393 protein-coding genes, 11 tRNA genes, 3 rRNA genes, 2 other RNA genes, 5 pseudogenes and 1 riboswitch (2 of these 415 only partly in view) are annotated in these 461,373 nt (G+C 43.6%); of the genes and pseudogenes, 137 read left to right on the top strand and 277 right to left on the bottom strand.

Going from position 1 to position 461,373, the window contains the following annotated elements; translation table 11 throughout:
• Positions 1–711: the 5' portion of a phosphoglycerate kinase gene (locus RAH45_RS03855; protein ID WP_306495552.1), read on the bottom strand. 492 nt of this gene lie to the left of the window's left edge; the window shows 711 of its 1,203 coding nt (coding positions 1–711); the start codon lies at positions 709–711; its stop codon lies off the left edge, out of view.
• A 422-nt stretch (positions 712–1,133) separates the two neighbouring features.
• On the opposite strand from RAH45_RS03855, the gene RAH45_RS03850 reads away from it, so the two are divergent.
• Positions 1,134–1,463: a TraR/DksA family transcriptional regulator gene (locus tag RAH45_RS03850; RefSeq protein ID WP_068406677.1), complete on the top strand. Its 330-nt coding sequence runs from the start codon at positions 1,134–1,136 to the stop codon at positions 1,461–1,463.
• Positions 1,464–1,510: 47 nt separating this feature from the next.
• On the opposite strand, the gene RAH45_RS03845 is transcribed toward RAH45_RS03850, so the two are convergent.
• Together RAH45_RS03845 and RAH45_RS03840 are read right to left on the bottom strand one after the other, a co-directional pair.
• Positions 1,511–2,179, bottom strand: a complete 669-nt coding sequence (locus tag RAH45_RS03845; RefSeq protein WP_306495551.1) for a thiamine phosphate synthase — start codon at positions 2,177–2,179, stop codon at positions 1,511–1,513.
• 92 nt (positions 2,180–2,271) lie between these two features.
• The gene (locus tag RAH45_RS03840; protein ID WP_306495550.1) at positions 2,272–3,363 is read right to left on the bottom strand and encodes a serine hydrolase; all 1,092 of its coding nucleotides are present in this window, start codon (positions 3,361–3,363) and stop codon (positions 2,272–2,274) included.
• Positions 3,364–3,812: 449 nt separating this feature from the next.
• On the opposite strand from RAH45_RS03840, the gene RAH45_RS03835 reads away from it, so the two are divergent.
• From RAH45_RS03835 to RAH45_RS03820, 4 genes are all read left to right on the top strand, one after another.
• Positions 3,813–4,448: a response regulator gene (locus RAH45_RS03835; protein ID WP_102076814.1), complete on the top strand. Its 636-nt coding sequence runs from the start codon at positions 3,813–3,815 to the stop codon at positions 4,446–4,448.
• A gap of 76 nt (positions 4,449–4,524) precedes the next feature.
• Positions 4,525–4,758: a hypothetical protein gene (locus RAH45_RS03830; RefSeq protein ID WP_227678193.1), complete on the top strand. Its 234-nt coding sequence runs from the start codon at positions 4,525–4,527 to the stop codon at positions 4,756–4,758.
• Positions 4,759–4,846: 88 nt separating this feature from the next.
• Complete coding sequence (locus tag RAH45_RS03825; RefSeq protein WP_306495549.1) at positions 4,847–5,761, top strand: hypothetical protein; 915 nt, start codon at positions 4,847–4,849, stop codon at positions 5,759–5,761.
• A complete protein-coding gene (locus RAH45_RS03820) occupies positions 5,664–6,959 on the top strand; it encodes a sigma-54 interaction domain-containing protein (RefSeq protein WP_373429182.1) in 1,296 nt (431 codons plus the stop codon). Before RAH45_RS03825 ends, RAH45_RS03820 begins: the two co-directional genes overlap by 98 nt.
• A gap of 69 nt (positions 6,960–7,028) precedes the next feature.
• Here the strand turns inward: RAH45_RS03820 and RAH45_RS03815 are convergent, their stop codons facing one another.
• Complete coding sequence (locus RAH45_RS03815; RefSeq protein ID WP_306495548.1) at positions 7,029–8,504, bottom strand: S41 family peptidase; 1,476 nt, start codon at positions 8,502–8,504, stop codon at positions 7,029–7,031.
• Positions 8,505–8,877: 373 nt separating this feature from the next.
• Between RAH45_RS03815 and RAH45_RS03810 the strand changes: the two genes are divergently transcribed.
• The gene (locus RAH45_RS03810) at positions 8,878–9,714 is read left to right on the top strand and encodes an IS630 family transposase (protein ID WP_306495547.1); all 837 of its coding nucleotides are present in this window, start codon (positions 8,878–8,880) and stop codon (positions 9,712–9,714) included.
• Between the two features lie 163 nt (positions 9,715–9,877).
• Here the strand turns inward: RAH45_RS03810 and gpmI are convergent, their stop codons facing one another.
• The 3 genes from gpmI to RAH45_RS03795 form a co-directional block, all read right to left on the bottom strand.
• Entirely contained in the window at positions 9,878–11,536 is a 1,659-nt protein-coding gene (gene gpmI / locus RAH45_RS03805) for a 2,3-bisphosphoglycerate-independent phosphoglycerate mutase (RefSeq protein ID WP_144297725.1), read from the bottom strand.
• Positions 11,537–11,890: 354 nt separating this feature from the next.
• Complete coding sequence (locus tag RAH45_RS03800; RefSeq protein ID WP_093071385.1) at positions 11,891–13,045, bottom strand: RNA-guided endonuclease InsQ/TnpB family protein; 1,155 nt, start codon at positions 13,043–13,045, stop codon at positions 11,891–11,893.
• Positions 13,042–13,653 (bottom strand): IS607 family transposase, encoded by a 612-nt coding sequence (locus RAH45_RS03795; RefSeq protein ID WP_306495546.1) that lies wholly within the window; start codon positions 13,651–13,653, stop codon positions 13,042–13,044. The genes RAH45_RS03800 and RAH45_RS03795 overlap by 4 nt, the downstream gene beginning before the upstream one ends.
• A 145-nt stretch (positions 13,654–13,798) precedes the next feature.
• Between RAH45_RS03795 and ssrS the strand changes: the two genes are divergently transcribed.
• Positions 13,799–13,994: non-coding RNA, 6S RNA (gene ssrS / locus RAH45_RS03790), on the top strand.
• Positions 13,995–14,128: 134 nt separating this feature from the next.
• Here the strand turns inward: ssrS and RAH45_RS03785 are convergent.
• Positions 14,129–14,746: an FxsA family protein gene (locus RAH45_RS03785; RefSeq protein WP_144297726.1), complete on the bottom strand. Its 618-nt coding sequence runs from the start codon at positions 14,744–14,746 to the stop codon at positions 14,129–14,131.
• Positions 14,747–14,899: 153 nt separating this feature from the next.
• On the opposite strand from RAH45_RS03785, the gene ruvC reads away from it, so the two are divergent.
• Positions 14,900–15,484, top strand: a complete 585-nt coding sequence (gene ruvC / locus RAH45_RS03780) for a crossover junction endodeoxyribonuclease RuvC (RefSeq protein ID WP_102076818.1) — start codon at positions 14,900–14,902, stop codon at positions 15,482–15,484.
• 146 nt (positions 15,485–15,630) lie between these two features.
• On the opposite strand, the gene RAH45_RS03775 is transcribed toward ruvC, so the two are convergent.
• The 4 genes from RAH45_RS03775 to RAH45_RS03760 form a co-directional block, all read right to left on the bottom strand.
• A complete protein-coding gene (locus RAH45_RS03775; RefSeq protein ID WP_306495545.1) occupies positions 15,631–16,599 on the bottom strand; it encodes an META domain-containing protein in 969 nt (322 codons plus the stop codon).
• Between the two features lie 289 nt (positions 16,600–16,888).
• Entirely contained in the window at positions 16,889–17,548 is a 660-nt protein-coding gene (locus RAH45_RS03770; RefSeq protein ID WP_306495544.1) for a glutathione S-transferase family protein, read from the bottom strand.
• Positions 17,549–17,798: 250 nt separating this feature from the next.
• Complete coding sequence (locus RAH45_RS03765) at positions 17,799–18,437, bottom strand: peroxiredoxin (RefSeq protein WP_068406656.1); 639 nt, start codon at positions 18,435–18,437, stop codon at positions 17,799–17,801.
• A gap of 421 nt (positions 18,438–18,858) precedes the next feature.
• Complete coding sequence (locus tag RAH45_RS03760; protein WP_306495543.1) at positions 18,859–20,598, bottom strand: glutamine--tRNA ligase/YqeY domain fusion protein; 1,740 nt, start codon at positions 20,596–20,598, stop codon at positions 18,859–18,861.
• Between the two features lie 275 nt (positions 20,599–20,873).
• On the opposite strand from RAH45_RS03760, the gene RAH45_RS03755 reads away from it, so the two are divergent.
• Positions 20,874–21,389, top strand: coding sequence for a peptidylprolyl isomerase (locus RAH45_RS03755; RefSeq protein WP_068406650.1), 516 nt, complete (start codon positions 20,874–20,876; stop codon positions 21,387–21,389).
• A 78-nt stretch (positions 21,390–21,467) separates the two neighbouring features.
• A complete protein-coding gene (locus RAH45_RS03750; RefSeq protein WP_306495542.1) occupies positions 21,468–22,310 on the top strand; it encodes a UDP-2,3-diacylglucosamine diphosphatase in 843 nt (280 codons plus the stop codon).
• A 144-nt stretch (positions 22,311–22,454) separates the two neighbouring features.
• On the opposite strand, the gene RAH45_RS03745 is transcribed toward RAH45_RS03750, so the two are convergent.
• The 3 genes from RAH45_RS03745 to surE all read right to left on the bottom strand — a co-directional run bounded on the left by RAH45_RS03745 (position 22,455) and on the right by surE (position 25,765).
• A complete protein-coding gene (locus RAH45_RS03745) occupies positions 22,455–23,759 on the bottom strand; it encodes a lytic murein transglycosylase (protein WP_306495541.1) in 1,305 nt (434 codons plus the stop codon).
• A 127-nt stretch (positions 23,760–23,886) separates the two neighbouring features.
• Complete coding sequence (locus tag RAH45_RS03740) at positions 23,887–24,690, bottom strand: peptidoglycan DD-metalloendopeptidase family protein (protein ID WP_193031894.1); 804 nt, start codon at positions 24,688–24,690, stop codon at positions 23,887–23,889.
• A gap of 274 nt (positions 24,691–24,964) precedes the next feature.
• Entirely contained in the window at positions 24,965–25,765 is an 801-nt protein-coding gene (surE, locus tag RAH45_RS03735) for a 5'/3'-nucleotidase SurE (protein WP_227671106.1), read from the bottom strand.
• Between the two features lie 488 nt (positions 25,766–26,253).
• Here surE and RAH45_RS03730 point away from each other — a divergent pair, with 488 nt between their 5' ends.
• Positions 26,254–26,691 (top strand): MCR_0457 family protein, encoded by a 438-nt coding sequence (locus RAH45_RS03730; protein ID WP_068406636.1) that lies wholly within the window; start codon positions 26,254–26,256, stop codon positions 26,689–26,691.
• A 272-nt stretch (positions 26,692–26,963) separates the two neighbouring features.
• Here RAH45_RS03730 and RAH45_RS03725 read toward each other — a convergent pair.
• The 13 genes and pseudogenes from RAH45_RS03725 to RAH45_RS03665 form a co-directional block, all read right to left on the bottom strand.
• Positions 26,964–28,269: pseudogene (locus tag RAH45_RS03725) on the bottom strand (RNA-guided endonuclease InsQ/TnpB family protein).
• A 142-nt stretch (positions 28,270–28,411) separates the two neighbouring features.
• Positions 28,412–29,155 (bottom strand): RNA-guided endonuclease InsQ/TnpB family protein, encoded by a 744-nt coding sequence (locus RAH45_RS03720; RefSeq protein ID WP_306495540.1) that lies wholly within the window; start codon positions 29,153–29,155, stop codon positions 28,412–28,414.
• Between the two features lie 222 nt (positions 29,156–29,377).
• Entirely contained in the window at positions 29,378–30,820 is a 1,443-nt protein-coding gene (gene der, locus RAH45_RS03715) for a ribosome biogenesis GTPase Der (protein WP_306495539.1), read from the bottom strand.
• A 461-nt stretch (positions 30,821–31,281) separates the two neighbouring features.
• A complete protein-coding gene (bamB, locus tag RAH45_RS03710; RefSeq protein ID WP_306495538.1) occupies positions 31,282–32,490 on the bottom strand; it encodes an outer membrane protein assembly factor BamB in 1,209 nt (402 codons plus the stop codon).
• Between the two features lie 243 nt (positions 32,491–32,733).
• Positions 32,734–33,537, bottom strand: a complete 804-nt coding sequence (locus tag RAH45_RS03705; RefSeq protein WP_306495537.1) for a YfgM family protein — start codon at positions 33,535–33,537, stop codon at positions 32,734–32,736.
• A 58-nt stretch (positions 33,538–33,595) separates the two neighbouring features.
• The gene (gene hisS, locus RAH45_RS03700; RefSeq protein ID WP_306495536.1) at positions 33,596–34,894 is read right to left on the bottom strand and encodes a histidine--tRNA ligase; all 1,299 of its coding nucleotides are present in this window, start codon (positions 34,892–34,894) and stop codon (positions 33,596–33,598) included.
• 116 nt (positions 34,895–35,010) lie between these two features.
• Positions 35,011–36,126, bottom strand: a complete 1,116-nt coding sequence (gene ispG / locus RAH45_RS03695) for a flavodoxin-dependent (E)-4-hydroxy-3-methylbut-2-enyl-diphosphate synthase (protein ID WP_068407683.1) — start codon at positions 36,124–36,126, stop codon at positions 35,011–35,013.
• Positions 36,127–36,251: 125 nt separating this feature from the next.
• Positions 36,252–37,067 carry a helix-turn-helix domain-containing protein gene (locus RAH45_RS03690; protein ID WP_306495535.1) on the bottom strand — a complete coding sequence of 272 codons (816 nt, stop codon included), beginning with the start codon at positions 37,065–37,067 and terminating at the stop codon, positions 36,252–36,254.
• The gene (pilW, locus tag RAH45_RS03685; protein ID WP_306495534.1) at positions 37,064–37,999 is read right to left on the bottom strand and encodes a type IV pilus biogenesis/stability protein PilW; all 936 of its coding nucleotides are present in this window, start codon (positions 37,997–37,999) and stop codon (positions 37,064–37,066) included. The genes RAH45_RS03690 and pilW overlap by 4 nt, the downstream gene beginning before the upstream one ends.
• Before the next feature lie 253 nt (positions 38,000–38,252).
• Positions 38,253–39,494 carry a dual-specificity RNA methyltransferase RlmN gene (gene rlmN / locus RAH45_RS03680; RefSeq protein ID WP_306495533.1) on the bottom strand — a complete coding sequence of 414 codons (1,242 nt, stop codon included), beginning with the start codon at positions 39,492–39,494 and terminating at the stop codon, positions 38,253–38,255.
• A 354-nt stretch (positions 39,495–39,848) separates the two neighbouring features.
• Positions 39,849–40,280 carry a nucleoside-diphosphate kinase gene (gene ndk / locus RAH45_RS03675; RefSeq protein ID WP_144297275.1) on the bottom strand — a complete coding sequence of 144 codons (432 nt, stop codon included), beginning with the start codon at positions 40,278–40,280 and terminating at the stop codon, positions 39,849–39,851.
• 294 nt (positions 40,281–40,574) lie between these two features.
• Positions 40,575–41,864 carry an adenylosuccinate synthase gene (locus RAH45_RS03670; RefSeq protein ID WP_102076376.1) on the bottom strand — a complete coding sequence of 430 codons (1,290 nt, stop codon included), beginning with the start codon at positions 41,862–41,864 and terminating at the stop codon, positions 40,575–40,577.
• A gap of 182 nt (positions 41,865–42,046) precedes the next feature.
• Positions 42,047–43,363 (bottom strand): ATP phosphoribosyltransferase regulatory subunit, encoded by a 1,317-nt coding sequence (locus RAH45_RS03665; RefSeq protein WP_306495532.1) that lies wholly within the window; start codon positions 43,361–43,363, stop codon positions 42,047–42,049.
• Between the two features lie 499 nt (positions 43,364–43,862).
• Between RAH45_RS03665 and RAH45_RS03660 the strand changes: the two genes are divergently transcribed.
• Both RAH45_RS03660 and corA read left to right on the top strand, forming a co-directional pair.
• Entirely contained in the window at positions 43,863–44,252 is a 390-nt protein-coding gene (locus RAH45_RS03660; protein WP_306495531.1) for a DUF2237 family protein, read from the top strand.
• Between the two features lie 126 nt (positions 44,253–44,378).
• On the top strand, positions 44,379–45,602 hold the full coding sequence (gene corA, locus RAH45_RS03655; protein WP_306495530.1) for a magnesium/cobalt transporter CorA: 1,224 nt from the start codon (positions 44,379–44,381) through the stop codon (positions 45,600–45,602).
• Positions 45,603–45,734: 132 nt separating this feature from the next.
• Here corA and RAH45_RS03650 read toward each other — a convergent pair whose 3' ends face one another.
• From RAH45_RS03650 to RAH45_RS03560, 19 genes are all read right to left on the bottom strand, one after another.
• Entirely contained in the window at positions 45,735–46,217 is a 483-nt protein-coding gene (locus RAH45_RS03650) for a phosphate-starvation-inducible protein PsiE (RefSeq protein ID WP_102076388.1), read from the bottom strand.
• A gap of 119 nt (positions 46,218–46,336) precedes the next feature.
• Positions 46,337–47,242 (bottom strand): bifunctional methylenetetrahydrofolate dehydrogenase/methenyltetrahydrofolate cyclohydrolase FolD, encoded by a 906-nt coding sequence (gene folD, locus RAH45_RS03645; protein ID WP_306495528.1) that lies wholly within the window; start codon positions 47,240–47,242, stop codon positions 46,337–46,339.
• 273 nt (positions 47,243–47,515) lie between these two features.
• Positions 47,516–48,958, bottom strand: a complete 1,443-nt coding sequence (locus RAH45_RS03640; RefSeq protein ID WP_306495527.1) for a capsule assembly Wzi family protein — start codon at positions 48,956–48,958, stop codon at positions 47,516–47,518.
• A 122-nt stretch (positions 48,959–49,080) separates the two neighbouring features.
• On the bottom strand, positions 49,081–50,283 hold the full coding sequence (locus tag RAH45_RS03635) for a DegT/DnrJ/EryC1/StrS family aminotransferase (RefSeq protein WP_306495526.1): 1,203 nt from the start codon (positions 50,281–50,283) through the stop codon (positions 49,081–49,083).
• A 104-nt stretch (positions 50,284–50,387) separates the two neighbouring features.
• Complete coding sequence (locus RAH45_RS03630; protein ID WP_306495525.1) at positions 50,388–51,047, bottom strand: NeuD/PglB/VioB family sugar acetyltransferase; 660 nt, start codon at positions 51,045–51,047, stop codon at positions 50,388–50,390.
• Complete coding sequence (locus RAH45_RS03625; protein ID WP_306495524.1) at positions 51,040–51,663, bottom strand: sugar transferase; 624 nt, start codon at positions 51,661–51,663, stop codon at positions 51,040–51,042. Before RAH45_RS03625 ends, RAH45_RS03630 begins: the two co-directional genes overlap by 8 nt.
• Positions 51,664–52,800, bottom strand: a complete 1,137-nt coding sequence (locus RAH45_RS03620) for a glycosyltransferase (protein WP_306495523.1) — start codon at positions 52,798–52,800, stop codon at positions 51,664–51,666.
• Between the two features lies 1 nt (position 52,801).
• Positions 52,802–53,719 (bottom strand): glycosyltransferase family 2 protein, encoded by a 918-nt coding sequence (locus RAH45_RS03615; RefSeq protein ID WP_306495522.1) that lies wholly within the window; start codon positions 53,717–53,719, stop codon positions 52,802–52,804.
• Between the two features lie 252 nt (positions 53,720–53,971).
• Positions 53,972–55,030, bottom strand: a complete 1,059-nt coding sequence (locus RAH45_RS03610) for a glycosyltransferase (RefSeq protein ID WP_306495521.1) — start codon at positions 55,028–55,030, stop codon at positions 53,972–53,974.
• A complete protein-coding gene (locus RAH45_RS03605; RefSeq protein ID WP_306495520.1) occupies positions 55,030–56,454 on the bottom strand; it encodes an O-antigen polymerase in 1,425 nt (474 codons plus the stop codon). Before RAH45_RS03605 ends, RAH45_RS03610 begins: the two co-directional genes overlap by 1 nt.
• A gap of 250 nt (positions 56,455–56,704) precedes the next feature.
• Positions 56,705–57,727 carry an ATP-grasp domain-containing protein gene (locus RAH45_RS03600; RefSeq protein WP_306495519.1) on the bottom strand — a complete coding sequence of 341 codons (1,023 nt, stop codon included), beginning with the start codon at positions 57,725–57,727 and terminating at the stop codon, positions 56,705–56,707.
• An 8-nt stretch (positions 57,728–57,735) separates the two neighbouring features.
• The gene (locus RAH45_RS03595; RefSeq protein ID WP_306495518.1) at positions 57,736–58,539 is read right to left on the bottom strand and encodes a glycosyltransferase family 2 protein; all 804 of its coding nucleotides are present in this window, start codon (positions 58,537–58,539) and stop codon (positions 57,736–57,738) included.
• Between the two features lie 46 nt (positions 58,540–58,585).
• Complete coding sequence (locus tag RAH45_RS03590) at positions 58,586–60,022, bottom strand: lipopolysaccharide biosynthesis protein (protein ID WP_306495517.1); 1,437 nt, start codon at positions 60,020–60,022, stop codon at positions 58,586–58,588.
• 42 nt (positions 60,023–60,064) lie between these two features.
• A complete protein-coding gene (locus RAH45_RS03585; RefSeq protein WP_306495516.1) occupies positions 60,065–61,093 on the bottom strand; it encodes an NAD-dependent epimerase/dehydratase family protein in 1,029 nt (342 codons plus the stop codon).
• Between the two features lie 28 nt (positions 61,094–61,121).
• Positions 61,122–62,399: a Vi polysaccharide biosynthesis UDP-N-acetylglucosamine C-6 dehydrogenase TviB gene (gene tviB / locus RAH45_RS03580; RefSeq protein ID WP_306495515.1), complete on the bottom strand. Its 1,278-nt coding sequence runs from the start codon at positions 62,397–62,399 to the stop codon at positions 61,122–61,124.
• A 63-nt stretch (positions 62,400–62,462) separates the two neighbouring features.
• A complete protein-coding gene (locus RAH45_RS03575) occupies positions 62,463–64,424 on the bottom strand; it encodes a polysaccharide biosynthesis protein (protein ID WP_306495514.1) in 1,962 nt (653 codons plus the stop codon).
• A gap of 52 nt (positions 64,425–64,476) precedes the next feature.
• Positions 64,477–66,741, bottom strand: a complete 2,265-nt coding sequence (locus RAH45_RS03570) for a polysaccharide biosynthesis tyrosine autokinase (RefSeq protein ID WP_306495513.1) — start codon at positions 66,739–66,741, stop codon at positions 64,477–64,479.
• Positions 66,742–66,786: 45 nt separating this feature from the next.
• Positions 66,787–67,218: a low molecular weight protein-tyrosine-phosphatase gene (locus tag RAH45_RS03565; protein ID WP_068404123.1), complete on the bottom strand. Its 432-nt coding sequence runs from the start codon at positions 67,216–67,218 to the stop codon at positions 66,787–66,789.
• Positions 67,219–67,252: 34 nt separating this feature from the next.
• Complete coding sequence (locus tag RAH45_RS03560; RefSeq protein ID WP_306495512.1) at positions 67,253–68,359, bottom strand: polysaccharide biosynthesis/export family protein; 1,107 nt, start codon at positions 68,357–68,359, stop codon at positions 67,253–67,255.
• 367 nt (positions 68,360–68,726) lie between these two features.
• Between RAH45_RS03560 and rluB the strand changes: the two genes are divergently transcribed.
• Positions 68,727–69,653: a 23S rRNA pseudouridine(2605) synthase RluB gene (rluB, locus tag RAH45_RS03555; RefSeq protein WP_144297250.1), complete on the top strand. Its 927-nt coding sequence runs from the start codon at positions 68,727–68,729 to the stop codon at positions 69,651–69,653.
• Positions 69,654–69,761: 108 nt separating this feature from the next.
• On the opposite strand, the gene RAH45_RS03550 is transcribed toward rluB, so the two are convergent.
• From RAH45_RS03550 to RAH45_RS03540, 3 genes are all read right to left on the bottom strand, one after another.
• The gene (locus RAH45_RS03550) at positions 69,762–70,319 is read right to left on the bottom strand and encodes a hypothetical protein (protein ID WP_306495511.1); all 558 of its coding nucleotides are present in this window, start codon (positions 70,317–70,319) and stop codon (positions 69,762–69,764) included.
• Positions 70,320–70,390: 71 nt separating this feature from the next.
• Complete coding sequence (locus RAH45_RS03545; protein WP_306495510.1) at positions 70,391–71,044, bottom strand: hypothetical protein; 654 nt, start codon at positions 71,042–71,044, stop codon at positions 70,391–70,393.
• Between the two features lie 349 nt (positions 71,045–71,393).
• Entirely contained in the window at positions 71,394–72,164 is a 771-nt protein-coding gene (locus tag RAH45_RS03540; RefSeq protein WP_306495509.1) for a hypothetical protein, read from the bottom strand.
• A 193-nt stretch (positions 72,165–72,357) separates the two neighbouring features.
• Between RAH45_RS03540 and RAH45_RS03535 the strand changes: the two genes are divergently transcribed.
• Entirely contained in the window at positions 72,358–72,960 is a 603-nt protein-coding gene (locus RAH45_RS03535) for a LysE/ArgO family amino acid transporter (RefSeq protein WP_306495508.1), read from the top strand.
• Between the two features lie 88 nt (positions 72,961–73,048).
• Here the strand turns inward: RAH45_RS03535 and RAH45_RS03530 are convergent, their stop codons facing one another.
• From RAH45_RS03530 to RAH45_RS03505, 6 genes are all read right to left on the bottom strand, one after another.
• Positions 73,049–74,431: a trimethylamine monooxygenase gene (locus tag RAH45_RS03530; protein ID WP_306495507.1), complete on the bottom strand. Its 1,383-nt coding sequence runs from the start codon at positions 74,429–74,431 to the stop codon at positions 73,049–73,051.
• A 335-nt stretch (positions 74,432–74,766) separates the two neighbouring features.
• Positions 74,767–75,372: a MarC family protein gene (locus RAH45_RS03525; RefSeq protein ID WP_068404164.1), complete on the bottom strand. Its 606-nt coding sequence runs from the start codon at positions 75,370–75,372 to the stop codon at positions 74,767–74,769.
• A gap of 388 nt (positions 75,373–75,760) precedes the next feature.
• Positions 75,761–76,915: an RNA-guided endonuclease InsQ/TnpB family protein gene (locus RAH45_RS03520; protein WP_306495489.1), complete on the bottom strand. Its 1,155-nt coding sequence runs from the start codon at positions 76,913–76,915 to the stop codon at positions 75,761–75,763.
• Positions 76,912–77,523, bottom strand: a complete 612-nt coding sequence (locus RAH45_RS03515; protein ID WP_306495506.1) for an IS607 family transposase — start codon at positions 77,521–77,523, stop codon at positions 76,912–76,914. The genes RAH45_RS03520 and RAH45_RS03515 overlap by 4 nt, the downstream gene beginning before the upstream one ends.
• 168 nt (positions 77,524–77,691) lie before the next feature.
• Positions 77,692–78,552, bottom strand: a complete 861-nt coding sequence (nadC, locus tag RAH45_RS03510; protein ID WP_068404140.1) for a carboxylating nicotinate-nucleotide diphosphorylase — start codon at positions 78,550–78,552, stop codon at positions 77,692–77,694.
• Positions 78,553–78,755: 203 nt separating this feature from the next.
• Positions 78,756–79,790: an NUDIX hydrolase gene (locus RAH45_RS03505; protein ID WP_306495505.1), complete on the bottom strand. Its 1,035-nt coding sequence runs from the start codon at positions 79,788–79,790 to the stop codon at positions 78,756–78,758.
• Between the two features lie 340 nt (positions 79,791–80,130).
• On the opposite strand from RAH45_RS03505, the gene nadA reads away from it, so the two are divergent.
• The 3 genes from nadA to RAH45_RS03490 all read left to right on the top strand — a co-directional run bounded on the left by nadA (position 80,131) and on the right by RAH45_RS03490 (position 84,146).
• Positions 80,131–81,270, top strand: coding sequence for a quinolinate synthase NadA (gene nadA, locus RAH45_RS03500; protein ID WP_306495504.1), 1,140 nt, complete (start codon positions 80,131–80,133; stop codon positions 81,268–81,270).
• Between the two features lies 1 nt (position 81,271).
• On the top strand, positions 81,272–83,173 hold the full coding sequence (gene nadB, locus RAH45_RS03495; protein WP_306495503.1) for an L-aspartate oxidase: 1,902 nt from the start codon (positions 81,272–81,274) through the stop codon (positions 83,171–83,173).
• A 121-nt stretch (positions 83,174–83,294) separates the two neighbouring features.
• Entirely contained in the window at positions 83,295–84,146 is an 852-nt protein-coding gene (locus tag RAH45_RS03490) for a phosphatidate cytidylyltransferase (RefSeq protein ID WP_193031825.1), read from the top strand.
• A gap of 7 nt (positions 84,147–84,153) precedes the next feature.
• Here RAH45_RS03490 and RAH45_RS03485 read toward each other — a convergent pair whose 3' ends face one another.
• Genes RAH45_RS03485 through RAH45_RS03475 form a run of 3 tightly spaced genes read right to left on the bottom strand, consistent with a single transcriptional unit; the run spans position 84,154 to position 88,944 of the window.
• Positions 84,154–84,969, bottom strand: a complete 816-nt coding sequence (locus tag RAH45_RS03485; RefSeq protein WP_191692448.1) for an SDR family NAD(P)-dependent oxidoreductase — start codon at positions 84,967–84,969, stop codon at positions 84,154–84,156.
• An 8-nt stretch (positions 84,970–84,977) separates the two neighbouring features.
• The gene (locus RAH45_RS03480; protein ID WP_191692449.1) at positions 84,978–86,180 is read right to left on the bottom strand and encodes a patatin-like phospholipase family protein; all 1,203 of its coding nucleotides are present in this window, start codon (positions 86,178–86,180) and stop codon (positions 84,978–84,980) included.
• Positions 86,173–88,944 carry an alpha/beta fold hydrolase gene (locus RAH45_RS03475; protein ID WP_191692450.1) on the bottom strand — a complete coding sequence of 924 codons (2,772 nt, stop codon included), beginning with the start codon at positions 88,942–88,944 and terminating at the stop codon, positions 86,173–86,175. The genes RAH45_RS03480 and RAH45_RS03475 overlap by 8 nt, the downstream gene beginning before the upstream one ends.
• Positions 88,945–89,167: 223 nt before the next feature.
• Here RAH45_RS03475 and RAH45_RS03470 point away from each other — a divergent pair, with 223 nt between their 5' ends.
• Positions 89,168–90,079 carry a LysO family transporter gene (locus tag RAH45_RS03470; RefSeq protein ID WP_306495903.1) on the top strand — a complete coding sequence of 304 codons (912 nt, stop codon included), beginning with the start codon at positions 89,168–89,170 and terminating at the stop codon, positions 90,077–90,079.
• 123 nt (positions 90,080–90,202) lie between these two features.
• Here RAH45_RS03470 and RAH45_RS03465 read toward each other — a convergent pair whose 3' ends face one another.
• The 3 genes from RAH45_RS03465 to RAH45_RS03455 all read right to left on the bottom strand — a co-directional run bounded on the left by RAH45_RS03465 (position 90,203) and on the right by RAH45_RS03455 (position 93,835).
• Positions 90,203–91,141 (bottom strand): Abi family protein, encoded by a 939-nt coding sequence (locus tag RAH45_RS03465; protein ID WP_191692451.1) that lies wholly within the window; start codon positions 91,139–91,141, stop codon positions 90,203–90,205.
• A gap of 46 nt (positions 91,142–91,187) precedes the next feature.
• Positions 91,188–92,480: an FAD-dependent oxidoreductase gene (locus RAH45_RS03460; RefSeq protein ID WP_191692452.1), complete on the bottom strand. Its 1,293-nt coding sequence runs from the start codon at positions 92,478–92,480 to the stop codon at positions 91,188–91,190.
• Positions 92,481–92,587: 107 nt separating this feature from the next.
• Positions 92,588–93,835 carry a UbiH/UbiF/VisC/COQ6 family ubiquinone biosynthesis hydroxylase gene (locus tag RAH45_RS03455; RefSeq protein WP_191692454.1) on the bottom strand — a complete coding sequence of 416 codons (1,248 nt, stop codon included), beginning with the start codon at positions 93,833–93,835 and terminating at the stop codon, positions 92,588–92,590.
• Positions 93,836–94,343: 508 nt separating this feature from the next.
• On the opposite strand from RAH45_RS03455, the pseudogene RAH45_RS03450 reads away from it, so the two are divergent.
• The 4 genes and pseudogenes from RAH45_RS03450 (at position 94,344) to ybeY (ending at position 98,709) form a co-directional block, all read left to right on the top strand.
• Positions 94,344–95,097 (top strand): annotated as a pseudogene (locus RAH45_RS03450) (IS5 family transposase).
• A 104-nt stretch (positions 95,098–95,201) separates the two neighbouring features.
• On the top strand, positions 95,202–96,509 hold the full coding sequence (locus tag RAH45_RS03445) for an RNA-guided endonuclease InsQ/TnpB family protein (RefSeq protein ID WP_306495502.1): 1,308 nt from the start codon (positions 95,202–95,204) through the stop codon (positions 96,507–96,509).
• A 283-nt stretch (positions 96,510–96,792) separates the two neighbouring features.
• Entirely contained in the window at positions 96,793–97,926 is a 1,134-nt protein-coding gene (locus tag RAH45_RS03440; protein WP_306495501.1) for a PhoH family protein, read from the top strand.
• A 126-nt stretch (positions 97,927–98,052) separates the two neighbouring features.
• The gene (gene ybeY / locus RAH45_RS03435; RefSeq protein WP_191692292.1) at positions 98,053–98,709 is read left to right on the top strand and encodes an rRNA maturation RNase YbeY; all 657 of its coding nucleotides are present in this window, start codon (positions 98,053–98,055) and stop codon (positions 98,707–98,709) included.
• A 15-nt stretch (positions 98,710–98,724) separates the two neighbouring features.
• Here the strand turns inward: ybeY and RAH45_RS03430 are convergent, their stop codons facing one another.
• Both RAH45_RS03430 and RAH45_RS03425 read right to left on the bottom strand, forming a co-directional pair.
• The gene (locus RAH45_RS03430) at positions 98,725–99,600 is read right to left on the bottom strand and encodes a mechanosensitive ion channel family protein (RefSeq protein ID WP_191692293.1); all 876 of its coding nucleotides are present in this window, start codon (positions 99,598–99,600) and stop codon (positions 98,725–98,727) included.
• Positions 99,601–99,723: 123 nt separating this feature from the next.
• The gene (locus tag RAH45_RS03425) at positions 99,724–100,611 is read right to left on the bottom strand and encodes an energy transducer TonB (protein ID WP_306495500.1); all 888 of its coding nucleotides are present in this window, start codon (positions 100,609–100,611) and stop codon (positions 99,724–99,726) included.
• A gap of 568 nt (positions 100,612–101,179) precedes the next feature.
• On the opposite strand from RAH45_RS03425, the gene RAH45_RS03420 reads away from it, so the two are divergent.
• Positions 101,180–101,959 (top strand): hypothetical protein, encoded by a 780-nt coding sequence (locus tag RAH45_RS03420; protein ID WP_156508516.1) that lies wholly within the window; start codon positions 101,180–101,182, stop codon positions 101,957–101,959.
• Positions 101,960–102,094: 135 nt separating this feature from the next.
• On the opposite strand, the gene RAH45_RS03415 is transcribed toward RAH45_RS03420, so the two are convergent.
• The 14 genes from RAH45_RS03415 to ndhC form a co-directional block, all read right to left on the bottom strand.
• Positions 102,095–102,943 (bottom strand): ferredoxin--NADP reductase, encoded by an 849-nt coding sequence (locus tag RAH45_RS03415; RefSeq protein ID WP_306495499.1) that lies wholly within the window; start codon positions 102,941–102,943, stop codon positions 102,095–102,097.
• A gap of 195 nt (positions 102,944–103,138) precedes the next feature.
• On the bottom strand, positions 103,139–104,617 hold the full coding sequence (locus tag RAH45_RS03410; protein WP_102077392.1) for an NADH-quinone oxidoreductase subunit N: 1,479 nt from the start codon (positions 104,615–104,617) through the stop codon (positions 103,139–103,141).
• Between the two features lie 3 nt (positions 104,618–104,620).
• Entirely contained in the window at positions 104,621–106,249 is a 1,629-nt protein-coding gene (nuoM, locus tag RAH45_RS03405; protein ID WP_191692295.1) for an NADH-quinone oxidoreductase subunit M, read from the bottom strand.
• A 1-nt stretch (position 106,250) separates the two neighbouring features.
• Positions 106,251–108,125: an NADH-quinone oxidoreductase subunit L gene (nuoL, locus tag RAH45_RS03400; protein WP_306495498.1), complete on the bottom strand. Its 1,875-nt coding sequence runs from the start codon at positions 108,123–108,125 to the stop codon at positions 106,251–106,253.
• A 4-nt stretch (positions 108,126–108,129) separates the two neighbouring features.
• The gene (gene nuoK / locus RAH45_RS03395) at positions 108,130–108,438 is read right to left on the bottom strand and encodes an NADH-quinone oxidoreductase subunit NuoK (protein ID WP_102077418.1); all 309 of its coding nucleotides are present in this window, start codon (positions 108,436–108,438) and stop codon (positions 108,130–108,132) included.
• 98 nt (positions 108,439–108,536) lie between these two features.
• Positions 108,537–109,304, bottom strand: coding sequence for an NADH-quinone oxidoreductase subunit J (gene nuoJ, locus RAH45_RS03390; RefSeq protein ID WP_306495497.1), 768 nt, complete (start codon positions 109,302–109,304; stop codon positions 108,537–108,539).
• Positions 109,301–109,849 (bottom strand): NADH-quinone oxidoreductase subunit NuoI, encoded by a 549-nt coding sequence (nuoI, locus tag RAH45_RS03385; RefSeq protein ID WP_068406521.1) that lies wholly within the window; start codon positions 109,847–109,849, stop codon positions 109,301–109,303. The genes nuoJ and nuoI overlap by 4 nt, the downstream gene beginning before the upstream one ends.
• Before the next feature lie 68 nt (positions 109,850–109,917).
• Positions 109,918–110,913, bottom strand: a complete 996-nt coding sequence (nuoH, locus tag RAH45_RS03380; protein WP_144297284.1) for an NADH-quinone oxidoreductase subunit NuoH — start codon at positions 110,911–110,913, stop codon at positions 109,918–109,920.
• A gap of 49 nt (positions 110,914–110,962) precedes the next feature.
• Positions 110,963–114,049 carry an NADH-quinone oxidoreductase subunit NuoG gene (nuoG, locus tag RAH45_RS03375; protein ID WP_306495496.1) on the bottom strand — a complete coding sequence of 1,029 codons (3,087 nt, stop codon included), beginning with the start codon at positions 114,047–114,049 and terminating at the stop codon, positions 110,963–110,965.
• Positions 114,050–114,059: 10 nt separating this feature from the next.
• Entirely contained in the window at positions 114,060–115,484 is a 1,425-nt protein-coding gene (gene nuoF, locus RAH45_RS03370) for an NADH-quinone oxidoreductase subunit NuoF (protein WP_191692300.1), read from the bottom strand.
• On the bottom strand, positions 115,481–115,990 hold the full coding sequence (nuoE, locus tag RAH45_RS03365) for an NADH-quinone oxidoreductase subunit NuoE (protein WP_068406529.1): 510 nt from the start codon (positions 115,988–115,990) through the stop codon (positions 115,481–115,483). Before nuoE ends, nuoF begins: the two co-directional genes overlap by 4 nt.
• 174 nt (positions 115,991–116,164) lie before the next feature.
• Complete coding sequence (gene nuoC / locus RAH45_RS03360) at positions 116,165–117,967, bottom strand: NADH-quinone oxidoreductase subunit C/D (RefSeq protein WP_156508515.1); 1,803 nt, start codon at positions 117,965–117,967, stop codon at positions 116,165–116,167.
• 106 nt (positions 117,968–118,073) lie between these two features.
• Positions 118,074–118,742, bottom strand: coding sequence for a NuoB/complex I 20 kDa subunit family protein (locus RAH45_RS03355; RefSeq protein WP_068406534.1), 669 nt, complete (start codon positions 118,740–118,742; stop codon positions 118,074–118,076).
• Between the two features lie 124 nt (positions 118,743–118,866).
• Positions 118,867–119,478 carry an NADH-quinone oxidoreductase subunit A gene (gene ndhC / locus RAH45_RS03350; protein ID WP_102077400.1) on the bottom strand — a complete coding sequence of 204 codons (612 nt, stop codon included), beginning with the start codon at positions 119,476–119,478 and terminating at the stop codon, positions 118,867–118,869.
• A gap of 943 nt (positions 119,479–120,421) precedes the next feature.
• On the opposite strand from ndhC, the gene RAH45_RS03345 reads away from it, so the two are divergent.
• From RAH45_RS03345 to RAH45_RS03330, 4 genes are all read left to right on the top strand, one after another.
• Positions 120,422–122,455, top strand: a complete 2,034-nt coding sequence (locus RAH45_RS03345; protein ID WP_068406542.1) for a UvrD-helicase domain-containing protein — start codon at positions 120,422–120,424, stop codon at positions 122,453–122,455.
• 93 nt (positions 122,456–122,548) lie between these two features.
• Positions 122,549–123,952, top strand: coding sequence for a magnesium transporter (gene mgtE, locus RAH45_RS03340; RefSeq protein WP_191692301.1), 1,404 nt, complete (start codon positions 122,549–122,551; stop codon positions 123,950–123,952).
• 274 nt (positions 123,953–124,226) lie between these two features.
• A complete protein-coding gene (gene dut, locus RAH45_RS03335; protein WP_191692302.1) occupies positions 124,227–124,691 on the top strand; it encodes a dUTP diphosphatase in 465 nt (154 codons plus the stop codon).
• A gap of 129 nt (positions 124,692–124,820) precedes the next feature.
• Positions 124,821–126,557 carry a phosphohexomutase domain-containing protein gene (locus RAH45_RS03330; protein ID WP_306495495.1) on the top strand — a complete coding sequence of 579 codons (1,737 nt, stop codon included), beginning with the start codon at positions 124,821–124,823 and terminating at the stop codon, positions 126,555–126,557.
• 55 nt (positions 126,558–126,612) lie between these two features.
• Here RAH45_RS03330 and RAH45_RS03325 read toward each other — a convergent pair whose 3' ends face one another.
• On the bottom strand, positions 126,613–127,920 hold the full coding sequence (locus tag RAH45_RS03325; protein WP_306495494.1) for an RNA-guided endonuclease InsQ/TnpB family protein: 1,308 nt from the start codon (positions 127,918–127,920) through the stop codon (positions 126,613–126,615).
• 259 nt (positions 127,921–128,179) lie between these two features.
• Here RAH45_RS03325 and argB point away from each other — a divergent pair, with 259 nt between their 5' ends.
• Positions 128,180–129,091 (top strand): acetylglutamate kinase, encoded by a 912-nt coding sequence (gene argB / locus RAH45_RS03320; protein ID WP_191692460.1) that lies wholly within the window; start codon positions 128,180–128,182, stop codon positions 129,089–129,091.
• 81 nt (positions 129,092–129,172) lie between these two features.
• Here the strand turns inward: argB and RAH45_RS03315 are convergent, their stop codons facing one another.
• Positions 129,173–129,550, bottom strand: a complete 378-nt coding sequence (locus tag RAH45_RS03315) for an arsenate reductase (protein WP_191692459.1) — start codon at positions 129,548–129,550, stop codon at positions 129,173–129,175.
• Between the two features lie 227 nt (positions 129,551–129,777).
• Here RAH45_RS03315 and leuS point away from each other — a divergent pair, with 227 nt between their 5' ends.
• The 7 genes from leuS to RAH45_RS03280 all read left to right on the top strand — a co-directional run bounded on the left by leuS (position 129,778) and on the right by RAH45_RS03280 (position 138,968).
• Positions 129,778–132,495: a leucine--tRNA ligase gene (gene leuS / locus RAH45_RS03310; RefSeq protein ID WP_373429174.1), complete on the top strand. Its 2,718-nt coding sequence runs from the start codon at positions 129,778–129,780 to the stop codon at positions 132,493–132,495.
• A gap of 157 nt (positions 132,496–132,652) precedes the next feature.
• On the top strand, positions 132,653–133,312 hold the full coding sequence (locus RAH45_RS03305; protein WP_198329107.1) for an LPS-assembly lipoprotein LptE: 660 nt from the start codon (positions 132,653–132,655) through the stop codon (positions 133,310–133,312).
• Positions 133,313–133,449: 137 nt separating this feature from the next.
• Entirely contained in the window at positions 133,450–134,529 is a 1,080-nt protein-coding gene (locus RAH45_RS03300) for a DNA polymerase III subunit delta (protein WP_198329095.1), read from the top strand.
• 248 nt (positions 134,530–134,777) lie between these two features.
• The gene (locus tag RAH45_RS03295) at positions 134,778–136,175 is read left to right on the top strand and encodes a permuted SH3 domain-containing protein (RefSeq protein WP_306495492.1); all 1,398 of its coding nucleotides are present in this window, start codon (positions 134,778–134,780) and stop codon (positions 136,173–136,175) included.
• A gap of 100 nt (positions 136,176–136,275) precedes the next feature.
• Entirely contained in the window at positions 136,276–138,270 is a 1,995-nt protein-coding gene (locus RAH45_RS03290; protein ID WP_198329097.1) for a MacB family efflux pump subunit, read from the top strand.
• A 390-nt stretch (positions 138,271–138,660) separates the two neighbouring features.
• Positions 138,661–138,736: transfer RNA gene (locus RAH45_RS03285), tRNA-Lys, on the top strand.
• Positions 138,737–138,892: 156 nt separating this feature from the next.
• A tRNA-Lys gene (locus RAH45_RS03280) sits at positions 138,893–138,968 on the top strand.
• Between the two features lie 96 nt (positions 138,969–139,064).
• Here the strand turns inward: RAH45_RS03280 and RAH45_RS03275 are convergent.
• Both RAH45_RS03275 and RAH45_RS03270 read right to left on the bottom strand, forming a co-directional pair.
• Positions 139,065–139,847 (bottom strand): MBL fold metallo-hydrolase, encoded by a 783-nt coding sequence (locus RAH45_RS03275; RefSeq protein ID WP_191692456.1) that lies wholly within the window; start codon positions 139,845–139,847, stop codon positions 139,065–139,067.
• A gap of 264 nt (positions 139,848–140,111) precedes the next feature.
• Complete coding sequence (locus tag RAH45_RS03270) at positions 140,112–142,199, bottom strand: catalase (RefSeq protein ID WP_306495491.1); 2,088 nt, start codon at positions 142,197–142,199, stop codon at positions 140,112–140,114.
• Between the two features lie 441 nt (positions 142,200–142,640).
• Between RAH45_RS03270 and RAH45_RS03265 the strand changes: the two genes are divergently transcribed.
• Positions 142,641–143,252: an IS607 family transposase gene (locus RAH45_RS03265; RefSeq protein WP_306495490.1), complete on the top strand. Its 612-nt coding sequence runs from the start codon at positions 142,641–142,643 to the stop codon at positions 143,250–143,252.
• Positions 143,249–144,403, top strand: coding sequence for an RNA-guided endonuclease InsQ/TnpB family protein (locus RAH45_RS03260; protein WP_306495489.1), 1,155 nt, complete (start codon positions 143,249–143,251; stop codon positions 144,401–144,403). The genes RAH45_RS03265 and RAH45_RS03260 overlap by 4 nt, the downstream gene beginning before the upstream one ends.
• Before the next feature lie 265 nt (positions 144,404–144,668).
• Here the strand turns inward: RAH45_RS03260 and RAH45_RS03255 are convergent, their stop codons facing one another.
• From RAH45_RS03255 to RAH45_RS03240, 4 genes are all read right to left on the bottom strand, one after another.
• Positions 144,669–145,319 (bottom strand): DUF938 domain-containing protein, encoded by a 651-nt coding sequence (locus RAH45_RS03255; protein ID WP_191692568.1) that lies wholly within the window; start codon positions 145,317–145,319, stop codon positions 144,669–144,671.
• Between the two features lie 12 nt (positions 145,320–145,331).
• Positions 145,332–145,796, bottom strand: a complete 465-nt coding sequence (locus tag RAH45_RS03250) for a flavodoxin family protein (protein WP_191692569.1) — start codon at positions 145,794–145,796, stop codon at positions 145,332–145,334.
• A 35-nt stretch (positions 145,797–145,831) separates the two neighbouring features.
• Complete coding sequence (locus tag RAH45_RS03245) at positions 145,832–146,242, bottom strand: OsmC family protein (protein ID WP_191692570.1); 411 nt, start codon at positions 146,240–146,242, stop codon at positions 145,832–145,834.
• Positions 146,243–146,365: 123 nt separating this feature from the next.
• Positions 146,366–146,536 (bottom strand): hypothetical protein, encoded by a 171-nt coding sequence (locus tag RAH45_RS03240; protein WP_306495488.1) that lies wholly within the window; start codon positions 146,534–146,536, stop codon positions 146,366–146,368.
• A gap of 208 nt (positions 146,537–146,744) precedes the next feature.
• Here RAH45_RS03240 and RAH45_RS03235 point away from each other — a divergent pair.
• Positions 146,745–147,401 (top strand): annotated as a pseudogene (locus RAH45_RS03235) (IS1595 family transposase).
• Between the two features lie 96 nt (positions 147,402–147,497).
• Here the strand turns inward: RAH45_RS03235 and rrf are convergent.
• The 8 genes from rrf to RAH45_RS03195 form a co-directional block, all read right to left on the bottom strand.
• Positions 147,498–147,612, bottom strand: a 5S ribosomal RNA gene (gene rrf / locus RAH45_RS03230).
• 119 nt (positions 147,613–147,731) lie between these two features.
• A 23S ribosomal RNA gene (locus RAH45_RS03225) occupies positions 147,732–150,593 on the bottom strand.
• A 354-nt stretch (positions 150,594–150,947) separates the two neighbouring features.
• Positions 150,948–151,023, bottom strand: a tRNA-Ala gene (locus RAH45_RS03220).
• 9 nt (positions 151,024–151,032) lie between these two features.
• A tRNA-Ile gene (locus RAH45_RS03215) sits at positions 151,033–151,109 on the bottom strand.
• Positions 151,110–151,185: 76 nt separating this feature from the next.
• Positions 151,186–152,724, bottom strand: a 16S ribosomal RNA gene (locus RAH45_RS03210).
• The 16S, 23S and 5S rRNA genes sit together here with 2 tRNA genes alongside, the layout of an rRNA operon.
• Before the next feature lie 711 nt (positions 152,725–153,435).
• A complete protein-coding gene (locus tag RAH45_RS03205) occupies positions 153,436–153,777 on the bottom strand; it encodes a hypothetical protein (RefSeq protein WP_225211733.1) in 342 nt (113 codons plus the stop codon).
• A gap of 500 nt (positions 153,778–154,277) precedes the next feature.
• Positions 154,278–155,225 (bottom strand): CDP-diacylglycerol--serine O-phosphatidyltransferase, encoded by a 948-nt coding sequence (gene pssA, locus RAH45_RS03200; RefSeq protein ID WP_191692380.1) that lies wholly within the window; start codon positions 155,223–155,225, stop codon positions 154,278–154,280.
• Between the two features lie 10 nt (positions 155,226–155,235).
• Entirely contained in the window at positions 155,236–156,111 is an 876-nt protein-coding gene (locus RAH45_RS03195; RefSeq protein WP_144297694.1) for a 23S rRNA (adenine(2030)-N(6))-methyltransferase RlmJ, read from the bottom strand.
• Between the two features lie 140 nt (positions 156,112–156,251).
• Between RAH45_RS03195 and RAH45_RS03190 the strand changes: the two genes are divergently transcribed.
• From RAH45_RS03190 to dapE, 3 genes are read left to right on the top strand one after another with little or no spacing between them, the layout of a single operon-like run.
• The gene (locus RAH45_RS03190) at positions 156,252–157,007 is read left to right on the top strand and encodes a 2OG-Fe(II) oxygenase (protein ID WP_191692381.1); all 756 of its coding nucleotides are present in this window, start codon (positions 156,252–156,254) and stop codon (positions 157,005–157,007) included.
• A 51-nt stretch (positions 157,008–157,058) separates the two neighbouring features.
• On the top strand, positions 157,059–157,523 hold the full coding sequence (locus tag RAH45_RS03185) for a hypothetical protein (protein WP_191692382.1): 465 nt from the start codon (positions 157,059–157,061) through the stop codon (positions 157,521–157,523).
• A 52-nt stretch (positions 157,524–157,575) separates the two neighbouring features.
• Positions 157,576–158,775 (top strand): succinyl-diaminopimelate desuccinylase, encoded by a 1,200-nt coding sequence (gene dapE, locus RAH45_RS03180; RefSeq protein ID WP_306495487.1) that lies wholly within the window; start codon positions 157,576–157,578, stop codon positions 158,773–158,775.
• Positions 158,776–158,891: 116 nt separating this feature from the next.
• Here the strand turns inward: dapE and RAH45_RS03175 are convergent, their stop codons facing one another.
• The 6 genes from RAH45_RS03175 to RAH45_RS03150 all read right to left on the bottom strand — a co-directional run bounded on the left by RAH45_RS03175 (position 158,892) and on the right by RAH45_RS03150 (position 163,548).
• The gene (locus RAH45_RS03175; protein ID WP_306495486.1) at positions 158,892–159,392 is read right to left on the bottom strand and encodes a GyrI-like domain-containing protein; all 501 of its coding nucleotides are present in this window, start codon (positions 159,390–159,392) and stop codon (positions 158,892–158,894) included.
• 66 nt (positions 159,393–159,458) lie between these two features.
• Positions 159,459–159,668, bottom strand: coding sequence for a Fe-S cluster assembly protein IscX (gene iscX / locus RAH45_RS03170; protein WP_144297698.1), 210 nt, complete (start codon positions 159,666–159,668; stop codon positions 159,459–159,461).
• Between the two features lie 192 nt (positions 159,669–159,860).
• The gene (locus RAH45_RS03165; protein WP_191692385.1) at positions 159,861–160,397 is read right to left on the bottom strand and encodes an acyl-CoA thioesterase; all 537 of its coding nucleotides are present in this window, start codon (positions 160,395–160,397) and stop codon (positions 159,861–159,863) included.
• Positions 160,398–160,531: 134 nt separating this feature from the next.
• Positions 160,532–161,932, bottom strand: a complete 1,401-nt coding sequence (locus RAH45_RS03160) for an NAD(P)(+) transhydrogenase (Re/Si-specific) subunit beta (protein WP_373429173.1) — start codon at positions 161,930–161,932, stop codon at positions 160,532–160,534.
• A complete protein-coding gene (locus RAH45_RS03155; protein ID WP_144297754.1) occupies positions 161,929–162,276 on the bottom strand; it encodes a proton-translocating transhydrogenase family protein in 348 nt (115 codons plus the stop codon). Before RAH45_RS03155 ends, RAH45_RS03160 begins: the two co-directional genes overlap by 4 nt.
• A gap of 114 nt (positions 162,277–162,390) precedes the next feature.
• Entirely contained in the window at positions 162,391–163,548 is a 1,158-nt protein-coding gene (locus tag RAH45_RS03150) for a Re/Si-specific NAD(P)(+) transhydrogenase subunit alpha (protein WP_201541916.1), read from the bottom strand.
• A 501-nt stretch (positions 163,549–164,049) separates the two neighbouring features.
• Between RAH45_RS03150 and yaaA the strand changes: the two genes are divergently transcribed.
• Positions 164,050–164,850, top strand: a complete 801-nt coding sequence (gene yaaA / locus RAH45_RS03145; RefSeq protein ID WP_306495485.1) for a peroxide stress protein YaaA — start codon at positions 164,050–164,052, stop codon at positions 164,848–164,850.
• A 205-nt stretch (positions 164,851–165,055) separates the two neighbouring features.
• On the opposite strand, the gene groL is transcribed toward yaaA, so the two are convergent.
• Positions 165,056–166,705 carry a chaperonin GroEL gene (gene groL / locus RAH45_RS03140; RefSeq protein ID WP_191692388.1) on the bottom strand — a complete coding sequence of 550 codons (1,650 nt, stop codon included), beginning with the start codon at positions 166,703–166,705 and terminating at the stop codon, positions 165,056–165,058.
• Between the two features lie 141 nt (positions 166,706–166,846).
• Positions 166,847–167,137: a co-chaperone GroES gene (locus RAH45_RS03135; RefSeq protein ID WP_144297704.1), complete on the bottom strand. Its 291-nt coding sequence runs from the start codon at positions 167,135–167,137 to the stop codon at positions 166,847–166,849.
• A 601-nt stretch (positions 167,138–167,738) separates the two neighbouring features.
• On the opposite strand from RAH45_RS03135, the gene RAH45_RS03130 reads away from it, so the two are divergent.
• Entirely contained in the window at positions 167,739–168,509 is a 771-nt protein-coding gene (locus RAH45_RS03130; protein WP_144297705.1) for a DUF3108 domain-containing protein, read from the top strand.
• A 94-nt stretch (positions 168,510–168,603) separates the two neighbouring features.
• Here the strand turns inward: RAH45_RS03130 and RAH45_RS03125 are convergent, their stop codons facing one another.
• Together RAH45_RS03125 and wrbA are read right to left on the bottom strand one after the other, a co-directional pair.
• Positions 168,604–169,092: a hypothetical protein gene (locus RAH45_RS03125; protein ID WP_306495484.1), complete on the bottom strand. Its 489-nt coding sequence runs from the start codon at positions 169,090–169,092 to the stop codon at positions 168,604–168,606.
• A gap of 54 nt (positions 169,093–169,146) precedes the next feature.
• On the bottom strand, positions 169,147–169,764 hold the full coding sequence (gene wrbA, locus RAH45_RS03120) for an NAD(P)H:quinone oxidoreductase (RefSeq protein WP_306495483.1): 618 nt from the start codon (positions 169,762–169,764) through the stop codon (positions 169,147–169,149).
• 273 nt (positions 169,765–170,037) lie between these two features.
• On the opposite strand from wrbA, the gene RAH45_RS03115 reads away from it, so the two are divergent.
• The 3 genes from RAH45_RS03115 to RAH45_RS03105 all read left to right on the top strand — a co-directional run bounded on the left by RAH45_RS03115 (position 170,038) and on the right by RAH45_RS03105 (position 175,004).
• Positions 170,038–171,591 (top strand): YihY family inner membrane protein, encoded by a 1,554-nt coding sequence (locus tag RAH45_RS03115; protein WP_306495482.1) that lies wholly within the window; start codon positions 170,038–170,040, stop codon positions 171,589–171,591.
• A 263-nt stretch (positions 171,592–171,854) separates the two neighbouring features.
• Positions 171,855–173,447, top strand: coding sequence for a DUF2254 domain-containing protein (locus tag RAH45_RS03110; protein ID WP_373429181.1), 1,593 nt, complete (start codon positions 171,855–171,857; stop codon positions 173,445–173,447).
• A 282-nt stretch (positions 173,448–173,729) separates the two neighbouring features.
• Positions 173,730–175,004, top strand: coding sequence for a cation:proton antiporter (locus RAH45_RS03105; protein WP_306495480.1), 1,275 nt, complete (start codon positions 173,730–173,732; stop codon positions 175,002–175,004).
• Between the two features lie 117 nt (positions 175,005–175,121).
• On the opposite strand, the gene RAH45_RS03100 is transcribed toward RAH45_RS03105, so the two are convergent.
• From RAH45_RS03100 to RAH45_RS03085, 4 genes are all read right to left on the bottom strand, one after another.
• A complete protein-coding gene (locus tag RAH45_RS03100; RefSeq protein WP_306495479.1) occupies positions 175,122–175,679 on the bottom strand; it encodes a DUF2127 domain-containing protein in 558 nt (185 codons plus the stop codon).
• Positions 175,672–176,853, bottom strand: a complete 1,182-nt coding sequence (locus RAH45_RS03095) for a dihydroorotase (protein ID WP_306495899.1) — start codon at positions 176,851–176,853, stop codon at positions 175,672–175,674. The genes RAH45_RS03100 and RAH45_RS03095 overlap by 8 nt, the downstream gene beginning before the upstream one ends.
• Before the next feature lie 80 nt (positions 176,854–176,933).
• Positions 176,934–178,028: an RNA-guided endonuclease InsQ/TnpB family protein gene (locus RAH45_RS03090; RefSeq protein ID WP_306495478.1), complete on the bottom strand. Its 1,095-nt coding sequence runs from the start codon at positions 178,026–178,028 to the stop codon at positions 176,934–176,936.
• 140 nt (positions 178,029–178,168) lie between these two features.
• The gene (locus RAH45_RS03085; RefSeq protein WP_102076262.1) at positions 178,169–179,242 is read right to left on the bottom strand and encodes an aspartate carbamoyltransferase catalytic subunit; all 1,074 of its coding nucleotides are present in this window, start codon (positions 179,240–179,242) and stop codon (positions 178,169–178,171) included.
• Positions 179,243–179,663: 421 nt separating this feature from the next.
• Between RAH45_RS03085 and RAH45_RS03080 the strand changes: the two genes are divergently transcribed.
• Together RAH45_RS03080 and RAH45_RS03075 are read left to right on the top strand one after the other, a co-directional pair.
• Positions 179,664–180,647, top strand: a complete 984-nt coding sequence (locus RAH45_RS03080) for a class 1 fructose-bisphosphatase (protein WP_198328483.1) — start codon at positions 179,664–179,666, stop codon at positions 180,645–180,647.
• 98 nt (positions 180,648–180,745) lie between these two features.
• Positions 180,746–181,540: a TrmH family RNA methyltransferase gene (locus RAH45_RS03075; protein ID WP_306495477.1), complete on the top strand. Its 795-nt coding sequence runs from the start codon at positions 180,746–180,748 to the stop codon at positions 181,538–181,540.
• 81 nt (positions 181,541–181,621) lie between these two features.
• On the opposite strand, the gene RAH45_RS03070 is transcribed toward RAH45_RS03075, so the two are convergent.
• The 8 genes from RAH45_RS03070 to RAH45_RS03035 form a co-directional block, all read right to left on the bottom strand.
• Complete coding sequence (locus tag RAH45_RS03070; protein WP_102076260.1) at positions 181,622–182,554, bottom strand: electron transfer flavoprotein subunit alpha/FixB family protein; 933 nt, start codon at positions 182,552–182,554, stop codon at positions 181,622–181,624.
• Between the two features lie 148 nt (positions 182,555–182,702).
• Complete coding sequence (locus RAH45_RS03065) at positions 182,703–183,452, bottom strand: electron transfer flavoprotein subunit beta/FixA family protein (RefSeq protein ID WP_144297715.1); 750 nt, start codon at positions 183,450–183,452, stop codon at positions 182,703–182,705.
• Between the two features lie 523 nt (positions 183,453–183,975).
• Positions 183,976–184,551, bottom strand: a complete 576-nt coding sequence (locus RAH45_RS03060; RefSeq protein ID WP_306495476.1) for a DUF421 domain-containing protein — start codon at positions 184,549–184,551, stop codon at positions 183,976–183,978.
• Positions 184,552–184,844: 293 nt separating this feature from the next.
• On the bottom strand, positions 184,845–185,057 hold the full coding sequence (locus RAH45_RS03055) for a cold-shock protein (protein ID WP_068408416.1): 213 nt from the start codon (positions 185,055–185,057) through the stop codon (positions 184,845–184,847).
• A 367-nt stretch (positions 185,058–185,424) separates the two neighbouring features.
• Positions 185,425–185,850 (bottom strand): hypothetical protein, encoded by a 426-nt coding sequence (locus tag RAH45_RS03050; RefSeq protein ID WP_068408418.1) that lies wholly within the window; start codon positions 185,848–185,850, stop codon positions 185,425–185,427.
• A 297-nt stretch (positions 185,851–186,147) separates the two neighbouring features.
• A complete protein-coding gene (gene ilvC / locus RAH45_RS03045; protein ID WP_068408420.1) occupies positions 186,148–187,164 on the bottom strand; it encodes a ketol-acid reductoisomerase in 1,017 nt (338 codons plus the stop codon).
• A gap of 134 nt (positions 187,165–187,298) precedes the next feature.
• The gene (ilvN, locus tag RAH45_RS03040) at positions 187,299–187,796 is read right to left on the bottom strand and encodes an acetolactate synthase small subunit (RefSeq protein WP_068408422.1); all 498 of its coding nucleotides are present in this window, start codon (positions 187,794–187,796) and stop codon (positions 187,299–187,301) included.
• Positions 187,796–189,628 carry an acetolactate synthase 3 large subunit gene (locus RAH45_RS03035; protein ID WP_306495474.1) on the bottom strand — a complete coding sequence of 611 codons (1,833 nt, stop codon included), beginning with the start codon at positions 189,626–189,628 and terminating at the stop codon, positions 187,796–187,798. Before RAH45_RS03035 ends, ilvN begins: the two co-directional genes overlap by 1 nt.
• An 841-nt stretch (positions 189,629–190,469) precedes the next feature.
• On the opposite strand from RAH45_RS03035, the gene RAH45_RS03030 reads away from it, so the two are divergent.
• Positions 190,470–190,949 (top strand): DUF4124 domain-containing protein, encoded by a 480-nt coding sequence (locus RAH45_RS03030; protein ID WP_306495473.1) that lies wholly within the window; start codon positions 190,470–190,472, stop codon positions 190,947–190,949.
• Positions 190,950–191,057: 108 nt separating this feature from the next.
• Here RAH45_RS03030 and RAH45_RS03025 read toward each other — a convergent pair whose 3' ends face one another.
• Positions 191,058–192,839, bottom strand: a complete 1,782-nt coding sequence (locus tag RAH45_RS03025; RefSeq protein WP_306495472.1) for an NAD(P)H-hydrate dehydratase — start codon at positions 192,837–192,839, stop codon at positions 191,058–191,060.
• A 194-nt stretch (positions 192,840–193,033) separates the two neighbouring features.
• Between RAH45_RS03025 and queG the strand changes: the two genes are divergently transcribed.
• Positions 193,034–194,290 (top strand): tRNA epoxyqueuosine(34) reductase QueG, encoded by a 1,257-nt coding sequence (gene queG / locus RAH45_RS03020; RefSeq protein ID WP_306495471.1) that lies wholly within the window; start codon positions 193,034–193,036, stop codon positions 194,288–194,290.
• 147 nt (positions 194,291–194,437) lie between these two features.
• On the opposite strand, the gene lysM is transcribed toward queG, so the two are convergent.
• From lysM to RAH45_RS02990, 6 genes are all read right to left on the bottom strand, one after another.
• Entirely contained in the window at positions 194,438–194,947 is a 510-nt protein-coding gene (gene lysM / locus RAH45_RS03015; protein ID WP_144297874.1) for a peptidoglycan-binding protein LysM, read from the bottom strand.
• 403 nt (positions 194,948–195,350) lie between these two features.
• Positions 195,351–195,587 (bottom strand): acyl carrier protein, encoded by a 237-nt coding sequence (gene acpP, locus RAH45_RS03010; RefSeq protein WP_068034635.1) that lies wholly within the window; start codon positions 195,585–195,587, stop codon positions 195,351–195,353.
• A 447-nt stretch (positions 195,588–196,034) separates the two neighbouring features.
• Complete coding sequence (gene fabG / locus RAH45_RS03005; protein ID WP_306495897.1) at positions 196,035–196,769, bottom strand: 3-oxoacyl-ACP reductase FabG; 735 nt, start codon at positions 196,767–196,769, stop codon at positions 196,035–196,037.
• Entirely contained in the window at positions 196,760–197,728 is a 969-nt protein-coding gene (fabD, locus tag RAH45_RS03000; protein ID WP_144297875.1) for an ACP S-malonyltransferase, read from the bottom strand. Before fabD ends, fabG begins: the two co-directional genes overlap by 10 nt.
• Before the next feature lie 391 nt (positions 197,729–198,119).
• Positions 198,120–198,302, bottom strand: a complete 183-nt coding sequence (gene rpmF, locus RAH45_RS02995) for a 50S ribosomal protein L32 (RefSeq protein WP_068408434.1) — start codon at positions 198,300–198,302, stop codon at positions 198,120–198,122.
• A gap of 328 nt (positions 198,303–198,630) precedes the next feature.
• Positions 198,631–199,224, bottom strand: coding sequence for a YceD family protein (locus RAH45_RS02990; RefSeq protein WP_306495470.1), 594 nt, complete (start codon positions 199,222–199,224; stop codon positions 198,631–198,633).
• Positions 199,225–199,410: 186 nt separating this feature from the next.
• Here RAH45_RS02990 and RAH45_RS02985 point away from each other — a divergent pair, with 186 nt between their 5' ends.
• Together RAH45_RS02985 and RAH45_RS02980 are read left to right on the top strand one after the other, a co-directional pair.
• Positions 199,411–200,115 carry an elongation factor P hydroxylase gene (locus RAH45_RS02985; RefSeq protein ID WP_288726338.1) on the top strand — a complete coding sequence of 235 codons (705 nt, stop codon included), beginning with the start codon at positions 199,411–199,413 and terminating at the stop codon, positions 200,113–200,115.
• A 242-nt stretch (positions 200,116–200,357) separates the two neighbouring features.
• Entirely contained in the window at positions 200,358–200,978 is a 621-nt protein-coding gene (locus RAH45_RS02980; RefSeq protein ID WP_093069565.1) for an L-threonylcarbamoyladenylate synthase, read from the top strand.
• Between the two features lie 79 nt (positions 200,979–201,057).
• Here RAH45_RS02980 and rplQ read toward each other — a convergent pair whose 3' ends face one another.
• The 33 genes and pseudogenes from rplQ to RAH45_RS02815 form a co-directional block, all read right to left on the bottom strand.
• A complete protein-coding gene (gene rplQ, locus RAH45_RS02975; protein ID WP_068408443.1) occupies positions 201,058–201,417 on the bottom strand; it encodes a 50S ribosomal protein L17 in 360 nt (119 codons plus the stop codon).
• Positions 201,418–201,436: 19 nt separating this feature from the next.
• Positions 201,437–202,444, bottom strand: a complete 1,008-nt coding sequence (locus RAH45_RS02970) for a DNA-directed RNA polymerase subunit alpha (RefSeq protein ID WP_068408445.1) — start codon at positions 202,442–202,444, stop codon at positions 201,437–201,439.
• A gap of 81 nt (positions 202,445–202,525) precedes the next feature.
• On the bottom strand, positions 202,526–203,167 hold the full coding sequence (gene rpsD / locus RAH45_RS02965; RefSeq protein ID WP_068408447.1) for a 30S ribosomal protein S4: 642 nt from the start codon (positions 203,165–203,167) through the stop codon (positions 202,526–202,528).
• A gap of 48 nt (positions 203,168–203,215) precedes the next feature.
• Entirely contained in the window at positions 203,216–203,605 is a 390-nt protein-coding gene (rpsK, locus tag RAH45_RS02960; protein ID WP_058368279.1) for a 30S ribosomal protein S11, read from the bottom strand.
• A 20-nt stretch (positions 203,606–203,625) separates the two neighbouring features.
• Complete coding sequence (gene rpsM, locus RAH45_RS02955) at positions 203,626–203,982, bottom strand: 30S ribosomal protein S13 (RefSeq protein ID WP_058025564.1); 357 nt, start codon at positions 203,980–203,982, stop codon at positions 203,626–203,628.
• A 254-nt stretch (positions 203,983–204,236) separates the two neighbouring features.
• The gene (gene rpmJ / locus RAH45_RS02950; RefSeq protein ID WP_011279805.1) at positions 204,237–204,353 is read right to left on the bottom strand and encodes a 50S ribosomal protein L36; all 117 of its coding nucleotides are present in this window, start codon (positions 204,351–204,353) and stop codon (positions 204,237–204,239) included.
• 32 nt (positions 204,354–204,385) lie between these two features.
• The gene (gene secY / locus RAH45_RS02945; RefSeq protein WP_180952577.1) at positions 204,386–205,717 is read right to left on the bottom strand and encodes a preprotein translocase subunit SecY; all 1,332 of its coding nucleotides are present in this window, start codon (positions 205,715–205,717) and stop codon (positions 204,386–204,388) included.
• A gap of 19 nt (positions 205,718–205,736) precedes the next feature.
• Positions 205,737–206,177: a 50S ribosomal protein L15 gene (gene rplO / locus RAH45_RS02940; protein ID WP_068408451.1), complete on the bottom strand. Its 441-nt coding sequence runs from the start codon at positions 206,175–206,177 to the stop codon at positions 205,737–205,739.
• Positions 206,177–206,356: a 50S ribosomal protein L30 gene (gene rpmD / locus RAH45_RS02935; protein ID WP_068408453.1), complete on the bottom strand. Its 180-nt coding sequence runs from the start codon at positions 206,354–206,356 to the stop codon at positions 206,177–206,179. Before rpmD ends, rplO begins: the two co-directional genes overlap by 1 nt.
• A 22-nt stretch (positions 206,357–206,378) precedes the next feature.
• Positions 206,379–206,894 (bottom strand): 30S ribosomal protein S5, encoded by a 516-nt coding sequence (gene rpsE, locus RAH45_RS02930; RefSeq protein WP_068408455.1) that lies wholly within the window; start codon positions 206,892–206,894, stop codon positions 206,379–206,381.
• A 2-nt stretch (positions 206,895–206,896) separates the two neighbouring features.
• Complete coding sequence (gene rplR / locus RAH45_RS02925; protein WP_068408457.1) at positions 206,897–207,247, bottom strand: 50S ribosomal protein L18; 351 nt, start codon at positions 207,245–207,247, stop codon at positions 206,897–206,899.
• 11 nt (positions 207,248–207,258) lie between these two features.
• Positions 207,259–207,792, bottom strand: a complete 534-nt coding sequence (rplF, locus tag RAH45_RS02920) for a 50S ribosomal protein L6 (protein WP_068408459.1) — start codon at positions 207,790–207,792, stop codon at positions 207,259–207,261.
• 194 nt (positions 207,793–207,986) lie between these two features.
• A complete protein-coding gene (rpsH, locus tag RAH45_RS02915; RefSeq protein WP_068408460.1) occupies positions 207,987–208,385 on the bottom strand; it encodes a 30S ribosomal protein S8 in 399 nt (132 codons plus the stop codon).
• An 11-nt stretch (positions 208,386–208,396) separates the two neighbouring features.
• Entirely contained in the window at positions 208,397–208,702 is a 306-nt protein-coding gene (rpsN, locus tag RAH45_RS02910) for a 30S ribosomal protein S14 (RefSeq protein ID WP_068408462.1), read from the bottom strand.
• Positions 208,703–208,714: 12 nt separating this feature from the next.
• Positions 208,715–209,251, bottom strand: coding sequence for a 50S ribosomal protein L5 (gene rplE, locus RAH45_RS02905; protein WP_068408463.1), 537 nt, complete (start codon positions 209,249–209,251; stop codon positions 208,715–208,717).
• Positions 209,252–209,272: 21 nt separating this feature from the next.
• Complete coding sequence (rplX, locus tag RAH45_RS02900) at positions 209,273–209,590, bottom strand: 50S ribosomal protein L24 (RefSeq protein ID WP_068408465.1); 318 nt, start codon at positions 209,588–209,590, stop codon at positions 209,273–209,275.
• A gap of 8 nt (positions 209,591–209,598) precedes the next feature.
• The gene (gene rplN, locus RAH45_RS02895) at positions 209,599–209,967 is read right to left on the bottom strand and encodes a 50S ribosomal protein L14 (protein ID WP_010196702.1); all 369 of its coding nucleotides are present in this window, start codon (positions 209,965–209,967) and stop codon (positions 209,599–209,601) included.
• A gap of 181 nt (positions 209,968–210,148) precedes the next feature.
• Positions 210,149–210,421, bottom strand: coding sequence for a 30S ribosomal protein S17 (gene rpsQ / locus RAH45_RS02890; protein ID WP_068408467.1), 273 nt, complete (start codon positions 210,419–210,421; stop codon positions 210,149–210,151).
• Complete coding sequence (gene rpmC, locus RAH45_RS02885) at positions 210,418–210,615, bottom strand: 50S ribosomal protein L29 (RefSeq protein ID WP_068408469.1); 198 nt, start codon at positions 210,613–210,615, stop codon at positions 210,418–210,420. The genes rpsQ and rpmC overlap by 4 nt, the downstream gene beginning before the upstream one ends.
• Complete coding sequence (rplP, locus tag RAH45_RS02880) at positions 210,615–211,028, bottom strand: 50S ribosomal protein L16 (RefSeq protein WP_068034608.1); 414 nt, start codon at positions 211,026–211,028, stop codon at positions 210,615–210,617. The genes rpmC and rplP overlap by 1 nt, the downstream gene beginning before the upstream one ends.
• Positions 210,926–211,760 (bottom strand): annotated as a pseudogene (gene rpsC / locus RAH45_RS02875) (30S ribosomal protein S3). The gene rplP and the pseudogene rpsC overlap by 103 nt, the downstream one beginning before the upstream one ends.
• 3 nt (positions 211,761–211,763) lie before the next feature.
• Positions 211,764–212,093: a 50S ribosomal protein L22 gene (rplV, locus tag RAH45_RS02870; RefSeq protein WP_068408473.1), complete on the bottom strand. Its 330-nt coding sequence runs from the start codon at positions 212,091–212,093 to the stop codon at positions 211,764–211,766.
• Positions 212,094–212,103: 10 nt separating this feature from the next.
• On the bottom strand, positions 212,104–212,379 hold the full coding sequence (rpsS, locus tag RAH45_RS02865; protein ID WP_010196682.1) for a 30S ribosomal protein S19: 276 nt from the start codon (positions 212,377–212,379) through the stop codon (positions 212,104–212,106).
• 12 nt (positions 212,380–212,391) lie between these two features.
• Complete coding sequence (gene rplB, locus RAH45_RS02860) at positions 212,392–213,219, bottom strand: 50S ribosomal protein L2 (protein ID WP_068408475.1); 828 nt, start codon at positions 213,217–213,219, stop codon at positions 212,392–212,394.
• Positions 213,220–213,230: 11 nt separating this feature from the next.
• Positions 213,231–213,581, bottom strand: coding sequence for a 50S ribosomal protein L23 (rplW, locus tag RAH45_RS02855; RefSeq protein ID WP_068408477.1), 351 nt, complete (start codon positions 213,579–213,581; stop codon positions 213,231–213,233).
• Positions 213,578–214,180 carry a 50S ribosomal protein L4 gene (gene rplD / locus RAH45_RS02850; RefSeq protein ID WP_068408479.1) on the bottom strand — a complete coding sequence of 201 codons (603 nt, stop codon included), beginning with the start codon at positions 214,178–214,180 and terminating at the stop codon, positions 213,578–213,580. Before rplD ends, rplW begins: the two co-directional genes overlap by 4 nt.
• Positions 214,181–214,194: 14 nt before the next feature.
• Entirely contained in the window at positions 214,195–214,833 is a 639-nt protein-coding gene (gene rplC, locus RAH45_RS02845) for a 50S ribosomal protein L3 (RefSeq protein ID WP_068408481.1), read from the bottom strand.
• A gap of 47 nt (positions 214,834–214,880) precedes the next feature.
• Positions 214,881–215,192: a 30S ribosomal protein S10 gene (gene rpsJ, locus RAH45_RS02840; protein ID WP_010196670.1), complete on the bottom strand. Its 312-nt coding sequence runs from the start codon at positions 215,190–215,192 to the stop codon at positions 214,881–214,883.
• Between the two features lie 428 nt (positions 215,193–215,620).
• Positions 215,621–217,213: an Rne/Rng family ribonuclease gene (locus tag RAH45_RS02835; protein ID WP_306495469.1), complete on the bottom strand. Its 1,593-nt coding sequence runs from the start codon at positions 217,211–217,213 to the stop codon at positions 215,621–215,623.
• A 226-nt stretch (positions 217,214–217,439) separates the two neighbouring features.
• Positions 217,440–218,126: a Maf family protein gene (locus tag RAH45_RS02830; protein WP_306495468.1), complete on the bottom strand. Its 687-nt coding sequence runs from the start codon at positions 218,124–218,126 to the stop codon at positions 217,440–217,442.
• A 72-nt stretch (positions 218,127–218,198) separates the two neighbouring features.
• Positions 218,199–218,684 (bottom strand): rod shape-determining protein MreD, encoded by a 486-nt coding sequence (gene mreD, locus RAH45_RS02825; protein WP_144297881.1) that lies wholly within the window; start codon positions 218,682–218,684, stop codon positions 218,199–218,201.
• A 202-nt stretch (positions 218,685–218,886) separates the two neighbouring features.
• Positions 218,887–219,747: a rod shape-determining protein MreC gene (mreC, locus tag RAH45_RS02820; protein ID WP_198328454.1), complete on the bottom strand. Its 861-nt coding sequence runs from the start codon at positions 219,745–219,747 to the stop codon at positions 218,887–218,889.
• 243 nt (positions 219,748–219,990) lie between these two features.
• A complete protein-coding gene (locus RAH45_RS02815) occupies positions 219,991–221,019 on the bottom strand; it encodes a rod shape-determining protein (protein ID WP_102077545.1) in 1,029 nt (342 codons plus the stop codon).
• Positions 221,020–221,717: 698 nt separating this feature from the next.
• Here RAH45_RS02815 and gatC point away from each other — a divergent pair.
• The 4 genes from gatC to RAH45_RS02795 all read left to right on the top strand — a co-directional run bounded on the left by gatC (position 221,718) and on the right by RAH45_RS02795 (position 225,320).
• Positions 221,718–222,032, top strand: a complete 315-nt coding sequence (gene gatC / locus RAH45_RS02810) for an Asp-tRNA(Asn)/Glu-tRNA(Gln) amidotransferase subunit GatC (protein WP_306495467.1) — start codon at positions 221,718–221,720, stop codon at positions 222,030–222,032.
• A gap of 68 nt (positions 222,033–222,100) precedes the next feature.
• Entirely contained in the window at positions 222,101–223,603 is a 1,503-nt protein-coding gene (gene gatA / locus RAH45_RS02805) for an Asp-tRNA(Asn)/Glu-tRNA(Gln) amidotransferase subunit GatA (protein WP_306495466.1), read from the top strand.
• Positions 223,603–225,129, top strand: coding sequence for an Asp-tRNA(Asn)/Glu-tRNA(Gln) amidotransferase subunit GatB (gene gatB, locus RAH45_RS02800; RefSeq protein WP_144297884.1), 1,527 nt, complete (start codon positions 223,603–223,605; stop codon positions 225,127–225,129). The genes gatA and gatB overlap by 1 nt, the downstream gene beginning before the upstream one ends.
• A 114-nt stretch (positions 225,130–225,243) precedes the next feature.
• Positions 225,244–225,320: transfer RNA gene (locus tag RAH45_RS02795), tRNA-Pro, on the top strand.
• A 79-nt stretch (positions 225,321–225,399) separates the two neighbouring features.
• On the opposite strand, the gene RAH45_RS02790 is transcribed toward RAH45_RS02795, so the two are convergent.
• On the bottom strand, positions 225,400–225,636 hold the full coding sequence (locus RAH45_RS02790) for a YdhR family protein (protein WP_306495464.1): 237 nt from the start codon (positions 225,634–225,636) through the stop codon (positions 225,400–225,402).
• A 208-nt stretch (positions 225,637–225,844) separates the two neighbouring features.
• Here RAH45_RS02790 and RAH45_RS02785 point away from each other — a divergent pair, with 208 nt between their 5' ends.
• A complete protein-coding gene (locus tag RAH45_RS02785; protein WP_286797128.1) occupies positions 225,845–226,768 on the top strand; it encodes a DUF1853 family protein in 924 nt (307 codons plus the stop codon).
• 33 nt (positions 226,769–226,801) lie between these two features.
• Here RAH45_RS02785 and RAH45_RS02780 read toward each other — a convergent pair whose 3' ends face one another.
• The 7 genes from RAH45_RS02780 to RAH45_RS02750 form a co-directional block, all read right to left on the bottom strand.
• Positions 226,802–227,332 (bottom strand): DUF2726 domain-containing protein, encoded by a 531-nt coding sequence (locus RAH45_RS02780; RefSeq protein WP_144296353.1) that lies wholly within the window; start codon positions 227,330–227,332, stop codon positions 226,802–226,804.
• Positions 227,333–227,656: 324 nt separating this feature from the next.
• Positions 227,657–228,844: an SPOR domain-containing protein gene (locus tag RAH45_RS02775; protein WP_191691551.1), complete on the bottom strand. Its 1,188-nt coding sequence runs from the start codon at positions 228,842–228,844 to the stop codon at positions 227,657–227,659.
• A gap of 275 nt (positions 228,845–229,119) precedes the next feature.
• Positions 229,120–230,487 carry a bifunctional tetrahydrofolate synthase/dihydrofolate synthase gene (folC, locus tag RAH45_RS02770; protein WP_306495463.1) on the bottom strand — a complete coding sequence of 456 codons (1,368 nt, stop codon included), beginning with the start codon at positions 230,485–230,487 and terminating at the stop codon, positions 229,120–229,122.
• A 182-nt stretch (positions 230,488–230,669) separates the two neighbouring features.
• Positions 230,670–231,632, bottom strand: a complete 963-nt coding sequence (gene accD, locus RAH45_RS02765) for an acetyl-CoA carboxylase, carboxyltransferase subunit beta (RefSeq protein WP_306495462.1) — start codon at positions 231,630–231,632, stop codon at positions 230,670–230,672.
• A gap of 287 nt (positions 231,633–231,919) precedes the next feature.
• Positions 231,920–232,744: a tryptophan synthase subunit alpha gene (gene trpA, locus RAH45_RS02760; RefSeq protein ID WP_306495461.1), complete on the bottom strand. Its 825-nt coding sequence runs from the start codon at positions 232,742–232,744 to the stop codon at positions 231,920–231,922.
• A gap of 111 nt (positions 232,745–232,855) precedes the next feature.
• Positions 232,856–234,130: a tryptophan synthase subunit beta gene (gene trpB / locus RAH45_RS02755; RefSeq protein ID WP_227671257.1), complete on the bottom strand. Its 1,275-nt coding sequence runs from the start codon at positions 234,128–234,130 to the stop codon at positions 232,856–232,858.
• Positions 234,131–234,229: 99 nt separating this feature from the next.
• Entirely contained in the window at positions 234,230–234,913 is a 684-nt protein-coding gene (locus RAH45_RS02750; RefSeq protein ID WP_306495460.1) for a phosphoribosylanthranilate isomerase, read from the bottom strand.
• A 365-nt stretch (positions 234,914–235,278) separates the two neighbouring features.
• On the opposite strand from RAH45_RS02750, the gene RAH45_RS02745 reads away from it, so the two are divergent.
• Positions 235,279–236,928, top strand: a complete 1,650-nt coding sequence (locus RAH45_RS02745) for a cryptochrome/photolyase family protein (protein ID WP_306495459.1) — start codon at positions 235,279–235,281, stop codon at positions 236,926–236,928.
• Between the two features lie 18 nt (positions 236,929–236,946).
• Here RAH45_RS02745 and RAH45_RS02740 read toward each other — a convergent pair whose 3' ends face one another.
• Entirely contained in the window at positions 236,947–237,195 is a 249-nt protein-coding gene (locus tag RAH45_RS02740; protein WP_306495458.1) for a hypothetical protein, read from the bottom strand.
• Between the two features lie 163 nt (positions 237,196–237,358).
• Entirely contained in the window at positions 237,359–238,099 is a 741-nt protein-coding gene (locus RAH45_RS02735) for a DUF4230 domain-containing protein (protein ID WP_306495457.1), read from the bottom strand.
• Between the two features lie 661 nt (positions 238,100–238,760).
• On the opposite strand from RAH45_RS02735, the gene RAH45_RS02730 reads away from it, so the two are divergent.
• A complete protein-coding gene (locus RAH45_RS02730; RefSeq protein WP_306495456.1) occupies positions 238,761–240,479 on the top strand; it encodes a proline--tRNA ligase in 1,719 nt (572 codons plus the stop codon).
• A gap of 101 nt (positions 240,480–240,580) precedes the next feature.
• Here the strand turns inward: RAH45_RS02730 and queF are convergent, their stop codons facing one another.
• The 4 genes from queF to RAH45_RS02710 all read right to left on the bottom strand — a co-directional run bounded on the left by queF (position 240,581) and on the right by RAH45_RS02710 (position 244,722).
• On the bottom strand, positions 240,581–241,480 hold the full coding sequence (gene queF, locus RAH45_RS02725; protein ID WP_306495455.1) for an NADPH-dependent 7-cyano-7-deazaguanine reductase QueF: 900 nt from the start codon (positions 241,478–241,480) through the stop codon (positions 240,581–240,583).
• A gap of 335 nt (positions 241,481–241,815) precedes the next feature.
• Positions 241,816–242,589, bottom strand: coding sequence for an ABC transporter permease (locus RAH45_RS02720; protein ID WP_068408525.1), 774 nt, complete (start codon positions 242,587–242,589; stop codon positions 241,816–241,818).
• A gap of 132 nt (positions 242,590–242,721) precedes the next feature.
• Positions 242,722–243,669, bottom strand: coding sequence for an ABC transporter ATP-binding protein (locus RAH45_RS02715; protein ID WP_068408527.1), 948 nt, complete (start codon positions 243,667–243,669; stop codon positions 242,722–242,724).
• 387 nt (positions 243,670–244,056) lie between these two features.
• Positions 244,057–244,722: a c-type cytochrome gene (locus tag RAH45_RS02710; RefSeq protein WP_306495454.1), complete on the bottom strand. Its 666-nt coding sequence runs from the start codon at positions 244,720–244,722 to the stop codon at positions 244,057–244,059.
• Positions 244,723–245,108: 386 nt separating this feature from the next.
• On the opposite strand from RAH45_RS02710, the gene RAH45_RS02705 reads away from it, so the two are divergent.
• A tRNA-Arg gene (locus RAH45_RS02705) sits at positions 245,109–245,185 on the top strand.
• A 162-nt stretch (positions 245,186–245,347) separates the two neighbouring features.
• Here the strand turns inward: RAH45_RS02705 and RAH45_RS02700 are convergent.
• Entirely contained in the window at positions 245,348–245,713 is a 366-nt protein-coding gene (locus RAH45_RS02700) for a hypothetical protein (RefSeq protein ID WP_306495453.1), read from the bottom strand.
• 35 nt (positions 245,714–245,748) lie between these two features.
• Between RAH45_RS02700 and RAH45_RS02695 the strand changes: the two genes are divergently transcribed.
• Positions 245,749–246,549: an SIR2 family NAD-dependent protein deacylase gene (locus tag RAH45_RS02695; protein WP_306495452.1), complete on the top strand. Its 801-nt coding sequence runs from the start codon at positions 245,749–245,751 to the stop codon at positions 246,547–246,549.
• A 93-nt stretch (positions 246,550–246,642) separates the two neighbouring features.
• Here RAH45_RS02695 and RAH45_RS02690 read toward each other — a convergent pair whose 3' ends face one another.
• From RAH45_RS02690 to RAH45_RS02675, 4 genes are all read right to left on the bottom strand, one after another.
• Positions 246,643–247,641: an adenosine deaminase gene (locus tag RAH45_RS02690; RefSeq protein WP_198328666.1), complete on the bottom strand. Its 999-nt coding sequence runs from the start codon at positions 247,639–247,641 to the stop codon at positions 246,643–246,645.
• 127 nt (positions 247,642–247,768) lie between these two features.
• Positions 247,769–248,293 carry a TPM domain-containing protein gene (locus RAH45_RS02685; RefSeq protein ID WP_068408537.1) on the bottom strand — a complete coding sequence of 175 codons (525 nt, stop codon included), beginning with the start codon at positions 248,291–248,293 and terminating at the stop codon, positions 247,769–247,771.
• 86 nt (positions 248,294–248,379) lie between these two features.
• Positions 248,380–249,558 (bottom strand): TPM domain-containing protein, encoded by a 1,179-nt coding sequence (locus tag RAH45_RS02680; protein ID WP_198328667.1) that lies wholly within the window; start codon positions 249,556–249,558, stop codon positions 248,380–248,382.
• Positions 249,559–249,767: 209 nt separating this feature from the next.
• Positions 249,768–250,400: a LemA family protein gene (locus RAH45_RS02675; RefSeq protein WP_144296370.1), complete on the bottom strand. Its 633-nt coding sequence runs from the start codon at positions 250,398–250,400 to the stop codon at positions 249,768–249,770.
• Positions 250,401–251,374: 974 nt separating this feature from the next.
• On the opposite strand from RAH45_RS02675, the gene RAH45_RS02670 reads away from it, so the two are divergent.
• On the top strand, positions 251,375–252,925 hold the full coding sequence (locus tag RAH45_RS02670; RefSeq protein WP_193030099.1) for an alanine/glycine:cation symporter family protein: 1,551 nt from the start codon (positions 251,375–251,377) through the stop codon (positions 252,923–252,925).
• Positions 252,926–253,289: 364 nt separating this feature from the next.
• Here the strand turns inward: RAH45_RS02670 and RAH45_RS02665 are convergent, their stop codons facing one another.
• Both RAH45_RS02665 and RAH45_RS02660 read right to left on the bottom strand, forming a co-directional pair.
• On the bottom strand, positions 253,290–253,910 hold the full coding sequence (locus RAH45_RS02665) for a fasciclin domain-containing protein (RefSeq protein ID WP_068408547.1): 621 nt from the start codon (positions 253,908–253,910) through the stop codon (positions 253,290–253,292).
• 397 nt (positions 253,911–254,307) lie between these two features.
• The gene (locus RAH45_RS02660) at positions 254,308–254,862 is read right to left on the bottom strand and encodes a fasciclin domain-containing protein (RefSeq protein WP_068408549.1); all 555 of its coding nucleotides are present in this window, start codon (positions 254,860–254,862) and stop codon (positions 254,308–254,310) included.
• A 938-nt stretch (positions 254,863–255,800) separates the two neighbouring features.
• On the opposite strand from RAH45_RS02660, the gene metH reads away from it, so the two are divergent.
• Positions 255,801–259,457, top strand: a complete 3,657-nt coding sequence (gene metH, locus RAH45_RS02655; protein WP_373429180.1) for a methionine synthase — start codon at positions 255,801–255,803, stop codon at positions 259,455–259,457.
• 322 nt (positions 259,458–259,779) lie between these two features.
• Positions 259,780–261,312 (top strand): hypothetical protein, encoded by a 1,533-nt coding sequence (locus RAH45_RS02650; RefSeq protein WP_191691660.1) that lies wholly within the window; start codon positions 259,780–259,782, stop codon positions 261,310–261,312.
• 71 nt (positions 261,313–261,383) lie between these two features.
• On the opposite strand, the gene RAH45_RS02645 is transcribed toward RAH45_RS02650, so the two are convergent.
• The 5 genes from RAH45_RS02645 to RAH45_RS02625 form a co-directional block, all read right to left on the bottom strand.
• On the bottom strand, positions 261,384–261,533 hold the full coding sequence (locus RAH45_RS02645) for a DUF2256 domain-containing protein (protein WP_082894404.1): 150 nt from the start codon (positions 261,531–261,533) through the stop codon (positions 261,384–261,386).
• A 27-nt stretch (positions 261,534–261,560) separates the two neighbouring features.
• Positions 261,561–262,571, bottom strand: a complete 1,011-nt coding sequence (locus RAH45_RS02640) for a beta-propeller domain-containing protein (RefSeq protein WP_191691658.1) — start codon at positions 262,569–262,571, stop codon at positions 261,561–261,563.
• Between the two features lie 223 nt (positions 262,572–262,794).
• Complete coding sequence (locus RAH45_RS02635; RefSeq protein ID WP_068408557.1) at positions 262,795–263,286, bottom strand: META domain-containing protein; 492 nt, start codon at positions 263,284–263,286, stop codon at positions 262,795–262,797.
• A gap of 346 nt (positions 263,287–263,632) precedes the next feature.
• A complete protein-coding gene (locus RAH45_RS02630) occupies positions 263,633–264,739 on the bottom strand; it encodes a lipase secretion chaperone (protein ID WP_068406695.1) in 1,107 nt (368 codons plus the stop codon).
• Between the two features lie 172 nt (positions 264,740–264,911).
• Positions 264,912–265,982 carry a lipase family alpha/beta hydrolase gene (locus RAH45_RS02625; RefSeq protein ID WP_068406697.1) on the bottom strand — a complete coding sequence of 357 codons (1,071 nt, stop codon included), beginning with the start codon at positions 265,980–265,982 and terminating at the stop codon, positions 264,912–264,914.
• Positions 265,983–266,354: 372 nt separating this feature from the next.
• Between RAH45_RS02625 and map the strand changes: the two genes are divergently transcribed.
• Together map and glnD are read left to right on the top strand one after the other, a co-directional pair.
• On the top strand, positions 266,355–267,146 hold the full coding sequence (map, locus tag RAH45_RS02620; RefSeq protein WP_369811258.1) for a type I methionyl aminopeptidase: 792 nt from the start codon (positions 266,355–266,357) through the stop codon (positions 267,144–267,146).
• A gap of 146 nt (positions 267,147–267,292) precedes the next feature.
• Positions 267,293–270,064 (top strand): [protein-PII] uridylyltransferase, encoded by a 2,772-nt coding sequence (glnD, locus tag RAH45_RS02615; RefSeq protein WP_068406703.1) that lies wholly within the window; start codon positions 267,293–267,295, stop codon positions 270,062–270,064.
• 165 nt (positions 270,065–270,229) lie between these two features.
• Here the strand turns inward: glnD and RAH45_RS02610 are convergent, their stop codons facing one another.
• Entirely contained in the window at positions 270,230–270,898 is a 669-nt protein-coding gene (locus tag RAH45_RS02610; RefSeq protein ID WP_068406706.1) for a hypothetical protein, read from the bottom strand.
• A 313-nt stretch (positions 270,899–271,211) separates the two neighbouring features.
• Between RAH45_RS02610 and dapC the strand changes: the two genes are divergently transcribed.
• The 6 genes from dapC to RAH45_RS02580 all read left to right on the top strand — a co-directional run bounded on the left by dapC (position 271,212) and on the right by RAH45_RS02580 (position 279,039).
• Positions 271,212–272,486, top strand: coding sequence for a succinyldiaminopimelate transaminase (gene dapC, locus RAH45_RS02605; protein ID WP_191691654.1), 1,275 nt, complete (start codon positions 271,212–271,214; stop codon positions 272,484–272,486).
• A 296-nt stretch (positions 272,487–272,782) separates the two neighbouring features.
• The gene (locus RAH45_RS02600; protein WP_191691652.1) at positions 272,783–274,879 is read left to right on the top strand and encodes a DUF294 nucleotidyltransferase-like domain-containing protein; all 2,097 of its coding nucleotides are present in this window, start codon (positions 272,783–272,785) and stop codon (positions 274,877–274,879) included.
• Between the two features lie 59 nt (positions 274,880–274,938).
• Complete coding sequence (locus tag RAH45_RS02595) at positions 274,939–275,550, top strand: 3'-5' exonuclease (RefSeq protein WP_191691650.1); 612 nt, start codon at positions 274,939–274,941, stop codon at positions 275,548–275,550.
• A gap of 65 nt (positions 275,551–275,615) precedes the next feature.
• The gene (locus RAH45_RS02590) at positions 275,616–277,673 is read left to right on the top strand and encodes a D-alanyl-D-alanine carboxypeptidase/D-alanyl-D-alanine-endopeptidase (protein WP_191691648.1); all 2,058 of its coding nucleotides are present in this window, start codon (positions 275,616–275,618) and stop codon (positions 277,671–277,673) included.
• 99 nt (positions 277,674–277,772) lie between these two features.
• Positions 277,773–278,297, top strand: a complete 525-nt coding sequence (locus RAH45_RS02585; RefSeq protein ID WP_191691646.1) for an ABZJ_00895 family protein — start codon at positions 277,773–277,775, stop codon at positions 278,295–278,297.
• A gap of 181 nt (positions 278,298–278,478) precedes the next feature.
• On the top strand, positions 278,479–279,039 hold the full coding sequence (locus tag RAH45_RS02580) for a DUF421 domain-containing protein (RefSeq protein WP_191691645.1): 561 nt from the start codon (positions 278,479–278,481) through the stop codon (positions 279,037–279,039).
• Positions 279,040–279,205: 166 nt separating this feature from the next.
• Here RAH45_RS02580 and RAH45_RS02575 read toward each other — a convergent pair whose 3' ends face one another.
• On the bottom strand, positions 279,206–279,652 hold the full coding sequence (locus RAH45_RS02575; RefSeq protein ID WP_144296396.1) for a DUF2147 domain-containing protein: 447 nt from the start codon (positions 279,650–279,652) through the stop codon (positions 279,206–279,208).
• A gap of 275 nt (positions 279,653–279,927) precedes the next feature.
• On the opposite strand from RAH45_RS02575, the gene rlmH reads away from it, so the two are divergent.
• On the top strand, positions 279,928–280,416 hold the full coding sequence (gene rlmH / locus RAH45_RS02570) for a 23S rRNA (pseudouridine(1915)-N(3))-methyltransferase RlmH (protein WP_068406749.1): 489 nt from the start codon (positions 279,928–279,930) through the stop codon (positions 280,414–280,416).
• 116 nt (positions 280,417–280,532) lie between these two features.
• Positions 280,533–281,453 carry a DODA-type extradiol aromatic ring-opening family dioxygenase gene (locus RAH45_RS02565; RefSeq protein WP_198328672.1) on the top strand — a complete coding sequence of 307 codons (921 nt, stop codon included), beginning with the start codon at positions 280,533–280,535 and terminating at the stop codon, positions 281,451–281,453.
• A gap of 99 nt (positions 281,454–281,552) precedes the next feature.
• Here the strand turns inward: RAH45_RS02565 and RAH45_RS02560 are convergent, their stop codons facing one another.
• Positions 281,553–283,046 (bottom strand): amidase, encoded by a 1,494-nt coding sequence (locus RAH45_RS02560; RefSeq protein ID WP_198328673.1) that lies wholly within the window; start codon positions 283,044–283,046, stop codon positions 281,553–281,555.
• A gap of 211 nt (positions 283,047–283,257) precedes the next feature.
• Complete coding sequence (locus tag RAH45_RS02555; protein ID WP_198328674.1) at positions 283,258–286,557, bottom strand: DNA translocase FtsK; 3,300 nt, start codon at positions 286,555–286,557, stop codon at positions 283,258–283,260.
• 571 nt (positions 286,558–287,128) lie between these two features.
• On the opposite strand from RAH45_RS02555, the gene trxB reads away from it, so the two are divergent.
• From trxB to RAH45_RS02540, 3 genes are all read left to right on the top strand, one after another.
• The gene (gene trxB / locus RAH45_RS02550; RefSeq protein WP_144298152.1) at positions 287,129–288,151 is read left to right on the top strand and encodes a thioredoxin-disulfide reductase; all 1,023 of its coding nucleotides are present in this window, start codon (positions 287,129–287,131) and stop codon (positions 288,149–288,151) included.
• Positions 288,152–288,988, top strand: coding sequence for a leucyl/phenylalanyl-tRNA--protein transferase (aat, locus tag RAH45_RS02545; RefSeq protein ID WP_198328676.1), 837 nt, complete (start codon positions 288,152–288,154; stop codon positions 288,986–288,988). It begins immediately after the preceding gene.
• A gap of 105 nt (positions 288,989–289,093) precedes the next feature.
• On the top strand, positions 289,094–289,531 hold the full coding sequence (locus RAH45_RS02540) for a MerR family transcriptional regulator (protein WP_144298154.1): 438 nt from the start codon (positions 289,094–289,096) through the stop codon (positions 289,529–289,531).
• Between the two features lie 27 nt (positions 289,532–289,558).
• Here RAH45_RS02540 and rimI read toward each other — a convergent pair whose 3' ends face one another.
• Positions 289,559–290,044, bottom strand: coding sequence for a ribosomal protein S18-alanine N-acetyltransferase (rimI, locus tag RAH45_RS02535; protein ID WP_198328677.1), 486 nt, complete (start codon positions 290,042–290,044; stop codon positions 289,559–289,561).
• A 293-nt stretch (positions 290,045–290,337) separates the two neighbouring features.
• A complete protein-coding gene (locus RAH45_RS02530; RefSeq protein WP_068404024.1) occupies positions 290,338–290,865 on the bottom strand; it encodes a peroxiredoxin in 528 nt (175 codons plus the stop codon).
• Between the two features lie 200 nt (positions 290,866–291,065).
• Between RAH45_RS02530 and RAH45_RS02525 the strand changes: the two genes are divergently transcribed.
• A complete protein-coding gene (locus tag RAH45_RS02525; protein WP_306495450.1) occupies positions 291,066–291,947 on the top strand; it encodes an IS982 family transposase in 882 nt (293 codons plus the stop codon).
• 232 nt (positions 291,948–292,179) lie between these two features.
• Here RAH45_RS02525 and tuf read toward each other — a convergent pair whose 3' ends face one another.
• The 9 genes from tuf to RAH45_RS02480 form a co-directional block, all read right to left on the bottom strand.
• On the bottom strand, positions 292,180–293,370 hold the full coding sequence (gene tuf / locus RAH45_RS02520; protein ID WP_068404023.1) for an elongation factor Tu: 1,191 nt from the start codon (positions 293,368–293,370) through the stop codon (positions 292,180–292,182).
• Between the two features lie 453 nt (positions 293,371–293,823).
• Positions 293,824–293,898: transfer RNA gene (locus tag RAH45_RS02515), tRNA-Thr, on the bottom strand.
• Between the two features lie 112 nt (positions 293,899–294,010).
• Positions 294,011–294,084: transfer RNA gene (locus tag RAH45_RS02510), tRNA-Gly, on the bottom strand.
• An 85-nt stretch (positions 294,085–294,169) separates the two neighbouring features.
• Positions 294,170–294,253 (bottom strand) — tRNA-Tyr (locus RAH45_RS02505).
• Positions 294,254–294,317: 64 nt separating this feature from the next.
• Positions 294,318–294,393 (bottom strand) — tRNA-Thr (locus RAH45_RS02500).
• A gap of 305 nt (positions 294,394–294,698) precedes the next feature.
• Positions 294,699–295,718 carry an FHA domain-containing protein gene (locus tag RAH45_RS02495; RefSeq protein WP_198328527.1) on the bottom strand — a complete coding sequence of 340 codons (1,020 nt, stop codon included), beginning with the start codon at positions 295,716–295,718 and terminating at the stop codon, positions 294,699–294,701.
• 113 nt (positions 295,719–295,831) lie between these two features.
• A complete protein-coding gene (locus RAH45_RS02490) occupies positions 295,832–296,686 on the bottom strand; it encodes an RsiV family protein (RefSeq protein WP_306495449.1) in 855 nt (284 codons plus the stop codon).
• A gap of 199 nt (positions 296,687–296,885) precedes the next feature.
• On the bottom strand, positions 296,886–298,481 hold the full coding sequence (locus RAH45_RS02485; RefSeq protein ID WP_144298043.1) for a peptide chain release factor 3: 1,596 nt from the start codon (positions 298,479–298,481) through the stop codon (positions 296,886–296,888).
• Positions 298,482–298,654: 173 nt separating this feature from the next.
• On the bottom strand, positions 298,655–299,572 hold the full coding sequence (locus RAH45_RS02480) for a hypothetical protein (RefSeq protein ID WP_306495448.1): 918 nt from the start codon (positions 299,570–299,572) through the stop codon (positions 298,655–298,657).
• A gap of 320 nt (positions 299,573–299,892) precedes the next feature.
• Between RAH45_RS02480 and RAH45_RS02475 the strand changes: the two genes are divergently transcribed.
• The 4 genes from RAH45_RS02475 to RAH45_RS02460 all read left to right on the top strand — a co-directional run bounded on the left by RAH45_RS02475 (position 299,893) and on the right by RAH45_RS02460 (position 304,853).
• A complete protein-coding gene (locus RAH45_RS02475) occupies positions 299,893–300,306 on the top strand; it encodes an organic hydroperoxide resistance protein (RefSeq protein ID WP_068404016.1) in 414 nt (137 codons plus the stop codon).
• Positions 300,307–300,506: 200 nt separating this feature from the next.
• Positions 300,507–303,470 (top strand): DNA polymerase I, encoded by a 2,964-nt coding sequence (polA, locus tag RAH45_RS02470; RefSeq protein ID WP_068404015.1) that lies wholly within the window; start codon positions 300,507–300,509, stop codon positions 303,468–303,470.
• 255 nt (positions 303,471–303,725) lie between these two features.
• On the top strand, positions 303,726–304,211 hold the full coding sequence (locus RAH45_RS02465; RefSeq protein WP_068404014.1) for a hypothetical protein: 486 nt from the start codon (positions 303,726–303,728) through the stop codon (positions 304,209–304,211).
• Between the two features lie 246 nt (positions 304,212–304,457).
• Positions 304,458–304,853 carry a hypothetical protein gene (locus tag RAH45_RS02460; protein ID WP_102076708.1) on the top strand — a complete coding sequence of 132 codons (396 nt, stop codon included), beginning with the start codon at positions 304,458–304,460 and terminating at the stop codon, positions 304,851–304,853.
• 84 nt (positions 304,854–304,937) lie between these two features.
• On the opposite strand, the gene hemH is transcribed toward RAH45_RS02460, so the two are convergent.
• A complete protein-coding gene (gene hemH / locus RAH45_RS02455) occupies positions 304,938–305,957 on the bottom strand; it encodes a ferrochelatase (RefSeq protein WP_198328516.1) in 1,020 nt (339 codons plus the stop codon).
• A 554-nt stretch (positions 305,958–306,511) separates the two neighbouring features.
• Here hemH and RAH45_RS02450 point away from each other — a divergent pair.
• The 4 genes from RAH45_RS02450 (at position 306,512) to RAH45_RS02435 (ending at position 310,809) form a co-directional block, all read left to right on the top strand.
• The gene (locus RAH45_RS02450) at positions 306,512–307,861 is read left to right on the top strand and encodes a homoserine O-acetyltransferase MetX (protein ID WP_068404028.1); all 1,350 of its coding nucleotides are present in this window, start codon (positions 306,512–306,514) and stop codon (positions 307,859–307,861) included.
• Complete coding sequence (metW, locus tag RAH45_RS02445) at positions 307,858–308,475, top strand: methionine biosynthesis protein MetW (RefSeq protein ID WP_102076707.1); 618 nt, start codon at positions 307,858–307,860, stop codon at positions 308,473–308,475. Before RAH45_RS02450 ends, metW begins: the two co-directional genes overlap by 4 nt.
• 422 nt (positions 308,476–308,897) lie before the next feature.
• The gene (locus RAH45_RS02440) at positions 308,898–309,479 is read left to right on the top strand and encodes a tetratricopeptide repeat protein (protein WP_068404007.1); all 582 of its coding nucleotides are present in this window, start codon (positions 308,898–308,900) and stop codon (positions 309,477–309,479) included.
• A gap of 274 nt (positions 309,480–309,753) precedes the next feature.
• Positions 309,754–310,809, top strand: coding sequence for an oxygen-dependent tRNA uridine(34) hydroxylase TrhO (locus tag RAH45_RS02435; protein ID WP_068404006.1), 1,056 nt, complete (start codon positions 309,754–309,756; stop codon positions 310,807–310,809).
• 115 nt (positions 310,810–310,924) lie between these two features.
• Here RAH45_RS02435 and RAH45_RS02430 read toward each other — a convergent pair whose 3' ends face one another.
• A complete protein-coding gene (locus tag RAH45_RS02430) occupies positions 310,925–311,458 on the bottom strand; it encodes a DUF488 domain-containing protein (RefSeq protein WP_198328514.1) in 534 nt (177 codons plus the stop codon).
• A gap of 336 nt (positions 311,459–311,794) precedes the next feature.
• Positions 311,795–313,021 carry a phosphoglycerate dehydrogenase gene (serA, locus tag RAH45_RS02425; RefSeq protein WP_068404003.1) on the bottom strand — a complete coding sequence of 409 codons (1,227 nt, stop codon included), beginning with the start codon at positions 313,019–313,021 and terminating at the stop codon, positions 311,795–311,797.
• A gap of 395 nt (positions 313,022–313,416) precedes the next feature.
• Between serA and RAH45_RS02420 the strand changes: the two genes are divergently transcribed.
• Positions 313,417–314,877 carry a D-2-hydroxyglutarate dehydrogenase gene (locus tag RAH45_RS02420; protein WP_068404001.1) on the top strand — a complete coding sequence of 487 codons (1,461 nt, stop codon included), beginning with the start codon at positions 313,417–313,419 and terminating at the stop codon, positions 314,875–314,877.
• Positions 314,878–314,984: 107 nt separating this feature from the next.
• Here the strand turns inward: RAH45_RS02420 and RAH45_RS02415 are convergent, their stop codons facing one another.
• Complete coding sequence (locus RAH45_RS02415) at positions 314,985–315,614, bottom strand: BLUF domain-containing protein (RefSeq protein WP_068404000.1); 630 nt, start codon at positions 315,612–315,614, stop codon at positions 314,985–314,987.
• 738 nt (positions 315,615–316,352) lie between these two features.
• Between RAH45_RS02415 and RAH45_RS02410 the strand changes: the two genes are divergently transcribed.
• From RAH45_RS02410 to RAH45_RS02390, 5 genes are all read left to right on the top strand, one after another.
• Positions 316,353–317,990: a carbon-nitrogen hydrolase family protein gene (locus RAH45_RS02410; RefSeq protein WP_068403999.1), complete on the top strand. Its 1,638-nt coding sequence runs from the start codon at positions 316,353–316,355 to the stop codon at positions 317,988–317,990.
• Between the two features lie 117 nt (positions 317,991–318,107).
• Positions 318,108–318,671, top strand: a complete 564-nt coding sequence (locus tag RAH45_RS02405; protein ID WP_068403998.1) for a protein disulfide oxidoreductase — start codon at positions 318,108–318,110, stop codon at positions 318,669–318,671.
• Between the two features lie 420 nt (positions 318,672–319,091).
• Positions 319,092–321,950: an isoleucine--tRNA ligase gene (gene ileS, locus RAH45_RS02400; RefSeq protein ID WP_068403996.1), complete on the top strand. Its 2,859-nt coding sequence runs from the start codon at positions 319,092–319,094 to the stop codon at positions 321,948–321,950.
• On the top strand, positions 321,943–322,560 hold the full coding sequence (gene lspA / locus RAH45_RS02395; RefSeq protein WP_082894243.1) for a signal peptidase II: 618 nt from the start codon (positions 321,943–321,945) through the stop codon (positions 322,558–322,560). Before ileS ends, lspA begins: the two co-directional genes overlap by 8 nt.
• A gap of 169 nt (positions 322,561–322,729) precedes the next feature.
• Positions 322,730–323,341 carry an O-acetyl-ADP-ribose deacetylase gene (locus RAH45_RS02390; protein ID WP_082894242.1) on the top strand — a complete coding sequence of 204 codons (612 nt, stop codon included), beginning with the start codon at positions 322,730–322,732 and terminating at the stop codon, positions 323,339–323,341.
• A 13-nt stretch (positions 323,342–323,354) separates the two neighbouring features.
• Here the strand turns inward: RAH45_RS02390 and RAH45_RS02385 are convergent, their stop codons facing one another.
• A complete protein-coding gene (locus tag RAH45_RS02385) occupies positions 323,355–324,032 on the bottom strand; it encodes a DUF1294 domain-containing protein (RefSeq protein ID WP_306495447.1) in 678 nt (225 codons plus the stop codon).
• Between the two features lie 131 nt (positions 324,033–324,163).
• Positions 324,164–324,481 carry a hypothetical protein gene (locus RAH45_RS02380; protein ID WP_068403993.1) on the bottom strand — a complete coding sequence of 106 codons (318 nt, stop codon included), beginning with the start codon at positions 324,479–324,481 and terminating at the stop codon, positions 324,164–324,166.
• Between the two features lie 336 nt (positions 324,482–324,817).
• Here RAH45_RS02380 and RAH45_RS02375 point away from each other — a divergent pair, with 336 nt between their 5' ends.
• Positions 324,818–325,315 carry an FKBP-type peptidyl-prolyl cis-trans isomerase gene (locus RAH45_RS02375; protein WP_068403991.1) on the top strand — a complete coding sequence of 166 codons (498 nt, stop codon included), beginning with the start codon at positions 324,818–324,820 and terminating at the stop codon, positions 325,313–325,315.
• Positions 325,316–325,371: 56 nt separating this feature from the next.
• A complete protein-coding gene (locus RAH45_RS02370; protein ID WP_068403990.1) occupies positions 325,372–326,412 on the top strand; it encodes an aldo/keto reductase in 1,041 nt (346 codons plus the stop codon).
• A gap of 185 nt (positions 326,413–326,597) precedes the next feature.
• Here RAH45_RS02370 and RAH45_RS02365 read toward each other — a convergent pair whose 3' ends face one another.
• A complete protein-coding gene (locus tag RAH45_RS02365) occupies positions 326,598–327,398 on the bottom strand; it encodes a lysophospholipid acyltransferase family protein (protein ID WP_068403989.1) in 801 nt (266 codons plus the stop codon).
• Positions 327,399–327,784: 386 nt separating this feature from the next.
• Between RAH45_RS02365 and hflX the strand changes: the two genes are divergently transcribed.
• The 4 genes from hflX (at position 327,785) to RAH45_RS02345 (ending at position 332,072) form a co-directional block, all read left to right on the top strand.
• Positions 327,785–329,224, top strand: coding sequence for a ribosome rescue GTPase HflX (hflX, locus tag RAH45_RS02360; RefSeq protein WP_068403987.1), 1,440 nt, complete (start codon positions 327,785–327,787; stop codon positions 329,222–329,224).
• 430 nt (positions 329,225–329,654) lie between these two features.
• The gene (locus RAH45_RS02355; protein ID WP_068403985.1) at positions 329,655–330,107 is read left to right on the top strand and encodes a CidA/LrgA family protein; all 453 of its coding nucleotides are present in this window, start codon (positions 329,655–329,657) and stop codon (positions 330,105–330,107) included.
• Between the two features lie 22 nt (positions 330,108–330,129).
• Complete coding sequence (locus RAH45_RS02350) at positions 330,130–330,819, top strand: LrgB family protein (RefSeq protein WP_068403983.1); 690 nt, start codon at positions 330,130–330,132, stop codon at positions 330,817–330,819.
• 443 nt (positions 330,820–331,262) lie between these two features.
• Complete coding sequence (locus tag RAH45_RS02345; RefSeq protein WP_068403981.1) at positions 331,263–332,072, top strand: lytic transglycosylase domain-containing protein; 810 nt, start codon at positions 331,263–331,265, stop codon at positions 332,070–332,072.
• A 93-nt stretch (positions 332,073–332,165) separates the two neighbouring features.
• Here the strand turns inward: RAH45_RS02345 and tsf are convergent, their stop codons facing one another.
• The 5 genes from tsf to RAH45_RS02320 form a co-directional block, all read right to left on the bottom strand.
• A complete protein-coding gene (gene tsf, locus RAH45_RS02340; RefSeq protein WP_068403979.1) occupies positions 332,166–333,047 on the bottom strand; it encodes a translation elongation factor Ts in 882 nt (293 codons plus the stop codon).
• Positions 333,048–333,291: 244 nt separating this feature from the next.
• Positions 333,292–334,101 carry a 30S ribosomal protein S2 gene (gene rpsB, locus RAH45_RS02335; protein ID WP_068403976.1) on the bottom strand — a complete coding sequence of 270 codons (810 nt, stop codon included), beginning with the start codon at positions 334,099–334,101 and terminating at the stop codon, positions 333,292–333,294.
• A 308-nt stretch (positions 334,102–334,409) separates the two neighbouring features.
• On the bottom strand, positions 334,410–335,669 hold the full coding sequence (locus tag RAH45_RS02330; RefSeq protein WP_068403974.1) for a multidrug effflux MFS transporter: 1,260 nt from the start codon (positions 335,667–335,669) through the stop codon (positions 334,410–334,412).
• Between the two features lie 259 nt (positions 335,670–335,928).
• Complete coding sequence (locus tag RAH45_RS02325) at positions 335,929–336,741, bottom strand: crotonase/enoyl-CoA hydratase family protein (protein ID WP_102077340.1); 813 nt, start codon at positions 336,739–336,741, stop codon at positions 335,929–335,931.
• 138 nt (positions 336,742–336,879) lie between these two features.
• A complete protein-coding gene (locus tag RAH45_RS02320) occupies positions 336,880–340,365 on the bottom strand; it encodes an ATP-binding protein (protein WP_102077339.1) in 3,486 nt (1,161 codons plus the stop codon).
• Between the two features lie 456 nt (positions 340,366–340,821).
• Between RAH45_RS02320 and cysM the strand changes: the two genes are divergently transcribed.
• The 7 genes from cysM to RAH45_RS02285 all read left to right on the top strand — a co-directional run bounded on the left by cysM (position 340,822) and on the right by RAH45_RS02285 (position 349,067).
• Positions 340,822–341,790, top strand: coding sequence for a cysteine synthase CysM (gene cysM, locus RAH45_RS02315; RefSeq protein ID WP_102077338.1), 969 nt, complete (start codon positions 340,822–340,824; stop codon positions 341,788–341,790).
• 24 nt (positions 341,791–341,814) lie between these two features.
• Positions 341,815–342,639 (top strand): 3'-5' exonuclease, encoded by an 825-nt coding sequence (locus RAH45_RS02310; RefSeq protein WP_102077337.1) that lies wholly within the window; start codon positions 341,815–341,817, stop codon positions 342,637–342,639.
• Positions 342,640–342,775: 136 nt separating this feature from the next.
• The gene (gene rlmD, locus RAH45_RS02305; RefSeq protein WP_306495446.1) at positions 342,776–344,317 is read left to right on the top strand and encodes a 23S rRNA (uracil(1939)-C(5))-methyltransferase RlmD; all 1,542 of its coding nucleotides are present in this window, start codon (positions 342,776–342,778) and stop codon (positions 344,315–344,317) included.
• Positions 344,318–344,791: 474 nt separating this feature from the next.
• The gene (locus RAH45_RS02300; protein WP_068403961.1) at positions 344,792–347,344 is read left to right on the top strand and encodes a RelA/SpoT family protein; all 2,553 of its coding nucleotides are present in this window, start codon (positions 344,792–344,794) and stop codon (positions 347,342–347,344) included.
• Positions 347,345–347,408: 64 nt separating this feature from the next.
• On the top strand, positions 347,409–348,344 hold the full coding sequence (gene mutM / locus RAH45_RS02295) for a bifunctional DNA-formamidopyrimidine glycosylase/DNA-(apurinic or apyrimidinic site) lyase (RefSeq protein WP_102077335.1): 936 nt from the start codon (positions 347,409–347,411) through the stop codon (positions 348,342–348,344).
• Between the two features lie 282 nt (positions 348,345–348,626).
• Positions 348,627–348,917, top strand: coding sequence for a hypothetical protein (locus tag RAH45_RS02290; protein WP_228706589.1), 291 nt, complete (start codon positions 348,627–348,629; stop codon positions 348,915–348,917).
• Positions 348,918–348,923: 6 nt separating this feature from the next.
• Entirely contained in the window at positions 348,924–349,067 is a 144-nt protein-coding gene (locus tag RAH45_RS02285) for a hypothetical protein (RefSeq protein ID WP_228706588.1), read from the top strand.
• 68 nt (positions 349,068–349,135) lie between these two features.
• Here RAH45_RS02285 and RAH45_RS02280 read toward each other — a convergent pair whose 3' ends face one another.
• From RAH45_RS02280 to RAH45_RS02265, 4 genes are all read right to left on the bottom strand, one after another.
• Complete coding sequence (locus RAH45_RS02280) at positions 349,136–349,837, bottom strand: IS1 family transposase (protein ID WP_306495445.1); 702 nt, start codon at positions 349,835–349,837, stop codon at positions 349,136–349,138.
• Positions 349,838–349,966: 129 nt separating this feature from the next.
• Complete coding sequence (gene mscL / locus RAH45_RS02275; RefSeq protein WP_102077334.1) at positions 349,967–350,410, bottom strand: large conductance mechanosensitive channel protein MscL; 444 nt, start codon at positions 350,408–350,410, stop codon at positions 349,967–349,969.
• Between the two features lie 278 nt (positions 350,411–350,688).
• Positions 350,689–352,536, bottom strand: coding sequence for a translational GTPase TypA (gene typA, locus RAH45_RS02270; protein ID WP_102077333.1), 1,848 nt, complete (start codon positions 352,534–352,536; stop codon positions 350,689–350,691).
• 351 nt (positions 352,537–352,887) lie between these two features.
• The gene (locus tag RAH45_RS02265; protein WP_102077332.1) at positions 352,888–354,084 is read right to left on the bottom strand and encodes an OmpA family protein; all 1,197 of its coding nucleotides are present in this window, start codon (positions 354,082–354,084) and stop codon (positions 352,888–352,890) included.
• 553 nt (positions 354,085–354,637) lie between these two features.
• On the opposite strand from RAH45_RS02265, the gene RAH45_RS02260 reads away from it, so the two are divergent.
• Positions 354,638–355,225, top strand: a complete 588-nt coding sequence (locus RAH45_RS02260) for a pilus assembly FimT family protein (RefSeq protein ID WP_102077331.1) — start codon at positions 354,638–354,640, stop codon at positions 355,223–355,225.
• Between the two features lie 19 nt (positions 355,226–355,244).
• Here RAH45_RS02260 and pdxJ read toward each other — a convergent pair whose 3' ends face one another.
• The 13 genes from pdxJ to coaD all read right to left on the bottom strand — a co-directional run bounded on the left by pdxJ (position 355,245) and on the right by coaD (position 366,567).
• Entirely contained in the window at positions 355,245–356,042 is a 798-nt protein-coding gene (pdxJ, locus tag RAH45_RS02255) for a pyridoxine 5'-phosphate synthase (protein WP_102077330.1), read from the bottom strand.
• Between the two features lie 75 nt (positions 356,043–356,117).
• Positions 356,118–356,897: a DNA repair protein RecO gene (locus RAH45_RS02250; protein WP_102077329.1), complete on the bottom strand. Its 780-nt coding sequence runs from the start codon at positions 356,895–356,897 to the stop codon at positions 356,118–356,120.
• Positions 356,898–356,971: 74 nt separating this feature from the next.
• Positions 356,972–357,964 carry a GTPase Era gene (gene era / locus RAH45_RS02245; protein ID WP_373429179.1) on the bottom strand — a complete coding sequence of 331 codons (993 nt, stop codon included), beginning with the start codon at positions 357,962–357,964 and terminating at the stop codon, positions 356,972–356,974.
• 369 nt (positions 357,965–358,333) lie between these two features.
• Positions 358,334–359,131: a ribonuclease III gene (gene rnc / locus RAH45_RS02240; protein ID WP_102077327.1), complete on the bottom strand. Its 798-nt coding sequence runs from the start codon at positions 359,129–359,131 to the stop codon at positions 358,334–358,336.
• 150 nt (positions 359,132–359,281) lie between these two features.
• Positions 359,282–359,677: a DUF4845 domain-containing protein gene (locus tag RAH45_RS02235; RefSeq protein WP_102077326.1), complete on the bottom strand. Its 396-nt coding sequence runs from the start codon at positions 359,675–359,677 to the stop codon at positions 359,282–359,284.
• A 169-nt stretch (positions 359,678–359,846) separates the two neighbouring features.
• Positions 359,847–360,749, bottom strand: coding sequence for a signal peptidase I (gene lepB / locus RAH45_RS02230; protein ID WP_102077325.1), 903 nt, complete (start codon positions 360,747–360,749; stop codon positions 359,847–359,849).
• Positions 360,750–360,851: 102 nt separating this feature from the next.
• On the bottom strand, positions 360,852–362,651 hold the full coding sequence (lepA, locus tag RAH45_RS02225; RefSeq protein WP_068405877.1) for a translation elongation factor 4: 1,800 nt from the start codon (positions 362,649–362,651) through the stop codon (positions 360,852–360,854).
• 308 nt (positions 362,652–362,959) lie between these two features.
• Positions 362,960–363,036: transfer RNA gene (locus tag RAH45_RS02220), tRNA-Met, on the bottom strand.
• A 138-nt stretch (positions 363,037–363,174) separates the two neighbouring features.
• An RNA gene (gene rnpB, locus RAH45_RS02215) (RNase P RNA component class A) lies at positions 363,175–363,541 on the bottom strand.
• 89 nt (positions 363,542–363,630) lie between these two features.
• Positions 363,631–364,350 (bottom strand): dethiobiotin synthase, encoded by a 720-nt coding sequence (bioD, locus tag RAH45_RS02210; protein ID WP_306495443.1) that lies wholly within the window; start codon positions 364,348–364,350, stop codon positions 363,631–363,633.
• Positions 364,347–365,684, bottom strand: coding sequence for an adenosylmethionine--8-amino-7-oxononanoate transaminase (gene bioA, locus RAH45_RS02205; RefSeq protein WP_306495442.1), 1,338 nt, complete (start codon positions 365,682–365,684; stop codon positions 364,347–364,349). The genes bioD and bioA overlap by 4 nt, the downstream gene beginning before the upstream one ends.
• A gap of 3 nt (positions 365,685–365,687) precedes the next feature.
• Positions 365,688–365,936: a YfhL family 4Fe-4S dicluster ferredoxin gene (locus RAH45_RS02200; protein WP_068405886.1), complete on the bottom strand. Its 249-nt coding sequence runs from the start codon at positions 365,934–365,936 to the stop codon at positions 365,688–365,690.
• Between the two features lie 121 nt (positions 365,937–366,057).
• On the bottom strand, positions 366,058–366,567 hold the full coding sequence (gene coaD / locus RAH45_RS02195; protein ID WP_068405888.1) for a pantetheine-phosphate adenylyltransferase: 510 nt from the start codon (positions 366,565–366,567) through the stop codon (positions 366,058–366,060).
• Between the two features lie 248 nt (positions 366,568–366,815).
• Between coaD and smpB the strand changes: the two genes are divergently transcribed.
• Positions 366,816–367,292, top strand: a complete 477-nt coding sequence (gene smpB / locus RAH45_RS02190; protein ID WP_068405891.1) for an SsrA-binding protein SmpB — start codon at positions 366,816–366,818, stop codon at positions 367,290–367,292.
• A gap of 114 nt (positions 367,293–367,406) precedes the next feature.
• On the opposite strand, the gene rarD is transcribed toward smpB, so the two are convergent.
• Positions 367,407–368,429, bottom strand: coding sequence for an EamA family transporter RarD (gene rarD / locus RAH45_RS02185; RefSeq protein WP_306495441.1), 1,023 nt, complete (start codon positions 368,427–368,429; stop codon positions 367,407–367,409).
• 260 nt (positions 368,430–368,689) lie between these two features.
• Here rarD and RAH45_RS02180 point away from each other — a divergent pair, with 260 nt between their 5' ends.
• The 6 genes from RAH45_RS02180 to RAH45_RS02155 all read left to right on the top strand — a co-directional run bounded on the left by RAH45_RS02180 (position 368,690) and on the right by RAH45_RS02155 (position 375,146).
• Positions 368,690–369,157, top strand: coding sequence for an Lrp/AsnC family transcriptional regulator (locus RAH45_RS02180; RefSeq protein WP_068405899.1), 468 nt, complete (start codon positions 368,690–368,692; stop codon positions 369,155–369,157).
• Between the two features lie 140 nt (positions 369,158–369,297).
• Positions 369,298–370,056: a YidX family protein gene (locus tag RAH45_RS02175; RefSeq protein ID WP_082894321.1), complete on the top strand. Its 759-nt coding sequence runs from the start codon at positions 369,298–369,300 to the stop codon at positions 370,054–370,056.
• Positions 370,057–370,285: 229 nt separating this feature from the next.
• A complete protein-coding gene (locus tag RAH45_RS02170) occupies positions 370,286–372,754 on the top strand; it encodes a YgiQ family radical SAM protein (protein WP_068405902.1) in 2,469 nt (822 codons plus the stop codon).
• A 493-nt stretch (positions 372,755–373,247) separates the two neighbouring features.
• Positions 373,248–373,661 carry a hypothetical protein gene (locus RAH45_RS02165; protein ID WP_068405909.1) on the top strand — a complete coding sequence of 138 codons (414 nt, stop codon included), beginning with the start codon at positions 373,248–373,250 and terminating at the stop codon, positions 373,659–373,661.
• A 209-nt stretch (positions 373,662–373,870) separates the two neighbouring features.
• Positions 373,871–374,404 carry a hypothetical protein gene (locus tag RAH45_RS02160; RefSeq protein WP_068405912.1) on the top strand — a complete coding sequence of 178 codons (534 nt, stop codon included), beginning with the start codon at positions 373,871–373,873 and terminating at the stop codon, positions 374,402–374,404.
• A gap of 34 nt (positions 374,405–374,438) precedes the next feature.
• On the top strand, positions 374,439–375,146 hold the full coding sequence (locus RAH45_RS02155; RefSeq protein ID WP_068405914.1) for a hypothetical protein: 708 nt from the start codon (positions 374,439–374,441) through the stop codon (positions 375,144–375,146).
• A 77-nt stretch (positions 375,147–375,223) separates the two neighbouring features.
• Here the strand turns inward: RAH45_RS02155 and ligA are convergent, their stop codons facing one another.
• The 3 genes from ligA to RAH45_RS02140 form a co-directional block, all read right to left on the bottom strand.
• Positions 375,224–377,317, bottom strand: coding sequence for an NAD-dependent DNA ligase LigA (ligA, locus tag RAH45_RS02150; protein WP_068405916.1), 2,094 nt, complete (start codon positions 377,315–377,317; stop codon positions 375,224–375,226).
• 265 nt (positions 377,318–377,582) lie between these two features.
• On the bottom strand, positions 377,583–378,596 hold the full coding sequence (locus tag RAH45_RS02145) for a cell division protein ZipA (protein ID WP_068405919.1): 1,014 nt from the start codon (positions 378,594–378,596) through the stop codon (positions 377,583–377,585).
• 223 nt (positions 378,597–378,819) lie between these two features.
• A complete protein-coding gene (locus RAH45_RS02140; RefSeq protein WP_068405922.1) occupies positions 378,820–382,743 on the bottom strand; it encodes an AAA family ATPase in 3,924 nt (1,307 codons plus the stop codon).
• 139 nt (positions 382,744–382,882) lie between these two features.
• Here RAH45_RS02140 and RAH45_RS02135 point away from each other — a divergent pair, with 139 nt between their 5' ends.
• Positions 382,883–383,197: a DUF4298 domain-containing protein gene (locus RAH45_RS02135; RefSeq protein WP_068405925.1), complete on the top strand. Its 315-nt coding sequence runs from the start codon at positions 382,883–382,885 to the stop codon at positions 383,195–383,197.
• A gap of 3 nt (positions 383,198–383,200) precedes the next feature.
• Here RAH45_RS02135 and RAH45_RS02130 read toward each other — a convergent pair whose 3' ends face one another.
• Positions 383,201–384,004 (bottom strand): sulfite exporter TauE/SafE family protein, encoded by an 804-nt coding sequence (locus RAH45_RS02130; RefSeq protein WP_068405941.1) that lies wholly within the window; start codon positions 384,002–384,004, stop codon positions 383,201–383,203.
• A gap of 207 nt (positions 384,005–384,211) precedes the next feature.
• On the opposite strand from RAH45_RS02130, the gene RAH45_RS02125 reads away from it, so the two are divergent.
• Positions 384,212–385,237, top strand: a complete 1,026-nt coding sequence (locus tag RAH45_RS02125; protein WP_068405928.1) for a biotin--[acetyl-CoA-carboxylase] ligase — start codon at positions 384,212–384,214, stop codon at positions 385,235–385,237.
• 61 nt (positions 385,238–385,298) lie between these two features.
• Entirely contained in the window at positions 385,299–386,027 is a 729-nt protein-coding gene (locus tag RAH45_RS02120) for a pantothenate kinase (protein ID WP_068405931.1), read from the top strand.
• Positions 386,028–386,220: 193 nt separating this feature from the next.
• Here RAH45_RS02120 and RAH45_RS02115 read toward each other — a convergent pair whose 3' ends face one another.
• The 12 genes from RAH45_RS02115 to RAH45_RS02060 all read right to left on the bottom strand — a co-directional run bounded on the left by RAH45_RS02115 (position 386,221) and on the right by RAH45_RS02060 (position 401,144).
• Entirely contained in the window at positions 386,221–387,102 is an 882-nt protein-coding gene (locus RAH45_RS02115; protein ID WP_306495440.1) for an IS982 family transposase, read from the bottom strand.
• Positions 387,103–387,215: 113 nt separating this feature from the next.
• The gene (locus tag RAH45_RS02110) at positions 387,216–388,403 is read right to left on the bottom strand and encodes an isovaleryl-CoA dehydrogenase (protein ID WP_068405948.1); all 1,188 of its coding nucleotides are present in this window, start codon (positions 388,401–388,403) and stop codon (positions 387,216–387,218) included.
• 189 nt (positions 388,404–388,592) lie between these two features.
• Entirely contained in the window at positions 388,593–389,513 is a 921-nt protein-coding gene (locus RAH45_RS02105) for a hydroxymethylglutaryl-CoA lyase (protein WP_068405952.1), read from the bottom strand.
• A 36-nt stretch (positions 389,514–389,549) separates the two neighbouring features.
• Positions 389,550–391,661 carry an acetyl/propionyl/methylcrotonyl-CoA carboxylase subunit alpha gene (locus RAH45_RS02100; protein ID WP_289051322.1) on the bottom strand — a complete coding sequence of 704 codons (2,112 nt, stop codon included), beginning with the start codon at positions 391,659–391,661 and terminating at the stop codon, positions 389,550–389,552.
• Between the two features lie 56 nt (positions 391,662–391,717).
• Positions 391,718–392,536 carry an enoyl-CoA hydratase/isomerase family protein gene (locus tag RAH45_RS02095; protein ID WP_068405957.1) on the bottom strand — a complete coding sequence of 273 codons (819 nt, stop codon included), beginning with the start codon at positions 392,534–392,536 and terminating at the stop codon, positions 391,718–391,720.
• Between the two features lie 53 nt (positions 392,537–392,589).
• Positions 392,590–394,200 (bottom strand): carboxyl transferase domain-containing protein, encoded by a 1,611-nt coding sequence (locus RAH45_RS02090; protein ID WP_068405960.1) that lies wholly within the window; start codon positions 394,198–394,200, stop codon positions 392,590–392,592.
• Positions 394,201–394,265: 65 nt separating this feature from the next.
• Positions 394,266–396,023: an AMP-binding protein gene (locus tag RAH45_RS02085; protein ID WP_068405963.1), complete on the bottom strand. Its 1,758-nt coding sequence runs from the start codon at positions 396,021–396,023 to the stop codon at positions 394,266–394,268.
• A 322-nt stretch (positions 396,024–396,345) separates the two neighbouring features.
• Positions 396,346–397,554 (bottom strand): FAD-dependent oxidoreductase, encoded by a 1,209-nt coding sequence (locus tag RAH45_RS02080; protein WP_289051328.1) that lies wholly within the window; start codon positions 397,552–397,554, stop codon positions 396,346–396,348.
• A 186-nt stretch (positions 397,555–397,740) separates the two neighbouring features.
• Positions 397,741–398,460: an amino acid ABC transporter ATP-binding protein gene (locus RAH45_RS02075; protein WP_180952530.1), complete on the bottom strand. Its 720-nt coding sequence runs from the start codon at positions 398,458–398,460 to the stop codon at positions 397,741–397,743.
• Positions 398,461–398,649: 189 nt separating this feature from the next.
• Positions 398,650–399,321, bottom strand: coding sequence for an ABC transporter permease subunit (locus RAH45_RS02070; RefSeq protein WP_068405974.1), 672 nt, complete (start codon positions 399,319–399,321; stop codon positions 398,650–398,652).
• Positions 399,318–400,064: an amino acid ABC transporter permease gene (locus RAH45_RS02065; protein WP_068405977.1), complete on the bottom strand. Its 747-nt coding sequence runs from the start codon at positions 400,062–400,064 to the stop codon at positions 399,318–399,320. Before RAH45_RS02065 ends, RAH45_RS02070 begins: the two co-directional genes overlap by 4 nt.
• A 93-nt stretch (positions 400,065–400,157) precedes the next feature.
• Complete coding sequence (locus RAH45_RS02060; protein WP_068405980.1) at positions 400,158–401,144, bottom strand: glutamate/aspartate ABC transporter substrate-binding protein; 987 nt, start codon at positions 401,142–401,144, stop codon at positions 400,158–400,160.
• 316 nt (positions 401,145–401,460) lie between these two features.
• Here RAH45_RS02060 and RAH45_RS02055 point away from each other — a divergent pair, with 316 nt between their 5' ends.
• On the top strand, positions 401,461–402,438 hold the full coding sequence (locus tag RAH45_RS02055; RefSeq protein WP_068405983.1) for an Hsp33 family molecular chaperone HslO: 978 nt from the start codon (positions 401,461–401,463) through the stop codon (positions 402,436–402,438).
• 110 nt (positions 402,439–402,548) lie between these two features.
• Here the strand turns inward: RAH45_RS02055 and RAH45_RS02050 are convergent, their stop codons facing one another.
• From RAH45_RS02050 to RAH45_RS02005, 10 genes are all read right to left on the bottom strand, one after another.
• Positions 402,549–404,018: an esterase/lipase family protein gene (locus RAH45_RS02050; RefSeq protein ID WP_068405986.1), complete on the bottom strand. Its 1,470-nt coding sequence runs from the start codon at positions 404,016–404,018 to the stop codon at positions 402,549–402,551.
• A 230-nt stretch (positions 404,019–404,248) separates the two neighbouring features.
• Positions 404,249–406,450, bottom strand: coding sequence for a PhoX family protein (locus RAH45_RS02045; protein WP_068405989.1), 2,202 nt, complete (start codon positions 406,448–406,450; stop codon positions 404,249–404,251).
• Positions 406,451–406,730: 280 nt separating this feature from the next.
• Entirely contained in the window at positions 406,731–407,360 is a 630-nt protein-coding gene (locus RAH45_RS02040; RefSeq protein WP_068406023.1) for a fumarylacetoacetate hydrolase family protein, read from the bottom strand.
• A 180-nt stretch (positions 407,361–407,540) separates the two neighbouring features.
• Complete coding sequence (locus RAH45_RS02035; protein ID WP_068405992.1) at positions 407,541–408,266, bottom strand: ABC transporter permease; 726 nt, start codon at positions 408,264–408,266, stop codon at positions 407,541–407,543.
• Positions 408,267–408,278: 12 nt separating this feature from the next.
• Complete coding sequence (locus RAH45_RS02030) at positions 408,279–409,025, bottom strand: ABC transporter permease (protein WP_068405995.1); 747 nt, start codon at positions 409,023–409,025, stop codon at positions 408,279–408,281.
• Between the two features lie 603 nt (positions 409,026–409,628).
• Positions 409,629–410,591, bottom strand: coding sequence for an ABC transporter substrate-binding protein (locus tag RAH45_RS02025; protein WP_068405998.1), 963 nt, complete (start codon positions 410,589–410,591; stop codon positions 409,629–409,631).
• 143 nt (positions 410,592–410,734) lie between these two features.
• The gene (locus RAH45_RS02020; protein ID WP_068406000.1) at positions 410,735–411,673 is read right to left on the bottom strand and encodes a transporter substrate-binding domain-containing protein; all 939 of its coding nucleotides are present in this window, start codon (positions 411,671–411,673) and stop codon (positions 410,735–410,737) included.
• Between the two features lie 137 nt (positions 411,674–411,810).
• Entirely contained in the window at positions 411,811–412,611 is an 801-nt protein-coding gene (locus RAH45_RS02015) for a transporter substrate-binding domain-containing protein (RefSeq protein ID WP_180952506.1), read from the bottom strand.
• Positions 412,612–412,917: 306 nt separating this feature from the next.
• Positions 412,918–413,715: an ABC transporter ATP-binding protein gene (locus RAH45_RS02010; protein ID WP_068406004.1), complete on the bottom strand. Its 798-nt coding sequence runs from the start codon at positions 413,713–413,715 to the stop codon at positions 412,918–412,920.
• A 343-nt stretch (positions 413,716–414,058) separates the two neighbouring features.
• The gene (locus RAH45_RS02005; protein ID WP_082894325.1) at positions 414,059–414,373 is read right to left on the bottom strand and encodes a hypothetical protein; all 315 of its coding nucleotides are present in this window, start codon (positions 414,371–414,373) and stop codon (positions 414,059–414,061) included.
• A 414-nt stretch (positions 414,374–414,787) separates the two neighbouring features.
• On the opposite strand from RAH45_RS02005, the gene RAH45_RS02000 reads away from it, so the two are divergent.
• From RAH45_RS02000 to RAH45_RS01980, 5 genes are all read left to right on the top strand, one after another.
• The gene (locus RAH45_RS02000; RefSeq protein WP_198328820.1) at positions 414,788–416,089 is read left to right on the top strand and encodes a glutamate-5-semialdehyde dehydrogenase; all 1,302 of its coding nucleotides are present in this window, start codon (positions 414,788–414,790) and stop codon (positions 416,087–416,089) included.
• 159 nt (positions 416,090–416,248) lie between these two features.
• Positions 416,249–417,022, top strand: coding sequence for a ribonuclease domain-containing protein (locus RAH45_RS01995; RefSeq protein ID WP_082894326.1), 774 nt, complete (start codon positions 416,249–416,251; stop codon positions 417,020–417,022).
• Between the two features lies 1 nt (position 417,023).
• Positions 417,024–417,401: a barstar family protein gene (locus RAH45_RS01990; protein WP_306495439.1), complete on the top strand. Its 378-nt coding sequence runs from the start codon at positions 417,024–417,026 to the stop codon at positions 417,399–417,401.
• Between the two features lie 84 nt (positions 417,402–417,485).
• Positions 417,486–418,757 (top strand): sodium/glutamate symporter, encoded by a 1,272-nt coding sequence (gltS, locus tag RAH45_RS01985; RefSeq protein ID WP_068406019.1) that lies wholly within the window; start codon positions 417,486–417,488, stop codon positions 418,755–418,757.
• A gap of 200 nt (positions 418,758–418,957) precedes the next feature.
• Entirely contained in the window at positions 418,958–419,656 is a 699-nt protein-coding gene (locus RAH45_RS01980; protein WP_068406021.1) for a ZIP family metal transporter, read from the top strand.
• Between the two features lie 45 nt (positions 419,657–419,701).
• Here the strand turns inward: RAH45_RS01980 and RAH45_RS01975 are convergent, their stop codons facing one another.
• From RAH45_RS01975 to RAH45_RS01950, 6 genes are all read right to left on the bottom strand, one after another.
• A complete protein-coding gene (locus tag RAH45_RS01975; protein WP_306495438.1) occupies positions 419,702–420,403 on the bottom strand; it encodes an IS1 family transposase in 702 nt (233 codons plus the stop codon).
• Between the two features lie 255 nt (positions 420,404–420,658).
• Positions 420,659–421,498 (bottom strand): IS3 family transposase, encoded by an 840-nt coding sequence (locus RAH45_RS01970; RefSeq protein WP_306495896.1) that lies wholly within the window; start codon positions 421,496–421,498, stop codon positions 420,659–420,661.
• Complete coding sequence (locus RAH45_RS01965) at positions 421,486–422,001, bottom strand: helix-turn-helix domain-containing protein (protein WP_068407592.1); 516 nt, start codon at positions 421,999–422,001, stop codon at positions 421,486–421,488. The genes RAH45_RS01970 and RAH45_RS01965 overlap by 13 nt, the downstream gene beginning before the upstream one ends.
• 96 nt (positions 422,002–422,097) lie before the next feature.
• Positions 422,098–423,354, bottom strand: coding sequence for a serine hydroxymethyltransferase (glyA, locus tag RAH45_RS01960; RefSeq protein WP_068407595.1), 1,257 nt, complete (start codon positions 423,352–423,354; stop codon positions 422,098–422,100).
• 311 nt (positions 423,355–423,665) lie between these two features.
• The gene (locus RAH45_RS01955) at positions 423,666–424,166 is read right to left on the bottom strand and encodes a chorismate--pyruvate lyase family protein (protein ID WP_068407599.1); all 501 of its coding nucleotides are present in this window, start codon (positions 424,164–424,166) and stop codon (positions 423,666–423,668) included.
• A gap of 71 nt (positions 424,167–424,237) precedes the next feature.
• Complete coding sequence (locus tag RAH45_RS01950; RefSeq protein ID WP_198329110.1) at positions 424,238–425,596, bottom strand: GNAT family N-acetyltransferase; 1,359 nt, start codon at positions 425,594–425,596, stop codon at positions 424,238–424,240.
• A gap of 858 nt (positions 425,597–426,454) precedes the next feature.
• Here RAH45_RS01950 and RAH45_RS01945 point away from each other — a divergent pair.
• Both RAH45_RS01945 and RAH45_RS01940 read left to right on the top strand, forming a co-directional pair.
• The gene (locus RAH45_RS01945) at positions 426,455–428,677 is read left to right on the top strand and encodes an NADP-dependent isocitrate dehydrogenase (RefSeq protein ID WP_068407602.1); all 2,223 of its coding nucleotides are present in this window, start codon (positions 426,455–426,457) and stop codon (positions 428,675–428,677) included.
• A gap of 260 nt (positions 428,678–428,937) precedes the next feature.
• Positions 428,938–429,471 (top strand): potassium channel family protein, encoded by a 534-nt coding sequence (locus RAH45_RS01940; RefSeq protein ID WP_068407605.1) that lies wholly within the window; start codon positions 428,938–428,940, stop codon positions 429,469–429,471.
• 111 nt (positions 429,472–429,582) lie between these two features.
• On the opposite strand, the gene icd is transcribed toward RAH45_RS01940, so the two are convergent.
• Positions 429,583–430,842 (bottom strand): NADP-dependent isocitrate dehydrogenase, encoded by a 1,260-nt coding sequence (gene icd, locus RAH45_RS01935; protein WP_068407608.1) that lies wholly within the window; start codon positions 430,840–430,842, stop codon positions 429,583–429,585.
• A 507-nt stretch (positions 430,843–431,349) separates the two neighbouring features.
• Here icd and RAH45_RS01930 point away from each other — a divergent pair.
• A complete protein-coding gene (locus RAH45_RS01930; RefSeq protein ID WP_068407614.1) occupies positions 431,350–431,976 on the top strand; it encodes a pseudouridine synthase in 627 nt (208 codons plus the stop codon).
• 251 nt (positions 431,977–432,227) lie between these two features.
• Positions 432,228–433,070: a CopM family metallochaperone gene (locus tag RAH45_RS01925; RefSeq protein WP_306495437.1), complete on the top strand. Its 843-nt coding sequence runs from the start codon at positions 432,228–432,230 to the stop codon at positions 433,068–433,070.
• A gap of 114 nt (positions 433,071–433,184) precedes the next feature.
• Here the strand turns inward: RAH45_RS01925 and RAH45_RS01920 are convergent, their stop codons facing one another.
• Positions 433,185–435,155 carry a M61 family metallopeptidase gene (locus RAH45_RS01920; RefSeq protein ID WP_227514988.1) on the bottom strand — a complete coding sequence of 657 codons (1,971 nt, stop codon included), beginning with the start codon at positions 435,153–435,155 and terminating at the stop codon, positions 433,185–433,187.
• 326 nt (positions 435,156–435,481) lie between these two features.
• Between RAH45_RS01920 and RAH45_RS01915 the strand changes: the two genes are divergently transcribed.
• On the top strand, positions 435,482–435,967 hold the full coding sequence (locus tag RAH45_RS01915; RefSeq protein WP_068407618.1) for an FKBP-type peptidyl-prolyl cis-trans isomerase: 486 nt from the start codon (positions 435,482–435,484) through the stop codon (positions 435,965–435,967).
• Positions 435,968–436,450: 483 nt separating this feature from the next.
• Here the strand turns inward: RAH45_RS01915 and RAH45_RS01910 are convergent, their stop codons facing one another.
• Positions 436,451–438,661, bottom strand: coding sequence for a carboxy terminal-processing peptidase (locus RAH45_RS01910; protein WP_068407623.1), 2,211 nt, complete (start codon positions 438,659–438,661; stop codon positions 436,451–436,453).
• 554 nt (positions 438,662–439,215) lie between these two features.
• Here RAH45_RS01910 and nagZ point away from each other — a divergent pair.
• Together nagZ and RAH45_RS01900 are read left to right on the top strand one after the other, a co-directional pair.
• Complete coding sequence (gene nagZ, locus RAH45_RS01905) at positions 439,216–440,286, top strand: beta-N-acetylhexosaminidase (RefSeq protein ID WP_102076486.1); 1,071 nt, start codon at positions 439,216–439,218, stop codon at positions 440,284–440,286.
• Between the two features lie 201 nt (positions 440,287–440,487).
• Entirely contained in the window at positions 440,488–441,369 is an 882-nt protein-coding gene (locus RAH45_RS01900) for an IS982 family transposase (protein ID WP_306495436.1), read from the top strand.
• 37 nt (positions 441,370–441,406) lie between these two features.
• Here the strand turns inward: RAH45_RS01900 and RAH45_RS01895 are convergent, their stop codons facing one another.
• From RAH45_RS01895 to RAH45_RS01870, 6 genes are all read right to left on the bottom strand, one after another.
• Positions 441,407–443,122 carry an OmpA family protein gene (locus tag RAH45_RS01895; protein WP_082894349.1) on the bottom strand — a complete coding sequence of 572 codons (1,716 nt, stop codon included), beginning with the start codon at positions 443,120–443,122 and terminating at the stop codon, positions 441,407–441,409.
• A 433-nt stretch (positions 443,123–443,555) separates the two neighbouring features.
• Positions 443,556–444,002: a hypothetical protein gene (locus RAH45_RS01890; protein WP_306495435.1), complete on the bottom strand. Its 447-nt coding sequence runs from the start codon at positions 444,000–444,002 to the stop codon at positions 443,556–443,558.
• Positions 444,003–444,005: 3 nt separating this feature from the next.
• Positions 444,006–444,968, bottom strand: coding sequence for a hypothetical protein (locus RAH45_RS01885; RefSeq protein WP_306495434.1), 963 nt, complete (start codon positions 444,966–444,968; stop codon positions 444,006–444,008).
• On the bottom strand, positions 444,898–445,206 hold the full coding sequence (locus tag RAH45_RS01880; protein WP_227514964.1) for a hypothetical protein: 309 nt from the start codon (positions 445,204–445,206) through the stop codon (positions 444,898–444,900). The genes RAH45_RS01885 and RAH45_RS01880 overlap by 71 nt, the downstream gene beginning before the upstream one ends.
• Before the next feature lie 721 nt (positions 445,207–445,927).
• Positions 445,928–447,082: an MFS transporter gene (locus RAH45_RS01875; protein ID WP_306495433.1), complete on the bottom strand. Its 1,155-nt coding sequence runs from the start codon at positions 447,080–447,082 to the stop codon at positions 445,928–445,930.
• A 76-nt stretch (positions 447,083–447,158) separates the two neighbouring features.
• Positions 447,159–447,761, bottom strand: a complete 603-nt coding sequence (locus RAH45_RS01870) for a TetR/AcrR family transcriptional regulator (RefSeq protein ID WP_198329085.1) — start codon at positions 447,759–447,761, stop codon at positions 447,159–447,161.
• 668 nt (positions 447,762–448,429) lie between these two features.
• Here RAH45_RS01870 and RAH45_RS01865 point away from each other — a divergent pair.
• From RAH45_RS01865 to RAH45_RS01855, 3 genes are all read left to right on the top strand, one after another.
• Positions 448,430–449,917, top strand: coding sequence for a PepSY-associated TM helix domain-containing protein (locus tag RAH45_RS01865; RefSeq protein ID WP_306495432.1), 1,488 nt, complete (start codon positions 448,430–448,432; stop codon positions 449,915–449,917).
• A 93-nt stretch (positions 449,918–450,010) separates the two neighbouring features.
• Positions 450,011–450,178, top strand: a riboswitch (yybP-ykoY riboswitch).
• 7 nt (positions 450,179–450,185) lie between these two features.
• Positions 450,186–450,758: a manganese efflux pump MntP gene (locus RAH45_RS01860; RefSeq protein WP_068406613.1), complete on the top strand. Its 573-nt coding sequence runs from the start codon at positions 450,186–450,188 to the stop codon at positions 450,756–450,758.
• A gap of 259 nt (positions 450,759–451,017) precedes the next feature.
• Complete coding sequence (locus RAH45_RS01855) at positions 451,018–451,788, top strand: alpha/beta fold hydrolase (RefSeq protein ID WP_226928813.1); 771 nt, start codon at positions 451,018–451,020, stop codon at positions 451,786–451,788.
• 284 nt (positions 451,789–452,072) lie between these two features.
• On the opposite strand, the gene RAH45_RS01850 is transcribed toward RAH45_RS01855, so the two are convergent.
• Together RAH45_RS01850 and RAH45_RS01845 are read right to left on the bottom strand one after the other, a co-directional pair.
• A complete protein-coding gene (locus RAH45_RS01850; RefSeq protein WP_068406631.1) occupies positions 452,073–452,534 on the bottom strand; it encodes a DMT family transporter in 462 nt (153 codons plus the stop codon).
• An 8-nt stretch (positions 452,535–452,542) separates the two neighbouring features.
• Positions 452,543–452,977: a DMT family transporter gene (locus tag RAH45_RS01845; RefSeq protein WP_068406610.1), complete on the bottom strand. Its 435-nt coding sequence runs from the start codon at positions 452,975–452,977 to the stop codon at positions 452,543–452,545.
• A gap of 99 nt (positions 452,978–453,076) precedes the next feature.
• Here RAH45_RS01845 and RAH45_RS01840 point away from each other — a divergent pair, with 99 nt between their 5' ends.
• Positions 453,077–454,012: a LysR family transcriptional regulator gene (locus RAH45_RS01840; protein WP_198329088.1), complete on the top strand. Its 936-nt coding sequence runs from the start codon at positions 453,077–453,079 to the stop codon at positions 454,010–454,012.
• Positions 454,013–454,234: 222 nt separating this feature from the next.
• On the opposite strand, the pseudogene RAH45_RS01835 reads toward RAH45_RS01840, so the two are convergent.
• Positions 454,235–454,423, bottom strand: a pseudogene (locus tag RAH45_RS01835) (integrase core domain-containing protein); the annotation flags it as partial.
• 9 nt (positions 454,424–454,432) lie between these two features.
• Complete coding sequence (locus RAH45_RS01830; RefSeq protein WP_068406606.1) at positions 454,433–455,323, bottom strand: LysR family transcriptional regulator; 891 nt, start codon at positions 455,321–455,323, stop codon at positions 454,433–454,435.
• Between the two features lie 135 nt (positions 455,324–455,458).
• Here RAH45_RS01830 and RAH45_RS01825 point away from each other — a divergent pair, with 135 nt between their 5' ends.
• Together RAH45_RS01825 and RAH45_RS01820 are read left to right on the top strand one after the other, a co-directional pair.
• Positions 455,459–455,938 carry a CidA/LrgA family protein gene (locus tag RAH45_RS01825; protein ID WP_082894347.1) on the top strand — a complete coding sequence of 160 codons (480 nt, stop codon included), beginning with the start codon at positions 455,459–455,461 and terminating at the stop codon, positions 455,936–455,938.
• Positions 455,939–455,960: 22 nt separating this feature from the next.
• Entirely contained in the window at positions 455,961–456,659 is a 699-nt protein-coding gene (locus RAH45_RS01820) for an LrgB family protein (protein WP_068406601.1), read from the top strand.
• A 50-nt stretch (positions 456,660–456,709) separates the two neighbouring features.
• Here RAH45_RS01820 and RAH45_RS01815 read toward each other — a convergent pair whose 3' ends face one another.
• The 3 genes from RAH45_RS01815 to RAH45_RS01805 form a co-directional block, all read right to left on the bottom strand.
• Entirely contained in the window at positions 456,710–457,222 is a 513-nt protein-coding gene (locus RAH45_RS01815) for an IS630 family transposase (RefSeq protein WP_265090569.1), read from the bottom strand.
• On the bottom strand, positions 457,209–457,559 hold the full coding sequence (locus tag RAH45_RS01810) for an IS630 transposase-related protein (RefSeq protein WP_068406597.1): 351 nt from the start codon (positions 457,557–457,559) through the stop codon (positions 457,209–457,211). Before RAH45_RS01810 ends, RAH45_RS01815 begins: the two co-directional genes overlap by 14 nt.
• A gap of 342 nt (positions 457,560–457,901) precedes the next feature.
• The gene (locus tag RAH45_RS01805; protein WP_306495431.1) at positions 457,902–458,792 is read right to left on the bottom strand and encodes a LysR substrate-binding domain-containing protein; all 891 of its coding nucleotides are present in this window, start codon (positions 458,790–458,792) and stop codon (positions 457,902–457,904) included.
• A 147-nt stretch (positions 458,793–458,939) separates the two neighbouring features.
• Between RAH45_RS01805 and RAH45_RS01800 the strand changes: the two genes are divergently transcribed.
• Positions 458,940–459,803 (top strand): DMT family transporter, encoded by an 864-nt coding sequence (locus tag RAH45_RS01800; RefSeq protein ID WP_306495430.1) that lies wholly within the window; start codon positions 458,940–458,942, stop codon positions 459,801–459,803.
• A 253-nt stretch (positions 459,804–460,056) separates the two neighbouring features.
• Here the strand turns inward: RAH45_RS01800 and RAH45_RS01795 are convergent, their stop codons facing one another.
• A complete protein-coding gene (locus tag RAH45_RS01795; protein WP_198329089.1) occupies positions 460,057–460,647 on the bottom strand; it encodes a recombinase family protein in 591 nt (196 codons plus the stop codon).
• A 322-nt stretch (positions 460,648–460,969) separates the two neighbouring features.
• A protein-coding gene (locus RAH45_RS01790) for a hypothetical protein (RefSeq protein WP_198329090.1) crosses the window boundary here: on the bottom strand, positions 460,970–461,373 show its 3' portion. The gene runs 25 nt beyond the window's last position; the window shows 404 of its 429 coding nt (coding positions 26–429); the start codon falls outside the window, past its right edge — the gene reads right to left on this strand; its stop codon occupies positions 460,970–460,972.

Below are 461,373 nucleotides of genomic sequence, written 5' to 3'. Positions count from 1 at the left end.
TGATGCTCCAACGCTATGACCTTGCGCTGCCAAAAAAGTATTGGCAATACCGCCGCCAACGATAATTTGCGAGCAGACTTCAGCTAAGCTATGCAGTACTTCAAGCTTGGTCGAGACTTTTGAGCCACCAACGATTGCCAGCATCGGTTGGGCTGGCGTTTCAAGCGCAATACTTAAGGCATCAAGCTCAGCGGCCAATAAAGGTCCAGCGCAAGCGACTTTGCCCGCTTGACGCATGGCTTGAGTTACGCCTTCGGTTGACGCTTGCGCGCGGTGCGCCGTGCCAAAAGCATCCATGACAAACACATCGCACAAATCCGCATATTTTTGCGCCAACGCTGTGTCGTTTTTCTTCTCGCCGTTATTAAAGCGCACGTTTTCTAGCAGCACGACTTCGCCTGCCTTGATTGCCACGCCTTGAGTTAGATAGTCTTTATTTAAGCTGACTGGCGCAGCTAGCTTATCGCTTAAATAATCAGCAACTGGCGCAAGCGAGTAGATGGCCTCAGGACTGCCTTCTGTCGGACGACCAAGGTGTGAGCAAACAATCACCGCCGCGCCTTTTTCTAACGCCATTTTGATGGTAGGCAAACTGGCTTGCAGGCGCGCATCGCTTGCGACTTTGCCATCTTTGATAGGCACATTTAAGTCTTCACGAATCAATACCACCTTATCCGCTAAGCTCAGCTCACTCATACGCAAAAAATTCATTACCTGCTCCTATGCATCATCTATGGTTAATCTACAATATGGCTGTTTGCTAACTGCAAAACGTTTTTACGAAACAGTCATCTTAAAACGTATATTATGGGTCATTCTCGCACTTGGTGTTATAGAACTGTCCCAGCAAGAATTTCAGCGGTGTATTCTAGCAGTTTTTAGTCTTCTCTTATAAAGAACTGTGATAAATTTTGCGCTATAGATTATCAATTCATATAAATGCCAAATTTCAATAGTAATCATATGCACTAAGAACAGTAACATTTCGTGGTGGTACTTCATCATTAGGCTGTTTATGATAAAAGAGTGTTTATGATAAGCACCGCTCATTATAAGAAAGCAGCTTATTATAAAACCTATGATGATAATGAATAATAAACCTAACAATAAAAACAATTTCTTAGGAGAAAATTATGAGTATTGATATTGAAACTGCCAAACAAGACCTGCTAAACCTAAAGGAAGAATATGAAACTCGCATTGATAAAATCGAAGACCATATTCAAAACCCGCAAGACGACCTCAATGAACATTGGGAAGATCAGGCCATCTCATACCGTCAAAACGACATGCGCGCAAGCTTGATGGATGAAGCACGTCAAAGCCTTATCTACGTCGAAAACGCGCTAAGCCGTATTGAAAACGGTACCTACGGTGAATGTGAAGTGTGCGGCAAACAAATTGAAGAGCAACGCTTGAAAGCGCTGCCATATGCCACGTTGTGTATGGAACATGCAGAATAATTTTTAATGTCTATTTTAAATACGTTTCACTTGAAATAACTTTCTAATCAAGCAGGCGTTTGCCATCTGCTAAGCGCCTGCTGCCATTGCTGACAACGCGCGGCAATTTTCTGTACAGGCAAATCCATAATATCGCCAACGACCGCCACATAGGTAATTGGCAAACCCGCCAGCTCGATTATATTTTCCGCCGTCAACCCCCCTATCACGCAGATATCAATCCCCTGTTGACAACCTTCGATGAGCTGCTGGCGAGATATCACATGGGCATTAGGTTTGGTATTTGAAGCAAAAACTGCGCCCATCGCCGCATAGCTTGCGCCGTCTTCTTTGGCTTGTTTGACCAGCGCTACATCGCCGTGACAAGTTCGCCCAATAATTTGTTCGGCTGTAAGATAACGTTTGGCATCATCGATAGCGCCATCTTGTTGACCTAAATGCACCCCGATGCCAAGTTTTTTGGCAAGTGCAACATCATCGTTCATTACAACTGCAACGTCATGAGCTTTGGCCAAGCTGACTATCTGCCGCGCTTCTTCATAGAGTTCTGCTTTGCCATTGACCGCTTGTAAGGTTTTTTTACGGCGAATTTGCAATAATGCTACCAGCCCTGTTGCTAATGCTGCTTCTAGTTTTGCATATAAAACCACAAATTCATCATCATTGGTAAGTAAATATAGTTTGGGCGCGGGCGTCATAGCCGATACTTGGAACATATGATTTTTCCTTAAATGGGCTTAAATTTGACCCAATAAAAAGGCTGTTATATTACATAACAGCCTTGTACATCAATATTAAAATAACACGCTTATACGGTACGGCGAGTCGCCAAACTGTTTAAGATATTTTTAGCATCACCCCAACGCGTCGCTGAACTGTTTGCGCCCAAAATCACGATAATCGCTGGACGGTTATTAACGCGGGTTTCCATCACCACGCAGCGCCCTGCTTCATTGATAAAGCCAGTTTTTGAGATACCGATTGGGTAGCTACCATCACGCACTAAGCTGCTGGTATTGTTAGCTTTATAGGTACGGTTGCCGCTTGAGTAGTTAGAGACAAAAAAGTCATAGCTTTTGGTGGTCGAAAAACGACGAATGACATCGTAGTTGCCAGCTGCACGTACCATTTTAACGAGATCATTTGATGAAGCGACGTTACGCTTATCAAGACCCGTTGGGTCACCGAAGTAAGCGGTGGTCATGCCCAAGTCTTGAGCTTTACGGTTCATAGCGCGTATAAAGGCACTATAACCACCTGGATAGTTACGCGCCAGACTCTTTGCGGCTGGGTTTTCTGACTTCATCAAGGCCATGAGTAGCATTTCGGCACGGTTGAGACGATCTCCTACTTTTAGACGAGAGCTTGCGCGTTTGGGGCCGACGAAGTCTTCTGCGTCTAAGATAATCTCTTCACGCATATCCAGACCGGCATCTAGTACCACCATCGCGGTCATGACCTTGGTGATACTGGCCATTGGACGGGCAATATCCGCGTCTTTTTCGTAGATAGATTCGCCGGTTTCAGCATCGATGACCACAACACTGCGCGAATCGGTACTGATCGGAATCATACTACCGCTGTTAAAACCACCACGATAAGCGGTGTTATAGCTGTTGGTATTATTGAAGCTATTATTGCTGCTACCAAAACTGTGTGCATTAGTAATATTGGTGGCGCCGTAGCCATTGTCTACTTTTTTAATCGCCGAGCTATTACTGCTGTTGTACATGATTTTACGCGCTTCAGATAAGCTATCGGCACCGCCCCAGCTCACACGAGCACTAGACTCAGAGCCAGAACTACCATTAATGGTAAGCGCCGCTTGTGCAACACTGCCCAAACTCAATGAAATCAGAGCAGCGATTAATTGCTGTTTGGTTAATGGTAGTTGCTTCATTATGCCTCCTGCAGCCGCGCTGCCATTAGTTAGAAAATTAGTTACATACTAACTAACACCAACAACGTACGTAGCGTTTGTGGTTGTGTTTGTAGATACTCGCATAGAGTTTTTGTATTTTTAGTGTATCATGGTTTGCATTTAAGTTTAATCTACTAAATCAATTAGATGTCGTTTTTTGACCACATTCAAATTTTACTACATTTAATTTATATTGCAGCAATATTAATTAACAATGGCGCAATATAGCATTAAATTTAAGCTTATAAGGGCACAATTGCAAAGTTCCTATAAAAGTATGCTGCTTAATATAAGGGAATTTTTAAGTTTACATATTTTAGTCAATAAATTTATAGCAGCTGACATTTATAATAAGACAGTAAAATCATTTAGATAGTTTAAGTTTAACAGTGCACCCTTTATTCTGACCAATAGAAAAGAGTATAACTATGATTCGAGTACTAGTAGTAGATGATCATGATTTGGTGCGAATGGGCATTAGCCGCATGTTGGCAGATAGTGCCGATATAGAAGTCGTCGGTGAAGCGGATAGTGGCGATATGGCGATTAAATTGGCAAAACAGCTGCGTCCGGATGTGATATTGCTCGATGTCAATATGCCCAATATTGGCGGCCTCGAAGCCACCAAACGCCTCATCCAGCTTGATATGGGCTTTAAGATTTTGGCCGTGAGTAGCATGTCAGCGCAGCCTTATCCGTCAATGCTTATTAAAGCGGGTGTCAATGGTTATATTACCAAAGGGACGCCGCTTGACGAGATGATACGCGCGGTGAAAAAAGTCTATCAGGGCGGGCGTTACTTTAGCCAAGACGTTGCTGAGCAATTGGCGGATGTTCTGCTATCTGATAATGCCAGCTCACCTTTTGACTTATTAAGTGACCGAGAAAAACAGGTCGCGATGATGGTGGTGAATTGCCAAAGCCCGCAGCAAATCGCCGACCAGTTATTTGTCAGCGTCAAAACCATCAATACTTATCGTTACCGCATTTATGAAAAAGTCGGTGTCGATAGCGATGTAAAATTGACCCATTTGGCCATTCGTCACGGGCTTATTCAACCGTAAGTTACTAAGCATAAATAACTAAGTATAGTAAGCACCTTCCCTTCTATTACGCTCAACTTAAAAGGCTTTAGAGCCAGTGAAAACTTTAAAGCCTATGAAACCTTCAAAGCCTGTGCCATCGTCAAAGTCTAAGCAACATGAGCAGCATAAGAAATCTGCTCCTAGCGTTATAGCCGCTATTACGGATTATTTTCAGCGCGATGACACCTTACCTTTGCCGCAGCTGCGCAGGTTGGGTTTGATTTATAGCAGCTATCGCTTTGTCGTCAGCCTATTTTCTATGCTGATGGTGTATATCACAGCGCGCTAGCGATGGTTCATCATTACCAAGTTTTTTGCAGCAAACCGCGCTCAGTTTTTATGTCCTTTTAAGCTTAATTTTATTGGGTTTATTTTATGTGGTGACCAAGCATCCACGGCAACAGCTGGCGTTTGGTTTAGCGGTAGACGTCATTATTTTAAGCTTACTGCTTTATACCGCTGGCGCGCCTGATTTGCAGTTGACCATGCTGTATATGGTGGTGGTTGCTGCAAGCTTTATGCTGCTTCATAGCTCGCAAGCGCTGATTATTACTTTACTGGCGATTATTTTCGTTATCTATCAGCAGTTTTTTTATGCGATTGCCAATAGCATGAATTTGGCAAATTTAGGCGATGCGCTCCTGATGTCAGCCAGCTTTTTGGCAGTCGGCGGTTTGAGTTGGTCAATCTCGCAGCGCTTGGTACAAGTTGAGAAAGTAGCGGCCCGCCACGCCAAAGAAGTCGAACGCTTAAACGTTATCAATCAAGAAGTCATCACCCAAATGGCCAACGGTGTCATCGTCACCGATTGTGAACAAGTGGTTTTAGCCAACCTTTCGGCTTATCAATTACTGAGTATTCCAAATGCTACGGCAATGGATGCAGAGTATGTTGAGACAAATGCTGCGCTAAGTAGCTCGCCAAACAGCTTGTTAAACAATTCTTTAAACAGCCATGCGAACAACTCTTCAAATAATATTAAAAATCATATTGCAAACAAACCACTCGCCGACTTTCAGCAGCAGCTTCGCGCGCAACATCCACAGTTATTTGAAGCTTGCTTATCGATAGAGACGGGACAATCTCGCAGTTTTATTTATGAGTTGCCAGCTACTGCCAATGCCTCTGTCTTTGGTAAGCTTCGCGTTGAAATTATCCCGCTAAAAAATGACAGTAAGCTTGTCATTTTAGAAGATTTACGCCGCGAACAAGCACCCACTAAAAAATACCATTTTAAAGTTAGCGCGCTCACAAGCGCCAGTTTTTTTATCGGGGGCATCGGGCACTGGTAAAGAAGTGGTTGCGCGCTTGATCCATGATTTAAGCCCGCGCCGCGATGGCAGCTTCGTGCCAGTCAACTGCGGCGCGATTCCGTCAGAGCTGATGGAGTCAGAATTTTTTGGTCATAAAAAAGGCAGCTTTACTGGCGCTGTGGCTGATAAACAAGGACTGTTTCAACAGGCCAATGGCGGTACGCTATTTTTAGATGAGGTCGCCGACTTGCCACTAGCGATGCAGGTCAAATTACTGCGCGCCATTCAAGAAAAAACTGTGCGTGCAATCGGCGATACCAAAGAAGTGCCAGTTGATATTCGTATCCTATCAGCGACGCATAAAGATTTAAATCAGCTGGTACAAGCAGGTAGCTTTCGCCAAGATTTATATTACCGCATCAATGTCATTGAGCTTAAACTGCCGACGCTTAACGCAAGACGTGATGATATACCGGTATTGGCCAAGCACTTTTTGACCTTAATTGCCGACGAATGGCAATTGGAGTCGCCGCTAACACTGACCAATGCTGCTTGCGCGCGTCTACAACATCACGACTTTTCGAGTAATGTTCGCGAATTACGTAACATCCTTGAGCGTGCAATAACCTTGGCGGAGACATCCACTATTGATGCCAGTCATTTAGGCTTAGCTGATTTCGACAACCAACAACTAGAGAACGCGCAAGAAGCTATTGCAGAAGTAGAGCAAAATAATAGCGCTGACAAAGCGACCCTTTCGAGCAATACTATTTTAGATAAAAGTGAAAGCTTGGGAGCGCAATCTATAAAAGATAATGCGGAAAAAAATAACGTAGAAGCCGTAGAAAAAGACGGCACGCAACAAGCAAAAGCTACTATATCTCCTTATCGCACCATTACGCAGCACTATCCTTCAATGAATGCGCACGCTGCAGCCAGTCCTACAGCACAACCTGATAAAACAGCAGCCAGCGCTATGTCAGAACCATTAAGCAATGAAGCAGAAAATTCAGAAAATTTAAGACCACCCGTAAATCAAGAAAATATTAGCACCGGTCAATTACCTGCCCAAGGCTTAGAGCATTATTTGCAAGAGCAGGAAAGGCAGCTGATTATTACCGCCCTTAAACAGACAAACTGGAATAAGACCCAAGCTGCTGAATTGTTGGGCACCACTTTCCGCTCGTTACGCTATCGTATGTCAAAGCTTGGAATTGCTGAAAACCAGTCTGAATAATATATAAGCGCTAACCATAAGACGATAATTAAATCAGTTCGAAAAGTCTCAGTTTAAATGCTAACGAAATTAGGGCTTGGCTTTAACAGTCGGCTTTTCAGTCACGTGCTCGATGATTGTATTGTTTTGAGTCACTTTATTTTTAACAACTTTAGTATTAGTGTCATCTTGATTAGGAACGTTTGCTGCTTGAGATTTTCGTACAAAGCGAACACCCGACGGCAGGGCTTTTTGCCTGAGTAAATCAAGCGCCTGTTGCTCCCACGTACTTTCATTTCCTGTTAAAGTCACATCAGGCGCTACCCCAACCCCATCTATTTTCTTACCCGAAGCGGTCATGTAATGGGCAACCGTCAGCTTCACCGCCTGCTCGTCATTCAGCGGTATCACGGACTGCACTGAACCTTTACCATAACTGACTTCGCCTAAAATAGTCGCGCGTTTTTGCGCTTGCAAACTACTGGCTAAGACCTCAGCCGCTGAAGCAGAATAACGATTTTGCAACACCACAACTGGCATAGTATCTAATAACGCTGCACCTTGCGTCGATAGTGTGCGTGAGTCGCTTTGACGACCTTTGACTTGTACCACATCGGTATTGGTCATAAATAAGCTGGCAACGCTTACCGCTGACGCCAATACACCGCCTGGGTTGTCACGCATGTCTAATAAAACGCCCTTAACAGGCGCGTCCAAATCAATTAACCCTTGTAACAGCTTTTCACGGCTATTGTTTTGAAAGGCGGGTAATCTAACAATAGCCATTCCATCTACCAGGCGCGTTTCAATAACTTGTGGATGGTTGTGATTACGCTGTAAAGTCGTGGTATGTTTACGCCGGCCTGCTTTTGATGTCACCACATCTACTTGGGTACCTGCAATGCCCGTTAGCAATTGCTCAATGTCATTACTTTCTTCGTCTTCGCCAAGTTTAAACTCGTCTACTTGGTGCAAATAATCACCAACGGCAATGCCTTTTTTATCAGCAGGCGAGCCATCAACCACCTCAGTAATCACCCAATAGCCTACTTTAGGCTGATACTGCACCTTGATACCGATATCGCCGACGTCGCCTTCAGTAAAAGCGCGCAGATTCTCATAAGCTTCTGCATCCAAAAACTCAGCGTGGCTATCAAGCTTGGTCAACATCCCGCTCATGGCGTTGCTAAATAACTCTTCGTCATTGACTGTATCCACATATTCGCGTCGTACCAAATCAACGACGGCCACAAAGGTCTTTAGTGTTTCAGGCGAAATGGCCTTTAACGATACTTGCGCAACTTCAGCGGGAATATCGGTATTTATCACGTCTGACTCGTCATTTAGCGCGCTTTCATCAGCGACAGCATCTATCGAGTCATCGACTTGATCGGCAGATTCGAGCATATCAGCGATATCTGATAAATCGTCGGCGCTATTAGCTTCCTCGTTATTATTTAAGGATACATCGTCGTCATTAAGACCAATCAATTGCAAGCTTGCCGTGGGATTTTCGCCAGTACTATTGATTTTACCGTTATTGTTGGTAGCAGCTTGTGCTGGCATATTGACCACACCTAGCCCTACTACACTGCTTATAAGAGCGGGTTTTAATAGCTGAGAGCCGATTAATTTGACATTAAAAGACTTCATTTTAAAAGATTTAGAAGCAATAGATTTAGAAGCAACAGGCAATGGCATGATGATATTTCTCAAGCTTTTAGACCGCAATAAGAATAAATGGCGAATTGGACGCATAATAAATTACTCAAAAAAAGGATTTGGTTATTATTTTTATAACTTTTGGATTATATGGATATTTATGATTATAAAGTTATTCATGAACGATGTCGTCTAAAATAACACTGAGCTTCTACCTAAGACTAGGACAGTATTGCAAGTATAGTAAAAGAAACAAAAATCCGCTACAGTATATAATATGGCATACTCAAAAGACTACCGACAACTGATCCTCAATAAGCTTGCAGAAGGCTATAGCATTCGACAACTTGCCGAGGAATATCAAATTAGCACCAACACTATTCAGCGTTGGAAAAAATTTCCTGAGCGTAAAAAACGTCAGTTTACCCCAACTAAAATAGACGATGCATTACTGAGAGCGGATGTAGAGGCTTATCCTGATGACTATCAGCACGAACGAGCTCGGCGTTTTAATTGTACTCAAAGAGCGATAGGCATTGCATTAAAACGAATCGGCATCACTCAAAAAAAGAGCTTAACTCATCCAAAAGCAGATGATAAAAAACGTTTAATATTTCTTGAAAAGTTAGCGCAATTTGAGTTTGATGATAAGCCTATTATCTATCTTGATGAAAGTGGCTTTAAGTCTCATGAAAACAGGCCTCACGGATACTCTAATAGAGGTAAAAAATGCTTTGGACAATACAACTGGCAGCTTAAAAACCAAACCAATGCGATAGGTGCTATTTACAATAATCAGCTGTTCGCTGTTGGACTTTATGATCGCAGTGTCAATAGTGATGTATTTCATAGCTGGGTTGAACAACTGCTGCTACCAAGCTTACCGAAAGACAGTGTAATCGTTATGGATAATGCAACCTTCCATAAGCGCAAAGACACAACTGAACTTATAGAAGATGCAGGGCACACTATTTTATGGCTGCCACCTTACAGTCCTGATTTGAATCCTATCGAGCAAATGTGGGCTTGGGTCAAACAAAAACGTAAGGAATGGCGGCTAGATTGTGTTGACACACTGTTCTTTTATTTCTTATGGCTGTGTGGCGATTTATAAGTTCTTTGACTATAACTTAAACAATATGTATCAAGCAAAATGCGGCGAAGCGTAGAAAAAATGCAAAAAAAGGGAAAGATACTCAATATCTTTCCCTTTTTACAAAACTCAATAGCTTTAGCAGTAGTAATAGACTGCTAAATGACCCTATTAAATGTCTAGTTTATGTAGCCGAAAGCAGTAAGTTTTTACCGGTCATATCATCTGGCTGCTCGATATCCATTAATGCCAAAATCGTAGGCGCAATATCACTAAGCTTGCCGCCGCTACGTACTTTTACGGCTTTCTCACCAATATAAATCAATGGCACCAGCTCAGTGGTATGCTGCGTATGTACTTGGCCGCTTTCGTAGTCTTGCATCTGCTCACAGTTGCCATGGTCAGCGGTGATCAGCATGTCGCCACCCGCAGCGCGTACCGCTTCTTCTAAACGACCAATGCACACATCCAACGCCTCTACCGCTTTGACAGCAGCTTCAAAGACACCTGTATGCCCGACCATATCGCCGTTGGCATAATTAACCACCAACACATCATATTTACCAGATTCGATAGCAGCGACCAGCTCATCGGTCACTTCAGGCGCGCTCATTTCTGGCTGTAAATCATAAGTAGCAACATCAGGCGATGGCACTAAAATCCGAGTCTCGCCTTCATATTCATCTTCGCGGCCGCCGCTAAAAAAAAAGGTCACGTGCGCATATTTTTCAGTTTCAGCGATACGTAGCTGGGTTTTACCTTTATCTTGTAGATACTCGCCAAGCGTGTTGGTCAAAGACGCTGGATAATAGGCAATACTGGTTTTTGGATTGTCCGCTAGCACGTCAGAGTATTTGGTCAACATCACAAAAGCGGCAAGCTTTGGTTGCTTATGACGGGCAAAACCAGAAAACTCATGATCTGGCAGCACAAAGGCTTGCGCAAGCTCACGGGCACGGTCAGCGCGGAAGTTCATAAAGATAAGTGCATCATTGTCATCGACGGTATAAGGCACTTCGTCGCGACCAATCACCACCGTTGGATTGATAAATTCATCGGTTTCGCGTGCTTTATACGCCGCTTGTATGGCGCCATCGGCACGTGTTGCTAAGCGGTCGGCTTTACCTTCGGTGATAAGCTCATAGGCTTTTTGCACACGGTCCCAGCGATTGTCACGATCCATTGCATAATAGCGCCCAATAATACTGGCAATTTGCACGCGGCCACCTTCGTAATGGTCATTGAGCTTAGCAATATGATCGCGTAAGCGGTTGATGTACTTATCAGCAGATTTTGGCGGGGTATCGCGGCCGTCTAAAAAACAATGCACAAAGACATTTTTAGCACCGTGTACCAATGCCGAATGACACATAGCCTCGATATGGTCTTGATGCGAGTGCACGCCGCCATCAGACAACAATCCCATAATATGCACATTACCACCGAGCTTATTTGCCGCTTTCACCGCATTAACCAGTGCTTCGTTTTTATAGAACTCACGATTGGCGACTTCGTTTGAGATACGAGTGGAGTCTTGATAAAGCACGCGGCCGGCGCCCAAATTCATATGGCCAACCTCTGAGTTACCAAACTGACCATCTGGCAGACCGACATCTTCTCCTGAAGCCGATATCAATCCATGCGGATATTGCTGATAAATCTTATCCAAATTTGGCATATGGGCGGCAGCAATCGCATTATCCTTATCGTCTTCACGATGCCCAAAACCATCTAATATCATTAAGACATGGGGCACTTTTTTATTTTGCTCGCTATCTTGCTTATTATTGAGCTGAGCCTGACTATCGTCGATAATTTCTGCTTGTTGCTGGTTATGGGTCATGGATTACCGCTCCTCAAGTGAATGAACGCCTAGAATGCTATCTTAGGATGTTTACAGTCCTCTATATTAACACATATCTCAAAATAGCTGAAAAATCGCCCTTTTAAGCCATATTTATGCCCTTAAAAATTCTGTCATTTCATGGTAGATAAAGTAAATACTCAACATCATTCATGCTGCTCATTAACCGTTCCAAAAATCTTACTCAAACCTAGCCAATATTGACTATTAGATAGGTTTGACGTTTTCTTTCTGCTTCATTGTCACGCGCTATTTCTCATTTGAGATTTAGACTGACCACGACTCCACAGACTTTTTTAATTGGCGATGGAACTCACCGTCCAATAAACAGGATTATGCAGCTGTTAAAATAACAGTCGCGTTATTTAAAATATTGATGCTGGCGTTGAGGTCACGGTCATGAGAAACCTGACAGTTAGGGCACAACCACTCACGCATTTTCAATGTTAGCTCATCTTTACCAAGGATATGATTGCAGTTTGAACAGGTTTTTGAGCTTGGGTAGAAGGGTCCGACTGATTTCACAACCTTGCCTTGCTCAGTGGCTTTGTAGATAAGCTGTCGCTTAAACTCAAAGAAACCCAAGTCACTGATAGCTCTTGATAGCCGCCTGTTCTTAACCATACCTTTGACATTCAAATCCTCAATCGCAATCACATCGAACTCATTAACCAGACTTGTTGTGATTTGATGGAGAGAATCTTGCCTAATACACCTGATCTTATAGTGCAAACGAGAGAGCTTGGTTTTCGCTTTTTCTCTGTTTTTACTGCCTTTTTTAGTGCGACTGAGCGCTTTGTTTAGCGTTCTTAGTTTTTTAAGGTTTGCTTGAAGTGGTTTTGGCGCTTTAATTTTAGTGCCGTCTGATAAAACCAGTAAGTCGGTAATACCAAGATCAACACCAACGCTTTTACCTGTCTTTTTAGTAGGAATTACAGCTTTTTGTATTTCAACAGCCACACTAACAAACCACTTACCGCCACGTTTAGAGATGGTGGCTGACATGATCTTGCCGTCAAAACGTAAAGCTTCTTTTAAGCGAACCCAGCCCAAGTTTGGGATACGAATGGATTTACCTTTAATGGCAAATTGGTCGTTGGATAAACTGAATCTATCGTCACGGCCTTTTTTACGAGCGGTTGGGTATTTCGCTAAGCCTTTAAAGAAGTTGTTATAAGCATCACCCAACTGCATGATTGCCGCCTGCGGAGCGCATTTGGTCACTTCCAGCATATAGGGGAATAATTCACGCTTAATGGCGTTCAATTCGCGTCTGAGCTTCGCCTGTGAGGGCTTGTTTAGATTTTTAGTATCAACCTCAACGCCTGCGGCCAAACACGCATCACGGTACGCTTTGTCAAGCGCATACTGCCGCTGCCACTCATGCAAAGCCCAGTTGTAGGCTTTTCTCGCCACGCCACAAGCACGAGCAAGGTGATTTGCCTGTACGTTGTTTGGCTTGAGTTCGATAATGTGTCCACGGATCATAATGCTTTTTTAACCGCCTCTATTAATTGTTGGTTTTTCTTGCTGCGAGAGCCGTATAGCCTCGCTGAAAATACGGTGATAATCTCCAATACATCTTGGGCTAATTCTTGCTCAAAACTCAACTCTTCACCTTGATTGATTATTACCACTTCAACGTCATGAGCCTCACACAACATGAAAACCAGTTCTGCACCAAATCGTAAAAGCCTGTCTTTATGGGTAATTACCAGCCGTTCAACTTTATTGCTCAGTATGTCATCAAGCAGGTTTTTTAAGCCTTTCTTTTTATAATTCATTCCACTACCAAGATCGGTAATCGTCTCAAAAGTCCAGCCTTGCCTGGCACAATAAAGTTCCAAAACTTGAGACTGGCGAAGTAAGTCGTCTTTTTGATCACGACTCGACACACGAGCATAAGCAATGGTTTTTCGGTCTAATTTAGGTGGTGTATTCAAGGAATGCGGTCTGATTTCACTTAAATCATATCGCCTATGCCCGTTTTCGGTTCGCTTGGCGACTAACGTACCATCCTCATCCCAACGTCTTAATGTGGATTGAGCAACCCCGAAATGTTTGGCAGCCTCCCCAATACTAACCAGTTTCCCCATAACTTGCTCTCTATATTATAGATATAATCTATCTATTATAGTAATAAATAGGTAGGTTTGTATATATTTTATTTAACTGTTTGCAACCCTACGTAGCAATCTGTAAATCGTACTTGCAATCACTCAAGTCATTGGTTAAGATAATTATATTCTGAAGTGTTGGCTAGTAGATGTTTATTCCCTGAGCCGATAATGCTTTACCAGGATGTGGTACCTATTGCCTCATTGTGTATGCCTGCACCGCTTGCGGTGTCTCAGGAAACCTGCAGAGGCAGTGACGCATCCGCCCTGAACTTCACGGTTCATGGGTCACCATCTTACGGCGGCACTTCGGTTGTTTTATTCAGTTATTCACTATTTTATTTATAAATATTATCTTTTATAAAAAATAGTTTTAAAACTCAAAAGCCCCTTTTATTAATGATAAAAGGGGCATTTTTATGTCGGCAAGAATATCTATTTAATAATAAATTGATTATTCGTCATTGGCAGATTTGGTAATTTTCTTCACATCTTTAGGGATGTTTTTAGCCGTCCCATCGACAGTAGTATGTTGTTTAAACACATTGCCAAACGGATTTTGTTGCTGTTGACCAAATGGATTTTGATTGTTCATACCACCAGCACCGCCAAATGGATTCTGACCGCCCATGCCGCCTGCGCCACCAAACGGGTTTTGTCCACCCATCTGTTTTGCCATCATCTCCATCATTTTTTGCTGATTGTTCATAACGTAATTATTAGCAAAGTCTTTGAGCTTTTTTTGCACTGGCGGCAATATCACCAGTAAGGCTAATAAATCACTGAGCACACCTGGAATCAGCAGCAACAGACCCGCCGCTGCTACAGCGACACTTTTAATCATGGTTGATTCTTGTGGACGCATCGCAGGGTTCATCATACCGCCAGCTTTCATCTGCTGCGCCATTGGATTGAGTGCTGCCATCCCTTTACGTATAAAAGAGATACCGATAACGGCGGCGATAATAAACCACATAAATACCCACCAACCGCTCATAAACTGCGCAAGTAAATACCAAAGCAGCATCTCGATAATAAACCAAACGATGGCAATACCAACTATCTGACCCATAAAGTGTCGTCCTATAAGATAAAATCTAAAAAATTAAGCGCCATGCAAATTAATATGGCTAACATATGATGTATATGGGGATTGATTGCTATACTATCAAACTTACGGCTGATTTTTAAGCCATAAAACAAAATGTAAGTAAGACGGAATACTATGGCAATTATTATCGGGATTGACCCGGGTTCGCGCATGACTGGTTATGGCATTATCCAACAAACGGGCGACAAACTAACGTATATAGACGCAGGCACGATTCGTACAGATACCAAAGAGATGCCTGAGCGCCTAAAGCGTATTTTTAATGGCTTAACGCGTATCACCCAGCATCATTTAAAATATGGCGACGAGCCGATTTATACCGCTATCGAGCAAGTTTTTATGGCAGAAAACCCAGACTCAGCGTTGAAGCTCGGGCAAGCTCGCGGTGCGGCGATTGCTGCTATGGTCGCTCTTGATTTAGAAGTATCGGAATATACCGCTCGCCAAATTAAACAAGCGGTCTGCGGCTATGGTGCAGCGGCAAAAGAGCAGGTACAAGAGATGGTCTGTCGCATTTTGGCGTTAGAGGTGGTGCCCCAGCAAGATGCCGCTGATGGTCTTGCCTGCGCCATTTGTCATGCGCATTCAAGCCATTCCATGAACAAACTCATAATGAATAGCGCCATGCGCGGACGCGGCACATCGAAGAAAAAAGGTCGCTGGCGTTTGACCGAAGAAGACTTAGGCAATTTGCGTTAAAAAATAAGTTCGCAGTAAAGTAATAGAAGTAATAAATATAAAAAAACACGCGTGCAAACGGCGCGTGTTTTGTTTAAATTATCTCTTCTATTTAAGTCATAATTTTAAATAATAAAAATGACCAACAAACCTACTCTAACAAAGCATTACTCTACCACGCTACTCTCAATCACTGCATCGAGTACATAGGCATATTCTTGCGCTTCTTCATTCTCGTTAGCGTCTAACTGATAGCGCTGAAGACGTAGTACTTCATCGTGCATACCATCGGGCTGATAGCCATCGATTTCACCGTTAAAGGCTGTCCACTCACCTTCGCTAACCTTGATACCTTGGTCATCATAAGTAATGGGTTTTACTTGTAAGCATAACTCTGAACTCTTGTCAGCGCAGGCTACTTTCTTAGCATTGACTGCCCAAAATACCGTTTCACCTTTACTGTTGTATTTGGCCTGTGAGGTTAACTTACCTGCCCAAACTAACGTCGCCGCGTCGCTTGTGATTTGCGTTAAGATTGGTTGACGACTTTCAGCCGTTGCGCTCTCAGCACTACCGTTTTCGACATTGGCGTCTAATACTAAGGTCAATTGATTCTCACCTTGCATTAGCTCATTCAATTGGTTTTCAGCCTTATCAAGCTCACCGCACGACATTTTGGTGCTCATACCGTCTTCGATGGTCAACGTCTGACCCTGAAGCTGATATCCTGCGCTCATGGTATTGCAGCCGACACTATAGTTTAGGCTATTCTCGCCTTGGTATTGGCTAAAGCTCAAGCGCACTTGGTCTTTGATATCGAGCAGTGTATTTAGTGGCTGGGCGCCTTTATCGCTTGCAGACATCAGTGTCCAGCGATAACGGGTAAGATTGGCTATCATTTGTTCTTCAGTGCTCATCTCAGCCGCCTTGGACTCATCATTTTCTAGCGTAGCAGCATTACCATCGACTTCGTTAGCATTTTCTGTCTGTACATCATTCTCGCTTGGTACTGAGGATTCTTGGCAGGCAGTTAATGTCAGACTTACCGCTAGAATGCTAGGCAATACAGCAAATCTAGCCAAAGACTTTATAAAAGATGATTCCGTAAAATATTGGGTGTCAAAAGATGAGGTCATAACAGTCATACCTTGTGAGTAAACCTTTTCGATATTCCGCTTTTTAACATACGAAGTTTTTACTATACAAATCGCAATTGTATCTGTTTTTGTAAAGTGTTCATAATTTGACCACTATAGCGCCGATGTCATCTATTATTGTTACAAAGTGTTTAATTTTATAGATTGATAGTAACTGTTTTCGATAGTTTTTCTAATTTTACAATAAAAAAAGCCTTAACTGGCTAATATGGTGGTTAGCGCATTAAGGCTTTTGGCTATGTAAAGCTCGGTTTATAAGGCGACCTTATCATTCATCATAAGCAGGTTTGGCTTTTGCCATATTTTTAATACTAAAGCGCTCATGCATCATTTGATAAAAACGCGCCAAATTTTCGCCCTGCTCGTTTGGATTAACTTTCAGCGCTTTACCAAAATCTAGACCCAAATACAGTACGATATCGGCAAAGCTTAAATGGTCACCGACCAAATAATCATGACCGTTTAAGGCATTTTCAAAATAAGGTAGGGCTTTTATCGCGCGGGCAATAGAGGGCGCGACAAACTCAGGTACTTGCTCGACACGCTGCGCTTTGGACGGATGGCTATGCTGAAACGCCAGCATAAAGTTGTATAGCACCTCAAACTCGGCAATACGGCGCATCGAGCATACTTGCGCCCGCTGTACGACGTCATTACCCATCACCGAGCGCTCGCCATAAACACGGTCGAGATACTCGCATACTGCCTGCGAGTCATTCAGCACCGTACCATCATCCAAGGTTAGAACGGGTACGGTCTGCATAGGGTTAATTTTGGTAAATTCCTCGGACATCTGCTCATTGGTAGCGAAGTCGATATCGACCACATCAAGATCATCCATATCATCGACATCGATACCTTTTGACGCTAATAAAATAAGCGCTTTACGTGGATTTGGGGCGGTACGGGTTAAGTATAATTTTTTCATGGCAAACTCCTTGTAAGACGGTTTTAAAGCGACTCAGCGCCCTTTGGTTTTATTATGATTATTGCATTATCGGTTATGGATAAAACTGTGAATATCATGTGTAGACATTTCAGCCTGTTATTATCATAACAAAACCTCATGCAATATGCTCTTCTAATAAAAGGCTGAAAAGCTAAAAAAGTAAAAGCCCCATAACATGACGTCATAGGGCTTATTAACTTGAAACAACTGCTTGGACTAGCTGCTTAACTTATTTGTTAGGCGCAGGCGTGGTACGGAGATAAGGTTTAATTTCGGTATGGCCTTTTGGATAATTGGCGGGAATATCTTCATTTTTCACGCTTGGTGGAATGATAACGTCATCGCCTTCTTTCCAATCAACTGGCGTTGCGACGTTATACTCATCAGACAATTGCATCGCATCGATAACTCGGACGATCTCATCAAAGTTACGGCCACAGCTGGCTGGATAAGTCAGCGTTAAGCGTACTTTTTTGTTTGGATCAATGATAAATACACTTCGAACCGTCGCGGTATTGTCGGCATTTGGATGAATCATGTCATAAAGATCCGCCACTTTGCGGTCTGAATCGGCAATGATAGGGAAGTTAACAGCGGTACCTTGGGTTTCTTCAATATCTTTGGCCCAGCCTTTATGGTCCTCTAAACCATCAACTGATAGGGCGATTGCTTTTACATTGCGCTTTTGGAACTCACCGCCTAATGCTGCGGTACGACCAAGCTCAGTGGTACATACTGGCGTGTAATCTGCAGGATGTGAGAAAAAGACAACCCAACTGTCCCCTGCCCATTCGTGGAAATTGATATCACCATCAGTGGTTGTCGCGTCAAAATTTGGTGCAGTATCACCTAAACGTAAATTTGCCATGCTTTATTCCTTATTTATATGAGTGATGAGCGTTAGTATTTATTCATACCCAAAGGTATCCATGCGCTCTATTGTTATAAACGTATTTAGTTATAAATATTCCTAGTTATAAATGTACCTAGCTATCAACGTACTCGGTCAATACTACACAATAACTCAAAGTACGTCAGCAAGAATTCTCTTCTATCTTAGCAAACTGGTTATGAATGTCTTGTGATGGATTGTAATGCGCTTATGCCATTTATTACTAAGCGCATAAGTTTGCATTTAAAATATTCACCAAATTACTATTCTGAATCCTTCAAGAAAATCCATACTCATAAAAAAAGCCCATCTCTAGCGTACTAGAAATGAGCGATTTTGAAAACTACTATTGTTGAGTGCGTTCTTAAACGTTGCGCGCAAAGCCAGTAGCTATAATTTAAGCCGGTTTATAGCTGTCACGTAAGCTCACGATTTGATTAAACACTGGCTTGTCGGTCATATGGTCTTTACTATCAGCGATAAAGTAGCCCTCACGCTCGAACTGGAAACGCGTACCAGCATCGCTATTTGCCAATGATGGCTCAACTACGGCATCGAGCTCAATCAACGAGTTAGGATTTAGCGCTTGATGAACGTCGGCGACGCTACTTGGGTCTTCAGCGCTAAATAGCTGCTCATACATGCGTACCGTCGCTGGAATGCCTTGGCTAGCTGATACCCAATGAATCACGCCTTTAACCTTACGACCTTCAGGGTTGTTGCCCAAAGTCGCAGGGTCAATCGTGGCTTTTAGCTCAACAACATTGCCAGCGTCATCAAGAATATGCTCAGTCACTGCCAGCACATAAGTGTTGCGCAGGCGAATCTCATTCTTTTCTGGAGATAAACGCTTATAGCCTGCTGGCGGTTCAATCTCGTAATCGCCTTGGTCGATATAAAGGGTTTCGGTAAACGGAATCTCACGCTCGCCCATATCTACATTTGGATGATTTGGCTGCGTGAGCCATAAAGTCTGTGCGTCTTCATCCCAGCGCGCATTGACGCTATCGGCTTTTTGCGACTCCCAACTGCTAACCGCATCGCTAAAGTTAGTAATCGTCACTTTTAACGGCTTGAGAACCGCCATACCGCGCGCCGTCGTCGTCTCTAATGACTGACGAATACTAAATTCTAATAGACGAAAATCAACGACGCTGTCTACCTTAGTCACACCGACGCGTTCACTAAAATCGCGTAAACCTTCAGGCGTATAACCGCGGCGGCGCATACCTGCAATCGTCGGCATACGTGGATCATCCCAACCGCTAACGATACCTTCATCAACCAACTGCTTTAATTTGCGTTTACTGGTCAAGGTATGGTCGACGTTTAGACGACTAAACTCGTACTGGTGCGGCGGCACATCAAAGCCAATTTTTTCAACCGCCCAATCATAAAACGGACGATGGTCTTCAAATTCTAGTGTACATAACGAATGGGTAATGCCTTCGAGTGCATCAGAGAGTGGATGGGCAAAATCGTACATCGGATAAATACACCATTTATCACCGGTTTGATGGTGCGCTTGGTGCATGACGCGGTAGATAACAGGGTCGCGCATATTCATATTTGGGCTTGCCATGTCAATCTTGGCGCGCAGCACGGCTTTGCCTTCGGCAAACTTGCCTTCTTTCATATCATTAAAGAGTTTTAAGTTTTCTTCGACACTGGCATCACGCTGCGGCGACGGCGTGCCAGCTTCATTAAATGAGCCACGATTATCGCGAATTTGTTCAGGCGATTGCAAGTCCACATAAGCATCACCCTGTTCAATCAATTGCACGGCCCATGCGTACAACTGGTCAAAGTAACCGGACGCATGGTGCGCCTCGCCTGCCCACTCAAAGCCAAGCCATTTCACATCATTTTCAATATTATCGATATAGTCTTGCTTTTCTGCAGTTGGGTTGGTGTCATCGAAGCGCAAGTTACAAACGCCGCCAAACTCTTCGGCGATACCAAAGTTTAAGCAGATAGATTTGACATGACCTAAGTGCAAATAGCCGTTTGGCTCAGGCGGAAAGCGCGTCACGATTTGCGGGTATTTTTGCGCTTTGATATCGTCACGAATGATATTACGAATAAAGTCGTTTTTTTGTTCGTCTTTTTGTACATTGTTGCTTGAGTGCTCACTCATTACTCATTGCTCCTAGCGCAAGGTTTCAGTCTATAACACGTGTCATTACGCTTTATAAAAGGTTCAAAATAAGAAAATTTAAAATAATCAATCAAAAATCGCTGATAAAAGATAACGTTGCGTTATTCTATCAGCTTTTGCAAAGGCATTAACAGCCTGATACATGACAGACGACAAAAAAGCCGTTAGACTAGCCATAACTTTTTAGTCAGCAAATTTTTAACCACCACTTAACAGCGTCGTTTTAGACGCTACAATCAAAAAAGGAATATCACATGGTAGACATGCCACCAGTAGTAGAACTTGACACCAATATGGGTGCGATCGTTATCGAACTCAATGAAGAAAAAGCGCCAAAAACGGTCGAAAACTTTTTAAACTATGTTAAATCTGGTCATTATGACGGGACGATTTTCCATCGCATCATTGACGGCTTTATGATTCAAGGCGGCGGTATGGACGCTGAAATGAATGAAAAAGCGACCAATGCACCCGTTGAAAACGAAGCGGACAATGGCTTGAAAAATGACAAAGGTACGATTGCGATGGCCCGTACGCAAGACCCACATTCAGCAACTAGCCAGTTTTTTATTAACGTAAAAGACAACGATTTCCTAAATCACTCTGGCAAAAACATGCAAGGTTGGGGCTACACCGTATTTGGTAAAGTCACTAGCGGCATGGATGTTATCGACAAAATGCGCGGCGTACCAACGGGCCGTTTTGGCATGCATGCGGATGTGCCAAACGAGCCAGTGGTCATCAACTCTGCGACCATCATTACGCAGTAATCGTTTTTTTATAAACGGTATAAGATAAGCGGTTTGTTATTAACGGCCGCTTATCTTACCTTATGAGGATAAAGATACATGCAAAGCTTTAATCATTTAATCACGACCCGCCCTCATGAGGTGCGGCAAGTTTTGATTAGCGATTTGCATTTATCGCCAGAAGAGCCTGCCTTAGTGCAGGCTTTTTTGGCCCTGCTTGATGATTGCCTTGCCCTACCTCAGCTTAATCGCTTATTTATCTTAGGTGATTGGTTTGAGGTTTGGATTGGCGATGATGCCTATTTGACCTTATCAGAAGACGCGCGCCAAAACCATTGGCTCACGCCGCTTATCGTTAAACTAAAAAAACTGCGAGTCGCTGGCTGTGAGATATTGGTCATGCATGGCAACCGTGACTTCCTCTTAGGTCAGCCCTTTTGTAGCTTATTTGGCGGTGAGCTGATTTATGAGCCGTATTATTTAACCGTCGGACAGCAGAATTACCGCTTAGAACACGGCGATGCCTTATGTACCGATGATAAAAAATATCAGTTTTTTCGCAAAATGATGCGTAACCGTTTGACCCAATGGTATTTACTCAATAAATCGCTGACAAAGCGCTTAGCGATTGCCGATAAATTACGGCAAAAAAGTCAGCAAAATAATGCCAACAAAGCCGCTTATATCATGGACGTCAATGAAGATGCAGTAATACAAGCCATAGCAGACAGCGATGCGTTGTTACATGGTCATACCCATCGCCCAGCCATTCATCAGGCGACGGCAGATAAAAAACGCTATGTACTTGGTGATTGGCGCGTGCTTGATAAAGACTCACGCCAGCCAAAAGTCAGTGCGGTGATTGGGGCGGTGACAGCAGATGGCGATACAGGCGATAACGCTGCTGGGTTTGAGTTGATTGAGTTTAAGATGACTGTCTAAACTCTATCTAACCTGCTGCTACAATTTTTATAAAATTGTACGAACAAAAAAACTCCGCTTAGCACGGAGTTTTTTATTGGTTTAGTTATTTCTAAACCATCGTTGTAAATAACGATTATCTAAAAACAGCGACTTTACTCTGTCTCACCATCCTGCTAATGAAGACGCGCTACGCTGAGTAATAAAGCCGTCTGGCGTTTGGCCATTGTCTGCTTGCCAGCGCTGGAACGCCTTACGAGTATTGGTGCCAACGATGCCATCAGCGCCTTTGGTATCATAACCCATGCTGGTTAAACGCTGCTGCAAATTACGCACCTGCGCTGTCGATAACGGACGCTCATAGCGCGGCCATGATTTTTGTAAGCCGCCCTGACCTGCCAGCGCTTTACCAAGTAGGCTGACACCTAACGCATAGTTTGATGAGTTGTTGTAAACCTTGATGACATCAAAGTTTGGGCTAAGTAATAGGACTGGACCATCTTTACCAGCAGGTAGCCATAGCTCCATTTGCGTATTGGCATCTAAATAAACATCAGCGATGGTATCCACGCCCATCGCCGCCCATCTAGCCGCAGGTTGCTTGGTACCAACCGTTGAGTAATCAAACGACGCAGGTACAGTCGCTTCATAAAATGGCGCAAGGCCTCGCACCCAACCTGAATTACTCAGGTAATTGGCAGTAGAGGCCAGAGCATCGCTCGTTGCCCATGGGTTACGATGACCGTTACCATCACCATCAACGCCGTGTTTCAGCCAGGTATCAGGGATAAACTGCGTCTGCCCCATACCGCCTGCCCAAGAGCCATCGAGCTGTGACCATGAGACATCGCCGCGCTGCAATAGCGTCGCTAGTGACAATAACTGGGTTTCAGCAAATTCTTGGCGACGGCCATCATAAGCAAGGCTGGCAAGCGAGCTTGGAATACTGCTATTGCCCGTTACCACACCGTATGATGACTCCATGCCCCAAATCGCAGCGATGATTTCTGCATTGACGCCATATTGCGACTCTAACTGTGATAAAAAGGCGCGTTGCTCGGCAAACTTACGCTTACCTGTGCTGACACGGCCATCTGATACGGCAGAATCGACATATTCCCAAGGCATTTTAGAAAACTCTGGCTGCCCTGAATCTAGCGAGATAACTTGCTGATTTAAATAAGCCATGTCCATCAAACGACGCACGGTTGAAGCATCGTGACCCGCTGCAATGGCGCGCATCGAAAAGTCAGATTTCCAATCAGAAAAACTGTTATAGCTTGGCTTAGCAACTGGCTGCGGCTTGACGACTGGTACAGGCGTTGGCTTAACCTGAATGGTTTGAGTCTGGGTAATTTGCACATTACCTTGGCGTACAGGGGTATTCGGCTTTTGCATTGCCTGCTGACTGGTACAGCCGACCATGACTAACGCGGGAAACAAGGCAAGGTATTGTTTGTTTAATAACATAAATTTCTCAAATATGAATAATTAAAGCAACTGATAGCTAATAATTAATAGCGAGCAAGCAATAACAATTAACAGCCACCAAAAAATTGCAGCAAATTTAACGTCTTAAAATCTAACGTCTTAAAATTTAACGTCCAAGCACCGCACGTGGGTCGATAGGGTTACCATTTAGGCGTACTTGGAATTCTAAGCCGACTTGGTTGGTCTCGCCGCTGCTACCCATATTTGCAATACGCTGACCGCGCTGTACCGCTTCACCTTCTTTTACCAGCAAGGCACTGTTGTGCGCATAGGCGGTAATATAGTTATCGCTATGACGAATCATAATTAGGTTGCCATACTCAGGCAGACCGTTACCTGAATACAGTACGGTACCCGATTGGCTGGCAAGTACCGGATCACCGACATTACCGGCAAACCACATACCCATATTACCGGCAGCAGCATCAAAGTTACGAATCACTTGGTTGCGACTTGGATACTCATAACCCGATGTTGCGTTGGCGGTCACTTCATAAACAGGCGTTTGCGAATAGTTCGGAGTATTGTTCACAGGCGGTGTATAACTCGGCTGTGGCCGTGTTTGAGCAGGAGCATTATAGCGACTGTTATTATTGGCGTTTACTGGCTCGCCTTGCCATAATTTGAGCCATTGACCACTATAAATCGTATATTTGCTATCTAAACCATTGATCGCACCGATTTGGCGATAATTGAGACGATAGCGGGCGGCGATTTGACTGACAGTGTCGCCACGCTGCACACGATAATAATTGGGCACGCCTTGTCCGTTGGTGATAATCTTCGGACCCTGATTAGCGCCTTGATAAGTGGGCTTGGTGGCACAGCCAACCATCGTCACGGTCGCTGCCGTCAATGTTCCCATCAAGGCTAGGGTTGCTAAGCGCGATCCAGCAATAAGCTTCTTCATACAAGATTTCCTATTCTTTATGTTACTCACAAACTCCTTGTGTTACTCACAAGCATTTTGCTAACGGTTGTAACGTTTAATGTCCTAAACACCATAATTATGCATTTAATAACCAATGGTTTTTAGCTCATTCAATAATAAATGGTTTTTAGCGATTTTAAGCTCTAATAAATTTAGTACTAATAAACTTAAGCATTGGCCAATTTAAGCAAGGGCAAATATCATCATAAACTTAGATAAATCAGTCAATTTACAGCACTAATTAGAGGGCTAATTACAGTACTAAGGCTGAGAGTGACGCAAGGGTTTCGGTCGGCGTATGATGCAGGCGCACAGGCGATACACTAATATACCCTGCTGCCACCGCTTGGTCATCCATCATCTGTATTTCTGCTGATTCAATACTTGCGTCGTCTGTTAATAATTCCCGTTGGCGTTTGCGTAACGATAGCCAGTAGGCATCGCGTCCGCGTGGATCGACCACATGATGAACGGGACGCGCAATCTGACTGTGACTCAGCGCTGTTATTTTTCGACCTTTAATCGCAGCTACGCTTTTGACATCAGGAATATTAACGTTTAATACATGATAGGGCAAATTTTTGCAAGCCTCCAATATCGGTGTATCGGTCATGAGTTTGACAATCTCATTGGCCGCCATTTGATAATGACTGGCCTGCTGCGCTTCGTCATTTTTTGTGCCGCCACCTACCAAAGAGGTTGCGATCGCTGGTATGCCAAAAAGCTGGGCGGTCAAAGCCGCGCCAAAGGTACCCGAAAATAAAACGTCCTGACCAAGATTGGCACCGGAATTGATGCCAGTAATCACCCAGTCAAAATCGCTATGACGATAGAGTTCATGTAACGCCAAATAAACGCAGTCAGCGGGTGAACCATTGACTGCTATAAAACCCGAATCTAACTTATGGGTATATAACGGCGTTGAGATGCTCAAAGCGCTGGCGCAGCCGCTTTGCTCATTACTTGGTGCGACCACCACCACTTCTGCGATGGTCGACAATGCCTGATAAAGCGCCAATAGCCCTGGCGCATGCACCCCATCATCGTTACTCATTAAAATTTTCATTTTTGCCCAATTTTGCTTAATATCGTCATTAATGACCGTCTGTCAGGTTCTCTACTTTTCTATCCTAAAACCGCTATAATTATGCCTGCCGAAATCAAGAAAAATAAAGACAGACATTATGGATAGTGCTGTCGCGTTTTAGATTTTGGGCGATTATACCCTACTCGCCTCGCGAGGCGAACCCAGACTTTAAGCAAGTTCAAATTACTATTTGATTTTATTCATAATTTTAATAGTAGCAGTAAGCATCTTTTGCAAAAGGTAAGACGTCGCGGTTACAGTAGGCAACAAGGGACAACACGAACAATTGATACTTTTATGTTGAGGTAACTTAGGGCGATATAATGCTGATATGTTGCTGTAAAGGCGGCTTAGCTCACAATATATCTACACATAAATCAATATTTTATGTGACTTTTATTTTTTTACCCATTAACATAGCACCATCAAACAAAGATAAGCGAGTGTAATACTGAATGAAAAATCAATCGATATTATCTATAGCTTCTGTGATAGCAAAGACCGCCTCAAAAGTTGGTCTTGCAGGACTGATAACGTCTATTGCTATGCTGTCTCAAGCGACCCAAGCTGCGTCCAATGCGTCGACTACCATTCCAGTAGATTTATCGGGCATTAATATCACTAAGCATGAGATTGCGGTGATGCATGTGTTATCAGAGATTTGCCCGCCGATGTTAACCGGCAAACAAAAACAGCGCTTTTATAAATCTTATAACGTGCAGCTGCATGAATTGATGCCATCGTTAGAGGATCCAAAAGCGGCTATTCAATACTTGTCTACGCAGCAAGATTACCGTCAAATTCTGCAAGGTATTCGTAGTTGGACCATGGGCTTCTCAAAACAAGAGAACAAAGCCTTATGCGAAGATTTGGCCAATGCTGAATATCATTAACCCGTTTCGATAGAAAAGTAAATTCGCTAAAATCTAGCATCTGGTCAACGTAAATAAATACCTTTACTATTAACGACAATAAAATCTGGTTATTATGACGTGATAGATGCTAGGCAAAAACCTTTGATAATTAGCTTTTAACAAGTGGTCTTATACATTTAAAATAAGCGTTTAAATTAAGCTCATACTGGGTTTATTAAATATTGAATTTATTTGACATACTCCCGCCACTTTCGACAAGCTCAAGCGGGGGATTCTAAAAGCAAAAGCTCTTAGGCGATTTTCTCACGACCGTCGCAAGTTTTCTGCTTCAACGGGCGACCTTTACTGCATCTTCCCTCGACAGACAAAACGGCATGTCCTGCCGCAAGAATATTACGAGCTGCATTAACATCTGCATTCGCAATATAACCACATTCAACGCACTCAAATTTTGCTTGGGTACGTCTATTTTCTTTTGCAACATGCTTGCATTCAAAGCAGGTTTGGCTTGTATAACGCGGGTTTACTTTAATCAGCAACCCGCCTTGCCAGTGCTGTTTATACTCAAGCATAGTCAGCGCCATCGACCAACCTTGATCAAAATTGATTTGTTCAATCCTGACTTGGCTTTGACGTTACGACCTTTATTTTCTAACGTCCCGCTTGCAGATCCCGACATATTGGCTACTTTTAAAACCTCACAACAATCATGGCGTGGTTTTTGCTGATGTCAGTGCTGATTTTATGCAAGTAGTCATGGCGAATATTGGCAATGTGATGGTGAAGCTTTTGGATTTTACGGTTTTGCTTTTTCCAATTTTGGCTAAATAAGACCTTACGACTTAATTGGCGCTGTAGCTTTGCCAGTTTAATTTGATTGGCTTTAAAGCTGTTTTTGGGTTTGATGTGCTGACCATCTGAGGTGGTAATGAGTTTAGTGACACCTAAATCAATACCTATGGCGCTTGTAGAGGGGTGAATTGGGTTTTGATCCAGTGCTCGCTCACACCCAAAAGACACGTACCAGTGCCCTGATTTCTTGCTAATAGTGATGTTTTTAATGGTGCCGATGATGTTTTGTGATTTTCTAAATTTCACAAAGCCCACGCCATTAGGTAGTTTGACGCGATTACCCTCAACACGGCAATACTTATCAAATTGAACCAAGCGAATTGAGTCACAGCCATCGGATTTGCGCTTAAAGCGTGGCATTAGTGGACGAAGTGGTATCTCCATTCCATTAGCCAGTTTAAAAAACTTGGGTTTACGAGGTTTCTTTTTATTTTCTTTGAGCCTGGCATGAACTTTAGGATCAAAAAAACGTGACCAAGCAGAGGCGAGATCACGTACTTTTTGTTGTAAGGACACGGCATTGGCATGGGTTCTTAAGAAGTCAAAATCAGGATTGTTCTTTAGATCCATGATTTTATTAACCAAGTTGGTGGCATTAATAAATTCATTTTTGGCAAACATCTCAAATGAGATCGCTAGCATTTGATTCCAAACAAAACGGGCAGAGCCGACAAGATTATTTAGAATAATCTGTTGCTCTACATTAGGCTCAAGCCTAAACTTATACGCTTTGTTGATTTTCATTACCGCAACTAATTTTGTTTGATAGAATATAAATTCTAAAGATTATTTAGATTTCATACAGTAGCTAATTTGTATAAAAATATAATAAACACTAGGCGAAATTCACCTCCACCCTAATGTCGGGTGGAGTCCTCTTTCGCTTTTAGATAGGTATTTTATAGTTGCGGCTCTCTGACAATTTGCGTTGATCCGCTTTGGCAGCGGCTCTGCGTTTGGCTAAGATCTTTTGCTCACGCGCAAGCTTGGCTTGCAGCTTCGATAGAAACTTAGGATTGGCCACTTTGCTGCCGTCTGATAAGACGATAAAGTCCGTCAATCCTAAATCAATGCCGATGTTAGAGTGGGTTTTTGGTAATTCATTAACGATAGTTTCAATCAGTAGGCTGACGTAATACTTACCTGATGGGGTACGGCTGATAGTGGCGCTCTTGATAAGCCCATTAACAGATTGATGTATTTTAACCTTAATGTGGCCTATTTTTGGCAATTTAACGGTGTTCTTGGTGACGGCTACCGATCCTTTTTGATTGTTGGTGGTGTAACTATCTTTAATGCCTTTTTTCTTGAACTTAGGGAACCCTGCGCCTTGCTTGAAAAATTTACTATAGGAAGCTCTTAGATTTTGCTGAACATTGGCTAATGCCAAGCTATCGACTTCTTTTAGCCATTCAAATTCTTTTTTATACTGAGCAGGGGTGTTGTTTAGGGTGGTCTTCGTAGTTTTGTAGTGATCTATTTTATCGCCAAGCATTTTATTCCAAATAAAACGAGCGCAGCCGAATGACTTGGCAAAGAATACTTGCTGTTCATCAGTCGGATATAGCCTGATTTTATGGGCTTTTAGGATCTGCTTTGGCATGAGATATTTATTGTTAGTTGGTTGCATAATTATTATACAACAGGTTGTAGGAGTAGTTACCAACAACGCATTCATCTCCCCACCTTAGAGGTGGGAGAATTCTGCGCTAAGATGTTAAATTAAAAAATGCCATGACGACTGATATAGTCATCATGGCATTTTATATTACAGAGAAGTAAATAAAAGAAAAACAGCGCTAAGAATGTCTTTGTTTCCTATAGAATTAAAGACACTTAGCATATTATCTGATTAGCGCTTTTTATCTTTATTGGTAAATCTGGGCTTATCTTTGGTGGTAAATTTTTGCGCGCGATTGCGTTCACGTTGGCGTAATTGCTGCGCTTTTGCTTTGGTTGGCGTATCACTTTTATTGGCGTACGGGTTTTCATTTTGCTTAAAGATAACATTAAGCGGTGTGCCTTCAAGTTTAAAAACTTGACGGAATTGGTTTTCAAGATAACGCTGATAGCTTTTTGGTAGCGCAGAGGTTTGGTTACCATGAATCACAATCACCGGCGGATTATGACCACCAATATGCGCAAAACGTAACTTAATACGGCGACCAGCAACCGTTGGCGGCGGATTTGCCGTAACCGCATCTTGTAAAATCTGCGTCAAACGGTTGGTTGATACCTCAAACATCGACGACTGATAAGCACGTAAGATAGATGGGTATAAATTACCTACGCCAGTGCCGTGTAGCGCTGAGATAAGATGTACTTTGACATATGGGATAAAGTTAAAGCGGCGATCCATTTCAAGCTTGATATAGTCTTTTTGATCCTGGGTCAGACCGTCCCATTTATTAATGGCAACTACCAATGCACGTCCTGCATCAAGCGCATAACCAATCATATTTAAGTCTTGGTCGACAATACCTTCGTGCGCATCAATCACAATGATGGTTACGTTAGAATCTTCAATCGCTTGCAAGGTTTTAATGACTGAGAACTTCTCTACTTTTTCATCGATTTTACCGCGGCGACGTACGCCAGCCGTATCAATCAAAACGTAATCTTTGCCATCGCGTTTATAAGGAATATAAATACTATCGCGCGTCGTACCGGGCATATCAAACACCACCACACGGTCTTCACCCAACAAACGGTTGACCAGCGTTGATTTACCAACGTTTGGACGACCGATAATCGCAAGCTTTAGCCCTCTTGGCTCGACGACATTTTCTTGCGTTGGCATATCAGCGGTCAACGCTTCTAGCAAATTACCAACACCGCGCCCATGACTGGCTGCCATTGGATACGGCTCACCTAAACCTAACGCATAAAACTCTGCAGGCGCAGCTTCATGTACACCATCGACTTTATTGGCGACGACATAAACAGGCTTGCCGAGGGTATGCAAAAACTTACCAATCTCAGCATCAGCGCCAATCATACCGGCACGCGCATCAACGACGAAAACGATAATATCGGCTTCATGAATGGCGGTATGCGACTGCTCAGACATATAGTCATCAATGTTGCCGCTACCATCGTCTGCCTCACCAATACCGCCGGTATCGACTACGATAAAGGATTTGTCTTCATAAGTCGCATCACCGTATTGACGGTCACGAGTCAGCCCTGATAAATCAGCAACCAATGCCTGCCGACTTTTAGTGAACTGGTTAAATAAGGTAGATTTACCGACGTTTGGACGGCCAATTAAGGCGACCACAGGCTTGATACTCATGGGTTACTCTCAGTGAATGACACAGTGATGTGTACAATGGCGGACGCTGCGTTTACGCTTATATTAAGAATAATAACGCTACTCGACCGCGAATTTAAATAAAAAATAAAGATAAAACGATGGCAAATAATAGTGGGCTTTTTGCGTTAAGCAGTTGCTATAAATAATGGTTAATATGTCGCTTAAAGTATAGATAATTCAGACATATAAGCATCATGACCAATCAATCGTCATGACTTATACAATTAGCGCCTACCACGTATCGGTCGCATAGAGTACGCGAAAGCCACTATTTAAACAAGCAATTTACACAAGGCACGAAACGCTGACAAAGCAGCGTTTTTTTAACTCTCATATCAATCTGCTTATTTAACGCTTTATTTAGCGCCTAGTTTTAACCCATCGCTTTAAAAAATTGCTTTAAAACATAGGCAGTTAAATAAGCCGTCACTGACAAAAACTTAGCGTGCTAATTGCCAAATCGCTACTTGTCCTGAAGTACTTTGGGTCATTAATAGACTGCCTTGTACTTGCAAATTGGTCAAAGCACCTTTGGTTTGCACGCGGCTAACGATTTTGCCGCTTGCAGGATCAAATAAATGTACCACCCCATCAAAGTCGCCGACCGCAATATAATTGCCAATCATGACAGGATTGGTGAGGTGACGATAAGCCAACTCTTCACTTTCCCACAAAACTTCGCCATTACTGCGGTTATAAGCGACCACCTTACCGTCTAAACTGGTCGCAATAACTTGCTGATTATTGACCGCAAGCGACTTTAAGCTGGCAAGCTCATTGACGAACATAACCTGACGCGAGGCCAGATCAATCCCAAGCAGCTGACCGCTATAACTGATGGCAAATAACTGATTATTATCAACAATCGGCATACCGTCGACATCGCTCATGCGCTCAACTTCGCTACTACCCGCTCCGACGCCAACGCGGCGTGACCACTGCGGTAAGCCATTATCAATAGTAATAGCATGCAAGCGACCGTCAGCCGTTGCTAGGAGTGCAGTTTTATCATCTAACAGTGTCGGCGCTGCTGTACCGCGTACGCTGATAGGAGGTACTTGGGTGGCAAACTGCCAAACAGATTGACCGTTTTGTAGCGACAGACCATGCAAGAAACCATCATTGGCCGATAAAATTACTCGGTTATTGCTGATTAATGCTGGGGTCAAAACCGTACCCGTTAATTGCTGCTGCCAGCGCTTGGCACCAGTGGCACTATCAAATGCCATCACTAAACCGCTGCGTGTACTCACAATAGCCGTCTGACTAAGGGCGTCTAATGCCACACCGCCGGTAATTTGATCGCCTACATTGACTGACCATAGGCGCTGACCCTTGCTATCAAAGCCAGTCAAATCACCACCGCGCGAGGCCGTGACAATTTGCGAGTTGGCATAACCTACTTGCAGGCTAAGAGGATCTTTACTACTGGCTTTTTTGCTACCGACATCGGTACTAAAAACAGGTTGTAGTACGCTAATTGGCTGTGCGATTTGTACCAACTTTACAGGATCATTGACGACTGGTTTGATACCTCGATTACACCCAACGACTGCTGTTGCCATCACTGCGATGACGGCGACATGCATGGCCGTCGTTTTGATTGTCTTAACGTTTATCGTTTTGTTTGAGCGAATAGCTTGAGTCATTATAGGTTCTCACTACCAATAAAGTAATTATGAATAAATTAGTTAGCAGTAAATAAGTGGCACACAATAATAAGTATAATAAATAAGCACTTATGATTGATACTACCTCTTCAACTCACTGCGCTACTTAGTTTTAAAAGGGTTTGTACAACGTTTTATCGTGTTGCAATTTTTCTTTATTAGCACATTAACGCTTTTGCTATTTTTTTAATATTTGGTTTTGGTATCTTTTTAACAACTGGCTTATGCGCCAGCTTCTATCTTATTATTGTCTGCCGCATTTTCACCTTCGGCTACGACTGGCTGGGCAGGCATAGCAGGTTCTTGGATAAGTCCAGCTTGCGGCTCAATAGGTTCAGGCACGATACCGAGACTTTCCATCTTTAATGCCAATACTGCACGCGTTTCTTGACGGCTACGTAACAATTCCCAAGCATTATTGTAAGATTTAATCGCCGCGTCTTTATTATTTTGCGCCAAATAAATATCACCAAATAACTCTTGCTGGCTTGCCTCAAACGAGCTTGGCATATCGTTATTAGCTTCAGCCAAAGCAGCATCGGCATCGCCCGCTGCCAATAGTGTTTTGGCATAGCGCAGACGGGTAATCGCTTCTAAGCCTGCATCTCCTAAATCGATTGCCAGTGCTTTTTTAAAGGTCTCACCTGCACCTTTAAAATCATCGCTATCCACTTGTTGACGCGCTTTAATCATTAGCGCTTGCCACGCATAGACAGAGTTACCATGAGTGCTTACTAAAGCATCAATATCTTTATCTAGCTTTTTACGGCTCTCAGCCAGTGACGCTTGCGCCTCTGCTTCTAAGTCTGGGTTTTGTGATGCGAGGCTGACTTCTTCATTTAAACGTTGAATATCGGCATAATGGTCGGCGGCCACCGTATCGACGCGCGCATGGTTATTTTGCCAATACGTCCAGCCAAAATAGGCTGCTAACGCCAATAAAATCGCAGTGACAATATAGCTGCCATATTGCTTTAACGCTTGCATTGAATTGTCTGCATTTGGCGAATTGGGTGTCAGAGCCATATATTTTTACCTGATAAAATTGATATGAAATGTTTAATGCTAAAGCCACAATCGCTTGTTAACGAACGAAGTTATCTTTAGTTGACAACCAGTCTTGCGCGACTGTTTTTTGCTCACCCGTCTGCATGTCTTTGATACTAATGGTATTATCATCGAGTTCCTGCTGAGCGATAATCACTGTCAACGCCGCGCCCGATTTATCAGCCTTTTTCATTTGCGCTTTTAAGCTGGTTGCGCTCGCCATTTTTACGCGTAGGTCAGGACGGCTATAACGCAGCGCTTGCGCATAACTGATACCCGCACTATAAACTTCTGGATGGGCAACCACAAAAATATCGCAAGCGGGCAACTCTGCTATCGGAGATACAGCGTCGATAAGCAGTAATAAGCGCTCAAGTCCCATCGCAAAACCAACGGCTGGCTCAGACTTCACGGGTTTATTATTCCCTTTATCATCAGGAATCCCGATAGATTTTAACTGGCCAACCAAACCATCGTAACGGCCACCGGCACAAACGGTCGCTTGGCTACCAAGCTTATCAGTAACCCACTCAAATACGGTTTTATTATAATAATCAAGTCCACGTACTAAATGCGGATTAATCTCAAACTCAATCCCAAGTGCGGTCAGATACGCTTGCACTTGTTCAAAATGCGCTTTACTTTCAGCACCCAAAAACTCAGCAAGCTTTGGCGCCTCTGCCAATAGCGCTTGGGTACTCGCCTCTTTACTGTCTAAAATACGTAATGGATTGGTCGTCAAGCGGCGTTTACTGTCTTCATCTAGCTGCTCTTGTTTGTCAGTTAGATATGCAACCAATGCTTCACGGTAAGCATGACGCTCATCAAGCTCACCCAAACTGTTAAGCTCTAAGCGCATCTCATCTTTTAGACCCAATTCTTGCCACATCAAATGCGTCATAGCAATCAGCTCGGCATCAGCATCTGGTAGCGCACTACCAAAACTTTCGACACCCAATTGATGAAACTGACGGTAGCGACCTTTTTGTGGACGCTCATAGCGAAACATCGGACCTATATACCAAAGCTTTGGCGTATCGCCGCGCAGCAAATTGTGCTCAATCACCGCGCGTACTGCCCCTGCCGTGCCTTCTGGGCGCAATGCCAATGGTGTTGGCGGCTCAGACTTATCGGTAAAGCTATACATCTCTTTTTCGACGATGTCGGTTGCGCCGCCGATAGCACGCGCAAACAAGTCGGTTTGCTCTACAATAGGCAAGCGAATATGCTCATAACCGTATCTGCCCAATACATCTGCCAATATCGACTCTAAGTGCAGCCATTTTGCGGACTGCTCAGGCAAAATATCATTAAACCCTTTGATTGCTTTAATCATAGTACGGTCGTATCCTTAAATTTTTAACAAGCTATCTCTAATACTTTTTATTAATAATGACGGTTTTTATTAATAATCGCGCTTTATTTTAATCGCAAAACAAATCAGGGGGCGACTTATTTTACGCGAATGATTTCATTCTCACGTTTTTTCGCCAAATCTTCGGCATGCGCACGTACCATGCCTTCGATTTCATCAACCAAATTATTGGTATCAATCAAATGGCTTTTTTCGCCCATACGGTAGACCAGCGATTTTGGTGCCGCGCCGACAATACCAATGTCTGCTTCTTTCGCTTCGCCCGGACCATTTACCTTACAACCAATCACCGACAAATTCATCGGCTCACGGATATCTTCTAAACGCGACTCTAATGCGGTCATTACTTTAATCACATCGAACTCTTGGCGTGAGCAGCTTGGGCAAGCGATAAAATTAACACCATTTGAGCGGATATTGAGCGACTTTAAAATATCAAAGCCGATTTTAATTTCTTCTTCTGGCTCTGCTGCCAAGGAGATACGAATGGTATCGCCGATACCGTCTAATAACAGCCCGCCTAAGGCAATGGCAGATTTCACCGCGCCAGTACGATACACGCCCGCTTCAGTGACGCCTAAATGCAAAGGATTATCAATCTGCGCAGAAATCAGACGATAGGCATCTAAAGTCAAAAATACATTACTGGCCTTTACCGATACTTTATATTGATCAAAGTTTAAACGCTCTAAGATATCGATATGGCGCATCGCTGATTCAAGCATCGCCTCACCCGTTGGCTCAGTATATTTACGCTGAATGTCTTTTTCCAAGGAGCCGGCATTAACGCCAATACGAATCGGAATATTATAATCTTTGGCGCAAGCGACCACTTCGCGGACTTTGGCGTCGCTACCGATATTACCCGGGTTAATCCGCAGACAATCGGCGCCCGCTGCTGCAACCGCTAGGGCGATTTTATGATCAAAATGTACGTCTGCGATAAGGGGTACACTAACCCGCTTACGAATCTCGGCAAAGGCGTTGACGGTGTCCATCGTCGGTGTCGACACGCGCATTAAATCCGCACCCGCTTCGACGCAGCGCTCAATTTGGGCAACGGTCGCTTCTACATCACAAGTATCGGTATTGGTCATGCTTTGCACACTAATCGGTGCATCGCCGCCGATTGCGACATCACCAACATATATTTTTTTGGTAAGACGACGGTTAATAGGCGCTGACGTTGACATAGACAAACCCTTTCATTGGAACAAATTGGAACGAATTAAAACTGAAACTTGGAAACCAACATTACTTTTAACGCTAACAGCTTGTTAAGAACAATCGTTTTGTTAAGTTTAATAGCTGTTAAATATTAAGGTGCAAGCTCAAAACTGGCCTGCGTACCTGTAGCATAACTGTCTAACGCCACGGCTTCTTCATTAAGCAGTAAGCTGACATTTTTGACATTATCAATCTGTACGTTAAAAGGCGGCGTACCTGATAACTTATAATCACCCGCAGTTTGCGAGCCATTCATCAAATTGCTACCCGAGGCATCGGTAATTACCACAACAGCAGCATCAGTCAGCTTAACATCGAGCGTAGCGGCTGCCGTACTTTCACCGCCCAAATTCAGCGCCGAGCCCGACGCACCAACGCCATTACCATCAACATCAATCGCTGCGCCTTGCGCTTGCTCTAGTGCTGAGATATCTTCGCTGGTCGTTACTGGCTGCTCATTATTGTCTTTACTGGCGTTAGACACCATGCGAAATAAGAAAATTGCTAAAATAATAACGCCAATCACGGCGATGATTAATAAGGGATTAAAACGAATGCGATTGTGAGTATCGCGCTGCAACGTACCCATCGGGCGTAGTGGCGACTCAATATTTTGAGGGGCGCGCGCTTTTAGCTCATTAGGATAAGCGGCATCAAAGCTGCTCGCTACTTTTATGGGATCTAAACCCAAAAACTTAGCGTAGTTAATTGCAAAACCGCGTGCAAACGCCGCTTGTGGTAAATCCGCAAAATTCTCATTTTCGAGCGCTTGTAAATGACGTTTTAAAATAAATAATTCGGCAGCAGCCTCTTCTAAACTGACTTGTTTGGTTTTGCGGGCTTGCTGCAACATGGCACCAAATGATCCCTGAGCGTTAGATTGTGTGTTTGATGATGGGGTGGTCATTTCCATGGTGCCTCTGGATTATTAAGCCAAATCTTAAGTTGTTTTGCTTCATCGCTTAGTGGGTAAGCGGATAAAAGCTGCTGAGCCAATTGCTGGCGCGTTGCTATGTTATTTTGTGCCGCGGCAAGTTTGATACCCTGTAATAGCAGACGCGGGCTAATACCCTGTCCTTGTACCAGTAGCAAGGTTTCATCATAGAGCCTTTGAGCCTGCTGTACACGTTGCTGCTCGAGTAGCAAATCAACCAGTTCAATATGCGCAATCACACTATTACGGTTGCCATCTAAAGCGCGTAAAAATGCTTTGGCAGCGGCTGGATGATCATTGAGCTGAAGATAGGTACGCCCTAAATTCTCTAACGCCCCAATTCGGCCTTCGTAGCCAAGCGCCGCCCCTGCAATCTCAAACTGCTCCGCCGCCTCTTTATAGCGCTTCATTTGCGACAAATAAACGCCGTAATTATTGTGCGCTTGATCAAAATCTTTATCTAGCATAATGGCTTTTTTAAAGTATTGATCGGCTTTCGCAAGATTTAGGCGACTGCCCTCTTGCTGCAACAAAATGCCCATCATATCATAGGCAGGCGCATAACGGCTATCGGCAGCAAAGGCTTTTTCAAGTTGGCGCTGGGCGGTATCGAGCTCATTTTTGCGGATATATTGTGCAGCAAGTGACGTGCGAACGCGAGCAATTTCTTGCTGATCTAAATTGCGATTGTCGCTCGGTCGCGTCGACGTTTGATAAGGTGCATTACCAATCAAGTCTGTGGTCGTCGTACTTTGACAACCGCTTAACAACAAAGCACTTAACGCACTGGCTAACAAAATAACGTTTGCGCCGCGCGTTTGGGCAATACTAACAGCTGATTGCTGCGCTGGTTGAGAAAGTAAGGTTTGATATTTGAACTGACAAAGAGTTTTTAAAGTCATCATAGCCGCCATCATAAAACTGTGGGTCAATGCGTTCGATCATCGAGGCATCAGTTTAATAGATTTAGCACCCATAAGTACAATTTAGTTGATATTAATTGTGCTGCTCTTTGTTATTGATGCTCGTAACTACATTTTATTACCGTTCTGAGATGAAAAAGACAGATAAGCAATTCAATTCATTGCCTTACCTGTCTAATTGTCAATCAGCAAATATTTAACCCTAACTTCCTAACTTTGGACAATAAAAACGGCATTAAATAATTTCCCGATCTTTAATACTTTGCTGCCATGCTGCTGAACGACGCGTTCTATCCGCCACTTGTCCAACCAATTGACCACAAGCGGCATCAATATCATCACCGCGCGTTTGGCGAATGGTACACACAAAACCCGCTTGACTTAAAATATCGCTAAAGGCATGAATGCGGTTATTGCTCGATTTATCATACGGCGCATGCGGGAACGGGTTAAACGGAATCAGGTTAATCTTACTTGGCAAATCTTTTAATAATGCCACCAGTTGATGGGCGTGCTCATTGCTATCATTGACGCCATCAAGCATGACATATTCAATCGTGACATGCTTTTTATGACGCGGATTAACATCATAAACGTAGTTTTTTGCCGCGGCAATCAGCTCATCTAACGGATATTTTTTATTAATCGGCACCAGCTCATTACGCAACTCATCGTTTGGTGCATGCAAGGATATCGCCAATGCCACGTCAATATCTTGCGCCAATTGGTACATTTTTGGCACCACACCCGAGGTCGATAGCGTCACACGGCGCTTTGATAAACCGTAAGCATGATCGCTTAGCATCAGCTCCATTGAGCTAACCACGGGTTTATAATTTAACAATGGCTCACCCATGCCCATCATCACGACGTTGGTGACGTTGTTTTCCCATAAGCTATGGTCAACGTTGTCTAAACTGTCATTGTCATCGCTCATATAAGAAGCATTCGCCACCCATAATTGGCCGATAATTTCGGCAGCGGTTAAATCACGCTCGAAACCTTGCTTACCAGTACTGCAAAAACTACAGTCTAGCGCGCAGCCAACTTGCGAGGAGATACAAAGAGTCTTACGGCCGTTTAGTTTGCTATCATCTGCCGGAATCAATACCGTCTCGACCAATGAACCGCCGGTGACTTCAAAGACCCATTTACGCGTGCCATCATCGCTATACTGACGATGAATCACTTTTGGCGGCGTAACACAAGCATGGGCTGATAATTTATCACGCAAGGATTTGCTCAAATTGGTCATTTGCTCAAAATCGGTCACCCCGTGCTGATAAATCCATTTAATCACTTGCGTCGCACGAAACGGCTTTTCGCCAATACTTTTGAAATAATCGGCCAGTTGCGCTTGCGTCATGCCCAATAAGTTGGTTTTCGCTTGTGCTTCATCGACAAGCTTGATGCTATTAGCTGGCTTTTTAACAGTCTGTGCTGGGATATGTTGAATAGGGGTTTCAAGAGTGGACATAATAGGTAACCTTTTTGCAGCCACTAACATAAGCGCTGCAATTATTGAGATGGGCGTTGCCAGTTAATCATACATCTGATGTATGAGGGCATAAGCAATCCGTTATGAGCGCATTTTTATCCGCTTCTTTTATCAAGATATCTATAAACACTTAAAGTTTATAAAAACATCATGACAATATGCTGATAAGGGATTGATAATGCTCGTAAAACTAATAATGAGGCAGATCTTTAAGAATTTCAATATAGAATCAAACTATTATAGCTAAAACGGCTTATACCAAAAGATATAAGCCGTCTTGCTACACTAATTATCGATAACCAGCATCAAAGCGATTATCAATAACTGCTGCTATTAACGCGTACGTGCACAAACTTCATCTTCATTGAAGAAATAGCTGATTTCACGGGCTGCTGATTCCGCTGAATCTGAACCATGAACGGCGTTTTCATCGATGCTGCTAGCGAAGTCAGCACGGATAGTGCCTTCATCAGCGTCTTTTGGGTTAGTTGCACCCATGATTTCACGGTGCTTAGCGATTGCGTTTTCGCCTTCTAGCACTGATACCAATACTGGACCTGACATCATGAAAGATTTTAGGTCGTTGTAAAATGGACGCTCAGCGTGCTCAGCGTAGAAACCGCCTGCTTTTTCATCATCAAGTTGTAGCATTTTAGCTGCAACAATTTTTAGACCCGCTTTTTCAAAACGGTCGTAGATAGCGCCGATGTGGTTGCCAGCTACTGCGTCAGGTTTGATGATAGATAAAGTACGTTCGTTAGCCATGAAAAGCTCCTATTAAGAGTGGGTTGGATAAGAAATAAATTGTTATGTCTTTGGCCACTGTGTTGGTATCGGCTAAATTAAGCCATTTTTATTTGCCAATGCGGCAACCTGAGTGCCAACACAGGATTGCTGCCTATTATAATGGTTGACGATATAAATGATAGGGTTAATTTAGGAAAGTCGCTTGCATAAAGCCAAAACTTACCGCTCATTTCTCAAATATTTATGATTTATTGCTACTAAAAAGCCCCAATGCTGAGCAATGGGGCTTTTTTATGTAGCTAAAAACACTATCTACGCATCATACGGATCGCGTAATACAATCGTTTCTTCACGGTCAGGACCGGTTGAGATGATATCAACTGGGCAACCAATCAACTCTTCGATACGTTTGATGTAAATCTTGGCGTTTTCTGGTAGGTCGTCATAGCTTGTGATACCAACCGTTGACTCGCTCCAGCCTTGTAGAGTTTCGTACTTAGGCGTGACTGACTCATAGAATTCAGCATCATGGGCGCCTGCACACTCAGTCTCAGGTAAGTTGTAACCGACACCGATTAATAGCTCTTCTAGACCGTCTAATACGTCAAGCTTAGTCAAGCAGATACCTGACATAGAGTTTAGTACCACGGCACGGCGTAATGATTCAGCATCAAACCAACCACAGCGACGCGCGCGGCCGGTGGTTGCGCCAAACTCATGACCGACTTTGGCCAAATGCGCACCAACATCATCAAACAATTCAGTTGGGAACGGGCCACTACCAACACGCGTGGTGTACGCTTTAGTGATACCCAATACATAGTCTAAATATAATGGACCAATACCGGTACCAGTCGATACGCCGCCCGCGGTTACGCTAGAGCTGGTCACAAACGGATAAGTACCGTGGTCGATATCAAGTAGCGTCCCTTGCGCACCTTCAAACATTAGGTTTTTGCCAGCAAGACGTAATTGGTTTAGGTCTTCGGTCACATCGGTAACCATACCTTTAATCTCTTCTTTCCACTCTTGGCAAAGCTTAAACGTCTCATCAAAATCAATAGCGTCCACTTTATAGTACTGAGTCAGTTGGAAATTATGATATTCGATTAGATTGCGTAGTTTTTCTTCTAAGTCATCTCGGAACAAGTCAGCAAGTTTAATTGCACGGCGCGCAACTTTATCCTCATAAGCTGGACCAATACCGCGACCTGTGGTACCGATTTTGCCCGTGCCGCGCTTAGCTTCGCGTGCTTGGTCAAGCGCCACGTGATAAGGCATAATCAATGGACAGTTTGGTGAAATACGTAGGCGCTCACGGACTGGCACATTCTTTTCTTCTAGAGCTTTCATCTCTTTTAATAGAGCGTCAGGTGCTAGCACCACGCCGTTACCGATGAAGCACGTTACGCCTTCACGCAAGATACCTGAAGGAATCAGATGTAGGATGGTGGTTTTGCCATCGACAACTAAGGTGTGACCAGCATTATGCCCGCCTTGGAAACGTGCAACGGCTGAGGCTTTTTCGGTCAGTAAATCAACGATTTTACCTTTACCTTCATCGCCCCATTGGCTACCCAAAACTACGACATTCTTACCCATGATTAATCCTTACCTTTATGTATTGAGGTGTGTGCAGCAATAATTTTAAAACAACCTAGCAAAACTTAATTAGCACTAAGAAATGATATGTTATTCACTGTCTGTTTTTCAAAATTTAATAAATAAGCTTCGATAAATAAGCCTTATGCAAACTGATTATGAGCGTAACAGTTTTTTTAAATTTAAACCGCTTCTAGACGCCACTCATTATCTACAAAGTTTAAACGGTGCGTCAGCGCTGCTGGACGGTCATCAGCCGTTAATGGCATAGTGACGCGGTAACCTTGCTGACGTAAGCTTGTGACCTGCTGCAATAGATTCTGCATTTGCGCTTTATCAGCATTAGCTTGCTGTAAAGCCTCATAATCAACCAATACAATAATTGGTGACTCAAGCTGCGTATGCGCCAACAAACGGCTGACATCCATACTAAAGCCTGTCGCTTGACGTGGCTGCTTTGCGCTTAATTGACCAACACTTTGCATACCATCAAAACGCCCACCACGTACCAGTGGCTGAGTTTCGCTATTGATATAGCCGTTAAATATAATGCCGGTATGATAATGATAGCCCGACAGTTCGGTCACATCGATACTGACTGGTGTCTGCCACTGCGATTCTAAATGGGCTTTTAGACGTTGTAGCTCATCGACAGCCGTCACAATGTACGTATCTTGTTTAGCCATATCTGACAGCGTGTCTAACAGTTTTGCCATATCATGACCAAAGCGCGCCAATGCGTAAAAATCATTACCCATTGTCAGTAACTGACAGACACGTTTTAGCTCAGGTAAATTTTTATTGGCATACAGATGCATCAATTGCTCGGTATCATTATCCGACAACTCAGCCAGTGCCGCTAAACGCTTAAATATCGCCACATGACCCAAGTCAATATGTAGCGCTGCGCTCATATCCAAGCTATTTACCATACTAAACAGCACATCTATCAGCTCGATATCAGCTGCAAGCTCGCCGCAACCAAATATCTCTGCACCGAGTTGTAGCGGTGTACGTGAGCCAAAGAGCCCTGAAGGCAAGGTATGGATGACGTCGCCTGCATAGCAATAACGCGCAATACCATGACCGCCGTGATGGGCATCAATACGCAAAATCTGTGGCGTAATATCGGCGCGCACGCCCATCAAACGACCGGTCAGCTGATCAATAATCTTAAAGGTTTGGCGCTTTAAATCTTCTGAGGCTTCACTCAATAACGATTCGGTAAACTCAATCATGGGCGGATTGACCAACTCATAGCCATGACTGATCAGCTGCTGGATCAATTGATGTCTCAGTACCTCTTGCTTATGAGCATCTTCAAACAATACATCGACGACCCCATCAGGCAGCAGCCAGCTGTTATTGGCAACGTCGCTGGCAAAGTTGTTGAGATATGGCAGACCATTAGCGGCAGCACGGTTATCAGCAGGCTGGGTCGCCGCTGGTTTTGTCGTATTTGACTGGGCAGGTTTTGCAAAATCAGAACTGACAGACACAATGAATCCTTGTTTGGCGTAGCGCTTACCAAAAACGCGGTACTGATGCGGTACTAAAAAGTCGTATTCATAATGGCAGTGATATAAGGCGTTTTGTATTTTTGACGCGCAACATCACCGACCTAATTATCTATAAGCAAACTAGGTGACCGCAAAAGGGTGAGTAATAAGTATAAGTTAGGATGATAAGACGAGTATCTTTATGCGCTAAAATTTATGCGATAGAAAACTATGATAAATAATCAAGGCACTTTATGCTTTAGTTTAGCATAGCAGCCAAGCTTCGCCTAGTGACAATTGAACCCAATTGCCATCTAATTATTTTGCGAACGCATGATGTATTAAACTCATTGTCTCCTAAACTTATTCTTTAACAAAGAAGCGGCCTGTCTTATAAACCGTACTTAAACCTTGTAAAGCGTTTACCATCTGTTGCTTGATAACGCCTTATCGCTAGACTCATGTTACACTAAAGCATATTTTTATCTCGGAAAGCCTTATGTCATCTGATTACCACCCAAACCCTGCCATCAACCAAACCAACGTCCTTGGCACTGCCCTCGCCAGCTGTTGTTTTGACCCTATTACTGGCTATTATCGCAATGGCTTTTGTCATACCGGCAATCATGACGTTGGTCAGCATACTGTCTGCGCGAAGATGACCAGTGAATTTTTAAACTTTTCTGCCAGTCGTGGTAATGACTTGATTACGCCGCTGCCTGAGTATGGTTTTGCTGGCCTACAACCTGGTGATTACTGGTGTATCTGCGCGCTACGCTGGGTTGAAGCATTAGACTTCGATATTGCCCCGCAGATAAAGCTCGAAGCCTGTCACGAAAGCTTATTAAGTTTGGTTGATATCGACACGCTGAAACACTATGCATTGTAGTTTGCAGAGCAGCAATATAAAAAAGGTGAGAGACATAAATTAATAGGCTAAAGATGTTTTAGCCCATGTCATTTTCACGTTTATTTAACATTTATTTAATATTAGCCACCGACTGAAGGAGAAGGTATGAACCAAGATGATGACCTGATTGTCAAACCGACAACGCGTATCACACCTGACTCTAATGTCAGCCTTATCGACACCAATATGGGCGATGAGCGCTCTTATTTAGACAATTACGCCAGCTATGACAGCTATATTTATGGCGATGCCGATGCGACGGTCGAAGATACGATTGAGACCATGACCATCTATGACCCCGACTCTGAGCGCTATGAAGATATCGACTTATCGAGCGATGATGAAGTGGTCAATTGCTACGCCTACTCGCGTAAAACGGGCGAAAAAGTCAATAAAATCGGCCTAAATGATGTCAGTCGCGCTTTAAGTAATAGCGGGCAATTTATCTGGCTTGGTCTGTATGACCCAAGTTTAGAGACCATGGTAAAAGTTAGAGATGCCTTTGAGCTGCACGAATTGGCGATTGAAGATGCCTTTGCCGACCATCAGCGCGCCAAGGTTGAAAACTACGACAATGACATGATATTTGTGGTGCTACGAACCGCCAAGCTCGAAGACAACGTCATTCGCTACGGCACCACGGCGATATTTATGGGCAAAAACTACCTGATTACGATCCGCAATGGTCCGTCGAACTCTTATATGCCAGTGCGCGAACACTGCCATCGCCGCCCAGAAAAACTGCGCATGGGACCTATCTTTGTCCTGCATGCCATACTCGATTTTATCGTCGATAACTATATGCCGATTACCGATCGCTTAGGCAGTTATCTACGCGAGCAAGAACGTAATATTTTTACTTATGAGTTTAATAAAGAAACGCTTAGAAATCTGTATGAATTAAAATCGCAGCTGGTGCATATGCGGGCGGTGATTTTACCGGTACAAGATATCTGTAGTTTCTTTATTAATCACGATAAAAGCGATTTAATCTCGCCGTTTTCCCATGCTGCAAAACCTTATTTCCGAGATGTGAATGACCATTTATTGCATTCTTTAGATGCGATTAATGGCTTAAATGAAATGCTTAGCGTGGTCATGAATACTTACCTCGCCATGGTAAATATGGGACAGAATGAGGTGGTCCGTAAACTTGCTGCTTGGGCTGGTATTTTGGCCGTACCGACAGCAATTGCTGGTATCTATGGCATGAACTTTGATTTTATGCCAGAGCTGCATTGGCAGTATTCTTATCTGGTTATCATGGCCGTTATTATCTCACTGTGTAGCTTTTTATACTTTAACTTTAAACGCTTAGGTTGGTTGTAAGCCATTTAAGAGAGTTTCAGACAAAAAAAGGGCTGCCATTTAATTGGCAACCCTTCTTTTATTGAAAACCATCTATTCGCATGCGCATGATTGAGCAACAACCATTCAATAATGATGTTTTTTGAAAAAACCTTATTTACGATAAGGCTTACTATCAACGCTTGGTAGATGATGCTCGGTACTACTTATTTGATGATCATCCAAATAATCTTCTGGTCGCCCAAACATCTTCGCCGTCCACGTTAATATTACAATCGACGCACTCAGTACCATAATGGCAAAGGAAATCGTTGCCAATAGCCAAAGATGAAAGTTATCGGATACCGCTTGTACATCGACCACCAAATGGCGTGATAAAGCGGTAATGGCAATAAATATCAAAAACTGCACCGGTAAACGATGGGTTTTAAAATAAATCCCAATCATAGCGAGCAGTTCAAGATAAATAAACAGCAATAAAATATCTTTTAAATCTGCTGAGCCTTTTTGCACAATAGAAAAGAACTCTTTGCCAGCCGTCCAAACCACCACCACGCTGATTAAGAATAAAATAATATAGTGGCAGATATCGACAAACTCGCGACCGATATGCTGCATGCGCTCATGGATACCCATATTGGAATTTGCTACATCGATATCATTGCTTTGATAGGCTTTATTATTTTTCTCTGTCGATAGCTGTTCAGATTGCTGTTCAGATTGCTGTTCTGGTTCTTGCTCTGACAGCGGCTTCATTAGCTGACTGCACTGTTGTCTAAACCAGCAGCTTTTTCGGCCGCATTAACGGTTTGGCGAATAAGCGTATTAATGGTCATAGGGCCAACGCCGCCAGGAACCGGTGTATAAGCACTAGCAATATTTTCTACGCCTTGCAACTCGATATCACCGACGCCGCCATTATCCGTTGGATGGAAACCTGCATCGATCACCACCGCGCCTTCTTTAATCCATTCCGCTTTAATCAGCTCAGGCACGCCCACTGCCCCAACGACGATATCAGCACGCTTGATATGCGACTCTAGATCTTGCGTTCTTGAATGGCAAATCGTTACCGTACAGTTGGCATTTAATAGCATCATCGCCATTGGCTTACCCAAGATGGCACTGCGACCAACGACTACCGCCTCTTTGCCTGCAAGCTCAATGTTATGATGCTCTAATAAATGCATGATACCTTGCGGCGTACATGAGCCGTAAGCGGACTGCTGCATCGCCATACGACCAAAGCCAAGGCAGGTCACACCATCGACGTCCTTTGCCAAGTCAATCTGCTCAAAGCAAGCACGCTCATTGATATGAGCCGGTACTGGGTGCTGCAGCAGAATACCATGCACGTCTGGATTGCTATTTAGCTCGTCTATTTTTGCTATCAGCTCTGCAGTCGTTGTCGCACTTGGCATTTCAACGCGAATAGAATCCATACCGACACGCTTACAAGCATTGCCCTTCATACGCACATAAGTCGCAGACGCAGGATCGTCACCGACCAATATCGTCGCGAGGCTTGGAGTACGGCCTGTTTTCGCTTTAATAGCGTCTACACGCGCACTCAGTTGCTGTTCTATTTGTTTAGCAAGTGCTTTACCGTCCAAAACGGTAGCAGATCCTTGGGCAGTTGACGTAATAGACGCAGTTGACATAGTAACTCCAATAAAGGGTGCGATAAAAAATAGGGTACGATAAAAAGTAAAGACAGCGCCTGCAAGTTTTTGCATGCCTGTCTTATGCGCGGTCAATTCTTTTTGACCGTTAATTGAGACTGATATTGTACCTGTCTGAGCTAAAAAATCCTAGCACCCTATTGACAGTCCATACTTTAAAATCTGTAAACTCACTATAAAAAATCGGCCTATTAATTATAATAGACCGACTTTTTATGTTCGAAAACTTTCTTAAACTGATTAAACAGTCATTTAGTAAGTTTGCAGCTCAATACCTACGCCTACCCCAACATCAGTGGACTGGATATCAGAGTCGACTGCCCAAAGCCTACTAGATATCAGCGTCTTTGGATTGTACTGATGCTCCCAAGCCACATCAATACTGGTCAACTTATCAGTCGTTGGAAATGCTTGATTAATGGCTTCATCCGCTTGATTCACCTTGGCATGTTGTACTTTTGCATTGATGAAATTACGGTTATCAACCCATAAACGCCCCCCAAGCGCGATACTTTCCGCATCGCCGCCTAACGCATAGCCTAATGGAAAACCTTGCTGATAATAGCCGTCTGTATAAATACTATGATCATAAGAGATGCCGCGTACTTCGCCACTGGTACGGGTATCGGTATACTCTGCATACAGCTGATATGGTTTACCATAAGCAGCAGACGCATAATCAACACCGGCTAAATACATATTTTTCGCGGGTAAGCCGCCTGCTTCATCTTCACCCACGTATTGTGCATAAACGCCTGCAGGTACATTCACTAATGGCGCTAAACTTAAGCGCGCATCAAATCCACCCAACTGATTAGCAGGATCGCCTCGCTCGTTCCCACCATTATCTTTAGTTCCTAAAAGAGCATCAGTAAAGGAGCCAAAACTCTCTGGACGACCTTCACCGCCCCACATAAAGGTACGAGAAGCCCCGACTTCTAACCATTCCCAAGGGCTAGCGGTAAGTCTTGCACCAAACAGCTTAGCATCAGGAATCGCTTCATAATCTTCAAACTGACCGGCAAATAGCTGATATTGCCAAGGTCCGACCCACGATAAATATTGTGATGTCGGTGCAGCTTGTTGGTCACGCTGCATCGTAAAGCCTGTCACTGGTAAGCTTGCATCGCCTCGAATAAGGCTACCATCATGCCCAGGTCCCCACCACGTTGGAATTTTACCCGCTATCAACCACTGATTGGCAGCAGTACCAGCAAGGTACGAGCCTTCAAAGCTAACATCTGAGCCATCTTCAATGAGTTTGTCATTTTTTAGATTGGCTTTCAGATTAAATTCCCACTCCGCTTCGCTAAGCGACACGCCAACGCTTGCTTGTTGACCCGCCAGCTTATCATCAGCAAATTTTTGTGGTAGCTGATCTCTATCGGTTTGTATATGTAGGGCAGCCGTCCCTTTTACCACTGAGTTGCGGTTCTGATTCAATCGCGTTTGTACCGACTGTAGGATCTGCTGCTGCGCTGGCGTCTGGGCATTAGCCGTATTTAAAGCGCGCTTGATCTCATTGGCGGTCAGCGGCCAAGTACTGGTGCTAATCTGCGTGACCCCTTGAGTATTCAGCCAGTCAAGATCTGCCTTAAGCTTTAGATCGTTCATATACAGGTTTTGTGCAGATGCCAACATCGACACTGAGGATAAGACACTCAAACCCAATAAAATACTTAGCTTCTTGTACATGATGAAATACTCTGCGGTTGTAAAGGGATTTATTATAAAAGCTAATGGTTTATAAATACTATGGGTCAAACATCAATTTGCATTAATGTAACTAAATTTAACTTAACTCAACAACTGATATCTTATTGGTTATGTATATTCGCAAATACGCTATCAATCGCTTGTACGGTTTGCTTAATCTCGTCTTCTGTCAACGTTGGATGCACGAGAAACATCAAGCTGGTTTCGCCAAGCTGCTTGGCGACTGGCAATCTGCTTTCAGGACGTAAACCTGTATTATCAAATGCTTTTTCCAGATAAACTTCCGAAGCGGAACCTGAAAAACAAGGCACCCCTAAGTCATTAATCTCTTGAATAATCTGATTTCGTGACCAGCCTTCAGGAAGGTTATCTGACTGCACATAAACGTAGAGCTTATAATAGGCGTGGGTCGAATCTGCAAACTGCGGCGACTCTTCTAATCGTGGTACAGACAGGTAGCCTTTTGCTTCCCATTTAGCACAGGTATCTAAGATAGCTTGAGCATTAGCCGTACGTTTGGCTGTCCAATCAGGCATTCTCGTTAATTGAATACGACCAAGCACTGCTTGCATTTCAGTCATGCGCCAATTGGTACCAAAGCTCTCATGTAGCCAGCGATAGCCTGGTGGATGCTCAGTCTCGTAAACCGCCGCGTAGCTTTTACCATGGTCTTTATAAGCCCACATCTTGCGCCATAACTGCTCATCATTGGTGGTGACCATACCGCCCTCACCGCCTGTGGTCATCACTTTATCTTGGCAAAAGCTCCACGCACCGATATGGCCGATACTACCAACGCTACGACCTTTATAACGTGCACCGTGGGCCTGAGCACAGTCTTCGATTACGTATAGATTATGCTGTTCTGCCAGTGCCATGATGCCATCCATATCACAAGGCCACCCTGCCAAATGCACACAGACGATAGCTTTGGTCTTAGCCGTCAATGCCGCCGCGATTGACTCAGGCGTGATATTACCAGTTGCCTCATCGACATCAGCAAAAACAGGGGCTGCTCCAGCATTGACTACCGACGAGATACTCGCAATAAAGGTACGCGGCGTGACGATAACTTCATCACCTGCACCGATATCTAACGCTTGTAAGGCAACGTCTAATGCCAACGTCCCATTACCCATCGCAATGGCATATTTGCTATCAGACCATTTAGCAAACTCCGTCTCAAACTGACGACACTCTTGCCCTGTCCAGTAATTTACCTTATTGGATAGTAATACTTGACTGACCGCATCGGCCTCTTCTTGCGTAAAGCTTGGCCAAGGTGAAAATGGGGTGTTTAACATAGTTGCCTCGATGGTACTTATTTATAATTGATGATTCGTGATTCATCATTGATGATTAGTAATTTATAACGAAATATTTGATTCTGATTTTTTATTTATACTCTTTATTTATTGAGTGGTCTTGCAGGATTACCAACCACGACAGCTCCCGCTGGCACGTCTTTGGTAACAACCGCCCCCATCCCAACAATGGCACCTTTACCAATAACTAATGGCTTATCAGGTGTGCCTTGTTTGATGACTGCTCCTGTGCCGATATAGGCATGGTCATGGATATGAATATTGCCATTGCAACTAACGCGCGGGGCAAAGGTGACATAGTCGCCAATCACGCAATCATGTTCGACATAGCTATATAAATTAGCATGGAAGCATTTACCGATAGTTACATTAGCAGCGATAGTGACAAATGGACTGAGCGCAGCACCGGCAGCGATACTGACTGCATCCATAATTAAAGTGGTGGTTCCCTTTACTGTCCACAATGAGATACCATCTTGAACCAATTTATCTGCAATTTTTTGACGAATGCTGCTATTCGCAATGGCAATCAAGACAAATTTATTATTACTATTTATACTTTTGAACCTTTCATAATTCATCGCCGTATAGCCGTTAACATTAGCATCTTCGTCTAATGCGTCGTCAATAAATACGATTTGGCTATCTGCTTGAGTATTTAAGCTTCGTAATTGATCGACGGCTACCGGTATTAAGCTACGACCACAGCCTGAGGCACCATAGACGGCAAACACTTTACTCATAGCTATTTTCTAAAGCTGACTGGTCTTGAGAACCCGTAAACTTACTCATTGTCGCTTCACCGTCAGCGCTAATCCCATCTTTGATAACTACTTTTTTTACTGTTTTAAGTAGTATCTTGATATCTAACCATAATGATTGGTTATCTACATACCACGTATCGAGCTCAAACTTCTTATCCCAACCGATGGCATTACGCCCATTCACTTGCGCATAACCGGTAATACCAGGGCGTACATTATGACGACGCGCTTGTTCTTTACTATATAGCGGTAGGTATTCCATCAATAACGGTCGTGGTCCGACTAAGCTCATATCACCTTTGACGACATTCCACAGTTCAGGTAGCTCATCCAAACTACTATTACGTAGTGCTTTACCAAAGTCAGTCAAGCGCTCACTATCAGGTAAAGGATTACCCTCACTATCTATGGCATCTTTCATGGTGCGAAACTTAATCATTTCAAACGGCTCACCGTCTAGACCCGGGCGTGTTTGATGAAATAGCACTGGTGAACCTAAGTTCTTTTTAATTTTATAAGCAGTAATGGCATATACCGGTGATAAAGCAACTAAAGCGGTGGTCGCGGCGGTTATGTCGAAAAGGCGTTTTATCATCTATTTCTCACTTCGTATTTGTTTTAAATAGAAATCTAAATAGTTTTTCCAAACTTCTTTCTGCTCAAAGTTTTGAATCACCCAGTCTCTAGCATGAATATATCTAAGGGCAAATTCTTTATCATTTGCTGCCATATCAATGGCTTCAGTAATCGCTTTAACATCCTTAAACTTAAAGCGTTGTCCACTGACACCATTCTCAACACTATCTTTTATTCCCGTAACATCATAAGCAAAGGTAGGAATACCACAGCTAGCAGCTTCAATAGCAACGTTGCCAAAACCTTCTCTATGACTCAAAAAAAGATGAAGGTCGGCATCTTGAAAGTATTTTATGACATCCTCTGTATGAGGTATGTGTTCAACATTGGAATGAGCAGAAAGAATATCTTTTAAAAATATTTCAGATTTCTTATCTTCGATTTGGCCTACTACAATAAACTTTATTTTTGGCTCTTTAGACTCATTTATAATTTTCGCTAAATCACAAAGACCTTTGTCATAACAGATACGACCAACAGTTAATACATTGAAGGTATCGCTATCATTTTTTTGTCGTTCAGTAGTGCTGTTCTTAGCGGGACTATAATTTATTGTGTCAACACCATTCGAAGAACCACTTCCTAATAAAACTCCTTTATTCCTCTCAATCAGGTCATCATTAAGATATGCTTGCCTTAGCGAATCAGAGATAAAAATAACTTTACTTGAGGTTGATAATGCTATTTTGTCGAGCATATGAAAGAAAAGTCGTTTTTTCCCAGAAAAATTTTCGTAGACACGGCCGCGTACAATAGCAACACGGTTTTTATGTAAGGTTACGCATGAGGCAATACTACCCAACAATAAGGCTTTAGGTGTTGAATAAACCACAATATCAAAGCGATTCAATGTTAAATATTTTAGTAAAAAAAGCAGCGACTTAGTATCTTTCAATAAAGATGGGTTACGCTTAAAGTTAGCATTGATTACCTTTCCTATTTTCCGCTTCTCAAGTATATCTAGCTGTGTTTGACTGCCACCGCAAACAAGAGTGATATCAAAGTCTGAATTATCTCTAATAAACTCTAATTGACCACGGCATAGCACATTAAATGAAATAGCATCAGTAATTATAAAACAGATCTTCTTAGTCAATTTAACTGTCTCCATTAAAGTCGACAATAGGAAGGCTAATACCTGTTATATAATCAACTTCATCTTCAATACGTTTCTTCTCTAATTTAGAGATTAACGTCGCGTTACGACGATTACGAGCTATTTTGATAGCAGAGTCGGGAAAAAATCTAACTAAAAACGTTTTTACTAGATTATTGGCAAGAGCTTTTGATTTAAGCTTTAAATCGAACTTATTTTTTGCATCCGCAATTATAGTATGGCGTCCCATTTTATACGCAAGTAATAGTTGCTTTTGTGTAACGTTACCGTCTTCACGATAATAATAAAGTGGCTCTGGAATAAACGCTACATTTAAATCATTTTTAGAGTATGAGCGTACCCATAGATTTGTATCTTGAGACTTAATCATACTTTCTTTATAAGGATTGCGTTCAAACCATGCACGGCGGCCTAATAAGGAAGCATGGACGATACCTGAATTACCAGATAAAAGCCCTTTATTGGTTATCGTGTGCTTGGAAGTGGCACATCGAATACCTAAGGCTTCATTGTCATTATTTAAAGAGCACAGCCCTGTTGAAATTAGATCTATATCTGAATCAGCATTTAATAACTCAATCTGTTTTTCTAAACGTACAGGAGACATTAAATCATCTGCATCCATACGCGCAATGAAATCGTACTTAGCGAGTCCAGTTAGCTGGTTGAGACGTGCAGCCAACCGACGATTTTCACCATCATAATAAACACGGACACGAGGATCTTTAATAGATTTTGCTAACTCAAGAGATCTATCGGTAGAACCATCATCAATAAGAATCAGCTCCCAATTTGTATGAGTCTGAGCGAATACAGAACGAACTGCATCTAGCAAGGTAGATTCAGCATTATAAAATGGGATACCTATAGAAATAGGTGTTTGTTTCTCATTAATCATATAAGCACCAATTATATATTATATAGATATTCAGAATTTCTATGATGATATATCATATAAAAAAGTCTGAAATACTAGATCATAAATTCAGCAAAACTAACAGACGGCTTTAATTTGAAAGTTCTGTAAAGTCAGAAAACAAGACATGAATTAGCTTTCAACCTTTATTGTTAATATACTTTTAAAACCCATCAAATTGTCATAACCAAGTAAACTTTGCCGTTATAAAACACCATTCCTAGTACAATTATTTTAGTCTAAAATAAAATTCAAATATGCTTTACAAATTTTATCTTTACTTAATCGCTGGCGATAATTACTAAAATCACTTACTAACTCTTCGCGCAGCAGTGGCGATTGCATAAGTAATCGTAGTTTTTGTTCAAATAATAGTTGATTATCTTGCTCGATTAAAAAACCATTTTTGCCATCATTAATCATTTCCGATGGACCAGCTACACAATCATAAGCTATAACCGGCAGAGGGGCTGCAATGGCTTCACTTAGTACATTTGGGAAACCTTCTGACTTGGAAGTAAAAGCAAAAATCTTCGCTCTATATAAATATTGATCGATGTCATCAATAACCCCCTTTAGATGTACTCTATTTTGCACTCCTATTTCTGCAATTTTTAATTCAAGGTTTTCCTTTTCAGGACCGTCTCCAAGTATAAAAAGCCTCCATTCACACTTATTATCTGCTTTCACAAAAATATCAATTAATTCATCAAAGTGTTTACTGCTTACTAAGCGACCAACTGAAATAACTATATTTTCTTTCTCGATTTCATCTCTTTTTTCGAAATCCTTTAATGGATTGGGGATAGCCGCTACATTTTTATTCAGTTTTTTCTTAATAGCATCTCTCTTCGAAAGGTCAGTTTGAACTATTAAGCCAGCTGCTAATGGATAGAATTTTTTAGCAATAGCTCTATTAGCATAGGAGTAGACTCTATCTGGACTACTTCGGTTGGAGATATAGCACTTATTTCCTGTTATACGTGCTGCAATAATAGACAAAGGATTAAAGACTTCACTAAAGGACAAAAATGAATTTGGCGATATAAGGCGTAATTGTTTACATAAAAACAATAAGACTTGTAGCTTTCCAGATATTCCACCGTGGTATTTTGTTCTTGGTGCAATAACCTGAACTCTGCTGTCTAGCTCATATGCTGTCTCACCATTTATCAAACAAATAATATAAACCTTTATCCCTTCTCTTACCAAATAGTTAGCAAATATTGATAGAACTCGTTCCATGCCACCTTTCTGCATTGACGGTGTTATTAAGCAAATTCTTTTATTCATTATAGGTTCCTAAAACTTGACTTAAATATTTTCAAAAACCAGTATAGTGTAAGCATATAGAATATTGGCATTAAAGGGTATAAAAGCATACCTCGGTTGATACTTAGTGCATTGACCACTAAGCCTGCATAGACAATAATAAAGCTTACTTTTACATGCTTCCCGCAGTGCTCGGATGCAAAGCTATAACGGGCGCAAACTAAACCAAACAAAAAAAACACTATTGGGATACCCAACACTCCAAAGTTAACATACACATCAGCTACTACTTCACTACCTGCACCCCATGTAGGATTTGCTCCTATAAGTATATATGTGAAATAGTGTGTCGTAGTCGTTTGGTATTTTGGTATTTCTAAAAGATCTGTATAAAGCTTTGTAACACCAGGAATAGGTAAGGCTGATGAGAAATTGACAACAAAGCTTTTCCCATATAAATAAGGATAGCGCTCTGGCACATTGTCTAGGGCAGCAAATAAGATCCTATTAGAACTAGCAAGTTCGGCGCTTGGAATAACAGTCTCATTTGAAGATATTAAAGCGGTATACCCCCTTGCTATAATCCCTTGAGATCCTAAGTCTTCTGCAATTCTAGTCCTACCTAAACCTAAGATTGTCATCAATAAAGCTGCAACGACTATAGAGATAATAACTGTTTTGAAGCTAAACGGTTTTACATAAAGTCCATACAATATAAAAAACAGTAATACAACACTGATTACTGGTCCTCTATCTCCAACAGACAAAAACATGAGTACAAAAAACAATAAACTCACCACATATACTTTATTCGTCATCAAACTTTTTATGGTCTGCTTAATGCCTGTCTCTTTTTCAAGTGATAACACAAAATATATAGTCCTAAGATAGATTGAAAATGTTAACAATAGATAAAAATAACCTGCACCCGCCCCCCAACTTCGTCCTCCATCATAAGTTCCTGAAAAAAGAGCGCCTCCCGCTACAATGATAAATAGAGCAAAGGAAATGACAATAACTTTGTCAATCATAGGTGAAAGGCGATCAACAAAAACATTATTCCGTTCAACTTTGCTCAATAGGTAATATTTCTTTTCGGAGACCGAAGCAGTTCCCATAAACCAAAAGAGAATAGCAAGTAGACTAAGCCAAGTTGCGTAATTTACTACCTCTATATTCACCCAAGGATGCGGTATTACCTCATAATCCAGACCTATTGAATATAATAAAGGTGACTGAAAATGAACAATGAAGTATCCTATTATGAATATAAAATCAAAACGAAGCCAGTTTTTAATATATCTTCTTCTTTTTAGAAAATAAAAAAATATTAATACTAAAAATATTACGGTAAACATAATATTTAAAAAAGGATCAAAATTCTCGTGTGCGTTCGGCATAAGCAAAACGACAAAAACAAGCATGACAACATAAAATAGCAACACGATTATTAACACCTTAATCTAATAGAAATACTTTATAAATAGTTCTTTTAAATATTTCCATTAGCCCTAACTCGCAGAAAAGAATTTAATTGAACAAATTTTCGTTTTGTTAACTTGAGGTGTTAAACTATAGTCACGTTTTTATAAAGCAGCTACAGCCTACTATTAGGAACACTTCATCTAAATTATATGCTAAGGTGGGATGTAGAACAGTTTACCTAAAATTTTTATCAAATGCATTGTACTAATTTTATTGTGGACTGACCATATTAAATAAAGATTCAACCATCCATTCTTGTGGGTTAAACTTACCTTCATGCCAAACTAATTTTTCATCCCAATAACCAGTACAATCATCATAAAACTCAATCGGAAAGCCATAGCTCAATTCAACTATATGTGGTTCATTATTAATATAAATAAAATCGATTGTGAGGCATTGAGATTTTACTTTTTCAATTAAGCTAAGCGTACAATTCAATATCTTTTTATCAATATTGTCAGGATTAAAGTGTATAAAATCCCCACTACCCGAAGCTCTAAAATCATTCTCTCGCACAAACCTCTTAAGACCAAAAATTCTATTTTGAATAACCTGTATACGAATATCAGAATCTAAATCAGGTATAAAGTCCTGAAAGTATACATAGCCTTTTTCAGGTGGCTGTCGCTTAGCAAATTCTGTTGTAATAAATAAGCGGCCTAAACCTTTTTGAATTTCTATTAAGCCCGCTTTACCTTCTTTCACTTTACGTATTCGCTCTTTAAATGCACCGAAGCGATCATATTGAGTAAACCCTCTATCAAATGCTTTATTAATCAATGTTTTTGCTTCTTTAAAGCTTTTAATTAACTTAACATTCGCAGAGCCAGCTCCGCCTTTTAATTTAAATACTTTAGGGTAATCTGTCTTTTTAGCCCATTCCAAAGCTTCTGCTTTATCATAAAACACATAACTAGGGATCAAAGGTGCATCTATCGCTTCAAGCAAATATTTTTGTGCCACCTTATCATCAAAGTGCCAACCTGTTTTAAAGTCGGGAAAAACTTTTACGCCAGCATGTTCAAGGGCAAAAATAATACGTTTAGCGGTGAGCACATCTTTATATTGTGCATGATGATGATGCCACATGAAAATATCACAATCTTTTAATTGATCAACAATATCACTGTCGAAAGCATTAACAATTATATAATCAATATTATTTTTCTCACAGTAATTAATCCAACGGTCGGAAAAACTACCTTGCCTATGATGTATAGCTAATTTCATATTATGTTCTACCTTAGAAGGTCAAAATTGTGCTTGATTAAAATTTTGGCTAAATCGTTAAAATCTAATGTTTTTATATCCAACTTAATACGTCTAAATAGCATCCTTTTTAAATAGACTCTTTCATGATTTTTCTTATTTTTTAAGTTGATTATTGATAATATTGATTGATTATAATTCGATTTAGATTTTGTAAGGGATAATAAATCCTCAATATTATATATAGCTGTAATTTTTACTGATTTTATAATCTCATATTCTCGTGCTAATCGCATCCATAAATCTAAATCCTCTCCCCGGTTTATCTTAATATTAAAACAGCCTACTTTATCAAAACATTCTTTATTAACAACTATCACACTTGTCCACACTAGCCTTTCTTTTACTACTTCTTTAAAGTAGTTTTCTATTTTAAAAATAGGCGTTTGACGTGCGTGTTTGAACATGACTCTGCCATCAGAGTATTCAAATGATGTAACATAAATCTTTTCGTTTGGAAACAAAGCCATCATTTTATTAATTTCTTCGAGATGATTAACTTCCCATAAGTCGTCAGCATCTAAGAATGCTATCCAGTCATAATTGGCTTCTTTTATGCCACGATTACGTGCTGCTGATACGCCTTGGTTTTCTTGCTGTATTAAACGTATTCTATTGTCTTTAATGCTTTCAACAATTTTGACGCCTTTATCGGTAGAGCCATCATTTATAACGACTATTTCAAAATCTTGGTAAGTTTGATTAAGCACAGTTTGTATTGTATTTCTTATGCTTAGTTCTTTATTGTATAATGGTATAACGACAGTAAACATATTAATTCAACACTCTTAGGTAGGGATAGTTAAAAATAAAAGATCACTAATTTTTATGTATAATTGATTTTAATGTTTGATATAGATTTTTATCAAAAGCAAGTAATACTAATAGATATATAATTATGAATGTAGTAGAAAATACAGATGCTATTAAGAAGTCGTATTTTAAATACGATTGATAATAAAACTTAATAGGATAAAGTATTAAAAACACAAGGCCACCTATAACGAATAAGTGATAAATATCTTTTACTTGCTCTTTCATTGAATATAAAATAAGTCTACCACTATAATGCATATCAATTATCACAGTTATATAGAAGAATACAGTGGATGCTATAACGAGACCTATTACTTGAAAAGGCAAACCTATCAAAATAGCAATTACACCTAAAGACTTTTTTGCAATCTCTAGCTTTAAAAACAAGTCACTACGTCCTTTGACCTTTAGTATATTTAAATTGTATGAACTGACTGGCCTTACTATAGATGCCAGCGCCAAAATCTGAAAATAAGGTACTGCAGGTAACCATTTCTCACCAAATACAAACCTGAAACCCTCTTCCGCAACTAATATCAAGGATAGCATCACAGGTACAACGCATAGAAGTATGAGCTTCATAGTCGTCCGATAAACTGACTTTAAGGCCAAATCATCGTTAATTTTTGAAAATAAAGGGTAAGTTACTTTTCCAACCACAGAACTGATTTGGTTAACTGGGAAAAGACGCATTGTCTCTGCTTGATTAAAAAAACCAACTGATGCAGGAGAGAAAAATCTACCTATAACAATTCGGTAAGCATCATTATAAATTGTATTTAATAAGGATGATAAAGTTAGCTTATATCCAAAGTGAAAATGATATTTAAAACGGTTTTTATCAAATACTAAAGAAGGGCGCCAATCAACAAAAAGCCAATACTGAACTGTAAATGCAATAGCTCGTATTAAATTCAACCACACTAGACTCCATACACCATAACCTTTATACGCCATAGTCACCCCAACTATAGCTGAGATTATAGTAGCAGGAATTTCCAACTTCATTTGCAGCTTAAAATTCATCTCTTTGGTAAGCTTTGCAACGTGTACTGCTACTAAAGCTTGAATTACGAACGTTAAAGCGAAAAGACGTACTATATCTGTAAGTATATTTTGATTGTAAAAATCAGCAATATAAGGTGCAGAAAAATACACTACCCCATATATTATAAAACTCACTATAATATTAGTTACGAAGACTGTAGAATAATCCAATTGATCAGGGTTTTTAGTACGAATTAGTGAGCTTGTCATCCCTCCATCCATAAGAGCTCGACCTATAGATATGAAAATAATGACCATGGCTATAAGTCCAAACATCTCAGGCATTAACAACCTTGCTAATATGACTTGAACTACGAAGTTGATGATTTGTACACTAAACTGCTGTACAAAGTTCCACTTAACTCCAGATATAGCTTGCTTTTTAAGACTCATTATAATTCACTATTTATTTAAAACATCAGATCTAAATTATAATTATCCTAAAAACTCAACATACCAAGGCATCGCTTTCTCAATCCCTTGTATAATATCAAACTGCGGCGCATAGCCTAATGCGTTGTGTATTTTAGTAATATCAGCCTGACTATGACGCACATCTCCTGCCCTAAAATCTCGATAGACGGGGGCTTGAGTGTAGCTAACGCCATTAGCTTCTAAATGTTCTTTTAGTGCTGAAAATAGCGTATTAAGGGTAGTACGACCGCCCACAGCGACATTGTATACTTGGTTCTTGGCTTCTTCATTAGCAGTCGCTGCCAAAATATTAGCTTGTACCGCATTTTCAATGAAATTAAAGTCGCGACTGGTATCGCCATCGCCATTAATAAATACCTCATCACCTGCGATCATAGCAGCCGTCCATTTCGGTATTACCGCTGCGTATGCACCATCAGGTGTTTGGCGTTTACCAAAGATATTGAAGTAACGTAGACCAATCGTCTTAAAGCCATATGTACGTGAGAATACATCTGCATACAGCTCATTAACATATTTAGTCACCGCATAGGGTGATAACGGGTTACCAATAGCATTCTCGACTTTTGGTAAAGCTGGATGATCGCCATAGGTTGAGCTGCTCGCCGCATAGGTAAAGCTAGCTACCTGAGCATCACGAGCAGCTACGAGCATATTTAAGTAGCCTGAGATATTGGTATCATTAGTATTGATAGGATCAACGATAGAGCGCGGCACCGAACCCAATGCCGCCTGATGCAACACATAGTCCACGTCTGCGCACGCAGTTTGGCAGTCATCTAGATTACGAATATCACCTTCTATAAAGACAAAGTTCTGCCACTGATCTTTGCTTACCAAGCCTTGTACTTCATCTAGATTATGCTGAAAGCCAGTGGCAAAATTATCTAAACCGACTACTTTTTGATTTAGTAACAATAAGGTTTCTAGTAAATTAGAACCAATGAATCCCGCTACCCCAGTAATTAGCCAAGTTTTTGGTTCATTGATTAGCGACTTTTTAATTTTTTCATATGCTATTGACGTCATAACGATTATTGTCCGTATTTTTATAAATTTATAAGCGGATATCAGTATCTTCTTTACTAAAGACATATTTTAAATCGTAAAGAACATGACTGGTTTTACCAAGCGCTCTGATTTTCTCCACGCCCATCTCGACGAACTCATTATGAGCGACGGCTAAGATGATACCGTCGTAGTGATTCACATCTGGCTTGCTGATAGGCGTCACATTATATTCACGTTCGGCTTCTGCTTTATCTACCCAAGGGTCATAAACATCAACTTCGATATTATATTCTTCTAGCTCATGAACAATATCGATGACTTTGGTGTTACGCACATCAGGGCAGTTTTCTTTAAAACTTAGTCCCAATATCAGAACTTTAGCACCTTCAACCTGAATCCGCTTTTTAATCATGGTTTTGACCAACTGCGTGACCACATACTCACCCATGCTGTCATTCAAGCGACGTCCAGCCAATATAATTTCTGGATTATAACCAATCGCTTGAGCTTTATGAGTTAGGTAATAAGGATCTACACCGATGCAGTGACCACCGACGAGGCCTGGACGGAAAGGTAAGAAATTCCATTTGGTGCCTGCTGCTTCTAAGACCGCTTGAGTATCAATACCCATTTTATTAAAAATAACAGCTAACTCATTAATCAAAGCAATATTGACATCTCTTTGGGTATTTTCAATCACCTTTGCCGCTTCTGCTACTTTGATACTTGCTGCTTTATGAGTACCTGCCGTAATAATTAAATTGTACACTTCATCGACAAAATCAGCGACTTCAGGTGTTGAGCCCGCCGTTACCTTTAAAATATTGGTAACGCGATGTTCTTTATCACCAGGATTGATACGTTCAGGACTATAACCAGCATAAAAGTCTTGATTGAAAGTTAATCCCGATGCCTTCTCTAACACCGGAATACAAACTTCTTCGGTGGCGCCCGGATAGACAGTCGACTCATAAACGACGATATCGTCTTGTTTAAGAAGACTACCAATAGCTTCTGAGGCTTTAATTAAAGGCGTAAGATCGGGCTGTTTATAATCATCGATAGGCGTCGGTACCGTAACAATAAAAAAGTTACAGTCTTTAAGCGCTTTTATATCTGAGCTATAACTCAAATGCGATGCTTGGGTCAGCTCTTCATCACTAACTTCTAAGGTATGATCTGTACCTGCGGCAAGTGCCGAGATACGCTCAGCATTTATATCAAAGCCTACTACTGGCAGATGCTTACCAAACTCAACTGCTAAAGGCAAACCGACGTAGCCAAGTCCGATAACCGCTATTTTTATATTCTTGATATCTAACATAATATTCCTTTGTTCATCTAACCAGTTTTATTTAACTATAATATTTAAGGCATTTATTGAGTGTTATGCAGCTTTAGTTCCTTCTTGATAACCCGCGACGAACTGCTTAAACCGCTGCTTTAGCCAAGGGACATCAAACTCTTTTTGTTTTTCGTTCAACTCAAACAATACCGATTCAAGCTCATCTAATGGAAAGCTATGTTCTATTGCTTGCATGATTAATGGATGATATGTCGATTCAATATTATCTTCACCAATGATCAGCTCTTCATAGAGCTTCTCTCCGGCTCTAAGACCCGTAAAGATGACTTCGATATCACCTTCAGGATGGGCTGCATCTTTAATATCAAAACCACTTAAATGAATCATTCGATGCGCTAGATTAACGATTTTAACGGGCTCGCCCATATCGAGGACAAACACTTCACCACCCGATGCCATCGCACCTGCTTGGATCACCAAGTTTGCCGCTTCTGGAATCGTCATAAAATAGCGCGTCACATCAGGATGGGTGACCGTAATCGGCTTACCTTGCTCAATCTGTTTGGTAAACAACGGTACTACAGAGCCTGACGAACCTAGGACATTACCAAAACGCACCATACTGATACAGGTTTGGCTATCCGTTTGGCTGAGCGCTTGACAAACCAATTCTGCTAAACGCTTAGATGCGCCCATTACGTTTGTCGGCCTTACTGCTTTATCGGTCGAAATTAAAACAAAGGTCTCAACATTTGCTGCAATCGCCGCTCGGGCGCAGTGATAAGTGCCTTTGGTATTATTAATAACGCCTTCAAAAGGATTATGCTCTACCATTGGCACATGTTTATAGGCGGCTGCATGATAAACCGTTTGGATGTTATAGAGATTCAGTATTCTAAGCAGGTTGGATTCATTGGTGACATTACCGATGACTGCAACGATTTTAATATCTTGATAAGCAGGCGTATTTGCTTGCTTAATGGTTAGCTCTTGATGGATGCTATAAAGCGCAAACTCGGACAGCTCATAGAGTACTAGGCATTTTGGCTTATTCTTGATTACTTGACGACATAGCTCGCTACCGATAGAACCACCAGCGCCTGTAACTAACACGCACTTATCTTTAATATTCATCTGTAGCAATTTTTCATCAGGTTCGACAGTCTGTCTGTCTAGCACATCTAAGATATCCACTTTGCGCATACTACTGACGGTCACTTTTTCGTCAGCGATTTCCTCTAGACTGGGCAATTCTTTAATCTTTATAGCGATGCCCGAAAGTTTATCTATAATCTGACGTTTTTGCGCGCGGCTGATAGAAGGAATAGCTAAAAATACCTGCGCAATATCTAATTCTTCTACTAAGCTTACTAAATCATGAGCCGGATAAATCTTTTTGCCGAGCAAATAAGCACCAGCAAGCTGTGGATCATCATCAACGTAAGCCACAACATTATATTTATGCGAATTTCTAAGACCTTCTAATAAATCTCGACCAGCCTCTCCCGCTCCGTAAATAACAACATTATCATAAACACCATCTTCTTTAAGGCGACGCTGGGCTCTACCGCTCCAGCGCATCAAGAGCTCACGTATAGTAAGACGACTATTCCATAACCAGATAAAGAAGAAAAACAGAAAGATAATAGGAACGGAGCGTGGTATATCTTCTAAAGGATTTAAATAAATGATGATCTCATAGACCACCATAAGCAAAAAGAATAGCTTTGCGACACTACCCATCACCGTATCTAAAAAACCACGTGCTACGCCTTTATAAAAACCAATCAAATATAAACCGACGATGGGCAGCGTACCATAAGATAATAATATGATAGGACTAATGTTATGAGCGATGTCACCATAGCGCAACGACAACGCTAAGAACAGGCAAACTAAAGATGCTACCAAGTCTGTAGTGAGTAAAATCGCTCGTTTTACACTACGGGGCAACGATAACAAGTATTCGGCTATACGTTGTAGCCAGCCAGTTTTGCCATTAAGTGATGGATAATCACTTGACGGTTTTGAATTAGTAGACATAACACTCAACCACTTAAAAACGTGAATTTTGGTAGAATTTCCAAAAAGCTAACTATTGGTTATTACCATAAGCATAACTATAGTGATAACTATATTTGCTCATAATCCCTTGTTGTACATCGTTGAGAATGATACCGTCGACCTTTATATTGGCTTTATTCATCTGATTAACCGCATAAACCAGCTGCCCTTCTATAGAATCGTCGTATCTAGTTACCATCAATACCTTATCCGCGTGCTGCGCTAATATCATAGCGTCAGAAGCGGCCAATACTGGTGGCGAGTCGATGACAATATAATCATAATGCAAATTAAGCTCTGCCATTAAATGATTAAAACTGCCATTTGCTAATAATGAAGCAGGGTTACGCGGATGCTGACCGCGTGGTATAAAGTCAATATTATCTATGCCAGTCGGATGAATAAAGCTTGCTAGGTTACTAGTCTCTTGACTGATAATAACTTCTGTAGTTTGGGCTTTAGATTTTGATAAATGAGTCTTATCCTGTGATAAATAGTCTGCCAAGCCACTGTCTTGGCTCATGCTAAACATTCTATGTAGCTCACCCAAACGCATATCAGCATCGATAATCAGCACTTTTTTATCTAACTGCGCAAATACTTCTGTCAGATTCGCAGAGATAAAGGACTTACCAACGCCCGGGCTTTCGCCAGTAATCAAGATAACTTTGGCGCGCTGACCAGCCCGCCCTTCTACTGGCATGCCGAACATTAGGTTCGTTCTTAAGCTCTTAATAGCTTCATAGCTCAAACTATTGTTATCGACATAGGCCAACAAACGATTGGGCGCTTTCTTATTTTTACGTAGTCTGGTGAGTAGTGGCGAACGTGGAATCGTTGCTACTACAGGGACGCCTGTTTTACCCTCAATACGCTCAGGGTCTTTGACCACATTTCTAAGCATATTTTTAAGCAGTACCAGCATCGTTCCAAGCATCGCTCCTAACAGCATGGCCAATATCATAATTTGCAATTTCTTTGGTGCAATGGCCTTATAAGTACTGATAGGCAAATCGATGATACGGGCGAAACCAATTTGACCCGCTTTAACGATTTTTAACTGTTCATAGTTTTTAAGTAGCGTCAGATAGATCTCTCTATTAATCGTCGTGTCAGCTGACAGTTGTAAAAACTCTCTTTGTATCTCAGGTAAACCGGCGATAGTATCGTCTATCTCATTTTTTCTAGCATTAAGTACCGCCAGTTGCTCATTGATCTGGACAACCAAAGGGTGCTCTTCTGTGTAGTAAGTCGTGAGATCAGCTTTTTTAAGCTTCAATTCATTAAGTTGGGCATCGATTTGCGAGTTTTCTGTCAATAACAACTCTGCTTCTTTGCCTACATCAATAGTGCCGTACTTTTTACGGAAATCATTAAATACTGCTTCCGAGTCTTCCAGTTTTTTCTTTAACGTTGGAATCTGAGTTTCCATAAAACTAATGGTTTTAGTAGTTTCTTCAGAGCCACGAGATTGGTTTTGATCAATATAAGATAAAATAATTTGCTTTAATATCAAACTGGTTTGTTGCTGATTGGCACCCGTCATAGATAGCTGAATAATGCCTGTTTGCTTGCCTTTTTCAACCACAGATAGGGCGCTATTTATCTGGTCAGTCGTGGTTTGAAGAGATTGCTTGGTAATATTAACCGAGTAGCCATCAGCGGGTAGATCATCAACTTTAATTTGAATCTGCCCGTCTGTGCCTTTAAATAAATGCGACTTGCCGATTTGACCTTTAAAATCGTCAAAACCATTAGTTAATACAAATCCTGTCGCGGAGCGTGTCAAAGTAAAAGATTGATTTAAATACTCTTGTGAGACATTAAATTGGCTAATTTTTGCTTCACCATCTTCGGTTTTAAGAGAGACACCTTCCGGTTTATTTATTTGAGTATCCGTACTATTGCTCTTGATTCTATCCAACGCGCCAATATTAGGATCGGACAAACGAATTCGTAGATGTAACAAATTAACCACTGGCTCTAAGATCATACGCGATCTTATCAGCTCAGCCTCTGCTTGCGCTTTACTGACTTCAGAGCCAATCAGCTCAGAAATATCCGCACCTAATGCGGCAACGCCTTTAGAATTCTCTTCAATTTGAATCAGTGCATCCGACTTAAAAGTAGGATTGACGTATCTGCTATACAAAATCCCTATTACCAATCCTAATACAGCAAAAAACACAATGACTTTCCAGCCACGCAAAATGGCAAACAGTAGCGCCATAAGATCAATTTCGTCGTTATCTTCTTTGGAAGCAGCGTTTGATAAGTTCTTTGAATCTGTATTCATAACTGTATGGTCATCACTTAAGGTTAATCGTTTAATAGCAGCTATTTAGCTAATTTTATCGGCCCACTGTTCTAGGCTAACAACAATATCTTGATATGCTGTCTGAAACGCACTCATCTCATGTTTATAGGGGTCGGCAATATCTTTGTCTTGCCAATGACCGAGCTTAAAAGTCTTGCCGCGACAAAACGGCCAGCGCTCTTCGATCCATTTGGTCTGACTGTCTGACATAGTAAAAATCAAATCCGCTTTTTTTGCCAAACCTTCGTCAATTTGTTTGGCGACATGATTAGTGATATCTATTTCTTGCCCTGCCATAATCTCTAGCGCGGCAGGATCTGCAGAGTGCCCGACTAAAGCCCCCACCCCTGCAGAATCGATATTTTTATGAGGGTAACGTTGTTTTAATAACGCTTCTGCCATGGGACTACGGCAAATATTGCCAACACACACCACTAAAATATTATCAAATGCCATAATAATTATTACCTATTATTTATAAACCCAATGCCTATAAGCCTGAGAGCGACCTAATAGCTGACGTAGAAGGTAAAATAGCGCTGATAACACGATTCCAACGCGTTAAGCCAGTTGGATCGACATAAACAATATCATTCGGGTGCATCTCGAAACGATTGGCTAACGCAAAACTGGTGATGGTCTGCATATCTACATAGTAAATATCTGTCGCTCGTGTAGTTAAATTATCACGAACCACATATATTTTAGCCGCATTTGCTGTAGCAGAATTAAGCCCTTTAGACTCACCCAATACCTGCGCCAAACTAATACCTTGCTCTAAAATAGGCACTGGCTCTACTTGACCGAACTCACCTAAAACATATACTTTATTACGATCTTGACTATTGACGTGGATAGAGTCGCCATCTCGCAGGTAAATTTGGTTAGCAGAAGCGCCCATTTGGCGCAGCGACTCCAGGCCGATGTTATAGCTAGTACCGTTACGGTTTAGCACGACATTGTTTGAGTCGCCAGTCGGAGTGGCCCCGCCCGCCATAGAAATTGCGCCATAGAGCGACACAGGCACATCAGCAATAGCAAACTCGCCCGGTTGTTTAACCTCACCATCAATAAAGAATTTATTGCCACGGTAGTTAACGATTTTAACCTGCGGGTCTGAATATTTAAGATAACGTTGCAATTGTTTCTGCAAATTGGCAGTAAATTGTGGCACGCTCATGCCACTGGCTTTAATACGTCCAATAAGTGGAAACTGTACAAAACCTTGTTGATCAACAGGGAAACCCAAGGCATAAGGGTTGGCAGTGTTACTACTATTTGTCAAAGGCGGCGCAATCTCTGGATACCCTACTAGCGTAATACCTAAAATATCACCTTCCGAAATTCGGTAATCAACTTGCCCAGAGGTTCTTAGCAAACGCGTTAAATCGCTACTAGGAACAACGGCCTGCTTCGGAGGCAAAGTCGCCAAATTTAACGGCTGCACATTAAACTGTATACCACTCGCAGCTACGAATGATCCACTGGGCGGCAGCTCACCAGATTGTAGTCCTGAGTTAATGCTAGAACAGCCTGAAACCAGACTTATCATGAGCACAGACGCCACACCTAATAACTTTGATGAATTGAAGAACATAAAAAAACCTTTATAAATCACAGATATAAGCAGCGTCTAGCAATGAGCGCAATTGAGACAACCATACTAAAAAGTTACACCAACCATAAAAAAAGCAAAGCCATAATAACATAGGTGGTTAAATAGTGAATAATAATAGGCTATTTTTAGCAAAAATTACGCAATAGTAACAATTAGTTTATATTCATTTCTTATGAAGATTTTAATTTTTAATGTCAATTAGGCATACTTAATACAGCATCATCTACTGGCTAATTATAATAGCCTTAAAAGCTAATCTTAAACATCACTTCAATAAATAGCGTATAATACTCAGTCCAAATCTATACATTGAGAAATGTAAACCCACCGACTCAAGGATATCGTTATGAAAGATGAAAAACTGCAAAAAGCACTCGCCCGCATGGGACTGGGCTCACGTCGTCAGATGGAAGAAGTCATTAAGGCAGGTCGTGTGACCGTTAATAATGGACCCGCAACCATCGGCGACCGCGTCGAACAAGGCGATGAGATCCGTGTTGACGGTCGTCAGATCAAATATACGGCTGAAAATGAAAAGCGTCGTCGCGTTTTAGCTTATTACAAACCTGAAGGTGAAGTTTGCTCGGCTAATGATCCAGAAGGTCGTCCAACGGTTTTTGAACGTTTGCCAAAACTGACTCATGATCGCTGGGTTATGGTTGGGCGCTTGGATATTAACTCGACTGGTTTGTTATTATTTACCAATGATGGCGAAATGGCGCATCGCTTAATGCACCCATCTAGTGAAGTCACCCGTGAGTATGCCGTACGTGTACTTGGTGAAGTAACCCCAGACATCGCGCGTACTCTAACCGCTGGCGTCATGCTAGAAGATGGCATGGCACAGTTTGAAGATATCAAAGAAGGCGGCGGTGAAGGCGTCAATAAATGGTATCACGTCAGACTAAAAGAAGGTCGAAATCGCGAAGTGCGCCGATTGTTTGAGTCACAAGGTCTTAAAGTGAGCCGTCTATTACGTACGCGTTACGGGTCGATTGCGCTACCAAAAGAATTGCGTACCGGTCGCTTCTTAGAGCTCGATAAAAAAGACATCAATACCTTAACCGATTTGGTGAGCTTACGACCACGTCACGGTACGGGATTGCACGGTGCAGCTAAAGAAAAGCAAGAACGTATCAAAAGCAAGCCGCTTAAAGCACGCCGTGTTGACAGTCGTAGCGATAACCGTCCTAGCAGTGCAAAACCTAAAAGCAGTGGCAGTCCTGCCAGTCGCGGTTCACGTAATACCCGCGATCGTAACAACAAGCGTTAATCAGTCACGGATTAATCCTAGCTGATAAAAAAGCGGTCAATGATTGATTCATTGACCGCTTTTTTATGCGTTTTTATGCGTTTTTTAAAAATATCACTAACTTGAGGCTTAGTCGTCATGACTATGAATATAATTTTTCATCACGCGCAATTCTTGTAGATGTTGCTCTTCCATTCGCTCTAATAACCCATCTAAGCGCTGCTCAATGCTGTCCAATACCTCTTGTAATAGCCTACTCGCCTCAGTCTGCTTCTGTCCATTTTTAGTATGATTGCTTACATTGATATTTGCTAAATGATAATGACTGACCAACATTTCGGGCAAGCGGGTATGCAGCATTTTGTGTAAAACAAATTGTTGCTCGTTAATAGCTGAAGTTACATTTTGCGCTTCTAACTCGTTTTGGTAGTTGTGATAGTTTGCTACCTTTTTATCAATGTGCTGTAATTGGCGCAGTTGCTTATCTGATAAGACTTCTAGATGTTTTTTATTTAAATTTAACTGTTGCCAATTGAGAGAAGTTAACAACATGGGCGCATTACTATCTTGATAGGTCAGTACGCCTGGAGTAATGCCAACCATTTTATGGAATGCGTGCCAGCCCTTTCTACCCAAATAAAAGACGCTGACAGTAGCAACCACACCAACGCCTATTAATATACTCATGTTACTTTACTCTTCTTTCGACTTATTTCAGCATAAACACTTAGACTTGGAATATTATTAACATCTCTCATTTATAGCTTAATATTTTTTACATCAGTTTCTTTATTAGCTGGATTTTCAATTGCTTGGACTTCAACAGCGCTATTATCAATTTGTTGTAGTCTAGAATTGCTGGTTGGGCTATTAAAACGCTGCTGCAAATATCTATTGGTCGCCAGTAGCTTTTGTCCATCTTGATGATAGGACGCATTCAGCAAGTCATCAAACTGGGTATTAATCGTCCTAAGCACTTCTAATAGCGCCTCTTTACCAGTGACACCAGAGTGCTTAATTTTCGTGGTATCAGCAAGTGCGCCATTCCCGACATCTAAATCATGCAAGCGGCGATAATCCGCTACCGCTAGTGGCACATGCCTATCCATTAGATTTTGAATCATGACATAGGTTTCGTTGACGGTATCTTTATCGTCAATTTTGCCATCGTTATTGGTATCGCCATAAATAACCCGCAGCTTCTCGCCCTTATCATTGATTTGATCCAGCGCTGTTTTGACCTCAACTGGCAAGCTTTTTTCAGGTATATAACCCAATTGCGGCATCGCTTTATACTCAAGCATTTTGGGCGCCGTGACTTTTTTGATACCACGGTACCCAAGGTACAACCCAGCTGCTGGCAGCACGCCATATAAAATAAACATCACGAACATTGCAGTCAGTTGGGTCATTTGGGTATCCTTGTTGTTTAGTAGAAATACTTAGCAATAATATTTGGCAGACGCGGTTGGCAAATTTATTGTTATTTTCGATAATACTTAATCATTATTATTAAACAAAAAAATAAGGCTGTATTAAAGCCTTATATTGTTATGTATTGCGCCGATTGTGTTTATAGTTATTTTCAAACAAAACAGAAACATGAAATTTTTACGCGACACTGGAATAAACTTTTCTAGCTTGCTGTGCCTGCGCCGACAGAGGCTGCGAAAAATTCATTTCAGTGTCTCTGTATCGTCTTTATACTGAACTCACAATGACAACAATAACGACTTTTAAATAATCCTCGTTAAATTCAAGTTAACTTTGCGTACGGCTTTTGACATAACGATGGGTGGACGCAAGACGATTCATCACCGTTTGATGCAATTCTTCTAATAACTCGTCAAGCTCGTAATCAATGTCTAAAAACAAATCCGTGAGCATATCGCCGGCGGTCATTTTTCCTTGCACGACATTGTTTTTCGTGCGGTGCGGGCTAAAACGTTGCAGCTGCTCATAATGATGTAGTGCTTCTGGAATACTTTCAGACACCAGCTTATCAATGACAAACTGGCGCTCATTATGTTGCTGCTGTTGCTCGGCATTGAGCTCACTACTCCACTCACGGTAGCGTTTCAGCTTACTATTAATCCGGTCTAATATAGCGACCGCTTCAATCGGCATGGCATTTAGGGTGGCTGCATCGACCACATCAACAAGCTCAGTCATAATCGGACAGCGTCCATGTTTAAGATACCATAAGGTATCTGGGTCAAAAGGAGGTCTATTGGTCGGGCGCATTTGGGCACGATTGGCTAAATAGCGATCGGTCAATGGCGTCGGCGTGCGGATATCATTTACCTGTGCTAAGGCATCACAAATACGCTCGCTACGCTGCGGCTCGCTAAGCGTATAATTGGAAGCTGAAGTATCCATGCTTTCTTGGTTATCGCTACTATCGCCTTGCTTATTTGCATTATTAGAAACTTCTTTAGCGGCAGCTTGCTGAGCATTTTTGGCAGCGATGGTTGGCAGGTCATCTTGGGCTTGCCCAAACGACTGTAGCATTCTTGTCAGACTTATGACCATGACCTACCCTGCTCCTCGCTTATTCTTTATTCATTGCTGACTGATATTGCTGAATAATACTGATAACGTCGTAGCATCTATTGCAGCAAACACATTGCATTCGACCATTTTATCCCTTATCTTAACAGCTTTTTCGGACGCTGCCAGTAAGCAAACGTCACCGTTTTGGTCTTTAAAGGATAAGCCCATTATCATGAATTTCACCGATTATAGCGCGGGTTTTTTGCTTGGTTTATCCTTGATTATCGCCATTGGCTCACAAAACGCCTTTGTCCTCAAACAAGGGTTAAAACGCGAGCACATATTTTTCGTCTGCTTATTTTGCGCAGTCAGTGACGCGATTTTAATTTCTGCTGGGGTAGCAGGCTTTGGCGCGGTCACGGCGCAATATCCACAAGTAGTGAACATCGCTAAAATTGCTGGCGTTATCTTCTTATTAGGCTATGGACTGCAAAGCTTATATGCCAGCGTACGCCTATCGCATGCACTCACCGTCGATGGTCAAGTGGTCACCAGTTTAAAAAAAGCCCTGCTATTATGCTTTGGCTTTACTTGGCTCAACCCGCACGTCTATCTAGATACATTGGTGCTGGTCGGCATGGTTTCAACCGGTGCCAGTAGTAAATTGGCTTTTGCAGTCGGTGCGCTCAGTGCGTCGTTCTTTTTCTTTTTTGCCTTGGGCTATGGCGCGCGCTTGCTCAGACCTTTATTTGCCAAACCAAAAGCTTGGAATATATTGGACGCTTTGGTAGGGTTTTTAATGCTGTATTTAGCTTGGCATTTATACCAAAGCTAACCATGTATTCAGTGCATTTAACGCTAAAAACGAAAAAACCAAATACGCTATGAAACGTATTTGGTTTTTTATTTATCAAAGCAAGCATTTATGCTACTTTTTTACGCTTTTTAGGTTTAACAAAGGTTAAGTTTAAAAAGTGCTCAAGTGAATCATCAAGAATGTCTAACCATGGCTCTGGTAATTTAGGTGCCATGGTCCCCGTTAAAGTAGAACGATAGGCCTTTTCTCGAAAGGTCATGATGTTCTCGGCTTTATCTTTTTGCCATTCTTTTAAAATCTCGCCCTGTTTTTCAACGGCAAATTCTGGATAATCGGTAGCATTGGTCAAATCGCGAATATAAGCGGCTTGAAAGTCGATTGAATCACTGACCGTCACGCATTTGGCATACGTTGCGAGCCATTTTTGCTCGTCTGCTTCACGCGCTGCCAAATCGGGCAATTCGATATCACCCATAATCACATCACGTGCATACCATGCTTGCGCATCAAACATATTAAAGGTGAAATACTGGTCTTGCATGCCCAAATAAATCAGCTTTGGATTTGGCTGCCAAAAGATACCTTTGTACAAGTTGGCTGGATACAAGCAGTTGTGCGTCTGCAAACGTAGCTCATCTGGCATAAACGGGAAATGAAATAAATAACCGGTGCACATGATAATAGCGTCAAACTTTTGGCTCGTACCATCGGCAAAGTGCGCGACATCGTCTTCAAAATGCGTCACCAATGGCACTTCTTTAATACCTTCTGGCCACTCATAACCAAGCGGTTGACTACGATAGCTGATGGTCACAGATTTGGTGCCATATTTGTAGCACTGGGTACCAATATCTTCGGCAGAATAGCTACTACCTACTAATAAGATATCTTCATCTTTAAATTCTAAGGCATCGCGGAAATCATGCGCGTGCAAGATACGACCTGGAAAGGCTTCTAAACCTTCAAAATACGGCATATTTGGCGTTGAGAAATGACCCGTTGCTACCACCACGTAATCAAACTCTTCGACTTCTTGCTCATCGGTTTTATGATTCATTACCGTCACAGTGAATTTTTGCGTTTCATCATCAAACGACACCCAGCGTACGGGGCATTCAAATCGAATATATTTTTGGATATCTTGTTTATCGATACGCCCCATGATGTAATCTTTTAGGACTTCACGCGGCGGATAAGATGGAATGGCTTCACCAAAATGCTCATCAAACGAATAATCGGCAAATTCTAAGCATTCTTTGGGGCCATTTGACCATAAATAGCGGTACATACTGCCGTGCACGGGTTCGCCGTTTCTATCTAAACCAGTACGCCAACTGTAATTCCACATACCGCCGATAGCGTTTTGCTTTTCATAACATACGATTTCAGGTAAATCCTTTACCCCGGCTAAACGAGCCGCTTCAAAGGCACGTAACTGTGCCAAACCACTTGGACCTGCACCTAAAATTGCCATTCTTTTCTTACTCAAAACTGACTCCTATAATATTGTTGTGCTCCTATCATAACATATTTGTATGGATAACGGTTTTAATGCAGACTTTTGGTGATTAATTGAAATTGGTACAAGCATTAGCAAGATATAAAAAGGTGTTACTAAACAACCTTTTAGGATAGGTCTTAGTATTTTTCAGCAACTAGGCAGTTTTGTCTGCTTTAGGAAGTTTTAGCCTTTGGCCCAATAATAAAAAGACCATGTTTTTTTACACGGTCTAAAAGGATACAGTTATATTTTAAAAGAGAAGAGCGTAAAAAAGACAGGTAAGAACCACTAGAGAAGTAAGTGGCAGAAAAGCAAGGTGACAATTACACTAAGTCAGGAAATAAGGTACGTAGGCCGTTAACGATAATCTCGATAGAAACTGCTGCGAGCAACATACCCATAATACGACTCATGATATTAAGTCCAGTATCGCCCAATAAACGACTGATACGACCGGCAGCCATTAGCGCCACATAACAAAATAAGCTGATAAATAAACCAGCAATCAAAATCGCAGAGACTTGCAAAATACCGGTGACCTGTGATGAATAGATAATCACCGTCGAGATACCGCCAGGTCCAATCATCATGGGAATGGCAATCGGAACTACGGCAGCAGCCATCGTTGGCGGCGCACCTTGCAAATGGTCAACATCAAAGTTTTCTTGATCGGGCTTAACCGGGTTACCTTCGCCATTCATCATATTTAGGGCGATTAAAAATACCAAGATACCACCTGCCAACTGGAACGAACCAATCGAGATACCAAGCAATTTAAGTAACGTCTCGCCTGCTAAGGTAAAAAAGCTGATGGTGATAAAAATCGTCAAACAAGCGATGCGCGCCACTTTACGGCGATTATTTAGCGAATAGCCGTGAGTTGAATCCAAAAACAACGTCAAGGCGCCAAAGGGATTAATCAGTACCATAAAGGCTAAGATTATCTTGATAATTTCAGTATCCACTGAGCGCTCGCTTATCTATTGGTCAAATCGGACAAAAGATAAGATCGCTATGCACAAGTACAGGCAAAGACGACCTTATAATCGGTAGCAGCGGCATTGTAGCATAGCCAGATAAGCCTATTAAATCATTAACTTCGCTTAATGTCTCGTCCTTACCAATTCAATAGCATATCCGTACAAATCTGCCGTTCCAAAAATCTTACTCAAACCTAGCCAATATTGACTATTAGATAGGTTTGACGTTTTCTTTCTGCTTCATTGTCACGCGCTATTTCTCATTTGAGATTTAGACTGACCACGACTCCACAGACTTTTTTAATTGGCGATGGAACTCACCGTCCAATAAACAGGATTATGCAGCTGTTAAAATAACAGTCGCGTTATTTAAAATATTGATGCTGGCGTTGAGGTCACGGTCATGAGAAACCTGACAGTTAGGGCACAACCACTCACGCATTTTCAATGTTAGCTCATCTTTACCAAGGATATGATTGCAGTTTGAACAGGTTTTTGAGCTTGGGTAGAAGGGTCCGACTGATTTCACAACCTTGCCTTGCTCAGTGGCTTTGTAGATAAGCTGTCGCTTAAACTCAAAGAAACCCAAGTCACTGATAGCTCTTGATAGCCGCCTGTTCTTAACCATACCTTTGACATTCAAATCCTCAATCGCAATCACATCGAACTCATTAACCAGACTTGTTGTGATTTGATGGAGAGAATCTTGCCTAATACACCTGATCTTATAGTGCAAACGAGAGAGCTTGGTTTTCGCTTTATCTCTGTTTTTACTGCCTTTTTTAGTGCGACTGAGCGCTTTGTTTAGCGTTCTTAGTTTTTTAAGGTTTGCTTGAAGTGGTTTTGGCGCTTTAATTTTAGTGCCGTCTGATAAAACCAGTAAGTCGGTAATACCAAGATCAACACCAACGCTTTTACCTGTCTTTTTAGTAGGAATTACAGCTTTTTGTATTTCAACAGCCACACTAACAAACCACTTACCGCCACGTTTAGAGATGGTGGCTGACATGATCTTGCCGTCAAAACGTAAAGCTTCTTTTAAGCGAACCCAGCCCAAGTTTGGGATACGAATGGATTTACCTTTAATGGCAAATTGGTCGTTGGATAAACTGAATCTATCGTCACGGCCTTTTTTACGAGCGGTTGGGTATTTCGCTAAGCCTTTAAAGAAGTTGTTATAAGCATCACCCAACTGCATGATTGCCGCCTGCGGAGCGCATTTGGTCACTTCCAGCATATAGGGGAATAATTCACGCTTAATGGCGTTCAATTCGCGTCTGAGCTTCGCCTGTGAGGGCTTGTTTAGATTTTTAGTATCAACCTCAACGCCTGCGGCCAAACACGCATCACGGTACGCTTTGTCAAGCGCATACTGCCGCTGCCACTCATGCAAAGCCCAGTTGTAGGCTTTTCTCGCCACGCCACAAGCACGAGCAAGGTGATTTGCCTGTACGTTGTTTGGCTTGAGTTCGATAATGTGTCCACGGATCATAATGCTTTTTTAACCGCCTCTATTAATTGTTGGTTTTTCTTGCTGCTAGAGCCGTATAGCCTCGCTGAAAATACGGTGATAATCTCCAATACATCTTGGGCTAATTCTTGCTCAAAACTCAACTCTTCACCTTGATTGATTATTACCACTTCAACGTCACGAGCCTCACACAACATGAAAACCAGTTCTGCACCAAATCGTAAAAGCCTGTCTTTATGGGTAATTACCAGCCGTTCAACTTTATTGCTCAGTATGTCATCAAGCAGGTTTTTTAAGCCTTTCTTTTTATAATTCATTCCACTACCAAGATCGGTAATCGTCTCAAAAGTCCAGCCTTGCCTGGCACAATAAAGTTCCAAAACTTGAGACTGGCGAAGTAAGTCGTCTTTTTGATCACGACTCGACACACGAGCATAAGCAATGGTTTTTCGGTCTAATTTAGGTGGTGTATTCAAGGAATGCGGTCTGATTTCACTTAAATCATATCGCCTATGCCCGTTTTCGGTTCGCTTGGCGACTAACGTACCATCCTCATCCCAACGTCTTAATGTGGATTGAGCAACCCCGAAATGTTTGGCAGCCTCCCCAATACTAACCAGTTTCCCCATAACTTGCTCTCTATATTATAGATATAATCTATCTATTATAGTAATAAATAGGTAGGTTTCTATATATTTTATTTAACTGTTTCAACCCTTTTAATAACTTATCTAACCGAGATTTATGCCATAAAATTAATCAAAAGCTTTAGCATCGATGTAGACCGACCGTTAATCTTAAGCGCTAAAATCGAGGCCAATATCTAATGCTGTCGTACTGTGGGTTAAATAACCCATCGCGATAAAATCAACGCCTGTTTTTGCGACTGCTTGCACGGTTTCAGGGGTTATACCGCCTGAAGCTTCGGTTTTGGCGCGACCCTTACACATGACGACGGCTTCTGATAATACGTCAGGTGCCATATTATCTAACAGTACCAAATTCACGCCGGCATCTAAGGCTTGCTCTAACTGCTCTAACGTATCGACTTCAACTTCTATCGGAATCAGGTGGCCGGCAAAGTCTTGCGCTTGCTGAATGGCAGTTTTGATGTCACCGGCGATAGCAATATGGTTGTCTTTGATTAAAATTGCATCATCCAATCCCAAGCGATGATTGCGCCCGCCGCCGCAGCGTACGGCGTATTTTTGCACAATGCGCAAACCAGGTATGGTTTTACGTGTACAAGTGATTTGCGCCGGATAGTCGGCAACGCTATCGACAATTTTTTTGGTGTCTGTCGCAATCCCACTTAGATGGGTCATAAAGTTAAGCGCAGTACGCTCTGCGGTTAATAAATTTCGCGCGTTACCACGGACAGTCGCTAGTATCGTACCCGCCTCAACCGTTGCACAGTCATTGACTTTGGCAATAAACTCGATTTGCTCGTCAATCAAAGCAAAAGACAAACGCGCCAAATCCATCCCACATATCACGCCCGCTTGCCGCGCCTTAATCTGTAGTTGCGCTCGCATATCAGCAGGAATAGTCGCTTGTGATGTCACATCACCGCGCCTGCCCAAATCTTCCGTTAACGCCGCTTTCACCAAAGGTTTAAGCAATACTTCAGCCAATGCTGGCTCTTGTTTAACTGTCATGTTTGACCCTTATTTTTGCCTGATATTTATATGCGTTCGATACATTTAAGAAAATATCTTCAATTAAACTCAAAATGAGCATAAATATAGCGCAAAGTGCAAAGCCTCGCAAGAAAAGGGTGCAAATTAATAAAATGAACCAATATGATTTCGCTTTGATATGAGTATTTAATGTCAGTATAGGAAGGCTTATGCAGTTGATACTATTTACGTTTAGGCAACTTACTATCCATGAGTAGGCTTTGTAGCTCAATATCATGGCGGAAGCGATAAAGCTTGGCAGGTCGACCGCGCTGAGCGCTACTACTCTGCCCTGTCTCCATGACAAGTTTTTGTGAATCTAGCAAACGACGGAAGTTTTGTTTATGTAAAGGTACGCCTGATAACGCTTCAACGCTTTGTTGCAGCTGCGATAAGGTAAACACGTCCGGCATCAAACCAAAGATAAGCGGTCGATATTCAATCTTGGCACGCAGTCTTGAGATAGCGGTGGCAATCACGCGGCGATGGTCGTAATACATCGGTACGCCTATTAACTGCAACCAATTTGTAGGCAACTTCATTTGGTAACTTGGCGGATAAGTCGGTGCTTCAGGGATTAACCCTGCTTCATAAAGCATCTCATAACGCAGCAACACATGCTCGGCAACCCATTCTCTATTCTCATAAGCTTTATCAACATTTAATGCCTTGTCCGTATCTTTGAGATTATCAACCCTCAAAGCTTCCTCACTGATTCCCCAGCATAAACCAATACGCTGACGGCGGCGCTGCTGCACGATCGTTTCTGCTGCGCTGTCTGCCCAGCTTAATAACGCCGGCACAATATGATTCATAATCATACTCGGCATGCCGTCCAAGTGATTTTCCCATGGGAAATACTCGTACCAATCGCGCCACAATGCTTGGCTTGGCAGCTCTTGCATTTGCGCTTCTTGCACCAACCCTAAGTAGCTGACATAGACAAGCGCATGACCATCGACGTTGCGCCGATTGGTATCAACAAAGGTATATAACTGCTCTAAATAACCAAGCGGCTGCTGCGTTTGCTCCTCGACCCATTGACGTACGCCCGCTTGCAAGGAGCGATGTAATGGCATCAATGGCCCGTTAGGCAAGAGCTTGCCTTGGTCAACCGTTAAAACGCGCGCGGTGTGCTCAGTAATCGCTACTAGCACGGCGACCACTTCTGTGGTGCCGCTACCTTGTTGATGCGAATGCGAATAAGACAACGTCATGGCTTTAAAGGTTTCCTTTATGTTTAAACGTGAAATGAGCGTTTTCAAGATGAAGTGTTTATAACCATGCTTAGTATAGCGTGAATCGAAAACTATCATAGCCTGCCGTTGTAAATAGACGATATCGGAAGCAATAAAAAAGACAGCGAGCAAGGTAAGTTTTGACGAATTACGTATCATTTTAGAAGCAGTTTATAAAAAATACTTGTAATTATGCTCAAAATGAGCATAATTATTAAAACTTGTTATTTAACCATATTTAACTGACTCACTTTTAGCGGCTACTGACTCACTTTTAGCGGCTATTGGTTTGCCGTTATCGCAGCAAAGGTTTGCACTTATGAAAACTTATCCATACGACGCGCCCATCATGAGCACTGATAATCGCATTGCGACTCAGATGAATATCGAATACGCCAAAGCGAAAATCCCAGCGGATTTGCCACGTGCGGAACGACTTGCGGTTGAAGAGAATATTAAGCAGCTATTAAAAGAGCATAATGCGGTATTGGTTGCGCATTACTATGTTGATCCTTTTATCCAAGATTTGGCCTTGGCAACCGGCGGCTGCGTTGGTGATTCGCTAGAGATGGCGCGCTTTGGACAAGCGCACAGTGCGCAAACCTTGGTCGTCGCTGGTGTGCGCTTTATGGGTGAATCAGCAAAGATACTGAGTATGGAGAAGACGGTACTGATGCCAGATTTGGAGGCTGAATGCTCACTTGATTTGGGCTGCCCTGCTGATGAATTCTCTGCCTTTTGTGATGCCCATCCTGAGCGTACAGTGGTGGTTTATGCCAATACTAGCGCTGCTGTGAAAGCCCGTGCTGATTGGGTCGTAACTTCTTCGGTTGGCATCGATATCGTCCGACATTTGCATGCGAATGGTGAAAAAATTATTTGGGGTCCTGACCGTCACTTGGGTAAATACATCGCGCAAGAGACTGGCGCCGATATGTTGCTTTGGCAAGGGTCTTGCTTGGTCCATAACGAGTTTAAAGCCACTGAGCTGCTGCAATTAAAAGAGGAGCACCCAAACGCCAAAGTATTGGTGCATCCTGAATCGCCTGATAGCGTCGTGGCACTGGCTGATGTGGTCGGCTCGACGAGTAAGCTGTTGCAATCAACGTATGAGATGGATGCTGAGACCTTTATCGTCGCTACCGACTTAGGCATCTTGCACGAGATGCAAAAGCGCTCGCCACATAAGCGTTTCTTAGCGGCGCCAACGGCTGGTGAAAGCGCCAGTTGTAAAAGCTGTGCTTTTTGTCCTTGGATGGCAATGAATGGCCTGCAAGGTATTGAACAGTGCTTAACCAATCGTAGCGGCGAAGTGCTCATGACGCCTGAGCTGGCAGCAGCAGCTAGAAAACCTTTACAACGCATGCTTGATTTTGCCGAAGCGCAAAAACAACGTGTGGCCGCGAGCGGTGATATCGTCAAAGACCGCGAATTGTTTGCCAATGTGGGAGCGGCATAATATGAGCGAGGCATGGTTAGCGGATAAGGTGAATACTCATAATTCTACGGATACTATCCAGACAGATGTACTTATCATTGGCGCTGGCCTTGCAGGTTTAAGTACTGCTCTTGCCTTACCAACGTCTCTAAATATTACGGTACTCAGCAAAGCGGCACTGGATGTTTGCTCAAGCCATTATGCCCAAGGTGGCATTGCAGCCAGTCTAGATAAGAATGACCGTGTCGCTGACCATATCGCTGATACGCTCATTGCAGGCGCAGGTTTATGCGAAGCTGATAATACCAGCAGTATTTTAAGCGCTGGACAGCAAGCGGTGCAATGGCTGTGCGAGCAAGGTGTACCCTTTACCCTGATTCCTAAGCAGGAGAGACAGCAGCATGATAATGCAAATCCTTTAGCAGCATTACAGACCAGTAATTTGCATTTAACCAAAGAAGGCGGTCATGGCTGTCGGCGGGTCGCCCACGCTGATGATGCAACTGGTCGCCACGTGATGGAGGCTTTAACAGTCAAGGTAAAAGCGGCAAGCAACATTACTGTGCTACCGTTTCATGAAGCGTTGAGACTTTTAACAAATAGCGCCAATCCAAATAATCAGTGCCAAGGTGCGCTTGTTTTTGATCATATACATCAACGTAAACTTACCTTTTATAGTCGCGCGGTTGTCTTAGCCAGTGGTGGCTTGGGGCAATTATTTAAGCGTGCCAGCGCGCCGAACGTCTGTGTCGGCGATGGTGTTATGATGGCATGGCAAGCGGGTTGCCGTTTGGCAAATCTAGAGTTTATCCAATTTCATCCAACTGGTTTGGCATTTGGCGATAGTAGCTTTTTGATATCTGAAGCACTACGCGGCGAAGGTGGACGATTATATTGCCCGCAAACTGGTAAGCGTTTTATGCTTGATATTGATGCGCGCGCAGAACTAGCTCCAAGAGATATTGTTGCGCGTTCCATCGCTGAGCAAATCAACGATAACGGTCTAGGCTACGTCAATCTTGATGTCAGTCATTTGCCAGCGGAGTTTTTGCGCGAGCATTTTCCGCAGATTTATAAAACCCTATTCGAACTCGGTATTGATATTACAAAACACACTATCCCCGTTGCGCCGACCGCTCATTATAGTTGTGGTGGTGTGGTCACAGATGCCAATGGCGTAACCGATGTGGTAGGACTTTATGCGGCGGGTGAAGTCGCTTATACAGGTCTGCATGGAGCAAACCGCTTAGCAAGTAACTCATTGTTGGAATGTGTGGTGGTTGGGCGCAATATCGCTGCTGATTTACCGCGTTATTTAGCAGCAATAGGAACGCTAGAAACAACTTTACCTGATTCTGATTTAAATGAATCAATCTATGATACGTGGACAGCGCCAACGCTTAAAAATAGTCAGCGCATTACTTTGCCATCGTCTGTTGAATATGAAAGTAACTGTAATAAAAATGACAATCACAACATCCACGTCAATATAAATGCTGATATCACTGGAATAACCGCAGGATTAAAAGCTTTGATGACGTCTCATATGGGCATTACCCGGGATGCTAAACAATTAGAACAAGCACTTTTGCAAATACAGCAATGGCAACAGCAGCTTAACGGCTATGACTCTAATCAGTTAGATATCGATAATAAAGATAACCCTACTATTCTAAATGAGCTGCCCTACTTTCAGTTAGCCAGACAGTTGCAATTAGCGACCTTAGTTATCGAGTCCGCTTATCAACGACTTGAGAGCCGCGGTGGCCATTACCGAAAAGACTATCCCAACTTAACGAGCACACCTCGGACCAGTGTGATTGAACCATTATCAAAGTTGAAAGAGGGTGGTATCGATTGGTTGGTTCAGCCTATAATCGATGATACAGAGGCTGAATCGGTATATACAGTTGCTAACGCCTAACAGCAATTAAGCGTTGCCACTTCAGCCATAAAAAAAACGGTGGGTTACCGTTCTCTATCGACCTCAAAGTGCTAAAAACATGGCTTCTGACTTACGGTTTGTGATGGTTCTAATGATAGTCGTGAGTTCGGTTTGGGCTATGCTTGCCCTACCTAGCTTGCGTCAGCGCTTACCGAAAATCTACTTGATAGCACGCTCATGGTGGCTCATGTTAGCAGCGCTTTGCGCTTGTTATGTTATCGCTAAGATAACTGATAATAGTCAACACCTACACTCTCGCACATACCCCTATCAGTGGTTGCTGATCGCTTTTTTCTTGTTAATTGGTGTGCGTGGCGGCTACGAGATTAAACGATTATGGCACCTACCTAGTAAAGCTAGGCTTATTAGTAAACTTCAAGCGCGTGGCTTGCAACCAAATACTCAGCCTTTTATCAAAACCCCTTGTGATTCTAAGCGAGCCTATACACGTTTAAAATTCCTAGACTTGCTGTTTAGTTCTGTCTTTATCGCATTGATTATCAGCTTGATTGCCTTACAGCAATTAACGTGGCAGCGCGAACAATATGGCATTTTGTTTTTTGTATTATTCGCCAGCCAATTTAATGATATTGCCCAGTATTTATGCGGACGATTGCTTGGTCACAAAATCTTTAAGCGCGGTCTTGCTCCAACCATCAGCCCGAATAAAAGTATCGAAGGTGCTCTCTTTGGCAGTGTATTAGCAGCGATATTGGCCACACTATTAGGCATCTGGCTCACTTCTTTTAGCTGGTGGATTTGCTTATTGGCCGCCTATGGTTTAGCGGTAAGTGGTATCGCTGGAGATTTATTAGAATCCGCCTTTAAACGTCAGCACGGAGTAAAAGACACGGGTACTATGCTCGCTGGACATGGCGGCGTATTGGATAGAATAGATAGTCTGCTGATTGGTGTGCCATTATTTACCTTGTTTTATTGGCTGCTTGGCTAAGCTGTTATCAAGTGGTTTTATCCAATTTACTACGCAATATCCAGTTAAGCAAAGGCTTAGGTAAATGGTTTAGCGCCCGAATGATATAGCCCATAGAGCGTGGAAATATGGCCAGCTCAATATCTTTATCAATTGCCTGCATAATCTTCTCAACCGCCGTTTGTGTTTTTATTATGAATGGCTTATGGCTAGCATCACCATTATTTAAATCACGTAATGCTTGGGTATCGATATATCCCGAGGCGATGCAGTTTACTTGAATGTGATAAGGCGCAAGTGCTGCACGATAGGCGCTAGCATTGGCAATCATCGCGCGTTTGCTTTTGGCATAAAGACTGGCGTAAGGATAATCCATTGTACCGGCGATAGAAGCAATACAAATTAGGCTTAGGCTGCTGTTTTCGTTGAAATCCAACGCACAGCTTTGCCGCCTTAATTGCTCACTTGCCCATCTAAAAACCTGCTCAAACGCTTGCAGATTAATTGCTAGCATTTGATCGCTGTCCGCTTGACTCAGATGGTGAACACGCTCATTGGTATAACTACCCGCACTATAAATCACTCTTTGAAAACTGATATTTGACAAGCTCTCTAACAAACTTTGTGTTTGCACGTTATCAGTCAAATCACAGCAATAAGTAATAATGTTAGGATGCTGACTATTGGTATTATCTATCTTCTCCATACTATGACCAACCACGCTCACTTGCCAGCCAAGCGCCTGATGATGCAGCGCCAGTGCCAAACCAAGTCCACTCGTACCGCCGAAAACGATGATATGCGATGACTTATGAGCTGAAGTAGATTGTGTAAGGTCTTTCATTTGCGAACTCATAGCCCGTGCTGTTGTATATAGTCAGTGGTACGCTGATAGCCATACTGCCATTGCGCCTGCATTTGCTGCACAAAGCCATCATAGTCACTGTGAATCAGCTCAACGGTCATTTGTCTGATGTTAAAACGCTTTTGTACATGCTGCCTTGCCAACTGCTGAGCATTATCTGCAAAAGGTAACCAATGTAGTTGATTCACTCGAGGACTGGTTTCAACAGAATCAGCGCGTGGCAGCGTTTCTGTTGAATCAAAACCCTGCACCTGTGCCAAACGCTCGTTGGGGTCAAAACCAAAAACACGTTGAATGGCTGGTGCGGCAAGCCATGAATCATAACCCGCCTTGGTTTCTGCAAATACGCTATGACCCAATTGACACGCCAGCTCAATGGGTGTGAGATTAATCACTCCGCCTAAACACCAACCAAGGGCTGCGATATGCGTCGGTGGTAGGTAATACATATCTGCCATAGAAGCACGAATCGCAGGGGCAAAATCCCATTTGGTCAGCGTTCTGACAGACTGAGTTATACGTCCATTAGCAAATGTATGAGCCGGTGAATTCAGTTTTTCTGCAATGAGATCTAATACTGCCAATCGCGGCGGGGCAAATAATAATTCTTGTAGCCTAAAATCATTGTGAAAAGCATTATCAACAGTAGTCCCTTGGCTAGCTGTTGGATGCAGGCGACTGGCGATAATGGCTATCTCTGGCGCGGTAGGATTACACAAATTATTATTTTGCTTGAGAGAAAGACCAGACAACTCGTCAAGCCATTTTTCTTCCTTATCAACTCGAAACATCGCTAGCTGCTGCAATTCATCCAAAATCCGCTCATAGTTATCTACTTGCCGCAGTCTTTGTCCGTTAGCTTTTTGTTTTGTGAGTCGCCAGCGCTTGAAAGCCTGAGTCATGCAACGTATTTTTAATCGCTTACTTACTTCGTCTGGCGCGACATGTCTGATGGCAGTAATGACACGATACAACTCACGACTGCACATGAGCTCCTGCAAATCCCTGGGATCGGGCGCCAAATTAACCAAATAAGCCGATAGACTACCACCGCAGGTGCCAACAATCATATCCGGCGTCAAATCATGAGCCACCAATGCTGCATAGCTACCTAAATAATAGCCAAAACGGGAACCGCCCCCTGAAAAAAGCTGTACACGCTCATAGGGTTTGGCATGCGTATTATTCATGATTGGTTGAGGCGACTTTAATCGCTAGTGACACGGTAAAAATACCAAAGCGATCGATACGCATTGCTATTTTTTGAAAGCCAGCACTCTCAACCAACTGATCCATCTCTGCTTGTGAACGACAACGCATCACCCAATCGCTGCCACGATGATTGTTTAAGGTTTTACTGATAAATTCTTGTTCAGGATGCCAAGGCTGATTGGTATAAAGCAAATAACCACCAGATTTTAAACTATCGTAAATGCCTGCCAAAGCCGTCGTTGGTAGCATATTGTCAGAAAACAATTCAAAAACACCAGAGGCAATGGCGATATCGAACTTTGTTTCATCGGCACTGCCAGTCTCTTTCTGCTCATTAACATAACTGGCAGGGTCAAAGGCATCTTTTTGACAGGCAATCACGCGATCAGTAATTTCTAGCTGCTGCGCTTTCGACTGTAACGCTTGAATATTATGCTGCTCATAATCACGTAGCTCAGCATGCAAGTCTGCAAATTCTGTCAACAAATCAAACGCATAAAAGCCATACCCACTAGCAATATCTAGCAATCTTGGTTGGTATGACTTAGCACTATTTTGGTTCTTATTTTCAATATCTGCTAAAGCTTGACGTGTTAGCTCTAATATATGCTCACGGCGGATACGAATCCCTTGCCAACCGATATTATTGAGATAGAATTTATCGACTGCCTGACCAAATTTATTCTGACCACTCGGCTGATTGTAATAGACATGATCGAGCGAATGACCCGAATCAAAGCCATGCGCAAGCCCTGTGGCAATGGCATCGCTGACATGACCAAATTTTTGCATGGCAAATCGGGTAATGGCAAAGCTTGGGTTAAAAGGTTTAATCGCTAAGCGATCAACCTTATCCTTACTGGCACTGTTTAGATGAGCGGCGCTCAAATCCGATGCTTTAACGTCCGTACTGAATACCTGCTCAGCGAACTCGATACAATCAGCGAAGACGTCTGCTTTATTGGTTTCATGAAAGATCGCATGATAGCTGTCTGGATATAATTGCCAACGCTTAGTAGTCGTATTAATCGCGTCATAAAAATCGCGTTCAGCCTGCTTATCGACCACATAATCCTTGCCTGCGCACAATACAAACGTCGGTACGGTAATGGCACCAGCATCATCGAGCAAGCGTTGACCCGTCGCATGAGTATCAATGAGCAAGTCAGTCGAGATGCTATTGGAGATAAGCGGGTCGGCATTGTAGGCGTGCTGTGCGTCTTTATCATGGGTCAGCACTTGCGCTTTGACGTAGCTACTCACGCGTGACATCAGTCCAAGCGCGCGAGCCACCTTTAACGACGGTATGGCAAAGGGTAGATACAAACGAATCTTCAATGCAGGTGTACCCAAAATCATCCCGCGGATATTGGGCGCGTAATCATGTACCCATGCTGCCGCGAGTACCGCACCGATACTACTGGCGATGAGTAAAGTATCGTCAATGGCAATGCCAGTTTGAGCAACGACCAATTGCACAAAGTCGTTTAAATCGCGCTCTAGCTCGGTGACGCTCTCGGCATGGTCTTTGATACCGCCTGAGCGCCCATTACCGCGTGCATCCCAAGCAAATACCTGATAGCCAGCCGCAGCAAACTGCTGTCCTAACTCTTCCAATCGTCCTGAATGCTCATGACCACGATGTAACAGAATGACTTGGCGCTGTTGTGTGTGTTGCTGACTGATTTGTTTTATAGCCTCTAGAGGCATCGTCAGCCAGTAACGATAATATATTGCCGTGCCATCATAAGCGTTATAACTACTTTCACCATGAATAGTTTTGGGTGAGAACTGCTTTGATGAAGGTTGCTTTGATGAGAGTTTCTTTGATGACGTCTTTTGGGATGGGTCTTTATGATTACTATCGTTAAGCAGATTTATTTTATTTTCTGCACTATTAGAGGTCGCTGACATAATATTGGATTCCAAAAGAAAAGCATTAGTAGAAGAATGAGGTAAAGCGTTATGAGCGATGAAACCATCAATGACGCTAGGAGAAAATTCAGCATGGTTGGAAATGTTTGAATGATGACAAGTATTTAAGGCACTCAGTGTTGATTTAGGCACTGGCGGTTTACGCATTACGTATAAATTCACCATATAACGCAAGCGATTGAGGCAAGTTTTTAAGAGCATTGCTTCTGTCAGTAGGCACAGCTGCCCTATTCTTATAGGTGATAGCGATAACGGTACTTTGACACCAACCAAGATGCCAAGCACACCCAGCAAAAAAGCACGGTCACTTTTGCCTAATGGCCCATGGTTGGCTCGAGTACCTAGCGCTGTATTACTGGCTATGCCCAGTAGCTCGGTACCAATACTAAAACCAATCAAACCGACAATATGGCGCTGACTGTGAGATAGGTTTTCTGCGATATTTATCAGCCCAACGGGCGTTTCTTGATTATCAATATGCGGCAACAGACTGGCCAATAATGCTGTATCGGCAACAATATCGCCCAATTCATTAAGCACTGCACCAAGTTTGGATGCCTGCCCGTGCTCACGCGCCATCATACCATCAATAGCATTGAGCGCCATACGCACAAACAATGATGACGGCATTAACAGCCATAGCGCTTGATTTCTGGCTGCGGGCTTAGCTATCACATAGGCCGTTCCCACACTCAACAATACTGCTGAAACCGTCACTTGGTTGGCGGTAACACCTTGCCCAGCTAGAGTATCGCTTATAGGACGCAATTGATCTTGGAATTGAGACTTGAGTTGATATAGCGACATAATACGTGCCAAAACGTTTGATGCCTTCAATGTAGCAACAAAAGTTTGTCAGGTAAAGAATAACCAGCCACTTAGAGGTCATTTACTACTCAAACAACCGTCATATTTTGCGATGAATATGATGTGCTGATAGCCGTATTTACGAGCTAATATGATACAATCCCCAGCTTCTGAGAAATGCCCTCCCAAAAACGCCTTGTTTAAAAATGACGAGTCTGCCGACATGCAAAGCCTAATTACCCTTGTTTTGGTATTAATGCCGATGTTTATTGGCTTTGCCATTCCCTCTAATCCAACCCTGACCAAAATTGCAGATAAAGGCTTATCTTATTTGGTCTTTATCATCTTAGGGTTGATTGGTATTGAGCTGGCACAAGTCGAAGGACTTGGCAGCCAAATAGGTGAAATTGCGCTTTATGTCACTATCTTGTCGATACTAACGATTGGCACCGGCTTATTTGCCTTGATGCTGTTTGACCGTCTGCGTCCATGGCATGCCAAAAAACCTAGCGTCAAATCTAAAGAGCACCGTGTCAGTATTCGCGGCAGTCTAGCACAGGTATTTTGCGTGGCGATTGGTATGGTGATTGGCTATTTTTTGCCAGCCGATTATATGCCACCTGAAAACACCATGACAGCAATGCTAATGATATTAATCTTACTGGTCGGTATTGGCCTCAAAGGCTCGGGCATTACCCTAAAGGAAGTCTTACTTAATAAACGCGGCGTTGAGATGAGCGTGATCTTTACGCTCTCGGTATTGGTCGGCGGGCTTATCTTTGCGCTGATATTTAGCGATGTCTCTTGGACTAAGGGAATGGCATTGGCATCAGGGTTTGGATGGTATTCGCTATCAGCGATTATCATGACTGATGCTTATGGCGCCGTTTGGGGCAGTGTGGCGCTATTTAATGACTTGGTACGTGAGTTTTTTGCGCTATTATTTATTCCTGTTTTTATGCGTAAATATCCATCAGCAGCGGTAGGACTTGGCGGCGCGACCAGTTTAGATTTTACCTTACCGATTATTCAACAATCAGGTGGTCTAAAAGTTGTGCCACTGGCGATCAGCTTTGGCTTTATTATTAATATTGTCTCGCCAGTGCTGATGGTGCTGTTTTCGGCGTTGGGGTAGATACATTTTAGCATTTGCTAAATTCATATTAAGTGATATCATGTATATCAATATGACCGTCACCTCTGCTCTTGCAAGTGGCGGTTTTCTATATCTAGTGATTCAACTTCATAATAACTTATTTTAGAGCCATAATTTCCAGTCATCTATACTCGTTACCAAACCAAAATCTGTAATATTGACAGTATTATTAGGTACAGTAGGAAATTCCTTCAATAAAACTTTAAAACGTTTATTCCACTGAGAATTAGGACAGATAATATTTAGCATATGCTGCATAATACAAAAATAAAAAAATGGTTTATGATTTGCAAGTGCCGTCCATCTTTCATCTAATGTAATAGGAGCTGACTGTTCAAGAATGTTAGCATTCCATAATCGACTGTGGTGAGCACTAACATTACGAATAAAGTTTAGACTACGTAACCATTGCTCAAGTTGTTTTCCAGTAACCTCATACTTTTGTGCAATAGTCGCTTTATCTGAATAAGTCATGCCAGCATACAATCTAGACATGCAACCAAAATCCCAAACCTCAATTGCTACCCAAATGGGTATAACTCCCTTATAAGAATTATTATGATGCGAAATGAAAGGCTCTTTTCTTGCACGATGTAATAACTGACTATGCTTTTCCAACCAAAGTTGGTGTTCAGTCTTTCCTTTATTCCTTCCTTTCCTAATTATCTTTTTTGCAAAATTACCATCTAATTTCTCTGCTTGTTCATGAGCTTGTGGATCTTTTTTACCCAATATATGCGCAATATCCACTCGAACTGCCATCTCTATTCTCTCTAATGCATCCAATGCTAAGAGCCTCAAGTTTTTGTCAAAGACATAAAGCTCTACAATATGCTTAAAATGGGTATTTTCTACGAATAAACTCAGCCGTTTGTTTGTAGAGTTGTCATTGAACTGACGGAATGGATACCAGTAACCACTTAACCGATAATAACCGACTCTTTCAAGATAACTGAGTGCTGCTGCTTCATTGTCTATTAGCATATCTTTAGCTTTTAAACTATTAAGTTGCTGTTGGAATGACAACCAAGATTTAGTCATTTAATGTACTCTGCTTCATACTATTAATTATCAAACACGTAATCACCTAAACCCCACTCGCTTGCTTAGCAAACAGACGCATCAATGGTTTGATTTTGCTGACGCGATACATACCTTCATTACGAAGTTGTTGAATCGGACGCATCTGCGCAAGCGAGCCAGCAAACAGCCAATTAAGCGCCGAAAAGCTGTGCATCATCAAACTATTATGTGGACGACGCAGACGCTCATAGCTTCGTAAGGTTTGGTTCGTACCCCACAGCTTATTGCCACTGCGCGCATAATCATGGCTGAGTTGTTCGCTTAACACTTTTACATCAAGCATTCCCAAATTTAGCCCCTGACCTGCCAGCGGATGCACACCATGTGCGGCGTCCCCAATTAATACTAGATTATCGGCGACATAGCTTTTTGCTTGCTGCGCGGCTAACGGAAAGCTGGCGATGGATTCAATCTCGCGGATAGCACCCAGCTCATAATGACTGGCAGCAGCCAATTTATCAGCGATGTAGCGCGGCGTTTCTTCCAACAATGCCAATGCTTGATTGCGTGGCAGTGTCCATACGATCGACTGCCAGTGTTGTGGATTGATTTTATCTTCATCCGTGATATCAGCAAGCGGCAACAATGCCAATGTACCAGTCGGTAGCATGGCTTGACGGGCAGTCGCTAGGTGCGACTTGTCGGTTTGAATGGCACAGCAAATCGCGGTTTGGTTATAATCAAGCACATCTAGCTCAATGGCCGCCTGCTTACGCACAAACGAGCCGCGACCGTCAGCACCAACCAATAAACGCGCGTCAATCACCGTGCCATTATCTAGCGTCACACGGTAACCTTGCGCGCTACCAAGCCAGTCCATGTCGACAACCTTGTGCCCATCGATAACGGTTAGATATTGGCTGACATCAGCGGCAGATAAACGCTGCCACAATGCATATTCGATAACGGCCGGCTCAACCATACTACCGAGCATTTTTGTCTCAGAGTTTTGATTGCTGTTATTGCCGTCATTACCATTATTAGCATCATCACTATCGCCGAACAGTAACTCGCCGCGACCGTTTAGCTGCCAAACCTGCATTTGGGTATAATCGGCTTTACGCTCTGATGCCGCTATTTTTTGCCAAGCGCCCACGTCTTTCAGCAAACCAATACTGGCAAGGCTTAAAGCATAAACGCGCGCATCCCGCTTACCAAGCACTTGTTGCCAATTTGCCTCGCTACGTTTAGGGCGCGCATCAATAAGCGTCACTGGCATCTCAGCTTGTGCCAGTTTTAGCGCCAGGGTTGCACCGACGATACCGCCGCCGATAATGAGCGTATGGTTATTTTTCATAAAACATCCTTTGTCGCGTTATTCATGCTATCCGCTCATATTTATGTGGTTTAGCAGCAGCTGAAATGTTGGATTTTATTTGCTTAATAACTTACCAGTATGTTGAACTAAGATTTTAAGCCCATCGCATAGTTGGCAATCAATGGCTTAATGTTTGGCAGTTTATCAAAGGCAACCAAAGCCACGTTACGTGCCAGTTTCACCGCTGGATTAGGATGAGTAAAGCCATGTACTACTGCATCACAAAAGCGAATGACGCGTTTTTGATCGGTTTGACGGGCTTTTTCATAGCGTTTGAGCAACGTAGGATCGCCGATATCTTCGCCTTTTAGCACCTGCCGATTCATCATTTGCGCCAGTACATGCGCATCACGCATACACAGGTTAAAACCCTGTCCAGCGACCGGATGCAAGGTGTGAGCAGCGTTACCCATGATGACGCAACGACCGTCAACTTGTTTGTCAGCCAGTACCCGTGTCAATGGATAAGCGCCGCGGCGACCGGCTTTTTTAAACGTGCCAGCGCGCTTACCAAAAGCTTGCTGCAAGGTTGCCAAGAAATGCGCATCATCTTCTAGATATTGTGTCTCTTCACCCGTTGGGCAAACCCAAACCACTGAGCGTCTATAGCCTTTTTGATATTCATCATTGCCGTCGCCTTCTGGATCGGTCAATGGCAATACTGCAAGCGGCCCTGCCGGACTAAAACGCTCAATGGCAATATGTTCATGCGGCTGATCGGTTTCTACCACGCCAACGATAGCGGTTTGCTTATAATCATAAGTCGTAGTGCCGATATTTAACAATTGACGCACGGTAGAGTCGCGACCATCACAGGCAACCAAAACACTGGCCTGCAACTGCTGCTCATGCTCTTCTTCACCGTAATAGCTAAAGCTTAACGTCACGCCATCGTTTTGTTGGCTAACGGCTATCACATTGGCATTATCAATCAGCGTAATCAGCGGCTCCTGCTGGGCAGCCAATAACAACTTACGCCCAAGCCACGCGTTTTCCATCACTTGCCCAAATGACTCGACTTGCTCCTCAGCTTTATTTAATTGTGCGCGCCCAAAGCTACCTTGCTCGCTAATTTTTACCGCATCAATGCGACAAGCATGACTTTGTAGCTCATCCCATAGCCCAATCTCTTGATAAATCTGTACCGTACGCCGTGACAGTGCGGTATTTCGACTGTCTAAATAATGCGTGCGTTTAGCGTCGTCATTTGGACTGATGGTTGGATAGCTGTTTTTCTCTAGCAGAGTGCTAGCGATACCATGATGAGCAAGCAACAACGCAAACGACAAACCGACATGGCCGCCGCCGGCGATAAGGACTTGCTGCTCAGTCATAGCCGCTTTATTAGCCTGTTCAGATTTAGCAGGATTGATTTTTGATAAATTTGCTTCAGTATGTTGCATGGTTATTATTCCTATTATGACCCATTTAGCACGCGTTTAGACGCGATGACTTTACATTCAAAAAATATTATTTTTCTAAAAAATATCTTGTTCTTCTACCTTTACAAACTTAGCTTTTACACCGCCATTATCTAAGCTCTAGATTACCACAAATCATTCATCATTCTGTGCTCCTGACCATAACCATAGTGGCTATTTAGTTTTGTTGCCGTTTTCGCTCTAAGGTGTATCATCTACAGTTGCAATCACCATACAAAAACAAAGCCCTGCCCGCCTGTAAATGGCTTGAATTTTAAATTCTATCTAAAAGCGAAAGAGGACTCCACCCGACATTAGGGTGGAGGTGAATTTCGCCTAGGGCGTGTCCCTAATTGGCAAACAAGTATATATCTTCTAAAATAAAGCATACACTTTATAAAATAAGAGGTATATAAGAAAGATGGCCAGACAAGCATTGACCGATAATCTCTGGGAACAGCTACAAGTGACTATGGCACAACATGGTTGCTACCGAAAAGATAAGAATCGTGACGTGATGGAAGCCATTCTTTGGAAACTACGTACAGGTGCTCCTTGGCGTGACATACCTGAAGAATTATGCCCATGGAAAACCGCTTACAACCGTTTCAATCGATGGTCAAAAACGGGTTTGTGGGAGAAATTTTTTTTAGCCTTTGAGCAGAAGTTGATACGGAATGGGTATTCATCGACGGAAGTTATATACGGTGTCACCAGCATGCAAGTGGAGCTCGGCGTGGTGAAGATCGAGCAATTGGACGAAGCCGTGGCGGAGCAACTACAAAGATACACCTATCCTGTGATGCCGATGGATATCCGCTCGATTTTAAAATCACTGGGGGTGAAGTCCACGACAGTCAAGTTGCAGGTGAATTGATTGACATGATTGGACAGGCAGATTACTTTATCGCTGATAAAGGCTATGACTCAGAGGCTATCAGAGATAAAGCTCGAAGCCATAATATGATCCCCGTCGTTTTCCTAAAAGGAAAAATGCCAAACAGCCTAATCCAGAGTTTGATAGCTATTTATACAAACTGCGTCATCTTGTTGAAAATATGTTTGCAAGGCTCAAGCATTTTCGTAGCATCGCTACTCGCTATGAGAAGTTGGCGCGTAATTTTAAGTCAATGCTTTATCTGGCGTGTACTATCATTCATTGCAAGATGAATTGAGGACACGCCCTAGTGTTTATTATATTTTTATACAAATTAGCTACTGTATGAAATCTAAATAATCTTTAGAATTTATATTCTATCAAACAAAATTAGTTGCGGTAATGAAAATCAACAAAGCGTATAAGTTTAGGCTTGAGCCTAATGCAGAGCAACAGATTATTCTAAATAATCTTGTCGGCTCTGCACGCTTTGTTTGGAATCAAATGCTAGCGATCTCATTTGAGATGTTTGCCAAAAATGAATTTATTAATGCCACCAACTTGGTTAATAAAATCATGGATCTAAAGAACAATCCTGATTTTGACTTCTTAAGAACCCATGCCAATGCCGTGTCCTTACAACAAAAAGTACGTGATCTCGCCTCTGCTTGGTCACGATTTTTCGACCCTAAAGTTCATGCTAGGCTCAAAGAAAATAAAAAGAAGCTCCGAAAACCCAAGTTCTTTAAGCTAAGCGATGGCACAGAGATTCAACTACGACAACTGATGCCAAGATTTAAACGTAAATCCGATGGCTGCGACTCAATCAGGCTTGTTCAGTTTGATAAGTATTGCCGTATTGAAGGCAATCGCATCAAACTACCTAGCGGTATTGGCTTTGTGAAGTTTAGAAAATCACAAGACATCATCGGCACCATTAAAAACATCACTATTAGCAAGAAATCAGGGCACTGGTACGTGTCTTTTGGGTGTGAGCGAGAACTGGATCAAAACCCAATTCACCCCTCTACAAGCGCCATAGGTATTGATTTAGGTGTCACTAAACTCATTACCACCTCAGATGGTCAGCACATCAAACCCAAAAACAGCTTTAAAGCCAATCAAATTAAACTGGCCGCATTACAGCGCCAATTAAGTAGAAAAGTCTTATTCAGTCAAAACTGGAAAAAGCAGAACCGTAAGATTCAAAAACTCCACCATCATATTGCCAATATTCGCCATGACTACTTGCACAAAATCACCACCGCGATCAGCAAAAACCACGCCATGATTGCTTGTGAGGACTTAAAAGTAGCCAATATGTCGAAGTCTGCAAGTGGTACGTTAGAAAACAAAGGGCGTAACGTCAAAGCCAAGTCAGGATTGAATAAATCCATTTTGGATCAAGGCTGGGGCATGATGATTGATATGCTTGAGTACAAGCAGCACTGGCAAGGCGGGGTGCTCATTAAAGTAAACCCACGTTACACCAGCCAAACCTGCTCCCAATGTCAGCATATTACCAAAGAGAATAGACAAACTCAGGCTAAATTTGAGTGCGTCAAATGCGGGCATAAAGCAAATGCTGATGTGAATGCAGCTAAAAATATTCTTGCGGCAGGACATGCCGTTTTGTCTGCGGAGGGAGGATGCGGTAAAGGTCGCCCGTTGAAACAGAAAACTTGTGACATTCGTGAGAAAGTCGCCTAAGCGCTAACGCTTTTAGAATCCTCCACTTGAGCTTAGCGAAAGTGGTGGGAGTATGTCAACTACCATAATGAAGACAGGGCATTTACTTATTACTGTCATCTTATCAACAACTATTTTTAGCAAAATTTTACCGTCATATTTATTAGCACTACTTTCAGTATTTACATAACCGTTATAAACGCAATGAAAAAGCATTGAAACACGACGTATTATTTTATTTTTAAAGCCCGCCTGACTATCATGCATAAAAGCACAGAAGCACTAATGCACTGAAGTAACGAACATGCAGTGGGCAACCAAATACAAGGATAATCGCTTGACTGATTCCATAAGCCGCCGTATACATTTTGAATCGTTGACCCCAGCACAGCTGAAAACCGTGCTCGGCGAATATAATAACCACATGAAATACATCCAAGAACGCCTCGATATTAAAATCAGCCAACGCCAAGGCGACTTCTGTTTAAGTGGCGATATTTTGGGCGTTGAGCGCGGCGAACGCATCATTTATAAAATGGTCGATGAAGCGCAAAACACCAAAGATATCAGCGCCGAAGAGCTGCACTTAATCATTCAATCGAGCATCGCCCGTGATGAAGACTTAGAGGCTGATAAGCAATCGGCTGCCGAGGAAGATGCTGATAATTTGGAAGCCGCTACTGACTTTACCCCAATTAGTCTGCGTACCCGTAAAGGTAAAATCATTCCGCGCGGTGGTAATCAGCAGCGTTATGTCAGAGATATTTTAGCCTCTGATGTGTCGTTTGGTATTGGGCCTGCTGGTACGGGTAAGACCTACCTTGCTGTTGCTTGTGCGGTCGATATGCTTGAGCGCAACGAGATTGAGCGTATTTTATTGGTGCGTCCAGCGGTAGAAGCTGGCGAAAAACTGGGTTTTTTACCTGGGGATTTGACTCAAAAAATTGACCCTTATTTGCGCCCTTTATATGATGCCCTGTATGAGATGCTTGGCTTTGATAAAGTCGGTAAAATGCTCGAAAAGCAAATCATTGAGGTCGCCCCCCTTGCTTATATGCGCGGTCGTACGCTAAACAATTCGTTTGTTATCTTAGATGAAGCGCAAAATACCACGCCTGAGCAAATGAAAATGTTTTTGACGCGCTTAGGTTTCGGCTCGCGGGCAGTTATTACCGGTGACATTACTCAGGTCGATTTGCCGCGTGGGCACAAATCAGGTCTGGCGCAAGCGATGGATATCTTAAGCGGTATTGAAGAGATTCATATCACTAAGTTTGACTCAAAAGACGTCGTGCGCCATCAGTTGGTGCAAAAAATCGTTGAAGCTTATGATGTTTTTGATGAAGAGCAACTTGCCCTACAAGAAAAGCGCAAGTTTGAGCGCATGAAAGAACAAGAGCGTAAACAAGCCATTTCTGATGCCACCGCTAAGTTATAATCTATTTTAAGCAACGTATATATATGACACAAACCGGATTTTATATCCGGTTTTTTAGTGTTAAACATTTATTGCTAGTTAATCAATCTTAGATATTTTCACATTGACATAAAAAAGGAGGGTGGCATGAGCCCAGCCGAACAGAATGATACTGACAATCACTTAGACGAGAATATTAATAGTCGTTTTAATAATAATGAGAACGATGAAAAATTAGCCGCATTTAATAATGATGAGAACTTAGCCGTGCTTGATATTAGCGCCGCCGATAGCATCGATGACGAGATACTTGAGAGCTTTTATAATCGCGAAAAACTTTTAAAAGTCATGATGGCGACATTGGATTATATCGATGAGCGTATTAACCATGGTCTGATACTGCCTTACTTTGCTGATATCGATACTGAGATATGGCAGGAAAAAACCAAAGCGCTCGATATTTATATTACCGATGCCCTCGAAGGTCAAGAGCTAAATTTAGAGGCGCGCGGCAAAGATTATGCCACCAATATTTTATCCTACCCAAGCGACTTGCCAGCGGCAATCATTGGGCTGATGCCAACGTTGCCGCTAGGCGAGCTGGTGATTTGTCATGCTGTGGTGGTACGTGAAGCTACTGAGCAAAAAAAGACCGTGGCGCAGCATATCAGCCATTTATTGATACACGGTATACTGCACCTACTGGGCTTTGACCATGAGCTCGGACAAGCTGAGCAAGATGAGATGGAAAGCTTTGAGATTGCTATTTTGGCAGGGCTAGGCCTACCAAACCCTTATCTCTAAGATTTTTAGCCTTGTTTAACCTTTCTTTAACATGGTTTTTTGCGCTTGATCCATCTGATTAATCATCTGATCTAAGCCTTTGACATGCACACTGCGCTGCGGGAATGGGATGTCAATCTTGTTATCATCAAGCGCGTTTTTGAATTGTTCTAATAAATCACACTGCATCGCCCACCAATCATCATTGGTGGTCCAGACATTCAAGGTTAAATCAACGGAATTATCGCCCAAATTGGTCACGCGTATCACAGGCGCTGGATCCGTAAAGGCCATTGGATTGTTTTTTGCCAAATTTAGCATAATATCTTTGGCGGTTTTGATATCGGCGTCATAGCCAATACCTACGGTGATATCGACGCGGCGGTTGGGTAACGCCGTATAGTTAATCACCGCCGAGGTGGTGATATCGCCATTTGGAATGATAATATCGTGATTATTGATGGTCGTTAAATGGGTATTGACTAAGGTGATCTCGGTGACTGTACCAGTATAGCTGCTAATTTGTACATAATCGCCGCGAACAAACGGGCGAAAGGTCACAATCATAATACCAGCGGCAAAGTTGGATAGCTGATCTTTCAGTGACAAACCAATCGCCACCGCCGCGCCGCCCAAGATAGCGACGACTGAAGTGGTCTGGACTCCGACTTTACTCAGCGCCGCCAAAATAACGACGACCAATAATATGCCATATAATAAGCGGCTTAAAAAATTGGCCGCTGTCGCTTCTAAATGGCTACGTAGCATAATGCGATTGCTGATGGTGACGATTTTCTTTGCTAACCAGCGCCCTATCATAAATATTAATAAGGCAAATGCGATTTTAAGCGCAATGCTGAGCGCATTTTCTGTTAAGGTAGTAAGATCGACGGTAAAACCTAAAAATTCCATACTGGCTCTTTATTTCCAAACTGTTTTATCATTAATTTTTGTCTTTTTAATGTTTATTATCATTTAACCTTTTTTAAAAAATGCATAATAACTATATAAGACCGGCACTAAATTTAAACAAAGTTAATGGGTGACGTCTACTCTATCACTGTAACGATAGGTACGTATCAGACGCAGCTCAACAATATCATTCATATCTTCGGTAAATTTACCAAAGGGCGCCGCTTGTCTGACCGACTGCTTGGCCGCCTCATCTAGTATCGTCGAGTTTGAGCTCTCAAGTAAACGAATGGCTTTAATATTGCCATCATTGCTAATAATCACCATCAAACGGACCTCGCCGGTGATACCTTGCGCGCGCGCTTGCGCAGGATATTGCAGATTCCCGACGCGCTCAACGTGCTCGCGAAAGGTATTGATATAATCGGCAGCAGCACCGCGGGTTGTCGAGTTGCTATCGACGGTCACGACTTTTGATTTGGTCGCATACAGCTGTTGCCGCTGTGACAGTTGCGCCTCTAAAGTCGCGATTTGCTTACGCAGACGCTCTTCTTGCGCCTTCATGTCATCTTGTTCTTGCTTGCTGTCATTATCAGACTCGACACTCGCTTGACGCCAGCTAAGCGTGGTACGTAGATAGCTTTCTTGATAGCGCTGCTGCCGAACTTGACGCTGCAGGTCAATCACATCTTGCGTCTCGCTCATTTGCTCGGCTGCCACCGGACTACTCTGGTCGGTTTCTTGGCGTATTTGCTCTTGCACCGTGCCGCCGCCTTGTTGGGACGCATTGGCAATAAACTGCGCGTCTTCATTTGGCTGCATATTCTCGGTCAAAGCTTTTGCAACGTCCTGCATCATGCCAGCAGGATCTTGCCCCAGCGAAAAACTAATGCCAAAAATAATCAGCGCATGAACACTGACGGCTATCACCACCGCCATCGGCAAACTGATATCGCGCTTGGGCGCTTGCGCTGAAAAATGATAGCTTTGCGAGTCTTTAATCGAAGTCACAGTGGGTCTCAGCTGATGAATATAGTAGAGTAGATTCCATTTAGAAATGTTATAGGACTGCTGGAATAAATTTTGCGAAGCCTCTGGAGTACGAAGCGCACAGCAAGCGAGGAAAATTTATTCTAGCAGAGCGCTATTTTAAACCAACCACTTTTATATTGAATTGGCTATATAAGGGCGGTCGATACAAGGCGTCATAAAAGCTCTTAGATAAACTAAGCACTCGTCGACCAATGCCGGCGCTATCATACCATGAGATAGAATTGCGTCGCTAGCACAAGCTTATACCGTCGCTACTCAATCAATCACTTATATGCAGGCTTGTTTATCAATTTATTCACTGCCAACTTTAAAAACCGCGTTTTTAGAGAAAACCTCACAAAGGTTTTATACATTTGAAAGTTTTCTACATTTGATAGTAGACAGCCAAACTGCCCAATGATACAAAACGTAGACGTCCATTTTGCCTACTGTCATTTTGATATATACTGTTTTATATACCCTTTTTGCGCCTGACATTAAATAATGAATAATTATAAGGATAATAAGTTTGAGTAACTTTGAGCATATGGACAATATGGATAATTCAGACAGTTTTGAAGAGTTATTTGACAGTATCGCTGACCGTTTTGACGAGTCCTTTAGCGATGGCTGGGAGCGTCTTAGCCAAGCCGTCAAAACTATCTATGACAGAACCACGGATAAATTCGAGGAAGAGCTGTCCTTGCCGGTTGCCCAAATTTACGTCAACGATGCGCTGCAAAAATTTGTCACCGATAACGTCAAAGCCATTTTAGAGCTGCGCGTTGAGATACATGACGACTGGTTCCGTTTATATTGTACTATTGATGTTGGCGGGATTTATGCAGAAGTAGCAAGTAATTTTAGCTTGGTTCATGTGCAGCTGGATCGCAACGTCCAGCGCTTTGTTTTTGGACAGCTGACTTATACCGATGTCCTTAATCTACGCTGCGAATCATTTATCAAACGCCAAGGGCTCAAACTGTTTATTTGGTTTTATCATAGCGTGCTCAAAAAAGACCCGTTAGGTTTTATTTTGTCTTATATCAATATTGCCCGCGCCAAAGAAGAGATTATCTACCTTGATATCAATCGCTGGCTAAAAAAGAACAAAAAAATAATGAGCACCTTATATAAAGTGCAAGTCAATTATGGTGAGCTTGAAGAAGAGCAGTTGGTGCTTAAAACGCAAATTAATTATCGAGATTTGCTGGCCAGCAATGCCAATGAAGATATCATTAGCGATAAGGATGAGCCTGAATTGATGCAAGGGCCTATCAATCCGATTGCTGACGCTACTGAGCCAAGTTTAGAACCTACTTCATAAGCCTATTTTTATAGACGTATTACAAACCTTCCAAACGCTGCCTACAAAAAACGCCAATACTTAAAGACGATTATCTTTAAGCATTGGCGTTTTTTTAATAAATACTGACTCTATCAACTTGTAGCAATCATAGGCTTACCAATAGTTTTCTACTGCGATATTGCCCTCGCCGCGGCGATTCATCACTAAGCCTAAGCGCTTTAACGTCTCTTTGGTATCTTCGACCATTTCTGGGTTGCCGCATAGCATCACGTGCGTACTATCGACGTCTAAGTCAATACCGGCGCGCGCTTGCAACGTGCCATCTAATAAGAGTTTTGGCAAGCGCTCAGTTAATGCGCCCTCGACAGGCTCGCGAGTAACGATAGGAATAAAGATAAGATTGGCTGGATTGTCCACCAACGAGCCAAAATCTTCTTGTAAGCTTTCAATCTTGTCCATATAAGCAAGCTCTTCTGCCGAGCGCGCGCTATAAGCCAAGACGATATGCTCGTAGTCTTCCCAAGTTTTTAAGTCTTGCAGCATCGACAAAAATGGCGCTAAACCTGTACCTGTTGCCAATAACCATAAATCCTTTGGCAGCGGTTTTTGATAACGAGCTAAAGTTAAAAAGCCAAAAGGCATGGTGTTTAATAATAGCTCATCGCCGACTTCTAGATGTTGTAGCTGCGAGGTAAAGGCGCCATCAGGGATGACAATAGAGAAAAATTCTAGGATTTCATCGAAGGGTGAAGAGACGATTGAATACGCGCGGAAAATATCCTCATCCAGTGTTTCGTTCAGATCTTCGTCTTCTTCATCTTCATCTTCAGCTACTGCACTCAACTGCTTATAGTAGTTTAATTGACTGGGATTAACGCCCAAGCGTACAAACTGTCCTGCGGTAAATTTAAAGCTATCAGGACGACTGACGGTAAAGCTAAAGAGATTGGGCGTCCACGTGGTTTTACTGAGCACCGTTACTTTTTGAATATTGTCACTCATAATAATGATTCACCCTCGTTTTTTATGATTTATGATTGCTTATGGTTATAGATGGCTATGTTTTTGACTTTTTAAAGGCTCTAAAACAAAAGATGCGCCAAACTTATCACAGAGCTGGCGCATCTTGGTTTTCTAACCATCATTATCAATAAGCAGCGGTTATCAATATCGAAAACCCCTGCTCATACTTTATACTTACCAAATACGAGCCAAACTTGCCCATTCAATCATACTGTTTGGCAATATACCAAAGAAGAGGATGATGGCGGTGACAGCAATGACCATAATACCGCCCGTACGCAAGCCCCACTGCTTTGAGACGTCAAATTCAATAAATTGTTTCGGACGTTTAAATAGCGTGAGCATGACGCGCAAGTAATAAAACAGACCAATGGCACTCCCCAAGATAATCATGCCAGCTAAGAACCAGTTGGTACCTTGAACGGCGGCTAGAATCGCAAATAGCTTAGTGATAAAGCCTGCGGTCAATGGAATACCTGCCAATGACAACATCATAATGGTCATGACAGCGGTCAGTACCGGACGACGCCAGAACAGCCCTTGATAATGGGTCAATTCATCTGCTTCACCCGCCAAGCGATACGGGCTCGACATCAAAGTAACAACACCAAAGGCACCGATAGAGGTAAAGGCATAAATTGCCATATACATGCTTGAGATACTATCAGCGGCTGAGCCAATGCTGACAATCACGATAAGCACATAACCCATATGAGCAATCGACGAATAACCAAGCAGGCGCTTAAGGCTGGTCTGACGTACCGCTAATAAGTTACCCACTAGTATCGATAGGGTTGCCATGACCATGAGCAGCATCTGTACTGATGGCAATGCTAATAGCGACGTATCAATTAAGAATCGAACAGCAAGCGCCATCATCGCCACTTTGGTGACCGATGCCAAATAAGTAGCGACAGGTGCTGGTGCGCCTTCGTACACATCTGGCGTCCATATGTGAAATGGCGCAGCAGACAATTTAAAAGCAATACCAAACATCATCATCGCCGTACCGACGATTAATAGTGGCGACTCAAAGAGATCGACCAACGTCATGCTGATAGGCTTGAAAGCAAGCGAGCCCACTTCTGCATAAATAAACGCCATACCCATCAGCAGCGTTGCCGATGCCGTGGCTGAGAGCACCAAATACTTTAGCCCCGACTCAAGCGAGCGTTTACGCATATAAGTATAAGCCAGCATGCCGTATAACGGAATCGATAGCATCTCAAGGCTCATAAAGAATGAGGCTAAATGCTGGGCGCTGACCATGAGGAGAGCACCGACAGTCGATAGCAGCATGAGCAAATACAGCTCTTCTTTATGATCATCTAGATCGGCTAGATAGGCATAAGACAGCGTAAAACAGGCCAAAGCACAGATTAAGATAACCACCATATTAAACTGAGCAAAGTTATCAATCACAAATAACTGCTCAGCTGTTGGCACAAGCGTACCGCTATCGATGATGCCAGCCATTTGCCCAAGCAAGGCAAACAGACCTATGTTTAAACCAACCACCGAGATGGTACCGATCACCATATGTGAGCGTTTAATAGTGATGGCAATCATCACCACCAATACAGTCAATACTACCGCAATGATTGGCGCATAAGGCATCAGCCCCATCAAATCATTCATCGTAAATTCATTCATGACTTAACGTGCCTCCATTGCATCAAGCAGCTGCGATGCGTCTACTTGTGTCACTTGACTGTACATATATGCGTTATTAATCCACTGCATGGCGTGACTTGAAGTATCAAGGAACGGCTGTGGATACAGTCCGAGCCAGACCAAACCTGCTGCGAGCATCAGTAATAACGAGAGCTCGCGCTTACCCAAATCTTTTAATGGACGGGAAGGCAAACCATGGGTTTCGGTTTCTCGTAACGCCACTTCTTTAATATTATTGCTACCGAACATGGCACGGTGAATCAAGATAAGCGAGTATAAACCTGCCAATACCAAGCTAAAGGTCGCAAATACCACAAACACTGGATAATCAGCAAAGGCGCCAAATAAAATTAAGAACTCGCCGATGAAATTACCGGTACCCGGAATACCAAGTAAAGCGGCACAAAAGAACATCAGAATCGGCGCATAATAACGGAACTGACCCCACATACCGCCCATCAAGGTCAAATCGCGCGTATGCAAGCGCTCGTATAACTGTCCTGCCATAATAAACAGCGCCGCCGAACTTAAACCGTGCGCCAGCATTTGAATTATCAAACCTTGCAAGCTGATTAGGGTACCCGCGTAAATGGCCAAGACCACAAAACCCATATGCGAGATACTGGTATAAGCCAGTAAACGCTTCATATCAGTTTGCATAAAGGCCAGCCATGCCCCATAAAAGATACCTATGGTACCCAAGGTTATGGCAATCGGCGCAAAATCTTGTGACGCTGCTGGGAATAACGGTATGACAAAACGAATCAAACCATAAGCAGCAGTCTTAATCAAAACCCCTGCCAGATCCACCGAACCTGCGGTTGGCGCCTGCGCATGGGCGTCAGGTAGCCAGCCGTGAAAAGGGAAAATCGGCAATTTAACGGCAAAGCCAATAAAGAAGCACAGCATGATCGGATATTCCCAGCCGCCAAGTGAAGTGCCGAGTAAGTCATTATAATTAAAGCTCACCACGCCTTTTTGCGCATAGCTGATAATGACCAATATCAAAATACCGACCAGCATGATAAGACCAGAGGCTTGGGTATAAATAAAGAATTTGGTTGCCGCGTATTCTTTGGTCTTGCCGCCGACCACATCATGACCCCAAATAGCGATCAAGAAGTAAATCGGAACCAGCATCATCTCCCAAAAGAAGAAGAATAAGAACAGGTCAATGGCCAAGAAAACGCCAATCACGCCGCCCAAGCTCCATAAAAGGTTAAGATGGAAGAAACCAACGCGGCGTTGAATCTCATTCCACGAACAGGCAACTGCCGCAATACCTAGCAGGCCTGTTAAGCCAACCATCAACAGCGACAAACCATCTAGTGCCAAATGAAAGCTGATACCAAAGCTTGGTATCCATGGCACCATGAATTCTGCAACCCATGGTACGTTTGCCTGAGGCGCAATCACTTGCTTACTCATGCCGCTATAATCGCCGTATTGCCATAATACCAGTGACAAGGCAAAGGTTAACGTCATACCGATTAGAGCAATCCAGCGCGGTAGACGTTTATTAAAGCGTTCGACCAACCAACAGAGCAACCCTGCAATAAAAGGAATTGCGATTAATGCTGGTAGCATCCACGTTTGTTGTAACTCTATCATCTTATACCACCGTCATCATTACCAGCACCAACAGCACAGCCACGCCTAAGCCAAAGCTTGCAGCGTAGCCTCGAAGTGACCCTGTTTGCGTCGCAGACAATACCTTATTACCAGCAGATGCCAGTTTCGGCAAAATAAGCCACGTTTTATCGATAGGGTCGGCTTTAAATAAGCGGCCGATGAACAAAAAGGGTTTTACAAAAACTATATCGTATAGCGCATCAAAGCCCATACCGTGATAGCACCAATGATATAACGCTGCGCCTATAGAGGTGCGCTTAAAGCGGGTCAGCATGCGACCTTTATCGGCGACATATAACAGTGCTGCGAGAATTAAGCCTGCAAGCATAGCGCCCATGGCGATATATTCCGCCGTATGTTTGTCGTGCGCTTGACCCGCTACTTCTAATAAGTGCCCAACGCTTTCTGGCAAGACGCCTTGTAATGGCGGCGTAATCCACGCACCAACGGCAGTTGATAATACCAGTAGCACCGTCAATGGCAGCCAATATGACACACCAGATAGTTTATGCGCGTGGGTTTTTTCTTCACCAAAGAAGATAATCCAAATCATACGGAAGGTATAAAGCGCGGTTAAGAACGCACCGAAGACGCCCATATAGAATAGGACTTGGTGACCGGTTGCATAGCTCTCCCACAGAATTGCTTCTTTAGAATAGAAGCCAACGGTAACCCAAGGGATTGCCGCCAGCGCACCGCCACCGACGATATAGCACCAAAATACTAGCGGTATCTTTTTGCGTAAGCCGCCCATCTTAAAGATATTTTGTTCATGATGTACCGCAAGTATGACCGCACCTGATGATAAAAATAGCAAGGCTTTAAAGAAAGCATGCGTCATCAAGTGGAAAATAGCTCCTTGCCATGCACCAACGCCGAGTGCTAAGAACATATAGCCAATTTGGCTCATGGTCGAATAAGCAAGGATACGTTTAATATCGGTTTGTGCCAACGCACAAAATCCAGCAACAACTAAGGTCAATGCACCCACTGCCCCAACCCAGTACAAGAGTACGCCCGGGGTAAGGAGAAATAATGGATGTAGACGTGCGATCAGATAAACGCCCGCAGTAACCATGGTTGCGGCGTGAATCAGCGCCGATACTGGCGTTGGACCTGCCATCGCATCAGCAAGCCACGTATGTAGTGGCAGCTGCGCTGATTTACCCATCGCCCCACCAACGAGCATAATAGTGGTCAAAATCATCGTTGGATTATTGATATCAAAGATTTCTGGCGCGCGGGTAATAATCTCTTGAATATGCAGGGTGCCAAATTCGCGGAATAATAAAAACAAACCAAAGGCCAAAAACACATCACCAACGCGGGTGACGGTAAAGGCTTTCATCGCTGCCCGACCATTGGCACGGTCTTGATAATAAAAACCAATCAAAAGGTACGAACAGATACCGACGCCTTCCCAGCCAAGATAAAGTAAGAACAAGTTATCGGCCAATACCAGCAATAACATACTGGCAACGAATAAGTTCATATAGCTAAAGAAGCGCGCAAAGCCTGTTTCACCTTTCATATACCAGGCAGCAAACAGATGAATCAAAAAGCCGATACCGGTAATAACACCCGTCATCGTTAATGCCAAGCCATCAAAGCTTAAGCCAAAACTTGGTGCAAAATCGCCAACTTGGAACCATGTCCATAGCGGAATCTCGATGACTGTACCGGCAGGATTACTGGTCAAAAAGGTGTAGCTGACCATGAGCGTACATAGTGCTGATAGCAGCATGCTACCGACACCAACAATCGCTGCCACCTGCTCGCTTAATTTGTCGCGCATAAAGGCTAGAATCAAAAAGCCAACGAGCGGGAATATAAAGGTTAATGGTAATAAACTCATGACATCATCCTTTCATCTCATTGGCGCTATCGACATCGAGATGCCCACGCTGATGGTAAAACCGCAATAATATTGCCAAACCAATGGCTGCCTCTGCTGCTGCTAGTGTCAAAATAAAGATAAACATTATCTGTCCATCTGGATCGACCCAGCGGCTACCGGCGACCACAAATGCCAAAGCCGTCGCATTCATCATGATTTCAAGGCTCATTAGCATAAATAAGAGATTACGCCGTACCATGACACCGCACAGACCGATTGCAAATAAAATACCGGCCAAAATCAATCCATGGCTCATGGGTATCATACCCAGTACATTTTGCGCCTCAGTAGCAGGCTGCACAAAGCCTGCTACTTCGTGGGCAAACGGCACATTTGCAACCTCCTGTGCCACGCTCGCTGCTAGTACCATCAGTCTGACTCCTTGCGCGTGACTCGTTGTATATCCGCTTGCTTACCGACATTCATACCGACATAGTCAAGCGGGTCAACCTCTTTATATTCGTATGGTTCAGCCTTGTTTAGCGCATCAGTATCGATCGGCATACCATTATCATCGCAATGTTTGATACTAGCCACATTTGGATTAGAGGCTTGGCTTGCTTTGTTATTATGTCCTTTATCATAGCCTTTAGCGTCGTGACCGATAATCTCATCATCACTAGACTCTTTACCCAAATGATAAGCAGCTACCAAGGCAGCTAATAATAGCAATGCTGCCACTTCGACCAACATAACGTATTTGGTAAATAGCACCGTACCGACGGCTTTAGCTGAAATGGTCGTACCACCAATCATTGCCGTATCGGTATGATTAAGACCTATCAACGCATATAGCACAACCGCGATGATAATAGTTAACCCCGTCGGTACTGCCCAAGTGCCCGCATCAAGCCAGCTTTCTTCACGCTCATCATTACTCATGCCAAGATTTAGCATCATAATAACGAAGACGAACAGCACCATAATGGCACCGGCATAAACAACAATTTCAAGCGCACCAGCAAACGGCGCACCTAACACAAAGAAAATACCTGAGATGGCCAATAACGACACAATCATCGATAAAATAGCATGCACTGGATTGGCGAGGGTCACCACGCGCAAGCTGGCAAATATTGCCACCGCTGCCAGCGCATAAAACCCTGCCAATTCAGGACTGTTTAAGATATTCATCATGGTAGCAAGCTCCTTAGATCAATCGGTGCCGCTTCATTTTGCGCCGCGCCTTTTGGTTTATCTGCTACCGCCATACCCGTCACGCGATAATAGTTATAATCGGGATATTTACCCGGTCCAGAAATCAGCAAATGCTCTTTTTCATAAACCAAGTCTTGACGGACATATTCGCCCATCTCAAAATCAGGCGTCATCTGAATCGCCGTCGTCGGACAGGCTTCTTCACACAAACCGCAAAAGATACAACGTGAAAAGTTAATGCGGAAAAATTCTGGATACCAGCGACCATCTTCACGCTCGGCTTTTTGCAAAGAGATACAGGCAACCGGACAGGCTACGGCACATAAGTTACAAGCCACGCAGCGCTCATCACCATCAGGGTCACGCGTCAGCACAATACGGCCACGAAAGCGTGGCGGTACTGGCACCGGCTCTTCTGGATAAAGAATAGTGTCACGCGGCCTGATTGCATGACTATTGACCATCCACATACTGCGGACAATGGTAAACATACCAATGACGGTCTTTTTTATCGTAGTAAACATGGGATTATTATCCTTATCAGCTTTACCCTAGTTCATCAGTAATGGCTAGTGATGGCTACTAGTAATGACTATAACGTTGGGGAGAAAATCAAAATCACTGCGGCAGTCACCAAGAGATTAATCAAAGTTACCGGCAGGCAGATTTTCCAGCCAAAGTTCATCACCTGATCATAGCGCGGACGCATGAGTGAGCCTCGAGCCAAAATAAACATGGTCATAAAGAATAGCGTTTTAATCATGAACCAAAAAGCTGGTGGAATAAAAGGAATATCTAAATTAAACGGCGCAAGCCAACCGCCAAAAAACAAGCAGGTCATCAAGGCAGAAATCAGCACGACGTTGACATACTCGCCAATAAAAAACATACCGAACTTCATGCCCGAATATTCGACATGATACCCTTCGGCAAGCTCTTGCTCGGCTTCTGGCTGATCAAATGGATGTCTATGGGTGACAGCAACACCAGCCACGACAAAGGTTAAAAAGCCAAAAAACTGCGGAATGATATACCAGCCGTCAATTTGCGATTCAACGATTTCACGTAGGTTAAACGAGCCTGTTAGCGCAACCACACCCATCAATGATAAGCCTAAGAAAACTTCATAACTGATGGTTTGCGCTGCTGACCGTAAGCCACCAAGTAATGAGAACTTATTAGCAGACGCCCAACCACCGAACATCACCGCATAGACTGCGATACCTGCCATGGCAAAGAAGAACAAAATACCGATATCCCAATCAGCAACCCCAAGGGTTGGCGAAATAGGAATAATGGCAAAGGATGCCAACGCAGTAAACATGGCGACCGCTGGCGCCAAGGTAAACATAAACTTATCGGTAAAGTTTGGCGTCCAATCTTCTTTAAAGAAGATTTTGAGCATATCGGCGACCAGTTGCAATGAGCCAAACGGACCGACACGGTTCGGACCATAACGGTCTTGCCAAAGCGCTAGCATGCGGCGCTCATAAACAATCATCAACGCTGCCACGATAACGACCACCAAAAAGATAACCAACGCCTGCACGACCATAAAAAGTATCGACCAGGTATCAAAAGTCATCATACCAGCCAAAAAGCTTGGCACATCAGGGATAATACGGGTAACTTGCAAATTACACCTCCTGTGTGGTGATCGGCGCACTGTTTATTGGCGTGGCGCGGTTATTGTTGTTGGCTGTGACAGCATTATCAGTTGCCATACTGCCCATCATCGTCACCGGCGCATCGACTTTGCGTACTGACGCTGGCATGGACGGATGGATAATACTCACCTGCCCAACCGGATAGCCGATACAGCCTTCTGCTAAGTAACCAACGAGCTCAACGGGTAAGGTAATTTGCTGTTTATCAATCTCAATCGCTAGGTAATCACCCGCTGCAAGACCCCATGCTTTGGCATCATCGATACCGACGCGCCACGTAGCGAGCGGCAATTGCTCAGCAACCACCGCGCTACGTGATGCCATCATCGAGCTGGCATACAGGTTATAAATTGGCACCAGTTTGGCTTGTCCTTGCTGCATATCTGTCGTTGTTGCTGAAGTAGCTTCTGGCGCGACATATTGGCGCGTAGCAAGGCGCTCTAGGCGATCAAATAAACGGACGCCCGGATCGCCATTTCTCAGACTACCACCAACTTTATCTTGGTATTTATTCCACGCTTGCGGTGAGTTCCAACCGGCCGCACTGGCAAAAGGAATCATCGAGCTTGGCGTCTGCTTACCGCTATAGCCTTCCATTGAGAAGGTTAAGCCGGTATCCAAATCTTTTGGCTGCATCGGCTCATGCACAGATACGGGCGCACGCATCGAGGTACGACCTGAGTAGCGACGCGGCTGACGGGCAATTTTTAGACCAGTCATGCGGTAATCGGCGTCAGGAGCCGCATCTTTAATACCAGCAAGCTTAGGATGGGTAGCGATTAGAGCATTGATGACATCATCAAGCAGCGTCCAGTCGACATCGCGACCTTCTAAGCTGCTATGCACGGCATGTAACCAGCGCCAGCCTTCTTTGATACTGCTCATTGGATGATAATATTCGTTATCATAAACTTGGAAGAAGCGCTGCGCACGACCTTCAGCAGAGATAAGCGTACCGTCCGCTTCCGCAAAGCTTGCGGCTGGCAAAACGATATCGACGTCTTTATGCCAATCAAGCAATTGATGGTCAAGGGCAATAACCGTTTTGTCCGCCAATAGCTGGGTTAATTTATGCGCATCAATGGCATCGGTTAGCTGGTTTTCAGCCACGATAACCACATCAAAATCAGTCGCCAATAACTCTTCGACCGATTGACCACCAAGCATACAAACACCAATACTATTGGCATCAGGAACCGCTAAATAAATACCCGCTTGCGCGTGATAGTTTTTACTGACCTCTTTTAGCTCAAGCTTGGTTGCCGGCTGACGTTCGACATCGTCTTGCGCTTCTGTATCAACGCCGGTTTCTGGTTTGTTCGGCTTGGCAGACAAGTCTTTATCTTCGCTTTGCTGCGCCGTTGCTGCTTGTGCTTCAGCAGCTTCGACCTTAGCATTATGCGCTTCGACCTGCTGCTGTTCAGTGGCTTTAATCGCCGCACGTTTTTGGGTCAGTGCCTGAGTGATTTGCGCCGCTGCTTCTATCAAAGCCGTAGACGATAAGCTGGTACCCGAAACCACCAAGGGTTTATCCGCTTGGATTAAGTCATAAGCGATTTGTTGGGCTAGCGCTTGCATTGGGTCAGACGTTTCATCAGCATCTTGTTGGGCACGTTGCGCGTCTGCTATTTGCGCTAAATCATCTGCAAGATTGGCAATCGCATCGGCGACTTTAAAACCAAGCTTGGTAATATCTTCTGGTGTCGCAACGACGCTAACTTTACTGATATCTTCTAGTTTGGTTTGGATAACGTCGATGATATAGACCGGGCTTTGCACGCCTTGTCCAATACGTTTGACGGGCTCAGCCAGCCAAGATTGGGTTTTGGACGCCGCTGCCATTTTAATGGCTTCGTTTTTTGCCGCTTGACGAATCGATAGCGCCACACGTGATGAAGTTTGGGTAATATCTTCACCCAATACCAATACTGCGTCATGGCTTTCGATATCAGCCATAGCGGGATTATAAATACCCTCAGTGCTTAATACTTCAATACATTTATTGACCAGTGCTTGTTGCTGATGGTTTAAACCGGTTGAAAAGCTATCAAAGCCAACCATATTTTTTAGCGCAAAATTGGTCTCAAGGCTCGCACGTGGTGAGCCAATACCGATAACTTTTTTGTCTTTGATACGTTTGATGGTTTCATCAAGCGCATAGTCGATATTGATTTTGACATGCTTGTCATTGATACGCTCAAGCGCTTGGGTTGGGCGGTCTTCGCGATTGACATAGCCGTAACCAAAGCGACCACGGTCACATAAGAAGTAACGATTTACTTCACCGTTATAACGGTTTTCGATACGGCGCAATTCGCCATAACGCTCGCCCGCTGAGATGTTACAGCCCGCTGAGCAGCCATGACAAATACTTGGCGCGTATTGCATGTCCCATTTACGGTTATAGCGCTCAGAGTGAGTTTTATCGGTAAATACACCCGTTGGGCAGACTTCGGTTAAGTTACCTGAAAACTCGCTTTCGAACTGACCATCTTTATCACGACCAAAATAAACGCGCTCGTTTGAGCCATAGACGCCCAAATCTTCGCCGCCCGCGTAGTCTTTATAAAAACGCACACAGCGATAACAAGCGATACAGCGGTTCATTTCATGAGCGATAAATGGTCCAAGCTCTTGATTGTGATGGGTACGCTTGGTAAAGCGATAGCGACGACGGCTATGACCTGACATATAAGTCATGTCTTGCAGATGACAATGTCCGCCCTCTTCACAGGTTGGACAGTCGTGCGGGTGGTTGACCATCAATAGCTCAACCATCGACTTACGAAAGGCTTTGGCTTCATCGTCGGTCACTGAGATGTACATATCATCGCTTGGGGCGACCATACAGGACATCACCAAGCGCCCGCGACCCGCTTCCATATCTTCTTTATTTTGATATTGCTTAACCGCGCACTGACGGCAAGAGCCGACTGAACCTAAGGCGGGGTGATAACAAAAATACGGCACATCAATGCCGAGTGACAAGCATGCTTGGAGCAAGTTGTCGCTGCTATCTACTTCGACAGTGGTTCCATCAATATGTATGACTGCCATGCCGCTCTCCTTATTTCACTTCTGGCTGTTGATGAGCTGCAGCCTCAATGACATCTTCGCCAACCGCCTGCGCAATTTTTTGATCAAATTCAGGACGGAAATATTTAATCGCACTCATCAGTGGTTCCATCGCACCCGGCGCATGGGCGCAGAAGGTTTTACCGATCCACAAGTCACGGGTTAAGCCTTCTAATTTCTCAACGTCACCGATTTGACCTTGACCATCATTGATGGCCGTGAGCAATTTAACGCCCCACGGTAGACCATCACGGCACGGTGTACACCAACCGCACGACTCACGCTGAAAGAAAATCTCAAGGTTGCGCAATAATGGCACCATGTCTTGTTCTTCATCGACGACCATGATTAGCCCAGTACCCATACGGCTACCAGCTTTTTGAATGGTGTCAAAATCGACGACGGTATCTAAATGCTCAGCGGTTAAAAAGTCGGTTGATGCGCCGCCAGGGAGCCATGCTTTAAGCTTTTTACCTTCTTGCATACCGCCAGCGAAATCTTCGATAATTTCGCGCGCCGTATAGCCAAAAGGTAGCTCCCATAGTCCTGGGTCATTGACCAAACCTGAACAACCAAATAGCTTAGTACCTGGGGTTTCGACCACGCCTTTAGCTTTTGGTAAGTCTTGATACCATTTACTACCATGCAAAATAATCGCTGAAACGTTATGCAAGGTTTCAACGTTATTAACCACAGTCGGACGACCCCATGCACCTGCCACTTGTGGAAAAGGCGGTTTGGTACGCGGATTGGCTCGGCGACCTTCTAAGCAGTTAATCAAAGCGGTTTCTTCGCCGCAAATATAACGACCAGCGCCGGTATGGACGTGCAAATCAAAGCTAAAGTCTGAGCCTAAGATATTGTCGCCGACCAAATTATTGGCACGCAATTCTTCAAGCGCTGTATTTAAACGCTCCGCTGCTAAGATATATTCACCGCGAATAAAGATATAACCGGCCGTTGCCCCAATCGCATAGGCAGAAATCAGCATACCTTCGATAAGCTGTAGCGGCAGACGCTCCATCAAGAGACGGTCTTTAAAAGTGCCCGGCTCCATCTCATCGGCATTACAGACTAAGTAGCGTGGACCACCATCGGGTGGTGCCATGAGCGACCATTTAATACCGGCTGGGAAACCTGCACCGCCACGACCTTTGACTACGGCTTCTTTAATGGTATTTAAAGTATCGGCTGGTGATTGGTTTAAAGCCATCTTTAAGGCTTCAAATCCGCGTAGCGATTCATAAGTGGCTAAGTCCAATACCGCATCGTGATGGGCGAGGCGCCATGTAAGCGGTTTGGTTTCACTGGTAGCGGTTGCTTTGTCGCCATAAACAGGAATGCGCTGGTCATTTAATTGGCTTGGCGCTTTGCCTTGACCGCGACGAGCAATCTGCTCTGAAATGGTTAAACTCATGCGTATAGCTCCAACAATTGGGCGACTTCAGTGGGCTGCACAGGACCATAGGTGTCTTCATTGATTAACACAGAAGGACCTTTGTCACAGTTGCCCAAACAGCAAATCGGCAATAGCGTAAAGCGGTTGTCAGCGGTGGTTTGACCATAGTCGATGCCCAGCTGCGCTTTTAATTCAGCCGCCAGCGCTTCGTAGCCCGTTAAATAACAAGCGACCGAATCGCAAATAAGGATGACATTGCGACCGACCGGCTGACGATAGATACGGTTAAAGAAAGTTGCCACCCCATCCATGTCGGTCACAGGGATATTTAGAATATTGGCGATGGCATTAACTTGCGCATCATCGACCCAGCCGTTACGCTTTTGTACGATTTTTAGGGCATCTAAAGACGCTGCTCGCGGATGGGGATAATGATGCATAAACTCATGGATAGCCGCAATCTCTTCTGCGGTTAAGATACTTGCCACATCTACTTTTGGCATTTTATCGGAAACAATTCTCATAATCTTCTTCTTTCCTCACTCAGCCCACTGTGTATATAGCGCTTGGCGCAGCAACAGCGTTTTGGTGTGCCAGTCTGGCGATAACATATTAATAAAACTTGGCGTACTTTTAATATTTAACATCTAGCATTTAACATTTATAAAAATTAATGATAAATGCAGCAACCCAAACCGTTAACGGTCACAATCGGCCATGACAATATCAATCGAGGCCAAATACATAATGGCATCAGAGACCAACGAGCCATTAATCACCGATGGCATCTGTTGCAGGTGCGCAAATGTCGGCGTACGGATACGGGTACGATAGCTCATCGTCGCTTTATCTGAGGTGATGTAATAACTGTTTAGACCTTTGGTTGCTTCCACAATCGTGGCGCACTCACCCGCTGGCATCACAGGACCCCAAGAAACCGAGATAAAGTGATTAATCAAAGTCTCAATATCATTTAAGGTACGGTCTTTCGGCGGTGGCACGGCCAATGGATGATCTGCCTTATAAGGGCCTTGCGGCATATTATCCATACATTGACGGATGATACGTAGCGACTGGCGCATCTCTTCGATTTTTACCATACAGCGATCATAAGCATCGCCGTTATAACCGACTGGAATCTCAAAGTCGTAATTCTCATAGCCCATATACGGACGCGCTTTACGCAAATCAAAATCTAAACCTGTGGCACGTAAACCTGCGCCAGTCACGCCCCAAGCCAATGCTTGCTTGGTATTGTACTGGGCAACGCCTTGGGTACGACCTTTTAACACACTATTTTGCAATGCTGCTTTTACGTATTCATCTAAACGTTTTGGCATCCAATCTAGGAACTCACGAACCAAACGCTGCCAACCGCGCGGTAAGTCGTGTGCCGTACCGCCGATACGGAACCAAGCAGGATGCATACGGTAGCCGGTCACCGCTTCGATGACGTCATAAGCTTTTTGGCGATCGGTAAACATATAGAATACCGGCGTCATACCACCGGCATCTTGAATAAAGGTACCGACGAATAGCAAGTTATTGGTAATACGGAAAAACTCACTCATCATCACGCGGATGGTTTCAGCGCGCGGCGGCACCGTAATACCGGCAAGCTTTTCAACCGACATGATATACGGTAGCTCGTTCATCACACCGCCGAGGTAATCAATACGATCGGTATAAGGAATATAAGAATGCCACGTTTGACGCTCAGCCATTTTTTCGGCGCCGCGATGGTGATAGCCGATATCAGGAATACAGTCGACAACTTCTTCACCGTCAAGCTGTAGCACTAAACGGAATGCACCATGAGCAGAGGGATGGTTAGGACCAATGTTCAAGAACATAAAGTCTTCATCACGGCCCGAGCGTTTCATGCCCCATTCTTCAGGGACAAAACGCAGGTTTTCTTGCTCGTATTGTTGCTTGGCATTATTTAAGAAATACGGGGTAAATTCCGTCGCGCGCGCATGATATTCTTTACGCAGTGGATGACCTTCCCAATATTTAGGCAATAAGATACGCGTTAAATGTGGATGGCCACTGAATACAATGCCGAACATGTCCCAGACTTCACGCTCATACCAGTTAGCATTTGGCCAAATTTTAGTCGCACTTGGTACGTTGAGATCGTCCTCGCTTAGGGCGACTTTGATACGCACATCGCTATTACGCTCAAGCGACATCAAGTGGTAAAACACTGTAAAATCACTGTCTGGCAAACCTTGACGATGCTGACGCAAGCGCTCATCTATCGCGGATAAGTCAAAGAGCATAACGTAAGGTTTTGGCAATTTACGCAGGTATAATAAGACGTCTAATAAGTCGGCACGCGCCACCCACACCGTTGGAATCTCATCCACCGTGTGCTGTACGACAAACTTACCAGCATATTTTTCTTCCAGCTCTTTGATAACTGCTGGGACAGGTTTGATCTTATCCCTGTTGTTAGGATCCATGTTATTAGGATCTATGTTTTCAACTACCGTGACCATGAATGATGTCTTCCTTCATTAATCATAACCCAGCTATGTCAATCATAACCGAGCTGTGATAAGCGTACGCGCACTTCTAAGAATTATGAACAATTGAGCTAATAAACTAGATACTGTCTGGGCTACGCAAGTTTTTCACCGCAATACGGTCCGCTTGCTTACGGTCACGCTCAGGCGTCATTTGCGGCTGGTAAATACCTTGCTCATTGACATGAATGCCTAGCGGACGACGCTCTTTGGTAATCGACTCTTGTAGCAGCATCAAACCTTGAATCAAAGCTTCTGGACGCGGGGGGCAACCGGGCACATAAACATCGACAGGAATGATTTTATCGACGCCTTGCACCACTGAGTAGATATCATACATACCGCCCGAGTTGGCACACGCGCCCATCGAGATGACCCATTTTGGCTCAAGCATTTGCTCATAAAGGCGCTGAATAACCGGTGCCATTTTCACAAAGCAAGTACCAGCAACAATCATTACGTCTGCCTGACGGGGTGAGGCGCGAATGACTTCGGCACCAAAACGTGACAAATCGTGTACGGCGGTTAAGGTGGTGGCATATTCGACATAACAGCAAGAGGTACCAAAGTTAAATGGCCATAGTGAGTGCTTGCGCCCCCAGTTTGCTGTTGAATGGACAAGGTCTTCAAGACGACCCATAAAGACGTTTTTATTGACTTCTTCTTCGATAGGGTCATTGACCGTTTGACTGGTCTGTGCAGGATAGATATCTGCATCAGGGTTGGCTTTTGTTAATGTGTATTTCATAACATACAACCTTTATTTTAAGCGCTGCGTGACAAGTATTTATCATCACTAGCGCCATAACTTCTATTATTAATAAATGACCATTTAGGTGTAAACAAGACTGCTATAAGCAATGAACTTAAAGCTAGTCTTGTTGTGCAGCAGTGGCAAAATCCACTGACGTCACATTACCCGTGGTATTAATATGATCGATATTTTGTAAATGGCGACGATTGGTCTCGATATTGTTTGAGACATTAATTTGCCCTGAAGACTGCGCCGGTATCTTGCCTGTTGGGTCAACCATCAGCTCATCAACGCCATCAAACTTGGTGATGTCGGCCAAATTAAAACCGGCTGGCGCCGCATATAGACGCGCTTGTTTACGGCGTTTATCCGCTGGTGCCCAGTTCATCGCGCCCAGACTCAGCTCATATATCAGACCGATGATTAAGATTGTGATAAAGATGGCGGCGGCAGCAAACCCTAACCAGCCGGCTTCGCGCACTGAAACGGCATACGCATAAAGATAAAGCGCTTCTAAATCGAAAATCACAAAGAAAATCGCCACCAAATAGAATTTTGCAGACAAACGAATGCGGGCATTGCCAGCTCCGACAACACCCGCTTCAAATATCTCTTCTTTTTGTGTGCCCTGAGAGCGACCGCCAAGCAAGCGCGGAACGACCAGCATAAAGACAACTAGCCCAATGGCGGCTAAAATAAAAGCAATTGCTGACCAATTAAAAGCAGACATGATAATACGTGCTCCTCACCCAATCGAGTGTCAAGCGCACCGCGAATACTCACAAATGATGGTGGTAATGGCGATAAGCATAACGCAGACGAAAACACAAAGTAGCTGTCATTGACTCATTTTTGAGCAAATATATTTAAACAACTCAAGGACTGTGATAAACCCATGACTATTATAGCTACTGTGCTGGTAATAACCAATTATCAAGCTTATTGACGACGATGTCAGACATGACCAACTATAGATATTCCGGCATGCACGCGGATAAAAGGCTGGTCGCCCAACGCATCTTTTAACAACGTAAGATCAACGTATTAAATCAATATCGTATTTATTGGCGTACTTAATTGATTTAATAGCTCATACACGTGGTCAACAATGACGTGACAACTGGCATAAATTATTTACGTACTATACGCATATCGGCAATCAAAAGCTAGTTTTTAACTGCATTGAATGGTCATTTTATCTGCAAAAAAAATATGTTTTTTTTACCATAAACTATGTTATAGACGTTACCTTATATTACGTGCGAATCTGAATTTTTATGTGGACGCTGCTATATATAGTGTAAGCTGCGCAAAGCAAACACTTTTTTAACTCAAAACCCGCTGCCAACTCCTCGCCCAAAGACAGGATTTTTGCTTTATAATAGCCCACCTCATTTTGACGCTTTGGCGTTATTTGAACACACATTTTGTTACCCTTTATTATTGGGTGTACTTTACCGAAAATATCGTCTTTATTAAAAATACCATCCTTATTGACGTTATGATTTTTATTATTATCATCTTAATAAAATCAGCGTTTGATTAAAATCATCGTTGTATCCCAAGCATCGCAGCCTTTTATCATATTTTGCTTAACAACGACTTTCGTCAACGATGCTACTATCCATTATTAGTTTTATCTTCTTTTTTGCTTTTGTCTTACAGGTCATCTTATGAGTCAACTTAATCCCAAACAACAAGAAGCCATGCTTTATGTCTCAGGACCTTTATTGGTATTGGCTGGGGCTGGCTCCGGTAAAACCTCGGTGATTACCCGTAAAATCGCTTATCTCATCGAAGAATGCAACATGCCAGCCGAGCGTATCACCGCGGTGACCTTTACCAACAAAGCGGCGCGTGAGATGAAAGCGCGGGTCAGTAAATTGCTGCCAAGTGAAAAAACTCGCGGTCTGACGGTATCGACCTTTCACCAATTTGGCTTGCAGTTTTTGCGTTACGAGCTGATTCATACGCCATTGAAAGGCAACTTTTCCATCATGGACAGCGATGACAGCAAGCGGCTCTTAATGGAGCTGATGATGCGTGACAATTTAAGCGGCGCCGAAAGCCGTGAGCTGGTTGGCAAAGCGATAAAAATGATTTCTGATTGGAAAAATGATTTGATTGAGCCTGATAAGGCGATGGAAACCTTAGACGACCCAGAAGATATGATTTTTGCGACGCTTTATGCTTTATACGAGCGTAATTTGCGCGCTTATAACGCTGTTGATTTTGATGATTTGATTGTACTGCCAACCAAAATCTTACGTGAAAACGCTGAGCTGCGCGATAAATGGCAAAACCGTATTCGTTATTTATTGGTCGATGAGTATCAAGATACCAATACCGCCCAGTATGAAATGATTAAGTATCTGGTCGGGCCGCAAGGGCGTTTTACCGTTGTGGGCGACGATGACCAATCTATCTATGCGTGGCGCGGTGCAAAACCTGAAAACATGGCCCTGCTAAAAGAAGATTTCCCCAAATTAAAAATCGTCATGCTTGAGCAAAATTATCGTTCAACCACGCGTATTTTAACCTCTGCCAACGCCGTTATTACCAATAACGAGCATTTATTTGAAAAGAAACTGTGGTCAGATAAAGGGCAAGGCGAAAAAATTCGCATTATTAATTGCCGTAATGACGACGATGAATCTGAGCGCGTGGCAAAAGAAATCGTCACCCATAAACTGCGTTTTGGTAATGAATGGGAACAATACGCCGTTCTTTATCGCAGTAACTTTCAGGCGCGCATGCTTGAGGCGCAATTGCGTCAGCTGCAAGTGCCGTATAAATTATCGGGCGGTCAGTCGTTCTTTGCCCGTAGTGAAATCAAAGACATCATGGGCTATCTGCGTCTGATTTTAAACCCCGAAGACGACAGCGCATTTTTACGTATTATCAATACGCCCAAGCGCGGCATGGGCCCAGCAACGCTTGAAAAGCTTGGTTTATTTTCGCAAGAGCATAGTATCTCCTTACTTGCCTCTTGTACCCATGCTGGTCTTGCTCACGTCTTGCCGTCAAAAGCCTATGGTACCTTAAAAGAGTTTGGCGATTTTATCGAGCATTATACCCGTGAGCTCGATCAGCACCCCGACCCTGTGCCTATCGTCCGTCAAATGATTGATGAAACCGGCTATATCGACTTTGTACGTAGCGATGCCAAAACGCCGCAACAAGAAAAAAACCGCATCGATAATATCGACATGCTTTATACCAGTATTCAGTCATTGATTAATCGTGCTGAAGAAGACGAAGACCGTACGATTGATACCATCATTCGCAAATTGGTCTTGCTTGATATGCTCGAGCAGCAGCAAGAAGAAGAAAATACCAATAAAGTGAACCTCATGACCTTACATGCAGCAAAAGGCTTGGAGTTTGATTTTGTCTATATCATGGGACTTGAGGAAGAAATGCTACCGCACCGCAACTCTATCCTTAGTGAAACCATTGAGGAAGAACGCCGCTTAATGTACGTGGGTATTACCCGCGCTCGCCGTGAGCTGACATTAACGCTTGCGACCCAGCGCCGTGCAGGCGGGCAAATGCGCGTGACCTCTGAATCACGTTTTTTGGATGAATTGCCAGAAGATCATATCGACTGGCCGGCCAAAGCGAAAAAGAAAAAAGCCAGCAAAGACCCTGAAAAAGTCGCTGATGAATACTTGGCCAATATTCGTGCTTTACTAGGTAATCGTTAAGTTTAAAACTTAAGCGATACCCTGTTTACCGCTCTTTACATGAGCGGTAAACTCAATTTTTATACGAATATCTTTTAAAAATTTGGAACCTTTATGCCGACCTCGACGACGAATCCTGAACGACCATTGACCCGACAGGCTGACTATAATCCGGCAGAAGCAAGCGGCGAATATAAGTTATTATATTTGCAAGAATTGGTAGCAGAAAAAGCGTATGCGGCGATTACTGAGTTTTTAGAAAAGCAATCAGAATATGAGATTGCCAGCCTATTAGAGTCTTTCCCGAGCCAAAATCGCTTACTGATTTGGGCGCAAGTACCAGAAAATATCAAAGGTGAAGTACTGGCAGAGCTGGAGTTTGATACCCGCCAGCCGCTGTTGGAGAATGTTTCTTCAAAAGAGATATCGCTGTTTACCCAAGACCTTGATGCGCAAGATATCTCTGAGATTTTAGATACCGTTACCGAAAGTGTGCGCACCTCGGTGATGGCAACCTTGGATGAAGACATCCGAGTGCAGGTCAATAAACTCGATACTTATGAAGACTGGGAAGTCGGCAGTTATATGGATCCTGACCTCATTCAAGTCAGGGACGACATCACCCTTGCAGAAGTGCAAAGCTGGCTGCGAGAGAATGCTGATTTGCTCGATGATGAAAGCCAAGAGCTATTGGTCGTCGACCAAAGCCAGCAGCTGCTTGGCTTATTGAGTCTGGCGGATTTGATTAAACACCAGCAAAGCACCTTAGTCGCCGACTTGATTCATAGTGCCATCACTGTCAATGATCGCTTAGATATTCAAGATGCGGCGTCGATTTTCCGTTCAGAAGATATCCGCTTTGCGCCAGTGATTAACAGCCACGGCGAGCTGGTCGGACAGTTAAACGGCGAAGATATCATGGAGATTATCCAAGATGATGTCGATAGCACCATGAAAAACCTTGCTGGTGTTAGCCAAGATGAAGAGCTGTTTGCGCCTATTTTAACCAGTGCCAAAAGCCGTAGTATTTGGCTCGGTATTAATTTATGTACCGCGCTATTGGCGGCCGCTGTGATTGGGCAGTTTGAAGCGGTATTAGCAAAGGTTGTGGCACTGGCGATATTGATGCCGGTGGTTGCCAGTATGGGCGGAATTGCAGGCTCGCAAACGCTGACGGTGGTCATTCGCGGGATGGCAATGGGTCAAATCGGTGGGTCGAATCGCCTATGGTTATTAAATAAAGAGCTGTGGGTTGGCGCGATAAACGGTATCATATGGGCGATAATCATGGCGATTATTGCGCAATTGTGGTTTCATGATGTTAAAATCAGCGCCGTCATCGGGCTTGCCATTGCGATTAACATGACCGCCGCCAACGTTTCGGGCATTAGTATTCCGCTGATGCTCAAACGTATGAATATCGACCCTGCGCTATCCGCCTCGGTTATTTTGACCACCGTGACCGATATAGTGGGCTTTATGTCGTTTTTGGGCTTGGCGAGCGTGCTGATTCTTTAGTCGACCGCCCATGAAAAGTTGAAAAACAAAAGTTAAAAATCAGCAGCTATTTCTATTAATACGCCAATCTCAACTTATCGTAGGCTTTTGATTTTTATAGAATTTAAAATTCTAATTGTTTTAACTGAAATTTTAAAAACTAAGTAAACCAATACCTTAGAAAAACAAGTTGAGAGTGGGGTATTAATAGTTGTTGTTAAGCATTTAAAACCTAATCGTTAAAAATGTGATTCATTCTGTTTATACAACCATTACATCGTTAAGTGAGTGCGTTATGCAAGCTGTACAAGTTAAAGTATTAAACCCTAAAATTACTGAAGATAAAGCGTTCTCGCTACCGACGCGCGCTACCGATGGCAGCGCAGGTATTGACTTACGTGCTTGCATTGATGAACCGTTGACCATTAAAGCGGGAGCCACGTATTTAATAGGCACTGGACTTGCCGTTTATATTCAAGACCCTAACTTTGCGGGTATGATTTTACCGCGCTCAGGTCTCGGTCATAAGCATGGTATCGTCTTGGGTAATTTGGTCGGCTTGATTGATGCCGATTATCAAGGTGAGCTGATGGTTAGTATTTGGAATCGCAGCAATGAAGACTTCGTACTCAACCCAGCAGAACGTATGGCGCAATATGTGGTTGTACCAGTCGCCCGTCCGGAGTTTGAAGTGGTGGCAGAATTTAGTGATACCAGCGCGCGCGGTGCGGGCGGTTTTGGCCATTCTGGTCGTCAGTAGCATTGAATATCAGCATTAAACAGTAAGCATCATTGGATTTTTATTTAGCATCAAGCGCAGCAATAAAAATAATCAGCGATTTTTCATTCACCACTAGCCCATTTATCACGACTATAAGGAGAGTAAGCGATGCCGTCTTTTGCTGCGCAGCACTCCTTATTTCGTGCTTATGATATTCGTGGGTCGCGCCAGCATTTTACCGATGATTTTATTCATGCCTTGGGAAATGCTTTTGCGTATCTTTATCAAGCTCAGCCAAGCATTTATAGAGAAAATATTGGCGAAATTAGTAGCCGAAGCACTAACGAAAAAACCATTGTCGTTGTTGGTCATGATGTGCGTGACGGTAGTGGTAGCATGGCGCAAATATTTGCTGATATCTTGTCTCAGCATGGTCTACAAGTCATCCAACTAGGACTTGTTACCACGCCAATGATGATTTTTTGGGCGGAGCAATATCAGGGGCATGGCATTATTGTCACTGCCAGCCATTCTGCTAAAGATATTTTAGGAGTGAAATGGCTCGTCAATCATATCTCGCCTAGTAGCGCCGATATTCAAACGTTATATCAACAACTAGCTAGTTATAATTCGCAAAATTCGTCTGTAAAAACCAATGACCAGCCTGTGCGTTATAAACAACAGCAGTTACCTGCTAATCAAGTCACAAGCGCTTATAGCGACGCTATTACTCAAGTTTTTAAGCAAATCTATCAGCCTCTTAATCAAACTGTAGAAGATAATCACCCACCCTCCTCTAAACTTGATTTAGTGGTAGTCATTGATTGTATGCACGGCGCCACCAGCAATATCGCCAAGCCTTTATTTACGCATTTTTGCCAAAGTGTCATCATGCTCAACGATACGCCAGACGGTGACTTTCCTGCTGGCAATCCGGACCCGACTGAGCCGCAGCGTCTTAAACAGTTGCAGCAAAGCGTACTGCTTCATCAAGCAGATATAGGTATCGCCTTTGATGGTGATGGCGATCGGTTAATGGTAGTCGATAGTCGGGGCAAAGTCGTCACGCCCGACCACCTGCTTTATCTATTAGCAAAAATAGCGGTTATTGAAAGTCCGCAAACATTAAAGACTTCGCGACCATACCCGCAAGTGCTCTTTGATATTAAATGCTGTCATCATCTGCCCAAGCTTATCAGTGAAATTGGCGCCACGCCTGTGCTTAGTAAAACTGGCAGCAGCCTCATGCGCCAACAAATGCAGCAGTCTGACGGTCAAATAACCTTTGCTGGTGAGCTATCTGGGCATTTTATTTTTAATGATAGCCGCTTTATACTTTATGATGACGCCATGTATGCAGCACTACGACTGCTCCATTGGTTGGGAAAATCTCAAGGTACTCAGTCAACTCGTACAAAAAGCCTAGCCGATATTATTAAAGGTTTACCGGTTATCGTCAGTACCGCTGACCATTATTTACCGCTACCAAAAACTATAGCTAACGACTGCTCTATCGTGCAGCAACTGGCAAGATTTTGTCAGTATTTACAGCAATTGGTTCACGCGACATCAGCTGCGTCTATACATCAACTCAACCCGCAAGCCGTCGTTGCCTGTGCGCCGTCCCTTTGTACGTGCTCGCAGCAAAGCCAATCTACTACTTTAGAGCAGGCGCAAACGCTATTGCCAGTGAGCACCAAGCTTAGCTGTATCGATGGCGTGCGCTTAGATTTTGCGCGCGGGTTTGGCGTATTGCGCCAATCAAATACCAGTCAAAATCTGACCGTGCGCTTTGCTGGTGATAGCATCGACGACCTTATCGACGTTCAAACGAGATTTGCCGCCTTATGCCGCCCCTTTAACAAGACGCTAGCGATGCAAATCTTGGCTATTGTTGCTGATTGACATACTCCCGCCACTTTCGACAAGCTCAAGTGGGGGATTCTAAAAGCAAAAGCTCTTAGGCGACTTTCTCACGAATGTCACAAGTTTTCTGTTTCAACGGGCGACCTTTACCGCATCCTCCCTCCGCAGACAAAACGGCATGTCCTGCCGATAAAATATTTTTAGCTGCATTCACATCAGCATTTGCTTTATGCCCGCATTGGACGCACTCAAACTTAGCTTGGGTTTGTCGATTTTCTTTAGCGATATGCTTGCATTCAAAGCAGGTTTGGCTGGTGTAGCGTGGGTTTACTTTAATGAGCACCCCGCCTTGCCAGTGCTGCTTGTACTCAAGCATATCAATCATCATGCCCCAGCCTTGATCCAAAATGGATTTATTCAATCCTGACTTGGCTTTGACGTTACGCCCTTTGTTTTCTAACGTACCACTTGCAGACTTCGACATATTGGCTACTTTTAAGTCCTCACAAGCAATCATGGCGTGGTTTTTGCTGATCGCGGTGGTGATTTTGTGCAAGTAGTCATGGCGAATATTGGCAATATGATGGTGGAGTTTTTGTATTTTGTTTTTCTGCTTTTTCCAGTTTTGACTGAATAAGACTTTTCTACTTAATTGGCGCTGTAATGCGGCCAGTTTAATTTGATTGGCTTTAAAGCTGTTTTTGGGTTTGATGTGCTGACCATCTGAGGTGGTAATGAGTTTAGTGACACCTAAATCAATACCTATGGCGCTTGTAGAGGGGTGAATTGGGTTTTGATCCAGTGCTCGCTCACACCCAAAAGACACGTACCAGTGCCCTGATTTCTTGCTAATAGTGATGTTTTTAATGGTGCCGATGATGTCTTGTGATTTTCTAAATTTCACAAAGCCCACGCCATTAGGTAGTTTGACGCGATTACCCTCAACACGGCAATACTTATCAAATTGAACCAAGCGAATTGAGTCACAGCCATCGGATTTGCGCTTAAAGCGTGGCATTAGTGGACGAAGTGGTATCTCCATTCCATTAGCCAGTTTAAAAAACTTGGGTTTACGAGGTTTCTTTTTATTTTCTTTGAGCCTGGCATGAACTTTAGGGTCGAAAAAACGTGACCAAGCAGAGGCGAGATCACGTACTTTTTGTTGTAAAGATACGGCGTTGGCATGGGTTCTTAAGAAGTCAAAATCAGGATTGTTCTTTAGATCCATGATTTTATTAACCAAGTTGGTGGCATTAATAAATTCATTTTTGGCAAACATCTCAAATGAGATCGCTAGTATTTGATTCCAAACAAAACGTGCAGAGCCGACAAGATTATTTAGAATAATCTGTTGCTCTACATTAGGCTCAAGCCTAAACTTATACGCTTTGTTGATTTTCATTACCGCAACTAATTTTGTTTGATAGAATATAAATTCTAAAGATTATTTAGATTTCATACAGTAGCTAATTTGTATAAAAATATAATAAACACTAGGCGAAATTCACCTCCACCCTAATGTCGGGTGGAGTCCTCTTTCGCTTTTAGATAGGTATTATTTAACCTTAACTTTACTAGAAAACGCCTTATTAGAGAACGCCAAAGAGAAACAAAAACTCTCAATCAATCCACCGCTTAACCCTGTCTTTTAGGAGCTTGTCATGACGCTTAATTTGGATGAAGCCAAAATTACCGCAGAAGTATTAACCACGGCGCTGCCTTATATTCAACGCTTTGTTGATAAGCTCATCGTCGTCAAATACGGCGGCAATGCCATGACCGACCCTGCGCTTGAAAGCTCGTTTGCCCGTGATATCGTGTTATTAAAAACCGTTGGTATGCATCCTGTGGTCGTGCACGGCGGCGGTCCACAAGTCGATAATTTGTTAAAAGAGCTCGGTCGTCAATCTGATCGCATCGACGGCATGCGCGTGACTGACAAAAGCACAATGGATATCGTCGAGATGGTATTGGGCGGTAGCGTCAATAAGTCTATCGTCAGCTTAATCAACAAACACGGTGGGCGCGCGATTGGTCTGACGGGTAAAGACGCCAATTTAATCTTAGCCAAAAAACTAATGATGGAAAAAATCGGCGCAGATGGTGTGGCAGTTCCTGTTGATTTAGGCTTTGTCGGTGATGTGGTCAGCGTTAATAAAGATGTGATCAATATGCTGATTGCCTCTGATTTTATACCTGTTATCGCGCCGCTTGGGGTTGATTCTGAGGGCAACACTTATAATATCAACGCCGATCTGGTCGCCGGTAAAGTCGCAGAATTTTTGCAAGCAGAAAAGCTGATGCTACTGACCAACATTAAAGGCGTGTTGGGCCGTGATGGTGAAGTGGTCACTGGCTTGACGCCAAAGAAAGTCGATGGTCTTATTGAAGATGGTATTATCTCAGGTGGTATGATTCCTAAGATTCAATGCGCGCTTGACGCGGTACGTAGCGGCGTAAAAAGCGCGGTTATTGTCGATGGTCGTGTGCCACATGCCACGCTTCTCGAGATTTTCACCAACGAAGGGGTCGGCACCTTGATTAGCCGTGACTTAGATTCATCAATGAGCTAGCGAGCTGTGATAATTTTTAGTATAAAAAAGCCCGAGCTTAACATTTAAGTTCGGGCTTTTGCACTTGGTAAAAAGTTTCCTTTACGAAAAAATTTTATCAAACTCATCTTCATCAAAACCACATAATAGTATCGGCTGACCATTATTTTTATCTGCCAGCTGACCTTCAACTATTGGACGCTTAATCATACTGGTATTTTCTATCAGCAAATCGATGGCAGTATCTATATTGGCATCAGCGGCTTGTTTTTGCTCGTCGGTCAGCTTGCGCCATGTCGTACCACGCTTATTCAATACTTTATCAATGCCTAGCTCATCTACCCAACGCTGTACGCTGTCTTTATCAATACCTTGCTTTTTATAATCATGAAAGTCATAGCTAACGCCTAGCTCATCAAGCTTAGTAAAAGCTTTTTTCATGGTGCTACAAGATTTGATACCGTAAATAGTGATGGTCATAAAAACTCCAAATCAATGATCGTTATTTTGTTTATTATACCTAACAGTCATCAGCATTTGGTTTATGACGACAAAAACCTTCATAAGCGTATTCACTTTGCAGATTTATCGCCTTTACGGTGAGCAAACGCTCTATCATATCGTCGCAATTTTTGCCAAATTACGCTATGCTATGGCATTGTAAAATTTTACCCAATTTATCTGTAATAACCTATTCCGAGCCAACTATGAGCAACGCCGTGACAGCAGAAACTGCTAATACTACCCATACCAATAATACTTCTATCGATAACGCCCAGTATCAGCCGCAACTTATTGAAGCTGCGCAGCAAGCCAAATGGGCAACTGACAAGCGTTTTGAAGTAAGTAATGAGCCAAGTGACAAACCAAGTCGCTACATGCTGTCGATGTTCCCTTACCCAAGCGGTAAGCTGCATATGGGTCACGTGCGTAACTATACGATCTCAGACGTACTGAGCCGTTATTATCGCCTGAAAGGCTATGAGGTCATGCAGCCAATGGGTTGGGACGGTTTTGGTCTGCCAGCAGAAAACGCAGCGATTGCCAATCAGACGCCGCCTGCCGAATGGACGTTTGCCAATATTGACAGCATGCGCGCGCAGCTTAAATTGCTTGGTTTGTCTATTGATTGGTCACGTGAATTTGCCACTTGTAGCCCTGAATATTATCAGTGGGAGCAGTGGTTATTTTTGCAATTATACAAAAAAGGCTTGGTTTATAAAAAGCTTGCCACCGTCAACTGGGATCCAGTCGATAATACGGTGTTAGCCAATGAGCAAGTCATTGATGGTAAAGGCTGGCGTAGTGGAGCGGCGGTCGAAAAGCGCGATATCCCGATGTATTACTTTAACATCACTGATTATGCCGATGAGCTGCTTGATGATTTAGACCAGTTAGAAGGTCACTGGCCATCAGAAGTACTGACCATGCAGCGCAACTGGATTGGTCGTAGTGCCGGTATGGAAGTCCATTTCCCTTATGAGCTGGCAGGCGAAACCAATACCTTAGATGTGTTCACGACGCGTCCTGATACCTTGATGGGCGTCACTTATGTCGCCGTTGCCGCTGAGCATCCATTGGCACAATATGCCGCTGAACAAGATGAGGCGATTGCCCAATTTAATGCGCTGTGTAAAAAAGGCTCAGTTGCTGAAGCAGATTTGGCTAAAGCTGAAAAAATCGGCATGGATACCGGGCTGACCGTGACTCACCCACTCACTGGTGAAGAAGTGCCTGTATGGGTTGCCAACTATGTACTGATGAGCTATGGCTCAGGTGCGGTGATGGCAGTTCCTGCTCATGATGAGCGCGATTATGAGTTTGCCACCAAATATAATTTGCCAATTAAGCAAGTGATTGACATTCCTGCTGGCTTTTTAGATCAAGTAGAAGCCGATGCCAAAGCCAATAATACGCAAAGTAACCGCGCTTATACCGAGCGCAATACCTTAGTCAATTCAGGCGAATTTGACGGCATGGACTTCAAGCAAGCGTTTGAAGCCATGCTAGCGAAGCTTGAGCCACAAAAGCTTGCCAAGAAAAAAATCCAATACCGTCTACGCGATTGGGGTGTTTCTCGCCAGCGCTATTGGGGCTGCCCTATCCCAATGGTCAACTGTGAGCATTGCGGTACGGTGCCGGTTGAAGAGCAAGATTTGCCAGTGGTCTTGCCAACTGACGTCGTCCCTGACGGTCGCGGTAATCCGCTAAAAAATATCCCAGAATTTGTCAATACCACTTGTCCTAAATGTGGTAATCCTGCTGAGCGCGAAACCGATACCTTTGACACCTTTGTCGAATCAAGCTGGTACTACGCGCGCTTCGCCAGTCCGCACGATACAACCAACATGGTCAACAAATCTGCGGCCAATAAATGGTTGCCAGTCGACCAATATATCGGCGGTGTCGAGCATGCGGTTATGCATTTGCTTTATGCGCGATTCTTCCATAAGCTCATGCGCGATGAAAACTTGGTATCAGGCGATGAGCCATTTGCCAATCTGATGACCCAAGGTATGGTACTTGCTGGTACTTTCTACCGCGTCAATGCCGATGGCAGTACCACTTATTACTTCACCGAAGACATCGATATCGACTATAACGAACGCGGTCAGCCGATTAAAGCGACTTTGAAATCTGACGGTCAGCCAGTGACGATTGGTAAAATCGAAAAAATGTCGAAGTCAAAAAACAACGGCGTCGACCCACAACTTACCATTGATAAATATGGCGCGGATACCGTTCGTTTATATACGCTATTTACTGCGCCTGCCGACCAAACCCTTGAATGGTCAGATGATGCGCTAAAAGGCCCTTATAACTTTGTTAAAAAAGTTTGGCGCATTGCGACCGAGCACATGCAAGCGCTTTCTGATGCCAATTTAACCCTTGAGCAGCTTAATAATGCAGCACTCAATACCGATAGCTTAAGCAAAGAAGCCAAAGCCCTACGCCGTAAAACCCATGAAACCATTGGCAAGATTGATAGTGATTTGGGTAAACGCTTGGCACTTAATACGCCAGTTTCTAGCTTAATGGAGCTTGCCAATGAGCTTGCTAACTTTAAAGCAAACGGCGAGCAAGACTTGCAAGTACAGCATGAAGCTTTGATTGATTTATTGATTATCCTCTCGGTATACGCGCCGCACATCGGTGAGCATGTGCTTGAGCAATTAGGTATGGATACCGTTACTCTAGGCTATCCAGAAGTCGATACAAGCGCTCTCGTGCAAGATATGATTACAATGGTGGTGCAGGTGAACGGTAAAATGCGCGGTAAAATGGATGTCGCACCTAATAGCGATCCTGAGCAGCTAAAAGCGCAAGCAAAAGCGCTTGAAGGCGTGGCAAAATTCCTTACAGGCGAGATTAAAAAAGAAATCGTCGTACCGAATAAACTGGTTAATATCGTGGTGGCAGGCTAGACCTTTTAAGGATTAAGTTTTTAAACGCTGCGACTTCAATCATGGCGTTTTCAAACTCTCTTTCTTGGGTCTTCTTATCAAAATAAGGATAGCGATTATGTCGTATAAGCACCGAGCTTTGCAGGCACAGCAAACAAAATCAGACGGACAAAGCACCATGACTTATAAATCAAGCGCGCAAAAACTGGCAACGATGCTACTGACAGCTTTGCCAATGTTTGCAGTTTTGGGCGCAGGTGCTAGTCTTAGTGGTTGCGGCTTTCAGCTACGCGGCTATGATGCGCCAATGTTGTTTGACGTCAACAAAACCGCGGTGATTATCGAAGACAATCGCACCTCATTTCCATTAAAACTGCCCCTCGTCAGTCGCTTAAAAGCGTTAGGGGTCGAAGTTATTGATAATATGACCTTAGCAGATGTGGCTAACAATAACCGAAAAGCGGGCGCTGAACCTATCGCGGCAATCACCGTGAACAATGTCCGCTTTAAGCGTTACGAGTTAGTTGGCGTCTTAACAGAGATTCGCTTGGTAATGTCAGCTGATGTTAGCTATCAAAGCATCGAGAATGGCAAACCTGTGACACTGACCAACCCTATCCAAGTTGAGCGTAGCTACCAGTATAACGAAGCATCGGTAAGTACCGATGATCAGCAAGGCGACCAAATTCGTGATTGGCTTTACGATAGTTTAGCACGCCGAATTACTGACCAATATGTGGCGATTGCGCTGCCTAAGATTGCTCCTAACAGTAGCAAACCCGCTATGCAAAATGGTAAAGGCTCAGTATCTACTGCCGTGATAGCACCAAAATCTTAATGTTAGTTTTTTATTTTTAAAATTAATTTTTAAAAACATCCTTATTAAAACTGCCTATATTTAAACGCTTTTCTGTTTAAAGCGTTTAAATATAACCAGCTTTAATCACCTATTCATAACCTTGTGTCATTCTCTCTATGCAAGATACCTTTATACAAGCTTATCCAAAACTGCTACAGCCTTCCGTTGCAGTAGCGGGCTTGTGGTTGGCGCACGGTGATGAGCCGTTACTCAGTCAATGGCTTATCGATGCGCTGCGTCCGCATTGGCGCGCACAGAATTACGCTATTAAGCGTATCGAGCTGGTATCAGTGAAGAGTTGGCAAGAAGTGTTGTCAGAGCTTGTCAGTCAGTCTTTATTCGATGATGCAAGTGCGCTTATCGTAACAGGCAACCATAAACCTGATAAAGCCGTTATTGCCGAGCTTGAACGTTTTGCCATCGATGCGCAGACAGGGGCGCATAGCCATAGCTTGTTATGGCTCACACCAAAGCAAGACAAACGCGCGCAGACCAGCAAATGGTTTGCACCGTTTGCGCAATATGGTCATATTATCGATTGCAATTTGTATAACGAGCAGCAGCGCCAGCAGTTATTGCAGATACAAGCCCAGCAGTTTGGCTTAACCTTATCGCAAGAAGCTTGGCAACTCTTGATGTCACATACCGAACATCATCTGCTTAGTGCCTATCAAACCTTGTGGCGGCTATCGTATTTATTTGCGCCGCAATTGATGGCAGAGGTTGATAGTAAAAATACTAGTCATGAAAACCCTTCTAGCCAGCCTCTGACAAACGTGGCATTAGATATTAATGATTTACAAGCGGCATTGGTCAGTGATGCGCAGTTTAGTGTGTTCGATTTATCCGATGCCATGCTTGCTGGCAATAGCGCCCAAGTTGCCAAAATTATCTTTCAACTTAAAGCCACTGATGAACCAACCACTTTGGTTTTATGGGCAATTAGTAAAGACATGCGCCAGATTATACAACTAATGGATGGACAAGACCCGCAAGCACTTGGCATTTGGCGTAGCAAACAAGGCCTATATCAGCAAGCGTGCCGCCGCCACTCAAAATCTCAAACAGCCACTTGGCCAGCATTGCTTTATAAATGTGACCAAGCGATTAAGGGTTTGGTGCGCCAGCCAGCGTGGGAGTTATTATTACAAGCAGCGCTTGAGCTATCAGGGCAACGTCTGTTTAAAGCCCATTAGACTATCAGGCAAGCAAGCAAAAAAACGTCTTCCTGTCCCGCGTCATCATCTAAAGCATTTATTACTAAACAACTCATCATTTTTTCTTATTTAACCCTCTATGTAGGGTTGTTTTTTTGTTTAAAATTTAATAGTTATTACCGTTACAATTCTTCCTCTTAACGTTTCGCAAACTAATTGCCATTCCCTTTTGGTCGCCAAGCCTCTACTATAGCTACACTTGATTTAACTGTGATTGGATTGTTGTCATGCGCAAAATGAGCAAAAAGTCTGCTATTAAATGGGGCGTCATTGCCCTTGTCATCGTAGCTTTAGGGGCTTTAGCCTACAAAACCTTTAAACCAAAAGACACCACACCCAACTATCTAACGGCGACCGCTGAGATTGGCGATATCGAAAATAACGTCATGGCATCGGGTAAAGTAAAGGCGTTAAATACCGTCGATGTGGGTGCGCAGGTATCTGGTGAAGTGACGCGGCTGTTTGTCGACGTCGGCGATGAAGTCAAAAAAGGCGATTTAATTGCGCAGATTGATCAGGTGACGCAAAAGAATAATTTAAGTAATGAGCAAGCGAGCCTCGAGCAAAGTGAAGCGGCGTTACAAAGCGCGCGTGCCGAGTCGCTAAGCCGTCAAGCGAGTCTAAAAAGTGCGCAAGCGGATCTTGCCAGCCGTCAAGCTGAATTAAAGCAAGCACAAGCAGATTTCTCACGCTTGCAAGGTTTACTGGCTATCGATGCCATATCACAGCAAGATTACGATACGCAAGCGACCAAAGTTGCCACCGCACAAGCATCAGTCGCCAATGCCCGCGCTGCTATCGATACCGCAAAAGCAGCGATTGCAACAACTGAGGCCAATATCAACAGCCAACAGGCAGCATTACGTAAATCTCAAACCAACGTTAGCACTGCGCAGGAAGATTTAAGCTATACCACCATCCGTGCGCCGATGTCAGGAACAGTGGTATCGGTGACCACTGAGCAAGGGACGACGGTCAACGCCAATCAGACTGCGCCAACCATCGTTACCTTAGCGGATTTATCCACCGTGCGTATCAATGCGCAAATCTCTGAAGCCGACGTTATTAACGTCAAAGCAGGCTTGCCCGTTTATTTTAATATCATCGGTAATCCCGACCAAAAATACGACGCGACCCTCAAAGCCATCGAACCCGCTCCTGAGAAAATCAGCGACACCAGCTCGACCGATGCAGCCATCTACTATGTCGGTTATATTGAAGTCCCTAATACCGAGCGCCGCTTTCGTATCGATATGACCGCGCAAGTTTATATCGTCATCAATCAAGCAAAAAATGCACTACTTATTCCTTCTGCTGCCCTACAGCCTGCCAGTAAATCTCGCAATTCTGGCAATGCTAAAAAGGGCGCAGCTACTGCTAATACTGCCGCAAGTGGTGATAATAACTCTCGCCCAGATAATGACTCTGGTGCAACCATGGCGATGGTACGTGTCCTTAAAGCCGATGGTGAAGTCGTTGAGCAAACGGTCAAAGTCGGTATCAATAACCGAGTTAATGCGGAAATATTAAGCGGTCTAAAAGAAGGTGATGAAGTCATATTAAGCGAAGAAGGTGCTGATAAAGGCAAAGGCGGTAAAGGTAGCAGAGGCGGTCGACCCTTCTAGTATTTAAAGTTTGCTAAGAATATTTAAATAAATCGACGCCAGCAGTACATCAACTTTGGCTTTGATAATGACTTAAGATTTGAGATAAGCAGGATAGCAAATGAGTAATCAAGACCTGACGCTTAATGCCACTGGCAAGCCTTTGATGGAAGTCAAAGGCTTGATTAGAGAGTTTCCAGCTGGTGAGCAGACCATTCGCGTCTTACATGATATCAATTTGACCATCAACCAAGGTGAGATGGTCGCTATCATTGGCCAATCGGGCTCAGGCAAATCCACCTTGATGAATATCTTGGGCTGCTTAGATCAAGCAACGGCGGGCGACTATAAAATATTTGGTCAATCGGTCAGCCGCTTAGATGCCGATGAGCTGGCAAAACTACGCCGTGAGCACTTCGGTTTTATTTTTCAGCGCTATCATCTATTGGGTGATATCAACGCCCGCGATAACGTTTCGGTACCCGCAGTCTATGCAGGGATGGATGGACAAGTTCGCAGCGAGCGCGCCGAAAAGCTATTGTCAGACTTAGGACTCGGCGACAAGGTAAATAATCGACCAAGTCAGCTATCGGGCGGTCAGCAGCAGCGTGTCTCTATCGCAAGGGCACTAATGAATGGCGGCGATATCATCTTAGCCGATGAGCCAACGGGTGCGCTTGATAGTAAATCGGGCGAAGATGTCGTCCAAATCCTCAAAGATTTAAATGCCCAAGGTCATACCATCATCATGGTCACCCACGACCCTAGCCTTGCCGCTCAAGCTGAGCGTGTCATTGAAATCAAAGACGGCTATATCATTGCCGACTATAAAAACGACGATTATCAGCATGCAGAACCACAGCCAGCCGCTGTCATAGATAAGCACCGTAAAAGCGCGTTTAGCAGCTTTATCGACCGCTTATTTGAAGCGTTTAAAATGTCCTTGCTTGCCATGCGCGCCCATAAAATGCGCACCTTATTGACGATGTTAGGAATTATCATTGGTATTGCGTCGGTGGTATCAGTCGTCGGTCTTGGTAAGGGCTCACAAGAGCAGATATTGTCCAATATCAGCTCTTTAGGTACCAATACCATCACCGTCACTGATGGCTACCCCTACGGCGACCCTAGACGGCAGTACAACGATGACAATCTAACCCCGCAAGACGCTCAAGCGGTCGCTGACCAGCCGTATGTGGTCAGTGTCAGCCCGCAGCTCAATAGCAATATGAACGTCCGCTATCGTAATATCCAAGAAGCTGCTAGCATTAGCGGCGTTGGTAAAGACTATCTTGATGTCAGCGGTGAAAAGTTAGCTCTAGGTCAAGGTTTCGATGAACAAAGTATCTTACGCCGTACCCAAGATATTATTATCGATGATAATGCCAATAAGACCTTTTTCCCCGACAATGCCAATCCGATTGGCGAAGTCTTACTCATAGGCAGCGTTCCTGGGCGCGTTATTGGCGTCTTAGAGCCAAACGATGGCGGCTTTCGTCGTAGCGTTGATTCGCCTACGCTCTATATGCCCTACACTACCATGATGTCGCGGCTGATAGGCAGCGCTTATATTGAAAGCTTTGTCGCGCTGATTGATAACAATATCTCCTCTGCCGCCGCTGAAGCTGCTATCTCTGAGCTTATGATAGGTCGGCATGGCACCGATGATTTTCGCATCCGTAACTCAGACTCGATTCGCCAAACCATTGAAGCGACCACCGCAACAATGACCTTGCTGATATCTTCTATCGCTATTATCTCGCTAATCGTCGGCGGTATTGGCGTCATGAACATCATGCTGGTATCAGTGACCGAGCGCACCAATGAGATTGGCGTACGTATGGCCGTTGGAGCGCGTCAAAGCGATATCATGCAGCAGTTTCTCATTGAAGCCGTTTTGGTCTGTATTTTAGGCGGACTATTGGGGATTGGGCTGGCGTTTGCCATCGGTGAAATCATCAATCGTGTTGGTGGTGACAGCTTCCAAGTCATTTATTCACCAACATCTATTATTGCCGCCTTTATTTGCTCGACGCTGATTGGGGTTGTTTTCGGCTTCTTGCCTGCACGTAACGCTGCCAAATTAGATCCCGTAGAAGCACTATCTAGAGATTAGAATAATTTTATGACCAATTACTAAAGATCAATATTAAAAAATAAGGGTAAAAATAGCGTTCGAAACGTAATTTTTATAAAATGCTAAGGTCTCTAAAAGTCAGTTAACGCTTAAATTTAAAAAAATAGGATTAATTTACACTGATTTGCACTTTTTTTAGCATTCGGGGTTGTAATTGTCATAATTATATATATAATGTGCTCTCACGTTTAGAGATACAAATAATCTAAACGGGTAAACAAGCTTATTGTCTCTTTTGATATTGATTCATGAATAGATAAAGAAACTAAGCTTAAGACATTTTTTAGATGTCTGGTTTTAATAAATTTTCCTTTAAGGAAATTTATCTTGCGAAGCTAAAATTGTCATGCAATTTTTTAACGCTTCTCAGGGCCGATAGCTCAGTTGGTAGAGCAGTTGACTTTTAATCAATTGGTCCCGCGTTCGAGTCGCGGTCGGCCCACCATATTTAGTAGTATCCTTGTCATGTATGCTACCCTATCCGGTAGTGGCGTAATAAGTTTAAAGACATTGTTTTTGATGTCAAGTTTTAATAAATTTCCCTTTAAGGAAATTTATCTTGCGAAGCTAAAATTGTCATGCAATTTTTTAACGCTTCTCAGGGCCGATAGCTCAGTTGGTAGAGCAGTTGACTTTTAATCAATTGGTCCCGCGTTCGAGTCGCGGTCGGCCCACCATATTTAAGAAAGCCCAGTCATTTAATGATTGGGCTTTTTTTTATGCGCTTTTTATTTTGGTGAAGCTTTAGTTTATAGCGTAAACGTTTTTAGCTTTCAACGTTTACGCTTACGGAGGCTAAAGCCATCATCTTGGCGCCAAAGCAATTTATGTTTAATGGTATCTTTGATGGTGCGCCGATGTTTAGGCGCTTGTGCAATTAGACTGTCAAAAGTTGCAGCATCGATACCCAACTCACAGCCATGCGCCATCATGACATTAGACGGTTGTAAGTCTTTTACCTTTTGTAGCGACTTGATATAAACTTTGGGATCATAAATAGGAAATGGCGCGACAAACTTATGGCGCAGCTTGATGATTAAATCGGCGGTATAGACCTCACGACTTGGCAGATGAAATAAAGACAAATCACGATCTGTATGCCCTGGCGTCTCAAATACCTGCCAATCATCAAAATGCGGTACGGTATCGCCATCACTAACGGTCAAATCAGGTTGCAGATGCGCAGGATACCAGAGCCTTTTAAAAGGACGTCCTTGACGCTTGGCCACATAGTGAGCTAAACCCAAATCAATCAAATGCATGACTTGCCCGCCAATGCCGCTATACCACTGCGTGTCTCTAGCAGCCGAGACAATCAAGCAACCAGTGGCTTTTCTAAGCTTATGCGCGCCGCCGGCATGATCTGGATGCATATGAGTAACGACCACTACTTTTAAATCAGTAATAGGACGCTTTAGCGTATCTTTAATATAACCCAACACCAGCGCCACATCAGGGCGACAACCGCCGTCCAATAGCATTAATTTATCTGGATAAACCGCCAGATAGCTACTTTGAATATAGCCATCCAAACGTACGATTTGACATAAACTCATTTATCTTCCTTGACCGCTTTTCTTGTCATTCCTATGTTTCATTAACGAATTATTTATTCACTTTATTGCTAATACGATGAAAGCTTGTCCTTTAGTATAACGCTCGCTATCCTAAAATAAATGTCTTTGAGTGAACGCTTGTGACTAGAGATAAATCGCTGATAACGTATTGATAGGATATTTAAAACGTTACCCAATAAAAAACCCAGCGCAGCGGCTGAGTTTTTTATTATTACAAGAGGGAGTTAATAAGCTAAATGTCAATTAAGCCAAGTCGCGTACCTTTGGCTCACGCTCCCACAAACGTGATTTGGCATTTTCAATAAAGCTATCAATCTCAGCGAGTGGCGTCACAAACGCATCTTTTTCAACGGGTAGTTTGCTTAAGATAAACTCATCGGTCGCGCCGCAATAAGCAATCGCTTTGCAGTGCACATAAGCATCATTGAACCAATCCAACGTTGCGCTGTCTTTAGCCAGCTTCTTCGCTTGATCTGGCATAATGATACTAACCACGGCATCAAACATGACTGACGGACCACCAGAGACACGCTCATCGGCTTGTATGATAGTGCCATCATCTAAAGTGACTTCTTTATTTGGTGCCACAATCTTAACGCGCGCGCCCTCTGCCATAGCCGCCTCTTCAAATTTCTTAATCTCACTATGCTTTGAGCCTTCTGCGACTAAAATCCCAATCATTCGTGCCTTTAAACTCTTTGGCGTACGACCAATGGTTTGTAATGGCTCAGAGGTTGGCAAATCTTGTACTGGCGCTGCTGGTTCTATTGCTTCTGGTAGTTTCACTCCTAATGCCGTTGCCACACGATTTGCCAAGTCTTCGTCAATGTTCACTAAATGACCAAGCATTCGTGTTCGTACATGCGGGGTATCTACTTTGCCAAGCTCAAACGCATAAGCAGAAGCGATATGAGCTTGCTCAGCTGGCGTCTGGCTACGGTAAAACATACGCGGTTGACTATAATGGTCCGCAAAGCTTTCAGCGCGCACGCGACCTTTAATGCCATCATCTAGCTGCTCGTGGAACGACTCAAAGCCTTTTTTTACGCTTTCACGTGGGCGCTCAGGATCTAAACTTTGTGGATCATACAGAGTACGAGTTTTCGGTATTTGCATTTGCATATGACCGTCTTGCTGATTGTTTGCAAACGGACATTTTGGCGCATTAATCGGAATCTGCGCAAAGTTTGGTGATCCCAAACGTGACAGCTGCGTATCTAGATAGCTAAATAAGCGGCCTTGCAATAATGGGTCGTTACTAAAGTCGATGCCCGGTGGCAAATGCGATGGGCAGAAAGCCACTTGCTCAGTCTCAGAGAAGAAGTTATCTGGATAGCGATTGAGTACCATTTTACCTACGATGCGCACGGGTACCAATTCTTCTGGAATCAGTTTGGTCGCGTCTAAGTGATCAAATGGGAACTCATTGGCTTCTTCTTCAGTAAATAACTGAACACCGAACTCCCACTCTGGATAATCGCCATTATTAATCGCTTCAAATAAATCACGGCGATTATAATCAGGATCGGCGCCCGAGATTTTGACTGCTTCATCCCAAATCAGCGATTGTACCCCAAGGACTGGTTTCCAATGGAAACGTACAAAGGTGCTCTTGCCATCTTTATTAATAAAACGATAACTGTGAATACCAAAGCCTTCCATCATACCAAAGCTACGCGGTAGCGCGCGGTCACTCATCAGCCAAATGACATTGTGCATGGTTTCAGGGCTAAGCGAGACAAAATCCCAAAAGGTATCATGAGCAGAGGCTGCCTGCGGAAAGCCGCGATCTGGTTCTGGTTTCACCGCGTGTACCAAATCAGGGAATTTCATCGCATCTTGAATAAAGAAAATCGGCATATTATTACCGACGATATCCCAGTTACCCTCTTCGGTATAAATCTTCACCGCAAAACCGCGCACATCACGCGGCGTATCTTTTGAGCCCTTATTACCCGCTACGGTAGAAAAACGGGTAAACAAAGGCGTCTGCTTACCCGTTTCGGTAAGAATTTTCGCTGTCGTATACTCTTCTAATGATTCGGTCAGCTCAAAATAACCATGGGCGGCACTACCACGCGCATGCACCACACGCTCAGGAATACGCTCATGGTCAAAATGCGTAATTTTTTCGCGTAAAACAAAATCTTCTAATAACGTGGGGCCACGAGTATTGGCTCTAAGCGAGTTTTGATTGTCAGAAATGACAACACCTTGCTGAGTGGTCATCGCTCTTGTATCACCATCGGTACGCTGATGCGTTTCACCGCCATTACCACGTTCGGTATTCATATTTTTAGCGGGGTCGGTATGATCAATATTCTTCTTCATAAAATATCCTAGCTAATGAGTAAAATGGACTACAGGTAGCCCACCAAATAAGCACCAACACAGTTTTATATCCTTAGAGATAGCTTTGACTTCAGATGTCGTTTAATTGTCTGTGTTCAGCGCGATTGTTTCTTAATAGATGAGAAAGCTGTTAGACATTGATACATGACAGCATCGATAAGCTCATCAATTATATTACTCAAAATCTGCCGTCGGTATGTCAAATATATCGTTAAGCGTGTTGATTTTTGGTTACGCATCAGCCAAATCACGTCTGTTTGCAGACACGTTTTTATAGTGAAATGATGATGAGGATAAAGACAGAAAAAGCTGATGAGCAGCTATGTATGAAGGGTTGCAAACAGTTAAATAAAACATATACAAACCTACCTATTTATTACTATAATAGATAGATTATATCTATAATATAGAGAGCAAGTTATGGGGAAACTGGTTAGTATTGGGGAGGCTGCCAAACATTTCGGGGTTGCTCAATCCACATTAAGACGTTGGGATGAGGATGGTACGTTAGTCGCCAAGCGAACCGAAAACGGGCATAGGCGATATGATTTAAGTGAAATCAGACCGCATTCCTTGAATACACCACCTAAATTAGACCGAAAAACCATTGCTTATGCTCGTGTGTCGAGTCGTGATCAAAAAGACGACTTACTTCGCCAGTCTCAAGTTTTGGAACTTTATTGTGCCAGGCAAGGCTGGACTTTTGAGACGATTACCGATCTTGGTAGTGGAATGAATTATAAAAAGAAAGGCTTAAAAAACCTGCTTGATGACATACTGAGCAATAAAGTTGAACGGCTGGTAATTACCCATCAAGACAGGCTTTTACGATTTGGTGCAGAACTGGTTTTCATGTTGTGTGAGGCTCGTGACGTTGAAGTGGTAATAATCAATCAAGGTGAAGAGTTGAGTTTTGAGCAAGAATTAGCCCAAGATGTATTGGAGATTATCACCGTATTTTCAGCGAGGCTATACGGCTCTAGCAGCAAGAAAAACCAACAATTAATAGAGGCGGTTAAAAAAGCATTATGATCCGTGGACACATTATCGAACTCAAGCCAAACAACGTACAGGCAAATCATCTTGCTCGTGCTTGTGGCGTGGCGAGAAAAGCCTACAACTGGGCTTTGCATGAGTGGCAGCGGCAGTATGCGCTTGACAAAGCGTACCGTGATGCGTGTTTGGCCGCAGGCGTTGAGGTTGATACTAAAAATCTAAACAAGCCCTCACAGGCGAAGCTCAGACGCGAATTGAACGCCATTAAGCGTGAATTATTCCCCTATATGCTGGAAGTGACCAAATGCGCTCCGCAGGCGGCAATCATGCAGTTGGGTGATGCTTATAACAACTTCTTTAAAGGCTTAGCGAAATACCCAACCGCTCGTAAAAAAGGCCGTGACGATAGATTCAGTTTATCCAACGACCAATTTGCCATTAAAGGTAAATCCATTCGTATCCCAAACTTGGGCTGGGTTCGCTTAAAAGAAGCTTTACGTTTTGACGGCAAGATCATGTCAGCCACCATCTCTAAACGTGGCGGTAAGTGGTTTGTTAGTGTGGCTGTTGAAATACAAAAAGCTGTAATTCCTACTAAAAAGACAGGTAAAAGCGTTGGTGTTGATCTTGGTATTACCGACTTACTGGTTTTATCAGACGGCACTAAAATTAAAGCGCCAAAACCACTTCAAGCAAACCTTAAAAAACTAAGAACGCTAAACAAAGCGCTCAGTCGCACTAAAAAAGGCAGTAAAAACAGAGATAAAGCGAAAACCAAGCTCTCTCGTTTGCACTATAAGATCAGGTGTATTAGGCAAGATTCTCTCCATCAAATCACAACAAGTCTGGTTAATGAGTTCGATGTGATTGCGATTGAGGATTTGAATGTCAAAGGTATGGTTAAGAACAGGCGGCTATCAAGAGCTATCAGTGACTTGGGTTTCTTTGAGTTTAAGCGACAGCTTATCTACAAAGCCACTGAGCAAGGCAAGGTTGTGAAATCAGTCGGACCCTTCTACCCAAGCTCAAAAACCTGTTCAAACTGCAATCATATCCTTGGTAAAGATGAGCTAACATTGAAAATGCGTGAGTGGTTGTGCCCTAACTGTCAGGTTTCTCATGACCGTGACCTCAACGCCAGCATCAATATTTTAAATAACGCGACTGTTATTTTAACAGCTGCATAATCCTGTTTATTGGACGGTGAGTTCCATCGCCAATTAAAAAAGTCTGTGGAGTCGTGGTCAGTCTAAATCTCAAATGAGAAATAGCGCGTGACAATGAAGCAGAAAGAAAACGTCAAACCTATCTAATAGTCAATATTGGCTAGGTTTGAGTAAGATTTTTGGAACGGTTAAACGCTATAAAAAGGACTTTAAGGTTTTGGCGGATAAATATGATTAGAATGACTTAGAAGATAGGAGTGAGTTTTTAAAATATACTTTTAAAATATTATAGTAAGTTAGCTTTTTTTTGAAAAACTAATATTTCATTGTTGGCGGGCATTTTATAGCGATTTATTAGCAGTAAATGCTGTTTTTCTGCTACTGCTATGATGTCTTCTAAGGCGCGAATGCCGCTGTTGCTATCACGCTGTCGAAGACTATAGTCAAACTGTCGATTACTATCACTGCTATAACGGCCATTTTCGTTAAAGGGTCCATAAATGATGAACTTTCCCTCTAAAGGTAGCATATTGCCGACCAACTCAAATAACTTCCTGACTAAAAACCACGACATAATATGCAAAGTATTGGCGGTAAATACCGCATCGTAAGGCGCATTGATAGTCTTATTTATCGGCACTGAATCAGACGATACATCAAAGCTAAGCGGCGCATATAAATTCAGGGCAGGATACGCAGCATGCCAAGCATTGATAATGGCATGATTAGCAAGCACATCACTGGTCTGCCAGTGTAAATGCGTCAAACGTGGCGCAAAATAGACACTATGCTGCCCCGTCCCTGAACCCACTTCCAAGACATGATGCGATTTTTTTAACTCTTGCTGTAAGACTTCTAGTATTGGCTGCTGATTATTTTCACACGCTTGAGAAAATGGTAGATTAGAAACTATATTCCCTAAGTTATCCTTAACCATAAAAACACCTTATTAATAAATACCCGATTCTACCCCAGCTGCCAGTGTCATCGCCAACTCTTCGACTTGCTCAGTAAATACCTCTTGCCAATCACCTTGTAAAATCAGCGCTTCTTGAATCCATTCCCAGCGCAACCCAGTGGTAATGGTCTTTATGGCAAGCTTGGTACCCGTACCATCATGACCTGCACGAACATATAGTGCAAACGGCATGCCCTGCTTCTTCTCTAACACCGAATAATAACAGCGATCAAAAAAGTCTTTGGTCAGCCCCGCCATATATGCCAAGTTCTCAGTCGTGCCTAATAATAATGCATCCGCAGCTAACACATCTTCAGGCTGCGTATCTTGAGGAGATTTGATTATGACGTTGATATCTATATCGGAGTGATTAGCACCATCGTAGGCTGATTGCGCTAGCTTTTTGGTATTCGGTGATGGCGCATGTGCGACGATAAGTAAGGTTTTGCTAGCCATATCAACACCTTTATAGAAGTTATTAGTTCTTGCAGTTAAGAACTCTTAGAATTAATAGTCACCTTTTGAATGATATCAGGATGGATACTTTTCGCAACCGGACAAGTCAGCGCAGTGTTGTAAAGTATTTTTTGCGTTTTATCGTCTAATGCTTGACTAAAAGTGATCTCGACATGTATTTCACTGACACGTCTTGGGTCAGCAGCCATTATTTTGGTCACCTCAGCTGTGGTACCTGCAATGTCGATTTCCATATCACGCGCTTTAATACCGATAATCGTCAACATACAACTGGCTAAGCTGGTCGCCAATAAATCAGTCGGTGAAAATGCTTCACCTTTACCCTGATTATCCACTGGCGCATCAGTAATAATTTCATTGTTTGATTGCAAGTGAATGGCTGTGGTGCGTAGGTCGCCTTGATAGGTTACTTTTGAGGTAGTCATAGTTTTCTCTCATACGAAAAACAGTAAATCAAAATTTTTAATACAATTAGGAAGAGTTATTTAATAACCACTTAGATTCAAAAATATATTGAACGATATAATTTATATATCAACAGTATACTATCACTCATTTAATAACTCTTTATAAAGTTTTGAGGCCATGATCTGTGGTAAACCACTTAGCATTAGCCCTTGTACTATATACTTTTCGCTATGAAGTGCAGTGAAAGGGTTTTCAAAAACCTCCATTCTAACAAGCTCTTCACACATCCAAGTGACATTGGCATTTAACATACGTATACCAAAATATTTATTCACAGTATACATGTAGAATATTTCTGAGCTCATACCCAGCCAAAGGATCAATCGTTGGTCAATAGTTTGATCTAGACTATTTGCTACTTTTAAGGCAGAGGGTGTCAGACTAGAAAAGGCAATATTTAATATCTGATAACTTAAATCAAGGGGCTGTAGTAGATAAGCCCTATGCTAGACTACTTTTATGAAGATAACCCGTTGTAAACTAAGTAAAAAAGTTCAGCGAAGGCTCTTAGAGTTTTACGCAGCTGAAGTAACTGCTAGAACAGCCGCAGATTTGCTCAATATTCAGCCTAACACTGCTGCACTTTTTTATCATAAAATAAGACTTGTGATAGATTACCATCTCTCATTAGAAGCTGATGAGCTCTTTTAGGCGTAAGTCAAATTAGATGAAAGTTACTTTGGCGGTGTGCGCAAAGGCAAAAGAGGTCGCGGAGCTGCTGGTAAAACAGCCGTATTTGGTATACTAAAACGAAATGGCAAGGTTTATACCATTGTCGTAGCAGACACCAAACAGACTACTTTAATACCTGTTATTAAGCGTAAAATCAAGCCTGATAGCTTTGTTTATACGGATAGTTATCGAAGTTACAATGCATTGGATGTGAGCGAGTTTAAACATTTCAGAGTCAATCACTCTAAAGAGTTCACTTGTGGTAAAAATAATCATATCAATGGCATTGAGAACTTTTGGAATCAGTCTAAACGAACTCTCAGAAAATATAATGGGATCGATAAAAAGAACTTCCATTTGTTTTTAAAAGAGTGTGAGTTTAGATTTAACTATGGCTCACCATCTCATCAGCTTAAAACGCTGAGAAAATGGTGTGATATTTAACCCTTATCTACTACAGCCCCTTAATAATTATTTAGCTTAAAGCAGCCAAAAGAAAACCCCCTTACGCATTCACGTAAGGGGGTAATCGGAATAGAGAGCTGACGATGACCTACTCTCACATGGCCGGAGCCACACTACCATTGGCGCGATGATGTTTCACTTCTGAGTTCGGGAAGGGATCAGGTGGTGCCATCATGCTATTGTCGTCAGCAAAGGGGGTTAGATATGAGTCTGTGTGTTTTAATGACTAGTGTCATCTTAATCCAACTGAATCAAGGATTAAGGTGATATCGAAATAATTAGACTTGATACAAACCACTTGGGTGTTGTATGGTCAAGCCAAACGAGCAATTAGTACAGGTTAGCTACACACATCGCTGTGCTTCCACACCCTGCCTATCAACGTCCTAGTCTTGAACGGCTCTTTAGGGAAATCTAATCTTGAGGTGGGCTTCCCGCTTAGATGCTTTCAGCGGTTATCCCATCCGAACGTAGCTACCGGGCAATGCCATTGGCATGACAACCCGAACACCAGTGGTTCGTCCACTCTGGTCCTCTCGTACTAGGAGCAGATCCTCTCAAATTTCCAACGCCCACGGTAGATAGGGACCGAACTGTCTCACGACGTTCTAAACCCAGCTCGCGTACCTCTTTAAATGGCGAACAGCCATACCCTTAGGACCTGCTTCAGCCCTAGGATGAGATGAGCCGACATCGAGGTGCCAAACACCGCCGTCGATATGAACTCTTGGGCGGTATCAGCCTGTTATCCCCAGAGTACCTTTTATCCGTTGAGCGATGGCCCTTCCATACAGAACCACCGGATCACTAAGACCTACTTTCGTACCTGCTCGACTTGTGGGTCTCGCAGTTAAGCGCGCTTTTGCCTTTATACTCTATGAACGATTTCCGACCGTTCTGAGCGCACCTTCGTACTCCTCCGTTACTCTTTAGGAGGAGACCGCCCCAGTCAAACTACCCACCATACATTGTCCTCGGTATTGTTATACCTGAGTTAGAACCCCGACATGACCAGGGTGGTATTTCAAGGATGGCTCCACCAAGACTAGCGTCTCGGCTTCAAAGCCTCCCACCTATCCTGCACAAGTCAGGTCAAAGTTCAATGTAAAGCTGTAGTAAAGGTTCACGGGGTCTTTCCGTCTAGCCGCGGGTACACAGCATCTTCACTGCGATTTCGATTTCACTGAGTCTCTGCTGGAGACAGCGCTGCCATCATTATGTCATTCGTGCAGGTCGGAACTTACCCGACAAGGAATTTCGCTACCTTAGGACCGTTATAGTTACGGCCGCCGTTTACTGGGGCTTCGATCAAGAGCTTCGCATACGCTAACCCCATCAATTAACCTTCCAGCACCGGGCAGACATCACACCCTATACGTCCACTTTCGTGTTTGCAGAGTGCTGTGTTTTTAATAAACAGTTGCAGCAGCCTGGTATCTGCGACTGCCAACAGCTCAAGGAGCAAGTCCTATCACCATCGGCAGCGTACCTTCTCCCGAAGTTACGGTACCATTTTGCCTAGTTCCTTCAGCAGAGTTCTCTCAAGCGCCTTGGTATTCTCTACCTGATCACCTGTGTCGGTTTAGGGTACGATTCGTTTATAACTATTGCTTAGAAGCTTTTCCTGGAAGCATGGTATTTGCCACTTCACGGTACAAGTACCGCTTGCTATCAGATCTCAGCCGTATTACAGTCCGGATTTGCCTAAACTGTAAGCCTACATCCTTTCACCTGGACAACCAACGCCAGGCTGACATAACCTACTCCGTCCCTCCATCGCATTATAAACAAGTATCGGAATATTAACCGATTTCCCATCGACTACGCCTTTCGGCCTCGCCTTAGGGGTCGACTCACCCAGCCCCGATTAACGTTGGACTGGAACCCTTGATCTTCCGGCGTGCGAGCTTTTCACTCGCATTATCGTTACTCACGTCAGCATTCGCTCTTGTGATACCTCCAGCATGCTTTACAACACACCTTCACAGGCTTACACAACGCTCCCCTACCACTTGAAAACAAATTCAAATCCGCAGCTTCGGCTCCTAGTTTGAGCCCCGTTACATCTTCCGCGCGGGCCGACTCGACTAGTGAGCTATTACGCTTTCTTTAAAGGATGGCTGCTTCTAAGCCAACCTCCTAGCTGTCTATGCCTTCCCACCTCGTTTCCCACTTAACTAGGAATTTGGGGCCTTAGCTGGCGGTCTGGGTTGTTTCCCTCTCCACAATGGACGTTAGCACCCACTGTGTGTCTCCCGGATATCACTCATCGGTATTCGGAGTTTGCATCGGTTTGGTAAGTCGGTATGACCCCCTAGCCGAAACAGTGCTCTACCCCCAATGGTGTTCGTCCGAGGCGCTACCTAAATAGCTTTCGGGGAGAACCAGCTATCACCGAGTTTGATTAGCCTTTCACCCCTATCCACAAGTCATCCCCTGGCTTTTCAACGACAGTGGGTTCGGTCCTCCGGTGCCTGTTACGGCACTTTCAACCTGCTCATGGATAGATCACTCGGTTTCGGGTCTATACCCTGCAACTAATCGCCCTATTAAGACTCGGTTTCCCTACGGCTCCCCTAAACGGTTAACCTTGCTACAGAATATAAGTCGCTGACCCATTATACAAAAGGTACGCGGTCACCCTAATAAATTAAGGCTCCCACTGCTTGTACGCACACGGTTTCAGGTTCTATTTCACTCCCCTCACAGGGGTTCTTTTCGCCTTTCCCTCACGGTACTGGTTCACTATCGGTCAGTCAGGAGTATTTAGCCTTGGAGGATGGTCCCCCCATCTTCAAACAGGATTTCTCGTGCCCCGCTCTACTTAATATGTTAACGCTAATGTTTCGAATACAGGACTATCACCTACTACGGTCAGCTTTCCCACGCTGTTCTTCTACATTAGCATTAATCGGCTTCTCCCCGTTCGCTCGCCGCTACTAGGGGAATCTCAATTGATGTCTATTCCTAAGGGTACTGAGATGTTTCACTTCCCCTCGTTCGCCTCTTATATAAATATAAGATAGCTAGCTTATGCTAGCTGGGTTTCCCCATTCAGAAATCTCCGGATCACAGGATATTGCCGCCTCCCCGAAGCTTATCGCAGGCTGTCACGTCTTTCATCGCCTCTGACTGCCAAGGCATCCACCATGTGCGCTTCATTACTTGACCATACAACCCCAAGTAGTCTTTCGACTTCAAAGTGTCATACAATCTAATTATGATAACGATATCACCTATGTTTACGCTTGATTCAGTTCTCTTTACTTTTTTAAGAAATCCTCTTTGGGATAACAAACAATGTCGTTAAAAGAGGATTTCTTAAGGTTAGAGTGTCGCGTGAACACGCCACTCTAACCCAGACTCATATCTATGTTTTTAAATAGTTCTTACTCTCTCGTCGAGTAGTAAGTTTCCGTATAAAACAGAAAGAAGTAATCAGATAATATATTGCTATATTGGAATCACTTGTTTCTGTTTGATACCTATTCATTTATTAGCATTCAAAGCTTACTGCGTTTATAGTGGTGGAGCCAAACGGAGTCGAACCGTTGACCTCCTGCGTGCAAGGCAGGCGCTCTACCAACTGAGCTATGGCCCCATATATAAATGGTGGGTCTAAGTGGACTTGAACCACTGACCCCCGCGTTATCAACACGGTGCTCTAACCAGCTGAGCTACAGACCCAAATTACGCTTGTATAAACGTAAGCTTAAACTAAAGAACAACTTGTTGTGAATTCTTGCTGACCGAATGCTGTCTATAAGGAGGTGATCCAGCCGCAGGTTCCCCTACGGCTACCTTGTTACGACTTCACCCCAGTCATCAACCACACCGTGGTGATCGCCTTCCTAAAAGGTTAGGCTAACCACTTCTGGTGCAATCAACTCCCATGGTGTGACGGGCGGTGTGTACAAGGCCCGGGAACGTATTCACCGCGGCATTCTGATCCGCGATTACTAGCGATTCCTACTTCATGGAGTCGAGTTGCAGACTCCAATCTGGACTACGATAGGCTTTTTGAGATTCGCATCACATCGCTGTGTAGCTGCCCTCTGTACCTACCATTGTAGCACGTGTGTAGCCCTGGTCGTAAGGGCCATGATGACTTGACGTCGTCCCCGCCTTCCTCCAGTTTGTCACTGGCAGTATCCTTAGAGTTCCCGGCCAAACCGCTGGTAACTAAGGACAAGGGTTGCGCTCGTTGCGGGACTTAACCCAACATCTCACGACACGAGCTGACGACAGCCATGCAGCACCTGTATTCTAATTCCCGAAGGCACTCCCGCATCTCTGCAGGATTCTAGATATGTCAAGACCAGGTAAGGTTCTTCGCGTTGCATCGAATTAAACCACATGCTCCACCGCTTGTGCGGGCCCCCGTCAATTCATTTGAGTTTTAACCTTGCGGCCGTACTCCCCAGGCGGTCTACTTATTGCGTTAGCTGCGTCACTAAGTCCTCAAGGGACCCAACGACTAGTAGACATCGTTTACGGCGTGGACTACCAGGGTATCTAATCCTGTTTGCTACCCACGCTTTCGAACCTCAGTGTCAGTATGATGCCAGAAGGCTGCCTTCGCCATCGGTATTCCTCCAGATCTCTACGCATTTCACCGCTACACCTGGAATTCTACCTTCCTCTCACCTACTCTAGCCTAACAGTATCAGATGCCGTTCCCAGGTTAAGCCCGGGGCTTTCACATCTGACTTATCAAGCCACCTACGCTCGCTTTACGCCCAGTAATTCCGATTAACGCTTGCACCCTCTGTATTACCGCGGCTGCTGGCACAGAGTTAGCCGGTGCTTATTCTGCAGCTAATGTCATCGTCCATGGGTATTAACCATGGAGTCTTCTTCACTGCTTAAAGTGCTTTACAACCAAAAGGCCTTCTTCACACACGCGGCATGGCTGGATCAGGGTTGCCCCCATTGTCCAATATTCCCCACTGCTGCCTCCCGTAGGAGTCCGGGCCGTGTCTCAGTCCCGGTGTGGCTGATCATCCTCTCAGACCAGCTACAGATCGTCGCCATGGTAGGCCTTTACCCCACCATCTAGCTAATCCGACTTAGGCTCATCTAATAGCGAGAGCAACAAGTTGCCCCCTTTCTCCCGTAGGTCGTATGCGGTATTAATTCGAGTTTCCCCGAGCTATCCCCCACTACTAGGTAGATTCCTAAGTATTACTCACCCGTCCGCCGCTCGTCAGCGAGAAGCAAGCTTCTCCTGTTACCGCTCGACTTGCATGTGTTAAGCCTGCCGCCAGCGTTCAATCTGAGCCATGATCAAACTCTTCAGTTTAATCTTGCATGAAGTCCTTTAAAGAGACTTCGAAACTTGGCTCATTTAATCTGGCAATTACGCTCTCGTATGTTTCATATAATGAATTAACTTTGAGTTTTCTTGCTGTCTTAAATGATAATTTTTATAGTTAGAAAGAACTCCGAAAAGAAGTTTCAACCAACTTTATTTTTTAGCATTCTGAATCAGCAAAAATCCACACAAGTTGTTCTTTAGTTATGCTTTTAAATAGTGTCAAGCTACTGTCGTCCAGTAACTGATATATAGGGTATTTCTCTTTGCTAGTCAGTCTAAGTTAAGAACTTATCCTATCTAGCGAGCCGACTATCATATCATAATGATTTGGTTTGTCAAGCTTTTTTATAATTTGTTTCAATGGGTTAGCCAGGTTTGTTATATGTAAATCCACATATAAGTTACTCCGGTTCTCCCTAATGAGGTGCGTATTATAGACGCTTATTTTAATTAGTCAAGAAGTTATTTTTATTTAGTTTGAAATTTTTATCAGCCTACTTAATAGTAGCTTGATGTGTTCTTTCTCGCTAATGGGTGTTTATTCAGTGCCAAAACACTTTCTAAGCGCCCTTCCCTTTCGACTGGGTGGCATTATACGCGCTTTGAGATGGGGGTCAAGGGGGTTTGAAGGTTTATTTCTGATTTTTTGATAATGCTAAATCTATGTATCAATCCAAGACGCTATTTAAGACGCTGTTAAGGGCAAAGATTCTTCGTCCATTTCCCTGCTTTGTTACCGCGAACACATTGATATTGCACACCATACTGAACCCAATGCCAACTTAATTCAGATGGCGTACCTTTTAAGGTAAAGCTAATACGATAACGTTCTGCGCTAACACTATCATCCATGAGATCAGAACGGGTAATGACAACAACGGCTGTCTTGGACTGGGCTTTTGATGGATAGAAGAAAGTTTGCGCCAAATCATAATCCGCGGACACCTCATCAATACTGCTATTGATGAGTTTGAGCTTTTCAAGACCACAAGAGATCAGTCCTATTTTAATAGGACACGGCGCTGATGCATAAGTCACTGCGCGGCCATTAACGCTTAAACGCTTAAAATTGGCTGGATTTGCAGCTTCAGCCCGAGATATGTGACTTATTGAGTTGCTAGTATTGGCATATGAAGATGCTGGAACTAATGATAATGAAAATAAAGCACTCGCTATCAAACCTCTTATCAAGTGTGTTGAGGTATTTGAGACCGGCAATAGATGATTAAAACTATTTAAGTGCAGCATAATAACCTCGACGTTTATTATCAAATAGCATTATAAAAAGGCTAGTCATATAATGTTTATATAGCTATACCATACAATACCATATTAAAATTATTTAATAATAACTCCAACCAAGTGTTATTTGTGTCTTTTTATTATAACCATCTCAGTTGTTATGATTATCTCTATTAGAGCCGTATATTGGTATGCAACTCACCACCCTAGCACGCAAATAAAAACCGCCCATTAAAAAATAAACGGTTCGTATGTGCATGTCTTAAGCCAACATCTACTATAAAGCAATCATAGCGTTAACTGGTGGCTTTGCTTTTTAGCGTGGTAAAGATACCTGATAACGCATAGATGACACCAATGGCTAAGATGCCCACAGGGATATCATATAAGATGATACTCATGACCAATACGCCAATGATAAGCACCACAAAAGGTACTTTCTTCTTGTCGAACTCTTTAAAGCTATAATATTTGACGTTACTGACCATCAATAAACCACAGATAACGACCCACGCGGCAAATAAGAACATGACGGCAGTATCGTATTGTCCGATCCATTCGTTATGATCGACCGCAACCATGACAGCGGCCGTAACTAAGATAGCCGCGAGCGGACTTGCCAAACCGACGAAGTATTTTTTATCGACTATACCAACTTGCACATTAAAACGTGCCAGACGAAATGCGGCGCAAGCGGTAAAGACAAATGCACAGCCCAAACCAATACGACCTAACGGCTCTAACGCAAAGCTATAAATCAGAATTGCAGGCGCAACGCCAAAAGCCAACATGTCAGCGAGTGAATCATATTGCTCGCCAAAAGGACTTTGCGCATTAAGCATACGCGCAACACGCCCATCAGCGCCATCAAGGATAGCGGATAAGAAAATCGCCAGTGAGGCTTTATAAAATTCGCCTTGGGTACTGGCTAAAATAGAATAAAAACCCGATAGCAGAGATAAAGTGGTAATCAGATTGGGCGCTAAATAGACACCGCGACTAACCACACGCTTACCTTCGGCAACCTCTGCTTCAATCACCTCAAAGGTCAAACCATCATAATTGTCATTATCCGCTAGGCGAATATTGAACTCATGCTCATCGACAAAAGGCGGCTGAGTGGCAGCACTATCCTGTAAGAGCGGCTCTTTTACCAAACCGTCATTCATAACCTTGTCGGTTACCAGACTGTCCTTTGCAAGGCTATCTTTGCCCATACTACTTGATGATTGATTCGTCGTCATAACGATATCCTTATTCGCCGACCAGCCAGCGCACATTAGTGGCACTATCAGGAGACATGTCTGGGGCATCCGCAACTTTTAACACCGGCTGTAAGAAACGCAAAATCTCACGTGCGTGATTGTCAAATTGCCAAGGCGGATTGATAACGAGTAACCCTGTACCATTTAGACCAACAGCGATGTCGTTAGGATAGATATTGAGCTCGCAGACCAATTGACGTCTCATTTCAGTCCGTTTTAGCTTTTTGTAAAACAGCTCAACCGCTTCCATGTTTTTAATTGGATACCATAACGCGTAAGTACCTTGTGGCCACTTATTATAAGAATGTACCAATAGGTCAATCAGGCGGGTGAAGTCTTTATGCTCTTGCTCGTAAGGCGGATCAAGAAAAATCAAACCGCGCTTCTCTTTTGGTGGAATCACCGCAGCGATACCTTCAAAAGAATTGCGATGATGAATACCAATCGGCAATTTATGGAGCTGATAATTTAGTGCATCGTATTCACTGGCTTTGGCTTCAAACGCTTCACCGCGCACGCCGGCATCAGGATTTTTTTCAACATGATGGGCAATCCACCAAGGTGAACCAGGATAGACTTTTTTATCATACGTGAAACGCGCTTGCTTAATGCTTTCCATATAGTCTTTGACGGCCGCCGGTGCTTTTTCGATGTCGGCTTTTAACAAAGCTTGGATACCGCCTTTGGCTTCGCCTGTTTTGCGCGCCTCTTCACTGCCGAGCGAATACAGTCCACGACCACCGTAAGCATCAAGCACATAAAAAGGTTTGTTCTTTTGCCCCAATTGATTCAGCAGTTGTACCAATAAAATGTGTTTAACGACATCGGCAAAGTTACCGGCATGATAGGCGTGTTTATAGTTCATAAGATCAAAAGTTTAAATAAGAAAAATTGCATCTATGGTAGCATAGGCAGAGTAAAAGATAACGATGGTTTTGGTAAAAAGGCATGGATTGGCTGTGTATTGACAGTGAATGGCATGTTTATTGATAACGGCGAGGCAAAATGACGCAGATTATTAGCAATCTTGAAGTGACACAGTTAGTCGTCGATCATCCGATTGGAGCGGATAACCCGCCACTACTATACCCACCTAGCGATGACGAAAGGCAAACGCCACTCACTCAGCATGAATTACAATTTTCGGACTTTGATGTCGATTGGCAAAATAAGCTAACCGATAAACAGCTAGATACGTTTGTAGACGATGGCTGGATGATTATTGACGATGTGTTTGAAAATAAAGCGCTATTGGCTCTGCAGTCTGAGAGCGGTTTTATTGACTATCGTGACGCCGAGCTGACGGCTGGCATTCGGGTTAGCAATATTCGCGGTGATCGCATTCGCTGGATTACCGAAAACTTCTTTGCAGGCTACTATTATTTACAAAGTATCAATGCGCTTGCTGCTTTATTCAATCAAAGCTTGTTTGCTGGTATTCGCCATAGTGAGGCACATTACGCTTGTTATCCGGTAGGTTTTGGCTATCAATGGCATAGCGATAATCCGGCTGGACGTGATGAGCGCGTTATCTCGGCGGTGTTTTATCTCAATGATGATTGGCGTGATAGTGACGGTGGCGCTTTAGAAGTCGTCGACAAACATGGCGTCCACCATAATGTCATGCCTGTTGCCAATCGACTGGTCATATTTGATAGTGACTTGCAACACCAAGTACAAATCGCCCATCGGCAGCGTTATTCTATCGCGACGTGGATGCGCCGTGATGGTTTGGTGCCTTTTGTTGAGGATAATATTTAAAACTAATCAGCTATTACTTTAAATAAGCCTTGTTAATTAAGGATAATGACAATGCATAAAACCTTATATAGAAGCTTGCTCTTACTTGTTATACTCCCTCTGATCGTGAGCTGCGAGACGCTTAATCATCAAGCCGCTACTCAAAAAAACAATGAGTTATTTTTTACCTATTATTTGCCAAAATCCACGCCTGAAGAACCTCTAATAATTAATCCGACTGTTATTACTACTGAATTCAAATATGAGGATGGGTGTTTACTTGCATTTGATGGAAGCAGATGGATGACACCTGTATTTCCCGAAGGACATGCAACTTTTAATAGTCATCATAAGACTTTAAGATTATTAGGAACGAGTTATAAAATGGGTAATGTGATTTCTGCAGCTGGCTATGTGCATGCTTACAACAGTGAAAAAGTTAAAAATTATAGTAATAGCCCAGCCGAAAAGTGCATTACAGAGTATCTAGCAATATATTACGGCGATTATGAAAAAATTGACTTGGATAAAAACTAAATTTTTTCAGACCTCAAATTATAAACATCAAAACAACATATCTAGGACTGTCATGAGTTCAGAAAATAATAGTAAAACCCATCAACAGCAAACACTAGAGCTAAGTATCGCCCTACTTGAACGTCCATCCGTTACCCCCGATGATGATGGCTGCCAAGATATATTGTCAGAGCGCCTGACGCAGGCTGGGTTTGATTGCGAGTTTATGTATTTTGGTGAAAGAAACCAAAGCGGCGAACATGCGGAAGTCAAAAACCTCTGGGCGCGCCGTGGCACCACTGAGCCAGTCATTTGTTTTGCTGGTCATACCGACGTCGTGCCTACGGGTGATGAAAACAATTGGACTTATCCGCCATTTACACCCACCATTGCCGATGGTTATTTATGGGCGCGCGGTGCCGCTGATATGAAAACCGGCATTGCTGCTTTTACCGTTGCCGCCGAGCGTTTTGTCGCTAATTATCCTAAGCACAATGGCTCTATTGCTTTTTTAATCACCGCAGATGAAGAAGGCCCGTCCATCAATGGGACGGTGAAAGTCATTGAAACGCTTGAAGCGCGCAATGAGAAAATCACCTATTGCCTCGTTGGCGAACCATCAAGTACCGACACGCTTGGCGATATCATCAAAAACGGTCGCCGCGGCTCATTGGGCGCCGAGCTGACCGTCATTGGCAAACAAGGTCATGTTGCCTATCCGCATCTGGCTTGCAATCCGATTCATGCGGCAATGGCGGCGTTAGCAGAATTAACCAACGCCACTTGGGATAACGGCAACGAGTATTTCCCTGCGACTTCTTTGCAAATCTCTAATATCAATGGCGGTACAGGCGCAACCAACGTTATTCCTGAAACGCTAACCGTTATCTTTAACTTCCGCTTTTCCACAGAAACGACGGAAGAAGAATTAAAAGCGAGAACTCATGCTATTTTTGATAAGCATTTTGAGAACAGCAAAGCCAGTTATGATATCCAATGGAAATTATCCGGTCAGCCATTTCTAACCCCTGAAGGCAAACTCGTATCGGCCTGCCAGCAAGCGATTAAATCTGTGACTGATGTTGATACTACGTTATCTACTTCTGGCGGTACTTCAGACGGACGCTTTATCGCGCCAACCGGTGCGCAAGTGGTTGAGCTTGGCGTACGTAATGCGACGATTCATCAGGTGGATGAAAAGGTAGAAGTAGATGATTTGGGCAAATTGGCGCAGATATATGAAGGGATTTTGGAGAATCTGCTGCTTGATTAGACATAATCTATAGAAACAAAAAAAGCGCCATCTGCTTCGTATTTGGCGCTTTTTTATTATGATCTTTTATCGATAAGGACTTGAACAACACAAGTCAATTAAGCTACTTACTAGCTTCACTCAATCCCTATATAAACATCCACTTGCCCATACTCTAAATTACCATCAATATAGTGCTCAAAATCGACATTATAACTACGAGTATACTCACAGCTTGGGTCGTTGAAGTACTCCCAAGCCTTCTCCCACGCATTCATGACGGTATTAGGCATATTACCTGTTTCTGAAAAGACTAAGTATTTCCCTGCGGGAATGGCTATCGTTACAAGATTGCTCGTATTGGCGACCGCCGCATTATCCGGCTGCGCCTGCTCATTGCCCACTTCCCAACCAGCGACAACATCAAACGCCCCTACTAAATCAGCACTTTCATAATTGTGGTAGATACCATAAATATCCTGACCTTCAGGCAAATCACCCATGTGGTTTTGATAAAACTTTTGCCATAAGCGGCCTAATTTTGCCGTTTCGTGGCTGATTTCAGCGTGATTGGTGGTACGTACGCTGATACCCTTACAAGCTATCGCTTCGGGTAGCTCTTTAATTTGTGACGTCATGATGCTGCCTGCCCTGTTGTGCTGTGTGATTTTTATTTGATGTGCGATTAAATGAGCATAACTGCCTTAATCCGCTTCATCAATCCAATTCATTTGAATGGCTTCTAAGATACCCTCATTTGATTTTTGCGGGTCATCATCAAAACCTTCTAGCTCCGTCACCCAGCGGTGTAAATCAGTAAAGCGAATATACTGCGGATCGGTCTCAGGGAATTTTTCATAAAGCTCAATAGCGATATCTAAGCTGTCTGTCCATTTTAGTTTTTGCGGGCTCATGGTAGCTCCTTAACTGTTATTTATTTTATAGCTTTCATCAAACTAGAGATTAGTTTGACCAGTTGTTTGTATAATGTTTGTCTAACGCTTTACTTGCTCACTTACTAACCCCTATCCTATCAAAATTCGCCAACTGATTATAGACAAGTTCGTTATACCGCCTTTGTTGCTTTAACTTTTTGCTTTATCTTTTTATTTTGTTTCTGCAGATTTAATCGCTACTTGATGCTGATTCCAAGAAACAATGACTTCATTTGTCTGCTCACCTGTCATATCCAATATCTCTGGTGCGCATTTGCCTTTTTTATCGTTTAAGACAAACTTAGTCATACCAACACCCATGAGCTGATTTTTTACCAAAAAGCGCGTTTCAAAATAGACGTATTTTTTATCCCAACCGACAAGCGTACTATTTACCGTCATTTTATTCAGGAATTTAATTTCTTTGAGATAGACCATTTCTTGCATGGCAATAATCCAGCCGAGATTTTTAATCCCCTTTTGATGACAGCAGGCCATCAGCCATTTAGTGATGTTTAACTCGATAAAAGACAAGTAGCGATAATTGGGCAGATGGTCGCGAAAACCCATGTCGTGTGGCAATACGCGATAGTGGCGCACAATTGGTTTGGTTAATGTCTCGACACTTAGGTGTTCATTAGCCGTTTGCTGTTTAAGCTGCTGCTTTAATAAGCTGACCATAATAAAAAAACGTATCAACATGTTCATAAAGGAAATCTCTGCACGGTTATTCTGTATGAATTATGAGTAAATATAGCTTTGATAAATGCTGCCTACCTTAACGCAAAAAAAGCCACCTCAGTGACTTTTTCGTAAAAATATTGTTAGTAGATGATTAGCAATTAATGACCGCCGCCATTGATACTACGTACCATCTCTTCAACCATTTTCTTGGCATCACCAAAGATCATCATGGTTTTGTCCATATAGAACAAGCTGTTATCAAGACCTGCATAGCCCGTACTCATTGAACGCTTGATAACCATGACCGTCTGCGCTTTATTGACTTCTAAAATTGGCATACCAAAGATTGGGGATGATGGATCATCTTTTGCCGATGGATTGACGACGTCGTTGGCACCAATGACTAAGACCACATCAGTACTGGCAAAGTCGGAGTTAATCTCATCCATCTCAAGAATGTCATCATAGGGCACGTCAGCTTCCGCCAATAGTACGTTCATATGGCCTGGCATACGACCAGCAACCGGATGAATGGCAAAGCGCACATTGACGCCTTCCTCTTTTAACAGCTCATACAATTCTTTGACCGCGTTTTGAGCACGGCCTTGCGCCATACCGTAGCCCGGTACAATCACCACACTGCTGGCATTAGACATGAGGAAACCTGCGTCTTCTGCCGAACCTGCTTTGTAGTTTTTAGGTGCGCCATCATCTGCGCCTGTAGCGGCAGCTGCCGTACCCATACCACCAAATAAAACGTTTAGTAATGAGCGGTTCATGGCTTTACACATGATGTAAGATAAAATCGCGCCTGACGAACCAACGAGCGAACCTGCGATAATTAGCATCGAGTTGCCAAGGGTAAAACCAATACCCGCTGCCGCCCAACCTGAAAATGAGTTCAATAGCGACACAACCACGGGCATATCACCGCCACCGATTGGCGCAATCCACATCCAACCAAATATTACGGCTAATACTGCCATCGCATAGAAAGCTGGCAATGAATCGGTCATAAAGTAGACGATACCAAAACCAATCATAGCAATAAATAGAATCGCTTGTACCGGTTTTACCCAGCCGCCTACTAGGGTTTTTGCCCAACTTTTTGCGGCTAATTTACCAAAGGCAAAAACAGACGCTGAGAAAGTAATCGCACCAATAAAACAACCAATAAACAGTTCAGCACGGGCGACTGCGCCATGCTGTTGCTCAGTATGCAGTACGGTCGCTAAGGCAATCGCCACTGCTGCCAAGCCTACGAATGAATGCATCAAAGCAACCGTTTCTGGCATTTGGGTCATAGCGACCGTTTTTGCTTTCCACATACCAACGAGTGCACCCAATACCATGGCGCCGATGATTAACCACAGCACAGGGCCTTCAGCTAAGAAAAAGGTGGTTGCGACCGCAATAGCCATCGCTACCATACCAAAGCGGTTACCACGAATGGCGGTTTTTGGGCTAGAAAGACCACGCAAGGTTAAGACAAAAAGGATAGCACCGATTAAGTAAAACCAATCCGCATTTGCTGCAATCATATTTGTTAAATCGCTCATGCATCGCCTCCGCTTTCAGTCGTCGCAGTTTCAAGCGCTGGCGCTTTTTTTGCTTTTGGTTTAAACATTGCCAGCATACGCTCAGTCACCGCAAAACCACCAAAGATATTGATACTGGCTAAAAATACGGCAAAAGCACCGAGCAAGCTGGTTGGGGTAAACATCGCGCCGTCAATGGTGACGGTTTGTAGCATCGCGCCGACGATAACGATACTTGATAAGGCATTTGTTACTGCCATTAGTGGCGTGTGCAGTGCTGGCGTGACGCCCCAAACGACGTAATATCCGACGAAAATAGCGAGCACGAATACCGTGAAAATCGCTACAAACGGTGTGCTACTCATGGCCGCACCCGCTGGCGCTGCCGCTAAAATAGTGGCAATCATCTAATCCTCCTAAAAATTTGTTCGTATCTGGCAAATGTAAGGTAGTGAAATTCGAGACTGGATGTTTAAGGCTTAGCGTTTAGCAAGACGTACTTGGTTGTCATGCGTCACCGCTAACGCCCCTTGAATCTCATCATTCATGTCTAAATTCAGTGCCAGTGTTTTCGCTGAAGCGTCGTCTTTAGCTGCAGGAGCCATTAAAGTAGTGATAAAATTAACAAGGTTATTGGCATATAAATCTGAAGACTGCGCCGCCAGTTGTGATGGAATATTGGCTGCCCCGACGATACGCACACCGTTTGGCGTAGTAATGGTTTCATCAGGCACGCTGCCTTCGACATTGCCACCAGTGCCAGCAGCCATATCAATCAGTACTGAACCAGCTTTCATTTTGGCAAGCGTTGCTCCGTGCACTAAGCGCGGCGCGTTACGCCCAGGAATCTGCGCGGTGGTAATGACGATATCGGCGTTGCTCAAGGCTTTATCCACCACGGCAGCCTGATCTTTGATATATTGTTCAGAGGGCGTCCATGCATAACCGCCCGTGGCTTTGGCTTTTTGCGCTTCGTCTTCGCTCATTGGCACGTCAAGCCATTTACCACCAAGCGATTCCACCTGCTCTTTGGCAGCAGGTCGCAAATCACTGGCTTCAACGACGGCGCCTAAACGCTTCGCCGTCGCAATCGCCTGCAAACCTGCAACCCCGACACCTAAGATGACGACTTTGGCAGGTTTCACCGTACCCGCTGAGGTCATAAACATCGGAAATGGACGCGAGTATTCATTGGCAGCAAGCAATACCGCTTTATAACCGGCAAGGTTGGCTTGTGACGATAAGACGTCCATATTTTGCGCACGTGACAAAGTACGTGGTAATAACTCCATAGCAAAGACGGTTGCACCTTTGGCCGCATAAGTATCTAGCTGGCTATTGCGATATGGGTCAAGCATACCAATGACCACTTGACCGGCTGTTAAATGCTCAGTCACCGCTGCTGGCAAATCATTGACGGTAGTAATAATTTGCGCTTGGTTGACGACCTCGGTACTACTGTTGGCAATATCAGCACCCGCTGCCTGATACAACTCATCAGCGTAATACGCTGCTTGACCTGCACCTGACTGAATGACGACTTCAAACCCTAGTTTACGTAATTTCTTTACCGCGTCTGGGGTTAGCGCTACCCGTTTTTCACTCGCGCTATCTGCACTAATAACACCAATCTTCATACCGTCTCCTTACTTACGTCAAATGACTATACTCACGTTTAATGACTATCTTTTAACACCCGCAACGCATCTTTAAAAAGCACAGGGGACAAAAAAATCTTTGGTCACGGTTGGTTAAGAACTTAAGACCAAAGATTATCAATTTAATAAATGATAGCTCCTTTGCCATCATGCCTTTTTATTATAGAGATAACATCTGCAAACTTTCATTGTCTAATGATGACCCACAAGTAAAATAAAAAGTTAGGCATTTACACCATCATCATAACTTTTATTGTTATATTAAAAACTTTTATTTTTTCCAAAAGCTCACAAAGCCTGTAAGCTATTAGCTCACGACAAATATAAAAGTTGGCTTAAGGTTTGACATATGTCTACGATGTCGCTTAAAAATACAAAACCGCTACGACTAAGTCAAGATAAAATACGGCCTAACGTATAATAAGAAAACTTGACAGCTAAATAGAATACCCATTGGTCTACTATAAATAAGGAATAACCATGTATTTTTTACTCTCCCCTGCCAAATCGCTTAACGAGAAAGACGCTGTACCCGTTAACCTCGGTAATTACTATAGTCAGCCCGAACTGATTGAGCATGCGCAGGTGCTCATGAAAAACTTAAAAGCCAAAGAGCCGATCGATTTACAAGAGCTGATGAGTATCTCTGACGATTTGGCGCAGCTTAATGCTAAACGTAATCAAGACTGGGCTTGGAGTACAAATAGTCCCTTTACAGGCGACAACGCCAAACCAGCGGGTTATTTATTTGATGGGGATGTTTATACTGGGCTTGATATGTATCAAATGGACAAAGATACTGCTATTTACGTTAACGAACACTTGGGTATTTTGTCAGGGCTTTATGGTGTGCTTAAACCGCTCGATTTAATCCAGCCGTATCGCCTAGAGATGGGCACCAAGCTAAAAAATGAGCGCGGGGATAATCTTTACGAGTTTTGGGGCGAAGAAGTGACTAAAACAATCAATGCGCGCATGGCAGATAGTGAGGACAAAGTTTTAATTAACCTTGCTTCTAATGAATATTTTAAGGTAATAAAAAAGAAAGCACTAAATGCGGTGATTATCACGCCAAGATTTGAAGACGAGAAAAATGGTCACTATAAAGTGATTAGTTTTTATGCCAAAAAAGCACGTGGATTGATGGTGAAATACGCAGCTGACAATAAGCTGACCAATGCAGAGCAGCTAAAGCAGTTTGATTTAGCAGGCTATTATTATGTCGATGAGCTGTCTGACGATAAAACGTGGACGTTTCGTCGGGATGAAGCGAGTCAGTAGTCTTCAAACAAATATCTAATTTGCATAAAAAACCCCGATAAGCTTAGCCTATCGGGGTTTTGTTGGAACTAGGTTTAACAAGTAGGTTATGACAAAGTCATACTTCTAGCGAAAAGCGATTTGTCGAGGAAGACACGCGAAAATAGTACTTATCGTACATTGAGCGCGGCTAACAAAGAAAAATCGCTTTGTAGCAGAAGTAAAATTACATCATACCGCCCATGCCACCCATACCGCCCATTCCACCGGCAGCGCCCATGCCAGCCATAGCATCATCACCTTGCGGTAAGTCAGTAATCATGACTTCAGTTGTAAGCATGAGGCCTGCAACAGAAGCCGCATTTTCTAGTGCTGAACGTGATACTTTTGCTGGATCAAGGATACCCATCTCTAGCATATCGCCGTATTCGCCAGAAGCTGCGTTGTAACCGTAGTTACCGCTACCGCTCTTGACTTCATTAACCACCACTGACGCTTCTTCGCCTGAGTTGGTCACGATTTGACGTAAAGGTGCTTCCATCGCACGGCGTAGGATTCTAATACCCGCATTTTGGTCGTCGTTATCGCCACGTAGTTCAGACAAGGCATTCATCGCACGAACGAGGGCAACGCCGCCGCCAGGTACAACGCCTTCTTCAACCGCTGCACGAGTCGCATGTAGCGCATCATCAACACGGTCTTTCTTCTCTTTCATTTCAGTTTCAGTTGCTGCACCAACTTTGATAACGGCAACGCCGCCAGCAAGTTTTGCCATACGCTCTTGCAGCTTTTCTTTATCGTAGTCAGACGTTGATTCTTCAACTTGACGTTTGATAGATTCAACGCGGTTTTCGATGTCAGCGGTGTTACCCGCGCCATCAACAATCACAGTGTTTTCTTTACCGACAGTGACTTTTTTCGCCGTACCTAATTGCTCTAAAGTAGCAGTCTCTAAGCTCAGACCAATCTCTTCAGAAATCACCGTACCGCCAGTTAACGTTGCGATATCTTCTAGCATAGCTTTACGGCGATCGCCAAAACCTGGTGCTTTAACAGCACAAGTTTTTAAGCCGCCGCGCATGTTGTTTACAACTAGTGTTGCCAATGCTTCGTTTTCTACGTCTTCAGCAATGATTAGCAACGGTTTGCTTTGCTGCATGACTTGCTCAAGTAATGGCACAATTTCGCGGATATTGCTAATTTTTTTATCAACAAGCAAGATGTAAGGATTTTCGAATTCAGCGGTTAAGCTGTCTTGCTTATTGGCAAAGTACGGGCTGATATAACCACGGTCAAACTGCATACCTTCAACCACTTCCAAGGTATCTTCAAAGCTTGAACCTTCTTCAACGGTGATGACGCCTTGCTTACCAACTTTTTCCATCGCTTGGGCAATCAGCTCACCAATTTTGGTATCTGAGTTGGCAGAGATAGAACCCACTTGGGCAATCGCTTTTGAATCATCAGCTGGGGTTGATAGCTCGTGGATTTGCTCAACCGCGGCACGTACCGCTTTATCGATACCGCGTTTTAGATCCATTGGGTTCATGCCCGCAGCAACTGATTTCATGCCCTCAACCAAGATTGATTGTGCCAATACAGTCGCAGTCGTTGTACCATCACCAGCAACATCGTTGGTACGGCTAGCAACTTCACGCACCAGTTGTGCGCCCATGTTTTCAAATTTGTTTTCAAGCTCGATTTCTTTGGCAACCGATACACCATCTTTAGTGATGGTAGGTGCGCCAAATGATTTATCGATAACCACGTTACGACCTTTCGGGCCAAGCGTGACTTTTACCGCATTTGCTAGAACGTTTACACCGTCCATCATTTGTTTACGGGCATCAATGCCGAATTTTACGTCTTTTGCCATGTTAAATTACTCCACTAATATAAGTATGAGAATGCAATGAAAGGTTTCAATGATATTTTTTTATAAATGTTATTGGGTATAACTGTTGTTGGCTAAAAATCGTTAGCCAAAAAATGTTAGCCAAAATTTCCTTATTGGCAATTAGCCTTCTAGTACACCCAATACGTCTGCTTCTTTCATAATCAATAGCTCTTCGCCGTCAACTTTTACCGTTTGACCCGCATATTGACCGAACAAGACTTTATCGCCAACTTTTACATCTAACGCGCGAGTTTCACCGTTGTCACGAATCTGACCGTTACCGGTTGCTAGCACTTCACCTTGAGACGGTTTTTCTTGAGCTGAACCAGGAAGCAAGATACCACCAGCCGTTTTTGTTTCTTCTTCGATACGGCGGACGACAATACGGTCATGTAAAGGACGAATATTCATCGATACGACTCCAAAATTTGGTTAGTTAACATAAAGGTTTATTTGAATGAATGATCTCAATACCAAGATCTAGCAGAATGTCTGCTTAAAAACAGCATTCTTTAGATAAGCTTTGAGCTTGTATCAGAAAGTGGGGGCAAGGCAAGTTTGCTTCAAGTGTAAAGCCCAAAAATTTACAAGATTTTTGCATGTCACTGCCCATTTAATCAGCAGTGCGAGCTATAAAAGAGGGTATCATTGGATTACCCACTCTTAAAGGCTTTGGCATTGCTTTAAAACCACAAGCCTTCCATCAAATAATAAGAGAGAAAATAAGCGATTGTAAATGAAGCTTTTAGCGGTATCAGCCAATTAACTTCCGTATTTCTTACCAAGCTTACAGCAAGTTACTGCCCGTGTTCGCTTTAGCTAAACCAGCAACATCGACTACAATAGCCCAACTCTTACCTCTGTCATTGCCCTTGAAAATGTAACAGAGTATGACAATATATAAGGGTGAGCACATAACAATCCCTATAAATAAAAGCTAACAGTCAAACAAAAGATAATATCTATAAATAAAAGCTGATAACACAGCCTGAAACCAAATTAAGGAATATCCATGAGTTTTTTATCACAAAATAAACAATCCCTAACAACCCATTCTAATAACCCGAAACGCAGCCCCTCTAAAATTTTAACCGCCTTAGCCACTGGGGCAAGCATTGCTGCGATTGGAGCTTTAAGTATGACCGCACCTACCCTTGCCAGCGCCAAGAGCGTTGAGCCCTCAAGCGCGAACTATAGTTTCACCATTGAAGATAAATATAAAGGTACAGCCACCCGTACTTTGAATAAATCTGGTAATACCTGGAAATACAATGTCAATGCTCGCGTTGCTGGTGTCGCCACCGCCGCGCAAAATAGTACCTTTACTATTAACGGTAATAATGTGGTGCCAACTCAGGCCAGCACCACTTATAAACTATTGGGCGTTGGTCGTACGCACAAATTGGACTTTAATCCAAGCAGTAAAAAGGTAGTAAGTAACTATCGCGGCAAATCGACAACTTTAAATATGGCACAGCAAGCCTTTGATGATTTGAGCCTTGAGGTGCAAATTCGCCAAGATTTATTAAACGGTAAATTCTCTGGCAACTATTACATGGCGAAAAAAGACAAAATTGAGAAAACGCCTTTTAAAAAATCAGGCAATACTAAAATCACCGTACCAGCAGGTACGTTTGATACCGTGCGTGTCGACCGCGTGCACGATGACAATAGCCGCTCGACCAGTTTTTGGTTGGCGCCAAGCTTAGATTATCTGCCAGTTAAAGTCAGTCAAATTAACGATGGTAAAAAGATGGATTTAGAATTAACCAAAGTCAATTAAGCCCTTATCTTTGTATAAATGGTTAACGTAAAAAAGCGGCGCTCTAAATGAAGCGCCGCTTTTTTTTATCCGTATAAAACTTTCTATGTGAATTTTAGCGAGAACGTGGCTGTTTAACGACATTGTTCATTGACGGTAGACGTTTTAACAAGATAAATAACCAGACGTTGATGGTAAGTAGCAACACAAAATCAAATAGATAGACCATTATCTCCGCCCAACTGCTGCCATAAACACGGGTAAATAGCACCACCCCACTCGCGCCAAGATAAACCAAGGTAAACATACTGTCTATCAATAGCGCATACGGCGAACGCCCGCGTAATATCGATGGCGTTAAGACCAGCGCCGGTAGCAACCATAACGCTTGCCAAGCGATACCGCCAACGATATCGGGACGACTAGGATTAAAGACGCTGATTAAAATCGGCAATGCCAATAATCTAAACGCTAGCCAAACCAACCACGTCACCATCAAACGCTGACGTATAGGCGCTATCGGCTTTTGTGCATTAACTGTCTCAGGCGTTTTTGCTGCGGGCGTGTCGATATTACTGTCCTGCTTGGATTGGTTAGTGACCATGAGAGATATGTATTTCCTAATTGATAACAGCAAGCGGCAATATATAAGGGTTAATTAACGCTGCCAATTGGCTTTCGCTAAGGCAGACGCAGTTATCGCCAAACGCCGACCTTGGGCAATCGCCAGCTCGCGCTCATCTGCCGATACCGGTTGGTCATGTAACGCGCCGCTGACATGACTTGCGCCATAAGGCGAGCCGCCACGCTGCGTTCTATTTAACGCAGGCTCAGCATAAGGGACGCCCACAATCATCATGCCATGATGCAATAGCGGCATCATCATCGTCAGCAAGGTCGTTTCTTGTCCGCCGTGCATCGAACCGGTAGCCGTGAATACCGCAGCGGGTTTATTTTGCAGATTGCCTGCCAGCCATAGGGTGACGGTATTGTCCCAAAAATACTTCATCGGTGCGGCCATATTACCAAAGTGTGTCGGACTACCAAGCGCAAGCCCGCTACAGTCTTTTAAATCGTCCATGGTGCAATAAAGGTCGCCCTCATCAGGGATGGCAGGCTTAGTTGCAGTGGTTTCAGGCGCGACAGTCGGCACCGTACGAATACGTGCCGTCATCCCAGCGTCTTCAACACCCTGAGCAATGGCATATGCTAATGTCTTCGTCGTACCATAATTTGAATAATAAAGCACCAAAACATAAGGGGCGGTCTGACTCATTAGCAAAACATCCTTAAAAAGTCGTGAAAATGAATGGTTAAAAGCGCGTCAACTCCATTATAAATGACCCGCATGAATAATAGATGTGCACATTATGCCCGAGTCATGCACTGACAGCAAACAAAGCCCATTTAGCAATGACGTTTTGTAGATGGTGTAGACAAGCATGTAAACCAACGCTGACTCAGTGCATTTTGACACAATTCAATGGCAGATTCTGCACGCTTACTTTTGTTACACTATTCGCACTCTTATTGCCGTTAAATGGTTGTCATGGAAAATTTATTAAAAAAAATCCCTTTTTTACACCAACGTTGGTTTCAGTTTCTACGTTTTTTGACGCGGCACTTTTTTGAAGACAACTGCCAACAAAAAGCGGCGTCGCTAACGTATACGACGCTATTATCGATTGTGCCTATCTTAACAGTACTATTGATGATTTTGTCGTCAGTGCCAGCGCTTGCGTCGGTCAGAGCGCAGATTTATGAAGTGATCTATAGCAACTTGTTGCCGCAATCGAGTTTGCAAGTCAGCAAATATATCAATAACTTCGCTGAAAAGTCATCTAATCTGACCATCATCGGTTCGATGGTACTGTTTTTTACCACCATCATGACTTTGACGACCATTGAGCGCGCCTTTAATCAAATCTGGCGAGTAGAAAACCGCTCTGGTGGCATGAAAAGTATTCTGCGCTACTGGACGATTGTGACATTAGGACCGCTGATTTTAGGCACAGCATTTATCGTCTCAAGTACGGTGCAAAGCTTAAGTTTCTTAAATCGACAAATCGCCGGCTACGGTATCGACTGGTCGTTTTGGATTCAAATCGTTTCTATTGCGGTCACGGTAGCGGGCTTTATTAGTATGTACTGGTTTATACCCAAAGCGCGTGTCCCGGCAAAAAATGCGGCGATTGCTGGTGTCTTTGTGGCGATTATTTTTGAGTTAATGAAGAACCTTTTTGGTACGGTCATGGCGAATTTTACCAGCTATGAGGCCATTTATGGGGCGTTTGCCGCGCTGCCAATATTTTTATTATGGATCTATCTGTCGTGGAATTTGATTTTGCTCGGCGTTGAGATTAGTTATACCTTGACCATTTTTGAGACCGAAGAGGTTTATCCGCGCCACCCGCTCCTAAGTTTGCTCGATATGTTAAATCTCGTTTATACCCATCATTTAAAAGGCGAAGCGGTGAGCGAGCAAGCGCTGCGTAATGTCTTAGGACGTAAAGAGCTGCCAAAATGGTATACCTACATTAACTATCTGCAAGACAGTAATCTTATCACCATGACCGAAGAAGAAGATTATGTGCTGAAAAAAGATTTGAGCAAAATGACCTTGTGGGATTTTTATCGTACTCTGCCTTACCCTTTGCCTATCAAAGATGAGCTTGATGAGATGAGCATTGAGGACCAAAAACCTTGGCTGAGCTTATTGGTTGATCGCTTTGAAAATACAGAAGCTTATGCCAAACAGCAATTGGCTTTACCATTGAATATGATTTTCGCTCATAGCGAACCCCGTAAAAAATCTGAGGAAAATACAGCAAATTCAACTAAAAACACTCGCTCTAAACTCTTTAGAAAATCTAACGAGGCAACCCCTAACTACCTATCTAAAAAAGATAAAGATAGGGATAACGTCACGCCGGACTTTGATCCTATCGCTTATGATAAGGACAGCGACGTAGAATGCGATGAGAATAACAATGAAATTCTCATTCCTAAAGATATTGGCGACAATAAACCTTCTACACTTCACCACAGAATTGGGAAGAGAGACGATATTATTACAGAAGCGGATAAGCCTATAATAAAGTAAGCTTATGTTAAGTAAGCTAACTATCATTTTTTATCTTCGTTACAACATATAAATAAGCTCCTATCATAGGGGCTTTTTTTACTAAATTTTTAAACGATCCTATTTATATGGTAAGGTAATTCCTTTTAAGCCTCGTCATCTAGTGAGGCAATAGCACGGCTTTTTTCAATAAAACTTGTTTAATTTTTAGGTCATTTTTGGAGCGCATTCTATTGGACAAACACCCTAAAAATGGCTGGCTTAAGTCGCTATTGCTCACCCTTATGCACAGGTTAAAGCAATTTGCCCAGCTGTGGTCGCTACAGACGCTATTAGATTTACCCGATCGCCTAAAAAATCTGTGGCAGCAGCTGATTGGTTCTTATTGGTTTATTCCTAGCGCTTGTGTGTTAGCGGGCATTCTCCTCGCGCCCATATTGGTCACCATTGATGAACATTTTGACCGCGAGACGGTTAGAGAGCTAAATTTTGCTTTTACCGGCGATGATGAGGCCGCTCGCGCTATCATGACCACCATTGCTGGTGCCGTACTTGGTGTCGCGGGGACTACTTTTTCGATTACCATTGCCGTGTTATCAATGGCGTCTTCGCAATTTGGCCCCAGATTGCTGCGTAATTTTTTGACCGATACGCCCAATCAGTTTGTTTTAGGCGCGTTTATTGGCACCTTTAGCTATAGTTTATTGGTGTTAAAAGCGATTCATAAATACGATGTTGCCTTTGGTGTACCGCAATTGGCGGTGACCTTTGGCATTATCATGGCAATTATTTGCGCGTTATTATTGGTGTATTTTGTGCAGCATATGGTGCATGCGATTCAGGCATCGCATGTGATCGAAGGCGCCAGTAATGAGGCGATTAAAAATATTCACTACTGGTATAAAGACCGCTGTGATATCAATCATCAACGTAACGTTGTGCATCAGGATATCGAACAATTTCACACTTGGTCTGCAACGCCGATTTATGCGCCAAGCTCGGGGTATTTGCAGCAAATCTATCTTAAATCACTGGTAACTCTGAGCCAAGATTATGCAGGCGTGGTGCAAATCAAAGCCAATCTTGGTGATTTTGTCACTGATAGAAATATTATCGGCTATTTTTATCAGCGCCCAGCTAACCATCCAGACAATCGACAGCAGACCAACACACCAAAACTTGCTATTGTGCCGCGCCCCCCAGATAGCTTGTTTTGGCAGCGCTTTGCTGGTTGTATCCGTATTGAGCAGCGCCTAAGCCATTCTAACGATATCGCTTATAGTTTAGGACAAATGACCGAAATTGCGGTACGCGCCCTTTCTCCAGGAATTAACGATCCCAAAACTGCGGTCAATTGCGTACAGTCTTTGACCAGCTGCCTTAGCATCATGATGCGTCGACAGCCGCCAAGCCCCTATCACTTTTATATAAAAAATCCAGACAAGTCGATGCCAGATAAAACAACATCTGATAATAGCATTATTGAAAAAGTAAGCCATAAACCACGCGACGCCATATTAGCCGTCGTGACTCATACCCCTAAAATATCCGACTTTATCGATACCTCGCTTGGCGAGATACGGCGTTACGCGACCGCAGACTTGATGGTATTAAAGGCGCTTTGTCAGGCAATGGTAGATCTCAATTATGCCAAAGTTAATAATGCTCAGCAGCAAACGCTCTTACATGAGCTAACATTGATTGAACGCGCCGGACAAGACAATCTTAGCTATCAAGCCTTGGTCGATGACCTAAGCGCCATGTGTACGCAAGCCAAGCAGTTTATTCTCAGCGACAATGACCAACATCAATACTTTGCTTATGTCGCTAAGTTCGATGCTCATATTCATCAAGCTCTACAAACGCAATCAAGATAGCGTTTAAAACGATCTTTATTACTAAAAATAAGTTTGCCATTCATAACTGGTAAGCCAGCGCAAAATAACTAAAATAGGTGGTGTTCTAAAAAGTATGCTGGCGATAGAAGTCAATAAGAAATCTATGCTAAGTTCTCTGATTCTATAGGGCTTTCAAGGCTTCAAAAATTGTTCAAGTTTTAATCAGCATACTTTTTGACACACCACCCTAAAATAAAACCCCGTTAATCCTCCTAAGTCCTAAAATTGGGGCGACTTTTTATCATTATTTGAGACCTTTTTATGGCCCCTACCAGCAGTTTGACCGTACTAGAAATCAGCGCTATTTTTTTATCGATTACTGCCTTATTAACTTATGTCAATCATCGCTTTATCGGCTTACCAACGACTATCGGCGTGATGGTTATCTCCATCCTATTATCTATCGGTGCAATATTTTTGGGCTTTTTAGGTTTTGATCAGCTCATTGATTACGAAGTGAGCTTATTAGAACAGCTTGATTTTACCGAAGTCTTATTGGACGGCATGCTGTCTATGTTGCTCTTTGCCGGCGCGCTCCACGTCAATATTGGCGATTTAAAACGCTATAAATTGCCCATTGGTATCCTTGCTTGTATTGGCACCATCGTATCGGCGTTACTGATTGCCGCTGCACTGTACTTTATGCTGCCGCTATTTGGTTTTGGCCTGCCGTTTTTGTGGTGTTTATTATTTGGCGCCTTGATATCACCGACCGATCCAATCGCCGTGATGGGTATTTTGGCCTCAGCTGGCGCACCAAAAAGCATTGAAACGGTCATCGCTGGTGAATCACTATTTAATGATGGTATCGGCGTGGTTATTTTCGTGCTGCTGCTCGGTATTTTATCCAGTGGCGATATCCCAACGGCCAATTATGTTGCCCATACCTTAGCCGTTGAAGCTGGTGGCGGTATAGTCTTTGGTTTAGTGCTCGGCGCAGTTTTGTACTACATGCTCAAAAGCATCGACAGCTACCAAGAAGAGGTGTTATTAACGCTAGCAGGCGTCATAGGCGGCTATGCACTCGCCAGCCATTGGCATTTATCAGGGCCACTTGCGATGGTGATGATGGGCTTAATGGTAGGTAATCGTGGACGCGCGCTAGCGATGAGTGATAAAACGCGCCATTATATTGATTTGTTTTGGGAATTAATTGATGAAATTCTTAACGCGATTTTATTTGTCTTGATTGGTTTAGAGGTGGTGATGATTGCTTATTCGGGCAATTTATTTATCGCTGCTGGTTTGACCATTGTTATTGCCCTAGTTGCACGCTTTATCGTCGTCGGCATGACCACCAAAACCTTTCATCGTCAGCTTGATTTGCCAAAAGGCGCGTGGAAAGTGCTGACATGGGGCGGCTTACGCGGCGGGATTTCGGTTGCTTTGGTGTTGCAGCTGCCAGCAGGCGGCGAGCGCGATATTTTATTGGCGCTGACTTATGCGGTAGTGATATTCTCTATTTTGGTACAAGGTTTGAGCGTTGGTAAAGTCGCCAAAAGCATTCGCACTGATGAGAAAGTCGCAGAGATATAAGCTTTACATAGTTTTTATTTAGCCGTTTTAATCAAAGAAAAGCCAGTATAAGAGGATAGCTTATACTGGCTTTTTTAGGTCTATTGAACCCGTGTATTGGTTTGTATCATAGCGTAGTTATATCAAACCTTTGCGCTTCATATTGCGATAAACCACGATAACGATAATAATGTTTGATAGCAAGATGGCAAGTTTAAACCAGTCAAATGGGCTAGCAAACAGATAATACAGCTCAATAGGAATAAATATCCCGTAGCCCAATACCCCAAACCAATACGCCCAGGTTTTGTCTTGCCACAAACCATAAGCTTCAAGAAAGCGCAAACTGGCATAAGCAAAAATGAGCAATAAAAATACTGGCCAATTTCTGCTTGCCTGCTGAGCAATGCGTACCGCACTATCAACTTGCGGCGCTAGCAGTTGCCCAAAGACTTGCTGCCAAGAAGCGGTTGCTGTCGTTAGCCAATGCTCAAGGTCACTATGCCATGACCATAAAGCCCCCGCTCCTAATAGCGCACCAACGCCTTTGACCACCTCGTATATTGCGACCGCTTTAATAGATTCGCTAGAGGTACTAGCACGACTGCGCGGCTTATGTGGCTGGCTGGTTAAATCTCGGTCGTTATCCTTCGAGGATGGTAGCAGACTGTCATCCCGTCCGGGCAAATTAGGCAAAGAAAGTCTCCACCACCCGGCCTTGCAACTGCTCATTAAAGAACGGCGTATTTTTACCATTTGATAACATGGATTCTGTGGTCACTTGCCACTCAAGATTGGGATCGACCAACACCGCGCCGCCGATACTTTCATACTGCTCACTAATACCCGCAATTTTTGCTGGATTAAGGCATATTTTATCGACCAACTGTTCAAGCGTTAATACCTGATCACGTACCAATTGACAGGCCAGCGCCATAAAGGTATCAAAGTTTGAGATACCAGGCGTACTCTCAGCAAAGGGTGCTTTTTTAGCGGTACTATTTAGCGGCTCATGATGGCTGCAAATCGCATCAATAGTGCCGTCTTTTAGCCCGCGGCGAATGGCTTGCTGATCGGTATTACTACGCAGCGGCGGTAGCACATAGGCTTGGGCATTAAAGCCTTTTAAATTATCATCGGTTAAATACAGCTGATGCATCGCCACATCACAAGTCACCGGCAGACCTTTGTCTTTCGCCCAGCGCATCAGCTCAATCGAAGACTTACAAGATAATTGGCTAAAATGTGCGGCAATACCCGTTTCTTCTACCATCAATAACTGCGTTGATAAAGCAACCGTTTCTGCAATCCAAGGAATGCCTTGCAAACCATGATACGAAGCGATATAACCTTCATGTGCCACGCCATCACCAGAGAGACTTGGCTCGTCAGGATAAAAGAATACTTTCATGCCAAAAGTCGCCGCATACTCCAAAGTACGCAGTAACACTAAGTCATTACGAAAAGGTCGACGCGCATTAGAAACTGCGATACAGCTGCCTTTTTTCAGACCAGCGATATTTGATGGTCGCTCGCCTTCTAAGCCTGCGGTCAACGCCCCTAAAACATGCAAATAAATACCGCCATCACTCAGCGCCCGCTCACGCAAACCTTTTAATAGCGAGCCATTTTCTAAAATGGGGTTGGTATCAGGTGGAATCACCACATGCAAAAAGCCATTGCCACGGGCCGCACGCCCTTCTGACTCTAACGTACCGTGTTGTTGTTGACCCGGTTCGCGTAAACGGGCGCATAAATCAACCAAGGGAGGCAGTAGCCACATTTCGCGCTCTGACTCAAGAGAAGCCAGTTTATGGGTTACTGTGCTTGGTAGCCCATCTTTAAATGCTTTTGGAAGTAAGTCGTGCATATGAATATCTGAATTCGTAATGTGAACCATGAGCGTTATTACCGTATCAATAAAATGGGATAATTGACTTCCTCCCCTCCCTAAAGTGAGGGGATTCCTACTACTAGACGCTCAAGCCCGAGCGCGAGAATGTTTTTTGCCGCATTAATATCGCGGTCATGAGTGACACCGCACTCGCAAAGCCATTCTCTTATTCCTAAGTTTGCTCTACCTTTCGGACTGTTTTGGCGTGAGCCACAACACGAACAAGTTTGGGTGGTGTAGCTTTCATTCACCTCAACATAGTAGCAACCTGCGTTCTCGCATTTATAGGCCAGTTGCCGCTTAATCTCAAACCAACCTGCATCATAGACGGACTTGGCGAGTTTGCCCCTAGTGAATGATTTTGATTGAAGTTTGCCAATGATGATTATTTTATTAGTCTTGGCAAGGTTGGTGGTAAATTTATGAATTAAGTCTTGGCGGGTATTTTTAATCTTGGCGTGAATCGCTTTAACGCTTTGTTTGTTTTTAGCCCGCTGAGCAATGCCTAGTTTTTTAGCGTATTGCTGGGTGACTTTGGTTTTTAGTACCTCACCATTACTTGTCGTTGCTGAGTCCCTGCAGCCTAAATCAATACCAGTTTCTCCTGTACCGCACTCAATTTTTGGGTACTCTTTAACGGTGATGCAGGCATACCAGTGGCCGCGGCTGTCTTGTACAAGCTCACAGGTGTTGATGGTGTAGAGTGCTAGATTATAGCTATCCCACACGTCGATGGTCAGCTTCTTGCTTTTAGCCAGGCTAAATTGAATGGTGGATTTAAGAGCTTTTTTACCTGCTTTTTTGACACCTAAATATTTGATTGCTGCTTTTTTAAAGGGAATCCAACCAAGTGATTTGCGCTTAGATTTTGGGTTATTGGTTCGCCAATTTAGTTTGGCTTTTTTGAATTGCTTTCGAGATTTAGCATGGGTTTCGGTGATGGCTTGTAAGGTTTGGCTGTGCAGGTTTAGCAGCTCGCCACTACCTTTTACATAAGCCGCAATATCATAAGCGGAAAAGAAATGATTGGTGCGTTGAAGATGCTTAAAACTCAAGTCATTCACATAGTTCCACACAAAATTAACCACACCAGCCAGTTTATTTAGCTGATTGGCGTGTTTGTCTTTGATGCGACACTTGAGCGTTTTCATAGAGTGATTATGGTCTTAATAAGTTTGGTTGACAAGTCTGTTTTAAGGCTGAGCGACAATAGCTGACGCCTGATATCCACGCCCTAGAAGGGACATGGTTTTACGGCGCTTTTTGATAATTAAAATAGGGCAGCAGAGGATTATTGACTCGCCGCTTGATGCGCGCGCTGACCTTCCATAGCTAGCGATAACACTGCCATGCGAATCGCAATGCCATTATTTACTTGCTTTAAAATAACAGACTGGTCACCATCGGCAACGCTTGAGGCAATCTCAACCCCGCGATTCATCGGCCCAGGATGCATCACCAACGCATCGGGTTTAGCCAGTGCTAGGCGTTCAGGCGTAATACCATAGTGTTTATAATACTCACTCGACGACGCCAGCAGCGGCGAGCCGATACGCTCATTTTGTATTCTTAATCCCATAATGACATCACAGTCGGTGACGCATTCGTTCATATCTTCATAAACTTGCACGCCAAAACGCTCAATACCTTTGGGTAATAAGGTACGCGGCGCACAAACACGAATATCTTTAACTCCCAAGGTTTGCAGCGCACTGATATCTGAGCGTGCGACCCGCGAATGCTTAATATCACCGACGATGGCCACAGACAATTCTTCAAACGGGCGCGGTGCTTCACGGTGAATGGTCAGCATATCGAGCATACCTTGCGTCGGATGAGCATGCCAGCCATCACCGCCGTTGATAATAGCAATATCTGGCGTCACTTCGGTTGCCATAAAATGCGCCGCGCCTGACGCTGAATGCCGTACCACAAAGATATCCGCCGTCATCGCTTGTAGATTCCATAAGGTGTCGCGCAAGCTCTCGCCTTTTTTGGTACTGGAGCGCTCAATATCGATATTGAGCACATTGGCACCAAGACGCTTTTCGGCGACTTCAAAGGTTGTACGCGTGCGCGTTGACGGCTCAAAAAACAAATTCATCACCGTATAGCCTTCAAGCTCAGGGCGGTTAATCAGTTGCCCATTATCATCAAAAAATGTCTCTGCTTTGGCAATAATTGCCTGCAGTTGCGCTTTACTTAAACCCTCTACCCCTAAGAAATGGCGAATACTGCCATCGTTATTGAGCTGCGGACGACTGAGCGAGGCATTGAGCTTTTGATGAATAGTCTCAGGATCAAACTTGGCATAATCAGTCGGCGAAACGGTTGGTGTTGAGCGACTATCGATAGAATTTGACATAATGGCACATCTTTATTGTTAGGTGATATGAGGTGATTATCATTATTTAGGCGTTTTACGCTCGTTAAGCACACAGACAAGGACATTTTGGCGCTTATTTGCTACAATTTAGCGCAATGACAAACAACCTTAAAAGATAGCTTTTGGCGTCTTAGTGAGCAATGGCTCTAGACATATAGCAAACCTTATCAAAAGCCACTTATTAACACCATAAATAAATAATCATAGCGCTAGTGTAGCTGATTTTGTGGTCAGGACAAAGACGCCTTGCTGGGTATTTAAAAATTTGCCAAATTTAGGCAAATTAAAGGTGATCTAACCGTCTCTCAAACTTCTATTTAATTTTTATTCTCATTGGTCTTATTTTTAAAAGTACTTATTTTAATACTATCTATTTTAACCGTCTTTATCAGGAAACCTTATGACAACCTTAGCAAATTATCTAAACGCTGATGCCAGTAACCCGGCACTTAATGACGTAATTACCACTGTGACTAATGTTGGTAAAACCATCTCGCAGTTATTAAGAAAAGGGGCGTTAGCAGATATCTTAGGCGAAGCAGGTAATCAAAATGTCCAAGGTGAAGAGCAGAAAAAACTCGACGTCTTAGCTAACGATTTATTATTAGAGGCGTTGGCAAACAACGCGCATTGTGCAGGTGTTGCCTCAGAAGAGCTCGACGATGCTACCCCTGCCAACGCTGATGGTAGTTTATTGGTATTGTTCGATCCGCTTGATGGCTCATCAAATATCGATATTAATATGGCCGTCGGTACCATCTTCTCTATCCTACCGTACCAACGCCAAGGTCAAATCAGTGCAAATAGCGATTTTTTACAAGCGGGTAATCAACAGCTAGCCGCCGGTTATTTGCTATATGGCACCTCTACGGTACTGGCATTAACCATCGCTGATAATGTCGTGATGTTTAGCCTAGACCCTGATAGCAATGACTATGTACTGATAGAAGAGGATGTTCAGATTGATGCGGATACTAGTGAATACGCTATCAACGCTTCAAACTATCGCTACTGGCAAGCGCCTATGCAGCAATATATCGACGAGCTCATCGCTGGCAAGACTGGCGTACGCGGCCGTGACTTTAACACGCGTTGGGTGGCGGCGATGGTCGGCGATGTGCATCGAATTTTATGTCGTGGCGGTTTATTCACCTATCCATTTGACACCAAAGATGCCAATAAAGCCGGCAAGTTACGCTTGATGTATGAAGCCAATCCGATGAGCTTATTGATTGAGCGAGCGAGCGGCGCTGCTACCGACGCGGTGCAGCGTATCTTGGATATAGAACCAACGGATATTCACCAACGTGTCCCTGTGGTACTTGGCAGTAAAAACGAGGTCGATTACGTTAAAAATCTACATTTAAAACATGCTGATAAATAAATCATTTGCACCCAATTTGATAATACACAGCGTACAGCGATATAAACAATCGACTTTACGCTGATGATTCAAACTCTTTATATTTTAAGCGATCTATTATGGTAGCAAATCCCACCGAGCTGATTACCTCAGATAAAAATACGACTGTCAAACTTATCAAAGGGCTATTGACGCAAGCGCGCCAGCGTAAGAAACAAGGGCAAACCGTCATTGAAGGCGTGCACCTTATCGATGCCGCTCTGCGTAGCGATTACCCATTTGTGCAGATATTACTGTCTGAATCGGCGCACCAGCATTCTGAAGTTCAGCAGCTTTTGACGCGCCTGCCGACTTATACGCCTATTTTGACTTTAGCAGATAGCCTGTACGAAGGTATTCGTAGCTTAGGGACTGGCATCGATATCATGGCGCTGATTAACATTCCAGCGCCTAGCCTTAAACCCATCAATGATGACTGCTTGATTCTTAATGATGTCCAGGACAGCGGCAATGTCGGTACGCTACTGCGTACGGCGGCGGCGGTTGGCATTAAAAACATACTTTGTACCAGTGCAACAGCGCAAGCATGGTCACCAAAGACGCTCAGAGCAGGTATGGGCGCGCAGTTTGCCCTTACCATTTATGAAGGGTTAAGCGTGCAAGATATTTTGGATTATGTGAAAACGCCACTATTTGCCACCAGCTCGCATACCGATACAGTCATTTATCAACATGACTTAAAAAAGCCTATTGCTTGGATTATGGGACATGAAGGCCAAGGTGTTTGTGATGAGCTAATGCAATGCGCGACCCCTATTGCCTTGCCGCAGCCTAACGGGCAAGAAAGCCTGAATGTCGCCATTGCAGGCTCATTATGCTTGTATGAGACATTGCGTCAGAGAAGTTATGCTTAGAATCATTTAGAGAAAACACGAAAAACCCGCTATAAAAATAGCGGGTCTTTTTTGCTTCATTCCTTATGCAAGAGGTAACAATTAAATCTTGCTAGTCAGCTCAGGCAATGCCTCAAACAAATCGGCTTCTAAGAAGTAATCAGCAACGCTCGCGATTGGTGATTCTGGATCATTGTTGATAGCAACGATGACTTTAGAATCTTTCATACCTGCTAAATGCTGAATCGCGCCTGAGATACCCGCTGCGATATAAAGGTCTGGTGCAACGATTTTACCTGTTTGACCAACTTGCATATCGTTTGGTACATAGCCTGCATCAACAGCAGCCCGTGATGCGCCAACCGCAGCGCCAAGCTTATCCGCTAGCGGCTCGATATATTTAGTGAAGTTTTCACCATTCGCTAATGCACGACCACCAGAAACCACGATGCTTGCAGAAGTCAATTCAGGACGGTCAGATTTTGCCATCTCTTCATTGACGAAGCTTGATTTACCCAAATCTTGAACATTATCGAGTGTCTCAACAGACGCTGAGCCGCCTTCGCTTGCCACAGGATCAAAAGCCGTTGTACGGACTGTTAAAACCACTTTATCTTCTGAAGTCTTAACCGTCGCCGTGGCATTACCTGCATAGATAGGACGCTCAAAAGTGTTTGCGTCTACGACCGCAGAGATCTCTGACAACATGCTCACGTCAAGTAAAGCGGCGACACGTGGCATAAAGTTTTTGCCAGTAGTGGTAGCAGCAGCGATGATATGGCTATAATCACCAGCGATGTCAGCAACCAATAGGGCGATGTTGCCTGCCAATTGATGCTCATAAGCGGCGTTATCGGCTAATAATACTTTAGTGACGCCTTCAGCTTTAGCGGCTGCATCAGCTGCTGCCTGCGCGCCGCTACCAGCGACCAATACATGGACGTCATCGCCTATTTGCTTAGCAGCAGCGATCGTGTTCAAAGTTGCCTTTTTTAGACTGGCATTGTCATGTTCTGCATATACCAAAATTGCCATTGTTTTTATCCTTTATTTATTCGTATCATCTATTCATGCGGTTGTTTGTGTACAAAACGATTTATCAAATCAGCTTAAATATGAAACCTTTTAGATAACATCATTTTGCACAAGATATGCCGTAGCAAAATATTAAAAGACTCACGCCTTAGATAACTTTTGCTTCATTTTTTAGCTTATCGACCAACTCGTCAACTGAACCTACCTTGATACCCGCTTTACGCTCAGAAGGTGGCACGACTTTGATAATTTCTTGCTTAGAAGTCATATCGACACCGAAATCAGCAGGTGTTTTTTCATCAAGTGGCTTTTTCTTTGCTTTCATGATGTTAGGCAATTTTGCATAACGTGGCTCATTTAAGCGTAAGTCAGTGGTGATAACCGCTGGTAGCTCAAGTGCTAGGGTTTGCAGACCACCGTCGATTTCACGCGTGACGTTGACTTTGCTGCCTTCAACTTTTACTTCTGACGCAAAAGTACCCTGACCGATACCCATCAATGCTGCTAGCATCTGGCCAGTTTGGTTGTTGTCATCATCGATGGCTTGTTTGCCCAATAAGATAATATCCGTAGACTCAGATTCAGCGATATTCTTAAGGATTTTAGCAACTTGTAATGGATAAGGTTTTTCGTCAGATACGACCAAAATCCCACGGTCAGCACCCAAGGCTAAAGCTGCACGAATTTGCTCTTGTGATTCTTTTGGACCGATTGAGGCGACGATGACTTCATCAATCACGCCCGCTTCTTTTAGACGAACGGCTTCTTCAACAGCAATTTCATCAAAGGGGTTGATTGACATTTTAGTGTTAGATAAATCTACGCCCGAATTATCAGCTTTTACACGAACTTTTACGTTGTAATCAATGACACGCTTGACCGCTACTAATGCTTTCATACGTTCCTCGTTTATTAATGTTATGAATTAAAAATTACCAATTAAGAACCAAAGGTTCATTTTTTTCAAACTATGGTGCAAATTGTCGTTCAAAATACTACTAAAGGTTTTTACCACATTAGCATAGATTTAAACATAAATATGTATAAGCCGCTCACCCAAGATATCGCGGCATCATATTTATTATTCGCTAGTCGTGATTTATTATCGGTATTTACTCATCTAAGTATTTACTCATCTAAGTATTTACCAATAACAAAAGTATATCAGTAAACGATTAAATCCTGCTAAAGCTAAGCCAACCGTTATTATCAGACCCGTCTATCTTGCGTGAGCTCAGGACTAAGGTCAAGACAACGCCGTGAATAATGCGTCATAAATTTGTCACCATTGTTGCAAAAACTGTCTATAAGAGCCTAAATAGAGAGTTAATTTGCTCGAATACGCTAACTCGACCGTCCTTTATAACAGAGGCAGCTTTGTAATTACTGCCTACTTTACTATGATTTCATCTTCCGACTTTTTATTGTCTAGGCGGGTTATCAAGTTTATTGTTAGAATTAATTAGCAAATGGCTGTCACGAATGTCGTCAAACCACGACCAGTCAGGCGCGGTACTATCCTGCTTAATGACACTCATATCGCCAGTCGTTTCCATAATAACAGCGAATACTTCGCTTTTTGATTTCAATCCGTTCTTACGCAATACTTCTTGCACGTCATTTTTGGTCAGATTGGCTTCTTTTAAATTATCGCAAAAATACTCTCCGTGCGCCATTAAGATAATTTCTTGATTATCAATCAGTGATTTTAGAGGTTTAGACTTACGCCTGATGACAGAGATGGTACCTTGAATAAGAAACAATACCGCAACGGCGACTAAGCCTTGTGACAAAGATGGACTGTCAGATAAGATGGTTGACGTCAGTATGCTACCGATAGCAACAGTCATGGCAAAATCATAGCTTGAAAGCTTGGAAAAACTGCGTAACCCCATCAACCGCGTAAACAAAATGAGTCCCAAGTATAATCCAAGCGCCGATAGTGAAATGCCAACTATTTGCTGCCATTCAATCGCAAACCATTTTTCCCACTGCATACACTCGCCTTTTTTATTTGGTATTAATGCCTAAAAACTTTTTTAAACTAATCCTCTATTAAGATAACAGCGTTATTGTCAAAAATAAATAATCACGCTTTGTCCAAACTTACAGAATTTAAGTCATTTTCTTAAAAAAATATCATAAAAAAAGCAACCTGATGAATGGTTGCTTTTTTTTAAAGTCTAAACAGTATTTTTATTGTTTTAACAAACAAAGGAATCAATACTTATCGATCATCTTTATGGTATCAAGTTGGCTAATAAATCAGTTTACTCAATAATCACTAAGATTAGATAGCTTCGATTTGCTCAGCTTGTGGGCCTTTCTTGCCATCACCTAAGATGAAAGACACTTTTTGGCCTTCGGCTAGAGTTTTGAAACCGTTACCTTGGATAGCGCTGTAGTGAGCGAATACGTCTTGTCCGCCATTGTCTTGAGCGATAAAACCAAAACCTTTAGCTTCATTAAACCACTTTACAGTGCCTTCAACTTTCTCTGACATAAATTTTCCTAACTCTTTAACTGTTGGCGAGACGTGTGTCATCACCGATTAATTGATATATACTCAAGTGTTTTTTGCTAAGCGCATCGGCTTAAACCCTTGATTTATCTAGAAGATAACCTCAAGCTCTTGCCTAAAATCCTATGAGTACAAGCTGATTATAGCAGCTTTTCTAAACTGCAACAGGTTAAATTATTTTTTTTTGTAAAAAACCGCGGCCTTCTGTCAGCTTTATCATTAAATAAATATTTATTATTTAAATAATTGATTTTAATGGTTATTTTATAGTATCTAAGCTAAAAAAATTAATTTACGATACTCTTAATAGCACAACAACCAAAAATACCATCTAAACGCTAAAACATTGTTATGCAGGTAGCGGTAACCAGGGCGATAATAAAACCAGTAGACACAAGGCAAAAAATATCAAAGAAAAGGATTGGCTATAGGCGATATATTTAGCTGGCACCACCAAATCCTTCGGTGAGTCTGGTATGCCTTTGCGCTTGAGCAGACGCGTACCATATATCCAGCCGTAGATGGTATAGATGCTATAAGCGACTGGCACGGCAATGGCCAACGGCGCCAAATCAATGACGTACAACGCCAGAGTAGAGACAAAGAACCAAGCGGTATCAAGTAAAGAGCTGATGCGAAAGAACTTAGATTGCGGCAGCTTACCTTGGTTGCGCTTGAGCATCTCGCCTTCTATCCAAATCAATACTGCTACCACAGCGCTCAGAGTAATGTAGATAAATTGCGGCGTCAGCCAGTTAGGACTTGGTATTTGCACAACAGACAACCTGTAATCAAGAAAGAATAAGAATAAAAAATCAAGCGCTCAGATCATTCTTTAGCGTTTGGTTTTAGTATTTTTTTAAATAAAATAAGCAAGTCTGCTTATATGAGGCAGTAATAAAGAGTTTTCAACCACTAACAAGTGATTACGGTGGCAACTTTCTCTAGATTATTGAATTGCTAGCCATTAAAAAACCCATGCTATCGAGTGATAACATGGGTTTTGATTTTTAGATAACTAAAATGATAGAGATTTGATTATTGCTTAATTGCTTAACCATTCACTAATAAATTAGTTTTTGTCTTTATCGATGATTTTATTGCCACCAATCCAAGGCATCATGCCGCGCAATTTCGCACCAGTCACTTCGATTTGGTGCTCAGCGTTGTTACGACGACGGGCAGTCATTGAAGGATAGTTGGTTGCGCCTTCACTGATGAACATTTTTGCGTATTCACCAGATTGGATGCGTTTTAGCGCATTACGCATCGCTTCACGTGACTGTTCGTTGATCACTTCTGGACCAGTCACGTATTCGCCGTACTCAGCGTTGTTGCTGATTGAATAGTTCATATCAGCGATACCGCCTTCATACATGAGGTCAACGATAAGCTTTAGCTCATGTAAGCACTCAAAGTAAGCCATTTCAGGAGCATAGCCGGCTTCAGTTAGGGTTTCAAAGCCCATTTTTACCAGCTCAACCGCGCCGCCACAAAGTACCGCTTGCTCACCAAATAGGTCGGTTTCGGTTTCATCTTTAAAGGTCGTTTCGATGATGCCTGAACGACCACCACCAACACCAGCAGCATAAGACAAGGCTAACTGCTTAGCTTGACCAGACGCATCTTGATAGATAGCGATTAAATCTGGGATACCGCCACCTTTGGTAAATTCTGAACGTACGGTATGACCTGGTGCCTTAGGCGCCACCATAATAACGTCAAGGTCGCTACGTGGCTCTACTTGGTTGTAATGGATCGCAAAACCATGAGCGAAAGCAAGGGTGGCACCTTCTTTGATGTTTGGTTCAATCACATCGCTATAAAGCTGTTTTTGGAACTCATCAGGGGTCAAAATCATCACGACGTCAGCCGCTTTTACCGCTTCTTCTACTTCAGCAACTTTAAGGCCCGCGTTTTCCGCTTTTTTCCATGAGCTAGAATTGGCACGTAGACCAACGGTGACATCGACGTCTGAGTCTTGTAAATTCAACGCGTGTGCATGGCCTTGTGAACCGTAACCAATAATGGCAACTTTTTTGCCTTGGATGATTGATAGGTCACAGTCTTTGTCATAATAAACGTTCATAAATAGAGTCCTTTTCCTAAAACATGGCTGGCCATGGATAATAAGCGCTTCTGCTCTAACCGAAACTCTAAAGTATTGGCTAAAATGAGCGCGCTGTTGATAATAAATTAAGATTTTTAATAACGATTATAAAATTATAAGCTTAGGGTTTTTTCGCCGCGTGCAATACCAATGACACCCGAACGCACCACTTCCATAATGCGCTCGCGACCAATCACATCGATAAAGCCGTCAAGCTTGGCTTTATCACCAACGATTTGAATGGTGTAGAGGTTAGAATTGACATCAACGATTTGAGCGCGAAAAATATCAGCACTGCGTTTAATCTCTTCACGTACACCGCCCGACGCTCGTACTTTAATGAGCATCAGCTCGCGCTCGACGTGCACATTGTCTGTTAGATTGAGCACTTTAACCACTTCAATCAATTTATGCAATTGCTTGGTGATTTGCTCAATTCTTTCAGGCGAGGTAATGGTGGTGACCGTCAGACGTGAGATACTTGGATCATCCGTAGGGGCGACATTTAGCGTCTCGATGTTATAGCCGCGTTGGGAGAACAAGCCGACTAACCGCGACAACGAACCCGCTTCGTTTTCCATCAATACCGAAATCAGATGTTGTTGTTGCATTAGGTACGCTCCCCTTTTGTTAACCACATATCACGCATCGCTTGCCCAGCGACTTGCATCGGATAAACATGCTCATTACGATCGACATAAACGTCGATAAATACCAATTTATCAGTCATAGCCATAGCTTCAGCCAATTGTGCCTCCATAGTCGCAGGATCGGTGATCTTAATACCGACGTGACCATAGCTTTCAGCCAATTTGACAAAGTCTGGTAGTGAGTTCATATAAGACTGCGCATGACGGCCTTCATACAGCATGTCTTGCCATTGTTTAACCATACCCAACTGTGCATTGTTTAGGTTCAAAATTTTGACTGGCAAGTTGTATTGTAAGCAGGTTGATAACTCTTGAATATTCATCTGAATAGAGCCTTCACCAGTAATACACACCACGTCGCGCTCAGGATTGGCAAGTTTTGCCGCCATGGCATAAGGTAAGCCCACACCCATGGTGCCCAATCCGCCGGAATTCAACCATTGACCGGGCTCATTATAAGTATAATAAAGCGCGGCAAACATCTGATGCTGACCAACGTCACTGGTGATAATGGCGTTACTATTGGTTACTTTATCCAAAGCTTGCACCACCGCTTGGGGCTTAATACCATTATCGGTATTGGTGTCATAGCGTAGACCATGACGCGTACGCCATTCATTAATTTGTGACCACCAATCTAACAAGGCATGTTGCTCAAGCTCTTTATCATCACCGATGATCTCTAACATATCGGTCAAAACCGCTTTAACATCGCCAACGATTGGAATATGGGCATTAATGGTTTTTGAAATGGATGCCGGATCAATATCGATATGAATAATCGTGGCATTCGGACAGAATTTTTTGACATTATTGGTCACGCGGTCATCAAAACGTGCACCGATTGCCAAGATGACATCAGCGTGATGCATACTCATATTGGCTTCATAGGTGCCATGCATCCCAAGCATGCCTAAGAACTGACTATCAGAACCTGGGAAAGTACCCAAACCCATTAAGGTATTGGTAACTGGTAAGTTTAAGCGATGAGCAAGCTCAGTCAACTCTTTACTGGCTTTACTCCAAATGACCCCGCCGCCTGCATAAATAACAGGACGCTGTGCTGACAATAAAGTTTCAACGGCCTTTTTAATTTGACCGCTATGACCTTTTAGTGAGGGCTGATACGAGCGGATAAACACATCTTTTGGATAAGCGTAGGCAAATTTTTCACTTGGCGCTGTCATATCTTTTGGTACGTCAATGACTACTGGGCCTGGACGTCCAGACTGAGCGATATGAAAGGCTTTTTTGACAATCATAGGGATTTCGCTAGCATGGCGCACTTGGAAGCTATGCTTGACGATAGGACGTGATACACCGACCATATCGGTTTCTTGGAAGGCATCTTCACCGATTAGGCTACTAGGTACCTGACCTGAAATAACCACCATCGGCACAGAATCCATAAACGCGGTGGCGATTGCCGTCACGGTATTGGTCGCACCTGGACCTGAGGTCGCGAGCACCACACCTGTCTGACCGGTCACGCGTGAATAAGCATCTGCCATGTGGCCGGCTGCTTGTTCATGACGCACTAAAATATGCTCAATATTTTCTTGTTGAAACAAGGCATCATAGATATGTAGAACGGCGCCGCCTGGATAGCCAAAAATATATTTGACCCCTTCGTCGGTCAGTGCCTGCATCAACATCTCAGCGCCAGACAACATCACAGGCTGCTCGCTACCTTCTGCAAGGCGTTGTTGCTTTTCTTCAAAATTTTTGGCGGCATTACCCGTTTGGGTATGTCCAGTCATATTCGGACTTTGCGTGGTTTGCGTCACTGTCATCACCTTTTTTTGTGGTAAGAATGGTCGCTCATTTATAAAAGAAAACACCGTTTTTACAAGGTTATTGGTCTTATAAAGAAGACTTGGGATTCTTATCCATATCAAGAATGTGTGCCTACTATATTCAAGTAACACTGTTATATAGAACAGCATGGCCCTCAAACACAGCAATATATGTAGGGTCAGCTTTGTGGCAGGATTTTATCGACAGACAATGACAAGATGCGAATGCACCTATAAAAGAGGCTTATTATTTTGAGAATACCAAGTTACGACAGTGATAAATAAAGGGAGGCAGGATATAAAACGACTCTCAATAATATTGACACGCTATAGGATCGCTAAATCTTATAACTTATTTAATGAGTTGTTGTTAAAACTACACATTGCGCCCTATTTTTTATTACAGCCAAATCTTACGAACTACAGTAATAATAAGTTTATCTTAGTCATTGTAGACAGATAAGTCCGCAGACAATAAATACAGCTTTGAATACGCATTAGGATAATGGCATTTTATTCCATATCATTGTCACAAAGAAAATAAAACTGAGCAAGCTACTGATAAGCAACCCGTAGTCCTTATTTTCAAGTGCCACGGCAATTTTATAAAAGCCGCTCACTGACCAATCAACTGCTATTATATTCGATGGTTTAAGCACCTTTGTCAAGAAAAACTTCTAAACCCTATCCCTAACTATTAGTTATTAAATAATGTACATCTATAAGTATTATTTGCTAAAATCAAACGCTAGTGTATTTATATTGTTATCGAGACGATTAAATATTATCCTTATCTGATAAATACGTCCGTTTCTTACCTATTAAGAGGATTGTCACTATGGCAATTGTTACCATGGCATCTGCGTTTCGTGTGAACACCGCTACCAAACTGCTTCTAAGTATCAGCACGGCGTGTATGCTCATGCTGCCAATCAATGCCAGTCATGCCATTCAGGTTTATAAATCTATCGGCGCGCATGGCGAGGTGAAGTACAGCCAACACGCCCCGCAAAACGGTAGAAATATTGAAGTGATAGAGTTTCGTAGTGACGGCAGACAAAGTAACGCCGGACAATTGGCAGGGAAAACCGAAGCCAATCAAGCGGCTCCGCAAAGTGCTGAAGAACAGCGCGTGGCTCAGCTAGAGGCGCGCATTAAAGAACAAGAAGCACAGGCGAATGCTCAGCGTTGCCAGTCATTACGCAATAATTTAACCAACCTAAATGTTGGTGGGCGTATCTACGAGATGGATACCAATGGTAAACGTCAATATTTAGATGGCCGTGAAATTGAGCTAAAACGCGAGCGTGTACAGTAAGCCATCAATCAATATTGTAATGGTACCTAAACTCGGTCTTCATATACCTTTGAATAATACCATCACTGCTCTATTCAACGTTAGTCATTGATACTGATAACTGATGATTCAGTCAGTTATCAGGTGCATAATATGGCGGATAGCAACGGGCATATCCTGTGCTTGCAAGCCTCGTTGGCCGATCAATAATGAGCGACAATTATGAGTATGGCTAAGACTTTCTAAATTTTCTGCCTGCCCCGCTAAGCAGTCGCCTGCCAGACCGTGAAGCAGAACCGCTTGGTGCAAACTACGCGCTTCTTCGGTCAAATCCTTTTGCGCTAGCAGACCTGCAATGACGCCTGATAACACATCGCCCATGCCAGCGCTTGCCATCCCGGCATTACCGACGCCACAAACGTAAATCTGTCTTTCCTCAGCCTTTTGCTCTAGCACTAACGACCCTGCGCCTTTTAGCACCCAATCGCCGCCATAGATTTTGGCGCACCGTTTTATCATGGCTAGCCTATCCTCTTCTACTTCATTGACCTCTTTATTCAACAATCTTGCCGCTTCACCACTATGCGGTGTTAGGCAAACTTGATGTTCGCTACTATACGCTTTTAGCTGTGTAACCAGTTTATGCTGCTCTGCCTGCAATGTTGCCAAATGGTATAGACCATCAGCATCAATCACTATTGGTTTGCTGTTTTCTATCGCCGTTTGGATATAATTTATAAACAACGCTTTTGCTTTGTCATCACGGCCAAGTCCCATGCCGATAGCAATAACACTGGCTTCTTGGATGAGGTTTTTTACGCCATCTGTATCGTGTAAATTGATGGTCATCGCATCAGGCAATGAAGTTAATAGCGCTCCATGAAATGCTTCATGACAGGCGGCGGTAATTTTACCCGCACCAGTCGCCATCGTACTTGAAGCCGAGAGGATAGCAGCACCGCCCATGCCCTGCGAGCTATCAACGCGATTACCGCCAATCACCAATACATGCCCGTAACTGCCTTTATAACTGTTTTGACGGCGTGGATTTAATGGATAAGCTGCTGTCAGTAGCTTGGCAATTGGCTTAAATTCTTTACTAGCCATTTGATAAGGTATGAGCGGAATGTCAATAACTTGTCCGCTATAATCCATACCATCGTTAGTATGCAAGCCAAATTTGCGCGCAATCAAACATAATGTCGCATCAGCGTTTACAGCTACTTGGTCGAATACTTGCCCAGTAGAAGCAACCAAGCCACTGGGCACATCAACCGCAATAACCAAAGCGCCGTTGTACTGCGCAGCATCGTTAAGACTATTAATTGCCTGTTTATAAATACCATCAGGCGCGCGATCTAAACCTATACCAAATAACGCATCGACGTAGACGTCGGCTTGTAGCTGCTCACTTACGTTTTGCTTGTCATCAGAACTGATGTCTTCAAAGCGTAAATAATCACAGTTAGCAGACAGCGCTATTTGTAGAGCTTGGTTGGCATCAGATAAAGAAGCTTCTTTGTTAGATGACTGCGTTGTCTCAGCTATCGCAAAAACTTGTTTATCAAAGCCAACCGTGATGATTTGTACTTGCCAGCCTATTTGCTGCAAATAATAAGCAATCAACCAACCATCACCGCCATTATTACCCTTTCCAACCCAAATACTTACTCGAGGCGAACAATTATTGCGATTATCAGTGTTAGTAAGTGCTGAGGAATGAGGATTAAGAATTTTTTGCTCATAAAGCACCACAATATAATGTGCCATCTGCCATGCAGCCTGCTGCATTAATCCAAAACTATCATGACCTGCGCCAAACCATGCCTGCTCCATAGCATAAATCTGCTGACTACTATACAACGCTACTGGTATGGTCGTTTTTGTGGATACATCGGTTGCTACTGGCATGGTTCATCCTCGCTTATTTTTATTGGCTGGTTTTATTATTTTAATCATAAGGTAATGTATGGGTGGTATCAGCTCTATTAGATTTTACGAGAGCTTACAGCTTGGTATAAATACAGATTTATTGGTTTTGCTACTTGCGCTCGTCGCTCACTGGCTTATCATACTGCTATTCACATTATCATTTATAGCGCATTATGAATAGCAAAGCCCAACCTAAACAACTTCAATCGACACAGCCAGACGCACAGACCTCAGATGCTCACAACTTGGCAGCGCAGGCGTCTGCGCCTAATCGTGTAGAGCAAGCAAGAATTGCCGTTCATAATGCCTCAAGCTTTGCTACACCAGCAGAGGTTAAACTATGGATTAAAGCCCAAGCGCAAGGCCTAGGATTTGCTGACTGTGGTTTTTTATCGGTGCATCATCCTTTATTTATCGAGCAAACAGAACATCTAAAGCAATGGCTGGCAAAAGGGTATGAGGGGCAATTGCAGTTTATGCATCATAACCATCATCTGCGGGCCCAACCTGAGCAATTGGTAGAAGGCGCGAAAACCATCATCAGCGTGCGCATGGATTATTTAACCCAAACTCCCACGCCGCGCGCAGTCACTGATAACGCTTATCCCAATCAAGGTATCATCGCCCGTTATGCTAGGGGGCGTGATTATCATAAGACCATGCGCAGTCGCCTAAAGCAACTGGCATTAAAAATTGAAGCCATGCTACCTGAATGGCAGCATCTTAATATTGGCTCAGAGCAGGATTTTATTTTTCGCCCCTTTAGCGATTCTGCGCCTATCTTTGAGCGTCCTATTGCCGATGCGTCCGGTCTTGGTTGGACGGGAAAACATACCTTGCTCATAAACAAGCAAGCTGGCTCGTTTTTTGTATTAGGCGAGCTATTTATGAGTCTTGAGCTGCCTGATGACGAACCGGTCAAGGAGCATTGCGGCAGTTGTAGCGCCTGTATTGACGTCTGCCCTACGCAAGCAATTATTGCGCCCTATGAGCTTAAAGCCTCTGCTTGTATCTCTTACCTTACCATCGAACACGACGGCATTATTGACAGCAAATATCGCCGTGCCATCGGTAATCGCATCTTTGGCTGTGATGACTGTCAGCTTATTTGTCCGTGGAATCGCTATGCCAATATTACCCCAGTAGAAGATTTTTCCCCAAGGCATAATCTTGATAACAGCAGTTTACTTGAGCTATGGCAATGGCAAGAAGCGGAGTTTATGAAAAAAACCGAAGGCAGTCCGCTTAGACGCACCGGTTACGTGAATTTTTTACGCAATATCGCCATTGGTCTTGGCAATGCAGATGGTAGTACGGAAATAATTACTCAGCTGCAAGCAAAATTAGGCGTTCATAATGCCATGCTAGACGATCATATCCATTGGGCAATTAAAGAACAACAGGAAAAATTAGAAAATTTAAAACCGTAAATTCTATGGAAAATAAAGACCAAAAAAAATGCCTCTAATTATATTAAGAGGCATTTTTATTAGCACATAACTTTAAATATCTGTGTTTAAGCGCTTATGTTTAAATACTTATATTTAAACGCTTAGCTTTAAGCACTTAACAACCTATTACGGCTTAGGAATACGTAGAACTTGACCTGGATAAATCTTATCGGGATCAGAAAGCATTGGTTTATTGGCTTCAAATATTTTCATGTAATCACCCGTTGAACCATACACTTCTTTGGCAATTTTAGATAAGCTATCGCCAGATTTTACTGTGTACATGGTAGATTCAGGCGCATCTTCTTCAATATCGATATTATCAATAACTTTAGCGACGTTTTGCACGTTACCGATAGCGATAATGGCTTTTTCGCGATCTGCTTGGGTTTTGGCCTTACCACTGATTTCTGCGGTATCTGTAGAACCGTTATATTTTACTTTTAGATTACTGATATTCAGATTTTGCTGCTGAATACGGCGTAGTAAAATATTGGCAACTGACTGAGCAGAAGGCTCTGTGCTTTGAACTGGAGTATTAGCATCCGCTTTGGTTTCTGCTTTAGCGTCATGCTTGGCATCGTCACGGTTAAAAATCTTTTCACCGATGTCTTTTGCGAAACTGAACATACCCATAAAATTGCTCCTTAAAATATTGTTATCTATTATTTATCATTATTGTTTTAATAGGCAATGTATTTAACGTTTGTCACTCTCGCATCGCCTACATATGAACATAACTTTTATCTCTAAACAGTGGTTTTAATCGATATAACAAATATCACCTTATTACTGCTTACCATTCTTAGTATAGACAATGGCAAATACCGTCTCTAGTAATAGTATGTTGAGTAATGTTGATTTGGCGTAGCTTATGTAACTTTATCATTAATAGCTACCATTCAAATATGGCAGTGAATTGAGCAAATATAAGCAGTAAAACAGAGAAATAATCACTACCTCTAAAAAATAGCGTTAAAAAAAACCGCTTATCAATAAAGATAAACGGTCATAGCACACTTATTAAGCGAATAATTAATTACAATTGCGCTTGTACGTAATCAATGGCTTTTTGAACAGTCGTTAATTCTGCTGAATCTTCATCAGGAATAGTGATGCCGAAATCGCTTTCGAATGACATAACCAATTCAACTAGGTCTAATGAATCAGCGCCTAAGTCTTCCATGAATGAAGCATCATTATTGATATCTTCAACGTTCATACCTAATTGTTCCGCTACCGCAGATTTAACTCTTAGCTCGGTATCATTACTCATGTAGATTTCTCCTTTTTGATCTATTATTTCGACAAATTGCCATAGTCTTATGATAAAGCGCTATGGCAGTATATATAAAATGGGCTGGTCAAATTATCACGGCTGTCTGGAAGACAGATAACCAATTATACGTTTTGACTAATGTCTGCTAAAACCTAGCTATCATACAGGGCTTTGACAAAAAAGTATCCGCTATTATAGCACCCTTTATTATAGTTTACACTCGTTCACAGAGTTTTTTATTATAACTATGTAACGCACCGTTATAATAATAAATAACGCTAAATTAGAAGGTGGTGTGTCAAAAAGTATGCTGATTAAAATTTGAACAATTTTTAAAGCCTTGAAAGCCCTATAGAATCAGTAAACTTAGCATAGATTTTTTATTGACTTTTATAGCCAGCATACTTTTTAGAACACCACCAATTAGAATAATAACTTCTAACCCTACATGTACATACCGCCATTGACAGGAATAACCGCGCCAGTAATATAGCTGGCTTCATCACCTGCTAAGAAAAATACGGCGGCGGCAATATCTTCTGGCTGACCAAGACGGCTGATTGGAACCGCATCAAGCATTGAGTTAAGTAGGCGCTCGTCAAGCTCATCGGTCATATCGGTTTCAATAAGACCCGGTGCCACACAGTTAATCGTCACTTGGCGTGAGCCGATTTCGCGCGCTAGCGTTCGGCTAAAGCCTTCAACGCCGGCTTTAGTGGCCGCATAGTTAGATTGACCCGCATTGCCCATTTGTGCAACCACAGAAGTAATATTGATGATACGACCACGACGCGCTTTCATCATTCCGCGTACTGCCCGCTTACTCATACGATAAACCGAAGTCAGATTGGTATCGACAACATTGTCCCAATCGTCATCTTTCATACGCATCAATAAACCATCTTGAGTAATACCGGCATTATTAACCAGCACTTGTACGGCACCGTAAACACTTTCGATTTCTTCAAATAACTTATCAATCTGCGCCGTATCGCGCACGTCTAGCACGCGCCCAATACCGCCACTATCGTTTAAGTATTCTTCGATAAGTGCTGCGCCTTTTTCGGTGGTCGCGGTGCCAATGACAAAGTGTCCTTCTTTGGCAAAACGTTTGGCAACGGCTTTACCGATACCGCGGCTTGCGCCTGTCACTAATGTAATCGTACGGCTCATGATAATACCTCCATCAACTTATCTAAACGGGCAGGCTTGTCGGTAGGATAACTCACAATAGGATGTGCTTGACGCTTGGCCAAATTACTTAAAACATTACCACTGCCACATTCGATTAAAATATTAATTTGCTTGTCGGCCAATTCCTGCATGGTTTTTGACCATAAGACTGGTTCACTGAGCTGCTCGGTCAATGCTTGCTTGATAGCGACTGCATTGCTTTCAACGCGCGCATGGCGGTTTTGAATCACTGGAATGGCCGCTTGATCAAATTGAATGGCTGCCAACTCTTGCGCCAAAGCGCTAGTCGCAGGCTCCATAAGCGCACAATGCGACGGCACACTAACCTTTAATGGGATGGCTTTTTTACCGGTATTTTGAACTTTATCAATCACGGCATTGACACCAGCGGCGTTACCTGAAACCACCACTTGACCTGGACTATTAAAGTTTGCGGCGCCAACAATGGCATCATCAACGTGCTCGGTCGCTTGTTCGCATAAGTTTTCGACGCGGTGGTCTTCAAGACCCAGTACCGCTGCCATCGCTGTATCGACCCCTGCCACCGCCTCTTGCATCAATTGACCGCGTTTATGCACCAGTTTGACCGCATCAGCTAAGGATATTACGCCAGCAGCACATAAGGCGCTATATTCACCCAAGGAATGGCCCGCTAGGTAACAAGGCTTATCTTCTATTTTTTGTTGTAAGATGCGCCAAATAGCGATACTAGCAGTCAATAAAGCCGGCTGAGTATATTGGGTTTGGTTCAGTTTGTCTTCGTCCTGACAAATTACCCATAAGTCTTCACCAAGCGCTGTACTGGCTTCGGTAAAGGTATCACGAATTTCAGGATAGGTTTCAGCAAGCTCGCTCAGCATACCGACCACTTGTGAACCTTGTCCAGGGAATAGCACAGCTATACGGGTGGGTTGTTTTTTTACCATATCGGGTACAGAGGCCATAACCAATATTCCTTATTTAATTGGAAATACCCCTAAATGAATGGGGTTTATTATAGAATTAGAGACTAATAAAAAGATTCGCTGTACAAAGCTGTACAAAGCACCGCTATCATTATTCCTTTAAGACAGCTGACTGCTATTAAACTATACACTGACGCAGACAATAAGCATAGCTATCAAAGACTGAACGCTTAAAATGTAATATCTCTATAATCACTACTTGATAAAAAATAGATAACAAAAAGCCAAGATATCTGACTTCATAATATATGATAGCGAGATAACTTGGCTCTTATTTGCTTAAACTGCTTGCACCATAACAACTGTGTAAAATCATCGATAGTCATTAGAACTACCAGCATTTTGCATCAACCATCAGCGCGCAAATAAATTAAGCGTCTTGACTAACTTTGAAAAGCTGGCGACCACGATAGAAACCATCTTTAGTCATGTGATGACGACGATGTTTTTCACCAGTAGTAGCGTCGATGCTTAATTCAGCCACTTCCATACGATGATGTGAACGGCGCATGTCACGACGAGAACGACTTTTACGACTTTTTTGAACAGCCATGATATAGCTCCTATACTTAAAAGGGTTAAGCTTGAAATTCAGCTTTAATCGATACCGACAGAGGCTATATAATCACAACAACCTAAGTCTTACGCATCATTAGTTAAATAGATTGCCACACGTATTAAAGTGCTGACTACGTCTAAAATCTATAGTTCGTTTGCGAAGCCAGCTTCTCTCTGCCAGCGGCAGGTTGCTAGAATGCAATAAACGGGACATTATACGCATGTTTCGCCAATTAATAAAGCCTTGCTTTTCACTCTTGGGCAAAAAGCTGATAAAAGGTAGAAAGTAATGATTTATCGACGTTATACTGTCAGTTACGCGGCTATAACTTGCCCTTTAACGATGCTAACGCTGCAAAAGGATTCTCATTTTCCTCTTCTTCTGGAATATCACCAAACTGCTCAACGCTCATCTCGCAATCATCGTGCTTTGGTGCCATAGGCGCTTTTAGCAAAATTTCATCTTCGATCAATTTTTTAAACGGCAATAAACGCTCAGGCGCAGGCTCAGTGATAATTTCATCGAGCAGCAAGTAATCCTGCTCTTCACCGACCAAACGCACTTGGCTTTCGTTATCTAATAATGCAATATCATAGTCATCAGTCAAATCAATAGCAATCGGTTGCAAACAACGCTGACAAGTCAACCATATCTCACCTGTGAGAGTAAAAGACAAATGCAACACATTATTATGGCGATATAGATTGGCTTTAAGCTCAAGGTTTGATTGCTCGTGCTCAGTTGACAAGATGGCATTTAGGCGCTCAAACGAACGCGGCGCAACTTGCCCTGACCATTCAAAGCCACTGTCTTCCCATTTGCTTAAAGAGATATCCTCTGGCAAGTTGCTCGACATCGTAGCTGCTGTTTTGTCAGCCTGAAGCGCTGACGGCTTGTTTATTGGAGTGCTTGACATGCGCGGCCTCATTCATCAAAAACGGTGTATAATATTGCCTGCCATACTAACGGAAAGCGCTGATGAGCGCTAGGGCTAGTATGTTAAGATTTTTGGTAAGTGCTTTCGTATTAAGTTTGCATTTACCTTGGCTTGCTCGCGTTGCAAATCACGCGCTCTACCTTTTTATTTGGTTAATATATTCATATGATATCGCCTGCTGTGGATCCTGACTTTTCTGTTTTGCTTTCTGTTTCTGACGCAAAACGCTTGCTACATCGTTTAAATACTTTAGAAACCAAAAAGCCACCTGAGTCTTTGAGCGCTATTTCAGAGATGCAGTTAAACGCACTGTCAGAACAATGGCAGAAAATTATCCATGCTGAAAATATCAACACTGTTGATGAGAATGAAAAAACAGCGACCGATTGGCTGATAAGTCTCTTTAATACGTTATTTGCCCACCAGCACGTTATCCTAGTACGTGGCGCTGGCGAACCAGAGTACTTTCCTGCCAAAGACAATCAGCCAGCACGTATTGAATTTGCCCATGGTTTCTTTCAAAGCGCATTGCATGAGCTAAGCCATTTTTTTATTGCAGGTGAGCGTCGTAGACAGCTCTCTGACTTTGGCTACTGGTATGCTCCCGATGGGCGCACAGAGGCTCAACAACAAGCGTTTGAGCGTGTAGAAATCAAGCCCCAAGCGTTAGAGTGTTTATTTACTTTAGCGTGCAGACGTCCTTTTCAAGTCTCGCAAGACAATCTGTTTGCCACCTTTGATACCAGTACCAGCACCTTTGCGCAGGACGTCTATCAGCAGGCCAAAGCATATATCGCTGAACCTCACGTCATACCACGTGATGCCAAAATATTATTGCAAGCATTATTAACGATTTGTACTGCTAATTAGCGATGAAAAACTGCGCTCTATATATGTATTTCCTGTCGAAAGCGGTCCACAACTATAGTGTTAACGTTTCCCTACCCACCGTAACGCCTTGCTAATAAACTTATATTTACTTTGCGTTATACTGATTGAATAGTAGTTCTATCTTTTGATGCTGTCAGAGAGATATGCTAAAAAACAAAAAAAAATTCATTTTTTAAAAACTACCTACGAAGCACTCTATAATTAAAAAATAAGGAAAAATCATGCAAGTATTTTACATTCATCCGGACAACCCACAACCGCGGCTTATCGAACAAGCAGCGGATTTATTACGTAATGATCAATTAGTTATCTATCCTACCGATACCAGTTATGCGTTTGGCTGCCGCTTAGGCGCTAAAGACGCGCTAGAAAAATTAAAACATATCCGTGAGCTTGATGATAAGCATCAATTTACCTTGTTATGTCGCGATTTAAGTGAAATTGCCAACTATGCCACGGTAGACAATGTGCAATTTAAACAGCTAAAAGCGCATACGCCGGCACCGATTACCTTTATTTTAAACGCCACCAAAGATGTACCTAAGAAGTTGGCGCATCCTAAGAAAAAAACCATTGGTATTCGCGTGCCAAGCAATCCTATTGCGCAAGCATTGCTAGCAGCGATGGATGAGCCTATATTGACCAGTTCACTCATATTGCCGCATCGAGATGAGATATTGGACGATCCATTTGAGATTGAAGAGTTACTCGGTAATCAAATAGATGGTCTCATTAATGCTGGTATCAAAACCACCAAACTGACTACTATCGTCGATATGACCACTAATCAGCCCGAAATCATCAGACAAGGTGCTGCTGACGTCAGCTCACTCGTACCATAAAAAAAATTTTAAGAATAAAAGGCATAAAAAAAGCTCCAAATTATTGGAGCTTTTTTTATTATACAATGAGCGCATAAAATTAGTCACGATCAACCAATTCTACATAAGCCATTGGCGCATTGTCACCATCACGGTAACCGCATTTTACGATACGCAAATAACCACCTGGACGAGTTTGGTAGCGAGGACCAAGCGTGCCAAATAATTTACCTACCATAGTTTTGCTACGCATACGGCTAAATGCCAAACGGCGATTAGCAACGCTGTCTTCTTTAGCCAAAGTGATCAATGGCTCAGCAACACGGCGTAATTCTTTTGCTTTTGGTAAAGTTGTTTTGATCAGTTCATGCTCAAATAATGAGTTGGTCATGTTCTGAAACATTGCCTTACGATGACTGCCGGTACGACCCAGCTTGACTCCACTCTTACGATGGCGCATAGTCAAAAATCCTTAAAGTTTAACGGCTACGATAAGAAAAGCGATCATCGACACGAAGGTCAGCTGGTGGCCAATTGTCTAGGCGCATACCGAGCTCTAAATCTTTAGACGCTAATACGTCTTTGATTTCGGTCAATGATTTCTTACCAAGATTTGGGGTTTTTAGTAGTTCAGTCTCTGAACGCTGTACCAAATCACCGATATAGTAAATGTTTTCAGCTTTCAAGCAGTTGGCTGAGCGAACCGTTAGTTCAAGATCGTCCACAGGGCGTAATAGCACCGGATCAACCTCTTCTTTTTCTTTCACAGGCTCAGGCGCTTCTTCAGCTTCTAGGTCAACAAAGATAGAAATCTGCTGTTGTAAAATAGTGGCTGCTTTACGAATTGCTTCTTCTGGATCGATAGTGCCATTAGTTTCAAGCTCGATGATAAGACGATCAAGATCGGTACGTTGTTCTACACGTGCGTTCTCAACCTGATAAGCAACACGCAGTACTGGACTAAAACTTGCATCAAGCTTTAAGCGTCCAATCGCTTTAGTGTCACCATCTTCACGGCGCTGGTTTGCTGGCTCATATCCACGACCCATTACCACACGCAAACGCATCTTAAGATGACCACGGTCGCTTAATGTACCTAATACCAATTCTGGATTGATAATGTCGACATTATGCGGCAACGTGATGTCTGCAGCAGTAATAGTGCCTGGACCTTGTTTATCCAAGGTCAAGAATACTTCATTTTGGTCATGAAGGGTGATTGCCAAGCCTTTTAAGTTCAAAAGCAAGTCAAGCACGTCTTCTTGTAGTCCTTCAAGCGTTGAATATTCATGGTCAACACCATCAATCTCAGCTTCAATGACTGCAGCACCAGGTAATGAAGATAACAAGATGCGACGTAAGGCATTACCTAAAGTATGCCCAAAGCCGCGTTCTAACGGTTCGAGCGTGACTTTCGCAATTGTTTCATTAACCGTATCCACGTTAATGGCGTTCGGCGTTAGAAACTCAGTTGCACTTAGCATCATGATGTCACCTCGATTTATTAAACTGGTTTAATTAACGTCAATTGCTCAATGCTATTATTATAACATCGAGCAGTACGTTACTTACTTAGAGTATAGCTCAACGATCAAGCTTTCGTTGATTTCAGCAGGTAGATCAATGCGATCAGGCGCTTGTTTAAACGTGCCCTGTAGCTTGCTGTGGTCAACATCTAGCCATTCTGGAATACCACGTTGTGTCGCTAGTTCAATAGCGTTTTTAATACGTAGTTGTTCGCGAGACTTCTCACGGATAGCGACGACATCACCATCTTGCAACTGAATTGATGGAATGTTCACACGAACAAACTCATCGCGGCCAGCTTTTTTTACCATCACAGTGCGATGGCTAACTAGCTGACGTGCTTCAGCACGAGTTGAGCCAAAGCCCATGCGATAAACGACGTTATCAAGGCGACTCTCAAGCATTGCTAGTAGGTTTTCACCAGTAGCGCCACGCTTACGAGCAGCTTCTTTATAGTAGTTAGCAAACTGACGCTCTAGTACACCGTAGATACGCTTAACTTTTTGTTTTTCACGTAACTGTAGAGAGTACTCTGAGCTCTTATTACGGCTGACACCATGTTGACCAGGTGGACGAGCCGCTTTTTTCGTTTTTACGTCATATGGTTTAACACCAGACTTAAGGCCTAAGTCTGTACCTTCACGACGTGATAATTTGAGTTTTGGTCCAATATAACGGGCCATTGTTATGTCTCCTATAAGCTCTTATGATAAAAAGCTTCGTCTTTAATATTAGACGCGGCGCTTTTTCGGCGCACGGCAACCATTGTGTGGGATTGGGGTCACATCAGAGATGCTGTTAACTTTATAACCCAATGCACCAAGTGCTCTTACCGCAGACTCACGACCCGGTCCTGGTCCTTTGACCAAAACGTCGATATTCTTAACACCGTATTCTTGAGCCGCTTTACCAGCGACTTCAGCTGCAACCTGAGCTGCAAATGGTGTAGATTTACGTGAACCACGGAAGCCTTGTCCACCTGAAGTGGCCCAAGCCAGTGCATTACCTTGACGATCGGTAATCGTAACAATGGTGTTATTAAAAGACGCATGGATATGGGCAACGCCCTCCGATACTGAACGACGAGTCACTTTTTTGCGACTACGAGTGTCTTTAGCCATCTTTTAGCTTCCTAAGTTAATTATCTTTTGAGAGGGCGTGTCGGACCCTTACGAGTACGAGCGTTGTTCTTGGTGTTCTGACCTCTAACTGGTAGGTTACGGCGATGGCGGATGCCACGGTAACAACCAAGATCAACCAAGCGCTTGATATTCATTGACACTTCACGACGAAGATCACCTTCAGTCATGTAATTTGCAACTTGTGCACGGATAGCATCTAACTGTGTATCATCTAACTGGCTAACTTTAGTAGTAGGGGCAATGCCAACTGCTTCTAAGATTTTCTGAGCAGTGGTACGACCTATACCAAAGATATAAGTTAGTGAAATAACAGCATGCTTATTATCCGGAATGTTTACGCCGGCAATACGAGCCATTGATTTCTCTCCATTAAAGAAAAATAAGCTTTATTCATTAATAAAGCGTTATTTTTCAGATTTGTTGCTGTCAATACTAAAGCTTTTATAATTATTATCGCTGCTTCAACTTGATAACAAGTCTCTTCATTGACCATTTTATAAAAGATTTTGCATAAACTACGGCAAGTGGCGGATGATATCGCATCCGCCGTTATTTTTCAAGTATTAATTTTATAAAACCAATAAGCGTGACGCTTTATGTCTTTAAAACATTAACCTTGACGTTGCTTGTGGCGAGGTTCTGCGGTACAAATAACATGTACACGGCCTTTACGGCGCACAACTTTACAGCTACCACAAATCTTCTTAACTGATGCTTGAACTTTCATAGCATACTCCTTTGAGATATCGTACCGCTCATTTAAGGTTGAGTGGGCGATTGAATTAACGTCTGATCATGATATTGATGGGTCATCAAATGCGCTTGGATTTGCGAAATGAAGTCCATTACCACAACCACCATAATCAGTAATGACGTACCACCAAGTTGAAACGGCACACCAAACGATGACTGCACGACCATTGGCATTAAACAAATAACCGTCATATACATCGCGCCAATAAAGGTCAGTCGGTTTAATACATGATCAAGGTAACGCTGAGTTTGTTGTCCGGGGCGAATACCTGGGATATACGCACCACTACGTTTAAGGTTTTCAGCAACTTCACGCGGACTAAATACCAATGCCGTGTAAAAGTAACAGAAGAAAATAATCATTGCGCCAAACAGAACCAAATACAGCGGCTGCCCTGGAGACAACACCAATGCCATATTTTGTAATATCTTTTGTGTAAAAGTAGGATCAGCCGATTGACCAACCCATTGTCCTAAACTTGCTGGAAACAACAATAACGAGCTGGCAAAAATAGCGGGAATAACCCCTGCCATATTTAGCTTAAGCGGCAAATGCGACTGCTGCTGAGCATAAATTTTGCGACCTTGTTGTTGCTTCTGCGCATAGTTTACTGGGACACGGCGCTGCGCTCGTTCAATATAAACGATACCGGCAGTCACCGCGATGCCTAGCAATACAAAGATAAAAAGTACAATCAAGTTCATCTGCCCTTGATTGACCTGTTCGATAGACTGCGAAATCATACCTGGCGTACCAGCCACAATACTCGCAAAGATGAGCATTGAGATACCATTACCCACGCCGCGTTCTGTAATTTGCTCACCAAGCCACATTAGGAACATAGCGCCAGCTACCAATGAGGTAACCGCTGGAATATAAAAAGTCAAACCAGTAGATAAGGTAAGATTCTGACTGATAAGGCCAGCACACATTCCTAATGACTGTACTAGTGCTAATCCAAGTGTCCCTTGACGGGTGTACTTGTTTAGCTTACGTCGTCCCGCTTCGCCTTCTTTTTTGAGGGCTTCAAGCGATGGCAATACCGCCGACATCATCTGAACGATAATAGACGCTGAAATATATGGCATGATGCCAAGTGCCATGATGGACATACGTTCTAGTGCACCACCTGAGAACATGTTAAACATGCTCAAAATGGTATTTTCGTTGCGCGAAAACAGATCAGCCAAGTTAACCGGATTGATACCCGGTACTGGAATATGTGACCCTAAACGATAAACAATCAATGCGCCGATTAAGAATAATAAACGCGTCCATAATTCATCATACTTACGTATAAAGGCAAATGGATTGAGCGGTATACCAGTCGATGACATTGATTGTTTTGACACGTTACTACTCCTCGATGCTACCACCAGCAGCTTCGATTGCTTGCTTGGCGCCTTTAGTCACTTTGATACCTTTAAAAGTATAAGCTTTAGTGACTTCGCCTGACAACATAATACGAACGCGTTTCATGTCATGACGGATAACGTTAGCAGCTTTTAGTGTTTCAATGCTAACCACATCGCCTTCGACTTTGTTTAATTCAGACAGACGAACTTCAGCAGTCGTCATTGCCATTTTACTGGTGAAGCCAAATTTTGGTAGGCGACGATATAAAGGCATTTGACCACCTTCAAATCCTGAGCGGATGCTAGAACCTGAACGAGATTTCTGACCTTTTACACCGCGACCACCAGTTTTGCCAAGACCTGAACCGATACCACGACCACGACGTTGGGCAGTTTTTTTCGCGCCAACACCTGGTGATAATTCATTTAATCTAAGTCCCATTACGCTTCCTCCACTTTTACCATGTAGTTGACGCGATTGACCATACCACGGGTTGAAGGAGTATCTTCTACTTCAACAGTATGACCAATACGGCGTAAACCCAATCCTTTCAAGCTCGCTTTGTGGCTCTTGAGGCGATGGGCACCCGATTTAAATTGAGTGACTTTCATTTTTTTCATCGTAACTCACCTAGTTTCTAAGTTAACCCAAGATTTCGTCTACAGATTTACCACGTTTTGCTGCCATCTTTTCTGGAGTTGACATATCACGTAAACCGTTAAATGTTGCACGTACAACGTTTGCCGTGTTGGTAGAACCATGAGATTTCGTTAAAACGTCTTTAACACCAGCAACTTCTAATACTGCACGCATTGCGCCACCAGCGATTACACCAGTACCTTCAGATGCAGGCTGCATGTAGACTTTACTAGCACCATGACGTGCTTTGATCGGATGGAACAATGTTGCACCATCAAGCTCAACAGTAATCATGTTACGCTTAGCAGCTTCAAGTGCTTTTTGGATAGCAGCTGGCACTTCACGTGCTTTACCACGACCAAAACCAACACGGCCATTGCCATCACCCACTACGGTTAGCGCAGTAAATGAGAAAATACGACCACCTTTAACCACTTTTGCAACGCGATCAACGGTAACTAAGCGTTCTACTAGACCGTCAGTCTGTTCATTTTTATCATTTTTATCATTTCTAGCCATGATTAAAACTCCAATCCGTTTTCGCGAGCAGCTTCAGCTAAAGCTTTTACTCGACCATGATATTTAAAACCACTACGGTCAAAGGCAACTTTAGTAATACCAGCTGCTTTTGCGCGTTCTGCGATCAATTGGCCCACAGACGTCGCTGCATCAACGTTACCAGTTGCACCTGAACGTAAGCTGCTGTCTAAGGTAGATGCCTGAGCAATCACTTCACCACCGTTTGGAGAGATAATTTGGGCATAAATATGTCTTGGGGTGCGATTAACCGTTAAGCGATTTACGCCTAAAAAACGGATATGTGCACGGGTTTTCTTTGCTCGACGTAGACGAGCTGCTTTTTTATCAAACATTTCAACTCACCTTATTTTTTCTTGGCTTCTTTGCGAATCACATGCTCGTCACTATAACGAATACCTTTACCTTTATAAGGCTCTGGTGGGCGGAAACCGCGGATATTAGCCGCTGCTTGACCAAGCTGCTGCTTATCGTTTGATTTTAAAACGATTTCAGTTTGCGTTGGGGTTTCAGCTGATACACCTTCAGGTAGCGTATATTCTACTGGATGTGAGTAACCAACGTTTAGCGTTACTTTATTACCAGTAGCTTGAGCGCGATAACCAACACCAATAAGTTGAAGGCGTCTTTCAAAACCTTCGTTTACGCCTATTACTAAATTGTTTAGTAAAGAGCGCATGGTGCCAGTATGCATCATGGCTTCTTTTGAATCGGCTGCAGGTGAGAGAAGAATTGCATCATCTTCCTGTTTTAGCTCGACCAATTCATGCAGGCGTAAAGACATATTGCCATTTTTGCCTTTAACTTCGACCTGCCGATCGTTCAAAGTAACACTTACGCCGCTAGGCAGTGCTACTGGGGCTTTAGCCACACGAGACATAGGAATATTCCTTAAAAAAATTAACTTACTTTTATTAGCGAAAAAACTAACAGGCTAAAAAGCGTGTTAGTTTAGCATAATTGACTGCATTAGGCACCTATCAATGTTAAAAAATATCTATGATAAAATTGATAAGTGCCCAACGAAGATCAAGTAGACTTTATCGTCTCGTTACCGATAGCAATGATTGCTAATTAAGCAACGAATGCAACGATTTCACCACCGATACCAGCAGCGCGTGCAGCACGATCGCTCATGATACCTTGGCTGGTTGATACGATAGCAACACCCATACCTTGTTTAACAGTAGGGATAGCGTCTTTACCGCGATGCTGGCGTAGGCCAGGACGGCTATAACGTTGGATCGTTTCAATAACCGCTTTGCCTTCGAAGTATTTTAACTCGATGGTCAAAGTTGCTTTGTTATTTTCTTGCTCAGTCACAACAGCGCTGGCTACATAACCTTCGCTTACTAATAAGTCAGCGATTGATTTACGTAGTTTAGAGCTCGGCATTGCTACCGATACTTTATTAGCCATTTGTGCGTTACGAATACGGGTTAGCATATCCCCAACGGTATCTTGCATACTCATATCGTTACTCCTTACCAGCTTGCTTTACGAACACCAGGCACATCGCCTTGCATGACACGCTCACGCAGCATATTGCGTGATAAGCCAAACTTGCGGAAGTAACCGTGAGGACGACCAGTGATAGCACAACGGTTGCGTAGACGTACTGGTGATGCGTTGCGTGGTAGGGCTTGTAGCTCTAGCATCGCTTCCATACGCTCTTCGTCTGATGCGTTGATATCACTGATAGTTTCTTTTAGCTTAATACGCTTTTCAGCATATTTAGCAACCATTTTTTCGCGTTTCAATTCGCGGTTAATCATGCTCTTCTTTGCCATAACGTCTTTACCTTATTTAAATGGGAAGCCGAATGCTTTAAGCAACGCACGACCTTCTTCATCATTACCAGCTGACGTGGTGATGGTCACATCCATACCGCGGATACGATCAATCTTGTCAAAGTCTACTTCTGGGAATACGATTTGTTCTTTGATACCCAATGAGTAGTTACCACGTCCGTCAAAGGCTTTAGGTGAAAAACCGCGGAAATCACGAATACGAGGAATTGCAATGGCAATGAGACGATCTAAAAATTCGTACATTTGCTCACCGCGTAGCGTTACTTTACAGCCAATTGGCCATTCTTCACGAATTTTAAAGCCAGCAACTGATTTGCGCGCTTTGGTGACGACAGGCTTTTGACCAGCGATAGCGGTCATGTCAGCTACAGCACCTTCAAGCAATTTTTTGTCTTGAGACGCGCCGCCTACACCCATATTAAGCGTGATTTTAGTGATTTTAGGCACTTGCATCACGTTCGCCAAACCAAGCTCTTCTTTGATTTGTTGCTTTAATTCTTCGTTATATAAAGATTTTAATCTTGCCATTACCATTACACCCTTAGTGTCTTACGCAGTCGCCACTACTTCACCGTTCGAACGATAGACGCGTTGTTTCTTGCCGTCTTCACCGAACTGATAAGTAATACGATCAGCTTTTTGGGTTTGCGCATTTAAAATTGCGACATTTGAGATATGCAAAAAAGCTTCTTGCTTAACGATGCCACCTTCAGTACCAGTTGCCTGATTTGGCTTCTGATGTTTGGTGACAATGTTGATGCCTTCAACTTTAATACGATCGTTTTTTACAGCTTGTACAGTACCTTGCTTGCCTTTGTCTTTCCCAGCAATCACGATAACTGTATCGCCTTTACGTAATTTTGACATGGATTACCTCACAATACTTCTGGTGCTAGTGATACAATTTTCATAAACTGATCACCACGTAGTTCACGAGTTACCGGTCCAAAAATACGAGTTGCTATCGGTGCTTTGTTTTGGTTCAACAATACCGCAGCATTGTCATCAAAACGCAGAACTGAACCATCAGGACGACGAACGCCTTTTTTGGTACGTACAACTACAGCATTCATCACGTCGCCTTTTTTAACACGACCACGCGGAATGGCTTCTTTAACCGTTACTTTAATAATGTCGCCAACTGATGCATAACGACGATGAGAGCCACCCAGTACTTTAATGCACTGAACTCGTCTTGCACCGCTATTGTCTGCAACTTCCAGCATCGATTCAACCTGAATCATAGCGTTACTCCACACGTATGAGCAATAAAAACCAGTTGCTGCCGCTAGCACAGAATGAGTAGTCGGCATTTTAATATTAATAACCGCTGCTACTCTTAATGTGAGTGATATACGCTCGGCGCAATCAGCATCCTTAAAAAGGCGGCTATTTTAACAGCTTCTGGCTTTTAATGCAATTTACTTAGATTTTTTCTACTTTTTCAACCACTTCAACCAAAGTCCAAGACTTGGTTTTTGAGATTGGACGCGTTTCTTTGATGCGGACAAGGTCGCCTTGTTGACAAACGTTATCTTCATCATGAGCTTTGATTTTTGTAGAACGACGAAGCTGTTTGCCATACAAAGGATGACGAACCAGACGCTCAATCAAAACTGTGATGGATTTGTCCATCTTGTCGCTGACAACTCGTCCTGTCAATACGCTAGCATTAGCTGTTTGATTGTTATCGCTCATGAGTCGCCTCGTTGTTTCTCGTTAATCAAAGTCTGAATCTGAGCAATCGTGCGACGATTGCTTCTGACTTCATGGGTGTTACCCAACTGACCCGTTGCTTTAGCCATACGAATACGGAAAGCATCAAGTTGCTTTTCATCAAGTAACTGAGTCAGTTCTTCTAATGATTTATCACGTAATTCACTGATCTTCATTACATTATCGTCCGCTTAACAATGGTAGTTTTAAAGGGCAGTTTTGCTGCAGCAAGCGTTAACGCTTCGCGAGCAAGTTCTTCTGAAACCCCTTCGAGTTCATATAGCACTTTACCAGGTTTGATTTCGCATACCCAATACTCGACTGGACCTTTACCTTTACCCATACGTACTTCTAGTGGTTTGTTGGTAATAGGTTTGTCTGGGAATACACGAATCCAAATCTTACCGCCACGCTTGATTTTACGAGTGATGGTACGACGTGCTGCTTCAATTTGACGGGCAGTCATACGACCACGAGTCAACGATTTTAGACCAATTTGTCCGAATGCAACGGTGCTTCCACGGTGAGCAAGACCTGTGTTACGACCTTTGTGCATTTTACGAAACTTGGTACGTTTTGGCTGTAACATAGTTTAACCTCTGTCTGTGTTTCGACGGTTTCCGTTTCCACGACCACGGCGTTTTGGCGCACGAGCCTGCTCTTCTTTGACGGGATTGTATACGCTGTTCATACCGTCAAGGATTTCGCCACGGAAAATCCAAACTTTTACACCGATAGTGCCGTATGTGGTTTCTGCACGAATTGACGCGTAGTCAATATCAGCGCGGAGTGTATGCAATGGCACACGACCTTCACGGTACCATTCAGTACGAGCAATCTCAGCACCGCCAAGACGGCCAGACAGCTCAACTTTAATACCTTTAGCACCAGAACGCATGCTGTTCTGTACGGCGCGTTTCATCGCACGACGGAACATAACACGGCGCTCAAGCTGGCTGCCGATACCGTCTGCTACCAAACGTGCATCAAGATCAGGTGATGTGATTTCTTCAATGTTGACCTGAGCAGGTACGCCCATAATTTTGGTCAATTCTTTTTGAAGTCTTTCGATATCTTCGCCTTTTTTACCGATAACAATACCAGGACGCGCAGTGGCGATGGTAATCTTAGCAGCACCAGTAGGACGCTCAATCATAATGTTGCTGATCATAGCGTTGTCTAGTTTTTTGCGTAGATACTCACGAACTTGAATGTCGTTGATGAGGTATTCTGAGTATTGTTTAGGGTTAGCATACCAGTTTGCGTTATGCTTTTTGACAACACCAAGACGAATTCCGATTGGATGTACTTTTTGACCCATAACTTATTCTCCTACCTTTATAGTGATGTGACAAGTACGCTTACTGATACGATCAGCGCGACCTTTAGCACGTGGTAGGATACGTTTTAGCGTAATGCCTTCATCAACGTAGATGGTTGATACTTTAAGAGTATCGATATCTAAACCGTTGTTGTGTTCGGCATTGGCGATGGCTGAGTCAAGACATTTCTTAACGAAAACAGCGCCTTTTTTATTACTATACGTTAGGATATCCAAAGCACGCTCGATAGATTTGCCACGAACTTCATCAGCAACGAGTCTAACTTTTTGTGCCGATATGGCGGCACCGCGTAATTTTGCAGTTACTTCCATGGTAAGCACCTTATCTCTTAGCTTTCTTGTCAATGCCATGACCACGATATGTACGAGTCGGGGCAAATTCACCTAGTTTATGACCAACCATCTGCTCGCTTACGATAACCGGTACGTGAGTACGGCCGTTGTGAACAGATAAGGTTAGGCCAACCATTTGTGGCAAAATCATCGAGCGGCGCGACCAAGTTTTAATTGGTTTGCGTGAGTTGGTGTCTAATGCATTCTCAACTTTAGCAAATAAGTGCGCGTCTATGAATGGACCTTTTTTCAATGAACGAGGCATGAAATTCTTCCTTTATTTCTTCTTGGCGCGGCGGCGGATGATCATACTGTCAGTACGCTTATTATGACGCGTTTTAAGTCCTTTAGACTTCTGACCCCAAGGGCTGGTTGGATGGCGACCTTTGTTACGACCTTCACCACCACCGTGTGGGTGATCAACCGGGTTCATAGCGACACCACGAACAGAAGGACGAACACCGCGCCAACGTGAAGCACCGGCTTTACCAAGTGATTTCAAGTTATTTTCAGTGTTAGAAACTTCACCAATAACAGCACGGCAATTCACGTGTACGCGGCGAGTTTCACCTGAGCGTAGACGTAGAATAGCATAAATACCGTCACGACCTAGTAGCTGAACGCTGGCACCCGCAGAACGAGCTAGCTGTGCACCTTTACCGATTTTAAGTTCGATATTGTGTATCACAGTACCCAATGGGATGTTTTTCAGTGGTAAGCAGTTACCTGGACGGATTGGAGAGTTCTCTCCTGACATGACGGTATCGCCAACTGCTTGTTTTTTAGCAGCAATGATATAGCGACGTTCGCCGTCAGCGTACTTAAGTAAAGCAATGTGTGCAGTACGGTTAGGATCGTATTCGATACGCTCAACCACAGCTGGGATATTGTCTTTAGTACGTTTAAAATCGATAATACGATAATGCTGCTTATGACCACCACCAACGTGACGAGTCGTGATGCGACCATTATTGTTACGACCACCTGACTTACTTTTTGATTCGAGAAGCGCTGCAAAAGGACGACCTTTGTAAAGGTGTGGATGCACCACTTTTTCAACAAAACGACGGCCTGGTGATGTTGGCTTTGCTTTTACGATAGGCATGAGTGTAATCCTTATTCGTTGTTCGCTGTTTCACTAGTAGAAGCAGTCGTGTTTGCGACTTCTTCACCAGCATCAGCCATTTGTACATCTTGACCAGCTTTTAAGGTAACGTAGGCTTTTTTATAGTCATTACGACGGCCGATATTTTTACCAAAACGCTTTGTCTTACCTTTAACATTCAAAGTGTTTACTTTTAAAACTTCAACGCCTTCGAACATCATCTCAACCGCTTTTTTGACTTCAAGCTTAGTAGCATTAGAGTCAACTTTAAATACCTGTACACCAAGTGAGTCGCCAAGCATTTGAGATTTTTCTGAGAATACAGGCCCTCTTAAGACCTGATAAAGTCTTGCGTTATTCATGCTAGTGCTTCCTCAAATTGTTTCGCAGCTTCAACTGACATGATTACTTTATCAAAAGCAATCAAGCTCACTGGATCCACTTCGTTTGTACCAAGTACATTGACGTGTGGGATGTTGCGCGCAGCTAAGTATAGATTTTCGTCAACTTCTTTGGTGACGATGAGTGCACGAGGTGCGCCCAAATCATTTAACTTTGCAATCAGCTCTTTGGTCTTAGGACCAGAAACGCTTAGCTCTTCAACCAAAATCAAACGCTCTTGGCGAATCAATTCGGCTAGGATGCACTGCATCGCACCGCGATACATTTTGCGGTTAACTTTCTGTGACCAATCTTGTGGTTTGGCTGCGAATGCACGACCACCTGAACGCCAGATTGGGCTACGAATAGAACCTGCACGAGCGCGACCAGTACCTTTTTGGCGCCATGGCTTGATGCCACCACCAGAAACTTCGGCACGGGTTTTCTGAGCGCGTGTACCTTGACGAGCACCAGCAAGATATGCGGTGACGACCTGATGCACTAATGCTTCGTTGAATTCACGACCGAAAGCCGTATCAGAAAGCTCAACTGCCGCCCCTGTAACTGTTTTTAAATCCACGTTAATCCCCTTGCTTAGGCTTTGACTGACGGACGTACGATGACATCGCCACCGGTGGCACCTGGGATAGCACCCTTGATGACAAGTAACCCTTTTTCAACATCAACCGATATCACTTCTAGGCCCTGAACGGTAACGCGTTTGTTACCCATTTGACCTGGCATTTTTTTGCCTTTGAAGACTTTACCTGGTGACTGGTTTTGACCAGTTGAACCAAGGACACGGTGAGACACTGAGTTACCATGAGTGGCATCTTGCATGCTAAAGTTGTGACGCTTTACGCCGCCTTGAAAGCCTTTACCTTTACTCTGTCCTGTGACATCTACAATCTGACCTTGTTCGAACAAGTCAGCTAGGATCTCACCACCAATTTCACGACCTTCAAGATCGCTGTCATTGGCACGAAATTCCCATACACCACGGCCAGCTGCAACGCCAGCTTTAGCGAAGTGACCTTTCTGTGCAGCAGTTACGCGGCTGTCACGACGAGTACCTGTGGTAACTTGAATGGCTTGATAGCCATCTACATCAGTATTTTTTACTTGAGTAATGCGGTTAGCATGGACCTCAACCACTGTAACAGGAATAGATTCGCCTGCTTCAGTGAAGATACGGGTCATGCCGCATTTTTTACCGACTAAACCGATCGCCATTTTAGACCTCTTTATATCTTATATTAATGGGTTGGGTGTGTTTTGCATTAACCCAAAGCAATTTGAACGTCAACACCCGCCGCTAAGTCTAACTTCATTAGCGCATCCACAGTTTTGTCGGTAGGCTGAACGATATCAACCATACGCTTGTGAGTACGGATTTCGTACTGGTCACGAGCGTCTTTATTAACGTGTGGTGAGGTTAGAACGTTGAAGCGCTCAATGCGAGTCGGCAACGGTACAGGACCACAAACTTGCGCACCGGTGCGCTTTGCAGTATCAACGATCTCTTGTGCAGATTGATCAATCAGACGATGATCAAAAGACTTAAGACGGATACGGATTCTCTGGTTAGCCATGCCAGCAAGCTCCTAATATGTGCTTTTGTCATTCTTGCTTTGCAAAGATATGAGCAAAAGCCGTTTGGTTAAATATTCACTTTAAGCGGCCTTCTGTTCTTAACCAGAATGAGTTCGTTACCGGAACTTATAGCGTGCCAAAAGCAAAATAGTTTAAAGCCCCGCCGACCCTTCCATTATAGGATGTCAGCAAAGGCATAATGAAATAGTGCTAGAAACGATGCTCTAGCTGTCATAGCGCCAGCTGTTTAATTGGCTGCGCATATATAATTCAGTGGTGTGTATTATACATAGTATTTCGCTCATTGCAAGAGTAATATCGGCGGTGTTTTGAGATATCCCCCTTTATAAACAAGCGCTTTTATCAATAATTTTCTTATCAAAACCTCAATTAAGATACTTTATAATGGTATAAATTTACTCTATCATTAATCTAAAACGATGTCATATTGCTCTTGGGTATAGAGATTTTCGACCTCAAAGGTAATCACTCTACCTAATAGATACTCTAAATCTGCGACGGTGTCTGATTCGGTGGTCAATAGTAAGTCAATGACGGCAGCATGGGCAACCACAGTGAATTTCTTGGGCGAGTTATAAGTTCGCGCACAGCGCATAATCTCGCGAAATATCTCAAAGCAAACGGTTTCGGCCGTTTTAACAAAGCCGCGACCCTGACAGGTTGAGCAAGGTTCACATAGCTGCTGTCCAAGCGACTCACGGGTACGTTTACGCGTCATTTCAACCAGCCCAAGCTCACTGACTTGGGTAATTTTGGTTTTGGCGTAGTCTTGCGCTAGCTGCGCTTGCAGGCTCTCTAAAATATCGTCTTTATGCTGCTGCTCAAGCATATCAATAAAATCTAAGATAATAATGCCGCCAAGGTTTCTTAGGCGTAATTGCCGTGCAATAGCGTGGGTGGCCTCTAAATTGGTTTTATAAACGGTATCTTCTAACGAGCGCCCACCGACAAAAGAGCCAGTATTGACATCGATGGTGGTCATGGCTTCGGTTTGATCGATAATCAGATAACCGCCAGACTTTAAATCGACACGACGTTTTAGGGCATCACGCAAATCATCCTCGACACGGTGGACATCAAACAAGGAAGGCTCGGCGGTATAATGCACAATACGGTCGTAGACGAAAGGCACAAACTCTTTAGCAAAATAACGGACTTGCTCATAGATTTGCGCGTTATCAATCACCACTTTTTCGGTATCGGCATGCACCAAGTCACGAATGGAGCGTAGCGGCAGTGATAATTCTTGATAAATAAGCTCAGAGCTTTGATTTGGTTTTGTTTCTTGGCGACGGGCACAAATGGTGCGCCAGAGCTGCAATAGATAGTAGATATCTTCTTCGAGTTTATCGACTGGCACGCGCTCAGCAGCGGTGCGCGCAATCAGCCCACCTTGTAGATTGACCGTTTGCATCAGGCTCGCCAGTTCAGTTTTGAGACGAGTACGTTCTTCTTCGCCATCAATACGCTGCGAGATACCGATATGGTCACTCGATGGCAGATAGACCAAGTAACGTGATGGTAGCGATATATTGGTAGTTAAACGCGCGCCCTTGCTACCAAGCTGGTCTTTGGTCACTTGTACTAAGATACGTTGGCCTTCGTGCAGTCGATGCTGGATAAGAGATTTTGTAACGGCTACAACCTCGGTGCTGTGCGCACTGACCACAGGCGGCGTGACCGCCAAATCATCAGCGGTAGCTTCGATAACAGGACGTTGGTTATTGATGTTTTCTGAGGTCTTATTTTTGCTCTCGCTAACAGGACGCGGTTCGCGCTGCATGTCATTGACATGTAAAAACGCTGTGCGTGACTGGCCGATGTCGACAAAAGCTGCCTGCATACCCGGAAGCACGCGTACTACCGTGCCCAAATAAATATTGCCGACCAAGCCCAGTTTATGATGACGCTCGATATAAATCTCGCCCAACACCCCGTTATCTAACACGGCGACGCGCGATTCCATGGGACTAATATTAATCAGCAGCTCTTCGGACATAATATTTTCTCTTAGCACTCAGCTTTCTTGTGAAGCGTTCATCGTTTGGTAGCCTCACAGTGTACCAAATGCACCTTGGGTTTGCCCATTATCCTAGCGTGTCATTATGTGCAGATAATTGAGTGATAGCCATTTGCCATCTCATGTAAGACCAACCATTTAATTATCCTACATCAAATACGCGCTACTCTCACCTACCTGTTTACTCAGCTTATTTGCTCAATGCTTAGGCTCTATCGTTGGCGCTGATAGCCGTGATATTTTTAATCAACGCCACGGTTTGTGCCAGCGGTAAACCAACCACATTGGTATAGCTGCCATTAATGCGGCTTACCCAGGCGGCGCCCAAACCCTGAATACCGTAGCCACCAGCTTTATCAGCAGGCTCGCCGCTGTCCCAATAGTTTTCCATCATCTCTTCGGTTAAAGGAATAAAGGTGACATCGGTGCGCTCAGTAATTTGTTGTTGATTCACGATTTGAAATGCTCTGCCGGAGGTTGGAGAGCTTGAAGACTTAGCAGATAACAATACTTGAGTTGCTTGCACCGCTGTCCATACTTGGTGAGTATTATCGGACATCTGCTGCCACATACGATAAGCGTCTGCTCGGCTGTCGGGCTTGACCAATACCGTTTTACCATCGGCTAAGACGCCAATGGTATCAGCGGTTAAAATAATTAGAAATGCAGATAGATCAGTTTGACTGTCGTTTAGCTTTTTATTTAGTTCTTTATTCAATTGCTCTAGCGCCGCTTCTGCTTTGCTAGCAACCATACGTTCAATGTAATCTTTAGGAGATTCATTCACATGCGGCGTTTCATCAATATCGACGCTCATGACCGTAAAGTTTAGTTGCGCTCTGGTTAGTAGCTCATGACGACGCGGTGAGCCAGACGCTAAAATGAGGTTCATCGTGATACTCTTATTTTATAAAATTATGGTTTTGCAGGAAAATTGATAATATAGACCGAGTAAGCAAAAAAGCTAGCGGGCAAATCTCCGTAAGGCCAATAGCACCAATGGCCAGCTGATGATACTCATGAATAACGATAGAGCAGATTGGGCAACAAAGGTATTTTGGATAAACAGCTGCAATATCCATAAGCTGACTTGGAAAACAACCAATCCTAGGCTTGCAATAAGCCAAGCGCTAATGGTATTAAGCTGTCTGATATAGATACTGGTAATTTTTATGACCATGGCGACCATAACGGCGGCGAAGGCTTGCTGACCTAGGTGGGTATCCATTAATAAATCGGCGATAATGCCAATAGCAAAGGCGCTAAAAATCCCGACGTAGCGCGGCTGAAACAGTAACCAAAAAATCAGCACCATCACCATCACCATCGGACGCAGTGCAGCCATACTTGGGCTTAAAGGATAGACGCTCAGCGATGAGGCAATAATAAAACTCAGTATAATCAAGGCTGGGAGTACCCCAGTTGCATCATCAAAATCCGCGTATGCCATGAATACTTACCTTTAGCGAGAGTTTAGCAGCTATTTAATCGTTCAGTTAATATTGAAAAAAGTAGCAGCGCTAGTTGACCAAACAATTCTGAATACTATTTATCTTATCTGTCTATCTAGACGTCTATATAAATGTCTGTGCAAATGTCTAGGGTATCAATGAGGACACGCAATGCGGGCTTATGAGTAAGCTGACAAGCCCTTAGTTTTCTTTAATACCGGCATTTCTTCTATTAACCAGTTTATCTTGCAGCACCAACACATAAGCGTTATCAATAAAATTTGCTGCCGGCGTAACTTCAATACTTCTAAAGTTATCCTCTTGCGTGTCTTCGACATGGGCGATACGACCAACGCGATAGCCCGCCGGAATACGTCCGCCCAAGCCTGAAGACACCAGCTCATCACCGACGCGCACATCTGAGGTCTTAAAGACGTAGTTGAGACGTAATGAGGTCGGTATGCCCTCGCCCGTGACGATAGCGCGCTGTCCGGTGCGTTTGACGGTCACAGCAACCGATTGCTGCTCATCGGTAATTAGCAATAAGCGACTGGTATTAGGATAGACATTAATAATCTGACCTAAAATACCCACTTCATCGATGACCGTTTGACCGACTTGCACGCCATCTTGTTCGCCTTTATTGAGCACCACGATTTGTCTGAGAAGATTGGTATCAGTGCCGATCACTTGCGCGAGGTTTAAATCAAATTGCTCAGGGCGTGTGGTCGATAAGATACCTTGCAAGCGCGCGTTTTGTGCCAAGATATAATCCTGCTGCTGCAGCTTGGCTTGGGCATGGATGAGTTGCGACTTTAGCTGCATGTTTTCGCGGCGTAGCGCCTCTTTCGACTGCAAGCTGCCGCTCGACCAGTGTTTTGCATAACTCGGTAATAACGACAGCTCATAAATAGGCTGCATGGCGGCATGGGTAGTCGAGCGCATCGGCTTAAACCATTCTGGATTTTTGCTATCAAACCACATCAATACCAGCGCCACTATCAATACGATAGCAGTCTTACGAAGCGCGAGCGGCTGACGAGCAAAAATACTTGGAATCATAATTGGTCTAATCTAGAGGTTTTAATGTGAGCAATAGTTGCGACTCGCCATAACAGCAGCAAATATCAGCATATAGCGTCAGTTCAAAATAATGTCGATACGTTAATAACCACGCGTGACTTATCGTACTTCTATTGCATTTTGGTATGGCTAAATGTCATTAAAGGCAACCTTATTGGCTACCTTTAATAGGAAAAAACAAATAGAATCAAACAATTTTTATAGCGCTTTAATATTCACAATTTAAACAAAAATCATATTTAGGCTTTTGTTGTTGATAAAATCAAGCGCAATACCGCCGCCACGGCTGACACAAGTCAATGGCTCTTCAGCGACCGTCACAGGCAGACCGGTTTCTTTAGAGATAAGCTTGTCTAAATCACGCAGCAATGCGCCGCCGCCAGTTAAGACAATACCACGCTCAGCGATGTCTGATGACAACTCAGGTGGCGTCTGTTCAAGTGCTGCTTTTACCGCGCTGACGATACCGCTTAATGGGTCGCTGAGGGCTTTTTGTACTTCTTCTGAATTGACCGTAAAGGTCTTTGGTACGCCTTCTGCCATGCTGCGACCGCGAACTTCAACTTCTAACTGGCTGTCTTCATTTAATGCCGAACCCACCTCTTGCTTGATACGCTCAGCAGTGGTTTCACCAATCACGCAGCCATGCGTACGGCGCACATGAGTAATAATCGCTTCATCAAACATATCGCCGCCGATACGAATCGACTCGGCATAGACGCAGCCTGACAGCGCGATAACAGCAATCTCAGTCGTGCCACCACCGATATCAACGACCATTGAACCACTGGCTTCATGCACGGGCATACCCGCACCGATTGCGGCGGCCATAGGTTCTTCTAGCAACAATACTTTGCTCGCGCCAGCCGACGATACCGCTTCACGAATCGCTTTACGCTCAACCAACGTCGATTTGCATGGCACACAAACCACCACGTTGGGCTGTGCCATAAAACGCTTGGCTTTTACTTTAGTGATAAAATGCTTGAGCATTTTTTGTGTCACTTCAAAGTCTGCAATCACGCCATCTTTTAATGGGCGAATAGCCGTGATGTTGGCAGGCGTACGACCTAGCATCTGTTTGGCATCAATACCAACGGCGGCGACGGTAGGGTTTTGGGTACGATTACTACGTAGCGCGACCACTGTAGGCTCGTCGAGCACCACCCCTTTACCAGGAATAAAGATAAGGGTGTTCGCAGTACCGAGGTCGATTGCGATATTATTTGATAAAAATCCAAACGGGTTCATGGCTAATATATCCAGCGTATTACAAATGAGGCGAATGAGGCGAACGAAATTGACTGAGGGTTACTCGTCAGTGTTGAGCAGGTCGTCGTAAGACGTGACCGATGGCGCGAGTTTATCATCGCAGCAAGTCAAACCGAAGCAATAATGATGAAATGAAAAAACTGAGCTAAATTATACCGATTTAGCTCAAAAAAAACACAGAAATTTGCATCAGTACGCTAGGATTTTGCCGTTAAACGCGAAAAGATGTTACAAAGTTTGAAATGACAGAGCAGAGCATGGCATTTAATGAAACATCATTTAATTCAAACACTAACAAGGCGCGATCACCAAGTATTATTGCTGCGGCGCGTCTTGCTAAAGCATTTAAAGGCATTTACTTAACGTTTCGCTGAGCAGTGGCTGCATACTGTAACGTATTTCTGAACGCAATGCTGAGCAATTGACAATCAATCCATAACTATTGGGTCAATTTTGTAATGCTCTTTATTTGAACAAAGTTAGTAAAGATACAGCAGCAATCGATGCCCTGCTCTGTAATCTTCGGTGAGATGCTTTATAATAAAGGCACTCTTTATAAAATACTCAGGTAGATTGTTTATTTGCGTGTATTTTAAACATTATTACTTTATTCAGTTATTAGTCATTACCTATTTTTATCCCTACTCTAATAAAAACTATCCTTCACTGGAGAAACTATGTCACAGCAAACCCTCGCCGCTGAAAGCAATGTCAGCCGCAAAGAAATCTTAGAAGTTGCCCGCCTTGCACGCCTCGGTGTTGATGAAGACACCGCCAGCAGCTACGCCGACGACATCAGCGACGTATTAAAATTGATGCAAACGCTTGGCAGTGTCGACACCACTGGTATCAAACCTTTATCAAACATTCATGAAGTTTGCCAAGATTTGCGCGCCGATGTCGCCAAATACGATATCAATCGCGAGCGCAATCAATCGGTCGCGCCTGCCGTAGAAGCAGGTTTATACCTTGTGCCACAAGTGATTGAATAATTGCCCCAATAATTTTTACCGTATTCCACTTTATTTAATGTTATTCACATTTTGACGGACGACACCTTATGTCTGAACTTCACCTTTTAAGTACCCAGCAGCTGATTACGGGCTTGCAAGACAAGCAATTTAGCAGTGCAGAATTAACTGAGCACTATATCAAGCGTATCGACGCGCTCGACAGTAAGATTAACAGCTTTATCACCCACACCTCCGAAACCGCGCGCGCGCAAGCACAAGCCGCTGATGAGATGCGTGCCCAAGGTGACAAGCGTCCCCTGCTTGGTGTGCCGATGGCGCATAAAGATATCTTTTGTACCCAAGGTGTCTTAACGACTTGTGGCTCAAAAATGCTGCATAACTTTGTGTCACCTTATGATGCCACTGTCGTCACCAATATCAATAAAGCCGGCATGATTAGCCTTGGTAAGCTCAATATGGATGAGTTTGCGATGGGCTCGGATAATGAGAGCTCGCATTATGGCGCGGTACACAATCCTTGGAATCTTGAGCGCGTCCCAGGTGGCTCATCAGGTGGTAGTGCCGCTGCCGTCGCCGCAGGGTTTGTTCCGGTTGCTACTGCCAGCGATACTGGTGGTTCTATCCGTCAGCCTGCTTCATTTTGTGGTTTAACCGGTATTAAACCAACGTATGGTCGTATCTCGCGCTTTGGTATGATTGCTTATGCGTCAAGTCTTGACCAAGCAGGTAGTATGGGACGCAGTGCTATGGACTGCGCGTATCTGCTACAACCGATGATTGGTCATGACCCGCGCGACGCCACTTCTATCAAGCATGATATACCAGATTACGTGCAAGACTTAAACAATGCAGTCACAACTGCTGGCGACACCGCCAAGCCATTAGAAGGCTTACGTATTGGCGTGGCAAAAGAGTACTTTACCAAAGGTCTAGATACCGAAGTCGAGCAAGCCGTACGGGCAGCGCTAAAGCAATACGAAGCGCTTGGTGCGAAGATTGTAGAAGTCAACATCACTGACCCTGAAATTACCCTTGCGACTTATTATATGCTCGCCCCTGCTGAAGCATCATCGAACTTATCGCGTTTCGATGGCGTGCGTTTTGGCTATCGCTGTGAGAATCCAACTGACCTGCTTGACTTATATACGCGCTCACGCTCAGAAGGCTTTGGCCCTGAAGTACAACGTCGTATTTTGACCGGTACTTATGCGCTATCCGCGGGTTACTTTGATGCCTATTACACTAAGGCTCAAAAAGTACGCCGACTTATCGTACAAGACTTTGAAGATGCTTTTAACAATTGTGATGTCATCGCCAGTCCAACCGCGCCGACCGCTGCTTATAAACTTGCTGAAGACCTTGATCCTGCGACCATGTATTTGGGGGACGTATATACCATCGGTGTTAACTTAGCGGGCTTACCTGCGCTTAGTCAGCCGGTTGGTTTAACCACAAACGGTCTACCAATTGGGCTGCAATTGATTGGTCAATATTGGCAAGAAAGCAAGTTGCTCTCTACCGCGCACCTATTCCAGCAGCATACCGACCACCATTTACAACACTCTACCATCGCGAAGGAGACGGTATAATGAACACAGCAACTACTACTGATAATGCCGCTCAGCAAGAAATTGTCCGCAAAGAGCTGTTCGTCGATGGCTATGAAGTGGTCATCGGGATTGAGATTCATTGCCAGCTCAATACTGAAAGTAAAATATTCTCCAGCGCGCCGACTGACTTTGGTCACGAACCAAATACCCAAGCCAGTATCGTTGATTTAGGCTTGCCTGGTGTTTTACCTGTATTGAATACGGGCGTGGTCGATCGTGCCTTAAAGTTTGGTATCGGTGTCAATGCTGAATTAGGTCTATTTAACACCTTTGACCGCAAAAACTACTTCTATCCTGACTTGCCAAAAGGCTATCAAATCACCCAAATGGCCAACCCTATCGTTGGCAAAGGTTATATTGACGTGGTGGTCAATGAAGGCGAGAAAAACGAATACCCTAAACGTATGGGTATCACCCGCGCGCACCTAGAAGAAGATGCGGGTAAATCCGTACACGATGCCGTCGATGGTATGACAGGCGTTGACCTTAACCGCGCAGGTACGCCACTTATCGAAATCGTCTCTGAGCCTGATATGCGCTCAGCTGCCGAAGCGATTGCTTACATCAAAGCCATTCACCAGCTGGTCACATGGCTTGGTATCTCAGATGCGATTATGGCAGAAGGCTCATTCCGCTGCGACTGTAACGTCTCTGTGCGTAAACCGGGCGCAGATTTGGGAACGCGTACGGAGTTGAAAAACCTTAACTCATTCCGCTTTATCGAACGCGCCATCAATCGTGAAATCGAGCGTCAAATCGACATCATCGAGGACGGCGGTAAAGTTATCCAAGCGACGATGCTATACGATCCTGAGCGCGATGAAACTCGCACCATGCGTACCAAAGAAGACGCCAATGATTATCGCTACTTCCCTGACCCTGACTTATTGCCAGTGCGTATAGAGCAGCATACGGTCGATGCCATCAAGGCTGCGATGCCCGAATTGCCTGTTGCTCGCCGTGCACGCTTTGAAGAAGCGCTTGGACTATCAGAATACGACGCTCGCATCTTGACCGGTAGCCGTACGCTCGCCGATTATTTTGAAAATGTCGTCACTGAGGTCGGACAACAAGACGCCAAAATGGCCGCTAACTGGGTCATGGGCGATCTACTCGGTGCCCTTAACAAAGATGATAAAGACATCGCTGACTCGCCTATCAGTGCCAAACAATTGGCGGGCATGCTGGCACGTATCAAAGATGACACTTTATCGGGCAAATTGGCCAAACAAGTCTTTAGTGCGCTTTATGAGCGTGAAGGCGGCGATGCTGATGACGCTGCTGATAAAATCATCGAAGAAAAAGGGCTTAAGCAAGAAACCGATACGGGCGCAATTAAAGCCATCGTTGAAGACGTTATTGCCAAAAACCAAGCGATGGTCGATGAGTATCGCGGCGGTAAAGAAAAAGCCTTTAACGGTTTGGTTGGGCAAGTGATGAAAGCCAGCCGCGGCAGTGCTAACCCGCAACAAGTCAACCAAATCCTAAAAGAATTACTAGGTTAAGGTTGAATAACTATGTATGCAACTGACTGTGATAAGTAAAATGCCATTGTAGATTTTGACTAAAATAAATAGCCCTTGCAATATGCATAATTTTGCGTAAAATAGTCAGTCATTCGGGGCGTAGCGCAGTCTGGTAGCGCACTACACTGGGGGTGTAGTGGTCGCAGGTTCAAATCCTGCCGTTCCGACCAAACATAGTAGTTAAACAAAAAAGCCAACCATTGATATCAATGGTTGGCTTTTTTTATGCTCATTATTCTTCATAAAGTATTACAAAGACGCTTTAGTAATCGCACTTAGCGCTTCATTGATAACAAAGATTTTGGATTTGATATCTTTAAAACCAAATGAAGTCAGTCTTTGGGTATGCTTTTCTAAATATCTGTTGGCATCGTCCAAATTATCAAACACATAAATCCCGCCCGCTTCTTGCGTTGCTTCATTTTCTGTCAATAGCTTATAGACCAGACCGTTTACGGTTGCGATATCTTCAGCCAACTCTTTCATGGCATCAAAAAACGCACTACCAAAAGGACCGCTATAAGGAAAGTCGATTTACAAAAGGTAGTTCATAACTTAATCCTCTGTATTATTAAAGGGTTGGCAATCATATATTCTGCCAGATGACTACAATCTTAACATATTACGATTCGCTATAGACTTTTAGTAAGCAAGTCGCTAGGGTAAATACTTTATATTTACTCTGGTTTGTCCTATGTCTGAGCTTACGCCGCGCCTTGATAGCTATGCACCTTGGGAAGCTTATCGGCGACCTTTTGTGCGTGATTTGGCGTATGTACTCGCCTGCCCTAACGTCTTGACGACGTGGTTGGATTTCGCACCGCATCAAACTACCCACAAAGTTGCAATACATAGCGCAGACTTTTGGCAACAGCAGTTTGAAGCTTATAAGCCGCGTTTAAAAGAGTTGGATACCACCAATGACTATCAGGCATTAACCCGCTATTTATTAAAACGTCCTAGCCCCAATCGCTTGGGTTTTCACTTTGAAGGATTGTTATCGTTTTGGCTAGAAGATGGCTTTGCACGCAAATTACATCGGTACGAGACGCTTGCCAATAACGTGCAGTTATACAATGGCAAGCAGACAACAGGCGAGCTGGATTTGATTTTGTATAATCATGAAGACAATCTGGTTGAGCATTGGGAGCTGGCGATTAAGTTTTTTATGGGTTCAGCACCGTTTGCGCCGATAAATTGGGTCGGTATCAATTCTAACGACAATTTACAGCGCAAAATGACCCACATGCAAACCAAACAGTTTCGTACGGTGTGGGTCGAGACTAAAAGTCATGGCCAAGTGAAGATTGATAAGCGTTATGGCGTCATTAAAGGACGCTTCTTTTTGCCAATGAACATCGCTAATTTCGTCTACCCTCATTGGCTAACACCTAGCTTTCCGATGCACGAATGGTGCGATAAAGCTGATAATGCCACGCTTGCAACGATTGATGTAACTGCATTACGCGCCGCTCATTATATTGAATGGTTTAGCAAGCGCGACTTTTATGACAATCGGCTGTTACCACTTATCTATTCTGAAAACGGTGTTTTAAGAACAGGATTATATTTTGAAGGTGACAGGCCGATTGTGATTTATCCTAAAAAGCTTGGCTAAGCAAAAGATAAAGGTTAAGTTTTTATTATAACCTCAATAACTCTCAATCACCTGCATCAGTTCATATCTGAGCATATCGGCACTCGGCATGCGTTCGGCATGAAAGCGCACGATAGCAATACCGGCACTGGCAAGCGCTTTATCCTTTTTATCATCCGCCTTTTGCCGCGCTTTACTATTATGCGTCCAATCATCAAGCTCGATGGCCAGCAAGGTAGTCTGCGCATCGATATCCACGATGACATAGTCGACGCTTTGGCGACAAATGCGATTGAACCAAAAGCTACGCTCCGAGGTTTCGTCACTGTTTGCTTCAATGATACGAGACAGCTGAACTTGGACAAAGATATGATATTCGGGCAAGGCATTTTTTAACTTTTTAAAGAAGATAACTTCCGTATCAGTCATAATAGGCATGGGCGCAAATGGCCAAATAGCCAGCTCATCACCGCGCACAGGTGGTGGCTCAGGCTCAGTGGCCTGCTTATCAGAAAACAGTTTTGGCAGGGTGATCAGCCCGACAAATCCAACTGCCAATATTAAAAATATAACGCCAAATGACATGGTTTTACCTTATACATAATGAAAGCCGTCAGCTACGTAGAGGATGTCATTAAATAAAATGACGAAACATAGCTAACCGCGGCAGGGCAGCCTTTATAGGCTGACAGGTTATACAGTACAGAAAAGAACAGGAAGAAACAGAAAATAGCGGCGCACATCGTAACCAAGCTGGCCCCAATCGGCAAACGATAAAACGAAAAACACGACAATAGATGTCGTGTTAAAAAATTTAGTGAGAATGATAAAAGTGAAAACGGGCGTAGTTAAAATTGTGCGGTTTATTTAGCGCTAATGGCTATCAGATTGCAGCAATTTAAATTTATTTTAGCGCCAGTATAAAACCCAAGCACTTGTCGTATTAACTTTCGGGTCGCTATTAATCTTATCTTTTAGCGCCAAAGCGGCCACTTTACCGCGTTCAGGACCGACGATGACGCGCACACCACGACTGGTAGGACTGGTTTTGACTTGATAGCCTGCTGATTGGAATTTTTTTGCCAACTCATCCGCTTTGGCTTGGTCATTCGCCAGTGCCACTTGTACACCAAAACTGCCTTTAGCATCGGTTTCTTTCACTTCTTTACGCGCTTCGTTCAGTTTCTGCTGCGCTTCACGCTTGGCATCGGCCGATTTCTTGGCTAACGCTTCTTCTTTTTGACGCTTTTCTTCACGCGCTTTTTCAGCCGCTGCTGCTTCACGTGCTAAGCGATCAACCTGCTGACGCGATGGGATGGTGATATTCTGACCCAGTTGTAGCGAGGTCGACGGTGAAAGGTTATTCGCTTGTGCCAAGACTTCTACGGGCATATTGTGTTGCCGTGCCAGTTTAATCAGCCCATCACCCTTTTTGACCTGATAATCCGTAGGCGATTTTGGCACCTCATTTTTAGCGATTTCTGCAGCTTTTTGTTTTTTCTCAGCTTCAGCCTGTTTTTTAGCCTCTGCCTGCTTTTTTGCTTCCGCTTCCTTTTTACTCTCTGCTAGCTTTTTAGCTGCTGCTTGTTCTTTCAGCTTGGCTTCTTGTTGCGCTTGAGCCACTTTTTGCTGCTCACGGGCGCTATTATCACTCTCAGTTGCCGTGGCAGTATTATCGCTATCTGTACTAGATTTGGTCGCGGTCGCCGTGTCTTGTTCAGCGTCTTTACTCTCCTCGGCTTCTTTATCTTTAGCAGGTGCGGTGCTTGCCAAATATTGCTGACTTTCGGCGCGCGCTTTGGCCAATGCTTGCGCTTCAGCCGCCTCTTGCTCACTTAAAAATTGCTGTGCACGTCTTTCTTGCTCTGCTACGCGGGCGGCGCGCTCTTTTTGTTTTTGTGCCAAGATGCGCTTTTCAGTCTCGATATCAGTCGTCAAGGGTTGTGGAGATTCTTGCGCCGGGCTTTGTTTTTCTATCATCGCTGAAGCAGGTTTTGTTTTATTGCTATCGCCAATTTGTTGCACCATGGCGTACAGCATCACGCTACCGCCAATAATCATCCCAATGCCCAATAAGGCTTGTCTCGAAAAGTTCATCCGTTTACGTCTCTTAGTTGGTAATAAGGTTGATTGAGCGGCGCAACTATCGTCCCAAGCTATGTTTATATAGCTTTAATAAACAATTTTGAAACTTAATATCGCCGCCAGTTACGTCCAGCCATTTTTAAATGCTAAGTCAAGCTGTACATATCCATTTTAATTTGTACATAACATTGTATTGCAGTATGTTAAAGCAGTTTGATTATAAAGCATATTTTTTATACTGTCTGCTATCATGCTTCTCCCAAGACTAACATTAAATCATTATGATTTTAATTTAAATTATCAGCAGCAAGCGCCGCTAGCGCCTCGCCAATTGTATGGAACGAGCCACATACCACGATTAAGTCTTGCGCTTGACTACCCTTTATAACGGCAGCGGTGGCTTCTGATAAGCGTCTAAACTCATGTATTTGCGCACTATCAACATAACTCGTTAAGATGCCTTGTAGCTTCTCAGTGCTGGCTGCACGTGGATAATCAATCTCAGCGATAAACCAATCGCTAATCGGCAAGCCCGCTTCAGTCAAACGCTGCACGACTTTCTTGATATCCTTATCGCCCAACATAGAAAACAGCATTTTAATGCTGACAGGTTTACTACTTAAGTGTGCGCAACTATTTTGCGTTGCTAGATGCTGCTGCCAAAGCGGTAATAATTGCGCCAATAAAAACTCAACGCCTTGCTCGTTATGCGCCACATCAAACAGCCAATGACGGTTATGGGTCTCACGATAATCAAAGCGACCGGCAAGCTTGACCGTTTGCAATGCCTGTTCGATAGCCTTTTTATCGATATTTAACGGGCTTGCCAGCACCGCTGATAAAGCATTAGCCGTGTTAGTCAAGGATAGTGCGGGGCGCGGTAGTTGCATAGTGACAGCGGCATTACTATATTGCCAAACGTCGGTATCCACTTCACGATAATCAAAGTCTTGTCCAGCTTGATAACAAGTCGCCTGATGCGTGGTAATCGCTTGTTGTACACTCGCTGGCATCTCCTTGTCGCCATAAACTAGAGAAATGCCATCACGTAGGATCCCTGCTTTTTCCCGGCCGATATCTTCAACATTATCGCCTAGCCAATCGACATGATCGATAGCGATATTGGTAATCACTGCCATATCAGGATCAATGATATTAACCACATCTAAGCGACCGCCGAGCCCCACCTCTAACACCCAAACATCGCAGTCTGCTTCAGCAAAGATTAATAATGCTGCCAATGTTGTCATTTCAAAAAATGATAAGGTTAAAGCGCACTGTAACCTTGCCGCCTCTACTTTGTTAAAGGCATCAATCAATGTCTCATCACTGACCATCTCGCCATTGATACGCACGCGCTCGTTAAACACACTCAGATGCGGTGACTGATAAAGCGCGGTTTTATAACCTGCCGCTTGGCACATCTGCGCGATGACCGCGGTCGTTGAGCCTTTACCATTGGTGCCCGCTACGGTAAACACATAAGCATCGTCTTTGGCTGACTGCACCACGCCTAACGCTTCAGCAACCGGCAATACGCGTGATAAGCCCATATCTATCGCCGAGACATGAATTTGCTGCATATAATCAAGCCATTCGGTCAAACTCGAGTGCTCATTAGGAATATTAGAATTAGAAACGGTAGAGTCAGACATGGGCAGAACCTATATGAAATTTTTCGGGAAAATAGAGAATGTGAAAATGCTTAATTAGGAAATAGAGACAGTATATAACTACCTAGCCAAAAAGCAAAAATAGCATTTACCGTGATTGACGATAAATGCTATTAAGTAATAACGAGCTCAATTGCCTGTTTACTAAACCAGCTCAGCACATGTTAAGCATCAACATTCGGTACGCGACATAATTTAGCTAACAAGCGATAAATGGTATCAATGAGCTGATGACGATGCACTACTTCATCAACCACGCCATGCTCTAACAAGAACTCGGCACGCTGGAACGGCTCTTCTAGCGTCTCACGCACCGTTTGTTCAATCACGCGCTTACCAGCAAAGCCAATCATGGCCTTCGGTTCTGCCAAATGAATATCGCCAAGCATAGCAAGCGATGCCGTCACCCCGCCATAGACAGGATTGGTCAATACCACGATATATGGCACGCCAGCTAAGCGCAAACGCTCAATCGCCGCCGCCGTACGAGCCATTTGCATCAAGGATAGCAGACCCTCTTGCATACGCGCGCCGCCAGAGGCCGCAAAGCAGACTAAGGGTACTTTATCTTTAAGGGCTTTTTCAGCCGCTTCTACAAAACGGTCGCCAACCACCGAGCCCATAGAGCCACCCATAAAACGGAAGTCAAAGGCACACGTCACGATATCAAGATTGCGCAATTTACCATACATCACAATCAGTGCTTCAGACTCGCCGGTTTTGTCTTGTGCTTCGCTCATGCGCTGCGGATACGGTTTACTATCCACAAAGCTCAATGGGTCTTTGGCAGTGAACTGCTGTCCTAGCTCACCGTCTACTTGGTCGAGTAGCCAGTTTAAGCGCTCACGCGCACTCATCGGTAAATGGTGGTCACAATGCGGGCAGACATAACAATTAAAAATTAGCGCCGTATTGGTAATCATCGAATGACAGCTACTACACTTGGTTGACGGTTCGGTCTCTACCGCCGTCAAAGGTGCAGTCAATTGCTGTTTAATGCCCGGTATCGGGCGCTCAAACCATGATTGCCCAGCGGAACTGCCATTTTTTTCAGTCGTGCTTGTTTCAGTATTATTTGCAGTGGTCATATCAGGTTTTGTTATCGTATCAGTCATAGTATTCGCCATTATCAAAGGCTTATCGACAAGTTGGCCAGCTTGGTTTCATTGGCTTAGTCTCTTGTCCCTAAGAAGTCCGTTTATAAGAATCAATTTAAAAGTCACATATCGTTATAACATCAGCAGTTATAAAGGGCGCTTATGCACAACTGTAACAATTTATATGTGATGTTAGTTTACACACGTAAACTAACTTTAGCAAAGTCATTTGCCTATGTCTTTATAAACATTGTTATAAAAATTGCGCTGGCCTTCTAAGCCTTTCAAATTTTGATACCAATAAACTCGATATAATATTAGGCGGTTAAACTATCAAGTGCGCCGCGTAGCTCGTCCATTTTTACCATAATTTTTTGCTGAGCAGCTGCAACCGCAGTCTCATTTTTAGCATCGATATCAGCAAAGTTTTGCACCAGCGTACTACCGACGATAATACCATCGGCGTGCTGACCAATTGCTTTAGCAGAAGCCGCATCACGAATACCAAAGCCCACACATACTGGCAAATCGGTCTCGGCTTTAATCGCTTGTACTTGGGTTGCCACATCATCGGTATCGAGCGTTGCCGAACCGGTCACGCCTTTTAATGACACATAGTAAATATAACCACCGCAATGGGTCAGAACTTGCTCGCGGCGCTCAGGCAAAGTGGTTGGTGACAATAAGAAAATTTCATTCATCGCATGCTCAGTCAAATGCTGCGTAAAGCTGCCCGCCTCGGCTGGTGGCAAATCAACCATCAAAATACCATCGACACCTGACTGCTCACATAGCGCGACAAAATTGTCATAACCGATGATTTCCACGGGATTCAGATAGCCCATTAAGATGATGGGTGTTTGCGTATCTTGCTTGCGGAATTCTGCCACCATGTTTAGCGCATCACGCGTACTAGTACCGGCTGCTAACGCGCGCTCGCCAGCCAATGCAACAGTTGGGCCATCGGCCATTGGGTCAGAAAACGGCAAGCCTACTTCAATCATATCTGCGCCATGCTTAACCAAGTCGTGTAGTAAGCCAACAAAGTTATCAGGCGTTGGATCGCCTGCCATCACATAAGGAATCAGGGCTTTTTTATTTTGGGCTTTTAAGGTTTCAAAGGTGCTTTCAATTCGGGTCATAGTGTTCTCTACAATTAATTCAAACTGGCTATATTGGCTCTATATATATTAAAAAGAGCCAATCAATTTATTTTATAAAAGTGGATTTATAGGGTGCAGTACAATACGTGGCTACAACTCAATACCTTCCGCTTTCATTACCGAATGCAAATCCTTATCACCGCGACCTGACATATTAACGATAATGCTTTGCTCAGGCGTCATGGTTTTAGCCAGCTTCAGCGCATAGGCGACCGCATGAGCAGATTCAAGCGCAGGGATAATCCCTTCTTTACGCGTCACTTCATGAAAACCCTCCAATGACTCTTTATCGGTACAGCCAACATATTCGACGCGTTTCATGTCTTTTAAGAAGCTGTGCTCAGGGCCAACGCCCGGATAATCAAGTCCCGCTGAGATAGAATGCGTCTCTTGGATTTGGCCTTCATCATCTGCCATTAGATAAGTACGATTGCCATGCAATACGCCGATACGACCAGCGGCCAATGGCGCTGAATGACGACCGGTCTCAATGCCGTCACCTGTCGCTTCGACACCATACATTTTAACTTCAGTATCGTTTAGGAAATCAAAGAATAGACCAATCGCGTTTGAGCCACCACCAACACAGGCAACCAACGCATCAGGCAATTTACCGGTTTTTTCTAAATGTTGAATACGCGCTTCTTTACCGATAATCGCTTGGAAATCACGTACCAGTAGCGGATAAGGGTGCGGCCCTGCAACCGTGCCAATAATATAATAGGTCGTATCAACGTTAGTCACCCAGTCGCGCATGGCCTCGTTCATGGCGTCTTTCAGCGTCCGCGAACCTGAAGTCACTGGCACCACTGTCGCACCAAGCAAACGCATACGATAGACGTTCATCTTTTGGCGCTCGACATCATCGGCACCCATATAAACGATACACTCTAACCCTAGGCGCGCAGCAATCGTTGCCGTCGCAACGCCATGTTGTCCCGCCCCAGTTTCGGCGATGATACGCTTTTTACCGCACATTTTGGCAAGTAGCGCCTGCCCGATGGTGTTATTTACCTTATGCGCGCCCGTATGATTTAAGTCTTCGCGTTTAAAATAAATCTGCGCGCCACCAATCTCATTACTCAAGCGCTTGGCATGATAAAGCGGGGTTGGACGACCGACATAATTGACCAAATCGTTATGATACTCTTCCCAAAACGCCGGATCGGCTTTTACTTTGGTATATAAGGTTTCAAGCTCTTCAAGCGCTGCCATCAGGGTTTCAGACACAAAACGACCGCCATGCACACCGAAATGTCCGCGCGCATCAGGATATTGGTTAAAGTCTTGTACGTTTTCTGGATTGGTAAAGGTATTGATAGCTTTAGCAGTAGCAGATACATCTTTGTTTGCGACATGACTCATGATAATTCCTACTATAATAAGTGGTATTTATTAGAATAAATAAAGGGAAGGGTTTTAGGTAATGAGCTATTTAATAAATATAAATCCACCGTTAAAAAGCTAATTACTGTTATTCGAAGGTTCGCTCGGCGTCTCGTTTTGCCATCGGTCGCGTTTAACTGCTTTCATAAAGGCACGCATTTTAGCAGCGTCTTTTTTACCTTTGCCCGACTCAATACCGCCACTGACATCGACGGCATAAATCGGCAGCTCTAAAGTAGCAGCGACATTGTCGGCATCAAGCCCGCCCGCTAAAATAATAGGCAGCGAGCTGTCTTGCGGTAGCAAACTCCAGTCAAAACGTGCACCTGTGCCGCCATACTTATGAGGATGGTAAGCATCGAGCAAAATACTGTTCGCGCCAGCAACAGCAAACTCATCAATTTGAGCGCTTACGCCAGCAGTGGTGTGCTGCTCGGTATTAATACGTAAGGCTTTTATCCAGCGTTTATTGACCGCGCTTGCCAGCTGCTGACACTGTTCGGGCGTTTCATCACCGTGAAATTGAATGATATCAAAAGGGACATGGTTTGCCAGTTCAATAAGTTCTGCTCGCGGCATATTGACCACCAAGGCCACGACACTTATAAAAGCGGGCAAAGAAGCACTTAGCAATTGCGCCTGCTCAATAGTAACAGCGCGCGGACTTGGTGGAAAAAACACCAAGCCGACGGCATCGACACCCAACTGAGCAGCCATTTTAATATCACTAGGCTGGGTAAAACCACAAAACTTCACCTGCATAATGTGACCTTAGATATAACATAAAATAGACATGACACTAAATATAACGTTGATAGATTGGCTCGAATACATAGATGACGATAAATATTGATTGCCAACGCTAAAAAGCAAATATGATGATTTGTTAATTGGGTGGTGTATCAGAAAGTATGCTGGTTAAAAATTAAACAATTTTTGAAGCCTTGAAAGCCCTATAGAATCAGAGAACTTAGCATAGATTTCTTATTGACTTCTATCGCCAGCATACTTTTTAGAACACCACCGTTAATTGAATGGCAAATCCATTGCATCCAAAAACTTATCCTAGCATACTTTTATTCACAGTTTTGTTTATGATTGCGATTGATTAATATAGGAAAGGTAGAATGTCTAAAACGGTGGCGGCAACGTCTCAGCACATTGCTAGCAATAATACGACGAGTGCAAACCCCGCACATTATTTAATGTGGTTTCGTCGTGACCTGCGAGTTCATGACAATACGGCATTGGCAGCGCTTTGTGAACGTGCAAATGAGGATAATGCGCGAGTCAGCGCTATTTTTTTTATGACGCCTGAACAATGGCATGCACATGATATGTCACTCACCCAGCTCGATCATATCGCCCGCACCTTGCCACTCTTAGCAACCTCTTTGCAAAAACTCTTAAATATCAACTTAACCGTCCAGCTCTGTGCCAGCTTTTCTGACTGTGTTGAGACGCTAAGCACGTTGTGTGAGGTAAATGATATCGATGTTGTCATGGCAAATCATGAGTACGAAGGTAATGAGATTGACCGCGACCAAGAACTAACCAAACAACTTGCCAAATCAGATATCAAATTTATCCGCTGGCACGACCAATGTATCTTGCCACCAAAAACCATTACCACCAATGACGATAGCATGTATCAGGTTTTTACCCCATTTTATAATAAATGGCGGCATACCTTGGACGTTAGCAATTTACAAATGCACCAAGCCATGGCGGTAAACTATCAGTCAAAAATCAGCCAGTCAAAAACCGCCCTAAAAACTGCAAAAGATAGCGCTCATACTGTTAAAGACATAGAACAACTCAGTAAAAAAGCCGTCGAAGATTATCAGAAACAGTTAGAGACTGCTGTAGAGTATCAGCACATTGATTTTGGTGCTCAGCTTGAGCACGCTAGGATGGCTTATCCAACGGGTGTAGATGCTGCTTGCAAGCGTTTAAAGGATTTCATCGCTGATGATATCGATAACTATGACATCAGCCGCGATGTGCCAAATTTGCAAGCGACCAGCCAGCTATCAGCTTACCTCACTATTGGCGCAATAAGCCCAAGACTTTGCTATCTGCAAGCCACAAAATCATTAGAGAGATTACAGGGTAATGATAGCGACAACTTTAGCAGCTCTGATAACAACGATATTAATCGCTGGATAAGTGAGCTGGCGTGGCGTGACTTTTATCGTCATGTTTTAGATGATAAGCCCGAGCTTATTCGCCATAAAGCTTATAAAGAAGAGACCGATAGCAAGATTCACTGGTCATATAATCAGGATGATTTTAAGGCATGGTGCACAAGCATGACAGGCGTACCATTGGTCGATGCGGCGATGCGCTGTCTCAATGCGACCGGATTTATGCACAATCGCTTACGCATGGTAACGGCGATGTTTTTGACCAAGGATTTATTAATGGATTGGCGCTTGGGTGAGCGTTACTTTATGCAGCAGCTGATAGATGGCGATTTTGCATCCAATAATGGCGGCTGGCAATGGAGCGCGTCGACAGGCACAGATTCCGCACCTTACTTCCGTATTATGAACCCTTTCAGCCAAGCTAAGAGCCATGATGCTGATGCATTATTTATTAAGACTTGGCTGCCAGAATTAAAAGACGTGCCAAGCAGTATTTTGCATAGTGAAGATAAAATGCGTAAAGCGCTCACAAAGGGCGGTCAGTTTGCTGACATTGCTTATCCTGTGCCGATGGTTGAGCATAAGGCAGCACGACAACTGGCGATTGCTGAGTTTAAAAAACAACGCTGACATTTTTAGTAAAAAGCGCTAGTTTTCTACTTGCGCTACCTCTTGTGGCGCACTGCCAGTTTGCACCAAACTGCTTTGTGCGGCACTATCTATATCGATAGTTGGCTTTACTATTCGTGTCTGAATGGTATAAATGGCATACGCAAGACAAGTAAAGCTTATGATGAGCAGCACCCACGTCGCAAAAGGTAGCGATTCTTTTGCTTTAGGCTGCTTGATTAATTCGCGTTTCTCATGAACGGAGGGCTGATTATTGGAAGTTGTCATATACGCCACCTCTTATATCATATAAGCTTATTTCAACGACAGCATTTATAAGGCTGTCCTTAATGATAAATAAGTCCTGCTATATAATATAGTAACCCTATTGCCAATAAATTCAAGCAACATCTGTTAATTGGCGTAGTGGTTCGTTAATCCGTTTTAAGTATTAAGCCGTTGGCAATTGACACGCCCCTGCGCCCTGCGTGGTTACCGTTACCACAGCACCCGTCAATGAAAATAACTGCTGCAATTGGGTTTGCGCATTTTCTAATGCCAGATTCATCACATCACCGCGGCAAGCACGCTCAAGGACTTCTTTTTTCGCCATACTTTGCGCTTGTTGCAAGATTTTTGGATCGACCTGCATCATACCAAAAGCGCCCGTTTGCCAATCATAGATTTCGATATCATCTAGATAAACAGAAAATATTTCTGACGGCGGCAAGGTGATATTGATTTGCGGCATCATTGAGACAGGCGTATTAGCATCCGCTTCCTGAAGCCGTTCAACATCAATCTCTGGCTGCACCACCTGTACCATCTCTGGCGTTAATGCACTCAAATCAATCCCTGCTTCTACGCGCCCGCGTGCAATAAACAAACCCTTTTGCTCATCTTGCCACAGCTTCATCCAACTGCCTGGCTTTTGGCTAGTAATAACGGTATCGACACTGAATGCCACCGTCTCTAAACGATTTAATTTTTGAATTTGCAACACCACCCCTTCACGGGTAATGGTTTCTATCGGTTCTTCCTTAGTGAGGTTTTGCAGGCTATAAATCGCAAAAGCGAGCGCGGCAAGACCGATAAGCAATACCAGCCACGATAGCATCGAGATGGGTTTTTTCGCTTGCGGGCGCTTGGCATTATTCTTATCTACTGAAAAGTGGTTATCAGGGTTGACCATGTAAACTACCTCAAGGTTTTATATTAATTCTTATCAGCATAAAACTGCTAAATACTAAGCCTTTAATGCTATTTGTTTATAAGCATTTCAAGCAGTTACTACCATTCTCCTACATAATTGATGAGTTCGATGCCACTTTAAAAAATAGCTTTTGCTTCACTAATTATCTCTCTATTCTCTTATGTGCAAAATCTATAAATCGTGCTGCTTTATCAGCTAACTAAAATTTTATCTTTGAGTCTCAAAAACTGGCAGATTTTGAGTTAGGAAATCAGCTTGTTTTTAGCATTATTATTGAGTTTAGCCACTGTTTAAGCTGAAACAACAAAAAGTCATTGCGTCTTAGGCGAACTTTACCTAACATAGTCAGATTGTATAAGCAAAATGTTGGCATGCACCCATTTTTCTGGCTTTTTTACCAAAAATATGACGCTGTCGATATGGATGTATTCATACAAAAATAAAAGTTTCACCCTTTTTGTAAGGCGTTTTATAAACGCACTTTCTAATAACGTGCTGCTTGTTGCAGTACTTTTTAGCTAGGCAGGTCCTAGACTATTACCAAGTGATAAAAGGTAAGCTTGCGTCGGCCATCAAAGCACACGCTAAATATCCTCCTATTTCTTATTTATTTTATCGTTGATAAGGTTCCGCTTTATTTATGAAAGCCAGTCAATTTTTGTTTGCCACGCTAAAAGAAACGCCCAGCGACGCTGATATCGCCTCAAGCCAACTCATGGTAAGAGCAGGTCTTATTCGTAAAATCGCTTCTGGATTGTATATCTGGCTGCCGATGGGTTTGCGCGTGTTGCAAAAAGTCGAACGCATCGTTCGCGAAGAGATGCAAAACGTCGGCGCTCAAGAAGTGCTGATGCCAATGACCCAGCCTGCCGAGCTTTGGCAAACGACCGGGCGTTTTAATGACTATGGTCCTGAGCTGTTACGCTTTAAAGACCGTCATGACCGCGATTTTGTCTTGGGTCCGACACACGAAGAAGTCATCACCAACCTTGCTCAAGGTGAGCTGCGCAGTTATAAGCAGTTGCCGATTACCTTTTTCCAAATCCAAGGTAAGTTTCGTGACGAGATTCGTCCGCGTTTTGGCGTGATGCGTGCGCGTGAATTTACCATGAAAGACGCTTACTCGTTCCACGCTGACCAAGCGTCTTTGGCAAAGACTTACCATGAGATGTACGACGCTTATACGCGCATCTTTACCCGTTTGGGTTTAGATTTCCGTGCCGTGCAAGCGGATACCGGTTCTATCGGCGGTTTTGCGTCGCATGAGTTTCATGTGTTGGCAGACAGCGGTGAAGATGATATCGCTTTCTCTGACGTTTCTGATTATGCAGCCAACGTTGAGCTAGCCGAATCGGTCAGCACCGCTGAGCGTCAGCCACCAAAAATGGAACGCGAAGACGTTTTAACAGAAGATATGACCAGCTGTAAAATGGTTGCTGAGCATCTAGGCGTACCGTTAGAAACCACGGTAAAAACCTTAATCGTCCATGGTCATACCGAAGATGATGAGCCGCAATTAATCGCGATTGTCTTACGCGGTGACCATCAGCTCAATACCATTAAAGCGGAGAAAATCGAAGAAGCCAATGTACCGCTAACGATGGCCTCTGATGAAGAGCTGAAAGCCGCTGGTTTGCATAAAGGCTATATCGGCGTTGATTTGGATATGCCCGTATTCGTCGATCGCTCGGCAGCGTCTTTGTCAGATTTTGTCTCGGGCGCCAATGAAGTCAATAAACATACCATCGGCATGAACTGGGCGCGTGACGCCAGCATTACCCGCGTCGTTGATGTGCGCAATGTACAAGAAGGTGATCCTTCTCCTGATGGTAAAGGCAGCCTAAAAATCAAACGCGGCATCGAAGTCGGTCATATCTTCCAGTTGGGTGATAAATACTCGCAAGCGATGAATGCAACCGTTTCTGGTGAAGATGGCAAGCCTGTGACCATGATGATGGGTTGCTACGGTATTGGCGTCAGTCGTATTATCGCGGCTGCTATCGAGCAGAACAACGATGAAAACGGCATCATGTGGCCACAAACGCCAAGCGTTGACGATTCAATTGCGCCGTTTGAAGTCGCTATCATTCCGATGAAGTCAAAAGAAGACACCGTCATGCAGACGGCGACCGCGCTGTATGAAGAGCTAAAAGCTCAAGGTGTTAACGTCCTACTTGATGACCGTAATGAGCGCCCGGGCGTGAAGTTTGCCGACCTTGAATTGATTGGTATTCCGCATCGTATCGTGGTTTCAGACCGTAACTTGGTTGAAGGCAAATACGAATACGTCAATCGCCGCGAAACGGAAAAGCAAATGCTGAGCCGCGAAGAAGTGATGGCAAAAGTAAGCGGCAAATAGTTTTTGATAAAACTTGCTCAATAAAAAGCGCCTATCTGAAACAGATAGGCGCTTTTTTATCATCTGAATGCTGCAAAACCAATTTAAACAAGACCATTACCTTACTGGCGAATTAAGCGGCTTGGCTGCGGTAATAGTTTTATGTCACTGACGCGGCAAGGATTGATATCGATACCGCCGCGACGTGTATACCAGGCACGAACTATCAACTCGCTTGGCTCATAATGTTTACTTAAATCAGCAAATATTTGTTCGACACACTGCTCGTGAAAGCCATTATGCTGACGGAAACTTAAAACATAACGCAGCATGCTCGCTGCATCAAATGCTTGATTACTGATAATCGAAACCGCTAACGTCCCCCAATCTGGCTGATTGGTCACCGGACAATTACTGCGCAGCAAATTAGAATAAAAAGTATAAGGTTGCGCAACTTCCGCCGTATTGCCGCTTGCTACATTATTATCATCTGCCTTGCTCTTTAGTAATGACGCGTTAGGATGTTCCGTTAGCGCGACTTTCTCGCTGCTATTGACAAGTGCCTCATCAATACAAACGCCCTCAGGTTGAGCAATCAATAAGCCTGAGACGTCATTACGTAAACCATTGTCCAAGTCATCATTTAGGCCGAATAACTCAACGTTTACTTCTGCTTGCACGCATGCCGTTAAATCTTTAGCAATCAGCGTTTGCACCTCGTCCCAGCTAGCAAATTCAGTAAAGTTAATACTATTTAAATATAGTTTTAATGATTTTGATTCGACGATAAATGGCGAGCTTGCCGGGATACCAAAGCGCGCAATAGCCACTTGCGAAACACCTTGAGGATTTAACCAAGACAGCTCAAAGGCGTGCCACCAATCGACGCCCACTGCTAGCTTATCATCTTGCCAGCCAATTGCATCACGCCCCATGCTTCGCTCTATCGGATATAAAGTCTCGGGACTATACTCAGTCGGATAATCAGTGGTTTGTTCGCCCAAAATACCGTGAATACTCATGGCTACTTCCTAATAGTAAAACTGATGATATTTAAAATGTTAGAGATAGTAGCGTTCATTTAAAATCGATACAGTGCGACTGGGATGAATTTTTCGTAGCCTCTGTGCTAGCAGCAAGCAAGGAAAATGTATCCCAGTCGCACGCCATCATGAAGACAGCGATTTTATTTTAAACTGACGATATTATAAATAGAACTCGCCCTAACTTACCCCACTCTCAACTTATTTTTCTAAGGTATTGGTTTACTTAGTTTTTAAAATTTCAGTTAAAACAATTAAAATTTTAAATTCTATAAAAATCAAAGGCCTACGATAAGTTGAGATTGGCGTCTAACTTATAAACGAATACGCGAACCATCACTTAATAGTCGATAAGAAATGATATAAAAAATGACGCAAAAGGCAAAGATAGCCGCCATCGAATACCACACATTGACATCAGAATAGCCAAGGATACCGTAGCGGAAAGAGTTCACCATATAAACGATTGGGTTCAATAGCGAAATATTTTGCCAAAATGGTGATAAATTTTCCATCGAATAAAACACCCCGCCAAGATAGGTCAGCGGTGTCAAGACAAAGCTTGGAATAATAGAAATATCATCAAATGAGCGCGCAAATACGGCGTTGATAAAGCCGCCAAGCGAGAATAAAACCGAGGTACCAATCACCGTAAATAAGGTAATAAATAAGTGCTCAATACCCAATTTGGTAAAAAATAACGCCACAATAAAGACGATGACCCCAACCGCCAGTCCGCGGAAAATACCGCCACTGATATAACCGGTCAAAATAGCGTGCTTAGAGATTGGCGATACCAGCAGCTCCTCAATGCTCGAGTGAAACTTAGCACTAAAAAAGCTCGAGACCACGTTTGAGTAACTGTTGGTGATAATCGCCATCATAATCAAACCGGGCACGATAAACTGCATGTATGGCACACCGCCCATCTCGCCCACGCGCGAACCGATCATTTTACCAAAGATGACAAAATACAGGCTCATCGTAATGACTGGCGGCAATAATGTTTGCGGCCAGATGCGTAATATGCGGCGAATCTCTTTAATCAGCAGGGTGCGAAAAGCAATCCAGCGTTGTGCGAAGTTCATGCGTTATCTCTCCTAAGCAGTCTACAGGCTAATATCAAAACGCTATCACGGCCCGCAGTGTTGCCTATATGGTTGCTATATTTATAGTGGTCTATTTATATGGGTAAATCGAGAAATTATGAATAAAACAGCCTACGAGCTTAAAGGTTCATGCAAGCTTTTATCGACCAAGCGCATAAACAACTCTTCTAAACGGTTGGCTTTATTACGCATACTGGCGACCAAAACGCCTTGCTTAGACAACTGCTCAAAGACACCGTTTAGCGACTCCCCTTCTGTCAGGGTCACTTCAAGCGTTAAATCATCAGGCTGTAGCGTGTCAGTAACCCCTGTTAAAGCAATTTGCTTGGTCAATGGCGTCGCCAAATCAAAGACAAAAGTTTCGACCGATAACTGCGCTAATAAATCTTTCATTTCTGTATTAATACGAATCTCACCGTGATCCAAAATAGCGATACGCTTACAAAGCTGCTCTGCTTCTTCCAAATAATGGGTGGTCAAAATAATCGTGGTATTTTCTTCAACGTTAATCTGCTGCATAAATTCCCACATCGAGCGGCGCAGCTCGATATCAACCCCAGCCGTTGGTTCGTCGAGTATCAATAGCTTTGGTTTATGAATCAAGGCGCGCGCAATCATCAATCGGCGCTTCATACCGCCCGATAGCTCGCGCGCTTTATTATCGCGCTTATCCCATAAGCCCAATGCTTTGAGCAGTTTTTCTGCTCGCGGTTTGGATTCTTTTGCTGCAATACCAAAATAGCCGGCTTGAGTAATCAAAATATCTTCAACTTTTTCAAACTGATTAAAGTTAAATTCTTGCGGTACCACGCCCAAAAACTGTTTGGCTTTTGAAGGTTCAGCCAATAAGTCAGTACCAAAGATATGCACACTACCCGCCGTTGGCTTAAACAGGGAGCTAATGATACCAATCATCGTTGATTTGCCCGCACCATTTGGCCCAAGGAGCGCAAAAAATCCACCTTGTGGCACTGTCAAGCTGACATCTTTTAATGCCGAAAACCCGTTGCCATAGGTTTTAGATAGGTTCTGAATAGATAGCGCTGGCACCTCAGACATGAATACCTCTTTAATAATGATGTATCTATAAAGGAATATAGAAGACGATTCGGGAAAAGTTAGTTTCTCTCATATTTGCTCTCGTCTCTTACGACGAGTCTAGTGTCTAGATGTGAGGCTCGCGGTCGCAGATTTCAACGTTAGGATGATATAACCACGATATTAATAATATCAATCGACGACCACAAAAAAACGCCTACCTCATTAAATGAAATAGGCGCTTTATAAGCTTCTAGATATGACTGCTGTTATTCCCAATACTGTAGCGTTTTTAGAATATTTTGACTATATTAAGCAGAATAATTATAAAAAAGCAAAGTAAGAGACGATAACTGCTTTACCGTCTCCTACTTTTTTCTATTGCTTTTTTACATATAGCACAGGCAATTAGCTTGCTTCATCAACCATATAATCCACTGCGCTTTGTACTTCTTCATCAGGGATGTCAGCACCACCTTTGGCAGGCATAGCGTTAAAGCCGTTGATAGCATGGGTATACAAGGTATCTTTACCTTTGGCGATACGAGGACCCCAAGCGCCAGCATCACCTAGCATAGGCGAGCCAAGTAAGCCTGAGGCGTGACACGTTTGGCAGACAGCGTTATAAACGGCTTTACCATCACGAGGACCATCACCTGCTGCTGGCCCTGCAGAACGTGCAGTGACGTCGCATACTTCGTCGTCCTCAAAGCAGACTTTAGCCACCGGCTGAATACGAGCAATCAAGTTAGGATACAAAGCGATGAGCTTTTGTACTTGTGGCGTATCTTGCGGAATAGGCTCTTCTTCAGCGGCAGGTGCGGCAGCGGCTGTTGCTTCTTCAGCAGGTGCATCTGCATCGGTCGCGTCTGCTTGTGCAGCTTCATCGGTAGCTGCAGCGCCATCGGTAGTATCAGCAGCAGCTTTGGTATCGTCACCCAATTTTTCAGGCAAGTTATCGACAACCTCTTGCCCTTCTGCGACATCAGATACGGTTACAGGCGTGTCTACAACACTTTCGGCTTGGCTCACAGCGATACTAGCGATTCCTAGAATGGCAGCTGCCGATAACATAACTACTTTTCTCATTCGTCACGTTCTCTTATTGCGTATACAAGGGCCGACACGACTTGGACATTCTGTTTGTCCTCCTTTGATAACCAAGCAGTTATCAATAGCAAACAGCCATCCCGCATACGGGCGCGCTTGTAATCGGTGATTATAAATATGAATTCTCCCTGACATTATAAGGGAAAAGACAGGTGGATTGCCATGCCTGTTTGCCGACTATGGTGTTTTTTCTTAAAAAACGCCAATAGCGGCCTTCATTCATTGGCTTTATGACTTTTATTTGTTAGACTAAGCGGTCTTAATTTTTAGACGCCTTTTCGTTCTAACGACAGCCAATTGCACTTATTTATACACGTCATCGGTTTATTGGATTTTAGTCGATCAATTATGCGCTCGTAGCTCAGTTGGATAGAGTATCGGTTTCCGAAGCCGAGGGTCGTGGGTTCGATTCCCGCCGAGCGCACCAATCATCATAATCAGTCGTGTTTTACCCTTTTCTAGTCTTACCTATTACCTCATAACACTTTAACGGCAACGCTTTGCGCTGTTAACTTCGGCCTATCATTGTGCGCTAACAACGTTAAAATGTTGTATATAAAGTTGTTAAATCTATTTAATTTATAAAAACCTACTCTGCATCTTGCAAATTCGCCATTAGCTGAGCACGGCTGGGGATACGGTGATAATTAATCACGGGTACGTCTCCCAAACGGCGCTGACCCGCGGCAAGCTTTTTATCAATGGTAATCATAGCCACTTTTTTATCTTGCTTGCTAATCAGTAAATGATTGGCTTTACGGTTGACACGGTAGTCAGGAAAATACTGCTTAACCAATTCTGCAGTTTTTTGTAGCGCATCATTGAGTGGTGTTTTTGCGCGCCCTAACTTTAGGTTGTGCTTATCGGCGGCTTTAGGCGCGCGCGATTTTGCCAATACCCATAGTCCGATGACAACCGCGAGCAATATGACAAGCCACCAAATACCATCTATCATAGAAGTCTATATCCAATCTTAAAAAGGGATGGCTCATGTTAACAGAATTATCACCTGCGTTAATAGCCGAAGTCGAGCGCGCTGCCAAATTGCTGTGCTCAAAACAGTGCATCTGTATTTTAACGGGCGCTGGGATTTCAGCAGAAAGTGGCATTCCAACGTTTCGAGATAAGCAAACAGGCCTTTGGGAAAACTATGTGGCTGAGGACTTGGCAACGCCTGAGGCTTTTGCTCGCGACCCAAAACTGGTGTGGTCATGGTATCAGTGGCGCAGGCAATTGGTCGCTGAGAAAAAACCAAACCCTGCCCATGAAGCTTTAGCGCAGTGGCAATATCATAGCCAATCTACCGATCAGCAATTGACGCTTATTACCCAAAATGTCGACGATTTGCATGAACAGGCAGGTAGTAGTGTCACCTATTTACATGGCAATCTTTGGCAAAATCGCTGCAGTCAATGCGATGCGCCCTACCAAGAGCAATCTAGAGGCTCATATAATAGTGCTGATACCGTAGATTATAGTGACGCTCTGATTACTTGCTCGCACTGTGAAGGCTATATACGTCCCGATATCGTCTGGTTTGGCGAGGCGTTGCCTGTACAAGCATGGCAGACAGCGGAGGACGCGGCGGCCAATTGTGAAGTGTTTATGAGTATTGGCACCTCAAGTCTCGTTTATCCTGCGGCAGGTCTCGCACAATTGGCAAAAGATAACGGCGCTAAAATCATCGAGATAAACCCACATCCAACGCCAAATACCATCGTTGATATTACTCTAGCAGAAAAGGCTGGGATTATTATGCCGTTATTAATCCAAAAAATTACGGCTATGTAATCAATTACGTTGAAAAGTGCCTAGCGAAAAAGAAAAGACTTAATGATTTATACAACCATTAAGTCTTAACTATTGAAAATAACTTTACTCACTCTATTGCAGAGCAAAATCCACTTGCGCTAGGTATTTCTCTTTTAATTCATTATTTATAAATGAAGATCTAAAAGAGTTTTTTACCAAAGTAACGATATCATTTTCTGTCAGCGGTAGATGGTTACATATATTGATAAAGTTTTGATTCATATAGCCTTTAAAATAAGCAGGGTCATCAGAGTTGACGCTGACATTCAATCCATAATCGAGCAACTCTTTAATATTGTGCTGTTTGTAGTCCTCAAATACCTTGAGCTCAATATTAGAATTAGGGCAAACTGTCAGCGGCATTTGCTCATCTTTTAGGCGTTGCATCAACGCTGCACTTTTTATCGATTGTACGCCGTGATCAATGCGATTGATTTGCAATAAATCTAACGCTTCATAAATATAAGAAAAATCTGCTTCTTCGCCAGCATGAGCGACCAGCTTAAAGCCTGCTTCTTTGGCCTTTTTAAACACTTCTTTAAACTTGGCGGGAGGGTTGCCCAATTCTGAAGAATCCAGACCGACGCCGATAATATCATCTTTAAACGCCATTGCTTGCTCTAAAGTCTCAAACGCCTCTTCTTGCGATAAGTGGCGTAAAAAGCACATGATAATACAAGAGGTGATGCCGTATTTTTCTTTGGCATCGGCAAGCGCTTCTTTAATACCAGTAATGACTGTCGCAAACTCAACCCCTCTTGCAGTATGAGTTTGCGGATCAAAAAATATTTCCGTATGGACGACATTATCTTCGACACACTTTAGAATATATTCCCACGTTAAATCATAAAAATCGTCTTTGGTAATCAGAACGTTGGCGCCCGCATAATAGATATCTAAGAAAGTTTGTAGATTGGTAAAATTATAGGCACGGCGGACGTCTTCGATATCGTTATAAGGGATAGCGATATTATTCTTTTTCGCCAGTCTAAACATCAGCTCCGGTTCTAATGAGCCTTCGATATGTAAATGCAGCTCTGCTTTCGGCAATTTTTTTATCAGCTCAATCATGGTATTGGCATGGTCCTGTATCTAAACTTACTTGTTATTTCTTTAAGCGTTATTTTAAAAATGCTGTTAGTTTGAAAACTATTATTAAAGAAACTGCTATTTTGAAAACTATTATTTTAAAAAATTGCTATTTTAAAAACACCACAGTATCGGACAGCTCATTACCGGCAGGGTCATGTTCAAGATGATAATACTGACGCAATAACTGACCTACCTCATCCAATAACTCCATCAGACTTTCTTCAGTTTTTTGATTGGCGATACCTGAGACCGCTTTTTCGCACATGGCGCTCCAAACGGTTGGACTGACATGTGTGCTGATACCGCGGTCAGCGACGATTTCTAGCTTGTGCTCGCAAATATTGACATAAATCAAAACGCCGGTATTTTCTTCGGTATCCCACACGCGATATTCGCTAAATAAATCAATTGCTCGATCGCGGCAGTCAAGATGATAAGCATCTTGGATAGGTAAGTGATTTTCGATAATTAAAAACACCTCGCCGCGATGTCCGCGCTCAGCCAGCGTCACCTGCTCTGTCAGCCGAGCTTTGGCCGCGGGCGTGAGCCACTTGCTATGCAACATAGGGACAAACAGTACTTGACGCCACCAACGCGCAAAACTTGCCTGCGACGAATTGCTTTTTACCATTATATTATATCCTCAAGTACGCCATTGCTGGCAATTTTCTAATGTCTGAGCCTAATTTACCCTTCTTACTCTTATAGAAATCGCCTCTACCAAGAGCCGCCTGCCCCGCCGCCGCCAAAGCCGCCGCCACCGCCGCCGAAGCCGCCACCACCAAAACCTCCGCCGCCGAAACCTCCACTACCACCGCCCATACCGGGCAGGAATACTATACCGCCGCCACCGCCGCGTCCTCCACGACCGCCGCCTGAGCCACGCGAAATTAAAAACAGCCATATAAATATCGCCATAATTAACGTCATAAAGAAACCGCCGCCCAAGGCCAGCGAGCCTACAAAGAAACCGCCAGCGGTCAGGATAGAACCAAAGATGCGCCCAAAGATACTGGTAATAAAGCTACCAAATATCATTGCCATGACAAATAAAAACACTGGCGATGGGTTATCACCAATGTCATTTTGATTTTGACTGCGTTCGGCCGCTTGCGCATCGGCACGCGCCAATACTTCAGGATCAGCGGTCAGGCGCGTTTGCAGCGCGCCAATGCCCGCTAATATCCCAGCGCCATAGTCATTTTGCTTAAATAGCGGTGTGATGTCTTCGCGAATAATACGGTTGACCGCCGAATCTGGCAACACCCCTTCTAGTCCGTAACCCGTTAAAATATAGATATTGCGGTCATTAACGGCAACAACCATTAGCAGGCCATCGTCAATATCTTTATTACCCAGCTGCCATTTTTCCGCAACCTGTAGCGCATAATCAAAGATTGGCATGCCATTGGTGGTCGGTACAATGACCACCGCAGCTTGCGCCAAACCTTGCTGATAAATGCCTCTTAGCTGCGCCTCTAAACGCTGCTTTTCTTGCGGGTTTAAGATATTGGCTTGGTCGATAACTGGCGAGTTTAAGATGAGCTTATCGGCATCGACACCCTGAGCGCTTGATTGTACAGGCGGACGATTAGAAGTTGTTGAGGTGGTCGTATTACTATCGGAATTAGCAGCATTAGGATTGATAGCATCATTGCCAAGAACAGCTTCGTTAATTGCTTCGTTACCTAAGACGGCATCGTTGATGGCTTCATTAGTTTCGGCAGCTTTTGCAATCGCTACCAATTCCTCGACACTACGGTTTTGCATATCTGAGGTGCTATCGCTAGCAACCGCCGTATTATTATTAGCATCGGGTGCTGCATGCAGCAGCGAGCCACTCCCAATACTTAGAGTAAATAATAATGCGGATAATAGTGCTGTTGAATGCTTCATCTAATCTATACCACCTCAAATGACATCTGTACTAATAAATGACGACAAAACCAACTGCTATAAACGACAACAAAAAAAACGACTGACGATTAAGGCGTTCTATCATTTTTGAGCAAATAAACGGACTGTTAAATAAACGCACTGTCATATAAACAGTAGCATTTATACGCCATCATGGTAGATAGAACGCCTAAACTGAAAACTTTGCTTTACTGCGCCGTCTGCGCATTATCGTCGCCGAAGTTGACACTTGGTGCAGTCGATATTTCTTTTTCATTGGCAACGCTAAAGTTTGGTTTGGCGTCCATACCAAATACTTTGGCTGTAATATTGGTTGGGAACTGACGCACGGTAGTGTTATAGCCCTGAACTTCTTGAATATAACGATTACGCGCCACCGTAATACGGTTTTCTGTACCTTCCAGCTGCGCCTGCAAATCTTGGAACAAAGCATCAGATTTTAGCTCAGGATAGCGCTCAGAAACCGCCATCAAACGCGATAGCGCGCCGGTCATCTGGTCTTGGGCAGCCGCATAGCGCTCCATCGCTTCAGGGTCATTAAGCAGCTCTGGCGTGACCGTAATACCACCCGCTTGTGAGCGCGCTGCCGCGACTTGAGTAAATACTTCTTGCTCTTGCTTGGCGTATTGCTGCACGACTTTGACCAGGTTTGGCACCAAGTCCGAACGACGCTGATATTGGTTGACCACTTCTGACCAAGCCGCGGTGACCTGCTCATCTTGCGCCTGCAAATTGTTATAGCCACAACCGCTCAAACCGACAGTAGAGGTCGCTAATACTGCTGATAGCAACATAGGTTTTAAAAAAGATTTACGCGTCATCGTTGACTCTCCTAATGATAAATAACAAACAAAACGTTTTTTAATCGCTTTTTTTAATGTTAACCACTTAATATGCACTTATAGTTTATTGCCTACTGGATTTTATAACCGACAGTTTCGCAGCTAACTGTTTCATGGCGTGAATATCGCAGCAGCAATATATTGTGCTAATAATGGCGCTATACCGTCACTTTTACAATTCATCGTTACCAAAACACAACCGCAAAGCAGCGTTTATCGTAGGGCTGTGGCGCATTTTAGGCATTTAGCACTACTGTTAACGCGACTGTCTTTTAAGCCCCCATTAACGGTTAATTAAAAAGTATTGGCCAATACAAGATAAACAGAAGATTTTTTGACCTTGTATAGGCAATCAAGCGAAGAAAACCATTTATAAATGAACGCCCTTATAAAGAAAATTCTAGTAATTGCCTAAAAAATATGGCAAATTGCAGTTACGTAGCCGTACGGTTTGAATACATTTGGTAGTGGACTTATAAGAATTTAGGTACTAGCAGCTCGTCAATGTCGCATCAAAAAGGATTGATAAACGACTAAAGACTGCTCTATTACCCTACTCTACCATGTAAGTGTAGCCAGCTGATATGACTCATAAAAAGTTAAGTGCCATCTTCTCGCTTACTGAGATGATGGTTATTTATATTATAACCGCCTGTTTTATCCACTGGTTTATTTTAAGCGCTTTACATAAAAGTAGCCTTAATAAACTATCAACGCTGATAAGCGGTTGCATACGCTCATTATTGTTCATAAACCAGACGGATAACAGCAGACAACTACAGTCCATCCTTGGTGGCTAAGCGCGTATGAAACTTAATCTGTAAGGAGGATTTCCACCGCAGTTAAGTGCATGCAGATTATTTGAGTGGTTGGTTTTAATAAGGATATTAAAGCTGGTCTACTCTTAGCATCATCATATATAGCCACTTTGAGACAGTACTAGGAATATACATATGGAAGGTTTAGTCGATTTAGTAAACGGAATTATCTGGAGCCCAGCATTGGTTTATCTCTGCTTGGGCGCAGGTTTATTTTATTCCATCATGACGCGCTTCGTACAAGTACGTTTATTCGGGGAAATGATTACCTTACTTTTTACCGGTAAATCAAGTGCACAGGGTATTTCATCATTTCAGGCACTCGCCGTATCTCTAGCAGGGCGTGTGGGTATGGGTAACATCGCTGGGGTCGCCGCCGCTATTGGTTTCGGTGGTCCTGGTGCAGTATTTTGGATGTGGGTTGTGGCTTTCTTAGGCGCATCTACCGCTTATGTCGAAGCAACCCTTGCACAGATTTATAAAGAAAAAGACGTCATCACTGGCGAATACCGCGGCGGTCCAGCTTACTATTTTGAGCGCGCCCTTGGTCAACGCTGGTATGGCATTCTTTTTGCCGTCGCGTCTATCTTAGCTTGCGGTATGTTCTTACCGGGCGTGCAGGCGAACGGCGTTATCAGCGCGTTTGCCCAAGTCATGGGTGAAGGCACGCCGATGAATATCATGGGCTTAGAAGTTGGCTCTATGCGCTTGGTCGGTCTTGCTATCATTTTGGTCATCTTAGGTACTATTATCTTTGGTGGTATCAAACGTATCGCAACCTTTACCGAGTATGCTGTTCCTTTTATGGCTCTTGGTTATATTGGCCTTGCACTCGTCATTATGTTTACCAATTACCAGATGATTCCAGAAGTCTTTGGTTTGATTATCAGTGATGCGTTTACCGCACAAGCAGGCTTTGGTGCTGCTATCGGTTGGGGTGTCAAACGTGGTATTTACTCTAACGAAGCGGGTCAAGGTACAGGTCCTCACGCTGCGGCGGCCGCGGAAGTTGAGCATCCATCACAGCAAGGTTTGGTACAAGCATTCTCAGTGTATGTTGATACCCTACTAGTCTGTTCTGCGACTGCGTTTATGATCATCACCATGGGTACTTATAATATCCAAGGTACACTACCTGACGGTCAATTCATCGTACAAAACGTCGCGGCTGGTGTTGAGATCAACTCGCCTGCCTTTACGCAGATGGCAATGGAAACCATGTACGGTCAATTTGGTAATATCTTTATTGCCGTTGCGGTCTTCTTCTTTGCCTTTACCACCATCTTGGCGTACTACTATATCGCTGAAGTAAACGTGGCTTACTTGACGCGCTTTATCAGTCGCGGTGCTAATAGAACTGGTCTATTCTTAGTTAAAATCTTAATCATGGTAATGGTTGCCTACGGTGGTCTTAACTCTGCAGGCTACATTTGGGATATCGGTGATATCGGCGTAGGCCTAATGGCGTGGTTAAATATCGTTGGTATTTTGGTTATCTTTATTGTCGCGCGTCCAACGCTTACTATGCTTAGGGATTATGAAGCACAGCGTAAAGCAGGCGTGAAGCACTATACCTTTGATCCAGCAAAATTCGGTATCAAAAATGCGCCGTATTGGGAAGAGCGTCATCTAAAGCAGCAACAAAGAATGGCAGCTCAAGACCCATTACATAAAGAACATCTATAGTTTACTGAGCTATAATGTTATCTAAGCAGTATTGATGACACTACAAGCATCGATAAAACAAAAAGCCTGAGGCAATGGTTTCAGGCTTTTTTATTGGGCGATTTATTTCAAAATCGTTACAGAGTGAGTGAAAAGCAATATCGATACAACACGCACTGCTGATATCAATTTTTCTTGCTTGCTGTGCCTGCGCAGACAGAGGCTACAAAAAATTGATATCAGCAATACCGTAGCGTTTTTAGAATATCTTGACTATACAGGGTGACTGGGATAAATTTTTCATCAGTCAGCAAACATAAAAAAGCCTAGCTTTATAGCTAGGCTTTTGGCATTTTAAAGTAAGATTGGTGTGAATCGCTGAGCCTTATTTAGGCAATAAAACTGTATCAATTACATGAACTACGCCGTTGGTTGCCATCATATCGGTACCAACGATGTTTGCAGTGTTGCCACTGGCATCAGTAATCACGTTAGCATCACTAATAGAGATGGTTTGACCGTTTGCCGTGTCGATAGCGGTACCATAAGGAATATCAGCAGCTTTGACCACCATCGGCACGACATGATACGTCAATACGCTAGTCAACATCTCTTTATCACCGAGCAATTCCTCTTTAGTGACGTTTAGTTTGGTCAACAAAGCAGCAAAGGCATCATCGGTTGGGGCGAATACCGTGTATTGACCTTCTGCCATCATCATGTCATCAAGATCAGCCGCTTGCAGCGCTTCGGTTAGGATGGTTAGATTCTCATTACCAGCAGCCATCTCACCGATACTTTGCGTCGCTGCTGCATCTACAGGCATCGCATCAGTAGACTCAGCCACTGCTTCAGCTGGCATATCTGTGGTGGTTTCTGGTTCAACGGCTACGTCAGTAGTTGCGGCTGGCTCAACTGGCTCAGTAACGGCTTCTTTATCGTTACAGGCCGCCAATGACATAGCAGCGGTAACGACAGCGATAGATAATAAATTCTTTTTTAACATAGGTCATTCCTTTGAAATAACGGGTTTATGGATGGTGTTTTTTGATTTTAGAACGGTTTTAGTTTTGGAACTTTTAAATTTAGATACTGATATAAATACTGATAAATAAAAGCTTCTGAATGAAAATGCCGGTAAATGAGCAAGAAGTTAAGTAATATCACTCGGTGTCTACTATCTTAGCTGATTATTTTTTACTTACTGCTGACTTAGGTAGCAACACTGTATCGATCGCGTATAGCGCCCCATTGCTAGGCTAAAGAGCAATCTTAAGTTTATAACCTAGCAATGGTGATATAGCATTTGAATCTGCCTACTACCTAAGTAGATAATTTGTCGCTCTTTTACTGCTTATTTAAGCAATAAGTTGTTTAAGCGACAGGATTATTTAGGCAGTGGGTTATTTAGGCAGCAACACTCTATCTATCACATGTATCACGCCATTACTCGCCGCGATATCTGTTTTTAAAATCTTGATGGTACGACCATTTTCATCCATCAGTCGGCCTTGTGGCGTAATCACCAGCGTATCATTACTGAGCATGGTGTAATTACCCGGTCTGACGTGTTTTTGATAAACAGGCGTATTGCCTTTGAGCACATGATAGGTCAAGATTTTGGTCAACAATGGCTTATTAGCAAACAGCTCAGCTTTGGTCATGCCGGTTTCTTGTAACGCTTGCACAAAAGCGGTATTGGTCGGAGCCAGTATCGTGTAGCTTGCACTGGTATCGGTCAGCGCGCCTGCTAAACCTGCCGCTTGCAAGGCTTCTACTAACAGTGAGAAATCAGCGTTGCTTTGAGCAATCTGTACCACGTTCATATTGGCAGTTGGTTGGCTGTGCATGGGCGCTGTTGTGACAGGAGTTTTGGTTGGCATCATATTATTACAAGCGCTAAGGCCGGCAATTGAAAGGGCTAAGGTACCAAGAGTGGCGATTTTGATCAGTTTCATAACATTGTCCTTAATGATTGAATGACTACATGGTTTAATAAATGAATAGTTCACTGATTACAATTTATGGATTTTTATTACGGTCTTACGGGCAGATTGTCTTTTCTTAAAATCCTTGCCTATTCCGTTTTTAATTCTTAATTGCTAACCACTCTCAAATAAAAACCATTAACAGTTACTAATAAGCATTGCTTATGAAACGTCAATCCTTCTGAAATTAAATTAACATATCACAAAGCATTATAAACTTGCGTTTAGGCTAATTTTTGTAGCTTGCATGTAAACCAAATCAGTTTAATAAAACCTGGTATAAATAGCTGCTTTATAAATACAAATCAAAGCTTTAGGTAATCCTCTACTGAAATGATATTCATTTGTTCCAAGCGGCGTTATGCAATAGAATTTGTTATAACTGTATTTTTAATTTGGTAGTTTTAATAATGTGCTAACTTTTAATACCATGCTCATTTGGTGCAACGATAATTGGTTATAGTAATCAATTTTTGTTATTTTTAAATACGATGGCGTCAGTGATAGTGCCGAAATGGAATAAGCGGAATAAGCACAATCCCGCGAGTAATAGCCGTTTCGTGCTAGAATAATCTAGATTTGCTTATCGATTTTGAAGCCACCTTTTTATCAATACTATTGTTTTATATAGCCTATTTTATAAGTAGCTAACTTAGTAAGCTCGCCCTAAAAACTTTGAAAGACTTTATCTTCTTCCTTTTCTTATCTTGACTCTAATAAGCAGCGCTCCTATGACTCAAACCACCACCCCACCGACCTGTTCTCATAATCATACTGGTGTCGCCAATACCAATACAGCCAATGCCACCAATGTATTAAGCACGGCTAGTGACTTTATTTTGACGCCGCCTGCTGTATTTCCTTATAAAGCGCAGCAGTTAACCGCGCGCGCACGCCTCACCGAGCAGATGGCGGCGCGAATTATAATGCTAGATGGCGCGATGGGTACCCATATTCAGACCTTTAAGTTAGAGGAAGCCGATTATCGCGGCGAGCGTTTTGCCGATATTGAGCAAGATGTACGCGGTAATAACGATTTGTTGGTGCTCACGCAGCCGCAGATGATTAAAGAGATTCATAGCGCGCACCTAAAAGCAGGTGCCGATATCATTGAAACCAATAGCTTTAACGGTACGCGCCTATCGATGGCCGACTACGACATGCAGCACCTCGTGCCTGAGCTCAATAAAACCGCTGCGAAAATTGCCCGCGAAGCTGCTGATGAATACACCGCTAAGACCCCAGAAAAGCCGCGCTTTGTGGCAGGCGTTATTGGGCCGACGTCGCGCACCTGTTCGTTATCTCCTGACGTCAATGACCCCGCCTTTCGTAATATCACCTTTGATGAGTTGGTGCTTAATTACCGTGAGGCGACGCTGGCCTTGATAGAAGGCGGCGTCGATATTCTATTAATCGAGACCATTTTTGATACGCTAAATGCTAAGGCAGCAATCTTTGCGGTCACGGGCGTGTTTGATGATATTGGTTTTGAATTACCGATTATGATTTCGGGAACGATTACCGATGCCTCAGGTCGGACGCTTTCAGGTCAAACGGCTGAGGCGTTTTATAACTCGATTCGCCATGCTAAGCCCTTATCGGTTGGCTTTAACTGTGCGCTTGGTGCTGATGCGCTGCGTCCGCATATTCAAACGCTGTCAAATATCGCCGATACTTATGTGTCAGCGCATCCAAACGCAGGTTTGCCCAATGAGTTTGGTGAGTACGATGAAACACCAGAGCAAACGGCGGCCCTGCTCGAAGGCTTTGCCAAAGCTGGCATTTTAAATATCGTCGGCGGCTGCTGCGGTACCACGCCTGAGCATATTCGCCTAATTGCGGAGATGGTCGCCAATTACTCACCGCGCGTGATTCCTGAAATACCGCCTGCCTGCCGCTTATCAGGACTTGAGCCATTTACCATTACCCCTGAAAGCTTATTCGTTAACGTCGGTGAGCGTACCAACGTGACGGGTTCGAAAAAATTCCTACGCTTGATTAAAACCGAAGCTTATACCGAAGCACTCGATGTCGCGCGTGACCAAGTCGAGGGCGGCGCACAAATCGTCGATATCAATATGGACGAGGGCATGCTCGACTCCAAGCAAGCGATGATTCACTTCGTCAATTTGGTCTCTGGTGAGCCGGATATCAGCCGCGTGCCCTTGATGATTGACTCATCAAAATGGGACATTATCGAAGAAGGACTTAAACGCATTCAAGGTAAATCCGTCGTCAACTCTATCTCATTAAAAGAAGGTCATGCTGAGTTCGTCGAGCGCGCCAAGCTTTGTATGCGCTATGGCGCAGCGGTCATCGTCATGGCGTTTGATGAGGACGGTCAGGCCGATACCTATGAGCGCAAAATCGAGATTTGTCAGCGCAGTTATGATGTCTTGGTCAATGAAGTCGGCTTCCCTAGCGAGGATATCATTTTTGACCCGAATATCTTTGCGGTTGCGACCGGTATTACCGAGCATAATAATTACGGCGCTGACTTTATCAATGCCACCAAATGGATAACCGATAATTTACCAAACGCCATGGTATCGGGCGGCGTCTCCAACGTGTCTTTTAGTTTCCGTGGCAACCCGATCCGTGAAGCCATCAATTCAGTCTTTCTATACCATGCGATTCAAAACGGCTTAACCATGGGTATCGTTAACCCAGCTATGCTGGAGGTTTATGATGACATTCCGAAGGAAGCTCGCGACGCCATCGAAGATGTGATGCTCAACCGCAATCAAGGCGAAAGCGGTCAAGAGGCGACCGAACGTTTGATGACCATCGCTGAAAGTTATCAAGACGGCGGTAAGAAAAAAGACAGCACCATCGATATGTCATGGCGCGAAGGCACGGTCGAAGAGCGCATTGCCCATGCATTGGTAAAAGGTATCACCACCTTTATAGATGCCGATACCAAAGAGGCGTGGGAGAAATATCCTAAGCCACTAGAAGTCATCGAAGGGCCATTAATGGACGGCATGAATATCGTCGGCGACTTATTTGGCGCGGGTAAAATGTTCTTACCACAAGTGGTAAAATCTGCCCGCGTCATGAAACAATCAGTCGCTTGGCTCAACCCTTATATCGAAGCGGAAAAAGTTGAGGGCGAAAAGAAAGGTAAAATCCTTATGGCGACGGTCAAAGGTGACGTCCATGATATCGGCAAAAACATCGTCGGCGTGGTCCTTGGCTGTAACGGCTATGAAATCCTCGATCTTGGCGTGATGGTACCGTGTGAAAAAATCCTCGATACCGCGCTTGCAGAAGAAGTTGATATCATCGGTTTATCAGGTCTGATCACCCCAAGTCTCGATGAGATGGTCTATGTCGCCAAGCAAATGCAAGAACGCGGCATGACCCTACCCTTGATGATTGGAGGGGCAACAACCTCTAAAGCGCATACGGCAGTAAAAGTCGAACCTCAATACCAAAACGATGCGGTTATTTATGTATCAGACGCTTCACGCTCAGTTGGCGTCGTCACTAAGCTACTATCCAAAGAGCACCGTCAAGGCCTCATCAATGAGACGCGTGAAGAGTACATCAAAGTACGTGAACGTCTCGCTAAACGCCAACCAAAAGCGGCGAAAATCTCTTATGTTGAGTCGATTGAGCTTGGTTTTCAGTACGATTGGGACAACTATGTACCGCCAGTGCCAAATAAGCTAGGTCAAGTCATTCTTGATGATTACCCGATTACCAATATATTGCCTTATATCGACTGGACGCCGTTCTTTATCTCTTGGGGCTTGGCGGGTAAATACCCAAAAATCTTGCAAGATGATGTGGTTGGTGAAGCCGCGCGTGATTTGTTTGATAATGCCAATGACTTGATGCAAAAGATGATTGATGAAAAGTTAATCGTCGCTAAAGGCGTGTTTAAACTCATGCCAGCTAAGCGCACTGGCGCGGATACCGTTACTGTCTATGATAAAGCACCAACTGATGGCGGCACAGCAGAATATCAATTTGAGCATTTGCGTCAACAGTCAGATAAAGCCAGCGGCAAGCCAAACTTTAGCTTGGCAGACTTTATCTCGCCATCAGTTGCGCATACCGATTATCTTGGCGGTTTTACCGTCTCTATCGTTGGCACAGAGGCGCTTGCTGAGCAGTACAAAGCAGCTGGCGACGACTATAATGCCATCATGACCCAAGCCTTATCTGACCGCTTAGCGGAAGCCTTTGCCGAACATTTACATGAGCTCATACGTAAAGAGTACTGGGGTTATCAGGCTGACGAGAATCTAACCAATGACGAGATGATCAAAGAAAAATACGTCGGTATCCGTCCTGCGCCTGGCTACCCTGCTTGCCCTGAGCATACCGAAAAAGGCAAGTTATTTGAGTGGATTGGTACGGGCGATGCTATCGGTACTAAGCTCACCGAAAGCTATGCGATGTGGCCTGCGTCATCGGTCAGTGGTTTCTACTACTCGCATCCTAATAGCGAGTACTTTAACGTCGGTAAAATCAGTACCGATCAGTTAGAAAGCTATGCTGAGCGTAAAGGCTGGGATATGAAAACGGCTGAGAAATGGTTAAATCCGAATTTGTAAAAAAACTCATTTAAATATAACGTTTAATCATACCGTCATACCTCCTATCTCATTTAATAAAGATGCTATAGGAGATGTGGCGGTATTTTTTTATGTCCACTTTCTATCTGCTGACATTCAATACTAACGTTACTTACCGACCTTTTTAAGCTATTAAAACGCATAAATACTTTTTTTGGTTGGATTCACTAAAAATATTTGTTATATTCATAAAAAAACATTTATATATAATAAAAATTAAATACTTTAAAAAAGAAGGGACAAGGACGTCGTTTGTATAGCCGCCAAGATTTTACATTTTTCATTCAAGGAGAGATAAAAAATGAAATCATTTAAATTAGCATTATTAGCCATCACTACTTCTCTGCTCTTACAAGGATGTAATGATGATTCCGATTCCTATCAGCCACCTTCACAGCCACCTGATATTAAATCTGAAATGACAGGACTTTGGACTAGCAATGATACCGAAAGTGATCTTTTGGCTCTAGCTTTCTTCGAAGATGGTTCTTATATTCATGTAGAGGTAGAAAACAAGCCTGAACCTCTATTAAGACAAGCTTTTACAATCCAGTCAGGAAACGTTGCAAATGATGGCATGGAGTGGGGGAAATATACTATAGACAATAAAACAGGAGCATTGAAGGTTAATCAAATTTTCGATGATAATGGTGAAAACGGTCTATCAGAAAACCTGACTCAGTATATTTCAGTATCTGAAGGGATACTTACCATTCAGATTGATGAGAATAATAATGGCGTTATAGATAGCAATGAGTCTTTCAGTTTCTCAAAAGCTAAAAATGACGGATATTTAGGAATTTGGAGAGGCGAGGAAACAGAGGACGAGTTAGAGTCAGTTGCTTTTTTTGAAGATGGTACTTATATTCAGCTTAAAGTTGATGCAGAAAAATCATTAGATAACCCAGAAAACGGTATGGAGTGGGGTAATTATACCGTTGACGCTAACACGGATAGATTGGAAACCAGTCAAATCTTTGATGATAATGGTATCTCAGGATTTTCAGAACCTCTTACACGCTACCTTAAAGCATCTAGTGGCGAACTTACACTTGACGTTGATGAGAATCAGAATGGCGTTATAGATGAAAATGAATCCTTTGATTTTTCGAAAAACAGACCTATTGTAATGCCAACGTCTAAAAAACTTATAGGGCTTTGGGAAAATAAAGATACTAGCAATGATTTATTAGCGTTAGCATTCTTTGATGACGGCACCTATGTTCATATGGAAGTTGACGAAAGGCCACCTTTTGACAACCCTAATAATGAGAAGTCTGGTATGGAATGGGGTAGATTTACTTTAAATGATAAAACAGGAGAATTAAAAGTAAATCAGATTTTCGATAATAATGGCGACACTGGATTATCAGATATTCTTATCCGATACGCTCGAATATCTGGTGACACCCTGACTCTGGAAGTTGATGAAAATAGAAATGGTGCAATAGATAATGATGAGTCTTTTAAATTCGAAAAGGCCAAGTCTGAAAAAATAGTAGGACTTTGGAGAAATAAAGACACTAACAATGAGCTATTGGCATTAGCATTTTTCGATGATGGCACCTATGTTCACATGGAAGTCGACAATGCACCACCTTTCGATAATATGGATAAAGAAATATCCGGTATGGAGTGGGGAAACTATACTATCAATGGCATAACAGGAGCATTAACAGTTAATCAAATACTAGATAACAATGGTAGTACTGGATTGTCAGATGCTCTATCTCGGTATGTAAGAGTAAATGATAAACGACTGACGCTTGAAGTTGATGAAAATAAGAATGGCATCATAGACGATGATGAGTTTTTCCATTTTCAGCGCCAGTAATGATCAAAACCAATTGTAATTTTGAAAGTAAAGTTTAGCCACTTTAATAAGTGGCTAAACTCTTTGAGTCATTAATATTCATTATTTACCTTCCCTCGCCGACACTTTTCAGAACAATAAGTCACCTGCTCCCAATCCCTCTCCCACTTTTTGCGCCACGTAAACGGTCGCTGGCAAACAGGGCAGATTTTTTGCGGTAGGTTTACTTTTTTGTGCGCCATGATATTTACCTTTACATTAAAAATTTTTTACCGACCCCAAATCGGTGAGCGCACAACGCCGCCCGTCTTACTGCTAATCGCGTAGCTTGAATGGCCAGCTAAAGAATGAATCACTAAACTGCTACCATTTTGACCGCTCACTTGCGAAAGCTTTGTGGGATAAACGGCGTACTGTGCAGAAGGCGACAGACGCGCGGGCTCATCAAGTCCTGTCTCAGCTAGATTAATTACTTGCCCTGTCACAAGTGTCATTACCGCCGCCTTACGACCATTAAGATAGGCTAAATACTGTCCATCCAAGCTCAGTTGCGGACTGGCCGCATAGCCTGCGGTCGGTATCAATGTCGCCTTACCGGTAGCAAAGTGATAACGATAAATACTGGGACGACCAGCGCGGACTTTATCGCTGGTATAAACAAAGCTTTGCCCATCGTTTGCATAGCTTGGCTGCACTTCTGTGCTCGGTAAGGTTGTGAGCTGTTTGGTATGCCCGTCACTTAAGCGCATCTCATAGATATCAGCATTGCCGCCGACGGTTGAGCTATAAAGCAGTTTTTGCCCATTAGGTGAAAATGATGCTGATAAGTTACTGCCCTCAGTATTGACGATTAAATTTTGGGTGTTGCTGTTGCGATCATAAGTATAAATCTTGGGAGACTGGCGCGCGACTTGTTTGCTATAGACGATCATTTGACCATCCGCAGACCACGCTGGCGCATAAATATAACCATTCAACTGATCTATCAATTGGCGGTCGCTACCATCAGGACGAATGCTATATAGCGTTGATATCTTTGCTGCGCCTGCTCCCTGCTCTTCGACATAAGCGATGCGCCCTTGCCGATCTATCGCTGGCATGCGCGCCGTTAGAGGATTACTCGCACTTGTATCAATAGGTGTTTTGGTTGCATGATTCGCTTTAGCCATCGTACTTGGCAACGTTTGACAGCCCGTTAATAGACCAAAAGCCGTTATCGCCGTGATGCCAGTTATTGTGCGTAGGTTGACAGTTGATTTTTCTCCAAATATTTCTAACATAAATGACATCCAATAAAATGCTGATAAATACAAAATGAGAGTTTTGATAAGGTTAAAAAGTTGATGGCATAAGAAATATCTTAATGGCTTAAACATTTGACCTTAGCGACTTATGACAGTGTAGCGGAAAGCGTCACGAATTTTAGATAAAAAAAATGCCCCACTGTTTAGTGAGGCATTTTTAAATGGTCAGATTTTAAAACGTTTATATTAAACGATTAACTTATTTAGAAACGGCTTTAAAATGAGCCACTTGATTGCTATTAGTAATCGTCAAGATAGGTGTGTTATTGGCATTCTTATTAATGCTATATTTACCTTGTACCGTTGCAAGTGTCGCTGTATCAAAGCTGGCTTGTGGCTCAGGGCACGCCATCATTGTTGATAAAACATTACCGAGTACGACATTGCCATTTACCACACTATAGTTGGCACCCATATTATTGCAGGTATTGATAAAGCTCACGCGGTCATTACCGTTATCTTTAAAAAAATTAAGCGTCAATGGTTTGCTTGGATCAAAGAATAATTGGCTAACTTTGTCGCCATTAGTGCGCTTAGCATCGACAAGCTGCCAGTTATACGCTTGTAGGGCGTCAACAGTAATTGGCTGGGTCACAGGCGCGGTCACGCTAGGTGTGGTTTGGCAGCCAGCAGCAGCAAGTGTACCAACCGCAAGGGTAGCAGCCATCATCATTTTAGTCATGTTTTTCATATAAACTCCTAGAGGTTTCAAATATAAAAATAAGAGTGCAAAGGTAAAAAAATATTGTTTTTATCATATTAAGCAGCATTTTCTCAGGTTAATGTGCTCTGCTTAATGTGTTTTTATCGTTAGTCTAAACAGTGAGGTTATTATGCCCATTTTTCATAAGCCTGTCATGATAGATTGAGTACCAATTACCGCTATATTTGTTCTACTTTATAGCTTTTTTGCTAACATACCTTGTTACAATACCTATTCCCTGCTAGCACTTTAGCTAATAACACTATTTAGAGTGCTGATAATTCAATTTCACCGTTAAATACTTTTTATTTTTACCTAAAAATTAACATCGGATTTAATTGGGAGTTGCAGCCTTTTGTTGTTGCAAAGCGGCATAACCTGCCAAACGTTTGCGTTCAGTCTCATTAAATAATTGCTGCTCCATTTGACTGATTCGGGCTTGCGCTTGCGTTTTATCAGCGCTTTGACTTAGTAGCTGCTGTTTTTGAGCTTGATACTGCTTAAAACGCTGATCAAAATGAGCATCTTGTTGATCGACCTGCGCAAGCCTTGCTGCTGCTGGCGCGCCAACCAACTCACGACGCATATTATATAACTCTTCAGCCGTTGCACCCATTGCTTGCAGCTGCTCTGTACGACTAAGTAACTCCTCCAGATTCGCCTGCTGAGCGATGTTGGCTTTGGTCGCATTATTGGGCATCCGGCTAATATAATCTTGCTTTGCCGCTTTTTTTTGGGCGTCAGACATTTGCTTATCTTGGTTAATTTTGACCATCGCCATACTATAATCATCATATTCATCTTCTGCGCCAAAAAAGGCGGTGATAGTATTTTTATCAAAATACTGCTGGCGTAATTTGGCAACATCTTGCTGCTGCTGCGCCACCACACTTAAATCCAGCTCGCCATTTTTGGTCGCCTGTAGTTGCAGATTGCCATAACGGCTTTCTATTGCAGGAATCGCTTTAAGATAGGCGATGTACTGGTCAAATATCTTCATCGCTTGGCTGGCGGCAGGCTCTGGCGTATGACTGCGGATATAACTCTCCACCCGCGCATAAACAACCGCTTCGTCCTCTTCGCCTAGCGCTGACAGAAAATAATCAAATAAACGCCGTAGCCCTTCGGTGACGACCAGCTGTTTATTTTCATCAATGATAATCTCTCCATCGACCTCCGTTCCTTGCAAGGAGCGCGGTAAATTCTCAAGACCCGTCGTAAATTGAGAAGCGTCTTGCTTAGCGAACGTGCCAACATTATTATTAACATTCGCCTCGTCTATGATGCTGACATTGGCTTGGCTATTCAGCGCCGTAGACTCTGTTTGAGAAAAAGGTTTGCGAGCATTATCGGGCTTAAACCACCAAATAATCGCCACAACTAAAATGATTATCACGGCGATAATGATGAGCAAAAATGGTGAACGGCGCTTAGTTGGCATAACGACACTATCTTATTTAATCAAGCGGTTTATAAGGAATTTACTATTCATAAAATGGGGCAAAATAAAAGGGCCCGTTACATAGTGACCCTTTTAGGCAAAAGCGGTTTATTTGCTAATTTACATTTAAGCCTTAATAATTAAATTTAATTACTAAATTTAGAAATTGGTTTTATAAATTGGCATTTTTTAAACGGTTAACCTGTTCGCGATAAACAGTTTTAGGATTAGGTTGTCCCCATGCGACCAAGCCTAATAGTTGATTGACCGAATCCATATGATTCATTTTGTAATCATCGCGGATGACATGACCTAGACGGCTTGAACAAGCAGAAACCAACCCATCATTTGGGTCATTTTTAAATACTTGTGAGGTCGCTAATAACACATAATCCATCGGGTCTAGCGCATTGGTTACTTGCCCGACACCACTGAATGAATAGTAGTTGATACCGTTTACCTTGGTATCTTTTGGTTGACCACAATAGCTTGAAGGCATGGCCGCTGGGAACTCGCGGTTAAAATCCGCCATATAGTCAGTTGATAAGGCGGTAACCGCACCAAACCCGTCTTGCTCTTGCAGCTTATCGATAGGGATGCCAGCGTTTAAATCCATAAAATTACCTAAGAAACCAAACAAGGTAAGCGCGGCTTTGGTAGCAGTATTATACTCACCATTGACTCTGTCATTATCAATCTGCTCAACCACCCAATCGGCTAATGCCGCCCCTTGCTCTGGGCTGGCAACTGCCGTCACTGACGCCACATACTTTGGCTCAACAGCAGCAACATAACGAATATCATGCCCGCCATGACTATGCCCGATTAAGTTCACCTTGGGGCTACCAGATATCGCGCTAATGGTTTTTACTTGCTGTAGTAGCTGCTCGCCGCGCACTCGGCTATCATTAAAAGAAGAGGTCTTGGTCGCGTAGACTTTTGAGCCGCCACTCATCAGGGTTTGCGGAATGCCATAAAAGTAATCGACACCGAGTAGCTTGGTAAAGCCGACCAGACCATGAGTCATGACAATGGGATATTTGGTATCAGTATGTTTTGAGGTGAAAAATTTGCTATCGACCATTTTACAGCCGGTGGCATTGGCGCAATTATAAAATTGTCCCGCTGCTTGAGCAGAAGTGGTTTGTAAGGTCATGAGGAGCACACCGACAGCAATAGCGCCAAGTGAAGGTAGAAAGGCGCTGGGCATTATGGCAGCGCGCAGGCGAGATTTTAGAGTCATAACAACTTCCTTGTTATTGTAAAATAAAAGTGTGAAGCCATTTTTATGCGGCTTATCTTTAACGTTTATTCTTCTTTAACGTTTAGCTATTGCATCCTGCACTAAGCGCTAAAAATCGTTGCCAATTCATTTAGCAAACAAAATTACAATACTTCTATCATCTACAACATTCAACTGCTTTTTGACATATGTGTCATATTTCCATGACTTTATAGTCACGTATCTACATATAAATAAGCTGAGACAGTTAATATCACTATAACGCTAGGCTTGATAAATGCGTACAAAGTTGCTAAGGGTTAGCAGAACAGCGACGCTTGCATTTATGGTATAATTGCCTACCTAAATTCTATAACTATAAGTACGACTATGATGACCAAAAAATCCCTTATCCAATCTCCTGAAGCCATAGAAAAAATGCGCGTGGCCGGTAAACTTGCCAGCGATGTGCTTGTAATGCTCGATGAGCACGTCAAAGTTGGCGTCAGTACCGAAGCATTGAACCAAATCGCTCACGATTATATCGTTAATGTGCAAGAAGCGATTCCTGCGCCCCTTAACTATAATGGCTTCCCAAAATCTATCTGTACCTCTGTCAACCATGTGGTTTGTCACGGTATTCCAACCGACAATAAACTACTAAAAGATGGCGATATCATCAATATTGATGTCACGGTTATCAAAGATGGCTATTACGGCGATACTTCGAAAATGTGGATTGTCGGCAATGGCTCTATCATGGCGCAGCGTATTTGCAAAGTGGCACAAGAAGCCCTTTATGCCGGTATGAGCGTGGTCAAAAATGGCGCGCGCTTAGGCGATGTCGGTGCGGCTATTCAAGAAGTGGTCGAGCCTGAGCGCTTTAGTATCGTGCGCGAGTTCTGTGGTCACGGTATTAGTAATGAATTCCATCACGAGCCGCAAGTCATGCACTATGGTAAAAAAGGCACAGGCTTTGAGCTAAAAACCGGTATGACTTTTACCATTGAGCCGATGATTAACCAAGGCACGTGGCAGACCAAAATTTTACCGGACGAATGGACGGCGATTACTAAAGACCGCAAGCTGTCAGCACAGTGGGAACATACCATGGTGGTGACGGACAATGGCTGTGAAGTCTTTACTACGCGCCCCGAAGAAGACTTAAGCTTTTTGACCCAGTAATACTTAAAAAGATCGCCTAGGCGGTCTTTTTTTTGCCTGAAAATTCAGGCATATTGGCGGTGCTATTTTTTGTTTTTCAGCGTGATATTTGCATTCACCCATTTTTTTAGCGCCTCTATTTACAACCTCTTAATCGGATACCCTTCATGTTTACTTGTGATGTCGCGACCATTGATTTGACGCCTATGCCTCTATTATCAGACCATAGCACTACAACCGATAGCGCGACGTCGCTCAGTAATCGCGAGCAAAATATTTCTAAGCACAGTATTTCTAAGCACAGTATTTCCGAACAGAGTATTGCTGAATGGCTGATTCAAATCAATGACGATATCAGCCGCGAGCTCGAACGCGGCGTCAATATCCGCCAATTGGTAGCGGCTCGTGCCTGTGTCATCGATGAGTTACTCATTGCGTTGTTCAAATGGTTTGAGCTTGATAAAACGGACTTAGCATTATTTGCCACTGGCGGTTATGGCCGCGGTGAGCTGTCGTTATATTCAGATGTCGATATTTTGCTGCTAACGCCAGACGAGATTGCGGCTGATAATAAAGAGAAAATCGATAATTTAGTGGCACTATTGTGGGATATTGGACTTGAGCCTGCCCTATCGGTGCGCAGCGTCAGCGAATGCTTGGAGGCGGCGCTCGACCACACCGTTGCCAGTACTTTACTAGAGGCGCGGTTGTTAGTCGGCAATGAAGCATTGCAAGATGTGCCCCATAGAATCGTCAATACCCAGTGGTCGCCACGTGATTTTTATGAGGTGAAAATCGCTGAAGCAAAAGCGCGTTATTTGCAGCACAATGCCACCGAGTACAATCTTGAGCCTAACATTAAAACGGCGCCCGGTGGTCTGCGTGACATTCATATTATTGGTTGGGTGACCAAACGCTACTTTCGCGTCAGTAAGCTTTATGACCTGGTGCAGCAAAACTTTTTGACCGAAAAAGAGTTTGATGAGCTTAACTTTGCCGAAGGTTATTTATGGCAAATCCGCCATTATTTGCATGAGCTGACTGGGCGCAATGAAAACAAGCTGCTATTTGATTATCAGCGTGAAATTGCGCAAATGATGGGCTATGAGACGCAGCCTGACGACCAACCAAATGCTGCCGTTGAGCGCTTTATGCGCGATTATTATCGCTGTGCCATGCAGATATCGACGCTATCTGAGATGCTGACCAATCATTATTATGAGACCATTATCGAGCCGCAACTGCCGGATGAAGAACGACCAAAAAAACATCCGATTAACGCCCGCTTTAACCGAGTCGGCGAACAGATTGCAATATCGCATCATCGCGTCTTTGCTCAGCACCCTGAGGCGATTTTAGAGATGTTTTTGCTGATGGGTCAATACGGTATCAAAAACGTCCGTACCCATACCTTGCGTGCGTTAAAAATAGCGGCGCGCGGCATCGATCAAGCGTATAGAGACAACCCGTCGCATCAAGCGCTATTTTTAGCCAATTTAAAAGAGCAAAATTATTTATTTCATCGCCTGCGTACCATGAATCGTTACGGCGTTTTGGGCAGCTATATCCCAGCTTTTGCGCAAGTAACGGGGCTGATGCAGTACGATTTATTTCATCGTTATACCGTTGATGCGCATACGTTATTTTTGATTCGTATTTTGCACCGCTTTACCGATCCGCGCTTTTTTGAGGACTTTCCACTGGTCAGCTCTATCTTTCAGCGTATCGAGCGCAAAGAGATTTTGGTGCTGGCGGCGATGTTTCATGATATCGCTAAAGGCCGCGGCGGTAATCATAGCCAGCTTGGCGAAACAGAAGCGATTGAGTTTTGTCTTGCTCATGGCATGAGTACTGCGGACGCGCATTTGGTCGGCTGGTTGACCCGCTATCATTTGCTGATGTCGATGACAGCGCAGAAAAAGGACATCTCAGACCCAGAAGTGGTGACGCTATTTGCCGATTTAGTCGGAAATGTCACCCATTTAAACCATCTGTATGTGCTGACGGTCGCCGATATGAATGCCACCAATCCCCAGCTTTGGAACAGCTGGCGCGCAACCTTGATGAAGCAGCTGTATTCACAAACACGGCGTATCCTGCGCGCTGATATTGACGCCCCAACCAACCGCCAAGATATGATTAAAGCCACGCGCAAACAGGCGCTGGCGATGCTTGATAATGTCGATAATCAGCACATGAATCGCGAAGAGGTTTTAAGGTTATGGGATGACTTGGGCGATGAGTATTTTTTGCGCGAGATCGCAGAAGATATCTTGTGGCATACTGAAGCCATCTTAAACCATCCGCCCATCGGCCGCGCCTCCGATGCCAATAGTCAGCCCTTGGTCGTGTTACGTGAGCATCGCGAGCTGGCACTTGATGCGGTGCAAGTGTTTGTTTATACCCAAGATCAGGTCAATTTATTTGCCGTTACCATGGCGGTATTTGACCAAATGAATCTCGATGTTTTGGATGCCCGCATCATTACCGCAACGCGTGATTTTGCCTTAGATTCCTACGTGCTGCTCGACCGCAGCGGCACGTTATTGGTCGATACAGACAGCCAACAAGAGCTTAAACAGCGCTTAATCGACGCCTTTAAAAATCCGACGGTGCCCAAGCTTACCAATAGAAAAATGCCGCGCCAGTTGCGACATTTCGATGTTGCTACGACGATTCACTTTGAGTTTAATGAAGCCTCAAATCAGCATATCATGAGCTTAGAGACGCTTGATCAACCAGGCTTACTGGCCCGCGTTGGTCAGGTGTTTTTACAACAACAAATTGAAGTGCATGCCGCCCGTATTACCACGTTAGGCGAGCGCGCAGAAGATATGTTTTATATCAGCGATCAAAACGATCAGGCATTGTCGGCGGATAAACTTGAGACATTGAAGGCGGCATTGATAGCAAGCCTGAGCATTCGTAACGATGGTTAATTGCTATATAGCTGCTTATGTTAGAAGTTAATCGTTAGAAGCTAAATTATAAATACGAAAAACGCTTTATCGTTAACCTTCAACGATAAAGCATTTTTTTAAGACGAAATATCAACGATAGCTTTTGACCAAATATTTATAAGCTACTTATATTAAACGCATACTTTATAAGACGCTTTTATAGACCATCTCGCTTGCCATCTCTTTAAGCTCCTCATCGGCAAGCTCCAACGGCAAAATCTCTGCTTCTACTTGCTGCTGCCCAAGCATCAAGCGCCCAGTGTCCACCTCTTTTTGTAGCAGACGATGCAAACTGGCTAAATGAAATTCGCCGTCGTAGTACTCAAAGATTTGCTGTAAGGAAATCGGGGCTTTGGCATGCACATCATTATAAAGCGTGTCAGCGGCCAAAATGGTCATCTCGTTAAGCGCTTCTTCACGCAAGACATCGACTTGATTGATCTTATTTTGTAAATGCGTGGCCATACGGCCCTTAAAGCCCAACATGACAATAAAAATCAGCGTCTGTACCGCAAATAAACCCATATACTGCCATAAAGGCAATGAGATGTTTGACAGTTTGCTCAGGAGCATAAGCACCATCGCCACCACCACATAGCTGACCAATTGCCAGAGCAGCCACATCATAAAGCTGTTATCGCCAAACCAAAACATCTGCCGCTCTTTTAACAGCGTCAACTGCTGCCGCGCATGCCACCAATTGTGCTCGCGCTGTTTTAGTTGCTCGTATAGCTCAACACGCTGGCTACCCTCAAATTGTTGCACATTGATATCTTTAGCGCCACGCTCATCGGTTTTTAAAACACTAGACATATCAAGTTTCCTTAAATAATCTGACGTTTTTACGGACAGTTATTTTTTGCTTGGTTAATAAATGACGCTATTTTAATTTTATCTATACTTAATCGCATTATTAAAATTGGCCAATCTCAATACGGGTTACCGTCTAAAAAACAAGCGCTATGCAAGGTTATTCACCGTATAAATTGCTTTAAGTGCTGGTTTTAACTCAACAATAAACCGTCTGAGAAGAAAAAAGACAAAAAATAAGAGAAGTGCTACACTGCTTAAATGTAATTTTTCTTTATCACTTTATTATTAATTGTCTATTATAGTTAGCCTACCTATGAATCACAACTTGACGACTCTGCACCCTTATCCGTTCGCTAAGATGGCGACTTTACTCGCGGACAGTACGCCAGCCTATAACTATAGTGAAATTAAGCTCGGTATTGGAGAGCCAAAACACGAGCCGCCAGCATTTGTGTTGGACGTCCTACGCGAAAACTTGGACAAAATAAGCCAATATCCAACCACCAACGGGCTGTTTGAGCTGCGTCAAACCATCGCTCACTGGTTAGAAAAGCGCTTCTTTCTCAATCATCTCGACCCGCATACGCAAGTATTGCCGGTTATGGGTACGCGCGAGGCGATTTTTAGCTTGGTGCAAGCGGTTATTGACCATCCACAAACCGAGTTGTCCGAAGACGAAACCAATCAACTGGCAGCTCATAATCAGCCAAGCGCGCAGCCCTTGCAAAAAGCAGATGAGGCACCAACCATTGTGATGCCCAATCCGTTTTATCAGATATACGAGGGCGCTGCCATACTCGCGCAAGCGACGCCGTACTTTATGCCTTGCAGCATTGATAATGAATTTAAAGGTGACTATCGCGCGGTACCGAGGGACGTTTGGACGCGCACGCAGCTATTGTTTGTCTGTAGCCCAAATAATCCAACCGGTTCCGTCATGACCATGGATGATTGGGAACACTTACTGCGTTTATCCGACCAGTACGGCTTTATCATTGCCAGCGACGAGTGCTATAGCGAGCTGTATTTTGATCGCGCGCCGATTGGCCTGCTGCAAGCTTGCGCGGCGCTCGGTCGTCATAACTTTAAAAATTGCGTGGTATTTCACTCTTTATCCAAGCGTTCAAACTTGCCCGGCCTGCGCTCAGGCTTTGTGGCCGGTGACGCCAATATTTTGCAGCCTTATTTGCAATATCGCACTTATCAGGGCTGTGCAATGCCGATACCGCATCAGCTGGCTTCCATCGCTGCTTGGGAAGATGAAAAGCACGTGGCGCGTAATCGAGCGCTTTATCAAGAAAAATTCGCCTTATGGATGTCCGAGCTTGGCGAATTGCTTGATTTACGCATGCCAGAGGCGGGTTTTTACTTTTGGGTAAAAGTGCCTGAGCAATTTAATGGCGACGACGAAATCTTTGTCAAAGCTTTATATGAGCAAGCAAATATTCACGCGCTGGCTGGGCGTTATCTGTCACGCGAGGTCAATGGTAAAAATCCTGGGCAAGGTTATGTGCGCATTGCCTTGGTTGCCAGCGTTGAGGAAAGCCGTGAAGCCATCAATCGTATCCGTCAATTACTTGGCGCTTAACTTGCCGCTGAAACAACATTTTTAAAGACTGAGTTTAAATGCTTAGTTTAAAAACCTGTCTCAAACATTGGCCAGAAAACCTAAGTATTAAACAATAAATAACACCTCAATATTCAACATAGTATCAGAGAACCACACATAACCACAATATTATCATGGTTATGTGTGGTTTCTTGCTATCTTGCCGATTAAACAATGCTATAGTAGAAATAACGCGACACTTTTTTATATATCCTTATCACTCATAAAATCCCTCTTCCAAAAATTTTGTTAAATATGCCATCAAGGATGATGCCATGCCCCATCTTGATTTTACCCAGCCACCTTTTGACGTATTAAGCGCGGCTGAACGCCAAAGCGTCAGAAAAAATACCCAAATCCGTTATCTTGCTAAAGATGAGCGTTTATCTGCCGCTGATTTAAGCTATTTTTATGTGGTCATTAAAGGACAAATCGAGCAGCTGCTTGCTGGCGAGTTCGTGGCGACGTATTTGGGTAGCAATCATACCGACCATCTAAATAGTAATGATTGGTTTGACAGTCGGCGGTTGCCAAAAACGTTTATAGAAGAGGATAACGAAGCAGCCACTTTCATACCTATAAAAAGTAGCGTCCCTACGAACGAGAATACTGTAACGCCCTACGAGTTTCGTGCGATTGAAGACACCCTGCTGCTGCAAATCAATGGCGCAACCGTTGATAAAATCAGTGCGCAGAATCATTTGGTGCGCCAATTACTCTCAGAAGATTTACCTGAACGATTAAAGGCATTACAGCAGCGGCGCAGCGGGCAAAGCTTAGATGCTAGCTATCATGGCTATAATGAACAGCAAGAAGTGCAGCAAATCATGATGCAGCCTGTAATTGATGTCAGCTTATTACCCGTGCATATCATTGATGCCACCAGCAGCCTCTATGAGGCGGCACATATCATGACCAAAGCTGGGCTTAAGCATGTGTTGGTGCGGCCGCTCGACCAATCACACCCTGCTGAAAAGCAAACATTAGATAATGATTTAAAAACAGATTTAGACCGAAACTTAGACCGAAATTTAGACAACAACCTAGATAGCAGCTTAGTTACTGATAGCGCCAATACGCAAACTTCCAATAACTATTCTGGTCGTACGTTAGGTATTTTAACCGATACCGATATCTGCCGCGCGGTAAGCGACCAGCAAAACCCTGCGACGACGCCTTGCCAGCGCTATGCAAGTTTCAATCTGCGCACCATTGATGCGGACGACGAGATTGGCGATGCGCTATTGACCATGACGCGCTACCGTATCCATAGACTGCCAGTGATTGATGCCAACGGCGAGGTTGCAGGCGTGCTTGGGCAAAGTGATATGCTCGCTCATATTGGTCATCATTCGCAGCTGATTAGTCTGCAGATTGAGCAAGCAAAAGATTTGCCGAGCTTGGCTACTGCGGTTGAGCTCATTGGGCGCTATATTCGCGCGCAGCACCAAAATGGTATCAAAATTGGTAATGTCAGCCGTATGGTACAAACCCTTAACGCGCAAGTTTTTACCAAACTGTGGCAACTTATCGTACCTGATGAAGTGATGAAAAACACTTGCGTTATCGTCATGGGCTCAGAGGGTCGCGGCGAGCAAATCATGCGTACCGACCAAGACAATGCGCTGATTATTCGTGATGGTTATAGCCATTCTGACTTAGCTCAGTTCGCTGAAACCTTTAACCATCATTTAGCAACCTTGGGTTATCCGCTTTGCGATGGCAATATCATGATGACCAATCCGCTGTGGCGGCAGCCGCTCAAACAGTTCAAAGCGCAGATTAGCTTATGGTTTAGAAATACCGACCCGATACACAGTATTTATTTGTCGGCCATATTTGATGGCGAATATGTCTGCGGCGATGAATCGCTACTGACGAGTGTGCGCGAGCATTTAAAAATTGCCCATCGCCAGTCAGATTTGATGTTTGTCCGTCAGTTCGCTCGTGCCGCTTTACAGTTTGGTGATGTCGGTCAATGGTGGCAAAAGTTTGTGCCGCTCCTTGGCGGTAAAAAAAGCGCCTACGATATCGATCTTAAAAAAGCTGGTATTTTTCCGCTGGTGCATGGCATTCGTACTTTAGCCTTAGAAAACGATATTTTTGATGCGCCGAGTAGTAAAGGACGCCTTAAAGCCTTGGTACAAGTGCGCGCCTTAAACCAACAGCGCGCTGACACTTTGCTTGAAGCATTAGAGTTTTTTATGGCGCAGCGTTTGTCAGTGGCGCTATCAACAGATGATAAGCATGCGCGGCAAGTTGATCCGACCACTTTATCGGCACTCGAGCGAGACTTATTAAATGAGTGCTTGGCCGTGGTCAAAAGCTTTAAGGGTCAATTAAGTCGCCATTATCAGCTAGAGTTTAATTAAAATACATACGTCAGCTGATAAGAACGCTGCGAGAAAAAATAAAGGGGAGCAAAAATAAGATGCGTTGGCTAAAACAGTTATCGTCTCATTGGCAAAAGACCCATTTGCAGCGCCCTGAGCTGGCATCGATGTTTAATAAACCTTTAGCTGATAAATGGGTCGCGATTGATTGTGAGATGACAGGACTCAATCCAAAAAAGCATCACCTGCTATCTATCGCTGCCATTCATATCAATGGCGATAGCATTGATACAGGTAACGGTCTGCATCTGGTTTGTCGGCCGCCAGTAATGCCTGATCGTGATACCATTGTGATTCATGGGCTGCGCACTGCCGATGTTGAGCATGGTATGAGCTACGATGAAATGCTGGCGTTAGTACTGCCTTTTATAGACAATCGACCGCTAGTTGGTTTTTGCCCGCAGATAGATACAGGGTTTTTGAATCCTTTGGTCAAGCGCTATATGGGCACCACGCTACCGAACCAGGTCATTGATATACGGCAATTATACAGTCGGCGTATGGGCGATCGTACGCAGGGTATTCCCAATCAATCACAGCACTTGACCAATATTTTAGCGCATTATGAGATCCCAGAGCTTGGCACGCACGATGCTTATAACGATGCTATCATGACAGCCATGGCATTTTTGCACCTACGCCAACGCTGATACTACGTGAAAATAGCAACTCATGTTACCATAGGCTGTTTTTGTCACCTGATAATAGACCGCTCATGCTACCCACTTCTAAGACTCATAACCGCCCTACCGCTTTTGCTAAATTAGCGCCTTTTTCTAAGCAACCATATACGCTACATAAGCCTGCTCACTACCTAGCATCACTGACCTTATTGGCGAGTGTTATACTGACGCCGCTATGTGCGCAAGCGGCTTTGCCAGAAGCGATTCAGACAGCGCTTACGCGCGCAAACTTAAGCGCGACCGATATTAGTATTATCATCACCCCAGTCGGTGATAAAACTGCGAGCCGCTTGCCTGCGCCCATTCAGGTAATTGATAGCCCTAAAGCCGCTAATCTGCCAGAATCGTTAACTACTGGCAATGACACTGCTGAACCTGAAAGCATCCAAAAACAAACGACTCAAAATAATAATATTAATGCTAAAGAAATAACGGTACATCAAAGCGCCTTAGTGACGATTGAAAAACAGACGATTAAGCAACATGCAAGACAGCTGCACGCTTATACCGATGACCCTTATACCTATCAAAGTATAGAAAGCGTGCCACCGCTACTGCCAGATGACGCTTTAAAACTCACCAAAAATCCTACTAAGAATGAAAGCAGCAAAAACAATAACGACAAATCGACTGCTCATAATCCCGCTATCAAAATTTCGTTTTCACCGCTATTAAGCCATCAAGCCGATATTGCGCGCACGCCTGCCAGCACCATGAAACTGGTGCCAAGTTTTATCGCCTTAGATACATTGGGTGCTGACTTCGTTTGGCATACCCGCGTTTATCATACGGGTATTATTATTGGCGATACGCTCTATGGCGACTTGATTATTCAAGGCAGTGGCGATCCAAAAATGACCCACGAACGCTTACAGCAACTGCTTTATAAAGTGCAAACGGCTGGCATCCGCCATATCAACGGCGATATCATCGTCGATAGTAGTGTGTTTAAAAACGTCACCAAAGACCCTGCAGCCTTTGACAACTCGCCACTACGTCCTTACAACGCCAGCCCCGATGGTTTTTTGGTCAATTTTAGCAGTGTCGGTATTCAGAGCTATCCGCTAGACAATACGCGCGCGCAGCTAACCTACACACCGCAATTGGCAAATTATCAATTGCCAAGCATGATAAATATGCGCTCGGCTGCTTGCGGGCAAGCGCGCTATAGTATTGCGCCGCAGTGGCAAGCGGCACAATTAACGCTTAATAGCAATTTGCCAGACAGCTGCGGCGAACATGCTTTTTATGTCGCCTACCCTGATGCCAAAGATTTCGCCGCCCGCGTCATTGCCTCTAAATGGCAAACACTTGGCAATACCTTAAGTGGCAAAGTCATCGCTCAAGAAACGCCTTATCATGCCAATGAAACTGCCAATAAACAGAAAAAATCGCCACATGGTTTGGCAGCGATTGCCATGTCACCCTTGCCCGTCGTCAGCTATCCTTCTTTAAACCTTAAGCAGCAGATTTATGATATCAATCACTTCTCTAATAACGTGATGACCGAACAAGTAGCGCTTTCTATCGGCGCTTATAAAACAGATGTGAATAAAAACGACACGCATCAAGAAAGCGTTAATAAGCAAGGCACTGATACCGATAAAACAATTAACAATCAAGCAATCAGCTTATATCAATTTGGTCAGCCAACAGCGACCGACTATCCGCAAGCGCTGCAATCAATCAATCAGTGGTGGCAAACCAACTTAACTACTACTCCGCCGCATTTGACCAATGGCTCAGGACTCTGCCGCGATTGCAGCATCAGTGCCGCCAACTTAAGCGAGCTGTTGACCTACGCATACAACCAACCAAGCTTTGATGCTTATGTGAGCTCGCTAGGCATTGCTGGCGTCAGTGGCACCATCAGCGCCCATAGTGACCGTTTACCCAAGTCGCAAGCCATCGGTCGCGCTTGGATAAAAACGGGTACCTTAAATAATGTCACCTCGATGGCAGGCTATGTCAAAGGTTTGTCTGGGCAAGACTATGTGGTAGTCGGACTGATTAATACCGATCATGCGCTTAATACCTATACTGCCCGTACCGTATTAGATAGCATGTTAGATTGGACAGCACAGCATTGACAATATCGACCACACTGATAGAAAGCATTAATAAAAATCAGCGTTCATGCTTAATATGTTTTAACACTCTATGCTTTACCCTTTATAAAGGTTATTTTTATGTCACGCAAACCAATGCAGCTTAGCAAGCGTCTTAGTCCAGCAAAAGATGGTCAAACAGCGGGCAATACTTCTAGCAACCTAAACGTAATGCCGCCTAAAATGGCGCCATATATCGGATTCTTTGCGGTGGGTTATGTTTTGGCCAGCGCCATATTTATGATGGTGCAAACCAAATTTGCCCTAAACTCACAGCTGGTCACTGTCGTATCCATCATCGTCGGCGCTTATATCGCGGTGCATAAATTTATTAAGCATCAACAGCGCGCGCTAGATAAAAAGGAAATCAATCGCTTGATGTTTGGCGGCGTTGCGGTGGTTTGGCTACTTACCATAGTTTATTTCTTAGGTATCTGGTTTTTCTTATTTGATGCCGTAAGCCGTGAGGTATTAACCGAGATGGCTATACAGCGACCGCTACCGCTGCTTTCGGCATTGGTGATGATATTGGTGTTGAGCTTAGTCAGCGCGCGTCTTAGTATCTTATTAATCAACCGCCTCCTTAATCCTAAGCAAAGCCGTTAAGCATAAATTTATTGAACGACCATCGCTGCCCTTAACTCGCTACTAAATGCTCAAAAATACAACCTCATACAAACTTTTTGCCCTATTAATGATGAAATTCCGTTACGCTGTTTGTAGCCAAACCATATTTGCTAGCGACAAAATAGCGGACAGTATTTTATGATTAATAGGAGCCCAGATAATGGACATGCTGCTTTTTGACAATATAGAAAAACTTGGGCGCATTATCTTAACAGCGGTCATGGTTTATGCGTTAATTGTGTTAATTACCAAAGTATCTGGCAAACGCTCAACCTCGCAGCTTAATAACTTCGACTGGATTGTGACGGTGATGATTGGCTCTTTGAGCGCCAGTACGATTTTACTCGAAGAAATCCCGTTTATCGAAGGCAGCGCCGCTATTGTGACCTTGTATTGTTTACAGTTTTTAGTGACTAAATATGCTTCTGTCTCGGTCAGTTTTAGTCATCTTATTTTATCGGAGCCGCGGATTGTTTTTTATCAAGGGCAATTCTTACCAGATGCCATGCGTAATGAGCGCCTAACGCGTCAAGAGCTAGAAAGCGCGATGCGTTCTGAAGGTATTAATAGTTTTGATGATATCGAAGCGATTGTTTTTGAGTCAGATGCGACATTGACGATTATTCCAAAACCTACGCCCTCGAATAGTAAAAACGACGAGCAACAGAGTGATGACGGCGTATCAGAAACCATCAAGCCGCTAATGTCAAATGATGACTAGGAAAGATGCTCTAAGCGCTTTAAGGTGATAGCGTTTTAAAATAAAAACATTGAGTTAAAATCTAAAATTTAAAACATGAAAAAAGGACAGCACATCTCAATCTGCTATCCTTTTTGTTTTATAAGCTTGCTTTATAAATTTGCTTTTATAAGAGCACTGGTAAAAACTACTTAATGCGTTGCCAGGTTTGCGAGCGACCAAAGACAGGTGTACCGACATAACCGCGCAGTTTTAAGCTTTGGCCATTATCACTCAAGGTTAGCTTACCAGAGTAAGTTTTTCCCGACTCAGGGTCGACCAGCTTACCGTCACTCCACTGGTTATTACCATCGGCTTTTAGACCTGACAGGATCTGTAGGCCTTCAACCGGTTTGTTTTTTAGGCTGCCAGGACATTTGGTACAAAGCGCGTCTGCCTTTTCTTTATTCAATACTTTGATGATTTTTCCTGAAACTTTACCACCGCTTTCGGTCAATTGAATAACGGCTTTTTTCTCGCCGGTTTTATCATCAATGGTTTGCCACTGCGTGCCGTTTAAAGAAGCAGCAAACACAGAGGTTGAGAGTAGCGCACCTGCGCTAAGTGCTAATAGGCTTGATATAGTACGGTTCATGAACGACTCCTTTCGTTTAAATAATATTGCAAACTATCTTATGCTCTATCAAAAAGACGGTACAGGGTTGCTGACGCTTTCTTTACCATTCAACGATAAGACTATGTAAAGATAAGACCATGTAACGATAAAAGCAATGAGTGTAGAAAAGAACAACTGTTGGTCAAATGCTAGTAAAGCATAAAAAAATACTTTGTAAAAGGTCTGTTTGTTACAATACCTTAAGCGCAGAATCTTTTTGTTACATTTAACCCATTATAAAAGTGGTCTATATTATGAAAGTAAGAATATTGAGTGTTGGAAATAAAATGCCCAAATGGGTACAAACTGGTTTTGATGAATATTTTAAGCGTATCCAGCCCATGCTTAATACTGAAATCGTAGAAATTGCCGCCGCTAAACGCGCCAAAAACCCCTCAGACGCCAATTTGGCGCAGTACCGTGAGCAAGAAGGTCAAGCGATATTGGCCGCTCATGCTGCGGCTGGACGCGAGCAATTATGGGTGCTCGACGTAAAAGGTAAAATGCTCTCAACCGAACAGCTGGCTGAAAAATTGGCGGATGGCATGCAGCAAGGCGATGATATTGCGTTGGTCATTGGCGGCGCTGACGGCGTATCGCCAGAGGTATTGGCAAAAGCAGATGTGAAATGGTCGTTATCTGCACTGACGCTGCCGCATCCTTTAGTGCGCGTGGTATTAATGGAACAGCTGTATCGCGCCATGAGTATCAATCACAACCATCCTTATCATCGCGGTAATTAAAACCTTTATAAAAACAGTCATTTGCTATAAAAATCAACCATGCCCTATCAAAAATAATGGCGACGCGTCATGGTAAAACGGATTGAAATATAGGCGCGCGCCCTAATAAATGCACCATGAAACATCCTAAACCTGCGACACCTAAAGCCATGACCGCTGCTTTGCAACCTGAGCGCGAACGTCAAAATACAACAACATCCAAGCCAGCACCCATTACCTCAGCGGCTGCTTGGACAGACGCGTCTGCGCTAGCAACTGCCATAACGCCCTCAAAACAGGCTAAATTGCCCGCGCTATTTATCTCGCATGGCGCTCCGACGCTCGCCATCGAACAATCGGCAACCACCAGTGCGCTGGCACGTATCGGTCAAAACTTGCCCAAACCGCGCGCCATTATCATTATGTCAGCGCATTGGCAGTCGGCTAAACTTGAAATCAGCAGCAATCCGCGACCAAAGACGTGGCATGATTTTTCTGGCTTTGCGCCCGAGCTCTATGAGTTGCAGTATCCAGCAGCCGGCCAGCCAGCGCTTGCAGAGACATTGGCGCAGCAGCTAACGGCGCGCGGTATTACCTGCCGTGTAAACCCTTTACGCGTCAGTGACCACGGGGTTTGGGCGCCGCTTTTACACCTGTATCCTGAGGCTGATATACCCATCGTGCAAATATCCTTGCCACGCCATTATGACAGCATCGCTTGCTATCAGTTGGGCGCGCAGTTGGCGCAATTGCGCGCCGAGCAAATCCTTTTGATTGGCTCGGGCAATATCACCCACAATTTACAGGCGTTACGTTGGCAAGCTGAAAGTATCGATGAGACCGCCAAAGACTTTAAAGTTTGGCTATTACAGCAACTAAAAACGGATATTCCAAGCGCTTTAGATTGGCAGCAATATCCTAATTATCAAAATGTACATCCAAGCGATGAGCACCTATTGCCATTATTTTTTGCTTTAGGTGCCGGTCAACGCGTCTCTGTGGTGCATCAAAGCATGGCGCATCACAGTTTGGGTATGGATATTTATCGCTTTGATTAGTGCTTATCTACTACAGCCCCTAAACTTTTAATCAAAGCGTTTTTGCTAATCTCTACTTTTTAATATAGAAGTTATCAAAACTCTTTTAATCATATAAAACTATTTCTCAAAAGCCGGTTTGGTAAACATGCCAGCACGCTCCATCTCGCCTGCGATACTAAATAGCGTCGTTTCATCATTCATGCGCCCGATCAGCTGCATCCCAATCGGCAGACCTTTTTTACTCATACCAACAGGTAACGACATTGCTGGTAAGCCGGTGACATTACCCAAGATAGTAAAGCCCATTTTACCAAGTACTGGGGCGCTGAGCTTTTCAATCATACCTGAGCTAAAAGCAAATCTGCCCATGTTAATGCCTTTATTGAGCAGGCCTGCGCTGCGCATCAGTGTTTCATCCATACGGCTTGGCGGTAGTACGCCATGCTTGACCGCAGGCGTTGGAACGGTCGGGCATAAAATCATATCGTAGGTCTCAAGCAGCAAACCTGTTTGGTATTGGCTATCGTGCCAGCCATGCTTAGCGTGGGCTAAATTAACGGCGGATAATGAGCGCCCAAGCATCGCCATATTATAAGTCTGCGGCTCAAGGTTTTGGATATGCTGCGCGCCGTAACAACGCTCGATATTATCAATGGTAAAAGCGGTATGGGCACAGACCACCACTAAAAAATCATGCCAAAATTGCTCAATATTAATATTTGGCTCAGCTGGGACCACACGATGACCCATGGCTTCTAGTTGCTTCGCGGTTTTTTCTAATACAGCAAGTACTTCTTTATCGACCTCAGTATTGGAAACCAATGGCTGTTGATGCAGGGCAATGGTTAATTGCCTTGGCGCGCGCATGGCGGCTTGCAAAAACGTGCCGTCGGGCGGTGCAATGACGTAAGGCGCGCCGATTTCTGCGCCGCTAGTCGCATCAAGCATCGCCGCGCTATCACGCACACTTCGCGTAATTACATGGTCAGCGACCGCCCCTTCCCAGCCCTCGCCAATTTTTGGGCCCATAGGGTTACGGCCTCGACTAGGTTTAAAGCCAAACGCGCCGCACCATGCCGCCGGAAAGCGTATCGAACCACCGCCGTCACCTGCGCCTGCCATTGGCACGATACCACTTGATACCGCTGCGGCACTACCGCCCGATGAACCACCAGAGCTATAGCCTTTTTTAAAGGGATTGTGTGTGACGCCATGAGCTTTGGGCTCAGTAGTGATAATCAAACCAAATTCTGGCGTATTGGTTTTGCCAAAGGTATTGACGCCAGTGGCTCTCATACGCTTAACGATTTCGCTGTCGCTTTCTGATACGATATTGACGCTGCGACTGCCCATGGTAATTGGCTCATCGGCAAAATGAAACGACAGGTCTTTGAGCAGATAAGGGACGCCGTTAAAGACGCCTGTTGGCAAGCCTTTTTCTGCAGCAGCATAAGCACGCTCATCAAAGCGGTGGATAATGGCGTTTAATTTAGGATTGAGCGCATTGGCTTGATTCACGGCGGCATCTAACAATTCTTTGGCACTGACTTCCCCTGCATTCACCAGCGCTGCCAACGCTAATGCATCGTACTGGGTATATTCTTTAAACATAACTGACCGTCCTTGGAGAGTGACAGATTTATACTTTTTTAAATTGATGCTTATTTTTTTATAAACACTCACCAGTTTAGTATAAAAAATGACGATTTATAATCGATATACAAACTCATTGGTCATTCAGACGATGACAGTATTCTTTTCCCATAAAAAAAGACGAGCCACGTTCGTTACTCGTCTTTTTTTATGGGAAATCTATTAATTTTTACATCAACAGCTCGCGCTTACCACTTTTGCCCATAGAGCTGACCAAGCCAGCCTCTTCCATCGAGTCAACGATACGCGCCGCGCGGTTATAGCCGATGCTAAATTTCCGCTGGATACTAGATGCTGATACTTTACGCGTTTCCATTATAAAAGCCACGGCATCATTATATAAATCGTCATCTTCGCCAGAGGCATTTGCGGCACTACCGCCGCCACTGGGACTCGATAGCTCAAAGTTGCCGGCCATATTATCAATATAATCGGGTGCGCCGCGTTCACGCCATGCATCACAGACACGGTTGACCTCTTCGTCACTGACATAAGCACCATGGACGCGGTCGGGCTCAATTTGCCCAGGGCCTAAGAACAGCATATCGCCGTTACCAAGCATGTCTTCTGCGCCCCCGCTATCCAAAATCGTCCGCGAATCCACTTTTGAGTTTACTCGGAGCGCAGCACGCACTGGGATATTGGCTTTAATCAAACCCGTGATAACGTCAACTGACGGACGCTGAGTGGCAAGCATTAAATGAATGCCAGCCGCGCGTGATTTTTGTGCCAATCGCGTAATAAGTTCTTCGGCTTGCTTACCGACCTGCATAATCATATCGGCAAACTCATCGGCGACAATAACAATCATCGGTAAGGTTTTAAGCTTTGGCGCTTGGCTAATACTGACGCTGTCATTGGGACGCCATAAGGGATCAAGCATTGGATTCCCAGATTTTTCAGCGGCGATGACTTTTTTATTAAACTCGTTAAGTTTACGCACTTTTAATAAACTCATCAGCTGATAACGGCGCTCCATCTCTGCCACGCACCATGACAAGGCGCTGGCCGCTTCGGTCATATCAGTGACGACAGGTGTGAGAAGATGCGGAATATCATTATAGTTGGCAAGCTCGAGCTGCTTTGGATCAATCAAAATCATACGCAGCTCATTTGGCGTATATTTGAGTAGCATAGAGAGTAGCATCGAGTTGACCAATACCGATTTACCAGAGCCTGTGGTACCCGCAACGAGCATATGCGGCGCGCGCGCAAGATCGGTGATAATCGGATTACCGCCGATATCTTTACCCATCGCCATGCTGATTTGCGCCTTGGGATCTTTAAATTTTTCCGTATTTAGTAGCTCAATCAAACGCACCATTTCGCGCTTTTTATTGGGTACCTCGATACCGATATACGGCTTACCCGGAATGACCTCAACCACACGAAGCGACGCCATCGATAACGAACGTGCCAAATCGCGTGAAATACCCGTCACCTTGCTGGCTTTAACCCCAGGCGCAAGCTCTACTTCAAAGCGCGTCACCACAGGGCCTGGAATGGCATTGACCACGTTTGCTTTGACGTTGAATTCTTGCAACTTAATCTCTAACAACTCTGACAATTGCTCGAGCTCAGCGATGGTATAGCTTGGCTTACGGTTAGGGTCTGGCTTATCTAAAATCGACAGCTCTGGAATCGGTGTCAGGCTACTACGATAAGCGGCTGTTTGCATCGAGCGTGATTTTTGACTAAAAGCGGCATCATCACTAATATGCGGCATCACCGGCAGATTAGTGTCGTCAGCTCGGCTGTCATCTTCTGGCACCATGTCAGTAATATGATTACTGCTATCACCCTCTGGCACCGCAAAGGTTACGGTCGGTTTAGCGGCCGCCGGAGCAATATTGGTCACCGAAGTACCAGTGTCCACCGTTGGTGCTAATTTTGGATTGGCAGGCGGGGTATTGGTCGGCGTCATGTCAGTCATTTCGCTGACTTCATCTACTTTATCGATTTCATCACTTAGCGCAGCGTTATCTGTTTGCCAGTCTTTCGTCACTTCATGTTGAGTTGACAGCACCTCATGTTGAGTTAAAGGCTCAGAGTTATCGGTAAACTCAGAGTCTTCGATAGACCAAGCTTCAGAGAAGTCATCCATCGAATCATCAATGTCATTACCGATTAAATCCTCTGCTACTTTTTGCTCCTTGGCGAAAGAGGTCTGCATTACTGGCGCTTCAATGACGGTTTGTTTCTGTTCTACCTTAGACGCTACTGGCACTGCGGCGTGTTCTGCTAACCACGCATCTGCTAAGTTATTAACTTCTAAGCTATCAACTCCTAAATCAACGCTTTCTGTCATTTCATCTTCATCAGCAATATCATTAATGTCATCAAAAGCAACAGACGTAGCAGCAGAATCGTAACCAAACGTCTCTTGCTCAGCCATTGCTTCACGCGCCAACAAGTCCTCAACCGTATCAGCATCGTTCCAAGCAAAACTTGGTTCAACTTTACGTGCAGGAGCGGTAATAGAATTTACAGTAGCTGTTTTTATAGTAGCTGTTGACGCTTGCGGCTGATGGACGTGTTTGAAACTACTTGTATTCGCAGAAGCTGGTTGCAATTGACCATCTTGCGCTGCGCTATTCGTTGCCGTTTGTGCTACTGCTGCCGCCGCTGACATAGACGCTTTAACGCTAGCACCAAGACCTGACGTCGCCAAAAACTCTTTTAATACGTTGTTAAAACGACCATTTTTATCGGCGGTTTGAGCATGACTAGCATGGTCAGTAGCTGGCAAATCGAGTGGTAACTGCTCAAAACCTTGCGCCGCTTTTTCATCGCTCATACTTTCATCATTTTGCTGTTGCTCAGACGCTGTCGGCGCAGCTTGTCTATTTGCTCGCTTACTCTCATTCCCTTGAGCCGCATTGTCTTGAACTGCAGTATCACGCCATGACCACGTTTTGATTTTTTGATAAATCGCTAACCAATGAATATTAAAAGCAAATGTGGCAGTAATCACCACAAATACCGTCAAGAATATTACACTACCCCACTGCGATAATAATTGTGCCAAACGTGCTTGCAGCTCAAGCCCAATAATACCGCCAGCAACCCCTTTTAGCCCTGATGTCATCGGGTCTGCCACTTGCTGTACTAGCGCTACCAATTGCGCAAATAAGGCGCTGGCACTTAACAGCAGAAATACATAAGCCACGACACGTAATAACCAAAACGTTGGTTTATTATCCCACCAAATCAGCACCGACTCATAAACCAAAAACGCCAGCAACCACCAAGCACCAAACCCAAAGAAGCTATAGAGCAAATCTGACAGCCAAGCGCCCATCTCGCCGCCCATGTTATTCACGGTCGTCATGTCACTGCTGATATGCGACCAGCTCGGATCGTTACCCGTATACGTCATCAAAATGACGAACAAATAAACCGCCAGTATTAACCCAAGCAGGGTAAATATGCCCTTTTTTAAATACTCAATAAGTGGTGCTGATATCACGTAAGATCTGCCTTGTTGTCAATACTCGTCGCTAATGCTCGTTAGTGCTGGTTATTAATATAAATGGTTGCTAGCTTATGATTGAAATTTTTCATGCTGAAGTGATTTTCTACTATTAAGTGGCACTATATAAATACCATTATAATTTGATGCGTTATTCACTGACCACTACGCTTGCATAACTTCTTATAATAACAAATACATAGGCGTAGTGGCGACAGTGTTATCAAGAAAGCGCAGAAGAAAATCAATTATTAAGCGGTTGAGCAAAAAATGCAGTCATTAACCGAACATTCGCCACACCTTTCAGTAATAAACCAGTATGCAATGAAAAAGTATGCTTTCATTTTAAGAGCAGTTTTTAAGCGCTCCGTGCTTTGATTCTAATGATACCCATATTCATTTTAGCAAACTTGCACTTTTTGCCCTCAGCCCTTATGTTATTATCACACAGCAATAAGAAAAACCATATTCATCGCGATTTTAGCGACTATTTTTTATAACATTTATCATTTGTACCACGTATTTTAATTTTTATATTTCTTATTTAGATAGCAAGCAAGGAAATTTTATGGCAACTGATATCACGGCTCCGCGCCACGAAAAACTCATTATTTTAGGCTCAGGCCCTGCCGGTTACGCCGCTGCCGTTTATGCAGCACGCGCCAACCTAAAGCCTGTTATGGTCACGGGCTTAGAGGTTGGCGGGCAGCTAACCACGACTACTGAAGTCGATAACTGGCCAGGCGATGCCCATGATTTGACCGGTCCTGCGCTTATGGATCGTATGAAAGCCCATGCCGAGCGCTTTGGTACCGAACTGGTCTACGACCATATCAATGAAGTCAATTTGAATGAGCGTCCTTTTACGCTAATCGGTAATAACGGTAGCTATACTTGTGATGCCTTGATTATCTCAACGGGTGCTTCTGCGCAGTATTTAGGCTTAGAGTCAGAAAACAAATTCCGTGGCCTTGGCGTATCAGCTTGTGCCACCTGCGATGGTTTCTTTTATAAAAACCAAAAAGTAGCAGTTATTGGTGGTGGTAATACCGCCGTTGAAGAGGCTTTATACTTATCAAACATCGCCTCTGAAGTGACGCTAGTCCATCGCCGCGACAGCTTGCGCTCTGAGAAAATCCTACAAGATAAGCTGTTTGAAAAGGTTAAAAACGGTAACATCAAAATCGAATGGAACCATAAAGTTCGCGAAGTCGTCGGCGATGATATGGGTGTCAATGGGTTGGTCATCGAATCGATGCTTGATGGCAGCACCAAGCAATTAGACGTATTTGGCATGTTTGTCGCCATTGGTCATAAGCCAAATACAGACTTGTTCAAAGGCCAGTTAGAAATGAAAGATGGCTACTTAATCGTTAATAGCGGTCTAAATGGCAATGCCACCCAAACCAGTATCGAGGGCGTATTTGCCGCGGGTGACGTCGCCGACCACGTTTATCGTCAAGCCATTACTTCGGCGGGTACTGGCTGTATGGCAGCGCTTGATGCCGAAAAATATTTGGACGCTATGGGTGAGACAGTCGCTCGTGACCACACTTATGCTTCCACATTGACTGAAGATAAAGAAGCATAAATGAGCGATTTTGCTAAAGATAACGACCGCATTGATATTAATGCGGCTGCTATAGCGCCTGAAAACTTTCGTCAATACATAAAAAGTCTTGGGCGTTATAATTTTCCCGATCCTGCGATGGTGGACCCTGATGGCATCGGTATCGTTGCTGTCGGTGGAGATTTATCACCGGAAACGCTAATTTCAGCTTATGCGCAAGGATTATTTCCATGGTTTAATGAAGATGACCCTATCGCTTGGTGGTGCCCTGAGCCGCGCTGCATCATGGTGCCAACGGATTATAAGCCGAGTAAATCACTACGTAAACAAGCGGGTCGCGAACGTTGGCAGTTGACCCTCAATCAAGCGTTCGATGATGTTATCCATGCTTGTAGCTTACCGCGTAGCGATGGTTTCAATGCCGCGCTACCTGAGGGCGAACATACTTGGATTCATAGTGAAATGATTGACGCCTATACTGAGCTACACGCGCAAGGCTTTGCGCATAGCATTGAGGTTTGGGATGATAAACAGCATCTAATTGGCGGTTTATATGGCTTAAAAATAGGCGGTATTTATTTTGGCGAATCGATGTTTCATGTTGCTTCAAATGCTTCAAAACTCGCTTTTTGGGGCTTAATGCGTTTATGTGAGCAAAGCCATGTCGAATTGGTAGACTGTCAGCTACCAAACGACCATTTATTAAGTTTGGGAGCTGAAATCTTGCCACGCGCTAAATTTTTGCTAGAGCTAGATACTTTAATTGGCAGCCGTTCAGTCAAATGGCAAAAGGACTCTCATCAATCTTTAGCGGTCTCACTTCTCGATAAACCTCAGCCTTGGCAATTGAAAGTATAAAGTAAACTTAAATAAATCTATTTATAGTTAAACATAGTAACGAATAATGCTTGCTATCATTTTTTACACAATTAGTAATTTAGGTATTTTACTTACGAGGTCAGCATGGCACCCGACACAGCGTTTTTATTGATTGGCACACTAGCGGCGCAGGCCAATACCACCAAAGATACCATTCGTCATTACGACCAATTGGGGTTACTAAAATCTCGCAAACGCCAAGCAGGCTCCCGGCTTTATACCGAATTTCATCCCGAATGCGTCGAGCGTATCGAGCTCATCAAAAGTGCTCAAGCCATTGGTTTTACATTAACTGAAATCAAAGACAGCTTAAATGATTATTACGATGGTCAACTTGATATTGATTTGCAGCTAAGCCTTACGGAGCAGAAATTGGCGCAAGTTAAAAAACAGCAAACGACAATTAATCTGATGATAGAAATGTTGGCTGAACGCATCGAGGTGCTTGAACGCATGAAAACCGATAAAAATTATCTCTCTAATATCGAGATATGCAAAAAGAAAATACCGCCGCAAGCATAATTTAACTATTCTCTAAACAACCCATTGTTAATCGTAAAATCGCTGCATAATCAAGGCATCGATAGCGGGCCGATGCGGCAGTTGATAATAACTCTTTCGCTTATGAATGACGACAAAACCTTGCCGCTCATATAAAGCAAGCGCTGGTGCATTATCTGCGCGCACTTCTAATAATAAGCTCTCTACCTTATTATTTATTAACTCATTATTTAATGTAGCAAAAAGCTGCGAGGCAATACCTTGACGCTGATAATCAGGATGGGTGCCGATACGTAATATCTCTGCTTGCTCAAAAACCACTTGATATAAACAATAACCAACGATCTTATAGCCTGCTTCCTCTTCTGGTTTATACACTATCTTTATATGCGTACTATCTTGCGCGAGCATCTCAGCCAATGTCTGCTCAGTCCATGCGTCGTGCGGCTGTACGAGCGTTTCAATATTTGCGACTGCTTGAAGCGCTTGTTGCCGCTCTGAGGTATTGGTTGCTAATTTCTTTATAATAAACACCGCTTTTCCTTTTATTTTTCTTATGCCTTAACGGCTATGTTAGCGTAATTTTTAAACTTATTCATAAATGGCATTCTATATATGTCATAAATACATACCTAAGCTGCCTATATTCAAAGATATCTTAGACGTTTAGTTTAATACATCCAAAAATATTTGTAGAAGCCATAAAAAAACTGCTTAGCCCTTATACTTAAGGATTAAGCAGTTCGAAAGTATTTGAGCTTCAGCATTCAAGTAACTATCGACGCCTGATGATACCAGTCAAACATCAATGCACTTAAGAATTGTGATTAAGCATTACTTTTCAGATATTCTAACATGGTATCTGCATCTGATACTTCAAATGGATCTGTTGGACAGTTGTCATCAAAACCCGCTTCTTTAAACACTTTTTTGATTTCTTTATTATCGACATACATCGAATACCGCCATGAGCGCATACCAAAGCCAAGATTGCTCTTATCAACCAGCATGCCCATTTTACGAGTGAACTCACCATTGCCGTCAGGAAGCAAGAAAACGTTTTCACGGTTTTGCTTCAGGCCCCATTGGTACATGACAAAGGCATCATTGACAGAAATGCAAACGATTTCGTCTACGCCTAATGCCTTAAATTCATCGTAAAGCGCTTCATAGCGAGGTAAATGGCTGGTCGAACACGTTGGCGTAAAGGCACCTGGGAGTGAGAAAACCACCACTTTTTTATTGGCAAATAACTCATCTGTGGTTAGGTCATACCATTTGAATGGGTTGTCTCCGCCGATAGATTCATCACGAACACGAGTTTTGAAAGTCACATCAGGTACATGGGTAATCATTATTTACTCCAATTTAGGTTATTGTGTTTTTATTTTTAAAATGCTACCGCTATATAATAAAGGTTATAGTTATCTATAAGCAAATCTTTAATCTACTATAACCCCAGTTCGGGATAAGGGCTCAAAAAAAAGATAAAAAAGAAGTCCAAAGTTGCTAAAGTAAGTTTACCAAGACCACTTAAGCAAAAAGGACTTCTTACATGGACAACCTAACCGAACTATACTGCCATATTGACGACTTTTATCAGCAATTCAAACCTGAGTTTGACGCTCATTTAATCGCAACGGGCCGTCAACGGCTAAGAGCATGCCAGATAAGTGTAGCAGAGATTATGACCATCTTGGTACTGTTTCATCAACTGCGGTATCGACAGTTTAAGGCGTTTTACTACCATCACATGCTTGGCATGATGAAACGGGAGTTTCCAAATCTGCCGAGCTACTCGCGATTTATAGAGCTTGTGCCGCGCAGTATCATACCACTGTGCAGCTACTTGCAAAGCATGATGGGCGACTGTACGGGTATCAGCTATATTGATTCAACCAAGATAGCAGTTTGTCATAACAAACGTATCTACCGTCATAAAGTCTTTAAGGGACTTGCAACCCGAGGCAAAAGCAGCATGGGCTGGTTCTATGGCTTTAAGCTGCACGCCATTATCAATCATAAGGGCGAGCTTGTATCTGTTAAAGTCACTGCGGGTAATACGGATGACAGAGTGCCTGTTAAGGATATGGCAACACCTGTGTTTGGCAAGGTGTTTGGGGATAGAGGCTATATCAGTAAAGCCCTAAACGAGTGGCTCACAAAACACAGTGATACCACGTTGATAACCAAACTTCGGCGTAATATGAAACCCCAATTACTTGAGCCTATGGATGAGGCACTACTCAATCATCGCTCTTTGGTTGAAACGGTGTTTGGGGAGCTGAAAAACTTGTGCCAAATCGAACACTCACGCCATCGTAGTGTCACGGGGTTTATCACAAACTTGCTGTCGGGTTTGATTGCTTATTGCTGGTTTCCCTATAAACCCACCATCAAAAACATGCCTCAGCAGGGACAGGTAGCAACATTGTAAATAGTATCAATGAGTTACAATGTGGCTTATCCCGAACTGGGGTTACTATATATAAATCAGTCCTTATAATTTATAGCTTTGGAATTTATTTTTTCAAATTAGAGAAAAACCCTAGTATTTAACCCCTTATCCTCATTCATACCCCACAAAAAAAGCCACCCCTTATCAGGATGGCTTTTTTCTTACTACATAACGTTATCAGATTTCTCTAATAGCGTTAGGGTTTTGATGCTTAGCTAAGGACGTTAGCAACAACACCAGCACCTACGGTACGGCCGCCTTCACGAATTGCGAAGCGTAGACCTTTGTCCATAGCGATTGGGTGGATAAGCTCTACGCCCATCTCAACGTTGTCACCAGGCATAACCATTTCAGTACCGTCTTGTAATTGGATTGCGCCAGTTACGTCAGTGGTACGGAAGTAGAACTGTGGACGATAGCCGTTTAGGAATGGTGTGTGACGACCACCCTCTTCTTTTGACAGTACGTATACTTCGGCGTCAAATTTGGTGTGAGGGGTAATTGAACCTGGCTTGGCTAGTACTTGGCCACGTTGTACGTCTTCACGTTTAGTACCACGTAGTAGTACGCCACAGTTTTCGCCTGCACGACCTTCGTCAAGCAATTTACGGAACATCTCTACACCAGTACAGGTGGTTTTTTGGGTGTCACGGATACCGACGATTTCGATTTCGTCACCAACACGGACGATACCTGATTCAACACGACCGGTTACTACGGTACCACGGCCTGAGATTGAGAATACGTCTTCGATTGGCATTAGGAATGCTTTGTCAACGTCACGCTCTGGCTCTGGGATGTAGGTGTCTAGGATGCCTAGTAGTTCTACAACGGCTGGTTGGCCGTATTGACCTTCGTCGCCTTTAAGGGCTTGGGTGGCACTCCCTTTGACGATTGGGGTGTCGTCGCCTGGGAAGTCGTAGTCGTTAAGAAGTTCACGAACTTCCATTTCTACTAGCTCAAGCAATTCTTCGTCGTCAACAAGGTCACATTTGTTCATGAAGACGATGATGTACGGTACGCCAACCTGACGTGATAGCAGGATGTGCTCACGGGTTTGTGGCATAGGGCCGTCAGTTGCTGATACGACTAGGATTGCGCCGTCCATTTGGGCAGCACCAGTGATCATGTTTTTAACATAGTCGGCGTGACCTGGGCAATCAACGTGGGCGTAGTGACGGGTTGGGGTGTCATATTCTACGTGTGAGGTGTTGATGGTGATGCCACGTGCTTTTTCTTCTGGTGCGCTATCAATAGCGGCGTAGTCTTTGGCTTCGCCACCAGAGGTGATTGCGGCTACGGTTGCGATAGCGGCGGTTAATGTTGTTTTACCGTGGTCAACGTGTCCGATGGTACCGACGTTGACGTGTGGCTTGCTGCGTTCAAACTTGGCCTTTGCCATGGGTATTTCCTCTTTATTGATGAATCTTTAACAATCAAAGATCGGTAAATAGCTGTTTGACGGCTCATGATGCGTAATAACCATCAAACCGTTGACGCTATGGTTTAGCTACTAAAATGAATGTATTCAAGATGCTTACTAGCTTAATCACATGTTTATATATGGGCATTATACTTGTTTTTCAATCGCTTGCATATTGTGCTAGTTGCTAGCGCGCATTGACAAAACAGCTTTTTATAGATATTGCTAAAAATTAGATTTATAAACCTACTGACAGCACTAAAAGGCAACACCTTAGTGTCACCTTTAAATGATTAATTGCCACACTCTATTTATAATTTTCAATATTTTATAATTCGATATTGCTACAATATTTTGTAAAATACATTGTCTTGTCGAAATGTGATGCTTTATCAAAATAGTAAAGCATATAGACAAGGCTTGAACAATAAATGGAGCTCATATTGAGAATTGAACTCAAGACCTCTCCCTTACCAAGGGAGTGCTCTACCGCTGAGCTATATGAGCATGCTTTTAAAAACTACAGTAGCCAACCTATGGGTTGTACTAAAAAAAATATCACGATACAGCTAATAACCGACTGTCGTGATGTTTGATAGTTGCTGCGAAGGTGCATATATGGAGCGGGTGGCGGGAATCGAACCCGCGTCATTAGCTTGGAAGGCTAAGGTGTTACCATTATACCACACCCGCATTTACTCTTATATTATTTGACTCTAATTAAGAGTCGTACAAGATAAAGAGTATGCTTGGCGCTAGGACATACTTAAAACAAATATGGTGGTGGGAGAAGGATTCGAACCTTCGAAGCTTTCGCGACAGATTTACAGTCTGTTGGGTTTGACCGCTCCCCAATCCCACCTAGATTGCTTGATATAAATCACTTCAATTGAAAGTAAATTCATAAAAAGCGACTTTGAAAGAGATGGTGCCGACTGCCGGGATCGAACTGGCGACCTACTGATTACAAGTCAGTTGCTCTACCAACTGAGCTAAGTCGGCTTGTTCTCTCAAAGTGGTGGCTATTCTATCAAATATTTTGCTAGACGCAAGCCCTTTTTCATTTTTTTTAGCTTTATTTTCATAAAAGCTGTCAAACACTTGATTGTATTGCTATTTTTTCTAACTTAAATTTGCCGCTATTTTTAAAGCTAAATTGATGAGACATCCTTTAAAGTATAAGCTGCCCGCCTTTATTGCATGGCTTTATAAAAATTGCATAGTTTTTTATGAAATTCATCATTTTTATAAGCGAGCAACTGCTTTATTTCTTTTAGAATGCCGTTTAGTTTATAAAGATAGAACTCTTACATGCTGCCTTTATTAAACAACCATAGCGCGAGGCCAATGATTAAAATAGCAATAAATACCCAGATAAACCAGCCACCACTCGGTTTTTTCTCGGCTTGTCCCGCATTGGCAGGATTATTAAGCGCTTGATCCATGGCATTATTACCTGATGTACCAAGGTCGCGCGGCTGACCCAAATTGGCCGTGCCCGAAAACTGGGCGGTAGCAGCTTGCTTAGCACGTAGGACATCGGGATCCGCCTCTTCTTGCAAGGTGGTCGTCGTGGTCTTATCATGCGCTGCAGCATCGCTGTCATATTGAGCCTGACGAACCGCACTCGGTGCTGGTTCTTCTACAACCGGTGTGCTAGTTGAAGTTGATGGTTCATTATTATCAGCTACTGACAATACCTCATCGATTCCAGTTTCCTTGATGACTGGCTCTTTAGCAATAGGTTCGTTGATTATAGGCTCGTTAATTACAGGCTCTGCAGCAACAGTTTCTTTAACGATGGGTTCTTGAATACTAGTTTCTTCAATTGTTGGCTTTTTATCTGCTGCTTCGCTAACGACTGGCGCTATAACGGTAGATTCAGCGGCTGGTATCGATTCAGTAGACGTAACAGCGTTCGTGCTTAATACTGGCTCATCTGACACAACTGGAGCAGCTTGTTCATTGTCCAAGGTCGCAGCAACAGGCGCAATTACCTGAAAGTTAAAGCTTGCAAAGCCTAGCGTATCATTGGCATTAAGGCGCTGAGATTTATTGCCCTCAATCCGCTGCTCATTGATAAAAGTGCCGTTCGATGACTCTAAGTCCTTAACGTATAGCTCCCCATTTAACACGCTCAAGACAGCGTGATTGCGCGACACTTGCTTGCTGCCGAGTACCACGTCATTATCGCTACCGCGCCCAACAGACAGGCTGTCACTGACGCTCAAGGTCAGATCGCCTAGTGCTTCGGTCAGGGCATTAAGTTGCCAAGTTGCATCCTCTGTCGTCACAGGTGTATGGGCATTTTCTGTATGGTTTGTCATGGTATCACTCCTTATTTTTATAAAATATTCAATGGCTATTTTTATCTAATAACTTTCTATAAATGGCTGTTCTTATACAATTATCTTCATACTGGCTAAAATTATTGTTGATATTATTTAGCTATAAAGCGAGGTTTTATAATGCCGCTAAGCTTGTTGTAAGGAATACTCAGTACGGGCATTCCGTATGCGTAGGGGCCGATAGAATAATGCTGATAACGAATATCAATCCCTTTATCAGTCAAGGTTGCGTTCTCACTTAAGGTAAATGGCCAGTTTTTCTCATAGCTTGCCGCATCTTCATCGACCGTTTTCACCCAATCTTTATAAGCATCATAAGCTAAAGCTTTAAATTTTGATTTTTTGTTGGGCTGTAGCATATCTGCTAACTGAATTTGTTTCTCAGTTTTTTGGTCAAATATCAAATACTCGCTATATGGCATACCATGAGCGCCACCAGTGAAGACATAAGAGTTTATTTCAAACAGCTCAAAATCATTCACATGACCCAAGTATTCAGGCGTCACCATTAAGTTATAGACGAAAATGCTGTCTTGCGGTAAGTCGGCAAACTGCGCGCTAACAAAACCGTCGATGGCAGCTTTGACCTCGGCTGGGCTACTTTTCTTGGTGATGGGCGCGGACTCCGTTGGCTTACTATTGACCACTAAATTATCAATACGCGCATTGGCAAGCTTATTTATCCAAGCATGATTGGTCTTAAGGTACTTCACTTCAATATCTGGGCAATTATCACGCGCCGTACATTTTTCCTGTATTTTTTTAGGCAATTCATATTCTAAATATTCGCTATGACTAATCAAGCTACCCGCCTGCGCTGATAGGCTTAAAGCCCCAAGTAATAAGCCACTACTTAGCAACGTAACCAGACTTCCCACGCTGTGCTGAGATGGAAATCGTTTAGTAAATCTTGAGTTATTGTTATGAATGTCAGTTGTAGATTTCATATAGACTCTTTCACGTACAAATAAGGTTTATTGATATTCTACCGTAACTATTGCGCCCTATTGTAGGCGCACTGTTTGTGTTTTTGAGTACTTAATGTTGAGGCGGGCACTTATATTTGACTGCGACAAAATTTTTCGTAATAAAAAAGACACGATAGCGTGTCTTTTAAAGGTAAGAATAAGAATTCATAAGCTAATTTTAATGCTCGCGCGTATTGCTAAAAGTAATCTCAGGATAGCGGTCTTGCATCAGCTGCAAGTTCACCCGAGATGGCGCAAGATAGGTCAAATAGCCACCACCATCTATTGATAATTGGTCATGGGCTTTTTTCTTAAACTTCGCCAGCGCCACTTCATCATCACAATGAATCCAGCGTACGGTCGCAATCGATACCGGCTCAAAGATACATTGCACTTTATATTCTTCTTTTAGACGGTGGGCGACCACTTCAAACTGTAGGACACCGACCGCTCCTAAGATTAAATCGTTATTAATCTGCGGCATAAAGACCTGCGTTGCGCCCTCTTCGCTTAACTGCTGTAAACCTTTTTGCAGCGCTTTTGATTTAAGCGGGTCTTTTAGCACCACACGGCGGAACAATTCAGGAGCAAAGTGCGGAATACCAGTAAAGTTTAATTCTTCGCCTTCGGTAAAGCTGTCACCGATAGAAATGGTTCCGTGGTTATGTAAGCCAATGATATCACCCGGGTAGGCTTCTTCTAACGCTTCACGGTCACCTGCAAGGAAAGTCAAAGCATCGGCAATACGCACGTCTTTACCCAAGCGCACGTGCTTCATTTTCATGCCTTTTTCATATTTACCAGAGCACACGCGCAAAAAAGCAATGCGGTCACGGTGACGCGGATCCATATTGGCCTGAATCTTAAACACAAAACCGCTAAATTCGGTTTCGGTTGCGGCGACTTCGCGCTCATTGGTCGGATGCGATTTTGGCGGCGGTGCATATTTAATCAAGGTATCAAGTACCATGTTGACGCCAAAGTTACCCAGTGCCGTCCCGAACAATACAGGCGTCATCTCACCTTTTAAAAACGCCTCGACTTCAAAGTCTTCGAGTGCCATTTGTACCAGCTCAAGCGATTCTTCAAAAGAATCAAACATCAGCTTGCCCAAGCGCTCACGGATATCAGGATAATCGTAGCCTTCGCGCGTTTCAGAGACTGTCATCTCACCGCCATGACCCTTTTCATATAGGTAAGTTTTGTTTTCGGTTAGATGATAAACACCAACGAAATCTTGCCCCATACCAATCGGCCACGTGACCGGAATACATTTAATCTTTAATACTGCTTCGATTTCGCTGAGTAGCTCAAGCGGCTCGCGAATCTGACGGTCAAGTTTATTAACAAATGAGATGATGGGCGTATCACGCATTCGGCAAACTTCCATCAGCTTGATGGTCCGCTCTTCGACACCTTTTGCGCCATCGACCATCATTAGCGCACTGTCTACCGCGGTCAGAGTACGATACGTATCTTCACTAAAGTCGGCATGACCCGGGGTGTCTAGCAGGTTGACCATATGGTCTTTATAAGGAAACTGCATGACCGAGGTGGTAATCGAGATACCGCGCTCCTGCTCCATACTCATCCAATCAGATGTCGCATGACGGTCAGTTTTGCGGCCTTTTACTTCACCAACCACCTGAATCGCCTGCCCCCATAGCAGCAGCTTTTCGGTCATGGTGGTCTTACCCGCATCGGGATGCGAGATAATGGCAAAGGTGCGGCGTTTGGCGACTTCTTTGCTTAATTTCTTTGGATCTACGCTCATAATTTCGGCTTCAACGGTTGTGTGATTTAGAAATCACGCTAAATAAATAGGATAAATAATGGGCGTATTGTAGCGGATTTAGCGTTTGCTTGCAGAATTAGCGCATAAAAAAACACTCTCTAATGAACAAATAGAGAGTGATGATATTTTTTATCCTTAGGTATTTCTAAACGTTAATAGTAGCGCTTGATTTCTCTTTCTAAAAGGTCAGCGGCGACATCATTGACAATCGTGCAATCGACCACACCGCGAAAGATGTTGGTATTTGGATTGCTACTACCTTTGGCCACATAATCCGCTTCATAAATATCTTTACTATATTCAACCCCGTTATACTGATAAGCTGGTTGGTCTTTATATTCAAAAAACATCACTTGCGCCGCTTTTTGCTTATTATTGATACCAACGCCAAACCTTGAGGTACTATAATCTCTATCATCATTAAAACGTGCTTCGGCTGCCGCAACCCATTTATCAAGCGACGAGTATCCTGTGTTGTCTTTTTCGTTAAAAGCTAAAAATTTACGCTCGCTGCTGACGACGGGAATATAGCAAACCGAGCCTGCTGGAAAGGCTAAATTGGTTGGCAGTTTAGAATAGTGACTTAAGCCCGTCTTAATGCCGCGACTATTGCTTAGCGGAACGCCTGCACGGTAATCATCGGCTTTCACACCTGACAAGTCCAAGGTTTTATAAGTGGTTTGATAATTGAACTTGTTATTGCTGTTTTTTTCATAAATAGGCCGTTTGACCGTGCGGCCACTGACTTCAATATTTTTGTGTTCCAATCGTCCTTCGAACTTATCGGCTAGTACCGTTTTGTCTAAAGTATTTAAACTTTGATTGCTGTAGTTATTGACAAGATTTCTGGTTTTAATCTCATAATTACCGGTACGGTAGGTTTCATCGATGCGCGCAATCGCAGTCGCATTGGCTTTACTGTCATAGCTATCGGCAAATCTGCTCAGCGTTATATTATTGCTACTGCCTACGCCAAAAAACACGTCCTCTTCTTCGCAGCCGCTGAGCGCAAGTGCCATTAGAGAGACGATACTTGGTAATAAAATCCATTTATTTAGCGAGGCATTCATTAAACAATGTCCTTATGATTAAACTCTTTTTAGCTAATTTGGTTACTGTAATATGTTAGTAAAATACTTTTTGTGATTAGTTTACATTAATAGTATCGTTATTTATATATCAAAATCCTACTATTATGGTTTTAGAAAACTCCGATTAGACATTTTAGCAAGTTACCATTTCTAAACTTGCGCGATACGTTCAACGTTGCTCACTGTGCTAATCTAAGGAGTTACTATGTAAAATCGCTTTTTAAGTAAGATCACATGTAAGGAAGGTCACATAGTAGATAAATCATTTAATTATAAAAACCAACAACAAAGGATATGTTATGAAAACATTGTATTCTACACAAGCTACCGTTACTGGCGGCCGTACGGGTAATGCGAGCCTAAAAGATAGTGATTTGACCATTAACATGGTCGCACCGGGTTCTGGTAAAGACGGTAACAATCCAGAGCAGTTATTTGCTATGGGTTATGCTGCTTGTTTTGATGGCGCACTGGCAGCGGTCAAAGGTGAAGAAAAAGCAAAATTTGACTCGACTACCGAAGTATCAGTAGATTTAATGAAAGGCGAAGGTTTGGACTTTAAATTAGCCGTAAAGATTCACGTAATCGGTGAAAATACAGAACTATCGGCCGATGAATTTCAAAAACTGGTCGAAAAAGCCAATAAAGTCTGCCCATATTCGAAAGCCACCCATGGCAATATCGATAGTGAAGTGACGTCAGAAGTAAAATAACTCTTAGAAAGAATATTAATTAGTCAGAAGAAAACTGATAAAAGAACTCAGCTGGTCTGGGTTCTTTTTTTATTGGCTATCGTTTTGAGTCGTACACATCTTAACTCTTAAGCCATTCGGCACGCGACGCTTTTATCGTTATAATGGGTTATCTTTTTTCTCATTTTTGATTATACCTAATAAATAATAAGTGACTTTCTATGACCGACAACGATCACAACTCGCACTCGCCCATTAATCCCAATACGCTACCAAACTTTGCCACCATGCCCAATGTGGCAACGATGGATACCAGCCATGTGAACAAAGAGCAGCCGCCCTTTATCTTGGTCGACGGCTCTTATTATTTATTTCGCACCTATCATGCCTTGCCAAAGACTATGCAAAACTCTCAAGGGCTGGTCACTAACGCCATACGTGGGACGTTAAATGCGTTATTAAAGCTCATGCGTCGTTATCATCCAACCCATATGGCAGTCTGCTTTGACACCAAATCACCGACTTTTCGTCATGCCATGTCAGAAGAATATAAAGCCAATCGACCAAAAATGGATGTCGAGCTTGCCGAGCAGATTCCTTATATTCATAGTTTGGTGGTGGCGCTAGGGATTCCATTATTACGTATCGAAGGCGCGGAAGCCGACGATATTATTGGCACTCTAGCCCATCGCGCCGTTGCCGAAGGTCATCACGTCGTTATCTCGACCGGTGATAAAGATATGATGCAGCTGATTAATGACTGCGTGATATTAGAAGACAGCTTTACCGGTAAAGTCACTGATAGCGCAGGCGTAGTGGAAAAATTTGGCATTAATCCTGAGCAAATGATTGACTTTTTAACGCTGATGGGCGACTCCTCTGATGGCATTAAAGGCGTACCCGGTATCGGTAAAAAAACCGCCAAAGACCTGCTTAACGAATACGGCAACATTGATAACATGCTCAAAAACGTCGCCAATATCAAAGGACGCGCTGGCAAAAATCTGGTCGAATATGCCGACGACATTCCCTTTAATGCGCAATTAGCAACCATCGTCACTGATTTAGAAATTGGTCAAGATTGGCGAGATTTAAAAATCAATACCGACCCGTGCGCCCATATCGATGAGCTACGCGCACTCTATAGCGAGCTTGAATTTAGAAATGAGTTGGCATCACTCGACCATCCCAATCATCCCGCCAATGCTAATGGGAATGGCGCACAAAGCGTTGCCGACAGTCAAGCGGATGCCGAATCGCAAGCGCAAATCGCCAAATCTCTACAATCAAGTGTTATCGATAATATCAAAGATAGTAAAAGTCATGATAAAGCGTGGCACACGGTTTTAGATGCGCCTGCTTTTGATAGCTTGGTTACATTATTAGAATCTGCACCGCATTTTGTCATTGATACCGAAACCACCAGCGTTTATTGGCGTCAGGCTGAATTGGTTGGCTTGTCTTTTGCGGTAAAAGCTCACGAAGCTTATTACGTGCCGCTAGCTCATCTAGAAGGCGATGAGCTGATTACCAAACAGCTTGACCGCGATATGGTGTTGACGCGCTTAAAACCCATCTTAGAAAATCCAAACATTGGTAAAATCGGTCAACATTTAAAATATGATGCCCATATTCTTAGCTTTTATGATATCGATTTATTAGGCAGTATTCATGACAAACCTAATAATTGGGCGATGGATACCATGCTTGCCAGTTATGTAATTAACGCGGCCGCTACTCGCCACGGTATGGATGATTTGGCACGCCATTATTTGCATACGCAAACTATCAGCTTTGAAGACGTTGCTGGTAAAGGCGCTAAGCAAGTGTGTTTTGACCAAGTTACCATTGATTTGGCCAGCGATTATGCCTGTGAAGATGCCGACATTACCTATCAGCTGTTTGATTTATTTAGCGAAAAACTGGCGGCAGATAAAAACAATGCCAAGCTGCTACACGAGTTAGAGATTCCAACTGCGGAAATACTCTGCCAAATGGAAGCAAATGGCATTTTAATCAAGCGCCCATTCTTAAACGAGCTATCGCAACGTTTCGACGAAGAAATCATTGCACTTGAAAAACGCGCTTATGAAGTCGCTGGTGAAGCATTTAATCTTGGCTCACCAAAACAGCTCGGTGAGATGCTGTTTGAAAAGCTAGGCGTTGCGGGCGGTAAAAAAACCAAGTCAGGTCAATACTCGACTGGCGAAGCGGTATTGTCAAAGATTGACCACCCGTTGGTTGAAATCGTCCTTGAATATCGCGGTTTATCGAAGCTTAAAAGCACTTATACCGATGCCCTTGATAATGTCGCAGATGCCAAGACTGACCGCGTGCATACTAGCTACCATCAAGCACTGACCAGTACTGGGCGTTTATCTTCAACCGATCCTAACTTACAAAACATTCCTATTCGTACCGCGACCGGTCGCCTGATTCGCCAAGCGTTTATTGCCCCAGAAGGTCGCGTGATTTTAGCTGCGGATTATTCACAAATCGAGCTACGTCTGATGGCGCATTTCTCAGGCGATGTCAATTTAACGCGCGCCTTCAACGAAGGCTTAGATATTCACACGGCAACCGCTGCTGAAGTCTTAGGCAAAGCCGTTGAAGAGGTCAGCGCCACTGAGCGCCGCAATGCTAAAGCCATTAACTTTGGTCTGCTCTATGGTATGAGCGCTTTTGGTCTGGCCAAGCAGCTACAGATGAGCCGCGGCGAGGCGCAAGATTATATCGATATGTATTTTGAGCGTTATCCAAGCGTCAAAGACTATATGATTAATACCCGTGCCAGCGCTTATGAAAAAGGTTATGTTGAGACAATATTAGGCCGTAAGCTTTATACGCCTGATATCAATCATAGCAATCGTATGGTCAAGCAAGGCGCTGAACGGGCGGCGATTAACGCCCCACTGCAAGGCTCAGCGGCGGATTTAATCAAGCTTGCAATGATAGCGGTCGATAAAGTATTGCCAAAAGAGCACGCAAAAATGCTGCTGCAAGTCCATGATGAGCTGGTGTTTGAAGTCGATAGCGATAAGGTCGATAGCATTCGTCAGCTGATTACCGACGCTATGCAGGATGTGTTGACCACAACGGCTGTTGCAAAAGGCTGGCATGTGAACTTTGCCGTACCGTTATTGGTTGAAACCGATATTGGTAGTAATTGGGACGAAGCGCATTAATGACTTAAATAAAATAAAAGCTTAAACGATAGCGTTTATCATTACTCATAGCCGTAAGCTTTTCTTAGCAGTATAATAAGTCTACGTTAGACGGTTTTTTACCTGTTAATGCTTTAAATATTGGTTTTTACGCGGTAATTTACGATATAAAGTGAGCCTTCGCGCTCGCTTTTTTGTTTTTAAAGCTAGGAGCGTTCCATTTTACATTCAGATAGCATCATCGAAATCCCTGGTAATATTATCCTGTTAGTCTGTATGCTACGTTGCACGCAGTATGTGATACAAAGCCGCAGCAAACCAAGCAGCTACTTTTGGCTAGCCTCTGTGTTGGTGTTCTTTGAAGTGATTCGTCGTGAATTAAACTACTTACCAGAGCTCTTTATTCCTAGTGATTTCTCACTCCTCACCCATTCTTATGATTGGTGGGAAGATAACGTACTTGCCATTATTTTACTTGTCATCATTGGCTTGCTCGCCTATTCATGGCGTTACCTTTGGGCGGTATTAAAAGATATTAATATCAGCCTGTATATTGCAGTCGCTGTATTGGCGGTCTTACAATATATGGGCGAAAATGCCATTGTTATCCCCGAAAGTATCGGAGAAATGGTCGAAGAGGTTTCCGAGACGATCATTTATACGATTGCCTTGATTTACTTGTGGCGGTTTAAACTTGGCGATTTTGAAAATTATATTTTACATCAGCCAAATCAACACGAACCGTGCAATGCCAATTACTAGGTTAATTATTCTAAGTTAACTGTCTAAAATAGTTTTGAGAAAAATAATGAACGCTAAAACCTTTTTATGGCTGCCTACTTAACTCGTACTGGCAGCCATTCTTTATCTATCCTTACATTTTTTGCACATCCTGTGACACCTCACTACTATTAGTTGCAATTATAACGCGGCACACTGATAAGCATAATTTTGATAATTATAAACAACCCGTTTAATCGTAATTATAACTATAATGAGGACATAACCATGGACAATTCAAAAACCCCATTACCAGAAGAGATGGATCATATCGAAGGCGATAGCAGCATTGATGATAATGAAGGCGATAGCAGCATTGATGATAATGAAGGCGATAGCAGCATTGATGATAATGAAGACGGTAGCCAAGAGATTGATTTAAACAATCCTATGCTACATACGTTTGACGACGACGATGTCATCGATAATAGCGCAGGATTTAATAATTCTGAAGTCGGCACGGATGCCACCCAAGGACTGACCCCGATACATCGCCAAAATATCGATGAAGCTCGGATTGATGAGGTGTTGGTTGAAGACAATTTAGACGATAAAGATTATCCTGACATCGTCGATATTGCTGACAGAGATGCGGCTAAAGTTTCTAATGATGATAATTTTTAGACATTATGTACTGATAAAATGGAAATTCATTTAGAAAAAAATACCGAACATTATGTCCGGTATTTTTTTGACTTAAGAAAACCATTAAACCCAGCCATCGAGTGTACCAGCCCAGCCTTTAACCAACGGCAAACTGAGTGCTTCAAGCAAATCAATATGCGCCTCATCTAGGTTTAATGCTGGAATATAATGATACTCTTGCCCGCCTGCATTTAAGAAATTATCACGGTTTTCGATTGCCAATTCTTCCAGTGTTTCTAAGCAATCAGCAGAGAATGCCGGACTAACCACTTGTACCGAACGCACCCCAGATTTGCCCCAATCTTCTAATACCACATCGGTATACGGCTTGACCCATTCTTGCTTACCAAAGCGTGACTGAAAGCTGATAATCCACTCGTCATCTTGCAGACCAAGTTCGTGCGCCACTTGCGCAGCGGTACATTTACAGCGTTTTGGGTACGGATCGCCTTTATCAGCATAAGGCTGCGGAATCCCGTGAAAGCTAAACATCAGCTTTTCAGGCTTGCCATGCTCGGCTTGAAAGCGGCGAATCGAGTTGGCCAATGCTTGAATATACAGCGGATGCGCAAAGTAATCTTTGACAATGCTATAGTTTGGCAAGTTGCGCTGCTTTAGCGTCCATTTGGTCAAGGCATCATAGACTGCACCACCAGACGAGGCAGAATACTGCGGAAATAACGGCAAGATAACAAAATGGTCAACCCCCTCGCTTTTTAGTGTATCCATCACGTCAGGCAAACCCGGATTGCCATAGCTCATCGCTGCATGTACAGAAACACGAAATGGCGCCACGCTATTTGCCAAGCGCGGCTCGAGCAGCTCAACTTGGCTGTTTAATATTTTGCGAATGGGCGAATCGCCTTCCCAAATACTGGCATAAGCCTTTGCTACACGTTTTGGGCGACTTGGTAGGACAAACAGATTTAAAATAATCGCCCACAAGAATTGAGGGATTTCAATCACGCGCGGGTCGGACAAAAACTGTTTTAGATAACGACGGACGGCGGGCGCGGTCGGCTCATCTGGCGTACCTAGGTTGACTAGTAAAACGGCAATACGGGGCGGCAATTGAGGTTTCATAAGGGCATTATCTATTCTTGGATTATGTTATTGTGAAGTTATAAGCTTTGATCAGCTAAAAGGAATTTCAAAACTCATATATTTTAGCCATTTATTTAGCAATAGGACTATTAAGCTTTAATTAATCACCCTTGGCAATTATCAAAATATACTAAGCAGACGATAGTCAATCACATACCAAATTATGGTTAAATAAAAAGGCTGATACTTATCATCAGTGTAGCATTTTATCCACCAAAAACGCAGGGCAAAACACATGCGGTTTAGGATTGCGACACCGTTAATACCTCAGCTACTGATACTTTGCCTGAAAGACTGCCTATCAAGGTTGTACTCCTAGGCGCATCGCCATACAATAGACAAGCTTATAATAAGAAAGTAGTTGGACCCCTTATTGTCGCGATTCTAGGTTTGTTTTATTTATAACCGTTTTTTATCCATAACCATTGTTTTATCCATAACTGTAACTGTTGTTTTGTGAGGTAGCTTTGAGCGCACGTTCTGATAGTACCAGTGAACATTCCACCAACCATTCTGCTAATGCGACCGATTCTATCGATTCGGTAGGCTCAGTTGGCCTCGTCACGCCGCAGACTTTTCATTTCGCTGAGCCATTGACCTTGGAGTGCAATCGCACCCTACCTTCATTCGATTTAATATTTGAAACTTATGGCACGCTCAATAGCGACAAATCAAACGCTATCCTTATATGCCACGCCCTATCAGGTAGCCATCATGCGGCAGGCTTCCATAGTGACGACGATAAAAAAGCGGGCTGGTGGGACAATATGATAGGCCCTAATAAAGCCATCGATACCAATCAGTTTTTTGTGGTTTGCGTCAATAATATCGGCAGCTGCTTTGGCTCTACTGGTCCGACCACCATCAATCCAGACAGTGTAAGCGATGAGGGTAAAGCGCAGGTTTATGGCCCCGACTTCCCCCTTGTCACTATCAAAGACTGGGTAAAAACCCAAGCCATGCTCTCAGACCGCTTGGGTATTGAGGTTTGGCATGCCATTGTCGGTGGCTCGATGGGCGGCATGCAGGCTATGCAATGGTCGGTCGATTATCCAGAACGCTTAAAACGCTGCGTGGTCATAGCCAGTACGCCAAAGCTTTCTGCGCAAAACATCGCCTTTAACGAAGTCGCGCGGCAATCCATTCTCTCTGACCCTGATTTTAAAGACGGGCGTTACTTACAGGCGGGTACTTATCCTCGGCGCGGGCTTATTCTTGCTCGCATGGTCGGTCATATCACCTACTTGACCGATGATGCGATGAAGGCAAAGTTTGGTCGTGATTTAAAGTCTGGCAAATTTATGTATGGCTATGATGTCGAATTTCAGGTCGAGAGCTATTTGCGCTATCAAGGCGAACGCTTTAGCGAAAACTTCGATGCCAATACTTATTTGCTGATGACCAAAGCATTAGATTATTTTGACCCGACGCGTGATTATCCGTCAGCGGTAGACTCATCAATACAATCATCGGCAGAGCTAGAAACCTCCCTCGCCGCAGCAGTAAAAGCCGATTCTACTGAGAAAGAGCTTGAGAAAACGGTAAACAGTAGCGCGGATATTGCTACTGCTGACAATGCTGATAACGTTAATGTAGCCAATGCAAAAGAGCTGAACGCGCTAAAAGCTGCCTTTGCTCATACAAAGTGCCAATATTTGGTGGTGTCATTTACCACCGACTGGCGTTTTGCGCCCGAGCGCTCACAAGAGATTGTCGACGCACTGATGGCAACTGGCAAACCAGTCAGCTATATCAATGTCGACGCCCCGCACGGTCATGATTCGTTTTTATTCGATATTCCACGTTATATGGGTGCGGTTAAAGGCTTTTTGACCGCGCCATTTATTGCCAATCGTTTGAAAGCCAAAGGAGCACGCTCATGAGAATGGATCATCAATTGGCTGAGCGTTGGATAGCGCCGCACTCGCATGTGCTGGATTTAGGCTGCGGTAACGGCGAGCTGCTCGCGCATTTACAGCAAAATCTAGGCGTCACCGGTTATGGACTTGAGATTGATGAAGATAAAATCAATGAAGCCATCACTAAAGGCTTATCCATCGTCGAGCAAGACCTCAATGATGGCTTGAGTCGTTTTGCCGATAATAGCTTTGATACCGTGGTTATGGCGCGCGCCCTGCAAGCGGTAAAAGCGCCCGATATATTGCTGCTCGATATGCTACGCGTTGCCCGTGAAGCCGTGATTACCTTTCCTAACTTTGCCCATTGGCAAAACCGCCTGCATTTAGGCTTAAAGGGGCTGATGCCGGTTTCAGAAGCGCTCCCTTATGAGTGGTATAACACTCCAAACATTCACTTGTGTACCTTTAAAGACTTTGAGCAGCTGTGCGCGCAGCATGATATTCATATCATTAATCGCTTTGCGGTCAGTGACTCTGAAAAAGGCCATAAGCCGCTGATGACCGCATTAATCAGACAAGCACCCAATCTGCTCGCAGACGTCGCTATTTATCGGGTCACCAAACAAAAACCTGCTTAATAGTGAGGTTTACGCACGGGTTATTAACGAAAATTTAAATAAAAAAGTAATAATGTTAACCTTAATAGAATGTTAATTTATTCTTACGCTTAAGTAACTCTATGATTTTATTGAGGACCGCGAGGTATAAGTAGGCTTTAAATCGTGTAATTAGTATTTGAGTTTCGTAAGTTTGGGTGTTAAGCTAGCGAAATAGTGTCAGTCATACCCCATATACGACCGTTTATCGGATTTTTTAACCGTTTATCGGCTCTATTTGAGGTAACGACCACTAAATATATAAATGTTATTGCTAATGATTAGGTAAGAAGGTAGCGCAAAATTTCACCTAATTGTTATCGCCGCCTAACTGTCTCAAGCGAGACCATTTTAGCGGTGCAACTTTTTCTTTTGCTTATTAACTGCCTAATTTTGGAGCTGCTATGAAATTATTAAAAGCTGCGTTGTTTACTGCCTTGTTTTCTTGTGCGGGCCTTGCCAACGCTGAGTTAATATCAAACGTGCCACTTGATACCTCACGTTTCGAGCTAATGCCTATCAGTGAGCTGTCTGCCAGCGCTGCCCAAGGTAATAACCACGCCCAGTTTTACTTAGCCAAGCGTTTGCAAAAAGGTGAAGGCGTCGCCCAAAACACCCAGCAAGCTATCCAGTGGTATACCAAGGCCGCTCAGCAAGGCGTCGCCCCTGCTCAGTTGAATCTTGCTATCATGTACTTGCGCGGTGAAGGCGTTCAACCTAACTTGCAACAAGCGCGTCTATGGTTAGAAAAAGCCGCGATGCGCGGTGATAACCGTGCCAGCTATACGCTTGCCCTGCTCGATGAAAAGCAAAAAAATCTGGTCGATGCTTATAAATGGTACGACTTGGCTGCCCGTGATGGCATGCTGGATGAAAAAGTCCGCAATAAAGCACGCGGTAAAATCGGTCAATTGGCATTAAACTTATCAAGTGCTGATATCGCTAGCGCGCGTAGCAAAGCCGATACTTGGTTCCAAAGTAAGTAAGTTGTAATTTAGACTTTACACAGTAAATATAAAAAAGCTCAGTATCATACTGGGCTTTTTATTTGCCATTTTTATGATCTGTCATATTTCGATGAAATTATAGGAGGATAAAACCTCCAAAACCTTTTTAAAATTTGTTAAACTACGCCCGCATTAGCCAATTCCACAACCACGCTAGTGTTATGAATCTTACCAATTCATTTTAACAGTGAATTTTAAAAAGCACCTTAAGCCCAATGCACTAGGTTTGCGACCTAGCCAGCAGGAGAAACACATGAGTACCTCACAAACGACTGACGTACAAGCGTCAACTCACGCCAACGAATACGATAGCGTCACCAATAATATTGTCGTTGCCGCCCTCTATAAGTTCACCCGCTTTACCGATTTTGAGCAATATCGTGAGCCCATTTTAAATACCATGTTAGAGAATGACGTCAAAGGCACGTTATTAATCGCGAGCGAAGGTATTAACGGCACGATTTCTGGTAGCCGCCAAGGAATTGATAATGTCTTAGAATATCTGCGCAGTATCGAAGCCATCGGCAGCTTTACTTTTAAAGAGTCGTATACCGATGCCCAGCCTTTTTATCGCACCAAGGTGAAGCTCAAAAAAGAAATCGTCACCATGGGCGTGGAGAATATCGATCCATTACAGTCGGTCGGTCGCTACGTGAAGCCAAGTGAATGGAATGCGCTTATCTCAGACCCTGAGGTTATTTTGATTGATACACGTAACGATTATGAAGTTCAAATCGGTACTTTTCAAAACGCGGTTAATCCAAATACCGAAACCTTCCGCGAGTTCCCAGAGTATGTGGCAAAAGAGCTCGATCCTGCGAAACATAAAAAAGTCGCCATGTTCTGTACCGGCGGCATCCGCTGTGAGAAATCGACAGCCTTTATGCGTGAGCAAGGTTTTGAAGAGGTGTATCATTTAGAAGGTGGGATTTTAAAATATTTAGAAGAAATTCCAGCCAGCGAGTCCATGTGGCAAGGCGATTGCTTCGTCTTTGACAACCGTGTCTCGGTCAATCACAATTTAGAGAAAGGCAACTACGAGCAATGTTTTGCTTGCCGCATGCCAATTACTCAAGATGATATGCAAAGCGCTGCCTATATCAAAGGCGAATCGTGCCCGCACTGTATCGATAAAGCAACCGAAGAGCAAAAAGCGCGTTTTCGTGAGCGCGAGCACCAAATGCAGTTGGCAAAAAAACGTGGTGAAGCGCATATTGGTAGCGATGTGATCGATGTGATTGAAAAGCGCAAAGCAGCTAAGATTGAAGCTCGCCGTCAAGCGGAAACCGCCAATAAAGCCAAAGCTTAATAAGCTAAATCAACCAAAGCTTAACTGCATTAAGGTTTATTAAATAAGTCTTGTTAAATAAGAGCTATAAAAAAGAGGCCAACAGCGTCTCTTTTTTTTATAGCTCTTATTTATATTATACCGCTGGATAAATTACTTGGCCTTGACCCTTTAGCTCAGCCCCGGGTGTTGGCTTGGCAACATCCAAGCGACCAACGCCCATAATATGCTCTACCCTATGGCCTCGCAGCAGTAAATAGTCGGTAATGATACGCCGATGGCAACGCCACCATACTGCTTCAGAACACATAAGGGTAAGGCGCTGTTTTTTCCCGAGTTGAATAAGTTGATCGAGAGCGGCTTGAAAAGTATCACTTAACGCATAATCCGCGTAGTTATGAAAAGCCTGCACATGCCATAGATCATTAATGTGTTCATCGACCTGCTTTTGCTTCGGACGTCGCCCGCCAAGGTCGGCGCAGTGCTGATAACTGATGCCAACTTGACTGAGTGCTTTTGGAAAAGTATCGATATTAAAGACAGGATTGGTACGAGAACGCGGAAAGCTGCGCACATCGATGAGCAGTTCGATATCGGCTGCTTGAAGCATTTTAATCAGCTCTTCAAGACTACGGGTGGAATGTCCAATCGTATAAAATATGGTGGTCATGGGTTAAGCCGTGATAAAGTTGTCGTTTTACAATTTATTGTTGTCGTCTTATTTTGCATGGTTTTGTCTTAAATGGTTCAATGGTTGTACTCATTCAATATTACCCAGCCTCAACCTGCTCACTCATTAGGACTTTTGTAGGACTATCGTGGTTGAAGGTCGCTAACGCAGCAAAATCAAGCAAAGCAAACCAAATCAAATCTCTACTACTTATAACGATACCCAACATAAAAAAATAGCAGACAACCACCAAGGTCATCTGCTATTTCATTTAACTTACTTTAAGACGTTAAACGTATCTTTATACCGTCAGTCTTAAGCGTTATGAATAATCTATTAAAATAAGATACGTACGCGAATGGTTTCTTCGACGTCTTTTAGCTGATCTAGAGCAGCACGTGAATCGTTATAATCCACATCCATCACCAGATAGCCAACGTCACCTTCGGTCATGAGGCTCTGCGCTAAAATATTGATATGCGCTTCAGCAAACAGACGGTTGATCTGTGACAATACGCCTGGGACGTTTTTGTGGATATGCAGCAGACGATGCGTGCCTTCTTTAAACGGTACAGAAACCTCTGGGAAGTTCACCGCAGTTGCGGTATCACCTTGGTCAGAGTAACGAACAAACTTATCGGCAACTTCAAGACCGATATTTGCTTGCGCTTCTTGGGTTGAACCACCGATATGCGGCGTCAAGATAACGTTATCGAATTTACGTAGTGGTGATTCAAACTCTTCATCAGCAGATTTTGGCTCTTTCGGGAACACGTCAATCGCTGCGCCCAAGATTTTACCTGACTCAAGGGCTGCTGCCAAATCATCAATCTCAACACAGGTGCCGCGAGCGGCGTTGATAAAGTAGCTACCATCTTTCATATGCGCAAACTGCTCAGCTTTCATCATGTAGCGCGTGCTTGGCACATCAGGTACATGCAAAGTGACGATATCAGCGGTTGATAATAGCTCTTCTAAGCTACCAACTTGTACAGCGTTACCCAGTGGCAATTTGGTCACAACATCGTGATAGATGACTTTCATACCAAAGCTTTCCGCCAATACCGACAATTGCGAGCCGATAGAGCCGTAACCCACGATACCGATGGTTTTGCCACGCACTTCATGCGAGTTGGTCGCAGACTTGCCCCAACCACCGCGATGGACGGTGGCATTTTTTTCAGGGATACCGCGATATAGCATGATGGCTTCGGCAAGTACCAGCTCAGCGACCGAGCGGGTGTTCGAATATGGCGCGTTAAAGACAGGAATACCCAAATCACGAGCGGCGTCCAAGTCGACTTGGTTGGTACCGATACAAAAACAGCCAATACCGATCAGCTTGTGGGCGTGCTCAAGCACTTCACGCGTCAGCTGCGTGCGCGAGCGAATACCGATAAAGTGAGCATCTTTAATCTTTTCGATCAGCTCATCTTGATCTAGGGCGTGACTGATATTCTCGATGTTATGGTAACCAGCCCCTTCCAATACTTTTAACGCATTGTCATGTAGACCTTCAAGCAATAAAAACCGGATCTTGTCTTTTTGTAGTGATAACGCCATGTGAGAACTGTCCTATAATTGTCTTATAAAAATCATCAGTGGGATAAGTCTGATGGATGAAACGAAAACAGTCTGGATATCTTACACAAAATTTGGCAGCGATGTTAGCAGATTAGATGAATTATTGCTTATCAAGCCTGAAAACTTTTTATGCTATAGTGAATCATGGTATATAAAACTTATAACCAAACCTTATTAAACTGTTTTTTAACGATTTAAGCGAGACAGATGGGCGTATGACAGCATCTCTATCTATCATTGCGCTACGCGCTCGCTTATACTTATCTAAACCTACTTATTTATATAAACACAGTTAGCACCGCTGGGTTATATCCATTTAGCGATATAATAATCCCTTTTATGCATAGCGCTTGCGTTTCTACCGAGATTTGACCATGACTTCTTTAGCTAGCCAAAGCAATACTACCACTCAAAATGATTCTCAAACCACTACCACTGCTATCCAAAATATCTTAAGCAGCTTGCTCGATGTCCATCAGTTTGACCCCAGCCAAATCAAAACTGATAGCGAGAGCCTCGAGCATTGGGGCAAAGACTGGACCAAGCATTTTGCGCCTGCTGCTGCTGCTATCGTCTTTCCGAAGACTACTGAGCAAGTACAAGCGATTGTCCTCCTTGCCAATGAGCACAATGTGGTCTTAACCCCAAGTGGCGGTCGTACCGGTTTGTCAGCTGGTGCCGTCGCCGCCAATGGCGAGATTGTCGTCAGTATGGATAAGATGAATCATATTGGACAGTTTTATCCTGCTGACCGCATGGTTGAGATTGAAGCGGGGGTGGTCACTGAGCAGCTGCAACAATTCGCCGAATCAAAAGAGCTTTACTACCCTGTCGATTTTGCCTCAGCAGGTTCCAGTCAAATTGGCGGTAATATCGGCACCAATGCTGGCGGTATTAAAGTGATTCGTTATGGCATGACCCGTCAATGGATTATGGGATTGACTGTCGTCACTGGAAAAGGTGATATCTTGCAGCTTAATCGCGGTATGGTAAAAAACGCCACCGGTTATGATTTACGCCAATTATTTATCGGTAGCGAAGGTACGCTTGGTCTAGTCACTCATGCCCAAATCAAGCTTGAGCGTCAGCCCCAAGACTTAAACGTCATGGTCTTAGGCATGGACAGCTTTACTGATGTGATGAATGTGCTATCGGCTTTTCAAGCGAAAATTGATTTGACGGCGTTTGAGTTCTTTGACGATGTCGCCATTGATAAGCTTATGGCGCATGGTCAAGTACAAGAGCCTTTTGAATCGCGCACCAAATTTTATACCCTGCTAGAGTTTGAAGCGCCGTATGAGCCTATCATGGACAAAGCCATGGCAATATTCGAGGAGTGCATGGAACAAGGTTGGGTCGTCGATGGGGTGATGAGTCAGAGTCTGGCGCAAGCAGAAGAGCTGTGGAAGCTGCGCGAATATATCTCTGAAACCATCTCAGTATTCACGCCTTATAAGAATGATGTCTCGGTACTTATCAGCTATGTACCTGAATTTATCGCCGAGATTGATCATATCGTCAGTAGCAACTACCCTGACTTTGAGGTCTGTTGGTTCGGTCATATCGGTGATGGTAACTTGCATCTTAATATCTTAAAGCCTGAAAACATGAGTAAAGATGACTTTTTTAGCGAATGTCAAATCGTCAATAAATACGTGTTTGAAACGGTGCAAAAATACGGTGGTTCAGTTTCTGCAGAACATGGCGTTGGTATGACCAAAAAGCCCTATCTGAATTATAGCCGTAGCGAGACTGAGATTGAATATTTACGCGAAGTCAAAAAAGTATTTGATCCCAATAATATTATGAACCGTGGTAAGATTTTTGATATGTAATTGCTTCAATTTATTATTATTGCAATAAGTTTGATGACATAAAAAGTGACGCTAAATATCAAATTTTAGCGTCATTTTTATATTATTGTTTAGCACCATAGCCCAGCTTATAAATATAGCAGCGCCAAACCGATGACCAACAGTACACTTAAAAACCCTTGCACCACTAAAAAAGCTTGATGCGGGGCGGCGATGTGGCGCACCATATTACCAAGCGCGTTATAGGTAATGCCGGCTGCTTTAATATGAGGCGGAGTGTCAAAGGTTTTGATAATTTGCAAAAACTGTTCGGTACGCTCAGCTGACCAACCGTGCGGCGCAAAGGGTAGATACGGCGACAATTGCGCTGCTTGTTTTTTGGTGGCAGGTGACCAAAGCCAACGCTCCAAAAACAGCAAACGCATGCGCCAGTCTGAAAAATCACGCTGTGTAATCACTTGTAATACGAGCACTTGCACGTCTTTATGGCGCTTATCGGCAAAAATGCGCTGCGTCAGCGCCGCCACTTTGGCTTTTTCACCCTCCATACATTGCAAAAAATGCCCATTGCCATAACATAACGTACCTGTGATACCGTGCTGCTCGTTATAATCACGCGCATGAGCTTCTACCTCATCAAATATTGCTGCATTTAACCGTGAAGCAAGCGTCAAGCTACTGACATACACCAACTGTATCAATGCAGTATCTGCTATTTCATCTAATTTGCTAAAGGCATTAGCATGAGTTAGGGGCATAATAAAAATCCTAAAAGGTCACCATTGAAGGCAACCGAAAAAATACGCCATCTAAAATGACGTGTAAAAAAATAAAAATATTACGGATAGTAAAGATGGTGCCTCACGAAAACTGAGCAATAAAATATGGTAATAAGACCTAGTAATAAAATCGGGCAACAAAAACCTAGCAAATAATTACGCCGCTTGTCTGTGATTGTTTATGGGAGTTGCTATCATAACCAGCGCAAAGAGAAACGTGATAATAAGCGTCATTTGCGCCATAAAGGGCTAGGGCATGTCCTCAATTCAATCGATAGTCCTCTAAATGGGCTAAAAATTAAGTTACCCGCAGAGAGTATTTAAAATAAAGACAAAACACAGTGGTAAAATGCACCCTTGCAAACTTGCTAAATCGCCTCATTAAAACAAATAATGACAAAGGCAGAATTTATAACTTTTGCGTATAACTCATTGTAAATGCAAAGATAAATGATTGTAACGTTTAAATAAGCCTATTGATATGCTTTTCTCGACATTATGGTCTAAAAAGTCGTAGAAAAATCTGGGCGCTGGCGTTTATTTTTAGCAATTGCATCTATGCGAAAACACCTTTTACGTGCTTTTCTTACGATTTTTAATAGCCAGTTTTTTATAAAAACCTTATTTATAGCTGCCCTTTTTAGCAAGATTTTTAGCAAAAAAATATTAATATCGATTTATTAAGACCGATTTACAGAGACGACAGACAGGAACATTATGAGCAAAATTGAAAAATTAGATGACTTTCACCTAACCATCGCTGAGATTAAGAAAAAAGACTACCCGCAGCTTAAAGCCTTGATGGATCGCGTTTATGTCAACTTGGGCGGAGCATGGTCAAAAAACACCATTCATGCTTTGATTGATGCCTTTCCCGAAGGGCAGATTGCGCTATTTGACCACGATGAGCTGATTGGCATCGTGCTCTCTATGCGCGTCGATTACAACAAGTTCTCTAACCCGCATACTTATGATGACTTAATCGGTCATAAAGAAATCATCAGAGACAACCCTGAAGGCGACGCGATTTATGGGCTAGATGCATTAATCGACCCTGAATATCGTGGTTACCGCTTAGGTCGTAGGCTCTATGATGCGCGTAAAGAGCTGTGCCGTCAGTTAAACTTCCGCGCTATTTTAGCCGGTGGTCGTATTCCCAATTATCATAATCATCAGGATTTGACCCCGGGCGAGTATATTGAGGCTGTAGAAGCGCGTGAGATTCATGACCCAGCACTGTCGTTTCAGTTATCCAATGGCTTTATTGTTAAACGTATTTTGACCGCGTATTTGCCAGATGATGCGCAGTCAAAAGGCTTTGCGACGTTGCTTGAATGGGCAAATATCTATTATGAGCCGCAAGATTATAAGCCGAATACCCGTAAATCTGAGGTGCGTATCGGCGGTATTCAGTGGCAAATGCGTGAAGTTGAGTCACCTGAAGAGCTGTTGCAACAAGTTGAGTTTTTCGTCGATATCATGGCCGACTACAACTCTGACTTTGCTTGTTTGCCAGAATTCTTTAACGCGCCATTGATGGGACTGTGTGAATCGACTGATCAAAACGTCGCGATTCGCTTTTTGGCCGGTTATACCGAATGGTTTAAAAACGAGATTTCGCATTTGGCAGTCAGTTATAACGTCAATGTCATCACCGGTTCCATGCCGTTTTTGGACGACGATGATACTTTATATAACGTCAGTTATTTGTGCCGCCGTGACGGTACGGTCGAAGAGCAGCGTAAAATCCACATTACCCCGCATGAGCGTAGCGCGTGGGTGATTGAAGGGGGCGATGAGGTCAAAGTATTTGACACTGATGCTGGTCGTATCGGTATCTTGGTTTGCTATGATATTGAGTTCCCAGAGCTTGCGCGTTTGATGGCGCTTGATGACATGGATATTTTGTTCGTCCCATTTTGGACAGATACCCAAAACGGCTACCTGCGCGTACGCCACTGTGCCCAAGCACGGGCGATCGAAAACGAATGTTATGTGATGATTTGCGGTTCGGTCGGTAACTTGCCGCAGGTTGAAAGCTTGGACATTCAATATGCGCAGTCGTCTATTTTCTCACCTTCGGATTTTGCGTTCCCGCATGATGCGATTATGGCAGAAACAACGGCCAATACTGAGATGGTATTTTTCTCTGACGTGAACTTAGACAAGCTTATTCACGTTCGTAATGAAGGCTCGGTACATAATTTACTTGACCGCCGTGATGATTTGTTTAGCTTAAAGTGGAAAAGAAAAGCCAAAGTGCCAGCGAGTAAATTATCAGATGCTGAGCGCCGTGAAAACTCAGGTAGCGTGCTTATCGGTGACCCATTGCAAGACCGCGCGAAAAAACCTTAAGCGCTTATATTAAAAGACAAGCATTAAACATAACAATCTAAAAATTATAATAAGACGGCTGACCATTCAGCCGTTTATTTTTATCTATTAACATTTAAGCGCAAAAAAGCAGCCATTATGACCACTGATTCTAATCTCAATATTACAAAAACCCCTGAGACGCCAAAAAAAACGCCCAAGCAAAAGCTATTGTCTGTTGCTAAAAATTTGCTTATATATGGTTTGGCATTTACGATCATTTATATGGCGATTAACTGGTGGCGCCAACCGGTCATGCCAGCCAATCCGCAATTGCAACTAACCGACTATCAAGGGCAAAGCGTTGATTTGGCAGCGATGAGTCGGGATAAGCCAACGCTGGTATACTTTTGGGGAACGTGGTGTCCGGTTTGTCGGGTAACCTCGCCAACGATAGATAAGCTTGCGGCGGCGAATAATTATCCTGTGGTAACGATTGCGATTAAATCCGGTTCTGACCAAGAGTTGCATAGCTACCTTGCCGAACACAATTACCGCTTTACCACTATCAATGACCAAGAAGGTGAGATATTTGCTGATTGGCAAGGCCAAGTAACGCCGTCTTATGTGGTTTTGAAAGATGGCGAGATGACGCAAGGCTTGACCGGTATTCAGCCGCTTTGGTCGCTCAAATTGCGTTTGTGGTTATCAGAAGTTTTTTAACCCTTGGTCAATAGTATAAAATCTAATAAATGGTCAATTAAGGGGTCTAGACCTATGCTTTAATAGATGGCGCATTGCTGCTATAAGTCATTGCTTTTGGCTAAAAATAGGACGATACCGGCCAGCTCTTTTTACCCTACTCATTTTGTCATATAATAGCTGCCGTACTCCTATTCCCTTTTCTAAGTATTCTGCTAAAAATATTTTTTGTTGCAATCGTCTGATTAGTATTTATGATGGACGTGTCCATTTAAAATCAAGTGATAAGCAACCTATTTTGCGCCATGTTTTTTAAGCAAATTTTTTCAAGTAATAAGTAAAAGACTAGCATCGATTATCCAATATTTAACCCCATATATCTTTAATCTTACGCCTGAATTTAAACACAACCTTTAACCATCATCTTATAAGACACCTTCTATGACTGATAAAAGTACCGACACCCCAAGCCACGATTATAAAGACACCCTAAACCTTGCCGATACGCCATTTGCGATGCGTGCCAACCTTGCCAAACGTGAGCCAGACTGGCTGGCGGCTTGGGAAGCCGACGACGTGTACGGCAAAATTCGTCAGGCGCGGACGGGCGCAACCAAATATATTTTGCATGATGGTCCTCCATACGCCAACGGTCAGATTCACTTAGGTCATGCGGTCAATAAAGTGTTAAAAGACATTATCGTCAAGTCAAAAACCTTGTCAGGCTTTGATGCGCCTTACGTGCCAGGTTGGGACTGTCACGGTTTGCCTATCGAGCAAAAAGTCGAAGCTAAAGTCGGTAAGGTCGGTCAAAAAGTCTCAGCAACTGAATTTCGTGGCCTATGCCGCGAATATGCAAGTACCCAGATTGAGCTACAAAAGGCTGACTTTAAACGTCTGGGCGTGTTTGGTGATTGGGACAATCCTTATTTGACGATGAACTTCCATCAAGAAGCTAATATCGTACGTGCGCTTGCTAAAATTTATGACAACGGCCACGTCACCCGCGGCATGAAGCCAGTCAACTGGTGCTTGGATTGTAGCTCTGCGCTAGCAGAAGCTGAAGTGGAATACCAAGATAAAGTCTCTGATGCTATTTATGTGAGCTTTGACGTCTTAGATACCGACAAGGTTGCAGCATTAAGCGGCATTGAAGGTAACATCGCCGCAATTATCTGGACGACAACCCCTTGGACGTTACCAGCAAACCAAGCCATCTCGGTACACCCTGAGCATGACTATAGCGTGGTCGCAACTGCCAAAGGTAACTTCTTATTAGCCACTGACTTGGTTGAAAGTGCATTAAGCGAGTTTAAACTGACTAACGATGGTATCTTAGCTACCGTTTCAGGACGCGAGCTTGAAGGTCTGCGCGCCCAGCATCCATTGATTAGCGAGCGTCAAGTGCCGCTAATCCTAGGTGAGCACGTAACCACGGATAGCGGTACTGGCCTCGTCCATACCGCACCGGGGCATGGTCTTGACGATTATATCGTTGGCCTGAAATATAACTTGCCGGTTGAAAACCCAGTCAGTGGAACGGGCGTTTATCTAGACAGCGCGGCGGTATTTGCCGGTGAGCATATCTATAAAGCCAATCCGCAAATCATTGCAGCACTGCATGATAACGGCCATTTAATCAACCATACCAAAATCGAGCACAGCTATCCGCATTGCTGGCGTCATAAGTCGCCGATTATTTTCCGCGCCACCCCGCAGTGGTTTATCAGTATGGAAACCAAAGGTCTGCGTGAGCGTGCGCTTGCTGATATTCCTTCTGTCAATTGGACGCCAGCTTGGGGACAAAACCGCATTGAAGCGATGATGACCGGTCGCCCAGATTGGTGTATCTCACGCCAGCGTACGTGGGGCGTGCCGATTACCTTTTTTACTCATAAAGAAACCGGCGAGCTGCATCCTAATACGCTAGAGCTGATGGAAGTGGCCGCGCAAAAAATCGCTGCAGGCGGCGTTGAAGCTTGGTTCGATGCCAGCTGTGAAGACTTTTTAGGGGCGGAAGAGGCAGACTATGATAAAGCAACCGATACGCTAGACGTTTGGTTTGACTCAGGAACGACGCATTTTGCCGTCCTTGAGCAGCGCGATGAGCTGACCAATCCTGCCGATATGTATCTCGAAGGTTCGGATCAGCATCGCGGTTGGTTCCAGACCTCATTACTCACGTCTGAGGCGATGTACCAGCGTCCACCATTTAAACAAGTATTGACCCATGGTTTTGTCGTCGATGAAAACGGGCGCAAGATGAGTAAGTCACTTGGCAACATCATCACGCCGCAAGACGAGATCAATAAAACCGGTGCGGATATGCTACGTTTGTGGATTGCCTCGAGCGACTATCGTTATGAGATGAGCGCGGGTAAAACGGTATTTAAAGGCGCCATCGACATGTATCGCCGTATCCGTAATACCCTACGCTTCTTGCTGGCCAACACCGACGACTTTAATCCTGCGACCAACAGCGTTGATATCAATGAGCTGGTTAGCCTTGATAAATTTATTATTGAGCGTGCGCAAACGGTACAAGCGCAAATCATCAGTGCTTATGATGCGATGGACTTTCACCAAGTCACCCAGCATATCACCGCGTTTTGCTCGCAAGACTTGGGTAGCTTTTATCTCGATATTATCAAAGACCGTCAGTACACTACCCAAACTGATGGACAGCCGCGTCGCTCTGCGCAAACGGCGATTTATCATATCGCTCATGCCTTAATTCGCTGGATTACGCCGATTTTATCATTTACTGCGCAAGAAGCTTGGGAAGTATTGCAAGGTAAAAACGGCACTGACGCAGGCTACGTATTTACCGAAGCATGGTATGAGTTCCCAGCATTTGAGCTTAGCGCCATCAGTAGCGACGACTGGCAACGTATCATGCAAGCAAAAGATATGGTCAATAAACATATCGAAACCGCACGCGGTGAAAAAATCATCAATGCCAACTTGTCTGCGGGCGTTGATTTATATGCTGACGGTGCGATGTATGACAGCTTAGCCAAGCTTGGCGAAGAGCTGCGTTTTGTCCTGATTACCAGTAGCGCAACGTTAAAACCAATGAGCACCGCGCCTGCTGATAAAGCCAGCGCAAAAGCCGATAACAATGAAAATGAAGATGCATCGGGTGATTTAGTGGTTGACGTTAGCGCGGCGACGGGCACCAAATGCGTACGCTGCTGGCACATCCGTGATGATATCGGTACAGACGCGGCGCATCCTGAACTATGCGCACGCTGCGTGACCAACGTCGCAGGCGACGGCGAGGTGCGCCATTATGCCTAACTCACCTAAAAATAAGCAGCCGCAGGTTGAGGCCGATAACTCGCCTACGCCTGCGCATGCGACTACAGGTAGCTCAACCACGCCTAAAGGTCGTCTGAAGAAGACGCCAAAAATGGTCGCTAATGGCAGTCGCGCCTTTATATGGTACTTGCTGGCGCTTGCTGTGCTTATCGTTGACCAGTGGACGAAGTGGTTGGCTGAAACCAATCTCAATTTCCTTGAGCCTGTGCCCGTGATTGAGCCGTTTTTAAATTGGACGCTTGCTTATAACTATGGCGCGGCGTTTAGTTTTTTAGCAGACCAAGCAGGTTGGCAAAAATGGTTTTTTGCCGGACTGGCACTCGTAATGTCGCTATTTTTAATCGTCTATCTCGTCAAAGCACCGCGTAAAGCCAAGCTGTTATCGTTTGGTTTGGCTCTGGTGCTTGGTGGCGCTCTTGGCAACCTGATTGACCGCTTGCTCCATGGTCACGTGATTGATTTTATTCACGTGCATTACGCCGACGTTTGGCATTATCCAATCTTTAATATTGCCGATATTGGTATTTGTATTGGTGTGGCGCTGATTGTTATTGATATGCTGTTTTTAGAAAAGAAACGTGATGCTTAAATGATATAAATACAATGACTTTGCAAATAGGCTACCAAATCGGTAGCCTATTTTTTTGCGCCTTTTTTGAGAGATAGTATATTAAAGATTATTGATAACGTAAGCGATATAGTCGAGTGACGCTAAAAACGCTAAAGTATATTAAGTTCAATATAAAAAGGGTGCTGCCATGTCTAATAACCAAAGGTCTAATAATCAAATAAAACCTATTGCTCAAAAGCAAATTTCTGCTGCTAATGAAAATAATAAGCACACTGTTACTTTGTCAGTGCTGCAAGCCGATATCACCACCTTAAATGTTGATGCGATTGTCAATGCGGCCAATTCAAGCTTGCTTGGTGGCGGCGGTGTCGATGGTGCAATTCATCGGGCAGCGGGACGTGAATTATTGGCGTATTGTCGTACTTTGAATGGTTGCCAGACAGGTGATGCTAAAATCAGTCCAGCGTTTAAGCTACCTTGCCAGTATGTGATTCATACGGTCGGCCCTGTTTGGCATGGTGGCAATCGTCACGAGCCAGAGCTACTCACCAGCTGTTATCGAAACTCGCTGGACTTAGCAGTTCAAAATAATCTAAGCAGCATTGCTTTTCCATCTATCAGTACCGGCGTGTATGGCTATCCAATCGAAAAAGCAGCGCAAATTGCTATGGGTACGGTAAAAGATTATCTACAAAATAGTTTAGGCGAAATGTCTGAGCTTTCAATTCGTGAAGTCATTTTTTGCTGTTTTTCAGCCAGCGATGCAGCGATTTATAAGCAAATGTTAGAGCAGTCTTAAAAGTAAAACATGCTTAGAACAATGCTTTTAATCCCGTTAAGTCGCCACTGTTTACCATAATAAATAACAACCCTGCCAAATTAATAATGACGGTCAAATAATAAACGATACGAAATTCCGGCTTTTGTGACTTATGACGTAAATAGGTTTGAGCGACCAGCGCACCGACCCAACCGCCAAGCGTACTCAACAGATGCAGCGTTGACTCAGGCGTACGCCAGTCGCCATTTTGGGCAGCGGCTTTGTCTTTGGCATACATGCCATAGGTAATGACGCCTAATATCACGTACCAAGCAACCACTAGCCAGCTTAGCTTATTCATGACCGCCAATAAAATTAAAACCCCATAAAATCCAACACCAAGGAACAAGCGTTTCTTTTGCCCTGTTTCAAATTCTGCTTGGGCGCTGCGTTTGTGATTACGCTGCCGGATTTGGTTGTTCTTTTGCGCCATTTTTTGTTGTACAAAGCTGAGTTCTTGTACATCCTTTGCTTGCAGGCGTCCCTGATTGTCTTGCCCTACTGTAAAAACCACTTGCTCGCCAATTTCGGGACGGCGCGGGGCTTTAAACGCGCTAACATGAAAAAACACCGACTCGCCCGCCGCAGTTTCGATAAAACCAAAACCTTTATCGTCTTGCCATTTTTTGATATGACCTTGTTTTCTTATATTTATCTGCTTAGTTTTCATAACTGTATACTTTTTGATTTTAATGATTATTAACGACCATTATATAACCTTCCCGCGCTCATAAAAAAAGCTAAGAGCATTACTCTTAGCTTTTTATTGACCATAAAATATCCTAACAAGACATTAAGGTATTAACGGCATTTTTTCTGTTCATACAAGTTAGTCAAATTGTTGCGGCGCTCTTTTGCAGCATTGATAGCTTCTTCAGTATTAGAATAGGTACCAATTAAGGCTGGCCAAAATAAAATTGCTGCTGCTACGTTCTTACCAGTCGCTTTACGCTCAGCGCGTGCCTTTTGTTCAAAGTCATCAGCTTCTGCTATTTCATTAAGAATTTGCTGACAAGACAAATTAACGTCACTTACTTTTTTAGTTTGTACAACATGTGGAGTTGCACACCCTTGAGCCAATAACGCGAACATTCCAATTACCAAAATAGCTTTTTTCATAATCATCTCAGAAGTTATTTAAATTACAATTATTAATATATATTTACGTTCCTTATATTAACTTTACATTTATATACAATATGAAAAATAATGTCAACTTAATTTCATCAATTAATCATCCCATATGGCAATCAATCTTATATCAGTTTATTAAACTCCTGTATTTATTACTTTTGATGAGATGCATTTAACGATTAATGATGTATCTCCATTATGGAAGTATTGATAAAATAATTCATGTCATACAGGCGACATGAACATGTACAGCAGACGGTTATGCTAAACTCTCTTTTATAATTAATCTTCTAAACCTTACTCTATAAAAGACACTTTGCTATGACCGACTCCCAATTTATCACCCCTAATGAAGACATTCGCATCACCCACGGCAGCCTTGTGAAGCTGCATTTTGAAGTATCGCTCGAAAACGGTACGGTGATTGATTCAACCTTTAACCGCGACGAGCCAGTGACGCTGACCGTTGGCGATGAGAGCTTTTTACCGGGTTTTGAGCAAGTGCTGATGAACCTACGTGCTGGCGATACGCGCACCGCCCACCTTGAGCCTGAGCAAGCGTTTGGCGAGTGGAACCCTGATAACATTCAGCATTTTAGCCGCACCCAATTTGCCTTAGTCGCTGACAATCCTGAAATCGGAATGTTGGTCGAGTTTGAAGATAAAGGCAAAAACACCCTGCCCGGTACCATTAGCGCCATCGATGACGACGAAGTTGAAGTCGACTTTAACCATCCACTTGCTGGTCAATCGGTACTGTTTAAAGTAAAAATATTCCAAGTCACCCCGCCGGGCGTCACAGGTATCAAGATTATGTAGTATGAAAAACGGCTTGAACATAAAACCTTATTGAGAATAAAAACAGGGATAAACAGATGCAATATCAAACACTGCCGCAACTGAATGAAAAAGTCTCAAAAATCTGCTTAGGAACGATGACATGGGGGCAGCAGAATAGCGAAAGCGACGCGCATGCCCAGATGGACATGGCCCTTAGTGCAGGCGTGAATTTTTGGGATACCGCCGAAATGTATCCGTCGCCGCCTGATAAAGACAAGCAAGGCGATACCGAACGCTTTATGGGCACGTGGTTTAATAAAACCAAACAGCGCGACAAGGTCATTCTTGCTAGCAAAATCTCACCGATGGATTTTTTACGCGATGGTCAGACGCGCTTTAATGCGGCGCATATTAGTAGCGCCATCGATAGCAATCTTGAGCGTTTGCAAACCGATTATATTGATATTTATCAGTTGCATTGGCCTGAACGGCAAGCGAACTTTTTTAGCCAGCGCGGTTATAGTGAAGAGATGGCAGCGCAGTCGCTGGATGATTTGACGCCTTTTTTAGAGACCATCCAAGCACTAAATGACGAGATCAAGAAAGGTCGTATTCGTGCTTATGGCTTATCGAACGATACCGCCTGGGGGCTGATGCGTTATCTGTGGGAAGCGGACAAAAATGGTTTAATCGCGCCTATCACGGTGCAAAATCCTTATAGTTTGCTCAATCGTCTATATGAAGTTGGCATGGCAGAGATTGCCCATCGTGAAAATGTTGGTTTACTTGCTTACTCGCCGCTCGGCTTTGGGGTTTTATCTGGCAAATACCTTGATGGTAAACGTCCTGCAGGCGCGCGTCTGACGATGTATGACCGCTTTGCTCGCTATACCAATGACGAAGCAAAAGCCGCCACCGCTCAATACGCCAAAATCGCTGCCGAAGCCGGTTTGGATATGGCGCAAATGGCATTGGCCTTTGTCAATTCGCGCTCGTTTGTCACTAGTAATATCGTTGGCGCAACCACCACTGAGCAGCTGCAATCAAATATCGATAGTATCAATGTCACCTTAAGCGCAGATGTGCTAAAAGCGATTGAGGCGGTACATACCCAGCACCCTAATCCGTCGCCATAACATTACGTGGTCATAGATTGATATTGTTTAGCTTTTAATAAGCTGACGTTCAAGTATTTGCATAGCAAAGAAAAAGGCACCAATCATTAGTATTTATGACTAAGATTGGCGCCTTTTTTATGACTACTTTTCTGCTACTAATTTTTCTATTAAAGCGGTTATCTTTCAAGCAGTTTTGTACTTGCTTAAGGTTTGCCAGCTTTCGTTAAAACCCGCGAATGCAGTTCAGCCAAGCCTTCTTGCATATGCGCTTGTAACAAATCGGTTAGCTGACTTTTGCTCAACCCTTTAGGATCTATCGGCTCAAGCGGTAAGACAAAAGCCGTCACGTCTTTACTATCGAGCACCTTTTTTAGGCTATCTTTCATCGTCATTTTGCCATAATAAGGCAGCGCCTCACTTAACGTGCCATCTTTATTGACATATGCAATCACTAGCGGGCGTACTGGGACGTCAGCATCTATCGCCGCTTGCAGCAAAGTGCCGTGGATACGTTTGATTTTTTTACCATCGGTGGTGGTCGCTTCTGGGAAAAAGATAACCGAAAAACCTTTGGTTAAAAAATTGGCAATTTGGGTGGCAACCGTGCCCGCATCACCGGAACCACGCTCGATAAATACCGTCCCTGCGGCATGCGCAAGCTTACCAAAGATTGGCCAATCGCCAATTTCTGCCTTTGATAAGAAAAAAGCAGGGCTTAGCGTCCCCACTACCGGAATATCCATCCACGATACATGGTTAGCCACCCATAAACCGTGATGCTGCTCTACGCGCTCGACTGCCACCACCTGCACGCCAAACGAGCCTGCCATTTTACGGCAAAACGCTTGAATATAGCGCGGTAGCTTTTCGCGCGGTGGCTGTTTAAAGGCACCGATACGCTGGGCGGCGCGCAATCCACCAGCGATGGTGGTGGTCATGCCAGCGATTTGTTTGCCGCGACCTAATTGCTGTTTGAGTGAAAAGCCTGACTTAGATTGGCTCATCTGTATCCCTCGTGATTAAAAACTTATGGGTTAAAAATGCTTTATTACATCTTAGTGTTAAAAAAGCTTAATGCTTAAAAGAGTGCTGCCTAAAAAACGTATGATTATATCTCGTAAACAAGGGCAATGAGTATAACAAAATTTATTTACTCAGTGATGACTTGTACACTGAATTATGAGTGGCTTTTGTTAATAGTCTCAGCTTAAAATTTTTATAGATAAAAATATCTCCCTATAAACGCTGTAACATAAAGACGTAGCTAATTGTGTACATACGCTTTAATATCAAATGATAAGACCACATATAGAGGGTCATATGAACGCTATATCGATACTCATTGAAGCGGTCATAGCGATTTATCTACTTTAATAATAGGTGATACTCTTTGGAATATTTTGAAAGACATGAAGGTGGCGAGCGCGCCATTATCGTCCATTTAGACATCCGCCAAATTCAAGATCCCGATGATCTAAATGAATTTGAGCTACTTGCAGATTCGGCAGGCGCTGATCGCTTGGCACTGGTTACAGGCTCGCGTGCGCGTCCTGATGCCAAGTATTTCGTTGGTAGCGGTAAAGCACAAGAAATAGCCGAATTGGTGCGCGAATACGACGCTGATATTGTGCTTTTCAATCATAATTTATCGCCATCGCAAGAGCGTAATATCGAAGCTTTGGTACAATGCCGCGTGCTTGACCGCACCGGCTTAATTTTGGATATTTTTGCCCAGCGCGCCCGTACTTACGAAGGTAAGCTACAGGTTGAGCTTGCGCAGTTAAACCACCTATCAACGCGATTGGTGCGTGGTTGGACGCATTTGGAGCGCCAAAAAGGGGGTATTGGTCTACGTGGACCCGGTGAAACTCAGCTAGAAACGGATCGCCGCTTATTACAAGTGCGTGTCAATCAGTTGAAAAATAAACTGGAAAAAGTACGCCAAACCCGTGCCCAAGGTCGAGCGCGTCGGCAAAAATCAGACGTCCCGACCATCTCGCTCGTCGGTTATACTAACGCTGGTAAATCTACCCTATTTAATCGCTTGGTCGATGAAAATATTTATGCCGCCGACCAATTATTTGCCACCCTTGACCCGACCTTGCGCCGTCTTGACTGGCAAGGAGTTGGCCGCGTGGTTTTGGTCGATACCGTGGGATTTGTCCGTCATTTGCCACATGAGTTGGTCGAGTCGTTTCATGCAACCTTAGAAGAGACGCTAGAAGCCGACTTACTACTACATGTCATTGATTCATCGAGCGAAGACATGCACGAGCAAATTCAAGCGGTAAAAAACGTCCTTGCTGAGATTGACAACGATGTGCCCGTGCTGAATGTTTATAATAAAATCGACTTAACCGATGAGCCGGCGCACATTGGCTATGCAAAAGAAGGTCAGCCAAATCGGGTATATGTTTCTTCGCGCCAAAACCTAGGCATGGAAGAGTTGTCGCTTGCTGTACAGCAATTATTGACGGGCAACTTAACTACCTTTGATTTGACCCTACCGTATAACGCCGGTCAATTTAAAAACACCTTGTATGAGCTTGGCGTGATTTTGGAAGAAAGCTATGACGATAACGGTCATGAGCGCCTAACCATTCGCTTGCCAAGCGATAGGCTCAAACAGCTATTGGGACAAGCCAATCTAAAGCCGTTAGATGTATTGCCGTTAGCGCAAGCAACATTGCTAATGCCGATACTTGAAGAGTTTGAGCAAAAAGATGAGAGTATTGATGCAGCTGCCTCTTTAACGGCAGAGGAAGAAGATGCTTTTGCTGAATTTGAAGCGTTAAACTCTGCTACAGAAGCATCTGATTCGCAAAGTTAAATAACGTCGTCAAAAGTTATTTAATCGGAATGAAGTTAAAAAGGACGCTATCAAATGATGGCATCCTTTTTTATATTTTTGGCATATAAGGGGTAATCGACATTTATTATATAGTCAAAATATCCTAAAAACGCGACGGTATTGCTGATATTAATTTTCTGTAGCCTCTGTCTGCGCAGCCACAGCAAGCAAGAAAAATTGATATCAGCAGTGCGTGATTTATTGATATGACTTTTCACTCACTATACGAGACATTTAACAACAGCTTAATAGCAGCAATTAGCGCTTAGGCTTTATTAGTATGGCTACTGCCTATATAATCAGCTTTTGCTAAAATGCTTTTATTGACATGCTTTTGTTAACACATTGGCATTAAACTCTCTTTTTTAGCATATTTCCCTTTTTATACCCGACTTGGCTAGGATTGCTTATGAGCTCTACCTCTACTTCTAACACGCCTTTGTGGATGGCGCTAATATTGACGCTGATTATGGTCGTGGTGGTTCGTGAGTTAGCAGTCGTTGTCTGCCAATGGGCGGGCATTGAAAAAGCAGCCAATATCGTCGGCCTGTTAACGATGTTTATTATTTTAATTGTTTGGCGAGTGATAAAAGGTTTACCGCATTGGTTAACCCAAGCAAGCAACACCTTACTGGTCGATAGTGGTTTTGCTTTTTTGCCCGTTTCTGCCGGTGCAGGTTTGCTGCTATTTGCGTTAGGTGATGAGTTTTGGGGCGTGATGCTGACTATGATTATCAGTACGCTTATCCCGCTTTGGGGATTGGCTATCCTTGCCAATCGCTCGCTTAATAATAGCGACAATACAGATGGCAGTCATGATGACAATATGAATATGACCAACAAGCACAAGGGACAGCATTAAGCTCTGTTAATAAGGCAACGTTATGAGTTTTGATAGTGTGTTTAGCGCAACCCTTGCTGCGATAGCATTAACCTTGGCCGCCCACGTTATTGCCCGTGTCCTTGCGCGCAAGCTGTCATGGTTGCCGATGGTTATCACCGCTTTGGTCTTAGTACTGCTGTTTTTGTTTATTTTACAATGGGATTACAATCATTATTACAGCGTGGCAAAACCGGTATTTGATCATTTATTAGGCTATGTGACAGTATTATTGGCCGTGCCATTGGCGGCGATGAACTTTAAAGGTTTACCAGTTAAAAAGCTAACCATGATTGTGGCACTGGCGAGCGTGGTTGGCGCCTTGCTCCCCATGTCATTGGCCTATTTATTTTCGCTTAGCCACGAGACCATTTTGGCATTTGCTACCCGCTCAGTGACCACACCAATTGGTCTGAGCGTCGCCGATTTGATTAAAGCACCGCTGGCATTAGCAAACTTAATAATTATCGTTTCAGGTCTAATCGGTGGAACCTTAGCGCGCTTTTTATTTCGCGGTATTGATGACGACCGCGCCAAAGGCCTCGCGCTAGGATTGGCAGCACATGCATTTGGCACCGTAGAAGCATGGCAAATCAGCCATACTGCCGGACGCTATGCCGCCTTTGGCTTAGCGGTCAATGGCTTAGTCACCGCTGTTTGGGTACCTATTTTTATCAGTGCCTTATCGGTTTAAAATGTTTTACCTTCTGTTCAAAACTCTTAAAGCCCATCCTACTTGCTGGGCTTTTTTCGCCTACATTAATTATATTTGCTAGCATTTTTAACGTTATCTATTAATCATTTTTATGACAAAAACAAAGTCTTAAACCTTGCTGCTATAAACTGCTTAACTACCCTCGCTTTATTACTATCTTGATTTTATTCAGCTTTTTTACAAAATAAATGGATTTTTGACGTCGCGTGCATACATTCAGATGTGGCAAAAACTTATTTTGTGTTATAGTAAGCAACTATTATTTTTTGTATCTATTGCAAGTGGTTTTGTTAGACGTGAATTCGTAGATAGCCTATTTGAGCGCTATAAGATCCTACAGACGCGATAACCGCTTTGATGCGCAACCTTACGCGCTTATAGGCAAAGCAATTTGCTCTTACTTAATAAAAAGTGATAAACCTATGATAACTATTGCCCCTTTACTGACGCGCTGCTTGTCACCCCTTTTACTCTCTGCCATTGCTTTATCTAGCTTGCCTATCGCCGCTCAAGCGGGAAACATGTATATTTATAAAGACAAGGGCGGACAAGTTCTGCTTACCAACGTCAATCCTAGCGGTAATTTTGATAAATTTAATAAAAAAGTAAAAACCACCTACTATAAAGACTCAAGCGCCTACAATGCGGGCAGCAGCTATAGCAATGATTACGGTAGCAGCACGGCGAGTAGTAGCGGCAGCCGTAACTCTTATGACAGTTATATCCGCGCCTCGGCTGCCCGTCATGGTATCGATCCTGGCCTTATGAAAGCCATGATGCATACGGAATCGGCGTTTAATCCCAATGCACGCTCACCTGTTGGCGCGCAAGGCTTGATGCAGCTGATGCCGGCAACGGCGCGCCGCTTTAATGTCAGTAATCCGTGGAATCCTGCTGATAATATCGAAGGCTCAGCGAAATATATCGCTTGGCTGATGAAACGTTTTAATAATAACGTTGAGTTTGCGGTGGCAGGTTATAATGCTGGTGAAGGGAACGTCGATAAATACAATGGCATACCCCCGTTTAAAGAAACGCGCAACTATGTCAAAAGCGTCATGAGCCGCTATCATAGCTTATATAAGAACGACTCAGCGCTAGCGGGTAATACCATGAATGCCAATAACGCTACGGGCACTACCAATGGCGGCGTGCAAAACGTCAGTTACGGTACCAGTAGTAATAGCAACAGCGCCAGCTATGCCAATTCCGCTTATTTAGCACTACGTTAATATTAACCTTTAAAATGCACAGACACAAAAAAGCCCGTTAGATGAATAACGGGCTTTTTGATATCTATACGATGTGCTTTTATGATGTAAAGCTTACTTGTTCGCCGCTTGCGTGGCAGCAACTTCAGCAGCAAAGTCTTCTTGCTTCTTCTCGATGCCTTCACCAACTTCTAAACGTTTGAAACCAAGGACTTTTACGCCTTCAGATTTTAATACGTCACCAACTTTTTTCTCATTGTCCATAACGTATGGTTGACGTAGTAAGGTTACTTCGTCTAGGTATTTGCGCAAACCACCTTCGATCATTTTTTCAACGATATTGTCAGGCTTGCCAGATTCTTTCGCTTTGGCTTCGATGATGTCTTTTTCGCGTGCTAGTACATCAGCATCTACGCTTTCGTCATCTACTGCAACTGGGTTGAAAGCTGCAATGTGCATGGCAAGGTTTTTACCAGTTTCTTCGCTGCCGCCTTCATAAGATACGACCACACCGATACGTAGGCCGTGACGGTATGCAGCAATGTTTGCGCCTTCTAGGACTTCAACGCGGCGAATTTGAATGTTTTCACCGATTTTTTGTACCAAAGATACACGCGCTTCTTCAACGGTTTGCTCATCGCTATAAGACAATTCAGAGATAGCAGCAACGTCAGTGACATTGTTTTCTAGGGCAAGATTGGCCACTTTTTCTGCAAATGCAGTGAAATTTTCATCTTTTGCAACGAAGTCAGTTTGGCAGTTTACTTCTAGCAAGAATGCTTTGTTGTCACCTTGAGCGATGATGATAGCACCGTCAGCTGCGATGTTACCTGCTTTTTTAGCCGCTTTCGCTTGACCAGATTTACGTAGGTTATCAATGGCAACTTCGACATCGCCGTTTGCTTCTTCTAACGCTTTTTTACATTCCATCATGCCAAGACCAGTACGGTCACGCAATTCTTTTACCATTTTGGCAGATATTTTTACTTCTGACATAAGAGTTACCTTTTATGATGTAGGTGAGTATTGTTATGTAAGGGAGTGCACGATATCTAAACGCGCTGACATTCTGGCAATAAGTCAGTGATGCTCGACGCGTTAATAATAAGGCATGACGAGTAAAACTACATCATGCCTATTATAGATTTCCATAAACTTTATGTGATTAATAACCTTATATGACTGCTAATAGCTAAACTATCAAGGCATCCTTACAAAGTTAAACCTTATCGCTTAGCCATTACTCTGCTGGAGTCGCTGCTTCTTCAGTTTTCGCATCAGCTGCAGCTTCAGTAGCAGGAGCTTGCTCAGCGTCTTGTGCTTGGTCAGCTTTACCGCCTGCTTGAGTTTGCGCATATTCTTTACCAGCGATAATCGCATCAGCAATAGAAGTTACATACAAAGTCACAGCACGGATAGCATCATCGTTAGCTGGAATGATGTAATCAACGTTATCTGGGTTTGAGTTGGTATCAACGATACCGATAACTGGGATACCTAGATTTTTAGCTTCTTTGATAGCGATTGCTTCATGGTCAACGTCGACGACGAAGATTGCGTCAGGTAGGCCGCCCATGTCTTTGATACCGCCCAATGAACGCTCAAGTTTTTCCATATCACGAGTACGCTCTAATGCTTCACGCTTAGTCAGCTTAGCAAAAGTACCGTCTTCAGACTGTTTTTCAAGCTCTTTTAGGCGATTGATTGACTGACGTAGGGTTTTCCAGTTAGTCAACATACCACCTAACCAGCGATGGTCAACGTATGGCATGCCAGCACGTTGTGCTTGCTCGCGGATAACGCCGCTTGCTGCGCGTTTAGTACCGACGAATAATACTTTGTTTTTCTTAGCAGCTAGGCCGTTTACGTAAGTCAATGCTTCGTTAAACGCTTTTACGGTGTGCTCTAAGTTGATAATGTGAATCTTGTTACGGGCGCCAAAGATGTATGGACCCATTTTTGGATTCCAAAAACGTGTTTGGTGACCAAAGTGAGCGCCGGCTTGTAATAAGTCGCGCATTTCGATTTTGGTTGGATTGTTTGAAGCCATGTGAAATTCCTATTGGTTGGGTTATGCCTCCACATCACAAAAACTGCCTATCTAGCGACACGCATTTGCTAACGGTTAATGTTTAACGTTTATTGAAACGGCACTAACTTTTTTGCAAATTAATCAAGTCGCCAAACACCCAGCAATTTTTTGCCATGATGTGTGTGTCATTGTTTGATGGGTTGATTTAAAAATAGAGCTATGATTTGAAAGTTCAGAATAATACTGAATGATAAAAATAGCTGGGCTGTATTTTACCATATAACGCTTAGCGACTGCTAGCGCTATTATGCATCGCTACCCTTCAATCACTCCGCAGTGTCCAAATCCAAATCACGGTCTATCTGCCAAATTAAATACGCCCCCAAACTCATGAGTACAAAGAGTGCAATACCAATTTTTAACACAGGATTAAGAGGGAATAAGTTTAATAATAAACCACCAAAAATACCGACCGAAAACATCAACGAGCCTTGCAAAGCACTGGCCATACCCGCACGGCGTTTTTGAAAAGCAAGGGCAATCGCCGAGGCGTTTGGCTGTGTCAGGCCCAAGCCCGCAATACAAAAGAAAATACAAGCTAAAACCAGCGGCAACCATGCATCCGTACCAAAAATAATACCGGTTACAAATAGCGCGGCGGCTGAGGTGACCTGCATCATTGCCCCAAATCGTAGAATACTTAAAATACGAAAACGATTAGTCAGCCATTGATTCAGCTGGGTCAAACCTACGAACCCTGCCGCATTCATCCCAAATAGCCAACCAAAATGCGTGGCCGAGACGCCATAGGTATCCATGATTAATTCAGAAGCTGAGCTGATATAGACAAACATCGCGCCCATTAATAAACCACCGCCTATCGCTGGATAGTTAAAGGTCGGGTCTTTTAATAAATCCCAATATTGACTGAGCACTTCTTTGGCAGGACGCACATTACGGTTTTCTTCAGTCAAGGTTTCAAAGAAGAAAAACTTGGTCAGTAATAAATTTAACGCCCCAAAAGCCGCCAAAAACCAAAAAATAGAATGCCAACTAAAGAACTTTAAAAATAAAGCACCAAGCGATGGTGCTAATATCGGCGCTAAGCCCATGACCAATATCATAATAGAAAAAGCTTTGGCGGTTTGTTTGGCAGTCAGGCGGTCACGTATTGCCGCACGCGTCACAACCGCTCCCACGCACGCGCCGAGCGCCTGAAAGGTTCGACCGATAAACAATACGTATTCATTATCGGTCGTCGCACAGACAATCGAGGCAATCACATATAAAATCATGCCCATATATAACGGTTTGACGCGACCGACGCGATCACTAAAGGGGCCATAAAACAGCTGACCAAATACTAAACCAAGAAAATAGGCTGGCACAGAGTTGGCCATAAAGGCGGTCGATACGCCAAAATCCTCTGCCATAGATGGCAATGCTGGCAAATACATATCAATCGATAATGGCCCGACTGCCACGATAAGCCCAAGCATCATAATCCATGCAACGGGCAAATCAGCAGAGCGCACTCGGTCAGCAGCATTGGGTTTATTGGGCAGGGAGGGTTTTGGAGCAGACATAATGAGACCATATGATAAAGAAAGGATTATTTTATTATTGATACGTGGTTTGTTGAGTAATTTTAATCGACTTTTATTGCAAAACAAGCCTTTTAAAAATACCGTCTATAAACAAGCTGCAACGCAAACACAGCAACGTAAACAGATAAAAAAACAGATAGTGCTATATTGCACTATCTGCTTGTAATTCAATAGATGCTTGATGTGAATAAAATAAACCTATCTCACTCAAATACAGTGGCCAAATATGGCTGATTTTTTAACGGAATTGACGTTTGCCAAAAGCGGTACTGGCTTGCTTGGCTTTTCTAAGCGCCAGTTTACGGTTGCGTCCAAACATCATTTTTAGTTGCCAAAATTTTTCTTTATATAGCGTCGTAGCTGGCTGCTCGAACATGGCATTGATAACGCGCTTACTTGCCAGCACCGCATCGGGTGAGCGCTCAGCAAACTCGGCGGCAAGCTTTTGCGCCTGCTCAAGTGGCGTTTCACTACAATGGCTGACCAAGCCAAGCACTTGGCCTTCCTCGGCATTGACTGTACGCGCGGTCATTGCCAGCTCCTTTAAGACATCAGCGCGTACGACGCCAAACCCTGATTGCGTTAAGCCCATGTCAGGTACGAGCCCCCACTTAGCTTCCATAATAGACAATTTACACTCAGGATGGCTAATACGCACATCACAAGCCAGCGCCAGTTGTAAGCCCGCGCCAATACAGTAACCTTCTAAAACCGCAATCACTGGCACAGGCACATCACGCCAAACCAAGCAGACGCGTTGAAAGAGACTTTGCCAAGGTTTAACCAGCTCCCATAGCGCAAACGCTTGGTTTTTAGGATGGTTTAAATCGCCCAAATCGATACCAGCACAAAACGTGCCTTCTGCGCCATTAAGAATCACTGCGCGTACCGCTTTATCTTTACTGATACGCCCTGCGACCGCAATTAACTCTTGCACCACTTTAAAGCTCATGGCGTTCTTTTTTTCCGGTCGATTAATGGTCACCGTTATTATATTGTCGGTCGCGCTGACTTGTAATGTCTCATACTGGTAAGTGGCAATAGCGTGCATAATCATCCTTAATAATAAATAAAACACTTAGAGAGTTTGTTAATCCGTTTAATATTAACAGCCTTGAACTCGCCCTTCCTTATCAATAACTGACTACTAGGGTATCGTTTATCCTCAGCGGTTTGATAATTATCCGCTTTAAATCATTTTCCACGTCATATCATTTTCACTTAGACGATGATAATTAAGCTGCGGATACGCCGATAAATCGAGGGTTTGTAGATTGTTTAACGCCGTCAATAACGCTTCATAATAAGGCTCGAGCATCGCAAACTGAGCCGGCGTGGTATGTTGAATATTCAATAAGCACTTATCCTCTAGGTCTTGGCTGGCCTGACGTAGTTGCGGCACACCGGTATAGCGACTGCCACCCAAGATACGATGGGCAATTTGCGCCAGCGCGCTGCGGTTACGAGTGTCCCATGCCTGCATCAATGCTTGCTTTTCATCATTGATGGTATCAAACATCATAATGATGAGCTTGGCCGCTAAATCGGGTTTATTGGCTGAGCGCGTCAACGCATCTTGCCAATTTAAAATCTCCGAGGTATCAAGGATATTTGCGCCCATGTCCGTATTATTTTGCCCATGTGCGGTATTTACTGCTTGTTCATCTTTAGCACGCTCTGACATTTGATAAGGCAGATAAGATAAGGGTGCTTGCCCCTGCCCTTGATAATGCAGATTCTCATAGTGTGGCTTTTCATAGCGTGGTTTCTCGTAACGTGGTTGGGTTTCGCGCGGTGTCTCGCGTCTATAATCTTCACGCGGCTGACTGTCACGCAAATAGTTATCGCGGATTTTCTTCAGTGATAAAGGACGGGTAATTTTTGCCGGACTCTTCACTTTATTATCAGAACTTGTATTGGCGATATGATTATCCTCGTTATCTTTGAGCAAAGGATAAGTTGGGGTTGTCCCATCTACGTAAGACGTCAAGGCGTTTTGATTTGCCCCACTTTGTAAGTCAGCGTGCAAGTCAGAGCTATGCAAGTTATCACTATGAATAGTGGTTAATGGCGGCACTGAATCGGTACGACCAAGCCATTTTTGCAGCACTTGTAGCAACTGTGGCTGGCTAATAGGTTTGCCGACATAATCATTGATGCCGCTCGCAATTAGCTTATCGCGCTCATCGGCTAAGCCATGAGCCGTTAAGGCGATAATCGGAATGTGATGATCAGGGGTTTCGATATTACGGATTTGCCGCGCCGCTTCATGCCCTGACATACGCGGCATTTGAATATCCATAAATATCAAATCGATACTGTTTTTGTGCGCCGTACTACCTTTATCATCTGTCGTAGTATCGTCAAGATGTAATGGATTAACCGCCGATTTACTAGCATCATCACGCGCTTCGGCTTTAGAGATTTGGGTCTTTTTCGACAGACTTTGGCTATTAGTTTTAGCATTTTTAATATGTTTGGTTTGCTGTTTACTGATGATTTCTATCGCATCAAAACCGCTGCTGGCGGTAATGACATGGATGCCAAGTTCACTTAGCAGCGCATCAAGCACCAACAAGTTTGGCAGATGGTCGTCGACAGCCAAGACGGTTACGCCCTTCCAGCGCGGCTCTTGAACGCCACTCGGAGCGCTGCGTTTCTGCGTATCAAGCATCGCATAGAGCTGTCTTTTATCTAAAGGCTCATACAAAATATTGGCATGATAACGATTGAGCAGTGCTTGATCGGCGGCAACTTGATAGCCAAATACCGCCAGCTTTCCTTGATAATGCAGACGAATTTGTTTGAGTAGCGCCATCATATCGTCTTGGGTATCGTCATCTACGATGACCCAATCCCAATAATTACCGCGCTCTTTGAGCGACTCAAGTACGCCTGGTAAAGAGTTTGCTTGAGTCAGGGTAATCGGTAAATGTTGCAGGCTGGCTTTGAGCACCTGTATCGAGGCAGTATGATTGATCCAAACTAGCACATTAAACTCGTCCGTATCGCTGGCAAGTGGCGCGAGCACGGGCAACTCAATCGTTTGCCCAGTTGCCGCTTCCAAGACATCGACATGGGCTGGCATTCGAAACCAAAACGTCGCTCCTTGATTAGAGATGTTTTCTTGCACATTGTCATAAAAGCCAATGTCGCCGCCCATCAGCCGCGTCAATTGCTTGGAGATGACCAGACCCAAACCGGTGCCGCCGTATTGCCGCGTAATCGACGGATCGCCTTGGCTAAAGCTTTGGAAGAGCATTTTTTGGTCAGATAATGAAATCCCTTTACCGCTATCTTGCACGCTAATCATCAAATAATTGTCGCGATGATCATCCAAGCTCACGCGTACAACCACATCGCCACTATCGGTAAATTTAATCGCATTACCGACGATATTGGTCAGTACTTGTTTAAGGCGCAACGCATCGCCATTGATGCGCATCGGCACGTCGTTATAAAACAATACCGCCATGCGCAGACCTTTTTCGGCAGCAACCGGCGATAGCATATCGACCACATCATAAATGGTGTCGTAAAGGTCAAACTCATGACAATCAAGGACCAATTTACCCGCTTCAATCTTAGAAAAATCCAAGACGTCGTTCACTAGCGCTAATAGATGCGCCGACGATTTACGGATGGTTTGCACGTACAAATCTTGTTCAGGATTGAGCTCACCGTGACGCGCCAGCAAATTAATAAAACCATCGATACTGTTTAATGGTGTACGCAATTCATGGCTGATATTGGCCAAAAACGCCGATTTTGCTTGGCTGGTTGAAATCGCCGCATCACGCGCATTACGGATGGAGATATTTTGCATTTCCATCTCATCAAATGCCAAACGCAAATCATCTTCGGTCTGCTCGGCATGATCTTTTAAATCTTGGAAGCTGGCATGTAGGCGGCGTAAGGTCCTGACCAGATCTTGCTGCAATAAATTCAGCTCGCCATTTGATTCGACCGGAATAGGCTGATAAAGATTGTCGACATGGGTACGTTGTAATTGCAAACGCAGCTCGTAAATCGGTGCAATCCAACGTTTTGAATAAATATTTAAGCTCAATAACAAAATTAAAATCGTAAATAAACCCGTAATCGCGAGCGCCATGGCGATACGATAACGGGCGATATAAAGCGGCTCATTATCCATATCAATCATGAGCCACAATTGCTGCCCGTCAAACTCTCCCAAGCTACTGCCATAAGCGGTACCAATGGGCGTTGTTTGTTGCGATAAAAAGCGCTGTGAAGATTCTATCTGAGGCCAAGCTTCCTCAGTGCCATAACCGACGCTTGCCAGCACCTCATTATTTTGATTGATAATTGCAATACGCTGGACATGCTGCTCGGACTGCATACGCCCGAGCCTATCTTGAATACCTTCTAAGGCCGCTAACGCCGCTTGCGGGTTGTCCGCTGCCTTATTTTTATCATCGCCATTGTCTACCTGTTCTTGCTCTAATAACTCAGGAACCAACTCCGCAATCGTTGGCGTATAACGAATCAGTACCGCCTCTGCTAACGCTTCTTGCTCTGAATTACTGGCACGCATGGTTTCATAAAACACCAAAATGCCACCGACCGCTGCCAATAAACAAATTGGCAAAAACACCAATATAATCAGCTGACCATAAGCGCTACTGGTATCAAAACGTTTTTTGTAAGCCATGCTGGGTTTATTCTCCACTGATTTTGGCGCTAAATATTATTACTGGTGAATACTATTATTGATAAACACTGTACGGTGCGCTCATGTATTCATTATTGATTAAGCATTAAAGATGAGCCATCAAGAATGACTTGCGATTATCTTAGCAGGATTCTAACGAAGGCGGTTAACCATTCCTTGGCAAACTTTTCTCGCTTCACTTACTCATGCACTTTCATTGCTCAAAGGCGATTACTAAAGGGTCAGCTTTTCGTATTTTGTTTATGCCTATTTGTTTATGCAGATAAGTACACTGCTTATCCTCAATAAAAATTTATGCATTAAGCGCAGGCGAAAACAAAATGATATAATGACGCAACTTTTTATTGACCACAATCAATCCCTGACGGTCATCAAGTACTGACCTGCTATTTAAACAGCGCCTATTAAAAAACTAATAATCGATAAGGATACCTTATGTCCGCTACGGCCCAGTCAAACGCCAATTTTATTACGCAAATCACTGACCTTGCCGATTGCGTGGGTAAGACGCCTTTGGTCAAATTGAATCGCCTGCCTGAGCAAGAGCAGATTGCCAATGGCGCGGTATTGCTCGCCAAACTCGAAGGCAATAATCCTGCTGGCTCGGTAAAAGACCGTCCGGCCTTTAATATGATTTATCAAGCTGAGCAGCGCGGTGATATTAAACCTGGCGATATGCTCATTGAAGCGACCAGCGGCAATACGGGCATTGCTTTGGCGATGGTGGCGGCGATGCGTGGCTATCCAATCACCCTATTTATGCCAACCAACTCGACCCAAGAGCGTAAAGATGCGATGGCCGCTTATGGTGCGACGCTTATCGAGGTGGACGAAGGCATAGAAGCTTCGCGTGATATGGCGCTGCAAATGCAAGCCGATGGTAAAGGTATTGTACTCGATCAGTTTAACAATCCTGATAATAAACAAGCGCACTATTTGACCACCGGCCCTGAGCTGTGGGCGCAAACGGACGGTAAAATCACCCATTTTATCAGCTCGATGGGCACCACAGGTACTATCACTGGCGTTGCGCAATATCTTAAAGAGCAAAACCCTGACATTAAAGTCATCGGTCTACAACCTGACGAAGAAGCATCTATCGCTGGCATCCGCCGCTGGCCTGCCGCTTATATGCCTGGTATTTTTGAAGCAGATTTGGTTGATGACATCATGGATGTTGATCAGCGGGTCGCCGAAGTTTATATGCGTAAATTGGCGAAAACTGAAGGTATTTTTGCTGGTGTGTCATCAGGCGCAGCGGCATGGGCCGCTACCGAAGTCGCAAAAGCAAATCCTGATGCCGTGATTGCTTTTATCGTTTGCGACCGCGGTGATCGTTATTTATCGACGGGCCTATATAATGTGAATGACGCTAACGATAGCACGGATAACGCCACCCCATAAGCTTATAAATAGGCAGGATTATGTATGTCAAACGCCCTTTCGTCCAAACCTATCTTGGTCTTTGATATTGAAACGGTTGCCGATACCGAGGCTGCCCGCCGTATCTATCCGCAGTTGGCTGAGCTAAACGATGCCGATGCTTTAAGCGCATTGACAGCGCTGCGTGTCCAAGAAGCAAGTCACGATTTTATGCGTTTGCCCTTGCAGCGTATTGTCTGTATCTCTGCGCTCTATATTAAAGACGGCAAATTTTCCCTGTTTTCTTTGACCGCCGATAAGTTTAGCGAAAAAGACATTTTAAGCAAATTTTTTCGCGCGTTCAGTGACCTTGAAAAGCTGCCACAATTGATTAGCTGGAACGGCTCAGGCTTTGATATTCCGGTGCTTATTTATCGCGCCATGCAGTATGACTTATCGGCGCCGTGGTTATTTGAAGAAGGCGAGCGTATCAAAAACATGCGCTTTGATAATTACGTTAATCGCTTCCACAGTCGTCATCTTGATTTGATGGACAGATTTAGCCAATACGGTGCCAGCCGCCGCGAAGCCATGGATATCGTCGCCAGTCTTTATGGCTTGCCAGGTAAAACCGATGTCGATGGCAGTATGGTTGGCGAGTTGGTCAGCAATGATGATTGGCAAACGTTGTCAATATATTGCGAATCTGATGTGATGAATACTTGGCTGATTTATTTGCGCTGGCTGCGATTGACAGGGCAATTGTCCTCACCAGATTTTGAGGCGTGGCAGCAGCAAAGCCGTGATTATTTAGCAAGTTATACCCAAGCAGATGGCAGTCCTCGCCATCATGAGTTTATTGCTGATTGGTCCTCTGCGCCTGCGCCATAGCAGAAATTTTTATCTAACGAGCGTTTTCATAAAAGCGTCTTTATAAAGATGACGTTTTGTTTTAACAGCTAACGTCTCGCCCTTATTTTTAGTTATTTACCCTTTATTGCTTATTATTTATTATTAAGGCAGGTTTATGCAGCCCACCGACCCAAAAGATTCTACCACTCTAAACGCCAACCAACCGCCAGACGAGACTCAGACCATTACTATGCCGCCAAGTAAGAAAAAATCTAAGCCCTCATCAAAAACCCGTCGCCGTTTAAAAGATGCTGAGCCATTACCCTTTAAAATAGATGGCTTATCGCATGACGGTCGCGGCGTTGCTATTTATGGCAATGGTTTCGGTGAAGCCGACGGTCATATCGAAGACAAACACGGCAAAAAGATTTTTGTCAGCTTTGCATTACCGGGTGAAAGCGCCTTAGTCAAAATCACCAATAGCCGTAGCAGTTTTGAAGAAGGCGATGCGGTGAGCATTACTGCCAATCCAAACCCTGAGCGTGCTGTAGCGCCCTGCCCGCATTTCGGTGTTTGCGGTGGCTGTAACTTGCAACATTGGCAGCCTGATGGTCAAATCAACTTTAAGCAATCGGTACTCGCTGAATTGCTTATGCATCAAGCCAATGTTGAACCAGAGCATTGGCTCGCGCCCGTGGTTGGCGATCGCTTAGGTTACCGTACCAAAGCGCGGCTCGGCGTGCGTTATGTCGCCAAAAAAGAAACCGCCTTGGTGGGTTTCCGTGAGCGCTCAAGTAACTTCTTAGCGGAATTAAATGAGTGTCATATCTTAGACCCACGTATTGGCTTTGAAATTGAGAATCTAAAAGCGCTTATCAGCACGCTTGAGAGTCGTGACAAGATTGCTCAGCTTGAATTAGCCATGGGTGAAACGCTGCCAGAGCTACCTGATGGTAATCAGCCGGTTGCACTGATTGTACGTAACTTGTCACCCTTGTCAGATGCGGATATTGAAAAATTAAAAACCTTCTTCGCAGCGCGTAATTGGCAGCTCTATTTACAATCAAAAGGCGCCGATAGCATTCAGCGTATTGCCTTAGCTGAGCATGACGATATGACTGAGCAGTTTGGGCGCTTATATTATCAATTGCCTGAGTATGATTTGACCTTTGAATTTATCCCAACCGACTTTACTCAAGTTAATTTATCGGTCAATCGTCAAATGACCAAGCTTGCTTGTGATTTGTTAGACTTAAAAGCGGGTGAGCGGGTGCTCGATTTATTCAGTGGTTTGGGTAACTTTAGCTTACCACTCGCGCGTTTGGTCGGCGAAACTGGGGCGGTGGTCGGCGTCGAAGGCAGTGAAGCCATGACTGCCCGCGCGGCCGATAATGCACGCCGCAATGGCATTACTAATACGGAGTTTTATAGCCAAGATTTAACGCAAGATTGCACCGATAAACCTTGGGCCAATCAAGGCTTTGACGCGCTACTCATTGACCCACCGCGTTCGGGCGCGTGGGAGATTATGCAGTATCTGCCGAAGTTTAATGCCGAGCGTATTGTCTATGTCTCTTGTAACCCTGCTACACTCGCCCGCGATACCAAAGCTTTGTTAGAGCAAGGTTATCGTTTGACGCATGCAGGCGTGATGGATATGTTCTGTCATACCGGTCACGTCGAATCAATCGCACGCTTTGAGAAAGTTGCAGTTTAGCGTCAGCTTTAGTAGTGCTGATATTTTAAAATAAGAGGTTTAAAAAAACATATTGTAGCGCAGCGTGTTTTAACACACGCTACGCTATAGTATGAAAACAACGTATGACAGGTATAAATAAGCACAACCTTTTTGACCCTATTACTTTAGATAAAGTGGCTTAAATGCCAGGGTTAAACAGGCGTTATGTTATCGAAAGCGACATTATCATTACAGAGCCTTGCTTGATTTGTCATTGTGAAATGAGATAATAACAGCCAATGTATTTAGGCTTTCTTCAACAAGATATCGTGAGTATCCTTTATCCTTACTCAGCGCTTTATATATTATTTATGTCTGTCATTTTATAGCTGCTAGAAATGGATTTTTTAGCGGCTGAATTGATTTATAGCTGACACTTTACCTATGGAAACCTAAAAGTGTGGTTGGTAAATGGGCTTTTAATCAATTTAGAATAGCTAAGAGGAGTGGGCTATGGTAAAAATTCGTGAAGGGCTACCGCTGGTAGATGGACAAACCACGCAAGCCGATAGCGCAACATTGGCCGCACAACTGGTCGCGAGCCAACGCTCTCATCAGTCTGCCAATAGCTATGCCCAAATTCCACACGATATCAAATATCAGCTGTCCACTCATAAACTGCATACCACCTTTGATCGCTCCGCGCAGTATGCTTATCACAGCCATGACCCCAACCTCGAAGATGAGTATTTAGACAATCAACTGCTGGATGATGCCAATGCGCTTTCGGCACAAGAACTAGAAGCCATTGATTTAGATCAGATAAATATCGACGTCCCTACTTGGCTGGATAATGTTGCCAAGCGTATCGGGCAAGAGTCTGTGCCCAATCTTGCTAGCGCTTGCGAATTTATCCGCAGTCATATGAATACCAGTGAATCTGAGCGTTCAGGCGCTTACGTCACCGGTATTGCCATGACCGATATCTTGACTTACCTTTATCAAGATGAAAATGCGCTTGTCGCCGCGATGCTCTATCGTAGCGCCCGCAAATCGATTATTAGCCTCGCGGAAATTGAAAAAAAATTCGGCGCCGATATCTCAACCTTGGTTAAAGATACCTTGGCGATGGGAAAACTGTCAGAAATAATCGAAAGCAATAAACGCTTAGAAGACCATTTCGTTAATAATCAGCGTGATCAGCTCTCCAACATTTATAGTATGCTCATCTCTGTGACCAACGATGTCCGCGTGGTGCTGATTAAACTGGCTGAGCGTACCTTTGCCATGCGCGAACTGACTTTTTCTGGTGAAGAACGACAATATCGGGTCGCGCGTGAGGTTATGACCATTTATGCGCCATTGGCTCACAGACTGGGCATTGCCCAATTAAAATGGGAGCTTGAAGACTTAGCCTTTCGCTATCTGGCGCCTGAGCGTTATAAAGAGATTGCCAAACTGTTATCAGAAAAACGCAGCGAACGTGAGTCTTATATTCAGCGTGTGCAAGATAAGCTCAATGAAGCGTTGGCAGAAGCGGGTATCGAAGGCGAAGTTTCAGGCCGCGTCAAGCATATTTATTCTATTTACCGAAAAATGAAGCTCAAAGGTTTATCCTTTGATCAGCTATATGACATTCGCGCCCTACGGGTCTTGGTCAATAATCCTTCAGATTGCTATCACGTTTTGGGCTTGGTACACGGTTTATGGCGCTATATCCCTGAGCAATTTGACGATTATATTACCAATCCAAAATCAAATGGTTATCGCTCGCTTCATACCGCCGTTATTGCCGAAAATAAATCGCTAGAAGTGCAAATTCGCACTCAAGAAATGCACTTTGAAGCCGAGCTTGGCATGTGTGCGCATGTTAATTATAAAGAAGGGCTAAAAAATAAAAAGGACAATTACCTTAACCAAAGAATCAGCTCATTACGTCAGCTCTTATCGATTAATAACGAAACGCGTAATCAGCCGCGCTCAGCATTACTGACTGGCGAAGAATTAGAAGAAATCGAGTTCGACGATGATGAGCAGTTGGTTGATTTTGATGAGCTCGAGCGTATTTATATCTTTAGTCGTGATGGCGATATTACAGAACTACCAAAAGGCGCAACGGTACTGGACTTCGCTTATTATGTACATACACAAGTCGGTAATCGGGCGCAAGCGGCGCGCGTCAATCAGCGCTATGTGCCGCTGACTTACCAGTTAAAAACGGGCGAACAAGTTGAGATTATCACCAAAGCCTCGCGCGAACCCAATCGCGATTGGCTAGTCGCCTCGCTCGGTTATATCCATACCAACCGCGCGCGCTCAAAACTGCGTCAATGGTTCAATAAGCAAGACCGCGATAAAAATATCGAGATAGGTCGCCAAATGCTCAGTAAAGAGCTTGAGCGCTTATCGGTGCACCCAAACAGTATTGATTTAAACGATTATATCCAGCATTTTAACGTCAATAATACCGATGATATCGTGGTTGGTTTGGTCACGGGTGATATCAGTCTTAATCAGTTGACCAGTCACATTTCTCGCCAGTTAGATTTAGAGCCTGAAAAACCTGAGGAAGATTTCACCCCAAGTATTGATACAAGAAATGCGGGGAAACTTGACGCTTATAAAATTCGTATCGATGGTTTGGATAATATCGAGATTAATTTAGCGGGCTGCTGCCATCCTGTCCACGGTGAACCTATCGCAGGCTACATTACCTTATCGCGCGGCGTCAGCGTGCATAACCGCGGTTGCCCTGAATACCTACGCTTAATTGAACGGGATCCTGAGCGCGAAATTGAAGCCGCTTGGACAGTTAAAGCTGGTCGTTATCAGCCGGTAGATATCCATGTCGAAGCCTATGACAGGCGCGGGTTATTGCGTGATTTGACCCAAATTATTGATAAAGAAAACGTCAATATTCGTCAGGTTGAAACGCTCAGTAACGATGACAATATCGCCTTTTTAAAGTTTCATGTTGAAGTTTCAGGGCTGGCACATTTGTCTAAGTTACTGGCCAAGCTCGAGCAACAACATGGTATCTTGCATGCTCGCCGTGCTGTTGTTTGATAGCTTAAACTTTAAAATTTTTGTAGATAACCTTTATATATAATAGAGTCTGATAAGAAATACTATGCCTGAGTTGCCGGAAGTAGAAACTACCAAAACCAGCCTGACACCTTTATTAGGTCAACAAGTGGTCGATGTCAAAGTTTTTCAACCAAAATTACGCTGGTCGATGCCCGATGATTTAAACCAACTGGTTGATTATACTTTGGACAGTGTCGAGCGCCGAGCGAAGTATTTAATCCTAAATTTTATACCGCTCACTTCTGTTAATACCAACGCTTCTATTCAGCCAAATAGCTTAGCACCGCGTCAACTTTTGATTCACCTTGGTATGTCGGGTAGCTTACAGCAACATAGCTATGGCACCGATAAGCGTAAACATGACCATTTAGTAGTGACATTTAGCGGCGCTGATAATAGCCAAACACAGCTACATTATTATGATCCGAGGCGATTTGGTTCAGTACTATGGTTTAAAGATTACGGTCCTAAGCTTTTAGGTCATTTGGGTCCGGAGCCATTATCAGCAGACTTTACCGCTGATTATTTATATCATTTAATACAGCGCTCGGACAATCCAAATCAAACCTCGGATAACAACATAGCTAACAAAACCAATAACAAGCAGCCTATCAAGCGCGCGATTAAATCAGTAATTATGGAGCAGCAAGTGGTTGTTGGCGTTGGTAATATTTATGCAACTGAAAGCCTTTATTTATCAGGTATTCATCCGGCAACACCAGCTAATGAAGTTTCTCATGAGCAAATAGTTATCTTGGTTGAGCATATCAAAGCCATTTTAAAAAAGGCCATCACGCTAGGTGGTTCCACATTACGCGATTTTACCGTTGCCAGCGGTCAAACCGGCTACTTCCAGCAAACCTTAAATGTTTATGGTAGACAAGGCGAAACCTGTCCAAATTGTGATACGCTATTAGAAAATATTAAGTTAAATGGGCGTGCCAGTGTCTTCTGCCCTAACTGTCAGCCTACCAAATGATGCATTTTCTAAATAGCTCCAAAATAAAGATTTAAAAAGTCTGTACAGTTCTGAAGCTATATACTCGAAATATTTTTTGCAGATAAAGATATTCTGCGCATTTTTGTTGCTTATTAACTTACATCTTGCTTTAATAGGGCTGATACTGTCTTTTATAGTGCAAGGTATTTATATAAGCAAGATATTAAGAATACTTATTAATATCTATCGTTGTCGCATTATTCCTATATGGAAATAGCAGCAGCTATGAATCATACTTCTTATGAGTTTTAGGATATCATTATGAGCGCTCCAGCTAAAATGAAACGCACAGCTAAATATAAACTACTTACCATGATGGCAAGCATAAGCTTGATTTTTGCTAGCATGCAGCCCGCTCTAGCAGCAATAGAAATCGATGAAACGGATTTTGGCCCCTCTTATGATACCATGGCAGTTGATACTATTGTCGGTAAACCATTACAGCTGGTGACCGCTGTGGCAGGCACCGCCGCTTATCTTGTTAGCCTACCCTTCTCGCTTATCGGCGGTAACGCCGACCAAGCACAGCAGAAATTATTCGTTGAACCTTGAAATGCCATGGGACGCTGCCTAGGCTGTACAGTTGCCGAAGACAACTATTATAAGTCGCAAGTCGTTGACAATAATGTCGTCCGCATTGTAGTCGATGGTCCTTCAGAAATTCTGATTAATACCAATGACTATGTGGTAGTGACACCATAATTGATAAGATTCGAGCTTTTCAATTGCTAATAAAATAGGTTGGTGGTGTGTCAAAAAGTATGCTGGCATCAGACGTAGCCATAATTGACATAAAAGAACACCAGATCGAATACTTTAAAGTGATTATCAAGCTTTTTTGAGAAGCAACAAGTCTTTCTAACCGATCGTCTTAATCGGTGTCTAAGACGGCAGTTATTACCTTCTATACCTACCGTATGCTGTTTGCCAACTCGTTTGTTATCTGGTTTAAAGGCCGTTATGAAACTGTCCCAATTGTCCATACTAATAGAGTCATAGCTCACTTTAAGTTGCTTAAGACGGGCTCTTAACTTCTTAGCCGTTTTTAGGTCACGTTTGCCCCAGACATAAGCGACAATCTCATTAGTAGCACGGTCATAAGCATAAATAAGCCAAACTTTACGCTTCTTGCGATATACGTAAGTCCAGAACTCATCAACCTCTAAGCGTTCATAGTAGCGCTTCTTAGGTACAATCTTGTAAATGGATGAGTCTATGGTGCTAAGCACTTTTCCAATACTAACCTTGGCTATAACGGCTATGTCTCTAACACCACAACCTCGGACAGTCATCAGTCGTATGAGATCTTCTATTCTAGAGTGACAGCCGTTATAGGTTACCGCATGATCGCCAATAAACTGGCGTTTGCAGTCCTTACATTGATAATTCTGCTTGCCATAGCTTTTTATACCATGTATCGAAAAACTGGGACTGTGACAGTCGGGGCAATTGATCTGTATTTGTGTCTTCATAACCTCAAATATATCATCTTGCTTCGGCTGTCACCCTTCCTTTATTACCCCAGCATACTTTTTGATACACCATCAATAGGTTAACTTATCGTTAGCCTATTTTGATTCTGGTGAGCGAATTATATGATTTTATTTTGTAAGGTGAGTATTACTCAGTTTAGCGCTAATCTCACGCAGTAATCGCACCTCTTCTGACGGCTCTACAACCGCTTCTTCTACTTCATCTGCACGGCGTAATCTATTAACCATTTTTACCATCATAAAGATGATAAACGCCAAAATTAGGAAGTTAATCAACACTGTGATAAAGCTACCATAAGCCAACACTGGTACACCTGCTGCCTTAAGTGCATCATAAGTCATTGCAACGCCTTCAGGCGCATCACCTAATATAAAAAACATGTTTTTGAAATTAATTTCGCCGCCCGCAATAAAAGCAACGATAGGCATAATAATATCTTCAACTAAAGAAGTCGTGATGGTCGCAAAAGCGCCACCAATGATGACACCGACCGCTAGGTCCATTACGTTACCTTTTAAAGCAAATTCCTTAAACTCAGATACCATACTCATGATGTCACTCCTTGAAAGTTTAATTGATTATTATATAGATAATGAATCGAATTTTCCGATATTGATTTTTTAAACCTGTCTAAATAAATAACACTTATTGATTAGATCATTTTTATTATATATGAAAACCAAGCACAAAAAAAAGCAATATAAAGTGAACTTTACTTTGCTCACCTTGTATTGCTAATTTTCGATGTCAAAGCTAATCATGAACCATTAGCTTTGAGTACTTTTTTAATATTGAAAATATAAATTACCAAGTAATTTACGTATCGATATTAAGCGTTTTTCTTGCGACCATGACGCTTACGTTCATTTTCAGTCAAATAACGCTTACGCAGACGTATGGCTTTTGGCGTTACTTCTACTAACTCATCATCTTGAATGAATTCAAGCGCTTGCTCAAGGGTAAACTTAACCGCTGGCGTTAGCGTCAACGCTTCATCAGTACCACTGGCACGGACGTTGGTTAACTGTTTAGCAGTCGTTGGATTAACAACCATATCATCATTACGAGAGTTTAGACCAACAATCATACCTTCATAAACTTCAAGCTGTGGCTCAGCAAATAATTTACCACGTTTTTGTAGGTTAAATAGGGCGAAACCTAGGCAAACACCATTGGCCATAGAAACCAATACACCGTTTGAGCGACCACCAACATCACCAATCTTTTGTGGACCGTAATGTGAGAAGCTTGAAGTCATGATACCAGTGCCCGAGGTCAAGGTTAAAAACTCTGAACGGAAACCAATCAAACCACGTGCAGGCATCGTTGCTTCAATACGCATACGACCTTTACCATCAAGCTCCATATTGGTCATCTCGCCTTTACGCAAGCCGACTTGTTCCATAATTGGACCTTGATGCGCGTCTTCAATATCAAAAACAACGTTTTCATACGGCTCTTGTAGCTTGCCATCTACTTCTTTAACGATAACTTCTGGACCTGATACACCAAGCTCAAAACCTTCGCGGCGCATGTTTTCGATCAATACTGATAAATGCAGCTCACCACGACCTGATACTTTAAATTTATCTGGAGACTCGGTATCTTCTACACGTAGTGCCACGTTGTGAATCAATTCACGCTCAAGACGCTCACGAATATTACGTGACGTCACAAATTTACCTTCACGACCGGCGAATGGCGAATTGTTTACTTGAAAGTTCATTGATACCGTTGGTTCATCGACAGTCAAGGCTGGCAATGCTTCAACGTGGTTAGGGTCACAAATAGTGTCTGATATATTTAGCGCATCAATACCGGTAATACAAACGATATCGCCCGCTTGCGCATCGTCTACTTCAATACGCTCAAGGCCATGATAACCCATAATTTTTAGGATACGACCATTACGCGTTTTACCATTTTTATCAATCACAGTCACAGGCGTATTGGTTTTAACTTTACCGCGCTGAATACGGCCAATACCGATAACACCAACGAAGCTGTTATAGTCAAGACTAGAGATTTGCATGCGGAAAGGTGCATCTGCATCGACTTGCGGTGGCTGTACCACATCAACAATAGTTTTGAACAGGGGTGTCATGTTATCCGCTAAGTTGTCGGCTTCTAAGCCGGCAATACCGTTTAAAGCTGACGCATAAACCACTGGGAAATCCAACTGCTCATCAGTGGCGCCTAGATTGTCAAACAGATCAAAGATTTGATCCATTACCCAATCAGGACGTGAACCAGGACGGTCAATTTTATTGATAACCACAATCGGCTTTAGGCCTTGCTCAAATGCTTTTTGAGTCACGAAACGGGTTTGCGGCATTGGGCCATCAACACCGTCAACAACCAATAATACGCAGTCAACCATTGACATAACGCGTTCAACTTCGCCACCAAAGTCGGCGTGACCTGGGGTGTCGACAATATTAATGCGGTATTCAGTACCATCAGTGTCATCTGTCCAGCGGATGGCCGTATTTTTCGCTAAAATAGTAATGCCACGTTCTTGCTCAATATCACCTGAATCCATTGCGCGTTCCGCAATGTTTGCACGATCGCCAAAAGTACCAGATTGATGTAATAGCTTGTCAACCAAAGTGGTTTTACCGTGGTCAACGTGGGCAATAATTGCAATGTTACGCAGGTGTTTGATATCGTTCGCCATATAAAATGCTCGTTTTGTCTTAAAAAAATGCAGTAGCAGTAAGCACCGCTGGATAAACTGTTAACATCAACCAGATAGACATGATTGGCTTAGGATTAAATAATTGCACAATACGTACAGCAATTTAATATTAACGAAATCAAATACCTATGCTGATAAATCCATCGTACAGATAGCTATGCTAATGTACACTTTGTCAATTTACAAAGTGTTTGGGTCGCTAGTATAACATTATTGCGCCATCAATTTATGCAATAACTTACTTTTCTTACTACATAAATAAAAAAAAGCCACCCAATGGATGACTTTTTTTGTAACTAATTAAGTTGACACATAATTAGTAGCAACTATTTACTGAACAACCATATCTTTAGTTTGTTCAACAGTCATGGTTTTGTCACCAGTGATGATGGCATATACACGACGGTTCATAGCGCGACCTTCTTCAGTGTTGTTATCAGCGATTGGTTGGTCATAACCATAGCCAACTGTTGATAGACGGTTTGGCTCGATACCAAATTCGTTAGTCAACATAGATTTAACTGCAACTGCACGGGCTTCAGATAGACGTTGGTTATAACGTGCTGAAGGACCTGTTTTAGAAGCGTGACCTTCAACGCGAGCGGTAGAGTTAGGATACTCACGCATCTTCTCTGCTACTTTAGCGATTTCAGGTTTGTATTGGTTTTTGATAGTTGATTTGTCGTTATCAAAGAATACACGTAGCTCCATTTTTAGCTCATCAGTAATATCTACTGGTACTGGGCAACCACGCTCATCAACTACTACGTTCATTGGAGTGCCTGGGCATGCATCGATGCTATCAGGTACGCCATCACCGTCAGAATCAAGATCAGACTCAACTACCACTACTGGAGCTGTATCAACTAATGGTTCTTGCATTGGCGGTACAGCAACAGTAGGTGCTAAGTGGCCACCTAATACAACTTCTAGGCCAGCCAAAGCCATGCCTTCCCACCAGTTGTTATCAAAGTTATGAATCGCACGAGCTTCACCACGTAGGCTTAGTGCGTCATTGATACGATACATAGCACCTAGGCCTAGGTTACCAATAGTATCTTTTGAACCAGTAACGAAATCACCTGAAGCATCTTCAACTTCAATCTTAGAACGACCAGCACCAATCAAGGCATATGGTTTGAACGCATTGTCAGTATAACCACTGAATTCTTCAAAGCCGATCAAGAAGTTACCAGAAATCATTTCTTGTTCAGCGTCAAATGAACCAGGAACATCATTTCCAGTATTTCTATTTACACCAACACCATCAGTATTAGATACACCATATTCTACTTGAAATTGAGTAGAAGGAGTTAGCTCGATACCTAGTGCTGCACCAGTATAAAGACCGTTTTCCTTATAAAAACCATTTCCGTTACCGTCACCCATAATTTCGACTTGCTCATCATCAGCGCCTTCACTGTAATGATAACCAAGTAACAATGGGCTAATAGTAACACCAGCGTTTGCTGCTAGTGGAGCCGCTGTAATGGCAAACAATGCCAAAGCAATTTTATTTAATTTCATGAACTTCCTCCAAAGGATAATTTTAGTAATGCGTCAAGCAAAACCGCATCTCAAGATGCCAAAAGCAGACATCATTTACGAATTTGAAATTACAAAGCAAAACCAATTAAGAAGTAGCTTAGCTATTATCAATTCAGTTTACAACTTTTTTCGTTAACCAGCTACACATTATTACACGATAATGTCATAACTAAAACACATTAGCCAGCTTAACTTACTGACAACTAACACACTTTACACTTTTTATCTTTTGTGTGTGAGGTCGCAATAGATGATGAAACGAATCCTATCTATTGTTTCAAGATATTTTAATACAAAACGTTAATTTTCTCTATTGCTAAAACTCCTTATTCACGAATTGAAACATTCTTTGACAGTAGGCATATATTTGGTTTATATTTAATAATGTGAACATTATTCGACTTATATAAGATGCATTGCATAAAGATTAAGCCAGCTTTATACATCTTTAAAATTTGGACATGATCTTTAAGTTGTTCGATTTTTCGTATTTCTTATATAGCCATACCTCTTATATAGGTAGCAGTCTCTTATGATTGAATTATATAAAGTATTGTCAAGAAAGCAAACCCACTTTCAAGCTTGTAATAGGTATGGCTTTACGTTAATAGAGCTGATTGTTACAGTCGCAGTGTTAGCTATTATCTTAATGATTGCGACGCCTTATATCTTACAGCAACTCGCCAGCATGGAAGCAAAGCGTATTGAGAGCCAAATTAAAAATACGCTAAAGTTGGCGAAAGCTGAAAGCCACATTAGAAGACAAAACTTGTTGGTTTGCCTTTCTAATGACGGCGCTACATGTCATAGAGACAGCTATAAGAAGCTATTATTATTTTTAGATGCAAATGACAATAAAAACTTCGACTTAGGAGTTGATGACCTGCTAGAAGAGCAAGCTTTAGAACCTAAATATAGTACCTTGTATTTACGAGTAGGAGATAAGCGTCATTACACCAAATTCTGGGGCGATAGCGGTAAACCCCGCGGCCATTTCGGACATATTAAGTACTGTCCAACCTCCACCTATAATCATACCATGTATCAAATCTCTTTTAATCAAGGGGGTGACATTACTTATAAGCCTAATGCAAGCCACCCTACTGATTGTGGACAATAGAAATTACGACATTAGGTGTTTAAACATTTTGACGCATAGCAGACTTCATCATAACAACCGCTTGCTCTAATCCTACAAAAACAGCATCAGCAATAAGAGCGTGTCCGATATTTAGCTCATATATACCATCAATTTGCGCAATAGCGTGGACATTATCACGTGTCAAACCATGACCAGCATTAACCAAAAGCTTGGGATTAGCAAGTTGGGCGGTTTGCACAGCTTGCTTAATGCGAGCAAGCTCATCATTCATTCTATCGATATTACCGGCTAAACCCGCTTCAGCATAAGCACCAGTATGCAATTCAATTGCATTTGCCCCACAGCTAACTGCCGCTTCAATCTGCTTATCTTCTGGATCAATAAATAAAGAAACCTTGATACCGACTGCTTGTAATTTACTAACATAATCTGTCAGCCAAGCTACCTGCCCTGCAACGTCAAGTCCGCCTTCTGTCGTCAACTCTGCCCGTTTTTCAGGTACTAAGCATACCCAGAAAGGCTTAACCTGACGAGCAATCTCTAGCATCTCAGCCGTTGCTGCTATCTCCAAGTTCATTCTGGTGGTCAGCTGCTCAGCTATCTCATAAACGTCAGCGTCTTGAATGTGACGGCGGTCTTCACGCAAATGAATGGTGATACCATCGGCTCCAGCTTGCTCACATAGCAGAGCAGCTGCTAATGGACTGGGATAACTGACGCCGCGAGCCTGACGTAATGTCGCTACATGATCAATATTTACCCCTAACAGAGGCTTTTTTAAGGCATTTTCTGAAGTTTGTGCTAAGTTGGAAGTCTTTACTGTTGTATTAATCATAAAAAAATCCTTTTGTTCATATTTGGGTAATTTACTAAAAAATAGTTTGTAAAATATTGGTACTTTACGCTCAAGTTAAGATTGATAGCGCTGTTGCTGCTGCCAAAGTAAGCGACTTTGTAAAGGTTGATAATCGAGCAAATGGTCAATCAATTGCCGATGCAAACGTGACCATGCATTGAGATTTGAGGTGGATAAACCTTGCTCTGCCATCGATAAAATCTCATTACCTTTAAAAATATTTTGTGTAATAGCTATCTCATCGTCATCATGAACAATAGGCACTAAGCCCACATCAGGTAAAAAACGGTACCAAGTGTCGAGCTCGATAGCTTGATCTAAACTGTCATGTTTTAAGGTTAAAGCAAAGCCCAATTCGTTAAACAAATACGCTTCAAACTGACGCAAACACAAACGTAGCTCGTTCGCAGTTAAAGGCTGCTTAAGCTGCTGTAGGCTATTTTGGTAGTGTTGCCATAATATTGGCATGGGATCTTCGGTGGGTAATAGTCGCCACAGTATTTCATTTAAATACAAGGCTGCATACTGATGTTGGCCGCTGATATTTTCATGATGCAGCGTCTCTGCTAGATTTACGTTACTGTCTTTTACCACTAGAGAATTTTGGGCCACTGAATCTTGAATCGAACTTAGTGGCGCAATATTAATCTGCGTGAATGTTTTTAAATCGCGTTTACCGCTGGCAAACAGTTGCAAAGGCATAAAAAGCGGCGCACCTTTTTTGCCAACACCATGGATGACGCCATGTTGCTGAGAAAACAGATAGTATAAAGCGCGCTTTTCTTGGTAGGGGCGCTGATGTAATAAATAACCGATTAACGCTTCATTACGCATGGATTATTACCTCAGCCGTGGTGATATAGATACATGGCGGTAAACATCTACCCACCATGCTTTTTTAATCGTGCTTAATATCCTAAACTGGTCAAAGCGCGCTCATCATCAGACCAGCCGCGTTTCACTTTCACCCACAGTGTTAACATGATTTTTTTATCAAACAGCTGTTCCATGTCTTTACGCGCATCCATGCCGACCTGTTTGATACGCTGACCCTTATCACCAATGACAATCGCTTTTTGTCCGCTACGCTCAACATAAATGGTCGCATCGATAAAAGTGACCGCTTTACGCGGACGACCAGTTTTTGGGTCAATATGCGCCGCTTCGTCTTTAAAACCATCAATCTGTACCGTCAAATCGTAAGGTACTTCATCGCCGGCACTACGCATGATTTTTTCGCGAATAATTTCACTGGCTAAAAAGCGCTCTGAGCGATCGGTAATCTGCTCGCTATCATAGATAGGATCGGCGATTGGCAAATGCGAGGCTATCACTTCTTGCAAACGGTCTAGGTTTTGGTTTTTTAAAGCAGAAACAGGGACGATATCAGCGAAATCAAAACTTTCATTAAACGTTTCGATCAGCGGTAACACACTACCTTTATCTTTTAGCGTATCGGCTTTATTAATCACCAATACTACGGTCAGATTGGTATCGCCAAGTTTTTGTAGGGTTAACAAATCGTCGTCACGCCACTGATCTGAATCAACGACAAATAAGACCAAATCGACATCTACCAGTGCTGACACCGCGGCTTTATTCATACGCTCGTTGATAGCGCGTACCTCATTGCGATGAATACCTGGGGTATCAACAAACACCGCCTGCATCTCGTCATTGGACAAAATGCCGTGAATACGGTGACGGGTGGTTTGCGGTTTACGCGACGTGATAGACAGCTTTTGACCCAATAAATGGTTCATTAAGGTTGATTTACCCACATTTGGGCGACCAACAATCGCCACATAACCGGCTTTAAAATCTTCAGCGACATGAGCATTGTTATTTGATGAAAAGAACTCTTCGATAGCCAGATCGTTTTCTAGGACGTTATCTTCTATAGCGTTATTCTCTAACATAGCATCTTCCGAGCTATCAACCGTTAGCTTCGCAGCGTTTAGTCTGGCGTTATTTTGTTCAACGTCCTTTGCTACAGTCGCACTTTGGCTTGAACTCATATCTGGGTTTTCGGTCATATTTTTGGCATTATCTTCATTATTTAATGGCAAGTCATGGTGATTGCTCATGGATTAATCCTATGGAGGTTGTCATCAGTGATGCCACTTATTAATTGTTTAAAGAAAAGCGGCATAAGACTGATCATGTTAAAAGTATGAGTTATTTCAAAAAACAATTCCTTGAAATTGTTTTTTGAAATTATTAAATTTAGTATTAAGTAAAATGGTTTTTAAAAAATTAGCTTTAAAAAACTAGGTACGTCTTTTTGGCTGTCCTGGCAGTTTATGTAGCTGATTAATCATTAATTCTGCCGCTTTTTGCTCAGCGATACGGCGACTTTCACCAGATTCGGTAATATCAGGACAATTATTTATATTAACCTGACAGCGCACCACAAAGATTTGGTGCGGAGCGTTACCACGGGTTTCCATCAGCTCATAATGTGGCAAATCAAACTGCTTAGATTGCAGCCATTCTTGTAAACGGCTCTTGGCGTCTTTTAGCGCTTTTTGGTCACTGACATTGTCTATGAGATCACCATACCACGATAGCACGCACGCACGGGTAATATCCATATCTTGACTGTCTAAATAAATAGCGCCTATCAATGACTCTACCGCATCTGCCAAGATGGAAGCACGATTACGCCCGCCGCCTTTACGCTCACCAACGCCCAATATCAAATGATTAGACAGCTCTAGGTTTTGCGCAATAATCACTAGCGATTCCTGCCGTACCAATGTTGCCCGCATGCGCGTCAGACGGCCTTCATTTTGCGTCGGATAGCGGTGATACAATGCTTCACCGACGATCATTCCTAATAATGCGTCGCCCAAAAACTCTAAGCGCTCATAGTTTTTCTTACTATCAAAGGAGCGATGGGTAAGCGCCAGTTTAGGCAAGCTTAAATCATTAAACACATAGCCCAACTTGCGCGATAATACCGCTAACCGTTGAATAAATTCTGCGCTAATAATAAGCGTGTCATCAGACACGCTATTTTTATGGGGATTGGGAACCGCCTGAGGAGACTGCGAAGTTGGTTTCATGCGTGGTCTGTGTGTATCCCTTTTTTTCAGTGGTAAATATAATGCAATACCAGTGTTTTAGAAATTGGTTAGAAAATTAAAAATAACAAAGTACTTTATTACTTTGATTTTAACGCTTTAAGTTTTGAGATATAAGCTTTAATAGTTAAATTATTCAGCAGTAGTAGCATCAATGTCGCCTTCAAAGCGATTAACGATATCGATATTACCAAAAAAATTATTGGTGGTTTCATACTTCTTATGAATAGCCAGCTGACCTGGTTTTTTATCGGTGAAAGTAAACACTTCTTCTGCTTTAGTATCATAATCGGCGTTAATAGACAGCTGCTTATTCATGCGCTCTACAAACTGCTTGGCCGTTTCTTTATTGGTATTGGACTCTTTAAGCTGCGCACTTAAGGTTTTTGTTAATTGGTAATCGCCAATTTGCGCTGGAGCAATAGCGACGAGCAATTTAGCAGCCACGCCCAAAACGATAATAATAAAAACGACACTCGTTACACTAGCACCGCGCTGCGAAGACAACCCAGATAACTGCTGCACCATAAGACCCCTCAAGGGGTAAGTTGCTATAGGTAAACTGCCATATTTAAAAAACTGTCTTATATATAACCTTTAATATGATGGCTTTCATTGGCTGGCCATAATACTAGCACAATCTATTATCGGTACATTATTCTTTAGCGCAGCATTATTCTTTAGTGCAGCAATAATATCAATCAATACTACCATTACGCTTAAAGGTTGGTAAGTTAAGACCGGGCGGTTTATGCATCCAAATATAGACCGCTTTACCCGCTAAATTATCATCGGGAACAAAACCCCAAAAACGCCCATCAGCACTACGATCGCGGTTGTCACCCATTACAAAGTAATGACCTTCTGGCACTTTGATACGCCACTCTGTGCCTTCAGAGCTGACCACTTCTGGTGACTCTTGCTGTAAAAACGGTGCGTACTGCGAGCTATTCATATCCGCTAAATAGCGAACCAAGTGTTTGTTGTCGCCTTGAATCTCTTCAAAGTACTTTGCTTGACTTTCTTCTTGCTGCCCCATTCGTATGGCATTGTCTTCAGTCAAGACTTGTCCGGGTGCCACTTGTCCGGCTGGATATAGCTGTGAGGTCAGCTCAGCATCGGCATCAAAATTGATCGCTTTGGTAGGAACTGGCGTATCATTAATTGCCAGCGTCCCTTGATTATAACTGACGGTATCGCCCGGCAGGCCGATCACGCGCTTAATATAGTAAATACTTGGGTTTTCTGGGTAGCGGAAAACGGCCACATCGCCATGCTCAGGCGCGCCTGTATCAAGCACTTTATTATAAGTCAGCGGTAGACGGACGCCATACGCGTATTTATTGACCGCGATAAAATCACCCGTGTATAAAGTCGGCACCATCGACGATGAAGGGATATTAAACGGCTCAATCAAGAACGAGCGCACTATTAACACCACCGCCAACACTGGGAAAAAATCATACGCCCAACGGACCAGTAAGCTTTCTTTACCGCGACCGCGGGTTTTACGCTGTTTGAGCGTCAGCTTCTCTAATAGCCAAATAATACCTAGGCCAATGGTTAATGGCACTAAAATTAAATTAAAATCAAAATCCATACGAATTTGCCTATTAACGAGCTGAAAATCAGACTACGGTTGCAGTAAAGCTGTCTATGCCAAATATTGCTGTGTTTTTATCTTTTAAAAGATAATGAACGTTTAATTATCAACCTGCAAGACGGCTAAGAAGGCTTCTTGTGGAATCTCGACGTTACCCACTTGCTTCATACGTTTTTTACCCGCTTTTTGCTTAGATAATAGCTTTTTCTTACGCGAAACGTCACCGCCATAACACTTAGCCAAGACGTCTTTACGCATGGCTTTGACGGTACTACGACCGATAATTTGACTGCCAATCGCCGCTTGAATCGCCACATCAAACATCTGACGTGGAATCAGCTCTTTCATCTTAGTGACCAGCTGATTGCCGCGGAAACGCGCTTGATCTTGGTGTACTATCATCGCTAAGGCATCGACTTTATCACCGTTAATCAACACGTCAACTTTGACCAATTTATCAGCTTGGTAACGCTCAAAATTATAATCGAGCGACGCAAATCCGCGCGACACTGATTTTAGGCGGTCAAAGAAGTCCATGACCACCTCGCCCATCGGAATATCAAAAATTAGCTGCACTTGGCGGCCCATAAAACGCATATCGACTTGGACGCCGCGGCGCTCAATGCATAGCGTCATGACGTTACCCAAGTAATCTTGCGGCACTAGAATCTGACAGCGGGCAATTGGCTCACGGAACTCTTCGATATTATTTGGTTCAGGCAACCTTGACGGATTATCTACGTAAATGACTTCGCCATTTTTCTTTTCAATCTCATAAATAACCGACGGCGCGGTGGTGATTAAATCCAAGTCATATTCACGCTCTAAACGCTCTTGGATAATCTCCATGTGCAGCATACCTAAGAAGCCACAGCGAAAGCCAAAGCCGAGCGCATCAGAGGTATCAGGCTCAAAGTATAGCGACGCATCATTAATCTGTAGTTTTTGCAGCGCTTCACGGAATTTTTCAAAATCACTAGAATCTACTGGGAACATACCAGAATAAACTTGCGGCGTGATTTGCTTAAATCCAGGAATGCGCTCAACATCAGGCGTACTGGCATGGGTAATCGTATCACCAACAGGCGCACCAGCAATATCTTTGATTCCTGCAATAACAAAGCCTACTTCGCCCGCTTGTAAAATACCTGTGTCTACAGGTTTCGGGGTAAAGACACCAATTGAGCCCACTAAGTGCGCCTCTTTGGTCGACTTAATATACAGCTTATCGCCTTTTTTAATCGTTCCTTCACGCACACGCACCAAAGAGACCACGCCCAGATAGTTATCAAACCATGAGTCGATAATCAATGCCTGTAGCGGTGCATCACGGTCGCCCGTTGGCGCAGGAATAAATTCAACCAAGGCTTCTAGTAATTTATCAACTCCAAGACCGGATTTTGCCGAGACGCGCGGCGCATCAACAGCATCAATCCCGATAATGTCTTCAATCTCTTGAATCACGCGCTCAGGCTCAACTTGCGGCAAGTCAATTTTATTTAAAACTGCCATCACCTCTAAGCCCTGATCAACAGCGGTATAACAGTTGGCGACCGACTGTGCTTCGACGCCTTGCGCGGCATCAACCACCAATAGCGCGCCTTCGCAAGCCGCTAATGAGCGTGAGACCTCATAGGAGAAATCGACGTGACCGGGCGTGTCAATGAAGTTTAGCTGATAACGCTCACCGTTAGGATGGTCATAAAACAAGGTCACAGACTGGGCTTTAATAGTGATGCCGCGCTCACGCTCAATGTCCATAGAATCAAGGACTTGCGCCTGCATTTCACGATCTTGCAGCGCGCCGCACATCTGAATAAAACGGTCAGCAAGGGTCGACTTGCCGTGATCAATGTGGGCAATAATAGAAAAGTTACGAATATTGGCTAATGCAGTCACAAAGCGCCTACTAAATAATGGAGGATTGAATAACGGATATACATATTGTCAGATGGCAACCGTCGAATACATACTTATAGCTCATTCTGGCCAATACGCCAAAAGAGACAGTTTAAGTACATACCGTATTGCCGCAATTGAAATGCCCACAGCGCAAATGACTAACTTTTATGACGCGCAGGCATACGAAGGTATTCTAGCAGTTTTCCGCTATAAAGTAAGTTGATTTTGTCAGCAAGCAAAAATCAGGCAAAAAAAAACCAATCATAAGATGATTGGCATTTTATTACTGCTGGTCTTACTAAATATGGTGGCGATGAAGAGACTTGAACTCTTGACCTCACGATTATGAGTCGTGCGCTCTAACCAGCTGAGCTACATCGCCATTTAAGGCTCGGTATAATACCGATAGAGAGGACTTGCGTCAACCCCTAATTAGCATTTTTTGCGAAAAAGACGCATTTCATTCAAATTAACGGCAAATATGCATAATACTAACAATAAAAACGAACCGCAAAACAAAAAAGTTGGTAGACCGATAAGCCGGGTTCTGTCGTGGACGATCATTCCTCTAGGCGTACCATCGCTGATACGCTCAAGCAACCTACCCGCATCGAACGCGGGCCGCGCCATATCGATGCCTATTTGGTCTTGCTACGCGTGGAGTTTACCCTGCCGTGAGATGTTGCCATTCACGCGGTGCGCTCTTACCGCACCCTTTCACCCTTACCGATAATGTCTTGCGACATCAAAGGCGGTCTGCTCTCTGCTGCACTTGTCGTCAAGTTACCCTGCCCAGCCGTTAGCTGGCACGCTGCCCTATGTAGCCCGGACTTTCCTCCCCTGCGCATCTGTTGCCAGTGTGCAGCGGCGATCGCCTAGTCTACCAAGCGCGCTAGTATAGCAAAATTAGTATGAGGTGTGGAAAGTGTTTTGCGCTTATTTATTTGTTGTTATAAAACTATTTAAATAAAAGCGTTTAAATAAAATCTGGCGGTAAAGCTAAATTATCATTACCTATAGTGCTATATGTCTGTTGCGCCATTTGTAACCAATAGCTGTTTGGATAATGGCGCGCTAAGTAGTTTTTCAAATAATCAATCGTACTATTGGCAATCTCATCATCTGTCTGAGCAGCACTATCATGAATATGGTTATAAATGACGCTATGCAGCGTTAAACCGCGTGCTTTAATCGCCTCTAAACTCAGTAAAGTATGATTGATACTACCAAGCCGCCCTGAGGTTACCAACACAACTGGATAGTCTTGCTCAGCAATATAATCTAAGGTTAATAGCTGCTCGGTTATGGGCACTAACAATCCACCTGCGCCTTCTAACAGCACCGCATCGTAGCTTTGTTGCAATTGCTGCGTAGATTTGGTGATGATTTTAAGATCTAAAACAGCATTGGCAAGTTTCACTGCTAAATGCGGCGAGGCAGGTTTCTCATAGCGGTAAGGACAAGTCGTATAATCGAGGTCACAAGGTTGTAGCGGAATGTTCATTAATTGACGATGAGTGACGATATCATCAGCAATATTCATTTTACCACTAGCTGAATTGACACTAACGCCCGTTTGTACCAGCTTTTGAGTGATGACGCTAATGCCTTGCTGCATCAGCGCTTTCGCTAACATTCCCGTGGCATACGTTTTGCCAATATCGGTATCAATGCCGGATATAAATAGCACACTCATAGCGAAACTCTGTTGGTCGTAGACATTTGACCCAAATAAGTAGTGACGACGGTTAGTAGCGCTTGACATAGCGTCACCAGTTCGTCATCGCTAATGACATAAGGCGGCATAATATAGACCAATTTGCCAAAGGGTCGCACCCAAATGCCATTGTCAATCAGCAAAGACTGAAAAACTGGCATATCAACCGCCTCATCTAGCTCAATCACAGCGACCGCGCCTAAACAACGTACCTCTTTAACACCTTTTAATTTTGCCGCTGTGGCTAGCTGCTCATCCATGATAGTTTGCATATTTGCCGTACGCGCTTCAATATCATAAGACAAGATTAAATCAATCGATGCACAGGCCACCGCACATGCCAACGGATTGCCCATAAAGGTCGGACCATGCATCAGGGCTGGATAGTCGCTTTGGCTAATGGTTTCGGCAACCTCACGGGTACAGAGGGTCGCTGCAAATGTCATATAGCCGCCTGTTAGCGCCTTGCCAATGGTCATAATATCAGGGCTGATACCCGCATGCTCACAAGCAAACAACTTGCCACTACGCCCAAACCCAGTGGCTATTTCATCCGCAATCAGCAGTACGTTATGCTCATCACATAATTGGCGCAACAGTCGTAGATATTCCGGACTATAAAAGCGCATCCCGCCTGCACCTTGAATAACAGGCTCAATGATAAATCCAGCAAGCTGATGGCTGTGTTTAGCAAAAAATGCGGTTAACTCTTCACAAACGCTCTGGGAAATCTGACGCTCAAACCCTAATGGCGGTGCAGGGACGAAATACTGCGTCGGCAATTGTTTACCATACAGGCTATGCATGCCGCCTACTGGGTCACAGACACTCATCGCGTGCCAGGTATCGCCATAATAGCCAGAATGGGTCGAGGCAAATTGGTTTTTATTGGGACATCCGGCTGCAATTTGGTATTGCAGCGCCATTTTTAGCGCCACTTCGACGGCAATGCTGCCGCTATCGGCATAAAATATCGCATCAAGACCATCCGGGACAATGGATAATAATTTTTTACCCAAATCTATCGCTGGCTGATGGGTCAAGCCGCCAAACATCACATGCGCCATTTTGCCTAATTGTGCAATCATCGCCGCATTGAGCGTTGGGTGATTATAGCCATGGACGCTTGCCCACCATGACGACATACCGTCAATTAAGCGCGTGCCATCTTTAGTGACAATATAAATACTTTCGGCATGGTCAATAACGATATTTGGATAGGTGGGTGGTAAGCTGGCATAAGGATGCCAAAGGTGCTGTTGGTCGAAATCGTTGATTAAAAGGCTACTCGTTGAGCGGTCAGATCTCTTCATTTTTTATTTGCCAGTAATGCGTTTGTATTTTGCCAATAAATCGCTTTGGGTTTCGACGTGGTTTGGGTCATGCGGGATACAGTCGACAGGACAGATGACCACGCATTGCGGCTCATCAAAATGACCGACACACTCTGTACATAAATCAGGGTCGATGACATAAATATCATCGCCCTCTGAAATGGCTTCATTTGGGCAAGCAGGCTCGCAGACATCGCAATTGATGCATTCATCGGTAATTAATAACGCCATAAACTGCTCCTTATTTGCTAGCAGTTGATAATAAATGAGTACGTCCGTGGTTTACGATTACACTTAATATTAAACCACCAGCCCATCATTAAAGCTTAGCTTGTTAAGCGTTTAGCTAAATTTAGCTGCTGAGTTTTTGTATAAAAGCTTCTGAAACGCAAGGTGGCACAAATTTCGTCACATCGCCGCCAAGTTTGGCAATTTCACGAATCATGGTTGATGAGATAAACGAGTAATTTTGCGACGGCGTTAAAAATACCGCTTCAAAGTTTTCATCAAGCTCGCGATTCATATTGGCCAGCTGAAACTCATATTCAAAGTCTGACATCGCTCGCAGACCTCGTAATACGGCGGTGGCATTTTTTTCGCGCATAAAATCGACCAGCAAGCCTTCAAAGCCAATCACCGACACTTGCGGCAAATCCGTAAATACCGTCTCAACCAAATGCACGCGCTCTTCGAAGTCGAACAATGGTTTTTTATGATGACCAGAGGCCACGGCGATGACGACCTCATCGAACAATTTAGCCGCGCGTTTAACCAAGTCGACATGACCGTTGGTAATCGGGTCGAAGGTACCAGGGTATAAAATTTTGGTGTGCAATTTTGAAGAAGTAGCAGAAAGGCTCATAACAGGGCTAATATGGTTAATGATAATGACCCATATGCTAGCAAATTTTGCTCAAACTTCCTACTTATCTGCTACATTTGTCCTAACAGCCGATTTACCTTTTCGCTGTGCGCTTTGCTACAATAGGCGGTTCGACTCATCGCTCTTAATAGGTAAAAAAATATCTACATTTAAGGGTTAGAATGAGGAACAGTTAGACCGGGACAATTTATACAAACCATGTAGTTTGAAGTCCTTATGGAGAAATTATGTCAAAAAAATCAAAAAAACCTGACAATCAAATCTGTGCCAATAAAAAAGCTCGTCACGAGTATTTTATTGAAGAGACCTTTGAGGCAGGTCTATCGTTACAAGGCTGGGAAGTGAAGGCCATTCGTGCCGGTAAAATGACCATTACCGAAGCGTATATTATCTTTCGTAATAATGAGGCGTTCTTGTTTGGCGCCCATATCCAGCCGCTGCTTTCAAGCTCAACGCATGTCAGCCCTGATAGCATCCGTACCCGTAAGCTGCTGCTTAATCGCCGCGAAATTGAGAAACTCATGGGCGCGGTCAATCAAAAAGGCTATGCCTGCGTACCATTATCTTGCTATTGGAAAAACTCTTTAGTGAAATGCCAAATTGCGCTTGCCGTTGGTAAAAAGCAGCATGATAAACGTAAAACGCTAAAAGACCGCGACTGGGAGCGTGATAAGCAGCGCGGCTTTAAGCAGCATTTGGATTAAAATTTTCGTAAGATAAGTTTTAATCTAATGTAAAAAGGACGATTCAGCATATTGTTGAGTCGTCCTTTTTTATGACATTGCTAAGGTAAACTTATTAATTTAACGGAGCAAATTTTAGACCGTTTGGGCAATTTTGCTCACTTTTGACTCTTTATGAGCGCGGCGTAATTGACGGATACCGTGCGCGATTAGGCAAGCGATTCCGAGCCAAATTAAGCCATAACTATAAATCATCGCTGATTCAAAAGGATTGCCCAAGACAGTGATTGCTAAGATAAATAATAATGCTGGCTCGATATAGCTCATCATACCGTAAACGTTGACGGGTAACATTTGACTGGCATCAACATTGGTTTTCATCGCGAGCACGCTAAGCATGCCAAGTCCTACCAACATCATGATAAAAAAGCTAGAGCTGCCAACCAATCCTAAACTGCTCGGCGCAATGAATAATAAATAGGCGACGGCAAACGGTGCAAAGATGGTCAAATCCACCAGCAAACCTGTAATCGCGCCGATACCTTGTAGGCGGCGTAAGATATAATAAACAGGATAAGTGCCGCAGACCCAAAGCGTCGCCCAAGAAACACTTTGGGTACGTACAATCTCACTACCGACGCCGAGGGCGGCAAAGCCAACGGCCAACCATTGCAGACGGCTTAATTTTTCGCCAAATAGGACGCAACCAAACACCACCATCATCAGTGGAAAGAGAAAATAACCCATTGCGGTTTGCACGCCTTGACCATTAACTGGCGCCCACATAAACAGCCAAAACTGGCTGAGAAATATCGGCGTTGGTAATAATAACCATACCCATTGCTTTACCGTGCGCAGCGCCTTTAATTTATCAAGATGTAAACCTAAACGCCCACTAATCAGCAAATACCCTATTAGCGCCGCCCACATCGCTAGCATGCGCCAGATAAAAACTTGCGTACCTGACAATGGCGCCAAAAAACTGCTATAGGCATAAAGCACACCAAATAACAGGTTTGATAATATCGCCAGCGCCACGCCCATTATTAATGTACGCTGCTGCGCACTACCTGCCGTCCAAACAGCAGGCAACGGCAAGCGTGAAACGGTAGCTGCGAGCATATTAGTAGAGACATTAGAGGGCGTTGGGTTGGACATGATAAGCACCGTAAATATAGATAGACGTTAGAAGGCTTAGCGATTGTTTTTATTTTTGCAAACGGAGTTATTAATGCGCTTTGATTAATAACGTCTATTTTACTAAGATGCTATGAGAAATTATTTCTATATAATCTTTTATTAGAATAAATTTACTTCGGAAATTACTAAAACTTAGTTATTTTCTTATATTTATATCATTAACAATAATATTTATAATAAAAATATTAATATTTGTGATTTTCTAGGGAAGAGATACTGTGAGCCATATTTTAGACGATACCGATAAAGCGATTTTAAATTTGCTACAGGACGATGCGACTTTGCCGTTAAAAACGGTCGCAGAACGTGTACATGTTTCTATCGCTACCACCCAGCGCCGTATTCAAGCATTAATAGATAGCGGTGTGATTACCAAACAAGTCGCTATTGTTGATCCAAATAAGGTCGGTTACGGACTGACGGCAGTGGTCATGATAGAGATGTCGCGCTCCAATACCTCGATGCAGCATCGATTTGAGCGCTTAATGCATGATCAGCCGCGAGTAATGAGCTGCTATGAAGTGTCAGGAGATGCCGATTTTATGTTGATGGTCAATGCCAAAAACATGAACGATTATCATGAATTTACCCGTAATTTGCTGACTTACGAGAACAATGTGCGCAGCTTTAAAAGCCAGTTTGTAATGAACTTTACCAAGAGCGGCACCAAGATTTTGCTTGATTAATATCAGCTACAAAGCCCATGCAATTTTTATCATTAATAAAAGTGGATAAGTCATCGCTAAAACAGGTACGATAGCAACGAATGTTTGGCATTAAATGCTAGATAAACTATCAACCGTATAGCAGACAAGGAAGCCTGATAATGAGTAAAAAGATACCGCCTATCGATACCAATAAGAATGCTCAGACCCTATCGAAGTTATTCAATCCAAAAACCTTATTAACAGGCGCATCACTTGCGGCATTGCTTGCCAGCTCAGGCTGCGCCACCAGCTCTTTATTAGAAAGTGACAATCACGTCAGCACCAAAGCTAGCAAGCAAATCTTGTCTGAAGACCAAATTGTCGCCTTTGGTCGTCCTGCGCAGGCATTACCAAAAATGCCCAACGCTACCATGGTTATCGTCGGTGAAAAGAACAGCTATGTGCTGACCCAAGGCGGGACGGAAATGATTGGTTTATTAAGCAATCTGACGCCAAAAAATATCCACGTCGATAACGACATGAGTTTTTATGTGCCCAATAATGATGGCTATTTTCAGGGTGAAATGAAGCTGTCGTATGCCAAATTAAAAGATGAATTCCAGCGCTCAGATTATCAATTCTTTTTGCAAAACAATGGGCGCGACTGTACTTCAGCCAGCGACCAACGCATCAATGCTCAGCGCTTTTGCTTTAGCGTGCCTGTCAAAGGTGCTATCTATCCGCAAGTGAGTAATTTAAGCTTGATTCAATCTAATTACCGCGCTTTAAGTAAACCTTATACGGTCAGTTTTTATACTCAAAATCATCAACAACAAGTGTCTCGTAGCGGTGCCAATACCGCGCAAAAGCTGGTGTTATTGCCATTTGCCTTAGCCTTTGATGTAGTCACCTTTCCCTTTCAACTATTAGATCAATAAATTTTTTAGTTTAATTCATACATAAACAAAGAAGGGTTGTTAACGTTTAATAATCCTTCTTAGTAAGAGATTATCCCAAACTATCAATAACTTACCTCGCTATTATAAAATCTCTTTTTTACATAATGAAAGCAATTCATGTTAAAATGAGCGCTTTTAAATGAGCCGTTGTTTATAAATAACGATAACGGCTTTTTTAGTGCCACTTTTTTAATTAACAGGTCCGCTCATGTCTGCCGATACCATCGCCCGCACCGCCTTTAAACAAGGCACCAAACCACTTTACGACTACGACAAACATTGGGCGAGCTGCTACGAGCCTGCGCCTTATTTGCCAATGAGCCGCAAAGAAATGGACGATTTGGGCTGGGATGCCTGTGATGTCATCATCATCTCAGGCGATGCCTATGTCGACCACCCAAGCTTTGGCATGGCGATTATCGGCCGTTTATTAGAAGCGCAAGGCTTTCGCGTCGGTATCATTGCCCAGCCAGATTGGAAGAGCAAAGATGCCTTTATGGAGCTTGGCAAACCGGTTTACGCGTATGGTGTGACCGCCGGCAACATGGATAGCATGATTAACCGCTATACCGCCGATCGTAAAATCCGAAGTGATGACGCTTACTCGCCCGGTAACGTGGCTGACAAACGTCCTGACCGCGCCGCTATCGTTTATAGCCAGCGCTGCCGCGAAGCCTATCCTGATGTTCCTATTATCTTGGGCGGAATCGAAGGCAGTTTACGCCGAATCGCTCATTATGATTATTGGTCAGACAAAGTCCGCCGCAGTATCTTGATGGATGCGCGCGCTGATGTCTTGTTATATGGCAATGCTGAGCGTGCCATCGTCGATGTGGTGCATGGTTTATCAAAAGGTTACACCTTTGAACAAATGAGCAGTTTGCGCGGTACGGCGTACTTATTGACCCCGACCCGCCGTCATTGGCAAGCGGGCATGACCGAGGTTGCTAGCAATGATGTCGATACCGTTGGCCGCGTTGATCCCATTATTAATCCGTATGTCATGACTGAAGACGTTGATCAATGCTCAATCGAGCAAGATAAGACTAGCCCCTCACCCGTTGGACAAGCTACGTCAGCAATGACAGGCATGTCAGCCCAATATGCGAAACAGTATCAAGGCTTTGTCGCCGAACCCGTGACCAATAAAGTCTTAAATGCTGAGCAAGTCGATGAAGATACGCAAGTGGTGCAAATGCGCGGCTTTGATAAACCACAAACCGCACGTAAACATAAACTTAAAATGCCGCCGCGTGAGCAAACGGTCATTCGCCTGCCTGATTATGAGCACGTCAAAGCTGACCCAGTGTTGTACGCACATGCCAACCGTATCTTACACCTTGAAACCAATCCGGGTAACGCGCGTGCCTTGGTGCAGCGTCATAGTAGCGGCGCTGGTAACTCGCATACCTCGATTGACGTTTGGCTCAATCCGCCACCGATTCCGCTCTCAACCGAAGAGATGGATTACGTCTTTGATTTGCCGTACGCGCGTCTGCCGCATCCAAGCTATGGCGATGCGCGCATTCCTGCTTATGACATGATTAAATTTTCGGTCAATATCATGCGTGGCTGTTTTGGCGGTTGTACGTTTTGCTCAATCACTGAGCACGAAGGTCGTATTATTCAAAACCGCTCAGAAGAGTCTATCTTGCGTGAAGTTGAAGCGATTCGTGATACGGCGCCAAACTTTACTGGCGTTATTTCTGACCTTGGTGGGCCGACCGCCAATATGTATCGACTCAACTGTAAAGACGAGACGATAGAGAAGAACTGCCGTAAGCCGTCTTGTGTCTATCCTGATGTCTGCGATAACTTGATTACCGATCACAGTAATTTAACCCAGCTATACCGTAAAGCGCGTGATATCAAAGGCGTGAAAAAGATTCTTATCGCCTCAGGTTTGCGTTATGACTTGGCGATTAAAGACCCTGAATACGTCAAAGAATTGGTCAGCCATCATGTTGGCGGTTATCTAAAGATTGCCCCTGAGCACTCTGAAGAAGCGGTACTGTCAAAAATGATGAAACCTGGCATGGGCAACTACGATAAATTCAAAGCCATGTTTGAGCAGTACAGCCAAGAGGCCGGCAAAGAGCAATATCTGATTCCGTACTTTATCGCCGCTCACCCCGGCACTAGAGACGAGGATATGATGAATCTTGCGCTGTGGCTAAAAAGTCATGGCTACCGCGCTGACCAAGTACAGGCGTTTTATCCGAGTCCGATGGCGACCGCGACCACCATGTACCATACGCATAAAGACCCACTGCATAAAGTGAGTCGCAGTGAGGGCGATATGGATATCGTCAAGTCTGGCAAGCAGCGTAAACTGCATAAAGCTTTCTTACGTTATCATGACCCAAAAAACTGGGTCATGCTGCGTAAAGCGCTGCAAGATATGGGACGTGGGGATTTGATTGGTAAAGGTCGCGGCTGCTTAATCCCGCCATTTAACGCCAGTTTAGAAGGTCGCGATGCCGCGCAAGACAGCTATCAATCGGCGCGTAAAAAGAACAGTCGCTTGGGCAATGACTCAGTGAAACGCAGTAATAATAGTCCTAACGCTGCAAAAAACACCTCGGGTAAAAGCACATCGAGCAAAAATCACAAAAAAGTCAGTAAAGGCAACTTCCAAACACAGCATACAGGTCTGCCACCGCGTAAGACTAAATAGTTCAATACGAAACAGTTAAGCAGCTGTTAACGTTTTTTTGTCTTAACCATGCCCAAATTAAAGCGCCTATCAGCTCAGCAGTCGATAGGCGCTTTTTTATGTTTTGCCCATTAAATATATTGGTCTTTTTAAATAACTGTTTGAGCTTATAGTCAAAATATCCTAAAAACGCGGCGGTATTGCTGATATCAATTTTTTGTAGCCTCTGTCTGCGTAGGCACAGCAAGCAAGAAAAATTGATATTAGCAGTGCGTGATGTATTGATATTATTTTTCATCCGCTATAGTTATTTTACAAAGGCTATTAAGGTCAGCGTTACATTAACCAGTGTTTAAGTAACTTAACGAACATGTAACAAACAATTTCTAACATTATCTAGAAAGTCTTTTCGTTAACATAGGCGCTATATGCATAAGGCGCCGTTAAAAAGCGCACGATTAGAAAAAGCATAGTCGAAAAATACCTGCTAATTTTTACATTTTTGGAGAATGCCATGAATACCCTAACCAAAGTTGCTGTTGCCCTACCTACTCTAGCGCTACTTAGTGCCTGTGCGACCACCGCACCTACTACGCCAAACAAAACCCCTGCGTCAGAAAGCGTGACCGATGTCGCCTATGACCGTATGGCGCCAGCCCCTTATACCTGTACCGATGACAGCAAAATCTTGGCAAAACAGTCAATCAATAAAAAACAAGTTATGCTAAATGCGACTTTACCTAAAGTAAACTGGGCCGACCAACCTATCATTCTAAATGGCGGCGTCCAAGGTGATACGGCAAGCTATGTCAATGAGTCAAACCCAGAAGTAGTCTATGCTTGGCACATGAAAGAAGACAAAGGTATCCTTGCAATGAAATGGGCAGACGGTAAAGAATACCAAGTAAACTGCCAAATAGGCAGATAATGATTTTGGTTTAATCGTGCATTAATAATGATTAACCTATCATTGTTCAATCTAGCAATAATATAAACAGTCATCGAATGGTGGCTGTTTTTTTATGGCTGGAAATTTAAAAGCGTACTCGCCAATGCTTTATTTTATTATGCTAGAGAAGCAACGCGAAAACTGGCAAAATAGCGCTCATAATAATTGCATGATAAAAGGATAGTTCGATGGTTAAGCGTCTCATAAGTATGATGATAATGGCTAGCATAGGCTTGGCGGCACTAATGAGCTGCGATAATAGCGCCAACGATTCTAATGACACTGCTAAATCTTCTACTACGCAAACACCTGACGCAGCAGACGTGCATACTATCGACTGGTCATTGGTCGCAAGCGGCGAAAAAGCTGTTGACCCTGCCAACTATGATTATCCGTTTGCGCTTGATAGCCAAAATGTGCGCGATTATGCGGAGTATTTCGGTGTGGATAATGCCACCGCGCAGCACAATCTGACCGTAAGTATGGCAAGCAATGAAGCCCTCTCAAAAGTACTCGATCAGCTTAGCGAAACCTATACTTCACATGAGCTAACCGATGATAAAGAGATGAAACTTATTATTTATACCACGTCCGATGTCGCTGCCAGTCGCTATGATTACGTGCTGTCCGATGACTTTGCTAAGGGACTGGTATTACCTATCGTGATTCAGCCGGATAGTAAGAAGGGTGAGGTTAAAGGACATGGAGAGGTGGCGAAATAGAAGGGTAATTAATCTTATAAAATAAGGCAATTAAATGACTGAGAACATGCAAGAAAGATGCACTATAGACCTTTCAAGTCCTTTTTGGCTACATTACCTATCTTTAGAGAAATCTCTCAAGGAAATAAGTGAATATATAGCTATCAATGAAGATAATTCTAAAAGCTATTCATTTAAAAATATGCAATTGTATTTTGCAATTTGTACTGAGATAGATAGTATATTTAAGCATATAAGAGATAACTTACATCTAAAGAAAATAGAAAGGCCTAACATAGGTCATCACATAAAGATGATTAAAGACTATTTCCCCAAAATCGAAGAAACCATTCTAACGCTTAATATGAGCGGATTCGACTTAGACTTTCAACCTTTTAGCATCTTATTTGAAAATACTAAAACAGAAAAAAGTAATGAGGACGTAGAAAAAAATTCAAACTATGAAGGTTGGTGGAAAGACTATAATTCAGTCAAGCACCAAAGGCTTGAAAACTTCAAAAAGGCTAATTTAGAAAACCTACTAAACTCATTTGCAGCCCTACATATATTAAACTTAGTTTATGTTATCAGTTTGGAAGAAAAACTAGTACCTATATATGACAAAGTATTAATTCAAGCAAATGCTTTACGCGACTATCCTTTCTTTCAAGTTAGAGGAAGTGAAGTTATAAGATATGTTGGTGGCGGTGGCGACTTTTACGGTTGTTATTTAAGCAATAAGCATATCTATTCAGAAAATTAAAATAGCTATAATGTCATAGACTTAAAATGATGCGGGTTACGCTATCGTTAACCCACTATACCATTTAACCTTAACCCCTATACTTTTTTCAACATCGCCAAGAACTCTTCTTCACCCACCACTTTCACGCCAAGTTTTTCAGCTTTAGCCATTTTCGAGCCAGCTTTATCACCTGCCAATAGCGCGGTGGTTTTTGCCGAGATACTACCTGACACTTTTGCACCCAGCGCTTGTAGCTTAGCTTTGGCTTCATCGCGTGCCATGCTATCAAGCGCGCCGGTGATGACCCATGTTTGCCCATCGAGCGGCAATCCCTCTGACAGCACTTGCTCAACCTTAACCCAATGCACGCCCGCTTCGCGCAGTGCGGTGATGACTTCGATATTATGCGGAGCGCGGAAAAACTCATGAATAAGCTCGGCAGTAATCGCCCCAACATCAGGCGTTTGTAAGAGCTTATCAATATCTGCTGCCATCAGGGCATCAAGGTCGCCAAATTGTTGTGCCAAATTCTGTGCTGTTGTCTCACCGACGCCGCGAATACCGAGCGCATAAATAAAACGTGCCAGCGTCGTCTGTTTACTGGCTTCGATAGCATTAACGATGTTTTGCACCGACTTTTCGCCCAATTTTTCAAAATTAATCAGCTCGTCCGTATGTTTATGTAACTGATAGATATCGGCGACGGTCTTGACCAAACCGTGCTCAAAAAAGCTAATCAGCCAACTTGCGCCTAAGCCATCGATATCCATCGCCCGGCGTGAGACAAAATGAATGAGGGCTTCTTGCTGCTGCGCGGGACAAAACAATCCGCCAGTACAGCGTGCCAACGCTTCGCCTTCGGGCAAGACCACAGGCGAGTCGCAGACAGGGCAAATCGCTGGCAATTTAACCGGCTCTGAATCTGCTGGACGTTGATCAACCCAAACGCGGGTGACTTTGGGGATGACATCGCCTGCACGGTGGACGCTGACCATATCGCCTGCGCGCACGTCTAAGCGCTGAATTTCACCAAAGTTATGCAAGGTGACATTGCTGACGGTAACGCCGCCGACTTTGACTGGCTCTAACTTACCAACTGGGGTAATTTGCCCCGTACGTCCGACTTGCCATTCGATATCATTTACACGCGTCATCACCGTTTCGGCAGGGAATTTATACGCCGTTGCCCAGCGCGGCTCACGCGATAAAAAGCCAAGCTGCTGCTGCAATGCCAAGTTATTAACCTTGATGACCATGCCATCAATTTCAAACGGCAGCTGACTACGGGTTTCAATCATCGACTCATAATAGGCTTGTGCTTCACGCGGGTTTTTTACCACTCTGACCGCGCTGACGCTAAAACCTATGTCACCAAGCCAAGCCAAGGCGGCTGATTGAGTTTCTATATTTTCAGGTAAACCTTGATTGACTGAATAACAATAAAAGGCCAGCGGACGGCTAGCAGCAATAGCGGGGTCAAGCTGACGTAAGCTACCAGCGGCGGCATTACGAGGATTGGCAAAGGTTTTATCACCCTTTTCTTCTGCTAGGCGATTGAGACGCTCAAAACCTGCTTTTGGCATCAGTACTTCACCGCGTACTTCTAATAATGGAATCTCGCTTGCCGCCGTAAGCCAAAGCGGTAGATTACGAATGGTTTTGGCATTTTGGGTAATATCCTCGCCGGTTTGCCCATCACCGCGCGTCACCGCTTGCACAAATTGACCATATTCGTATTTGAGTGACACCGCCAAACCATCAAGCTTTAGCTCAATTTCGTATTCAGGATTTTTCTGCGCGTCATTGAGACGATCATTGACGCGGCGCATAAAGCCATGCAGCTCGTCATAATCAAAAACATTGCCAAGCGATAGCATGGGTACGTCGTGCCTGACTTGGGTAAAGGCGGATAGCGGCGTATCGCCAACTTGATTGATTGGGCTATCGGGCTGTATTAAGTCAGGGTACGCCTCTTCAAGCTCCAATAAAGAGCGCCGCAGCTGATCGTATTCGCTGTCTTCTAAAATCGGATTATCAAGCACATAATAGGCATAATTATGCGTTTTTAAATTATCAATAAGCGTGCGCATTTGAGCAGCGATGGCAGCAGCATTGTCTGCAGATTGGGTATCGGCAGTATTTTTAGAAGCAGTATTTTTAGAAGCAGTCGGTACAATAGGATCAGTCATAGTCGGCGTCTTTTTTTTGCAATTCAAGATGCCGATATGATAACAAGTTTGCAGGTTAGTCGGATATGATTTTGTTGAAAACTCATCCTGTAGAGAGCCGCTTCTGTAGAGAACTAGGTTTATAGAAAACTAAATTTATAGAGAATCAGGCGAATGAAAGGCTCTTAAATCAAAAGTTAAAAATTAAAAAAGGCAAATAACGTCAAGCGCTATTTGCCTTTTACAATACTTTAGGAATAATTTTAACCGTTTATCTATTCAGATTTTACCCTTCATAATCGCGAACTTGGTTACGCAATTGCTGTTTATATTCTGGGGTAATGGGGTCATTGTCTTCGTCAAGCATCACGGCGTCCAAATCGCTTGCCATCATATAGGCAATACTCATCATACTGTCAAAGCTGCGTAGCGCTTGCGGATGCGGCAACGATAAAAAGAGCACCACGCCATTGTAAGTATTGGTCGCCACACTATGCGGGTCAAAAGGCGCGATACCACTATCCGTAATGCCCATCATGCTAAACCACAGCATGCCGGTGCCGTCTTTTTGCTCATAGCGATGGAACATATTCATCGCGCCATAACGCAAACCATATTTATCCACTAACGCCAGCAAATCACGCCCACGAATTACTGCTGCTGGGCGGTCGCGATACTGATGCGGCAAGATAGTGATATTGATATTGTCTTTGGCATTAATTAACGGTCCGTTTTGCGCTTCATCAACTGGCTCTGAGAGATGCTGATCGAGTATCGGGCTATTATTATCAAAGCTTGGTTCGTCAGCGGTATCAATGACTGGCATTAAACTGTCCGTCGCTGACATGAGGCTGGAAAACGCGTCCGGCTCTTGCTCGATATGCATCTGCTCAGCTACTTCGGTAAACTCGCTGTTATCCGCTCGCTGCTGCTCCTCTTGCCAGCGCGCATAGTCGGCGTCATCTACCACGCCATTATCCTCATTACTATCATGGCGGGCAGCAGTTAGTTGGGTATCGACATTGCTATGCGCCTCTGTCAATGGCTCTTCTTCGACCACGGCATTGAGATAACTGCGATCAGGGGCGATGCTGGTTTCACCTGCGACCGTATCATCCAAGTCTGGCTGCTCGACGATATTGCGCTCATGACGCGGAATAATGGGAATACCGTTTTTATCATAATTGACCGCGGCAGCCTCAGCAGTTTTGCGCCGTTTAAAGCTGCGAATGACCATAAATAGCCCTGCAAGCACGATAAATGCGGCAATGGCGATCAAGATAAACTGGATAGCGGTCATGAGAAATACATCCTAATATATGACAAAAGGGAGAGTACAAGTGCGAAGAAATGGCAATAGTCTAGCATGGCTAATGCATATCGTCACCATATAGTCAGCGTTTATCATTGGCCCTAAAGCCTTCACTGACTAATTTTCCGACTACTCGCCTGACGTTAAATGCTAGCCCTAACTATACCACTGACAAGCGCTTGCCGTTATTAATTATTTTGCTACTGGGCGCTCAATCAGAAAGGTAATTTGCTGCCTCATCAAGCGACACACTGACTAAAGTAGAAATCCCCGCGCTTGGCATGGTGACGCCTTTTAATTCATCAGCAATCTGCATCGTCAGCTTATTATGACTGATAAAAATAAACTGCAAGTCATCTGCCAACTCATTTATCAAGCTGGTAAAGCGGGCGACGTTGGCATCATCAAGCGGTGCATCGACTTCATCGAGCACACAAAATGGTGCCGGATGCTGTTTGAATATCGCAAAAATTAAGCTAAGCGCGGTCAAGGTTTTCTCACCGCCTGACAGTACCGCTAGGCGACTATTGCGCTTACCTTTTGGCTGTGCCATTAAGGTCAACCCTGCCCGCCACTGTTCTGACTTTGGCGCATTGGCAGGCATCTCGTCCGTATTAAGCGTTAAGCTTGCTTGCCCGCCACCAAAGACTTTAGCAAATAAATTGGCAAGCTCGTTATTGACCGCATCGAGCGTCTGCATAAACAAGGTCTTGGTGGTTTCATCAATTGAGTCAATCGCTTCCGTCAAGGTCTGCATACTGGCGGCAATATCTGCGGTCTGCTGCGCAAGTGGCTCTAAGCGCTCATTAACTTCTGCCAATTCTGCTACTGCGGCGAGATTGACCGCGCCAATTTTACTTAATTGCTGCTCAAGCTTCGCGCGTTCAGATTCTAATTCTGCGATTTTATCTGGGCGGACGCGGCGATCATGGGCGATAAAATCCGCCAATAAATTTGAGACGCTCATCACTTGTTGCTGATGCTGCTGAACTGTGTCCGATTGCGCTTGATATTTATGGCTGATCTTGTAATAAGCCTCTAGCGCTTCTTGGGTATGGCTACTGGCATCTTCTAATTTTGCAGCGCTTAATGCCAGCTCAGTGGCAAGACCGGCAAGCTCAGATTGCTGCATTTGCAAGTCGTTTTGCAGTGTATCTAATTCAGTCTGCTGCTGATTATATTCCCCTTTAAGCGCTGTTAATGCCGTTTCGCGTGTGGTTAATACTGCCTGCTGCTCATCGCGTGCTTTCTGTGCTGTTTGCAATGCTACTTGCAAAGCTGGTAGTTTATTTTTCTGCTGCTCGTGACGCGCCTCTAGACTTTGCTCGTTTTGCAGCGACTTTTCATGCTGCGCAGTTGCCCGAGCAAGACTGCTGACACTATGCTCTAAGCGCATCTCGCTCTGCTGAATACGCAGCTGCATTGCTTGCCAAGCGTCATCATCTACCTGCCGCGCACGATTTAGCTCACTGCGCTCGGACTGTAATTGCTGACTTAATAAACGCGCATCGGCTATTTGCGGCGTTAGCGCTGCTATCTCACTTTGGATATGCTGCTGCTCATGAGTTAGGGTCTGCTGTTCTTGCTCTAATTCTTGTTGCTCTTGCTCAAGGGCAACTTTATCAGCATTGAGGCGTTGACTGTCCGCTTGTAGGCGTTCTGCATTGGCGCGCTTGGTGGTGAGCTGTTGCTGGTGTTGGTGTTTATCGCGAGTTAATTGCTCAGCTTGCGCGCGCGTTTCTTCTAAGCTGACCATCAGGGCATCATAGTTGCGTTGGTGATTAGCAATCGCCTTTTGCTGCTCTTGTATTTTAGTCTCGAACTCATCAAGTAAATCTTCTAACGCTTGTAAACGGCTGCGTTGCTGCAAACGTTGGCTTAAAAACTGATTATTGCTATCGTTTTGACCATTTTGCGCGCTAGCAAATTTGCTCAAATTAGTCGTACCCTGACGACTGATAAACCAGCCGTCCGAGGTTAGTAAAATAGCGGATGCTGGCAATGCTTTTAAAGTAACAGCCAAATCTTCCAATGTTTGCTGAGTATTCGTTTTAGATGGCGCGGTATATAGATAACAGTGCTGCCACAACGCTAAATTTGGTGCAGTAATCAACTCTGATAACGACAATACTTTATCCGTTAAGTGATTTGGCAAAGCACTGATAAATGATTTTGCGCCTTTATCATTTGTCTGAGCAGGTAGCCATAGACTATGACCATTTTCTAGCTGCGATTTATTCTTTGAATTGTCGTTCTCGTTTTGCGTGGTTTGATAAGTAAATAAATCTGTTAAATCCTGCTCGAGCGCTTGCCATAAACTATCAGCTTTTTGAGAATTGTCATTAATCTTTTTATCGCTTGACTGCTTAGAAATCAGCACATGGCTATCCAACCATAACGCCAACACACTATCGAGTAGCTCGGCATGCTGCTGCCCTTTGGCACTTAACTCAATCTGCTCACGCAAGGTGGTAATCGATAATTCGTTTCCTAAATCATTGTTTAAATCGGCGGTTTTGGCATGATGAATAGGCAGCTGGTTTTTTGATAAAGGCTTCGGATGTAATATCTGATGCAGTGTATCGTATTCACCTGCCAAGACCGCGTGACGTTTTTCATCCTCGCTTAACTCGCGCCGTTGAGTGTTTAAGCGTTGCTGTAACTGATGCGCTTGCGGTTGTAGCTCGGATAGGCGCTCATCGATACTGTCTTGCTGACGCTCAATCTGTTGCAGCTGTTTATTGAGCTCAGTCACTTGTGCATTTAACGTCTGCTGTAAACTTTTCGTATCAGCGTCATTTTGCAAACCAGCACTTTCGACTGGTGATAACGACTGTTGTAATTGCTGCCAGAGATTTTGCCAGTTTTGCTGGCGGCGCTGCCATTTATCATGGTTTTGCTGCTGGCGTTTTTGCGCTTGGTTATTAATCGCTTGCTGCTGCTCAAGAGCGCGCGCATTATCTTGCAGGCGGGACAGCTGGTTTTGCGCATCATGGTAAGCGCGCTGCAACGGTTGTTCATTGCGTTTATGCCTGTCGCGTTTATCGTTAAGCTTACTAAGCTGTGGGCGCAACTCCTCTAATATATTTTGCTGCTCGGCCTGCTCAGCTTTTAAACGTTCAATTTCACTCACCGCTTGCTGACGCTGCTGCTCTAAACTGTTCAGTTGCTGTGCAATTACGTTTAATTGTGATTTAGCATCGCTAAGCTCATGCTCCGCTTGTTGATAGCTTAGCTGCTGCTGATAGTGGCTACTTTGGGCATTGTCTTTTAGCCATTGTTCTTGATTGATATGAGCCGCAAGCTTGTCTTGTTTGGCTTTTAGCGCTTCATAACTGGCTTGTAAAACAGCAACTTCACTAGCGCTGCGCTCATGAGCGATTTTTTGCTGCTGCTGATGATGCTTTGCTTGATAAAGCTGTTGAATGGCAAGCTGTTGTTTGATATCGGCAAGCGCTAACGCTAGCTCTTCATAACGCTCGGCACTGGCCGCTTGCTTAGACAAGCGTTTTTGTTGGCTCACCAGCTCGCTTTGCATATCGTGTAGACGGGCTAAATTATCCTGGGTTTTCTCAAGTTTCTTTTGCGTTTCCTCACGGCGCGCTTGATAACGAGAAACACCAGCGGCCTCTTCGATAAATTCACGTAATTGTAGCGGGCTAGATTCAACAATCCGTCCAATCATACCTTGCTCGATGACCGCATAACTGCGCGCGCTAAGCCCTGTACCCAAGAACACATCGACCACATCACGGCGGCGACAGCGCGTGCCATTGATAAAGTAGTCCGAGCGCCCCTCCAAATTTACCTGTCGGCGGACGGACAGCTCGTGATAGAGATTAAACTCATGGCGAATCCCCGTCTGCTCATCTTGCGTATGCTCAAAGGTCAGCTCAACACTGGCAACGCTTTTGGCGGCTTTATCTTGCGTGCCGGCAAAGATGACATCACTCATCGCCCCGCCGCGTAATTGCTTGGCGGAAGTTTCGCCCAATACCCAGCGAATGGCATCAATGACGTTGGATTTGCCGCAGCCGTTTGGCCCGACGATGGCGGTGATACCATGACGGAAGGTAAAAGTGGTTGGATTGGCAAAGGATTTAAAGCCTGCCAGCTTGAGAGATTTTAGGCGCATGAAATATCGATAGACTTAGCAAAAACAGGCGGCTATTCTACCGCAAATTGTGACGAGTTTTTAGGGTTTGTGAAGGATGCTATAATAGTGGTGAAAATTTGCATGATGCATTTAAATAATAACAATTAAGGCCATGACAATGACTGAAGACAATTTTGAAAAATATAATCCGCAAGAATTACAGCAAAAATATGAAGAATGGTGTGAGCTGCATCGTAAGCAGCTTGAGGCGCAGCAGCAGTTTTTGCGCGCTGAAGCCTTGCAAAACGAGTTGAAAAAGTACTATCTCAACCCACAATGGATGACAGACCGTGAAGCGGAGCTGCCGATTGAGCACTCGGGTAAAGCGCACTCAATCTTTAGTGAAGATGCGCTATGGAGTATGCTCAGCGACCATGATGAGCTCGCCAGAAAGTGGATGCGTTTGGGGCTTGATGCGATTGATAGGAGATAAAGCCTAAATCACCCCAATCCCACTTAACAACAATTGACCGCCTGCAAATAACAGCAGCACCCCAAAAGCGCGTTTCAGCGTCAGCGCGGGCAATATATGGGCAAGCTTGGCGCCGACCTTTGCCATCGCAAAGCTAGCGACAGATATGCATAAAAAGCCCGTGATATGGACAAAGCCTATTGTGCCCTCAGGCAGGTTGACCACGTCTCGACCGAACCAGGCAAAGCCTATCGCACCAGCGACGGCGATGGGCAAACCGCAAGCAGCAGACGTACCGACCGATTGTTTCATCGGCAATCCTGCCCAGTTTAAAAACGGTACGGTCAAACTACCGCCGCCAATGCCAAAAATAGACGACGCCATACCGATGCCTGTCCCTGCCCCAAACTGTACGCCAGCTGACGGTAACGGCTTACCCAATTGTTCTTTATTGGATAAAAACAGCATTTTTAAGGCGACCAATAGCGCCCCGACACCGATGATAGCTTGCAAGACTTTGCCGTCAATCATATCGGCGATACCGGCACCAACCAAACTGCCAATGACCAAGCCCAACGCCATTTTGCGCCACACTTCCCAGCGTACGCCGCCGCGCTTATTATGGGCAGTCAGTGAGCTTATAGAGGTCACCACAATTGTCGCTAGTGAGGTGCCAATCGCCAAATGGGTGACCACTTCGGGTGAAAAATGATAGGCGGTAAAAATCCAAACCAATGCGGGTACGATAATCATGCCACCACCGACGCCAAATAATCCGGCGCTGACACCCGCAAACGCCCCTGCAATCACAAACCACACATATAACATCATCGAATCGGCCTTTTATCCTGCGTCTTTTTTATTAAAATCGTATAATCATCTAATTGTATAGTCACTCGAACATTACCTGCTCAATCGTATTTGCTAAATCATAATCTGACCTTTATGCTGTTTGCTTTGTATTGTTAATGAGCAACAATCGCTCAGTATATCAAAGTTTATCCACGCCAATTTATCCCATCGACGAAACTTATTATGCCGCCATTTAATCCATCATCCGACGCTTTGTCTGCCCAACCTTTTGAGTCATTAGAGCTTGAGCATTTACCTAAGCTTAACCATCGCCACCTTGCCAGTAGCGGCTCGACCAATAGTGAGCTGATAGCAGCGCTACAAAATGGCCGCCTAAATGCAGCCGAGATGCATCTACTAACAGCGGAAACCCAAAGTGCTGGACGCGGACAACATGGGCGCTCATGGCAGTCGCCGCGCGGCAATGTCTACTTATCGTTATATCATCCGGTGCATCTACCGATTAGCGGTTTATTGTCGCTGATTATCGGCGTTGAACTGGCAAAAATGCCTGTAATTCAAGTGCTAAATGAGCAATTGCGCGTGCAAGGCTTGGCAACAATCGGGGTAAAATGGGCCAATGATTTGGGCTTTTATTCAAAGCAATATTCGCAGCAGCATTCATTTCAAAATCAATCTGAACCTGAATCGAATGACGCTGCTTTAAAGCCGCTTGAATCTACCAAACAAACCCTACCCTTTCATAAGCTTGCTGGCATTTTAATAGAACCCATAACAAAAGCAGGAAGATTGGTGGGCGTGGTGATGGGCGTGGGTCTAAACGTGCAAGCTACGCCTAAGCTTACGGCACAAACTTGCGAGGGTATGAGTTATCAAGCGATTAGCTTACGAGATATTTGTGCCATGCTTGAGCCAAAAGCGCCGCCTATTTCACTTCCAGACCTAAAAACGCTTTATCAGCAAATGAGTGAGGCTTTAATGGCAGCGATGACCCGCTTTGAGTATTTAGGATTGGAGAAGCCAACCGGGCAGCGTTATTATTTAGACAGTTTTTTGGCGCAGTTTGACGCGATGGATGCATTGGCAGGGCTGCGTTTGCGCATCACCCAAGACTACAACGGCAATGTCGAGACGCTGACCGGTTATGCATGCGGTCTTGATACACATGGATGTTTGCAATTACGTGAATATAACGGTAAGATTTCTGCGCTTTTTACCGGTCGCATTGATGTGATTGGTGACGCTTAAACCTTTAAAATACCATACCTAAAAAAACCATACTGAACGAGCACTATATAAAGGGATTTTTATGCTCTGGTTAGATCTTGGCAATACCCGTCTTAAATACTGGCTCACCGATGATATCGGGCAGATAGTTGCGCACGATGCCAAGCAGCATTTGCAAGCGCCTGCCGAACTGCTCATGGGTCTAACCGATCGTTTTGCGCGTTATGCGCCAGATTTTATTGGGATTTCCTCGGTATTGGGCGATGACTTAAATGTAAAAGTATCTGAAACCTTGAGCCGCCTAAATATTCCGTTCGAATTTGTCCACGTCGATGCTGAGCATGCCTTGATGCAAAGCGCCTATGATGACGAACAGCTCGGCTGCGATCGCTGGCTACAGATGCTAGGCGCAGTCGATAAGAAAAAACGCCAGTGCGTGATTGGCTGCGGCACGGCGGTGACGATTGATTTGATTGATCACGCTGAGCATTTAGGCGGTTATATTTTCCCCAGCATCTATCTGCAACGTGAGTCGTTATTTTCTGGTACCAAGCAAATTACGATTTCTAATGGCACTTTTGATAGCGTGAGCCCCGGCATCAACACAAAAGACGCCGTCCATCGCGGCATTATGTTGTCCATCGTTGGCGCGATTAATGAAATCAGTAACCGTTATCCAAACTTTGAGCTCATCATGACCGGCGGTGATGCGCATATCATTGCGCAACATATTAATCGTTCGGTGCGTATGCGCGATGATTTATTATTAAATGGTCTGGCCCGTTATTTTGACCATAGCAAACAGACATAGTGTTTTGAACGTTTGTATAAATAAAAAAAGCAGGCCGTTTTAAGCGACCTGCTTTTTTATTTTTAGTTTATTCGATTTAAAAGCGATGCTAGGTGCTTATGGGATGATTTTTTTGCAACCTCTGTCACGCCTGCGAACAGCAAGCAAGAAAAAATTAGCCCATGAGCAAGAGTTTAGTATATAAACCCCACTCTCAACTTGAAATAAGCAAATCAAACTGAAGAGGCGGATTACCAAGTTTTTTGTTGAGTACAAAGCACAGATTGTGTGAAAGAATCTTACGAATCAATCGATGAGACAAATGCCATAAATCTCTTGCTCGTACCCTTTGTATATTAAATCGTTCTGATAGCTGACCAATGACTGTTTCAACGATACGGCGGGCTTTCATTAGCCGCCTTACCACAGGTTTGGGTCTATCTTCTTTCATATTAGCTCTGAGTGGCGTTTGTAAATCTACTCCTTGAGCGTCGTAGTACGATGTCAGACTAGGGCTGATATACCCTTTATCAGCACCGAGCAAACCATAAATATGGTCAGTAATATCAGGCGCAACTGCTCTTTCATCAACATTGGCAGGAGCAAAGGTAAAGCCTTTAATCATGCCCGATAAGTTAACAAGCAAATGGCCTTCAAAGCCATAGTACCTCTCTTGCTTAGCGGCACAGTAGCTAAAAGCTGCTAAGTCTTGATAGTTTTTATGCCGATAAGCGCGTCCATAATGACAGACGGGTATCGGAAAGCCATCCATAAAATGAATGTTGTCACGGCCTTCAATTTGACTGACTTTATCTTGTATCTGCTGTTTGACTTGCCACAGATTGGCGCAGTGCTTTGCGAAGTTAGGGTATGAGCCGATGGCTGGAAACCAGTCTTGCCAATGCTGGGTAAAGTATTGCCAAATTTGTTTGTCTTGATCAAGGTGTAAAAATTCACCGACCATCTCCATGCAAATAACCTCAGGATCACTTAGCTTTGGCGCGTAACCTGCACTTCGCAAGGGTTTGGTGACGACTATTTTGTAATATTGCTCTACCATTAAATAGATATTGATGATAAATTCGTCTATGGGCATCTCACAACTCCATTGTATTCTTGGTCGAAAACAATAGATTAGTGAGGTGCTCTTCTTTTTTCAATCACTTTCGAAGTTGAGAGTGGGGTTATATAAAGAACATTCTATAATTTCTACTTAGTCTCGTTAAATAGCTCACGGCCGATTAGCATACGACGAATTTCACTGGTGCCCGCGCCGATTTCATACAGCTTGGCATCACGCCAGTAGCGACCAAGTGGATATTCATTGGTATAGCCGTTACCGCCAAAGATTTGGATGCCCTCGCCTGCCATCCACGTGGCTTTTTCCGCACACCATAAAATCACGCTGGCGCAATCTTTACGTACTTCGCGGCTATGACCGGCGCCGCGTTGATCGAGCATATCGAGATTTTTACCGACCGTATATAAGAAGCTGCGTCCCGCTTGCAGGATGGTATACATATCGGCGACTTTACCTTGGATAAGCTGAAATTCACCAATTGCTTGCCCAAACTGCTTGCGATCATGAATATAAGGCACAACGTTATCCATCACCGCTTGCATGATACCGATAGGACCTGCGGCGAGTACCGCGCGCTCATAATCAAGCCCGCTCATCAGTACTTTGACGCCTTCACCAACGCCGCCCAAGATATTTTCTTTGGGCACTTCAACATTATCAAAAGTCATCTCACCGGTATGACTACCGCGCATGCCAAGCTTATCGAGCTTTTGTGCCGTGCCAAAGCCCTTCATGCCTTTTTCAACGATAAATGCGGTCATACCTTTTGCGCCAAGCTCTGGATTGGTTTTGGCATAAACCACCATGACGTCAGCATCTGGGCCATTGGTAATCCACATTTTGCTACCGTTTAGCACATAATGTCCGCCTTTTTCTTCGGCTTTAAGCTTCATACTCACTACGTCTGAACCAGCGCCCGGCTCACTCATCGCTAATGCGCCAATGAATTCACCACTAATCAGCTTGGGCAGATATTTTTGCTTTTGTTCCTCTGAACCATTACGTTTGATTTGGTTGATACACAGGTTAGAATGCGCCCCGTAGCTGAGCGCCACAGAAGCAGAGGCTCGGCTAATCTCTTCCATCGCCACCATATGAGCGACATAACCCATGTCAGATCCGCCGTACTCTTCTGGAACGGTAATGCCATGCAGACCGAGCTCGCCCATTTTTTGCCATAAATCCATTGGGAACTCATCGCTGCTGTCGATTTCGCTTGCACGCGGGGCAATTTCTTTCGCTGCAAACTGCTGTACCACATCACGTAAGGCGTCGATATCTTCGCCAAGCTGAAAATTTAATCCAGGTAAACTCATAGCCGTTCCTTGTATTTTGATGTTTAATTTCTTAAAAATTTAGATCCATTTAAAAAGAGACCATATAGCTGGTACAAATTTTTATCGCTTGCTGTGCGACTGCGTCACTCCAGAGGCTTCAAAAATTTATACCAGCTATCTATTCATTTATTTCTATTCATTTAGCTTATGACTGGCTTTATTTTTTAGTTAAGACTGACGTTTATTAATCAACGCACGCGCCACGCTTGAACCATTGCGGCGACCCAAGAATCCACTGATACGCTCGCCAGCCACGACCAATTTATCCAAATCAATACCCGTACTGATACCCATGCCGTGTAGCATATAGACGACATCTTCGGTGGCGACATTGCCGGTTGCGCCTTTGGCATACGGACAACCGCCAAGTCCAGCGACTGAGGTATCAAACTCACTAACGCCCATCTGTAAGGCGGCTAAAGTGTTACTGACGGCTTGACCATAAGTATCATGAAAATGTCCTGATAGCATGCTGATACCAGCGTATTCTAAAGCGGCTTGCAGGGCGCGCTGTACTTTTAGAGGTGTACCAACCCCAATCGTATCGGCAATACCAATCTTCTCAGCGCCAATCTCAACCAAACGCTTGGTCACATAAGCCACTTGGCTAGGAGCAATCTCGCCTTCATAAGGGCAACCGACTGTGCAAGAGATGACGCCGCGTACTTTGATACCCTGCGCTTTTGCCGCAGCGGCAACGGGCGCAAAACGCTCAATGCTTTCGTCAATACTACAGTTGATGTTTTTTTGGCTAAAGGTTTCACTGGCTGAACCGAAAATGACGATTTCATCAGGACGATGGACAATAGCATTTTCAAAGCCACGCATATTGGGCACTAGGACTGAGTAGCACACCTCCGTCTGACGTGTAGGCGCTATCGCGTCAAGTAGCGCGCTATTATCACCCATTTGCGGCACCCATTTTGGCGAAACAAAACTGGTCGCCTCGAGCTTTTTGACACCAGCTGCAATTAAATCATCGATCAGCGTTTGCTTAACTGCAGTCGGTACCGTCATGGACTCATTTTGCAGGCCATCACGTGGACTAACATCAACGATTCTGACGTGGTCTGGGTACGAATGGCTCATGGTTATTATCCTTTCATTGTTCTTATACTTCAGTTCTTAAGCTTCGCTAGCTTCAGTATCGATACGTAGTAGCTCGTCGCCATCGGCAACCAAATCGCCCGCGGCAAATAATAACTCTGCTACCACCCCATCCGTCGGTGCGGTAATCGTATGTTCAATTTTCATCGCTTCGATAACGGCAAGTGGCTCGCCTTTTTTCACACTATCGCCAACAGCGACTTTGAAGGCGACGACTTGTCCTGGCATTGGTGATTTTAAGCTACCGACCGCCGCAGACTCTTCACCGACATGTGCCATGATATCAATCAGCGTAATCTCATCACGCCCGCCATCGGTAAAGACATAAGCGGTCTCGTTATTTGTCCAGCTTTGGGCGCTGATACGGGCGCCATCTAACCATAAGGTATGATTGTGCGCGTCAGTACTGGCATAGTTAATTTCACTTTCATAGACTTTTTCTGTCTGGGCGGCGACATTGGCATTGGTTTTTTCTTCGTTACTTGCGATTTCTTTTTCAATCACTAGGGTAAAGCTGCTGCTATTTTCAGCCCCTTTTTTACTTTCCGCACTATTTGCATTGTGCCAGTTGCTAATACGTGCTTGGTACGCCTGCTCATCATAAACCAAGCTAAACGAGCGCGTATAATCACTATAAGCACGGAAACCAGTCGGCTTACTGAATGGATCGATGTCTGACCCTTGTGCTGCGCCTTCACTAGCAAGCTGCTGCGTAATGGCAGTCACGACCAGCGTCGATAAATCAAGCGGATGCTGATTAAACAGCTCGTCCGCCTCACGCTCGATAAGCGCCGTATCAAGATTGGCTTGGCTAAACGACTCAGTATTAAGGATATAGCGCAAAAATGCCACGTTATTTGGCAAACCAACGATACGCGTTTGAGCGAGTGCGCGGTCGAGTTTCGCCAACGCTTGCTCGCGAGTCGGCGCATGGACGATAAGCTTCGCAATCATCGAATCGTAAAACGGGCTAATCACATCGCCTTCGCGCACGCCATCGTCGATACGTACATCGGTAATGTTAAAGGTACTGTGCTCAGGCTTTTGATAGGTAAATAAAGTACCCGTCGCTGGCAAAAAGCCATTGTCAGGATTTTCAGCGCAGATACGCGCTTCAATCGCATGCCCATTAATCACCAGCTCGTTTTGCTTTTTCGGTAACGGCTTACCTGCTGCAACCAACAGTTGCCATTCAACCAAATCGACACCCGAAATCGCTTCACTAACTGGATGCTCCACTTGCAGGCGGGTATTCATCTCCATAAAATAGAAATTCATCGCCCCTTCGCGCTGCTCAACGATAAATTCAACCGTACCTGCACCAAAATAATTGACCGCACGCGCCGCTTCGATTGCCGCTGTTCCCATCGCTTCACGCATGGCAGCGTCAACACCGGGTGCTGGCGCTTCCTCTAATACCTTTTGGTGGCGGCGCTGTACCGAGCAATCTCGCTCAAACAAATGCACATAATTGCCATGCATATCGCCAAATACTTGAATTTCGATATGGCGAGGTTTTAGGGCATATTTTTCAATGAGTACTTGGTCGTCACCAAAACTGGTAATCGCTTCGCGGCGGCAAGAATCTAGTAAGTCAATAAAATCGCTGCTATTTTCTACAATACGCATGCCTTTACCGCCGCCGCCTGCGCTGGCTTTAATTAAGACGGGATAACCGATACTGTCTGCTTGCTGTTGTAAGAATTCTGCATCTTGATTGTCGCCATGGTAACCCGGTATCAAAGGTACACCAGCCGCTTCCATCAAACGCTTGGACTCAGACTTGCCGCCCATCGCCCGAATCGCGTCGGCAGATGGGCCAATAAACATCAAACCTGCGTCCTGACAAGCCTGAGCAAAGTCGGCATTTTCACTTAAAAAACCATAGCCTGGATGGATTGCTTGGGCGCCAACATCGAGGGCAATCGCAATAATCGCATCGCCTTTAAGATAGCTGTCTTTTGGCGCTGAACCACCCAAATAAACCGCTTCGTCACAGACAGCAACGTGCTTGGCGCCGCGGTCGGCATCAGAATAAACAGCGACGGTACGAACACCCATACGCTTGGCAGTCGCAGCAACACGGCAAGCAATTTCACCACGGTTTGCGATTAGAATTTTAGAAAACATAACTATCCCTGTAACTTATCGTTTTTATTTATCGGTTTGACTATCGTTTTTTGCTACTATTCTGTCGTTAACCAATCAGGCTTACGCTTGTGCAAAAATGCCTGTACGCCTTCCTTTCCTTGCGCTGATGAGCGAATATCAGCGATACCTTTAACGGTATCAGCAACAAGCTCATCGGTAATCGGTGCACCTGCGACTTCGTGCAATAAACGCTTGCAAGTCTTGACCGCATTGGGGCTATTATTAACCATCTTGGCGCATAAGGCTGCGACTGTGTCGTTAAGTGATTCTTCACTAACGCGCTCATGGATAAAGCCAAGCTGCCGCGCCTTTTTGGCATCGAACACCTCTGCACTTAAAAAGTAGCGATGCGACGCTCTAGTCCCTAATGCTCTTACGACATACGGACTAATGGTGGCAGGCGCTAATCCCAGACGTACTTCGCTTAAGCAAAAATTGGCAATCTTAACCGCAATCGCTATATCACAGACGGCGACTAGACCCATACCGCCTGCATAGACATCGCCTTGAATCGCAGCAACGGTTGGTTTTGGACATTCATAGATAGTTTTGAGCATTTGCGCCAGTTTATCAGCATCGGCAAGATTTTCTTCATAGCTATAATCTGCCATCGCCCGCATCCAATTAAGGTCAGCACCAGCGCAAAACGCTTTGCCCGCCGCCGCTAGCACAACCACACGGACATTATCATCAGCGCCAAGCGTGGAGAAAACCTCAGTCAGCTCGGCAATCATTTCGTCGTTAAAGGCATTACGTATCTCAGGACGATTTAACGTCACCGTCGCGACGTGCTGCTCTACTTTAACCAGTAGGCTGTTATAATTCTCAGAATTTTTGTCATTATTTTTTTTCATAACCTTCTCTATTTTTTATATACGTGAAATGCTTGCCCATATTCCATTTAATGCTACATTCTAAACACACCAAAGGTCGTCTCTTCAATCGGGGCGTTATAGGCAGCGCTAAGCCCTAACGCTAATACATGACGCGTATCGGCAGGATCAATCACCCCATCATCCCAAAGACGTGCTGTCGCATAATAAGGGTGACCTTGCTCTTCGTACATCTCAAGAATCGGCGCTTTAAATGCTGCTTCGTCCTCGCTACTCCACTCTTCACCTTTACGGTCAAAATTATCACGCTTGACGGTTGCCAGTACCGACGCCGCTTGCTCGCCGCCCATCACCGAGATACGCGCGTTTGGCCACATCCACAAAAAACGCGGACTATAAGCGCGGCCACACATGCCGTAGTTACCAGCACCAAATGAGCCGCCAACGATGACGGTAAATTTCGGCACTTTCGCGTTGGCAACCGCCATCACCATTTTGGCGCCATGACGGGCAATACCTTCGTTTTCGTATTTGCGACCAACCATAAATCCAGTGATATTTTGCAAAAACACCAAAGGAATTTTACGTTTACAGCATAGCTCGATAAAATGCGTGCCTTTTTGTGCTGATTCACTAAAAAGAATTCCATTATTGGCGATAATACCTACTGGCATACCTTCGATATGGGCAAAACCGCAAACCAGCGTCGTGCCAAAACGTGCTTTAAATTCATCAAACTCACTATCATCGACGATACGAGCGATGATTTCTTTGATATCAAAAGGTTTGCGCTTATCGGTTGGAATGATGCCGTATAACTCTTTGGCATCATAGCGTGGTGGACGCGGTTTGATTTGATTGGGGATTTGCTTAGCAGGGCGATTTAAGTGGCTAACGATATTACGCGCAATTGATAACGCATGGGTATCGTTCTGCGCCAAATGATCGACCACCCCTGACAGACGCGTATGCACATCACCGCCGCCCAAGTCTTCAGCGGTGACCTCTTCACCAGTCGCTGCTTTTACCAGTGGCGGGCCACCCAAAAAGATAGTGCCTTGATCTTTGACAATGATAGATTCGTCACTCATCGCGGGCACATAAGCGCCGCCTGCAGTACAGCTGCCCATCACCACGGCGATTTGCGGAATACCAGCCGCACTCAGATTTGCTTGGTTAAAAAAGATACGACCAAAGTCATCTTTATCAGGGAATACTTCGTCTTGATTGGGTAAGTTTGCGCCGCCTGAATCGACCAAATACACGCAAGGTAAGTTGTTTTCTTGGGCGATTTCTTGCGCGCGCAGATGCTTTTTGACCGTCATCGGATAGTAAGTGCCGCCTTTTACGGTGGCATCATTACAGACGATCATACACTCAGTGCCGTTGATACGGCCGATACCGGCAATCACGCCCGCCGCTGGAATCTCTTCGCCATACATATCATGCGCTGCCATTGGTGCGACTTCTAAAAATGGCGTACCGACATCGAGCAGGCGCTCAACACGCTCACGAGGTAGCAGTTTGCCACGCGCTAAATGCTTGGCACGCGCGCGCTCTGAACCACCTTGAGCGACTTTACGCAGGTGCAGATATAAGTCATCGACTATTTCTTGCATGGCGGCACGGTTTTGCTGAAAATCGGCAGCGTTCGGACTCAGTTTACTGGTTATGATAGCGCTCATGATATCCCTTTTTATACTTGTGTTTATTATTCAATAACTTCTTAAAATCTTGACCGATTTTTTGACTACTCTATTCCTAGCTCCGCCTTCATCTGCTCGATAATTTTATACTTTTGAATTTTACCGGTGATAGTCATCGGATATTCAGTCACAAAGCGATAATAAGTCGGCACTTTATAATGGGCGATATGCTCGCTACAGAATTGGCGCACTTCATCTTCGGTTAGGCAGCCCGGCTCTTTTGATATGATCAAAGCGGCAAGCACTTCTCCATAACGCTTATCTGGGATACCGACGACTTGAACGTCACGAATTTTCGGATGGCGATACAGATAGTTTTCGATCTCAACTGGGTAAATATTTTCACCGCCGCGAATGACCATATCTTTACTACGCCCAACGATTTTGACATAGCCGTCTTCATCCATCGTCGCCAAATCACCGGTATGCATCCAGCCGTCTTGTATCGCTTCACGAGTTTTAAAGCGACTGCCCCAATAGCCTTTCATCACCGAATAACCACGCGTTAGCAGCTCGCCGGTTTCCCCTAAAGGTACAATCTCGCCCGTTTCGGTATCGACGACTTTGACTTCAAGCGCAGGCTGCACAAGCCCAACCGTTGATACTTGTTTCTCTAATGGCGTATGCTCATTGGTCTGACAAGAAACCGGACTGGTCTCCGTCATGCCGTAAGCAATGGTAACCTCTTTCATGTGCATCTTATCGATGACGCGACGCATGACCTCAATCGGGCAGCTAGAGCCGGCCATAATGCCAGTCCGCAAGGTCGATAAATCAAATTTATCAAATTCAGGATGGTCAAGCTCGGCGATAAACATCGTCGGTACGCCATGCAAAGCCGTACATTTCTCTTCTTCAACCGCTTGCAAGACGGACAATGGCTCAAAACCATCGTTCGGATAAATGATACAACCGCCATGGGTCAAAATCGCTAAGTTTCCAAGCACCATACCAAAGCAATGATATAAAGGCACAGGAATACACAGTCTATCTTCCTCAGTGAGATTCATGGCCTCACCGATAAAATAGCCGTTATTTAAAATATTACGGTGGCTTAAGGTCGCACCTTTTGGTGTACCTGTTGTGCCGCTGGTAAATTGCACATTAATCGCGTCGGTGTTTTTAAGCTGCGCTTGACGCTCGGCGACGCGTGGATCATTGGCATCGCCTTCCGCCATCCATGCCGAAAACTTCTGCATAAAGTTAAACTCTTCATCAGAGTCTGGCTCATCAATCCAAATAATACGTTCAATGGTTGGAATCTCAACCAAATCCAATTGGGTGTAATCTTTATGATAAATCTCAGGACACAGCTCACGAATCAGCTGCGCATAATCACTGCTTTTAAAATGGCGCATAAGGACGAGTGCTGAGCAGCCAAGTTTATTTAACGCATATTGCAGCTCAAAGGTACGATAGGCAGGGTTGATATTAACGAGGATAACGCCAACTTTTGCGGTCGCTAATTGCATCAGCAGCCACTCAGCATTGTTGTGCGACCAGATACCGATGCGGTCACCAATCTCAAGCCCCATTTCAATCATACTGCTGGCTAATTGATTGACCTGCTGTTGTAGCTCGCGATATGTCCAGCGGATATTTTGATGACGGACGACCAGCGCTTCACGCTCAGGATATTTGGAGACAATAGCATCAAAAAAATCGCCGATGGTCGCTTCAATCAGCGGTACATCGGGGCCTTTATCATAGCTTTGAGTAAGCGGCGCATTTGCCGAGCGCGCGCCCATATTTACGGTGGGAATATTATTTAGAATGCTATCGAAGTCAGAAACTTGAGTCATAACGAGTCCTTTCGTTTTACTTTTTACAGCACGCCTGAATGGTGCTAATTTTTCGCTTGCTCCTATTCTTTTTTCCTTGAACAGGTCTTAACAAGCATGAGCTACTATACCGCCTTAAATCGAAGGCTGTCAATCATAGTAATACATTATGTATCATTTAAATTAATTAATAAAAAGTATTACCCAGTAAAAGATAGCATAAAATCACGCGGTTATTATAGGTAAAAAAGCCAGCTACGTATTTGTTACACGGCTGGCTCTTGAGAAAAACTAAGACTAGTAATTAAAGCTAAAAGTTAAACTTGCAACGGTTAAGCGTTGATTAAGACTTAACCATAGGCGGCGCTTTAATCGTTACCGTCGCAGTGACGGCATTGCTATCATCAAGCAAGTCCATAACAAGCTCATCATCCGTTTCAGTAGTCACTTGCCAATTACCAGCAGCTTGCGGTACGCCAGTGACCATCACCGAAATGGCTTTATTTTTTAAGCGAATCATCGGCGGCTTATGATCATAACCGCTGTGCTCGTGGCCCAAAATATCATCAGCAATCGTCGCTGCCTGCGCACGTAACGGCGCTACATAACGACAGGCAACGCCGTTGATCGACATACAATCGCCAATCGCATACACATTGGACGCATGGGTACGTAATGTGGTGGCATCGACCACGATACCGGTGCGGCGATTGAACTCAACCCCAGCAGCGGTTGGTAATTTATCATCAACCGTCAGACCCGTACTAGCAATCACATGATCAACCACTAACGGCTCTGGCTGCTGCGCCGCATCGCTGTCGGTAGCTGATACTGGCGCATAGCTGACTTGCAATGTGCCATCATCATGACGCGTAATATTGGATACTTGATAACCGCCTAAAAAGCGAATCCCTTGCGATTGTACTGCTTTAGCAATACGTGCGGTCGCTTGTGGTGGTAGCATTTGCGAGAGCGGCGCGTTATTTAAATCAATCAACGTCACTTCATGACCCGCTTTTAATAAGTCCTCAGCAATTTCCGTCCCGACCATACCAGCGCCAACGATGGCAACACGCTGACTGCCCACTGCGAGCTTTTCTTGCAGCTGTCCAAAACGCTCGATATGATTGACATGCCAAACCAAATCCTCGGGCAGACTTTTTGGAAAAATAGGATGGGCGCCCATCGCCAGCACCAGTTTGTCATAGCTAATAGTGGCGTAATTGGTATACACAGGGTCCGAGCGCAGTGCTGAGATAAGTTGTACTGTTTGGCTAGCAGGGTCAATATCGGTCACTTGCGTATTGGCAAGCAAATTAATATTTGCCGCCTTTGCCGCATCGCTACCTGTTGCACGTACCAAGTCCGCAGCATTTTTCTGTTGGCTAATTGCCATTGTTAGCATAGGTTTATGATAACGGTCGCCATTATCAGCCGTGATTAAGGTGATGGGAATGTCTTTATCTTTTGCGCGAATGGCATCGACAACGTGCCAGCCTGCCAAGCCTGCGCCAATAATAACAATACCTGCCGATTGATTTTCTACACTCATAATGACTCCGAAACACTATCTATTATTTGTTATGAATTTGGAATAGGATTAAAAACTGATGGCGCCTATTGTAGCAGCAAACAGGGAACACTTGTAAGCTGAGAGTAATGAACAAAAAGTAAAAGACATAAAAAAGCGCCTTTATTAAAGACGCTTTGATAGATACTTAAAACACCGTACTGAATTTCAATGATTAAGAATCTTTGATAAAAACAGCTGCGCGCGCTCACTTTTTGCGCCTTCAAAAAACTCATCCTTACTACAGTTTTCGACGATATGGCCTTCATCCATAAAAATAATTCGATTGGCCACCTGACTGGCAAAGCCCATCTCATGGGTTACGCACATCATGGTCATACCATCACGAGTCAGCTCGACCATCACATCGAGCACTTCTTGAATCATCTCTGGGTCAAGTGCGGAAGTTGGCTCGTCAAATAGCATCGCAACCGGATCCATCGCCAAAGCACGCGCAATCGCTACCCGCTGCTGCTGTCCGCCTGATAGCTCGGCGGGGTATTTCGGCGCTTGCGCACTTAAGCCCACACGGTCAAGATAGGCCATGCCTTTTTTCTTAGCGTCGTCTTCTTTACGGCCCAGTACTTTGATTTGCGCGACCGTTAAGTTATCGATAATGGTCAAATGCGGAAACAGCTCAAAATGCTGAAATACCATGCCGACGCTACTACGCAGTTTGGGTAAATTGGTTTTTGCCGCGCCAACTGAGATACCATTGACCATGATATCGCCCTTTTGAAACGGCTCAAGCCCATTAACAGTTTTAATAAGCGTCGATTTGCCACTGCCCGATGGCCCACAAACGACAACGACATCGCCTTTATGCACGTGAGCAGTACAGTCAGTTAATACCTGAAAATCACCATACCATTTGCTAACGTCAGTCATTTTGATGACTATCTCAGCGCTCGCATGACCATTGTCGGTGACCAGTCCGCCAAATTCATTTATATAGGTGTCAGCATTGTTTATCCCTAGCTCATTTATCACTGGCTCATTCATCACTGGCTCCTAACCACTTTTTTTCATCATTATTAAATGAAAGTCTTAATAGTAAAATACTGCGCCAAATTTAAATTAAAACCTCAAGCGTTTTTGCAATTGCTGCACGCCTATAGAGGCACTTAAGCTGATAATAAAATAAACAGCTCCGGCGCCTAAAATATAAGGCGTCAGTAAGCCCATCAGCTCACCACGGACGTAAGCGGCGCGGAAAAAATCCGTCAACCCAATGGCAAAAACCAGCGTCGTATCTTGGAATAAAATAATACATTGCTGCAAAATCAGCGGTAACATCTTGCGAAAAGCTTGCGGCAAAATCACCAAACGCATGGTTTGCCCATAAGTCATGCCAAGTGCCTTTGCGGCATTCACTTGCCCGCTACCGATAGATTGGATACCTGCGCGCACCACCTCTGAGAAGTACGCCGCTTCAAACATCATAAAGGCAACAACACACGAGGTAAACGCGGTATCGAGCTGTAAATATTTACCGGCTATCCAAAAGTACATCATCGGCACGGCAAAATAAAACCACAGCAATACCAATAGCAACGGCACAGAACGAAAATAATTGACGTATAATTTGGCAGGAATTTCTAGCGCTTTGATGCCGGACAAGCGCATTAAAGCCAATACCGTGCCTAAGCTAATACCGCCTAAGATAGCGAGAAACAATACTTTTAAGGTGGTCAGCATACCGCCCATCAAGCCCGGATACGCCGTTGCAAGTTCGGTCATCATATTCATTTTTGACTCCCTGCAATCAGCCCAGGCACACGCAATTTACGCTCAATCAGTCCCATAATGGCAATTAACGACAGATTAAAAACCAGATAAATAATGGTCGCATAAGTGTAAATCTCGAGGCTGTTTTGGGTATATTCACTGATGGTTTTGGTTTGGCTAATCAGCTCCATCACCCCGACCAGCGACGCTACCGACGCGTTTTTAAAGCAGTTGGTGAGCTCCGAGCTTAGCGGTGGCAAAATAACACGAAATGCCTGCGGTAGTAGCACTTCTTTATACGCCTGCGGAATCGTAAAGCCGAGCGCGTAAGCAGCATTGATTTGCCCTTCAGGTAAGGACTCGATACCGGTACGCACCTGCTCAACAATACGCGCGGCGGTAAATAATCCCAAACCCATACTGGCGGACAGCATGGCTGAGGTATTAGGCGATAAGTCTTTATACCACCACTCTTGTAGTGCGGGCGTCAGCCAACCGGGGGCGATATAAAACCAAAAGAATAATTGTACAAGAAGAGGAATATTACGAAAAAATGTCACATAAGCGGTACCAATACTACGCGCCGCTTTATTTGGCAAGGTGCGCATGATGCCCAAAATAGTACCAATCACCATGGCAATCGCCCAAGCGATACTGCCAATCAATAGCAGCCAGCCAAGACCGGTCACCATCCAATGCAGGTAAAGCTCATTACCGATACCGGTTTGCTCAAAGAGCACACCCCAGTTCCAGCTATAATTCATGATTGTCACTCCAAGCCATGAGTAAAAAGCCAACGCGCCAGACTTATAAACAGCAGTCTGGGCGCGTCAGCAAGCTATGTTGAGGGACAAAAATTACTGAGCGGTTGCTTCTTTTGGCTGTGCGCTATCGTGTGGATTGGCAATCAAAGCTTTTAGATTGTCTGACATCTCAAAGTTTAGATTGACGTTTTTTGGCGGAATTGGGTTGGTAAACCACTTATCATAAATGCTATTAATCTCGCCTGAGCTAAAGACATTGGCAAGCGCTTCATCGACCACCGCTTTAAATTCAGGATCGTCTTTACGCATCATACAACCATAAATCTCAGACGATTGCGGCGTACCAACAATCACCCATTCATCTGGATTTTTGGCTTTGGCTTTTTCACCGGCAAGTAGTACATCATCCATCATAAAGGCATCGGCACGGCCGTTTTCTAGCATAAGGAAAGCTTCGCCATGGTCTTTTGCCGAGATGACATTGATGTCCATTTTATTTTTATCATTGTATTCACGAATATAACGCTCTGAGGTCGTACCAGCAGTCGTGACCAAAGTTTTACCTTTTAGGTCTTCAAAATCTTGAATACCTGAGTCTTTTTTGGTCAATAAACGCGTACCAATTTCAAAGAAACCGTTTGAGAAGGCCACTTGTTTTTGGCGCTCTTCGTTATTGGTGGTTGAGCCACATTCAAAATCAACCGTGCCGTTTTGCACCAGCGGAATACGCGTTTGCGAAGTAATCAAGTTATAACGAATTTTTAAATCCGGCATATTAAGCTTTTCTTTTACCGCATCGACCACTTTCATTTCTAAATCGTGCGCATAGCCAATCGGCTGATTTGGGTCATCAGCGATGTAAGAAAAGGGAATAGAAGAGTCTCGGTGACCGACCACGATAGTGCCCGATTCTTTGATCTTTTGTAGCGTACCGTTGGTATTTTCTGCCGCTTCTGTCGTTGTCGCTGTGCCATCTGCTGGCGGCGCTTCGGTGTTGGTTTGATTGCTATTGTTACAGCCTGCTAGGCCAAGTGCCATAAAGGCAACCAACGTTAGAGGTTTTGAGATTAAGTAGGTCATGAGATACATCCTTTTATCACATTTATACAAACTAGGGGGGACTTTGACGGTATTTGCGCCATTATTTGACTTTATATAAGCCCTTGGTTGACTTTTCCGTCATGCATCCATGCTGTTGCTTTAAGTTATCACTATGCAACTTAATGTTACTGTACAACAATTTGCACGATGCGGGTAAACTTTTTTTAATGCGACTGATATTTTACAGATTTCGTTTAACAATCATTTAAATTACGCCAATAACTAAACCGCTATGATTGATAAATAACCATTAATCCCCATAAAGTTAACAACTTCTTAATACTAGTTATGACCTATGACCCAAGATACTCAAGTCCCAAATATTAATCAACAAGCGAGCAGCCACCGCGATAATGACGTACGCCAACGCTTTTTTATCGAAGACTCACCGGTGCGCGGCGATGTGGTGCGCCTATCGCGCAGCTATGCGACGACAATTGCCCAGAAAGCTTATCCTGAAGCCATTAAGCGCTTATTAGGTGAGATGCTGACGGCGGCAAGCTTGTTGATCAGTACCGTTAAAATTAATGGTCGCTTATCGATTCAATTACAATCATCAGATAGCGACAGCTTGCTCAATTGGGCAATGGCAGAATGCGACCAAGACGGTATCATTCGCGCCCTTGCCAGCTGGAAAAATGACACCGACGAGCAAGTGCAAGCGTGGGAAAATATGATCCATGCCAAAGACGCCTTTGCTGAGCTCGGCGCTGCTGGTCAAGGCGTGTTATTTATCAATATTCAGCCTGATGGCGGCGAGCCGTATCAAGGTATCGTTGAGCGTGGCCATGACAACTTAGCTGATTGCTTAGCGCATTATCAAAAACAATCGGCGCAGATTCCAACGCTGATTAATCTGGCATCCGATGGTTTGCAAGCCGGTGGTATCTTGGTGCAAATGCTACCTCGTACCGCAGCCGAGACCTATGAAGTCGAGCAAAACCAAGACGCAGGGATCGATGATGACTTGTGGACGCGCTTAAGTGTGCTCACGCGTACGCTAAAAGCAGAAGAGCTGACCACGCTTGATGCCAATGAAATCCTGTACCGTTTATATAACGAAGAAAAAGTCGTTGCCCCTGAGCCTGTAGCGTTATCGTTTGGCTGCACCTGCTCACGCGAGAAGTGTGAGATGGCAATTGAGCAAATCGGTGAAACCGAAGCGTTAGATATCGTGGACGAACAAGGCGGTACGTTTGAGATGGACTGCGGATTTTGCGGTGAGGTCTACAAATTTGATAAAGACGATGTAGCGGCTATTTTCGCTGAATAGCTTCTTATCTGTTTTCTACCGTCCCTAAAATTTAAAACCCTCAAGTGTCATGCTTGAGGGTTTTTCGTTTTTATAATTTTATTGATAATAACATTCATAGTGTTAACACCTTAAATCTCGACCTCGTAATCTATCGGATAAGAATAGATACGGCTATCAAGCCCATATTTGGCGTCATGCGCGTCGCCTAATCTATTGGCTGATAACCAAGAAATCACTTGCGCAAGCACCCGATCGTTATAAGTTAAATTCATATGATTGACGCCATAAAATATCGCCTTATGACCCTCAGGTACGCTCAATGTGTGCTCTTCAGTATATTCGCCAAGCGCCGACTCTACTGACACCAGCCCATCACCCAATAAGCTGGTGGTTTTATTTTCATAATGGGTTTCAATCAACGCCGCTGCGACCAGATAAGTATTGACGTGCAGCGGTAGGCGCGTCGGATGACGAAACTCTGCCGGTAGCACGCTGCGCTCCTCTAAAGATTTCCAATCGGCATCGCGAATACTGCCATAACGCAAATCGATAATACCAGCGCTACGTAAGTCGCCCAGTTTCGCCAATGACCCAGCAAAAGGCAGCTTAGCGATTTTATATTGCACAAAATTGCCAATCTGCTCCAAACTTGCGCCATGATGCGGTGTACCTAAAGTCACCAAATTACCCACACGCTCAACCCAGCTGAATCCCTGCTCTTTACCATAAAACAGTGCGCTACGGCTCAGCAGGCCGCCCATACTATGGCCGATTAAATCAAGCTGGGTAATGTCTGGATTGCTTTCGACCAAATCTTGCAAGACTTTAGCAAAGCTACGCCCATTACTGGAGATACGCCGACCGGTATTATAGTTCAAATATAAAACTGTACTGTCTGGCAACTTGTGGGTCAGCATAGCACCGAGATTATTTTCGCCCGCAACTTGCCAGCTTAAATGACTCAAACAAAGCCCATGACACAAAACAATTACTCGCCCCGATAGTGCGCCACTTTGCACATAATTGTCTTTATCGTATAGCATCATCGACACGGCCAACGGATTGTCATGAGTGACAAGGTGGTCGCCCATCACGCCATTTAGGATATTGACCATACGCCGTAAGTTTAAAGGCAGTGGTTGTATTTTTTTGGGTTTTAAAACCGTGTTATACAAACGTAGCCCTATGGCAATATTGTTGCCGACCAATTGCATCGCTTGACGCACCGTACCATAAATGCGCCCGGTGATACCGCGCTGCCAGTGCTCAAGATTACCATTATTAAACCGCCCCAAAGGACGCAGCAAAATCTCACGGTGGATAGCTTCGACAATATCCGTTACTTCCACGACACCCATAGTAGCAAGCTGCGCCAAGCCTTCAAAAAAATCCACCAAAGAGATTGGTTGATGCGGTTTTATCACACTGTTATCGACATTTTTGGCGATCAGCTCATCGACATAAATATAGTCAAGTTCTGCTAGCGCTTCATAGACATCGTCTTGAAAGTCTGCTTTTGCGCTCAATTCACCATCAGAGGGACGCCGAGTGGTCGCAAATAAATCGTGTATGGTTTCTATAGGTCTTGGATTGGGCATAGTGTTGCTACAGCAAGCGATTAAGGGTAATTGCCATACTAGCCTGTAAATGCCATAAACAGAAGAAAATGATTTAACTATCAGGTATTTTTATGGTTAAAAAAACAGGGAACTATAAAATATCGAAACTTACCCATTAGTAGCTATCGCCTACAACACAAAAATCCTAAAGCCATGACTTAGGATTTTTATGTTTGTTCAGACGTATCATTACTAATGCAAATAGTTAACTAGACAAAGGATTCTGCCAGTATGACGTCACCATCTTCGCGTGTAATCATAACTGTCGCTGAGCGCGGGGTACTACCGCCAGCCACTGCTCCCCATGTATTACCCGGATGCTGAATATTAATAAACAAGGTTTTAAAGTCTGGCGTCATCGTGATACCTGTGACTTCACATCCCTCCGGACCGACAAAAAATCGTTTGATGTTATCATTGCTGGCAGGCATACCGACTCGGGTTTGTTGCCCTACTGACGTGGTTTGAATGGCGCCATCGCTTACATTACCCGGTAGCGCTGCCAGTAACATACAGCTGCTGGTATCGGTATAAGCGCCGTCGTCTGTTTGAATCCATAAAACGCCGCGTGGATCGAAGTATAAGCCATCGGGAGAAGAAAAATCATTACTGTCATTTAATTGCGATAAATTTTCTGCTACTAAATCATTCGGTGCAGCAAATAAATAAATGTCCCAGTCAAAACTGGTTGCCGCATGATCACCGCCCGCTTCTGCCCAGCGAATGATATGGCCGTTGTCATTGCCACGCGCTTTGCCGCCAGTATTATAGCTGCGCGGATTGGACGCCGACACTGGCTGATCATCTCGTACACCACGATATTTATTATTGGTCAAAGTCACATACACTTCACCCGTTATCGGGCTGACCGATACCCATTCTGGTCGATCCATTTTGGTTGCACCGACTGCATCTGCTGCCGCGCGAGCAAAGACCAATACCTCATCTTGTCCATGAAAAGGCAACTCGCTGTTCAAAGCATCCAGTCCATTTTGACCATGAATCAACGCTTTCCATTCCCCGCGACCATTTTCATTAAAAATGGCAACATAGAGCGTGCCCTCATTCAAATACTTGTCACCCGCTTTTAATCCACCACCGATATCAGCATTTGACCATGTGGCTTTAGAGACGAATTTATAAATATATTCACCGCGAGCATCATCGCCCATATAAAACACCACCGGTTTGCCTTGTTCAACGGGAGCATAAGCACAGTTTTCATGAGCAAAACGTCCCAGTGCCGTGCGCTTTTGGGGCATGGAATTTTGATCAAAAGGATCAATTTCGGTGATATAACCAAAGGTATTAAAACCATTTCGATAATCGTCAGTAGCGCTAGCACTAGTAGCAGTCATATCCCAGCGTGAAAACTCGTCTACGATCTTGGCATCTTTGGCATCAGGGGTGTGCCAAAGATATTCAAAGCCAGAGAAATTTTCCGTTGCGCCATAGCGCTCGCGACCATAATTTTGTCCTGCGCTCAGCTGACTGGCATCTTGCCCACGGGCAAACACCCCTAAAAAATTCTCTTCGGTGGTCAGATAGGTGCCCCATGGCGATAAGCCTGCGCCGCAATTGTTATTGATACCGCGAGTTTGAAAGCCTGTTGGGTCAAACTTGGTCTTGACCAAATCAGAGCCCGCAACAGGACCTGCTAATTGCGTGGTTGTACTGCTGGTGATACGGCGATTGTATTTTGAATTGGAGACCATCTCGTAGCCCATGCCATCGGCGCGGCGTTTCATCTCGACCACCGCTACCCCATGACAATTGACCTCACGACGTACGTCGCTTGCAAGTCGACGATTTTGGAAGATTGGCGCAGCATTTTTATCTTGGATCACATGGTAACCAAATGGGCTCAGCTCGCTGCTATTGACGTATTCATGATTCATGACCAGTAGTCCATTCTCTGATGCTTTGGCATCATAGGCAGTGCCCTTTTTGCCAAAGAACCACATGCCATCATGGTTATCACCCATACGCCATTCGAATGATTCAGCTGACTGCTCGCGATTGTCTTTCCAATCATCAATGCCAGATATCAGCGGCGTGCCTAGAGGCAGTATCATCTCAGCCTTATAGCCTGCCGCCACGCTCATGGTTTCGGCAGTCGAATGCGCCACTGCGGTAAACTTCAAAGTTTCGGGACGCTTGAGATCACCTTGTGCAGGGATAGCAGCATCATTGCCATTATTTTTGGTAGGAATACTATCGTTATCGTCGCTACAGCCAACTAAAGGTAGCGCTCCAAAAAACGCCGCCGCTGTCAATCCTGTGCCACCTTTTAGGATACTACGCCGATTTAAACGGCGACTAATAATGGTTTGAAAATCAATATTGTTGCTCGGATTAGAATCTTCAACGACTTCATGGGCAAGCGGTTGTTTGTTATTCAATAATGTCATTATCAGTCACCTTGCTGTTAGGCTTGATTGGCATGAGAGAGTTGATTGCAGTCTTGTAATTGCAATCACCAAAATACGAATTATGCCTAATTCTACTGAGTGTTTATGACAGTACGTTGAAAACCAAATGCCGATTTGATAGTTATTTAATGATAAGCTTAGGATAAATGACTATCACCACTGATAAACCAAAAAAATCCCAAGCGTTCACTTGGGATTTTTTGATAGCGTTAAGCATTAATGCCTTTACAGATTAATAGGTGATAGCTGTGATAAAAACTTATTTAACCTCTGTCTGCCACTGATGAGCGCCTAGTTTTAAAGTCAACACATCGCCCGCATGTAAAGCGCCAACGCCGCTTGGCGTCCCGGTCATAATGACGTCGCCCGCTTGCAAACTAAAAGCATGACTGATATTAACCAATAACTCATAAACGGGAAATAGCATCAAGGCACTATCGCCGTCTTGCTTAAGTTCGTTATTAATATTCAGCTGATAATGGACGTTTCTGAAGTCACCAAAGGCATTTGCATCGAGCCAGTCAGCAAGCACACAAGCGCCATCAAAGCACTTGGCGCGCTCCCAAGGATGACCTTTTTCTTTCAGCTCAGTTTGTAGCTCACGCAAGGTCAAATCAAGCCCTAATGTCACGCCACCAATAGCTTGTTTCGCCTCTGCAAGCGTGGCTTTTGATAAGTCTGTTGCCAGCTGAATACAAAGCTCAGCTTCATAGTGGGTTTCACCAAAGATGGCAGGGTTTGGCCGCTCAATGCCTTGACGGAGAGATACCACCGAAGAGGCAGGCTTCATAAATAGCATCGGCGCGCTAGGCACTTCATTGCCCAACTCCTGCGCATGCGCCGCATAGTTGCGCCCGACGCAGACGATTTTACCGATAGAAGTACGCAGACGTTCGCTATTATCAATGCTGGTATCACTATTGGTATCAGTGGTGCCAGCAGTATCTTTCACATTACCAATAATAGCGTTGGCGATGGACATATGGGGCGATGAGCTCATACAGTTTCCTTACGGCATGTTTTTGACATTTATGACCACTATAGCTTTTTTATTTTGCTGTGCCTACTTTTAAGGAATGGTATTGGTAACCACGTCTGGCGGCACATAGCTGGCGTGACGATTCATACGTTTTTCAAACAATCTAAAGCTAAATAAAATCACCCACGATAGCAGCAGATAAACGACACCGGCCGCAAAGAACAATTCCATCAAGGTATAAGTGCGCGCACTAATCGTACGAGCAACACCCGTGATATCCATCAAAGCAATGGTGGATGCCAGCGCGCTTCCCTTTAGCATAAAAATAACTTCATTACTGTAGGCAGGAATCACAATACCAAAAGCGCGCGGTAAGGTAATACGCGTTAGTTTCTGCCATTTTGACATGCCAATGGCATCGGCGGCTTCAAGCTCGCCCACAGGAATATTTTGGATTGCACCGCGAATAATCTCTGCCAAATAGGCGCTGGTATTAAGGGTAAAGGCGATGATGGCACACCAGTAAGCTTGGCTAAGTACTGGCTCCCATAAGAACGAGTTACGTACCGCTTCGAACTGCCCAAGCCCATAATAAATCAAAAATATCTGTACCAGTAGCGGCGTGCCACGGAAAAAGAAGATATATAAAAATGGTAAAACTTGCACCAGCCAATTTTTAGACAGGCGCAGTAATGCCAAAATCAGACCAAAAAACAACCCAATAATACCCGAGAATACAACGAGCTGGACAGTCAATACCGCCCCACTCATTAAATCAGGGATATGGTCAAAAATGACCTGCCAATTCCAATCCATAGTATCTCTCCTCTACCCTATGGTCGATTGACTTTGAGTGGTTTGATGGTGGGTTTGACGGCTGAGCTTTTTAGCATAACGCGCCGCCGGATTGGCGCGCCACTCAAGCCACATCATAAAACCGGTAATCAACATGGTCAGACCCAAATAAATAATCGCCGCGGCCATATAAAAGGTAAACGGCTGCTGTGTCGACTGCGCCGCGCGCGACGATTGATACATGATATCTTTTAGACCGACGACTGACACCAAGGCGGTATCTTTGAGCAATACCAAAAACAAATTGCCGAGACCTGGCAGCGCAATCTGCCAAACTTGCGGCAAGGTAATACGATAAAAAGTCTGAAAAGGTCGCATGCCAATCGCTTGCGCCGCTTCTCTTTGCCCTACCGGAATCTCTTGAATGGACATACGAAAAATTTCGGTCGCGTAAGCACCAAAGGCAATCGATAACGCCATCACCCCGCCCCAAAACGCGCTAATCTCGATATAATCGTTATAGCCGAACTTTTTGAGGATGCTCATGAGCAATATCGAGCCGCCGTAATAAATAAACAGCACTAATAACAGCTCAGGGATGCCGCGCATCGTGGCAGTATAGACCGTCGCAAGCTTACGTAGCAGCCAGACATTGGACATCTTGGCCGTCGCGCCAAGCAAGCCTAGCGCCATACCGATGACCAAACTGGTCAGCGCAAGCTTTATAGTGACGGTAGCGCCGCTTAGTAATAGCGCGCCAAATCCTTGTAAATCAAACACAATTATCCACTCAGTCTCTTTATATTAGCAAGTTGCAAAATATGAGTTAAAAGAATCAGCATCAATAGCTGAGCGCTGCGAATAGTCGTATGACCAACCGCATAGATGGCGGTTTTTTGCGTCATAGAATGACGTGATATTCATACGATTACGGCGGCGGAAATTGACACAGTAGAAATGAGCGCTGATTTTATCATATTCGCTGCCAGCTATGTTAATACTCACGCATAAAAGCGCTGCCTAAATAGAGACTTATCAGGATAAATAGCCTATAAATCAGTGATATCTGATAAAAGTTGACCATTCATAATGCATAAAATTGTGGTGATTCTTTGAGTAAGGAATCATGATAATCATTTCTAAACAAAATCGATAGGATAACAACCAGATGCGAGTAGGATAAATTTTTCTTGCTTGCTGTGCGCTTTGCACTCCAGAGGCTTCGAAAAACTTATCCCCCTCGCCCTGTATTGGTTGTAAAGTAACCCTATTATTAAAGCAAAAAAGACATCACCCTGATGGTAATGTCTTTTTGCTTTTATGACTTCACGTTTACCGCTAAATAGGGAAAACCGTGATTAATATAGCGATAACAATAAGCATTTATTGCCCTGCGCTCTCTTTTACTGCTGATTCGGGTGCTACCGACTCAGTGTTTGCCGCCTTTGCTGGTACGGCAAAATATTTTTGATTGATTTTATCATACGTGCCATTGGACTTTAGATTGGCCAAAGATTGATTGATTTTGGCTTGCAAGGCTTCATCGTTAGGACGCACGGCAATCGCAAAATTATCATTGATATCTATCTCATCGCCTTTGATTGCATAATTGCTGCCTGACGGTGAGCCAAGCCACTCTAGCGCTGGGAGTTTGTCAGATATCATGGCATCAACGCGACCAGAACCCAAATCCAAAAAGGCATTGCTCAAGGTATCATAAAGCTTCATATCAGCTTTTGGATAGGCATTTTCTAACCACTGCGAAGAGATGGTCGAGCGCTGTGCGGCAATAGAATGGGCATTGATATCGCTGCTATTGGCAGGATCAAAGCTGCTGTCTTTTTTGGCTAAAAATACCAAGGCATTGCTAAAGTACGGGTCGGTAAAAGCCACTTGCTTTGCACGCTCGGGCGTGACCGACATTGCCGCGACGATGGCATCATATTTACCCGCTTTAAGCCCAGGAATAATACCGTCCCAATCTTGCGCTATGATTTCACAAGTCATCTGCAAATCGTCACAAATAGCATTGGCGATTTCAACATCGAAGCCGCCAAGCGTGCCGTCAGCATTGGTATAGTTAAAGGGTGCATAAGCGCCTTCGGTGCCGATACGTAGTACATTATCATCGTCGCTCGCAGCGCTATTATTATCAGCCGCTTCGGACGTTTTAGTCGTATCCGAGCTAGCAGTTTCATTAGTCTCATTTTGACCATTACTACAGCCCGCTAAAGCTAATAGTGCCGCTAAGGCTAGCATCGATTTTGTCTTTAACAAGTGCTTACTGGCGGATGAGGTAACAGAGGACGTACTAGGCACAGGTGCTAAAAGAAGATGGTTGCTCATAATCATCCTTGATGTTGTTATTTGGCATTATTAATTGGCATTGGTACTTAGGAAAGTATTATAGATGGCATAAAGCACGCTTTAATTAAAACGTGCTTTATTAAAATCAGCGCTTATCTCATAGACTATGAGAGAAAGCTCTATTAATTAGTCGCCGCTTCCGTTTGCTCTTCTTTAGCAATTACTGCATTGGCATCGACATTACTGTCATCAGCGACCACCACTTCTTTGACGCCATCAGTCGCTACTGCTTTTTGCGCCGCCGCTGTTGAGCTGGTACCAAAATAACTGCCGGTGATTTGATCGTAAGTGCCGTTTTCTTTTAGTTCAGCCAAAGCTTTATTAAACTTGGCAACCAATGGATCGCCTTTACGGAAGGCAATACCCATCGCATCATCGCTGGTGCTGATTTCTTGACCTTTGACTTCGTAGTCTTTACCGGCGTCGGTTTTTAGCCAGTCGATACCGGTGACTTTATCAGACATCATGGCGCGCACGCGACCTGAGGTTAGATCTAGATAAGCGTTGTCTTGAGTGTCATAAAGCTTGATGTCAGAGTCAGCATGTTTTTCTTGTAGATATTGTGACGCAACCGTCGAGCGCTGTGAAGCAACTGGCTGACCTTTTAGGCCATCGACGGTAATATCATCGCCTTTTTTACCGATGAGGATGATACCAGTATGAAAGTACGGGTCGCTGAATTCTACGACTTCTTTACGCTCAGGGGTGATTGACATGCCAGCGATGGCCGCATCAAATTTCTGCGCATTTAGCCCTGGAATGAGGCCGTCCCAATCTTGCGAGATAACTTCACATTCAGCTTTCATTTGCGCACATAAGGCGTCTACCAGCTCAATCTCGTAGCCAATTAATTTACCATCGGCGTCGGTATAGCTAAAAGGCTTATAGCTTGATTCTGTGGCGATTTTTATATGTAACGGTGCGTCGCTTGTAGCAGCGGCGTCCGTATTTTCTGTAGGCGTTGAGCTGTTGTTACAAGCAGCAAGCATCAGCATCGCTGCACTAAGGGGCGCAAGCCATAGCGCTTTTTTGTTCATTGATGAGGTCATTGAAGTGATCATAGAGGTTATTCCTTAATATATTTACCAGCCGTTATTCATCCGCAATGGTTCAGACATTGGTTAATCGGCGCTTATTGAAACCGTCTGTTGACTAATAGCTATCAATTAAAGACTTCTCGCAAAGCGCATCAAGCAAATTACTGACCGAAGTTTTCTTGCTCAAGACGGGCAAGCTCACCGTTGCTACGGATTTCACTCAGCGCTTTATTAAAGTCGTCTTTGATTGAGTCACCTTTACGGACAGCAATGGCAATATTATCGTCGTTATCAATCTCATCACCCACGATACCAAAACCTTCTGGATTGTCCGCTAACCATGATTTGGCAGAGACTTTTTCAGCAAGTACCGCATCGCTACGACCAGATTTTAGGTCTAAGTAGGCATTGTCATAATTATCATAAAGCTTGACGGTGTTGCCGTCTTTACCTTCATAATTATCTTGTAAATACGCGCCAGGTGTCGTTGAACGCTGGCCACCAAGGGTTAGGTTTTTAATGGATTTGGGGTCAAAGCCGCCTTTGGTATCGGTAAGCCAAACCATGGTATTGGCGAAATACGGCTCGCTGAAATCAACCTTTTCTTGACGCTCTTCAGTGATTGACATACCAGCGATGACGGCGTCGTATTTTTGCGCCAATAGACCTGGAATAATACCGTCCCAATCTTGAGCAACGATTTCACATTTGGCTTGCATTTGCGCACATAAGGCATTGGCGACGTCGATATCGAATCCTGCCAAGCTGCCATCGGCATTGGTATAGTTAAAGGGAGGGTATGCGCCCTCAGTGGCGATGCGAATGGTCTTGCCCGCCGTTTCTGTAGCAGAGGCATCAGCGCTGCTATCAGTGGCGTCATTAGCAGACTGACTACAAGCGCCAAGCATAAGCGCGGCGGTGACGGTCATCGATGACCACAATAGGCGAGAATTCGACATCATACATTCCTTAAATTCTGATGAGGTTTTTGATATAGGGTTCTGATATTTTGTTCTCTGGCGTCCCTGCCAGATAAGCAAGTCAATGAACATAAAGACATAGGCAGACGCCAGTTGCGACTGCCTATAAACCCTTTGATAATACCTGACTCAAATATCAAAAACAAACGTTTTGCATACCAACTGTGATTATTCGGTAATAAAAAGACTAAGAAAATTTAGGCCAAGAAAATTACTGAGGGCAACTTTTGTATCACAAGCGTTTTAGGTTTTTTGACATTCAACCAAACACCTGTAAAACATTCGCTTCTAGTTTTGACGATGCGATGCCATAAAGTCTTTAACGCGCTCAGATTTTGGATGGTCGAAAACTTGCTCAGGTGTACCAATCTCTTCGATGATACCTTGATGCAAGAACACCACTTTGCTTGATACCTCACGGGCAAAGCGCATCTCGTGGGTAACGATCAGCATGGTACGCCCCTCTTCGGCAAGCTCACGCATGACCGCAAGTACTTCATTGACCAGTTCAGGGTCGAGTGCCGAGGTTGGTTCATCAAATAATAACACCTGTGGCTGCATGGCAAGGGCGCGCGCTATCGCCACACGCTGACGCTGACCGCCCGATAAATTCGCCGGATAAGCGTCTTTTTTATCGAGTAAACCCACTTTATCGAGCAGCTTTTCTGCATCGCTAATCGCTTGGTCTTTTTTAATTTTTAAGACTTGCGTTGGTCCTTCGATGATATTTTGCAAAATGGTCTTATGCGGCCACAAATTAAAGTTTTGAAACACAAAGCCCACGCGCGCACGTAAGCTTTCTAACTGCTTAATGTCTGCTGCTTGCAATTCGCCTGATTTGGCAGGTTTTAGCATCAGCTCATCATTGCCGATGATGATACGCCCCTGATTGGGTTTTTCAAGCAAGTTAATACAGCGCAGCAAGGTTGACTTACCGGAGCCAGACGAGCCTAAAATAGAAATAACGTCGCCATCATAAGCGGTGAGAGACACCCCTTTTAGCACCGCCAACGAGCCGTAGCTTTTATGGACGTCTTGTAAATCTAAGGCGATAGGCCGAGTCGGATTCTTTGCAGTATCAAGCATGGTTTAGCAGACTTCCAATAAATATGAGTGAAAACATGAATAAAAAAATGCGCCATTGTCGCCTATAATGCGATAAAAAGGCAAACCCTGCCCCTTCAATTATTAAAGGTCATTAGAGTTTGACAGGATAATTCATTGCCGATAAAAAAATACTCAAAACGGCGCTCAGCTTAGATAACTCTAGCTAAGTAGCGCGGTACTTTTTTAAACGGAATCAACAACAAAATAAGGCCCATAACGCATAGTCAGTTATGGGCCTTATTTTATCATCTTAACGCCGCTAGCGCTGTTTTATCTGCTAAATAGTCAGTCGACGCCCGCAAGCGGCATTTAACAAACTCAACTAGTAAGTCGAAATGTGCTCTTCGCTTTCAGTTCCATCAAGGACTTCTGCATCATCAGCAGTTGCTACTGCGACATCATCATTCTCGCTAACGGCCATACCATCATTAGCATCGGCACTTGCAACGGCGACATCATCCGTGCTGTTTGCTGTTGCCACGCCGGTAGCGTTATTTTCTACTGGCGTCTGCGCGTCAGCGGTTGGTTCAACGTCCATTGGCGCTTCTTCTTTTTTGCCGCAGGCGCTGACACTTAATGCTGCTGCTACCAAGCCTACTGTGAGCCAGTTTTTATAGGCTTTATTTTTAATAGCCATTTTTTTCTCCATAATGAGTCTTTAGTTTATTAATCTTTATAAAATCCATCACTTTATTGCATCAGCCAATTGCTATGTCTTTCATTGATAACGTATGAGATAGCGTATGAATTGACCGTCTTAGCGCCCACTATACTCACGATTGACCACGACTACCTTAGCAGTTGCAGCGCAGTTCTGTTAAAAATACGTAACAGACAGCATACTTTTTTATCTCCCATTACTTATAGACGCTATAAAAAGTTAAAAACCTTAAAATCGAACATAAGAAAACTCCACAGTACTTGCTAAACGGTCGTTGTTCACAAAATCGACTTTACTATCGTCCTCATCTCCTCTATGTTAAATGGCAGAGCGCCATTAGAGCGCTAAACGATATTTTTTAGATTATTGATGATAAAAGGACGTTAATTTATGACGCAATCGAATACCACAGATGTAACCGCCTATATGCAGACGGTCGGTAAGCAAGCGCGCGCGGCATCACGAGCGTTAGCTGCGGCCAATACTGGCGATAAGAATTCGGCGCTGATGGCAATCTATGATGCGTTAAAAAGCGCCAAAGCTGATATTTTAGCGGCCAATAAAATCGATATGGATAACGGGCAAAAAAACGACTTGGACGCTGCCTTACTCGATCGCCTAGAGCTAAATGACGCGCGCTTCGATGGTATGCTGCAAGGGTTAAAAGACGTGGCGGCATTACCTGACCCTATCGGTGAAGTGACCGACATGACTTATCAGCCATCAGGGATTCATTTGGGCAAAATGCGTGTGCCACTCGGGGTAGTCGGGATGATTTATGAGTCGCGTCCCAACGTCACCTTGGAAGCGGCTTCGCTGGCGCTAAAGTCTGGTAATGCTATTATCTTGCGCGGTGGTTCTGAAGCCTTTGAGTCCAATCAAGCGCTTGCCAAATGTATCTTACAGGGTTTAAAAAAGGTCGGTCTATCTGAGCATAGCGTACAAGTGTTAGAAACCACTGACCGCGCTGCTGTTGGCGAGCTGATTACCATGACAGACTATGTCGATGTTATCGTACCACGCGGCGGTAAAGGTTTGATTGAACGTATCAGCCGCGATGCCCGCGTCCCTGTGATTAAGCACCTAGATGGTAATTGTCATACCTTTATCGATAGCGATGCCGATGCAGACACGGCGATTAAAGTCAGCGTCAATGCCAAAACTCACCGCTACGGTACCTGTAATACCATGGAGACGCTGTTGGTCGATGAAAATGTCGCCGATGAGTTATTGCCAAAGATTGCAGAAGCCATCGTAACAGCCGATGACGCCATGCAACTGCGCCTCGATGAGAAGTCACAGGCGATTTTAAATGACAATGCTACCCTGCAAGGTCATTTATCGGCAGCGACTAGCGAGGACTGGGATACCGAATATCTTGCACCTATCTTGGCAGTTAAGGTGGTAGCGGGTATCGACGAAGCGATTGAACATATCAACACTCACGGCAGCCACCATACCGACGTCATCATTACCGACAATTACACTAAGTCGCAGCGCTTTATCCGAGAAGTCGATTCGGCAAGCGTGATGATTAACGCCTCGAGCCGTTTTGCCGATGGTTTTGAGTACGGACTTGGAGCAGAAATCGGTATCTCAACCGATAAAATCCATGCCCGTGGACCGGTTGGGCTTGAGGGCTTAACCTCGCAAAAATGGATTGTTTACGGTCACGGCGAAACGCGCGCCTAGGGCATCATTGCTGCACTATAATTTATTGCCCAATTCGAGTATAATCTTAAATAACGTCAGCTTAATTGCTGGCGTTTTTTTATTATTGATAAATATGCTATATATGGCATATAAAAATTATTTTGCTGAATAAAAACCACGCTATAGGAAGCCGTGCCCATGCAAAGTGGCAAAATTAAACACTGGAATGCTGACAAAGGCGATGGCTTTATTGATGTAGACAATCAAGATGAAGATGTCTTCTTTCATATCAGCAGCGTGCGCTTATCGCGGCCGATAAGCGAGGGCCAGCTTGTTTATTTTAACAGTCAGCGTAATGACAAAAACCAATTACGCGCAACCGAAGTCACCTCTAACGAATTAAGTATTTTAGAAACGGCAGACGCAAAAGCACCGCTAGCAAATGCAACCAAACAACATGCAAAAAATACGCATACAAATAACCTTAGCTATCATCGAAAAAACCAGTCAAAAAATAACCAAAGCAGACAACATAAAAAAACTGGCTTATCTACTCTATTAAGTTTTATCACCCTTATTGCCGTGGCGGTTTTTTTCTTTGGTGATTTGACGTCTAGTTTTTTTGCAGACAGCACGCCAGCAACGTCTATAACGCAGACAGCGCCTAAGACCTCTAGCCCTGATACAGCAGCCACAGCAGCTATCACGGGTGACGCGCAAATTGACCAAACACTGGCGCTGATTCAGCAAGGCGGCCCGTTTCCTTACCCTGATAAAGATGGCACCACCTTTTATAATCGCGAAGGCAAATTGCCTGCCCAGTCGCAAGGCTATTATCGCGAATATACCGTGCCGACGCCGGGCGTTTCGCATCGCGGCGCACGGCGTATTGTCACCGGCGGTCATCCGCCAACCGTCTATTATTTGACCGTCGACCATTACGACAGCTTTCAGCAATTGCAGGTGAGATGATATGAACCAAGCGATTTACTATATTAAAAAAAATGACGTTAACCAAAACGCCATTGCTCAAAAAGACGAAGCGTTTATTAATGCCATTCCGAAGCATGCGATTAACATTACAATTGGCGATGTTTTGAATAAAGAAACGCTGCTAAATAGCTTAGCGACAGCCGCCAATTTTCCCAGCTATTTTGCCCATAATTGGGACAGCGCTTGGGACTGTTTGACCGATAGTGATATCACAGACTTCACGCTTTACCTAAATGCGGTAGAAAGAATCAACAGCGAGGACTTTAATGTCTTTAAGCGCTTGATAGAGGACGCCTATAAAGATTTTGGCAAACCGCAATTATGGATTATTGAGGCTTCAGATGATGCCTACGCATAGCAAAACGAGCAGAACCTAAATTCGAGATAAAGCCAGTTTTATCTCGAATTTAGGTGAATTCATATTTACAGAAAGGATGAACTTATGGAAGTAACATTAAACGGATATTACACCCTGATTTTTGCCACATTGGTGCTATTATTAGGACGCTTTTTGGTTAAAAAAATCAAGTTTTTGGAAGACTTTAATATCCCAGAACCCGTGGCTGGTGGCTTGATTGCTGCTGTAATTGTTTATGCCCTTAATTTGATTTGGGGTTATAGCTTTAACTTCCACCAAGGACTACAAACAGCAACCATGCTGATGTTCTTTGCCTCTATCGGACTTAGCGCCGACTTTGGACGGCTGAAAGCAGGTGGTACGCCTTTATTAATTTTCACCATCGTCGTCTCGGTCTTTATTATTTTACAAGACGTGGTTGGGGTGGCAATGGCCAGCGTACTAGGTCTTGACCCGCTGCTTGGCTTAGTGACTGGCTCTATCGCGCTAACAGGCGGCCATGGTACCGCAGGCGCGTGGGGCGTTGTATTAGAAGAACAATACAATGTCGTTGGTGCCACCACTCTTGGTATTGCCGTTGCTACCTATGGTTTGGTTGCAGGTGGTCTGGTTGGTGGTCCTGTTGCACGCCGATTGATCAATAAAATGGGTCTTAAACCAACCCCTGTCAATCCCAATCAAAGCGACGTTGAAAAGCTTGCTGGTAAGCAGTCGTTATATAGTACCAAGCATAGCGAAGATGGCGATCATCGCCATGAAGAGATGTTTGAAAAACCTGATAATATCCGTCTGATTACCGCCTCTTCAACGATTGAGTCATTGGCTTTGTTTGCAGGAGCGTTGGCGTTTGCAGATATTATGACACTGGTTGCAGCAGATACCGCGTTTGAGTTGCCTACCTTCGTTTGGGCATTAGCAGGTGGCGTAATTATCCGTAATGCTTTAACCATGGTGTTCAATTTTGATATGTTCGACCGTGCTATCGATGTGATTGGTAATGCGTCATTAAGTCTATTCTTAGCCATGGCGCTGCTATCGCTAAAACTATGGGAGTTGACAGATTTGGCAGGCCCTGTATTGATTATCTTAGTCGTGCAGACTTTAGTCATGATTGGTTATGCTTATTTTGTTACCTTTAGAATCATGGGTAAAGACTATGATGCCGCGGTTTTGGCAGCTGGACACTCTGGGTTTGGTATGGGCGCCACGCCGACGGCGATTGCCAATATGCAGGCAGTGACCGATCGCTACCTGCCATCACCGAAAGCGTTTTTGATTGTACCGATGGTTGGTGCGTTCTTTGTCGATATCGTTAACGCGACTATCTTGCAGATATTTACCAAGTTACCGTTTTGATAAAGAAGATATAAATTAGAAATTTTGATTAAATGAATTTAGATAAACCCCGATTATAAAAATATAGTCGGGTTCTTTTTGAGTATTTTATATGAGCAACATGGCCCGTTAACAGCGTCTAACACAACAATTACGCAATTTATAATGACACCACAACCATTAGCCGTTATCAATAAACTATAAAAATATTGAGGCCTATTATGTTAATGTTTGCAGTGATTCTTGTGGTATCAGGCGCTCTGATTATTGGAGCGCTTTGGGGGCTTTACGGCCGCTTACCTAGCTGGCTTGAAGGTAATTTACTGGCGCTCGCTGGCGGCGCGCTGATGATATCGGTCGTCATCGAACTGATACAGCCAGCGGTGACTGACAGCGGCGTTTGGGTGACAGCGGCCTTTGCCATGCTGGGCGCAGTGGTATTTGCGAGTGTCGATTATCTACTCGATGAAAAGCTCAATGCCGATGGCGGCTCAGGACTACTGGCAGCCATCACCCTCGATGGCGTACCAGAAAACCTAGCGCTGGGTGTGGCATTAATTAGTGGCAACGTCATGCAAGTGGCGGCGCTAGCGGGCTCCATTCTGTTATCCAACTTACCAGAGGCAGCAGGCGGTGCCAAAGAAATGCGCCGCAACGGTGCCAGCAATAAAAAAGTGCTCATGCTTTGGATTGGGGCTGCAATTTTATTATCGCTGGCGGCTATCCTAGGCAAGGTGCTGCTAAAAAATGTCGATGATGCCATCATTAGTGCCATCAACTGTTTTGCAGCAGGAGCGGTTATTGCTTCTTTAGCGACCGAGGTCTTCCCTACTGCCTTTAAACGCAGCAACCATTGGGCAGGTATTAGTACCACCGTTGGCCTCATCTTAGCACTGGCACTAAATCAGCTTGGCGGTTAAAAGATAGGTTAAATATCTGGTGGTGTTCTAAAAAGTATGCTGGCATCAGACATAGCCATAATTGACATAGAAGAATACCAAATCAAACACCTTAAAGTGGTTATCAAACTTCTTTGAGAAGCAACAGGTCTTTCGAACGGCTCGTCGCAATCGGTGTCTAAGGCGACAGTTATTACCTTCTATGCCTACCGTATGCTGCTTGCCGATTTGTTTCTTGTCAGGCTTGAATGCGGTTATAAAGCTATCCCAGTTATCCATGCTAATAGAACCATAGCTGACTTTCAGTTGTTTAAGACGGGCTCTTAGCTTCTTAGCTGTTTTCAGGTCACGTTTGCCCCAGACATAAGCGACAATCTCATTAGTAGCGCGGTCATAAGCATAAATAAGCCAAACTTTACGCTTCTTGCGATATACGTAAGTCCAGAACTCATCAACCTCTAAGCGTTCATAATAGCGCTTTTTAGGTGTAATCTTATAGACCGATGAGCCTATGGTGCTAAGCACTTTACCAATACTAATAGAGGCTATAACGGCTATGTCTCTGACGCCGCAACCTCTAACCGTCATTAGCCGTATGATGTCTTCTATTTTAGAGTGACAGCCATGATAAGTTAAGGCATGGTCGCCAATGAATTGACGTTTGCAGTCCTTGCACTTGTAGTTCTGCTTGCCATAGCTTTTTTTGCCGTGTATCGAAAAACTGGGACTGTGACAGTCGGGGCAATTGATCTGTATTTGTGTCTTCATAACCTCAAATATATCATCTTGCTTCGGCTGTCACCCTCCTTTCATCTCCTCAGCATACTTTCTGACACACCACCAAATATTTATGCGTTAGTAAGCTATATTGTGCAATAGATTTATAAAAATGATGCATTTTACAGTTTAGTACGTATAGACAGTTTAGTTCGTATAATGGACCACTTAAAAAATAAACGTCAACGCAATAAAAAAACCCGCTATAAAAATTGAACTGACCCCCTAAACTTGGACGGTTTAAGTTTACAATAAGGACTGAGTTCTGTACTTAACAGGACTCAGTCCTTTTAGTTTCAGCTGAATTCTTTCATGATTATAATAATGCATATACTCATGAATCTGTTTCTCTAAAGCCTCAATCGAGGTCGGCTTTTCAAGATAAATAGTCTCACACTTTAGTGTACCGAAGAAGCCTTCCATCAATGCATTGTCTAAGCAGTTGCCTTTTCGGCTCATACTTTGCTTAATGTCATTCTCTTTAAGCGTATTCGCAAACGTCTTCATCTGATAATGCCACCCTTGATCTGAGTGCAGTGTTAGCTCCTCCTTGCGCTTTGTAGGTATGCCCTTAATTGCACTATCTAGCATCTGTTTCACCAAATCATACACCGGTCGTCTTGAGAGCGTATAACTGATGATCTCATTGTTGAAGCAGTCTAGTATCGGTGACAGATACAACTTCTCATCTCCTATTTTAAACTCTGTAATGTCAGTAAACCACCTGCGATTGGGCGCTTTCGCTCTGAACCTGCGTTTGACTCTATTCTTAGCAATGACGCCACACTGACCTTTATAGGATCGATACTTTTGCTTTCTAATTCTTGCACTAAGCTTAAGCTGTCCCATAAGCCGTGCGATAAGTTTATGATTATAAATCAAACCTTCATTTTTAAGTGTCTGGGTGATTCTACGGTAGCCATATCGACCTTTATGGTGATGGTAGATATCACGGATACGCTGTTTAAGATCGGCATATTTATCTTTACTACTCAGACTAGCCCTATGATAGTAGAAACTACTCCTTGCAAGCTTTGCTATGGTGAGTAAATCAGATAACGCGTACTGCGGTCTCAATCCTTCGATGAGCCTTGCTTTTTGACTGCTTGTTCCTCTGCTCTGAGCCGTGCATCGAGCTTTTTTAGATAAGCATTCTCCGCTCGTAGATACTGCAGTTCACGTTTGAGCTCTGCTGGCGTCTTTTCATTATCGGGTTTGTCTGTGATAGGAGAGGTCATGGTGCTACTACCTTTATATTTGGATGTGAGTCCAGACATACCGTAGAGGCGATAGGCTTTATGCCAATGACTGATGAGCGCAGGTGAGCTGATGTGAAATTTAAGAGCGGTTTCAGATTGGCTTAATCCTTCTGCTAACATCATAGCGATCACTTTATACTTAAAGTCGCTACTGTATTTAGCTTTACCAGTTTTAGGTTTGATGGCGTTTATACCACCGCTTTGATATTGCTGAACCCACTTAAATACCATCTTGTCATCAAGTCCAAATTTCTCACCTGTAGCACCTCCGCTATGTCCTTGCTTGTAGTATGCTATGACTTTGATCTTAAAGTCTAGATCGTAACGCATAAAAATACCCCCAAAAGTTGTGTCCAACTTATGGGGGTCAGTTCAATATTAAGAGCGGTTTTTTATATCTAACTGTTAAAACTAAGCATTTAAAAACTACTGGTTCTTTTCATAAACAGGAAGCTCTTTACAGATGGCTTCTACTTTGCCGCGTACTTCAGCAGCAACCTTTTCATCACCGCGGCTGTCTAGCACGTCACAAATCCAACCAGCCAAGTCGCCCGCTTGTGCTTCATTAAAGCCGCGCGTGGTAATCGCTGGCGTACCGATACGGATACCTGAGGTCACAAATGGCGATTTTGGATCGTTTGGTACGGCGTTTTTATTCACGGTAATGTGCGCATCACCAAGCCATTTATCGGCTTCTTTACCAGTCATTTCTTGCTTGACTAGGCTGATAAGCATCAAGTGATTTTCAGTACCGCCAGAGATGATTTCATAGCCGCGGTCTTGGATAACTTTTGCCATTGCTTTGGCGTTTTTGACCACTTGCTGCTGATAAGTTTTGAAGTTATCTTCTAAGGCTTCTTTAAAGCAAACCGCTTTTGCCGCGATAACGTGCATGAGCGGGCCGCCTTGATTTCCTGGGAAGACAGCAGAATTTAGCTTTTTTGCAAGCTTCTCATCACGTGCTAAAATCATACCTGAGCGCGGACCACGTAGGGTTTTATGCGTGGTAGTCGTGACCACATCGGCAAATGGTACTGGGTTTGGATAAACACCGCCCGCGACCAAACCGGCTACGTGTGCCATATCAACCAGCAAGTACGCGTCAACTTCATCAGCGATATCACGGAAACGCTGCCAATCGACCACTTGCGAATAGGCTGAGAAGCCAGCAATAATCATCTTAGGCTTGTGCTCTTTTGCCAAACGCTCAACTTCGTCATAATCGATCAGACCAGTTTCTTCAACCAAGCCATACTGTACGGCGTTGTAGTTTAGACCTGAGAAGTTGATATGCGCGCCATGTGTCAAGTGACCACCAGCGTCTAGGCTCATGCCAAGCACGGTGTCATTAGCGTCTAACAATGCTAAGAAAACAGCCGAGTTTGCTTGGCTACCAGAGTGTGGCTGGACGTTGACGTATTCTGCACCAAACAACTCTTTTGCACGGTCGATGGCCAATTGCTCAACCACATCGACGTGCTCACAGCCACCATAATAACGCTTACCAGGATAGCCTTCAGCGTATTTATTGGTCAGGTCAGTGCCTTGGGCTTCCATCACTGCTTGTGAGCAGTAGTTTTCTGAAGCGATAAGCTCGATGTGGTTTTCTTGACGCACGCTTTCAGCGGCCATGGCTTCAGCAAGTACTGGATCAAACTCTTTGATAGAAATATCTTTAAACATAGTGATGTCCTAGGTAGTGGCTATCGTTAATGGTGGTGCTCATTGAAAAGAGGCGAGTAATAAAAGAAGGTAAAATTGGCAAACGCAGACAATTAGCCTGGTTAAAAACCTGCCTAAATTGGCAATAAAATCGGTGCGCAGAAGGGCATCGACATCATCGCTATAGCTTAAGTGTAGCATGAAACTTTGTGCGATGAGCGCAAAAAAACCTCACGGAAAGCTGAGAGATTTAAATGGCGTTATTAGAGAAATAAATGCGCAATAAAATAAATGACTTACTGATTTTGTATATCAGTCTTTATTGTAATTATTTAATCACTCTTGGACAAAAACGCTGCTAAAAAAGTTTCACTAATCAGTATTTTACGCCCATACCAGTCATATAGCGTTTGCCGTTGCCAACCATTTGCCGTCCTTTCGATAGAACGTCGATTGGGCAAAGTACGACTGCGCTTAAACAACACATAGCCAATCGGCGTACCTTTTAGCTGCTGTAAACGGCGGGCACGCCCCTTCAAACTTGCTAGCGGGAAAACGCTTTGGGCTTGTACCCATGGCTGCTCATTATCGCCATATAACTGCGACTCGCGTACCCACGCCAATAACGGACGGTTTAACGCCGCGCCTTGCAAACCCAATTGCTTTTTTTGCGCCAAGGATAATAACCGATAGCCTTCAAAGCTGCGCTCGACGCGTAACGGCTGCCCTGCTTTTACTTCGAGCATGGCCGTCAGCGACCCTTCGGTATTAAGAAAATCTACTAGCTCAGTGGGAGCGGATGATGGAGCAGAACAAGAAAAATGAGGAGTCATAGTTTACAGCTGATAGAAAAGTATTAGGTAGGAAGTCATTGGGCAAAGATTAGCAAAAAAATGATCGAGGATTAATCAGTACTATCAAACGTCGGCATATTATCAATATTAAAGGGCAATGCTGCAAAGGCTTGCTTGCGATATTGCGCCATATGCATGCGGTCTTTTACACAGAAATTACTAATCGCCGGGACAAAACGCCCGTCGTAAATACGGTGCAACGAGTGAGTTTTGGTCGGAACAAAACCTCGGACTAATTTGTGCTCACCTTGGGTGCCGGGGTCAAAATACGTCAAACCTTGCTCAATCGCAAACTCGATACCTTGATAATAACACAGCTCAAAGTGCAGGCTATCATACTCAGCAAGCGCGCCCCAATAACGACCATAAAGCGTGGCGTTTTGGCTATTGGGGTTATCATAAAAAAACAAACTGCTAGCGATAATTTCACCATTGGCATCAAGCGCTTGCGCTAACATCAAATGCTCAGGCATGCTAGCAGCCACTCTTTTAAAAAAATCTAGCGTTAAATAAGGCTGCTGCCCACGTACCGCGTAGGTCATCACATAACAATGATAAAACGTCTGCCAATCCTCTGCAGTGATAGCAACCCCGCATTTACGCTGGCAAGAGATGCCTTGCTCGGCAACTTTACGCCGCTCAGCACGCACGGTTTTGCGTTTTTTGGCTCTAAAGGTTCCCAAAAATGCCTCAAAGTCGGCAAATTGTTTATTGTTTTGACTGACATTTTTATTTTGCCATAAAAACTGGCAGCCCTGCCGCTCAAGTATCGGTAGCTCAATCGGTTCTACTGTACCGCTATTTTTTTGATTATTAAGCGCCATTTCTATATCGGTATCAGTCGGCATTGACGCGTTAGCAATAGACGCCATCTCAGACGTCGCAAACAAACCATGCCAGCTAGAGGCCTCTACTTGCTGGGCGATATCATCAACGCCTGCGATAGCTGTCTTTAAAATATCCGTATTTAGCGTCTCACCTGCTGCCAACCAAAGACGCTGTCCCGTTACTGGTGTATAAGGCGCGCTAGTCACCAAACGCGGATAATAATCAAGACCATACTGCGCATAAGCTTGTGCCCACGCATGGTCAAAGACAAACTCGCCTTGATGATGCCCTTTAATAAAAACAGGCATAACGGCAATAGGCTGTCCTATTGGTTCTGAAGAAAGCGCTGGCTGCGCGGCATTACTTTTATCATCATTCGCATTATTATCAATAACGTTATCTGTCTCATTTGGCCGATAGATTAAGATATAAATCGGCAACCAACCTGCTTGCTCACCAATTGCGCCCGTCTCGCTCAGTGCTTGCCAAAACTCAAATGTCATAAAAGGCGTATCTGGCGTTTGCCAACGCGCCATATCCTGCCAGCTATTATCACTGAGTAACGCATATTGTAAATTCATCATCACCACACTATTTTTAGAATTTTTTCTTAAGCTCATTGGTTTTATCGTTTAGCCTAGCAAATATCAGCGCGTTTGCTGTCACAATTTGCAAAAAAGTAAAAATTATCTGGCGCTAAAATACTTTTATGAAGAAGGGTTATAAACAAAGGCGCATAAAAATGCCATACGAACAGATTACTAAGTCTTTTATTGATGGGGTGCAGGATTGTGTTTTGCTAGCGTTGGTATGTTAAAAACAGATACTCTAAAAAAGCTAATTTAAAAATAGATAATCTGACCATTTAACAAACAAGCTTACAAAAGTAAAAATAGCACTAAAAGCGTGCTAATTACACGCAAAAGATGATATTAAGGGCGAGGACTGGTAGAATAAGGCTATTATTAGCTTAATATAATTCAGATACATAGGGTATGAGCGAAAATAGTATACTTAGTTCAATATACAACATTGACATCATATCAGATTTATAGTGGATCAACTATAATATAGCGTCAGCCATTCGCGCTCAGATCATTGTAAATCATGAGTATTGAGTCGCTGGTTTGCATAAATTTTTAGCAACGGTCTTTTGAGTGTGACCTTTTATAATGTTTTATAATCACTCTTTAATAAAGCTGGTACTTGATCGAGCGCCTGCTTTATAAAGACGAATAAACGCAAATGGCTGGCGACGAAACTTTCTCGCCGTCATACTCGCTCAAGAATGGCACTAAAAGACGACTGATGTATTTGGACCTCGATTGAACCTCGAACCAACCCCGTAGACCATTATGGTATAAGGGCTGTATAAAGCTATTAAATGATACCGCAGCCTTATTAACCTCATTAATGACAACAAGGAATAATCTACTAACATGTCAAAAATTATTTATACAAAAACTGACGAAGCCCCAGCGCTTGCCACCTTATCATTTTTGCCGATTGTAAAAGCATTTGCCCAGACAGCAGGCGTCGACGTTGAAACCAGTGATATCTCGGTCGCGGCGCGTGTGTTGGCTGAATTTCCAGAATACTTAACCGAAGAGCAGCGCGTTCCAAATAACTTAGAAGCGCTTGGCAAATTGACTCAAGATCCAAACGCCAATATCATCAAACTACCAAATATCAGTGCTTCTGTACAGCAGCTAAAAGCGGCTATCAAAGAGCTACAAGGTAAAGGCTACGCGATTCCTGACTTTCCAGACGAGCCAAAAAACGCAGAAGAAGAAGAAATCCGTCGCCGTTATGGCAAAAGCTTAGGCAGCTCGGTCAACCCTGTATTACGTGAAGGTAACTCAGACCGCCGCGCGCCAAAAGCAGTCAAAAACTACGCGCGTAAACATCCGCACTCGATGGGCGAATGGAAGCAGTGGTCACAGACTCACGTTTCGCACATGCATAGCGGCGACTTTTATGACGGCGAGCAATCGATGACCTTGGATAAAGCGCGTACCGTGCGTATGGAGCTGTTGCTCGAAGACGGTACGACCAAGGTATTAAAACCAAAGATTGCCTTGCTTGATAAAGAAGTCATCGACTTGATGTTTATGAGCAAAAAAGCGCTGCTTGATTTCTATGAGCGTGAAATGGAAGATTGCCGCGAAGCCGGTATTTTATTCTCATTACACGTAAAAGCCACGATGATGAAGGTATCACACCCTATCGTCTTCGGTCACGCGGTGCGCATTTATTATAAAGACGCCTTCCAAAAACATGGCGCGTTATTTGATGAGCTAGGTATTAACGTCAATAACGGTATGGCAAGCTTGTACGAAAAAATCACCGAATTGCCAGCCAGCTTACGTGAAGAGATTGAGCGCGACCTCCATGCCTGCCAAGTACACCGTCCGCGTCTAGCGATGGTTGACTCTTCAAAAGGTATCACCAACTTCCATTCTCCAAGTGACGTGATTGTCGATGCTTCAATGCCCGCAATGATTCGTAATGGCGGTAAAATGTGGGGCGCTGATGGTAAATTATATGACTGTAAAGCGGTCATGCCTGAATCGACCTTTGCGCGTATTTACCAAGAAATGATTAATTTCTGTAAGTGGCATGGTAACTTTGACCCAACCACCATGGGTACGGTGCCAAACGTAGGTTTGATGGCGCAAAAAGCGGAAGAATACGGCTCGCACGACAAAACCTTTGAATCTAGCGACAATGGTATCGCACGTATCGTCGACATCGACTCAGGCGAAGTTTTACTTGAGCAGCGTGTTGAAAAAGGTGATATCTGGCGCATGTGTCAGACCAAAGATGACCCTATCCAAGATTGGGTGAAGCTTGCTGTTCGCCGTGCGCGCGAATCAGATACGCCGGTTATTTTCTGGCTCGACCCATACCGTCCGCACGAAAACGAGCTGATTAAAAAGGTTAAAACCTACTTAAAAGATCATGACACCAACGGTCTGCACATCGAAATTATGTCACAAGTTCGCGCCATGCGTTATACCTTAGAGCGTGTTGCTCGTGGTTTAGATACGATTTCTGCTACTGGTAATATTTTGCGTGATTATCTGACTGATTTGTTCCCAATCTTAGAGTTGGGCACCAGTGCGAAAATGCTGTCAGTTGTACCACTAATGAAAGGCGGTGGTTTGTTCGAGACTGGCGCAGGCGGTTCAGCACCGAAGCACGTACAGCAGCTGATCGAAGAGAACCATCTACGTTGGGATTCTCTAGGTGAGTTCCTAGCCTTGACCGAATCTTTAGAGCATTTGGCGAAAAATGATGACAATGCCAAAGCGAAAGTATTGGCAGACGCCCTTGATAGAGCGACTGAAACGCTACTGTTAAATGACAAATCGCCATCACGTAAAACTGGCGAGCTTGATAACCGTGGTAGTCATTTCTATCTGGCAAAATACTGGGCAGAAGAGCTGGCTGCACAAGATGAAAATAGCGAGCTAAAAGCACAGTTTGCGCCGCTGGCACAAAAACTTGAAGACAATGAAGCCGCTATCGTTGAGCAGCTGAATGAAGTTCAAGGCAAATCGATGGATCTAAAAGGCTACTACTTAGCTGATGAAGCATTGGCTGAAAAAGCCATGCGCCCAAGTCCGTTATTCAACGAAGCTATTGCTTCATTGTCATAAATACTTGGTTGTAAATAGAACCAAGCTGGCTGAACAAATCTTATTAAAGTCAGTTTAAAACAAACGCCCCAATAGTCCTAGGCTATTGGGGCGTTTTTATGGGTTCTGTGCTGCTTAAAACGTTCAAAGCAAACACCTACACCAATGTCTTACATAAAGCGCTCTACTGCTATGGTTAGATGACGCTAATGTTAAAATTATTTTTGAGCATTTACTGGGCCTGAGACTAAGCATAATACTGAGCGTATGGATGACATCTTATGATACTAGAAAAAATAACAACCGCCAGAGGAACTCTTTTTATTTATATCCTCACTGGCAGTTTATGGTATTTACTGACGCATTTTTTACCAGACAATAGGTGGCGCGATATATTTACTATCGGCCTTGCCTTTTTATTTTGCGGTATTTTTATGTGGTCGCTATTTAGCACCTTGCAGCGTATCTATGGCGATGATGGCAATTTATGGAAAGAGCTTGCGATGACAACGCTCAATGTCTTTTTATTTTTGCTAACCTTCTCCGCCCTTTATTACGAAGTGGGCATCGTCGACACCACACGCGACGGTAATCCTATTTCGCAAGATTTTTGGGCGTGTTGCTATTATGCTGTCGTCACTTTTACTTCAACAGGCTATGGTGATTTTCGGCCGCAAGGCATCACTCGGGTTTTTGCAAGTTTACAGGCGTTGATTGGCTACTTGGTGCTCGGTTTAATGGCTTCAACCAGCTTATCGGTGGTTAAATGGACAGCGAATGGTAGCGGTAAAAGTCGTGGTAAAAATGACAGTTAAATTGAAATTCAATTATAAGTATAAAAAACATAAGCACAAAAAACCATCTATAAAAATATAGATGATTTTTTGTTTGCGCTATAAATTATAAAATCACATGGTATAAAGCCCTTACGCATCCATATGCTTAATAATGGCTTTGCCAAACTCGGAGCTACTAAGCAAAATAGCATCTGGCATCAAACGCTCAAAGTCATAAGTCACGGTTTTGTTTTTAATCGCGCCTTTGATACCTGCGATAACAAGATCAGCCGCTTCTATCCAGCCCATATCACGCAGCATCATCTCCGCCGATAAAATTAACGAACCTGGATTGACCTTATCTTGACCGGCATATTTAGGCGCTGTGCCATGAGTGGCTTCATAAACAGCGATTGAGCCGCCCTTATTGGCACCCGGCGCGATACCGATACCGCCAACTTCAGCAGCGAGCGCATCAGAGATATAATCACCGTTTAAGTTCAAGGTTGCAACGACTGAATATTCGGCAGGGCGCATCAGGATTTGCTGCAAAAAAGCATCAGCGATGACGTCTTTAATGATAATATCATTACCGGTTTTTGGGTTTTTCATCGTCATCCAAGGCCCGCCATCGAGTAATTCAGCACCAAAACGTTCAGCGGCAAGCTCATAGCCCCATTCTTTAAACGCGCCTTCGGTAAACTTCATGATATTACCTTTATGCACGAGGGTGACGCTCGGTAAGTCATTATCGATGGCATGTTGAATGGCTTTACGTACCAAACGCTGCGAGCCTTCTTTTGATACAGGCTTGATGCCGATACCGCAATCATCTGAGAAACGTATTTTGGTTACGCCCATCTCTTCCTTTAGGAATTTAATAACTTTTTTGGCGTCATCACTGCCCGCTTTCCACTCGATACCGGCATAAATATCTTCTGAGTTTTCGCGGAAAATCACCATATCGGTCAGCTCTGGGCTATGCACAGGGCTTGGTACACCTTCAAACCAGCGCACGGGACGCTGACAGACGTACAGGTCAAGCTCTTGCCGTAGCGCGACGTTTAATGAGCGCATACCGCCGCCAACTGGCGTGGTCAGAGGCCCTTTAATGCTTATGACATACTCGCGCAAAATCTCTAGCGTCTCGGTCGGCATGTATTCGCCGTCGTAAATCTTAGAAGCTTTTTCGCCGCAATAAACTTCCATCCAAACGATCGATTTTTTGCCTTGATAGGCTTTTGCTACGGCGGCATCGACGACTTTAATCATCACCGGCGTGATATCGACGCCAATGCCATCGCCTTCGATAAAGGGAATAATCGGATGATTAGGGACATTTAGGGACAGATCAGCGTTGACGGTTATTTTTGCGCCGTCTCTTGGGACGATAACTTTATCATAGGGCATGGGATCAAACTCCTTTTATACTTATATATTGGTTGCGCCAGTTTCCTTGGCGTTCTGTTATGCTAGCTAAAACATTTTGGCTTTAAAATGGCAGTATGCTAGCGAGTTAAATACCAACCATTTACGTAAAATCCCCCTAAGCCAATAGGTTTAAAAATATGTTAGAGAGTTATTTTAAAAATCCTATTTTTTGCCATTATTTCTATGACTAAAGCACCAAAGTTGCGTAAAGCAAAAATGTTGATTGTTATAATCTCTATCAGATTAATGACATAAAAATATCACCATTTACCTTAAATAGTGTACTAACATAAAAGCATGACTGATAATTTTTCTTTTGCATACGACAGTTTTACCAATCAATATTATAAATACCACAATGCTAACAAGGTTATCTTTTAACCACAATCCGTTTTTTACTTTTGCGTAAAAACATTTTAGACTGCCGTGCACGCCATTTGTTAACCATGTTGTAGCTATCAATTTATTTTTGGGAAATGCCATTTTATGTCGACCTCTAGCCTAGTTTTATTCAACAAACCTTACGGCGTCCAAAGTCAATTTCGTGATGACAGCAATAATGACCACACCACCCTTTCGCAGTATTTTACTGACAAATCGCTGCGCGTTGCCGGCCGACTTGATGCCACCTCAGAAGGCTTGCTGATTTTGACCAGTGACGGACGGGTAAATAAAGCCATTACTCAGCCTCCGTCAGCCAAGAACTTCGCCCAAAACAAGCAAAAACAAGGGAAGACTTATTTGGTACAAGTCGAAGGTTTGGTAAGCGCGGCTCAACTAGAGCAATTGACGGCGGGAGTACATTTAAAAGATGGCAAAACCTTACCAGCAGTTGCACGACTGGTTGAGGAAGGTGATTTGCCGATTGACTTATGGCAACGTAATCCGCCCATTCGCGAGCGTAAAAACGTGCCGACCTCATGGCTTATGCTAACCATTTATGAGGGCAAAAATCGCCAAGTAAGACGCATGACCGCTCATGTGGGACTGCCTTGCTTGCGTCTGATTCGTTGGTCGGTGGCAGGATTTGAGCTTGGTTCGCTTGGCGTTGGTGAGTTTGTGCGTATTCACCTAAATAGTGAGCGCTGTCGGCAGTTAGGGATTGTCGATTAGATTAGCGTGGCAAATTAAACCTTATCCGCTTATATGAGCCAATTTTGCTCTGATTTAAATATTACGACTTATTAAACGGCGCGTCTCGAACGCGTAAGGTTTATCTGTTAAGATGCAAAACTGCGCTGACTTGCCAACCTTGCCGTATTTTCGCGTTTTATATCGGTTTAAATTTGGCCATTATTTATCTTGTTTTCTGTCTTATTTTTCGTTGAGCCTGTTTCCTGTTTTTTTGATAGTAAGGATATATCATGATTGCCTCTCGTCATTTTGCTTTGTTTGCTACCAGTGTGGCTACTACCCTGCTGCTAAGCGCTTGCCAGCCAGCAACTGAGGATAATGAGGTAATGCCAATAGAAAAGGTCACTCAAGCCACTAATGAACCATCTGAAACAGCTCCCGAGGTTGCCCATGCTGAGCACGACATGGCTGCCAATGATGAGGCGGTAAACGCTGAAAAAATGTCAGATACGCTGAAAGACTACACTAAAGCTATGACCAGTATGCATAATGAAATGATGGTTGGCATGGGTTATAACGATCCTGATACCGCCTTCGCCAAAGGCATGCTCGGCCATCATCGCGGTGCGGTAGATATGGCAAAAATCGAGCTAAAGTACGGCACTGATGAAACCATGCGTAAACTTGCCCAAGACATCATCGACTCACAGCAGCTTGAGATTGATATTCTTAATAAATGGCTCGCAAGCCATCCTGATGCGCCCAAGCCAAAACCCAATACCGAAGCCATACAAGAAGCGTATGCAAAGGGAATGAATACCATGCATAGCGATATGATGCTCGGTATTGCTGAGCCTGTCGCTGATATGGCATTTGCGCGCGGTATGTTGCCACATCATCGCGGCGCGGTGGACATGGCAAAGGTACAGCTCCAATACGGTACCGATAAAGAAATGCGCAAATTGGCACAAGACATTATCGATGCTCAGCAGCCTGAGATTGAGCTGATGCAAAGCTGGATTGCGGCAAATAAAGCGCCTGACACAGCGATTACAGACTCCGATAAAGCTGTTATCAATGATGAAGCAAATAATAAAGAAGCGATCAAAGAAACCACTAAAGCGACAAGTTAAACAGCTATAAACTCTTAACTATTGCTTATAGCACTCCGAATATTAAAAATATAAACCCTTGCTAAGCTGCGTACTTAACAAGGGTTTTTAATGTCTTCACGCTTTATTATTTATCTATTCACTTTGATAGCGTGCTAGCGCATTTAGCCATGTATCTTCAGTATTGGCATACCCTACAGAGTTACTATCGTCTTCACAATCTGTACTCGCCCTTGCTAACCGTAAGCTGATGCTATGCGGGAAAACTTTTTCATTATAGTCATACGTATTATTATCCACCAAATCAGCTTTAGGCAAAACTTCAACTACCATTAGCTCATCACGGCGAAATAAATGACATTGCACAGCACGCGTGGCAGCACTAAACGTTGCTAATTGCTTAGTGTCTGCTTTGATACCGTCGATAGCGACAATGATGTCATGCGCTGAGATACCCGCCTTGGCAGCCGCACTATTACGGCTGACACGATTAACCTTTAATCCCAGCGGTGTCTCACTACAACGCATGCCCCACGGTATGTTTTTATCTGCCGTCTCTTTGGTGTTGGTATGAATCTTAATACCATTGGCCACTAGCAACGCCTCTAGTGGCAGCTCCTCTACGTCATTGACATAACGGCGCTCAAACTCTTCCCAATCTGCTAACGGCATAAATTGTCCGATAACTGCACCCATATCGGCGCTACTGATACCGATGCGTTTATTATCATTTTGTTTTGCTTGGCTATAAAATTCTTTAACCACATCAAATAAATGATAACGCCCATCGCTTTTTGCAAGCAGGGTCAAATCCAAGCATAACGCCACCAATGCGCCTTTGTTGTAATAACTGATACCTGCATTGCCGGTATTTTCATCATTGCGATACAGCTTAATCCAAGCGTCAAAGCTTGACTCGGCAACGCTTTGATGCGCACGTCCTGGGGTTTGATAGTAGCGATTGATTTGTTCGGCAAGCAATCTAAGATAGCTTCCTTTATCAATGACGCCTGACGCTTGCAACATAAAATCATCGATATAAGAGGTAAAACCTTCAAATACCCAAAGCAGCGGCGTAAAGGCTTCGCGGCGTAAATCCACATCTAGCATCACATCTGGACGCACGGTTTTGACCCACCACGCATGAAAATACTCGTGACTGCATAAGCCCAAAAAGCGTTGATAATCGGCACTTGGCACTTTTGGCTCATCAGCATTAGGCAAATCACGACGCGGGGTAATCAAACTGGTCGAGTTGATATGCTCAAGCCCGCCATAATCCTGCCCACTGGCAAAGGTCATAAAGGTATAATTGTTAAAGGGCGCATCGCCAAGCCAATCTAAATAAGTCTGACAGATTTGAGTAACATCTTGCTGCAAGCGTCCCATGTTAGCGCTATGCTTACCTGAAAGATAAAAATGATGGCTAAGCGTCTGATGGCTATTATCTTGAATGATAAAATCAAAGTTATCTTGTTCGGCAAACTCAAACGGATGATCGATCAGCTCATGATAGCTGTCTGCTTGTAGAGTATATATTCGCAGCTTATCAATTTGCGACTGTACTGCCTCAAGTCCACACGCCAAGCGCACAAGACTAGCGTCTTTATCCGCTAAAAATGCAGCTGGCACGATTAAATCAACTTCTACCCCTTGTTGTTCTTGCCCATCAATCGCTAAGGCCAATGAGGTAAAATTGCCATACAAACGCTGCTGGTCGACATACGCCGTACGCACCGATAAATCATAACAATATACTTCATAATGAAGGCGTATACGTTGTGCTGCCCGCGCCTCTGGTAACTGCCATGTATTTTTATCTGTTTTTTGCGCGCGATACGTGTTGATTTGTTTATCGTTAGAAACGACTTGACTGTCTAAAATTTCATAATGCACTGCGGTTATATTACGGGCAAATTCACGCATTAAATAGCTACCCGGTATCCAGGCGGGCAACCATAAACTTGGCGCGTCGGTATTAGCGGTGAAAGTCAGCGCGACATCGACCAAATGCTCCAAAAACCGCGCAAAGTCGAATTGGTAAAAGACATGAGCGGTTGGCTGATTTAAATTATTAATCGGTGAGATTTGAGAAGATAAATTCATAATCGTTATTATCCTTATGTTTATGACTATGGTAGAAGCCATCATGCAAAAACGCAACTAGCAAACTTTAGCCTCTTACCTTTACCAACGGCCAAAACTGAAAAATCATATTTATTTACATTAATTCGCCCAATAATTGCTATTTTTTCGGATTTTAACCTTGAAACCGCTGGCAGGCATCGCAATTAAAGATGCTAACTGCTAAAGTTACCCTAATAAACTGATGATAATTGACTAATGACGTGGCTATTTGGCTGGCTGATTGGCTTTTTTAGGTTTATTGCAACCGTATTTAAATTTCAATAACGACATATTTAGGATAATTTATGACTACTATCGCAAAAGACACTGCCGTCAAGTTTAACTACACGCTAAAAGACGACGAAGGCAATATCCTTGACCAGTCTCCAGAAGGTCAACCGCTTGCGTATTTGCATGGCCATAGCAACATCATCCCAGGTCTTGAGCAACAACTAGAAGGCAAATCTGCTGGCGAAAGAGTCAATGCCGTTGTAGAGCCTGCTGATGGTTACGGTGAATACCAAGAACAAGCGGTACAACATGTACCACGCGAAAACTTCCAAGGCGTTGATGATATCCAGCCTGGTATGCAGTTTCAGTCAGAAGCTGGCGGTCAAGTGATGCTAGTAACTGTGACTGACGTAAACGATAAAGAAGTGACGGTTGATGCAAACCATCCGTTAGCTGGTAAGCGTTTGACGTTCGATGTAGAAATTCAAGAAGTACGCGCAGCCACTGAAGACGAGCTAAACCACGGCCATATCCATGGCGCTGGTGGCGTTGAGCACTAATATCTTCTTGAGTTTGGCGTAAAATTTTCAGACGATAAAATGCTTAGGCGAATAGTTAATTATTAATGAATAGTTATTGATAATGTTAGCGTCGTCTAGCTATAAAGGTCAGTAGAGCAATCTACTGACCTTTTTTTGGATAAGTTTTAGAGATTACAGACGTAACAAAGCCGCATAACAACAAGTATTATGCGGCTTTTATCACCAACCATCCATGTTAATGTTATCAGATACTTAATCCCGGAGCATCTTATAACGTACAGGCATCCAGCCTTATCTTCCCTAATCAGCAAACCACCTATCCCTGATGCGACCTTTGCGATACCAATCCCTAGTATCTATGAACCTTTTCGTTCAATCGTGCCGTACAGTTATAATCGCAGATTGGCATGAGGTAAGTAAGAGGTCTAAACGTCAATGCGTGTAAGCATATGCTTACACGCATTTTTATTGCCGATAATGACTGTTCAACAGTTGCAATCTTTATAGCTTTTCTTCTGGGCTAGCCTGCACCTTTGGATCAGCGCTAAGCATGATATAAGCCGCTTCCTTAATGAAGGCTTCATCCTCAGGTAGCTCAGGACGCTCGCTTTCTTTCATCTGACTGCGCTCTTCAAATTTTGCATCCATGGCCGCTTGATAAGTATTCCAATTGGCATAAGGACGCTCGCCCGTTGCAATTAGGCGTTTATTTTCGGCTTCCAATGAGCGTTTTTCTATCAGCTGCATTTTGGCGCGGCGACTATTGATATCAAGAGGAATCGGTTTTTTCTCATCTTCCATATTACGAATATCATTCAGCGTCGATAGATACACAAAGTGCGGGTTTTTCTGCTGACGGATTTTTGATTGCTGATTTAGCGTTGCTAAGGTATTGGCAGAGAATTTACCTTCAGGCTTATAAGGGGCAGTTTTAATCGTATCCCATGGTAAGGCTTTTTTCTGCGCGCGCTCGCCAAAAGTCGCATCATCGTAGATATTGACCAATTCAATATCAGGGACCACGCCTTTATTTTGCGTACTACCGCCAGTGACGCGGTAGAACTTACGCTGCGTGAGCGTCGCTGTACCCAAAGCCAAGCTGTCTAGCTGGATTTGCGCCGAACCTTTACCAGTCGTGGTGCTACCGACAACGAGGCCGCGACCGTAATCCTGAATCGCAGCAGCAAAGATTTCACTGGCAGAGGCAGAGGCTAAATTGGTCAAAACAACCACTTTGCCGTCATAAAGCTGTTCGCCGCCATCGTCATCGCGGTAGACTTGAATATTGCCGCGATTGTCGCGAATTTGCACCAATGGGCCGCTTTTAATAAAGAAGCCGAGCATTTTGGCGACCTCATCGAGCGAGCCGCCTGGGTTATTACGTAAATCAACCACTAGACCGTCGATATTTTCTTTATTAAGCGCTTTAAGGGCTTTTTCGGTATCGTCACTGACACTACGGTACTCTTCACCATTGCGGCGCGCGCGATAGTTGAGATAAAAACTTGGTATCTCAAGCACACCGATACGTTTTGGCGTTTTATCGATATTGGGACGCTGTACTTCAACGACACGCTGTTTTACGCCCGACTCTTCTTGCTGAATAATATCGCGGACCACGGTTACATTACGGGCGCTGGTATCGGGCGTATTTGGTTGACGCACCTTAATGGTCACCGAGGTGCCGCGTTTACCGCGAATCAGACCGACGATTTCACGTGTTGACCAGCCAACCACATCAACCATATTCTCGCCGTCTTTGGCAATACCAATAATCAAATCATTGGGCTTAATCTGCCCAGATTTGGCTGCTGGGCCACCATCTACCAAAGTGACAATGCGGGTATAATCTGGGTTTTTACGGTCAGGACGGATAGAAACCCCGATGCCTTCTAATTGCAGACTCGATTGAATTTGCAGCTCATTGGCCTGAATTGGCGCATAATAATTACTGTGCGGGTCATAAGTGAGCATCGCCGTATTTAAGATGGTTTCCATGATTTCATCATCTTTTAGACGCGCAAGCTGCTCTTGCTGACGCGATAAGCGGTTGAGCAAAATCTCACTTGGCGTGCGCTCATCATTACGCAGCAAGTCTTGGCCGCGCGTAATATCAGGATTACTTAAAAAGACTTTCTCTTTCGCCTTTTCATCTTCTTGGCCTAAAGTAATACTCATCAACTGAAACTTCAGCTGACGCGTCCAATAGTCGCGCTGTTCTTTTTTGGTTTTAAAATGACTGAGCTTTTCGCGGTCAAGGACGATGCTATCTTCACTGGTTAAATCTATCTTGGTTTTCAGCAGTTGTTTTGATAGAGTAAAATATTCATTAGAGCGCTGACGGTAACGCTCAAAAATCGCCACTCCAGCCGATAGGTCGCCACGTTTTAGGCGCGCGGCAAATTCGTCGGCATATTTCTTCTTAAATTCATCGACATCAGATTGCAAAAACAAGGTATGGTTTGGATCGAGACTGTCAATATACATAGACAAAATCTCGCTACCCATGGCGCTATCGAGCGGCTGATTGAGATAATGGCTGCGATCCAGCAAGGCCGCTACTTGGCGAGTGGTAACCTGTTGCTCAGGGGTGGCTTTAAAGCCTGCTGTATTGCTATCAGCCACTGCGGTGCTGTAGCTTTGAGTGAGGATAAGACCAGCGACGCCCACTGACGCTGCACTGAGTAACCACTGTGCTGGTTGTTTTTTCATCGTATATACCTAATTATTTTAAGTTAAAAGTATGCTGAGTTGTTATTACCAATAGAGGGTAGTTATTAGACTATAAGCCAAAAAATGTCGCGATTTTTCACCCTATTATATTTACCATTAAACCATAGGTTACGCTAGCATTAAAAGCAGGCAAATATGGGATAATGATCTTAGAATAGGTCCTTATTTTCATTGTTAAAAATCAATCAATACTAGCACAGCTATAAATATACCACTGTCTCAATCTGTATAAACAATCTTACACGCGGTCTGGCTATTTTGTAGCGCATCCATTGTTGCATTTGGTTATAAGCGTGAATCATCTTGTTTAAACTTATGATTTAAACCTAATTTATTTAAGCCAAGCAAACCGCCATTATGCGCATATTGCAATCACTGGCATAATATAAGGTAAAAGTGAGTAGCGCCAAACCGTCCGCAACAGAAAGATTATCCATAAGAAAAAACCGTCTCATCTCTAAGCTCTGTCTCGATTTGACTTATAATGTAGTACAAATGAGAAAACCACCCTCTAGCCTGATAAGGATTACGCAATGTACGGCGTTTTAATGATTGATATCGATAGTACCGCACTGACTGCTGAAGATGTCAGTTTAATCAAACAAGCACAAGTCGGCGGGGTGATATTATTTGCCCGCAATGTGGCAGATGCGGCGCAAGTGCGAGCCTTGTGTGACGATATCCGCCAGCACAATGCCGATTTATTGATTGGCGTCGATCAAGAAGGCGGCCGCGTTGCCAGATTACGTCAAGGTTTTACGCCATTACCGGCGATGGGCAGGCTCGGCGAATTATTTGACCAAGACCCTAGTCGCGCCTTGAGCCTTGCTTACGATTGTGGTTATTTGATGGCAGCAGAAGTATTGGCGGTCGGCATTGATTTGAGCTTTGCGCCGGTGCTCGATAGAGGCGGCATCAGCCAAGTGATCGGCGATCGCAGTTTTCATCAAAATCCGCAAGCCATTATCGCTTTAGCAAGCCAGTTCATGCGCGGTATGAAAGCGGCGGGTATGGCAACCACCGGTAAGCACTTTCCCGGTCATGGAGCCGTCGCGCCTGACTCGCATGTGGCAGAAGCAATCGATACACGTAGTTTAGATGAGATTATCAATAGCGACATGCAGCCGTTTGCGCAGACGCTGCCTTGGCTTGATGCCTTAATGCCGGCGCATGTGATTTTTTCACAAGTCGATAAAAAACCCGCTGGATTTTCAAAAATTTGGCTCAAAGACATCATTCGCAAACAGCTGAATTTTGATGGGGTTTTATTTTCTGATGATTTATCAATGGCTGGTGCGCAAGCTGCCGGTGATGTCAGCGCCCGCGTCAAAGCAGCAATTGAAGCAGGCTGCGATATTGCTCTTGTCTGTAATGATCGCGTTGCTGCTCACGAAGCCGCCAGAGCAGCCCAAGAGCTACCCTATCCTGACCAAAAACGTATCAAAGCCATGCGTGGGCAAATACCTGTTTGGCAGGGCGACCTTGAATCAACGAGCCAGCAGTTTGACTATTGGCAACAAGCAAAGGAAAATATCTTACAGACCTTTTTTGCCAGTCAAACGAAAGCACCTACTGAGTCAAAAGATCCAACCGCTTATAGATAATTCATTTAACCAAACCAGCTTTATTCCAGTCTTACTTGATGCAAGAAAAAACCGCACCTTAAACCTAAGATGCGGTCTTTTTAATATTAATACTAGCTATTTATAAATAACTACCCCACTCTCAACTTCGAAAGTGATTGAAAAAAGAAGAGCACCTCACTAATCTATTGTTTTCGACCAAGAATACAATGGAGTTGTGAGATGCCCATAGACGAATTTATCATCAATATCTATTTAATGGTAGAGCAATATTACAAAATAGTCGTCACCAAACCCTTGCGAAGTGCAGGTTACGCGCCAAAGCTAAGTGATCCTGAGGTTATTTGCATGGAGATGGTCGGTGAATTTTTACACCTTGATCAAGACAAACAAATTTGGCAATACTTTACCCAGCATTGGCAAGACTGGTTTCCAGCCATCGGCTCATACCCTAACTTCGCAAAGCACTGCGCCAATCTGTGGCAAGTCAAACAACGGATTCAAGATAACGTCAGTCAAATTGAAGGCCGTGACAACATCCATTTTATGGATGGCTTTTGGGTACCCGTCTGTCATTATGGACGCGCTTATCGGCATAAGAATTATCAAGACTTAGCAGCTTTTAGTTACTGCGCCGCTAAGCAAGAGAGGTACTATGGCTTTGAGGGACATTTGCTGGTTAACTTGTCGGGCATGATTAAAGGCTTTACCTTTGCTCCTGCCAATGTTGATGAAAGAGCGGTTGCGCCTGATATTACTGACCATATTTATGGTTTGCTCGGTGCTGATAAAGGGTATATCAGCCCTAGTCTGACATCGTACTACGACGCTCAAGGCGTGGATCTACAAACGCCCCTCAGAGCTAACATGAAAGAGGATAGACCCAAACCTGTGGTAAGGCGGCTGATGAAAGCCCGCCGTATCGTTGAAACAGTCATTGGTCAGCTATCAGAACGATTTAACATACAAAGGGTACGAGCAAGAGATTTATGGCATTTGTCTCATCGATTGATTCGTAAGATTCTGTCACACAATCTGTGCTTTGTACTCAACAAAAAACTTGGTAATCCGCCTCTTCAGTTTGATTTGCTTATTTCAAGTTGAGAGTGGGGTAAATAACTATAAGTAATTAGAATTCTTATTAATTACTGGCTTTTGGGTCTAAGGCAGTACCACGACTGACATCATCACCATCTGGTAAGACATCATCGTTATTGCGATCTAATGGGTTTAAATCTGGGTCAATTGGTCTGCTATTCGATGTCGGTATCGAACTCTTCGGTGCAGGTAAATTGTTCCCTGTACGGTCATCACTGTCAGGCATTAGATCATCATTGTTACTGTCTAATGGATTTAAGTCTGGATCGAGCGCACCGTTACTAATCGCCACGCCATCATTGGCCATTGCCGTTTCATCATAGACGACGAACTCGATACGGCGGTTACGGAAACGACCTTGCTCTGTAGCGTTATCAGCGATTGGATCTGTCTCGCCCATACCTTTGGTCATAAGCTTACTTGGATCCGCACCTTGCGCAACCAGATAATCTTTCATCGATTGCGCGCGCTCTTGTGACAACTTCATATTATAAGCGGCATCGGCGGTTTTATCGGTATGGCCGATAATCATCAGCTTCATATCTGGCACTTGTTCCATAATCTGAACAGCATTGTCCAATAATGGCTTGTTAGCTTCTGGAATAATAGCTTTATCTACTTCAAAGTTCACGACTTGCAGGCTCAGCGCGCGAGCCACATCACGAGGATCTGGGTCTTGACCAAGGTTCTGCATCGCCGCTTGTGATGCTGCTAAACTGCGATCAATCTCGCTTTGTTCATCGAGCGGACCTTCTGCTTGTACCGTCATAGCTGGCGCTGCGGCTTGTAAATCAGCAACCAATTTATCTAATGCTGCTGAATCTGGCGCATTGACCGTAATAGTGTCGCCTTTGATCAGCATACTGGCATTGGGCACATTTTTGACGATTGGCAAAATAGAAGAAAGCTGAGCGGCAGCTGGCATATCTATCGAGAAGTTATCATCGACATCGGCGCGGCAATTATTGGCTTCATCACCAAATGCCGCTGTCAACGCGTCCATCACGTTGCCTTGTAGCGTCTCGTTACCAACGTTCATACGGCAGGCATATAATCCACTATTTTCACCAGTCGCAATACGTAGTGAAGCCGGTTCTATATCGGCTGCAACCACTGTTTGTCCGTCATTAGCCGCTTGCTGCTCAGTGGCAACTGGCGTACCGACTGGCTCAGGATTGTCTTGACACCCTCTAAGTAGCGCCCACGCCAAGGCGCCTAAGATAATCAAACCGATAATCGGTAGCAGCGCTTTCATAAAGCTGCCTTTTTCTTCCTCTTCACGGCGAATAGGCGCAGTGCTCACGGTATCAGACATATGCGCTCCAGCTGGTGCGGCAATCATACCTGCAGGCAGAACGGCGCTTGCCCATGCCGGAATATGGTGCTGATAACTAGCAAGATTGTCATTTAAAAACTGGGGCACAGGCGTGGTTCCGGCCAAGCTTTTGATTTCGTGATATGCTAACGGTGCGGCCATCGCAATCAAACCACGGGCTGCGGTCACATCAACGTTATGTTTACCCGCAAGCTCACGGGCAATTTGGTCGCGGTGAGCGCCATCGGTCCATACGCGGTCATAAAACCCTTGGTCATCACGGGCGATATTTTCATTAGCAAAACGTGTATAAGTCGTATTGTCTGCCAAGCGCGCGGCAAAAATAGCATAAAATTGCTCAAGTAAGTTCTGCTTAGCGGGATTGCGATCATCGCCTAGTACTGCAGGGCTAACCGTCCGCGTTAAGTGACTGATAATATCCATAATGTCATTCCTCAATAATTGTTATTCTAAATAATTGTTTTGCACTAAACTGCATTCTCAAAAAACTGAAAAGTTAATAGTACTGATATTTCTTAATAACGATATTTTTTAATATTAATATTTATATCAGCATTTAATAAACACTAGGTATTAAAAAGCGGCTTAATAAATATCAGCACTATCCATATTCAACTTTTGTCATTATAAAAGTATTAAGGCGGTATTCACAATCGATGGGCTGTTGTGCAATTGCTACGTTAAGTAATGTTTCAGTTGTGACACGTAACTGCGAAGTCTTTACAGTACAAATTACTAACATACCCATTATATCTGGAAATGACTGTCTATCTTTTTAGGCAAAAATAAAAAGGAGGATAGTCAATGATTGATCCTACCGTCCTTTAGCTCATTATTTGTTAGGCGTTTTAAACTATCATCTGACTTGCGCAGGCTCTGCCACGATAACGCTATTTGCCATATCGTCTACTTCTGATTCTGAAAAAGGTCCCGGTGGCCGCGTCGATGCAGGACGGTCATTGCTTCTAGGCTCGTTAGCTCTAGGTTCATTGCTTCTAGGCTCATTAGCTCTAGGCGGATTATTAAAATCGCTATTGCGTGCCGGTGCAGGCGTCACGCTATCACCGGTGATGTCATCAGAAGCTTGATAGTCGTTATTATTATTTGCATTACTGTTATTCATATTATTAGTGCCAGCGTACTGGTCATTTATGCTGCTTCCATCTTGAGCAAACTGATTGTTTGCAGCGTTCATCGCCATATTATCGGCCCCTATACCGTTTTCTGCACTATTCGGCAATGGTAGCGGCGCGGTACTATCTACCATTATCGCTGGTGCCAAAGTACGGATTTCAGTGGTCAATCTTTATAGCTGCATACCATCCGGCGCTTCTATTGTCATACGGTCATTTTGCAACTGTAGACGGGCAAATGGTGTCGCTCTTAATAATGTCAGGATATTAGGCAGTGCTTCAATAGGCATATTGGCAATATTGTTAGCCACGCCTTCTTGTACCGTAAACTGACACATCCCTGCCTGCTCGCCAAAACTGCTATTGAGCGCTTGTTGCAGCGTGCTTTGTAGCGCGGCGTCACCGACGGAGGCGCTACAGGTATAAAGACTGCCGCTATTATCCACACCAACGATAAGCGTAGCGGGCGTCAACACCTGCGCGGTTGGCTCAGCGACAGGCGCTACCACAGCAGGTGCAGTCACCACTGGCTCTACAGGCGGGACTACATTAGGCTTAATTAAAAATGCCCATACCAATCCAATCGCTGCGATGGCGGCCAATAATAAAAACACCCGTATTAATAAGTCATTACGTTGGTTGCGGGTTCGTACTTTTTCGCGCTTTAAACTGCTGTTATCTGCTAAGTGATGCTCAGCAGGATTGGCATGAATAGCGCTCGCAGCTAGGCTGTTATCGAAGCTTTCACTAGCAAGTTCTGTTGCCACGTTTGGTTGTTTTATCAAGTTCGCAGAAGGACTTACTACGCTTGCTTCAGTAGCATCTTTATTTAATAAAACGGTTTCTGTCGCAGCATTGACTATGGCGTTTTGATAATCAAACAACTCATCAGAGTTATCTTGTGCGACGGTAATGAGCGGTGCTGCCCATATTGGCAGGTAATGGCGCAGTGAGGGCTGCTCACTTTGTAAAAATGCTGGTAAAAACTGCCCGTTGGCCATGACCTTAAGCTCACGATAAGCCAGTGGCGCGGCATTCATGATGAGCTTTGTGGTAGTCAGCTCATCAATATGATGGGTCACTGCCAGCTCTTCGATAATGGTTTGGCGCGCTTGGGGCTTGCCATAATTGTTCAAATAATGGCGTCTCTACTATATTTTCATTAGCAATTGGCTCATCATCACGCAATAACTGCGAGTAAATTTGCGGCAATGCCAAACGCGCCGCCAAAATGGCATAAAACTGCTCCAATAAGCTGACATAAGACACGCTGCCGTTATCGACAGGATGACCATCAATAACCTGTTCATTATTAATCTGGCTAACTAAGACGGCTGGGGTCACTATCTGCTCTAATTGGTCGATGATATTCATAAGTTCCAGCCTTTATCGGCGTTAATTTAAGATATGGGACAGCGATTCTTTTTTTGACTTCGGTTTTATACGCTGTAGACTGTAGCACGCCCATAAAAATGCGCGCTTAACAGGTCAACATTTAGTCAACACTTAGTTGATACTTAACAAGCTAATATTGGCATATAAATTACCTATCATTTTTAATCTTTTTTTGGCGGTGTTCTAAAAAGTATGCTGGCGGTAAAAGGCAATAGGAAATCTAAGCTAAGTTCTCTGATTTTATAAAGCTTTCAAGGCTTCAAAAATTGTTCAAATTTTAATCAGTATGCTTTTTGGCACATCACCAGCAAAAGAAGGTTTTGATAGGTGTCTATGTGGAGCTTTTAAAACGTACATATGAAAGCTGCAATATTGATCTTGGTTTAAATTGCTTGGCACGTTTGCCGCACTATATTATCGAAAGAACTGAGCTTCACTCATATACTCATATACTCATATACTCATATACTCATATACTCATATACTCATATACTCATATACTCATATACTCATATTATTTTGCAGAAAAGTGATTATGAATGCAACATAATGGTTATTATTGAGCCTTACTGCATTAAGTCGATTTTTATATGAGACTGTGATACTTTTAGATAAAGATCAAAAGACGTAGTTTTGCTTTTTTATTGTCCTATCCTCTCAGAATGTTAGATCTCCAACAATCCTGAGGCAGTTTATTTCTCTAACCCCAACCTTGTTGACGATTACGTACGTAAGGTAGAAGTGAAGCCAATGCCAATACTGCTAATATTACACCAATCCATAAGCCTGAACGTAAACCATAACCATTTGTAATTGCTACACCACCTATATATGAACCACCACCTAAACCAATATTAATTACTGAGGTGTGCACTGCATTGACCATAGGACCCGGATGCGCAACACTGACAATCCTTGCCATCATTGCCGGGTTCATTGGCACGCCAGATAATCCAATCAAAATGATTGCAAGGATCGCTACAGTTTTGTATTCAGCGAAGATTGCAAAAGCAAATAAAGATATGCTTAATACGGTTAGACCAACGAGCATAATTTTAAGGCTATGATTATGTGCTAAACGACCAGTAATCGTATTACCTACAATATTTGAAAACCCAAATGTCATTAAAATGAAAGGTACGACATGCATGCTAAATCCAGTTATATCGACCAAAACAGGGACGAAATAACTAAATGCAGCAAAGCTTGCGCCTAAAATCAAACAACTTGTTACGCAGGCTTTCCAGTAAGCTTTATTTTTAAAGGCCTTGATCTCTTCTTCCATTCTCAGCTGTCCACCACCTGACACTTCAGGTAAAAGACGTACTAAAGCGATAAGAGAAACGAATACCAATACAGCGACTAAGCCAAAAGTAATGCGCCAACCCCATTGTTGATCAATCATCGTCGCAAGAGGAACACCAAACACATTAGAAATCATAAAGCCACCAATAACGATTGCTGCTGCTCGAGGCTTATTATGATTAGGTACCATGGCCATACTTATAGCAAGAGAAAGACTTAAACAACCTGCACATAAGACACCGGTGATAAAACGGATCGCAATTAAAATAGCATGGCTGGAGATAAAGGCGCTTAAACCTTGGACCACGACATAGAGGGCTAAAAGAATCAGCAATACTTTTCGATATTGAACTTTATATTTGAGAAAAAAGTAGGTGAGTACAGGTCCACCCAACATGACACCAAAGGCATAATATGAAATTAAATGTCCAACGTCACCTACACTGATCCCAAAGGCCTGGGATAAAGTGGCGGTCATACCAGCGACCATCAATTCTGCTGTACCAACGGCAAAAATAGCCAGACCTAATATATATACTGCTAATGGCATTTTTTAATACATTCCTATTTATTTAACGATCATTACAAAATTAAAGGATTTAATTTACTTTCCATTTATGATGCAGTTACAAGTTGGCTAAGAGGCCATTAACCACATCTTCCAGAAAGCTTTTATCTGAAGTGTTTTTATTAAGTACACGCAAACCATAGTAACCAGCTAAAAAGCCTCGCGCCATTTCAAGAGCTGAGGCTCTGGTACTAAATTCCCCACTTGCTTGTCCTTCGGCGAATACTGTGAGCAGCGAGTTCTCTAGGCGTTGTCGATACTCTAGATTCAAGCTTGAAACAACCTGATCTTTATCTCCTATTTCCAAAGCAGAGAATAAGACCATGGCTTCGCGCTGTTCCGATTGTGAAAGATCTTCAGCAATCCCCCAAAGTAAAAGAGATCGTAGTCGTTCTTTGAACAGCCCTGGCTGTGTGAGAATAGATAATTGTGCAGCCATGGTTTGTTCATGGCTACGCAACAAGGCTTGTTCATATAAGGCTTGTTTGCTACCAAAGGCGTTATATAGACTTCCTCGCCCTAATCCAGTAACATCACATAAATTTTGCGCAGAAGTACCTGCGTAGCCATTACTACTAAATACAGTTATGGCTGCGTCAATAATTTCTTTATCTTCAAACTGCCTAGGACGGCCTGGAGTATTGGACTTGTCATCACTCATGGATGAGCCTGAGTGGAAGTGAGCTTAGGGTAATACTAAATATTATGGAACGATTTGTCAAATATTAAATTAAGTTTTAGAAAGTAGTTTAATTATGGGATATAAATTCTAATCAATGTACTTAGTGAGTTGGTTTTTAAATACTTTGATGAGGTTCTTAGAAAAGGTTTCGAGTGTAGATAATACACTTGGAATTAATAATAGAGCCTTCCCCAAACTTTGTGTAACTACCATATAGTATAAGTAGTTAAACACTTTTAGGAAGGTCTCACACCGAACCAATCAGGCGCTTCCACTGGTTCGGTACCCTAGTAAGGACTTGGATATTAACCTGTAGCCTAGATTATTTGGATAGATATAGTCTCTAAGAGTGGAACAGTGTACATCTAAGTTTACTAGCTAACTCCGGTTCAATGATTTTTAACCATGCTATCTAGGGTCAACATACTATTATTCCTTATGCCCTCTAGCATCTGCAATATACCGAAATTAATATCACTGGAGAAAAAAGCATCTGGCATTATATCGCACCATCAAAAAACCATTATGTTCTGAATATTTGCGCTTCAGAATATAAACCACAAAGTCAGCACAAGCGAACAAGACATTCACTGTCCACTTTATTGCCAAGCTAGCTAGAAAGTATAAAGCTATTGGAATCTCTATTTATGAATAAAGAAACAAGCAATCAGCACTATTTTACCGTGTGGCGATGGCATTTTTATGCAGGAATATTTGTTGTCCCTTTTTTAATTATTTTATCTTGTACCGCACTTGGTATGTTGGTTATGTCTAACACAGTGGGACGAGACAATGACCGTTTAAGCATTACTGTTCCCGAAACAGCAATGCAAGCGCCCCTCGCTACCCAAGCTAAAAACGCGCTCAATACCTTACCCAATAGTACCCTCGTTAAATATATCGCCCCTCGTGATACGGATAAGGTAGCTCTGTTTCAGGTAACATCAGAAGACCATGACAATATGGTAGCCGTCAATCCTTATACTGCAGATATCGTCAACAGTACACCCAGCAATAGCAATCTGTATTATACCTTTGACAGTATTCATGGTGATTTGCTGCTGGGTAAAGTCGGTGATTATATTCAAGAAACGACTGCTTCATTAACAATTCTAATGATACTAACTGGCTGGTATTTGTGGTGGCATAAGCGTAAATCTGTCAAAGCGATGTTGATTCCTGACGATACCAATCTAAAGAAAAAGCGTTCCTTTTTCCGGACGATCCACGCGACATTAGGCAGTTGGATATCTGTTTTGCTATTGTTTTTCTGTATTTCGGGAATGGCTTGGGCAGGAATTTGGGGTGAGCGCATTGTACAGTCGTGGAGTCACTTCCCTGCGGGTAAATGGGGCGTCGCGCCAATGCCAATCTCGATTGACCACAGTCAGAATCATGCTGATATGCATATGGATAACGCCGATGCCGCGCCGCACGTCCATGGCGCAACAGCAGCTACAGCTCACACACATGGTAGCGTATTAAACTCAGGAAAGACTAAAGACGTGCCTTGGGTACTAGAGTTAACACCAATGCCAGAATCAGGTACGACTATGGGTAAAAACGGTATTGCGCCCAATATACCCATTATGATTGATACCGTAGATCGATTTGCTCGTGAGCTTGGTTTTGTAGGGCGTTATCAGTTGAATCTACCGCAAGGGGAGACAGGCGTATGGACGATTAGCCAAGATTCAATGAGCTACGATATGAAAAGCCCAACGGCTGATCGCACCGTGCATATTGACCGCTCTTCGGGCAAGGTTTTGGCTGATATACGGTTCGATGATTACAATGCGTTTGGTAAATTTATGGCAGCGGGTGCTGCCATACACATGGGGACGCTGGGGTGGTGGAGTGTATTAGCCAACGTTTTATTCTGCCTCTCTGTTATTGCCATTTGTGTGAGTGGTTATGTGATGTGGTGGCAACGCCGTCCTCGTCAAACTAACGACATGACTGGACTCAATCCACCAGCTCGTAGTCAGCGTTTTACTATAGGGTGGACGCTTGCCATTCCGTTACTTATTGTCGCTATCATATTCCCAACGGCAATCATTGCTATTGTTGTCATCGCTTTATTAGATTTTTTATTGATATCGCGTGTTAAATTTTTACGCAAGCTACTGAAGTAAGTATCTTTAATAGATTCTACTGTTATAGGCTATAGCCTCAAAGAAGCCTGACTAGATACTTTCTTATTGACTTGTAACATAGACATGTTAATGTGAGCGTTCTTTGGGGAGTAGCCTGCTTTCGTTCTGCGAAAGAGTTCGTGTCAACATGCTTGGCCATATGCCATGGTACGAACACCTCTCGGTTGGCGAGACCATCGATATATCCACACTGCAGGTCGAGAGTGTGCGTATGTCGTTGACTCTATACTCGGCCTGAGAACATCACATGAATCCTATTGCACTTTCATTACTTGCTTTTTCTATGTCTACTGATGCCTTTTCTGTGGCGATTGGTAAAGGCGCAAGTCTTAAAAACCCCCGTTTTACCGAAGCGTTAAGAATGGGTGTCATCTTTGGCTCTATTGAAGCGATTACCCCTATCATTGGCTGGTTAATTGGCCGTTCTGCTACCTCTTTTATCGATGCCTCTTTTATTGAAGCATGGGACCATTGGGTCGCATTCGTCATTCTATTAGGCTTAGGGCTGCACATGCTGTATGCAGGGCTAAAACCGGATAATGAAGAACAAGAAGCCCCCTCAAGACATTCGTTTCTCAAACTTGCTGTTGCTGCTTTTGGTACTAGTATCGATGCGATGGCTGTCGGTATTAGTCTTGCATTTATAGAAGTTAATATTCTACTAGCAGCAAGCTTGATTGGGTTGGCGACGGCCACCATGGTCACGTTTGGCGTGATGCTTGGAAAAGTACTGGGATCACTCATCGGCCATAAAGCAGAAATGTTCGGCGGCTTAATGCTAATTGCCATCGGTGGGTGGATTCTATTCAGCCATTTTTAATTGCAAAAGCCTATATGTGACCTGATAATTTAGTCCTCTTTATTATTTTCTTATCAGCTGCATCCAACAAGTCAGCCGCATGGTCAGCGACTGGCTCAAGGAAATCTCTTTTACTACGTATCCATGTTAAAAGTGGCATATTTACCCCATTCAATTTGAACTCATTATATCCACTCAATACACATTCGAACGCAACATCACATTCGAACGCAACATCATATTAGATGACAAACAAGCGCGCTATTATGACCTGTCTGCGTTGGGTAATAGGGATAGAAATACATCGAGGACAGCGGCTCATTTCTATGGTGGCAACGGCTTTACGACTGGCGTCTATTTACCACTATTAACCAAGCTCAGTGCGCAATTTGCTATCACCAGTCTTGCCATGCGCGGCTACTGGCACGATTTACCATCCGTCAAGAAGCTTACCCGCGAGCAAGATGCCAATATATTGATTGATTTTTTAGAGAAGACACAAGACAGCCCTATCGTCGGTATTGGACATTCTCAAGGTGCTACCGCCACCGCCATCGCCGCAGCCAAACGTCCAGAGCTGTTCTCAGAGCTTTACTTGATAGAGCCTGTGACTTTTACCAAATCGCAAACCCTCATGATGAACGCTGCGCCTGACGACTTAAAGATTGGTCAAGAACCGTTCAAAAGCACGTTAGCCAAGCAAACGAACTGGGAGAGTATTGAGTTATACTACGACTATCTACGGGCGCATCGCGCATTCAAGCGTATCAATGACGATCATCTTTATACTTTTGCAAAAAACAGTCTTGTCCAAAATGAGCAAGAGCAATACAGCTTACTGTTCGCCCCTAAGCAAGAGTTGGCAAGCTACTTTGACACTCCTTTTGTCAATGATGCTTTAAAAGAGCTCAACGACCTTGATGTACCCTACACCATTATCATTGGCAAACCTTCCATATTTATTAGCAATGAGGTTCGTAAAGTTTGGGAAGATCTCGTCCCGTTGAACGCATCATTGAGTTATCAGACAATGGACATCTTCTGCCAATAGAAGCACCTGAACGGTGTGCGACTATCATTATAAGAAGGTTCAGCAGTAATACACCCAGTTCTTCATAGCTACAAAGTGAAAAATATGTCTAGGGCGTGTCTTCATTTTAAAAATGGTGATAAAAATGAGATAAATTGCAGTCAAACAAGGAAAATAGCGCCGTTAATATCGGGATATTACCTAGCTATTTGATGAAGTTTGGCAAAATTTAGCCATTTTTAGCCCATTTAGATGTCCATCGATTAAATTGAAGTCATGCCCTAGTAATAATCAATATATATGAGCTACTGAGCCTCTTTAGGCTCAGACTTGCTACTCGCATAAATAAAATAAAGCGCGATTGCCAAACAAACCAAAGCACTGATTCGACTACCTGAAAGGCTAATGACCTCATTACCAAGCAAACCAAAATTATCAATTAATACACTCATACTCAGCTGACCAAAAATAACGGCTACCGTTGCCACAGCAGTTCCAATACGCTGGACCGCAACCACCATAATGACAATATAAGGAACACCACACAAAGCGCCAAGTAGTTGCCACTTAGGCACATCCATCAAAGTGACTGTATGACTTGGTTCAAAAAAGAAAATAAGCAAAGCGGTCACAACCGCACCCACAGAAAAGGTTAAAAAAGCACTTTTAAACACCCCAACGTTGCTGCCAAGGCGACCATTTAATGCTGCTTGAACACTTAAAGCCGCGCCGCCAATTATTGCCAATACAATCATTAAAATAAGCATCATTTAGATTATCCTTTTGCCATAAAAATAAGTGCGGCAATAATGAAAAATAAAGCAATAATTCGTTTGTTGTCTATTTTTCGCTCTATGGTATCAAACAAACCATAATGATCTATGAGTAAACTCTGAAACACTTGTCCAGCCAGTATGCCAATCATCGTCAGCGCAATGCCAATGACAGGCGTGACCACGGTTAATACCACAACATAAACAGGCCCCAAAATACCACCAACCAGCAGTAAAGGCGGCTGTGAAAAAAAGGATGGGCTATCTCGCGGACTAAAAAACAACATCAAAAAGAATGTCAGAGCAGCGCCAACGCCAAAAATACTCAACGTTGCCCACAGCTCGCCTACCTCATTTCCTAAAGGTCCAAGTAATCCCGCTTCAACAGATAATCCCATGCCCCCTAAAACAACAATAAGTATTAATAAAATTTGCATGTAATAATCCTCAATGAGCAATGCGGCGTAGTGTACCGCAGCCTATACCCATTAAAAAAACGCTATAATACAGAAATGACCTTTGCATAAGTTGCACAAATGAATATGGTAGATACCATCAGCATACAAACACTATTGTTTTTTATAGAGGTTTTTGACGCTCAGAGTTTTTCTGTAGTGGCGCGAAAAGAAGGCGTGTCAGCTTCTACAGTGTCACGTATCATCAAGCAGTTAGAAGATTCACTGGGGCAGCAGCTTTTTTACCGTAATACACGCGCTGTTACTCCTACTGAAGCAGGTCATGTATTTATGCGCTATGCAAAATCTATGACTGAAAGCATGAATGCAGCACAGCAGGAACTTCAAGATAGGACATTAGAACCGGGTGGTTTAATTAGAATCAACGCCCCTATTTTTTTTGGACAACGCCATATCGCACCTTGGCTGCCGCAGCTTAGTGCTCAATATCCTAGATTACAGATAGATTTGACGTTAACGGATGACTTTATTGATCCTCATCATTACGCAACAGACGTTATTTTTAGAATCGGTACTTTAAATGACTCGACCTTTCATGCGCGTATTTTTGGTGAGCAAACCTATCATCTTGCCGCTTCTCCGGCGTATATAAACACACATGGTAAATTGCAAGTGCCAGCAGATCTGACGCATCATAAATGCCTAGTGTATAAGGGCTCAACAGGACCCAATCGTTGGCTCTTTAAAACAGGAAATGAAGATTGGACGCCATTCTTAGCGCCTGCTTTATTGATGTCTAATAATGCAGAATCTTTATTGGTATCTGCACTCAAAGGAATGGGAATCGTGCTTTTTCCAGATTGGCTTATCGGTGAGTACTTGAAGAGTGGTGAGCTTATTAAGCTACTGCCTAATTATAGTACGGCAGTCAAAACCACACCTCAGCATGTCGCTGCTCTCTATCCTCATACTCGTCACATTTCTCTAAATGTAAGAACGCTAATTGATTATTTTGCTAAGGTTTATGGCACTCCTATTTATTGGCAACTCAATTAAACGGCCATAACGGTGTTTGTCAACATAGTTGTCACTATTTACGAAAGAGATGCACATGAGAGAATGATGATGCATATATTCTCTGATAAAAATGCGCATAATAAATTCTCAAGTATTATCTATGACATGCTGCGTGCCATTTGCTCGGCCAGTTTTTTAAGGTCAGATTGAGTAGTCATTGCTTATTCTTCGGTTATTGGATTATAAGCAGTTACACACTTTTTAGGAAAGGCTCTCAAACTCAAAAGGCGATACATAGCCCAATGCACTGTGTATACGCTTTTTATTGAACCGATCTACCCAATTCAATGTCGCAAGTTGTACATTCGCTAAACCTTGCAAATCTGCTTTCAAATATTCAATCACCTCTGTTTTGTATAATCTATGCCCTGTTTCAGCCAAAACATTATCAAGGCCTAGTTATATATTTTTTCTTATGTTATCAAGCCAAGCTTGCATACTTGGTGTAAGCAAGCGATGACGGCGCCAAGCCATGACAAGCTCCCATTTTAACTGAGGTTGGGTTAGTGGCAAGCAGACTAATCCTGTTAAATCCAACTTTTGAGTATAATATTGAGGCAAGAGAGTCACGCCCATATCCTGTTTTACCATGTCAAGAAGCAAGTGCCACTGATTGGTTTGGCAAATAATATTAGGTTCAAAACCTAGTGATTGACAGTTTTCTATAATCATCGGAGTAAATGATGAATTGGAGGTAAATAAAATTAGGGGGGCATTTGATAGTGACTTAAGTGTTACCTTGGTTTTTTGCTTACCCATACGGTTTTTATTTGCTACGACCACCACTGGATAGCAACATATCGACAAGTAGTCAAAATCATCGTCAATCGGCTTCATCAATGTTGCCACATCAAGTTGCCCCTCTAGAAGGGCCTGCTTAAGTGACTCAGCACCATCTTCGATAAGTGAAGTTTCTATACTAGGATGCATTTGGTAAAAGTTAAAAATAGCTTTGCTTAGTATTTCACTGCCTAACGGTGAAATCCCCAAACGCAATTTACCACCTATTAATTGCTGATAATCTACTACTGTTTGTTCAAGATTATCTGCCTTTTGTAAGATATCAACTGCTTGAATATAGAGGTGTTCGCCAATTTCCGTTAAATTAACTAGCCGCTTTTTTCTATGAGTCAAAGGCTTATCAAACAGAGCTACGCCTAAATATTCTTCAAGGTTACTGATAGATTTGGTAACGGTGGGTTGGGTTAAATTGAGTTGAATACTGGCTTGAAGAAACCCACCTGTTTTTACAACTGTCACAAAGCAGCGTAATTGTTTCAAAGTTATCATGAATAATAAACCATGGTTAGGAAGGATAATGAAATTTATTATAGAAATTGGGAATAAAAATAAAAATATAATTCATAATTTATGACTATGGTATTTTTATACTAAGTAGTCTCTAATCAACAAACAACAATTATTATGCGTAATCCTAATATTCGCTTATCCCTATCTTTTGTAGATGAAAAAAAACTTACACTTCAACAGTTCTATCGCCAATCATGGCTTCATGTCCTTATGCAATGCGCTATTATCGCAGCTGTCTGGTATTGTGCTGAGATATTGGTTGAATTATTGCATTTACCCGTATCCTCAGGCGTCTTAGGAATGTTTTTAATGCTGATATTATTAATGAGTGGTGCTATTAAGGTTAACTGGGTCAGACTGGGTGCAAAATTTGTTTTGGGTGAATTAGTATTAATGTTTATCCCGCTTATGATGTCAATACTTCAATATAAGGCGCTGTTTGTCAGTAAAGGATGGCAATTAATGCTGACAATTATCTTGAGTACCGCGATGGTGATGTTAAGCTCAGCATTAACCTTTATCATGGGGCGCCGTTTGCAACGTAGATTGTATCGTCATCAGATTCATAAAGCCCAATTAAACCTAAAAAAATGATAATAATGCGTGAGGATTTGCGATGAATACTTGGTCAATCCTTTGTCTCATTTGGACATTAGCTGCCTATTATATGGCTAGAGTAGTCTATGTGCGCTATCGAAAATCTTGGCTAAACCCTGCTATCACGGTTCCAGTAGTAACGCTTTCATTAATGATTATTTTTAATATCTCTTATGATACTTATTGGAAGGATACAGCTTGGATTGTGCAGCTACTTGCCCCCGCAACGGTTGCGTTTGCTATACCTATTTATGAGTATCGTCGTTTAATACGTCAACATGCTTTGGCTTTGACCGCTTCCATAACTGTCGGGATGGTGGTGGGGGTCTTAAGCATATATATATTCGCTGGTTTGTTTCATTTTGATAAGACCTTGACCTATAGCTTGATGGCCCGTTCAATATCGACACCATTTGCGTTAGACTTATCTGAAAAAATTCACGGATCTTCCTCTTTAGTCTCATTGTTTACTTTGATTACAGGGATGGTGGGAATGATTTTAGGGGATATGATCTTGACTTTTTTTCGTATTCGCTCCCATCTTGCAAATGGAATCGCATTTGGTAATGCATCACACGGTTTTGGTACAGCCCGGGCAAGTCAGCGCAATGAGGATGAGGGCGTTATAGCAAGTTTAACAATGATTTTAGCGGGATTGTTTATGGTATTCTTAGGTCCTTCATTAATACATGGCGTAATGTTATTCGGGCAAGTTTAAGCAAATATATATAGAGACCCTAATCTATATTAAGAATAGATATGATATAGTCAGTTCAAAATAAAATTGTTATGGTTAGGACAAACATCATAAAACAACTTGGATAAGTCGTTTTCCATCCAGCCTTGGCGTAGAAACTTTACTTGTGCCCATTTTTTTTCAATAGGGTTCAAGTCAGGGCTGTACGGTGGCAGCCATAGAATACGATGACCATGCCTGTTCAGTAGCTTTTGAATGCGCTTCTTCTTATGAAATCTGGCATTATCCATCACAATCACGCATTTGGTTTTAAGACTTGGGATTAGGGTTTGTTTGCACCATTCGTAGAATATGCTGCTGTTAATGTTGTGCTTAAAGTAATCTAGTGCAAACAGCATCTTTTCATAGAGAGCACCGATAACGTTGGTTCGCTTTTTACCTTGCCAGTTGTAGCTATCGATACAAGGCTTACCAATCGGTGCATAACCATGAGAGCGAATGGTCTCGTGCTCAAAACCGCTTTCGTCCATATAAACGATGGGATAGCCTTGCTGCCTAAAGCTATTAAGCTTACTGTGGTATATCGCTCTTTTGATCGGACAGGCTTTTGGATGCTCTAAGGTCTTTTTTTTGACTGATGCCTAGGCGCTTTAGGGCATGATAAATGCCTGTTTTACTACAGTTTAAGCGACGAGCTCGCTCATACTGGTAATCATCGGGATACTCTTTGACATCATTAAGTAGCACATCATCTGGTATTTTATAAGGTTTGGTTTGCCTGGTTGTTTTACTATGAACACGCCGCTTCCAGTTTTGTATGGTGGTTGGGCTGAGATTGTAAAACTCAGCTGCCTCGGCAAAGGTCATACCGTCATCTATACTTTTTAGTACCTGTTTGCGAAAATCTAGTGAGTAAGTCATGGTCTTTATAATAACAATTGGGTTTGATAATTAGTTTATAACACTTTTAGGTGGAATTGACTATAACAGCCATTATCACTAACAGATAAACAATAAAAAAACGTATAAATTTCCGTTTTTATTCTAAAGTTAATTCGACTTTAACTAAATGTAATGAGCATTATTTCTTTTAAACTTCAACCTATTAACTTATATTATTTGAATATCAGATAAAATGAATGACTATTTTTTGAGGATACGAGTGTTTATGAGTTATTGAATCGGGATTTTCTAAATCATCATTTTAAACCCCTTAACAAATCATTATTTTTCTTGTAACAACAAATAAGATAGAGGATTTCTTTACTCACATTGAGATTCTAACCATTTACATAGTTTAATAATATCATCCTGATTATTCTTTAATTCCTTGCAAACGAAGTAAAACTTATCCCCTGTTAGTAGTTCATGCATTGGAATTCTAACGAGTGTCTGCTTATAAGATTGATCTAGCATCATATAGTTGTTAACGAGGGTAACTCCCAGATTATACCGTGCGGCTTCTATCGCTAGTAGTACATGACTAAAATGATTTATCTTTATATTGTTCGGCAATTCAAATCCGCCTGCCTTACACCACCGCAGCCAATCCTCCGCTGTATTCTCACTTATATCTGTATACCTCACGGACAATATTGGATGCCGCCACAATGCATCAGGAAGGGGTTTATCTCTTATTTTCTCCCAAAGCTTTTGACCACAAACAGGATATAAAGTTTCAGAAAATAAAAACTTACTGATGAAAGCATGTGAAGGGGGATTGACGGTGATATAACAATCGGCCCTTTGCTCATTATAATCAGAGGGATGATTATCCATATCTAAAGTAAGTTCTATTTCTGGATACTGTCTATAGAAGTCTTCTAGTCGAGGAATCAACCAATTCACTGCGACTGAACTGTACAGAGCTAAGCGTATATGCCCAGGTTTTCCATGCTTAATAATCTGACTACTATCTGAAAGAAGACCCAATGCGCGACTCACATCTGTGAAATAACGCTCACCAACCTCTGTCAACGAAAAGGTCCGGCCTTGCCTGTAAAACATTGCTTCCCCAAGATACTTCTCAAGGATGCGTATTTGGTGACTCACGGCACTTTGTGTCACATTGAGGCTCTCTGCTGCTTTTGAAAAGCTGTTAAGTCGTGCAACGGATTCGAAGCATTGTATGGCACGCAATGGGGGCAAATCCATTATTACCTCAGGTAATACTAAGTATGGTTTATATCATTATACATCATAGCGTTACTTGCATATACTGCCTGACAGATCGTTAAATCAGCATGAACCCATTGGGGTTTTAACAGTTTCTGAATTTAGAGTAGGGCGAGGAGGCTAAGAATGCCAAAGATGAGTGTTGCATTTGCCATGACGCTATTGGTACTAGGAAATATCATTGCGGTCTTCTCGGACGCCTTGATAAAGGACTTGCCCTCTGAGACGGCGGTATATCAATTTATCCTGTTTCGTCAATGCACAGCGGTTTTAATGCTGTTGCCATTTTGCTTAATTAATAAAAAGAACAAGTTATTCAGTAATATAAAATGGCACTTTGTTCGTAGTCACGTGTGGCTATTGGGTGTGATATTCATGGTACTGTCTCTTCAAGTATTACCTCTCGCGACTGCGAACGCCATTTTTTATGCCGCCCCTTTATTTGTATTACCACTGGGTTTTTTATTTTATAAAGACAGATTAACCTTTCCAACTATAGCGGTATCTATGTTAGGTTTTGCTGGTATCCTCGTTATCGTACAACCGAAACAGATCAATTTAGGGGCGGTGTTTGCCCTTATAGTGGCGGTAACCATGGCGCTAAACAATCTGTTAGTTCGTAAACTTCCACAGCATCATACTGTCTATCAAACGCTACTTTTGACCAATTTACTAGGAATCCCATTCGCGCTTGGTTTGGCTATTTGGGAGGGACAGCCATTTGACTGGCACTCATTGATTACGGCCGCCAGTTCAAATGTATTTATTTTGATTTATGCGGGTATATGCATACAGGTGTACCGACACATTGAAGCGTACAAAGTCTCTAGTGCGGAATACTCAGGTTTACTAGGGGCGGTGGTGGTTGGAATCATATGGTTTAACGAAGTACCAAATATGACTTTGTTAATAGGTTCTGCGCTGATTATCCTACCTTTGATATGGCTAGCTACTCTCGAATCTATGAGGCTTAGACAAAAAACTGGGTAGGATAATAGCTTTTAAAACCTAATCAAGCTGATGTGCCATAAATAATAAGAAATAATAAAAGTTATGAATCAGACTAAAATGTTATTTAACGTTTACATCGGTTCATGCTTGACGAAACTGTAGATTACTTGTTAGACACTATAATAAGTCGGTTGCATGATTAAAAACTTCCAAGTTGGTTCTTATGTATCTAATAGTATCGTGTCTATAAAAAAGACAAACTGTTATTTAAAATACCTCAACTATTCAGCTGTTAGCCCTGCTTTAACACCCGATAGACCGTAGCCACCCCAACACCAACCGCCTTAGCAATCTCCTCTTTCGTCATATTGTTTTGACTGGCTAATTCTTTAATACGATTGTGTTTCGTTGTATTAGGCTTCTTACCAGTGGGCTTATAACCACTGTTCGCCAACCCCTGCTTAATACGCTCTCTACGCTTATCGTTATCAAGCTTTGCCATCGTTGCTAATAAGTCGATCAGCATATGGTTAATCACTGTTAGGATCTCACCTGTCATGCCTTTACTTACCGTATGCGTAGTTGGTAGATCAGCCACCACCAATCGCAAGCCCTTGTCTTTGATGCGCTGCTTTAGAATTGCAAAATCATCTTGAGATAGCCTGCTTAATCTGTCCACGCTTTCAACCAGCAGAATATCGCCTTGATCAGCGTCCTTTAATAGCTTAGCTAATACTGGCCTATCGAGCTTTGTACCACTGAAATGCTCAACGTACTCAACAAGGTTATCGTTATAGCTTTGGCTAAAGCTAATCAAGTCAGTCAAGGCTCTCTTAGCGTCTTGATCCTTAGTGCTGGCTCTCACATAAATACGAACGGTCATAACGCCACCTATATTATTTAGACTTATAAATTAATGTCCATTGATAATATCATGATATTAATATCATTTAATAATAGAAATAAGTCTAATGATAGATAGAGTATCGTTTAGAGGTTTTATTTTTTAGGTATAGGCTAATGATAGGAAAAAAGCACAGCAGGCAGTCTTATAATTCAAAAGTCTGTTATAAATGGTTCCATTATACCAGTCTGTTTTAAGTAGTCTGTTAATAGGTTTGAAAGGTAAAATAGGTAGTTCCCTTGGGGTATGCTATTCATTCGATAAGATAACAGCCTTTTCCGATACCGCTTAGGCTTATCTTCTATGTGGGCGCAGTTTCTATTGCGCCGGCAACAGCACAACCCTGATATGTTCTACCTGCATAGCTTAATGTGGCAATAAATTCATTTTGATAGCCGTTGTCATCAATACAAATATTTTTTCGTATATTCAAAATAATAGGTTGCCCGTTTATTGTGCTCTCGTATTCGAAGCCGTTAGTATTAGCGGAGCCCACTACTACAACTGTAGTGGGCTTTAAGAAATCTGCTTCTACACTTAATTTATTTCCTTTAACCACTGTCCGCCAACTTTTTCCTTTATTGCCAAAAGCGGTAAATGCCGCTGATGCTACCGGCATTTTCATTGTAGATTGCTGACTAAGATCTGTGGTTTCGGCTCGATGGTTATTACACGCCACTAGAGCTAAACTGCCCGTTAAGCATA

Origin of the sequence: Psychrobacter sp. van23A (assembly GCF_030845275.1) — a bacterium.
In the GTDB taxonomy this organism is placed as follows: Bacteria; Pseudomonadota; Gammaproteobacteria; order Pseudomonadales; family Moraxellaceae; genus Psychrobacter; species Psychrobacter faecalis.
This window is presented reverse-complemented; position numbering and strand designations above follow the sequence as displayed.

What these genes read in the sequence shown, in the direction of transcription:
- RAH45_RS03250 (WP_191692569.1), bottom strand. Translation starts at nt 145,796, where the DNA reads ATGGCTAGCAAAACCTTACTTATCGTCGCACATGCGCCATCACCGAAT.
- rplP (WP_068034608.1), bottom strand. Translation starts at nt 211,028, where the DNA reads ATGTTACAGCCAAAACGTACCAAGTTTCGTAAAATGCACAAAGGTCGT.
- lspA (WP_082894243.1), top strand. Translation starts at nt 321,943, where the DNA reads ATGCCTAACTCACCTAAAAATAAGCAGCCGCAGGTTGAGGCCGATAAC.
- RAH45_RS02015 (WP_180952506.1), bottom strand. Translation starts at nt 412,611, where the DNA reads ATGATGTCGAATTCTCGCCTATTGTGGTCATCGATGACCGTCACCGCC.
- RAH45_RS03480 (WP_191692449.1), bottom strand. Translation starts at nt 86,180, where the DNA reads ATGAATAATACGCATGCCAAACCCTATGAGCGTGTACAGCTTTTTTCA.
- RAH45_RS03325 (WP_306495494.1), bottom strand. Translation starts at nt 127,920, where the DNA reads ATGAAAATCAACAAAGCGTATAAGTTTAGGCTTGAGCCTAATGTAGAG.
- ileS (WP_068403996.1), top strand. Translation starts at nt 319,092, where the DNA reads ATGACTGATAAAAGTACCGACACCCCAAGCCACGATTATAAAGACACC.
- RAH45_RS02155 (WP_068405914.1), top strand. Translation starts at nt 374,439, where the DNA reads ATGACTGAGAACATGCAAGAAAGATGCACTATAGACCTTTCAAGTCCT.
- RAH45_RS02020 (WP_068406000.1), bottom strand. Translation starts at nt 411,673, where the DNA reads ATGATCACTTCAATGACCTCATCAATGAACAAAAAAGCGCTATGGCTT.
- RAH45_RS03460 (WP_191692452.1), bottom strand. Translation starts at nt 92,480, where the DNA reads ATGAAAAATAACCATACGCTCATTATCGGCGGCGGTATCGTCGGTGCA.
- RAH45_RS02300 (WP_068403961.1), top strand. Translation starts at nt 344,792, where the DNA reads ATGGTAAAAATTCGTGAAGGGCTACCGCTGGTAGATGGACAAACCACG.
- rplQ (WP_068408443.1), bottom strand. Translation starts at nt 201,417, where the DNA reads ATGCGCCATCGTAAGAGTGGAGTCAAGCTGGGTCGTACCGGCAGTCAT.
- RAH45_RS02565 (WP_198328672.1), top strand. Translation starts at nt 280,533, where the DNA reads ATGAAACATCCTAAACCTGCGACACCTAAAGCCATGACCGCTGCTTTG.
- RAH45_RS02790 (WP_306495464.1), bottom strand. Translation starts at nt 225,636, where the DNA reads ATGAAAGAGTTGGCTGAAGATATCGCAACCGTAAACGGTCTGGTCTAT.
- RAH45_RS02715 (WP_068408527.1), bottom strand. Translation starts at nt 243,669, where the DNA reads ATGTCTGAGGTGCCAGCGCTATCTATTCAGAACCTATCTAAAACCTAT.
- ybeY (WP_191692292.1), top strand. Translation starts at nt 98,053, where the DNA reads ATGAGCCCAGCCGAACAGAATGATACTGACAATCACTTAGACGAGAAT.
- RAH45_RS02010 (WP_068406004.1), bottom strand. Translation starts at nt 413,715, where the DNA reads ATGCTTGATACTGCAAAGAATCCGACTCGGCCTATCGCCTTAGATTTA.
- RAH45_RS01920 (WP_227514988.1), bottom strand. Translation starts at nt 435,155, where the DNA reads ATGAATTTATCTTCTCAAATCTCACCGATTAATAATTTAAATCAGCCA.
- RAH45_RS02200 (WP_068405886.1), bottom strand. Translation starts at nt 365,936, where the DNA reads ATGGCGTTATTAATTACCGATGAATGCATCAATTGCGATGTCTGCGAG.
- RAH45_RS02075 (WP_180952530.1), bottom strand. Translation starts at nt 398,460, where the DNA reads ATGACTGACGTTAGCAAATGGTATGGTGATTTTCAGGTATTAACTGAC.
- RAH45_RS02260 (WP_102077331.1), top strand. Translation starts at nt 354,638, where the DNA reads ATGATTGAATTATATAAAGTATTGTCAAGAAAGCAAACCCACTTTCAA.
- icd (WP_068407608.1), bottom strand. Translation starts at nt 430,842, where the DNA reads ATGCCCTATGATAAAGTTATCGTCCCAAGAGACGGCGCAAAAATAACC.
- RAH45_RS01880 (WP_227514964.1), bottom strand. Translation starts at nt 445,206, where the DNA reads ATGAATATCATCGACCAATTAGAGCAGATAGTGACCCCAGCCGTCTTA.
- rpsQ (WP_068408467.1), bottom strand. Translation starts at nt 210,421, where the DNA reads ATGAGCGATAACAATCAAACAGCTAATGCTAGCGTATTGACAGGACGA.
- RAH45_RS03115 (WP_306495482.1), top strand. Translation starts at nt 170,038, where the DNA reads ATGGAAAATTTATTAAAAAAAATCCCTTTTTTACACCAACGTTGGTTT.
- RAH45_RS01940 (WP_068407605.1), top strand. Translation starts at nt 428,938, where the DNA reads ATGATACTAGAAAAAATAACAACCGCCAGAGGAACTCTTTTTATTTAT.
- RAH45_RS02485 (WP_144298043.1), bottom strand. Translation starts at nt 298,481, where the DNA reads ATGAGCGTAGATCCAAAGAAATTAAGCAAAGAAGTCGCCAAACGCCGC.
- RAH45_RS03295 (WP_306495492.1), top strand. Translation starts at nt 134,778, where the DNA reads ATGCGCAAAATGAGCAAAAAGTCTGCTATTAAATGGGGCGTCATTGCC.
- fabD (WP_144297875.1), bottom strand. Translation starts at nt 197,728, where the DNA reads ATGGCCTCTGTACCCGATATGGTAAAAAAACAACCCACCCGTATAGCT.
- RAH45_RS03440 (WP_306495501.1), top strand. Translation starts at nt 96,793, where the DNA reads ATGCAGTGGGCAACCAAATACAAGGATAATCGCTTGACTGATTCCATA.
- RAH45_RS03560 (WP_306495512.1), bottom strand. Translation starts at nt 68,359, where the DNA reads ATGTTCTTCAATTCATCAAAGTTATTAGGTGTGGCGTCTGTGCTCATG.
- RAH45_RS03240 (WP_306495488.1), bottom strand. Translation starts at nt 146,536, where the DNA reads ATGTTAAATGCCAATGTCACTTGGATGTGTGAAGAGCTTGTTAGAATG.
- RAH45_RS02775 (WP_191691551.1), bottom strand. Translation starts at nt 228,844, where the DNA reads ATGAACTTTTCGAGACAAGCCTTATTGGGCATTGGGATGATTATTGGC.
- ndk (WP_144297275.1), bottom strand. Translation starts at nt 40,280, where the DNA reads ATGGCTAACGAACGTACTTTATCTATCATCAAACCTGACGCAGTAGCT.
- rpsB (WP_068403976.1), bottom strand. Translation starts at nt 334,101, where the DNA reads ATGGCTTCAAACAATCCAACCAAAATCGAAATGCGCGACTTATTACAA.
- gatC (WP_306495467.1), top strand. Translation starts at nt 221,718, where the DNA reads ATGTCACAGCAAACCCTCGCCGCTGAAAGCAATGTCAGCCGCAAAGAA.
- RAH45_RS02310 (WP_102077337.1), top strand. Translation starts at nt 341,815, where the DNA reads ATGTCAAACGCCCTTTCGTCCAAACCTATCTTGGTCTTTGATATTGAA.
- RAH45_RS03515 (WP_306495506.1), bottom strand. Translation starts at nt 77,523, where the DNA reads ATGGGGAAACTGGTTAGTATTGGGGAGGCTGCCAAACATTTCGGGGTT.
- nuoF (WP_191692300.1), bottom strand. Translation starts at nt 115,484, where the DNA reads ATGAGTTTAACCATTTCAGAGCAGATTGCTCGTCGCGGTCAAGGCAAA.
- RAH45_RS02105 (WP_068405952.1), bottom strand. Translation starts at nt 389,513, where the DNA reads ATGAGCCATTCGTACCCAGACCACGTCAGAATCGTTGATGTTAGTCCA.
- RAH45_RS03840 (WP_306495550.1), bottom strand. Translation starts at nt 3,363, where the DNA reads ATGAAGCAACTACCATTAACCAAACAGCAATTAATCGCTGCTCTGATT.
- RAH45_RS03630 (WP_306495525.1), bottom strand. Translation starts at nt 51,047, where the DNA reads ATGAGTAAAGTGTTTGCCGTCTATGGTGCCTCAGGCTGTGGTCGTAGC.
- RAH45_RS02460 (WP_102076708.1), top strand. Translation starts at nt 304,458, where the DNA reads ATGGACAATTCAAAAACCCCATTACCAGAAGAGATGGATCATATCGAA.
- RAH45_RS03255 (WP_191692568.1), bottom strand. Translation starts at nt 145,319, where the DNA reads ATGGTTAAGGATAACTTAGGGAATATAGTTTCTAATCTACCATTTTCT.
- RAH45_RS03795 (WP_306495546.1), bottom strand. Translation starts at nt 13,653, where the DNA reads ATGGGGAAACTGGTTAGTATTGGGGAGGCTGCCAAACATTTCGGGGTT.
- RAH45_RS02675 (WP_144296370.1), bottom strand. Translation starts at nt 250,400, where the DNA reads ATGACGCGTAAATCTTTTTTAAAACCTATGTTGCTATCAGCAGTATTA.
- rplN (WP_010196702.1), bottom strand. Translation starts at nt 209,967, where the DNA reads ATGATTCAGGTTGAATCGATGCTGGAAGTTGCAGACAATAGCGGTGCA.
- RAH45_RS02045 (WP_068405989.1), bottom strand. Translation starts at nt 406,450, where the DNA reads ATGACATTATTGAATAACAAACAACCGCTTGCCCATGAAGTCGTTGAA.
- RAH45_RS02670 (WP_193030099.1), top strand. Translation starts at nt 251,375, where the DNA reads ATGGAAGGTTTAGTCGATTTAGTAAACGGAATTATCTGGAGCCCAGCA.
- gpmI (WP_144297725.1), bottom strand. Translation starts at nt 11,536, where the DNA reads ATGACCCATAACCAGCAACAAGCAGAAATTATCGACGATAGTCAGGCT.
- RAH45_RS03755 (WP_068406650.1), top strand. Translation starts at nt 20,874, where the DNA reads ATGGTAGACATGCCACCAGTAGTAGAACTTGACACCAATATGGGTGCG.
- RAH45_RS02410 (WP_068403999.1), top strand. Translation starts at nt 316,353, where the DNA reads ATGAGCAAAATTGAAAAATTAGATGACTTTCACCTAACCATCGCTGAG.
- RAH45_RS03305 (WP_198329107.1), top strand. Translation starts at nt 132,653, where the DNA reads ATGACTTATAAATCAAGCGCGCAAAAACTGGCAACGATGCTACTGACA.
- RAH45_RS01990 (WP_306495439.1), top strand. Translation starts at nt 417,024, where the DNA reads ATGAACCAAGCGATTTACTATATTAAAAAAAATGACGTTAACCAAAAC.
- rarD (WP_306495441.1), bottom strand. Translation starts at nt 368,429, where the DNA reads ATGTCCAACCCAACGCCCTCTAATGTCTCTACTAATATGCTCGCAGCT.
- RAH45_RS03105 (WP_306495480.1), top strand. Translation starts at nt 173,730, where the DNA reads ATGGCCCCTACCAGCAGTTTGACCGTACTAGAAATCAGCGCTATTTTT.
- RAH45_RS01865 (WP_306495432.1), top strand. Translation starts at nt 448,430, where the DNA reads ATGAATAAAGAAACAAGCAATCAGCACTATTTTACCGTGTGGCGATGG.
- RAH45_RS02540 (WP_144298154.1), top strand. Translation starts at nt 289,094, where the DNA reads ATGGCACCCGACACAGCGTTTTTATTGATTGGCACACTAGCGGCGCAG.
- RAH45_RS01875 (WP_306495433.1), bottom strand. Translation starts at nt 447,082, where the DNA reads ATGCCATTAGCAGTATATATATTAGGTCTGGCTATTTTTGCCGTTGGT.
- RAH45_RS03590 (WP_306495517.1), bottom strand. Translation starts at nt 60,022, where the DNA reads ATGAGTCTTAAAAAGCAAGCTATATCTGGAGTTAAGTGGAACTTTGTA.
- RAH45_RS02080 (WP_289051328.1), bottom strand. Translation starts at nt 397,554, where the DNA reads ATGAGTGTAGAAAATCAATCGGCAGGTATTGTTATTATTGGCGCAGGC.
- rpmD (WP_068408453.1), bottom strand. Translation starts at nt 206,356, where the DNA reads ATGAAAAAAATGAAAGTCACTCAATTTAAATCGGGTGCCCATCGCCTC.
- mreD (WP_144297881.1), bottom strand. Translation starts at nt 218,684, where the DNA reads ATGGCATACGCGGATTTTGATGATGCAACTGGGGTACTCCCAGCCTTG.
- RAH45_RS02175 (WP_082894321.1), top strand. Translation starts at nt 369,298, where the DNA reads ATGAGTAAAAAGATACCGCCTATCGATACCAATAAGAATGCTCAGACC.
- RAH45_RS03600 (WP_306495519.1), bottom strand. Translation starts at nt 57,727, where the DNA reads ATGAAATTAGCTATACATCATAGGCAAGGTAGTTTTTCCGACCGTTGG.
- RAH45_RS02100 (WP_289051322.1), bottom strand. Translation starts at nt 391,661, where the DNA reads ATGTTTTCTAAAATTCTAATCGCAAACCGTGGTGAAATTGCTTGCCGT.
- RAH45_RS01870 (WP_198329085.1), bottom strand. Translation starts at nt 447,761, where the DNA reads ATGAGTGATGACAAGTCCAATACTCCAGGCCGTCCTAGGCAGTTTGAA.
- RAH45_RS03245 (WP_191692570.1), bottom strand. Translation starts at nt 146,242, where the DNA reads ATGACTACCTCAAAAGTAACCTATCAAGGCGACCTACGCACCACAGCC.
- RAH45_RS02830 (WP_306495468.1), bottom strand. Translation starts at nt 218,126, where the DNA reads ATGAACCTCATTTTAGCGTCTGGCTCACCGCGTCGTCATGAGCTACTA.
- RAH45_RS02130 (WP_068405941.1), bottom strand. Translation starts at nt 384,004, where the DNA reads ATGTTATATGTGTGGTTTGTGATTGCAGGGGCGTTTGCGGGTGTCAGC.
- RAH45_RS03705 (WP_306495537.1), bottom strand. Translation starts at nt 33,537, where the DNA reads ATGGCTCTGACACCCAATTCGCCAAATGCAGACAATTCAATGCAAGCG.
- bioD (WP_306495443.1), bottom strand. Translation starts at nt 364,350, where the DNA reads ATGAGTGTGCTATTTATATCCGGCATTGATACCGATATTGGCAAAACG.
- queG (WP_306495471.1), top strand. Translation starts at nt 193,034, where the DNA reads ATGAATAGCAAAGCCCAACCTAAACAACTTCAATCGACACAGCCAGAC.
- RAH45_RS01965 (WP_068407592.1), bottom strand. Translation starts at nt 422,001, where the DNA reads ATGCGTTACGATCTAGACTTTAAGATCAAAGTCATAGCATACTACAAG.
- RAH45_RS02265 (WP_102077332.1), bottom strand. Translation starts at nt 354,084, where the DNA reads ATGAAATTAAATAAAATTGCTTTGGCATTGTTTGCCATTACAGCGGCT.
- RAH45_RS02480 (WP_306495448.1), bottom strand. Translation starts at nt 299,572, where the DNA reads ATGAATGCCTCGCTAAATAAATGGATTTTATTACCAAGTATCGTCTCT.
- accD (WP_306495462.1), bottom strand. Translation starts at nt 231,632, where the DNA reads ATGGCGAATACTATGACTGATACGATAACAAAACCTGATATGACCACT.
- RAH45_RS02700 (WP_306495453.1), bottom strand. Translation starts at nt 245,713, where the DNA reads ATGATAGATGGTATTTGGTGGCTTGTCATATTGCTCGCGGTTGTCATC.
- dapE (WP_306495487.1), top strand. Translation starts at nt 157,576, where the DNA reads ATGAGTTCAGAAAATAATAGTAAAACCCATCAACAGCAAACACTAGAG.
- RAH45_RS03420 (WP_156508516.1), top strand. Translation starts at nt 101,180, where the DNA reads ATGGACAATATGGATAATTCAGACAGTTTTGAAGAGTTATTTGACAGT.
- RAH45_RS02590 (WP_191691648.1), top strand. Translation starts at nt 275,616, where the DNA reads ATGCTACCCACTTCTAAGACTCATAACCGCCCTACCGCTTTTGCTAAA.
- RAH45_RS03720 (WP_306495540.1), bottom strand. Translation starts at nt 29,155, where the DNA reads ATGCAACCAACTAACAATAAATATCTCATGCCAAAGCAGATCCTAAAA.
- RAH45_RS01955 (WP_068407599.1), bottom strand. Translation starts at nt 424,166, where the DNA reads ATGACTCCTCATTTTTCTTGTTCTGCTCCATCATCCGCTCCCACTGAG.
- RAH45_RS02685 (WP_068408537.1), bottom strand. Translation starts at nt 248,293, where the DNA reads ATGGTAAAAAGCAATTCGTCGCAGGCAAGTTTTGCGCGTTGGTGGCGT.
- pdxJ (WP_102077330.1), bottom strand. Translation starts at nt 356,042, where the DNA reads ATGATTAATACAACAGTAAAGACTTCCAACTTAGCACAAACTTCAGAA.
- RAH45_RS02070 (WP_068405974.1), bottom strand. Translation starts at nt 399,321, where the DNA reads ATGAATATGATGACCGAACTTGCAACGGCGTATCCGGGCTTGATGGGC.
- RAH45_RS03070 (WP_102076260.1), bottom strand. Translation starts at nt 182,554, where the DNA reads ATGGCAATTTTGGTATATGCAGAACATGACAATGCCAGTCTAAAAAAG.
- RAH45_RS02595 (WP_191691650.1), top strand. Translation starts at nt 274,939, where the DNA reads ATGCGTTGGCTAAAACAGTTATCGTCTCATTGGCAAAAGACCCATTTG.
- RAH45_RS02710 (WP_306495454.1), bottom strand. Translation starts at nt 244,722, where the DNA reads ATGTTATCGGCAGCTGCCATTCTAGGAATCGCTAGTATCGCTGTGAGC.
- RAH45_RS03540 (WP_306495509.1), bottom strand. Translation starts at nt 72,164, where the DNA reads ATGGTCATAAGTCTGACAAGAATGCTACAGTCGTTTGGGCAAGCCCAA.
- RAH45_RS02435 (WP_068404006.1), top strand. Translation starts at nt 309,754, where the DNA reads ATGAGTACCTCACAAACGACTGACGTACAAGCGTCAACTCACGCCAAC.
- corA (WP_306495530.1), top strand. Translation starts at nt 44,379, where the DNA reads ATGAACCAAGATGATGACCTGATTGTCAAACCGACAACGCGTATCACA.
- RAH45_RS03835 (WP_102076814.1), top strand. Translation starts at nt 3,813, where the DNA reads ATGATTCGAGTACTAGTAGTAGATGATCATGATTTGGTGCGAATGGGC.
- coaD (WP_068405888.1), bottom strand. Translation starts at nt 366,567, where the DNA reads ATGAGCCTTTCTGCTACTTCTTCAAAATTGCACACCAAAATTTTATAC.
- RAH45_RS02160 (WP_068405912.1), top strand. Translation starts at nt 373,871, where the DNA reads ATGGTTAAGCGTCTCATAAGTATGATGATAATGGCTAGCATAGGCTTG.
- mscL (WP_102077334.1), bottom strand. Translation starts at nt 350,410, where the DNA reads ATGAGTATGGTATCTGAGTTTAAGGAATTTGCTTTAAAAGGTAACGTA.
- RAH45_RS02720 (WP_068408525.1), bottom strand. Translation starts at nt 242,589, where the DNA reads ATGAACTTCGCACAACGCTGGATTGCTTTTCGCACCCTGCTGATTAAA.
- RAH45_RS02370 (WP_068403990.1), top strand. Translation starts at nt 325,372, where the DNA reads ATGCAATATCAAACACTGCCGCAACTGAATGAAAAAGTCTCAAAAATC.
- RAH45_RS03065 (WP_144297715.1), bottom strand. Translation starts at nt 183,452, where the DNA reads ATGAAAGCATTAGTAGCGGTCAAGCGTGTCATTGATTACAACGTAAAA.
- RAH45_RS02645 (WP_082894404.1), bottom strand. Translation starts at nt 261,533, where the DNA reads ATGGCGCACAAAAAAGTAAACCTACCGCAAAAAATCTGCCCTGTTTGC.
- yaaA (WP_306495485.1), top strand. Translation starts at nt 164,050, where the DNA reads ATGTATTTTTTACTCTCCCCTGCCAAATCGCTTAACGAGAAAGACGCT.
- RAH45_RS02835 (WP_306495469.1), bottom strand. Translation starts at nt 217,213, where the DNA reads ATGTCCGAAGAGCTGCTGATTAATATTAGTCCCATGGAATCGCGCGTC.
- RAH45_RS01915 (WP_068407618.1), top strand. Translation starts at nt 435,482, where the DNA reads ATGACTACTATCGCAAAAGACACTGCCGTCAAGTTTAACTACACGCTA.
- RAH45_RS03505 (WP_306495505.1), bottom strand. Translation starts at nt 79,790, where the DNA reads ATGACGTTGTCTTATTCGCATTCGCATCAACAAGGTAGCGGCACCACA.
- RAH45_RS03060 (WP_306495476.1), bottom strand. Translation starts at nt 184,551, where the DNA reads ATGCAGTGGGAAAAATGGTTTGCGATTGAATGGCAGCAAATAGTTGGC.
- RAH45_RS03095 (WP_306495899.1), bottom strand. Translation starts at nt 176,853, where the DNA reads ATGCACGACTTACTTCCAAAAGCATTTAAAGATGGGCTACCAAGCACA.
- RAH45_RS03625 (WP_306495524.1), bottom strand. Translation starts at nt 51,663, where the DNA reads ATGATAAAACGCCTTTTCGACATAACCGCCGCGACCACCGCTTTAGTT.
- gatA (WP_306495466.1), top strand. Translation starts at nt 222,101, where the DNA reads ATGTCTGAACTTCACCTTTTAAGTACCCAGCAGCTGATTACGGGCTTG.
- RAH45_RS01850 (WP_068406631.1), bottom strand. Translation starts at nt 452,534, where the DNA reads ATGCTTATTTTAATGATTGTATTGGCAATAATTGGCGGCGCGGCTTTA.
- RAH45_RS03355 (WP_068406534.1), bottom strand. Translation starts at nt 118,742, where the DNA reads ATGAAATACACATTAACAAAAGCCAACCCTGATGCAGATATCTATCCT.
- RAH45_RS01895 (WP_082894349.1), bottom strand. Translation starts at nt 443,122, where the DNA reads ATGGATATTATCAGTCACTTAACGCGGACGGTTAGCCCTGCAGTACTA.
- rplF (WP_068408459.1), bottom strand. Translation starts at nt 207,792, where the DNA reads ATGTCTCGTGTGGCTAAAGCCCCAGTAGCACTGCCTAGCGGCGTAAGT.
- RAH45_RS02055 (WP_068405983.1), top strand. Translation starts at nt 401,461, where the DNA reads ATGACCCAAGATACTCAAGTCCCAAATATTAATCAACAAGCGAGCAGC.
- RAH45_RS03445 (WP_306495502.1), top strand. Translation starts at nt 95,202, where the DNA reads ATGAAAATCAACAAAGCGTATAAGTTTAGGCTTGAGCCTAATGCAGAG.
- serA (WP_068404003.1), bottom strand. Translation starts at nt 313,021, where the DNA reads ATGGCGTTATCACTACAAAAAGACAAGATCCGGTTTTTATTGCTTGAA.
- RAH45_RS01795 (WP_198329089.1), bottom strand. Translation starts at nt 460,647, where the DNA reads ATGACCGTTCGTATTTATGTGAGAGCCAGCACTAAGGATCAAGACGCT.
- RAH45_RS03330 (WP_306495495.1), top strand. Translation starts at nt 124,821, where the DNA reads ATGCCGTCTTTTGCTGCGCAGCACTCCTTATTTCGTGCTTATGATATT.
- RAH45_RS03770 (WP_306495544.1), bottom strand. Translation starts at nt 17,548, where the DNA reads ATGAAAAAATTATACTTAACCCGTACCGCCCCAAATCCACGTAAAGCG.
- lepB (WP_102077325.1), bottom strand. Translation starts at nt 360,749, where the DNA reads ATGGATTTTGATTTTAATTTAATTTTAGTGCCATTAACCATTGGCCTA.
- leuS (WP_373429174.1), top strand. Translation starts at nt 129,778, where the DNA reads ATGAGCAACGCCGTGACAGCAGAAACTGCTAATACTACCCATACCAAT.
- rpmC (WP_068408469.1), bottom strand. Translation starts at nt 210,615, where the DNA reads ATGAAGATCAGTGAATTACGTGATAAATCATTAGAAGAACTGACTCAG.
- RAH45_RS03765 (WP_068406656.1), bottom strand. Translation starts at nt 18,437, where the DNA reads ATGGCAAATTTACGTTTAGGTGATACTGCACCAAATTTTGACGCGACA.
- mutM (WP_102077335.1), top strand. Translation starts at nt 347,409, where the DNA reads ATGCCTGAGTTGCCGGAAGTAGAAACTACCAAAACCAGCCTGACACCT.
- RAH45_RS02650 (WP_191691660.1), top strand. Translation starts at nt 259,780, where the DNA reads ATGAAATCATTTAAATTAGCATTATTAGCCATCACTACTTCTCTGCTC.
- cysM (WP_102077338.1), top strand. Translation starts at nt 340,822, where the DNA reads ATGTCCGCTACGGCCCAGTCAAACGCCAATTTTATTACGCAAATCACT.
- RAH45_RS03160 (WP_373429173.1), bottom strand. Translation starts at nt 161,932, where the DNA reads ATGAGCGATTTAACAAATATGATTGCAGCAAATGCGGATTGGTTTTAC.
- RAH45_RS03810 (WP_306495547.1), top strand. Translation starts at nt 8,878, where the DNA reads ATGGCATACTCAAAAGACTACCGACAACTGATCCTCAATAAGCTTGCA.
- RAH45_RS02250 (WP_102077329.1), bottom strand. Translation starts at nt 356,897, where the DNA reads ATGCGTAATGAAGCGTTAATCGGTTATTTATTACATCAGCGCCCCTAC.
- RAH45_RS03585 (WP_306495516.1), bottom strand. Translation starts at nt 61,093, where the DNA reads ATGACGTCAATAGCATATGAAAAAATTAAAAAGTCGCTAATCAATGAA.
- RAH45_RS03185 (WP_191692382.1), top strand. Translation starts at nt 157,059, where the DNA reads ATGCATAAAACCTTATATAGAAGCTTGCTCTTACTTGTTATACTCCCT.
- acpP (WP_068034635.1), bottom strand. Translation starts at nt 195,587, where the DNA reads ATGAGTAATGATACCGAGCTAAGAGTTAAATCTGCGGTAGCGGAACAA.
- map (WP_369811258.1), top strand. Translation starts at nt 266,355, where the DNA reads ATGACCAAAAAATCCCTTATCCAATCTCCTGAAGCCATAGAAAAAATG.
- rnc (WP_102077327.1), bottom strand. Translation starts at nt 359,131, where the DNA reads ATGAAACCAACTTCGCAGTCTCCTCAGGCGGTTCCCAATCCCCATAAA.
- RAH45_RS03260 (WP_306495489.1), top strand. Translation starts at nt 143,249, where the DNA reads ATGATCCGTGGACACATTATCGAACTCAAGCCAAACAACGTACAGGCA.
- RAH45_RS02575 (WP_144296396.1), bottom strand. Translation starts at nt 279,652, where the DNA reads ATGAACCGTACTATATCAAGCCTATTAGCACTTAGCGCAGGTGCGCTA.
- nagZ (WP_102076486.1), top strand. Translation starts at nt 439,216, where the DNA reads ATGTACGGCGTTTTAATGATTGATATCGATAGTACCGCACTGACTGCT.
- folC (WP_306495463.1), bottom strand. Translation starts at nt 230,487, where the DNA reads ATGTCTGACTCTACCGTTTCTAATTCTAATATTCCTAATGAGCACTCG.
- queF (WP_306495455.1), bottom strand. Translation starts at nt 241,480, where the DNA reads ATGAGTATTCACGGTATTTTGGGCGAACAAACCACTGATTATCCGACT.
- RAH45_RS02430 (WP_198328514.1), bottom strand. Translation starts at nt 311,458, where the DNA reads ATGACCACCATATTTTATACGATTGGACATTCCACCCGTAGTCTTGAA.
- RAH45_RS02465 (WP_068404014.1), top strand. Translation starts at nt 303,726, where the DNA reads ATGCTACGTTGCACGCAGTATGTGATACAAAGCCGCAGCAAACCAAGC.
- RAH45_RS01925 (WP_306495437.1), top strand. Translation starts at nt 432,228, where the DNA reads ATGATTGCCTCTCGTCATTTTGCTTTGTTTGCTACCAGTGTGGCTACT.
- RAH45_RS03535 (WP_306495508.1), top strand. Translation starts at nt 72,358, where the DNA reads ATGAATTTCACCGATTATAGCGCGGGTTTTTTGCTTGGTTTATCCTTG.
- smpB (WP_068405891.1), top strand. Translation starts at nt 366,816, where the DNA reads ATGTCAAAAAAATCAAAAAAACCTGACAATCAAATCTGTGCCAATAAA.
- RAH45_RS03345 (WP_068406542.1), top strand. Translation starts at nt 120,422, where the DNA reads ATGAGTCAACTTAATCCCAAACAACAAGAAGCCATGCTTTATGTCTCA.
- RAH45_RS03315 (WP_191692459.1), bottom strand. Translation starts at nt 129,550, where the DNA reads ATGACCATCACTATTTACGGTATCAAATCTTGTAGCACCATGAAAAAA.
- RAH45_RS03525 (WP_068404164.1), bottom strand. Translation starts at nt 75,372, where the DNA reads ATGGTACTGATTAATCCCTTTGGCGCCTTGACGTTGTTTTTGGATTCA.
- rplV (WP_068408473.1), bottom strand. Translation starts at nt 212,093, where the DNA reads ATGGAAGTAACTGCAAAATTACGCGGTGCCGCCATATCGGCACAAAAA.
- RAH45_RS02630 (WP_068406695.1), bottom strand. Translation starts at nt 264,739, where the DNA reads ATGCCAACTAAGCGCCGTTCACCATTTTTGCTCATCATTATCGCCGTG.
- RAH45_RS03275 (WP_191692456.1), bottom strand. Translation starts at nt 139,847, where the DNA reads ATGAGTTTATGTCAAATCGTACGTTTGGATGGCTATATTCAAAGTAGC.
- RAH45_RS03570 (WP_306495513.1), bottom strand. Translation starts at nt 66,741, where the DNA reads ATGAATACAGATTCAAAGAACTTATCAAACGCTGCTTCCAAAGAAGAT.
- RAH45_RS02165 (WP_068405909.1), top strand. Translation starts at nt 373,248, where the DNA reads ATGAATACCCTAACCAAAGTTGCTGTTGCCCTACCTACTCTAGCGCTA.
- rlmD (WP_306495446.1), top strand. Translation starts at nt 342,776, where the DNA reads ATGCAGCCCACCGACCCAAAAGATTCTACCACTCTAAACGCCAACCAA.
- mreC (WP_198328454.1), bottom strand. Translation starts at nt 219,747, where the DNA reads ATGATTCCAAGTATTTTTGCTCGTCAGCCGCTCGCGCTTCGTAAGACT.
- RAH45_RS03485 (WP_191692448.1), bottom strand. Translation starts at nt 84,969, where the DNA reads ATGAAAGACCTTACACAATCTACTTCAGCTCATAAGTCATCGCATATC.
- nadB (WP_306495503.1), top strand. Translation starts at nt 81,272, where the DNA reads ATGAGCGAGGCATGGTTAGCGGATAAGGTGAATACTCATAATTCTACG.
- RAH45_RS02380 (WP_068403993.1), bottom strand. Translation starts at nt 324,481, where the DNA reads ATGAAAAAAGCTATTTTGGTAATTGGAATGTTCGCGTTATTGGCTCAA.
- rlmN (WP_306495533.1), bottom strand. Translation starts at nt 39,494, where the DNA reads ATGTCCACTCTTGAAACCCCTATTCAACATATCCCAGCACAGACTGTT.
- RAH45_RS01900 (WP_306495436.1), top strand. Translation starts at nt 440,488, where the DNA reads ATGCCCATAGACGAATTTATCATCAATATCTATTTAATGGTAGAGCAA.
- rplO (WP_068408451.1), bottom strand. Translation starts at nt 206,177, where the DNA reads ATGGGACTTAGATTAAATGAATTATCACCAGGTGTTGGCGCGAAAAAA.
- RAH45_RS01830 (WP_068406606.1), bottom strand. Translation starts at nt 455,323, where the DNA reads ATGATAACTTTGAAACAATTACGCTGCTTTGTGACAGTTGTAAAAACA.
- RAH45_RS02145 (WP_068405919.1), bottom strand. Translation starts at nt 378,596, where the DNA reads ATGACCGCTATCCAGTTTATCTTGATCGCCATTGCCGCATTTATCGTG.
- RAH45_RS03650 (WP_102076388.1), bottom strand. Translation starts at nt 46,217, where the DNA reads ATGGGTATCCATGAGCGCATGCAGCATATCGGTCGCGAGTTTGTCGAT.
- RAH45_RS03030 (WP_306495473.1), top strand. Translation starts at nt 190,470, where the DNA reads ATGGCAATTGTTACCATGGCATCTGCGTTTCGTGTGAACACCGCTACC.
- RAH45_RS02390 (WP_082894242.1), top strand. Translation starts at nt 322,730, where the DNA reads ATGTCTAATAACCAAAGGTCTAATAATCAAATAAAACCTATTGCTCAA.
- RAH45_RS03470 (WP_306495903.1), top strand. Translation starts at nt 89,168, where the DNA reads ATGCAAAGCCTAATTACCCTTGTTTTGGTATTAATGCCGATGTTTATT.
- RAH45_RS02530 (WP_068404024.1), bottom strand. Translation starts at nt 290,865, where the DNA reads ATGATTACCCATGTACCTGATGTGACTTTCAAAACTCGTGTTCGTGAT.
- RAH45_RS03785 (WP_144297726.1), bottom strand. Translation starts at nt 14,746, where the DNA reads ATGGGTCAGATAGTTGGTATTGCCATCGTTTGGTTTATTATCGAGATG.
- glnD (WP_068406703.1), top strand. Translation starts at nt 267,293, where the DNA reads ATGTTTACTTGTGATGTCGCGACCATTGATTTGACGCCTATGCCTCTA.
- nuoG (WP_306495496.1), bottom strand. Translation starts at nt 114,049, where the DNA reads ATGGCAGTCATACATATTGATGGAACCACTGTCGAAGTAGATAGCAGC.
- RAH45_RS02420 (WP_068404001.1), top strand. Translation starts at nt 313,417, where the DNA reads ATGACTTCTTTAGCTAGCCAAAGCAATACTACCACTCAAAATGATTCT.
- nuoI (WP_068406521.1), bottom strand. Translation starts at nt 109,849, where the DNA reads ATGTTTACTACGATAAAAAAGACCGTCATTGGTATGTTTACCATTGTC.
- RAH45_RS02095 (WP_068405957.1), bottom strand. Translation starts at nt 392,536, where the DNA reads ATGAAAAAAAATAATGACAAAAATTCTGAGAATTATAACAGCCTACTG.
- RAH45_RS01910 (WP_068407623.1), bottom strand. Translation starts at nt 438,661, where the DNA reads ATGAAAAAACAACCAGCACAGTGGTTACTCAGTGCAGCGTCAGTGGGC.
- RAH45_RS03165 (WP_191692385.1), bottom strand. Translation starts at nt 160,397, where the DNA reads ATGAACATGTTGATACGTTTTTTTATTATGGTCAGCTTATTAAAGCAG.
- bioA (WP_306495442.1), bottom strand. Translation starts at nt 365,684, where the DNA reads ATGAAGAGATCTGACCGCTCAACGAGTAGCCTTTTAATCAACGATTTC.
- RAH45_RS03595 (WP_306495518.1), bottom strand. Translation starts at nt 58,539, where the DNA reads ATGTTTACTGTCGTTATACCATTATACAATAAAGAACTAAGCATAAGA.
- RAH45_RS03080 (WP_198328483.1), top strand. Translation starts at nt 179,664, where the DNA reads ATGACAACCTTAGCAAATTATCTAAACGCTGATGCCAGTAACCCGGCA.
- RAH45_RS02740 (WP_306495458.1), bottom strand. Translation starts at nt 237,195, where the DNA reads ATGACAACTTCCAATAATCAGCCCTCCGTTCATGAGAAACGCGAATTA.
- RAH45_RS03265 (WP_306495490.1), top strand. Translation starts at nt 142,641, where the DNA reads ATGGGGAAACTGGTTAGTATTGGGGAGGCTGCCAAACATTTCGGGGTT.
- RAH45_RS02135 (WP_068405925.1), top strand. Translation starts at nt 382,883, where the DNA reads ATGACTGAAGACAATTTTGAAAAATATAATCCGCAAGAATTACAGCAA.
- ilvC (WP_068408420.1), bottom strand. Translation starts at nt 187,164, where the DNA reads ATGAACGTTTATTATGACAAAGACTGTGACCTATCAATCATCCAAGGC.
- dut (WP_191692302.1), top strand. Translation starts at nt 124,227, where the DNA reads ATGCAAGCTGTACAAGTTAAAGTATTAAACCCTAAAATTACTGAAGAT.
- RAH45_RS02585 (WP_191691646.1), top strand. Translation starts at nt 277,773, where the DNA reads ATGTCACGCAAACCAATGCAGCTTAGCAAGCGTCTTAGTCCAGCAAAA.
- metH (WP_373429180.1), top strand. Translation starts at nt 255,801, where the DNA reads ATGGCGGCGCGAATTATAATGCTAGATGGCGCGATGGGTACCCATATT.
- argB (WP_191692460.1), top strand. Translation starts at nt 128,180, where the DNA reads ATGACGCTTAATTTGGATGAAGCCAAAATTACCGCAGAAGTATTAACC.
- RAH45_RS03155 (WP_144297754.1), bottom strand. Translation starts at nt 162,276, where the DNA reads ATGAGTAGCACACCGTTTGTAGCGATTTTCACGGTATTCGTGCTCGCT.
- secY (WP_180952577.1), bottom strand. Translation starts at nt 205,717, where the DNA reads ATGTCATCGACTGGTATACCGCTCAATCCATTTGCCTTTATACGTAAG.
- RAH45_RS02640 (WP_191691658.1), bottom strand. Translation starts at nt 262,571, where the DNA reads ATGTTAGAAATATTTGGAGAAAAATCAACTGTCAACCTACGCACAATA.
- RAH45_RS01810 (WP_068406597.1), bottom strand. Translation starts at nt 457,559, where the DNA reads ATGACTTACTCACTAGATTTTCGCAAACAGGTACTAAAAAGTATAGAT.
- RAH45_RS01995 (WP_082894326.1), top strand. Translation starts at nt 416,249, where the DNA reads ATGCAAAGTGGCAAAATTAAACACTGGAATGCTGACAAAGGCGATGGC.
- ispG (WP_068407683.1), bottom strand. Translation starts at nt 36,126, where the DNA reads ATGTCAACGTCAGCGCCTATTAACCGTCGTCTTACCAAAAAAATATAT.
- RAH45_RS03610 (WP_306495521.1), bottom strand. Translation starts at nt 55,030, where the DNA reads ATGAATAAAAGAATTTGCTTAATAACACCGTCAATGCAGAAAGGTGGC.
- trxB (WP_144298152.1), top strand. Translation starts at nt 287,129, where the DNA reads ATGGCAACTGATATCACGGCTCCGCGCCACGAAAAACTCATTATTTTA.
- RAH45_RS02350 (WP_068403983.1), top strand. Translation starts at nt 330,130, where the DNA reads ATGAGTTTTGATAGTGTGTTTAGCGCAACCCTTGCTGCGATAGCATTA.
- RAH45_RS03750 (WP_306495542.1), top strand. Translation starts at nt 21,468, where the DNA reads ATGCAAAGCTTTAATCATTTAATCACGACCCGCCCTCATGAGGTGCGG.
- RAH45_RS03290 (WP_198329097.1), top strand. Translation starts at nt 136,276, where the DNA reads ATGAGTAATCAAGACCTGACGCTTAATGCCACTGGCAAGCCTTTGATG.
- pssA (WP_191692380.1), bottom strand. Translation starts at nt 155,225, where the DNA reads ATGACGACGAATCAATCATCAAGTAGTATGGGCAAAGATAGCCTTGCA.
- RAH45_RS01840 (WP_198329088.1), top strand. Translation starts at nt 453,077, where the DNA reads ATGAATATGGTAGATACCATCAGCATACAAACACTATTGTTTTTTATA.
- RAH45_RS02525 (WP_306495450.1), top strand. Translation starts at nt 291,066, where the DNA reads ATGGACAACCTAACCGAACTATACTGCCATATTGACGACTTTTATCAG.
- RAH45_RS03025 (WP_306495472.1), bottom strand. Translation starts at nt 192,839, where the DNA reads ATGCCAGTAGCAACCGATGTATCCACAAAAACGACCATACCAGTAGCG.
- RAH45_RS01945 (WP_068407602.1), top strand. Translation starts at nt 426,455, where the DNA reads ATGTCAAAAATTATTTATACAAAAACTGACGAAGCCCCAGCGCTTGCC.
- tviB (WP_306495515.1), bottom strand. Translation starts at nt 62,399, where the DNA reads ATGTTAGATATCAAGAATATAAAAATAGCGGTTATCGGACTTGGCTAC.
- RAH45_RS02005 (WP_082894325.1), bottom strand. Translation starts at nt 414,373, where the DNA reads ATGGCTATTAAAAATAAAGCCTATAAAAACTGGCTCACAGTAGGCTTG.
- RAH45_RS02025 (WP_068405998.1), bottom strand. Translation starts at nt 410,591, where the DNA reads ATGAGCAACCATCTTCTTTTAGCACCTGTGCCTAGTACGTCCTCTGTT.
- RAH45_RS03110 (WP_373429181.1), top strand. Translation starts at nt 171,855, where the DNA reads ATGCACAGGTTAAAGCAATTTGCCCAGCTGTGGTCGCTACAGACGCTA.
- RAH45_RS03195 (WP_144297694.1), bottom strand. Translation starts at nt 156,111, where the DNA reads ATGAACTATAAACACGCCTATCATGCCGGTAACTTTGCCGATGTCGTT.
- RAH45_RS03615 (WP_306495522.1), bottom strand. Translation starts at nt 53,719, where the DNA reads ATGATTAATGAGAAACAAACACCTATTTCTATAGGTATCCCATTTTAT.
- RAH45_RS02235 (WP_102077326.1), bottom strand. Translation starts at nt 359,677, where the DNA reads ATGGTGCAGCAGTTATCTGGGTTGTCTTCGCAGCGCGGTGCTAGTGTA.
- RAH45_RS03475 (WP_191692450.1), bottom strand. Translation starts at nt 88,944, where the DNA reads ATGTCGCTATATCAACTCAAGTCTCAATTCCAAGATCAATTGCGTCCT.
- nuoM (WP_191692295.1), bottom strand. Translation starts at nt 106,249, where the DNA reads ATGATAGAGTTACAACAAACGTGGATGCTACCAGCATTAATCGCAATT.
- RAH45_RS03190 (WP_191692381.1), top strand. Translation starts at nt 156,252, where the DNA reads ATGACGCAGATTATTAGCAATCTTGAAGTGACACAGTTAGTCGTCGAT.
- rpmF (WP_068408434.1), bottom strand. Translation starts at nt 198,302, where the DNA reads ATGGCTGTTCAAAAAAGTCGTAAAAGTCGTTCTCGTCGTGACATGCGC.
- RAH45_RS02785 (WP_286797128.1), top strand. Translation starts at nt 225,845, where the DNA reads ATGTCTGAGCTTACGCCGCGCCTTGATAGCTATGCACCTTGGGAAGCT.
- RAH45_RS01805 (WP_306495431.1), bottom strand. Translation starts at nt 458,792, where the DNA reads ATGGATTTGCCCCCATTGCGTGCCATACAATGCTTCGAATCCGTTGCA.
- RAH45_RS03175 (WP_306495486.1), bottom strand. Translation starts at nt 159,392, where the DNA reads ATGACGTCACAAATTAAAGAGCTACCCGAAGCGATAGCTTGTAAGGGT.
- lysM (WP_144297874.1), bottom strand. Translation starts at nt 194,947, where the DNA reads ATGGGTATGTTCAGTTTCGCAAAAGACATCGGTGAAAAGATTTTTAAC.
- mgtE (WP_191692301.1), top strand. Translation starts at nt 122,549, where the DNA reads ATGCCGACCTCGACGACGAATCCTGAACGACCATTGACCCGACAGGCT.
- rplE (WP_068408463.1), bottom strand. Translation starts at nt 209,251, where the DNA reads ATGGCAAGATTAAAATCTTTATATAACGAAGAATTAAAGCAACAAATC.
- RAH45_RS02140 (WP_068405922.1), bottom strand. Translation starts at nt 382,743, where the DNA reads ATGCGCCTAAAATCTCTCAAGCTGGCAGGCTTTAAATCCTTTGCCAAT.
- RAH45_RS02355 (WP_068403985.1), top strand. Translation starts at nt 329,655, where the DNA reads ATGAGCTCTACCTCTACTTCTAACACGCCTTTGTGGATGGCGCTAATA.
- ligA (WP_068405916.1), bottom strand. Translation starts at nt 377,317, where the DNA reads ATGACTGATCCTATTGTACCGACTGCTTCTAAAAATACTGCTTCTAAA.
- RAH45_RS03845 (WP_306495551.1), bottom strand. Translation starts at nt 2,179, where the DNA reads ATGTTCCAAGTATCGGCTATGACGCCCGCGCCCAAACTATATTTACTT.
- RAH45_RS02985 (WP_288726338.1), top strand. Translation starts at nt 199,411, where the DNA reads ATGATATCGCCTGCTGTGGATCCTGACTTTTCTGTTTTGCTTTCTGTT.
- rpmJ (WP_011279805.1), bottom strand. Translation starts at nt 204,353, where the DNA reads ATGAAAGTTCAAGCATCAGTTAAGAAGATTTGTGGTAGCTGTAAAGTT.
- RAH45_RS01825 (WP_082894347.1), top strand. Translation starts at nt 455,459, where the DNA reads ATGCGTAATCCTAATATTCGCTTATCCCTATCTTTTGTAGATGAAAAA.
- nuoH (WP_144297284.1), bottom strand. Translation starts at nt 110,913, where the DNA reads ATGATGACTTTTGATACCTGGTCGATACTTTTTATGGTCGTGCAGGCG.
- RAH45_RS02695 (WP_306495452.1), top strand. Translation starts at nt 245,749, where the DNA reads ATGTTAACAGAATTATCACCTGCGTTAATAGCCGAAGTCGAGCGCGCT.
- RAH45_RS02625 (WP_068406697.1), bottom strand. Translation starts at nt 265,982, where the DNA reads ATGACTCTAAAATCTCGCCTGCGCGCTGCCATAATGCCCAGCGCCTTT.
- pilW (WP_306495534.1), bottom strand. Translation starts at nt 37,999, where the DNA reads ATGATGACTTTAAAAACTCTTTGTCAGTTCAAATATCAAACCTTACTT.
- RAH45_RS01930 (WP_068407614.1), top strand. Translation starts at nt 431,350, where the DNA reads ATGTCGACCTCTAGCCTAGTTTTATTCAACAAACCTTACGGCGTCCAA.
- RAH45_RS01845 (WP_068406610.1), bottom strand. Translation starts at nt 452,977, where the DNA reads ATGCAAATTTTATTAATACTTATTGTTGTTTTAGGGGGCATGGGATTA.
- RAH45_RS03430 (WP_191692293.1), bottom strand. Translation starts at nt 99,600, where the DNA reads ATGGAATTTTTAGGTTTTACCGTCGATCTTACTACCTTAACAGAAAAT.
- RAH45_RS02580 (WP_191691645.1), top strand. Translation starts at nt 278,479, where the DNA reads ATGGACATGCTGCTTTTTGACAATATAGAAAAACTTGGGCGCATTATC.
- RAH45_RS02680 (WP_198328667.1), bottom strand. Translation starts at nt 249,558, where the DNA reads ATGAAGCATTCAACAGCACTATTATCCGCATTATTATTTACTCTAAGT.
- folD (WP_306495528.1), bottom strand. Translation starts at nt 47,242, where the DNA reads ATGTCAACTGCGTCTATTACGTCAACTGCCCAAGGATCTGCTACCGTT.
- rlmH (WP_068406749.1), top strand. Translation starts at nt 279,928, where the DNA reads ATGAAAGTAAGAATATTGAGTGTTGGAAATAAAATGCCCAAATGGGTA.
- RAH45_RS02065 (WP_068405977.1), bottom strand. Translation starts at nt 400,064, where the DNA reads ATGAATTATAGCTGGAACTGGGGTGTGCTCTTTGAGCAAACCGGTATC.
- RAH45_RS02495 (WP_198328527.1), bottom strand. Translation starts at nt 295,718, where the DNA reads ATGACAAACCATACAGAAAATGCCCATACACCTGTGACGACAGAGGAT.
- rplB (WP_068408475.1), bottom strand. Translation starts at nt 213,219, where the DNA reads ATGCCTATCGTAAAAGCAAAGCCAACATCACCAGGCCGTCGTTTTGTT.
- RAH45_RS02320 (WP_102077339.1), bottom strand. Translation starts at nt 340,365, where the DNA reads ATGGCTTACAAAAAACGTTTTGATACCAGTAGCGCTTATGGTCAGCTG.
- RAH45_RS01820 (WP_068406601.1), top strand. Translation starts at nt 455,961, where the DNA reads ATGAATACTTGGTCAATCCTTTGTCTCATTTGGACATTAGCTGCCTAT.
- RAH45_RS01980 (WP_068406021.1), top strand. Translation starts at nt 418,958, where the DNA reads ATGTTAATGTTTGCAGTGATTCTTGTGGTATCAGGCGCTCTGATTATT.
- RAH45_RS03760 (WP_306495543.1), bottom strand. Translation starts at nt 20,598, where the DNA reads ATGAGTGAGCACTCAAGCAACAATGTACAAAAAGACGAACAAAAAAAC.
- rluB (WP_144297250.1), top strand. Translation starts at nt 68,727, where the DNA reads ATGAAAGATGAAAAACTGCAAAAAGCACTCGCCCGCATGGGACTGGGC.
- RAH45_RS02745 (WP_306495459.1), top strand. Translation starts at nt 235,279, where the DNA reads ATGTCTAAAACGGTGGCGGCAACGTCTCAGCACATTGCTAGCAATAAT.
- RAH45_RS02085 (WP_068405963.1), bottom strand. Translation starts at nt 396,023, where the DNA reads ATGACTCAAGTTTCTGACTTCGATAGCATTCTAAATAATATTCCCACC.
- trpA (WP_306495461.1), bottom strand. Translation starts at nt 232,744, where the DNA reads ATGACCCGAATTGAAAGCACCTTTGAAACCTTAAAAGCCCAAAATAAA.
- RAH45_RS03660 (WP_306495531.1), top strand. Translation starts at nt 43,863, where the DNA reads ATGTCATCTGATTACCACCCAAACCCTGCCATCAACCAAACCAACGTC.
- RAH45_RS03740 (WP_193031894.1), bottom strand. Translation starts at nt 24,690, where the DNA reads ATGAAGAAGCTTATTGCTGGATCGCGCTTAGCAACCCTAGCCTTGATG.
- RAH45_RS03690 (WP_306495535.1), bottom strand. Translation starts at nt 37,067, where the DNA reads ATGACCACCCCATCATCAAACACACAATCTAACGCTCAGGGATCATTT.
- RAH45_RS02815 (WP_102077545.1), bottom strand. Translation starts at nt 221,019, where the DNA reads ATGAACCCGTTTGGATTTTTATCAAATAATATCGCAATCGACCTCGGT.
- rplC (WP_068408481.1), bottom strand. Translation starts at nt 214,833, where the DNA reads ATGGCGATCGGTTTAGTCGGTAAAAAATGCGGCATGACCCGTATCTTC.
- nadC (WP_068404140.1), bottom strand. Translation starts at nt 78,552, where the DNA reads ATGACAGTTAAACAAGAGCCAGCATTGGCTGAAGTATTGCTTAAACCT.
- polA (WP_068404015.1), top strand. Translation starts at nt 300,507, where the DNA reads ATGACCGACAACGATCACAACTCGCACTCGCCCATTAATCCCAATACG.
- RAH45_RS03035 (WP_306495474.1), bottom strand. Translation starts at nt 189,628, where the DNA reads ATGACAGTGACGCAAACCACGCAAAGTCCGAATATGACTGGACATACC.
- RAH45_RS03730 (WP_068406636.1), top strand. Translation starts at nt 26,254, where the DNA reads ATGAAAAATCAATCGATATTATCTATAGCTTCTGTGATAGCAAAGACC.
- nuoL (WP_306495498.1), bottom strand. Translation starts at nt 108,125, where the DNA reads ATGAGTTTATTACCATTAACCTTTATATTCCCGCTCGTTGGCTTTTTG.
- RAH45_RS03800 (WP_093071385.1), bottom strand. Translation starts at nt 13,045, where the DNA reads ATGATCCGTGGACACATTATCGAACTCAAGCCAAACAACGTACAGGCA.
- RAH45_RS02280 (WP_306495445.1), bottom strand. Translation starts at nt 349,837, where the DNA reads ATGAAGACACAAATACAGATCAATTGCCCCGACTGTCACAGTCCCAGT.
- RAH45_RS02000 (WP_198328820.1), top strand. Translation starts at nt 414,788, where the DNA reads ATGACGCAATCGAATACCACAGATGTAACCGCCTATATGCAGACGGTC.
- surE (WP_227671106.1), bottom strand. Translation starts at nt 25,765, where the DNA reads ATGAGTAACGATGATGGGGTGCATGCGCCAGGGCTATTGGCGCTTTAT.
- rplR (WP_068408457.1), bottom strand. Translation starts at nt 207,247, where the DNA reads ATGTTTGATAAAAAAGCAGCTCGTCTACGTCGAGCAAAGAAAACCCGT.
- nuoE (WP_068406529.1), bottom strand. Translation starts at nt 115,990, where the DNA reads ATGAGAATTGTTTCCGATAAAATGCCAAAAGTAGATGTGGCAAGTATC.
- RAH45_RS02970 (WP_068408445.1), bottom strand. Translation starts at nt 202,444, where the DNA reads ATGATGCTAAGTGCAACTGAGTTTCTAACGCCGAACGCCATTAACGTG.
- RAH45_RS03635 (WP_306495526.1), bottom strand. Translation starts at nt 50,283, where the DNA reads ATGTTAAACACCCCATTTTCACCTTGGCCAAGCTTTACGCAAGAAGAG.
- RAH45_RS02170 (WP_068405902.1), top strand. Translation starts at nt 370,286, where the DNA reads ATGTCTGCCGATACCATCGCCCGCACCGCCTTTAAACAAGGCACCAAA.
- bamB (WP_306495538.1), bottom strand. Translation starts at nt 32,490, where the DNA reads ATGACTCAAGCTATTCGCTCAAACAAAACGATAAACGTTAAGACAATC.
- RAH45_RS02115 (WP_306495440.1), bottom strand. Translation starts at nt 387,102, where the DNA reads ATGCCCATAGACGAATTTATCATCAATATCTATTTAATGGTAGAGCAA.
- RAH45_RS02120 (WP_068405931.1), top strand. Translation starts at nt 385,299, where the DNA reads ATGCTCTGGTTAGATCTTGGCAATACCCGTCTTAAATACTGGCTCACC.
- trpB (WP_227671257.1), bottom strand. Translation starts at nt 234,130, where the DNA reads ATGAGTCATGTCGCAAACAAAGATGTATCTGCTACTGCTAAAGCTATC.
- rplW (WP_068408477.1), bottom strand. Translation starts at nt 213,581, where the DNA reads ATGAATAACGCAAGACTTTATCAGGTCTTAAGAGGGCCTGTATTCTCA.
- RAH45_RS03850 (WP_068406677.1), top strand. Translation starts at nt 1,134, where the DNA reads ATGAGTATTGATATTGAAACTGCCAAACAAGACCTGCTAAACCTAAAG.
- RAH45_RS02285 (WP_228706588.1), top strand. Translation starts at nt 348,924, where the DNA reads ATGGGACGCTGCCTAGGCTGTACAGTTGCCGAAGACAACTATTATAAG.
- ruvC (WP_102076818.1), top strand. Translation starts at nt 14,900, where the DNA reads ATGGCAATTATTATCGGGATTGACCCGGGTTCGCGCATGACTGGTTAT.
- RAH45_RS03085 (WP_102076262.1), bottom strand. Translation starts at nt 179,242, where the DNA reads ATGTCAAATTCTATCGATAGTCGCTCAACACCAACCGTTTCGCCGACT.
- RAH45_RS03775 (WP_306495545.1), bottom strand. Translation starts at nt 16,599, where the DNA reads ATGACCTCATCTTTTGACACCCAATATTTTACGGAATCATCTTTTATA.
- nuoJ (WP_306495497.1), bottom strand. Translation starts at nt 109,304, where the DNA reads ATGATGAATATCTTAAACAGTCCTGAATTGGCAGGGTTTTATGCGCTG.
- RAH45_RS02035 (WP_068405992.1), bottom strand. Translation starts at nt 408,266, where the DNA reads ATGGATTGGAATTGGCAGGTCATTTTTGACCATATCCCTGATTTAATG.
- RAH45_RS03300 (WP_198329095.1), top strand. Translation starts at nt 133,450, where the DNA reads ATGCAAGATACCTTTATACAAGCTTATCCAAAACTGCTACAGCCTTCC.
- rpsM (WP_058025564.1), bottom strand. Translation starts at nt 203,982, where the DNA reads ATGGCTCGTATTGCCGGCGTAAACATTCCGGATAATAAGCATGCTGTT.
- rpsE (WP_068408455.1), bottom strand. Translation starts at nt 206,894, where the DNA reads ATGGCTAGAAATGATAAAAATGATAAAAATGAACAGACTGACGGTCTA.
- RAH45_RS02290 (WP_228706589.1), top strand. Translation starts at nt 348,627, where the DNA reads ATGAGCGCTCCAGCTAAAATGAAACGCACAGCTAAATATAAACTACTT.
- RAH45_RS01860 (WP_068406613.1), top strand. Translation starts at nt 450,186, where the DNA reads ATGAATCCTATTGCACTTTCATTACTTGCTTTTTCTATGTCTACTGAT.
- RAH45_RS03520 (WP_306495489.1), bottom strand. Translation starts at nt 76,915, where the DNA reads ATGATCCGTGGACACATTATCGAACTCAAGCCAAACAACGTACAGGCA.
- RAH45_RS02600 (WP_191691652.1), top strand. Translation starts at nt 272,783, where the DNA reads ATGCCCCATCTTGATTTTACCCAGCCACCTTTTGACGTATTAAGCGCG.
- RAH45_RS02750 (WP_306495460.1), bottom strand. Translation starts at nt 234,913, where the DNA reads ATGCAGGTGAAGTTTTGTGGTTTTACCCAGCCTAGTGATATTAAAATG.
- RAH45_RS02050 (WP_068405986.1), bottom strand. Translation starts at nt 404,018, where the DNA reads ATGCCCAATCCAAGACCTATAGAAACCATACACGATTTATTTGCGACC.
- RAH45_RS02990 (WP_306495470.1), bottom strand. Translation starts at nt 199,224, where the DNA reads ATGTCAAGCACTCCAATAAACAAGCCGTCAGCGCTTCAGGCTGACAAA.
- RAH45_RS02980 (WP_093069565.1), top strand. Translation starts at nt 200,358, where the DNA reads ATGCAAGTATTTTACATTCATCCGGACAACCCACAACCGCGGCTTATC.
- nadA (WP_306495504.1), top strand. Translation starts at nt 80,131, where the DNA reads ATGAAAACTTATCCATACGACGCGCCCATCATGAGCACTGATAATCGC.
- RAH45_RS03575 (WP_306495514.1), bottom strand. Translation starts at nt 64,424, where the DNA reads ATGTCTACTAATTCAAAACCGTCAAGTGATTATCCATCACTTAATGGC.
- wrbA (WP_306495483.1), bottom strand. Translation starts at nt 169,764, where the DNA reads ATGAGTCAGACCGCCCCTTATGTTTTGGTGCTTTATTATTCAAATTAT.
- glyA (WP_068407595.1), bottom strand. Translation starts at nt 423,354, where the DNA reads ATGTTTAAAGATATTTCTATCAAAGAGTTTGATCCAGTACTTGCTGAA.
- dapC (WP_191691654.1), top strand. Translation starts at nt 271,212, where the DNA reads ATGAATCACAACTTGACGACTCTGCACCCTTATCCGTTCGCTAAGATG.
- RAH45_RS02610 (WP_068406706.1), bottom strand. Translation starts at nt 270,898, where the DNA reads ATGTCTAGTGTTTTAAAAACCGATGAGCGTGGCGCTAAAGATATCAAT.
- typA (WP_102077333.1), bottom strand. Translation starts at nt 352,536, where the DNA reads ATGGCGAACGATATCAAACACCTGCGTAACATTGCAATTATTGCCCAC.
- RAH45_RS03640 (WP_306495527.1), bottom strand. Translation starts at nt 48,958, where the DNA reads ATGTACAAGAAGCTAAGTATTTTATTGGGTTTGAGTGTCTTATCCTCA.
- tuf (WP_068404023.1), bottom strand. Translation starts at nt 293,370, where the DNA reads ATGGCAAAGGCCAAGTTTGAACGCAGCAAGCCACACGTCAACGTCGGT.
- nuoC (WP_156508515.1), bottom strand. Translation starts at nt 117,967, where the DNA reads ATGGTCACGGTAGTTGAAAACATAGATCCTAATAACATGGATCCTAAC.
- RAH45_RS03055 (WP_068408416.1), bottom strand. Translation starts at nt 185,057, where the DNA reads ATGTCAGAGAAAGTTGAAGGCACTGTAAAGTGGTTTAATGAAGCTAAA.
- RAH45_RS03410 (WP_102077392.1), bottom strand. Translation starts at nt 104,617, where the DNA reads ATGAATGAATTTACGATGAATGATTTGATGGGGCTGATGCCTTATGCG.
- RAH45_RS02090 (WP_068405960.1), bottom strand. Translation starts at nt 394,200, where the DNA reads ATGAGCGCTATCATAACCAGTAAACTGAGTCCGAACGCTGCCGATTTT.
- RAH45_RS03815 (WP_306495548.1), bottom strand. Translation starts at nt 8,504, where the DNA reads ATGCCAGCACAAGCTGCTACCAACAATAACGGTAAAATCAATAGTACT.
- rplX (WP_068408465.1), bottom strand. Translation starts at nt 209,590, where the DNA reads ATGTCAAAATTACGTAAAGGCGATACAGTTATCGTGATTGCTGGGAAA.
- RAH45_RS03270 (WP_306495491.1), bottom strand. Translation starts at nt 142,199, where the DNA reads ATGAAGAAGAATATTGATCATACCGACCCCGCTAAAAATATGAATACC.
- RAH45_RS01975 (WP_306495438.1), bottom strand. Translation starts at nt 420,403, where the DNA reads ATGAAGACACAAATACAGATCAATTGCCCCGACTGTCACAGTCCCAGT.
- RAH45_RS02365 (WP_068403989.1), bottom strand. Translation starts at nt 327,398, where the DNA reads ATGAGCCAATCTAAGTCAGGCTTTTCACTCAAACAGCAATTAGGTCGC.
- RAH45_RS02325 (WP_102077340.1), bottom strand. Translation starts at nt 336,741, where the DNA reads ATGCACGCTATTGCCACTTACCAGTATGAGACATTACAAGTCAGCGCG.
- RAH45_RS03565 (WP_068404123.1), bottom strand. Translation starts at nt 67,218, where the DNA reads ATGGCATTTGATAATATTTTAGTGGTGTGTGTTGGCAATATTTGCCGT.
- RAH45_RS02475 (WP_068404016.1), top strand. Translation starts at nt 299,893, where the DNA reads ATGAAAACATTGTATTCTACACAAGCTACCGTTACTGGCGGCCGTACG.
- RAH45_RS03550 (WP_306495511.1), bottom strand. Translation starts at nt 70,319, where the DNA reads ATGAGTATATTAATAGGCGTTGGTGTGGTTGCTACTGTCAGCGTCTTT.
- RAH45_RS02440 (WP_068404007.1), top strand. Translation starts at nt 308,898, where the DNA reads ATGAAATTATTAAAAGCTGCGTTGTTTACTGCCTTGTTTTCTTGTGCG.
- RAH45_RS02060 (WP_068405980.1), bottom strand. Translation starts at nt 401,144, where the DNA reads ATGACCTACTTAATCTCAAAACCTCTAACGTTGGTTGCCTTTATGGCA.
- rpsK (WP_058368279.1), bottom strand. Translation starts at nt 203,605, where the DNA reads ATGGCTAAAGACACTCGTAGTCGCAAAAAAGTGACTCGTCGTTCAGTA.
- RAH45_RS02405 (WP_068403998.1), top strand. Translation starts at nt 318,108, where the DNA reads ATGACCACTGATTCTAATCTCAATATTACAAAAACCCCTGAGACGCCA.
- hisS (WP_306495536.1), bottom strand. Translation starts at nt 34,894, where the DNA reads ATGATTAAAGCAATCAAAGGGTTTAATGATATTTTGCCTGAGCAGTCC.
- RAH45_RS03090 (WP_306495478.1), bottom strand. Translation starts at nt 178,028, where the DNA reads ATGAAAACGCTCAAGTGTCGCATCAAAGACAAACACGCCAATCAGCTA.
- RAH45_RS03745 (WP_306495541.1), bottom strand. Translation starts at nt 23,759, where the DNA reads ATGTTATTAAACAAACAATACCTTGCCTTGTTTCCCGCGTTAGTCATG.
- ilvN (WP_068408422.1), bottom strand. Translation starts at nt 187,796, where the DNA reads ATGCAACAACAACATCTGATTTCGGTATTGATGGAAAACGAAGCGGGT.
- RAH45_RS02375 (WP_068403991.1), top strand. Translation starts at nt 324,818, where the DNA reads ATGACCGACTCCCAATTTATCACCCCTAATGAAGACATTCGCATCACC.
- RAH45_RS02780 (WP_144296353.1), bottom strand. Translation starts at nt 227,332, where the DNA reads ATGTCATTTGGCGTTATATTTTTAATATTGGCAGTTGGATTTGTCGGG.
- RAH45_RS03465 (WP_191692451.1), bottom strand. Translation starts at nt 91,141, where the DNA reads ATGACTAAATCTTGGTTGTCATTCCAACAGCAACTTAATAGTTTAAAA.
- tsf (WP_068403979.1), bottom strand. Translation starts at nt 333,047, where the DNA reads ATGTCAGAAGTAAAAATATCTGCCAAAATGGTAAAAGAATTGCGTGAC.
- RAH45_RS03545 (WP_306495510.1), bottom strand. Translation starts at nt 71,044, where the DNA reads ATGACCCAACTGACTGCAATGTTCGTGATGTTTATTTTATATGGCGTG.
- RAH45_RS03130 (WP_144297705.1), top strand. Translation starts at nt 167,739, where the DNA reads ATGAGTTTTTTATCACAAAATAAACAATCCCTAACAACCCATTCTAAT.
- RAH45_RS02385 (WP_306495447.1), bottom strand. Translation starts at nt 324,032, where the DNA reads ATGAAAACTAAGCAGATAAATATAAGAAAACAAGGTCATATCAAAAAA.
- rpsD (WP_068408447.1), bottom strand. Translation starts at nt 203,167, where the DNA reads ATGGCCCGTTATATTGGACCAAAACTCAAATTATCACGTCGTGAAGGT.
- RAH45_RS02345 (WP_068403981.1), top strand. Translation starts at nt 331,263, where the DNA reads ATGATAACTATTGCCCCTTTACTGACGCGCTGCTTGTCACCCCTTTTA.
- rpsH (WP_068408460.1), bottom strand. Translation starts at nt 208,385, where the DNA reads ATGAGTATGCAAGATACCGTTGGGGATATGCTAACCCGTATTCGTAAC.
- RAH45_RS03670 (WP_102076376.1), bottom strand. Translation starts at nt 41,864, where the DNA reads ATGGGTAAGAATGTCGTAGTTTTGGGTAGCCAATGGGGCGATGAAGGT.
- RAH45_RS02730 (WP_306495456.1), top strand. Translation starts at nt 238,761, where the DNA reads ATGAAAGCCAGTCAATTTTTGTTTGCCACGCTAAAAGAAACGCCCAGC.
- rpsN (WP_068408462.1), bottom strand. Translation starts at nt 208,702, where the DNA reads ATGGCAAAGAAGAGCATGATTAACCGCGAATTGAAACGCGAAAAAATG.
- RAH45_RS02125 (WP_068405928.1), top strand. Translation starts at nt 384,212, where the DNA reads ATGCCGCCATTTAATCCATCATCCGACGCTTTGTCTGCCCAACCTTTT.
- RAH45_RS02490 (WP_306495449.1), bottom strand. Translation starts at nt 296,686, where the DNA reads ATGAAATCTACAACTGACATTCATAACAATAACTCAAGATTTACTAAA.
- RAH45_RS01950 (WP_198329110.1), bottom strand. Translation starts at nt 425,596, where the DNA reads ATGAATTTACAATATGCGTTACTCAGTGATAATAGCTGGCAGGATATG.
- gltS (WP_068406019.1), top strand. Translation starts at nt 417,486, where the DNA reads ATGGAAGTAACATTAAACGGATATTACACCCTGATTTTTGCCACATTG.
- RAH45_RS02635 (WP_068408557.1), bottom strand. Translation starts at nt 263,286, where the DNA reads ATGAAAAACATGACTAAAATGATGATGGCTGCTACCCTTGCGGTTGGT.
- rpsS (WP_010196682.1), bottom strand. Translation starts at nt 212,379, where the DNA reads ATGCCTCGTTCATTGAAAAAAGGTCCATTCATAGACGCGCACTTATTT.
- RAH45_RS02660 (WP_068408549.1), bottom strand. Translation starts at nt 254,862, where the DNA reads ATGAAACTGATCAAAATCGCCACTCTTGGTACCTTAGCCCTTTCAATT.
- RAH45_RS01800 (WP_306495430.1), top strand. Translation starts at nt 458,940, where the DNA reads ATGCCAAAGATGAGTGTTGCATTTGCCATGACGCTATTGGTACTAGGA.
- iscX (WP_144297698.1), bottom strand. Translation starts at nt 159,668, where the DNA reads ATGAGCCCGCAAAAACTAAAATGGACAGACAGCTTAGATATCGCTATT.
- RAH45_RS03135 (WP_144297704.1), bottom strand. Translation starts at nt 167,137, where the DNA reads ATGAATATTCGTCCTTTACATGACCGTATTGTCGTCCGCCGTATCGAA.
- gatB (WP_144297884.1), top strand. Translation starts at nt 223,603, where the DNA reads ATGAACACAGCAACTACTACTGATAATGCCGCTCAGCAAGAAATTGTC.
- RAH45_RS03075 (WP_306495477.1), top strand. Translation starts at nt 180,746, where the DNA reads ATGGTAGCAAATCCCACCGAGCTGATTACCTCAGATAAAAATACGACT.
- RAH45_RS02665 (WP_068408547.1), bottom strand. Translation starts at nt 253,910, where the DNA reads ATGTTAAAAAAGAATTTATTATCTATCGCTGTCGTTACCGCTGCTATG.
- RAH45_RS02560 (WP_198328673.1), bottom strand. Translation starts at nt 283,046, where the DNA reads ATGTTTAAAGAATATACCCAGTACGATGCATTAGCGTTGGCAGCGCTG.
- RAH45_RS02415 (WP_068404000.1), bottom strand. Translation starts at nt 315,614, where the DNA reads ATGCCCCTAACTCATGCTAATGCCTTTAGCAAATTAGATGAAATAGCA.
- RAH45_RS02690 (WP_198328666.1), bottom strand. Translation starts at nt 247,641, where the DNA reads ATGATTGAGCTGATAAAAAAATTGCCGAAAGCAGAGCTGCATTTACAT.
- rpsJ (WP_010196670.1), bottom strand. Translation starts at nt 215,192, where the DNA reads ATGGCTAACCAGAGAATCCGTATCCGTCTTAAGTCTTTTGATCATCGT.
- groL (WP_191692388.1), bottom strand. Translation starts at nt 166,705, where the DNA reads ATGGCAAAAGACGTAAAATTCGGCATTGATGCCCGTAAACAAATGATG.
- RAH45_RS02110 (WP_068405948.1), bottom strand. Translation starts at nt 388,403, where the DNA reads ATGAGTTTACCTGGATTAAATTTTCAGCTTGGCGAAGATATCGACGCC.
- ndhC (WP_102077400.1), bottom strand. Translation starts at nt 119,478, where the DNA reads ATGTCTGCTTTTAATTGGTCAGCAATTGCTTTTATTTTAGCCGCCATT.
- hemH (WP_198328516.1), bottom strand. Translation starts at nt 305,957, where the DNA reads ATGAAACCTCAATTGCCGCCCCGTATTGCCGTTTTACTAGTCAACCTA.
- RAH45_RS02330 (WP_068403974.1), bottom strand. Translation starts at nt 335,669, where the DNA reads ATGTCTGCTCCAAAACCCTCCCTGCCCAATAAACCCAATGCTGCTGAC.
- RAH45_RS03150 (WP_201541916.1), bottom strand. Translation starts at nt 163,548, where the DNA reads ATGAAGATTGGTGTTATTAGTGCAGATAGCGCGAGTGAAAAACGGGTA.
- RAH45_RS03125 (WP_306495484.1), bottom strand. Translation starts at nt 169,092, where the DNA reads ATGGTCACTAACCAATCCAAGCAGGACAGTAATATCGACACGCCCGCA.
- metW (WP_102076707.1), top strand. Translation starts at nt 307,858, where the DNA reads ATGAGAATGGATCATCAATTGGCTGAGCGTTGGATAGCGCCGCACTCG.
- RAH45_RS03455 (WP_191692454.1), bottom strand. Translation starts at nt 93,835, where the DNA reads ATGACTGAGCAGCAAGTCCTTATCGCCGGCGGCGGCCATGTCGGTTTG.
- RAH45_RS02735 (WP_306495457.1), bottom strand. Translation starts at nt 238,099, where the DNA reads ATGGTCAACCCTGATAACCACTTTTCAGTAGATAAGAATAATGCCAAG.
- RAH45_RS03415 (WP_306495499.1), bottom strand. Translation starts at nt 102,943, where the DNA reads ATGAGTGACAATATTCAAAAAGTAACGGTGCTCAGTAAAACCACGTGG.
- der (WP_306495539.1), bottom strand. Translation starts at nt 30,820, where the DNA reads ATGAGTATCAAGCCTGTGGTCGCCTTAATTGGCCGTCCAAACGTCGGT.
- aat (WP_198328676.1), top strand. Translation starts at nt 288,152, where the DNA reads ATGAGCGATTTTGCTAAAGATAACGACCGCATTGATATTAATGCGGCT.